Raw genomic sequence first — 461,373 nt, forward strand, 5'->3', positions numbered from 1 at the left:
TGTTATGTCAATGAACTGCGTTCTGTTCGCTTCCTCAGGATTCTAATCTGTCATTGTTGACCCTGATTTGCGAGTGCAAAAGTAAAAAGTTTTTTCCAAACTACCAAAACTTTTTTAAAGTTTTTTTTCGTTACTCGAAAAGTGTTTTGATAATCTTTTAAACCGTTCTCCTACGCTCCCCAATCTCTCGATTTGGGTTTGCAAAGATAAAGTTTCCTTTTTAAACCTACAAGTCTTTTTTTAAATATTTAATACCCTTTACAAGTCTTAAAATATATCAATTCCCATAGGACTCCTGCGCTGCCAATTCTCTCGTTTTGGTTCTGCAAATATAGGATGGAAAAAGCTGTACTTGCAAATGCAATTAACAATGAGTTTACAATTGTGTAAAACTACGTTAATTAAACCACTGTAAAACAACAAGATAAATACGCTTTCAAAGTTACCAACATTATGTTAAATAGCGTTAAACGATAGAGATAGGCTGAATCAAGTGGATTGCGACAGGGATAGTAGCGGTTATCCTTTTGCTTTTTTTGTTGATGGGATTGGGAAAACATGATTTGATAAAGAAATGTTCTTTATATATAATATGTTTAAAGTATGGCTAAAAAAAGGAAAAGATAGTAGCGGATAGCCCGGTGACAAATAAGCGTGGGGAATGGAATGGCTTTTGGCAGTTGCCCAATTTGAAATTACAGACGACTTAAATGATTGGATGAAAATCTAGAATTACCTTTAAATCCGGCTTTGGAATTTTACATACCTATCATATATATAGTATGCGAATGATAAACCTAAAGTATCGGCTACAGCGTCTAACAGTTCCAATGATCGCCCCAACTTCATAATGTCCTGCAGGATCTCGGTGAGTAATGCATAGGATATGAGAATTAGAAAGTAGTAAAGCAAGGATACTTTTGGGAAACGTACGCGGAAAAAGAATCCGAGTAGGAAAAAAATAGTGAAGTGGATGAGTTTGTCCAGATGTGGGAACATAAAGAAATACTCCTTGTTCTCCATGCCAGGACGCAAAAGCATATAAGTAAGAAATGCCCAATAAATGGGCAATGTGATCTTACTGTATTTGTTTATGAGATTATCCAACAACTTCTTGGTATTCTTCTGCAGATAATAGTTTGGCGAAGTCTGCATCTTCAGCAACTTTCAATTTGATGATCCAGCCTTTTCCATAAGGGTCTGTATTGAGTAGTTCCGGCTGATCTTCCAACTCTGCGTTTACTTCTAAAACTGTTCCTGGGATTGGAAGGAAAAGGTCGGAAACTGTTTTCACTGCTTCTACACTTCCGAATACGTCGCCTTCATTCAAATCGTCGTCAACTGTATCAACATCTACGAAAACGATGTCTCCCAATTCGCCTTGAGCATAATCTGTAATTCCGATGGTTGCAGTGTCGCCTTCAACTTTGATCCACTCGTGGTCTTTGGTGTACTTTAATTCTGATGGTGTGTTCATTTCTTTTGATTAGGTTTTGGCAAATTTAATTATATAATTAAGATATAACAATAGAATAAATATAAATTACAAAAAAAAGAGTAAGCAAAATGCTTACCCTTTTTGATATTAGAAGTCAGATTTAGAAATTAGATTTCGACTAACTTCATATTAGTTGTTATTGTCCAGATCCTCCAAATGTCAACGTTGCGGTAATACCTGCTCGGATAGTTGACAGTGGGAATGCTGTAGAGATCTTATATTTTGTCATCATCTGATCGTAGAAGAATTTCAGGTTCAGATTTTGAGACATATTGTAGTCTGCAGATAATTTGAGACTGAAAATCTTCTGACCACCTGTAATCTGAGAGTCATCAATCAAAATATTAGTAATGGTTGTTTTACTATCTCTCATTGATAAATCGGCTCTCATATTAAGATCACTTTTCACATCTCTGGATTTGCCCTGATAATTAAGACGGATTTTCAAATCTTTCAAGATGTAACCGTAGCCGACTACGAATTCGTTTCCTAATTCCTCGGTCAATGTCGTATTAACCAACCCTAACATATAAGTTCTGTCTCTGTTGTAATTGAAGCGGAACTGCATATTGTTTCTCATTGTGACATCAAATCCAATCAATGGATAGAAGGATTCTACATAACCAACTTGTGAGAATGTGTAAGGATTGTACCTGTTTCCATTGGAGTCATACACAGTTTCTGCATTAGTCAAATCTCTGTTATAGTAATCTATACTTGACTGAACGCCCGACATTGTGAATGTAGAAACGTACGAGTGTAAGATATCAAATTTAGAGAACTTGCTATTAACAATTGGCAGATTTCTAAGTCCAGAGTAAACCAACTTCCAGTTTGGAAGCGGTGTTCCAGCTTTGGTAGGATTACCTAATTGTTTCGGTGACTTACCTTCGATTGCAGCTTTGAAGGCCGGAATCAAAACATAGGTATTACTTTTTGTGTAACCTGCTGTGAATCCTTGTCTGTCTCTGATACCTTCATACATCTGAGAAATTGCCAATGCATTTTCTTTGATCGACTGATAAAGTGCTGCTCCATCTTTGAAAGCTGTATTGAAAGTCCAAGCTGTGTTGGAGTAAGTTATCAACTCTGTTCCAAAAGCATCTCTGTATCCACGATAGCCTGTATTGATATCCACCACATTATAGCCGCCCTGAATGTAATTTCTGCTGTAGTTTTGCAATACATTGAAATCTATTCTAAGGTCATTTGCCGGCATAATTTGTAAATTGGCAGTAAGGTTTCTATTGTTGAGTTCAGAATACGCGTCATTCATCAATTCCGAATTAGAAACCCAACCGTTTTCTATCACAGTCCTTCTGATATCTGCCTGAGATCCTAATAAGAATCCAACTGTAGGCCCACCAAGTGTCTGTCCTACTCCATAGAAATTAGGTGCAGATAATAGCCCTGGCAACACAATTCCGTTGTTTTCATTATAATTAAAGTCTAACTGTTTGAAAGACGTTAAAGCATAAGCAACTGCCTGGACAGGTGACAACTTGTTTTTGAACTTGTAAGACTTGAATTTGAATCTGCTATTCTTCTTGGTAAATGCTGTGTTGTAAACATTATTAAGAGAATCTATCTCCTGACGGCGTTTCTGCATTTTGTCATTGATCCTTTTAAAGTAACTGAACTTACCAAAGAACTTAGGAATATCTACTGTAGAAGTTGCAACAATTGCATTTGTATTCTGGGACATATTACCCAGATTATCATTCAGTCCAGTATCTGGATTCAAGAAACTTCTCACGGCTGTAGATCTCGCATTCCAGTTGTATTGGAATTGATAGCTCAACTCTGCATTAATGAAATCCAAATATGGGAAATATTCGAACGGTAGTCTGTAATTCAACTGCGCTCTGTGGTTGTACAAAACAGGACGACCGGCTCTGAATGGATTACCGAAGATCGATTTGTTATTCATAGAATTCACATCTATCTGGTCATTCAAGGTTCTGGTTTCGGAATTGATCTCAAGCTTAAGAGACTTAGTAAAATTAAATCCTAAACTGTACTGCCATCCAAAGAAGAAGTTTCTGTTTCTGATGACATCAAAATCTGAACCTCCATTACCGGAAAGTAAAGCATCCACATTTCTGTACTCCAATTCATTGTAATTTCTGTCTAAGATGGTTCTGAAAGATAATCTAGTCGGAACCGGATTGAAGTTAAATTCTTTAACCCATCTCAAGTATTTGTAAGACTTGGCCGTATCGCTGACCATCTTGTTGAATGGTTTCAGAACATAAGGTTTGAAGGTATAGTTATATTCTACAAAACCTTTCAGATATTGTCTGTAATTTCTCTTCGTGTAAACGTCGCGGTAGAAATCATCATTATAAATTGCCGTTACACTTAAGTTTTCTACATCATAGAATTTCGGTTTTTTATCCGGATTCATTCTATCTTTTCTCATGTTTACAACGCCGATGCTTCTTTGCTGCGTGTAAGTACTCACCACCTTCTTCAGTTCATCTTGGTTTGGTGCCTTGGTAAGTTCCACATCATTGTCCAATGGGTTGTACTTTGGATTGGTCATTGTCTGTGTGTAAGAATAGTTCAAAGGAATTTTCATTCCTGCTTTTTCCGGCAAGAACTTATCTACATTCACAGTAGTGTTGATGCTGAACGCAGAATTATCATCCTGAGATCTTTCTGATGGTTTCTGATCGATCGCGCCAAATCCTACTGATGCGTAAGATGCATTGGCATTCACCATTGCAAAATCTCCGAGGTTGAAGTTAAGACTTGCATTACCAGCGTAGCCACCTTTATTTTCAATTTCTGAAAGACGGATCTCATTGACCCATAATATCAAATCTTTTCCTGTCGTAGTTGCAGGATTGGTATTTCTGACACCGATCATAATCGTGGTGATATTACCAATACTTGGACGACCTTTAATATATATTTTTTTCTCAGCTTCAGCAGTGCCATAATCATCATATAAATATCTATCATCAATATTATAAGATCCCGCTCTTAATAGCTCATCACGCTTCAGTTTTCCATTGACAAAATTCTCAATTTCAAGGTTAACTTCATTATCTGCTGGCCAGATATCCAATGGTGAAGTTGCATTTTTAGCGGTATAATTAAGTGTTGATTCATACTCATAGTAGTTATCCGAGGCATCACTACCAAAACGGATAAAGAATTTGGCGGCTTTATCTGTTGGAATCGGACCCGTATTTTGCAAATCCTCTGCGTGCACAAACAATTGTAGTTTTTTGTAACGACGCATATCAAGACTTGTATTTTTGAATACACCTCTAGATTCACCTTTCAGATCTGTCACTTTCAGATATAGAGAAGACTCGTTTTGTCTTTGTGCACCTGCATTTCCGCTCAACACCTGTCTGTCAATTCCTGGAGGCAAAACATAAGGTGGCGTTCCATTTGCGTTTTCCTCAAGGTTTACACTTCCGACATCGAAATTAGCGTTCACATTTGCGTTTGCGCTATTCCCTTCTTCCTGCACAGGAACAACTGGACTAAAGATCTTATTTGAATATTTTCTCCAGTCTGATCTTACTAAGTCAAATGATCCAAACCTCAATGTAGACGTTTGCTCAAAACCTTTCATTAATAATCTTGCAAATCTCACATTGTTCAGTACAGACTGTTCTGAACCTTCAACAATTGGATTGGCATTCCCAAACTCTACTCCATCATAATTCGCTACCGGAATTCTGAATAAGTACCATTTTACCTTTTTGGATTGTCCGTTTTCAAATTTAACATCTACTTCTTTTACATCTACAATTTTATTTTCTCCCAAAACCATACTTGTTGGAGAAAGGTCGATTGTATATTGGTTATAATTTTCTGTTTGATCCAGATTGTAATCTCTGTTCACATCTTCTGCATCCGGAGTCTGAGTTGCTACTTCCAGAGTATTGGCAGCTGAGTTTCCTTCCGGTCCGCGGAAATATTTGTAACGCTCCGTCAAGGATGATGCAAGATCGCCCTGGAACTGATCTGACAAATAGAACACAAAGTTATCAGAAGCCGGATCCAGTTCGTTTGTTACAGGATTCACGAAATCAACTCCAAATTTAGCCTGCTCCTGTGTTCCATTAAGACCATCATAACCTAGATCCTGCTGTGCTCTTTCGTCTCCTTCCGAAGAGAATGCATAAAGAATAGGAAATTGATTTGGCTGAGTTCCCCAATTGGTATCAGAAGTATTGGCAGTTACGCTCGCAGTTGGCAATCCATTTTCATATTGCAGTTTACCATCTTTCAAGACATCTTCGGAAACGTTTCCTAATTGAAGTAAAAGTTTTGGATCATTTCCTAATGTACTGCCGTCTGCATGAGGATCCTGCAACCAGAACTCAACATAATCAATATTAGAAGTCACAAAATTGGTAACAGAAATTGGTCTCATCAAACCTGCCCATCTTTGAGATGTAGATTCATTGATTGGATTAACGTTATAAGGGCCTCTTTGATCAGGATAATACGTGATATCAAACGTATTAAGAAGAGTCTGCTCACCCGCAACATAATCTCTGTTGTTGTAAAGTTCCTTCATCTGAACTCTTCTGGACGCAAAATTGGACAGTGCTGCTGCATTGATTCCGTTTGGTGCATTCCCGCCAACGCCGTAGAATCTCGGATCGATGGTGTACCAAGAGACAAGTCCTCTTCCGTATCCGCTATTTAGATTATCATTTGTTACTGTTTGTGGGAAAATAACATCATTCTTGTTTTTCTCTGGTCGGGAAGCTAGACTCCACATTGAAGGTTCCTTCAAAGATATTTTTGAAGTAGTCTGTTCGAAGTCATCAATGTAGGATTGATCATTAATTCCCTTACTCTGTCCAGGAATCAGATAAGCGCCTTCTGCCTTGAAGTTTAGATTTGAAGGTGCTTCTGTATTGACGAATGGTATTTTGTCTGTCAATCTTGTCAGGAATGGCAATTCATTATTGTACATCATATTGAAGCCAGCCATTGTATTGCTCACTGCTTCCTGTCCGTAATTTACTTTCTGTGTTAACGGTCTTTCGGAATAGTTGACAACTGTTGCACCTACAGTCAGATGCTCATTGAATTTTCTCTCTAAATTAAGTCCCCAGAAGCTTTTTCTCTGCGTATTAAAAGTTAATTGATTTTCTAATGAAATATTAATTGCCTGTCCGGATTGTTTTACCGTTTCATTAATGATTGTAACTGTTCCCAGCATGTAATCTACGGTGTAATCTACACCTTCTACCAACTGTGCGCCGTTTGCAGTTACTTTTACAGAACCTTGCGGCACATTGATGGCACCAAGAGAAATCCCCTGTCCCTGACTGCCTTTATAGCGACCTTCAATGGTATAGCGTTGAGCAAGAGCACTTTCAGAAGCTTCCGCTTTTTGTTTATTATAAAGATCATTGAAAACGTAAGGTGTTTTATCCGGATTGGTTAGTATCCCTTCCAAATAACCTCCAAAAGGTTCAGCTTTCGTAAAAATAACCTTTCCATTATCAGCATCCACAGTGATTCCGTTTACGAAATCGAAGATCCCATCACCTTTGGTTCCATCTGCATTGTTCTGCAAGTCATTATTAGCATTCAAACGATCCCAGTTAAACAACCTTAGCAAGTTTGTGTCCGATGGAAAAGGATTTGCGGGATTACCATATATTGCACCTGGTAAATAATTAACCTTACCACCAGAATTTGGATCTCTAAAATTAACATTCAACAAGAAATCCTGAGGCTGAAGTTGACTAGAATTGAGAGAATAGATATTCTTCATCATCAAATCCCACATTGGAGAAGAGGGCTTCACAGTGACATTTGACTTCAAAAGTTTTGTAATCAGTACTGGATTCTCTTCGGAAAACTCTCCAACTTTATAAACAGTATTGGATCCATTAATGGTGTAAGAATAAGAAACTGCAATGAATTGATTGTCATTAAGCCTCTGATTCAATGACATATAACCTAACTGGGAATTGAATTTATATTCCGAGGTGTTTAGTTTCCTTGCTTTTGTATTGGTGATATATTGTTCGCCAGAAGTATAAGGTTCAGGCGTTCCGGCCCCGTTGGGAAATGATCTGCCCGCTAAAATACTGTAAGCCGTATTGATATCTCTGGAAGAACCCAAAGTCGTAGATATCTGACTGTATAAATTATTATTTTCATTTTGTGGCGTCGCACCTGGCTGATCTCCCAAATCTCTAATACCAATGATTGGTTTCTGACTTTCGAGATTCGCTCCACCTTGATCCAGAACCCAAACTTCCATTCTGGTAATATTGATTCTGGAATTGATCAATGGATAATTTGCCAAAGATCTATCATAGTTCTCTAAGAAATAATGTCCTAAATAATAATGCTGATTATCTTCATAATCGAAGGCGTTAATCTTGAATGTACTCATCGTTCCGCCACCTTGCGCCACAATGGTTTTGGCCTCACCCTGCTGCTGTGAAAACACCAAAGTTCCCGTCGTTTTACCCAACTGGAATTCTGTTTTCAAACCAAATAATGATTGGGAGCCACGGATCAAACTCGTAGCAAGTGGCATACTGATGTTACCAACTTCTACCCTTTTGATAATCTTATCTTCAGGATCTTGTCCTTTTTCGTTGAGACCTTTGTTCATAAGATCTTTCCAGGTGCCTTTTGCTTGCCAAACCATATTCATACGGTTTTCGAAAGCAAAACCACTTTGGGTATCATAGTTGGCTTTCAGCTGAAGATTTTCTCCAACTTTTCCGGTAATTCCCAATTGAATTCTCTGTTGGATATTGATCGCAAAACTGGTTCTATTCTGAGGAAGAATTAGCGGATTATCTATTTTCTGATAAAGTCCACCCAAATCAAATGATGCGAAACCTTGCGGAATAAGCTCGATTTTATTGCTGCCAAAGATATTCTCGAACATTTTGTTTTTGATCGTAATTGCCGGAATCAGGCCTTTTTGCTTAGCATCGGTCTGATCTTTTCTACGGCCAAGATCATTGAGAAGTGATTTTTCTTGGTAATAAGAACGGAGATTGTTCTGCATGGTGTAGTTTTTGTATTCTTCAAACGTCATTGCGATTGGAGCGCCAACTACAGTGTTCCCCACTTTAGGATACAAATAATACATTCCTGTTCCGATGTTGTAAAAAGCATCATACCGAATAGGATCACCCAGACTGAAATCTTTCCTGACACTTATTAAACTGTCGGAAGGCTTATCTTGGGCGTAAATGTTTGTAAAACCTACAAATACTAAAAAAAGGAGGGTTAATTTATAAAGGTAAATATTTTTCTTCACTTATATTTTTTTAAGAAATTGATGATAAACGATCATCAAATGTTAAATGTTTTTTAAAATCTCTTTGACTAATTCTTCTATAGAAACTTCAGGATTCTGCTTCAAAATTCTATCAGCGATTTTCTCACTCACTTTCCTGGAAATACCTAAAACTTCTAAAGCAGATAACGCCTCATTCTTTATTTTATTGTTTGCGAAATTAGAAAGTTTCTCCTCAGAAATACTGAATCCGCCAACCTTATCACGCAGATCGATGATAATCCGCTCGGCCGTTTTCACACCTATGCCTTTCACCTTTTGAATGACTGCACTGTTGCCAGAAAGTATGGCATTTGCAGCCTCGGACAGGCTGAGCGAAGATAGCAATATTAACGCTGACACAGGACCAACACCGTTAACACTTATTAACAGGTTGAACATTTCCTTTTCCTCCTTGCTGTAAAAGCCGAAAAGAAGATGCGCATCTTCGCGAATGATCTGTTGAATGAATAGAAAAGCTTCAGAATTCAATTTTAAATTTTGGGAAGTCTGCAAGCTGAGACTTACATAATATCCGATTCCATTAACTTCCACGACGACAAAAGTAGGCGTGAGTTCCTGAACCAAACCTCTTAAAGAATAAATCATTGAAATACAAAAATTAGGGTTTTGCGAAGATATAAATTAACTCAAAGAAAAAAGCCATCTTAACAACTAAAATGGCTTTTTATCAATATTTCTTTAATAATTTTATTCTTTTGCGTCCATCCATATTTTTAATTAAGCTTTTTTAAGATATTTGAACAAAAAGTGAAAATACTTAAATGTTAAAATTCAAAATAGACTTGTCTTATTTTTCATTAAAATATATTTTACCAGAAACCAATTTTGCTCTGGCAACTTCCAGCTCCTCTTCCGAAATAGGATTTTTGGTTAGGTCGATTGATTGTAATAAAACCAAATTCGAAAGGTCTAAATTGAACGAAGAAATCTTGTTGTTTTCCAAGCCGAGCACTTTCAAACTCTTCAATCGATTTAATTCTGGAGCAATTTTCTCGATCTGATTATTTTCCAAAAACAAACCCCACAAGTTTGGAAGATCATAAATGAAATTTGGAATCGTCTTGACTTTGTTATTATTAAGATTGATTCGCTTCAATTTTTTAAGGTTTGCAATTTCAGCAGGTATTTCCTCAAACTGATTATGATCGAGAAACAGATCTTCCAAATTTTTAAGGTTTGAGAAAGAAGCAGGTAATGCTGTCAAATTGTTTCCGGTAAAATAAACATCGTTCAAATTGGTCAGTTTTCCAATATCTTTAGGTAATTCTATAAATCGACAGCGGTCGAAGGCGAGTTCTTCAAGATTTTTTAAATCAGTAATAGAGTTGGGAATTTTGGAAAGTGATCTATTATCCACGATTTTGAGCGTTCTCAAATTTTGCAAACGACCAAGTGACTCCGGAAGTCTTTTTAATTTTGGATTAAAGGCAATAATCAGAGTTTCCAAATTCACCAATCGATCAATAGATTCGGGAAGTTCTACAATATTTCCATCATCAGAAATTGATAATTGTTTGACCTTTAGAGGATCTTTGAACGCCTCTTCCAAAGATCCATAGAATTTTTTCTGAGCATTGAAAAAACTACTTATCAAAATAAACATCAAGAAAATAAATCTGGCTTTACTCATATTTCAATTTTAAAAATGAATGTCGAAAGGACTAAGATAGAGATACTAAAACAAAAAAGCCATCTTAGTTAACTAAAATGGCTTTTTTATTCTGTATTAAATTATTTTATTTTTTCTCTTTCGTCTGTGCGTCCAAAACTGCAATCGTAGCAAGATTGACGATCTCGTCCACACTCGATCTCATTTGAAGAACGTGAACTGGCTGATCCAATCCCATCAAGATCGGTCCGATGGTTTGAGCCGCCTTCATTCCTCTGATGATTTTGTAAGAAAGGTTTGCACTTTCAAGATTTGGGAAGACCAAAACGTTGGCCGGGTTTGTTCCTAATTTAGAGAATGGATAATCTGCCAAGTGGTCGCTGTTCAAAGCGAAATCTGGTTGGATCTCTCCATCAACGACCATTTTCGGATATTTCTCGTGAAGAATTTTTACTGCTGCCGCTACTTTTTTGGAAGATTCTCCTTTTGCGGAGAAGTTCTCGTAACCTAACATTGCAATTCTTGGTTCGATCGCAAAAGACTTCACCGTGATCTCTGCCATTTTTGCAATATCAACCAGATCTTCTGCGGAAGGATTTTTATTAATGGAAGTATCTGCGAAGAATAATGGTTTCTTCTCTGTCAAGATCATCATCATCGCCGCCACTTTGTTCACACCTGGTTTTTTGGAGATGATCTCTAGAACTGGTTTCAGGATCGATGCATAACTTTTCGAAAATCCAACGATCAATGCATCTGTATCACCGTGCTCCAACATCAATGGACCGAAGTAATCGCGTTGTCTTACGTAGCGTTTCGCTTTATATTCGTTGATTCCTTTTCGGTTTCTTTTGTTCCAAAGGGTTTCTCTATATTTCTTACGCGTTTCTTTGTTCTCATCATCATTCGGATCGATGATCGGAATATCGAGATCCATCCCAAATTCCGCCATTCTTTCTTTGATGAGTTTTTTGTTTCCTAAAAGACTTGGGTAAGCAATGCCTTCTTCTTGTAGAATCTGTGCTGCTTTCAGAATATTGTATTCTTCTCCGTTTCCAAGCGTTACTCTTTTTGGATTTGCTTTGGCGCGGTTTTGCATCATTCGGACTAGTTTTTCATCTCGTCCCATTCTGTCCAGTAATTGATTTTCGTAAGCTTCGAAATCCTCGATCGGTTTTCCAGCGATCCCACTTTCCATAGCTGCTTTTGCAACAGCGATAGAAACTTTGGTGATCAATCTGTTATCAAATGGTTTCGGGATGAAATACTCTTTCCCGAAACTCATATTCGTTACGTTGTAGGCCAGTTTTACCATTTCAGGAACTGGTTCTTTTGCGATTTCTGCCAACGCATAAACTGCTGCCAACTTCATTGCTTCGTTGATTCCTCTTGCCTGAACATCCAATGCACCGCGGAAAATGTATGGGAAACCAAGAACATTGTTCACCTGATTAGGATAGTCACTTCGTCCGGTTGCCATCATCACGTCTGGTCTTGTTGCCAATGCCAGATCATAACTGATCTCAGGATCTGGATTTGCCAAAGCAAAAACAATCGGATTTTCTGACATCGAAAGCAACATCTCTGCAGACATCACATTTCCTTTTGACAAACCGATGAAAACATCAGAACCTTTGATAGCATCTTCCAAAGTATCGATATCCGTTTGAGCTATGAAATCCAGTTTCTCGGGTGTCAAGTTTTCTCTTCTTTGATTGATGACACCTTTGCTGTCACACATCAATATATTTTTTGGATCAAGACCTAATGAAATGTACAATTTCGCACAAGCTACTGCAGCAGCTCCAGCTCCATTGATCACCATTTTCACTTCCCCTATTTTCTTTCCTGCAATTTCCAAAGCGTTGATCAAAGCGGCTGCGGAGATAATTGCGGTTCCGTGCTGATCATCGTGCATCAATGGAATATCCAATTCTTCTTTCAGTCTTTGTTCTATATAGAATGCTTCTGGCGCTTTGATATCTTCAAGATTAATTCCTCCGAACGTTGGCGCGATCGCTTTTACCGTTTCGATGAATTTGTCTGGATCTTTTTCGTTGATCTCAATATCAAAAACATTGATGCCTGCGAAGATCTTGAAAAGCAAACCTTTTCCTTCCATTACTGGTTTTGAAGCTTCGGGACCAATGTCACCTAGACCTAGAACGGCTGTTCCATTGGAGATCACGGCAACTAGATTTCCTTTGGATGTATATTCGTAAACTTTTTGAGGATCATCGTGGATCGCCATACAAGGCACGGCAACACCTGGAGAATAAGCCAGCGAAAGATCTCTTTGTGATGAATGCGGTTTTGAAGGAATGACTTCGATCTTACCTTTTGGTTCCTGACTGTGATAATCTAAAGCGGCCTTATCGAAAGCGATCTGATCTCTTGAATTTTTTGACATTTTTAATTTCTTTTGAGTGGATCAATTGGTTGAATAGGATCCACAGGTTTTTATTATGACTCTGCTGCGTAAGGGCGGAGGGCATTGTTGGAGCTCTTTTTCTGTTTTTCTACAAGCGTCGTTCGAGAACCTCAGGTTGATAAAAACAGAAAAAAGAGACTGCCCGTAGACCGGCCCGCTTGTTTTTTGCTGGACCGAAACTGTCGTTTTAAAGACGCCGCGTGATCAGCAAAAACAAAGGGATACGCCCAAATATTTGTGCAAAGTTAAAGCTTTGGAATGATATAGTCACGATGATAATTCACCAGACTTTCTATCGGTTTTTGAACAACGGTCCCAATTTTCAAATGGAAATCCGAGGCTGCTGCACGTAAAATATCCTCGAAAAAGTAGGCAATCGAACCTATGAAATTGACCTCGCTGCTGCGACACTCTTCGTACGGCATCACCTGAAACTCAAGGAAATTCTTGAGTTCTTTGTAGATGAAATTCTGAAAATACGGATGCGTTTTTCGGTCCACAATGAAGCGTGTAAAATCTGCCATATAAGCGTTCGCCCGTGGATTGTGGTACATATTTTTGAGCAGATCATCGATGTTCAACTGATAAATCTCAGTAAACTGCTGGTGCAGATCTGGCGGTAGTTTCTTCATAAAATAATGACGCACCAATTGCTTTCCGAGTGCACTTCCGCTGCCTTCGTCACCAATGAGAAATCCTAACGAAGGTAATTCTGTCTTGACTTTTTCGCCATCAAAGTAGCACGCATTGGAGCCCGTTCCCAGAATGCAGACAATCGCCGGAACACCTCTGTAAGCCGCATACGCCGCCGCCAAAAGGTCTTCTTTGATATTGACCTGCGCATTAAGAAACACTTTTTGAATCTCTCGCTCGACAATCAATCTGTTTTCTGGCGTTCCGCAGCCGGAGCCGTAGAAGAAGATATTTTCTATGTAATCGTGGAATTTGGAAAGTGCCTGATTGTTTTCTATTTCGGGCGCAATCAATTCTGCTTTTATAATATTAGGATTGAAACCGATGGTCTCGGTCTTGAGTACTTCTGTACCATCATTTTCCAGGATAACCCAGTCGCATTTGGTAGACCCTCCATCAACAATAGCAATCATATATATATGTTTTAAAACGCTAATGTAATATTTTTTGGGAAGATTTTGTGAGAATTATGTGGATTTGCCGTCTTGTACCAACCAATCTTCTATCTCATCTTCCAGGTAGGAAGTCTGAAGTTTTATGGCATTGATGAAATCGTCGGGAATGCTCTCTGCAGTCTCGTTGCTTTCCATATCCCAGAGTTCATCGGACATCCATTCATATTCTGAATAGATTCTTTTGAACCTGGAACTGCTTTTTTCCAATTCCTCTATTTTTTTTTGTTGAGGCAGAAATTTTCTGTACGGTCTGTTAGAATTTTTCATTTTTTGTAATAATTATTTTGTGAGTGTGGTGCCTTGACTACTGATGAAAAAATGTCCCGGCTGAATTTCTAGAGCCAGGAGTACAATATAACATCGATTAATATTAAGATTTCCGTAAATAATTAGACTAAAAATAATTAAATATGCAATGATATTTTCTAAAACCTTAATATTAAATAAATGTAAAAATAATATTGATATAAAAAAATAATTTAACTATTATTTAAAAAGATTTAACAAATCGTATAAATTTGCAAACGAAATGAAACAATTACTACTTCGTCACAAACAAGTCCTACTCTTCATCATCGCTGGTGGATTAAGCGCCATTGTAGAAATCGGGAGCTTCAAAATCCTAAGCGTTTATCTTCCAAAAATGTTTGCAAGTGAATATAATCTGTACGGAATCAAATATCCGTTTAGCAATATTTTCTCTACAAGTTGTGGAATCATTACGAATTATTTTCTGAGCATCTGGTTTGTGTTTGAACGAGGGAAACATTCAAAGCGGAAAGAGTTCGCTTATTTTATTTCTGTTTCGGTGGTTTCCACATTTATCAGTTTGATTTTGTTCCAGATTCTTTACCATTATGTTTTCAAAGACGCAGTGGATTTAGGTTTCTATGTATTGTCTCAAGAAATGATGAGTAAAATAAGTTCTATCTTGATTGTTTCGCTTCTCAATTATTCTGTAAAGAAAAAAGTGATATTTAACGGATAAAATCATATTTTTGAACCAAATAGATTATTAAATGAAGGTTTTGTTGGTTTATGCCTGGCGGTTTTGGATGATAGTTGTGGCGACTATTTTCACATTGATTTTTTTTCTCCCAGTTTATCTCTTATCCATCCGCAAGGAAGATTACAAAGCCTGCTACTTCTTCATCCGCATCTGGGCGATGGGGATTTTCTACGGCACTGGTTTTCGCTACCGAATCATTAATAAGACCGATAAAAAAATCGATAAAAATCAGCCGTATGTCATCATTTCCAACCATACTTCTTTGATGGATGTGATGATTCCGTGCATCCTTTTCCCCAATCATCCACTTTGCTACGTTGGTAAAAAGGAACTTGAGAAGATTCCGGTTTTTGGAAGTGTGTACAGAAGAGTCTGCGTGATGGTGGACCGGAAAAGTGCGAGAAGCCGCGCCGACGTTTACAGAAGATGTGCTGAGAGAATGCAGGACGGACAAAGCGTTGTCATCTTCCCAGAAGGTGGCGTTCCTGATGACACGAGTATTATTCTTGATGATTTCAAAGACGGCGCTTTTATCCTTTCTACCAAACATCAGTTTCCAATTGCCGTTTACACTTTTGTTGGACTTAAGGAAATGTTTCCTTTTGATAATAAAAAAGGATATCCTGGCCGCGTTGATATTTTCTTCAATGATATCTTGACGCCGGACGCTCCTTTGAAAGAACTCAAAGAAAAAGCGCACGAGGAAATGCGATTGTCCCTTATTGAGAAATTAAAATAATTATTCTACCAATAAGACTTTTTACTTACATTTGTTTTTGAATATTAACCTTAAATTAACATTAAATAAATAATGGAAACACAAAAAACCAATTGGGCACAGTTTATCCCGCTCGTCACCGTTTTTTTCTTCTGGGGATTTGTCGCGGCAAGTAACGACATCTTGATTCCAGTTTTCAAAAAAGCATTCGATTTGACACAAGGTCAAAGTCAGCTCGTGTCCGTCGCATTCTACATTGCCTACACAGTTGGTTCCATCATTTATATGTTGATTTCATTGGCAATCGGAAAAGATTTGGTCAATAAGATTGGTTATAAAAACGGATTGGCGTTAGGACTCACGATTTCGGCTTTGGGAACATTACTATTCTATCCTGCTGCAAATCTTCAATCCTTTCCGTTGATGCTTGCCGGATTGTTTACCGTAGCATTAGGATTCTCATTACAACAAACTGTGGCGAATCCATTGGCAATTGCGCTTGGACCTATTACAACCGGTTCTCAGCGATTGACCTTGGCTGGAGGAATCAACAATCTTGGAACCACTATTGGACCATTGATCGTGAGTTTTGCCATCTTTGGTTCTGCTGCTTCCGAGAATACCAATATGAGTATCGAAAGTGTAAAAATCCCTTACCTGGTTTTGGGTGTAGCATTTTTAGCAGTAGCGATTTTGCTTAAATTATCTTCTTTGCCAGAACATCCAGCGACCATAGAAGAAACGGCAACAGAAGAAGGCGGCGCAAAAAATTCCGCTTTGAAGTATCCTCAATTGCTATTGGGAATGCTGGCCATCTTCATCTATGTAGGTGTAGAAGTTTCTACTGCAAGTAATTTGCCTGCGTATATGGAAACTATCGTGAATTCTCAAACAGGCGTTCTTTATACTTTGCAAGAAGTTTCTCCATTCATTTCGCTTTATTGGGCGAGTTTGATGATTGGCCGTTGGACAGGTGCTGTAGAAGCTTTCACAGACAATATGAGTCTTCAAAAAATCTTACGTTTCGTTGCACCATATTTAGCTTTCGGTGTTTTCCTTTTGGTAAATGCTGTTGCTAAGCACGACCTTTCTCCTTTCTATGTTTATGGACTAATCATTTTGGTATTGATTGGTGCTGATATGGCAAGCAAGGGAAATCCCGCAAGAATGCTATTAATTTTCTCAGCACTTGGAATCATTGCAATTACGATTGGAATGTTTACAGACGGCATCGTGAGTATCTACGCTTTCACCAGTGTTGGATTGTTCTGTAGTACGCTTTGGCCTTGTATTTTCACATTGGCAGTTAGTGGCCTTGGAAAACACACGAGTCAAGGAAGCAGTTTCCTTATTATGATGATTATGGGTGGTGGAATTGTAAGCTGGCTACAAGGTGTGGTTTCTGAAAGTATTGGAATTCAGCACAGTTATATCGTTGGGATTTTATGTTTTGCCTACTTGGCTTTCTATGCTTGGAAAGTGAGTGGAATCCTAAGAAACCAAGGTATTAGTTTTGATAAAAAAGTTTCAGGTGGACACTAAAAAGAACATCTTTCTTAAAAATAAATTTTGGGCAATCATTCTGGTTGCCCAATTTTCGTTATTCTACATCCTATCGAAAATAGATTTCGCCGTTGATTTCTTTTCGCATCTTTTTGAATGGAAAAAGAACTTTCACGTCCTTCTATTTTCGAAGTTTGGATTTTCTGTTGGTGATGTTATTTATACGCTTGTTTCACTGTATTTGGTCTTTGCAATCATTAATCTTATTAGAAAGAAAAAGAGTGAGACACTAAAGCAACTATTTATTTTTACTAATGTTGCCTACTTCATCTATCAATGTTTTTGGGGAATGCTTTATTTCCAAACTCCCATCATCAAAAAACTCCCGAAAAAAGATATTACTGAACAAGATTTAAAAAACCTGACCATCAAATATCTCGCACTTTGCAAAGAAACGAGAGAACAAGTTTCTGAAGACAAGAGAGGAATTTTTATCATTAATGATTTAAAGAAAATTGAGATGGAGATACTTTCTCAACAAAAGAATTTGCCGCGAAATATCACTTCAAAAAATTCCGTTGCAATCTTATCTGTTAAACCAAGTCTGTACAATCAGGCGATGAATTATACGGGCATTTTAGGCTACTATAATCCTTTCACGGCTGAATCACAATTCAACCCCAATTTACCTTCTACACAACTTCCTTTTACGCTTGCTCACGAGATGTCGCATCAGATGGGATTTGCCCGCGAACAGGAAGCCAGTTTTATTGCTTATCTGTGTGCTAAAAACTCGGAGAATCAAGATTTGAAATACAGCACTCAGCTTTATGTTTTAAAAAGTTTGTTGAGAAATCTGTCCATCAAAGATGAATCATTTGTCAAAAATATTTTATCCAATTATTCCGACAAAATGAAAAAGGACAGAAATAGCGAAATCGAGTTTTTGAAAAATCACGAAAGTGTATTGGCCGATGTTTTTGGATTCACAAACGACCTATTCCTAAAATCCAATCAGCAGGATGGCAGCATTACTTATTCTTACTTCATCACCCTTGTTGCTCTTTATGAAGCATAAAAAAAGAATCGTACACGAGGTACGATTCTAAAAACACAAATGATGAAAAAAAATTTATTGCTCCTGAGTGATTGTCTCAAAAGCCCTGTAAAAGTACAACATTCATACATAACCTCCAAATGTTTTTGGAAAATAATTCAAATAAGATTCAAAGCTTCTAATAATCAAAACAATAGAAATATTATTCTTTACATAAAATGCTTCATATTGAAGCATTTTAAAATTTGAAACAAAAAAAACTCTCTTCTTTTAATTAAGAAGAGAGTTTTAGGAGTAGCGAAGACGGGAATTGAACCCGTGACCTCAGGGTTATGAATCCTGCGCTCTAACCAACTGAGCTACCTCGCCATTTTTGTGGTGCAAATATAGGGATATTTTGCATTTCCACAAATTTTTAATTAACTTTTAAGTAATCTAATACATCTCCCACGTGATTTGGTTTGCTAACGATTTTATTGTCAGCATCTAAGACAAAATAAGTTGGTGTCGCCACAATGTTATAAGTATCTCCATAAGAGCTGTACCATCCTTTTCCCTCGGAATCATTGACCCACGGATAAAGATTTGCCTTCGCTTTGAAGTCTTCTAAACTGCTATCCAGGGAAAAACCTACAATTTCTATATTTTGAGCTTTTAGCTTGTCATACTTCTCCAGAAGCTTAGGTAATTCAGCTTCGCAATGAGAACACGTGGACGACCAGAAAACGACAATCTTTTTCGAAGCTTTGATATCATACAGAGATTTAGCTTTGGTATGGATGGCGTTGACGAATGTATTGTTTGGCATCTTGGCACCAATCTCTGTATTCTTATTCGCCTTTATAGTCGAAGCCAATCTGTCATTGATGGTACATTTGAGATTATTGGCTTGGGTAAGATATTTATCCTTTAGCTTATCCATCCCATAAGTGCTGAAAATCTCGATGAGTTCAGATAAGATGGTTTGCCCTCTCGGCGTCTCCAAATTGACAGCATCTAGCAGCTTATCTACATTTCCTTCGACATTCGACTTAGAGACATTCAGGAAGTTGATGAGAGATGGTTTTAGAATCGTTGACGTTTCCAAATATTCACCAGACTTAGAATAGAAGTTGATAAAATCCTCTGGCTTCAATTCTGCAACTTTCTCCTGATTGGAATACTTTTGATTTTTGTTGTAAAACTCCAGGAAAGGATGATTTGTATAGGCAGAAAGATCGTTGTTTGACAAAACATTTATTTCGCTTTCTAATGACTTATAGAAGCTCTCTGATGGCTTGTAATAGTCTTTAATCTGTATCAGTGCGGGAAGGATCAACTCTTGTTTCTTTTGCAATTCTACCTCAGAGCTAAAAAGCAGGTTAGCTTGATCCTGGAAAATTACGTTTGATATTTTATTTTTCGAGTCAAGTTCAATTCTAAAATTAATATCCTTATTTTCAGAAATCATATTCACAGAAGAATTTGCTTTCTTGAAAAAAGCCCTCATCATTCCTACGTATTGCTTATCAACTTTAAACGAAGCTGTATTTCCTGATATTTTCGCCTTGGAATAGAGAATCTCTTTAGAACCATTAAATCCATAAAGATAAACTTCAGAATCTGCCAGATAGGTTGGGATTTCAACCTTTACATTAAACTGTGCAAATGAATATGTGGATAGTAAAATGGCACTCGCTAATAATAATTTTTTCATAAAGTAAAAATAAAAAAAACCCACTAAAAAAGTGAGTTTTAAAATATTAAAAAAAATATAATTTTATTCTACGGTTCCTTGTTTCTGCTTCATCATAAAAAATACAATCATTACTATTGCTAAAAGAAACAAAACTAATGTGTATGCATCAATTGGAGAGGCAGGATACGCACCTATATCTCCGGATTCTGGATTTTCCGGCGGCGGTGGGACTGATTGCGCAAAACTTAATATACTTATTGCAAACAATAAGAGGCTATAAGTTTTTTTTGAAATAAGATTCATCATATAATGGTTTGTGTGTTTAGTTAACTATTTTTTTGATTACAACTTCACCTTTCTCAGAAGTAGCTTTTACAATAAACATACTCTTTGCCTGATAATTCAATGGGATAGAATAATCAGAAGCAGTTGATATTTGAGATTTTGTATTAAGAAGTTGACCTGTAGCAGAGTACACTTCTACAGTAGCTTTATTCCAATTTTTTGCAAATCTAACAACCCATTGCGAATCCTTTTTAGCAATAATAGTTTGAGACGTAATTAGATCATTGGATCCCAATGTTCCACCTTCTGGCATCTCATAATACAAGCCTAAATTCTGAGTTCCATTTAGAGTCAGGCTTTCACCATCCACTATTTTCACAAATTGACCTTGAGCATTTTTTAAATAAAAACTATTACCATTTGAAAGACCATCTGTTACTCTTTCTCCTTTCTCGTAAACTTCAAACTTCAATTGAAAAGGATCAGAATAATTGATGAATAAAGGAATCTCTTTTGATTTGAAAGCGATTTCATTTGCTTCATTAATGTATAGCTTATCTGTATAATTAATATCTTCTCCTCCTATAAGAGCTTCCTCTTTTGTGTATATTTTTCTTTCAGCTACTGCATTTGTTTCCAATGCTGTGTCTAAAGAGTTAGCTGTTGAATAAGCTTGTAGCATAGTATTCAAAGGATCGTATCCACTAATTGCTGATGGAGATACTGCGTAATATGTACGGTCAATTTCTATTCCATCCATATCATACATTATCACAGCAACTTGTTTCACTACTTTATCCGCAGGTATAGTGTTGTCTCCTTCTTCCGAGCCTTCATTAGTTCTCGCAGCAGCTACCGTATAATCTATATTATTAGCACGGGATGTGAATTTAAATCTTCTTGTCTTAGAGAGATTCAAGGTCTGTGCTGCATTTGAACTTAGTTTTACCATAAATTCACCCATCGGTTTGATGACTAGCCTGTTAGCAGAGATATCACCAGCCTGGAAAGCTCCTCCAGATATGGCTGCAATAATAGCAGTACCATAAGTAGTACCCTGTCCTATCTGCCAATTAACATGATTTGTACCATAGTAAGCAACTCCAACAAGATTTGGTAGATAATTATCATCACTTGTTGTTCCTGTTTCATTGGTTGCAATGAATTTCAAATCAATATTTGTAAGGAACGGATTTGCAAGCTGATAAAGGTTTCTTCCGTAATCTGCTGACCAAGAAGGTGTTTTTGAACTAAAAGGGTCATCCAAATATGTTCTGTAAGCTTCTCCGTAAGTATTTCTCGCACTACCATTGTACCCGAAATTCACAACTTGTTGTCCAGACAAATTAAAAATATAGTTTGAGGATGTTAAAGCATTATCAGAAACAGGATTACCGGAGAATACTTTTAGATCTGCAGCCGAAGTAGATGTTGGATTCCAGAAATAAGTTCCTGCCGCATTTCTTCTCGGCAAGATAAAGTAAGTCATAGGATTGCCAATCACTGTAGCATTATCTGGATTGATGTAAATCTGGTCAAATTTAGAGTTTACATTATTCCATCTAAACATAGAATTGAAACTGAAACGTCCTGCGGAATTCAAAGCAGCATTGGTAAAGTTGATTTGTCCTGCTCCAAAAGTATTAATCAAATCCTGAATTGTAAAATTAACAAAAGGTAAACCAGTCTGTTGTCTGCCAGTTGTTCCATTTTGATAATCAGATCTGTACTCTTTGTTTACTTTCCCTAAAATTGCTGTCTGAGGAATCCCGGCTATGTACAATTGACCATAGTCAGTTGTAGTTGCAGGATTGTACTTTAAATTAAAACTTGACGTGTTCGCAATGTTTAATCCATCAGCAGAAGTTGCGTTAATCATTATATTCCCAGAGTTATTCACAACTGCTGATCCAGCAGTTTGCAATCCTCCTCCGTTATAAACTAGGGTATTACTTTGGATCGTAACCAAAGCACTATTACCTACATAAGTAAGTATAGCCTGAGAAAAACCTAGAGTATAAAAAAATATTAATTTAACAGTAAATAATTTTTTTATCATTTTGATGTTTTTGTGTGTTTATTTTGCAAAGATATTAAATTTTTCACAATCGCTAAAAAAACTCTTAACAATTAAAGATTATGTAATATTGTTTCAATTTTAACTTCCGACACATTGTCGATATTAAACATATAGTCTTCCAATATTTTTTCTGTCGTGCCACGCAATCCTCTTGCACCAAGTCCCTTATTCATAGTATCTTCCACTATTTCTGCGATAGCCTCATCTGTAAATTCCAAAGCAACGTTATCCATCTTGAAAAGCTCTGTGAACTGATTTACGATAGAATTTTTCGGTTCCTTCATAATTCTGACAAGCACCTCTTTCGTCAGTTTTTCGAGGTAAGTGATAATTGGGAATCTTCCCAAAAGCTCAGGAATCAATCCAAAGCTCTTCAGATCAATCGCATTAATTTGGCTTAGGATGTAATCTTCGTCCTCAGTTTTATTTAATTTATCTTTTGAGAATCCAATGGCTTGTTTGTTCAGCCTTCTCTCAATTATTTCATTCATCCCGTCGAATGCACCTCCTGCAATGAAGAGAATATTCTGAGTATTGACCTGGATATACTTCTGATCCGGATGCTTACGACCACCTTGCGGCGGAACATTTACAATACTTCCTTCCAAAAGTTTCAACAATCCTTGCTGAACGCCTTCTCCCGAAACATCACGAGTGATACTGGGATTATCAGATTTTCTCGCAATTTTATCAATCTCATCAATGAAAACAATTCCTTTTTCGGCTTTTTCTACGTCATAGTCCGCCACCATCAAGAGTCTGGAAAGAATACTTTCTACATCTTCCCCAACATAGCCGGCCTCTGTAAGAATTGTAGCATCTACGATACAAAACGGAACATTCAGTTGTTTTGCAATGGTTTTTGCCAACAATGTTTTTCCTGTTCCGGTTTCCCCAATCATAATAATGTTGGATTTTTCTATTTCGACCTCACGGTTTTCGTTTTTTGCGTGAAGTATTCTCTTATAATGGTTATAAACTGCGATAGACAATTGTTTCTTTGCCTGATCTTGTCCTATCACATACTCATCCAGGAAAGCTTTTATTTCCCTTGGCTTTTTAAGTTCATCAAGAGATGATGCCATGGAGGTTTCCGGAGTTGCAGTTGCGCTGTCTTTCACAATAGCATGTGCCTGTTCTATACAGTTTTCGCATATAAAGCCATTTTGACCAGAGATCAGAATTTGAACTTCATTCTTTTTTCTCCCGCAAAATGAACATTGGTTTGGATTCATATTTATTTTTGAATTCTATTAAATTAAAAAAAAGAAGTCAGAAACTTCTTTTATGCTTTGATTATCGATTCCTGAATTTCCTTATACTCGTCTGGCGAAAAAATAAGCCGGACATTCTTAAAATTAAGGTCATCTATATTATTGAGCGGTACAAGATGAATGTGCGCGTGAGGAACCTCTAGTCCTACCACCGCAATCCCTACTCTTTTACAGTCAATCGCTTTTTTGATTTGCTTTGCAATATCCTGGGTAAAAGCCCAAAGATCTTTATAATCCTCAGAGTCCAGATCAAATATAAGGTCTGTTTCCTTTTTAGGTACAACCAAAGTATGCCCTTTTACCAAAGGCATTGCATCAAGAAAAGCAATATGCTTGTTATCCTCTGCTATCTTATAACTGTCGATTTCCCCGCTGATGATTTTAGAAAAAATACTGCTCATAATGTTGATCTTGATTGATTTAAAATCTTCATTTAATGACTAAACCAATTCTATTTTATAATGAAATTTCTAAAACTTCAAAAGAAAGTTTGTTACCATTTGGCAAAATGATATCTGCCGTTTCTCCCACCACTTTTCCTAAAAGCCCCTTTGCAATTGGTGTGTTTACAGAGATTCTTCCGGACTTGATATCACTTTCGTTATCAGGAACCAAGGTGAATTTTTGTTCTCCCTTCGTAGCATTATTTTTCAACCTTACCGTTGTAAGGATAGATACTTTGCTAAGATCTAGCTGAGTCACATCAATGATTTTTGAAGAAGAAACAATGTCCTTAATTTTAGAAATTCTCATTTCCAGCATCCCTTGCGCTTCTTTTGCAGCATCGTACTCAGCGTTCTCAGACAAGTCGCCTTTATCTCTAGCCTCAGCAATCTGCTGTGTTATCTTTGGTCTTTCTATGGTTTCAAGTTGTTCCAGTTCGGCCTTCATTTTGTCCAAACCTTCTTTGGTTACGTAGTTCATAACAATAAAATTTATCGTTTGTATAAAAAAATAATCCGACCTTTGCCGGATACTATTTTGTCTCAGATTGAGTTTACAAATATATAATTAATTTTGAAATGAAGATCAAAAAAAACCTATCTCTTTTTATATCATTACTGACTTTCAGTTTATTAACTTTCAGCAACTCCTGCAGTGAAAGAAACGAAACAGTCAGCTGCTTTCCCAATGCAACAGTTTCCGTGCAGCTCAATCTTAGTTTGCCATCTTACTATGCATTGCAAAATGTTGGAGGATGGGTCTACGTAAATGAAGTCGGATCCGGAACAAGAGGATTGATCGTGGTAAGGATAACCAGCGGTTTTAAAGTTTACGACAGGAATGCACCGCATATTTGTCCCGACACAGATACCACGTTGGAAGTTAAAAACGGCACCTCTGTCCACTGCCCTAGAGATAATGCAGAATGGATTCTTATCACAGGACAGCCAACAGCCGTAGCCAACGTTGCTCCGAAAACCTATGGTTACAGCTTCGATTCCAACAGCAATATCCTTTCAATTTATAATTAATTTAAATCCTAATTTCTAAATCGCATGAAAGTTGTACTCCAGCGTGTTTCCGAATCCAGCGTAAAAGTGGATAATGAAGTGGTGGGAAAAATTGAGAAAGGACTGATGCTATTGATTGGCGTCGACGAAAATGACGAAAACGAAGATGCAGACTGGCTTGTAAAAAAAATATTAGACGTGCGGGTTTTCTCTGATGATGACGGAAAAATGAACCACTCTGTAAAAGACATCAGTGGCGAAATCCTATGCATCAGCCAGTTTACTCTGATTTCAGATTATAAAAAAGGAAACAGACCATCTTACATCAAAGCGGCAAAACCAGACAAGGCCATTCCACTATTTGAATATTTCAAAGAAGAACTGAAAAAGTCAGGACTTAAAATAGAAAGCGGCATCTTTGGAGCGGATATGAAAGTTTCCTTGATTAATGACGGTCCGGTGACTTTAGTCTTTGATAGCAGAACGAAGCTATAAAGAAGTCGTTTAACATTTATTCCGTAACTTCGTTCATCAAAATTTAAAAATAATGAAGAGGATTTTAATTTATCTATTATTAATGGTTTTCCAATTTGGATTTTCACAGGAAGTTCCAAAAGTTCTGAAAACCAAATTTTCCAAAGAAGCGTTGGCGCAAAAATTACAAGATACGAACGGGAAAGAAATCTCTATGACCGAAATCCTGAAGCAACACGAAGGCAAAGTTGTCATTCTGGATTTCTGGGCCGGCTGGTGCAGAGACTGCCTCAAAGCATTTCCGAAAGCTAAGGAATTGGAAGAAAAGAATCCCAACGTCAATTTCGTTTTTCTATCATTGGAGCGCTCAAAAGATGGTTTTTTGAAAAGTCTTGACAAGCACGAGATGACAGACAAAGAAAATTATTGGTTCTCATCTGGCTGGAAGAATGATTTCAACAATTACATCGACCTCAACTGGATCCCGAGATATATCGTTGTAGACCAGAAATCCAACATTGCAAAATATTACGCGATCTCGCCCGAAGATCCGGAGATTCAAACCACAATTGACAAGCTTACCCAATAACATCAACTTCCCGAAAATTTTCGGGATTTTTTTTTGATTAAATTTGTTGTATAATTTTAATAATTTAATATCAGTTTAAGATTCTAACTTCTAAAATCTAGATTCTAACTTCTATGATGCAAGCTCAACGCAAAATAATCCACGTAGATATGGACGCCTTCTATGCTTCCGTAGAACAGCTCGATGACCCGAGTCTGCGTGGGAAAGCCATTGCGGTTGGCGGTGGACATCGTGGTGTAGTTTCAGCAGCAAGTTACGAAGCTCGGAAATTTGGAGTTCGGTCTGCGATGCCGAGTAAAACGGCGAGAGAACGATGTCCGCATCTCATTTTTGTAAAGCCGAGATTTGCACGATACAAAGAAATATCCAGCAAAATCAGAAGTATCTTTCACGAATACACAGACTTGGTAGAACCGCTTTCTCTGGACGAAGCTTATCTCGATGTTACCGAAAATAAAAAAGACATCGAGTCGGCGAATGACATTGCAAGGGAAATCAGAAAACGGATTTTTGAGGAAACGGGATTGACGGCTTCGGCTGGAATTTCTGTCAATAAGTTCTTGGCGAAAGTGGCGTCTGACATCAATAAACCAAACGGACAGAAAACGATTCATCCAACCAAAATAGATGAGTTTCTGGAAAACCTTCCGATTGAGAAATTCTACGGTGTTGGAAAAGTGACTGCGAACAGGATGCACACGTTGCACATCTTCAAAGGCTCTGATTTGAAGGCGAAATCTCTGGACGAACTGGAAAAGCTTTTCGGGAAATCTGGACGATATTATTACAATGTGGTCCGCGGAATCCACAATGGTGAAGTGAAACCAAATAGAATCCAGAAAAGTGTGGCGGTGGAAAGAACCTTTTGGGATGACATCAATGAGGATGATGAAGTGGACCAGAAACTGAAATCTTTAAGCTTAGAACTGGAAGAACGGCTTGGTAAAAAAGAAATCAAAGGGAAAACCTTGACTTTGAAAATCAAATACAAAGATTTTACGCTTTACACGAGAAGCAAAACGCAGGAACTTTATTTCGAAAATGCGGAAAAGTTCTACAACACGGCGAAGCAACTTTGGGAACTGCGACCTTTTGACAAGGCGATTCGACTTCTTGGACTTTCTTTGTCCAATCTTAATACGGACGAGAAAAAGCAGGTTTCTGTACAGTTGAAAATTCCTTTTGCTGAGTTTGATGATTGATTTCAAACGCAAAGTCCGCAAAGATTTTTTTGAATTACTTGAAAATATTTTAAGATTCGAAAGGACGCTTACGCTCAGCGAAGAGATTGGGAATAATTATTTCTCGCAGATTGGGCGGATTAGGCGGATTCAAACACAATATTTTGTTCCAGAGGAAACCTAACGAAGTGACAAAAGTTGTTTTGATTCGGGAACGTTTGAACCTTGCGAAGCGCGCCCCGGCTTGAGCGGAAATCCTTTTTTGTGGCTGGAATTAGCGATGGCAAAAAGATTGGGAGCGGAAGACGGAAATAGGCGCCCAAATTAATAGTTTGTCTGAGATTGAAATTTACAACTTGATTCTTTTTACTTTTCTGTTGTTTCTTCCCCAATTTCCTTGGCTTGATATTTTCATAGAACGGAATATCTAATTAAATAATCTGAAAAAATCTACATTCTTATGAACGGAACGATGATACAGTTTTTCCATTGGTACACCGATGGCGACTCATTCCTTTGGAAACATACAAAAGACCAAGCAACATATTTGTCGGACCTTGGGATTACTTCGGCTTGGCTTCCGCCGGCATATAAAAGTACGAACGCAGGATATTCTGTTGGGTATGACCCTTACGATTTGTTCGACTTGGGGGAATTTGACCAGAAAGGTGGCGTTGCTACGAAATATGGAACGAAGGAACAATATCTGGAAGCCGTGAAAGCGCTCAAAGAAAATAAAATCCAAGTGATTGCCGATGTGGTTTTGAACCACAAAGCCGGTGGTGACGAATTGGAGAAATTCCGTGTGGTGAAAGTGGACGAAAATGACCGCGACAAGGTGATTTCGGATGTGATGGAAATCGAGTCTTACACCAAATTTACGTTTCCAGGGAGAGGTGACAAATATTCTAATTTCAAATGGGATTTCACTTGTTTTTCTGGCGTGGATTATGCGGAAGGTTTGGACCAGGCGATCTTCCAAATCTTCAATGATTTTGGCGATGGCTGGGACGAGATTGTGGATACGGAAAAAGGAAATTACGACTATCTGATGTACAATGACATCGAGCATCGCAGTCCGTTTGTGCGTGAAGAACTGAATCATTGGGGAAAATGGTTTCACGATGAGACTGGATTTGATGGCGTGAGATTGGACGCTGTGAAGCATATTTCGCCCGGATTCTACAGAGAATGGCTGACGCTCTTGCGCTCCAACACAGGGAAAGACATTTTTGCCGTTGGTGAATATTGGGCGCCGGGATTGTTGCCACATCTGGAAGCTTATATTGATTCTACGGAAGGTTGTATGAGTCTATTTGACTCGTCACTTCAGCATAACTTCCATACGGCTTCGAAAACACCTGATTATGATTTGAGAAAGATATTCAGCAAAACATTGGTAGGTTCTCATCCGGACAAATCTGTCACTGTGGTGGATAATCACGATACGCAACCGCTTCAGGCTTTGGAAGCGCCGGTGGAAACTTGGTTTAAGCCGTTAGCTTACGCTTTGATTTTGTTGAGAAAAGATGGTTATCCTTGTGTTTTCTATCCAGACCTTTATGGCGCAAGCTACAAAGACAACGGTAGTGATGGGAATGAATATGAAATCCATCTCGAGAAAGTGGATGCGATAGAAGAACTCATCAAAGCGAGAAGAGATTTTGCTTACGGTGAACAGAGAGATTATTTTGAAGACGCGAATTGCTTAGGCTGGATTCGTGAAGGTGATGACGAACATTCCGGTTGTGCCGTGGTTCTGAGCAACAAAGAGGCGTACCACAAACCAATGGAAATAGGGAAACGATACGCTGGGCAAACTTTCTATGATTACACCGGACATTTGGAAGATAAAATCACGATTGACGAAAATGGCTGGGCAGATTTTCCTTGTCCTGCGGGGAATGTGAGTGTTTGGGTGGCGGAATAGATTGTTTAGAAGGAATTTATTAATTACATTTGATTAAGATAAATGGACTTAAATCCTAAATGAAATTTAATTTTTTCAATCTAAACAAGCAAAAAGATTCCTTACCAATGGATGAGGAACTCGATGAATTTGGTTTTAAAAAATCAGAATTATGCGAGTATGATAAATATGCAAAATTTTATCATTTAAATCTTATAAATGCACTTATCCTATTTACTTACACTTCAGACGAGTTAGACAAAATGGCTCCTATCTTAATTGACCCATTAACTGAATTATATGAAGATATAGAATATGCCTTTACGCCTGTTTGCTTCGAGACTATTTTTAGAAATAATTTAATAGAAGAAAAATATAAAGAAGAATTATTGCAGTTTAAAATACAAGTAGATGAAATACCAAATGAAATTTGGGACTGGGAATTTCTAGATGAACACCAAACTTGGAAAGCCATTAGAGCAAAATCTGAAAATATTCTAAATACATTTGGTATAAATCATCGAAAATATAACGATGAAAGCACACCAATAATTCTAAATAGTGGAGATATCATTAAAAAAGACAAATCACAATGAGCAATCAAAACAAACCTCCAAAAGTAACGGGCATCGGTGGTATTTTCTTTTTGTCCGATGACCCCAAGGAAACCAGAGACTGGTACTCGAAAAACCTTGGTCTTGATATGACCGAATGGGGCTCAACCTTCGAATCCAGAAACGTCAATGACCCAGACGAAGTGAATCAATTGCAATGGAGTCCGTTCAAAAGCGGAAGCAGTTATTTTGAGCCTTCAAAAAAGGAATTTATGATCAATTATCGCGTTCAGAATATCGAAGAATTGGTAAAAAATCTAAGGAAAAATGGCGTCACCATCCTGGACGAGATCGATGAATCTGATCATGGGAAATTTGTTCATATCCTGGATTCTGATGGGAATAAGTTGGAGCTTTGGGAACCGACTGAAAGTAAATAAAATTTTTGTCTCATCAATATGGATGAATTAGAATACCGATTGATCAAGCCAGATCCATCAATCTCTGATTTTGTGTATTGCTTTTCTTCTCTGCAAAATCTTTCCAGTCAAAAGGAAGGTGTCATCGTCCCAAATGGAAAGATCGACCTGCTATTTTGCAAGACCAAAGAAAAGCAACTGCACATTGTCCTAATGGGTTTGGAAACTAAGCCGAAACCAATGCCAAAGCTAGATATCATTTCTTTCTTTGCCATCAGCTTTAATCCATTGGCGTTGGAATATATTCTCCATCAATCCATTTCAGAATTTGTAGATAGTGGATTGGAATTGCCAAATGATTTCTGGGATTTCAACATTGATGATCTGGAAAACATCGAAATGTTTTGTGAAAAAGCGTCTCAGAAGATCCAGTTGATCTTACCAGAAAAAGTCGATAATAGAAAACTAAAATTATTCAATTTGATATTTGAGAGTAATGGGGAAATCAACATTAAGGAATTGCCAGAAAAAATAGGCTGGAGTGAAAGACAGATCAACCGATATTTCAAAAAACATTTAGGCATTTCATTGAAATATTATTGCAACATTCTTCGCTTCCAAGCATCACTTCATCATATCAAGGACGGTCATCTTTTTCCTCAGCTCAATTTCACCGACCAATCCCACTTCATCAAAGAGATCAAGAAACTTTCCGGTGTTTCTCCAAAAGAACTTTTTAAAAATCAAAACGACCGTTTTTTACAATTTCTGGTCTATCATACCAAGTAATTTTGCAGCATAGAATTTTAAATTATGCTCATCAAAAATAAAAAAATCGCCATCATTGGCGGAGGTCCCGGCGGACTGACTTTAGCACGACTGCTACAACTGAAAGGCGCTTCTGTAAAAGTTTATGAAAGAGATATTGATAAAAATGCAAGAGTCCAAGGTTCCCCACTCGACCTTCACGAAGATTCTGGATTGGCTGCGATCCGAAAAGCTGATCTCCTAAGCGAATTCAAAGCAAACTTTCTTCCAGGCGCAGATAAAACCCTTATCGTCAATGAGAAAGCGGAGATTTTCTACAGTGATCACGAAACCAATCTCGAAGAAAATTTTGGACACGACCATTTCCGTCCGGAAATCGACCGTGGTTCATTAAGGAAAATTTTGCTTGAGTCTTTGGACCAAGAAACGGTGATTTGGGACAGTCATTTTGTATCAATGGAAAAGCAAGGTGAAGGTTGGAAATTAAACTTTAAAGATAAAGAATCCGTCTACGCTGATATCGTCATTGCATCTGATGGCGCCAATTCCAAGATCAGACCTTACATTACGAACATCAAAGCCTTCTATTCTGGGATATTGATGTTGGAAGGAAGCATTTCTGACTCAAAGACGAAGGTTCCATATCTAAACAACTTAATAAAGGGTGGAAAAATAATGGCCTTCGGGAATGAAAAGAACATTTTGATGGGACAAAAAGGAAACGGCGACCTGGGTTTCTACGCCAGTTTCCGAGCAGACGAAAATTGGACAATTGACAGTGGTCTTGATTTTAATGACAAACTACAAGTTTTGGATTGGTTCAAAAAAGCTTATCCAGAATGGAGCCACGTGTGGTACGAATTATTTGAAAATACTGAAGTCCCTTTCATTCCACGTCCTATTTATTGCATGCCTGTTGATCAAACTTGGGAAGCTCAATCCAATCTGACAATGATTGGCGATGCCGCTCACGTAATGCCGCCGTTTGCAGGTGAAGGCGCCAATATGGCAATGCTGGACGCGCTTGAACTGAGTGAACATTTGACCTCTGAAAATCATCATTCTCTTCTGGAAGCTATTGCTGGATTCGAGGCCAATATGAGAAAAAGAGCGGCAGAGGCAGCACAAGAATCTCTTCAAAATGGAGAAAAGATGCATTCGGAAAATGCATTGGAAACGATGCTGGAGTTCTTTGGCAACCACTGATCTGAAATTGATAAATTAAAAAAACCTCTCAGAAATCATTTCCGAGAGGTTTGTATTTTTAGTATAAGGATTGAATTAATATCCAACTTCGCTCGAGCCTTCGCCAAGAAGTGCCTTTGCAGCAGAAGTTCCGATTCTTTGGATTCCTAAATTTATCATTTTTTCTGCATCTTCAGGTGTTTTCACGCCGCCAGCCGCTTTCACTGGAAGTTTACCTGCGTTGTCCAACATAATTTTTACGCCTTCGAAAGTCGCTCCATTTGGTTTTCCGCCTTCGGTCACAAAAAAACCTGTTGAAGATTTGACGAAAATCTTTGAAAAGTCTTTCTCTTCAAAGTTTTCTTGTGCCCATTTCCAGATACTAGCTGTCAGATCGGCAATTTGTGAATCTGTAAATGCAGCGATCTCGATGATCCATTTTACAGTTTTATCGAAATGAAGACCTAATTTGGTTCCTTCCACAAATTCTTTTTTGACCAAGTCTAAATCTCCAGCCTTGAAAGCTTCATAATTGATGACATAGTCCAACTCATCCACACCATCCAAAACCGCTTGATTTGCTTCGGCCAATTTTTCTTCTAAAGAATAACTGCCTTCGTGAAAACCTATAACTGTTCCTACCAAAACTTCGGAATGTTGCGCTGTGAGATAATCTTTAATTAGTTTAACATAATTCGGACGGATCATCACTTCCTTAAAATTATAAGCAATGGCCTCATCTGTCAATTCTCTTACTTTTTCAAAGGTTTGTTCTTCTGTAAGCCCAGATTGAGCTGGCGTTTTAAGATATGTCGAGTCTAAATATTGATTGATTTTCATAATCAGATTTTTATTTTTAAAGCCTTATAACGGCTAATTCTATTTGTACAAAAATAAAAAAAGGATACAAATAACTTGCATCCTTTTATTTATTATATCAATTTAATTTAAACTTTCAACTGTCTGCTGATGCTTTGTTCAAGAGAAAGAATTGTCTCTGTTCTAGTCACACCTTTCAGTTTTTGGATCTTATTTAGGATCTCCATCAAGTGGTCGTTATCCTTACAAAGAACCTTTAGGAAGATCGTGTAGTTTCCTGTCGTGTAATGTGCCTCTACCACTTCATTTACCAAATTCAGATTCTTGATCGCATCCTGATAGTGACTTGGCTGATCCAAGAAAACACCAATGTATGAAACCACTTTGTAGCCGATCTTTCTCGGATTAAGGAAAGAAATAGAATTCTCTATCACGCCTGCCTGCTCCAATTTTTTTATTCTTTGATGAACTGCCGTTGTAGAAATCCCTACGTGCTTAGATATGTGCGCAAGAGAAGTCTTTGCATTATCCATCAACATATAGACAATTTCTTTATCAACCCCGTCTAAATGATAACCAGATTCAGATGCACTTTTCATAATTTACAATTTGATTTTTTGATTTTTTAAATTTAGTACAAAATATTTTAAACAAACGAATAATTTTAATTGAATTTCTAAAAACAGCATAGTCCAAAACTTACTATTTAATTAAAATAAATGTTTATTGTTTTTTATTTCACGGTAAAAATATAGAAAATAATATGAAATGAGAAAATATATTAATATAATTTTTCAAATACAGCATAAAAATCATATAAACTAAATTTTACCTAAATGTGTATTTAATATTAATTTTTAGTTAAACTGAAATTTGAATTTCGTAAGTAGTATTATTTAAAACGCAGATCTAAAAACCTTAATTTCAATTAATTAAAACAAAAAATAATGTCTAAATAAAAAATAATTTTGAATACTGAAAAAATGATATATTTAGGCCTTATATATAGACCAATGAAAAAATTTTACAACCTGATTGCAATCTTTATTGCAATCCTTAGCTATGCGCAGACGCAGACGGTCGCCTACTCGATCAGTCCCTCTGCCTTCAACGAAGACGAATCTATTACCGTTACCATCAACGGAAGTAGCATCAACGAATCTACCTGGGGTGTTACCAACAATGCTCTTTACCTGTGGGCCTGGTCATACGACAGCAATGATGCCAACAGTATGGATTGCCCTACCAACGGAACTTGGGCAGCTTCCAGTGAAACCAATAAGTTGACTTACAACTCCGGTAATGATACTTACACGATGACTTTTGTTCCCAGAACATTCTACAATAGAACAGGATTGGGGAGAATTGGTTTTCTAATAAAAACTAAAACCGGAAACGGACAGTCTCAGGACATTTATTCTGAAGTTGGTAAATTCCAGTTTGTAAACACAACGCCTAAAAATGGCTCTGTGAATTTTATTGCTTCCGGAAACAACTATCCTATTTCCTACAGCACATCTTTACCAGCAAATTATGTTGTAAAAGCAAACGGAAATACGATCTACACAGCAAACAATGTTTCATCAATCTTCACGGCGTACAACATTACAACCGACAGCCAGATTGAATTGACTGCTACGAGTGTAGCCGACGGATCTGTACAAACTTCAAAGTTCAGTATTTCTCCGACGCCTTCTTCACAAAGTGCTGCTATTCCTGCTTACATGAGACAGGGAATCTCTTATGATCCAAACGACCCAACCAAAGTTGGTTTGGCACTTTATGCACCTTTTAAAAGTTATGTCCACGTCATTGGCAGCTTCAACAACTGGCAGATTTCTTCTAATTATGTGATGAAGAGAGATACGAACAATACCAATCTTTTCTGGATAGAGATCTCTGGCCTTACGCCTCAGCAGCTTTACACTTTCCAGTACAGAACAAGTGACGGTGTGAAAGTAGCAGATCCTTATTCTACTTTGGTGCTTTCTCCGGATGATGACCCATTCATCAGTGCTAGTACTTATCCAGGATTGCCAGCTTATCCAGCGGGACAACAATACGATGTTTCAGTGATCCAAACGGCTAAACCTGCCTATAACTGGACGGTGACCAATTTCCAAAAACCTGCAAAGCAAAACCTTATCGTCTATGAAGCGCTTGTAAGAGATTTTACAGAAGGAAAAAACTGGCAGGCAATGATCGATAAGATCCCGTACATCAAAGGACTGAACGTGAATGCAATCGAACTAATGCCTGTAATGGAATTTGATGGAAACAGCTCTTGGGGTTACAATCCTGGATTCCACCTGGCTTTGGACAAAGCTTACGGAACGCCGGAAAAATTTAAAGAATTTATTGATAAATGCCACCAAAACGGAATTGCCGTGATATTGGATGTTGCGTTGAATCACGCTACCGGAAGATCACCATTAGAAAGATTATGGTCCACTAGCACAGACGGAAGTTATGGAGGTGTGGCTTCCAACAATCCTTACTTCAACTTGTTACCGACGCACGCTTACAACGTTTTCTATGATTTCAACCATTCAAAAGCTGACACCAGATATTATGTGAACAGAGTTTTGGAACAATGGATCAAAGAATACAAAGTGGATGGATTCCGTTGGGACCTTACCAAAGGATTTACACAAAACTGTACAGCTTCAGATGAAGGTTGTACTGGTTCTTATCAGCAGGACAGAGTGGATGTTTTGAAACTATACTCGGACTATCAATGGTCTTACGACCCGACTTCTTACATCATCTTCGAACATTTGGGTTCAGATCAGGAAGAGCAACAATGGGCAAACTACAAAGTTGGCGAAGGAAAAGGTGTGATGATGTGGGACAATTTGATTGGTCCTTACGGTCAAAACACAATGGGTTACGATGCCAACAGCAACTTCAGCAGAGTTGATTTCGAAAACCACGGTTTCAGCGAAAGAAGAAACGTAACTTACGGTGAAAGCCACGATGAAGAAAGATTGATGTTCAGAAACCTGAACTATGGAAATGGTCCAGTAAAAACTCTTGCAACAGCATTGGAAAGACAAAAAGCTTTCGGTGCCGTTTTCTTGACCGTTCCTGGTCCTAAAATGATCTGGCAGTTTGGAGAACTTGGATATGAATTCAGTATCAACAGATGTGAAAACGGAACCATCAGCAACGATTGTAGACTATCTCCAAAACCAGTAGCTTTCACATTAGGCTATGATACAGATGTGGCTAGAAAATCAATTTATGATGTATGGTCAAAAATATTGCAAATCAGATTGTCAAGCCCAGTTTTTGACACGACCACTTTCACTGTAGAGTCCGGGAATCTTTTGCCTAAGATCTACATTTGGAAAGATGCATTGCCTGCAAACAGTTTGAAGAATGTCATCGTTGTGGCCAACTTTACCACAACAGCACAAACTGTAACACCTAACTTCCCATACGCCGCTACTTGGTACAACTTGATGGACAACACTTCAATGTCTGCAAGTGCTGCTACGACTGTCGTTCTTCAGCCAGGAGAATTCAGGATCTATGGTAACCAAACCGTTTTGGCGACTGACGATGCGAAGATTGACACCAACAAGACATCGCTTCAAATCGTACAGAATCCAGCGACAGAAGGTGTGTTGAAAATCAGATACAACAAGGCGAAAAACGGACAGATCAACGTGTACGATATCAACGGAAAACTAGTTAAATCATTCGGATTGAAATCTGCGAAAGGAGACGAAACATTCTCTGTAAATGGATTGACCTCCGGCGTTTATATGGTTCAGTTGAAATCAGACGAAGGTTTGGCAGTTTCAAAATTGATTGTGAAATAAGTCAACACAATTTTAATAAACCAAAATCGCCCCGATAATTTCGGGGCGATTTTTTATTTTTCAGATAAGGTTTTCAAGTCATTCAGGCCTTCATCAAACGTGCTCATCATTTGTCTGTCGAGCACAGGTTTCATCGGTTTCATAATGGTCGTACAATCAAAATCAATGTCCCAGGTGACTTTCGTGTCATTGCCCGCAGGTTCCAATTTGATATTCGAAGTCGCATAATCCTCAAAAGGTTTGATGAAGTGCATCTTCGTCGTCACCAGCTGATTCGGCTCGATTCTCGTAATTTCCTGCTCGCCCTCGCCTACTTCATCATTACCTTTCCAAGCGAAAAAATCACCGACAACACCGCTATTTCCTTTATACGTTTTCACCAGATTCTTATCCAGTTTCATCCACGGACTCCAGGAATTGATGGCGCGCATCGAGTTCACATTCTGCCAGACCTTCTCCTGCGGTGCATTTATCACAATCGATTTTTCACCGTGATAATGGCTGTCAAAAAACAAGATTGCGATAAGACAATACGCCACAAAAATGCCCAAAATAACACCTAAGATTTTCAGAATTTTTTTCATAATAAGTATAGTTTAAGTTCAAAACAAATCTAAAAATAATTTAAATACAAAAACTTTTCCTAAGACAATATTTATTTGGGCGCCTTTATCCGCCTTCCACTCCCGCTTTTTTGTCATTGCGAAAGACGTGAAGTCATCAATAGAAACTTTCTAGAATCGCAATGACAAAAAGAGCTCCGTTCAAGTCGAGGCGCAATTTTGTCATACTTTCACCTTTAGGTACTAAATTTGTGATTTCAACAAAGTAAGAAAAGGCTTCGAGAGCCTCAGCCTGACAAGGACAAGGCTAACTATCAACTATCAACTATCAACTATCAACTATCAACAAAATTATGAATCCACTATTAGAAAAATTCAACACCAAATATACCTCATCACCTTTCAGCGATATCAAAGAAGAACATTACCTTCCCGCATTTCAGGAATTGGTAAAAACCGCTGAAAAGGAAATCGACGAAATCACCAACAATCCAGAAACGCCAACTTTCGAAAATACGATTGAAGCAATGGCTTTTTCCGGCGAACAATTGGACAGAGTTTCGAGCATTTTCTTCAATCTAAATTCTGCCGAAACCAACGACGAAATCCAGAAAATCGCGCAAGATGTTTCTCCACTGTTGACCGAATTCTCTTCCAAAATTTCGCAAAACGAAAAACTATTCGAAAGAATCAAAAACGTTTACGACCAGAAAGACACTTTGTCATTGAACGATGAACAAAAAATGTTGCTGAATGAAACGTATAAAGGTTTTGTGAGAAGTGGAGCTTTATTAAATGAAGAAGACAAAAAGAAACTGGAAAAAATCAATATGGATTTGTCCATCAAGTCCCTTCAATTCGGACAAAATGCTTTGGCATCGACCAACGCTTATTTCAAACACATCACAGACAAAGAACAATTGAAAGGAATTCCCGAAGCAATCCTGGAGCAATATCACGAAGATGCCAAGGAAAAAGGTTTGGAAGGTTACGTGATTACACTTCAATATCCAAGTTATCTTCCTGCACTGACTTACGCAGAAAACCGTGAGCTCAGACAAGAATTAGCATTAGCAAATGGCAAAAAATCCTTTGACGGTGGAGAATTTGACAATCAAAATCTCATCAAAGAAATCGTAAAACTTCGTCAGGAAAAAGCGGAATTATTGGGTTATAAAAATTACGCAAATTTCGTTTTGGAGGAAAGAATGGCAAAATCGCCAGAAAAAGTGTTTGAATTTCTAAACGAACTTTTGGACAAAGCAAAACCTTTCGCTCAAAAGGAAATCGAGGAATTAAAAACCTTAGCAAAAGCCGACGGAATTGATGAAATTCAAAGCTACGACCACGCTTTCTACGCTGAAAAATTAAGAAAACAAAAATTCGATATCGATGATGAAGAACTGAAACCTTACTTCCAATTGGAGAAAGTTCAGGAAGCAGTTTTCGGATTAGCAGGAAAATTATTTGGACTTGAATTCAAGGAAATTAATGATGTTCAGAAATACCACGAAGATGTGAAGACTTATGAGATTTTCGACGTTGGAAGCGGAAAGTTGGAAAATGGAAGTGCAGAAGGCTTCGATAATCTCAGCCTGACAAACGAAAAGCAAGAAGCCAAAAGCCAAGCGCTAAAAGCAATCCTTTACGTCGATTATCATCCTCGAAAAGGAAAACGTGCCGGAGCCTGGATGACGAGCTATAAAAATCAATATAAAAAAGACGGCGAAAATTCCCGTCCGCATATTTCCGTGGTTTGTAATTTCACAAAGCCTACGAAAGACACGCCAAGTTTGTTGACTTTCCAGGAAGTGACAACCTTGTTCCACGAGTTTGGACACGCACTTCACGGCGTTTTGGCAGACACGCAATATCCGAATTTGTCAGGAACTTCTGTGAAATGGGATTTTGTGGAATTGCCTTCCCAATTCTTAGAAAATTTCTGCTACGAACCAGAATTTCTAAAAACATTCGCCAAACATTATCAAACCGGAGAAATTTTACCAGACGAAAAAATCGAGAAGTTATCTCAAAGCAAATCCTTTATGGAAGGCTATCAAACGATGAGACAAGTTGGTCTTGGATTGTTGGATATGGCGTTTCATTCGGAAGTTGGAGAGTTGGAGCGTTTGAGCGTGAAAGAGTACGAAGTTGAAAAAACTGAGGCTACAAGTATCTACCCTTCAAATCCGGAAACGGCGACTGCACCAAGTTTCTCACATATTTTTCAAGGTGGATATTCGGCTGGTTATTATTCTTACAAATGGGCGGAAGTTTTGGATGCGGATGCGTTTCAATATTTCAAAGAGAATGGCATCTTCAATCCGGAAATTGCTTCAAAATATAAAATCCTTCTTTCTTCCGGCGGAACCAAAGACCCGATGGAATTGTTCAAAGCGTTCCGTGGAAGCGAGCCGAAAGTGGAGAGCTTATTGAAGAGAGCGTTTGGAGTTTAATATTATATTAGCTAAAAATTAAAATATTGAAAAATCACTTAAACTTGATTTTATTATTGGTTTGTATTTCTGTCTTTGTAAAAGCTCAAACGAAGCCCACAACATTATTTGAAAATGATGCGAAGCTAACCGGACAAACGGACAAAAATGGGGAGCGAACAGGCGAATGGAAATGGTTTGAGAAAAATGGCGAACTCTTCCAAATTGGAAAATACACCAATGGAAAACCAGTCGATGAATGGAAAACCTATTATCGCAATGGAAAATTGAGAACAATTGGTCGATTCGAAAATGGAAAGCAAACTGGTGAGTGGAAGGAATATTATGATAATGGACAACTTTATGAAATTGGCTTGTACAATGGCGAAAACAGAATTGGCGAACACCAATGGTACCACGACAATGGAAAACCAAAAATGATTGGAAGCTACGATGAAGCTGGAAAAACCATTGGCGAATGGAAAGAATATTACGCCAATGGACAGCTAAGACACGTTGGAACCCAAAGAGACAATAATCGCGTTGGTGAATGGAAATATTATCACGAAAACGGAAACTTGGAAAAAACTGGCAGTCACGATGATAATGGAATGATGGTCGGCGAATGGAAATTATATCATAAGAACGGAAAGATTGGAGCAGTTGGAATCATAAAAGATGGTGAAAAAACTGGAGAATGGAAATATTATGATGAAAACGGCAATCTGAAAAAGGCCAAATAACCTTATCAATTTATAATTTAAACCAATGACTTGTCCCTGCTGTTCTGGAAAACCCTACGAAGATTGCTGTCAACCTTATCACACAAAAGAAAAATTCCCACCAACTGCGGAAGCTTTGATGCGTTCTCGTTTTTCAGCGTTTGCGATTCCGAATGGTGAATATCTGTGGGAAACCACTTCGCCTGGAAAACGGAAATTCCATAATAAGAAAAGTCTTCAAGAATGGGGCGAAATCAATAAATGGACGAGGTTGAAAATCGTGGATACGCCTTCAATGAACAAAGTGGAATTCAAAGCGTTTTATACGGATGAAGATGGAAATCCGCAAGTTCATCACGAGTTATCGACTTTCAAAACGATTCAGAACCGCTGGTATTATGTGAGCGGAGTGTTTTTGGATTGACTTCTTTAATGGGCTTCGAGAGCCTCAGCCTGACAATGGATTAAATTATGTAATCTTAGAAATTTCACTGAGGCTTTCGAAGTATTCCTTTATAAACCTTTTTTCTTTTTTTGTCTTAAAACATACAGATACAAACTTTCCACTTTGGCTCTTGCCCAGTCGGTTTTTCTGAGGAATTTCAGCGAGGAATTGATGCTTGGATTGTCGGCGTTGAAACATCGGATGTTGATTTGCTTTCCCAGTTCTTCGAAACCATTGTAGTAATCCACCAATTCTTCCAAAATAGCGTCTAGTCTTTGGCCGTGTAAAGGGTCTTTCGAAGTTTGTTCCATTTTGTAAAATTATTGATTTTAATATAATTTTGAACGCAAAGTCCGCAAAGATTTTTTATAATGATTGAAAATATTTTTAAGGTTCGCAAAGGCGCTTCGCTCAGCTAAGATTTGAAATTCATTAAGTCTTTTAAAAATGATTAACAGCAAACAAATCAATAAAGACATTTTATTTTCTTGATGTAATTTCCGCTTCTCCTTATTTCATATATTTGATTATAAATCAGAAAAAATGAAAATCCTAACTTTTATTATCCTTTTATTTTCTACAATGTCTCACGCTCAGGACTTCGCCAATTTCGGCAAATATCAGAAACAAAATCAAGAAGTAAAATCCAAAAACACAACACCAAACTCTGTATTGATGGGCGATTCTATCACAGAAGGTTGGTTTGCCACAGACCCGGAATTTTTCACTAAAAACAATTTCGTCGGAAGAGGAATCGGTGGACAAGTGACTTCACAGATGCTTTTGAGATTTCGCGAAGATGTGATTTTATTGAAACCAAAACGCGTGATTATCCTCGCTGGAACCAATGATATTGCGGAAAATCAAGGTCCTATTTCTTTGGATAAGGTTTTTGGGAATATTGTTTCGATGGTGGAATTGGCAAAAGCCAATAATATCAAAGTGGTTTTGTGTTCGGCGCTTCCCGCATCCGATTTCCCTTGGAGAAAAGGAATGATGCCCGCTGACAAAGTGATTGCACTGAATCAAATGATAAAAGATTACGCTCAGAAAAACAAAATCACCTACATCGATTATCACACACCTTTGAAAGACGATAAAGACGGTTTGCCGAAAGAAATTGCAGAAGACGGAATCCATCCGAACAAATTGGGTTATGAGAAAATGGAAGCCATTCTGATGAAAAATTTGAAGTAATGAATCTTGAAGCACTGAAATTCCCAGTCGGAAAATTCCAAAAACCGGAAAACATCACCAAAGACATCATCGAATCGGCTATTTCTGAAATTGAAAAATTTCCAAATCTTGTGAAAGTCGAAATTGAAAATTTGGATGAAAACGATTTGAAGTTAAAATACAGACCAGAAGGCTGGACCATATCACAAGTTATTCACCATTGTGCCGATAGTCATATCAACAGTTATGTGCGATTCAAATTGGCGTTGACGGAAAATATTCCAATAATTAAACCTTACGGGGAAAGTCTTTGGGCAGAATTGCCGGATAGCAAGCTTTCGCCTTTTGTTTCTTTGAAGTTGCTGGAAGCTTTGCACGAAAGATGGGTTTTTCTTTTGAAAAGTTTGTCTGAGGAAGATTTGAACAAAGAATTTATCCATCCTGAACAGTCAGAAAAGATTTCGCTCAAAGAGAATATTTTAATTTACAGTTGGCATTGTCAGCATCATTTGGCGCATATTCGCCAAGCGAAGGAATTGAGATTTAATTAAAAAACTTTAAAAAATTATGAAAAAACCAATCTCTTTTTTATTTCTACTTTCCATCAATATTTTTTCATTGGCTCAGAATAAAATCGACCAAGACCTGGAAAAATGTCTAAGCCAAAGAAATTCTACTGCTGGTCAAGTAAGCTGTGTTTCTTCTGCTCGGGATTCTTGGGACAAAGAACTTAATAAATCTTATTTATCATTAAGTCAAAAACTTTCAAAAACCGGAAAGAGCGAATTGGTAGAAGCGCAGAGAAATTGGATGAAGTTCCGAGATTCTGAATTCAAATTGATTGACAAATATTATATTGGTGTGAAGAAAGGAACATTATTCTACGTGATTGCGGAAAATAAAAAATTGGAGATTGTGAAGGAAAGGGTTTTACAGCTTAAAGATTATGATGAGCAGTTTGATTATTGATTAGTTCAATATGTTAATCAATGGAAACAAACCACATTAAATATAGTTATAAAAAATTTACACTAATCATTATATGCGCTTTTATAATTGCACTTATTATTCCACGCATTCTAGGAAATTCCCTACGATATTCAGAGTTGAGAATTGTTTGGCAAATCGGGATTAATACTTCGATGATTTTACACGGATTTACAATTCTCTTTTCATTTATTAACTCGTTATTTACTTTCCTCGAATTTCGTGAAACCAAAAAGTGGAATTTACTTTGGCTAATCTTAAGTCTTATTCCCTTTTTATATTGGACTTATTGGTTAACTTATATCTCTTTCTTCCTGAACAATGAATATTGATTGATAAAATACAAAATCATTCTTACGTTCTTCCCGAAAAGTGTATTTTTAGGCAAAATTTTTTAGTAATGATCTACGGAATCGATACGCTTGGATATCAAGATGTTTTGGCAATAGCAAAAAATCCATCGCTTGCAAAACTCAGTGAAAAATCAAAAGAACAAATTATAAGATCGCAAAAGAATGTTCAAAAAATTGTAGCTTCTGACAGGACGGTTTACGGTATCAATACAGGATTCGGACCGCTTTGCGACACCAAAATATCAGAATCGGAAACAGCGCAACTTCAGCACAACCTCATCATTTCTCACGCCGTTGGTGTTGGAAAACCGATTGATAAGAATATTTCAAAAATAATGATGATTGCCAAGGTTCACGCTTTGTCAAAAGGATTTTCGGGTGTTTCTTTGGACGTGATAGAGCGATTGATATTGATGTTGGAGAAAGACATTATTCCTGTTGTTCCGGAGCAAGGTTCTGTTGGAGCCTCGGGAGATCTGGCGCCTTTGGCACATTTGGTTTTGCCACTTTTGGGATTAGGCCAGGTTTGGGAAAATGATAAAACGGTTGAAACAGCTATAGTTTTAGAAAAGCACAATATTCAACCTTTGAAACTTGGTCCAAAAGAAGGTTTGGGATTGATCAATGGAACGCAATTCATCCTCGCTCACGCCATCGTTGGATTATCAAAATTTGAATATCTTTTGGATCTGGCCGACTTGACTGCGGCAATGAGCCTTGAAGCTTATCGAGGTTCTGCAAGTCCTTTCAAAAAAGAATTGCACGACATTCGTCCGTTTGACGGAAGCCGAAAAGTGGCAGAAAGAATGCGAAACTTCCTGAAGGATTCCGACAATCTTAAGTCCCACGAATTCTGCGACCGCGTTCAGGATCCATATTCTATGAGATGTGTACCGCAAGTTCACGGCGCCAGCAGAAATGCCTTCGAACATTTGAAACAAATGGCAGACACAGAACTGAATTCTGTAACCGACAATCCAATCATTCTGAGTGCAGAAGAATCCATCTCAGGCGGGAATTTCCACGGACAATTGATGGCTTTGCCTCTGGATTATTGTTCATTGGCAGCAGCTGAACTTGGAAATATCTCTGACCGAAGAAGTTATCTTTTGTTGGAAGGAAAATATGGTTTACCTAAGTTATTAGTAGAAAGTTCTGGACTCAATTCCGGCTTTATGATTCCGCAATATACAAGTGCAGCGTTGGTTACAGAGAACAAAACGCTTTGTTTCCCTGCTTCTGCAGATTCTATACCGACAAGTTTAGGTCAGGAAGATCACGTTTCTATGGGAAGTATTTCGGGAAGAAAATTCAATCAAATTCTTGGAAATCTTGAAAATATTTTGGCGATTGAATTGATGTTTGGCGCTCAAGGTCTGGAATTCAGAAGACCTGCAGTTTGCTCAGAAATTGTTGAGAAGAATTATGCAATTATTCGTTCTGTCGTTCCGAAATTGGAAAATGACCGATTGATTGGTGAGGATATTTTGAAAATTGCCGAGTTGATCAGAGAAAGAAAACTAATTGTCAATTAAAAAGTCTTCGACTCCGCTCAGACTGACACGTTTTTCTTATTTGATAAATCCTACTGAGCGGAGTCAAGCACATTTAATCATCTTTTATATTAATGAACATCCTTCACACCACTTCCGAAAACCAAGATTTCCAAAATCTCGTAAAACAGCTTGACGCTTATCTCGCCATAATAGATGGTGATGAACACGGTTTTTATGATCAATACAACAAAATTGATTCGCTAAAAAACTGTATCGTCATTTTTGATAATGATGAGACCGTTGCTTGTGGCGCAATAAAAGCTTTTGATGAAAAATCGATGGAAGTCAAAAGAATGTTCACGCTTCCGGAGGAACGAGGAAAAGGTTTGGCTTCTGCTATTTTAAAAGAATTAGAAACTTGGACTAAAGAATTAGGTTACGAAAAAACAATTCTCGAAACGGGGAAAAGACAAACCGAAGCGGTTGCACTTTATCAAAAATGTGGTTATAAAGTTATCCCAAATTATGGTCAATATGCAGGCGTGGAAAACAGCGTTTGCTTTGAGAAAACTTTATAATCAATCCCCAAACTGATAGTCCAAAGGCAACATTTTTGAAATATTCTGTCTGGAGAAATCGCCTTCTAAGATCAACAGATCAGGTTCAGAAATATTGCCTTCCGGAAAGATCTCGAATTGCATAGCTTCCGGATGCACGAATGATGATTGCGTTACCACGCCAGAAGATCTCACAAATTCGCCCTTCTTGACCTCGTAATAATATTTCTGATAATTGACCTGAAGCAGATCTTCAAAATCTAAGAACAAGCGTTCATCTTGACGCTTCGTAAATTCTGACTCTTTCATTTTGGTTTTCAGGATGGCCATCAGAAATTCGGAGTTTTTATTTTTCTTTTGCGCAATCGCTTCCAACTCATCGGTCCAAGGCAAGGTCGAGTTTTGTGTTTTCTTAATGGCAAAATGATCGTTAAGTCTCTGCAATTCGGCTTCAGAAGGATATTCTGGGTTTGGGATCCGCTTGGCGTGATTGACGATGAAACCTTCCTTTTCCAGTTCGTTTTGATAGAGACTTCTCAAAAAATGCATCACACTACCTTTGTAAGCATTCATCCGATTGAGAGTGATCTTCTTTCTGAAACTGGTCTCTTTGAAGAATGATGTTCCCAGATAACTTGTACTTTTCGCTTTGAAGTCCGCTTGGAAATTGATCAGATTATATTGGATCGTGTAACCCAATTTCTTATTTTCTATGACCAACGTTTGTGGTGCTTTCACTTTCAGAAATTGATTTTTCTTGTCGTAAGAAAACTTAAGCGTCCGTTGGTTTTTGATTCTCACATCATCCCTATCAAATCCAATAAACTGGTCTAGGAAATAATTAATAAAATCTTTGTAAGCCTGCTCTGTATATGGAATGATAACGACTTCCTCGATTTCACTGACGGGATTGATGATGACTTTCACAGATTTCCCAATTGCCTTTTCTAATGGAAAGATGCTGGTCTCATAATTATCTTTTTGAAAGATGATATTTCCACTTTTCTGTCCCTGTACATCCAACTGAAAATTTCCGTCGCCATTGGAAACCGACGATACCTTTGTTCCATCCAGGTACACATTCACATTCGAAATGGCTGAACCACTTTCCGTTTGTATTTTCCCCGAAATGGTTTGGGAATAGAGAAAGAGAGTTCCAAAGAAGAATATTAAGAATTGTAAAAACCTCACGTGATATATTTTGAACTCCGAATTTAATAAATAAAAAAAGGATTTCGTCGAAATATGCATTAAACCACAATAGTCACAAAAGTTGTCGTGCGTTTTAAGTCATTCGAAAGTTTAAATAAGGAAAATTTCCTTTTTCGCTACTTTGTAAAACCATCCATAAAGTACTGAAATTCAATAAATTGTACTTGATTGCCTTCACGGAGTGGTTGTACGCCTCAACAGAGCGGTTGTTCGTCTTCACTGAGTGGTTGATTGCTTCAACTAAGTACTTGATTACCCCAACTAAATGCTTGAACGCCCCAACTAAACGGTTGTTCGTCTAAACAAAATGCTTAGTTGTCATAACTAACAGGTTGAAAATCTCAACAAAACAGTTTCGTGTCTTATCGGAATGGTTTTCCGAATTTTCTTAATACTCATCCTATTTTTATCGAAGTCATACTCAATGAACCGCCAATCAAAGAATCATTGAATAACGAAAGTTGTTCTGATCTATCTTTCAGTCCGAGATTATAGATCAATGGCAGATAATGGTCGGGCGTTGGAACGGCGTATTGCAAAAATGTGCCTTGTTTTTGATAATCGATGAGTTTTTGGAAATCACCATCCAAAAGCCAATTGTTGGTTTTTTCTCTCGCTTCTATCGCCCAATCCCAGCCAGCGCCTACAGTGTCAATGTTTTTCCAGTCGATCAATCTGAGGTTATGAACGATGTTTCCACTTCCAATAATTAGAATTCCTTTTTCTCGTAGTTTGGACAATTTCTTAGCTAAGTCAAAATGATATTGTGGTGGTTTTGTGTAATCAATACTCAACTGAATGACCGGAATATCAGCATCAGGATAAAGATGCCGAAGAACCGACCACGCGCCGTGATCCAATCCCCAATTGTGGTCTTCTTCCACCAAAACAGGAGACAACAATTCTGCAGTTTCCTTCGCCAATTCTGTATTTCCTTTTGCGGGATACTGAACATCAAATAAGGCTTGCGGAAAACCTCCAAAATCGTGGATGGTCTTCGGAAGTTCCATCGCTGTGACAAATGTGCCGTTGGTAAACCAATGCGCAGAAATACAAATGATGGCATTCGGTTTCGGAATCTCTTTGCTGATATTTCTAAATCCTTGCACAAAAATATTTTCTTCGATGGCGTTCATAGGAGAGCCGTGTCCAAGGAAAAGGACGGGCATTTTTTGTGTGGTTTTGAAGTTATCGGAGATGTTGGAAAGGTCGTTGATGTTCATTTTTTTTGTAAAAAGTAAAATGTATTGATGTAAAATGTATTTTCAAATCATTTTTTCACCCCAACCCTAAAGGGAGAAAATAATTTGAAAATTTGATTAAAATTACTCCCTTGAGGGTTGGGAAAATAATTTTAATTAAATTTTTCTCGCAGATTTGGCTGATTTAAGCAGATTTTTATTGACACAATATTGTCATTCCGTAGGAATCTAAACTGTCGAGATGACTTCGTAAACCATTTCGTTAGGTTTCCTGTGGAAGAGCAAATTTCGTGTTTTTGACAAAGCTTGTTTTTATGTCGAATCTGCAGCCCGACTTGAGTGGAGCTCTTTTTGTCATTGCGATTGTAGAAAATTCCTATTGATTGCTTTCCGTCTATCGCAATGGCAAAAAAGCGGGAACGGAAGGCGGAAAAGCTGCCCAAATCATTACAATTGAAATCAAAAAAGCGTGAACAAAGTTGCCTTTGTTCACACTTTAAAAAACTCAAACTATAAAAATACTATGATGTATTATTGCTTTACGAACTGCAGTTCTCCTGCAATTTTCACGTCTTCGCTCACCATCACACCGCCTGTTTCCAAGGCTGCGTTCCAAGTCAAACCGAAGTCGCTTCTTTTGATTTTTCCTTCGAATGAGAAACCTGCTTTGGTGTTGCCCCAAGGGTCAGAATTGATTCCGCCGAAGTCCACGTCCAAAGTGATTTCTTTGGTAACGCCGTTCAATGTTAGGTTTCCAGTCACATCGCCGTTCAAAGTGGAAGCTTCGAAAGTGATTTTCGGGTTGGCTTCTGCGTTGAAGAAATCTGCAGATTTCAGGTGATTGTCTCTGTCTGTATTGTTGGTGAAGATAGAATCTGTGTCGATGAAAGCGGAAACTTTTGCGCTTGCGAACGTGTCATCTTCTGCGTCGATCTCTGCGTTGAAAGTTGTGAATTCTCCTTTCACGTTGGAAATCATCAGGTGTTTTACTTTGAAAGTGATTTCGCTATGCGTTGGGTCTAATAACCATTTAGTTGCCATAATTTTTAATATTTTGTTGATTAATTATAGTGCAAATTTATAGCGCCGAGCTCCGCCTCACATTGATGTAAGTTAAGAATTACTTTTTTGTGAATTTTTTAACGATTGCCTTGTTTCGGCACAAAGATTTCTGTGTTGAGAACAATGAAAAAACTTTCCTTCCTATTCCTATTTTCCACCGTGTTTTATTTTTCCCAGAAGAGCGATTCTGTGGCTTTGATTTCGGAAGTTAAAATTGATGCTTACAAAAAACCGGTTTCATTTATTGCCTCTACCAAATCCGTTTCTGTGGTTTCGGAAAATCTGCTTTCTCAGAATCCGCCAGACCGTTTGCTGGAATCTGTGAACCAAATCGCTGGTGCGAGAATGGAAGAACGTTCGCCGGGAAGTTATCGGATTGCGGTGCGAGGCAGTTCCTTGCGTTCGCCTTTTGGTGTTCGGAATGTGAAAGTTTATTTGGATGATTTTATTTTGTCCGATGCTTCTGGGAATACTTATTTTAATCAGATTTCGCCGGATTTAATTCATAAAATCGAGATTTACAAAGGTCCGGAAAGTGGTGATTTTGGTGCGGTGACTGGTGGAACTTTGTTGCTTCAAACTCAGAATTCTGATGACTTATCCTTAAATCTTTCGTCTGGAAGTTATGGGACTTTTAATGAAAGTATTAATTTTTCAAAGCAATTAGGAAAGCACTTTTTTCAGGTTTATCAAAATTATTACAGAACAGATTCTTACCGAGAACAATCGGCGGTTGAGCGAAAACAGATTTTCATCAAAGATAATTTCAAATATTCTGACAAAGGCGAACTGAAGGCGATGCTACTCTTCTCCGATTTGGATTATGAAACGCCTGGCGGACTGACTTTGGCACAAATGGACGCCAACAGAAAACAAGCCAGACCAGCTACCGCAACGCTTCCAGGAGCGAAAGAACAAAATGCAGGAATTCGAAATAAAATGATTTTGGCCGGACTGTCCAATCAATATCAATTGACGAACGGACTTTCGCATTTTGTTTTGGTTCAAGGTTCTTATGTAGATTTTGAAAATCCTTTTATCACCAATTTTGAAAACCGATTTGAAAGCAATTATGCCTTGAGAACGCATTTCAATTATGAGAAAAATTGGGACAGAGTTTCTGCCGAATGGCGATTGGGTTACGAAGGTGCGACCAATCCAATTTATATTAAAAACTTTAATAATAATCTTGGAACAGAAGGCAATCCTCAGAATTTTGATAAGCTGAGAAACAATTCCGGATTCTATTTTCTGTCGCAGAAATTGAATTTTAATGAGCGGTTGTTTACTGATATTTCCATTAGTTTAAATTCGAATTCTTACAAATGGGAAAAGATTTTCCCGACTTCTGAAACTGGAAATGTGAAGTTCAAAAACCAATGGTTGCCCAATTTTGGGATGACCTATGTTTTGGACAAAGGATTTTCTGTGAGAGGGAAAATCGGGAAAGGAAATTCGGCGCCGACGAATGAGGAGATTCGCTCTTCCAATCAGGAATTCAACCTCAATCTCGTTCCGGAATATGGCTGGAATAAGGAAATTGGCGTGCGGAAACAATTTGGGAATACGGTTTTTGTGGAACTGAATTATTTTGATTTCCGAATGAAAGATGCGATTGTTCGAAGACAGAATGACGCCGGACAGGAATATTTTGTGAATCAGGGAAACACGGTTCAGAAAGGTTGGGAATTTCTCTTGGAATCGAAAAGATTTGATTTGAAGAATGAGATTTTGAGTCATTTCAAATTCAGATTTTCGGGAAGCCTTTATGATTTTAAATTTAAAAATTATGTTCAGGGAACTTCGGACTTTTCAGGAAATGCTTTGACCGGCGTTCCAAAAACCACCATCAACAGTTTGCTGAATTTTACGTTCTTTAAAAAATTATCTATAGATTATTCTCAATTTTTGACTTCAAAAATTCCTTTGACGGACGCGAATTCTGTTTGGTCCGAACCTAGTTTGGTTTCGAACATTCAATTCCGATATCCTATTAAATTCGAAAAATCAAGGCTGGATTTGTTTTTCCAAATTCAGAATTTGTACAATGAGGACTATGTTTTGGGATTTGACATTAATGCTTTTGGAAACCGGTTTTACAATCCGTCGGCAAAACGGAATTTTGTGGTGGGCGCAAATATTCAATTGTAAAATTTAAAATTTCTCAGTCAAATATTTCCAATAACGTTTCGGAACGTGCTGAACGTGGAGTTTGATATTTTTTCGTTCCTTGATATTGGTCTTCGTGAAATAACTTTTCCAAAGTTCCTGATAATTAATCTCTTCCTCGTGGAATTTCTGCTGATATTGATTCAGATTGAATGATGAATCCGGGTAGAAAAATTCGCAATTCTCTAAGTCATAAAACAATCCGTAATGGCGTTTGAGGTCATAAATCATCCATTTTTGGTCGGCGTATCGGTCTTTGAAATGTTTGCGAATCAAAGGCAGAACATCAAAATCAGGGTCGATTTTGGCGAAATAAATATCGTCCTTCATTTTCTCAAACCTGACGAATGCTGTCATCCGATGTCTTTCTCTACTTACTGATTTACAGATTTTTGAGATTTGAAGAATGTCATCGTTGGCGAAATTCTGCAAGACATTATCATCCGGACTTTTAATCGATTGCTTGATGGCAGAAAATATTAAATCTTCAGATTCCGGAAGTTCTGAGAGAAAAACCATCAGCAATTGTTTGATGCCGGATTTTCCAATGCTTGTTTCTAATTTCTTTAGAACGCGGTCAGATTTTTCGTTTTGCGTCACAACCTCGTGCATTTCGGCGAACATATTTTCCTGCTGGAATCTTTCTCTGTTTCGGATTTCCACGTCTTTATACTTGTATTCAAAAACTTCGAATACTGTGGTTAAAAGTCCGTCGAAACTGCCGTCGTAGAGGAGGGTTACCAATTATTTATTGCAATCTTTAGTTGAGTTTTCAATTTTACTTTTATCAAATCCTAGAGCAAGTGCTTTTGCAAAGTTTTCGCAAGCTTCCTTTTTTTTATTTTGATTTTGTAGAATTTCTCCTTTTGTTACATAAGCAATCGTATATTTTGAATCGATTGAAATAGATTTTTCTATATCATTTAGTGCCTCTGTATACTTTTTTTGAGTGTTATAAATGTCTGCTCGATTATTATATAATATTTCATCATTTGGATATTGATTGATGAGATTAGAAAAATCATTTAACGCTTCATCTATCTTTCCTTGATGTTTTTTTATAAGAGCAAGACTCACAAAAGCCTCGATTGATTTAGGATTTATTTTGATTGCTTTCTCTACATCTTTGATTGCCAAATCATATTTTCCCTGCTTATCATAAACTTTCGCCCTATTAGTTAAAGCTTTATCATTGTTTGGTTCTAATTCCAGCGCTTTATTATAATCAGTCAAACTCTCATCAAGCTTATTCATATTAAAATATAAAAAGCCTCGATTCAGATAGGGAAATACATACGAATTATCATACTGTATCGCTTTATTCAAGTAAATAAGAGCTTCATCGTATTTATTCATTCTTCGGACAATCATTCCCAAATTTGAATAATGTTGTGCAAGCTTAAGAGGATTTTTTTCCTTTGCTATAAATTCTTTTGTGAGTTTTTCAGCACAATGATAATCTTTTTCATTCAAACATTTTTTTATTTCAGGAGAAGATGATTGAGCAGTTAAAATTCCGAAAAACAGAATCGATAAATAAGTAAAAATTGATTTCATAGTTTTTTCTGTAAAGATAATATTTAAAACAAAGTCAACTGCTGTGAAAACTGATTCTGAAATTTAAAACTAAAAATATCTCGGAACATCTCGACTTCCGTGGAACACTCTTACAATTCGGATATGATTGTCCAAAATCCTGTAGAAAATGAGATGATGGTCTTTTGGAAAGCTGTACAAACCTATTTTTATTTCATTTCGCGTTTTCCCTAATTCTGGATTTGTAAGCAAACTTTGAAAAACGTCTTCAATCTCAGTGAGATATTTTTCCGCTTGTTCAAATCCAAATTCATTCATCGTATAATCGAAAATATCTTCCAAATCTTCATTAGCAATTTCTGATAGAATATAGAATTCTTTAGACATTGCTATTATCTTTCTTCTTGGATTTGATGATTTCTTTTATCGACCTTGAACTTGAATTACCATCCCAACCTTTCTCAATTTCATTTCTCAAATCCTGAATTATGCGATGGCGATAAACTTCGTGGAGACGCAAAGCATCACGTACAACCTCGCTGGCATTCTGAAAATCTCCAGACTCTATCTGTTCGGAAATATAATTTTCCTGCTTTTTTGTGAAACTGACATTCATTTTAAATTCTTTCCTCGAAATTACAATTAATATCCAAATTTAGCAAATATGGACATAATAAAAAATAATTCTTTTATAATTTGAAAAGCAATATTATTTCCTGTTTCTCAGGCTGAGACTCTCGAAGCCCAATATTTAAAACAAAGTCAACTGCTGGGAAAATTGATTTTGGAATTTGGATTGACTTCCGCCGATAATTAATTTTCTCAAATTCAAATCGGTCAAATGTTTCAAGAATGGATTGCCGTAACTGAAATCTATGAAATATTTCGCACGATTGACAGCTGCACCTAACTTTTTCAAATTATCAATATTCAAAACCTGGAAACGTCTGGAGCTAACAATCTTCATCGCCGTTTTCACACCAATTCCCGGAATTCTGAGAATCATTTTATAATCCGCCGTTTGAAGATTGACTGGAAATTGGTCTAAGTGACGCAATGCCCAACTTAATTTAGGGTCCACTTCCAAATCCAGAAACGGCATATTGGAATCCAAAATCTCATCCGCTTTGAAACCATAGAAACGCATCAACCAATCGGATTGATACAAACGATTTTCCCTCAAAACAGGCACTTCCGCCGTGATTGCTGGCAAGCGATTGTCCGACGTGACAGGAATATAACCCGAATAATAGACGCGTTTCATTCCGTAATTTTGGTAGAAATGGTCGGCGACTTTGATGATTTGCAAATCGTTTTCGTTGGTTGCGCCTACAATCATTTGTGTAGATTGTCCTGCTGGAGCAAACTTCGGAACGCTTTTGATGATTTTCTTCTCGTCTTTGTATTGTTGAATTCCTTTTTGAACGATTCGCATTGGTTGCAGCATATCTTCCCGATTTTTATCAGGCGCCAAAAGTTTGAGGCCAGATTCAGTCGGAATTTCTAGGTTTACGGAAAGTCGGTCTGCGTAAAGTGCGGCTTCCTGCATCAGAATATCACTTGCTCCAGGAATTGATTTGAGGTGAATGTAACCGTTGAAGTTATGTTCGTTTCTTAATTTTTTCGCGACACGAACCAAACGTTCCATCGTCGTATCCGCATCTTTGAAAATCCCGGAACTCAGGAACAAACCTTCGATGTAATTCCGACGGTAAAAACTGATGGTCAAATCCACCACTTCTTCCACCGTGAAGGCGGCGCGTTTGATGTCATTCGATTTTCTGGAAACGCAGTAGATGCAATCGTAAATGCAGTGATTGGTCAAAAGGATTTTGAGAAGCGAAACACATCGCCCATCCTCCGTATAAGTGTGACAAATTCCACTGGCAGAACTATCGCCCAATCCCCCATTATTTTTCCTTTTTCCGCCACTTGATGAGCAGGAAACGTCGTACTTGGCAGCATCGGCAAGTATTTCCAGTTTTTCTTTTGTGCGGTCGAAGTTCATATTTTTGGGGGATTTTATTTAGAAGAATTAGGCTCTAAATTTACGTCAAAAATAAGTCCAATTAATTACAATTTTGATAGTTTTTGTCAATTAAGTTACTATTATAATTATTGATAATAATGTTTAGATAATCAAAGTTCATTCTTTATTTCTTTAATGAGTTCTTGAATTTTTTGTCTTTCGTATATTTCCAAATCATCACAATTTGTAAAAGACATGTCTTCCAATTCTTGTATTTGACTCATAAATAGATTTTTAAATTTATTTACACCAATATTAAATCCATTTTTAATATCATTAGATTTTTTAAAATAAAAAGTATCTTTTTCACTTGAAGAATATTCGGATTCCAAATCTTGCGCTAATGAATTATAATAATTAATCGTTTCTTCTAATTCAAATTTTCTAGACGTGAAAATTCTATATTGATTTGCAATCCAATCATTAACTAAAAATCCTGAAAATTTTTCTTGAAACTCCTTTTTAATTTGTTCTTCTGGCAAATCACGTAATTTAATTTCATATTCAAAATCTTCTAATTTAGAATAATAGTTATCCAATGCATTAACTTGTAATATTTTTTCAAAAATTGCGTATAATAAATATATTAGAATTGAGATTTTTATTATCTCAACTTTGTATTCAATAGAAATGTTGTAAATAAAATAAAATGACGAGGAATTAATAATAATACTTAAAATTATCAATAAGAAAATAATCCTATTTTCTGATTTTTGTTTATGACTTTGTATCGTTGGAGGTGAACTAACGTTATTATTTAAATATAAATAGAAGCTCATTATGCAACCCAAAATATATGCAATAAAAAATATTATAGCATATGTTAATAGCTTCCAATCCTTTGTTAATGGAGAAAAAAACAGATATAAATTCAACAGTAAGCCTAAGGGAAACGAAACAAACAAACTTAAAATTTGATAATTATCGAGATTTTCATTCTTAATTACTTTCAGATGTTTAAAATTTTTAAGATTGGGAAACAAATAATAGAAAAAACTTCCATTTATAAAAAGCATATTAAATAAAAATGCAATCAAACAAACCGTTAGTGGTAAATTATCAAATTCAAATATAGAATCAATAAGTAAAAATTCTATACATCCAAATAATTTGTAGGCTGTGAGAATAACAAGTGAATATAAGACATAAGAAGTTATACCAGACTCTCTTTTTCTTTGTAAATTTCTATCAATTAATTTGCTCAAAAATTCTTTCATTATGTTGTTTTTTTAGTCTTTAGATTATTTTACGTAGCAAACAAATATACAAACCAATCCTCAAAAATCTCCCAAAATCCTTATCTTTACAAACATAAAATTTTACTATGAACCATCAACCGGTTGAAGGTTTTTCCAAATTGTCAAAACAGGGAAAAATCGATTGGCTAATCAAAGAATATCTCGACGGAAACAAAGAACACGAAACGGTTCTCACTCAATATTGGAACGAAAATCCAGACCTGCAAAAACTGCACGACGAATTCTCGGAAAACACAATTTCCAATTTCTTTATGCCTTACGGAATTGCTCCAAACTTCCTGATTGACGGAAAACTTTTGGCTCTTCCAATGGCCGTTGAAGAAAGTTCTGTAGTGGCTGCAGCGAGTAAAGCGGCAAAATTCTGGATTGACAAAGGTGGTTTCAAAACAACGATTATCAATACAGAAAAACTGGGTCACACGCATTTTATCTTCAAGACCGAAGCTCATAAACTTCTTCATTTTTTCAATTTTAAACTGAAGAAAAAATTGTTGGAGGCCACGGAAGATATTACCAAAAATATGCGCAACCGAGGTGGCGGAATTCTGAATATCAAGCTCATCGACAAAACGGCTGAGCTGGAAGATTATTTCCAATTGAAAGCGAGTTTTGATACCGTGGATTCTATGGGCGCGAATTTCATTAATTCTTGTCTGGAACAATTCGGAAAAACTTTGAAAGAAGAAGTTGCCAACGAGGAAAGTTTCTCTCAGGAAGAAAAGGATTCGTTGCAAATCGTGATGAATATCCTTTCCAATTACACGCCGGATTGCATTGTAAGAGCCGAAGTTTCCTGCAAAATTGAAGATTTGAAGGATGATAGTGGCATCTCCAACGAAGAATTTGCGTGGAAATTCAAACGTGCGGTGACGATTGCAGAAATCGAACCTTACAGAGCGACGACGCACAACAAAGGGATTATGAATGGTGTCGATGCAGTAGTTATCGCGACTGGAAATGATTTCCGAGCGACGGAAGCTTGTGCACACGCTTATGCTGCGCGAAACGGGAAGTATTCTTCGCTGACACATTGCACCACGGACAATGGGATTTTCAGATTTTGGATTGACTTGCCAATTTCGGTTGGTGTGGTTGGCGGATTGACGAATCTTCATCCGTTGGTGAAATTCTCATTGGCTCTTCTTGGAAAACCATCTGCTCAGGAATTGATGAGTATTTTGGCGGTTTCCGGATTGGCGCAGAATTTTGGAGCGCTTCGTTCTTTGGTGACGACAGGAATCCAGAAAGGTCATATGAAAATGCACCTTTTCAACATTTTGAATCAATTTGGTGCGACAGAAGAGGAGAAACAGCATTTTGTGACCTACTTCAAAGACAAGACGGTGAGCCATCACGAGGTGATTTCGGAGTTGGAAAAATTGAGAAATAAATAGATTTATGTTTGGACTCGCATTATCAGCATTAATCTTGATTTTCGGAATATTTCTGAAAACGACAAACAATCCCGGATTCGCAAGTTCGAAGCGGTTTTCTTGGCTGTTCATTATCTTGGGAATCATCACATTGGTTGGGGAAATTGTTATTTTAAATCAAAAAGGGGAATTATAAATTGTAGAAACCGTCAGTCATTGCAGTATTAAAAATTAGGTAAAATAAATGTGGTATATCTTCGACAATTCTAATTCAATTGGTAAAAAAGGTTCTGAAGGAGGAATTATTCTTTCAGACTTTGAAAATAGCAATGGTGCGAGAATAACAATTGAACAAGATGGCAACATTGCATCTTTTTCTGTAACAATCGGAATTTACAACCTGATGTTTCACACTTATTTTTGTAGTTCCGAACAAGAAGCGATTTCTTTTAGAGAAGAAACTATAGAAAAAATTGATAACATATTTAACTTATTGAAAGTAGATAACGAAAATAGAAATGAAGAATGGGAAATTAATTTAAATCATAAAATAGAAGAAATTTGTAAAAATTAAATTATGAAAAACTTAACTCTGATCATCGGCGGAATCTACGGTTTATTGTCCGTAGTTCTTGGTGCATTTGGCGCGCACGCCTTCAAAAAAATATTATCAATCGAAAGACTGGAAAGCTTTGAAACGGGTGTTCGTTATCAAATGTATGCGGCGTTTTTCCTTTTGATTGTAGGTTATATTCTAAAATTCGAAACGACTTCTGAGAAATGGATTTCCATCTTGATGATCGCGGGAACTTTTATATTTTCTGTGAGCATTTATTGCCTGGCTTTTCAGGATGTTTGGGGCGTTAATCTTAAATTCCTTGGACCAATCACACCTCTTGGCGGATTGTTTATGATCATCAGTTGGGGAATGTTGATCTGGTATTTTGCCAAGGCTAAATTTTAAATGAAACTATTAGTTTTTCTTTTTTTAGTTCTTTCTTTTGGCTTTATTAAAGGCCAGAAAATACATTCTATTTATGTATTAATTAAAAAAGAAAAATTTGCAAATCATTATAAAAATTACATTGAACGTGACAGCTTAGTCTTGTACAAAGATTCTACCTTTAGAAAGGAAAATCATTATAGTGGGTTCGATGAAATTGACAAAAGTATTCTATTTGGCAAATGGAAATTTTCTAAAAAATCACTACAGTTAATAATTCAAAAAAGAGAAGATTCTTTTAGAATAACAATGTTAAATGAAACTCAAATCATCAATAGAAGCCAATTAAGGAAATATAAAAAATCAAATCAATAAATGTTCTTCATCTTCGGAATCAAAACCAAACTCGTGGGAAAAGAAGACCGTAAAGTCTTGAAAAATGGCTTTATGGCGAATGCTATTGTGTCGGTCTACAAAAATTATTTCGAGTTGTTTTTCATTCCGATTTTTCCGTTCAGTAAGAAATACAGCATTTACATTCCGCATTCGGATGAGTATTATGAGACCGGATTTGGCTCTTCGAATATGCCGAAAGAATATCTGGAACTTTGTAAAGAAGTTGGAAGGAACTACTGAAAACCCAAGCTGTGTGAGCGATGTTAGCGGAAATCCCGGAATACGCGCTGGCCAAAGCCAAGGAATGAGGAATTGCAGCGGTCGTAGCGACCCGAGCGGCTGGAACTTGGCGCTGGCGAGGGACACACCCAGATAATAGTGAAAACTGATTTCAATCAGACATTTATGTAATGTAATTCGACACTTTTTCTTAAATTTGTGAATCTTATAAAATCTAAAAATTAATCAATAATATATTATGAATCTTCACGAGTATCAATCAAAAGAGATTTTAGCAAAATACGGGGTTAATATCCAACGTGGTTTTGTTGCAAACAATGTGGACGAAGCTGTGTCTGCTGCCGAAAAACTTACTGCTGAAACTGGAGCGCAAGCTTGGGTGGTAAAAGCTCAGATCCACGCTGGTGGTAGAGGAAAAGGTGGCGGTGTAAAGTTCTCTCCAAATATGGACAAACTGAAAGAAAACGCTGGAAACATCATCGGAATGCAATTGATCACACCTCAGACTTCTTCTGAAGGTAAAAAAGTACATTCTGTTTTGGTAGCTGAAGATGTATATTATCCTGGAGAATCTGAAACTAAAGAATTTTATGTTTCTATCCTTCTAGACAGAGCTTTAGGAAAAAACACGATCGTTTATTCTACAGAAGGTGGGATGGACATCGAGCACGTTGCAGAAGTGACGCCTCACTTGATCCACAAAGAAGTGATTGATGCGGCTTACGGATTGCAAGGTTTCCAGGCTAGAAAAATTGCTTTCGGACTTGGTCTTGAAGGGAATGCTTTCAAAGAATTCACAAAATTCATCACGTCTCTTTACAACGCTTACATCGGGATCGATGCCTCTCTTTTCGAAATCAACCCGGTTCTAAAGACTTCTGACAACAAAATTATCGCTGTAGATGCAAAAGTAACTTTGGACGACAACTCATTGTTCCGTCACAAAGACCTTGCTGAATTGAGAGATACAAGAGAAGAAGATCCATTGGACGTAGAAGCTGGCGAAGCTGGACTTAACTTCGTGAAGTTGGACGGAAACGTGGCTTGTATGGTAAACGGAGCTGGTCTTGCAATGGCAACTATGGATATCATCAAATTATCTGGCGGAAATCCTGCAAACTTCTTGGACGTAGGTGGAACTGCTGATGCACAGAGAGTTCAGACTGCTTTCGGAATCATCTTGAGAGACCCGAACGTAAAAGCGATCTTGATCAACATCTTCGGAGGGATCGTAAGATGCGACAGAGTGGCGCAAGGTGTTGTAGACGCTTACCACGCAATGGGAAGCCTTCCAGTGCCATTGATCGTAAGATTGCAAGGAACCAACGCTGTAGAAGCTAAAAAACTAATTGACGAGTCTGGACTTCCTGTTCACTCTGCAATTACTTTGGACGAAGCTGCAAACAAAGTAAAAGAAGTTCTTGCTAGCTAAGAATTTTCTAAAATAAATATCAGATCCGTTCAATTTTTTGAGCGGATTTTTTTGTGTCTTCATTTGGGCAGCTTTTCCGCCTTCCACTCCCGCTATTTTTCCCGCCGCATTTCCCGCCGCAAAAAATGAGCTCCGTTAAAGTCGGGCTGCGAGGTTCACAATAATGTAGAATTTGGTTTCTCAAGTCTCATTTCCATTTAATATAATATTTTCCAAAATAAAATAAGAAAGAACACCGTTTCAAATTTAGGAACGGTTTTTTAATTCAATACCTTAGACTGAAACGATGAAAAATATCTACATTCCAAATCCTTGCTCGGAGAACTGGCACGAAATGAATCCAGAAGAAAAAGGCAAATTCTGCTATGTCTGTAGCAAATGCGTGATAGATTTTACAGAAAAGAACACTCAGGAAATTCAACAAATCATTGAAGAAAAATCAAATGAAAGTGTTTGCGGAAGATTCTACAATTATCAGTTAAATATTGAAGATTCGAAAACTTTAAAATTGAAAGACAAGTTTTTCAAATATATTCCTGCGAGTTTTCAGAATAATAGAATTTCGCTGGGCTTATTTTCATTAATACTATTCCTAACAGGTTGTGCTAAAGAAAAAGAAAGTAGTGTCGCTACGACTGGCGTTGTATTGGCAGAAGAAGATATTCTTTCAAAAAATAATGATTATGTAATGGGAGAAGCGCTCATCGAAAATGATTCTGTTGCAAAAATGCCTGAAAAAGATAGTGTTGCATTAAAGAAAAAATCGAAATAAACGTAAAAAAAAAAAAGACAGCCAAAAAGCTGTCTTAATAATTTATTTTAAATGAGGTCAGTAATTCTTAACCAAACCTTTTACAAGCTTAATCACATTTGGCATCGCTTTGTTTGCTGCTTCCAAAACTTCCTCGTGAGAAACTGCAAAGGCAATATCCGGTCCGCCAAGATCGGTAATGATCGACAAACAGAAACAATCCATTCCCTGATGTTTTGCAACAATCACTTCCGGAACAGTACTCATTCCGACTGCATCTCCGCCAATTGCTTTAATCATGCCGTATTCTGCTGGTGTTTCAAAAGTTGGTCCTGATAAAGCCACATAAACACCTTCTTTGACATCAATATTTTCTTCTACAGCAATTGACTTAGCCAATTGAATCATCTTGCGATTGTAAGGTTCACTCATATCTACGAAACGTGGTCCGAATTCGTCGATATTTTTACCTCTTAGTGGATGTTCTGGCAACATATTGATATGATCTGTTACAATCATAATATCTGCCACTTTGAAGTTCGGATTCACGCCGCCGCAAGCATTGGAAAGGATTAGATTTTTAATTCCCAACAAATGAAAAACTCTGAATGGAAAAGTGACGGTTTCAATCGAATGACCTTCGTAATAATGAAAACGGCCGCTCATCATCAAAACTTTTTTGCCTTCCAGAATTCCGTAGATTAATTTTCCGCCGTGACCAACAACTGTTGTCTGTGGGAAATTGGGAATATCTTTATAATCTAAAGTATGAATCGCCTCTACCTCGTGCTGAAGTTTTCCTAAACCAGAACCCAATACAATTGCAAAATCCGGTGTTTCCCCGATAATGCTCTTGATAAATTCTGCTGTTTCTTTATACTTTTCTAACATAGTTTTGAATGATCTGGTTAAACTCTTCGCGCTTGTCAATCTCTACATTGATTGGCCAATAAAAAATCTTGTTTCGAAGATAATCAAAAGTCTTGAGGCGTACATAATCTTTCTCAGTCGTCAGGATTACCTTGTATTCGCCAAGTTTCTTGTACTCAGCCGATATTTTTTTGATGTCATCATCTGTAAAACTGTGATGATCTTTAAACTGCAGATGCTTAACTTTTTTGTTGTATTTAGAAATCTCTTTCAGCAACTGAGAAGGATTTGCAATACCTGTGATTAACAAAACATCATAGTAATCGAGATTTTTCACCGGCATCATGCTATCGATTCCCATAATATTTTCGTCATAGGCAATCGCAGAAAAAAATACTTTTTGATAATGCTGTGGTCGGATCCTGGAAATGTAATACTGTTTTTTTTCTTCAGTAAGATCATCCGGACATTTGGTAACCATGATAATGTTGGCTCTATTCATCCCGTGGCGGCTTTCTCTCAAATCACCAGCAGGTAGAATGAAATCTTTGAAATAAGGATCATTGTAATCTGTCAACAGGAGATTCATGCCAGGTTTTATCGCACGGTGCTGATAGCTATCATCCAGAAGCAATACCTCCAGATCCATATCCTCAATAATTTTTTTAGCACCGAAAACACGATCTTCACAAACGCCTATGACGAAGCGATTTCTGAAACGCTCAAACAACTGCATTGGCTCGTCGCCAACGAGCTTGTAATTACTTTCGTAGTTTACAATGCCGTAGCCTTTGGTGATTCTTCCGTAGCCACGAGACAGGACGCCGGTTCTGTAATATTTGGACAGATACTCTGCAAGATACATTACCATAGGCGATTTTCCACTGCCTCCAACCGACAGATTGCCAACACCTATTATGGGTGTTCGGAATTTCGAAGAAGAAAATAATCCCCAATCATACATCCGGTTTCTAATAGAAGTGCCGAGATGATAACCTAGGGAAAAGGGGTAGAGATACCATCTTTTCATAGACTGCAAAAATAGGGATTTCTATGAAATTAAAAGCATAATGAAACAGATAAGAAACGACTTTATTTATCAATAATCAATTTAAAATTCTGCTTGATGCCAGAATCGGATTTGATATTCATAATGTAATTACCATTCGGAATATTGCCGATGAAAACACTTTGAGTGATAGGATTCTGGCTTATAGATCTTACTTTCCTCCCTGCAATTGTGTAAATATCGATATCCAAAAGAGAACTTTCTGCAGTTCCACTCTTGTTAATAAAATAGATGTAATTCTTCGCTGGATTTGGATAAAACTGAAATTTGTAGCTTTTCTTATCAATTGTCTCTTCCTCCACAGGTGGCGGTGGCACCACAACATTGAAAGCGAAAGATCTGTCCAGAAACGCTATTCTTTTGGTCAGCCATTCTCTGATGTAAGAAAACTCTTCGTATTCAGAGGAGATCGTACTTCCTGAATTTGCAATTTGATCTCTTTCGTAAGCACCGTTATCTTTTAAATAATTAAAATTATCCATTAGTATCTGCATAATTTTATCTACCGAAATAGTACTCGATCTTAATTCCAGCCATCTTCTGTTCAAATCAAAGCGAAAACCGTCTTTTCTTTCATCTTCCCACAGCCTTTGAAATAGTCCATTAGACTTGAAGTCATCCGTAATATCTTCCGGCACAGAAATCCAATCCCTTCCTAAAACACTATCCAGATCCCACGGAACCAGAAAGTACTTTTCGTTTTTATCATAGCGGGCCGTGTAGAAATTTTTACCCATATTGTCCGTAGCTCTAAGGGTATTGATGAAAATAAAATAGTTAACCAGATTATCACTATCGTATCTTACTTTGTACTCAGATTCAAACAATTCTTTAGATGCGAATACTGCAAAGAAATGAAGGTTATAAAAATCGCTCCAGTTTCTCAGATCTTTCGGATAGGTGTACTCATAGCCGCCCCATGTTTTAGAATCATTATTATAATCCGAAACACCGATATATTGTGTATTTTCATCGTACGTACTACTTTTGTATAGTTCTCCGCGTACTTCTGTTTCTGTATTTTTTTTGAGCTTCAGTTGTTTTCTGTCCATTTTCTCGGAAACAGCGTAGAGCCCTTGATAGGAATTATTCACAAAAACCTCCGCATATTTCATACTGATTCCTGCCTTAGCTTTGGGCTCAAGATTCTGATAATATAATCCGCTCATACGATCCCAAAACTCCCAAGAGGCTACACTGCTGATTTTCAACGGTTCATTGTACATCGCCTGCAAGTTCCAATCTTTATCCTCTCTCAGTCCTAAGAGTGATAAATCTTGCGTATCATTACCTTTCTCATCTTTCCAAAATTCTATTTCAAAAGATTTTTTAGGATAATTCTGAGAAGTATCGCCTCTGTACTCTATGCCTGCATTGGAGTTGGTAATATTCCCCGTAGTTTCTACAAGGCTTACTCTCGACATAACTTTGGGCGCATCTACAATTTCCAGATCCGTATCTATAAAAAGCAAAGGCAATTCTGTAAAATAAATTGAATATCTCACATAGCCCTGATCTACGCCTATCGTGTAACGCAAACCTTTTTTCAGCACTTTTATATTATCTAAAACTTTATAATCCTGACCATCAATCTTGATTATAATTGATTGATTGTCAAATACTAGCTTGTTTAAATCTGCATTACAAACAATCAATCTTTTATCCTTATCGATTCTGTAATTTTCTTTCGGGATTTCGATTGTAGAAGCGAATATTTGAGTGCTAAGGAATATTAATATCAGAGATAAATATTTGTACATATGGTTATATTTTTTCGGACGCAAAGATAATGTTTCTGATTTATTACGAATCGTAAAAGCCGATGCTTGTTGGAAAACACGACCAAAGTCATTTTAATCCTGCCAATAGTTTTTTAATTATCTTTGCAATCTTATAAATATTGAATATGATATTATCAATGACAGGTTTTGGGAGAGCCGAAACTGTTTATGAAGGCACAAAAATAACGGTGGACATCAAATCTTTGAACAGCAAAAACTTTGATCTTAATGTGAAGACACCGCTTAGATATAAAGAAAAAGAATTCGAAATCCGGAAACTGCTTAATGATAAAATTCTTCGTGGAAAGGTAGATTGCTACATCAATTGCGAGAGTCTGGAAGTCAGTAATGATGTGAAGATCAATGAAGATATCGTCAAAAATTATATGGATCAGTTAAGAGCTGTTGCATCTGACGCACCAGAATTTGAATATCTGAAAATGGCTGTAAGAATGCCGGACGTCCTATCAACAAAAAATTCTGAACTTGATGAAAAGGAATGGAAATCACTACTTGCAGTGGTGCAGGATTCGGTGAGTAAGTTCATAGAATTCCGTCAAACTGAAGGTAATAATCTGGCTGAGGAAATCGAAAAGATCGTTCAGAACATCGAGAATAATCTGAATCAGGTTTCTCAATACGAGGAAGAAAGAATCCAACCAATTAAAGACCGCTACCAAAATGCACTCAAGAATTTTGAGAATATCGATGAGACCAGATATTATCAGGAAATGGTTTACTTTGTTGAGAAATTGGATATTTCAGAAGAGAAAGTGCGTCTTTCACAACACATTAAATATTATCTTGAAGTGATGAGAAACGAGGATTTTAATGGAAAAAAACTAGGTTTCATTGCTCAGGAAATGGGACGTGAAATCAATACATTGGGATCAAAAGCCAACCATTCCGAGATCCAGAAATTGGTGGTTGAGATGAAGGATGATCTTGAGAAAATCAAAGAACAAACGCTAAATGTTCTGTAGTTTAAGATTCGAAGTTCAGAGTTGGAAAAACATTGAACCTTAAACATTAAACTTAAAACTAAACAATGAAACAAAAAGTTATCATATTTTCCGCACCATCCGGAAGTGGGAAAACAACTTTGGTAAAACACGGTTTGTCGGTTGTGCCAGAACTCTGTTTCTCTATTTCCGCAACTACAAGGCAACCACGAGGCGAAGAAAAACACGCCGAAGATTATTATTTCCTCACGCCGGAAGAGTTCAGATCCAAAATATCGGAAGATGGATTCGTGGAGTTCGAGGAAGTTTATACGGACAAATACTACGGAACTTTAAAATCCGAAGTCGAAAGAATCTGGAACCAAGGAAAAGTCGTGATTTTTGACGTTGATGTCAAAGGCGGAATCAAGCTGAAGGAAATCTTTGGAGATAAAGCTTTATCCATTTTCGTAATGCCGCCAAGCATCGCCGAGTTGGAACAAAGATTGATCAAAAGAAATACCGACTGCGCCGAAACCATCAAAACCAGAGTAGAAAAAGCTGGCGAGGAAATGACCTATCAAAAACACTTCGATAAAATTATTATTAACACAGATCTTGACACAGCAAAGGCAGAAGTCGAGAAAATAATTAATAACTTTATCAACGAATAAAATCTGAAACACACAATGGATAATACATTAGACACCGCCATAAACAATATGCCCGTCAAAGGTTTTCTGGACCTTAAGGAATTTGCGATCCCAACCGGAGACGATTTGGTACAGGCAATCCTTGACCTTAAAAAAGAAAAAAATGCCGTGATCCTGGCACATTATTATCAGCCAGGACCCATCCAAGATATTGCTGATTTTCTAGGTGACTCTCTTCAATTGGCGAGACAAGCCAAGGAAACCGATGCCGATATGATCGCGTTTTGTGGCGTTCATTTTATGGCAGAAGCTGCGAAGATCCTTAATCCAACCAAAAAAGTCGTTCTTCCAGATACACTCGCAGGTTGTTCACTGGCAGATGGCTGTTCCGCAGAAGGACTCAATAAAATGCGCGAGCAACACCCCAATGCATTGGTAGCCACGTACATCAACTGCAATGCAGAAACCAAGGCCGCTTCAGACATCATCGTCACTAGTTCCAACGCAGAACAAATCATCGAGGCTTTGCCAAAAGACCGACCAATCATCTTCGCGCCGGACAAAAATTTAGGACGTTACCTAAGCAAAAAAACAGGTCGCGATATGATTCTTTGGGACGGAAGCTGCATCGTGCACGAGGCATTTTCTATGGAGCGCATCGCACAACAGCTGGCCGAGCATCCGAATGCAAAATTGATCGCTCACCCGGAAAGCGAAACGCCGGTTTTGGAATTGGCACATTTCATCGGCTCCACTTCAGCGCTTCTGAATTACGTGGAGCAGGACGACTGTCAACAGTTCATCATCGCAACAGAAGAAGGAATTCTTCATGAGATGAGAAAACGTGCGCCACACAAGGAACTCATTCCGGCACTTGTTTTCGATGAAAGCTGCAACTGCTCCGAGTGTTTCTATATGAAACGAAATACGCTGGAAAAACTTTATCTCTGTATGAAGTACGAGCTTCCGGAAATCAAAATGGATGAAGAGATTCGACTCAAAGCTTTGAAACCAATCGAGGCGATGCTGGAACTTTCCAAAAGCATCAAATAAATCACAAACCTTGTCTTAACTGATGAGGTTTTTTTATGTGATAATTTGGGCAATCCCCTCGCCTATTCTTGCCCACCGCTCGGGTCGGGCTATCCGCTGCAATCTTTTGCCAAAGCCTTTCCAACCCCAAAAAGATTTCCACTACTATCCCTATTGCAGCTGCGCACAAAAGAAACTGTCAACAAAATTCGAAATCTTAGTCAAAGTTTTTCTATTTTTAAAACATGAAATCAAAAATCATCCTCGAAGACATCAAAATCTACGCTTACCACGGTGTTTTGCCTGAAGAAGCCATCATCGGAAACCATTACGTTGTGAATCTGGAAGTTCATGCAGATCTGGAAGAGGCGTCGCAGTCAGATGATCTTGATGACACCATTAATTATGCTGAGATTAATTCAATCATTCATCAGGAAATGGAAATCCGTTCACAGCTTCTGGAACACGTGATTGGAAGAATCATCAATAAAATTGAAAATCAGTTTCCCAAGATCACATTCATCAAAATAAAACTGACCAAAACCATCCCGCCAATGCCAGGCGAAATGAAAGGTGTGAGCCTGGAATTTGAGAAAGAAAGTAATTCGCTAAAATAAAAATTATTAAACTTAAAAACCATGAAAAACAACTACAGAATCGTTGAACGCTACAAAGCAGAAAAAATCTTAAGATTCGTCAATGCGATCATAGACTCGCTATCAACCTTTGTTTTGGTTGTCATTGTCTATTTGATTGCTGTCCTTATTTATTCCTTAGTGACCGGAAATGATTTCATTATGGTCACAGATTCCGTTTCGCAAATGAATCCTTTACTAGACAGGCTGGTCACGAGTGTTCTTTTTGCTTTCTTTATGTTTGTGATTGAATTTGTCACAAAAGGGCGAAGCTTGGGCAAATTGATTACAGGAACAATGGTAGTCCACGAAAATGGAGGTCTGCCCACTTCCAATGATTTTCTCAAAAGGAACTTCAGCCGGATTGTTCCCTTTGACGCGCTTTCATTTCTTGGAAACCGCGGTTGGCACGACAGCTGGAGCTACACAAAGGTTGTTAAAAGAAAAGCATACCTGGAAGCAGTAGAAAGAGAAAGCTCCATAGAAGATATTGGCCAGATCGCCACCGAGTAAAATCTTAAGTTGGTATTGCGTTTGCTGCAAACCATTCAAATTCAAAATTTTATGAAAACATATCTTGCGGTTGCAATTGCTGCGCTCGGTTTCATTATTGCTGCTGCTCTTCTTGGAAGTGCTGTCAAAAACAGGAACAAATCTGAAAACACTGTTTCTGTGACAGGACTTGGATCCAAAACCTTCACATCGGACCTCATCGCCTGGTCTGGGAGTTTTTCCAAGAACAGCATAGAACTAAAAACAGCGTACGATGCACTGGCTGTTGACAGAAAAGTCATCTACGACTATCTAAAATCGAAAGGTGTGAAGGAAAGTGAGATGGTATTTTCAGCCGTTGATATTCAGAAACAGTTTCGGAATTACACCGATGCCAGCGGGAATTATCAGCAAGGTGAATTTTCGGGATATAATCTGACTCAAAGTGTCTCTATCAAATCTAAAGAAGTTTCGAAGATCGAAAATATTTCCAGGAACATCACAGAGATCATCAACCGCGGGATAGAATTCACGTCTTCTTCCCCTCAATATTTCTACACTAAACTCGCCAACGTGAAGCAGGAAATGATAGCCAACGCTACAAAGGATGCCAAAGAACGTGCAGAAAAAATTGCTGAAAACGCGGGAAGCAGTTTGGGAAATCTTAAAAAAGCAACGATGGGCGTGATCCAGATTACAGCACCCAACTCCAATGAAGATTACTCTTACGGCGGTACTTACAACACCACTTCTAAAGATAAGGAAGCAAGTATTACCATTAAACTAGAATATGAAGTAGATTAAGAGTAGAGATTAGAATTTAGATGTTTGAAACATTAATCATAAAAAAGAGAAACCAGATGGCTTCTCTTTTTTTTATTTGTCTGCATCTCCTGAAGATTGCTGCACTACGCTAATACTTGTAGGCGTTACCAATTCTACCCCTTCTTTCATCAGTCTTTCATTAATCTGCATAATGGCCTCACTTTTTACGTTGGTGAAATTACCTCCGATTTCTAACCAAAACTTAATCTGCATCGTAAAGACGCCTTGTTTGACATTCGTGAAAACGACATCTACCGCATCCGTCTTATCGATATGTTCCAGTGATTTGATTTCATCCAGAATTGCCGATTTAGCTTTTGTGATATCTTCCCCTACCGGAATTTCAAAGTCTAAAATGATTCTTCGCTGTGGTGAAGCTGTGATATTAAAGAATGGCGAATTGAAAATCACCTGATTGGGAATGTAAACTTTCTTACCATCATCGGTAATCAGTTTGGTTGTCAGCAATCCAATGTCCTGAACGGTGCCGGAATTACCGCCTATTGTAACGTAATCGCCAATTTTGAATGCTTTGTCCACGCCTACCAACATTCCTGAGAACATACTCGACACCAGATCTTTCAGCGCTACCCCAGCGATAACCCCTGCTACCCCTAAACTTCCCAGGAATTTGATAAAGAACCCGCTGAATCCCATTACCTCCAAAGCAATGAAGGTTCCCATCAAAATAATCAGAAATTTGAAGACTGAGATCAATGTTACGACAGAATCATTCTTTGTTTTTGGGAAAAGCTTGTGGAAGAGCTTTACAGACCAACGGCTAAGATAGGTACTGGTCGTAAGGAAGAATAGAAATATTAAGATCCCTACAATTAATCTTGGTGTTAATTCAGCGAATTTGATGTACCATCTTTCCAGAACGGCGTAAACCGTGTGTAAATATTCCATAATATGATATTAATAAAAAAAACCGACAAAAGCCGGTTTTATTGTATGTGTGAACTAAAATTATTTAGCTTCGTTTGCAATTCTTTTTGCCTGTCCGCTTGGTAAGTAGATACTGAAACCAACGTTGAATGTGATATTGGAATTCAAACCTTCGTTACCGAAACCTGACTGACCTACATATTTTACCAAACCTTCTACACCGATGTTTGGCGTAATAAAGTAAGAATACCCAGGACCAACTCCGAAATCCAAACCTGTGGTTGAGTTTCCGTTTTCTACGGAAGAACCACCAACACCTAGGTTACCTTCGAAGAACCAACGTCCGTGGTTTAGCAAATTATCAACACCAGCTTCTCCCGGTGATACATAATAACGGCCTAAAGCCCCTACTCCATAATCGAATCTTGTTGGGGAACCTTTGGTTACTTTGCTAATTCCTAAATTAACATAACCTCCTAATGCTACATTATCTTTAATAAAATAAGCTGCTCTTGGCTGTAATGCGATATTATAACCAGCACCTGTATTTAAACCAAAATTACTAGAAAGTAAGCTACTTCCAACCATCCAGTTTCCTTCCTGTATCTGAGCGTTTGCTGTAGAGAATAAACCTGCTCCTAACACTACTGCTCCTAATAATAATTTTTTCATATGTTTAAATTTTTCGTTAATAATTATCTTTTCTACATTTTACAAAGGTTGTGCCATTTATCAAAAAGACGTTAGAAAATAAGGCCGAGGCGCTTTTTAAGAAAAATTAACGAATATCAATTCGCATTAGAAACTGTATTTTTTATTGTATAAAAAAGAAAAGCCAACCTTTACGGCTGGCTTATTATTAATCCCTTGGATTATACTTTACAAAATTACTTTTTTAGAAGTAATTCCTTTTTCTGAAGTTATTTTTAGGATGTATACGCCTTTCAAGAATGCAGAAGCATTGATTCTGATTTCTTTTGAACTTTTGCCAGAAACTGAGTAAGCCAGTTTTCCAGAAGCATCATACACCTCAACTGCTGAAATGTTGTGATCCCCTTTTACCACTAAATCACCATTGTTTTTGTACACCATTAATTCTTTAGCTTTAGAATTCTGAGTAGAAAGCACCGCGTTGCTGTAAAGAATGTCAAATCTGGTTTCATTCTCAGTACTCACAACATCACTTGAGAAAGTGTAGTAACCTTCCTGCAGATTGGTGATAGTTCCGGTTACGTTATCTTTTAAATAAATGGCTTTCGCATTACTTTTGAACACCCCATCCTTATCATTAAGCGCAATCACACAATTACCCGCTTTTGAATTTTTAAATCCTAATTTAATATCATCAGAATCACTAATTGGCAATCCTCTAGCCTGGATCTGCAATTTATTGGTTCCAATCACAGAATAAAACGCATCATTACCAAGAGAAAAGAGTGAAGAGTCATAATCTTCATCATAGTCATTGGTCGCTTCAGGAATATGTGCAATTAAAATATTGTTTGCTACATTATTTGGATTGACTAATTTTAACCAATAGCGATCTAATACCTCTTCTGGTTCTTCTTCATCACCCTCCTCATCACCTTTCTTATTGTAGAAAATCGAGCTTGACGAAATAGAGGCTCTTACTGTATTAGCGAACTTTAGTGGTGCATTATTATACTTAGCTTGAACTATAAATCCTTGTCCTATTTCTGTATATTCGTTTGGTCTCAAACTAATTTCCTCTATATTCCCAGATAAATATGTGGGACCAACGCCTCCTACTCCACCAACATAAGTCGCATAATTATTACCTGCATAAGTTGACCCCTGCTGAGTTTTCACTTCATTTAAGTTCGTCCAAAGCCACTGTTTGTTAAAGATAGTATTTTTATTTGCTGTTGAACTTGATAAAGATCTAAAAGAAATATTTGAAGCATACGGATTGCCTACCAAATTATAACCTTTGTCAATCCCTGGGCTTCTTTGTAATGTAACCGTTATATCTCCATTATTAGGAACTCCCACGAAATTAAACGTATCAGTAGTAAGCGTAGTGGGCGAATAAGCATCCTTCCCTCTAATTGCGTAACCAATTCCAGCTTCAAACACAGACAAAGCATTCAATCCTGCAGTTCCAAATTTATCATTAGCTTCATTATATCTGTAAATGAAATTTGTAGGTGTGCCTACGGAAAAATTGTAAAGATTTTGACCAATTACAGGAGAGCTCCAATAGTTATAGTCCTTTTGTTTAAGTTTTGCTATTTTCCGTACAATGGAAATTCCCGATCCCGAATATGTAGATCCATTTCTCTGAAGAAGTATTCCACCGTCATCAACTAGAACTGTTCCATTATTAATAAACTCATTAGCAATTATTAAGGAATATCCATCTGCTATAGAAAAAGTAGAACCTGAATTAATTGTTACTTTTCCAGCACTAACATTTCGAGCCAAATTATAATTTCCTGCAATTATTGCTTCTGTATTACCATTCGGCACTCCATTTGACCAGGCCGAGCCATTCCAAATGGTTGTTTGTCCATTTATCATGATAGCATAAACTAAAATGACAAATAATATAAATTTGTTTCTCATAACCCATAAATTTTCTAATTGCAAAATTAGAAAAAATAATGCTAATTATATGTTAAAAAATCATCAAAACATCGCAAAGCGACGTAGCGCTTATTATCACTAATTTTTATCACTACTGAATGAAGAGTGTTGAGAATCTAACAGAGAATTGTAATTATCCTTCAATAATTCCCAAATCAGCTGCTGTCTGTATGGTCCTATGCTTGAACGCGCAGCCTCCTGAAGCTCAGTATATAATGGGTAATTGGTCATTTTTTGCATTGCTGCCCGTACCGCACCCGTATTTTTTGGTGGAAATATCAAGCCGTTTTTTCCATCTGTAACAATCTCGTTGCAGCCATTGATATCAGATACCAGAGCTGGGAGCCCCATCGCCAGAGCCTGCAATACGACATTGGGAAACCCCTCTCTATAACTGGGAAATACCAAGCAGTTGCTCAGTGCAAAGTAAGGTCTTACATCCTTCTGAAATCCAACAGATACAATCGCATCATTATTTTCTATTTCATCCAAAGTCTCCTGAGACAATGGATCCAGTTCCTGCTCCAAAGGCCCGACGAGTAGAAGCTTAAGCGTTTGGGAGTTAGAGCCTTGAAGGTTTTTAAAGGCTAAAATCAGCTCATTCATACCTTTGTCTTTCACCAGTCTTCCGACGAAAACGAAGACAAAATCATTTTCGCCTATTTTAAGATCTTTTCTCAATCTGTTTTTTGCATCCTTACTAAATAAGGCAGGATCAAATTGGCTGACGTCGATACCATTGGTACTCCCATTTCCAATCACCTGAAGTTTTTCCGGCTTACCCAGCTTTTCTATGATAATAAAATCATACAATCCTTTGGAATTGGGATAGACATTGGTTGCACAATTATATGTGAACTTTTCTACGTGATTCAAAACTTTTCTTTTAAGTCCTGTCGCTTCCATTAATGGCAATCCTGCAACAGTATGCAGCCGGATTTTTACCCCTGCCAGCTTTGCTGCCATCATCCCAATCAGTCCGGCTTTTGGAGTGTGCGTGTGTACAATTTCCGGCTTTTCCTTTTTAATATACTGGTACATCTGCCAAAGTGATTTGAGATCCTGCAAGGGCGTAATCTTCCTTGTCATCTCAATTGAATATGTCTTAATTCCCAATTCTGTACCGACTCGATCGAGATATTCTTTGTCTGCCGAAATCGCTGTAACTTCAAAATACTGGTTCATAAAAGTCAACTGCCTGCCCAATAATTTTTCTACAGAAATCGGGACCGTTGTAATTCGGAAGAGCTTAGCCATTGGTGGATATTTTTGCAAATATAGGAAAAGGGCGGGAGGTTTTGAGGAAGGTTTTGGCGTGGGAGTGTTCTCTGGTTTTGAGCGTTGAGAAGATCAAATTAAAATCCCATTCCAGAAGAATGGGACTTAAGCAAATGATCCAGACGAATGGTCGGAACATCTGTGATGCGCGTTACAGAATCACCACGCTGCCAGCATACGCCGATACTGAAGACTCTATCCCATCCTGAGAACGGAATGCAATCCATACATGCACCTCCTTCCCTGACATGTATGGCGGTAGCGTCACCGTAAGAGTAGTGTCTGTCCGTTCGCCCAGGTTTTCTAAGAATACCGGACTTTTCTGCGATTCATCATAATACAGCAGCTGCAATTCGTCTGTCAGCCTGTCGGAATTGCCCCCTGCGTTATTGTACCACTCCACGGTCAAGCTTCCTACCGCTGCAGAGTCTATTCCGGTAGGAACAGCTGCCAACAGATTCCCATGTGAGAACTGAATTTCCGAAAAATCCGGTGTAATCGTCATCAATGCAAAATCCAATTTGAACGCATTCAGCAAGTTGGTAATTGCCTGGTTGTAGCTGGACCTCATTCCCTGACGGTATCCAAAATACACCGATGCGTAGCCTTTGTACGGCAGGATGAAGTCGTAGCACTTTTTCATCCTTTCCTGAATTAGAAATTGCTTTGGAGATGGCGGCGTTGTTTTTTTACGCGGACGCACTCTCAAAATTTCGGTTCCGGCAACGTTTGCCACAACAAGTCGTCCAGTTCTACCGCTGGATCCTGACAATAAAGAATCATTTAATTTTCCCATGATATTAATTTTACGGGGTTAAACATGTCAAAGGTAAACTGCCGGTCTAACGGTTTTGCTACAGCTTCCGAAATTTGCCGAAACTTTCCGCTTTATCATTCTTTCGATAGGCTTTCTATAGGCTCGCTATAGGGTTTGGATAGGCTTTCTATAGGCTCGGGATAGGCTTTCTATAGGGTTTTTATAGGCTGGAAGGTTTCTTGTTGTAGGGATGAAACTGGTGGGATTGGAAGTGAAATCCATTTGTTGGATCTCTAAAAATCTGTTATTAAAGCTGTCGCTGCCTGGATCTATCAATCATTGTAAAAAAAAGCACAGAATACGGAAAACCGTAAAATTTTTCTGATTGCATTTATTAATTTGGTTTCAAATAAAACACAAACCATTATGAAACAATTTTCGCTTTTCAGTGAGAGCCAAATCAATGAATGGATTATGGCCCTCAAACAAATCATTGAAAATATTCTGAGCCAAGGCATCCAGCTCGACCGCAAAATGCTGATGACCGAAAAAGAGGTTGCCCAGCTCCTGAGAGTGAGTGAACGGACGATGCGCACTTACCGCCATCAAAACTATTTTCATCACATTAAAATTGAGGGCAACGTCTTTTATCTGCAATTCATCCTTTTTTTGGATTTGATTATTCTGAGTTTGGAGAGTGGTGGGTAGGTTGGGGTTGAAGGTTGGAAGATGGAGGATGGAAGTTGGGAGATGGAAAGTGAAAATTTTTGCCCCGACCCTAAAGGTAGAATTTTCACTGGGGATTGGGAGGTTGTGACTTTGTTGAATTATGTGATTATGCCTGATCTTTGGATGGTGGTGTTTTAATCTGGTTTATGAGCTGGAGGGCTGCTATTAACAGGAATGGCATGTACATTATTTTTGTGCGGACAAAGATGCCGAGGCATGAGTAGCGTTGTATAAAAAATAGGGATGATACCAGGAAGAATCCGATGGCGATCCGGCTGAATGTATTCAGATTGACTTTTTTGTAATGGCGGATATAATTGTACAAGGCAAAAATTAAAATTAGCACTACGAAGAGGTTTTCTACGCTTAGTATTACTTGCAACCACGATTGTGCATCGGCAAAGAACGGCCGAAAATTGAGTGCAAAAAATCTTTCGATCCAATTGTAATCTATCATTGGGACATAAGACCCTGCTCTTTTGAATGCTATTAATGATGCATTGTTGCGTTTCAAAATGTAGGCGATATCCCAGGGATTTCTGTTTAGCAGCCGCATTGTCATTAGATATAAACCTAAGACAGAAAGGAATGCTCCTAAAATCAGTGCGTATTTCTTAAATGTCCATTTTCTATTGGCGGTTATTGTCGTTGAAACGATTGCTATTACGAGAAACATTGTTACGTGCGGTCGGATAAGTACTAACAGTAGCCAGCCCACCACATATTTGATAGTAGCAAACCTTTTTTCTGAATGTTTTATGATGATCCATGTGGTAGCAAGCAATATCAATGGCTCTTTGCCTATGATGGCTGTCCAGAAATGTAAGTTTGGAAGAAGCACTATCAACATTAGCAGGTAACGGTTCCATCTATCAGACCCGGTTATCTTTCTGTCGGCAAAGCTGTAGAGCTCATAGATTGCATAATAACCTACAAGACTGTGCAGGACAAAGCCTGCCCATAATGGCAATTGCAAAAATTCTGAAAAAGGATAGTTGATCCATTTGATTACATCGGTTCCCACATTCAGATAGTACGCCCAATCTTCTGTTAAATTCCAATATCTGAGGGCGTCCCCCTGATGTTTGAGGATATATTGCCATGCTATCCCTGCAAAGCATAGGTGGTAAAATAGCAGAAAAACTGGAAATATAAAGCCTTTTTTCTCAGAGGCTTTACTCATGTTCTTTTCAGAAATTCTACGCCAATACTCCATTTTTTCAAAATTTAAATGATTTATTTGGCTTTTGGTTTTATCTTAGGCAGCATTCTCTGACTTCTAATTTTCTGTTGCTGATAGGAAAAGATCCACATCATGTAGATAATCAGACCCGGAAGGAACATATTCCTCATTCGGATCATAATACCGACATTCCCCAGAGATTGTGAAAAAGCAAGAGTGCCTACTATGAGGAAAAACACTAAACCTTTTATTACAAACGGCGCTGCTTTGAACGCTGCTATTGGATCTGTGCGTATTGCTTTGACGAAGACAATCACCAATATCAAATTTTCAAGGGATGCTATTAAACCGTTGATATTACGCACATCAAAAAAAAATGGTCTAAACCAAAATGTTAATACTTTAAGTGGAAATGGGTATGATGAAATATCAATTGCTGAGCCTGTACTGGCTCTGCTTAAAAGGTCTGCTTTTCCTGCTGCAAATTTATCAAATCCATCTGCCGAAGCCTCCTCAATTTTAGCAAATTCCATCACACTTGGTAAAATGGCGATTCCAATCCCGATCATTACTGCTGAAAACAAAAATCTTTGAAATCCTGAAACCTTGCCTCCCAAAACATATGCTAGACCAAATCCTACTAACAGAAATAATGCGATATGCGGTCTAATAGCCATTGACAATGATAAAGCTATCACAATTAAAAGAATTCTCTTAAAAGGCTTCATCAATCCGTAAGTAAACATTCCAATGCACAGGAAAAGTGTCGTATCCTTCCCTACTCCGGCACTCCAAAAATGAAGATTAGGCAGAAAGAATATCAGCGGAAAAAGGATGTAGCCACTAATAACAGAATTATAAGGAACATTTTTAACCGCAACTACGTAAAAAAAGGTCAACCCAAAAAATCCAAACATTGAGAATAATAACGTATTTGATAAATACGACATTCCCAGTAGATTTGAAAACGGAAAATTTAAGGCATTCATAAACATTGTCCCCTCACCATTAAACAAGCCTTCTTTAAAAGTCTCGAAAGCGTAGTTTTTAGGTGTTCGCCAATAACCCACTGCGTCACCTAAGATGAAAAAACAGTAATATGCCCCCATTAATAGATGAAAAAAAAACAGCCTCTTGAGCATTATTTCATCGTTATCAGAAATGTCATTCCTAAAAATATTAATGAAACCGAGACCCAACATAATAATAATTGGGATGTAAATGACATCAAGCAACATAAATATCGAGTTTACTTTTTATTACCGCGATAATTTTCTTTTCAAAAATCAAATAGTAAATGTAACTGGTGAGCACGATTACAAATATCACTGTAAAGAATTCGGCAAAAATAATGAATTGCGAGTCATTTTTTGGAAAAAACCTTACCAACATACTTTGCATAGGATTATGCAAAAGGTATAAGGAGTAACTGGAATTCCCCATCAACATAAATATATTTCTAGTACTTATTTTTTTATTCCAATACGATACACCGAGAAATACGAATAGAGATGCGGAGAGTACAAATATCAGATTTTGAAAAAATGGAAATAGATTAATGTTTAAATATTTTATTACCAGAAAACTAAGAAATCCTAGCACTGATGCGGAAAAAACATAATAATATTTGGTTTTAAAATTATACTTAACTAGATAAGCCACTAAAACACCAATGATAAATTCGAGATTGTACATACTAAAAATCACTTTCATGAATGGATGGCTAAGATCCATCTTAATTAATGCGGCTGTCATAATTCCTATAATCCAGATACCCAGGAAGTAGAACCAGCCCTTTTTCCAAAAGAAATTGAGAGAGAATACGAAATAAAAAAACATCTCAAATATTAAAGTCCATGCCACTGATAATGCAGGATTGCCATGCGGAATCAAAGTGAGTGATGTAAGCAGACTCATAGACCGGTCTGATCCGCTTACACTGGGAAGAGCATAGTAGAGTGCCAACATTGCTATAGAAATTGGAAGATAGGGAATATAAACCCGAATAATTCTATTGAAAGCGTACTTCTTAAAATACCCTCCATCTCCTCTGTACTTAAACGTAGTATAAGTGATAATAAAACCAGAGAGAACAAAGAAAAAATCAACCCCCAACTTTCCTATTTTCGCAATAAAAGCTAAAACTGGAATATCAAGATTATTAAAATGGGCAAAGGAAGCATAAGTATGATGAATAACAACCAATAATGCTGCTATTCCCCTATAAATCTGTAGAATATCAAAGTACTTTTTTTGCTCCATTATTGTTTTATTATGACTTCTCCCCAACTTTCTGCTGTGACTTGAATACAGTATTTATCTTCTACTAATTTTCTCGCAGCATGTCCCATCTCATTTCTCATTTGAGAATTATTTTTCAGAAAAAGGATTTTCTCAATCCATTCATCTTTAAGTTTTGCAATAAATCCTGTTTCATTATCAATACAAACTTCTTTGTTCATTCCCACATCAGAAGCCACCCCCGGAATTCCGCAGGCCGCATACTGAATCAATTTGTAGGCACATTTCCCTTTTTCCCATTCAGAATCCTGGAGCGGCATAATTCCAACATCCATCTTCAGTATTTCGGGAACTTCTGTATTTTCTGTCCACTGGATGTATTTTACGTTTTCTCCCAAATCCATATCCTCTGTAATCCCAACGATATGGAAATGAATATCTGAATCCTGATTTTGTAATTCTTTGATCCATTCTTTGCATGGCAGAAGGTGTTTTTCGAATGTTGTCTTTGTACCAATCCAGCCTACTACAAATTTCTCAAAATCTGATTTTTGTTTCAGTGGATATCGGTCCAAATCGATGACCGTTGGAATAATCTGTATTTTTTCTGCACCCGATCTGGATGCATATTCTGCTAAATATCCATTCCCTGCCACGACGATTTCGCTATAACGCATGACCTGAGCAATTTTATTCCTTAGAAATTTCTTAATTACAGGATTTGAACTCTGATCATAATTGTGAAAAATAGCATCGTCATAATCCACAATGTATTTAACGCCAGACGCCTTTAATATCCATTCTGCAAAAGCTGGCAGGAACGGAAAAATTTCTTTTTCGATAACCACCTTATCGTATTTCCAGACTGAAAACAACAGAAAAAATCTTCTTAAATACGATTTTAAAACTGCGCTGATGTTTTTTTTTCCGGCGTAAAAATCTTTCAGATAGGCTTCATCAAAAAAAGGTTTTACAACAGCCTGCATCCCTGCTGCTTCCAAATAAGGAAAATACTGGTAGCTGCGCATTCTGCTGCTGCCTGCCATTCTTGTATATTTGGTGAGGTATAGGATTTTCATTAATTGGTTTTATTGATAGCCTTGATGTATGATTGTGCAGCGGCATCCAGAGAAAAGTACTCTTGCGCTGTTGCTGCAATTTTATTTTTATCCGCAAATATAGCCTTTTCTAAAAAGTTGTTGATTTTTTCTTGTTGAGCCTGTAATCCTAAATTGTGGTCATATAAATAACATTCCGGAAAATGTGGTAAGATACTATCCGTATCACCAATTCCTTTACTCGCAATTACTGGTAATCCGCACAAAAGATATTCACCTAACTTTATCGGTGCAACACCCTGCATGCTGAAACTCGTTTGTCGCAGAGCAAATGCCAAATCTGCAGCATTGAGATAAAAAGGGACTTCTTCTGATTTTACAGATTTTAGAATAATTTTCCCTTGTAATTCTTCCGGCATATTTTGCTGAGCAAAGGCTGTGTTACCTGTTAGAATTAGAAATTTAGATTTTTTTTCAGTTGTATGACTTTTGAAAATCTCCAGCATCTCCGGAAGGCAGTATTGTGGACCTAGCGAACCTGCATAAACAAATAAGAATTCGTTTTCCAATCCTAAATCCTGGCGTGCCTGATGCCTTACATCGCTGTTCAATTTAAAAAGATCCTTGTCTCTTCCATTGAAAACTACTGAGAATTTTTCCCTGTTTTCTTCTCCTATATTATTGATGTGAATTTCAACTGCTTTTTGGGATCTTGCGATCACTGCATCTGCATTTTTCAGCATTTTGGTTTCAGTAGATTTCATCAATTTGTATTGAAAAGAATCTTTTTTGAGACCGGCAAAATCTATTCGTTCTTCGATTGGTAGGCCATCCGCATCAAAAATGATTTTGCAATTACCTCTCAAGCCCTTTTTCTCTAATTTGTCACTTCCTATGATTTGATTGATCATCATTGCCGGAAAAGTGCTTCTTGGCATTACGATGTCAATTTTATTATCCTGAATGTATTTTTTGATCTTGCGTGATGAAGTGAAAACCGTCAATAAGCTCCCCAACGATACAGTAGGCTTCCTAAGGATTGGTAAAGCAGAATAAGTTATCCCCATTTTTTGAGCCACCTCTCTAGTATGGTTTATCTTTTTATCTTCTGCCCAAGTGAACTGAAGGATATGAAAATTCACATTTTTGTTCTTCGCAACTTCTTGAAAAATCGGCATAAAAAGACCTTCCATGTAGGAAGTCTGAGGTCCGTCCCAAGTGATAAAGAGTAGGTTTGTAGGCATTAATTCTTATTATAAATTTTCATTAATTCCATAACATGGTTGTCCAATGAAAAATTTTCTACAACCGTTTGATGTCCTGCTAATGCTATTGCTTGACGCCGTTCTTTGGACATTTCAATGATATTTTTAATTTTTTCGTACAAAGCTTTTTCATCATCAGCAGGAGTTACAAACCCATTCTCCGAATCAATGATAATTTCCGGAGCAGCTCCAACATTTGTGCTCAAAGAAAGTGTCTTGCTGTACATTGCTTCTACTAACGAATTGGAAAATCCCTCAGTAAATGAATTAAGAATGTACAAATCAGAATTTTGCAAATATGGATATGGATCTGTGATAAAACCTATAAATTTAACCGTGTTCTGCAAATTCAGTTCTATGACTAGTTGTTTCAAACTAGCTTCTAATACTCCAGAGCCTGCTATCGTTAATTGGACATTAATATTTTCCTTGATTAGAAGTGAGATAACCCTTAATAGACCCTCGATGTTTTTAACTGGCTCTAAGCGAGAAATTGTAACTATTTTAAATGCTCCTGAATCATTCCGAATCATTGACCAATCCAGGTCGCGAAATATAATTGGATTATCGATCTTAATTAGTTTACTTCTGGGAACCCTATCCAAGCGATGAACTGCATCTAATACAGCAGAAGAATTGCCAATAATAAAATTTGCCAATTTATATACTTTGGAAAAAATAAACTGAGCCTTTTTACTGTGGCTGGGAATACCAATTTCTTCAGCAATAATCACTGGAATGCCGGCTAACTTAGCTGCTAAAACCCCATGAAAATTAGCCTCTGCACCAGAAGTGTGAACTACATCCGGTTTTTCTTTTTTAATTACTGAAAAAACTTTCCATAATGTCGAAATGTTGTAAATGGATGGGACTGCCTGCAGGCAAATAACCTGTTTGTTATTCGCCTTAATCTTTTCAGCTGCTTTACCCTCCTTGTTCAAACATACAAAGAGCCACTCATTGTCATCATCTACATAAGAGACATTGGTAAGTCTAGTCTCGACACCACCAAAATCGAGAAATGTGGAAAGTCTAAGTATTTTCATTTACAAAATGATTAATCGCATAAGCATATTCTTCTTCCAAAACAAAGTCACCATCTTTCTGTAACCATACTCCATTTTCTTCGAAGAAATATTTATCACCATTTGTTAAAGTAGCTGGACCAAATGCTGTTCCTTGATATTCAAACAAAAAGCAAGTATTTGTTTTGTCTATACCAATGTCTAATGAAATAAAAGGCACATTAAACTTTATTTTTAAATTCTTCGCAAAATTCAAAACTTCAGTCGGAGGAACTGTCCATTTTAATTTTCCACTACCACTTGCTCGAAAATCGTTATCACGAATGCCTCTTCTTACTGCAAAAAACTTATCACCAAAAATAAGAACTTTAAAATCACATTCTAATCCTGGCACAAATTCTTGTACTACCACAGGAATTCTTTTGGTAAAGACATCCTTAAAATTCTGATCCAGTAAATGATTTACAGGTGAAAGATTAAAATCTTTTTTAAAAGAATTTCTTTTATTCAAATGAAATGCAGCTTTTTCTTTTAAAGTTTTCTTTTTTGATAGATCTCTAAATTGATCTAATTCTTTTTTATTATAAATCAGCTGAACACCACTTGAGAGTGCTCCTTTTAATTTTTTAAGGACAAATGGGAAAACATTATCTTGTTCACAAAGTTCATCAATATCTCCATAATAGGTTCCAAACACCTTTTCTATTCCTAATAAATCTTTATATAGTTCTTGGTAACCTTTATTCTCAAGAGAATTCAATTGATGCTGATTAGGAATTAAAACTATATCGGGTCTTTTCAACGATATATAGAGTATTGTGTCTTGAATAAATTTTAAATAATCAATATTGTATACAGATGAATAAAATAAAACTGAATCTATAGGAATATTTTCTAGCGATTCTCTTAATTTTGAAAAAGGAATAATATGTACATTCGCATCATACGTTGATTCAAGCTGTATCTTAACAGAGTCTATATCTAGTCCCATCCAGATACGACCAGAAAAGAATTGTTTAAAAATGGGTGATATAATTATATTCATTTTTTAATTTCATATTTTTTAATTAATTTGGCTGGATTACCTCCATATAGAGAGTTTGAAGGCACCAAACCTTTCACAACACTATTAGCAGCTATCACAGCTCCCTTTTCTATAGTAGTCCCTCCTAAAATTATACATCCTGTTCCAATCCAAACATTATCCTCTATAGAAATAGGCTTACCTTCATCTTGAGTATTAATTCTGTTTTCAGGATTGTCAAAAGATAATAAATGGCCATTTGAATCAATTATTTGAGTATTAGCAGCTATCAAACAATTTTTCCCAATTTCAATTTTTTTAAATGCGTGGATACAAGATCCATTAACTCTTGTATTACTACCTATTTTTATTAAACTATTCTTTTTATCTGCAACTAGTTTAACACATGAAAACATTCCTAAATGATAATGTTTTTTATCAGAATTAAGGGTTACATTATCATCTAAGACTATTTTTGCATTTTTATGCTTGATAATAATTGGAGGAAATAAAACAATTAATTTCCTACCGTATTCAACTTTTTTAAGCTTGAGTAATGTTTTTGTATAAATTGATAGTAATCTAATTTTAACCCTATGTATTTTAAAAATTAAGTATGGTATCATATTTTCATTTCAAAAATTTCACTGTAAATTTCAAATATTTATTAACTAAAATCCTGAGTTTCGAATTTTGCATTTTGCTAAAGTAAGATGACTTAATCCTATAAAATGAATAAAAAGGTATATTCAAGCCTAACAGATCAATAAAAAAAGAGGTTTTATCCGGATTAGAAAAATTATATTCGAATAATCTACTATACATAAATCTCTTAGCAAATAGCCTGTACTTATCTTCTGATTGTGCAAAATTCTCCAGTTTACTTGCAAAGCTAAATTCAAAATCAGATTTTTCTTTGGTCACCTGCCCAACAATTTCTATATCATAGTATGATAAAATATTTTTAATTTTGAAAAAATTATTAGACTGTGCAACCAGCCTTAACCACATGTCAATATCTTCGCCTCTTCTGAGAGATGTATCAAATCCTTTAGTTTTTTTAAACAACTCCTTTTTGACTATAACAGAAGATGAATGAATAATTGCAGAATAAGAAGATTTTAGTAAATATTCTTTTTCTGAAATTTTTCTATAAATAAGCTTTTTATTTTTTCTCTGTAATTTTGACTTATTACTAGTAAACCCAGTATTAATTAAATCCGGGTTTTTAATACTTATTAATTTATTCACATATAACAGAAAATCTTTCTGCCAAAAATCATCTGCGTCTAAGAATGCTACATAATCGTATTTAGAATTCATAACGCCACAATTTCTTGATGCAGACACACCTTGATTAGATTGTTGTATCAAGGTTATTTTCTCACTATAACTTTCTTGTAGAAAATATTTCAAGTCATCTTTTGAACCATCATCAACAATAATAATTTCAAAATTTTGATAGGTTTGAGCCAAAACAGAGTCAATACATCTCTTAATGTATTGTCTTTTTTTATAATATGGGATAACTACAGAAAACATAAATCACATCCATTGAATATTAGTTTTAATAACTTTAGCTGGAACACCGCCAGCTAAACAGTTTGCAGGAATATCCTTATTAACCAGAGAACCTGCTGCTATCACAGCACCATCTCCAATTGTTACCCCTTTCAGTACCGTTACATTGGTGCCTATCCATACTTTATTCCCAATCACGATAGGGGCTTTCGGAGTGCCATTGCCTAAAATTTCATGTGCATCGCTATCCCAAATGGTAAAATTCTCAGATATAGCAACATTCTGACCAATTGAGATATTGTCGTAACATCTAATCTTACAGTATCTATTAATATATCCACTACCCAGACTTAGTTTTGCATTTTCAAAAACCATTATATCACAGCCACTGTGAATAAAAAATGTGTTTTGAACATTTAGTGTCGCATTTTTATACATTTCAAGGTTTCCAATGAAAGGGTCTTTCTTTGTAATATATCTGTTTAAAGCGAGGGAGCCTTTCGAAATGTTTATTGTGGCTGTCTTACTAATACTATAAAAAAACTTTCCAAAAAGTAAAATTCTGGAATTTGTTCTTCGTCCTTTGGTACTCAAATTAATCCATAAAGAACTAGGCCTTAACAGATTTATATTTTTGATATAGTATTGTTTTAAGATATTCAGCATTTTACTTTACTGAATATAGTTTTTCATACAATTGGGAGACTTTTTCCACATATACCTCTTCGGTATATTCAGTAACAGCCTTTTCAAAACCTTTCCTTCCCATCTTTTCGCATAATATTTTATCACTGTGCAATTGCTCCATTGCTGAAGAAATTCCTTTTATATCAAATTTTTCCACCAGAAGGCCTGTTTCATTATTATCAACAATGTATTTCATTCCTCCGACTCTTGTAGCAATTACTGGCAAATTATTTAGCATTGCTTCGGCTAAAACTAAACCAAAAGCTTCATAAGCAGAAACCAAAGTAAAAACATCCATTAATTTATAATACAAAGTAACATCAGATTGATATCCTGCAAAAATTATTTTATCATCTACCTTTAATTCCTTTGCTAATTCGCGATATTGTTTCAGATATTCTTCGACACCACCTACCATCAGCAACTTTACGTTATTTTTATCTTTAGAAAAATCTGAAAAAGCCTTTATCAAATCTGAAAAACGCTTATGGTGGTCATTCTTAAATCTACCTACAGTGCCAAATACAAAATCATCTTCTGTGATTCCCCATTTCTGCTTTTCAGCCAATACTTCTTCTGCAGCAATTTCTCTTGGCTTTTTAACGCCATTGTTTATCAGCGTTATTTTCTTATCTGATACCTTTAATTTTTTTCTCAGGTAATCTTCTGTTACCCCCTCAGAAACTCCGACGACTTTATCTGATATAAATGAAAATAATTTCATCAATAAGTTTGCTTTCCAGGATCTATTTTGTGGATCAGATGTTTCCTCAATAATAGTAATAGGAACTCTTTTTAGAGCACCATTTATAGCAGCCATCGTAACACCTTCGAAAACTGCACCGTGTATAATATCCGGTTTATAATCTTCAATGATTTTTTGAACAGATAGATGCTGCTTTATATCAAAAATATTTTTTATCGAATTGTTAAGACAAATAATTTCTACTCCTTCATTCCGGATTTCTTGTCCTATATTTCCCACCTCGTGCTGGCAAATAATCTTTTGCTGAAATTTACTCTTATCCAGCAATTTAGCTAGAGATAATCGCCGTCTTTCTACGCCTCCGGAACCAATTGTTTCTTGTATGTGAAGAATTTTAATCATAAGCTACAAATATTTTGGGTATTCAAACTGTTACTTTTTTTACCCCATTCTGCATTTAGCAATTCACGATGAACAGCAATAATGTTTGAATTAAGTGGATTTTTAACAAGATTCTCATCTTTGAGATCAGCTATGGTAAACACATTATACCCTTTACTAATTAAATCTTTATATACAACACTCTCTTTTTGGAAATAGATCTTGGCACCTAAATATAAAAGCGCAATAATATTTCCCATTGCTTGCTGTCTGATGTGCCCCATAATAACATTATCGCATTGTTGCAATATTTCCATGTACTGCTCATAAGGCAAAAAATCTGGAATTACATTAACTTTATTTCCCAGACGTGTTTCAGATTGCTCAATTATGAATTTTTTATAGTCTTTATTGCCATAACTTAATGGTATAAATATCTTATCAAAAAAATTAATTGTGTTTCCATTTTCCAATCTTTCAAATATATCTAAATGGTTGTTGGTTGGCGTCGCACTATTACCGATTAACAAATTTTTATCTGTAATCTTGAAATCCTCATATCCAGCTATGTAATTATCCTGCAAGTTTCCATAATTCCAAGCAATATAATTGGGCCGAAAATTAGGATAATTTATTTTAATCATATCATATTCACTTTCCAGGACTGGTGAGAAATAATCAATACGTTGCAAAGCCTTCACTTTAAGAATTCGTGATATTTTCTTTAATTTCCTGGTAAAATAAGAATTTTTAGCATTAAGATACTTCGCCGTTTGTCTGCCATAAAGACTAAATTTAGGAAGCGTATCGATTAACCAATAATAATCGCCTCCCCACCCTATCCATACAACTTTAATTTCTGGATTTAATTTCGATATTATCCTTCGCGCATTTTTATTTAAGAAATGGATTACTACAATTTGATATCTATTAATGGCTTCCATTAATCTTTCGAGATAAATATCAGCTCCGTTCCAATAGTGCTGGTAAGGAAAGTTGATAAAAACCGGTTGCTCGCTTTCAGATATAAACAAATATTCATTAGTTACATTTTCCGTCTGCGAAAATTCTTGATATACAAATTTTCCAAATTTATCGTCAGTTACAATGTGTAAGATTCGCTTCATTTATGTCTATAACTATTAGGACTTTAAAAATTTCCACATTAGGGTTTTAACCATTTTATAGTTTTTCTTAAAATCAATTGATAAATTTTTTAGAATAATAATGACTGCATCAGAAGTCTTATTTTGCAAAATTCTTCTATAAATCAATTTATAATCATACTCATTTTTATAGTAACTAATTAAATCAGAAAATTTATAATTTGTAAAAGAATTAAATTCATCCATATTTTTATAAATATTATTGAATTTAGATAATAACTGATCCTCCCTTTGCTTGGAAGACCAAGAGCCAATACTATTCAGCCTATAGACTGTAGTTAGGTCTTCAATGTAACCTATCTCACCTTCAGAAATAGCCAATAAACCAAGTGGAAAATCTCCAACTATACAATTATTAATGTATTGTGGAAAAGGATCAATTACTTTTTTGTCGAAAACAATACTTGCAGTACAAAAATCACCTCCCATATTTAGCAAAAATGTTTTCTTTCCAATGATACCATTTTTAAAGGTTTTATGTCTATAATACAATCCCCAAACACCATTGTTAGTAAGAGTCTTTGACCCTGTAAATACAAATGCGCAAGACTTATTTTTTTCAAAAAAAAGCATTTGTTTTGATAATTTATCCTCATCTATCCAATAGTCATCTCCTTCACATAAAGCAATATATTTTCCTGTTGCTTGTTGTAATGCCCAAATAAAATTAGGCATCATTCCCTTATTTTGATCGTGCTTGGTATATTTAATTATAAAGTTTTCCGGTAATTCTCTACCTGCTAAATATTTTTTTATAATATTATCAGTATCATCAGGAGAATTGTCATTGGCAATTAGAACTTCAATCTCTCCAGGATAATTTTGCATCAGAATACCTTCTAAAGTTTGAACGATATAATTCTCATGTCCATAGGTAATAGTTACAACACTTATTTTGGGATTATTTATCATTAACTAAGGATTATTTTTATGGTAAACATTTAAATTTTAGAAACAGCATCTACCTTGAAATCACGCTGTTTTTATATATTAGGATTGCTGATGATTTTAATTCGATTGTTAATAATATTAAATAATTAGAAACTAAATTCTTAGTATTAATTGAACAAAGTCAAAAAGCTTTTACCTTTTAATTATTTTGTACCCTTAGTAACAATCTGCAAATAAGATCTACTTCTTCCATTGTCAAATCATAGTATAGCGGAAGACAAAGAACTCTTTTTGCCACATCATCGGTAATATCAAAATTTTTGGGATCCAAATAAGGCAATGCATTTGCTAAACTGGGATAAAAATACCTTCTTGTACCAACCTCATTTAATTGTAGATGATCTTTACATTTTAACATTAATTCTTCTGAATCAAATACAATAGCATAATAGGATGCATTATTCTCGGACTTTTTAAACCAGACTGGACGTCTTGCTTTTAATGTCTGCAGTTTTTCGTCGTATCTTTTTATTATCGCCTTTCTTTTTGATGAAATATCTTCAATATGTTTTAAGTTCGTCAATCCCATTGCAGCGTGGAACTCAGAATTCTTTCCATTAAGTCCTAAATCAGAAAATGTATCGTGTCCAGAGATACCAAAATTTCTTATTGACGCCAACTTTTTTAAAAGATCAGGATTGGGAGTAATGATCAGCCCCCCTTCGACAGAGTGGTACAACTTAGTCGCATGCAAGCTGCAAGTCGAAATATCACCAAACTCAAAAATTGATTTACCATCAATTTGTACATTAAACGCATGTGCTGCATCATAAATAACCTTTAGATTATGTTTTTTAGCAATTCGTTCAATTTCAAAAACATCACAAGGATTCCCGTAGACGTGGGTCGCCAATATTGCTGAGGTTTTTTCGGTAATCGCAGCCTCAATTAATTTAGCATCAATATTTAAAGTTTGAGAGTCTATATCGACAAAAACCGGATCACAGCCTTCCCATACAATACTGCTAGTAGTGGCAACAAACGAAAATGGGGTTGTAATTATTTCACCTTTCAGATCTAGGGCTTTAATTGCCATTTGCAATGCAACAGTACCATTAGTTACATAAAGAAGATGCTCAACATTTAAGTGCTCCTTAAGCTCCATTTCAAGCTGACTTGCAAGCGGTCCCATATTGGTCAACCAACTTCTTTTCCAAATGCCGTCCAAATATCTCTCGTACTCTTCCTGTGGTGGAAGAAATGGTTGTGTTACTGGTATCATCTTTTTAAAATTTCTTTTAGATATGTAATTTCTTTAAATTTTAGAATCCATCCTGTTGCCAAATATATCGATGTAAAGCTAATGCATATTATTAACATTCTTAACAAATCAGTTATTTGTTGAAGCCAAAAATAATCAAACCAATATAGCATCATTGCTATCAATCCTGCTAACACCAGTATAGGTATCAAGTCAGCAAGCTGCTGAAAAGAACCGTATTTTATTATTTTGCCTGAATAGTGACTATTCACAAAAAATGACAAACAAGATGTAAAAACCTGCCCCCAAAGAATACCCATGATTCCATAATTAAGTGAAATTAGCAGTACGCAAACAATTAGTATCTTTTTGACAATTTCTAATTTCAAAAAGAGATCTGATTTGCCTTTGACCATCAATATATTTAAATTGTAGGAATGGATAGGATATAAAATGCCAGCTAAAGATAATATTTGAAAATACGGAACAGCAGGCAACCATTTTTCTGTAAGTAGAAAACGTATTAGAGGTTCTGCAATAACTATTGCCATTAAAAGAATTGGCGCAATTATGAAAATTACTAGTTTCATAATTTTCTTATAAACGTCTTTTAATTTCACATCATCATCACCCAACTTTGCAAACAATGGAAAAGTAACCTTATTCAATGCATTTGATAAATTAGTAATGGGTAATTGCTTAAGATTGTCTGCTCTACTGTAGTATCCTAATTGAGTAGGTGAAAAAACTTTTCCTATGACAATGGTATAAATATTATTAAAAACAGTTTCTAAAAGACTGGAAATTGTCATTTTATACCCAAAATTAAAATGATATTTGAATTTTACTCTATTAAAAATCAATGATGGTTTCCAATCACTATACATCCAATATTGAACAGTTGAAATCAGACTTTGAATTAAGGGATAATATACTAATGCCCAAACGCCAAATCCATAATACGCTAATACTACACCCAAGATTCCGCCTATAATTAGGGAAGGAAGCTGTATTTTAAATGACGTTTTGAAATCTAAATCTTTCGTAAATCGAATTGCTTGTACAGTTGTTAAAGATTTGATTATCAAAAGTAGTCCATAGACCCTTATTATTGGAACCAGTAGAGCTAGCTTATAAAAATTAGCAATAAGAGGCGCAAATAAAAAAATTAAGATGTAAAGTATTATAGAGGCAAAAAAATTAAACCAGAAAACAGTAGATAAATCTGAATCATCTGCATCATTTGATCTTATTAAGCTAGATGCCATTCCTCCATCTACCAAAGTGGTAGAAATTGATATTACCACACTAAACATCGCAATGATCCCAAAATCTGATGGTAAAAGTACTCTGGCTAAAATTAGAGAAATAAAGAAATTAATCAGCTGTGTTCCGAACTGCTGTCCAAAAGTCCATACCAACCCAGAAAGTGCTTGTTTTTTTAATGACATCTAATTAAGTTTCAAAAAATCACTTCCTTTTGGTTTCATAATATCCGTAACCGTATTTACTTCCATAGCGGCTATCTTCCGGCTTCACATTGTTAAGCACGAAAGAGATATTTCTGAGGTCATGGGACTGCTGAAATTCTTCGGCAAAGTCCAACATCTGGTTGTCTGTAAATCCTGCTTTAATGATATAAAGTATAATATCCGATTTCTCCATCAAGTGCAGCGTATCGCTCACGAGCATTACGGGAGCTGAATCTAACACAATGTACTGGTATTCATTTTTAAGATACTTTATCATTGCATCAAACTTCTTCATATCTAACAAATCGTTTGGATTTGGTGCCATTGCCCCACTAAAGAGTACATCCAAATTTTCGTGAAGTCCCGAAGATACAATGTAAGAATCCGGTCGCTCGTCTTCTGAAATCAAGTAGTCTGTAAGTCCCGCTTTGTTTTCTTTAACAAAACGGTGAAGCTGTGGATTCCTAATATCTGCCCCAATAATCAATACCTTAGCAGATCCTGCCAACGTAAGTGCTGTGTTGATAGAAATGGTTGATTTTCCTTCGCCTTTGATAGACGATGTGACAAGAATCACTCCGCCGTCACCCTTCTCTCTGGATCTCAAAATAAATTTAAGATTGGAACTCAAAATTCTAAAAGATTCTGCAAACACAGAGAAATCATTATGCGTTAATAATCCCAATGCATTTTCTTTCACCGGAATTTCTGCAATAACAGACGCATTTGGAATATGCGACATTACCTGGTCTTTGGTGTGCACCTTGCTGTCAGAAGCATATTTTGTAAATAAAATCACCAAAGGCAACAACAGTCCAGCCAGCAGTGCCCCTAACATAATCTGCTGCCTATCTGGTTTCACAATCCCTACCGTGTAGGCCGGATTTAAAATTTTGGCTTTCGGTGCAGTAACTGCCAAAGTAATTGCATTCTCCTCTCTCTTTTGCAAGAGATACAAATACAACTGTTCTTTGAGATTCTGTTGGCGTTCTATGCCTCTGAATATTTTCTCCTGTGTTGGGTATTTGTATATTTTATTTCGGTCCGAATTGAGCTGCGTCTGCAACTGTGCGATCTGAATTTGTAGTGTTGCCTTTGACTCCATCAAGTTTTGACGAATCAAACCTTTCATCTCCTGGATATCCCTATTTAACTGAATAATTGAGGGATTCTGAGCGGTTGCTTGTTTCAATGTTCTATTCTTGGTCAACAACATCTCATTGTACTTTGCAATGTAGCCCTCCGTAACCGCAGATAGTCCCATATTAGATGGCAGTAGACGCTCTGAACCGCTTGCGTTATAAATTGAATTGACCAAATCTAATTGAGTAGCATAGGCTATATACTGTTTTGTATTGTCACTGGAATTGGTTACTGCTAAATTTGCCTGTGTATCCAAATCGGTGATCTCATTGCTACGTTTGAAACTCTCCTTTTCACCTTCTATGCCTGAAAGATCTTTGGAAATGATCTCGAGCCTTCCATTTATAAAATCCTGTGTATTCTGTGCCTCGGCATTTCGGTCTTTAACGCCTTCTGTATTGTACTGACTGGTGATACTGTTCAGAATGCTTTCTGATTTTCCCGGAACCGGTCCTGTAAGACTTAATTCCATCATCAACCCTTTGTTTGGAGGTAGAACTACCTTCACAGCATTCTCCAGAGAAGATACCAAATTTGGCGTACTCCTAAAAACCACTTTAATTGGTTCAAAGGATTTTCTTCCCGGTTTCAAGGCCAGAATAAACTTTCCAAATGGCACTTGTGCCAACTCTCCATAGTGGAATGTACTTTTGCCTTTCAAAAGTGGTCCTTCTGAAAGCTTATAAGTATTATTTCCCGATGCTGTGATGACATAAGATGCCGAAGAAAATTTGGGATCAACTACCGATACAATATTACCTAAAACGGGAGCGGATGTATAAAGTTCGTTTTCTTTAATCGCTCCAACGCCATAGAAACTGACATTCAAATTAAGCTGTCCTACTACTTTGGCCAGCGTCGGTTTTGAAAGAATTGCGGTTGCCTCACCCTGAAGATCACTATCACTCCCCAATCCATTTCCTAAAGTCGTCAAGTCGGTAAGTGCTGCCCCGCCTTTGGTATTAGATTGTGGAAACTGCAAGGTAGTTTTAGAAAGATACTGAGGTGTGGTGTAGCGGAGGTAAATCTTAGCGCCAACATAAAACAACAACATACTCAAAAGAATCCAATACCAGTATTTCAAATATTTGAAAACCTCTTTCTTGATATTCAGCTTCTTCTTCTTCACAGCCGGTTGGCTATCCATTAACTCCATATTGATTATTTAGCTATTGCAATAACAAACGTCACTAATCCTAACACGACCCCCACGATCTGCAGAAAAAGCGCCCGGTTTGGATTGGTGGTATTGGCCGCAATCTGTGCATTTCTATCCGGTTCTATATAAAGAATATCATTCTGCTGTAGGTAGTAATACGGCGAATTAACAATAGAAGCCTCGGATAAGTCTAAATTATAGGTGATATCTTTACCAGACTCTTCCGAATACCGTATCAATTTCACCTTGGTTCTATCGGCAGAAGGTTTCATATCGCCTGCCAACGCTAATGCCTGTAAAATATTCAGACGTTCGCTTGAACTTGTTTTTTGTCCCGGGCTACCAACGTCTCCTAAAATACTTATGTTGAAATTAACCAGCCTAATGGTGACAACAGGATCTGTCAAATACTGCTTCAATCTGTTTTCGAACTCCGTTTTTAACTGCTGCTTAGTCATCCCTTTGCAATAGATGTTCCCTAAAACCGGAAACGGCACGTAGCCCTCAGAAGTGACCTGATACTCATTGTTTCCCAAACGCATCGTTCCAGTTCCTCCATCTTCACCCGTCTGCTGCATGGTGGTCTTGTTGAAGGGTTTCACTGCGAGATCGTCCAATGCGGTTACAATCACTTCCAAAACATCACCTTCCTGGATGCGGAGTCCTTCGTAACGTGCCTGGGATACTTCCTGCTCGAAGTTGTTGTTACTCATATAAATCATATTGTTCTTTGGCTTGCAAGAAAACGCCAAACATACGATGAGCAGTAGAAATATTGAATTTTTCATTTAGAGGCTGCAAAGATAATGAATATCTTATACAGAAATAATATTAATAATTTGCAGTACCGAGGTAATAGTTGATCCCTATCCCCAGCATTCTGTTGTAGGTAGAGTATTTTGTGTAATCCGGATAGATGTTCGCAAAACCTCTGTCGAAACGGATAAAGATATCCCAATTTTCCTGAATCTTAACGCCCGCTGCCACAGATACGCCATAGCCGAACTTCGTTAGATTTTCTTCCTGAGCTGCCGTAAGTGAAGTTGGTCCACTCACTTTATCAGAAACCATATACTCCAGTCTAGGTCCGGCCATAAGGTAGATGTCACTTTTGTAGCCGTGGTTTCTAATAAAATATTTGATGTATAATGGCAATCCTATATAATTGTAGTGGTACTTCTGAAGATCCTGATTAGGCATTTTCGCATTTTCACCCTGCATCGCAAACTCCAACTGTGGCGTAAAATAAAGCCATGCTGAGTCATAAATATCATTGGTCACCAATGCAAAATCAGCAAACACCCCAACACTACCGCCGAATATACCTTTTGAGCGGTCATGAATCCCCACTATAGAAGTCTTGTGGAAATTACCCGTCACCCCGTATTTGATAGATTGTGCGCTTATAACTCCAAATAGTAATAATGAAAATATAATTGTAAGTTTTTTCATGAAGTGTAGTTGTTCAAATTTGGGACGAAATTAAGAATTTTTTATTTATTTTAAGAAATTAATTTTATTTCTGTGGCTTTATCTCATATTAATTTAAGTTAACGTTAGATTATTTCACGATTTATTAATTCTGAAATCACTTCGTATTCAAAGCCTTTGGAGAGCAAATGGCGGATTGTTTTGGTCTTTTTCTGATAATCATTTAGTCCCTTTTGAGTTGCAAAATAATTTTCAAATAATTTCATCAAAGTTTTCTCGTAGTCCTCTTCGTGGATCTCATCCATCGAATTGGAGATTAGTTTTTCATTGATTCCCTTTTGTTTGAGATTCATTCTGATTTTATTGCGACCCCAATGTTTGATATAGAACTTGCCGCGGATATAACTTCTCGTAAACCGTTCTTCATTAAGGTAGTTTTCTTTGATAAGGAATAGAAATATCTCATCTTTTGCTTCTGGAATCAAAAGAAAATCGCGCATCTTCTGCTCTACCTCAGCATGACAACGATCCTGATAGACGCAGTAATTGACCACTTTCTGCTTAATTTCTTCGAAGGTGTATGATTTTTTCTCCATAAGGATTTGTTGTAGTGTCAAAATTTAAACGCAAAGGCACAAGGCTATTTTTAAATACTGTATGTTTTGAGGCACAAGGTTTAACTTCGTTAAATTGACTTTATCCGTCTCCTTATAATGTGTGCAAATAGATTTTCTTTGACCTCTGCCCTTGCGGGTGGAAAATCGAGTTCGCAATCTTATAGATAAGGGTTTGACACAAAGGCACTAGGATTTATTTTGAAAAGCGTTGTGTTTTAAGGCACAACGTTTAACTTCGTTAAAGGATTTAAAATCAATTTTCTTTTAGTTAAGCCTAGTATATGAAAATCGATTTTCTTTACCACAGCCGTAAAGGGCGAAAAGTTTATTGATGGATGTAAACCCAAACAAAAAAGAATGAACGAAATTGTCCATTCTTTTATTGTTAATATTTATTTTTATTAATAGTTGAAAAGCGCGTGGCCTTGCATCAATTCGTTTACTTTCTTTCTTACAGAAGTTAGAACCTCATCATTTGCAATATTATCGACTACTTCAGAGATCAAGCCTGCGATTGTCTCCATATCGTTTTCTTTCAAACCTCTAGTTGTGATTGCTGCGGTTCCCAACCTGATTCCAGACGTTGTGAAAGGTGATTTGTCATCAAACGGCACCATATTTTTGTTACAAGTGATGTCCGCTTTTACCAATGCTTTCTCCGTTTCTTTTCCGTTCACATTTTTGTTACGAAGGTCGATCAACATCAAGTGGTTGTCTGTTCCGCCACTTACGATCTCGAATCCATTATCAACCATTGCTTTTGATAACGCCTGAGCATTAGCCTTCACTTGCTTAGCATAAACCTCGAATTTAGAATCAATTGCTTCAGCAAATGCCACCGCTTTCGCACCGATCACGTGTTCTAGTGGACCACCTTGGATTCCCGGGAAAACAGCGCTGTCCAAAACGGCACTCATCAATTTGGTTTCACCTTTTGGTGTTTTGTGTCCATAAGTATTTTCGAAATCTTTGCCCATCATAATCATTCCACCTCTTGGCCCTCTCAAAGTCTTATGTGTTGTAGTCGTCACGACGTGGCAGTGTGCGAATGGATCATTAAGCAAACCTTTAGCAACCAACCCTGCCGGATGTGCAATATCTGCCCAAAGCGTTGCGCCGATCTCGTCCGCCACTTCTCTGAATTTTGCATAGTCCAAATCTCTAGAGTAAGCAGAGAATCCTGCAATCAGCATCTTTGGTCTTTCTCTCAAAGCCACTTCTCTCATTTGGTCATAGTCGATCAAACCAGTTTCTCTTTGAACGCCGTACGAACAAACTTCATATTGGATTCCAGAAAAATTAACCGCAGAACCGTGCGTCAAATGGCCTCCCATAGAAAGGTCCATTCCCATTACTTTATCGCCTGGCTTCAGGATCGAAAGATAGATCGCCGCGTTGGCCTGAGAACCAGAATGTGGCTGAACATTCACATAATCAACCCCGAAAAGTTCCTTCGCTCTGTCGATGGCCAATTGCTCCACCTGGTCCACCACTTCGCAACCGCCGTAATAACGTCTGCCAGGATAGCCTTCTGCATATTTGTTGGTTAATACACTTCCCATCGCTTTCATCACATTTTCGGAAACAAAATTTTCCGAAGCGATCAATTCGATTCCGTGGGTTTGTCTTTCTCTTTCTTTTTCAATGAGGTCAAAGATCGGGTCTTGCATTTTAGATTTATTTTTGTCAAAAATAAGAAATTCTGAAGATATTTTTATAACTTTCGCCGATTAACATTTACTTAATATCATTGACACCTTTTGGAAATCTGAACCCCGATTAATTAAGATGGTATAAAATTAGACCTTAAAAAACAATAAATATCTACAATATGAATTCTAAGAAAAAATATAAAAAAGAGCTTCTGAAATCTTTAAAATATATGGAAGCGGCGGAAAGTACTTCTCTGAAAGTAATGACCAACCTAATGCTTCTAAAAGAGTTGAAGGAAAACAACATCAGTTTCAAGAAAGGTGATGTCTTTTCTTTTGAAGACAACATCTTTGATTACAGCGAGGACAAAAACGTCCGCATTCTTGCCAAACTTCGCAAGAAGACGATGAAGGCAATGAACAAACTGGTTGAAAATAATAATTTCAAGGACAAGGAGCTGAAGTTTTTGGCTTAAGCTTTTTTTGGTCTTCGAGAGCCTCAGACCGACAAGTTTGAAAGTCTTCGAGAGCCTCAGACTGACAATGCTGGATTAATAAACCACCCCGACAAAAATTCTTTGAATTTTCGTCGCCCCTCCAGAGGAGGGGAATTTTTGGAAAAAAAATAATTCCCTTCGAGCTGAAGGGAATTTTTATTTTCTTTAATATCATTTAAAACAAAGTCGGCTGACCATCTGCCATTACAGGAATGTGAATATCCGTTTTCCAATCTTCATTCATTTTTTGAATCAAGTGGGAAGATAATAGTGGTGAGGCCTTTTCGATATTTTGATGGACGAAGAAATACAAGTTTTGAAGTCCTTCTTTTTTCCATTTGGTCAATCTTTTCAGCCAATCTTCCAATCTTTCGTAATCACTTTCAGCGTTTGCACCAACGTAACGAATGAAAGCATTTGGCGTCGTCAATCTCATATGTAACATATCTCTTCTGCCGGCTGTATCGACGATGATATTGGTAATGTTATTCATTTCAAACAATTCACAAACGGTGTTGAAAACCTCTTCATCCGTAAACCATTCGGTGTTTCTGAGTTCAATGGCTAAAGGCACTTCTTTTGGCCAATCTTTTACAAATTTCTCCAATCGCTCATAGTCTTTCGGCTTGAAGTTATCGTGAAGTTGCAGGAAAACCATTCCTAATTTCTCATCAAAATTCAAAACTGCTGAAGCGAATTGTGTCACCACATCTGTGATATTCAGCAATCTGCGGAAGTGGGAAACGGTGTTCGTGATTTTCGGGAAGAACTTAAAATCTTTTGGTGTTTTCTCTTTCCAAGTTTGGACTTGTTCGGCAGTTGGCATTCCGTAGAAGGTCGCATTCAACTCAATCGAATTGAATTGTGTGGAATAATAGGTCAACTCATCTTTGGTTCCTTTCGGATAGAATCCTTTGAGGTCGGTCTTGTTCCACTTTGCACAGCCAATCGAAATATTCTCAAGCCCTTTTTTATTCTGCTCGAGAATGAATTTGGTTTGAGGATGGTCTTTTGGCAATGTAAAATCTATCTGTGAAGGATCTGGGACTTGTCCGAATTTCATTTTGTAAGAAGTTAGAGGTTAGAAACTAGATGTTAGTTTTAGAGGTTTAAAGTTAGGGAAAAGAGTTGAATTTCAGATTGATTTTCTTACCCCAACCCTAAAGGGAAGAAAATCAATCTGAAAATTCATCGAAATTACTCCCTTTAGGGTCGGGGTAAATAATTTCGATGAATTTTGGGTCATTGCTAGTTATACTTTTAAATATCATTGAAATAATTTCAAACTGATTTTCTTGCCCCGACCCTAAAGGGTGGAAAACCATTTTGAAATTTCAGTTCCTCGGAAAGCACATTTCAATTTCTTTTAAAACTTTTTCTATGTTCGATAAGATTTCATCATTAGAAAATCTAATTACGCTAATACCGTTAAATTCAAGAATCTTAGTTCTTTCTTCATCTTTAGGAATTTGTTCTTTTATGTAATGATATCCTCCATCAACTTCGATTATCAATTTTAATTTATGACAATAGAAATCAGCAATATATAAACTTATTGGATGTTGTCTTCTGAATTTGAAACCTCCCAAATTATTATTTCTAAGTTTTTCCCAGAGAAGTTTCTCAGCGTCTGTTTCGTTGTTTCTCAAAACCGTTGCTTTTCCAAAGCTGGAAGCTGGAGCACCTTTCCACATTCCATCATCGTAATTTGTAGTTAACTTTTTCATCATTGTGTTTTGATAAAAATAAGAAATTCAAATAAATTAATTAATAAAATTTCAGATTGATTTTTTTTACCCCAACCCTAAAGGGAGAAAAATCAATCTGAAATTTCATCGAAATTACTCCCTTTAGGGCTGGGGAAATAATTTCGATGAAATTTTTATCTCTTATTAATGCAGCTAAATTTTAAACTGATTTTCTTGCCCCAGCCCTAAAGGGAGGAAAATCAGTTTAAAATTCTGCATAAAAAAAACCACAGAAAATTCTGTGGTTTCAATTATTAATTCTATTTATAAGCAATTACGCTTCACAAGCAGAGCAAGTCACAAAGTTGACCATCATTTCTTTTGAAACCGATGAACTTCTTTGATAATACAACGTTTTAACACCTTTCTTCCAAGCTTCGATCATCACGTAGTTCACGTCTTTCACTGGCATTGTAGAAGGAATCTGCAAGTTAAGCGACTGCGCCTGATCGATATACTGTTGTCTTTGAGCCGCCTGAGAAACGATTTCCATTGGAGAGATCTCACGGAATGTTTTGAATACTGCTTTTTCCTCATCAGACAAACCTTCAAGATGTTGTACAGAACCGTGGTTCAACATGATCGTTCTCCAAGTTTCTTCATTGTCCAAACCTTTTTCATCAAGTAATTTCGCCAAATATTTGTTCTTACGCATAAAGTTTCCTTTTGCAAGACCAGCTTTGTAATAGTTAGAAGCAAACGGCTCGATTCCAGGAGACGTTTGTCCAAGGATTGCAGAACTTGAAGTGGTTGGTGCAATGGCCATCAAAGTCGTGTTTCTTAATCCGTAACCTTTCAACATATCTGGTTCGCCGTAGATATTCGCCAATTCTTTGGAAGCAATCTCAGACTGCTCTTTAATATGACGGAACGCTCTCGCATTGAACTGAGTCGCCTCGAAACTTTCGAACGGGATCATATTTTTCTGCAAATAAGAGTGGTAGCCTAAAACACCCAAACCTAAAGCTCTGTGACGCATTGCAAAATTTCTAGCTGAAGTCAGGTAATAATTACCTTCAGTTTTATCAATGAATTCTGAAAGAACCGCGTCTAGGAAATAGATTGCCAATTTCACAGCATTCGTATCTTTCCATTCGTCGTACAATTCCAAGTTCATAGAAGACAGACAACAGATGAACGATTCGTTAGCTGTAGAAGGCAACATGATCTCGGAACAAAGGTTACTTGCGTTCACCATCAATCCAGAATCTTTGTAGACTTGAGGCTTGTTTCTGTTCACATTGTCCGTGAAGAAGATGTAAGGCAAACCTTTTTGCTGACGGCTTTCCAAAACCCTTGCCCAGATTTTACGCTTATCTGCATCACCATCGATCATATCCTGCATCCAGTAATCTGGAACGCAAATCCCTGTAAACAAGTTTTGGATTGGACTTCCAATATCTTTGATACTCAAGAATTCTTCAATATCACCGTGGTCGATGTCAAGATACGCCGCAAACGCGCCTCTTCTCACGCCACCTTGCGATACCACATCCATCGCGGTGTCATATAATTTCATAAAAGAAACTGCTCCGGAAGATTTCCCGTTGTCTGTCACTGCAGTTCCTCTGTTTCTCAATTCTCCAAAATAACCGGACGTTCCACCACCGATCTTCGTCTGCATAATCACCTCTCCCAACTTGTGCGTGATGCCTTCGATATTATCCGGAACGTGAACATTGAAACAAGAGATCGGCAATCCACGTTGTGTTCCCATATTCGCCCATACAGGAGAAGAGAAACTGATCCAACCTTTCACGATCATTTCCTTGAAAGCCGGTTGCAATTCCGGTTTGTAAAGACGTTTTGCCGCCGCCGTCGTAATACGGTCGATCGCGCCATCTACAGTCTCACCTTTCAAAAGGTAGCCTCTGTTCAACATTTGCTCAGACTCTTCGTTGAGCCACCAGATATCTATATTTTCGTCCATCATAACTTTTATATTTTGCTTATTGTATTGGCTTATTGTTTTTTAAATCATTTTTTGGGCGCCTATCTCCGTCTTCCGTTCCCGCCCGATTTTACATCGGGATTCACTCAAAGAGTTTATACTGAGCCTGTCGAAGTAGGGCGCGCTTCGCCATTTTTGACGATTTCACATAAAAAAGAAAACTCCAAGAATTAAAAATCGTTCTCAAAATTTTCTTTTTTACACCTTTCTCAGTCTGAAACTTTGACAGGATTTTTTATTCAGTTTTGTAATTCCATAGGAATGACAAATATTAAGTTCTTGTTGGATTTCTTCCAACTTCAGACATCCAGCTTCCTGTCCTTAATTAAAACAAATCGTTCGCTGTAATACTTTTATCGTGTTTTGTATAATCTACCGGACGTTTTGCGAAGAAATCATCCATAGAGTTGGCGAAAACCTCCTCTTCGAACCAAACCATTGGTTTGTAATCTTCCTGAGAAACGTTGTATCTTGTTTTCACACCGATTTTCTTCAAAGAGTCATCTACTCTGTATTTCATAAAGTCAAGAAGATTCTTTTTGGACACTTTCTGCAATTCACCTTGCTCGAAGATCCAGTCCAAAATGTTAGATTCCATCTCGATAGATTCATCTACCAAGTCATAGATCGCTTCGATGTCCTCATCTGTCAAAAGATCAGGTTGTTCTTCGCGGATCTTGTTGATCAAATAGATTCCGCCATTGGCGTGGATCTGCTCATCTACAGAAGTCCAAGCGATGATGTTGGACACGTTTTTCATATAACCTTGGAATCTTGTAAACGACAAAATGATCGCAAACTGACTGAACAACGAAACATTCTCTATCAAAATACTGAAAAGCAATAATGAGGAAACGTAAGCTTTCGGGTCTTGGGAATTGGCGTTCTTCAACATTTTTCCAAGATATTCGATTCTGTCTTTTACAGCTGGAACATTCACCACTTCCAAGAAGTCATCATTGTAACCCAATACTTCCAACAATCTGGAGTAAGCTTCGGAATGACGGAATTCGCACTCAGCGAAAGTTGCGCCTAGACCGTTGAGTTCCGGCTTCGGAAGGTGGTCATATAGATTTCCCCAAAAGGTTTTCACATTGACCTCGATCTGAGCGATTGCCAGCAAAGCATTCTTCACGGCGTTTTTCTCGTGAGGCTCCAGCTGGGAATGGAAATCCTGAACATCGGCTGTGAAATCCACTTCGGAATGCACCCAATAAGACTTGTTGATAGCCTCTACAAATTGCATTACTTCTGGATATTCAAAAGGTTTGTAGCTTATTCTTTTATCGAAAATTCCCATTATCAGCCGTATTTATTAGTTTATTAAAAATTCTATGAAAAGATAGTGATCAGCAACAGAATATTTCCAGTTTGGAAACGCGTTACTTTTATCTTTTAAGTGAATACAAAAATAGAAATTGAAGTCTATAAATGAAAGGGCAAAATGCTGAAATGAGTCAAAAAACTGACAATCATCAGCAAAAGTTTTCCACATTATGTTAAAAAGCGGATGGATAGGGAATTCCTGATAAAAAGGAATCGCAGAAGACTGTTAGTTTGTCAGATTAAAATTAAACACATAGCTTAAAAATCCTTTAATAAATACCAATTACAGCTAAACAATACGATTTTAAATTTTCAATCCAATATTAACAGACCTTAATTTGGTTAAAAATATTAACCTTCTGAAACTTTCTTGGAAAAGTTGTGCGTCTTGATGTATTCTGCAAACGCTTGTTTGAGTTGGGATTCTATCGCCACCTTGTTGAAATTGTTTCTGTAATTCTTGGAAAGGTCTTTCTGCTCATCTGCATAAGCCAGGAAAATATCAAAGTCATATTCGTCTAAACCGTAATCGGTGTAATAGTCAATATTGACGACTGCTTTTACGCGTTTGTAGAATTCTTGCTTCTCTGAATAGTTGGCTGTGGTTCTTGGTGACTGTGTAGCTTTTCCGAGTAAACCTCCGATGGCGCCTGCAAGCTTTACTATATCCAGTTGTCCGGCAGAGAGATTTGGCTGCTGGAAGGCTGAAGGCGTAGTCGCTTTTGGCGCAACGCCATTTGCCGGCGTTCTCATATAGAGATTCATTGCACTGTTGAGCGCAACAACTTTAGGCGGCGGATTGAGTCTTGAAACATCTTTTTTTAGGATCCCAGTTGGACGGAAGGTGAGTTTTACTTCTTCTATCTCCAGTGGAATTGTGAACAATCTGACATCCAGGCTTTTTGAGAAACTCTCATTGTTTACCGTTATATTTTTTCTTTCGTAACCTTGTCTTGCGATCCGCAGTTCGTCCGATGCCTTAGCCGCGATGACGAAGTTTCCCATAAAATCTGAGACCACGACTTGGTCTGTTCTGATATTGACGATGCTGGCGTTCGGCAATTTATCGCCATTTTCATTGGAGATGTTTCCCATCACATATTCTGATTGGGAAAATGCCTTAATAGAGAAGAGAAATATAAAGAATGCTAGTAATTTGATTTTCACGGACTGTACGTTTTGTGCAAAATTAATTCTAATTGCGGCTGTTATTATGTGAAGGTGATTTTTGGAACGGTAGTTTAACCGACTTTAAGGAGTTTTGTGATTTTTTTAGAAATTGTGGGATTTGGTTTTGTTAATTTAATTTGGAAATATTTTGAACGAGTTAAAAAGGCATTGTTAATTTTTAGTCTTGAAATATTTTGAATGCAAAGTCCGCGGAGGTTTTTCTTGATTATTGTTGAAAACATTTTTAAGGTTCGCAAAGATACTTCGACAGGCTCAGCATAAACTTCAAACTTATCAAAGGTCGCAAAGTAAAAAAAAGTTTTTGCCCGTTTAAGTTTCTTAATATTTCGATTTTTTGGGTGAAAGTTCTAAATATGACAAATCGTGGATTTTTGCGAAGCTGCGTAAGGGATGGTAGTAGAAATCCTTTTTGTCATTATCAAATCGTGTTTCGTAGACCAATGGTGAAAGACAAAAAGATTGCAGCGAACAGCCCGACCCGTGCGGTGGGAAAAGCTTGGCGAGGGATACGCCCAAATTTAGTTGATAATTTATGGTTAATAGTTTATGGTGATGGTAAATTAATTTTTTGTAAATTTGTAGTCTTATTTTAAAATTGGGGTTGACTGGTTTCGACAGCAAGGCCAATGGGTAAGTAAGCATGCAGAGAACCGTAGCGCGATCTCTTAAATCCCTTGCTACAAAATTTTAACTGGCAACGAAGAGTTCGCTCTTGCAGCTTAATCCGAAGTTTAGTAGGATTCAGCGCTTTCCCGAAGATAGTAAGGAAGCAAGATGTCTCACAAACGCTCTGTTCTGCGGCGTTTGATTCTGGGGCATAGCAATGCAGAAATAAGGTTTTGGGCACTTCGACCAAGATTCGAAAATCTCAGAAGATAAGGTTTAGGTTGGGTGTTTGCTCTCTGCCTGAGCTCGAAAATCAATAGCGAAATAAGCATGTAGAAATCTTATGTATTGCTTGTTTGGACGAGGGTTCGAATCCCTCCAACTCCACTTAAAACCCTGTAAATTGCTAATTTACAGGGTTTTATTTTTTAAGGTGCTATTTTAGGTGCTAATATTTACAGTTCTAAAATTTTATAAATCCAAGTATATTGCATTTCGAGCATTCTAAAATTGAATGAAAGCACATTTACATGTGTATTAATTAGTAAGCATAAAAGAAAATTTCCATATCAAAGTATCAGCTGTATCAAAAATTTTCTAAAAAAAAATAATGAGACCTAAAGGAAGTGATTATTATAAGAAATTTTTAAATATTCAATAAGAAAGTACTTTTATAACTGAGATAATAATTTCCTTAAAGCAAATCAAACGAACTGTTATTAAATTATATTTGTAAAAACTAATAAATTATGAATAGACTTATTATTGTTGGAAACGGGTTTGATTTAGCGCACGGCCTGCCAACATCATACGCTAATTTTGTAGATTTCATCTGGCAAAATTTTAATCTTCACGAAACTAATGAATTATTTAACAAATTGTTTATTGTAGATTATGATTTATTTGGAAGAACTAATGTAATTGGAAATTATAACAATCTAAAACAAATAATTGAAAAGGCTTTTTCGAGAAATTCTGATTTCATTATTTCCACCACTAAAGCAACAGGCTACTCAGTTGTTTATCGCAAAAATTTTAATTTAGGCAACGATAAAATAATTTTTGAATTCAAAAACAAGTTTTTTTATTTAATAAATAGTAATAGAATAAATAACTGGGTACAAATAGAAGATCTATATTATAAAGAATTACTTACTCTAGTCAAAAATTTAGACAATAATAGAATGATCAAAGATATCAATCAGTTAAACCGAGAATTTGAGGAAATAAAATTGTTACTAAATTTTTATCTTAAAACTGAAATTGAAGATACTTTTGATTTTAACAGTAATATTTCACAGCTTTCAGAAATTGCTAAAATACTTGAATTTAAATTTCAAGAATTGAAAAGAAATAGTATGTCATCTTATTTTCATGAATTCACTGGAATTGATAAAAAAATGCTCATCAATTATGATAATATGATCAAACAAAGCAATGAACAATACGAACCAATTGAATTTGAAAATCTATTTGTAGATTTTAATTATACGTCAACAGTTGGAAGCTATGTCAGAGCTCTAAATCAATCCCCGAATAAATATGGAAAAAATTATCACATACAAATTCATGGTAATTTAACTGATTTGGAAAATCCAATAAATTTTGGATTTGGTGACGAAATGGATGATCATTATAAAATTATAGAAAATAATAATAACAACGCATACTTAGAAAACATGAAGTCTTTTATGTATCTTAATAATTCGAATTATAAAGATTTATTAAATTGGATACGTGAAAAGGATTATCAGATTTTAATATTTGGTCACTCGTGTGGATTATCTGATAGAACTTTACTTAATACAGTTTTTGAAAATGAAAACTGTAAATCAATAAAAATATTTTATCACAAGCGAAATAATGGCCCTGACAATTTCAGAAATTTGTCAATGGACATTTCAAGACATTTTAATAAGAAGCCTCAAATGAGAGATAAAGTTGTTAATAAATCGCTATGTCAAGAATTGCCACAAAATATAAGATTCCAAAAGAAAATAATAAAATGAGCAACTTTAACTTCTACACCTTCCTATTAGAAAAGAATATGAAAAAAGACAATCCGTGAAGCTGAAGTTTCCACTTTTTATACCCACCATCAAAAATCCAAAATAGGATAAATTTCTAAAGTGATGGATGCGCCGGGCGTTGTATCAAGAAACTTCAAATTAAATCTCAATTAAACCTTCCGAATTTATAAGATCTATATAATGGAAAATAATATTGAAATACGAATAAAATGTTCGTCGTGTGAAAAATCAAAAAAAATTAAACTAACGATCTATTTAATAGCCTATTGTAAGCTTTTGACTAAATTCCCTTAAAACACAAAGCGTGCAAAATTTAGTATACATCGCCCTGCTCTTTAAGCATCGTTGCATACATTTCCTTAGTTAATGGGCAGTCGAAAAAATCTTCTGCTTTTTTTGAACTTGGAAAACGTAGTTGATTTTTAATCATTCCCATCAATGAAGCTCCGTATTCATCTTTTCCGTGACTAAAATAAGTGTTGATAGATGTTTTCTTTCCATCTATAACTAAAAAATAAAAATTGTGATGATTCTTTTCTGGACGAAGTTCAAAGCCCTTCTTTTTTAATACTCTAACCAGTTCTTTAACTTTCCTTGATTTCATTTAATAGTTCTAATCATAGTTATTAGTGTATTCTTAAGGACAATCGCATCATGAGACAGGAGTTTATCATCCTCTTCAACATAATTAATAACTAAAGAATAAAAAGTAAAATCAAAAGCCTCTTCCGCCTCTTTTCTTGTTTCTCCCCACACATTTATATTTAAATCATCGAAACCAATAAAATATAAATCATCTTTAAATTCGACATTACAATGGATGGTATCGTTTAAGAAAATGAGTTTATCCTGTGTTGTTATTCTGTCTATACTGTATGGATAGGTCTTATGTTCCAATTCTGCACTATAAATAATATCTTTTTTAGATATTGTTTTTAAATCTTTTGATTGAACATAAATCTGGAATAATTTATCAGAATCCTCTTTAACCTCTTTCTTCTTAGTGGGCTTGAAATAAGTAGCAAAACTTTGAGTAGGCTTTTTAACTTTTCTCTCCCCGGCATCAGTTTTAACCTTGAGACTATAATCTTTACTGGTCGCTGAAAAAATTGGATTAAATATCGCGTATAATTCTTCTTTATTGTATTTATGAATTAACTCTTGCAATTGACCGTAATTATCCACGTCAGTATCGAGTACATCATCTTTATAGCTTTCAAAATAAGAAAAATTAGAATAATCCGATGGTGCAAGACTATTATGATAGCTATTGAATTCCGTATTCACAACTAACAACTTAGCTTCCGTAACAGCTTTACTAATCTCTTCTGGTGACTTTTCCTCCGCCTTTAGTTTGACTGCTATAAAATTTTTATACGATGAAATATAGGCATTAAGAACCTTTACAACATCATCTGCGCTAGCCGAGTGAATACTATTATTTGGATCAATAGTAATATCGAAAGCCATGTCGCGCAATTCTTTAAGATCTGTTTTCATAGCGAAGCAAATATATAACTTTTTAAAAACATCGATATTAAAAAATTTTGTTATTAAAAAATAAATTAAGACTTTCTTAAGCTGTAATAGACACTTTTTAATAAAAATATAAAAATCAAAACCATTTTTAATAGCAAAATTGAAATAAATGCCAGTACCAGAAAACTAGTTAACGAAAGACTGAAATAATATCCAATTAAAATTAGGATTGAAATAGAGCAGATACTTGAAAAAGTTATAATTTCTGGTATAAGCTCATCTATTCTTTCAGTCTTTTCCAAAAATCCAGAAGTGATAATTAAAACAAGAAAAACGTTTAAAATATACCAGGATAAGCATAAGCAGAAAATCAGAGATAATTGAGCATAGATTGGTATTGTGAAAAATGATCTTTTAAATAAAATGAATGGTATAACCCAAAACGGCATCGCAATAAGTAAATTGATTAACTTTCGCTTAATATGATCTTGAAGATAATTGAAAATTGGAGAGCTGTCCACGATTAATATATTAGTTTGCACAAATATAATGAAAGAACAATTCAATATTAACCTGTTATAAAATTAACTACATTTGGATATCAAAAATTAACTACATGATAATAAAACTCAAAAGCTTAAACAGTGAAAAGGTTCACCTATTAAAATTTAAGGACGTGGATTCATACAAAGAATTCTATCGTCAGATGTTAACTGCCTTAGTTGATCCAAGCAATACCCAATGTGCAATTTACAAAAGTGATCAGGGAGACAGAATATTTCCTGCTCTTTTTCTAAAAAGTACATACATTATAACTTCATCAGTAAGCGGTGCAAGCAGTGAGGATTTAGAAGTTGTAAGCAACTAGATAATGCCTAAAAGAAATATTACTGTTTAACACTTCATCATCGAAACTAAATCAAGCTAATATTTAGTAGTGGTGTTTACATCCTCGAATTCGACATTACCTGAAAAAAGCTCCTAATAGGAGCTCTTATTCTGTCTAATCAGGTCTGTTAGAAATATCTGGTTTGTTCGGAAATAAATTTTTTATGACTGTAAGATAAAAAATAAGAACAGAAGCAGTAAGAGTGCCACACACAAAAATAAATTCTGTCTCGGAGACGCTATAGCTAATTTTAATAGATTTAAAAAATGGCAACCTGAATTCTTTAAGACCATGTAAAATTATAAAGAATGCTATGAATATTGCCCAAATAGAAGAAAACCAAAATGCTTTTTTAGCATTTTCTTTTCTTAATCTTCTTTCGTTTTTACTATCCTTAAATTTAGATTTATTCTCGTTAATTTGTGTCTTTCGCTTGAGTCTAAATTCATAATATTTTAATCGAAACTCTTCATGTTTTAGAAAAACATCTATATCATTCATTTCTCCTCCAAAAAGAGCAATTTTTTCTTTTTTCGATTTTATATCGGAAGTTGAAGATGGCTCTACTTCGGGACTATAATTATCAAAAAAAAACTTAAAATCTAAATCTTCAGATGGGTCATCTTCCACGCTCATCAATTAATTTTTTGTAATGATTTCTAATAATATCATTACTAATCACTTTATGATACATATTTGGGTCAAAAGCTTCACTCCAAGGAGTTTCACTCATGTGAGTCATACTTGACAACTCCAATCCGGAGTAATTCTTATAAGTATTCCATATTGATTTTATAAAGTTCTGATCAATGTCGCTTAATTTATTCTCTGTATAAAGATCGATGATTTCAAGATCAACATTTCTATACCCAAATCTTTTAGTTACATGATAGAGTTCTGGAACAACAGGACCATACTTCCAAGCTTGAACATTATTTTCAATAAGTGGCTTGTCATAAAAGCCTAAATACCATCCATGAGCAATATAAGTTAACTTCAAAAGCTTCATTGGCTCAATGCCAAATCCTTCTTCATTAGCAAACTTTAAAAATTGTTTAGCAATATCAAAGCAGTTATACATAGATTTGTTTTTACGGAGGTAAGTTACACTTTTTTATTGAAATTCAAAAAGTCGGCAAAAGTAAAATGTTTTTTTTGACTGACAAAATATTTAAATACAAAACTATTAACATTAAACGTTAAAACAGCAAATTTATTTGTAGTTCGATGGATTTTACAAAATCCTAGAAATAATCGATTTCAATTCTAATCCTAATGTGTCGCCAAAATCTCTATTTTTAGGATTTGCTCAACACCATAATCATTAACCAAGAAAACAACTTCGATAACTGTGTGAGAAAAAAAACGAACGAGCTAAAAGGTAAGGATAGTTTTGACAATAGACCAATCGAAGATTTTAGTCAGTCATTATGCGCGCGTAAACTTCTTTATAAGATTTTTTTGGAAGTCACAATACGTATACAGAAATATTATAATGCGCTGTAAAATAAATTAATTCATATATCAGACTTGGTGTCGAAGTAAAATATTTTAAATTGTAGTTACTCCATATTTGCAAAATGTGCTTACGATTGCAAGAAGGAATTGCATTTTTTTGTCAGATTTAGTTCTAATAATAATCTTAAAAATTATTAATGTGAATAATGTTGCTTTCTATTACAATAATCTTTTAAACTAATTATCAAAATATTTTAGAATAACACTCTCTGTAAGAAAATAGAGAAATTCCATAATCAATTCTGCTTCCTCTTTGGTGATAATCATACCATCGCTTCTAAAGTGCTCGATCACCTCCTCTATGGGTATTTTTTTTATTTCTTTTAATTGAGACATATATTTAGATGTTTAAGTTTAATCCAAAATTCTATGATTATGGATTATAATAATAAATCCGAAAATTAACTTTCAACGAATTTTTGATGATATTTTTTGTAAATTTTTTATTAGTTTTTCGACAATTACTTTCATTTGAGTCACCTCTTCTTTTTTCAAATTTGTAATATGGTGATGAAGAACCATATGGTAGTCTAGATACGGAAAGAACTTAGTCCAGAACTCTTCGAATAGATAATTGTACTTTCGCAATTCAGGATCTGCAAACTCACATAGTCGCCACAAACTGTAATTGGATAAATAATTCGGCATATAGCAAAGCTTTGCATAAATATATGTTCTGCAAAATGAAAGAAAAAACAGTGTAAAAAAGTATGGTAGACCCTGATAATTTTCTTTCTCATCTTCCGCTAGTGCAAGGAATTGTTTAGAAAATTTCGTGGTCGCTTCAAAGTAATAGTCAAGATCAGCATAGGTCTGATTATGTGGATATTCCCAATGAGGCTCCGGATGAAACGGATGAGATTGGTAAATTTTATTTTTGCTTTGAATAACATTTGCAAAGAAACTTTGATAAAAGTACAGATTCTTCTGAATCCAATATCGGTCGTGGCTGATCAAAACAAAATCAGACTGATCACCATTGTGACTTTTAAGTGACTGTGTTATGGATTTCAATTTATCATTACCAATATTAAGACCTAGCAACAGTAAGTAATAAGTTGTATTAAAACCGTATACAGCTTTGTGGAAGATATAGATTTCTTCAACCTCGATTGACTTTACAATTACTTCCACAGCCATATCTAGAACCTCATCTTTATCGTTTGCCTCTGCTGTTTCATTAATGTCTTCCTTGTCAGAACATCCTATTTTTATCATTTTCTTTAATTGATGCAAACGTTTTTCAATCATTCCGGAAAGACTATCCTCAGCTATACTGAACGCTTCGAACATTTCATTTTTAAAAAATAGATCATCTTTTGATGCTTCTCTAGCTTTCCCAATTAAATGAATTAGGTAATATTCGCTTCGGCTTTGAGAGACGAAATGGCTTTTTATTTCTGGAATATGTTTTGAAAGGTTCGTTATTCTTTCGTTCAGATTTTCTGAATTGAAACCATTTCCAGTATATAATTCTTCCAAGTATCCCAGATCATACTTAAAAACATTTTCATAAGCCAACAAGGCACTTACTGATGATTCGTCAGTGACAAATCCTCTGACCTGTGTTAATAAAAGATCGTGATCGTGAAACAGAGAATCTTTATAGTCTTCAAACTTTTTACTGAATTTTTTCCAATTCCTTTTAATAGTCAATGCTTTTCCATAATCAGCATTTTGATAAATAATTGCTGATGGTCTACAATAAAGCTCAATGAAAGGATCTCCTAAAGAAAATCTATGGTGGATTTCTGAAGAATAAAACACACAGACTTTGACTTTGTACTCTTTAAAAACTTTATCTACCCATTTTTTTCGCATTAACTCATCAACATCCTTTTTGTGTTCCACCAGAATTATGAGATGAGCGTAGCCTGAATCATCAGTCTGATTGAAGAATATCTGAATCATAAGATAATGTTGTCTGAAAAGTTGATTGATTGAAATATCTAAAAATTCGTGACCAATCTGTGTAAATTGAAATTGATTTGAAGTTTTCATTGTAATGGCTTTTTGCTCTTGTGATTTTCATCATTAAAATAAAAGTAAACAGATTCTAAGAATAATCGCATCACTGCAAACCACGCCATCAGATCAATGTGTTCTTTCAACTCTCCATCATTTTCAAGATGAAGGATATCTTCGTTTGCGAAATTCTTGTTTCCTATTTTTTGCTGAAATGCCGTATAGTATTCAACACCTACTATAGAAATTATACTGTAAAGCAAATATTCTAAAAGATCATCTAAAACGATAGAACTTATGATATATTCAATTGCTGACACAGCAATATTGTCTTCTGGGATGTCGCTTAGTGGAATCATTCTTCCTTCATTATCCAAAAGTTCTGAGCTGAAGGCGATCAATGCCAGCAGGCAGGACATTGTTGCTGCTGTCTTGGTATCAAGCCGGCTTGCCTTCAGGACTTCAATGTTTCCATAGAGCAGATCTTTGAGGTCATAATTCTGTATGAAATCTTCATAATGGTCTAAAAGTCTGTCAATCTCAGGATTTTCTAATTTTTGAATTAGTTTGAATATCCCGTCTATCAATTCTTCTCTCTGTCGTTTCTCCAAAAGTATTGGAAAAGTAATTTGCGTTTGATCAATATTTGTGATCAAACGGCTTTCAGTTTTCTTTTTCATATCGATTTTTTAGTTACATAAAGTTGGGAAAGCACGAAAGCCTATTCAAGTTTGAAAGTGTATAAATTATCCGAAAGAGATCATATCTTACTTTTTGATCTTTTCAATCCCACGTTCACGAATGATTTGCGCGGCATCCAGCATTTTGTTTAGGTGGATAAAAAGAGTGATGATATTCGCTTCCGGTTCATCTGAATATGCACCTAAAGAGAAATATATAATTTGTGTATTGAAATACTCAAACTCCTGTAAAGTAAATTCTTTAAAAGCCTTCTGGAAAACAAGAAATGGATTGTCATACTCTTCATTGGAAAGTGAGCCCTGTAATAATCTGGATGTATACTCCGGAGGATCATTCAATTTCCATCTTTTATTTTTGAATTGTAATAGATAACTTGCTCTTATAAATGAGCGCATACATAGGTAATAGTGAAAGACGAGCGAAGGATCATCCTTCATCAGAACTTCACATTTCGTAGAATAATTTATGATATCAAACAATCTATCTTTGACGGCAGATAGGTAATCCATTTCAAAGAATGCATCAATTAAGGACAAACAAGTATGTTTTCTGTAGCTGTCCCAGAACTCAGCTTCAAAGTCTATCTTTTTCTTGTTCATAATAAGTATATTTTATTGATACGAATTACTACTCTCAAAAGTGGATAAACAATATTGAAATTGGATATTATATCTACTGAAATGGATATTTTACAGGATAATTTTTTAACTTTACAATTCAGACGATTTAATAGAAATGGCTTTATCTTTAAGCCTTTAAAATTTGATAACCGCTATGGAACAGAAAATACATCAGGGAAGAAATGTAAAACGCTTTAGAGAAATGCTTGGGATAAAGCAGGAAGCATTAGCTTTTGACTTAGGTGATGATTGGAACCAAAAGAAAATTTCTTTGCTTGAACAAAAAGAAGAAATAGATGAAAATTTGCTCAAGGCAATATCTCAGGCTTTGAAGATTCCTGTTGAAGCTTTCCAAAATTTTGATGAGGAGCAGGCAATCAATATTATTTCTAATACTTTTGGAGAGCACGCTTTTAGTAATTCTTTCAATTATGGAACTATCAATTTTCATCCGATAGAAAAATTAGTTTCACTGCACGAGGAAAAGATTGCCCTTTATGAAAGAATGCTGAAAGAAAAAGATGAAATGATGGATCGGCTTGAAAAGCTTATCAATAAATAAAAATATAAGTAATTCGGGATAATTACTTTTTCATAGGAAAGGCTCAACTTGTAGTTGAGCCTTTTTGTTGTAAATCCCCTATATGAAACAAATTAAAAAAAAATTTAGTATTTCGATGAAGAGTAGAACCATACATATAATAATTTACGTTCTGGTATTGACTAACAAGTGGAAGTGATTAGTTAACAAATTATCTTATAAATTTAAAATCTATAATTTTTGCAAGTATTTCTGGTTTCGTAAATTTTTATAAATTTGTTTATGCTTAAAACTAGTTTAGAAAATCTTCAAAGTATAGCGAAAGAGAGAACAGTTCGTACTCAAAGTATAGAATATGACTTGGAAACTTTAGTCAAAAAAATAAAAAAAAAGACAATTAAATTAGACCCAGATTATCAAAGGAGGCATAGATGGAGTACAGACACGTCATCCAGATTAATTGAAAGCTTAATTTTGAATATACCAATACCGATAATATATCTTTCCTATGATGTTGATGTAGACGAAGAAGCTTTAGATGGTGAAGCTAGATATTCGGTTATTGATGGTCAGCAACGACTAACTGCGATACTGAATTTTTTTGAAAATCAATATTCTTTGGAGGGATTAGATATTTTAGATGCATTAGAGGGTTGCTATTATAAGGATTTGCCACCTTTTCTTTTAAGGAGATTAGAAGAGCGCACTGTTAAATGTCTAAGGATTGACTCGACAGTTGATCCGCAAGTTAAATATGATATTTTCGAACGATTAAATTCAGGATCTGTTGCATTAGGTTCTCACGAATTGAGAAATGCAGTATTAAGAGGTCCTTTTAATAATCTATGTAAAAAATTGGCCAAGAATGATGACTTCAGAATTTTAAATCAAATCTCTATTACAAATCCAGAAACTAATGCGAAAGTGAAAAAAATGGAGGACGTAGAGTTGGTACTAAGATTTTTTTCATTGATAGAAGATAATTACAAAACATATAAAAAATCCAAAGACAATAACTTTAAGGATTTTCTCTCCGAAAAATTAGAAGACAAAAATAAACTTGATAAAGTTGCAATTGAGAATTACTCCTCATTATTTGTTGATACAATGAAATTCATACGAGTAAATTTCGGTAATACTGCTTTCGCAAAATATAAGGAATTGCACGGAGAATATATTTTACAGTCTAGATTCAACGCTGCCGTTTATGATGCACTTTCTGTTGCTGTTGCTACAGAAGTTATAGCAAAGAACAAGCAAATAACTAAATCAAAATCAATTTCTGAAAAATTTCTGAAACTTTTTGCAGATGAAAAGTTTCACGATTCAGTATCAGGATCAATTTTAGATAGCAGCAAAATTATTCATAGAATTGATGCCGCAAAAAAGATCTTTAAATGAGTTCCTTTGTTAAGGAAGGTCTAGAACTTCTAGCTGAAAGAATCTCTGAAATTAATCTGTTGCTAAACGAGGCTGAGGCAAAGCAAGAAGATGCTCGCTTATACGCTGCATTATGCAGATCTATTCAAGTATTATCAATTTCTCATTTTGAAGGTTACATTAAAGATCTTGTAAAAAACATATTAGATGATCTCAACCAGAGTTCAAGCTTCAAACTATCATCAAATGACTTAAAATTTTCTTACTGCAGAAAATTTATTGTTCCATTAAACGATGGAAAAGATAATGTTTCGAAAATTAAAGATTTGATATTAGTATTTGATGAATTAGACACGAAATTTGATAGCGCTGCATTTCACAAACCTAATAAAAATCCTAAGGAAAGTATTTTAAATCAAATTGCCACTAGCTTTGGTGAAAAAAAAATATTTAAAAAGCTTAATAATTCAGACATTTCAAATGCATTTTCTAATACTGATGCTGAAAATATACTTCTAATTAGTGAACTAAAGTTGAAATTGCAAAATGCAATTGAAGATTATCCCTATATCGAAGACGACACGCTTTTAAATATTAACTCCACAGAAGTACAAGATACATTCTGGGAAACTTTTATACAAGAAATATTATCTGAACGCCACAAGATAGCACATGGTAGTATGAATAATTCTACTGACCATAGTAGTATCCGCTCAAACATCTTAAAAATGGAAATTCTACTTATTTCAATTACTTATCTTTTATCAATAAAAGGGAATCCAATTTCAGAAGCAAATTAGATATATCCTGTAATTTCATATTTGCGGTAGGTGTAATTACGATATAATTATCCAAAAGTTATAATTTTCTAAGAATTATGCTTTATTATTTTTTTAGACTGTATTTGTCCTGAAATGATTTTTCAACAGCACCCTGTGCTATTTCTAATATTTTACAAAACTCAAACACAATAGACTTTTAATTTAGGCTGTCCTGTAGATAGTTTTATTTTCATCATTCTAAATACACAAACCATTTTGGAAAAGTTATTTTTTCAGAACATTAATAGTTTGTTTACATATTTGGGAAATACGGTTTAATAAAGCACTTTATTACGGAATAAATTATATAATCAATAAATATAATTAACCATAAATAACAAAGCTAAAAATAGTCATTTTGATATATATTTACATAATATTAAAAACTAAAAAAACTATGAAAGGAAAAGTGATATTTTTTAATCCTCAAAAAGGATTTGGAAAAATAAGTACCGATGAACAAACACCTCAAGAGGTTTTTATTCATTTTACTCAAATACAAGGTGATACAAAAATATTGTTACCTGATGAAGACGTAGAATTTGAGACAGAAACATCGTCAAAGGGATTACAAGCTAAAAATTTAGAGCGACTTCAAGAAAGATATATTGGCATTATTGAGGATTTTACTTTTGGACACGGATTTATTAAATCTTCAAACGAAAAATATTTTATTCATCATTCGGATGTAGTTGGAGAAGGTTTTAAAAAAATAGAAAACGGTTATGAGGTAGAGTTTAGTCCTGATGCTTCAGAGAAAGGTCTTATTGCAAAGAAAATCGTTGTTCGCGATACTAGAACTGCAATGGATAAATTTGCATTTTTTCAAAATTGGGATGAATCGATTAATGAATTAAAAAATATTTCTCAAACTGAAGATGGTGACTGGGATTATATCAAAAATAAAACTGGAAAATTCCCAGTATTAGAAAGCTATATATCATATACATTTTTAAGATTACAGAAAGAAAATAAGATTAAATACGCAACCAAAGAAGAGAATGGGAAGGATTTGAAGTTTGCATGTTTTAATACAGGACTTGCTACTTCAAAACAAGAAGAAATATTTGCTTATTTTGAGCACGTAAACAATATGAATTATTCTATATCGGATAGAGGATATTTAAAAAATCCTCAATGGACTTTCAAATTTTTTGATAGAGAAAGTAATCGTTTAATGAATAATTTTGCTGAAAAACCAGAGCTCGCAAACTATTTCCAAAACGCAGGAGAACTAATCTACGATTCATCTAAAAGATTAATTCCTGATTTTGAACATATTTTGGATGATCGAGAAAAAAGATTTCCCGAAAGCTTTAGAAACTTGGGCAAACCTTTACAAGTAGAAAGAGTCAAAAGTGCTATTGATGCAGCCTTAACAAGGATAAAAAGAAATTATAAAACAGCAATACCACAATTTTATGATGACTCAATTCAACTTTTATTGCCATTATGTTTAGAAGATGTTGAGATTGCTGATGTCGCGTTAGTAGTTGCCAATGAAGGAGAGGTTTATCGAGCTAACACTATATTACCTTTGGATTGGGCATATAATAACGCTAGATTACTTGCAAAACCAGATAGAGAGTGGTTAAACCCTTAACAATAAAAAGTGCCATAAAATAATTTATGGCATTTTTTTATTGTTATACTCAAGGATAAATTATATGTGTTAAAAAGCTTACTTAGATTTAAACTCTCTATTTCAATATTTTACAGATTAAAAGGAGTCACTTCAACCAAGGCTGTAATGATGTCCTCAAATCAAAAAAAATGTTTATTGAGAAGTTTTCTGTTCTATTTCATTTAATTCTAGTAAAATAATTTTTCTCATTTATTTTTACTCCTTGCCGTAAATCCATCTTTAAACCTTAAAAAATCTTCCGCTTTTTTAGGGCTGTTTTTAATCCACAATTGCATCACTTGAGTGTTTTCGCTCAAGATTTCAATCTCATTTTCATCGTATATCTTTTTTCCTTCACCAGCAATTTCATTTAAAATATCTTGGCGTAATTCACTTTTGGCTTTGATACTTTCTTTATACCACTTGGTTGCGAAAGTGATGGCCGCACCAAATACTAAAACCGCAAAGACATAGACTCCAATTCCGCTCCAAATAAATATCTTCTTCCATCTTATATCCTTTCTAAAACCTTCCAAATCATCTTTAGTTTCTTTTGAAAGAACTGTATCCACTTGAGTAGGAATACTGGCAAGAAATTCAATTCTCTTGACTTCCTCTAATTTTGAAAATCGAACTGCATCATCGTAGATTGAATGCATCTCTTGCAAACTCATTTGTACATCGTTCAACAGATTCGTATGGTCTTCGATATCAGACCGAAGTTTGCTATTTAGATCAATATTGTCCATATTTGATTTGATAACATTCTCTAAAAGTTCCATCCCGTTACTTTTAGATTCTTTATTTTCATTTTCCATATTTATTTTTTTTATTTTTAATTATCGTCTTAATTTGCGCTTATTTTTCCAGAGTTCATCTTCGTTTTGAGGAACATACGTTGGATTAAGGAAGTCACCTAATAGTCCGCCTGCAATTTCTGTTAAGCTTTCATTTTTTTCTGATTTTAAATGATTATTTGCATCATTATTCATACTACTTTGACTTAATGATTTTATAATATCACTAAGGTCAGAATCTATTGCAGAAAGAGAGAACCCGACATTTTTATGGAAAAAGAATCCGTTTTTCTCTTGACTACTACCAATTCTATTTATCCATAAATCTTGAATTTCATTTTTTTGATCGGCTTTAAATTCTCCTTTATATTGGATCTTTACAGAAAATCCTTTCTGTTGTAGATTTTCCCTAAACTCTTTTAAGTTATAAGCGTTTTTTTGTGCTTCCCTGACCACTCTTTTCATTTCAAATACCGATTTGATCTCTGAAATTTTTAGCTGATTTGAGATTTCAGACAATTTGTAACCAGCTTTATAAACTCTTTCAGTTCGAAAATTTTTGTCTTTTTCCATCACAATTCGCATTCCCGAAATTCCATCTTTGACATTTGAAGACAATTGAACTTCAAAACCTTTTTTCCTCATTTCTGAGATTATATTATCAAAATTATCTTCTGACCTAATGGCTTCGGTCAAGCTTTTAAGCATCTCCGCTTTTTTCTGAATTCCAATTTCCACATCGGTTAACAATCCTTTCTCCTTACAGACTTCCCGAACAGCTTCTCCGAAGCTTCTCCCGATGTCGTGTGATTTTACCATACATTTTCCCGAAATATTAATCCTGTTCACGATAAAATGAATATGTTTTTGTTTGGTGCTGTTGTGGATATCCAATCGAAATTGATTGTTTGCAGTCACTCCAATTTTTTCTAAAGCTCTTGTGGCAATTTCTTCAAATTCTTTATCCGTCAATTTTCTCCCGATTTCGTCCGGTTGAGAAATGTAGCCTGTTAAAGCCCATTTCCTCACTTTTGGATTTCGGTCGGCTACGGTTTTCATTTCGTTAAACTGACCTTCAGCAGTGTCACTCAAAAGATAATTCGAAGCTACCATTTCTGCTGTTCCTTTGTCGTTCGCATTGTATTCCAAAGCTATTTTTGTAATGACTCTTGTGGTTGCGGAATTATTCATTTTTCTGGATTTTTGAATATAAATATTGATGAATTGATTCGATGAGATTTTCAATTTTCATTAAAATTTCTTTCTTATTTTCAAAAGCATTCCATTCTCTATTTCGTAAAAGATTGGTTATTTTTTTGAAATGACTACCATATTGAAGCAAGACTTCATCGGTTTGAAATTCATTAATTATGAGTTCTTTTTCAAACAAAACATTTCGGATGTAGGTTGATAATTTTAGCGGATATTTTTCTTGTTTTTGAATCAGAACTTCATATTCAGAATTGGTCATTCTGATTGAAATTACTTTATTCAATTTTTTATTTTCTTTGGTCTTCAAACCACCTTTCCGACCTAGTTCCTGAAAGTATTTTTTTCTCTTTTCCTGAGCAATTTTTGCTTCATTTTCTTTCGTGGCTTGCTGTATAAATTCTTGTAAAAAGTCTTTTTCCATTGTGTTTTATTTTTGTGTATTTCAAAACATTTCTGACGATAGGAAGAAATCAAAAAGCCCAATTTTGCAGTCAGCGGTTACGCTTATTGTAAACTTTGGGTACTTTTTGCACTAGCATACCACCATATTTTACCTGTGTTTATTTTACTCACCTTCTCCTAAGTTTCACTTGTCTCTCATTTGATGGATTTTTATGGATCAACCAATCATTCAAGTCTTTGAAATCTGAGTACAAAACCCGACAATCTTCTGCTATTTCATTTTCGTTTTTAATCATTTCAACGGCACGATTTCCGGCTTCATCATTGTCAAAATAAAGCTCAATATTATCATAAGCTTCGAGTGATTTTTTAATCTTTGATATCATCGACAAAGAATTCAAAATGAGATAATCGGCAGGTTCTTTTTCTAAAAAATTCTCTACATTTTTAAAAGAAAGAAAATCGAAAAACCCCTCGAATACCCGAAGCGATTCTGATTCATTTTTTATAGTAGAAACATCTTTTTTGCCCAAACAAATTTTAGAATATTTATTGCGGATTTCGTAACCGCCTGAATCGTTTTTAAAACCTAATCCGAAATTATTTTTATCATTCATTCGATAATGAATCTCTTTTAAAAATTCGGTTTGACTTTCTACTTTTCTTTCTCTTAAATATTCCAAAAGTGCAGGGTGCTGGATTTCATTTACGTCAAGTATCTCATAACTTTTACTCGGGTTTTCGAACTTCTGATTAGGAATATTTTGATTTAGAAAAGAAAAAAAGTTCTGCTTCTCTGCCCATATCAAAACTTCATTGACCGAGGTATTTAAATACTTCTTCATAAAAGCGGTATTGTTCCCACCAATCCCTTCTGAAAATAAGTACCAATAGTTTAGACTTTTATTGATTTTAAAAGAGGCTTGGGATTCGCTGGCAAAGGGGTTGAGATACCAAGCTTCTTTTTCATTTTGCTTCGTGGGAAGGTGTCCGAGAGAAAGGAGGACTTCTTCCAACGATATGCTGTTAAATTGTTTGCAGTTCATTTTGTAATTTTTAATGTTTTTTAGTAATAAATAGTTTGTATACTGTCGGTTCAAGAGGACAGGTTTGGTTTTGACTAATTCTTGATGAATTGATGAGAAAACCTTGTATTTATTTGAATAATAGTATTTTACACTCTCATCAAACGCTCATCATCTCATCAAAATTGAAATATTCTTCTCATCATCCTCTCATCAAAAAATCAAGGTTTAAAAGTTTGATGAGGCTTTTGATGAGATGTAACTAATTGGTTTTATTTTCATTATCAATTAATTCATCATTTCATCAAATCTTTGAAGAATAAATTTCCTTTCTATTGTAAAATACCGTCCTGTTTTGTTCTGTTGGAAAAAACTTAAACCATAATCGAGGTCGTATTTGATATAGGCTAAAGAATTACTTTGAGGTTCGAGTTTCCAGTTTTCTTTCAAGAGTTTCCGGACATCGTTAACTGTCCAATACTGTTTGCTGAACATTTTGCCAAGCATATTGAAAATATCCTGCGGAACGAAATGAATATTACTGTCTTCTGTATTTTCAAAAAACTCATATAAAAGCTCGATGATCTTAGATTCCAGTTTATTGTTATTTTTCCAAACCAATTTCTGAAGGGCTTTTGTTCTGATCTGGGAATCAGTGAACCACATCCTTGTCTCCTTACGGCTGTGAAAAGGTCTTTGGATTAGGTAACGAAGGAAATAGGGAATCTCCTTGTTTAGATTCTGGAGGAATTCAGTGTTCTCGCTTTTGATTGATTTTACTTTGATGATCCAGAATCGGATCTCATTTTCATCAATCTGAATGAAGTTATCTTCATTATTGGAACAGAGAATGAATTTTCCAAAAAATTCCACTTCTTCACGATCTTTTCCTTTTGCCTCCTTCTTGTCTTTATCAGTCGTTGAAAGATATTTTAATCGTTCTGTAATTTCCTTTTTGTCAAAGAATACTTCATCAATAGCAACGATTAGCATTGATGTCCAATCCGAATTGAACTGACTGCTGAAAGAATCTCCTTTGATGTAGGTCATATTAAGTCCAAAAATGGATTTCAGCCATTTTATGAAAGTGGATTTTCCGGTAGATCTTTCCTTGCTTACAAGACAAAGAATCGGAAGTATCTGTGTTGGATATTGCAGTAAGATCTTGATATAATCCAATCCTAATTCCAACTGTTCTGCGAAAATATGCTCCATAAATCTAAGTGAAAATGGAATCTTCTCTTTTAGGCTTGTTTGCTTCGGTGTTTCTTTAATCGGCTGATAAGGAATCTCATTGTAAACATTATAGAATCCTTGGATAATTTGTTGGTATTGCAAATGGGAAGGAATACAACAGAAGCCGTCATACTTGGGAACTTTTGAGACGTATATCTTTCCGTGATCGCTGATAATGGTTTCACGATTCCATCGAGTTAGTATTGAGATCTTATCTCCTGAAATTAACGGTTTCTCAATAGTTTTATAGTAGGTGGTTCCTACTCTTAGATAAGGGATTTTTTCGCTCATATTTTAAAGGTTTGATTCTGTACAGGAAATACAGAAGGGTGAATTGCAATGCTTGATAAATAAAAGTCTCTATCTATCTTCTATACTTAAGCGACTTGACTTCGTTTAAAGCATCCATAAGATCAAAATGGTTGACTCTGTAGAATCTTCCAATTTGTTCCGCCTTAATGTTACCTTTTAAAATATGTGAGCGTACGGTTTGATAATCGAGTTTTAGAATTTCTGAACACTCTTTGATAGAGTATAGTTTCTTTTTCAACTCAATTTCAGGTTCTTTTTTGAGAGAATAGAGTAAGTCTTTCACTTCCCCTAGTTCGTCAAGAATTGTTTGGAATGGATTTGTTGTCTGCATAATCTGTGATATTTATTTGCAGACAAAATTGTGTTATTGGAATATCTAATTATGCAATTTTACTCAATTGTGTTAAGTTTAATAATTGATATCCAGTCGTTTATAAATTACCGGAGTAGACATATCATTCTTTGGTAATCTAAAGACAACAAAGAATTTTTCCAATTTTTTAGAATTAATATAAGCCGATGTGTTAATTATTGAATATGATAAAGTTGAATAGCTAATCTAATCTCTCTATTTTTATCACCATTTATATGAAATCTATGATTAAACCAATTTTCATCACTTTTTGACACAAATCCTATATAATTAGGATGTTTAGAAGTAGTTGTCTCTACTTTTGACAAAATAGTTGTAAAATCTTTTTGTTTAACAAAGATAATTACTGAACCCTTTGTATCTCTCCAAGTTAAGTAATTGATTAATTGTGTTATTGTATCAAGATAACCTTTTTCACCTGTCCAAAATTTACATTCTGCAATGAAGATTACGGAGCTGTCATATCTAAGTTGAATATCAGTTTTTCCTGTTTTATTAAATGTTTCACCAGAAGCAGAACCAAATTCAAAGTTTGGATCTAAAGTCATAAGTATATGATCTCTTAAATCCTCTTCACCTTTGCCTTTATAAACACTTGGCATTCTTTCAAAGTTTTTTCCTACATCATTTATGAGTTTTAAAATTTGATTATAAATATCTAAATCTATTGTAGGTTCTGGTTTAAAAGGTTGGGTACCTGCTTCAGGCTTACTCACTTTTATTTTAGTTCGTAATGTTGGTCTTGGAACAGAAAAAGTTTCAGGTGTATTTTTACTTTTTCTCATTGGAACACCTAAAGAATTCATAAATTCATTTTGTGATAAAAACTTATTTTTTCTTTTTCTTATTTCTCCAATAATCCAGCTTTTGAGAGAATTATTAAATTCATCAATATTCTGATGTAATTCACTTAATTTGCGTTGTGTAATAACAACATTTTCATCGTATTTTGATCTAATAATTTTTGCATCATTGTAAAAATCAATTATCTCAAGTTTCAATTTATCGAATTCAACTTCGAAATCAGAGCTTCCTCCACCTATTGTTATTCTGTTAATTCCAGGCGTATATCTTAATAATTCAGAATTTCCTGTGATAGGTACAAAAAATTGAATTACTTCTCTAGGATAAGACTCTCGATCCCTTATGTGGAATGACATTGGAAAATATTCTGCAGGAATGTTTTTTTCAAAATTATCAGCATAAACATCTTCAAATTGAATAATAGGTTTTTCTATTTGGTATTTTTCTAATAAATAGTCTGTAAATTGTTCTTCACTCACATTTAGAATGTAAGATTCAATAGTGGAGTTTATTTCAGTTTCTAAACTACTTGTTTGAGATTTAAAGTATTCTCCAATTGAACCTTTTCCTCCAAATATTCTATTTGACGAATTTCTGTACATTATGTTGGTATAATATTTCTGTTAATGGTTTGCATCTTGGAGAAGTGGCGGACATCGAAGCACAAATGTTCAGTTTTGAACAAAAGTTCAATCGAAGACCTGCCGTTAAATTTAGCACTAAATCTACCATTTTGACAAACTGCTGTTAGGAAATGCTTTTTTTAATTGGATATTCAAAATCAGGATATATCTTATCAAATAATTCTAATTCCTCTTCGTCATATTTTTTTTCACACCATCCTGTTGATATATTTATCTCTCCAAAACCAAAATAAAACATATCATTTTCATAATATCTGATTTTGTTTTCAGAAAAATATTCCAGAGTTGTTTCAAGAGAAGCCCCTTTGTCATTCAATAGTTTTTCACGGTTTAACCAAAACAGTGTATTGTCACCATAAATACCACCAATTTTAATTTGTGCTGTTTCGAAATCCAAGTTTTTCAAAATATCCTCAAATTCCAAAATAAAATTATATAATTCATTTGTGTCATATAAGAAATATTTTGCGCTACGTCCAAAAGTAATAAATACATTGTCGTAGCAATATGGTTTCTCTTCTGTTCCAACTGAAAAAATTGCAGGATGAAAATAATAATAGTTTTTAGTGATTAATTCATTTTGAATAAACCTAATTGCTTCTTTATGATTTCTTGTTTCGTTTCTTGCGTAATCCATATCTAGCATTAAAACACCATAAAAATAGTTCCATTCATACATATATTATTTATTTTTTATTGAAGATTCTACTAAATATGAAATTGTTATTTTATCGTTGCACTTAAAATCGCCTAACGTCCAAATATACGTAATTTACTGGTAGCGAAAATTTTCTCAACTCTACCAACCATATAAAATTCAATACTTTATATTAAGCAACTTTGATAATTCTTGGTAGATATTTTCTTCAAAGTCATTTGGTTTGACTGTGATTGCTCTTGAAAATGTTCCTTTATCAAAGTTGGTATTATATTCATTTTCCATAGCCTCAATTATTGTTGTATCTTGGAAATCTGGGTTTATGATGTGATTGTCCTTTAGAAAACGGTGAATTCTTATAAATGAAGATTTCTGATCTACTAGCAGATTGTGATTTTCATCGATGAATTTTTTATCTTTTAAAAAAGCGAGGAAAATTTTTGAACTGTTATCACCAATCATAATATCTGATAAACTAATTTCTCTATTTGTTTTGTGTTTTAAGGCGAAATATAGAAAAAGTGTAGTTTCGGCACCTTTTAAAAAATTTCCCTGCAATTTCATCAGATTACTTGAACTTAACAGTCTGTTTGATTCTTTTTTATATTGATCCAAACAGTATTGGATTTTTTCCTCAAAATTGTGATTTCTTGATTCATCAATATCTTTGAAATGAAAACTGAAAAAATTGTCTAACTTTTCATATTTGATCAGAAACTCATCCTTTATTTTTTCATTAAGAACAATTTTAGAGGATTTTTGTTGGGCTTTTTTAACTCTCCTTTGTAATAGCTTCTGAATCTTTTCTCCCTTTATCCAATAATAAATCATCATAGGATAGCCTACAAATTCTTCCCAAAGATTCCATTGTCCGTAAAGCTTTTTTTGATCCATAATCTAAATTAATGATTATTTGAAAACCTCATTCATATAATTGATTTTATCTTCTTCGCTAGGTCGATAATAGGCATTGAAAACCTCCAAACTTGTATGACCTGTATAACTCATTATCACTTTATCAGGAACTCGTTTGTTTTTCATAATAGTAATAAAACTTCTTCTCGCCGTATGCGAGGAGATTCTTGTCCAAAATTCAGACTTGAAATCTACTAATTCATCGCCATACTTCATTGTCTTCTTTATCTCATCAGTAAATTTTAATTCTTTAAAAACCTCCTTAATATATTCGTTCATCTTCTGATTAGTGATGCTCGGCAAATTATAATCATATTTTTCCAGAATTGATTTAGATATACTATTTAATGGGATCGCCAAATTTTTTGATTTGCTTTTTAAATCAATTACTCTAATGAAATTACCTTCAAGATCACTCTTTGATATTGTGCTATAATTACCGAACCTCATTCCTGTAGTGCAACCAAAAACAAATAGGTCACGAACTTTTTCCAATCTTTTATTTTTAGTAAGATCGTAATTGTAAATTAGCTCTACCTGTTCGTAATTCAAAGCAATTTCGTCAGTAATAAATTTAGCAGGTTTCTTGAAAGAAATAAAATCATTATTGTAAGTATATTTCTTGTTTAAAGCCCAAAGCAAAAAAGTCTTTAAAAGACCAACATTTCTATGCACTGTGTTCGCAGAATGCTTCTTTTCTTCAATACAGTATTTAAGAAATTTGTTATATAGCTTATCATCAAATTTTCCGAGAGTAACTTTTATTTTACTATTCTTCTCAAAATCTTCAAGTAAAGTTTTGTTACATTTATAACGTTTTAAAGTCGAATTTGAAATCGAATTTCCTGTATAATCATTTTCTTTCTCATCCAAAAATTCATGATAAATTCTAAAAAAATCACTTTTTACCGTAATTTTCTTGAATTTTTCATCAAATCGTTGTTTGAGTAGATCTACAGTAAGTTCTTCGCTTATATTTTTATAACGATTTACTATCTCAGTAAAAAAACTACTGTACCTATCTAGTTGCATTTTCAGACTTCTATGAATTTCAGCTCGCTTAGTTCTTCCATTCAAATCGTTAGGTTGCCTATTTTCAAAGTCCCATTCAGAAGGCTTAATTTTTTCACCAGTAGAATAGATAAAATTCTTATTTTCACTGTTGAAAAAAGTACGGAAGTAAATGAGGGTTTCCTTAGTTTCACTAGGCTTCTTGAGTTTAAAAGTGTAATTCATTGGGTGCCAGTTTGGGTGCTACTTTTTCTATATTTAGATATAAAAACTAATTATATTCACATATACAAATATAGTTAAAATACTGATAAATAGAACACTTACATATTTTAAGTTATGTTAAAATATATAAGGTTCGAAAACCTCCAACTCCACTTTACAGAACAAAAACCACTGATTTTCAGTGGTTTTTTGTTTTTATCTAAGTCTTAATTAGCTGATTATTTCTTCGAAGAACTATTCTTAATAATCATATAAGACAATCCTAACCCAATACCTGCCAACAAAGCCAACTTGGTCTTTCTGCTCGGAACCGGCAAACTGGTTTCGCCATAGATTCTGTGGGGTTTTGGTGATGGCCACATAATGTTTCCAGGTGTCGGGTCTGCGTTTTTGATTTTCATCATTGTGCGCATTGCTGCAGACGCAGTGTTCATAATTGTTTTTGGAAAGATACCGTACAGATTTTTGATGATGAGCGATTGGATATCTGGAAACAATCCTTTTCTTGGATTTTTCGCGAGCTCAACAATCTTTGCGGCTGTGTCCCTAGGGTCAGCCGCGAAAGGTGGCACTTTGAAATCCAATCCAGAGAATTTTGCAGAGTGTGCATTTCCCGTTGAACGTTGGATTTGAGGAAATAAATTACAAATATGAACATTGGCAAAATCTGAAATTTCACCTTGTAAACCTTCCATCATCCCGCGGATTCCGAATTTTGTGGAGGAATAAACCGCACTGTAAGGCGCCGGCATAAATCCGCCAATCGAAACATTATTAATTAAAATCCCTTCCTCCTGTTTTTTGAAAATCGGAAGGATGCTGTACGCGCCGTGCATATAACCGAAAAGATTGATTTTGATGACCTGCTCGTTGATTTCCATTGGGATTTCTTCGAATTTTCCGCTGGACATCACGCCTGCATTATTCACCCAAATATCAATCCTTCCATTGAATTGCAAAGCCTCTTCAGCTAGTTTTTGTACTTCTTCTGCTACAGAAACATCGGTTTGAACACCCAATGCGATAGCTCCCAAATCTCTACACAGACTTACGGTTTCGTCCAAAGCTTCCTTTCCTCGCGACGCAATCACGACATTACAACCTTCCAATGCAAATGCTTCTGCGGTCGCTCTTCCTACCCCACTGCTTCCGCCTGTGATGACGACTGTTTTTCCTGCTAGACTTTTTTCTATAATATGATTTGATTCCATAGTCCTGATTTTGAAAATTTATTTTATTTAATAAAAATTTATAACTCATTAGCAATCAATTCTAATACCATACGACAAAGCACAAATATTAAAACCCACAAAAACAAGCTTTTAAAAAAAAGGCACAGAATATGTATAGTGTAAAATCAAATAAACAAAAAAAATAAAAGTTATGAGAAGTCTATTATGGTTAGTAGCAGTGATTTGTATTATAGTCTGGCTACTTGGAATGTTAGGAGTTGTACCAGGAATGGCAACAGGAAATTTGGTACACGTTTTATTGGTAATCGCAATCATTGTGGTGTTATTTAATATCATCTCAGGACGTAAGCCTTTGGATTAAATCTATCCCAACTGCATTTGCAAAACTACTGTAAATGAAAAAATCTAAAACCCACTTCTTTGTGGGTTTTTTTATTGTCTTAATTTTATTGAGTTCTGACTTTTATCATCAGCCACTCAAAAGATAATGCTTTATATTTGTATCAATATTCAGCATTGAAAAGTCTATTTACCTTTTTCATCATTCTAACCATTGCATTGCGTCCGCTGATGCCATTAATGGATTATGCGGTAAACTATGATTTCATCAACAAAAATCTCTGCGAAAACAAAGCGAAACCAGAATTGCTTTGCAACGGAAAATGTTATTTGAAAAAAGAAATTGCAAAAGCTTCCGGAAATCAAACTAAAAATGATTCCCGAATCAATATTTCCGCTCTGGCAGACATTTTTATCATTAATGACGCCTTTGTTTTTTCATCTAATGATTTTAATATAAAAGAAAACCTGAAAATCAATTCCCAGTTTTCTAATTCTTATAATTTCTCTCTATACTCCAAAATTTTCCATCCGCCGTTGGTTTGATTTTAATATTCTAATTCTCTTACAAGAGCAATTTTTTAAATTTTATTAAGATTAAAATCAACATCAATGAAAACATTCATTTTAACGATACTCCTTTCTGTATCTGCATTTTCCTGCGCTCAGGAAACACCGAAGGTCAAACACGTTTCGAAGATGAAACCTGCGACAGACCTCAAAAATGTAAAAGTCGTCAACGCCGAAGACCCAGTCTGCAAAATGAAAACAGCAGATTATCTGAAAGATACCGCAGACTACAAAGGAAAAAAGTACGGTTTTTGCAGTGACCATTGCAAAGCGGAATTCAAAAAGAATCCTGAGAAATATGCCCAAAATGCGAAGTAACAAAAAAGCAAAGCAAAATCCGAAGAGCAAAATCATCATTCCGATTGTCGTTCTCGCTTTTTTTTTTTTGACGATTGGCGCCGGAATGAGCTATTTCAAAAAGAGCCTTTTCACCGTAATGAAAGTTCCTGATTTTGAACTAACCAATCAAAACAATCAGAAAATCAGCAACAAAGATATGCTTGGCAAAGTCTATCTGGTAGAGTTTTTCTTCAGCAAATGTCCAACGATTTGTCCCGTGATGAATTCCAATATGAAACACATTGAGGAAACCATCAACGACAAAAATTTCGGAATCATTTCCATCAGCATCGACCCGACGAACGACACGCCGGAAGTATTAAAAAACCACGCCAGAATGCTGGGAACCAAATCGCCGAACTGGCATTTTTTAACAGGAAATAGAGATTATATCGATAACTTGGCAGACCAGTTCAATATTTATGTCGGCGACAAGGAAGACCAATCGGAAAGCCTGAACCACAGCGGAATGATTGCACTCGTGGACCAGGAAGGAAATCTCCGTTCCAGATTTGATGAGAACAACAGCCCGATTTTATACTACTCTGGCTTGAATTATGAAGACCCAGAAGGTAAGACAACTTCGCTCACCGGAAAATACCATCCGGACCGTGAAAAGTTGATAGAAGACATTCGAAAATTATTAAAACAATAAAATGCTGATGGCGGTTGGCTTTTTGCTACTAGCTTTTTGCATTTAAAAATTTAAATATTAATCTAAATCCAATATTATGAAAATCAAGAAATTATTTCTCGCCAGTGCGCTTTTTGTAGCCACTTTTGCGACGGCACAATTCAAGCAAACACCTTTGCCTTACGCCTACAACGCTTTGGAAGGTTCGATTGACGCAGAGACGATGGAAATCCACTACTCCAAGCACGCCGCGACCTACGTTTCCAACCTGAACAAGGCCATCGCCGGAACACCATTGGAAAAAGAAAGCATTACCAAAATCCTTTCCCACATTTCCAAAGAATCGCCAGCCGTGAGAAACAACGCCGGTGGACACTACAACCACGAGTTGTTCTGGACTGTTCTAACACCTGAGAAAAACACGCAACCATCAGCAAAATTGGCAAAAGCAATAACAGAATCTTTCGGAAGCCTGGACGCTTTGAAAGAAAAATTGAGCAAAGCTGGCGCAGACCGTTTCGGTTCTGGTTGGGCTTGGTTGGTCGTGACGGCTGACAAAAAATTGGCAGTGACTTCCAGTGGAAATCAGGACAATCCATTGATGGATATTGCCGAAATCAAAGGAACGCCAATCTTGGGAATCGATGTTTGGGAACACGCGTATTACCTGAAATATCAAAACAAAAGAGCCGATTATTTGACCGCATTCTGGAACGTGACCAACTGGAAAGAAGTGAGCAAACGCTACGAAGAAGCTACAAAATAATCTCTCCTTGAAATTAATTTGCAACATATTCCTCATTCTTTATCTGGTGTGCAAACCCGCATTTCCATTGGCGGAATATGTTGTAAATTATAATCAAATCCAAATGCTCTGCGTCAACAAAGCTCGACCAGAACTCCATTGCAACGGAAAATGCTACCTCGGAAAAGAACTCGCAAAATCCAGCGAATCCGATAATTCACCGCTTTCCAAAAGCAAAAACCAGGTCCAAAAAGTATTGGACTTCTACATTCCGACTGAGATTTTCAAAGCCTCAATCGAGAACAATTTCTCCCTCCCAAACCTGACTTTCACGTACAAAACAGGTTACACCTTCCTCTTTCTGAGACACATTTTCAGACCTCCGATTTTTTAGTTGAACATATCAATCATTGGGGCGATTCCCTCTCCGACGCTAATCCAGCTCCTCGGGTCGGGCTGTCCACTACTATCTTTTTGTCTTATCACATTGAGTCTATAAAAACGACATTTGGTCAAAAGACAAAAAGGATATCCGCTACCATCCCTATCGCGGGATTCGGTATAGAGTCAACGTTTCAACTAAAAAATCAACAATGAAAATTTATAAATTTTTATCATTATTCCTTATTGCCTTTACCCTAATCACCATTTCATCTTGTTCCAACAACGACGATGATGATATTCAAAACACAGAACCAGGAAATCTCCAACTCAAATTCGAAAACGGATTCAACAATCTTGGAAACATCGTCCTGAATCAAACCACGCAAACTTCATCGAACGGACAAAAACACCAGTTCTCCACTTTGAAATATGTCATCAGCAACATCTCGCTCATCGATGAAAACGGCAACGAGTTCAAATACAATTACAACAATCCCGACAAAGGCGCCTTCATCATCAACCAAGCCAATGCAAAAGGCGGAATCGTCTACGCCAACCTCACAGAAATCCCAAAAGGAAATTACAAGAAAATCAAACTCGGCTTGGGAATCAGCCCGACCGCCTATTTGATTGGACAAGACGGACAAGGCATTTTCTGGGACAAAGCCAAGCAGGAAGGAATGGCCTGGTCTTGGTCTGCCGGTTATATTTTTGCAAAGCTCGAAGGGAAATATGGAACTTCGTCAGCCGACACAGAATTTATGAACCACACTGGAAATATGGGCGACACAACCATTAACGGAACCGCAGACCATTACCGAGAAGTCGTTTTGGATTTGCCAACAACCGCGAGAGTCAGCAAAGAAATCACGCCATCGATTCATATTCTGGCAGACTTCAATCAATATCTGAGTGGACAAACCGCTTTGACCTTAAACCAATCAAATCAAATGGCGATGGGAAGCAGTCCGCATCTATTGAGCGTGAGCAACAACTTAATCCAAATGTTCAAAGTTGACCACGTTCATAATGATTAATCCATTTCAACAATTCCAGAGAGGCCGATTCCGTTCTCTTTGGATTTTTCTTGTTTTAATTTCGGGAATTTTAACATCTTGTTCCGACGAAATTGAAGGCGAAGTTTTCGAGGAAGACAAAGCTTATAGTTTGGAAATCCCAACTTACTTTCCGGCGTTGGCTTTTAACATTGAGAAAAATCCGGTTACAGTCAACGGTGTTGCGTTGGGAAAGAAATTATTTTATGAAGGAAAATTATCCCGAAACAATACGATTTCCTGTGGATTCTGTCACATTCAGGAATATGCTTTCACGCACCACGGACATCCGGTAAGTCACGGCATCGATGACAAATTGGGAATGCGAAATGCGCCTGCCATTCAAAATATGGCTTGGCTGAAAAACTATACTTGGGACGGCGTGAGTCATAATTTGGATGAACGTTCACTGGTTCCCATCACAACAGATTTTGAAATGGACAGCTCGATTCCGGAGGTGATTTCGAAGTTAAGTGCAGATGCAAATTACAAAAAAATGTTCAAATCGGCTTTTGGCGATGACCAAATTAATGGCGAAAAAATCCTGAAAGCTTTGTCGCAATTTATGGTCACAATGGTTTCTGCAGATTCAAAATACGACCAAGTCAAAAATGGAAAAGCGAGTTTTACGAATGAGGAATCTCAGGGGAAAACTTTATTTGAAAACAAATGTGCGAGTTGTCATTCAGGAGAATTATTTACCGATGAAAGTTACCGAAATACAGGTATGTACTACAACTCACAGTACGATGACCGCGGACGATATCGGGTGACTTTGGATTGGAATGACAATATGAAATTCCGTGCTCCAAGTTTGAGAAATGTAGAATTGACCGCACCTTATATGCACGACGGAAGATTTTATTCTCTTGAAGCAGTTCTTAATTTCTATTCCGACAATGTGGAAAACCAACCAAACCTTGACCCGATTTTAAAACAAAATGGTCACATCGGAATTGCAATGACAAACTTGGAAAAACAATACATCATCGCTTTCTTGAAAACCTTGACCGACCAAAATTTCATCAAAAACAAAAAATTTGCAGAATAATGAAGAAGTTTATTTTAATTTTATTTCCAATCTTTAATATTTCAATTTCGGCAATTGAGAAAGACAGTCTCTACATTCCGAAATATGACAATCAGAATCTTTTGAAAACGCAGGAATTCTTTTGTGATGCTTGTGGTTGCGGTGCTGGAAATGGTTCTTCCGGCTTCGAATCTTTGTTGAATCCACAATTCATCGGCATCAAATATTTTTCGCAACATTACAAAGCGAAGGAAAATCTCTTCACGAATGAGTTGACACAAGACCAATATTTCAACACCATTCAGATTTGGGGAAAGATTCCTATTACGGAAAAACTGAGTGTTTATGGAAGTTTGCCATTTCAGTTTCACGAGAAGAAGACTTTGCAAGGCGACATTAGAATCAATGGAATTGGCGATGCGAACTTGATGGGAATTTATCAAATCCTTAATTCTAAAAATACGTTTCATCAGTTGAATGGTGGTTTAGGAGTGAAAATCCCGATTGGTAAATTTGATGAGAAAGGAATTTCGGGTGTTAATCCAAGTTTTCAGTTGGGAACGGGAAGCTGGGATTATCAGCTGGCTCTTAATTATAAATTTCAGAAAAATCTTTTCGCGATGCTCATCAATACAGATTATACCATCAAAACAGAAAATAAAAAACATTACCAATTTGGGAATCAATGGAATTATGCAATGACTGGATTTCAGCGGATTTGGCGAAATGAGAATAGCATTATTTCAGGAAAGTTGGGATTGCAAGGCGAAGTTTACGATTGGAACAAACAGTTTGGCGAAGTGATGCCGAGAACCGCAGGAAGTGCACTTTATGGGAAAATCGGTTTCGAAGCTTCTTATAAAAAATGGAGCATTGGGAGTGAGTTGATGTTGCCAGCTTACACGAATTTGGCAAATGGTGATATTGAGGCTAAATCAAGGTTTGGATTGTTTGTGAATTTTGGAATTTGATAAATTATAATTTCTCGCAGATTGAGCTGATTTGGCAGATTTTAATCATTAAATAAAAAAAGGAGGCGCTTTGTAAAAAGTTCCTCCTTTAAAAAAATATAAATTAATTGATGTAGCGTTTTGTAAACCACTTATCCAGAAAATCGATGCTGATGTTGAGCATATGATAATTCTCTTTGATGGCAATATTGCTGAATGCACCACGCTTTCCGTAGCCATAAGCAATATTCAGAACTATTTTGTTCATCGGAACTCCAACACCAACGGTTGCTTCCATCTTGTTGATTTCCCGATTATTGACTTTATAATATCCAGTATCATAATTAAGTCCAAAACGATACACTAAAGCTTCTCCTACATTTTTCGGGTTTTTGCTTTCCGGGAGAAGTTCGAAGCCTAAACCATAGACATTTTGGTTATAATACTTTTCATTCGTGATTGTGTTTTTAACTTCGCTCCATTTGCTTTGGGTATAATCAAAACTGAAACGGTATCTGTCATTTTTCAAAACACTGACTCCAACTCCCATTTCCAACGGCAACGTAGAATCTTTTGAAGACAGTTTTGTGGTAAGACTATTAGTGTAATCCTTATTTTCTGAATAGACTGTTTCACCCTTCGCATTTAAGTTACTTTTGAAATTGACGATGGCGCCCAAAGTTAATTGAAGTCTTTCTTTAGCAAAATATTTGTTAAACTGCGTTCCCAAACCGTAACTGAAACCTGTGTATCTGACGTTTCTACTGATTTCCAACAAAGTATTGGTTGTAATCGTTTCTATGCGACTGATGGTTCCGAAGTTGTTTTTCACCTTTCCACCAAAACTCCAGTTGTTATTAAGTTTATAACCTACGTTGACGCCAAGATTCGTGATACCGCCGCTACCTTCGTACGTGATGGGATAAGTGTCGGAAGTGCCTTCAACGGGAATCGTTGAAACAAATTTGTAATCTGACGAAGTTGTAGGCTGAACGCTTGCGGCAATGGAGACTCTATTGGAAATTCTCATTGCCAAACCGAGGTTGGTAAAATTGCCATTGATGCGTTTGTCTGAACCTTGATTGCTGGAAATGTTATCGTACTTTAAAGTTCCACCCACATCGTAAATGACATTTTGCAACCCGATTGTTGTGATAGATGCTGGATTTTTGGAATTGATATAATCCGGAGATTCCAATGCAATTCCAGTGTTTCCTAATGAAATATTTCTCGCATTGTCAACATTATTGAAAGTCCCAATCCCAAAATAGGAATATGGCGAAGAATCCTGCGCTGCTAATTTCTGCGTGAAAATCATCGCAAAAACTATTATTTTAATTTTCTGATACATAAATTCTTGATTAATAGCCTAAGATGTAAAGCTTGAGTTTAGCCGGATTTGTTGAATTTTTCGCGTCTCCAAAAACTGTTTTTCCCGAGAGTACATCTGTGTAAGATGATGGATAGATCAAAACATTATAGTTGGAAGTGGTTGTCTCGGACAAGATCGTAGTGACGAAATTTAGCAATGAAAAGTTGTATCCATAATCACTTTGAAACTCACTCGTGTCGGTCAAACTGGCTGTAATCTCTGTTGTCCCATCGGTTTCTACAAAACTAGAGATAATGTTATTCTTTTTGTCTCCCAAATAATAATGCATCACCGTAGGATTATAAAATTGATTAGAATAATAGCCTGCAACAGGACTTAATGAAAGGTCCGCACTGATGATCCTATAATTGGCGTAAAGGTTCTTCAATGATTTTAGATATGGGATCTCAACCTTGGTGTAAACGCCAATTCCCGCCATCAGATAAGTTCTGTCTCCCAAATTCTTGGACTCGATAGGATTGCTTGGCGTAAGTCCTGCGAGGTCGGAACCGGTAAAGTCGCTTTTGATCTTGTTGTATTGATTGGTTGAGCTTGGATTGAGGTCAAGCGTATATTTGACTTCTTCTGTTCCGTTTACCGAAGCTGTGTGATAATACATTCGGACAACATTTGAGACTTTTTCTTTGGTCGCATTGCTGATTTGTGTTTCGTAAGAGGAATTGATCCCAAAACGCAACATCGCATTGTTATCAGATGAAGGCACCAGCGCCAAGCCTTTGTAGAAATTTAGGAAATATTCCTGACTGGTCGCATCTTTAGTTTTTAGTAGATTGAAGATGTTCTGCCCGTAGGATTGATCCAATTTTATTCTCACAAAACTACTGTCGGTGTTTGGCCTGGGAAGAAAATCGGCACTTCCAATTGACACGGAAGAATATTTGAGGTCGCTGTTGTTATAAAGATAACCGCTGTTCAGTTTGATCCTGTCCGCCATTGGATGCACATCGAGTTTGAAGGTTTTTAATGTGTCTCCATAATAGAAATCATTGTTAGTAAGATACATCACGATAGAATCGAAAACAACATTGGTGGTAGCTGCCAAAGAATAACTCGCTGGTGTCAACTCAAACATCGATGCTGAGTTCACAGTTCCAAAAGTATGATCCTTGATATTCCCAGCCATTATCGCACTTTTGCCAGACGTAACCACAGAATCTTTCATAATGGTGGACATCTTGAGTGTCAGCGTATCGATCATCGCGACTTTGGATTGCGCAGACATCAGGGAGTTTCCTACTTCATAGGTGTTGCTTTCTCTTTCACAGGAACATAAAAGGAGGATTGCAGCACACAACAATACATATTTGTACATTTTTTTCTGTAAACATACGCTGTGAGAATGCTAGAGCTAAAATATTTTCTTCCTTTCCCATTTAGTTTTCGACAATCCAGGTCTTTATGTAGACCAATCTGGTTTTAAAGATCTAATGTTAAAGCATCGAAACTATCGAACGGTTTAACGACAAAAAATGCGTGTTCGTCTAAAAAATTTTCAAATGCCCTCAGAATGGGATTCATTTGCATCAAAAAATAAGAATGGACAAAAAACTTTCGGTTTTGATCCTTGCTATTGCAGGGATGTTTTTATTATCAAGCTGTAACAATGACGATGATGATGATGAGTTGGTAGGAAACTGGGTAAGGGTTTCCGATCTGGATGGTAAACCGCGTTCTAATGCTTCTGCTTTTGTGGTGAATGGCAAAGGATATTTAACCGGAGGCTACGATGGCGAATACTATTATAATGACCTTTGGAGTTATGACCCGGACGCCAATTCCTGGACACAGAAAGCAGATTTCCCTGGCGTGAAGAGAAGTTCGGCCGTTGGATTTGCGACTACCTCTTTCGGCTATGTCGGAACAGGTTATGACGGACTCAACAAATTAAAGGACTTCTATAAATATGATCCAGCATCCAATGCTTGGAGTCAAATACAGGATCTCCCTGGCACAGAAAGATATGCGGCGTTGGCGTTTGGCGTTGGCAACAAAGGATTTGTAGGAACAGGCTATGACGGCAGCGAGTTGAAGGATTTTTATAAATACGATGAATCCACTTCTGCTTGGACCAACATCGTAAGTCTAGGTGGCGCCAAAAGAAGAGATGGTGCTGCTTTCGTGATCAATGGGATTGCGTACGTCGGATTCGGGACCAACAATGGAAGTTTGGTTTCAGATTTCTGGGCCTTTGATCCATCTGCAGAAACCTGGACCAGAAAAGCAGATACAAGCAACGATGATGATAGTCAAAACAGATCTTCTCCGGCAGCGTTTGCAGCAAATGGTCTTGGATATGTTTCCACGGGATCCGTGAGTGGCGTTTCCAATACAACTTGGGAGTACAGTCCATACACCGATGACTGGACAGAGAGAACAGCTTTCCAAGGATCTTCCAGAGAGAGTGCCGTTGCTTTTTCTTTCGGAACTTATGGTTATGTTTTGACGGGAAACAGTGGTTCTTCTTACTTCGATGACATCTGGGTCTTTCATCCAACAGAAGCTGACAATGATGATGACTAGACCTTTTTGGAAATTACTTTTGGTTTTAGGATTGATATCGATTTCCTGTCAGAAAAAAAACACTGAACTGGATATCAGGATCACCAAACAAAAGACAGGTTATGGTTATCAAATCATAAAAAACAACAAACCTTTTATCGATCAGCCTTACATCCCGGCGATTGCTGGAGACCAAGCCTTCAAAGACAGTTTGCAGGCCAGGAGAACGGCTGATCTGGTCATAAAAAAAATAGGGAACACATCGTTTCCCAGGATCTCGGTAGATGAACTGGACTCAATGAAAATTGAATACGAGATCCAAAAACTTCAATAGCAATAATTCCTTCGGTGCTTTTATCGGAGGAATTTTGCGCATTAAAAAAAAAGAATAAAAACGCATTATGAAAAACATTTTCAAAAGAATTAAATCCACCTATGTTTACCATTTCGTCATTTGGATCATTCTGATTTTCTTCAAACTCATTATGGATTATTCATTTTTTGGAAATCTGATGCTATTAATGAATTTGAAAGTATTCGTTGTTTTTTTAGCGATTTTTTACGTCAATTACGGTCTGTTTCTGCCGTTTATCATTAAGCAAAATCCAAGAACAAGAATCACGGTTGTCTTCACCTTTGTCATACTCTACATTGCATCATTTATTTTTTTTATGCCGCATCATCCGCCATTTCCGCCAAAAGATTTTCCTAAACCCGGCAGGATGATGAAGCCTTTTGAACACGGACTCAATTTCCACGATATGTTTTTCAAGATCGGACTTTTCTCGATCATCTTCAGTACGCTGCTTTTCTTTGTTGATAAGTGGCTGGAGAATCAAAAGATGATAAAAGCTTTGGAATTTGAGAGACAATCCAGCGAACTGAAAATCCTGAGAGAACAGATCAATCCACATTTTTTCTTTAATGCTTTGAACAGTATTTATTCGCTCTCGATCACGCAATCCAAAGATACGCCGAGAGTAATTTTGATTTTATCCGACATTATGAGATATGTTCTGAATGATAAAAACGGAAAGAAGAATAATCTGAATGATGAAATCATCAACATCAAAAAATACATCGAGATCCAGTCCATTCGATTTAATAAATTCAATAACATCAACTGGCAGTTCTACGGCAACTTCGAAGGTTATAAGATCGAGCCGCTTTTGCTTTTGACCTTCATCGAAAATGCTTTCAAATATGCGGATTTCAAGAAAGGACCTTTGGATATTTTGATTGATCTGAAAGACGGCGTTCTCAACTTCAATGTCAAGAATTTCTATGAAACGAAACCAAGCGAAAGAACCGATAACAACAAGCTCGGCATCAAGAACACGAAAATGAAACTGGATTTACTTTATCCTGAAAAATACAAGCTGGACATCAATGATAACGGCTCCGAATACGAAATCAAACTGACCCTTCAACTAGACTAAAAAAATGAATTGCATCATTGTAGATGACGAAGAACTAGCGCACCACGTGATTGAAGAATATATCTCAAGAATCCCTTTTCTTAATCTGGTCGCCAATTGCTATGACATCCAGGAAACCATCGGTGTTTTACAAAACAACAGCGTAGATTTGATCTTTCTGGACATCAATCTTCCCAACATTTCCGGCATCGAGTTTCTGAAAAGCTTCAACAAACTCCCGAACGTGATCATCACAACGGCTTATGACAACTGCGCCATCCAGGGATTTGAGATGGATGTGATAGATTATTTATTAAAACCTTTTTCATTTGAACGGTTCCTGAAAGCGGCTTACAAAAGTTACAATCTGACGAATAATAAAAAGCTGCTGCAAGAAACTACGTCTGCCATAAGAGAATCCTTCATCTTCGTAAGATCCAACAACGAAGATGTGAAGCTGAATCTGGAAGAGATCACAAGGATTAATGCACTGAAGGATTACATCATCATCTACACCAATACTCGTAAATTGATCGTGCACCAAACGATGAAATCAATTATGGAGAAGATCAATTATGAAAATTTCATCCGGGTTCACAATTCGCATATTGTTTCGCTTCATCATCTCCAAAGCGTGGGGAAAAACAGTATTATGATTGGCGATGAGAGAATTCCGGTAAGTGAAAAGTACAAACCTTTTTTAACTGGAATTATTGAAAGATATAAGTAAGATTTCCCCGGATTGATTTTATTGATTAAAATATAAATTTTATATTCACGGTCTTAAAAAATCATTGAATATGAGTGTTCACATAAGTGCTAAAAAAGGAGAAATCGCCAAAACCGTATTAATGCCTGGCGATCCGCTAAGAGCGAAATATATTGCCGACAACTTCCTGACCGATGCAAAACTGGTAAGCCAAACGAGAAATATTTTCTTCTATACAGGGAAATATAAAGACAAAGAAATTACAGTTGGCGCCAGCGGAATGGGATTCCCAAGTATCGGAATCTACTCTTTCGAATTGTTTACAGAATACGAGGTTGACACGATCATCAGAATTGGAACTTGCGGCGCTTACACACCAGAACTTAAATTATTCGACATCCTGAATGTTGAAAATGCAGCCAGCGAAAGTACTTATGCAAAATTTGCCTGGGGAATTGAGGAAGATATCATTTCCAACCAAGGCTCTGCTTTTAATAAAATTAATGAAACCGCCAAAGCGTTAGGACTTGATGCCAAAGCAACAAACATCCACTCCAGCGATATCTTCTACAGAAAAGATCCTGCAGTTCCCGAAATTGCTGTGAGACACAATTGTCCTGCAGTAGAAATGGAAGCCTTTGCACTTTTTGCCAATGCTAAACATTTGGGAAAAAATGCAGCAACGATTTTGACTGTTTCCGATATTATTCCTACCAAAGAATTTATCTCAGCAGATCAAAGAGAAAATGCTTTGCGAACGATGATGGAACTTTCCCTGGAAACTGCTTTGAAGTTTTAATTGGATTTAATTAAAAATAAAAAACGCTTATGAAATTCATAAGCGTTTTTTATTGGTTTAAGATCTAGAAAATTACTTCTTGATCACTTTTACAGAGTTGTTTTCTGTTTCTGATTTCACTTTCAGGATGTAGGTTCCGTTCAGCAATTGGCTCATATCCAATGACGCATTTTTCGCATTATTGACATTGAATCTTTGGATCATTTGTCCTGCGGCATTGTAAATCTCCACATTTTTCAGGTTAGAATTATTCTTATTCTGAATTGTCACAAATCCTGATGTTGGATTTGGATACACCTGGATTCCATTTTGTTTCTGCACATCTTGCACAGCAAGCGTCGCACAGTTGTAGACATAGATTTCATCGAGATACCAACCTTCGATTCCGTTGCATCCATCCGTTCCCAATTCAAATCTGAACTTGATATTAGATCCAGAAGTCACACCAATTTTTGAAAGATCGATCACACTTTGTCCCCAACTTCCGCCAAGAGAACCGCCATCTGTACCTGTGAATGCACGTTGACCTTTTAGTGGATTATCACTTCCGGAAGCAGCCAATGCACTGTTGTAACCATTTTGCGTAAATGCAGTTACAGGCAGTAAAGTCCAAGCACCTCCATTGAGGCTGTACTTGATGTTTCCACCATCCCACGTAGATTCTGTTGCAATGTAATGATTGAATGCCATCTCATAAATTCCATCTGTAAAGGCAGGGAAGGTAATCTGTGGACTTTCTAGACGCAAAATACCATTCTGAAGATCCGCTGCACAATCACCGTTGATCGGATCTACTCCAAACATTGCTTTTCCAGCTCTGTCTTTTGGTAAATTATCTTTAATGGTCCAATCTCTGGCTTCCCATGTAGATGGCTTCGTAGGAACATTAGAAACAGTCCAGTTTCCTAGGCCGTTTTCCCAATTTTCTTTGAAAAGCGGATTAGAAGTTGCTACCGCGCAAAGATCCGGTACAGCTTTAAGAATCGGAGTATAGTTACATTGCGTGGCAGGAGAAGATCTAAGCTGAACAGACAGAATTCCGTTTTTTATATTTTGAAGATCTGCAGCTGTAAACATCTGTCCACTTGGTCCAGCTGCGGATCCTGTTGTAGATAAGCCTTGCAGATTGATTCCAATCAAATCGTTGGCGGCAGCTTCCAAGGCATCTGCAAAATTTGCAAAGTCACTCGTAGCTGTCAGATAAGTCGTTTGAGCCTTCCACCAAAGATGGGCAGCTTTTACAAATCCGATTCCCGTCATGGTATAGCCATTATAAGTTCCTCCATCTACCAACAATGCATATAAATGATTGGTCACACCAGAGTTGGTATGAACACCTCCACTGTCTGTTGTTCCGCAGAAATAATTGGCAGTATCAAGAACTTTAGCTGGATCACCGTTGCAGTTGGGATTCCACATATCACGGATAGCACCACCAAACGCTGTGGCATCCTCCCCCATTTTCCAACGGACAGATCCTGGCGAACAAGCTGTTGTAGTTCGGACGCCCAGATTTTCGCCTTCGTCCTGATAATTATTAATCAAATCAATAGTTTCTCCCCAAACATCCGAGTAAGACTCATTAAGAGCGCCCGACTGGTATTGATAAATCAAACCACTTGTGTACTCTGTGTATGCGTGTCCCCATTCGTGAGCGATGACGTCGTCCGTTGCTGTTCCGTCGCAATAGCCCGCATAAGTTCCGTTCCATCTTGCATTCGGACAAGAGATGGTAGGATCATTGTTCACTGTAACCATAGAGTGATCTTCGGCATCATACGAAACATAACCGAAAGCATTCTTGAAGAAGTTGTAGACGTGCTCAGAAGTGGTTACTTCATTTTGCTGCCAGATGCTGAGTGTTCCAGGGAAAACGTCTCCCTCTTTCCATTTCAGATTGGCTGCAGAAGTATTGGTTTCGTATAATTTTCTATCGATGGGATGAATGCCCGTAAACTGCTCAACCAACTCTCCGGTATGAGCATCTATGAAAAGGAATTCACGAACATCCACCTTATTGGTCACTTCTACTTCGTAAGCCAGGTAAGACGTTACAACACCACCTTGAACGAGATTTTTGGGGAAAATCAAAAGATTGCTTTTGACAGTTTGCAATGGCGCATTTGATTTGTTCAGATCTTGTTTTGCGACTATGTCTTTTGCAATACTTTGTGCGGAAGCTTCGGAAATATCCGGCGTCGAATTGACCTTTATGTTGGAAATTGCGTTTCCATTGACAGAAGTTAATTCTTCTTGACCGTTAAAATGAAATTTTAATAGTCCATCATAAACTGGAACGCCCTGATATTGTTGCCTGTAGATGACATTCTTCAAGCCATAGTTATCCGTTTTTTCTTCTACAAAAATTAAATCATTGACAGATTTTAGATTAAAAACTTTATAATTTTCTGCCAGAAACTCAGCAGTTTTTGACTTTGCACCTGCAGATTTCAACTTTAGTGCATTTGAGTTACCAAAACGGATAAAGTTCGGATTAGACGTGCTGCTGCTGATTGTTACGGCTGCATTAGTTTCTTTTTTCAATGTCGCTAGCTGCTTAGATTCCTGGGCAAAACTGCACAGATAGCCTAATGCCATTGCGATAGATAGAGTTTTCTTCATTTTTCAAATTTATTGATAGCAAATATAGCTATTAATAAATATTTTAATAGTAATAAATCAAAAACAATGAATGATTAATAATGTATTGTAAAAAACATGTCGAAACCATTTAATAATAAATAATTACTCATATCATTAATTTAAATTTAAAATAAACTATCAAATAAAAATAAAAGTTAATAATTAAAACTATTTAATTATTTTAGCCAAATAACAACAATACAAATTAAATGCCTAAATTTTACGCAATTCTATTAATATCACTTTTAATATTAACAGAAAACACAATAAAAGCACAAAAAATTAATACTTTCCACCAGATATTAGACAGTAAAAACATCATCGATATTTCATATTATCTGAAAAAATTACACAAAGACAACCCGCAATACATAGCAGTTCTCAACAGGCTGAATCAGCTGAAAAGTGGCCGTTGGGAATCTGAACCCAAATTATTATTATCAATCATACCCACAACAGAATCTCTACAAGCAAAAAATTCTGAGGTGGATGAAAAACAAGAATTCCACGATTTAATACAGGAATCTTCGGAAATACATGACAAGAAAGCGGTGAAACTTTTAAATAATATTTTCAGCAGGAATAAAGCAGAAAAAGAATCGGTATTGCTGGTGCGCAACGATTCTTCCTGCGACATTATATTGCGATTGCAAGGCAATGAACATTACAACCTAGCCATCTCTGCAAAAGGGGAAAATTTCATTAATCTGAAAAAAGATTCCTACGTGATCAAGGGAAAAGTCTGCAATTCTGACTACTCGAATACGAAAGACCTGACCAGCAATCAAATTATCACATTAAGATATAGCGAAAAAAAGTAACAGCTGAAAACAATAACGTTGATTGGAGAGCGCTTCATCAATTTTAACTTTATGTTTATTTAGCAAAATGTCAAACCCAAAAAAAAAGCAGCTTCATTTGAAACTGCTTTGTTTAAGCTTTAATAAATCACTAATTTTTTATAAACTTATCCGTGATTTGTACTCCGTCTTCTAATATCATCTTTATGAAATAAGTTCCCTTCGGAAGTGACTCTACATTTATCTTTGCCTCCGAAGTGCTAATCACTTGTTTTCCTTCTGAAGAATAGATGTAAACATTCTTTACATTATGATTGATATTGACAAATTTGGTTGCAGGATTTGGATAGATGGATAAACTTTTTTTGGAAGTCTCATTCGTAGACAAATATTCCTCTCCATAGATCTCGAACGCCATCCCAGAAACTGCCATAGTTGCGTTACTTACATTAGTCCAGTTCGTGTAACCTTGCCCCATCAGATTATCTGGATCTACAATTTTCGCCTCTTCCAGTTTTGGAAGATTGGAAGTAGAAGCGGCCCAGTAGAAATTTTTCTGATTAAAGAAATTCGTCGTATTCTCCTGAACAGTAGGATATATTGCCACCCAATATTTTGTATTGGCATTAAAAACATAGGAACAATCTGAAACATCAAACTCTACCGTGATGTTTTGAGGATCTGTAGCACTTGGTGTAACTGTCATCCCGCCCTGCACTGGGAATTTAGAAAAAACATAAGTTGTTCCGTTGATCACTTTCCCCGGTATTCCAGATGGTTTAGCATTACTATTTTGATAGACAACGACATTCCATTGGACAACATTATTTGCAGACAGGAAACCAGCATCCACTCTTGCAAAAGCTTTTACCTTTTTTATTTTGGCTTTTTTGGTAAATTCAAAATCATCTGCTACAAAAATCCCTTTTGTACCCGTAAAAACATTGGTAGAAATTGCATTGAAAGTATTGAGCGTACTCTGAGGCTGTTGATTAAACAGCAGTTCCTGTGCGAATACCAATTGGCTCGCACACAATAATAGAAAACTTTTTTTCATTTGTTTGTGTTTTTAAACTTCCACAAATATAATATTTTTCGTAAAAAAGGCAAATCAATTATTTTGAATCAAAAATCAATTTCTGAATTAGAAACTTAAACCTGAAACGTTCATCTGTAATTGTGCCTTGGTATCGATGATAATCGTAATGTACTTTTCTGATAATAGGAATTGCGTTGGTTTCAGATCCAAAACGTTCCCTTGCAACTTGATGCCTTTCACATATTCTTTGTTGAAGTTTTCGATCATACTTTTTCTGGACGCATTCTCGATGTCCAAAAGTGGAATGCCATAATCCTTCTCAATCATTCTTCGGATCTTGCCTTCAAACAGAACAGTTAAAGCTTTTTGAAAGAAGTTTTTCGTTTTAAGATTGAAATCTGTGACATTGAGTTTTATCTTGTGTTCTTCCGCGCTGTAAAAAGGTTTTCCTTTGATGAAAGCTGTTCCATTCACTTCACCAGTGGTTTGCGCTTCTATCACGACGTTTTCCTTTTCTTGATAGACCTTGATATCTGTGATCTTCACTTTTTGATCTTCGCTGCTCATCGCAAATTCCTTATTAAGGAATTGTTGCTTGGCAATTCTTGTGGCTTCATCGAAACTGATATTTGCAGTCGTCTGAAGATTGAAAATGTTTGGAAGATTTGGGTTTAATGTAAAATTCGGAACCGTATTGACATCTCGAGTTGCCAACGGAATCTGCCCGACATAAGTTTCGGAATAAAGGTCAATTCCAATGGTCATTTTAATTTTATCCTGAAAGACCTGAAGTGGCGACATATAAGTACTTTGAGGCGATATTTTCAGCCATGTATTGTATTCTTCAGAAACATTGATTGGTTTTGAAAATTGATTCCAAGCCATCACAAGATACGGCTGAAGGTTGAACTGTGATTTGATCTGCTGATCTATGATTGTTGTGAATTTCGACTGTTGTTCTTTTAACGTACTTTCTATCACAGGCGCAATTGGAATTTTTATTTTTCCGTAATCAAGAACTGGTTTCTGCGTCCAGACAAATCCTGCGGTTGTTGTTTTGGTATTCAATTTCCAATTGTTTGCTGCGGAGATTTCGGTTATAAAATTCATTATCAAATTGAAATTTGTGTCCTTATAAACATACACTCCAAAAGTTCCGTAGCCTTTGTCTGCCCAAATCTTCAATGGAATGGAAATCATTAATCTATTTCCTGTCAAAGCTTTTATGGCAATGTTGCCTTGCTTCTCGACTTTCACTTTGAATTGGTCATTGTTGTTGTCTGTGTAAGACTGATCCTCATACAAAACGCCTTTCACTGATTGATTAATCAAACTGTTGATTTCCGATATTGGAAGTGAAACGGGTAAAGTGATATTGGATTTGATCTTTGGCAAAGTGTAAACCGGCTCTGTTGATTGGGAAAAAGCGATGAAACTGATCAGTAAAAAATATAAGGATGTGAATTTTCGAATTGGATTCATAACTATTTTTGATGAAATTTAAAACGCAAAATTAATGGTTTTATTAATGCTAAAAACAAAAGAGAGCAGGAAATCCTACTCTCTTTTTTACTTTAAATTTAAATAAGTTATCTTAATTATGCATCTAACAATAAAAAATACATTATCGCTAAATATAACATTCCAATTATAAAACAAAGATTTATTATAATATTTAAAATCAACAAATATCTATTTTCCAAAATTCGTTGTGATGAAAAAATCAGAAAACATAATGAAATTACAATAAAAAGAATAGAAAGTCCTTAAATCAAAGTATTTATAATATCAAATCTCCATGATTGAAAAAAAATAATCAAAGTGATTACAGAAAATAAATACGAGAAATAAACAAACTTTATCATTCTTAATAACGATATATTTTAAAGTTTCGTCAAAATCATCGCAACACCACCACTTCTCGCCAAGTCAACTGACAGGATCGTTTTGCTGTCCACTTCTTTTTCTTCGATAATGATCGGATAAGGATTCGTTTCGTAATCTGCACCTTTACCATCGCGGAAGATCTTCGCTTTGTATTTTTTATTTGGGTCTAAGAACTTCAAATCTAGTTTTACAGTTCTCGAATCTTTGTTTGTGATGCTTCCCAGGAACCAATTATCGGTCGCTTTATCTCTTCTGGCAATCGTCACAAATTCTCCGATCTTCGCATCTGGAACAACCGTTTTGCTCCAATCTGTCGGGCAAGAGGTGATGAATTCGAAAGCTGGATTGTTCTCATAATTCTCGATCATATCAGATGCCATTTGAAGCGGACTGTAGATGACAACGGACAATGCCAACTGCTTCGCCAAGGTCGTGTGCACCTTCGTATTTGGCAAGACAGGATTTGTGAAATTGAAAGTTCCCGGCGTGAAGTCGATTGGACCAGCCAAACCTCTTGTAAATGGAATGATTGTCGTATGTTCCGGCGGATTACCTCCATCTTTGGACCAAGCATCCCATTCCTGACCTCTCACGCCTTCCTGCGTCATCAGATTCGGGAGTGTTCTCTGCAAACCTGTCGGCATTACGGGTTCGTGGTTGTCGATCATTATTTTGTGCTTCGCCGCTTCCTCAATGACTTTTCTGTAATGGCGAACGCCGTATTGGCTGCTGTGTGGTTGTTTGCCATCCAATTTTCCGCCAACATAACCGGTTTTCACCACATCAACACCAAACTTTTTGTAATAATCAAAAGCATCGCTCATTTGGTTTTCGTAATTCACTGTGTTACCCGCCGTCTCGTGGTGCCCGATCAATGTTACATTTTTGGATTTAGCGTAATCTGTGATCTTCTTGATGTCAAAATCTGGATATGGTTTGGTAAACTTGAAATCTTTCCAATCTTCCCAACCTTTGTTCCAACCTTCTACCAAAACACCAGAGAAATTATGTTTCGCAGCAAAGTCAATATATCTCAAGACATTCTCGGTATTTGCACCGTGTTTTGGTCCCGCTTTCCAAGTGTATTTTTCCATATGGATTGCCCACCAGATGCCGATGTATCTTCCAGGTTTGATCCAGGAAACGTCTCCAAGTTTGTTTGGTTCGTTCAGATTCAACATCAATCTAGAAAGCATCAAATCACCTGCAGAATTGGCAATGATCATGGTTCGCCAAGGTGTGTTGAAAGGCGCTTTCGCAAATACTTTCTCGCCAGTTGCCCAAGGTGTGAGATAACTTTTCAGCTTGGTTGAATTTCCAACTTTCGCAAGATTCATTGAAGCGTAATCTGTTAGATTTGCTTGATGAACGGTGAGGAACAAGCCTGACTTGGTTTCCATCGTAAAAGGAGTTGCAACTGTATCCAGCTTTGAAATTGGATTGGACTTGAACAAACCTTCGTAAAATTCTGTATTGTAAGGAATCGACCAGGTTTTGTGATCCTCAGGAAAATTGAATTCCGTCAACTCATCCATTATGACAAATTCATTCAGATTCTTTTGTTTAGGAAACTCGTATCGAAAACCGAAGCCGTCGTCATAAACTTTAAAATCGATGATGAATTCTCTGGAAAGCTTTGAATTGTCCTTAACCAAAACCTTCATCTCGTTGTAATGGTTTCGAACCTCGATCTCTTCGCCCCAAGGTTGCTTCCAGGTTTCATCAAACTTAGAATGAGAAATATTCTTCACAGAAAGATTGTCCTTAAGCGAACCATCCTTCAAATCAAATCCTAGAAAAGATGGATTTAAAATCGACTTTCCTTCTTTGGAAACTTTGTAATAGATCTTGGATTTGTCCAGTCCTACTTCCAAGACGATCTTCCCATCGGGTGATGTTACTTTGTTATTCTTGAGAGTCTGTGCGAATGTCAATGGTGAAAATCCCATCAACACGGCAAACAGACAGAAGACCTTGAGCAGATCTTTGTGGTGTAATTTCATTAATACTTATTTTTAAGGTTTATATATATTTACAAAAATACACTATTGCAATCAACCCATAAAAAAAACCATCCCTAAAAAGAGATGGTTTTGTATTTAAAAACTTAGAATTCTTATTCTTCAGTTTTTTCTTCTGTAGAAGTTTCAGCAGCAGGCGTTTCTTCAACTTTAGCTTCAGTAGCTTCCACAGCAGCAGTTTCCTTTTTAGGAGCTGCAGTAGATCTTCTACTTCTTCTGGTTGTTTTCTTCTCTTCTGCGTTTGGATTATAGATCTCGTTGAAATCTACCAACTCGATCATTGCCATATCGGCAGCATCACCAAGTCTGAAACCAGTTTTGATGATTCTTGTGTAACCACCGTTTCTTTCAGCGATTTTAGGAGCTACAGTTCTGAACAATTCAGTTACAGCTTCTTTACTTTGTAGGTAAGAGAAAACTGTTCTTCTATTGTGCGTTGTATCTTCTTTAGCTTTTGTAAGGAGTGGTTCCACGTAAACTCTTAAAGCTTTCGCTTTAGCAACAGTAGTGTTGATTCTTTTATGTTCAATTAGTGAACAAGCCATATTAGCAAGCATTGCTTTTCTATGCGGGGCTGTTCTCCCTAAGTGATTTATTTTCTTTCCGTGTCTCATTGTAAGGATTATTTATCAGCGTCTAACTTATATTTTGCAACATCAAACCCGAAATTAAGTCCTTTTGAGTGAACCAATTCTTCAAGTTCTGTTAAAGATTTTTTACCAAAATTTCTGAATTTCATCAAATCAGATTTACTGAAAGATACCAATTCTCCAAGAGTTTCTACTTCAGCTGCTTTCAGACAGTTAAGGGCTCTTACAGAAAGATCCATATCTGCTAACTTAGACTTAAGAAGTTGTCTTGTGTGAAGGGTTTCTTCATCGTATTGGATAGAAGCTTTTACAGCCTCTGTCTCTAATGTGATTCTCTCATCGGAGAACAACATAAAGTGATAGATCAAGATCTTAGAAGCTTCTGTCAAAGCGTTCTGAGGTGTGATAGATCCATCAGTTTCAATATCCAATACTAATTTTTCGTAATCTGTTTTTTGCTCTACACGATAATTTTCGATACTATATTGTACTTTCTTGATAGGTGTAAAGATAGAGTCGATAGCAATAGTGCCAACAGGCGCATTGTTTGATTTGTTCTGATCAGACGGAACATATCCTCTTCCTTTTTCTACGTTGAAAGTAATTTCAAACGTTACATCTTTAGCCAAAGTTGCGATAACCAAATCTGGGTTAAGGATCTCAAAATTAACGATTGAATCTCCTAGATCTCCAGCAGTTACAACATCTTTACCAGAGATTTTTGCAGTTACCTGCTCGCTTCCTGGATTTTCAGTTTTTGCTTTAAGACGAAGTTGTTTAAGATTAAGAATGATTTCAGTAACATCTTCGATCACTCCTGGTATAGTTGAAAATTCGTGCTCTACGCCTTCTATTTTGATAGATGAAATAGCATATCCTTCCAGAGAAGATAGTAAAACTCTTCTCAATGCATTACCGATTGTAAGCCCGAAACCTTGTTCAAGAGGTCTGAATTCAAATTGACCTTTAAAATCAGTCGAGTTTAAAAGGATTACTTTATCGGGTTTTATAAATGTTAAAATTGCCATAGTCTGGTTGAGCAAAAATTTGAAAAAATTATTATTTAGAGTATAATTCGACGATTAACTGTTCTTTGATGTCCTCAGGAATCTGAATTCTCTCAGGAGCAGTCGTAAAAGTACCAGTTTTTTTCTCGTCATTGAATTGTAACCACTCATAATTTGCTTTGTAAGCTAGAGCGTCAGCAATTACTTCAAGAGATTTTGATTTCTCTCTGATAGCAATCACGTCACCAGCTTTTAGCAAATAAGAAGGAATGTTTACCAGCTCTCCGTTCACAGTAATGTGTCTGTGAGAAACTAGTTGTCTAGCTCCAGCTCTGGTTTTAGCAAAACCTAATCTGAAAACGACGTTATCCAATCTTGATTCGCAAAGTTGCAATAGGACTTCACCTGTTACCCCTTTACTTCTATGAGCTTTGTCGAAAAGGTTAGCAAATTGTTTCTCAAGGATACCGTACGTGTACTTAGCTTTTTGCTTTTCCATCAACTGTACTGCATACTCAGATTTCTTTGATCCTCTTCTTTTGTTTGCACCGTGTTGTCCAGGTGGTTGATTTTTTCTTTTCTCGAAGTTTTTGTCATCTCCGAAAATTGCTTGACCAAATTTTCTAGCAATTTTTGTTTTAGGGCCAATATATCTTGCCATTGTTTTAGATTTGAGGTTAAAAGATTATACTCTTCTTCTTTTAGGTGGACGACATCCGTTGTGTGGCATAGGCGTCACATCAACGATCTCGCTTACTTCAATCCCTGAGTTGTGTAAAGTTCTGATTGCAGACTCTCTACCAGCACCTGGACCTTTTACAAACACCTTAACTCTTCTAAGACCAGCTTCGAAAGCTACCTGAGAACAGTTTTCTGCAGCCATTTGAGCTGCGAATGGAGTATTCTTTTTAGAACCTCTGAAACCCATTTTACCGGCAGAAGCCCAAGAGATAACTTCTCCTGCTTTATTTGTTAAAGAAATTATGATGTTATTGAAAGAAGCTTGAATATGCGCTTCACCAATAGCCTCAACTTTTACTTTTCTTTTCTTAACTACTTTTGTTTGTTTTGCCATAATTCCTAACGATTATTTACTTGCTTTTTTCTTGTTAGCAACTGTTTTTCTCTTTCCTTTACGGGTTCTAGAGTTGTTTTTCGTTCTCTGGCCTCTTAAAGGTAGTCCTAGTCTGTGACGTATTCCTCGTTGGCATCCAATGTCCATCAATCGCTTGATGTTCAATTGCACTTCAGAACGCAGTTCTCCTTCAACTTTGATGTTGTCCAAGATATAAGTTCTGATTGCTGCCAATTCATCGTCATTCCATTCGTTGACTTTCTTGTCTTCGCTGATTCCAGCGCTTTTCAAAATTTCTGAAGCTGTTCTTCTTCCAACACCGTAGATGTAAGTAAGACCGATAACGCCTCTTTTGTTCTTTGGTAAATCAATACCTGAAATTCTCGCCATAATTTAATTTGGTTCTTAACCTTGTCTTTGTTTAAATTTAGGGTTCTTTTTGTTGATCACGAAAAGCACGCCTTTTCTACGTACAATCTTGCAATCAGCACTTCTTTTTTTGATAGATGCTCTAACCTTCATTTTGTTATTTTTAATATCTAAAAGTTATTCTCCCTTTAGTTAAGTCATAAGGAGAGAGTTCGAGTCTTACCTTGTCTCCAGGTAAGAGTTTAATATAATGCATTCTCATTTTACCAGAAATATGAGCAATCAATACGTGCCCATTTTCTAGCTCTACACGGAACTGCGCGTTCGAAAGTGCTTCCGTGATCACGCCGTCTTGTTCTATATGTTTCTGTTTAGCCATTTATTCTATTAAAGGTTTGATGATCTTGATAATTTAGATTGCATCAACCCATCATAATGATGGTTCAGCAGATATGTGTTAATCTGTTGAACGGTATCCAAGATAACGCCAACCATAATTAACAACGATGTTCCCCCAAAAAATAGGGCAAATCTATCTGTCTGAACAAACGCTCCGTGCACTACTGCCGGAAGGACTGCAAAGATAGATAAAAAAATTGCACCTGGCAAGGTTATCTTGGATAAAATATCATCCAGGTAATCTGCCGTCTCTTTTCCAGGTCTTACTTTCGGGATCAACCCACCATTACGCTTTAGATCATCAGCCATCTGATTTACAGGAATGGTAATTGCCGTATAGAAAAATGAGAAAATTATAATTAGTAATGCAAACAATACATTGTACTGCCAGCTAAAAACATTTTTGAAACCAGCCAAAAATGTATTGGATTCGTCAACTTTTGTAAGCAATCCCGGAACAAACATCAATGCTTGTGCAAAGATGATCGGCATTACACCTGCGGCATTCACCTTCAATGGGATCCATTGTCTAGCGCCATCCATCAAGTTTCTGCTTACGCCACCTCTTGCTTGAGCTCTACTTACATACTGGATCGGAATTTTTCTTACCGCAACTGATAATACAATTGCCAAAAGAACTACCAATAACCAGAAAATAATCTCCACCAAGATCATGATGCTTCCCAATCCACCTTTACCATTCTGTGTCAAAACTTCCTGATAAAATGCTGTTGGAAGGTCCGCAAGGATACCCACCATAATCAAAATAGAAATACCATTACCAATCCCTTTGTCCGTAATCTTCTCTCCTAGCCACATTGCAAATACAGAACCTGCTACCAGGATAATGATACTTGGCAACCAGAACATCACCGAGTTTGGATCGATGTAGTACGCGGATGCAAATTGTGAATAAGGCAAGAAAAATTGCGTTACCGATGTCAAATAAGAAGGCGCCTGTACAAGACAAACCGCGATCGTAAGCCATCTGGTGATCTGGTTCAAAGTGTTTCTTCCACTTTCTCCATCTTTTTGTAACTTCTGAAGGTAAGGGATCGCCATACCCATCAACTGTACAATGATCGAAGCAGAAATGTATGGCATAATTCCTAATGCCATAACAGAAGCACGGCTAAATGCTCCACCTGTGAAAGAAGACAATAAACCCAAAAGGCCGGCACCTTGTTGGTTCCCGCCTTGGTTTTTGTAATGTTGAAGTAAGTTTCCTACTTCTGCAGTGTTGATTGCAGGAAGAGAAACATACGATGCGAATCTATACACAAGGACCAACAAAAGCGTCAAGACGATTTTATCTCTAAGCTCTTTTAGGCTCCAAATGTTTTTAAGTGTTTGTATAAATTCTTTCATTAGTCAATAATTAAAGAGTCGTGATTGCTTTACCTCCAGCTTTGTTGATTGCTTCCTCAGCCGATTTAGTAAACTTATCAGCAGTGATAGAAATACCAGATTTCAAGTCACCTCTTCCTAGGATCTTTACTAATTCGTTTTTAGATGCAAGACCGTTTTCTACCAATACATCTCTAGTGATCTCACCAGTGATGTTTTTAGTATCGATCAAAGTTTGGATCGTATCAAGATTGATCGCTCTGAACTCTTTTCTATTAACATTTTTGAAACCGAATTTTGGTAATCTTCTTTGCAAAGGCATCTGTCCACCTTCGAAACCGATTTTCTGAGAATAACCAGCTCTAGCTTTTTGACCTTTATGTCCTTTTGTTGAAGTACCTCCGTATCCACTTCCCTGACCTCTACCAATTCTTTTTGTGCTGAATGTAGAACCAGTTGATGGTTTTAAATTATTTAAATTCATTGTTGTATTGTAATTGAGATTATAGATTAAAAGATAAGAGATAAGAGACGTCCTGATCAGAGTCTCTTCTCTCTATGTCTAATGTCTTATTTCTGAACTTCTAGTAAGTGGCTTACAGCAGCTATCATTCCTAAGATGGAAGGTGTAGCTTCGTGCTCTACTACTTGGTGAAGTTTTTTGAATCCTAAAGCTTCAAGCGTTCTTTTTTGGGTCTTAGATCTATTAATAGCGCTTCTAACTTGTTTTACTCTAATTGTTGCCATTATTATATTTATTAACCGTTAAACACTTTATCTAAAGAAACTCCTCTCATTCTTGCAATCTCTTCTGGTCTTCTGATGTCCAACAATGCGTTGAAAGTAGCTTTCACAACATTGTGAGGGTTAGAAGAACCTTTAGATTTTGACAATACATCGTGTACACCTGCAGATTCTAGTACTGCACGTACTGCACCACCAGCGATAAGTCCTGTACCGTGAGACGCAGGTCTCAAGAAGATATCAGCACCACCGTATCTTGCAGAAGTCTGGTGAGGAATTGTATGGTTGATCACAGGAACTTTTACCAAGTTTTTCTTAGCATCTTCTACAGCTTTCGCGATTGCAGAAGCAACTTCTTTAGATTTACCTAGTCCGTAACCGATGATTCCGTCCTCGTTTCCTACAACAACAATTGCAGAAAATCCGAAAGCTCTACCACCTTTGGTTACTTTAGTTACTCTGTTAACATCAACCAGACGATCTTTTAATTCTAATCCTCCAGGTTTAACTCTTTCTATATTACTATCTACCATGTTTTCTGAATTTTTAAAATTAGAATTTAAGACCAGCTTCTCTAGCACCGTCAGCAAGAGCTTTCACTCTACCGTGATACACGAATCCGTTTCTGTCAAATACAATATTCTCGATACCAGCTGCTTTTGCTTTTTCAGCAATTGCTTTACCTACTGCTGTAGATACTTCTGTTTTTGTACCCTTAGCGTCAACTCCTTTATCTCTAGAGGAAGCAGATACTAATGTTTTACCTTCTTTATCATCTACTAATTGTGCGTAGATCTCTTTATTACTTTTGAATACAGACAATCTTGGTAATGTAGCAGATCCTGAGATCTTACCTCTTACTCTTCTTTTGATTCTGTTTCTCTTCTCAACTTTTGTTAATGCCATTTTCTTAAATTTTATGCAGATTTACCGGCTTTTCTTCTAATGATTTCACCTACGAACCTAACACCTTTTCCTTTGTACGGCTCAGGCTTTCTGAAAGATCTGATCTTTGCAGCCACCATTCCAAGAAGTTGATTATCGTAAGAAGATAGTGTAACGATCGGGTTTTTCCCTTTTTCAGTCAATGTATCTAGTACAACTTCTTTTGGAAGTTCTAGAACGATACCGTGAGAGAATCCAAGAGCCAATTCTAATCTTTGGCCATTGTGAGACGCTCTGTATCCAACTCCTACTAATTCTAATTTCTTAGTAAATCCTGTAGTAGTACCAACAATCATATTGTTGATAAGCGCGCGGTACAAACCGTGAAGCGCTTTGTGCTCTTTTGAGTCAGAAGGTCGGCTGAATGTAAGTACGCCGTCTTCCTGTGTGAAGGTGATCCCTCCTGTAAGTTCCTGGATCAATTCGCCCTTTGGACCTTTAACTGTTACAACGTTATCTTTTTGAGAGATTGTAACACCAGCAGGAACTTCTATAATTGCTTTACCAATTCTTGACATTTTCCTTGTTTTAAAAAATTAATATACGTAGCAAATTACTTCACCTCCTACTTTCTCTTGTCTCGCTTTTTTATCTGTCATTACTCCTCTGGAAGTAGAGATAATAGCTACACCTAATCCGTTAAGTACTCTTGGAAGTTCTGTAGAACCTTTGTACTGTCTAAGACCTGGTCTAGAAGCTCTTTGGATAGACTTGATAGCCGGCTTGCTAGTTTGCTTGTCGTACTTAAGAGCGATTTTGATTGTTCCTTGAACCGCGCTATCCTCGAACTTGTAGTTCAAGATGTAACCTTGGTCAAAAAGAATTTTCGTAAGCTCTTTTTTGATTTTTGATGCAGGAATTTCCACCACTTTGTGGCCTGCGCTTTGTGCGTTCCTTACTCTTGTTAGGAAATCTGAAATTGGATCTGTTACCATTTCTTTGTTTTAAATTATTGGTTAATGACAATCAGTATTGAAAAGACTTGAAGATTAAAGACTTATATGGACCCGAATAATTCTTCGCCTGATCTCTTTACCTTCAGTATCTAAACAACTTAATTGTCATTTTGATTTTCTTAATTTCATTATATTCTAATAAACAATGTCAAAAAGAATAATAGTCACCCAGAGAAATAATAATTTTCTGAGCGGGTGCAAAAGTACAAAAAAAATTAATAGTATTTATTTTTTTCTTTGTCCTTGAGTTGATTCAATTTATCCTATATTTATTAAAATACAGCTGACTTATAAAAATATAGAAGTCAGCTGTAAAAATTTTAATTGCTTACCAACTAGCTTTTTTCACGCCTGGGATAAGTCCGTTGTTTGCCATTTCTCTGAAAGTTACTCTGGAAATTCCGAATGTTCTCATATATCCTCTAGGTCTTCCTGTCAGTTTACATCTGTTGTGTAATCTTACAGGAGAAGCATTTTTAGGTAACTTCTGTAGTGCATCATAATCTCCAGCTTCTTTCAAAGCTTTTCTTTTTTCAGCATATTTAGCTACAGTAGCTTCTCTTTTGCGCTCACGCGCTTTCATTGATTCTTTAGCCATCTTAGTTCTTTTTGAACGGTAAACCGAAGTGAGTTAATAATGATTTTGCTTCTTTGTCAGTTTTCGCAGTCGTTACGAAAGTGATGTCCATCCCTTGGATTTTCTTCACTTTGTCGATCACGATCTCTGGGAAGATAATTTGCTCAGTGATTCCTAAATTATAATTACCTCTACCGTCGAAACCATCAGCTTTGATACCAGAAAAATCTCTAATTCTTGGTAGTGCAGAAGATGTCAATCTGTCTAAGAATTCATACATTTTATCAGCTCTAAGAGTTACTCTAGCTCCGATCGGCATTCCTTTTCTTAGTTTGAAAGCAGCCTCATCTTTTTTAGATAAAGTACCTACAGCTTTTTGTCCAGTGATTGCAGTCAATTCTTCTACAGCATAATCCACGATTTTTTTATCTTGAACAGCTGCACCAAGTCCTTGGCTGACAACGATCTTCAATAATTTAGGAACCTGCATTACAGATTTGTACCCAAATTCTTCCATCATTGCAGGAACAATTGTGTCTTTATATTGTTGTTTTGGTCTTACTATATATTCCATCGTAAATTTTAATTATAAAGTTTCTCCAGTAGTTTTCGCTACTCTTACTTTTTTGTCTCCTTCTACTTTGGTTCCAGTCTTAGTAGCTTTCCCGTCTTTGTCAACAAGTGCTACGTTTGAAATGTGTAAAGAAGCTTCTTTTTCAACAATTCCACCTTGAGGGTTGGAAGCAGACGGCTTAACGTGTTTTTTCACGATGTTGATACCTGCAACGATCACTCTTGGATCTTTACCTTCTTTTCTGATTACTTCAAGAACTTCACCTTTGCTACCTTTATTTTTTCCAGTAGTTACCAGTACGTTGTCTCCTCTTTTTATTTTAACTTTTGTCATTTTTTCTAAAATTTTAAAATTAAAGTACTTCAGGAGCTAATGAAATAACCTTCATATATTCTTTGTCTCTCAACTCACGAGCAACCGGTCCGAAAACACGTGTTCCTCTCATCTCTCCTCCAGCGTTTAGCAAAACACAAGCGTTGTCTTCGAATTTGATGTATGAACCATCTTTTCTACGTACTGCTTTTTTAGTTCTTACTACTACCGCTTTAGATACTTGACCTTTTTTTGCGTTTCCTGATGGTGTAGAATCTTTGATAGTCACTACAATTTTATCACCAACAGAAGCATATCTTCTTCTAGTACCACCTAGAACTCTGATCACTAGTACTTCTTTAGCACCTGTGTTATCAGCAACTTTTAATCTTGATTCGGTTTGTAACATTATTTAGCTTTTTCTATGATTCTTACTAATCTCCATCTTTTGCTTTTACTCAAAGGTCTAGTTTCTGTGATCAAAACTGTATCGCCCTCTGTGCACTCGTTGTTCTCATCGTGTGCAGTATATTTTTTCGTTTTCAAAACGAATTTACCGTACATTGGATGTTTTACTCTCGTAGTTTCACTAACAACAATAGTCTTTTCCATTTTATTGCTGGAAACTATTCCGATTCTTTCTTTTCTTAAATTTCTGTCCATTGTAAAAAGGAATTATTGTTTGTTAGTTAACTCTGTGTTAAGTCTTGCGATTGATTTTCTCAAATCTCTGATTAAGATCGGATTCTCAAGTGGACTGATCTTGTGAGCTATCTTCGTTTTCGCGTAGTTAGCTTTAGCTTCAGCCAATTGGTTTTGTAGATCCTCTTTGCTTAAATTTTTGATGTCAGCGTTTTTCATTTTAATAGAGATTATAGAGGTTTAACAAAATCATTAGCAACTACGAACTTGGTAACGATCGGTAACTTCTGAGCAGCAAGCCTAAGCGCTTCTTTTGCTACTTCGTAAGGTACTCCACCAACTTCGAACATAATTTTACCAGGTTTCACTACGGCTACCCAATATTCTACAGCACCTTTACCTTTACCCATCCTTACTTCGGCTGGTTTCTTGGTGATAGGCTTGTCTGGGAATATTTTGATCCATAACTGACCCTCTCTTTTCATATATCTTGTCGCAGCGATACGAGCTGCTTCAATTTGTCTTGCAGTAATCCAAGCTCCTTCAGTAGCTTTGATCCCGAAAGTTCCGTAAGCGAGTTGATTCCCTCTTTGGGCAATCCCCTTCATCTTCATCTTATGAACTCTACGGAATTTGGTTCTTTTTGGTTGTAACATAATTTTAAATTTTAGATTTTAGAATTTAGATTTTAAAAAAGTAACGGTCATTTAAAAACTGGCCTCTAAAATTTTATTAATTATTTCTTCTTGGTTTTCTGTCGCCTCCTCTGTTCTCTCTGTCTCCGCCTCTGTCATTTCTGTCATTACGTCCTCCAGAAGGTGCTTTTTTCTGTTGTCCTACAAGTGGAGTAAGGTCTCTTTTACCGTACACTTCTCCTTTCATAATCCAAACTTTCACTCCTAATTTACCATACTGGGTCAATGCTTCACCGATGTGATAATCGATATCTGCACGGAAAGTAGATAAAGGAATTCTTCCGTCTTTGAAGTTTTCAGAACGTGCCATTTCAGCGCCGTTCAATCTTCCAGAGATTTGAACTTTGATACCTTCTGCACCCATTCTCATTGTAGAAGCGATTGCCATTTTCACAGCTCTTCTGTAAGAGATACGGTTTTCAATTTGCTTCGCAATGCTGTCAGCAACAAGTACTGCATCTAGCTCAGGTCTTTTGATCTCGAAGATATTGATCTGGATATCTTTTCCAGTCAATTTTTTCAACTCTTCTTTTAGTTTGTCAACCTCTTGTCCTCCTTTACCGATAATTAAACCTGGTCTAGCAGTTGTGATAGTTACAGTTACTAATTTAAGTGTTCTCTCAATATATATTTTTGAAATACCACCTTTAGCTAATCTTGCCTCAAGGTATCTTCTGATTTTGTAATCTTCAGCGATTCTATCACCGTAGTTTTTACCTCCATACCAGTTAGAATCCCATCCTCTGATGATACCTAATCTGTTACCGATTGGATTTGTCTTCTGTCCCATACCTTGAATTAATTTTTAGTACCTAAGATTAATGTAATGTGGTTAGATCTCTTTCTGATTCTGTAACCTCTACCTTGTGGAGCTGGTCTTAGTCTCTTCAATTGTCTTGCGCTATCCACAAATATTTCTTTTACAACTAGGTTTGCCTCCTCGATGTCAGCACCTTCGTTTTTTGATTGCCAGTTAGCAATTGCAGAAAGTAATACTTTTTCCAATTTCTCAGAAGCACCTTTCTTAGAATATTTTAGAATAGACAAAGCTTTTTCTACCTCTACTCCTCTAATGATATCAGCAACTAATCTCATTTTTCTTGGAGAAGACGGGCAGTCGTTGTGCAACGCTTTTGCCACATCTTGGTTTGCTATTTTACGTGCTAATGCACTTTCTCTTTTTCTTGATCCCATGATTATCTACCTCCTTTATTTTTGTTACCACCGTGACCTCTGAAAGATCTTGTCGGAGAAAATTCGCCTAGCTTGTGTCCTACCATGTTTTCTGTAACATAAACCGGGATAAAGGATTTCCCGTTGTGTACTGCGATAGTCTGACCTACGAAGTCTGGAGAGATCATAGACGCTCTAGACCAAGTTTTGATTACAGTCTTTTTATTAGACTCTATATTTGCCTGAACCTTTTTATCTAAAGTATGATGAATAAATGGTCCTTTTTTAAGTGATCTTGCCATAATTATTTACGTTTAGATATGATATGACGGTTAGACGCTTTGTTTTTCTTTCTAGTTTTGTAACCTTTAGCCGGCATACCGTTTCTAGATCTTGGGTGACCTCCAGAAGAACGTCCTTCACCACCACCCATTGGGTGATCTACAGGGTTCATTACTACTGGTCTTGTTCTAGGTCTTCTTCCTAACCATCTGCTTCTACCAGCCTTACCTGATACAGTCAACTGATGGTCTGAGTTAGAAACAGATCCAACCATTGCATAACACTCAGTAAGGATCATTCTAGATTCTCCTGAAGGCAATTTAACGATTGCATATTTTCCGTCTCTTGAAGTTAATTGAGCGGATGATCCAGCACTTCTAGCAAGAGTAGCACCTTGTCCTGGCTTCAATTCGATACAAGAAATTACAGTTCCTAGTGGAATACTTTTCAGTTTCATTGCGTTACCAACATTTGGCTCTACGCTTTCTCCTGAGATGATTACTTGATCTACTTTGATTCCGTTTGGAGCGATGATATATCTTTTCTCTCCGTCTGCGTACTCAACTAATGCGATGAAAGCAGTTCTATTTGGATCATATTCTACAGTTTTTACCGTTGCTTCAACATCATGTTTGTTTCTTTTGAAGTCGATAATTCTGTATTTCTTTTTGTGTCCACCGCCGGTGTAACGCATGGTCATTTTACCAGTTTGGTTACGTCCACCTGACTTACTAATACCAACTGTTAGAGATTTCTCTGGTTTGTTGGTAGTAATTTCCTCAAAGTTGTTTACAACTCTGAATCTCTGTCCCGGGGTGATAGGTTTTAATTTTCTAACAGACATTACTCTTATTTATAAATTAATTAATTAGTTGCGAAAATATCAATAACTTCTCCAGCTGCCAATGTTACAACAGCTTTTTTCAATTTATTGGTTTTCCCAACTTGAAGTCCTTGTTTAGTGTTTTTAGTAGAAACTTTAGGCGCATAAATCATAGTTCTAACGTCCGCTACTTTTACACCATAATGTGCTTCAATAGCACTTTTGATCTGAATCTTATTTGCTTTTGGAGCAACTAAGAAAGAATAAGCACCTCTCAACTCTGTAAGATAGTTTGCTTTTTCTGAAATGATTGGTTTAATAATAAGTGACATGATTTATTTCTTTAAGTTTTCCTGAAATTTTTCTACTGCATCTTCCAAGAAGATAATCTCACCTGCGTTGATCAAATCATAAGAAGAAATCTCATTATAATTCAAAACTTTAGTTTTAGGTAAGTTTCTTGAAGATAAATATACATTCTTGTTAGATTCAGGAAGTACGAATAATGATTTCTTACCTGTAAGAGTCAAAGCATCCAACAATGTGATGAATTCTTTTGTCTTAGGCGCATCAAAACTGAAGTTTTCCAATACTCTAACGCTGTTGTCTTTCAATTTTTGAGAAAGTACAGATTTCTTAGCTAATCTTTTCAAAGATTTGTTCAATTTGAAACGGTAATCTCTTGGTTTTGGACCAAAAACTCTACCTCCACCTTTGAAAGTTGGCGACTTGATATCACCATATCTAGCAGATCCAGAACCTTTTTGCTTCTTAAGCTTTCTGGTAGAACCTGTGATCTCGCTTCTTTCTTTTGATTTGTGAGTACCTTGACGCTGAGCAGCAAGATATTGTTTAACCTCTAAGTAAACCGCGTGCTGGTTTGGCTCAATTCCGAAAACAGTTTCGTCAAGAGTTACTTTTCTTCCGGTTTCTTTTCCTGATGTATTTAATACTACTAGTTCCATTTTCTGATAATTACATAAGAATTTTTCGCTCCCGGAATAGCACCTTTTACTACTAAAAGATTTTGTTCCTCATCTACTTTTAACACCTGAAGGTTTTGAACAGTTACCTGCTTACCTCCCATTCTGCCTGCCATTCTCATCCCTTTGAATACTCTAGATGGATCTGAACCCGCACCGATAGAACCTGGAGCTCTAAGTCTGTTGTGCTGTCCGTGAGTTGCCTGCATTACACCTCCAAAGCCGTGTCTTTTAACAACACCTTGGAAACCTTTACCTTTTGAAGTTCCTGTAACATCTACGAATTCTCCTTCGCCGAATAATTTTACAGTTACATCTTCTCCTACTGTTACTTGGTCTACGAATTCTCTGTAGAACTCTACCAACTTAGCTTTAGGAGTTGAACCAGCCTTTTTAAAGTGGCCGGCTAACGCTTTACCAACGTTCTTCTCACTCTTGTCATCGAAACCTAACTGAACAGCTTTGTAACCGTCCTTCTCAATGGTTCTGACCTGTAAAACCGAGCATGGACCTGCTTGAATAACGGTACAAGGCAAGTTTTTGCCGTTCTCGTCAAACAGAGATGTCATCCCGATTTTTTTTCCAATAATACCTGACATTATTTATATATATCTATTATATTAAAACTTAACACTCTAGCGGTTTTCGTAATGTACTATGTTTGAAATAGGCATACTCCTTCCCTAAAATGAGTGTGCAAATGTAAGAATATTTTTTATATTGACAAATAAATATTCGGAAATTATTTGATAATTTGTGAGTTACGTGATTTTGGGAAAATATTCTCCCGGAAAGGATATTTTGAATGACGGATTTATAATTCAGGATTTTTCTCCTGATATTTATTCTTGTGTTTTTTCACAGCCGCATCGATGGAATAACATTTATGGATATTCTCTGCCTGCTTGGACAATTCGGCGATTTTGACAAAGTAATCGTGAAGCTGATCTAGTTCTTTTTCGGTAAGATCTTCGATATCAACCATTCTGTTGCTCGCCTGTTTGCTGGCTGCGATGAGTTCATTAAGTTTAAGCTGAATTGCCTTTCCGTCTTTGTTCTGCGCTTTTTGAATTAAGAAAACCATCAGAAACGTAATAATGGTTGTCCCGGTATTGATGACAAGCTGCCAGGTTTCGGAGTAATTGAAAATCGGACCGCTGACTGCCCATATAATTACGATAAGAACTGCACCGATAAATGCGTAAGAACTTCCGGTAAAAGTTGTTGCCCAGTTTGAGAATCTTTCAAACAGATTTTTATTGTTCATTTTTTTTTTTTCAAAGTTAAACATTCGTTGTGATGCTTTTTTGAATTTTGTTTTATAAGAATTCCTTTTACCTTTTCATTTTAATGTTTAATATTAATGATCCTTAATAACAGATTTCCATGAAGAAAACTTTGCAAATGCTTATTTGTTTTTTACTAATGATCAGTTGTTCGAAAACTGACATTAATAATGACCACGGATTTTACTATTGGCGTTCAAAATTAATCTTGACCAAAACCGAACAACAACTCCTTGATCAAAGCAAACTCCCAAATCTCTACACAAGATTCTTCGATGTTGTAAAAGATAACAATCAATTTTTGGAAGTCGGCGTAATTTCTATCAATCAGAATTTTTCCATTAATAAAAAAATTGTTCCTGTCGTTTTCATTACGAATGAAAATTGGTTCAACATTAAACAAAACGAAATCGAATTTTTGGCTAATAAAATTAATGATCATATTAATAAGATTAAATCAAATCACAAACTCAATCTGGCAAACGAAATCCAGATCGACAGCGACTGGACTTCTTCTACAAAAGACGATTACTTCAAATTCTTACAAATACTGAAAAAGGTTTCGAAGAAAAATGTGACTTGTACTTTAAGGCTCCACCAAGTCAAAGATAAATTGCAGACGGGAGTTCCGCCGGTTGAGAAAATGTACCTGATGTGTTACGCCACTTCTTCCCCATTGGAAAATCAAGTTCAGAATTCTATCCTGAATGTGAAGACTTTGAAATCTTATTTGAAAAATATTGACGATTATCCTGTGAAATTGGATATCGCACTACCAATCTACTCTTGGGGAATCGTGACCAATCACGTTGGAAAGAAAAAACTGATCAACGCATTAGCGGCAGAAGAATTGATGCAAAATAAAAACTTCAGAAAGATCGACGACAGTAACTTCGAAGTTCTGAAGGATGATTTCTATTTCGGGATATATCTGAACAAAGGCTTTAAAATCAAAGTCGAGGAAATTCCAGAAAAAGATATTCGGGAAAGTATTAATTTCATCAATGAAAAATTAGATTACAAACCACTCCTTATATATTATCACCTCGACGAGAGATTCACCAAAAACTACAAAACACTTCTCCAATGAAAAAACTAATTCTGACCGCTGCTCTGATTTTAGGTTTTCAGCAAAACTCAAAAGCCTGTGCCTGGTATGACCCGGATTATGACTATTTCAACCTGTTTGCTCAGGAAATCATTCACAACAAAACCTACGAACCATTTCTCCTCACTTATAGCAGCCATTTCTACGGTTACGATTACAACGGAAGGCTGGACAAAAATATTCCAGACGAAAACATCGAATCTTGGGTCAAATATTTTGATAACAAACTGACCTACGAAGAAACCAACGCCTTGGTCACCAAGGTTGACATAAAACATTTGCATAGCCTCAAGAAAGGTCAGCTGACACATCCATTATTTCAAAAACTCGGGAAAGGTTTCTACACCAAATATCAGGAAGCAATGGATTATCTGATTCAGGCCAAGTATATGGAGCCGTACATGCGGATCAATTATATTGAGAATCCCGACGCTTATTATTACAGAGACGAAAAAACCGCTGGCAAGAATGCCACCCAACTTAATTATGAAAAAACCAACGCTGCTCTGATCTCACTTTACAAAGCAGCAAGCAATCCGGAAATCAAACTAAGATATGCGTATCAACTTGTCCGTTTCAATCATTATTCCAGGAAATACCAGTCGGCGATCAATGCGTTCCAGACTTATGTGGAACCTTTGAAGCTGAAAAACCATATGTATTATTACGCGCTCGACCAAAAAGCCGGTGCCGAGCGTGGACTAAAACAATTCGACAAAGCCAATTGGGACTTCTTCCAGGTGTTCAAGAATACAAAGAATAAGAAAGAAAGCGCCTACAACTCAATGTTTCTGGCAACAGATAAGGACTTTAATAAAATCCTTGCCCAAACCAAAACACCCGAAGATAAAAACACGGCGTATTTTCTCTTGGCCTACAACTCCTTCAACAATCCGGTTCCGATTATGAATAAAATGATCGAGAACAATACCGAATCTGACATTCTGAAAGTCCTGACCGTAAGAGCCATCAATCAATTGGAAAGAAATTATCTCGTCGTGAATCCTTATTGTAATGACAAAGACTGCGACCATTTCCGAAACAAAAGACTACCATTTTATGCACCAGATAATTATGCACAAGAAAGCAAAGACTTTGCGATGGAGCTGGAAGCAACGGTTGTCCTTGCCAAAAACAAAAAAGGTGCTGACGAGTTCTGGCAGCTTTGTGAAGCCTACATCAAATTCCTGAACACCGATTATAAAGGCAGTCAAAACATCTTATCTCAAATCAAAACGACGGACAAAGAATATCTGGCCGAAATCGAGAAATTCAAAATGCTGAATGAGATCGTTTCCCAGCCTATCATCACACCGGAATTTGAGAATTCATTAATGAAAAAATATTCCAAAGTTTTTGAGCAGAAAGGCAATTACAACAATTGGCTGTACCAGCCGGCAACCAAAGACTTTGTGATGGACATCCTTGCCAACCGCTATTTCATCGAGAAGCAGGACGCCAAATCTTTTCTGATGAACAACAACCTTTCCGACCTGCAGTACAATCCGAATTCTGACCTCGTGAAAAAAGTGGAAGAGTTTTACAAAAAGCAAAAAAAGACCGCGTTTGAAAATTATTTAGTGAAGAAGATGGAAGACGTTGCCGATCCTGAATCTTTCTTCAACGTAATCTACGGCGACCGCGAGATGCGATTGGCAGATTTCAAAAAGGCAAAAGATTTTTATTCAAAAGCAAAAAACTACAAAGGCATCCCGAAAATGACGGGCGAATGGAAAGATGATGGCAAAACCTACATCCAGAAACCGATGACTTTTGAGAATGGCGTTTATAATGGTTTCAATAATATCTCATCGTTGGTTTTCGGACACAACATTTGGGAAAGTTTCCAGAGCAAACCCGAGGAATCGATGAAAGCGGAAGGTCTTGCTAATTTCCCATTCATCAAAAATAAAATGAATAAAATTGAATTGGCAGACGCAATGATTCAGCTGGAAAATATCGGAAAAGGTAATGATGACAAAGCCAGATTGGCAAATCAGCTTTTGGGGAATTTGCTTTACAATACTTCAGTTTTGGGTTATTTCAGAGAACTGTTCGTGATGGATGTTGATAATTCGAACGGCTCGAAGTTCCAGTTTGGGAATGAGCTGCAGTCGCCATTTTATCTATACTATAAAAACTTCTCAGCCAGAAGTTATGTAGAACCGGACAACTTTGATCTTGCCATTAATTATTACAAGAAAGCACTGACTTTATCAAAAGACAAAGAAAACCAAGCACGAATACTCTTTCAAATGGCGAGTGCGGAGCAAGGAAAGTATTATCAATGGGAAGCCAACAATCCTTTGAAGGTAAATTACGATGATCCTAAGTACGAAGAGAAACCCAAACAAAATGAACTCTTTGCGAACAAGACCAAGAATGAAAAATTCCGAACCTCGTTTGCGCAGCTGAAAGCCAACTACAGCCAAACAGCAACTTATAAGAATCTTCAGAGCAGCTGTCTGTATTTTGGGTATTACACGAGTAAGTAAATTTGATTTTAATTCAATATAAAAGCCGCTTCAGATTCTGAGGTGGCTTTTGGTTTTTAGAATTTTGCTTTTCATAATTTAATTTAACAGCCACCTTTGCGAGGTGCCCGCTTAAAAATCACTTGCCCGTCACGTATTACATAATCGCCCGTTATGATAGGATAGGAATATTTGGGTGCGTGAGAGATGTAATGGCTGCGGATCACGATTTTGTCATTAACTTTTATAGTGCGCAGTGGCGCAAGTTGAGACTTTTGCGGATCAAAAGTTAAAATATAATCATCTGCATCAACTCTTACCATGATTCCGAATCCTAATCTTGAGCCTGGCGGAAGAGAAAGAGAGGTGACAACTGCCGACATATCGGTGTAGTTTTTCACAGACTTGCTGATTTTAGCAGTACTGGTAAACACTTTTTTACCAGCAGGAGAGGCAACCCATTTCCTGTACATGATACCATCAGGGGTAGCTTCCCACTTTTTTATGGCAGCTTTCTGTTCACTGGCAGATAGCGGTTTTAGAACACCCTTCTTAGGCGTTTCATTTTTAATTTTAGCATCAGGAACGTGGGCAAATGGCGCAAAGTTAAATGCCAATGCGCTTACTACACCCAGCAATAAAACCAGTCCATAATTTACTTTTTTCATCTTGTTTTGTTTGTTTAATAATGACATAATTTTGATATTTTTAATGTTTGCACAGCGAAATTAGTCTGATATTTTTCTGCTTTTGATATTCAGTTTGTAAATAAAATTGTAAACTTTGTAAATAATAACTTGACACTATGCAACTTAGTCAAAATCACATTTCACGGAAACGAAAATACCTGGTTGGATTCATTTTTCTATCATTGATCTGTATCATTCTGGCACCTTCACAAGTGAGGATAAGGATGACTTCGACTTTGCCAGAAGAGAAGTTCTGCTCCGAAAAATAGGACATGAATTGCTTTTACAGTCTGGCGACAAAACTTCAAGAGTGCTTCCGGTAAAAATGATTTCGGAAAATGAATACCAAATCAGCTTTGAGAATGCGCTTACATTTCAACCCGACTCACTTGTAAATCTTACCAATCGTGTGTTGGCAAAAGATCCGCTAGCCAGTGATTATATTGTCAACGTTCTGAATTGTAGAACTTCCGCTGTAGCATATGGCTATGCCGTCTCCAAAAACAGAAAAGATGATATCGTAGCCTGCATCGGAAGAAGACAACCCAAAGCATGTTATTTGATCAACATTAAATTCAAACCCGCAGGAATCAACACTGCAAAAAGCGGATACCTTCTGGGTGGATTATCAATTTTAGCATTAGTAGGTTTTATTGTCTGGAAATCTGGGAAGCCACGAAAAGTTGTTCACGAAAAGCCGCATCATGATATGTTGCCGCTCGGCTCCTTATTGTTTGATGCAAAAGACAGGAAACTGATCATGGATGAAACAATCATAGACCTGACTGCAACGGAAAGCCGGGTATTACTGATCTTCGCCCGGTCTCCCAACGAAATCATAGAGCGAAGCCGACTGCAAAAGGAAATCTGGGAAGATGACGGCGTGATTGTGGGACGCAGCCTGGATATGTTCATCTCAAAACTCAGAAAAAAACTGGAAGTAGATCCGAATATCAAAATTGTGGTGATAAGAAGCAAAGGATACAGGCTGGAATTTTAGGTCTAAGCACAATGGTTAAAAGGATTGTAAGCCTTGTAAAGGCGACCTGTTAATAGAAAATCAGAACATCCAGAATTCCTAGCGGTGTAGGTGCGACTTGTAATTAACAGGACGCACCTACACCGCTTTTTTTATTTTAGAATTAATTAATCTATTGACAGTTTGCCTCTACGAGGTTAATAATGCGATTGCTTTTCCTTTACCGGTGCGAGATTCTTGCTTGTATCTTTTTTTAGTTGTATTCACAAGCAGGTGCGCTCTTTCCAACAAAAGATGTTAATTTTTTTCAATTCGCTTTTTTTTCATCTCTAGTTGTGTGAGATTCTTCCTCATTTACCCATACATTAATTGATAAAGCATAAATACAGTATATGTAAACAAGCATATAAAAAAGATATTCAAAAACAAATTGCTATATAACCATACTTTTTTCACAGTGTCCTTTTTCTTAATTAAAATACCAATAGAAACAATATTCAGTATAACTGACAATGAAAATAATGTAATACTAGTAATGTCTAATCTCATTTTAGGAAAAAATAAAGCTATTGCTACAATTGCAAAAACATGAGATAGATATGTAATTTTAGTCATAATTAATTAGTATCAATTTAAAACTTCAATGTGTTATGGATTTGATTATGAATTTAAACTCATAAATGAAACGATGAGTTTGGGCAGCAACCAATCCAAAACTAAGGAGAAGAGTTAAAAATTAATTTTCTCATTTTAATATTTTTTTGAATGGTATTTTAGGAAGTATCTCAGTCAATTTGTTTTTAATTAATAAAATGATGATTTATTATAAACTCAAAATAATCATTATTCATATAATTTTATCCCAATTCTGATTAGCAAATTTAAGTGTTACAGATTTACTTTTATTTGATAAGTATTAAGCGGTTTTAAATTTTTTAATAATATAATATATCAACCAGATTTCTTTTTGTGGATTACTTTGAATAAAGTGATCTTGAAATTATAAATGTAAAAAAGCCGCTTCAAGATTTTGAAGCGGCTTTGGTTTATATAAATGATTGCTTATTCTTTTACGAATTTGGTTTTCACCGATGTTCCTTTATCATCTACATTTAGGAAGTAAACGCCTTTTGCTAATTTGTTCACAGCTACCTTTCCAGTTCCAAGATTACCTTTGGAAACCAATTGTCCTGCTGCATTGAAGATCTCATAGTTTGAGTTCAAAGTCACGTTAGAGACATTTAAAACATCTTTTACTGGATTTGGGAAGATCTGAATTGACTTGTTGGTAACATCAGAAACAGCCAAAGTTGAACTTACCGTCGCTGGTTTCACAGCGTAGAAAACGTTCCCAATCGCTGAAACTCTGATGTGTCCGGACTTTCCTACCAAACTTGCTGGGATTGCCACACTTGCAGAACCAGAATTAGCGACCGAAGCGGCCAATGTGGTCCAAGTTGTACCAGCATCGGATGTGAAATCAATTTTCACGTTGGCCACGTTGTAAGGAGAAGCCGTTGTTCCAGAAGCTACCCAAGTAATGGTTGAGTTGGCACCAGCGATCAAAGTTGGAATTGTGTTGACCGTAAAGGCTGCCGCAGTTCCTACCTGTATGTTCTGTGTGGTGTAGGCCGTTTGGGTATCAACACCTTTGTTATCTCGTACAGTAACGCGGAATTTTGTTTGGTTAGCCGTGGTATTTCTGGCCACTGAAGAAGTGGATTCAAAATCATTAACATTTCTTACAGCACCGCCAAGAACTGTCGCCAGTTTTGGAAAATATCGTGTAGGAGATGAAGTTGGCAACCAAGATCTGAAAGAAGCTCCTCTAGTAGTACTTCCAATAGTGGCAGCTCCATCACCAGTTCCGGACACCTTACCAATACCATCTGCCAAGTTGCTGACATCCACTTCTTCCCAGCAGTAACTAAGTGTATCTCCGTCAGGATCTGAAGCTGTTGCTGTCAAAACAAACGCTGTTGAACGTGGAATTGTATAAGTAGTGGCAGTCATAGCTGTCACAACTGGTGGATTATTTGCAATGTTAGTCTCAACATCTACTGTTTTGGAGGCAAGATTAGCTTGTACTTGATCGATACTCACGGTATGGAAATAAGGATCTGAGTTAGATTGAACATCTGTATTAGCTCCGGTAATTCCTGCATAACCCATAATCGTAGAACCAGAACCTGGCTCTACAGTCACAGACGTACCTTCATTATAACTGTAAGTATGGTTATCTCCCAACTGATGTCCCAACTCGTGGGCAACATAATCAATATCAAAAGTATCGCCTTGTGGAGCTCCTGTGCCAGGCGAAGTGAAACCACTTCCCTTATAATTGTTTGGGGAAATGTATGCATATCCACAGTCACCGTTCGCCGCAGTGTATGAAGTGGTAGAGACATCATTGCTTCCGATACAGCCAATACATCCCGCATTACCACCGCCGCCACTTCTTCCGAACAAATGTCCGATATCAAAATCCGCGTCGGTAATACCATAAGTGCCGCCGTGCAAAACGTTCATCAACTCATAGTTCCATTTGCACATCTGTGCCGCAACACTGTAGGGATCAGTGGATGCGTTTGTGAAGATAATATTTGGTGCGTTGACCACATTAAGATGCAAATTGAATTCTTTCTCAAAAATACCATTTACCCTTGTCATCGTTGCGTTGATCTGTACCAGGGAAGCCGCAACACTACCATAATAAGCGCCATACTCTCCAGTAACAGACATAGCTAGTCTAAGGGTATGAAATTTTTTGTTTCCGGATCTCTCTTCAGAACCATTTTTATATAACGCCTTTAATCTGTCAACAGATGCCTGATCTTCTTTTGTAGTACAAGCGAATGCATCAATTTTACTGCTTTTTCCATGAACGGAATAGAAGGCTTTATCAGTAGTTGCAGGTTCTATAAATTCATATTTACCATTGCTGATCATCATAGACTGGAAATCGTTTGGCGCCACACTGAATCTCACATATTTCGTAGGATCATCTATTCCAACACCGACATAAGATCCCAACTGGTATTGATTTGCCAGTGCCTCGTCCATCACGGGGAAGCTGCTGACAGCGAACCTTTCAATTTTGCCATCGATTGTCGGCATACTGACTGTCACTGTTCCTGCAGCATTTCCAACTTTATCGGCTGCAAGCAATTGTCCACGGATGGCACTGATGTCTAATTTGTAATAAACTGAGTTATCACTTTTTCGATTTACTTCTACATTAGGTATTGCTTTGCTCCATTGCGCATTCATCAGGGATAGGCCACCTAAGAAAAGTAAAGTAGTTAATTTTTTATTCATATTGTTAAAATTAGGGCAACAAATGTAGTAATTTAATGTCAATTCCAATATATAATTTAACCAATTATAAATAATTCATAAACAATTACTGTTTTCAGCATAAACTTAATAATTGAAATTTTACTGTCATAATTAATTATTATAATAAATATCTTAAGAATAATATGAACTACCACCAGAAAAGCTAATCAAACAAAATTTCATTAAATAATTAACAAAAAAATCCGCTCTCTTGCGAGAACGGATTTTATATAGTTGCAACGTGTTTTGCGATTGCTGAAAAACTTCTGACTTCCGTCATCCATCTTCCAACGCATTCATCACACTTTAATTTCTACGTCAACTCCTGAAGGAAGTTCTAATTTCATTAGAGCATCAACAGTTTTAGAAGAAGAAGAGTAGATATCCATCAATCTCTTGTGAGCTGACAATTGGAACTGCTCTCTTGCTTTCTTGTTTACGTGCGGAGATCTTAGTACTGTAAAGATTCTCTTGTTCGTTGGCAATGGAATTGGTCCGTTTACAACAGCACCAGTAGCCTTTACCGTTTTTACGATCTTCTCAGCAGACTTGTCCACCAAGTTGTAATCGTAAGATTTTAGTTTTATTCTGATTCTTTGTGACATTTCTTTGATTTAAAAAATTAACCTTTTGCTTTAGCAATGATATCTTCAGCAACGTTTTGAGGAGTAGCCTGGTACTTCTCTAATTCCATAGAAGAAGTAGCTCTTCCTGATGAAAGTGTTCTTAGAGTCGTAACATATCCGAACATTTCAGATAATGGAACTGAACCTTTGATTACAACGGCACCGTTCTTTTCTTCCTGTCCACTGATCGTACCTCTTCTCTTGTTAAGGTCACCAATGATGTTACCCATATATTCTTCTGGAGTTACAACCTCCAATTTCATAATAGGCTCCATAATTACTGGCTTAGCTGCACGTCCCGCTTCTTTAAATCCTAATTTTGCAGCCAATTCAAAAGAAAGTGCATCAGAATCCACCGCGTGGAAAGATCCGTCTTTAAGAGTAACTTTAATACCTTCAACTTCGAAACCAGCCAAAGGACCGTTTTTCATTGCAGCTTTAAAGCCTTTTTCAATTGCAGGAACAAATTCTCTAGGAACGTTACCACCTTTGATCTCATTGATGAATTCTAAACCAATTTTACCTTCGTCAGCTGGTCCAAGATCGAATACGATATCCGCAAATTTACCTTTACCACCAGATTGTTTTTTGTAAACTTCTCTATGGCTTGCAACTTTTGTAAGATTTTCTTTGTACTCAACCTGAGGTTGTCCTTGGTTAACTTCAACTTTGAATTCTCTCTTCATACGGTCAACAATGATATCCAAGTGAAGCTCACCCATACCAGAAATGATCGTTTGTCCAGAAGCTTCGTCAGTTCTCACTGTGAAAGTAGGATCTTCTTCAGCCAATTTAGCTAGAGCGTTACCCATTTTATCCTGATCAGCTTTAGTTTTAGGCTCAACAGCGATACCAATTACCGGATCAGGGAAAACCATCGATTCTAGAACGATCGGGTTTTTCTCATCACACATAGTATCACCAGTTTTGATAGATTTGAAACCTACCGCTGCACCAATATCTCCTGCTTCAATATATTCTACAGGATTTTGCTTGTTAGCGTGCATCTGATAGATTCTAGAGATTCTTTCTTTATCTCCTGAACGGGTGTTCAAGATGTAAGAACCTGCATCCAGTCTTCCAGAGTATGCTCTGAAGAATGCCAATCTTCCTACGAAAGGATCGGTAGCAATCTTGAATGCCAAAGCCGCGAAAGGCTCTTTTACATCTGGTTTTCTTGTGATCTCAGCGTCAGTTCTTGGATCTGTACCTTTGATATCATCTTTATCCAATGGAGAAGGCAAATATTTACATACTGCATCCAACATAAACTGTACTCCTTTATTTTTGAATGAAGAACCACAAGTCATTGGGATAATAGAAAGATCGATAGTCGCTTTTCTCAAAGCTTCGTTGATTTCGTCTTCAGAGATAGAATCTGGATCTTCGAAGAATTTCTCCATCAAAGTATCATCGTAGTCAGCCACAGCTTCTACTAGTTTCTCTCTGTATTCCAGAACTTCAGCTTTCATATCCTCAGGAATTGGAACTACCTCGAAAGTAGCACCTTGTCCTGCCTCATCCCAGATGATCGCTCTGTTTTTGATCAAGTCAACAACACCTTTGAAATCTTCTTCAGCACCGATTGGCAAAACGATTGGAACTGCATTAGACCCCAACATTGTCTTAACTTGGTTTACCACGTTAAGGAAGTCAGCACCTTGACGGTCCATTTTGTTTACGAATCCCATTCTCGCTACTTTGTAGTTGTCAGCAAGTCTCCAGTTTGTTTCAGACTGAGGCTCTACACCATCTACTGCAGAGAAAAGGAAAACCAATCCATCCAATACTCTCAAAGATCTGTTAACCTCTACTGTGAAGTCAACGTGTCCTGGTGTATCGATGATGTTGAAGTGGTAAGGTTTAGTTTCAGGAAGTACTTTACCTTGGTCTGTTGGGAAATTCCAAGAACAAGTAGTTGCAGCAGAAGTAATGGTGATACCTCTTTCTGCTTCCTGCTCCATCCAGTCCATTGTAGAAGCACCATCGTGAACCTCACCAATTTTGTGATTTACTCCAGTATAGAATAAAATCCTTTCTGTAGTGGTAGTTTTACCAGCATCAATGTGCGCAGCAATACCAATATTTCTTGTAAATTTAAGATCTCTACTCATTTCTAATTAGAATTTAAAGTGTGAGAAAGCTTTGTTAGCTTCCGCCATTTTGTGAGTATCAGATTTTTTCTTGTAAGCTGCACCCTCTTCTCTTGAAGCTGCTACAACCTCGTTAGCCAATTTCAAAGCCATTGATTTATCATTTCTCTTTTTAGAGTAAAGGATCAACCATTTCATAGCCATAGAAATTTTTCTATCAGCTCTGATCGGCATTGGGATCTGGAAGTTAGCACCACCTACTCTTCTAGAACGTACTTCTACGTGAGGCATAACGTTTGTCAATGCATCTTTCCAGATTTCAAGGGCAGTCTTTTCAGTTTCTCCTTTTTTAGTTTCTACGATGTCTAGTGCGTCATAGAATATTTTGAATGCGATAGATTTTTTACCATCTAGCATCAAGTTGTTTACGAATCTAGTTACCAATTGATCATTAAACTTTGGATCTGGTAACAACGGTCTTTTTTTCGCTTTTGTCTTTCTCATTGTTTCTGTACCTTATTTAATGATTACTTTTTCTTTCCTTTAGCTGGTGCAGCTGCCTGACCTGGTTTTGGTCTCTTAGCTCCATACTTGGATCTTCTTTGCGTTCTTCCACTTACACCTGCGGTGTCTAGTGCTCCTCTTACGATATGATAACGTACTCCCGGTAGGTCTTTCACCCTTCCGCCGCGTACCAATACTATCGAGTGCTCTTGAAGATTATGTCCTTCGCCCGGGATGTAGGCGTTGATCTCTTTACCGTTTGAAAGTCTTACCCTTGCAACTTTTCTAAGTGCAGAGTTAGGTTTCTTAGGAGTGGTAGTATATACTCTCGTACATACACCTCGTCTTTGTGGACAAGAATCAAGGGCAGCCGATTTACTCTTCTTGGTGAGTGCGACTCTTCCTTTTCTAACTAATTGTTGAATAGTAGGCATTTAATTGCTTTTTATTTTAGGGTGCAAAAATATGAATAATTTTTTAATGCACAAGTAGTTAGAACAAAAATAATTAGCGATTGAAATTTTCAATAAGTCGCTTATATCGTTTACATCATCATTCGGTCTGGAAATAATTAATTTGGAAAGATTATTGATAATTGAATTCCGATTTTCAATCAATTGAACAAATAATAAATCAATTAAACTTTACATAATGAAAAATGCAACATTGATCGGGCTTAAAGAATCCGACTGCGAAAACATCTCAGAAAAACTTAATATTCTATTGGCAAACTATTCTGTCTTCTATCAAAATACGAGAGGTTCCCATTGGAATATCAAAGGCGATCAGTTCTTTACCCTTCACCCGAAATTCGAAGAGCTATATAATAGTTTAGTGCTTAAGATAGATGAAATTGCTGAGAGAATCTTAACACTTGGCGCAACGCCGGCTCATAATTATTCTGATTATCTTCAGGTTTCTACTATTAAAGAAAGTAAAGAAGTGTCTGACGGGAATAAAAGTGTCGAAATCATCCTTGAATCTTTCAAAGTGGTGATTGATCTTCAAAGAGAACTTTTGGATATTACGGACGAAGCCGGCGATGAAGGTACCAATTCCCAAATGAGCGATTACATCACAGAACAGGAAAAAGAAGTTTGGATGTACAATTCTTACCTTGGAAAGTAACATCAACATTTAAATAAAATCCAGCACGTCGCTGGATTTTTAATTTATATTAAGGTGCGTCAATTAAAACCATAAAAGCTTCTCAGTTAAATTAATCATTAATTTTATAAATTTTACATCAAGTAATTCTATTATCTATTATATTTGTCGTTTAATCTTGAAGACACTTGAAAAAAATTTTATTCTTTTTATTGATTTCCAATTTTTTCTGCGCGCAATGGAGTATTTCCAATGCAGAAAGAGGTGCTCTCATCAATATATATAATTCGACAAACGGAGAAAACTGGAATAGAACTTGGGATTTGGACAAAGACCCAAGAAACTGGTTTGGTGTGGTTGTGAAAAATGGTGTCGTCACAGAACTCAATCTTTCCGGCAATGCTTTGAGCGGCTATTTTCCAATTTACATCAGCTCCTTGCCAAAACTTACAAAACTAGACCTCAGCAACAACAAACTGACAGGTGAAGTAGCAATGGGTATTTCTTCCCTCAGCTCGTTAATAAAATTAGACGTTAGTAATAACAAGCTGATTGGAGATCCTACCAATGCCATATCCGGACTTTTCAATGTGGAAGATCTCGCTTTGGGCGGAAATAATTTTACAATTTCCAATCTCAATGCAACACTGCAGATTTTTAACAATCTGAAAAATCTAAACATTGCAGACCTAAATCAAGCCAGTGTTCCAGCAAGAATAGCATCTTTTACCAACCTAGAGACTTTGGTATTAGACAACAACCCAATTGCTCCAAATGCGTACGGAAATATTGCTAGCCTTACTAAATTAAAAAACCTTTCCCTTTCCGGAACAGGACTCACGCAGATTCCGACACAAGTGTCCCAACGCACGCAGCTATTAAATCTGAATCTTAATAACAATAACATCACCGAGCAAAACACTTCCGGACTTGCGACGTTGGTAAATCTGGAATGGCTCTCTATGGAAAGTAATCAGCTTTCACAGATTCCTGCTCAGCTTACATTGCTCAAAAAACTGCAAACTCTTAATCTCGGAAGAAATAAAATCAGCGGTGGTATCGAATCCCTTGCTGCAATATCAAGCCTTCAGCAGTTGTTTCTTAATAATAATCAGATTTCCGGAAATTTCCCGTCCGCGCTTCTGGGAATGTCCAGATTGATGATGGTCAACCTCAACAGCAATCAGCTCACAGGTGATTTGCCGAATAAACTGCCAGAGATTACGCATATCAGCAACAATCGTTTTAATAAGAATCAATTATCCGACTACCTTATTGATTTTACAGAGCAGACAGAACTTAATTATTCACCTCAGCGTTACGATGAGTACACCAATGTCTTAGCTGTAGTTGGTCAGCCAGCAAAACTAGAACAATCCTTATCTGGAAGTTACACATTTACTTGGTTCAAAAATCTGGATCAAAAGCTGAATGCAACAACGGAGAATTTAAATTTCAATAGTATAGAAACCACAGACTTCGCACTATACACTGTAGAAGCTTACACCTCTTCTTTCCTAAACAATAGAACATATTTTGATCTATCTCTTTTCCGAGAACCCATCAATCTACTCGATGCATTGGCTACTTTAGGAACATCAGATCTGAAGGACATTAGCATCTATCCAAATCCAGCCACAGATTACGTCAATATATTTTCTACAAAACATAACATAGAAAAAGTATCCATTTTTGATCTTACAGGCAAACAAATGATCTCCGAAACAAAGCAGAAAATCAATGTCTCAAAACTTCCGTCTGGCGTTTACGTACTATCAGTAAAAACAGATTCAGGCATCAGAAATTTCAAATTCATCAAACAATAATTTTTTAGGAGCTTTATCCCGCTTTCCACTGCTACTCCTCGCGCCACCGCATTTCCCACATCTTGCTGTGGGGTATCCGTTGCAATCGGGGCTATGGGTTTGCGTTTCCAAATCACGGTAGATAAAAACTTCCACCTTCCAAACATCCATCTTCCATCCCATTGCCATTTCACAAAAAATATTATCTTTGGAAACATCGATTTTAAGAAATGGAAAACCAAAAATATACACCTACGAACAAAGTAAGAATCGTCACCGCAGCATCGTTATTCGACGGGCACGATGCGGCCATCAATATTATGCGCCGTGTAATCCAGGGAACAGGATGCGAAGTCATTCACCTTGGCCACGACAAATCTGCTGAAGAAGTAGTAAACACAGCGATTCAGGAAGATGCGAACGCCATTGCACTGACTTCATATCAAGGTGGTCACAACGAATATTTTAAATACATCTACGACCTTTTAAGAGAAAAAAACTCACCACAAATCAAAATTTTCGGTGGTGGTGGTGGTGTAATTCTGCCCGAAGAAATCGAAGATATTATGTCTTACGGAATCGACAGAATTTATTCTCCGGACGACGGCCGCGAACTTGGTCTTCAGGGAATGATCGACGATTTGGTGAAAAGATCAGACTTTGCAACTGGAAAAGAAGTGACTGCTGAAGATTTGGATAACATCAATTTCGAAAATTCTACAAGTATCGCAAAAATCATTTCTGCTGTTGAGAACTTCTCAGAAGAAAAACCGGATTTGGTAAAAGCCATCGACGAAAAATCTAAAGATTTAAATATTCCAATCATCGGGATTACAGGAACCGGTGGAGCCGGAAAATCTTCTTTGACAGATGAATTGGTAAGACGTTTCTTACGCTCAAATCCGGGTAAAAAGATTGCGATTATTTCCATAGACCCTTCAAAAAAGAAAACTGGAGGTGCACTTTTAGGTGACAGAATCCGTATGAACGCCATCAATGACCCAAGAGTTTATATGCGTTCGATGGCGACGAGGGAAAACAACGTTTCTGTTTCTCCATTTATTCATTCAGCATTAAATGTGTTGAAACTGGCTCATCCTGATGTTATCATTCTGGAAACTTCGGGTATCGGACAGTCAGGTTCGGAAGTTTCAGATTTTGCCGATGTTTCAATGTACGTGATGACGCCTGAATACGGAGCTTCAACGCAGTTGGAAAAAATCGATATGTTGGATTATGCAGACTTGGTTGCTTTAAATAAATCCGACAAACGTGGCGCGCTTGATGCACTTCAGGCTGTAAGAAAACAGTTTCAGAGAAACCATTTGTTGTGGGAAAGTCCGTTGGATGATATGCCGGTGTATGCGACAAAAGCATCTCAGTTCAATGACCACGGAACCACTGATTTATACAACAGATTAATTGAGAAAGTTAATGCTAAATATTCTGATTTAAATCTAAAAGGATTTGTTGAGCAGGAAGTTTCCGAAGACATCACGATTATTCCTCCAAAAAGAGTGCGTTATCTTTCTGAAATCGTTGAAAACAACAGACAGTACGATGCCAACGTTGAAAAACAGGCAGAATTAGCAAGAAAAATGTATCATATTGAAGGGGTGAAAAGTTTCCTTTCAAACGAAACTTTGGATGCTGAATATCAGAAGGCTGAAAAAGACCTTCAACAAGAGAACATCGACTTCCTGAAAAACTGGGATGACACGAAACAGGCTTTCAAAGCTGAGTTTTACTCTTATTTCGTTCGAGGAAAAGAAATCAAGGTGGAAACCTCAACAGAATCTTTATCTCATTTAAAAATTCCAAAAATATCTTTACCAAAATATACCGATTGGGGAGATTTGATTAAATGGAAAGGTCAGGAAAATCTTCCGGGCGGATTCCCTTACACCGCAGGAATTTATCCTTTTAAAAGAACTGGGGAAGACCCAACAAGAATGTTCGCAGGAGAAGGCGGACCTGAAAGAACGAACAGAAGATTCCATTACGTTTCTGCGGAAATGGATGCAAAACGTTTATCCACAGCGTTTGACTCCGTGACGTTATACGGACAGGACCCTGCTCTACCACCAGATATTTATGGTAAAATCGGAAATGCGGGAGTTTCTATCGCTACATTAGATGATGCGAAAAAATTGTATTCCGGATTTGATTTGGTAAATGCAATGACTTCCGTTTCAATGACCATCAACGGACCTGCGCCGATGTTGCTGGCTTTCTTTATGAACGCGGCCATCGACCAGAATGTTGAAAAATATATTGCTGAACATCAATTAGAAGCAAATGTTGAAAAAGCTTTAAAAGCAAAATTCGACGACAAAGGTTTGGAAAGACCAAAATACAATGGCGAATTACCACCATCAAATAATGGTTTAGGTTTAAAATTATTAGGCTTGACCGGAGACGAAGTGATCCCTGCGGAAGCTTATGCTGAGATTAAAGCTAAAACGATTGCAACCGTCCGTGGAACTGTTCAGGCAGATATTTTAAAAGAAGACCAGGCTCAGAATACCTGTATTTTCTCTACTGAATTTGCCTTGAGACTAATGGGTGACGTTCAGGAATATTTTATCACAGAAAAAGTGAGAAATTTCTACTCGGTTTCTATCTCCGGTTATCACATTGCAGAAGCAGGTGCGAATCCGGTTTCCCAGTTGGCATTTACATTGGCAAATGGTTTCACGTATGTTGAATATTATCTGTCAAGAGGAATGGACATCAACGATTTTGCACCGAACTTATCCTTCTTCTTCTCTAACGGTATCGACCCTGAATATTCAGTAATTGGACGTGTGGCGAGAAGAATCTGGGCAAAAGCAATGAAACTGAAATACGGTGCAGACGAGAGAAGCCAGATGCTGAAATATCACATTCAGACTTCAGGACGTTCGCTTCACGCTCAGGAAATTGATTTTAATGATATCAGAACAACGCTTCAGGCGCTTTACGCAATTTATGACAACTGTAATTCATTGCACACCAATGCTTATGACGAGGCGATTACCACTCCGACTGAGCAGTCTGTAAGAAGAGCGATGGCAATTCAGTTGATTATTAATAAAGAATTAGGTTTAGCGAAAAACGAAAACCCGCTCCAGGGTTCATTTATTATTGAAGAACTGACAGATTTAGTTGAAGAAGCTGTGTATGCAGAATTCGACAGAATCACAGAAAGAGGTGGCGTTTTGGGTGCGATGGAAACGATGTATCAGCGTTCAAAAATCCAGGAAGAATCGATGCATTACGAGTGGCTGAAACACACCGGAGAATATCCAATTATCGGTGTAAATACTTTTTTAGGAAAAGACGGTTCGCCAACGGTTCGCCCGGGAGAAGTCATCCGTTCGACCGAGGAAGAAAAGCAGGTGCAGATTGAAACCCTTCATAATTTCCAAAAATCGAATGAAGATAAATCTGAAGCTGCCCTGAAAACGCTTCAACACGCTGCCATCAATCAGCAGAATTTATTCAATGTGATGATGGATGCTGTGAAATACTGTTCGCTTGGGCAGATTACCAACGCTTTGTTTGAAGTGGGTGGGAAGTATAGAAGAAATATGTAATCCGTAGTCATATAGTTACTTTTTTGACCACACTTTAAAATTAATTTTCTAAAACATAAAATCTCTCAATAATTTGAGAGATTTTTTTCTTACTTTCGCTGCCAAAAATTATTTTATCATGAAAAAATTACTTTTACTTTTCTCATTCCTATTATTAGTAACTAGCTGTGTTCCGAAAGTCGCTTTATCTGCAGACTATTGGCAAAAACCAACAAAAGTAGGAATATTAATCAACGCAAATCCGCCGGCAAAATTCAAGGAAGGTTCTCAAGGTTTGTTGGATATGGCTGTTACGTCCGGAGATAAATACAAAGAAGCTCTCGACCTAATGGGGCAAAACATCCATCCAAAAGAAGAATTGACAGGAATCTATTCTGAAATTTTCAAAGCAAAAGGAAAAGAAGTCGTTATTATCGATGAAAAATTCGATTACAAAACAGCAAAGAAATTTGCAGGTGAAAAAGCTGAGGGGAAGAAATATTCTAACTATGATTTCAGTGATTTGAAAACAAAATACGGTGTTGACGAATTACTTTTTGTGAATGTCAACTATGGTTTTATGATTTCTTACTATGGGATGATTGAAACTGGTAAAATGGCGCACGCTGCAGTTGATACCAAAATCATTGACCTGAGCGACCAACACCTTATCCTTGCTAACCAGAATTTCAAAAATGAGGTTCTGAAAAAATGGAAGGACAATAATTATGAAAATTCCTTGCAAGGCGTAAGAACAGCCTTAGACAAAGTTGAAACAGAAGAAAAAGCAGTTTTCATTACTCAATAAAATTTAAAATCTCTCAAATCACTGGGAGATTTTTTTGTTAAAAAGCTGTCAATCCTATCTCAATTGCGGTTTCATTTTTGATAATATCCAAAACAATAAAATCAAATTATGAAACTCAAATCTCCCGAACCATTCTGGCTCGTCAAAGACGGCATCAAACATTCCTATCCTTCGCTGAGAGAAAATATAGAGACAGAGATCCTGATTATCGGCGGTGGGATCACAGGTTCTTTTCTCGCACATCAAATGATAAAAGACGGATTCGAAACTGTTTTGGTGGACCGACGAGAGATTGGAAATGGAAGTACGAGTGCAACAACCTCTATGTTGCAATATGAAATCGATGTTCCGCTTTTCGAACTCTCAGAAATGATCGGGAAAGAGGGCGCGGAAAAAGCGTATTGGGCGTGCTATGATTCCATCGATACTTTGGGAAAAGTGGCCAAGCAGATCAAATCTGAATGTGGTTTTAAGAAAAAGGAATCACTTTACTTTGCAGCTTTCAAAAAAGATGTTCCGAATTTGAAAAAGGAATTCGAAGCTAGAAAAGCAGCGAAGTTTCCAGTAAAATGGCTTTCGTCCGAGGAAATTAGCAAGCAGTTTAAAATTGAAAATACGTTTGGAGGAATTCTTTCCGAACAAGGCGGAAGCATCGATGCCTTTTGCCTGGCGCACGACATTCTTCATTATAATTATAAAAAAGGACTCCAAGTTTTTGATAAGACCGACATTATTAAATTCGATCATAAAAAGAATAGCGTCACCGCAACCACAGAGTTTGGAAATAAGATCAAAGCCAAGAAAGTGATCTTCTGCAACGGTTTCGAAAGTACAGAGATCATCAAAGATGATTTTGTAAATCTCCTATCAACTTACGCCATCGTTGGTGAACAAAACGAGAAAAACCACCAGGAACTAAATGACCTTTTGGTCTGGAATACGGCGGAACCTTACATTTACATGCGAACTACGGACGACAATCGGGTTTTGATCGGTGGTGAAGATGAGGAGTTTGTGAATGCCACAAAACGGGATTCTTTACTTATTGATAAAGAACAAAAACTCGTTAAAAAATTAAATAAATATTTGCCTGAAAACGATTTCCGAACGGATTTTGTCTGGGCAGGAACTTTCGGCGAAACCAAAGACGGATTGCCTTATATCGGCGAACATCCGGATTTCCCGAGCGCCTATTTCGTTTTGGGATTTGGAGGTAACGGAATTACTTTTTCGGTTATCGGAATGGAAATGGCTTCTCAATTTTTGAAAGGTAAAAAACACGAATTATCAAAATATTTCAAATTCCGAAGATAATCTTTGAGAAAATCTCGTATATCATTTTAATTTTTAACTTTGATTAAAACCATAGAATGATGAAAAACTTCGAAGATTACTTCTCCCAGTTTGATCCCGAAATCATAGACAAACTGGAAACCATCAGAACTGCGATCAGAAACGAAATCCCGGAAGGTGAAGAGTGCATCAAATACCTGATGCCCACATTCGTCTTTCAAGGTAAAAATATGATCCATTTCGCAGCGTTTACCAATCACATCGGACTTTATCCTGGTCCAGAGGCGATCTCATTCTACGAAAAGGATTTGTCAAATTACAAAACGTCGAAAGGCGCAATTCAGATTCCGTTGGATCAAGATGTTCCATTAGAATTAATTAAAAAAATCGTACAACACGGCAAGGAGCGAATTCTCAAAACCACAAAAACCACTAATAAATAGTGGCTGTTGAAAAATTAATTTCTATTGATCTTGATTTGATTTTTCTCTGTGGCGTTGATGATCTTTGAAATATCATCCGCTGTGAATTTCCCTGTCACATCCACGAAGATCGTTTCGTCTTTGTCATCTCTCACCGTGATGATCATTCGTTTGATGACGTCATTGGTTTGCTGTGCATTTAGGCTGATGAGATTTCCTTCTTGTTTCAAAGACATCCATTCTTCATAATTATTATTGGTCAGATATTTCTGAAACTCAGCTTTGACAGGCGTTGTAGAGCTTTCAACAATTAAAACCTTCACATCTTTGATCTTCTTTACCAGATCGATCACTTCTTGACTTTCACCATCTTCCTTCATCGCATTTTTCACGTAAGACCTTGCGAGAAACGTCGGAACATTGACGCTGAGATAAGTCGAATTATTTTTGAATCCTGGATTGTCGAAGAAATCGGTGTGAACTTTTCTGTGAGAGACCATACACGACTGTAGAAAAAAACCGACAACCGCTAAAATGATAATGTATAAGAATCGTAACATAATTTTAAGTTTTTAATTGATGGAATTAATGCTTGCACCAGTCACTTCCTGAGCAGATTTGGTCACTTTCGACGGATTTCCTTTGTATTGGATGGACGCTGCAGAACTTGCGCTGGCTGTAATGCTTTCCGTGGTATTGATTTTCACACTCGATCCTGACGATGCATCTACCACCGCAGACTTTGTCACAAAATCACCTGCAGAGACCGAACTTCCACTGCTTGCGCTGATGACGCTGGAGTTTGCTGTTCCTGATAACTTCAAAGAACTTCCGCTGCTTGCATCGATGGCAATCGATTTTGTATCCAGATTGATCTTCGCATTGGATCCAGATTCTACTTCCAAAGCACTGTTTGTAGAGATCTTGAAAGTTCCTGAGATCAACGAGCCCGAATTACAGCTGATCGCAAGTGTCGATTCGTTGATTGGCGTTATGGCCTTGAACGATGCTCCAGATTTGGTTACGAGTCTTGACAATTTCGGATTGGAAACCACCACTTTCAAATTATTGAAGTTCAAATTCTTCACACCTTTGTTTCTCACAAAGATCTTCAAAACACCGTTTTCCACTTCCGTCACTACATATTGTTGCTTGTCAGCTTCTGTTTTTACCGTTACATTTCGCGTTGGATTTTGACTGAATTCCACTTCTACACCTGACGACACTTCGATTCCATTAAATTCGGAAACCGTTCTCACACTTCCAACATTCGTATTGTTTGAAGTGATGGTTGAAACTGGATTTACCGAAGTTACATTCTGCGTTTCCGCCATTAGATTGCTGACATCATCCATCGAGATCTTTCCGTCCAGCATCATCAGAACCGAACTATCTTCTGACATAATATTGAGGATCAGATTGTCCATCACATTGGCCGAGATATCCTGCGCCATAAATTTGATCTTGTTGTCCCGGCTGTTCACAGTGACCAGTTCCTCATATTTCATATTCTTGAGAGAGGCTGCAATTTCTTTTTCGATCTTGCCAGATTGGAGAAGCATTTTCTGATCATTAGAATCTCCAGTTGCTGATTTGTTAGGTTTTTCCAGGATCAGCATTTTCAGTCCGTTCACTTTTCCGAGAAGTGGTTGGATCTTGCCTAATTCTGCATCATCGATTTTCAGATTGTTCAGAAGTTTGAACATCGGTTTCGCGATCTTGATCGAGGTCACACCTTCCGTATCCTGATAATGGTCGAAGAGTTCATTTAGTTTGTCCGACTGTCCAAAAATATTGGTTGACAGTAGAAATAGTACGAATAATATTGATATTTTTTTCATTTTGATATTTGTTTGCTTAAGGACAATGCAACGCCATTTTGATTAGATCTAGTTTGAAAACATTTTCGTTGGCAATCACATTTGATTTTAAAATTAATAATTAAGAATCCTATAAAAATCGACTTGATCTTTGGCAGATTCTGCGTGGTTTATGGTTTGGGTAACGTTACTTGCAAAATAATTAAAAGCATTCTCTGTAACCGCGATGGCTTCACCTTCATCATAAATTGGTTTTCCATTGATGATCACGTAGTTCGGGTTATAATCTGAGATAGATTCTGTCGGAACCTGGATCTGCTTTTGTTCTTTATTTGATTGATTTTCCTGTTGCGCCATCAGTTTCTCAAATTCTTTTCTGACAAGTTCCTTTACTACTTTTTCATTCGCAGTTTTGTCAACTTTCTGACTTTCCTGATTCGCTAAAATTGGTTTCGGCGTTGAGTTTTCTTCGATTGTTTCTTCAACTGGTACCACTGGATCTACAATTTCTTTCTTAGGAACATCCGGATTTTTAGCAATCATAGGTTCAATTTTCTGAGGCTGATTGAACATCCAAAACGCGCTGATTCCCATCAATAAAACCAAACTCGCTGCCATCCAATACATTTTGTAAGAGGTTTTCTTGATTGGAAGTGCCACTATTTTAGGTTCTTCTGTTTTCTTCAAGAAATCCTCGAAGCTGATATCCAGTTTTTCCTCTTTCTCTTCTTTCAAGAATGAGAAATATGGGTTATCGCTTTCATTTTTCAGGAACAATTCCTCTTCTGGCGTCAGCTCTTCGCCTTCAAAGAATTTAGATTCCCAATCCTTGTATCTGTCGGTTTTCATACGCATAGAGTTTGTTAATTGATTCTTTCACTTTTTGTCTTGCTCTCATCAGGTTTACGCGGACTGCATTTTCTTCCATTTCCATAATGCCCGCGATCTCTGAGATCTCATATTCTTCCACATCTTTCAGGTGAATGACCATCTTTTGTTTATCCGGCAGTTGGGAAATGAATCCCAAGATCTGCTCTTTCATATTATTGGTTTCGATCTGGTAAAGTTCCGAGGTGTGTTTTGTCTGGCTTGCAAATCCCAACTTCACTTCGTGGTGTTTCAGGCGGTTCAGACATTCATTTTTTACACTTCTCATCGCGAAACTTTTCAGATTCTCTACAACCAGGAGTTCTTCTTTCTTTTGCCAGAACTTCATCATCAGGTCCATTACCACATCTTCGGCTTCATCTGCGCTCATCAGAAATTTTTTCGCAAAACGGAACATCTCATTCTTGAGACTGTAAACCGTTGATTGAAATATTTCTTGAGTCATATTGATTCTTTTGATGTTTGAAATTCAAAGTTTTAAGTTTTGAATCCTTCTGAGTTCTTGGTTGTTTAAAAGTAAGACATTTGTAATGTAACAATTATTACATCAAATATAAAAAAAGAACGTTGATTATCAATAATGTATTGATAATCAATTTATTAATTTTTATTTTATTTAATATTAGAAATATATAATGAAACCCCTTCAGAGTTTGAAACTCTGAACGGGTTCTGAGAATCCAAACGCTAAAGATTCATAATAGAAGCTCAATCTGATCTAAGATAAATGTTGACGACTTGCGAAGCGCGCCCCGACTTGAATGGAGCTCTTTTTCTGGCATTGCGACGACAGAATTTCGATTGGAAGACTGAGCCTCAATCGCAATGACAGAAAAAAGCGGGAATGGAAGGCGGAAAAAGGCGCCCAAATAATTCTACAATTCTCCGTTGGCAGATGCTGCTGTATCTTTCTCATTGCCTCCTGCGGGATTCATCGTCTTGTTGAATTTTTCCAATTCTAAAGGAAAATCTTCAAACAATCCAGAAAGCGCTAAAGCAGAGTAAACTTTCCCTGAATATTTGTTTCCAATCGCGATGATTGTAACCTTCGATTTCAAAAGATGGGCAAAAACCGAATTGGTTCCGTGCCACCAACCATTATGATAAGTGAGTTTTTCGCCGTTGTCAAAATTTTTCATTCGGAAGCCTAAGCCGTAATTGTTGATTCCCTTCTTCTCGTTGCTGTAAGGTTCGAAGATTTTGGCTTCAAGTTCTGGTTTCAGGAAATCTTTGGAATATAAGGCTACGGAAAAATTAAGCAAATCTCTCGGCGTTGTGTAAACATTTTTATCACCATAGATCAGGTCCAGTTTATCTAATGGATAAAGTCTGTAGCCACTGAAAAATGACTGGGAAGCAGTAGGAATATCTTTCTTCTGGAAAATGTACGTGTGATTCATCTTCAAAGGTTTGAAGACGATCTCCTGCATTGCCTCTGGAAAAGGTGTTGCGGTGACTTTTTCAACGATCAAAGCGAGCAGCGCAAAGTTGGTGTTGCAGTACATAAATCCGGTATTGGAAATTCTTGCCAGATCTGGTTTATATTTGATCAGCATATCCAAGACATCCTGATTGGTAAGGAATTCTTTTTTAAGTTCTTCTGGCGCTGGTTTTATGCCCTGATCGAAATGTTCGTATTTTGGAAGTCCGCTTCTTTGTGACAAAAGACTGAAAACGGTAATATCAGTGTATGGGAATTTGGGGAAAAATTTGGTAAGGTTGTCTTCTAGTTTTAGTTTGCCAGCGTCGATCAGCTTCAGAACGGCCATTGCGGTCATCGTTTTGCTGACGGAAGCCACGTGAAGTGCTGTGTTCTCATCGATCGGCATTTGTTTGCCTTCTCTACCAAATCCTCGGTACTTTTCGAAGATGATCTTGTTTCCTTTTGCAACTAGGACGCCTCCACTCAGATCGCCTTGATCCCAAACTTTCTGATAATAATTATTGATCTGAGGAACGATTGAAGCCTGATCTGCTAAGGTTAACTCTTCTGGCGTGAACACTTTTTCTAGATCGACGTTCCCATAATTTGGAAATTTTGATTCCTCTACATTGTTTTCCTTCTCCGTTTTTTTGCTGCAAGAAACTATTGATAATACAACTAAAACCGGGGCAATTACTTTTCTAAAATTCATTATATCCAAACTTCTTTAAGTTTCGCAAGTTAACATAAAATGGAATTTTGACCGAGTAGAATTCTCTTAAGAAATGTTAAATAAAGCGCTGTAACTTTAAATTAATTTAAGATACTAGGCGGTAAAGTTTTCAATTATTTTATCTACAATCACCTGAGCCAATTTGATCTTGCTTTGATGTGTCCATCCGCCGATGTGTGGCGTAACAATCACTTTTTCAGAATCTAAAAGGAATTGCAAATCTTGATTTTCTACTTCGAGGTTTTCAAAAGAGGACTTTTCATATTCCAAAACGTCCAGACAAGCACCTAGAACTTTGCCAGCTTCAATCGCTTCTACTAAAGCTTTCGTTTTAAGATTTTTCCCACGGGCCGTATTGACAAAGTAGAAATTCTTTTCCATTTTTGAAATGAAGTTTTCATCGATCAAATAATTTGTTTCATTGGTCAAAGGAATGTGAAGGCTTAAAATATCGGCTCTTTTTTGAAGTTCCTCCAAGGAAACCTGCGTTGCAAATTCATCGGAAAGATTTGGCAAAATATCGTGGAAAATGACCTCAACACCAAAACCAGACAGTCTCTTAGCAGTTGCCTTTCCCATATTTCCGTAACCAATGATCCCAAAAGTTTTGCCTAGCAGTTCATCGCCTCGGTTTTCTTCACGTTTCCAAATCCCATTCTTCACCTCGTTGGAAGCGATGAATAGTCTGTTCATCAAGATCAACAACATCCCGACAACGTGTTCCGCCACAGAGTCGCGGTTGCCTTCCGGCGAATTGATCAGTTTTATGTTTAATTTTTCGGCAGTTTCGATATCAATATTTTCCATTCCTGCACCTACTCTAGCAATGAATTTGAGATGAGAAGCTTTGGTTAAGAAATTCTTATCCAATGGAATTCTGCTTCTGATAATGATGCCTTCGTAATCCTGGATCTTTTCCAACACCTCATCGTAAGTTGAAATGTGGTCTTCTTCTACCACAAAACCTTTGGCAGTAAGTTGTTCAGAAATGAGAGGATGATTTTTATCGAGCTGAAGGATTTTCATTGTATGTTGATAAAATTAGATGTAAAAAAAGGGCTAATGAAAGCCCGTTTATATTTGATGATTATTCTCCTAAGAACAATTTTTTGAGTTCTACAGAATCAGTCGGTTTCATTCTTCCGGAAAGGATCAGTGACAATTCTTTTCTTCTCAACGCTGCTTCATAGCGTTCTATTTCCAACTCTGTTTCCGGTTCTATGTGAGGAATTGGAATTGGTCTATTGAACTCATCAACTGCCACGAATGTGTAAATTCCTTCGTTCGTCTGAATTTTCGTCTGATTGATCGGATCATCCAACCAAACATCCACATAGATCTCCATCGACGTAGAAAAAGCTCTGGAAACTTTAGATTCCAAAACTACAATCCCACCTTCTGGAATCGGGTGATTGAAAGAAACGTGGTTTACAGAAGCTGTTACAACGCGTCTTTCGCAATGTCTGGTCGCTGAGATCGAAGCTGCGCGGTCCATTCTTGACAACAGCTCGCCTCCGAAAAGATTTCTTAATGAATTGGTTTCGTTGGGCAGGACGATATTCGTCATTACCGTAAGGCTATCTATTGGTTTTTTGGATTTTTGCATTCGTTGTTGGTTTTATACTATCTATTTTAGTTGAGTCTTGTTTGGCCACTGTCAGAACTTTCTTTGGTTCCGATTTCTTGACCACCTTTTGAGTCGGGATCTTTGATGATTTTCCAAATATTAATTGTTGATCTCCGAAAAAAAGCAGAGAAAAAATTCCTAATATCACAATCCCGAAGAATGTCCAAATGACATTTTTATTAAAGGCATAATGATCCGAAACAATGTTTTTCTTTGGAAAGGTCTTCTTCAAGGTTTGTAGGTTGATGGCTTCCAATCCGAACACATCATCTGCATCGTCCGTCATTTTAATGATCCTATTATCATTATCTAGTTTGAATTGACCTAGATTTTCCAGATAAAGATGATTGTCAGCCTGCAATTTTTGAAACCATTTCGCAATCTCATTCTTCAGATCCATCTGAACGATAAATAGATTGGAATTGGTCTCTTCGGCAATATATTTGGCAAGTTGATTATTTAACACCGATGGTTGGTACTGGAACTTCACGACCTCTTTTGGTGGTGTGATGATAGAATTTGCCGCATCGATCTTCGCAGATTCTTTGGTAAGTTCGAAAACGCCAAGATCTGGGACTTCTGCCTTGTGATGCTTCAGAAGATATTGATATATATGATGTTCAAAATTCATTTGGCACAAAACTACATAATTTTTGAGGTTGTAGAAAATATAAAAGGCTGCTTTTTACGGCAGCCTTTAGAAATTGATATGAATAATTAAGGTCTAGTTTGCAAACTTTACAACTTCTGAAACATTGTTACCAGAAATCTGTACCAAGAATAATCCTTTTTGATTAAGATTAAGGTCAATCGGATTTCCGTTTGCGTTTGCTTTCATTGTTTTGATCACTTTTCCACCAAAGTCATAAACTGTAAGGTCTACGTTTCCTTTTGCTGATGTGAATAGTTTTCCAGCTGCAACTTGCGATTTTGCTTTGCCACCAACCTCAGAAACCGCTAGGCTTGTAAGTGTAGTTGGGCCTTCAAGATCTCTATCGGAAGATTGGAAATCTGCACCATTGGATTTATTCTTAAAAACAACACCAATTCTTTGAACAACAGTTCCAGCTGGCATAGTGTTGTTAGAATTTGTGAAAAGTTTTGTATTAAGGTTAATTGTCCCTACGTAAGCATTTTCTGCTGCATCCCAAGTCATCGTGGTTGTAGAGTTGGTCCAAGCATCATCAAAGTTTCCTTTGTCATTATCGCCATCTGTCTGAGATGACCAAACGTGAACATAAAATGTTGGTGCGCTTTGTGGATTATAGAAGCTATAATCGCTGGTTTTACCGTAAGTTAATTTGTACTCACCGTTGTTTACAGTGTAAGTAAGTTGCCCGAAAGCTGTAGCACTCGCTAACAAAGCAAGTCCTAGAAAATAAAATTTTCTCATAATTGTTAATTTTTAAGGTCTATATAAATTATTCAAAATGCTCCTCACAATTGCACTATGAACGAAATGTAAAACTAACATTAATTTTAAATTAACAAATAAAAAAGTGATATTTTAAGAGCAAATCAACTTAATGCATTGAAAATCAAATACAATAATTTTAATTTAGCTTAATAGAAACCCCAAACATGAAGTTAATTCCTGCTTGCGCAAAGTAATACGGTCCACTAAAACCGTTGTTGACATACTTAGTATCCGTGAAATTATTTAATAAGAATCTTAAAACCACTTCATTTTTTGCAAGCGGCAGTTTATAAGAAACATTAAAATCTGGAACCAAATAATCCTCTAATTGATTGACTTTATCTCCGGAATTATCCAAGAATTGCTTACCAACATATTGCGCAGTCACTCCCACGTTGAAATCTTTAAATGGAGAATACGTGACATTTCCATTCGCAATCACATTGGGAGAAAAGGAAATATTCGTTTTCCCATAATTCACCAGACCTTCATCGGTCTCGGAGATGAATTCTTTATTTTTATTAGAACTCAAAGTCGTATTTGCAGACAGCTGTAATTTGTCCGAAAGTTTTGCTAAAACACCCAACTCAATTCCTGCTCTGTAACTTTTTCCGCTATTGGTTCTGATGAACTCGCCAACATTGTTGATCTGACCATTCAAAACCAATTGGTCTTCGTAATACATATAATAAGCATTTGCCGTAAATGCCACTTTCCCCACTTGCTTCTCCAATCCAACTTCGAAGTCGTGAAGCGTTTCTGCCTTCGTATCAGGATTTGCGAAAAGATCATCACGATTTGGTTCGCGGTGCGCATTGGCATAGGAAAGAAATATTTTTCCGTTTCCGATATTATAGTTAACACCAGCCTTTGGATTGAAGAACGTCCATTTTCTGTCCAGGTCTGCACCTTCAGAATCGCCAGCCAATTGGATCTTTGTATCATAATCGATATTCCTCACCTGAAGATCTCCGAAGATCTCAAATTGCCCCAACTTATAGATCGCTTTTGCAAAACCCGAAACTTCATTTTTGATAGAGCGGTTTCTATAATATTCCGATTCCTGAATTTGTGGAAAAAAAACGCCCGTCACATTTCCAAAGTGCTTTCCGTAATACTGATTGGCAACGGCACCGACATTCAGATCAAGGTTTCCTAGTTTACCATACAAAGTGGAGATCACACCGTAGAAATCATTGTCCAGCCATTTTTTTCTGATAAAATCCGAATATTCTTCCTCCGTACCATTCACCACTTGGTTGGGCAAACTGTATCTGGCGAACGGATCACCTTGTTTGTAATTCTCATAGAACCCTTTTCCTTTGGTGTAATGTGCTGTGATCTCGAGTTTCCACTCCTCAGAAAAACGTTGGTTCCATAGGAATTGATAATGATTTTGTCTGTAATTGTCGGTCTCATTATCATAATAACCTGTGATGTTTTCCCAATTTGCATCGTAGATGGCTCCGGAATAATTGAATCTCGGATTCGTTTCCCAAGTGGCCTTATCGATTCCATTCCACGCTTGATATGTCTTTTCTTTACCTCCGAAGGCTAAAAACCTTAACTCTGTATTTTTTTCTTGAAACAAAGCGGAAAAGTTATAGGAATGCAGATCGGAAAAAGCCCTGTCAATAAAACCATCAGAATGGATGTGCGTGTACCTTCCCATCACAGACAATCGGTTTTTCCAGAACTTCCCGGAATTGACCTCAGCAGAATATTTGTAGGTATTGAACGAGCCATAAGAATCATCCGTTCTCACAGAAAATGTATCCGATGGATCTCTGGAAATGACATTGACACTTGCTCCGAAAGCCGAAACACCGTTGGAAGAACTTCCCACACCACGCTGGATCACAATTTGTGAAGCCGAACTCGTCAAATCCGGAACATTCACAAAAAAAGTACCCTGCGACTCGGAATCATTATAAGGAACGCCATTCAACATTACATTGATACTTGTTCCAGCCGTTCCTCTGATCCTTAAACCTGTGTAACCTACACCATTTCCCGCATCGGAAGTAGATATGACGGACATTTGGTTTTTCAAAAGTATCGGCAGATCTTGGCCGAGATTCTTATCCGCAAGTTCCTTATCAACATTGATAATGGATTTAGCGACCGGCGTTCGTTTGGTGAATTCTACAGCTTTAATGCTTGTAACTTGTACAGAATCTGTAGTTTGTGAAAAATAGAATGGAGCAATGAACACTCCTAAAAAAAGTAAACCTTTCATTCTTAAAAAAATTTTGTTTGTTAAAATTATTTTAGAATAAAAGGGGCGACTATAGATATAAATGATGAATGATAGTTGATAAATGATTCTTCTGCAGATGATCAAGTATCGTTAATGCTTTATCATTTATAATGATGTATCCCTAAACAGCATTATCTGTTCCAGGTTCATTGGGTATAATCTCAGCTTCTTACAGCACCCCTTAAATTTCTGACTGCGAAATTACAAATATTTTTGAATTAATAGGCTTTATTGTTTTTATCCACGTAAAAATAATTCTTTCCGTCTTTTGAAACTTCAAAAAGATGAGCCGTTTTCCAGGAAAGATTCATTTTGATGTCAGCGTAAACAAAAGGAATAATGACTTTATTCTGCTTGTCAACAATCCCAAACTTATTATTCCGAACAGCGATCATCATTGGATTTTCCCTGTCACTTTCCAGAACATACAACATCTGGTATTGTGGGTAGATGTCAAAATCTTTGTAACCACCTAAGTCAATGCTGTCTTTGCTTACCAATCCGTACATTCCGTTCAGTGTGAAGGCTTTAAATCTGGACATTTCGTAAGGTTGGGAACATTTTCCGAGATCCGCTTTTTTATATTGATAAACTCGTTTTCCTTTTTTATTGATACGGTAAGAAATACTATTTTTCTCAACAGTCGCAAAATCAGCGGAGCCGAAAACTCTGGCGTTTTTATTTGGGGAATTCAGAAGGTTGCAATCTTCAGAAAAAAACATAGCAATGTGATATTCTGGCGTGATCACCATCTTACCTTGCGGGCTCACATATCCGGATTTCCCATCGATTTTTTGAGGGATTAATGCAGGCAAATAATCTTCCTTCATCTGAGAAAAAGCTGCAAGGAAACAGCTCATTAATAGTAAGCTAAAGAATTTTTTCATCGGATCGCGTGTTTAGAGATTTAAAATAAAATCTTTGTAAAAGTCTGTGTTTTTCAGCAACGAAAATACAAAAACTATTATTAACGCAAGAAAAATGAAGATTCTACTCCCAAAAAAACGTTTTGAAATTTGCTTTAAAGTTTCATTTTTTGACAGGTTAGCGACCATAACTATAAGCATAATCGGAATTGAAATGACAAATAAGGGATTGAATTTAAAAGCCTCTAAAAACCTGAGATGCAGTAACTCGTGTAATGCTCTCTGGACGCCACAACCTGCGCATTCGTAGCCTGTAATTGTCTTCAATGGACATTTTAGGAAATATGAGCTTTTTGAAGGATTAATAAAAAAATAAACAGAAATCAAGCACAGAAAAAATACACAAAAAGCAATTTGTTTTTTATTCTTTTTAATTAATGTACTAATTTTCAGCATCATAACAATAACCAACTTCGATTTGTAAAGTAAATATTAATTTTATAAAATTATATAATATAGATAAATTAAATCTAATTTATTTTGAATCTAAATTAATCCGATCGTTTAAAAGCGTATAATTTCGTAAATTTGTGCGGTTTGAAAAGTATTAAAGCCCTTCTTAGACTAGACTTTAGTAAAAGTCAAACTGCAACAGATCAAAACAGTAGAATTGTGATTACAAGATTGGTAACAACTTCATCTACAAATCTACCTTTAATTTTTAAAAAGAATTTCTATTTATGAATATTTATCAGGATTACATCCAAGAGATCGAAGAGAGAAAAAGCCAAGGCCTTCATCCGAAGCCTATTGACGGTGCAGAATTACTAAGCGAAATCATCGCACAGATCAAAGATTCAGAACACGCACACAGAGAAGACTCTCTCAACTTTTTTATCTACAACGTTTTACCAGGAACCACGAGTGCTGCTGGAGTCAAGGCGGAGTTTTTAAAAGAAATCATCCTTGGAGAATCCAAAATAACTGAAATTTCTCCGGCGTACGCCTTCGAATTGTTATCTCATATGAAAGGCGGTCCTTCAATCAAAGTATTGTTAGATCTTGCTTTGGGTAATGATAAAGACATTGCTAAAGAAGCTGCAAACGTTCTTAAAACTCAGGTTTTCCTTTACGAGGCAGATACAGACCGTTTGAAAGCGGCTTTCAATGAAGGCAACGAAATTGCACAGGAACTTGTTGACAGCTACGCAAAAGCTGAATTCTTTACAAAACTTCCAGAAGCTCCGGAAGAAGTACAAGTAGTAACCTATATTGCAGGTGAAGGTGATATCTCTACGGATTTATTATCTCCAGGAAATCAAGCGCACTCAAGATCCGATCGTGAACTTCACGGTTTGTGTATGATGACGCCTGAAGCTCAGCAAGAAATCAAAGCTTTACAAGCACAACATCCTGACAAAAGCGTCATGCTAATCGCTGAAAAAGGAACAATGGGTGTTGGATCATCCAGGATGTCTGGTGTAAACAACGTGGCTCTTTGGACAGGAAAACAAGCAAGTCCATACATTCCATTTGTGAATATTGCACCAATTGTTGCCGGAACAAACGGAATCTCTCCGATTTTCTTGACAACTGTTGACGTAACTGGAGGAATCGGAATTGACCTTCAAAACTGGGTGAAAAAAGTAGATGCAGAAGGAAATGTAATCCGTAACGAGAACAACGAACCAATCCTTGAAGAAGTTTACTCTGTAGCGACTGGAACTGTTCTTACTATTAATACGAAGACCAAAAAATTATATAACGGCGATCAGGAATTGAAAGATATTTCTAAATCTTTCACGCCACAAAAAATGGAATTCATCAAAGCTGGTGGTTCTTACGCAATTGTTTTTGGTAAAAAATTACAGACTTGGGCATCAAACCTATTAGGAATTGAAATCCCGACTGTTTATGCGCCATCAAAAGAAATTACCAAAGAAGGCGTTGGTCTTACTGCGGTTGAGAAAATCTTCAACAAAAATGCTGTTGGTTTATCACCAGGAAAAGTTTTACACGCTGGATCTGACGTAAGAGTTGAAGTTAACATCGTTGGTTCTCAAGATACAACCGGTTTGATGACTGCTCAGGAATTGGAATCTATGGCAGCAACTGTTATTTCTCCAATCGTTGACGGTGCTTACCAATCTGGATGCCACACAGCTTCGGTTTGGGATAAGAAAGCGCAGGCTAATATTCCTAGATTGATGAAATTTATGAATGATTTCGGATTAATCACAGCACGTGACCCGAAAGGTGAATACCACGCGATGACAGACGTGATTCACAAAGTTTTGAATGATATCACGATTGACGAATGGGCAATTATCATCGGAGGAGATTCTCACACAAGAATGTCTAAGGGTGTCGCTTTTGGAGCCGATTCTGGAACTGTGGCTTTGGCTTTGGCGACTGGAGAAGCTTCTATGCCGATCCCGGAATCTGTGAAAGTAACCTTTAAAGGCGATATGAAAGCACATATGGATTTCCGTGATGTGGTTCACGCGACTCAATTGCAAATGCTTCAGCAATTTGGAGGAGAAAATGTTTTCCAAGGTAGAATCATCGAGGTTCACATCGGAACACTTCCAGCTGATCAGGCATTTACATTCACCGACTGGACTGCAGAGATGAAGGCAAAAGCTTCAATCTGTATTTCCGAGGATGATACTTTGATCGAATCTTTGGAAATTGCAAAAGGCAGGATCCAGATTATGATCGACAAAGGAATGGACAACCACCTTCAGGTTCTTCAAGGTTTAATTAATAAAGCAAACAAAAGAATTACTGAGATCAAGTCTGGTGAAAAACCAGCTTTGACTCCAGATTCTAACGCTAAATATTACGCAGAAGTTGTCGTAGACCTAGATGTGATCGTTGAGCCAATGATTGCTGATCCAGACGTAAACAACGAAGACGTTTCTAAAAGATATACGCACGATACCATCAGAGATTTGACTTATTACGGAGGTGATAAAAAAGTGGATCTTGGTTTCGTAGGATCTTGTATGGTTCACAAAGGCGATTTGAAGATTGTTTCTCAAATGCTTAGAAACATCGAAAGACAAAATGGTAAAGTAGAATTCAGCGCTCCATTGGTAGTTGCAGCTCCTACTTATAACATTATCGATGAATTGAAAGCGGAAGGCGATTGGGAATTATTAGAAAAATACTCAGGTTTCGAGTTTAATGACAACGCTCCGAAAGGCGCTGCTCGTACTGAATATGAAAATATGATGTACCTAGAGCGTCCAGGTTGTAACCTTTGTATGGGTAACCAAGAAAAAGCGGAAAAAGGAGATACAGTTTTGGCCACTTCTACCCGACTTTTCCAAGGAAGAGTTGTAGAAGATTCTGAACGTAAAAAAGGTGAATCTTTGTTGGCTTCTACTCCAGTTGTTGTTTTATCAGCAATCATCGGAAGAATTCCAAATATCGAGGAATACAAAGCAGCCGTTGAAGGTATTGACTTGACAAAATTTGCTCCTCCAATCAAGGAATTAGTTGCTGTTGGTCATTAATAAAATGAATAGATAAGTCTCAGGACTTTTTTAAATAATAATTGAAAGATCTTGGTCCTTTTGGATTCAGGATCTTTCTTTTTTTGTTTAGAACATTTCCATATTATTGGATTGAAGTTCAATTTAAATGAAATTTGAAGTTAGAGACCTCAATTTTTATTAACTTGATAGTTGTAAAATATTGTGCTCATTCATCTTATTTATCATATTTTAAGGAATGTAGGAACAAAATTTGATTTAAAGAATAAGATAACTTTCTCCGATTAAATCGAGGAAAATTTGATTAATTAATAATAAAATAAAATCGAGATATGACTTTTGACTTGGATATGATAAAAAAGGTTTATTCTGATTTCGAAACCAGAGTGAACGATGCAAGAGCTTTTATGGGAAGACCTCTTACCTATTCCGAAAAAATCCTTTGCGCCCACTTGGACCCAAAACAGGTGAAAGAATCTTTCAAACGCGGAGAATCCTATGTAGATTTTGCACCAGACAGAGTAGCAATGCAGGATGCGACGGCACAAATGGCACTTTTGCAGTTTATGCAGGCAGGAAAGAAACAAGTTGCAGTTCCGTCCACGGTTCACGCAGATCACTTGATTCAGGCAAGAGTTGGGGCAGCTAAAGACCTTATTGAAGCAGAAAATAAAAACAACGAAGTTTATCAATTTCTTCAATCTGTTTCTAATAAATACGGCATCGGATTTTGGAAAGCCGGCGCAGGAATTATTCACCAAGTGGTTTTAGAAAATTATGCTTTCCCAGGCGGACTGATGATTGGAACCGATTCTCATACCGTGAATGCGGGTGGACTTGGAATGGTAGCCATCGGTGTTGGTGGAGCTGATGCCGTTGATGTAATGGCCGGAATGGCGTGGGAACTTAAATTCCCTAAAATGATTGGTGTAAAATTGACCGGAAAATTAAATGGTTGGGCTGCCGCAAAAGATGTAATTCTTAAAGTAGCCGGAATCCTTACCGTAAAAGGTGGAACTGGAGCAATTGTAGAATATTTCGGAGAAGGTGCAGAGTCGCTTTCTTGTACCGGAAAAGGAACGATTTGTAATATGGGCGCAGAAGTTGGAGCAACCACTTCAATCTTTGCTTATGACAACAATATGAGCAAATATCTCCGCTCAACAGACCGAGTAGATCTTGCCGATGCAGCGGATGCCGTGGCTCACGTTTTAAAGGCAGATCCAGAAGTTTTAGCAGAACCTCAAAAATATTTTGACGAAGTCATTGAAATAAATCTCGATACTTTGGAACCTTATCTTAATGGCCCTTTCACACCAGATTTAGCAACGCCTATTTCTCAAATGAAGGAAATCGCTGAGAAAAATGGTTGGCCAACAAAAATCGAAGTTGGGTTGATTGGGTCTTGTACCAACTCTTCCTACGAAGATATTGCCAGAGCAGCTTCAGTCGCTAAACAAGCAAAAGAAAAAAATCTCGAAGTCAAAGCAGAATACACCATCACACCAGGATCGGAACAAGTGAGATTCACGGTAGAAAGAGATGGATTCCTGAAAACTTTTGACGAGATTGGCGGTAAAGTTTTTGCTAATGCCTGCGGACCGTGTATCGGACAATGGGCGCGTGAAGGTGCTGAGAAACAGGAGAAAAACACCATCGTTCACTCGTTCAACAGAAACTTCTCCAAAAGAGCCGATGGAAACCCAAACACTTACGCTTTCGTAGGCTCGCCAGAATTGGTAACGGCTTTGGCAATCGCAGGTGATCTGACTTTCAATCCATTGACTGATAAACTTAAAAACAAAAACGGCGAAATGGTTCTTCTTGATGAACCAAATGGCGACGAGCTTCCAAGACTTGGTTTTGATGTCGATGACCCAGGTTATATTGCGCCAGCGGAGGACGGTTCCAAAGTTGAAGTCGTGGTTTCTCCTACATCGGATAGATTGCAGTTGCTGGAACCTTTCACACCTTGGGACGGGAAGAATATTACAGGCGCAAAACTTCTGATTAAAGCGTACGGGAAATGTACTACCGATCATATTTCTATGGCTGGACCTTGGTTGAAATACAGAGGACACCTTGATAATATTTCCAACAATATGTTGATTGGTGCAGTTAACGCTTTCAACATGGAAACCAATAATGTTAAGAATGAGGAAGACGGACAATACAAACCAGTTCCGGATTCTGCGAGACAATACAAAGCAGATGGCGTTCCAACCATAGTTGTTGGGGACGAGAATTATGGTGAAGGTTCTTCCAGAGAACACGCTGCAATGGAACCAAGACATCTTGGCGTAAGAGCGGTTTTGGTAAAATCTTTTGCGAGAATCCACGAAACCAATCTTAAAAAACAAGGAATGTTGGCGCTGACATTTGACAACAAAGAAGACTACGACAAGATCCAGGAAGACGATACGATCAACTTCTTAGACCTTGATCAGTTTGCGCCAGGTAAACAATTGTCTTTAGAATTTGTTCATGCTGATGGAACTAAAGATGTTATCGTTACAAACCATACCTATAATGCAGGGCAAATTGGTTGGTTCAAAGCCGGATCTGCGCTGAACCTTATTAAATTAATGGAAAAACAGAACTAAGAAGTCTTAGTTTTCAAATAAAAAAAATGCCTCGCTAATCTGTGAGGCATTTTTATTTTTCTATTAAATTTTATTCTCGTTTGTTTCCGGTTCTTGTCTGCAAAACTTAGATTCGAATCTCTGTTTCCACATTTGCTTCATTTTTTCGCGTTCTTCTTCGGTGCCGCAAAATCTGGATTCCAATTTCTGTTTCCACATTTCCCGGTCATCATTTCCAAAACCATTTCGATTTTTGAATTTCTCTTTTGCATTAGCCAATCCCCCAAATAGGATCTTTGAAATCAGCAAAATACCAAGAGATTGCCAATACGTGATTGCTTTCACGCCCAAAACATCAGGCAAAACCATATTCCAAAGCCATTGGAAAAACCAAATAAACAATCCGATTGCGACAATCACACAAGGGAATGCTAACCAAAATTTCTTTTTATGCTTGTTCATTTTCTTAAAATTAATTTTTCAGATCATTATAAAGTCGCTGCATCCTTTTTCGCAAATGTTTCACCGCATATGACTTTCTACTGATAATTGTTTTGATGTTTTCGCCCTCTGCATCTGCAATTTCCTGCAAGGTTTTATCTTCCAGCTCGTTTTGAACGTACACTCTTTTTTGCTTTTCCGGAAGTTCATCCAGAGCTTTCATCAGCTCATCCCAGAACAGATCTTTGAACATCCCAACTTCTGGATTGTTGCTGTCATCTGCCAAGAGAATATCTTTCACATTCAGCTCGCCGTCTTCGTCCTGATAGACAAAATCTTCGAGTGATTCTGTTTTCTTCTTGCGATAACTGTCAATAATCTTGTTTCGTGTCACCGAATATAACCAGGCACCGACGTTTTCCAACTCATTGAGATTGGTGAGTCGACTGGTCTGAAACCAAACTTCTTGTAGAATATCTTCTGCATCCTCCGTCTTTGCCACTTTAGAATTGATAAAGCGCAAGAGTTGAGAGCCGTAATTTTTTACGACCTCAGTAATCGATGCAGATCTAGTTTCGGTCATTTGCTGTAAAGATAGCGAGTCCATATGAATATGACGACACGACTTTTTTTTTACTTTAAAGTTTTTTAAAATAATTCTGAAAACATATTAAAATAAACAATCTTCGCAGCCTGACCATCTGAATTTATCATTTATTTGAATGGATGGCCAATTCGGTAGGTTTGGGTGGAAGTCATTGTAACAAGCGGGAAAGCAATAGCAAAAAGCGGGAACAGTTATCGGATAAAGCTGCTCAAAGTAATTTACATCAAAGGCAACCTCATCAACTCGTGTTTGCCGAATATAATGGAATTCGCAGGAACGTTCCGTGAGATTACACAATTTGCTCCGATGATGCAGTTATCACCGATTGTTACACCTTTGAGAATGGTAACATTGCTGTAGATTTTTACATTTTTGCCTATGATGATTGGCGCTGTATTGAACTCATTTTTATGCCAGATGTATTCGGGCTTTGTATCAAAAGCGTGATCGTGATCATAAAATTTGCAACCTTCCGCAATGCAAGTATCATCACCCAATTCAATTTTATCCAAACAATTAATGGAAATATAATGGCTGAGATCAACATTATTACCAAAAATTAAATGTCCACCTTTTCTGATTCGAATTGCCGTATGATCTCTCCAGATTACATTTTTACCCATTTCAAACTTCGCATCATCGTCCAATTCAAAAGTCGTTGCTTTTCCAATGCGGAGATCAGAATGAAGTTTCACGCCAGAATGAGAATTGAGAATACTGTAAGAATATAGCTTCTCAATTTTGAATATTGTTTTAGGAATGATATTAAGTGTTTTGTAAATTAGATTGATCATAGTTTTTGTTTTTTTATAATGTACCAGAATCAACAAAAATCTCTTGGCCGGTAATGGATTTTGATCGTTCGTCTGACAAGAACATAACAGTTTCTGCAACAGATCTCATATCGGTTTCCTTTTTCAGAGCAGTTCTTTTGAAAATTCTGTTTTTGTGTTCGGGAGTCAGTTTTTCGTTCATTGCAGTTTCCATGTAACCTGGAACTACGATATTGGAACGGATGCCACGCTCACCCCACTCTCTGGAAATATTTTTTGAAAATGACTGCAATGCACCTTTGGAAGCTGCATACATAGCCAAGCCTTTGTATCCAGTGTGTGCACTAATCGAAGAAATATGAATAATACTGCCTGCCACTCGATTATAAATCATATTCCTGATTGCATATTTTGTCAGGAACATTGGCGAATATAGATTGACATCGAACATTGTTTTCAAATCGTCATATTTGAGGTTCGTCACAATATCATCGTAAGCCATTGCCGCATTGTTGATTAAAACATGAATCGGGATTTTATTAGTGACGAAATCCCTGAAAACCGCTTGCTTGATGTCTTCCGGATTGGATAAGTCAAAAATTTTGAAGAAAAGATTTTCCGGATACTCTCTTTCAAGTGCCTGTAATTCCTCGGATTCTGTTCTGCTGATGCCATAAACTGTATGTCCGTTTTCCAGAAACAGTTTACTTATTTCTAGTCCAACGCCTCTGGAAACTCCCGTAATTAGTATATTCATACGATTTTCTTTTTTCCGGTTCTTGTTAATTCTATTTTCTCAACGAAACTGATTTTCCTTGGGATTTTGAAATTCTGAATCTTTCCATTAAGATAAAATCTAACGTCTTCTTCCTTTAATTCTGTATGAGCAAGCAATTCTACTTCGCAACAGATGATGTTTCCGAGAACTGCATTTGGCTTTCCAAAAACCCTCACGTTCCGGATTTTCGGATGTTGCGTCAGCTCATCTTCCACTTCGTACGGATTCACTTTGTAACCGCCAACGTTGATGAGTTCATTTTTTCTGGATGTAAATCTGAATCGTCTTTGCTCATCGTCAATCCATTCGATTAGATCTCCGGTTGCGTAGAAGTCATCAATCAAATTGAGCTGAGATGTTTTCCCGAAAAGATTTTTATGAATGTACAATTCGTCGTCAACGACTTTTACCAAACCGATATGTTTGTCGTGAACAACGAATTCGTCATTCTGAGAGGAAAACAAAGGTCCGGTTTCCGTGGAACCATACACGTTATTGATTCTTGCATTCGGAAAATATTTTTCGACTTGAGAAATCAAATAATTATCTGACTTTTCGCCTCCAATCGTAATTTTTTTTACGGAATCAAAGGATTCTGACAATGGCAAAAGCAATCTGTAAAACGTTGGCGTTGAGGAAAGATTGGTGATTTTATATTCGTTAATTGCATTAATGACAAAATCTTTCGATTCCATAAAAACGTTGACCAAAAGATTTTGATTCAAGATAGCCTGAAAAAAAACCTGAACGCCAGCAACGTGCGTCGGATTGAAGGCAAATCCCCAAACGTCATTTTTCCGTTCGTCAGAAACATTGATTTTTCTAATGAGATTTTTCAGCGGATGCGTGAATTTTCTTGTAAAACCAGTCGTTCCAGAAGTGAAAAGTGTGATTTCTGAATTAGAATTTCTAATCAACTCGACAAGTTCATCTACTGAATTTACTTTCTTTGGATGGTCAATTTTGACTAGTTGGTTGACATCGAGATCATTCGCAATAATTTCCCTTTCAGATAAATCAGAATCCATCAACGCGATGTTTTTCTCATTAACCAAAGCAAAAATCCAATTCAGAAAAAAGGATTTCAAATCTGGATAAATGTAACAATCTGTGTACGAATCGGAGACACTCAGATATTGCAAAATTTCCCTGTAGGATAAGGAAACACTGCGGTCAACAAGGAAAGACATTAAAGTTTAGTGTAGATTTCGTGAACCGAATTTACCAATCCGTTTTCAAAAATATCGACCCCAAATTCCTCTTCGATTTTCACTGTAAGTTCAGCCAAATCGAATGAATCAAAATTGAGATCTTCTCGTAATTGCTGTTCTGGTTTAAGTTCCAAAACTTCGTCCTCGAATTTATTCTTCTTAATAGAATTTACTATTTGAAGCAGTTTTTCTTGCATCGTTTGTGTTTGTTGCAAAATTAACATAAATTTTTCGTAAAAACACAATACTGCAATTACAAGTTATAATTTTATATCTGTAATTTTTATTTTTTGATTCTGAGAAAGAATTCGGATTTGTAGGTTTCGCCGATCGGGATTTCTTTTCCGGAATTAAGGAAGACATTTCGAACGTCGATTTTTTCGATTTTGTCCAGATTGAGAATGAAAGATTTATGAACTCTGGCAAAGTTTTCTGGTAGTTGACTTTCCAAAGATTTCAAAGTGTCAAGGACGATATATTCCTGATTTTCGGTTTTGATGTTTACGTAATCTTTGATGCTTTCGACGTAAAGGATTTCATCAAAATTGATCTTATGCTGTTGTCCGGAAGACTTTACAAAGAAATAAGAATTTGCTGAAGTTTCGTTGGTTTGAAATCTCTCCTGCGCCTTCAAAGCACTTTTCTCGAAGCGATCGAACGAAATTGGTTTGAGAAGATAATCGATGACATTGTGCTCGTAGCCCTCCAAAGCGTATTCTGAATAAGCGGTCGTCAAAATATATTTCAATTTGTCGCCAACGATTTTCATAAAATTGATTCCCGAAAGTTCCGGCATTTGAATGTCAAGGAAAATCAAATCTGCTTCGTTATCTTGAATATATTCTAAAGCTTCAATGGGATTTTCGGAAGAGAAAACCAGTTCCAGAAAAGGAATTTTCGTCACGTAATTTTCCAGAAGCTGGATAGCCAAAGGTTCGTCATCTACAACAATACATTTTATCTTTTTCATTTATTTCAAATCGATTTTCAAATCTACAGAAAATTCGGTTTCGGTTTCTGTGATGTTCAGTTCGTGTTTTTTCGGATACAGGATTTCCAATCGTTTTTTCACATTGTTGATTCCAATCCCGGAAAGTGAATCTTTTGACCTTTGCTTTTTGAAGTTTTGAATGTGGAAATTCAAAGCTTGATTATCATCCGAAATCTTCATCGTAAAACCTTTGCCACTGAAATCGCCGTGTTTGAAAGCATTTTCAACAAACGGAACCAAAAGCATTGGCGAAATATTAAGGTTGGGATGATTGATTTTTTTTTCAATCATTAATAGTTCGGGACTTTTCAATCTAAGCTTTTCCAGTTCTATCAGGCTTTCCAGATAACCGATTTCCTTTTCCAATGGAATGAAATTTTTCTCCAAATCCTTCGTGATGTATCTTAACAATTGACTCAATTCCTCAATCGCAGGCAAAGCTTTTTCTGAATTCTGATAAACCAAGGAATAGATATTATTTAAAGTATTAAAGATGAAATGAGGATTGATTTGAGTTTTTAATGCCTGAATTTTCGCCTCGTTTCTTTCCTGTTCCAGTTTTTGTCTTTCGGTTTCAATCACGCCAAATTTTTCCAGCAACCACATTATTCCGGCAATAAAAACATTGATGCAGCCGTAATAAATGTTATCAAAAAAGTAATAAAGCAATCCTGTTTCCTGATTGTAATTTCTAAATCCAAAAGTGACAGGCAATAAAACCTCCTCCATCAAATATCTGACTGTCGCAAAACAAAGAATCGAAAGGAAAAACGAAAGAATAACGGTATAAACTTTCTCCTGTCTGAAAACTTTTGGAATGATGACCAGATAACAAATATAAAACGTGATAATCCCTGCGAGGAAAAAGGTAATTCTCAAAACCGTACTCTGCAAATCGTTCTCTCTGTCGAAGAAATACAAAGGCGTAATCACAGTTCCAAAAAAGTTGAGACTCCAATAGATGATTTGAAGCCAGATGATTTGTTTCTTTTTCATCGCAGTTCTTTGTTATTAATTAAAATTGGTCTTGACGAAGAATAATGCAAATGTATAGAAACGGAATCTGAATTTGGATTCTCCATTATCAATCTGCTTTTTTTTGGCAATCTGTAATTGAGTTGAGAATTTGCGATGATGGTTTTCGGCATATTCAGTTCCGAAACTAGATTTACCGTTTCATTCGAAAGATTTTTAATTTCTAAAGTGGCAGGCGCTTTCAGCTTTTGTAGGACGATGCTGTCTCCAGGCGCAATTGCCATCGTTTTCCAAACATCTACGCGATGTGCTCCGATGCAGGACGCCATAGATGCTAAAATCAGGATTAGAGTTACTTTTTTCATATTCCAAAAATAGGAACAGCAAAGACATCCAGAACACCAAATTCTATGAACGCCTGTTTTTTACCGATGAAAATAGTTTGGTCGGATTAAAACCTCATCAAATCTAAACGCTATTTCAGAGGAAAGACTTTGAAAATACATTTGCATCAGGATTTTACAACTATCTAATAAACTATTTATGAAACTGAAATATCTATTCATCACGACAATCTTCTCAACTTTAACTTTTGCTCAAACTCAAAAAGACAGCTTGAAGGAACTTGAACAAGTCAATATATTGGTCAAGAAAAAATTGCTGGAAAGAAAGGCGGACCGACTCATCTTCAATGTCGATGCATCTATCGCTTCTCAAGGAATGGATGCGGGCGAAACTTTGGCCAATGTTCCGATGCTGAAAGTGGATGAAAATCTGGGAACGATTTCTATTATCGGAAAAAGTTCGGTAAATGTGATGATTAATGGCAGAATGCTGAATCTTTCCGGAACTGCATTATTAAATTATCTAAAATCCATCCGTTCCGAAAACATATCGAAAATCGAAGTCATTACGACGCCTCCTGCAAAGTATGAAGCGCAAGGAAATAGTGGACTCATCAATATTATTTTAAAGAAAAATCCAAATCTTGGTTTCAGTGGCAATATCAGTACTGGTTTGACCCAAAGAACTTATTTCAACGGAAGCACGAATGGAACTTTGAATTATCAAACCGAAAAATTAAGTTTAAGCTTAAAGACAAGCTACATCGAAGGTGCAAAACGTGCGGATGAGAGATTCACGATTCTTGGCGCGTCGCAGAATTACAACCGCTCTGTCCGAAAAGATATGTGGCAGATTTTGACACCGAACTTGAGCGGTTCCTATAAAATCAACAAAAACTCCGAAGTTGGGATGGAATATATTTTTGATAATGGAAAAAACGGAATGGACATCGTGAACACGACGAGAAATATCAGTCCAAAACTGGATGAAAAAAACTTTCTGACCAACACATTTCACAGAGAAAAATCGCCGACACACACTTTCAGTACCTATTATGATTTGAAGTTGGATTCTCTTGGAAAAAAGTTGAGTTTTGCGGGGAATTTCTATCAAAACAACAATGAGACGGAAGTTAATTTTTCGACTTTGACCTTACCTGAAAATACAATTCAGGATGTGAAAACTTTGTCGATGATCAAGCCTCAGATTTTCTCGGTTCAGGGTGATTTGGAATTGCCTTTTTCGTTTGGGACGATTGAAACTGGCGTGAAATTCAATCAATTCAGAAATTCCGCAGATTTGCAATATCTGGATTGGAAAAATAATCAGTTTGTCATTGATGATGAGAAAAGCAGCACGTTCAATTACCGAGAAGAAAATTATGCGGCTTACGCAAGTTTCGGTAAAAGTTTCGGCGAACATTGGGAAACGAAAGCTGGATTGCGATATGAAAATACATTTGTGAAAAGCGCTGTGAATAATTTCAGCTATGGAAAATGGTTTCCGTCGGCTTTTGTTTCTTATAAGGAAGATAAAAATGTGTTCAGCTTGTCCTATTCCAGAAGAATTAACCGACCAAGTATGAGCAATTTGAATCCTTTCAGATGGTACGAAAATCCACAGTCCTACTCCACAGGAAATCCCTTGCTGACGCCATCGTACATTAATAATTACGAGTTGGGTTACACTTACAACAACAAGTTTTCGACCAGCATTTATTATTTAAGATTGAAGAATGCGTTTGGGCAAGTGGCTTATCTAGACGGGATTTCTCAAACTGGAACTTATCTGAATCACTACAACAATGATTTTTATGGAATGAATGCCTCGTACACAGACACTTTCTTCAAATTCTGGGAATCGAATATTACTGTCAACGCATCGTATCAGACCTCGGAAGTTTTCAATATCAATGCGCCAACTTTGAAAGGTTATTCATTAAGTTATTCTATTAATAATACTTTCACATTGAACAAAACAAAAACGATTGCACTTTTCTTAAACTACGACCAAAGTTTGCCTTACAAAAATGTGAATACCCGTTTTGAGAACTTCTCCAATTTGAATTCTGGACTTAAGATTTCATTAATGGAGAAACAGCTTCAAATCAATGCGACAGTTACCAATATTTTTGGACAGCGATTCAAAGGTCAAATGTATTTTGATGACAGCACACAGTTGATGAACAACTATTGGGACGGCAGAAGTTTCAGATTAAGTGTCAATTACACCTTCGGAAACAAAAAGAAGATCAGCAAAAAGCATATTAATTTTGAGGAAAAAGACAGAGCAAATTAATTTATTAATGTAACAAAAAAGCAGATTCTGAGTCTAATAAATCACAAACAAAACTATGAGAATCAAATCTATCATTCCGATCGCTGGATTATTTCTAAGTCAAATCTACTTTGCGCAGGAAACTCCGAAAAAGGAAAATGACAAAGAAAAACAAATCGAAGCGGTAACCATTACCAAAACTAAAAAGGCGGTTGAACAAAAAGCAGATAGAACGATTTTTGATTTCTCGGAACAACCAAACCTTAATTCCGGAACTTTGATGGACGGTTTGAAGAAACTTCCAGGTCTGGTTTCTACGGATATTGCCGGAATGATGTACCAAGGAAAAATGCTGGAAGTCTATATGGACGGGCGACCTCTCAATATTTCCAGTAACGAACTAACCGCTTTTCTGGAAGGAATGCCTGCCAATTCTGTAGAAAAAATCGAAATCGTGACTCAGCCTGGCGCAGAATTCCCGGCAACTTCTGGCGGCGCGATTCTCAATATCATCACGAGTAAAAATGCTAAAAGTTATCTTTCTGCAACTTATAGCGGAAGTTATGCCTTCAGCAATTATGACAAGGCCAGACATAAAACCGTCAACAGCCTTAGCCTAAACGCACGAAATAAATATTTTGGATGGCAAGTTAACTTCGGTCAAAACTATCGTGAAAATGCCCAATGGAGTGAGATTTCTGACCTTTCAAAAAATTTCACCGATAAAATAGGGAGAGGTTATTTTGGAAATGCGGCAATGACTTTTGATTTGGGAAAAGACCGATTGATTCTGAATTACGAACTTAATAAAAACAACAATGACAATGCGGTTGCCAGCAGCGGTTTTGGATTGATTAATAATATCATTACGCCTGTTAATTCTGAGGATTTTGGAAAAACATTTACGAATAGGAATGATGCAACGATAACTTATCAAAAGAGGTTTGATGATAAAAATAAAAAGCTCGATTTCCAGCTGAATTACAACAATTACAATACGGATTTTGCGCAGAACAGTTTCATCAATCCGTCCAATAATACGGCGAATGCTTCCAACCAGAATGTTTACAGCTTCAAGGTCGATTTTTCTCAGCCTTTGAAAATTCTAGATGAAGGGAAAATCAATGTCGGCGGTTTGTATGAAAAACTGAATTTTGATACGGACAACAAAGTGATTACCAATCTGGATTACCAAAGACAAACGTCTTCTATGTACGCTGAATTGCAGGCAAAGTTGAAGAAATTTGATTTTATCGTGGGAGCGAGAGCTGAGAATTATGACATCAGCGGCGTTACCAGAATGATGGAAAACAATGCAGTTGTTGCAAAAGATTTGACGCCGTTTAATCAATTCAGAGTTTTCCCGAACGCCAGTGCGCAGTACAACATTATGCAGAATGTTTATTTCAGCTTTAATTATAACAAAAAAATAAGCCTGCCGAATATTTCATTCTTAAATCCGAACAATACGGTTTTCAACAATCAGAATATCAATTATGGCGGAAATCCTTATTTGCAGCCTACAATTTTTGATAATTTTGAAGTTAAGATTTCGGCTTTTGATTATGCTTTCTTTAGTTACAGCATCAGTTACGCGGATAATAATATTGCCCAACAGGTTGGAAGGAAAGACATTTTGGTGACCAATACGAACATCAATATTCCAACGATGCGAATACACAGCTTCAATGCTGGATTACCGGTTCCGTTTATGATTTTCACAAAAAGCTTGAAGGAGATGATGAAGTTTGATTTCAATCCGGACAAAATCAATTTCCTTTATTTATTTACAAGTTATCAAAGACACGAGATTCCTACGCTTGACAACAAAGGATTTTGGGTTTTTGGCGGAATGGCGCAGATTATTTTGCCGAAGGATATAAAATTTACTGCAAATTATCGTCATATTACGAAAGGAAATTATTTCTATTTCGATGCGATAAAGCCATTCAACCAATCAATTGACCTTAATCTTACCAAAAAATTGATGAATGACCGTTTGACAATCACACTTTATGCAGACGACATTTTCAATATGAACAAGAATACTTTCAATTCTGTGCCGCCAAATGATTTCAACCCAGTTCTTTTGACGAATAAAAATGATACGAGAAAGTTCGGAATTTCTTTTAATTATAAGATTCCGACAAAAAATAAATTGGCAAAGGTTGACCCGAACTTAATAAAAAATACCAATACCGATTCTAGTGGTGGATTGCTGAACAGTAATTAATTATTTTTAAATAATAACTTGAAATCTATCTTAATATAAAGTATATCTATCAAAAATAAGGAATTTGTATGTTTGTATTTTATTTTCAAAATGAATACTTACAATGATATAATTTGGCCTCGATATGAGAAGCTTTAAATCAAAACTTTATTTTCTGATAGGTTTCTTTTTTTGTTTTGCTTTTGTATATCCTCAGAACGAAAAGACTTTGGATAGTTTGGAAAACCGCCTGAATATTCTGAGAAATAAGAATCCGGACGAAACGATAAAAATCGGAACGTACATTTTAAAGAATTCTACGTCTGACAAACAGAAATCCAACACATTGGCGCTGATGTCTTTTGCTTATTTCGCTAAAGAAAACACCAAGAAATCCACAGAGTTGCTCTTTCAGGCGAAGGAATATGCCGAGAAAACAAACGACCCGGAAATCATCACGAAAATCTACGGTACAATTGCCCAGATGTACCTCAATATTGATTTTAAGGACAAGGCTGTCTATTACCTTCATCTGACCATTGATGAGATAAAGAAGCTGCCGGAAGGTAATGACAAATACCGACTGAAAGGACTGTCTTACATCGAATTAGGAAAAATCAATATGGACGATAAAAAGTATGGTGCTGCCAATTCGTACTTTAAAAATTCGTTATCAGAGTTCAGCAAGATGAAGATTGATGCGCCTTACTACATCAAGCGTTCTTACTACAATCTGGGAGATTCATTTTATTATCTCAAAAAACTTGATTCCGCGAGTTTCTACATTGAAAAGACTTTGGAAATCAAGGAAAATCCGACTGTGAATGACTACGCTGTTTTCACACTTTCTGACATTTACACCGCTGAGAAAAAACACCAACTGGCTATTGATACTTTAAAATCGATTCTTAAAAACAAGGAATTGAATGATGATATCTTGAAGTCAAAAATATATCTGTCCATCTCAAAGAATTATAAAATGCTGGAAGATTATAAAAACTTTGACCTTTATAATGAAAAGCATCTGGAGATCAACAAAGAAATCGCCAAGCATAATATTGCGACCATCAAAAACGCTGTAAATCTTGAAGAGAAAAAACTGACCAACGAGATCTCATCAGCGAATAAACAAAATACGACACTCATCATTATTCTATTTCTGATTTCCGCAATCAGCATCGTTGTGTTTCTCTATATCGGAAAGAAAAGACAAAAGCAAAAACGACAGTACGAAGCAATCATCAGAGCTCTGGAGAAAAAATCAGACTTAAATAATAATTTTAAAATTGAAGATGCTCCAAAAGGTGCGGAAAGCCAACTGATTCCATCAGAAGTGGAACAGGAGATTCTGGAGAAACTGAATAAATTTGAAAAGTCTGACAGATTCACCAACCAAAAATTAAACATTTCCACTTTAGCAGTACAGTTGAAAACCAATACAACTTATCTGTCTCAAATCATCAACAAATACAAAGGCAAAAATTTTAATACTTACATCAATGAGTTGCGCATCAACTACATTTGCGAGAAAATCCACAACAATCCCGAGTATCTGAATTACAAGATCAGCTACCTGGGAGAGATTTCCGGCTTTGCGACACACAGTGCATTTGCAAAGGTTTTCAAAAGTGTGACAGGTATTTCGCCATCTATTTTCCTCACCGAAAGCGCGAGAAAAAACCAAACCAAATACAATTTAAACAACTGATATTAAATAACTTATAACAAAATTAATTCTATCAAAATCAATGATATTGACAGACACATAGAATGAAATACGTCTTTGTATCCATATTTTTGGTCAAATTATCAATATGAAGAACATTCTACTTTATGCTTTTGTTTGCATCTCCTACTTTGCAAATGCCCAAGGCGGATGCCTTACTGCAGTCAACGGACAGCAACCTTACGGAACCGCTGACATCTATTGCAACAACCAGTTTCAAAATATCACGACCGTTGCAAGAGCTGGGACATTCTCTACGGTACAAGTACATTCTGGCAGAACCTATACTTTTAAAAGTTCCATTGCAACAGATTTCATCACCTTATCTGATGAAGCGGGCACAACTGTAATATCATTTGGAACCAGTGAGTTAGAATACAAACCTACTTCTGATCAGATTATTAGATTCTATGTTCATTCTGATAATCAATGTGGAAGCCAAACGACCTTAAGAAGAAAAACCGCAAAATGCGACCCAGGTCCAGACCCAAATGACCCCACAGAGCCGGTGGAGGCTTGTATCGAATCTCCATTTGGAAGTATGGGGATAGATTATACGCCATTCTGTAGCGGTTTTGAAGAAGTCATCAGTGATTTTGCATATCCAGGAAGCTATAACAACGTTCAGGTGACTGCAGGAATAACTTACACTTTTAAAAGTTCAGAATCCACTGACTTTCTTACAATCGGAAATTATTTAGGAACCAAAGCTATTGCAAAAGGAACCGGACAAGTACAATGGACAGCAGTAGCAGATGGTTATGTACGCATATACATACATTTAGATGAAAATTGTGGCGCTGCCGACTTTGAAACAGAACCAAGAATTGTGACAATAAAATGTGGCGACCCAACTCCACCAACACAAGGATGCTTGGAAGCTCCAAGAGGACAATATCCTGTAAGCGCAGTGATACCAGCTTGTAACACAACTGTTGAAGGTATTGCTCCGGCAGGACAGGCAGGAGAATATTCCTTGATCCAGGTAACTCAAAATACAAACTACACTTTTTCCAGTTCAATCAGTACAGATCTGGTCACCATTGGTAATGAAGAAGGGACACAAATTCTATCTTATGGAACAGGGACTGTGACTTGGAAAGCTGATGCAAATAAAATAGTAAGATTTTATACCCACGCTAATAACAGCTGCTCGCTGGACGCAAACACTAGAGTTAGGACTATAAAATGTGGTGAGCCTTATGTGGCAACAGAACCTAATTTTCCATGCTTCCAAGGTGATGGTTTACATAGCAATAACTATGAACAAGCATATAATATTTCCGAAGGTTCTTCCTCTGTAGCTGACGATTTTGTACTGTCGGGCGACTTTACGATTAAACAATTGAGGATGAACATCATCGCAAGTGACGAAACTCCACGATTCTCAATTAACATTTTAAAAGACCAAAGTAATTCTCCTGGTGCAATCTTGCAGACCATAGAAAATATCATTCCTACAGAACAGCTGATCATCGGTGAAAAAGACGGTCGTTTTGTATATCAGGTTACGATAGACCTTGCACAATCTATTACCTTATCTTCTGGAAAATACTGGTTGCAACCTGTTGCCAAAGACAACTATTTTGGGGCGTTTTGGGAAGTCACTTCTACAGGAACTAATTTTTCAAAGGCGTACCTCAAAGTTCCCGATGAAAATAGCTGGCAAGCTTTAGATTATCAAACGGTATTCTTCATTGCAGGAGAATGTGCGACTTTATCAAATGAAGATATTTCCAAATCTAACTTTTCATTTTCACCAAATCCGGTAAAAGATATTTTAACTTTCTCTTCTTCTGACATAGAAAACATCAGCATTTATAATACTGCAGGTCAATTGATAAAAGAACAAAAACCAAGTAATGGAAAATTGAATGTTTCCTTCTTAAAAAATGGAGTTTATTTGTTTAAAGTTCAATTGAATTCTGGAAAAACAGAAACAATTAAAATCATCAAAGAATAAATTGATCAACAAAATAATTGTAATAAAAAACGCCTCACGAATTGTAAGGCGTTTTTTATTATTCGAAAGATTCACATGCCTTCCAAACCGCATCATTCTGCGGAACTGGCGCTATGATTTCAACTTCTTCTTTAGTCACTGGATGAATGAACTGAAGTTTTCTTGCGTGGAGAGAAATCCCGCCATCCGGATTTGAACGCGGCGCGCCATATTTCAAATCACCTTTGATTGGAACACCTATTTTTGATAATTGCGCTCTGATCTGATGATGACGACCTGTTTCCAAATCAATTTCCAACAATTGATAATTGTCCAAAGTTTTGATGACCGTGTAAGTCAGAATCGATTCTTTCGCACCATCGGTCGGCTTTACAAAAACGGTGGCTTTGTTGGTCTTCTCATTTTTCTGTAGGTAATGAACAAGCCTTTGGGATTTTGGGATCATTTCTTTTGCTGTGATCGCCCAATATGTTTTTTTCACCTCCCGATTTTTCACCATCACTGTCAATCGTGTCAAAGCTTTCGAAGTTTTGGCGTAAATCACCAAGCCTAAAGTTGGTCTGTCAATCCTATGAACCAAACCTAGGAAAACATTACCTGGTTTATCGTCTCTTTTTTTGATGAACTCTTTGATCAATTCCAACAATGACAGGTCACCAGTCTTGTCGCCCTGAACGAGTTGTCCGGCTTTTTTGTTGATGATTATCATATGATTGTCTTCGAAGATGATCTGGTCTTCAGAAAAATGCTGATTCATAACTATAACTTAACCTCTAGAAATTCTTTGTCTGTTGAATACCGAAACAATCACGCCCGTAAAAAGCCCAATCGTCTTGATCCTTGCAAATTGAGAATCGAAAGGTAAGAATGCACCGACAATACACAATCCAGCAGCGATGTACATTAGATAAACAAATTTTTGATTAAGAAAAGTTTGCGCCTGAAAGATGAAACTTAATCCTATCAAAATGTAGAAGAACCTTTGATACAGCAAGTCTGTGATCTCCGGAGAAAATAAATTGAACCAGCCTACCGCGAGGCAGATCAATGCCAGAATAGATAAAACACCTTGTATTGTTTGAGAATTTTTCATTTGTAAATTTTATTTTTAGTTTGCTTAAAAAGCCATTTCGGAATCTCATCCACCAACTCGGCAGAGAGAATATTGTTGTGGTATTTGTCTTTATATTCCCAAAGGAAAACGTTCCCTTTGGATTTTATCTCGTCAAAAAACTTAAAATTGCTTTGAGGAAAATTGTCCGTATCCAAACTTCCGTGCACAATCCAAATTGGCATTTTCGTCAGTTCATCTATTTTATCAAACTGAGAAATCCCTGAAACGTTGATCGCCGCTGCAAACAGATCAGGTCTTTTGGAGATTGCGTTCGAAGTTGTTGCGCCACCCATCGAGAATCCCATAACATAGATTCTTTTCGGGTCGATATTTTCTTTTGTAATTAATGAATCAATGGACTTTAAAACCAGATCCAAATGTTCATTCGACTCCGAAACTTTCACATTTCGGGTTTCATCCAAATGATAATTGGAAGATCGGATCGGAAACTGAGGTGACAAAATATAAGCCTGATATTTCTCCCGATTTTCTGGAGTCAACCACATTTTCGACAAAACACCCATTTGAGAAGTATTGTTCGTCCCGACTGCACCAGAACCGTGGAAGACTAATATCAAAGGATATTTCTTGTCCTGTTCGATTTTCGAAGGTTTCAAAAAACGATAATTTACAGATACTTTTCCATTATCAAATTTCCCAGCTTTGAAATCAGAATAATCAAGATTTTTGATTGCCTTGATTCTTGCTAAAGATCTCAACGAATCTTTTTTGTCGTAGATCTCTGTTCTCGTTCCAAATTTGGTTTGATGACAAACGCACGAAACAATTAAAGATAAGATCACGACAAAAGATAATAATTTAGAGATTTTCCGGATCATTCTTATTTAATTATAATTAAAAACCCTTTCAAAGTTTTGAGGTCTGAAAGGGCATTATCTATTTTTATCTTTATTAATAACTTTCCTTATCGCTCGGGAAGTCAGCACTTTTTACATCTTTCACATATTGCGAAACTGCACCAGTGATCTCGCTATAAAGATCCAAATATCTTCTAAGGAACTTCGGTGAAAACCCTTGATTCATCCCGACCATATCTTGGTAGACCAAAACTTGACCATCACAATCCGGTCCAGCACCAATCCCGATCGTAGGAATCGAAATACTTTCGGAAGCTCTCTTTGCAAGTGCAGCAGGAATCTTTTCTAAAACGATTGCGAAACATCCAAGTTCTTCCAAAAGTTTACAATCAGCAATCAGTTTTTCAGCTTCCGCATCTTCTTTCGCTCGTACTTTATAGGTTCCGAATTGATAAATACTTTGAGGCGTCAAACCAAGATGTCCGCAAACCGGAATTCCCGCATTGATGATTCTTCTGATCGATTCTTCGATTTCTTTTCCACCTTCGATCTTAACAGCGTGAGCGCCACCTTCTTTCATCATTCTTACTGCAGATTCCAAAGCTTTCTCCGGATTGCTTTGATAAGTTCCGAACGGAAGATCTGCTACGACCAAAGCTCTTTCTACACCACGAACTACGCATTGTGTGTGATAGATCATTTGGTCGAGCGTAATAGGCAAAGTTGTTTCAAAACCAGCCATTACGTTCGCTGCAGAATCACCTATCAAAATAGAATCTACGCCGCCAGCATCCACCATTTTCGCTGTTGTGAAATCGTAAGCTGTTAGCATTGTGATCTTTTCCTTATCGAATTTCATTTTTCGCAAGGTCTCGGTAGTGATCTTTTTTATTTCTGAATGTACAGACATAATTATGAATGATAAATTATAAGTGATAATTGATTAAAAAATGAAATGATTGATAATAAATTCAGAACGATGAATTGCAAATCATTGATCGCTCATCGATTATCATTTATATAACAACGTGACCAAGTTTGATCAGTTTGTCGCGATTTAGGATCTTGATGTTTCGTCCTTCCACAGAGATCAGGTCATCTTGTTTGAATTCTGAGATCAGTCGGATCGCACTTTCTGTAGCGGTTCCGATTAGATTGGCGATTTCCTCTCTCGTCAAAGAAATTTTGATGAATCCTTCTGGATCAGTTCCCAGTTTTTGTTCCAACAAAATAAGGATCTCTGCTAATCTTTCTCTCACTGTTTTCTGTGCAAGGAAGGTCACAGTGTTCGCAGATTCGCCTAATTCGTAAGCGATTTTTTGAAGCATTGCGTAGGACAATTTGGAATCGACCTCCAACAAATGCAAGAATACATCGGAAGGTAAAAACTGAACTTTCATAGGTGTCATTGCTTCTGCTTTTGCCTGGAAATTTTCCCCACAAAGCAAAGAGCGGTAACCGATCAAATCATTTTCTTTGCAGAATCTCAAAATTTGATCTTTCCCATAAACACCTGACTTGGATAATTTTGCAGTTCCTTTTTCGATAAAATAGACACCTTTCGGCGACTCGCCATCGTCGAAAACCACATCACCTTTTGAGAATTCCAAAACTTTTAACGCTTTTTCATATACTTCAAAATCTGTAGAATTAAGACTTTCGCGCAAAGAATCTTTATGGAAAGCTTTCGAGAAATTTTCTTCTATAACCAATTGTTGTTCAAGAGACATACCTATGACATTTGTCAGCAAAAATAAGACTTTTTAACGCTACATACCAATATTTTTGCCGTAATTTTGCAATCCAAATATCTGAGTAATTTTTAATGGCAGAACAATGTTTTCACTGCGGGCAAAATATCGATAAGGAACAAATTCTTTTTGATGAAAAATTATTTTGCTGCAACGGTTGCCAATCGGTTTATGAAATTCTGAACGTTCATAATCTTGACAATTTTTACAATATCAACAAGCGTTCTGGGATAAGACCTAGCAACGAAAACAATTCACAATTCGACTATCTCGACACGCCCGAAATCTTCAACAAAGTGATAGATTTCTCCGAAGGCGGCACGACGCTTGTGACCTTCAAAATTCCGGTAATCCACTGTTCTTCTTGTATTTGGCTTTTGGAAAGTCTTCACACCATCAACAAGAAAATCAAATATTCTCAGGTCAATTTCACCAGAAAAACACTTCAGGTTTCCTTCAAAGAAGAGGAATTGAAATTAAGTGAACTGGCAAAATTCCTGACCAATCTTGGATACAAACCCATCATCAACCTCGAAACGGCTGAGAAAAAACACGATAAACTAGACAAAAGTCTTCTTATCAAATTGGCGGTTGCCGGATTTGCTTTCGGAAACGGAATGTTTTTTAGCTTCCCAGAATATGTTTCGGGAGAGGACGTTTGGTTCCATTCTTACAAACATCTGTTCCGGGTTCTTTTGTTTTTGTTTGCTACAGCAGTTGTATTTTATTCAGCTTCAGATTATTACAAATCCGCTTGGTACGGTTTGAAGAATAAGATCATAAACATTGATGTTCCAATTGTGTTGGGAATCTTCGTGCTTTACGGCAGAAGCATCTATGAGGTCGTAACCGATTATGGCCCAGGTTATTTCGATACACTTTGTGGATTATTGTTCTTTATGCTGCTTGGGAAAACCTTTCAGAAAAGAACTTACAACACGCTTTCTTACGACAGAGATTACAAATCTTTCTACCCTATCGCAGTGACCAAAGTCGATTTTGATGGAAAACAGGAAAATATCTTGCTTTCCGAATTGGCTGTTGGCGATAGAATTATGGTCAGAAATCAGGAAATCATTCCTGTAGATTCTATTTTGATAAAAGGCGAAGGTAATATCGACAATAGTTTTATCACAGGAGAATCTGCGCATATTTCCAAAAAACCTGGCGACAAGATTTTTGCCGGTGGAAAACAGTCGGGTTCAATTCTGGAACTTGAAGTTATCAAGAGTGTTGACCAAAGTTACCTGACTCAACTTTGGAATAAGGAAGCCTTCAAAAAATTTGAAACTGGACTTGATACTTTAACGAACACCATTAGTAAATACTTCACATTCATTATTTTAGGCATCACACTTCTTGCTGGAATCTATTGGGCCAGAATTGATATGGAGAAAATGTTCCAGGTGGTTTCTGCGATTTTAATTGTAGCTTGTCCGTGTGCTTTGGCTTTATCGGCACCATTTACTTTTGGTCACATTATGAGGATTTTAGGTCGGAATAATTTCTACGTAAAAGACACTTTGACGATTGAAAGACTGGCGAAAATCGACACTTTGGTTTTTGACAAGACGGGAACCATTACCGAAAGTAAAAAATCGAACATCAATTATTTCGGAACTGAGATTGAAGATTTTGATTTGAAGAATATCAAGTCTTTACTTAAAAACTCAAATCATCCACTTTCTAAATCACTTTACAATTTCATTGAGGTGAATGATGATTATTTTGAAGTCGAAGATTTTGTTGAGATTTCGGGAAAAGGTTATCAGGGGAAAGTTCGTGGTGCGACCTACAAAATTGGTTCAGCGACTTTTACAGGTGAAAAATCCCAAGATTTAGAAACAGCGGTTTACCTTAAAAAAGATGAACATATCATTGGAAAATTCACTTTCAAAAATGAATACCGAAGCAATCTTTCTACACTTTTCAGCCATTTAAAAAATTATAAGATCAATATTCTGAGTGGCGACAATCCTTCAGAAAAATCGATTTTGGAAAAACTCATTCCAAATGTTTCGGAGATGAAATTCAATCAAAATCCGGAAAACAAACTGGACTTCATCAAGGAACTTCAGGACAAAGGACAAAAAGTGGCGATGCTCGGCGACGGATTGAATGACGCCGGCGCTTTAAAACAGAGCAACGTCGGAATTGCGATTTCGGACGACAGCAATTCTTTCACGCCATCATCCGACGTGATCATGAATGGTGAAAAAATCCCAGATCTGGATAAATTCCTAGCACTCGCGAAGGATGCGATTACGATTGTAAAAATCACATTCATAATTAGTTTGTGTTACAATGTTGTGGGTGTCAGCTTTGCGGTTTCCGGACATATGCATCCACTTTTTGCCGCGATTTTTATGCCGTTGAGTTCTGTCACCGTCGTTACATTCACGACACTTTCAACCTGGCTTCGAAGTTCCAAATACTTCAGGATAAACATTTAGAACGCCCTTATTTAGAGCGATTATAAATTATCCATATTTGCACCATTCTGACCAAAGTCAGTAATTTTCACTAAATTTGACGACTGTTTTTACCTTAAATTTGTCGCAGTTATGGAGATTCTCTATTTGATGATTATCTGCAGCGTTTCTTTAGCTGTTATTTTCCTAGTAATTTTTATTATTGGTGCTAAAAAAGGACAGTTTGAAGACGATGAATCGCCTGCCGTCAGAATCTTATTTGATGACGAGGTGAAGACAGAAGAGGAGACAGAAACTCCTGACAAAAATGATAAAGAATAATTGCTATTTGTAGATATGGAAACACAAAAATTTAGTTATGACAACGGTATTGTTCGCGCTTTTCTTATCGCGACGGTCGTTTTCGGTTTATTAGGTTTTTTATTAGGACTGACGGCTGCGTTGTTGCTATTTTACCCTGAATTACCAGAATTTTTCCTGGGAACTGATGACCCGACAATCCAATCGCTAAGAACCGGTGGAATGCAGGGACTTATTGATTCTCAAGGTGCTTTCGGATTTGGGCGTATTAGAATGATGCATACGAGCACCGTAATTTTCGCATTTGTGGGGAACAGCTTCTTTGCAGGATTTTACTATTCTATGCAGAGATTGTTGAAAACCAGAATGTGGAGCGACACTCTATCTTGGGTTCATTTCTGGGGATGGCAGTTGATGTTGGTAACGACACTGATCACTTTCTTAATGGGAATCAACACTTCCAAAGAATACGCAGAGCACGAGTGGCCAATCGATATTTTGATCACGGTTGTTTGGTTGATCTTTGGTTTCAATATGTTTGCTACAGTAGCAACAAGAAGAGTAAGGCATTTGTATGTGGCGATCTGGTTCTACATCGGAACTTGGGTTGCAGTAGCTATGCTTCACATCTTCAATAACTTAGAAGTTCCTTTATCCTTCACAGGATGGAAATCCTATTCTGCTTACGCAGGTGTGAAAGATGCCTTGGTACAATGGTGGTATGGTCACAATGCGGTAGCATTTTTCTTAACGACGCCAGTTCTTGGGATGATGTACTACTTCGTTCCTAAGGCGGCAGACAGACCAGTTTTCTCCTACAAACTATCGATTATTCACTTCTGGTCGTTGATTTTCGTCTATATCTGGGCAGGTCCTCACCACTTACAATATACTTCTCTACCAGCTTGGGCTCAGGCTGTAGGAACAGGTTTCTCTATTATGCTTATCGCACCATCTTGGGGAGGTATGCTAAATGGTCTATTGACTTTGAGAGGAGCTTGGGATAAAGTAAGAGAAAATCCGGTTCTTAAATTCTTTGTCGTAGCTGTAACTTGTTACGGTATGGCTACTTTTGAAGGACCACTTTTGGCAACCAAAACCGTAAACAAAGTAGGTCACTTTACAGACTGGGTAATCGGTCACGTTCACTTAGGTGCACTTGGCTGGAACGGATTTATGGCCTTTGGAGTTATCTATTATTTAGTTCCAATTATGTGGAGAACCAAACTTTGGTCTGTAAAACTAGCTAACTGGCATTTCTGGTTAGGAACATTCGGGATCATTTTCTACGCAGTTCCTTTGTATATCGCTGGATTCACACAAGGTTTGATGTGGAAACAGTTCAACCCAGACGGTACTTTGATGTACAAAAACTGGTTGGATACCGTAACTGCGATCTTGCCATTCTTTAAACTGAGATTCCTAGGTGGATTCCTATATTTTTCTGGAGCAGTACTTATGGTTGTAAACTTAATTGCAACCGCTAGAAAAGGATCTTTCCAAAAAGAAGTTCCGGTAGAAGTTCCTGCATTGGCAAAAATCAACAAAGGAAGAAAAGAAGGCGAAACCTTCCACCTTTGGTTGGAGAGAACGCCATTATACTTATCAATATTATCATTCGTTGCAGTTGCAATTGGTGGATCATTAGAGATCTTGCCGACCATATTCGTAAAAGACAACGTCCCTACAATTTCAGCCGTGAAGCCTTATTCACCATTGGAATTAGAAGGTAGAGATCTTTATATCAGAGAAGGTTGTAACTCTTGCCACTCGCAGATGATCCGCCCTTTCCGAGATGAAGTTGTAAGATTCAATGGTAAAAACGGACAGTATTCCAAAGCTGGTGAATATATCTATGACAGGCCATTCCTTTGGGGATCTAAAAGAACAGGTCCGGATTTACAGAGAGAAGGTGGCGCAAGACCAGATTCTTGGCACTTCAAACATATGTACAATCCAAGATCGACCTCTGCAGGTTCCATCATGCCAAGATTCCCTTGGTTGATAGAAAATACACTCGACAGAAGCAAGACGAAAGCTAAATTGGAATTGATGAAGAACACTTACGATGTTCCATATACAAAAGCTCAAATCGACTCTATGGATACTTGGATGAACAATCAAGCGAGTGTCATCGTTAAAAATGTATTCTCTGAAGCAGCTGACGTGAAAACATCATTTGCAGAAGCGAAAGCGAACAAAGCGAAAGATGGCGAGCAATTTGTTCCACTTGAAAAAAGAGAGATCGTTGCCTTGATCGCATACTTGCAGAGATTAGGAACTGATATCAAAACGACAGAAGTAAAAACAGCTAGTAATTAAATTTAAAATAAAATGATTCCGCAAAGTTTTAAAGACATCGTCTCCAATGTGGAAAATGCAGGTTTGTTTCAGACCATTGCAATGCTCATCTTTATTTTGTTCTTCGTGGTAATGGTTTATGTTGTGATCAACAGACCAAAAAAATATTACAAAGAAGAAGAAAATGCACCTTTGGAAAAAGATGATGAGGACGATAGATTTACTTTGTAATTAAAAAAGATAATTAATCATGAAAAGAAGAACACCTGCTTATATTAATATTCCGATCGTTTTAGGATTACTAATTATAGTTTTTTACATGTTTACCCAAACATCAGATTTCCTGTCCACAAAGTTTTTCCTTGGAACAGCGTTGATCAGTATTGTGGTGGTATTCATCCAAGGTGCAATTGGGGACCTGATAGAAAATGAAAAATTCAAAAAGCTAACAGATACTGAGAAAGCAACATATCTTGCGGAGAAAAAAGTTCCTTATTTCCAATATCTTTGGAATGGTGCTTTCAAAAGCCAATCAGAAAAAGAAGAGAAAGATATCCTTATCGATCACGGATTTGATGGCATTATGGAACTTGACAATCAGCTTCCTAAATGGTGGTTAGGTCTTTTCTATTTTGGTGTAGCTTACTGTATCCTTTATGTTTCATCTTATTTCTTGACAGATTTTGCTCATCCTTACAAAGAATATGAGCAGGAATACAGAGAGCAGACTGCTGCTATCAACGAATATATGGCAACTGTAACTCAGCCAACTATCGAAACTGCAGTATTCTCTGAGGATAATGTAGAAGCTGGAAAAGCTGTTTTCGAAACCAACTGTGTGTCTTGTCACGGAGAAGGTGGAAAAGGTGGTATTGGACCTAACTTGACAGATAATTTCTGGATCAACCAACCAGAGAAAACATTATTCAAAAATGTGTTCTATATGGTTGAGAATGGAAGTACAAATAACCCTACAATGCAGGCTTGGGGTAAGAATGGTGTAGTATCTGGATTTGAGATCCAGCAAGTGGCAGCATATGTTTACCACATCAACCAAGAGCAGGCTCCTATTACACCTGCACAAGGTGGCGCAGCTCCACAAGGAACTGAGGCCAACTGGGAAAAAGCTAAATAATATCATACAAAAGAGATTGTCAAAGAATATCATCCGCTTCGGAATGGTATTTGAAAATGAATAGTACACTGTTCATTCTCAGGACAATCTCTTTTTTTTATCTAAATATTATGAGTACTACAGAAAAAAAATACAACGAGGCGGAAAGCTGGGTCGTAGAAGCTGAAACATTCAGAGACTCTGTAGGGACAATGGATAATACCGGTAAAAGAAAATGGGTATTTCCACGAAAACCTAAAGGAAAATTTACCAATTACAGAGTTCTGGTAAGTATCTTACTATTAGCAATTTACTTTGCTGTTCCATTTTTGAAGATCAATGGAAATCCAGTTCTATTATTCAACATCATAGAACGTCAATTCTTTATTCTTGGGCAACCATTTTATCCTCAGGACTTCTTTATCCTGGCATTGGGCGCTATTGTTTCATTAATATTTATCATCATCTTTACCGTGGTTTTCGGAAGGATATTTTGTGGATGGATTTGTCCTCAAACTATCTTTTTAGAAATGATATTCCGTAAAATAGAATATGCGATAGAAGGTGACCGAAACAAACAAATGAGACTCGACAACCAGGAATGGAATACAGAGAAGATCTGGAAGCGTTCTTTGAAGTGGTTTATTTTTCTTCTGATTTCCGTTATCATTACCCACATTATGTTTATGTACATCGTCGGATATGAGGAAGTTCTAAAAATAATGCAACAAGGTCCTTTTGAAAAACCAACCAATTTCTTGGTAATGATTCTTTTCACGGCGGCATTCTATTTTGTGTTTGCTTGGTTCAGAGAGCAGGTTTGTACAATGGTTTGTCCATACGGAAGACTTCAAGGTGTTTTGATCGATAAAGAGACCATCAACGTTTTTTACGATTATAAAAGAGGAGAAAACCGCGCTAAATGGAAAAAAGGCGAAGACAGAAGAGCTGAAGGAAAGGGCGACTGTATCGACTGTAAACAGTGCGTTGTCGTTTGTCCAACTGGAATCGATATCCGTGATGGTCTACAAATGGAATGCGTGAACTGTACCGCTTGTATCGATGCTTGTGATGAAGTGATGGTAAAAGTTGGCCTTCCACCTGGATTGATCCGTTACGCCTCCGAAAAAGAAATCGAGGCACAACAGAACTTCAAATTCTCTGGAAAAATGAAAGCTTACAGCGTTGTATTGCTGGTTCTGATTGGTTTCTTAGGTGGATTGCTCTACAACAGAGGCGAGATGGAAGCGAAATTCCTGAAACCTCCTGGATCCACTTTCTTCGTGAGAGACGGAAAAATTACGAACACTTACAATTATACGTTCCTTAATAAATCCAACGAGAACAGAACAGTTATCATCAAGATCATTGAACCGAAAAATGGTGAGATCTCATCTGGAACTTCTAACAGGATCATTATGAAAAGAGATGCGATGATCAAAGGAACCATCAATGTGAGTTTCCCGGAAAGTCAGATCAAACTGTCAAAACAAAATCTGGAACTGGGCGTTTATGATATGAATGGAGAACTGTTGGATTCTTACAGCACTTATTTTGAAGGGCCGTTCAAATTTCAATTTTAATTAATAAAAAATGAAAAATCTAAATTGGGGACACGGATTGGCCATTGCACTTGGTTGTTTCATCCTTTTCATCCTCTTTCTGATATTTATATTTCCGATGGGAAAACAGAATGCGGAAATGATTTCCAATAATTACTACGAAGAAGAACTTCAGTATCAGGATATCATCGATGCGAAAAATAATGCAGCAAAACTCGAGCAGACACCGACATACAAATCTACCGCAGAAGGCATATTGATTACATTTCCTCAAACGATAAAAGTGGATGAGAACACTGTCAACTTCGTTTTGTTCAGAACCGAAGATTCCAATCTGGATGTAAAAAAAGAAGTGACCTTGCAACACAATCTTTTCTTGATTCCTGCCAAAGTCATCTCGAAAGGTTCTTACACTTTAAAGCTAAAATGGACAGAAAATAAGAAACCTTATCAGGTGGATTATGACATCTTATGGAAGTAGCACTCATCATATCGGCCATTGGTTTGGGATTCGCATCCGGATTCCATTGCATCGGTATGTGCGGACCAATTGCACTTTCAATGGGATTGACGAAGAACCAGAAGGCCAACTTCTATCTTCAAAATCTCACCTATCAATTTGGAAGGATTCTCACCTACTCTATTCTTGGCGGAATCCTGGGCATCATCGGTCAAAGTTTTGAGTTGGCTGGATTTCAAAAATATCTAACTGTTTTGGTCGGAGTTTTATTGATTGTAATGGCGATTTTCTCATTCGGAGGAAAAGACTTCGCCGCCAAAATCCCATTTGTTTCAAGAGCTTTACTGAATGTCAAAATGAAACTTGGGAAAATCCTACAGCGTCCCGATTACAAATCACGTTTCGCAACAGGAATCCTGAATGGACTTCTACCTTGCGGAATGGTCTATATGGCTTTGACGGCTTCTCTCGCAGCCGGCGGAATCTGGCAAAGTTCGCTCTTTATGTTCCTTTTTGGATTGGGCACTTTTCCGTTTATGTTTGCCGTTGTTTACTTGGGGAATTTCATCACCACAGCTTTCCGAGTAAGAATATTGAAAGTCATTCCAGTGATGATGATAATCCTGGGTGGATTGTTTGTTTTAAGAGGCTTGGAACTAGGAATTCCGTACGTTTCCCCACATTCCGAATCTTTGCACGTCAATCACTCTACAGATGGTTTTCATACGGACCATACAAATTGTCATTAATTAAATTTTACTGTAAGATTTAAATAGTCATAAATCACAATTGTTCAGCAAATATTTGTTTCCTTATTGGGAAACACCTACCTTTGAGAAAAACAAATGAATGAAACCAAAATTCGATATCGAGTTGTTACCTGAGGCTGTGCAGTTTTTAGATGATTTGGATGAAAAAGCACGAGAAAAAATTTATTATAATTTGAGAAAAGCACAAATAGTCACAGACAATCCTTTTGGGACAAATTAAATGGAAAGGATACGTTGGTCGTAGCAACGCACGGAATTTTGAAAAAGACTCAAAAGACACCAGCGAAAGAAATCAAAAAAGCAGAAGAAATAAGAAAGCAATACTTAAAATACAAATAGTTATGTCGGACAAAAAATATAAAACAGTTTCTTTAGATAGCTTGATAGATAAGCACATTGGAACTAAGGGAACAGAGAAACGCGAAGTATTCGAAAATGAATTAAAAATAGATTTATTAGGACAAGCCATCAAACAAGCAAGACAAGAGCGTAATCTGACACAAGAGCAACTGGGGAATTTGGTTGGCGTTCAGAAAGCTCAAATTTCAAAAATTGAAAACAGCGTCAAAAATGCGAGGTTTGAAACCATTTTAAAAGTATTTGATGCACTAGGAGCAAAAGTTAATTTCAATGTAGAATTGAATGACAAGAAATTAGCTTATTAAATCTAAACATAAAAAAAATCGGCCATTCGACCGATTTTAATTTTTTAGAAAGTGACTTCCGAAGTTTCTTTTCCTTTCTGGAAATTGAGTGTCTTCAAAGCACCTTTATAAGTGATATTCACAATGTTGACCTGTTTCGGAAATTGTCCAATCAAAATACTGTTCTTGATTTTCAAACTTGAAATATCAGAAACGCCACTCGCTTCATAGTAAACCCAAACAGATTCGCCGTTGACCTGACTTCCTGTGAAAGTCAATTGTTTCGCAGTACCGTTGATGGCAACATCCACATTATTGTTCACATACTTTTTCACTTCAGCTTCAAATCCTGCTGTTGCCGGGTCAATTTTCACGGCTTGAGAGATGTGACCAGTGTTTAGCTTCGTTGTGAACTTCAAAGTTTTGGTTCCGTCGATGTAATCCACTTTGGTCATTGATGAAAAGAAATCCAATGCTGTAAAGCTAAAAAGCCCAACCAGCAAGATTCCTAGAGACAATATGAGTATTGATTTTTTCATTTTATTGTAATATTTAATAACTTTTACTATTGATTATGGTCAAATTATATGCCACGTCCTAGAAATTCACACTTACTGAGTATTTGTCATAGAACGCTTTGATATGCGCCACCGCATCTTCCGCAGTATCTACAACTCGGAAAAGCTCGAGGTCTTTCTCGGCAATCAAACCTTCTTTCAACAATGTGCCTTTGAACCAATCCAGCAATCCGCTCCAGAACTCACTTCCAACCAAAACGATTGGGAACTTCCCTATTTTATTGGTCTGAATTAAGGTCAAAGCTTCCGACAATTCGTCCAAGGTTCCAAATCCGCCAGGCATCACCACGAAACCTTGGGAATATTTGACAAACATTACTTTCCTAACGAAAAAATAATCAAAATTGATATTATAACCTTTGTCAACGTACGGATTAAAGTGTTGCTCAAAAGGTAATTCGATATTCAAACCTATGGATTTTCCGTGTCCGTTCGCACCTCTGTTTCCGGCTTCCATTATTCCAGGTCCTCCTCCAGTGATGACACCAAAACCGATTTCCGTGATTTTCTTCGCAATGTCAACCGCCATTTTGTAGTAGTAATTATCTTCCTTCAATCTAGCAGAACCGAAGATGGAAACACAAGGTCCAATTCTAGCCATTTTCTCGTATCCGTCCACAAATTCGGACATCACGCGGAAAACCATCCAGCTGTCCTTAGTAATGGTCTCGTCCCAGGTTTTCTGACGCAGACTTTCCTGCAATCTTTTGTCGTCGTCCTGTTCTATCATCTGAAAATTCTTTCTGCTTCTACAATAGATTCTGGTCTTCCAACATCGACTAAGTTTGAAGTGTGCTGATAACCAACAATGATATCTTCTTTCATCAATTCCATATATTCATCCATAATGGAGAATTTTCCGGTTCTTGTGAATTTATCAAAAATCTCAGAATTCACGCAATGAACGCCGCTGAAAGCCAATTCTCTCAATTTGAAAATCCCGCCAACGACTGTCTTTTTATTGGTTTGAAGATTTCTCCAACCTTTCAAAAACATTTTATCATTGAACATCAGTTTTCTGGAACTGTCTCTGTCAGAAACGGCCAAAGTAATCATTGCACCTTTGGTCTCGTGTAATCTGATGAAGTTGCTGATATTGAGGTCTGTTAGGATATCGACATTCATTATCAAAAATGACTTCTCATTCTCAAGGAATCTCTTTGCGAAAAGTAATCCGCCACCAGTTTCCAAAAGTTCTTCGTGCTCGTTTGAGATTTCGATGTTCGCGCCGAAGTTGTCATTCTCAGCCAGGAAAGCCAGAATCTGTCCTCCGAAATGGTGAATATTGATGACAAAATCATTGATTCCGAAACCTTGAAGGTATTTGATATTTCTTTCTAGAAGTGGAACGCCGTTGACTTTTGCCAAAGCTTTCGGATGTTCGTCAGTGAAAGGTTTCAGTCGAGTTCCCTTTCCTGCAGCAAATATTAATGCTTTCATATTTTATAAATGATAAATAATAATTTGATAAATGATTGAATAATTGGAGATAAAAAATCAAATATCAATTATCGCTTATCGATGATAAATTAAGGTGTAATTGTTCGTCGTGATGAACTGAAACTTCCGCCTCAGGATATTTTTCTTTAATAAATTGAGCCGTTTTGATTGCTGAATAAACCGAGCGATGTTGTCCGCCTGTGCAACCAAAATTGATTTGAAGATGTTCAAAATTTCGGCTTAAATAATTGTCAATGCTGATTGATATTAATGATTGAATGGAATTTAAGAAATTTGGCATTTCAGTTTTAGTTTCCAAAAACTCCTGAACACCACTGTCATTTCCTGTTTGTATTTTGTACTCTTCTATTCTTCCAGGATTCAAAATTCCTCGGCAATCGAAGACGAAACCACCGCCGTTTTCGGTGTTATCTTTTGGGATGCCGCCTTTTTTATAAGAAAAACTATGAATCTCTATATGGAGTTTGTTCTGCATTAAATCTAATTTTTCCGTAAAGTTACTTTTTTTAATTTTCTTTCAAAAATCTGAGTATTATGAATTTAAAATTTAATTTTGCATATTAATTGATGTGAGGACGGAAAAATCAAACTAATTTCTTACTTTTAAAAATAAATCACAATTAAAATGAAATTCATAAAATACTGTCTATTAATAAGTTTATTGATTTTCACAGTCAGCTGCAAAAAAACAAAAGTGGACGGCAGCAACAGAATGAGCTTTCAGGAAAGTATCAACGATATGGCTTCCAGCTTACCGACTTTGAAACAGGTGAAATTCAATGAAGCACTTTATATCCTAAAAACTTTTGGTGTAGAAGCTGACGGCGACATTGCTGAGATTACTGCACTTGGAAAACTTCTAAATGGTAAAAAAACAGAAGACATCTTCAAAATGGCCGATGAAGTGGCTCAAAAAAATAATATCACCTGGAGCAGTACAGCGCCACCAAGTCTTGGAGAAATGAATATCTTCGGCAATGTCACCGCATCAGAAAAAGACCCTAATGACATCGACGCAGCTGCTTTGAACGTCGTGGTAAGAAATATCGCCGGCGACAGTTTGACAGGTTCAAAAGGCTTAATCATCATTCCTCAACTTCTTGACAACAACGGTAGAAAAGTGGAATTTGAAGGCGCAGCATTGGAGACCATTATGGAAATTTCCAGCGGCGGAACTAAAATCTCAAAGTCTAAAAACCTAATGCAAGACCCAGCTTTCCGAGGTTTCACCATCAAGTATTCATCACTTCCGAGAGAAAAAATCTTCGAAGATAAAATCGATATCAAACTATCTGTAAAAACAACCAAGAAGCTTTTGCAGATGATAAAAATGGGTGTTCCAGTCAATGGTCAAGCACTTTACACACCGCCAGCTCCGGTTGTCTCAGATTCGATTCAGGCGCCGCCACCACAAATTGACCCTCAAACTGGAGAAACTGTGGTTCCACCGCCAGCGCCTGTGAAAAATACAGCTGACCCAAAAGCCACAGTGACCAAATTTTTGAATAACCTTTCTACTCAGAACTTCAAAGCGGCCTTTGATGCTGCGGATAATCCAAATTGGGGTTCTTACGACAAATTCTCAAATCCAAATTCCGGTTTCGGTTCTGTGAAGAATATCAATGTGAAAAATATTGCAGTTCCATATAACAAAGACAATTCAGCCAATGTAAACGTCACCTACGACGTGACAGACAAAAATGGAAAAGTTTCTTCCCTGAATGTCACTTACGGTTTGAAAGCGGTCAACAACACCTGGAAAATCACAACCTACAAAATCAACAATTAAAAATAAATAATGGCGTCAGCAGAACTCATCCACAAACTAGAACAAACCATAGAAAACATCCCAGATTTTCCAATTCCGGGAATCCAATTCAAAGATATCTGTCCCATTTTCCTTCAGCCAAAACTATATGAAGAAGTGATTGCAGACCTTGCAGAGTTCAGCCGTGGAAAAATTGACGTCGTTTGCGGAATCGAAAGCCGCGGCTACCTTTTCGGAATTGCAATCGCTGTCGCTTTGGATGTTCCTTTTGTACTCATCAGAAAAGCAGGAAAATTGCCGCCGCCATTCATCAGTGAAAAATATGACCTCGAATATGGCTCAGCAGAAATCGAGATGAAAACGGGACATCTTAAAGAAGGTCAACGCGTTTTGATTCACGACGACCTTTTGGCAACAGGCGGAACGACGGAAGCTGCTGCGAAATTAGTTGCAAAACAAGGTGCAATCCCAACACAATTCAGTTTTTTGATTGATTTAAAAGAATTGAACGGCGAAGAAAGATTATCAAAATTTGGGGCAGAAGTCTATTCTATCCTCAATTATTAAAGAATTTTCGTACTAAAAAAAGAATTTTTGCAAATCAAAACTAAAACATTAAATTTGCACTTCATTTACTAAAAAATTATGGCAGATCTACATAACAAAAAAAACGAACAAGAAGGAAAAGAAACTGTAGAATTCTTTAGAGACCTTGATAAAGAAGCACTTAACATCGAAGGCTTTTTAGAAAAAAATGCCAAAGTGTTGAGCATTGGTTTCGGTATTTTGATCGTTGCAGTTTTAGGCTGGTTCGGTTATCAGCAGTTCATTCTTGGTCCTAAAAACGAAGAAGCTACTAAAAGCTACCTCTCTGCTCAGAAGAATTTGGCAGAAGGAAAAGAAGACCTTGCTCTTGGTGGAAAATCTGTTGCAAACCCAGGATTCTTGGGAACGTTTGACCAATACGGAAGTACAAAAGCTGGTAAATTGGCAGCTTACAACGCTGGATTGATCGAGTTCAAAAAAGGAAACTATCAGAAAGCTTACGATCTATTGGACAAATTCAGCTCTGGAAACAAAGTTTTGGTGGCGCTTAAATATGGTGCAATGGCAGACTGTCTTTCTAACCTGAACAAAAGCGACGATGCGCTGGCAATGGCAGACAAAGCTTCTTCTGCTTCAGACGACGCTTACACCTCTTACTATTTCACAAAGAAAGCAGGAATGTTGGCTTTGGCACTTAAGAAAAATGCAGATGCTAAAAAATATTTCGCAGCGATCGACGAGAAATATCAGGATTATGACAACGGTCAATCCGATGCATTTATCGAAATGACAAAATATTATTAAAATATAAAAAAATATGGCTACTGTAAATCTTTCAGATTACAAACCGCTCAACATTTCCAATGCCGATGAATATTCAATCGGCATTGTTGTTTCTGAGTGGAACGACTTCATCACCTACAACCTTCGAAACGGCGCTTTGGAAACCCTGAAAGCCGAAGGCATCAAGGAAGAGAACATTCACATCCACTACGTTCCCGGCGCGTTCGAATTGAGTTTTGCGACAATGAAACTTTGCCGCTCTGGCAGATTTGCTGCCGTGATAGCGATTGGAAACGTCATCCGCGGCGAAACACCTCACTTCGAGTTCGTATGTTCCGGCGTGACGCAAGGCATCAAGGACTGTAACATTCTGACCGACACACCAGCTATTTTCTGCGTTTTGACAGATGATAACAAAGAACAATCCATCGCGAGAAGCGGCGGAAGTCTCGGAAACAAAGGTGTAGAAGCAGCCGTGACCGCTTTGAAAATGATAGACTTCAACAAGAATTCGAATTAGAATTGATGTCTTAAAATTTTTAGGAGCTATTTCCTGCTGTCCACTGTATCTTTTTTTTCCAAAGCTAAATTCCAGCCGCAAAAAAAGGATGCCGTTTCCATCAGGGCTATTAATAATTGAGATTCAAAAAAATTTGCATAGATATCAAAAAGAAAGTATTAATTTTAAAACACAAAATATTACAAGATGAAATGGACAAACGACAGAAGTGGCAACTTCGATGACAGACGTGGCTCAGGTGGCGGAGGCGGAATGCTGGTCGGCGGAGGATTGGGCACGATCATCATTGCGGCAATTGTCTTCTTTTTAGGAGGAGATCCGTCAGCTATTTTAAACAACGGCGCATCTTCATCACAACAGACCGAGCAAAGACAACTCTCCAAAGAAGAACTTAGCATAGGAGAATTTGTAAATATGACCACTGCTCTTAATGAAGAAACCTGGAATAAAATCTTTCAGGAAAATGGTATGCAATTCAAACCGGCCAAAGTTGTTCTTTTTGAAAATGGAACACAATCCGGTTGTGGAGCTGCCCAATCAGAAATGGGACCTTTCTATTGTCCGGCGGACCAAACCATCTATATGGATATGAGTTTCTTCAACGAGCTTCAGCAGAAGTTTGGAGCCAAGGTGGGACAATTCACGGTAGCTTACGTTTTAGGTCACGAATATGGACATCACATTCAAACCTTATTAGGAACCACTCAAAAAGTAAATCAACTAAGAGGACGATATTCTGAATCTGAAATGAACAAGGTTTCCGTCGCTACAGAACTTCAAGCGGATTTCTACGCCGGATTGTGGGCAAAACAAACCGACAACCGCGAGAAAATATTAGAACCTGGCGACATCCAACAAGCGATGAGCGCTGCAGCGGCCGTTGGCGATGATAACATTCAGAAGAGAGCGCAAGGTTATGTGAACCAAGAAAGCTTTACACACGGTTCTTCTGCACAGAGAGAAGAATGGTTTATGAAAGGTTACAATTCTGGCGACATCAGACAAGGTGATACCTTCGATGCGCTTTTGAGATAAATTTTTATATTCATTAAATTATTTTAGAGATATCAAAAAACCACTGTCATTCAGTGGTTTTTTCATTTAAATTAAATGCCTAACTTTTATTTCTCCCAAACCTTTTCAATCTCCTCAAGAGATTTTCCTTTGGTCTCAGGAACCCATTTCCATACGAAGAATAGGGACAGAACACTCATCACACCATAAAATCCATAGGTAAATGCACCACTGAATTCCATCATAAAAGGATAAGTAGATGAAATTAAATAATTTGCGGCCCATTGTGCAGCAACAGCAATTGCAATGGCACTCCCTCTGATTTTATTAGGGAAAATTTCAGAGATCAAAACCCAGCAAATTGGTCCCCAAGACATCATAAATGAAGCCGTATAAACGATGATAAAGACCAAAGTGGCAATTCCAATAATCTGATAATAAGATAAAATTGCAATGGCAAACATTCCAATCGCCATCCCTATAGATCCTACTATTAACAATGGTTTTCTTCCCCACTTATCTACCGTGAAAATGGCGATAACAGTAAATATAACATTCACCAATCCCATCACAACAGTTTGTAACATCGATGAATCTTTGTGAACACCCATACTTTCGAAAATCCTTGGTGCGTAATATAATGCCACATTAATACCCACAAATTGTTGGAAAACTGAAAGTAAGATCCCGATAATGATCACGGTCTTACCGAAGGCAAAAATTACACTTTTATGTTCAACAACAGTACTTTTTATTTCCGAGAAAATTTCTCTTCCGCGGGCTTCACCATTAATTTTAGTTAAAATTTTAAGCGCCTCTCCATCTCTATTAATAAAAGTCAGATAACGTGGCGTTTCAGGGACGAAGAACAATAGAATTCCGAAGAGCGCAGACGGAATTGTCAGTGATAAAAACATATATCTCCATCCTACTTCGTTGATCCATTCTACGGTTTGCCCACTTGCGATTCCCCAGTTAACGAAGTAAACCACAAGCATCCCGAATATGATGGCAAATTGATTAAGAGACACTAATTTTCCACGTATTTCTGCAGGCGCAATCTCACCAATGTACATCGGACAGACCGCCGAAGCCAATCCTACACCGATTCCACCAATGATCCTGTAAAAATTAAATGCCAACAAAACACCCATCGAATGTTCGCCATGTTTGAAGAATAAAAATTCAGGATACGCGGCTCCTAAAGCACTGATGAAGAACAAAAATGCAGAAAGCATCAATGATTTTTTTCTCCCCAGCTTTGTAGAGATCATTCCGGAAACAGCGCCACCGATGATGCATCCAATCAACGCACTCGAAATGGTCGCTCCGTGTGCCAGTGCACTCAAGCCTAATGGAATGATCAGATAGTCTTGAATCGATTTCTCGGCTCCGGAAATCACGGCGGTGTCATAACCAAACAAAAGTCCTCCCAAAGTGGCAACCAACGTGAGTACAGTAACGTACAGCATATTGATCTGCGCCTTTGTCCCGGAAGAGTATTTTGGACCAGAATCTATTATTTGCATAGTCGTATTTGATAAATTTAAAATGAAATTACCGAAATATTACAATAGACACTTGATTAATTATTAGATTGATGAAAATCAGTCAGAAACTTTATTACTCTAATACAATTAATAGTATTCTTATGTAAAAAACAATGGCTTTAAGATAGAAATATTATCAATTAATAATGTTCTTCAGTGAAATTAATTTAAATTTAATGTTAAGGTCTTGTAATAAAAATCTAGCATCTCACTCATTTTTATTACTTAAGGAATAATATATAACTTGTAGAAAAGACTTCCTTAAATATGATAAGACCTATAATTTCGGGGATTATTGGGCATTTTTCAAATTTACATTTCTACAAATTTCACTTGCAACAGGCCGATTATACTATTTAATCGAATAATATCTCCTCCTCCACATTTGTATTTTTCAACAACTGTAGATAAATATAAAAGAAATATACTTAGATTAAGTACTAGAATTGAGAAGTAATAAAACAAAAAACCTTGACAATCATTCGATTATCAAGGCTATTTTGTACCCCAGACGGGACTTGAACCCGTACGTCCTTACGGACACAGGATTTTAAGTCCTGCGTGTCTACCAGTTCCACCACCAGGGCGAGGGTGGAGCGAAAAACGGGACTCGAACCCGCGACCCCGACCTTGGCAAGGTCGTGCTCTACCAGCTGAGCTATTTTCGCATAAAAAAAATTCCTAATTGCTTAGAAATTTTTAGCATTGTGCGGATGAAGGGACTCGAACCCCCACGCGGTGAAGCACCAGATCCTAAGTCTGGCATGGCTACCAATTACATCACATCCGCATTATTTTGAAGAACTTCTTTTCTTTTGTTTTGGTGAGTGCAAATATAGAGACTTTTCATATTACCTCCAAAATTATTTCTATATTTTTTTAAAGTTTTTTCAACGGTTGCTTTTGGACTACATCGATAGTTTTTTATTACCTTTACACTCTTAAAACATTTACGAGACATGGAATTAACAGGAACAATCAAGAAGATTTCTGATTTACAAACATTTGCAAGCGGATTTCAAAAAAAAGAACTCGTTCTTTTGACTGAAGAACAGTATCCACAACCAATCAATATCGAATTTACCCAAGATAAAGTTGATTTGCTGAACGCATACAAAGTTGGAGATAGCGTAAAAGTTCATATCAATATCAGAGGAAGAGAATGGACAAGTCCTCAAGGTGAAGTAAAGTATTTCAACTCTATCGTAGGATGGAGAATGGAAAAAGGTGGTGCTTCCGATTTCAACGAGCCTACTCAAGCAACTCCAAGTCAAGGTCAACCGGCTGCTGAGAACAAGAACGTTTTCGCAGAGGACGAAGATGACGATTTGCCATTCTAAGATTTTTAGAATCAATCTATAATAAATCCCTGCATTTTTGATAAAAGATGCAGGGATTCTTTTTATATTTCAACTTTGAAATCGTCTATGGAAATCTTTAAAATCATTGAACCCAAAACTTCAAAAGTTCCCATAATCATTAGTGTTCCTCACGCAGGCACTTTCATTCCAGAAGATATTAAATTTAAAATGAATCCCGAATTGTCTGATAAATTGGACGACACAGACTGGTTCATCGATAAGCTTTATGGTTTTGCAACTGACTTGGGAATTACAATTATTAAAGCCAATTACAGCAGATGGGTTGTCGACCTTAATAGAAATCCAGAAAACCAACCACTTTACAATGACGGAAGAGTGATTACGGATGTTGTGACCGTGACGGATTTTAATGGAAATCAGATTTATAAAAATAATTACATTCCGGATTCTCAGGAAGTTGCAAGACGCATTGAATTGTATCACAAACCTTATCACGAGAAATTGGAAGAACTTTTACAACAGACAAAAGCTGAATTCGGGAAAGTTTTGTTGTTTGATGCGCATTCGATAAGGAAGTCTGTTCCGGGAATTCGTTCTGAGGATTTTCCGGATTTGATTCTTGGCGATAACGATGAAACTTCTGCAAGTTCTGAATTAATAAGCACAACAATCTATTCTCTAAAAAGCACAGGTTACGAGTTTTCTCACAATCATCCTTTCAAAGGTGGTTACATCACGAGAAGTTTTGGAAAACCTACAGAAAACATTCACGCTTTGCAACTGGAAATGTGCAAGACGAATTATATGGATGCTTCGGAAATGAGTTATGACGAGACTAATGCGGAGAGAATTCAGGTGGTTTTGAAAGAGACTTTGGTAAATCTTATCGAGCAAATGAAATTTATTTGACTTTGATAATATTACCATATAGTTTGTCATTCAGCAGGAAACCTAGCGAAGTGGTTCGACGAAGTAAATCAAGATTGTTTAGAGTCCTACGGAATGACAAAATAATGTTTTTATCGCAAAATTTGAATTTATGTTGAATCTGCAGCCCGACTTGAGCGGAAATCCTTTTTTGCGGCTGGTAAAGCTTAGGCAAAAAGATTGGGAGCGGAAGGCGGAAAAGCTGCCCAAATAATAAAAAATGGCTTCGAGAGCCTCAGCCTGACAAATTAAATACAAATACTATTACTTATAAAATGTACACATTCAAAGGATTACTGACCGAAAACGGATGGATGGAAAATGCTTTTGTAAAGCTGGACAATGCCGGAAATATCACTGAACTGAAAACCGTGGAAAAACCCGAAGGCGAATACGTTGACGGCTATGTTTTGCCGGGATTTCAGAATGCGCATTCACACGCTTTTCAGTATGCGATGTGCGGCTTGGCGGAATATTTTGAAGGCTCGGAAGTTCCCGATGATTTCTGGAGCTGGCGCGATGCGATGTACCGAATTGCGTTATCTCTTTCGCCGGAGCAAATGGAAGATGTGGCGGCGATGTTGTACGCAGAAATGCTGCGAAACGGTTATACATCGGTGGCAGAATTCCATTATGTGCATCACGATAAAGACGGAAAAGCTTATCAAAATCTCTCCGAAATGGGTGAAAGATTGGTTGCTGCCGCGAAAAGAGTTGGGATTAGAATCACGTTGATTCCGATGTTTTATCAGAAAGGGAATTTTGGGACGGAACCTTACGATTTGCAAAGGCGTTTTATTTCTAAAAACATTGAGGATTATTATCAATTGCTGGAAGCTTCGAAACAGTCGACAAAGTTTTATGATAAAGCTAATCTGGCGGTTGGGTCGCATTCTTTGAGAGCGGTCCAGAAAGAGGATTTGATTGAGTCTTCGTTGCTTGCGAAAGATTATCCGTTTCATATTCACATTGCGGAGCAGTTGAAGGAAATCAAAGATTCTGTGGATTTCTACGGGAAAAGACCGGCGGAATGGCTTTTGGAAAATTGTGAGGTGAATGAGAATTTCAATTTGATTCATTGCACACATTTGGAGGATAATGAGGTTGAAGGCATTGCGAAATCTGGTGCGAACATCGTGCTTTGTCCATCAACGGAAGGGAATTTGGGTGATGGAAGATTTAGATTTAAAGATTATCAGAAGTTTGGTGGCAATTGGTCGATTGGAACGGACAGTCAGATTTGCGTAAACCCTTTGGAAGATTTGAGGATTTTGGATTACGGACAGCGAATCTACACGCACAGACGCGATACTTTTTTCCAGCCAAATCTTGGTGACAGTGGATTCAATGCTTTGAAGACGGCCTGGAAATCCGGAAGGAAGTCGATGGCTTTTGAGAATGAGAATTTCTTCAAGGTCGGACAAAGTTTTGATGCAGTTGTGATTGATGCGAAAGCGCCTTTGATTGCGACTTCTTCTCTTAAAAATCTTTGCAATACGATTGTTTATTCTTCTGATTCATCGCATTTGCTTGGAACCGTCGTTGCCGGAAAATGGGTGGTTAGAAATGGGAAACACGAGCATTGTGAAGAGGTGCGACAAGGTTTTGTGAATTCTATTAATCAAATTAAAATTAGATAAAATATTTTCTCGCAGATTTAGCAGATAAGAGTCAAAAAATCTGACCGATTAGCCAAATCTGCGAGAAACACAATTAAATATATTCTAAAATGTTTCGCTTAGACCCAGAAGATATTTCTTTTCCAGACCCGGAACTTTACGACCCAGATGGCGGACTAATGGCCATTGGTGGCGATTTGAAACCGGAAAGACTTTGGTTTGCCTATCAATTGGGTCTTTTTCCTTGGTACAACGAAGGCGAAGAAATCCTTTGGTGGTGTTCGGACCCGAGATTTGTGTTGTTCCCGAATGATATCAAAATCTCAAAATCGATGAAGAAAATCTTGCGAGACGATGTTTTTCAATTTACGGAAAACCAATGTTTCGAAGATGTGATGAGAAATTGTAAAATGGCGGAACGAAAAGACCAAGATGGAACGTGGATTAACGAAGAACTCATACAATCATTTGTGAAACTTCACAAATTTGGGAAAGCGAAAAGTTTTGAAGTTTGGCAGAATGGCGAATTGGTTGGTGGTTTCTACGGCATCCAGGTCGGGAATGTCTTTTGTGGCGAAAGTATGTTTTCCAAAGTTTCCAACGCCTCCAAAGCTGGATTTATACATTTCACAACAAAATATCAAAATGAATGGGAACTTATTGATTGCCAAATCCATTCTGAACATTTGGAAAGTCTGGGCGCGAAAATGATTCCTAAAATCGATTATTTAAAAATCTTAAAACAACAAATCTCTTGACAGCAGAAAAACAAAAATGGGTTCTCCTGATTGCACTATCACTAATCTGGGGCTCATCTTTTATATTGATAAAAAAATCACTGGAACATTTCAATCCTTATGAAGTCGGTGCTTTGCGGGTTTTGATTTCGGGAATCGTTCTGATGCCTTACGCCATTTCAAAAATTAAATTGTTTCCAAAACGACATTTGAAATGGTTGATTATTGCCGCATTCACAGGAAGTTTCATTCCAATGTTTCTCTTCCCGATGGCGGAAACCGAAATCAGCAGCAGTATTGCGGGAATCATCAATTCTATGATGCCGATATTTGTAATTATTGTAGGTTCTTTGGTTTGGAAATTCTCGACGACAAAGCGGCAATTGTTGGGTGTTTTGATAAGTTTTGTTGGGGCTTGCATCTTGGCTTTGGGAAGTGGCGAAAGTGGTGAAATCAAAATCTATCCAATCCTGTTATTGATTCTTGCGGTCCTACTCTACGCCATTTGCACAACCACTATCAAATCGAAACTGCACGAAGTTCCAGCGATTCTGATGTCAGCTTATGTCTTTTCGTTTGTCTTGTTCTTGCCATCATTGATTGCTTTGATTTTTGCGGGCTTTTTCAAAGACTTGACGTTGAATCAAAGTACATTGGAAGGATTGGGTTTTGTGGCGATATTATCGATTTTCGGGACGGGATTGGCGATGATGATGAATTACAAATTACTGAGTATTTCAACACCTTTATTCGCTTCTACGGTGACTTTGCTGATGCCAATCGTTGCGATTATCTGGGGAATTTTGGATGGTGAGAAATTGACGACGCAGCAATCTTTTGGAGCTTTGGTCATTTTGGCCGGGTTGATATTTTTGAGGAGTAAGCCGAAGGTGGTTTGATGGTTGTTTGATAGGTTTTAAGGTAAGAGGAAATGAATTCATTCTCTGAAAATCGCAGGTCGCTCCTCTGGAGCTTAATTTATCTTGTGTCTGTTTTCTATAAACAGGTCTTCGCTCCGCGACTTTTATGTAAAAGGTTTCTTTTAATACTGAAATGTGAATAAAATACTGAAACCCATAGCCCTGATTGCAGTGGAAATCCCACAGCAAGCGATGGGAAAGCAAGGTGCGAGGAATTGCAACGGAAAGCAGGTTCCCGGCTCCTAAAAATAAAAAAGCCCAGACGACGAATCTGAGCTTTTGGTTTATTTCTTTTTGGCCTTTATTTTTTTGACCTGTTCTTTGATGAACGGATATTTTAGCTGCATATCTTTGCTGAGCGTGGAATCGAGTTCCAGCGCTTTTTCCAACATTGCAATGCCTTCTGCTTCGCTTTTCAAATGCAGGTAGCAATTGCTGAGTTGATAGTACAATTCGGCGCGTGGATGCGCTTTCAGAGCTTTTTCGAGAATGGTGATTGCTTCCTCATATTCGCCAAGCAACATCAAAACTTCTGAATACGCGTACCAATTGTAAAATCTAGTTGGCTCGGATTCTATGAGTTTTTTAAGGCAAATCAAGCTTTCCTCATAATCGCCATTGGTGATGTAAAGGAAGGCCAAACGCTTTTGGTACTCGACGTTTCCTTCGCTAAGATTAGCAGCTTCCTGAGCGAAATGCAGTGATTCTTTGATGTTCCCCAACTCTTCGTAGATAAAGGATTGCTCCATCATCGCCAAGTAAAACTGCGGGTCTTCTCTCAAAGATTTTTGGAAAGACGTCAATGCCGGAACCAACTTTTTGGCTTCTTTGTGGCACAATCCAATCTTGTAGAACGTGAACGCTTTGGTATACTCCAAATCGAGCATTTCCTCGTAGACGGTAATCGCCTTGTCCCACTCTCCCATCGCTTCATAGCAAGCGGCTTTGTTGGCGTAAACACCGACAGCCTGGGAATTGATAGCTAACAAATAATCGAAACCGTTGATGGCTTCTTCGTAATTCTTTTTGTTGAAATGGAATTGTCCATACTCATACCAAGCCGTTTCCGAAAAAGAAAACTTGTCAAGATATTGATTCAGGAAATCCAAAGCTTCTTGTGAACGATTCAGTTTGCTGTAACAAACCATCACGTTTTCCAAAGAGTAATCATCGTACGGGTCGTGCTCCAAAGCTGAAGTGTAATGTTTCAGGGCATTGAAAGGGTCGTCCAGATTAACATATTCGTCTGCGATGAAATTGTGAAGGAAATTCTCTTCCTCTTCCAATTGCAAAGCTTTCTGGCAGTATTCGATTGATTTTTTCGGGTTCCCGAGATTTGAGTAATATTTTGCGCAACAAACCAAAAAGTCTGTATCTTCCAAAGATGACTGATGCAATTCATCAATCAGTTCTTTAGCTTTTGTGTAACGCTCCAGTTCCAGGAAGACCTCCAATTGCTTGGTTTTGATTTCCAGGGAATTGGGATGTATTTTCAGAGCGTGATTTACAGCCATTTCTGCGTAGCTATAATCTCCCAGCTCCAGATAATAGATGATTATTTCAATATACTCTTCGGTATCGAAATAGAATTCATCATTATTCTCTATCATTTCTTCGAACTTTTTAGCAAGTTCGTTTTCAAAAAATTCTTCCAATATATTTGATTTAGATTCGAGATTCAGCTCCGCTCAGATTGGTTTTATCCGATGTGAGATTTGTAAATCAATTACAATTGCCCGGTCTAAAATCTTCATTTAATAAAGTTACTCAATTTTATTCTGAAAATAAGCTATGTAACTCTGACAACTTATTAACATTAATCCTTTTTCTGTTCTGAGTAGATTGTAGTCAAAAACATACCAAACGACTTTTCCAATCCGGTAATATCACCCGACTTGAGGTTCACACCGCCGTAAAGGCTGTCGTTGCTACGAATCTTGAAATTGGTCAAAGAAAGGTACAAAGATGGCTGTCCGGATTTTGCTGACAATTTTACCGTTGAACCGAGTAATTTCCTGGTGGAGACTGACATAACTTCATTCCCGTTCAAATCCAGTCTGATGAAACTCCTTGGTTCCAGCTCTGTGGTTTTGTTGTTGATACTGATTTTCTGCTTCTTTTCTGAAGATGAAACCAAGTAGGCCACGTTCTCTTCTGCAGGAATATCATCGATTTTTGTGTAATACAAATTCAGAATATAATAAGCCGAATTGAATTTTTGAATCGTTCCGTCGATATTCTCAATTGGTTTCAGACTGAATGAATTGGCACCAACTTGTTTTGCTTTTTTATAAATATCTCCGAAAATCTCCACATCATTGTCTGAATAAGAATTCACGAGGATTTCGCCTAAGAATTCTGATTTGGAAGGCTCATTGATTTTATAAAAAAACTTGTCCTTATTGTCATTCGTCTTCTCTACTTTATTCAAAGTAACTACCTGAAGATAAAAGAACTGACAACAAAAAACACTTATTAAAAATAATAGTTTACGCATTCGTTATTTTTAGGATTTCTACACAATCCTGAAGGCTGTTTTCCCAATGTTTTGGTTCGATGTTGTAATCTTTCTCGATTTTGTCCAAAGACATTGTACTCCTTTTTGGGCGTTTTGCCGGTGTTGGGAATTCCTCGGTGGTGATTGATTTTAATACAACGTTGGAATCTGAAAATTCTTTTATTTTATTAGCAAAATCAAACCAAGTGGTTTCCGGATAATTTGAGAAATGGTAGATTCCGAACTTTTTGTTTTCAGCTTCGATGATATCCATAATCGCCTGTGCCAAGTCATTTGCATTGGTTGGTTGTCCGTGTTGGTCACCTACGATTCCCAATTCGTCTTTCACATTGAACAAATGCAACATTGTCTTCACAAAGTTTTTGTTAAATTCTGAATACAACCAAGATGTTCTAAGAATCACAGTTTCAGGATTATTTTCCAAAGCCAATTCTTCGCCTTTTCGTTTTGAAGCGCCATAAACACCAATTGGGTCTGTGAAATCATCTTCGGAATAGCTCAAATTGGTCTCGCCATCAAAAACATAATCAGTAGAAACGTGAATCAAAATAGCGTTGTGTTCCTTTGAAACTTCGGCCAAATTACCCACACCAATGGCGTTGACAGCAAAAGCTTTTTCTTCCTCCTTCTCGGCCAAATCTACAGCCGTGTATGCAGAAGCGTTGATGACAAAATCAGGTTGATATTCTTCGAATTCTTTTTCAATCTGCGCTTTATCTGTGATATTAAGTGCATCCGACCCTGTAAAATTGAAATCGAATATATCGTGGTATTTTGGTGCTAATTTTTGTAGGCAATGTCCCAATTGGCCGTTTCCGCCAACAACTAAGATTCTTTTCATATGTAGTTTTAATTTTTAATGGTCACCTGCAATCCAAATAGGATTTCATAATGATTTTGTTTTATTTTGAGCTCTAAAGTGAGCCACTCGTTCTTTGAATGTTTTATGGTCAATTTCGACTAGAAAATGGGCAAATTTTTCCAATGTTGCATCTGGCATTTTTTCTGCTCTTCTGGTTTTCATATTGAAGTAGATGACAGTCAGCCAAAAAACAGCGTTTACACGGCCATTTTCGTCTTTCATCAGCAATTCCACAACCGCAGTGATATCGTCCACAAAAACGGTCTTGCTGGTGATGTCAACGGTCGAATTGTATCTAACTTCTTTCAGGTAAGCAATTTCGTTTTGTATCGTGACCCAAGTGCAGCCAGTTTCCCTTGTGTATTGCTCGTAGGTGAAGCCGTAGTTTTGTTCCACGTGGTCTTCTCTCGCATTGAGCATATACTCAAGATATTTTACATTGTTGAGATGCCCAATCGGGTCGCAGTCTGCAAAACGGATCTTTACCGTGGATGAAAATTCTTTTTCCATAATACAAAAATAAAAAAACCGCTCCGTAAAAAGAGCGGTTTCGAATATTTTCTTGTCTTAAATTAAAGACCTAATTCTTTTTTAACAGCAGCTGTTGCATCTGCACCTGCTTTGTAAACTAAAGCTGGGCTAGAAGCATCGAAAGTGAATTCGTAACCTGCAGCTTTTGAAACTTTTGCGATAGCAGCGTTGATTTTTTTCTCGATTGGATCCAATCCTGCATCTCTTTTCTCAGCGATATCTTTTTGAGCAGCAGCATAAAGTTGCTGAAGGTTGTCCTGAAGTTTTTGAACTTCCTGGCTTCTTTGCTCGTTGATAGCCTGAGTTTGTTTAGGCGCTTCGTCCTGATATTTTTTCATCAAGTCCTGAAGAGATTTCCCTTGCTTCTCCAACTCACCTTGTTTTGAAGTCTGCAAAGCTTGTAATTGAGCATCAAGTGCCTTCATTTCCGGCATTGATGTAAAGATCGAATTGATATCAACAGAAGCTATTTTTTGAGCTTGTGCAAATCCAGTTGCAAAAACCATTACAACGGCTACTAATAATACATTTAATTTGTTCATTTTAAAAAGTTATGTTTATAATTTATATTTAATTTTAAAGTCCCTGAGCTTCTGCAGCTTTTAATTTTCTCTGTTGCAAAGCGCCCGATTTTCCTTTGGTATTCGATTTTGATTCCCCTCTGGAATTGGAGCCAGGTCTCAAATTATTAGTTTTAGTTTCCTCACCTTTTGGAAGACTTTTACCCAATAAATTCAAGACAGCCTCTGTGTAGTCATATTTTTTATCTAGAAAAATGACACTAATGTTGTTGCTTTTATCAAGAACTATGCCCAGATTATTTTTCGTAGAAACCGTCTTTATCGCATTCCAGATCTGATCCTGAAAAGGTTTTGTAAGATTGGATCTCAATTGGTTTATTTCGCCGTTTGATCCAAATCTACCACCGATTGTATTACGAATATTGGTTTCCATATCTACCACTTCTTTCTCTCTCAACTTTAATTGATCGCCTAAAAGTAGTACTTTTTCGTTTTCAAAAGCTTCTCTTTTTCTTTCATATTCTGACTGTAATCTCTGAAGATCTGCCTGCCATTGTTCCACTTGAGCATTAAGCCTGTTTTCAGCATCTTTGTACTGAGGCAGCTTACTCAACACATAATTGGTATCTACAACGCCAATCTTTTGTGCATAGATTTGTGTCGCGGTAAAAAGAATTGTTACAATTAAAGCTATTTTTTTCATCGTATAAAAATAAAAAATTATTTTATAATGGTTGATTCATCAAGAAATGTTGTTGCCATCCAGATGGATCTGAACTACCTAAAGTTCTGTCGAATCCATACGCAAAGTCAAATCCAATCAATCCAAATGCTGACATTGATACTCTGATACCAAGTCCAGCTGATCTCTTCAATTTAAACGGATTGTAAGTTCCAAAACTATTCCAAGCATTTCCGGCCTCTACAAAACTCAAGACAAAGATTTTTGCCGTCTGATTCATAGAAATTGGATATCTAAGTTCTGCCGAGAATCTGTTGTAGATGGTTGCACCTCCGTATGGCGTAATATCATAAGAAGATGATGAAGTAAATCCAGTAGAAGAAGCATTTTCATAACCTCTTAATGGCACTAATTCTCTACCATCAAATCTACCATTAAATAATCCAACCCCTCCTACATAATATCTTTCAAATGGCGGCGGCCCTAATTCTTTGCTATAACCATTAAGATAACCCATCTCTCCAGTAGTTCTCAGTACAAGCTTTCCTATTACTTCATTATAGAAATCTGCTTTCAACTTCACTTTGTAAAACTCCATCCATTTGTACTTATCCAAAGTACTCATATTTGCATAATCCTTATCACCAAATAATGAATATGGCGGTGTGAACTTCAAAGATGCCTCTACATTGGAACCATAAGTTGGGAAAACGGGATCCAATCCTGCTGAGTTTCTGCTCAATCCAATATTGATACTAAATGATTTTGTACTTCCATTTTCTTCCTGAACATCTCCAAAATTAAACGGATAGTTTTTGAAATTATAACTTTGATACTGGATTCCAGTGTACAGTGAAAAATAATCATCCGGCCACTTCAGCAATCTTGTAAGCCCTGCTGTTGCGGAGAATATATCCATTGTTTGATCACCAGTTGATAAAGAGTAATTTACATTAGAATAGTTAAATCCAACACTAAGTGCAGTAGGTCTTGTTCCGAAAACCCAAGGCTCTGTAAATGAAACACTATAATTGGTAAAATATTGTCCTGCCTGTGCCTGAAGTGATAAAGTTTGACCATCTCCCTGCGGAACCGGCTTAAAGTCTTTGAACTTCAAAAAGTTTTTCAATGAGAAATTGTTAAAGGTCAGACCAAGTGTACCGATGAATGATCCACCACCATAACCTGCTTGCAATTGAACTTGAGAAGATCCTTTCTCTACAAGTGTCCAGTGCATATTCACTGTATTGTCTTGTGGATTTGGCTTCACATCTGTCCCGATCTGCTGTGGATCGAAGAACTGCATTCCTGCTAATTCGAAGTATGTTCTCTTGATATCGGTTTTCGCAAACAAAGCACCAGGTTTTGTTCTAAGTGCTCTCAGGATCACGTGATCGTGAGTAGTAGTGTTACCAGACCAAGTTACACGGTTCCAGGTTGCTTTTTCACCTTCACTGATTCTGATTTCAAGGTTGATAGAATCTCCTTTCACAGATTTTTCTATCGGTGTTACATTTGAAAACAGGAATCCATTGTTCATATAAATGGATTTGATATCAGAGTCATCTTCTTTACCACCATCATCTCCAACTTTTTTGTTGAATCCAACAGCGTCGTAGATATCTCCAGATTTGTATCCTAAAACTCTTTGTAAAAACTCTGTTGTAAAAGTAGTATTACCAATAAAGTTGATATCTCCGATGTAGTACTTTTTACCTTCGTTCAGTTTTACATTGATGTTGTATCCCTTACTGCCTCTTGTCACAGAATCGGAAACTATTGTCGCATCTCGGAAACCTAGGGAGTTGTAGTAACTGATTAGGTTTTTTTTGTCTTCATCATACTTATCCTGAACAAATTTAGATGGCTTCAAAATCCCTATTAGGAATCTTTTCTGCTTGGTGTCTTTAAAACCTTTATTTCTAAGTTTTCTGTCAGAAATACTTGTGTTCCCATCAAATTCTATTTTATCAATTTTGACTTTCTTACCTTTCGATACTTCTATAGTCCAGTCTACCAAGTTGGAATCTCCTCCATTGGCTTTTTCCTGAATATTAATTTTCGCGTCTGCAAAACCTTTTGCAATATATTCCTGTGGAATCTTGTTCTGTAAGCTGGAAACTAAATTGTTGTTAATCTTTGTACCCGGTTTCAGATTGTTATCCTTGATGAGTTTTTCATTTTTGGACTTCCCAATTCCTTTACCTGTAAACTTAACTTCTCCCAGTTCCTTGAGGTCTTGCAAAGCAAATTGAAGAACAACATTCTGCCCTTCTACATCCTGAATGTAAACCTCTACTTTAGAAAAGGACTGTGTTTCCCAAAGCTTTTTGATAGCGTTGCTAACGCGCTGCCCGGGAATTTCTAACTTCTCTCCTTTCACTAGACCTGTGAAACGCAAAATCTGAGCTGGTGTGTATCTTTTGACACCATCTACCACGATGTCTTTTAGAACGTACTCTTGATTCTGGTTTGCTGCCAGTTCTGTGTTTTCTGCATTGTTACCCTGTGGAACAACTTGTGCGTGCAAAAACGCTGAAGCTGCTAACAAAATAATGGGTATAAATCTTAATCTCATTCTTATTGAAGTTCTCTTTTCTAAATATATTTATGAAGTAAGCTGATCGCTTGTCATTCCGTATCTCCTTTCCTTATTCTGATAATCCAAAATACATTGGAAAAATGTATCTTTTGTAAAATCCGGCCAAAGCACATCTAGGAATTGTAATTCAGCATAAGCTATTTGCCAAAGTAAAAAGTTACTGATTCTTACTTCTCCACTAGTCCTTATCATCAAATCTACCGGCGGGAAATCCTTCGTGTAAAGGTGATCTTCCAAACATTTCTCGTCGATATCATCCACGGCAATTTTGCCTTCCTTCACCTCTTGACTTATTTCTTTTACAGCTTTCAAGATTTCCTTCTGTGAACCATAACTCAAGGCTAAAATCAAGTTTCCGCCTTTGTTGTTTTTTGTAAGTTCTACAACGTTCAACAATTGATCTTTCACAAGATCCGGCAAAGTGCTGATGTCACCAATCACGTGCATTCTCAATCCTTTAGAGAATATCTCTTCCGCTTCCAGCAATAATGTTTCCGACAAGAGATTCATCAGTGTATCTACTTCTTCTTTTGGCCTGTTCCAGTTCTCTGAGGAAAAAGTGTAAAGTGTAAGATATGGGATATGGACTTCATTACATGCATTGATCACATTCCGAACAGCTGTTATAGCATTCTTGTGCCCAAAAGTTCTTTCTTCCCCTCTGGATTTTGCCCATCTTCCGTTGCCATCCATAATGACAGCCACATGTTGAGGAAGTTTATCTTTGTTTATAAGTGTTTTTAAGTCCTGCATAATCGTTATTTGCAATAGCAAGGTGGTCTTCCAAAAGAATAAGACAAAATAAGTGTTGCGGAATTAATCCAATCTTTTGAATTTGGATTACCGATATTTCTTTGTTGGATAAAACTTTGAACAACTGCTGCGGTCTGAGCATCATTCAAGGTGGTTTTTTTTACGGTAACATCACCTTCTTCCACCAAACTGTAATCTACCTGATCTGAGAATGTAGGACGGAACGTGAACTCTCCGGATAAAGCCCAGTTATAATTAAATTTATATTTAAGTCCTACCCCGAAAGGAACGCCCATCGTAAAAGCTTTTTCCTGTTTGTAACTCACTGCCACGTCTGTAGCGGAATTAATGGTCAGTTCTGGTTTTGAAGTTTCCAGATATAAACCAGATAATCCTCCAAATATATAAGGGCTTAGCATACTTACCTGCTCATCATTCACAGGCAGAAAGTTATACTCGAAAAGCAAATCAGCGGAGAACACGGAGTTGGTTCCGTGCAGCTGTCGCATTCTTCTGTAATTTTCTTTGGCATATCTATCGTCAAACTGGATGTTGCTAAAACCAAGGTTAAGCCGCACCGTTTGGTAAGGATTAAAATTCATTCGATACATCAATCCGCCATAGAAAGGCAAACCATTTTCGGAAACATTTCCAAGTGGTTTCTGCAGAACATAATTTGTTCTTCCAATGTCTCCTACAAAATTACTCATACCCAATTGCACCCCAATCTCATGTCTTTGCGCCTTGGCAAAGCTGAGAAAACAAAATAGTGCGATAAAGGTATAAGTTAGTTCTTTCTTCATTTTCAATTTACTGAAACGTCTATTATTCAAAAATTTGGTGCAAATATAAAACATTTTTAGTTTAAGGAACTTCTTAATGTTAAGTTAAATAAGGGTGAAAAAATATAAATTATTGTTATAAAAACGCACATATCTTCAAAATAGTCTATAAAAAAAATAAAAGCCTTGTAAAGGCTCTTATTTTTTATTGAAAAACATTTTCAGTTTGTTTCTAATTTTGATAATCATCGGTTCTTTATAGTTTTTATCTTCGTCGAAATAGCCGTAGCCATAACCGTAGCCGTAACCATATCCATAACCGTAACCATATCCGTAACCTTGCTTGACACTAAAATCATTGTAAACAAGTCCAAGATTGGTGACTTCTTTATTAAAATACTTCTCGCTGATCATTCTCAACATATGTTTCTCCGTGTACTCGTGACGAACAACATAAATTGTGGTATCCGCTTTTTTGATAAGCTCAAAAGAGTCAGCAACCAATCCAACCGGCGGAGAATCTATAATGACATATTCATAGATTTCTTTTAGTCTTTCTATGAATTTCATATTATTATCACTCATCAAAAGCTCTGATGGATTAGGAGGAATAGGACCGGAAGTGATGACGTCCAGACCAGGAATACTTGTGTGATTTACAATATCTTCTAACTCTACTTGTCCTGTAAGATAATTGGAAATTCCGTTTTTGTTGTTGATATTAAAATCTCCAAATATCTTTGGTTTCCGGAGATCCATCCCCAGCAAGACCGCTTTTTTTCCACTAAGTCCTAAAACAGATGCTATATTAATCGAAACGTAGGTTTTACCTTCGCCACTGATGGAAGATGTAACAAGGATAACCTTGCTGTTCTGCTCCTCATCAAACAAAAATCTAAGATTGGCTCTAACTGCTCTGAAAGCTTCTGAAATAGAAGATTTTGGTTCTTCTAAAACTGTAAGATTATTGTCATAATTATTATGCCCAATTACGCCCAATAAAGGAATTTTGGTTGCTGAAAGCAGTTCTTTAAGATTTCGAATTTTATTATCCAACAGCTCTCCCAAAAGCAAAAACAAAAGAGGGAAAAGAAGCAAGCCACCAATAATCTGCATTTGAGTGGTCTTAACATCCGGGGCTATTGGTCCTTGTCCAAGATTTTTTGCATTATCAATGACGGTCAGATTACTTTGGTTTGTTGCAACTCTCATCTGAGATTTTGCCTGCTCCGTCAGCAAAGTATTGTACGTATTTTCAATAATGTTATAACCTCTTTGGGCATCTAAGAAGATACGCTGTTTTTCCGGTAATGTCACCAGCTCCTGGTCGATTTTGCCAATATCTCCGTTTAGAGCTGCAAGTTTATCATAGTAACCTTGGAAATATTTCTTCAATCCGCTTTGTGAGGTGTATTTCGCCTCGTTTATCAATCGGTTTATTTCTCGCATTGGTTCTGAGTTAGGCGTATAAATTTGCGCCATTTCTCTTCTTTTTGCGTAGAGTGATTTAAGTTCCGAAACCGAAGCATTGAAGCTGCCATCCTCTATTCCCGCGATATTTAAGCTGATGATTTTCTCAATACTATTCGTACCTACAGAGGCTTTTATGTCATTTAGCGAGTTAATTTTTGTAACCAACTCCGCTTTTTGTTCCTCCAGTTCTGTAAGTTTTTCAAGCGTTTTGGAATCGATATTTTCCATATCGAAAAGACGGTTATTGATTTTTAAATTATTAAGTACCGTTCCGCTGGAATCTAGCTTTTTTCTAATTTTTGTAAGATTGTCATTAAGATATTCTACTGTATTTTGATCTACAGTGTTCTGATCAAGCAATCTTTTTTTAATCAATTCCTGTACAGAGTTGTTTAGGAAATTAACTGTTCCATTCAGATTGTAGCCCGTTTTGCTAATAATCATAATAGAAGATAGTTCCTTATCAAATTCTACGAACAAACTGCCAATAATACTATTGACTGCCTGATTGACTGGAATAAGAGTCACCATAATGTTTTCCAATCCTAAGTTAGGCGGATTTGGATTTGGGACTAATTTGAACCTGAAATTAGGAGACTCATACCATTCGTTGATTTTGATAATTTTGTTTTTTGGTCTTGCATAAGAACCAATCGTTTCAATATTCTCTGTATTATAATTATAGAGATTTTTTGAAGAACCTTCTTCTGGTAAAACGATTTCATAATTATCTTTCCCTTTTGGGATGATATTAATAGGAAAATTGACTTGCTGCAAATGATCTTTATCAATCTCAAGAAAAACAGGACTGTCTTCTTGATCCAAATAAGTTGTTTTGATAAGACCTTTTGTAGTGTAACTGGTATTGAGACCCAGCTTTTTCACCAGATATTCATTGTGGCTTCTGGACAACAATATTTTCTTCAGATATACTCCATCCTGGTTTCCACCTTGTCCCCAAATGAAATTAATTGATTGATTTGGTGTGAAATAGCTTGCTGTATTATTTGATATACTTAATGAAAGACTAGAAGAATAAACTCTTTGTGCGTAATATTTACTATAAACATAAGAGATGCAATATCCCAGAAAGCCTAAAATCACAAACCAATACCAATTCCTTAGAACTCTCTGCACAAAATGAAGCGGATCAAACAAATTGAATGAACCCATCTTTTCAGCAACTTGAGCTGAGTCTTGTGTGTTTTTTCCGTTTTTGTCAGGAATCATATTATAACGTCTTAAGAATTAAATAAATAGACATTACTGTAGTAATCACCGAAACTCCTGTAGTCAAAGTCTGAAGCGGCTCTTTTCCAAATCCGTTGATACTTTTCTTATTTGTATTCAGATAGATGATATCCCCGTTTTGCAACCAATAGTAAGGCGAATTCATAGCATCTTCTCTTGTAAGATCCAATTTCGCTGTTTTGATACCTTCCGGATATTTTCTGTGAATGGTAATACTTTTTCTGTCAACAGTACGGTTCAAACCTCCGTTCATTGCAAGAGCCTGCATAATATTAAGTTGAGTGACATACGCCGTTTTCTCACCAGTAACCTGCGTGGACTCCATATCTCCTAATATGTAATATCGGATACCATCCAGATTCAGTCTCACTTCGGCTTTTCCTTGTAGAAAATTTTCATTGACGCGGGTCTGTATTTCCTTCGTCATATCTTCAACTGTACGTCCTTCTGCTTTTACGTAGCCAATTCCGAAAATATTAACATCACCGTTGGAATCTACTTTCAATCCATTAAAATAGAAAGTCGCATTACCACCGTTACCGCCGCCTCCGCCAGATTGACCTCCACCACTTGTAGCACCAGCTTGCGAGGCTGCACCTCCTGATGATGAAGCATTAAGAGCTGAATAAAACTGGGCTGCATCTCCTTTTGGCGTGGTGACTACGTTCAAAGTTAGAATATCGCCTTTTGTAATTCTATACTCTGGAACATTATATGGAACCAAGCCTTCTTCATTAATTGTAAGACTCTCACTTGGTTGCAGATAACGGATGTCTTTTTGAGAAATGCAGGAAGACATCCCAAATAAAATAAGCAGTAAAAATATGTTAAGTAAATAACCTTTTTTCATTAATGTTTTTTTTGCAAAAATATAACAATTTTAATCTTTTTTGAATCTCAATAAAAATATTGGTAAATAAGCACCTATAAAACCCAAAATCAAGATAATAACCAACAGCTGATTGACATTATAATGTCTAAAAAAATAAGTTACTGTTATGATTAATAAAAAGTATGCGATAATATAAGCGGTAGACCTTTTATGAGTCAGTCCAAGATTAAGTAATTTGTGGTGAATGTGATTTTTGTCCGGAGACATAATTGATTTCTTGTGATACAATCTTGTAATGATCACTGTAATCGTATCAATAATTGGCAAAATCAAAATAGCGACTGCAATCACAGGAGCCGACTGTAAATGATAAAAAACTTCATCCCTTTTTGCGATGAAGATATCAATAAACGAAATCCCTGTAAATACGAGCAAAAATCCTAATATCATAGAACCTGTATCTCCCATGAAAATCTTCGTACTTCTTTTATTCGATAGATTATAAATCAAAAACCCGAGTGAAGCAGCGATGAGAATTGCACAGAGGATAACCAATGGATCATTATGATTTCCCAACCTGAAAAAACTGATTCCAAACAGTGCACTCGTGACAACTGTGTAGCTGCCTGCCAAACCATCAATTCCATCAATCAGATTAAAGGCATTAATCAAAATAATAAAAGTGAAAATACTAAATAGAACACTGATATAGTAATTGATTTCATAAACGCCGAATACGCCAAAGAGACTTCTGATCCTGACATCCGACCCTATAACCATAAGAGCTGAAACCAGAATCTGAGCCAACAATTTCTTGTAAGCCCGCAAAACCATAATGTCATCCATTACACCAACAAAAAATAATATAATGAAGGATGCAAAAAGGAATTTGTAACGGTCAAAAAGTTCGTAAGCAAAGATGGGTGCACAAACACCAAGTGAGAAAAACACGGCTATTCCGCCTAAATTTGGGATTTTCCTGAGGTGAGAACTTCTTGCACCAGGCTCATCCATCAGGTTTTTTCTTCTGGAAATTTTTATGATAGTTGGAATCGCGAGGTACGTAATCAGAAAAGAAAAAGCAAACCCCAAAACCATCTTGAAATAGAAAAAAGAGATCCCGTAACTTTCTAGAAAAACTTGGAAATTATTCATTGATGTTTGATGTTTCTGGATGTCAATTTCTACTCATTAATCTCCGGATAAGTCCCTTAAACCCGAAGAAGTACAAGAGATAATATAATTTTTTTTTCAGTGGCAAAGATAATAGATAATTCTTACCAAAGCGATTAAATTGCAATATATCTTTAATTTTTAGCCCTTTAATTCTAATGAAATCGTCCAAAAAATGAGACATTTTATAAAAATCTTCATCTTTTTTCACGAATGCCAAATAGGCCAAAAATGTGTAAACACCTTCCAGAATATGGAAGTTTTTCAATGCAATTGTATGTTTTGAAAACCGACTTTTTTGAAATGACTGATCTACTGTTTCAACTGCCTTCAAAATATCAAGCCCTTTCATTGTATGACTTTTGCTGATGGAATCTTGCCTTTCCAAATATTGATAATGAAAGTTCGAGGTAAAAGCTAAAACATTGCACTCGAGCAAAAGTTGTGGGATCAACTCAATATCCTCAAAATGAATTCCTTTTTTGAATCGTTTTCCATTAAACAAATCTCTATGGAAAATCTTATTGCAGGCAAAATAGGAAATATCTGAAAAAACAGAAAGATGATTTTCAAGAACAATTTTCTCGGGAAAACCTGGCAGTTGGGTCAACTTTTGAGTGACGTTTCCGACCTCATCGACTTTTTGAAGATTACAGATCGCCATTTCCGCTTGATGTTTTTCAGCAAGATTGTACATCTCTTCGAACATCGTTTCCGAAACGTAATCGTCGCTGTCTACAAAACCGAGATATTTTCCTTTCGCTCTATCAATCCCGAAATTTCGTGCATCGCTAAGACCGCCATTTTCTTTGATGAAACCGAAAACCTGATTCGGATATTTTTGTTGAAAGTCTTCAATAATTTGTTGAGAATTATCCTGACTTCCGTCATTGATGACCAAAATCTCAATTTCCTTCAAAGTTTGACCGACCAAGGACAACAGACATTTTTCCAGATATAATTCGACATTATAAACGGGAACGATGATTGAAACTTTGATAGGAAATTGAGGATTCATATTTTTAATTTCTTGTAAACCTCGGACTTAGAAAACCTCTTTTCGCCTCGTCAAAATCCGAACGCGAGCACGGAATGCAATTGTCAATATTCTCATCCTCCCCAAAATACCAAAGATTGCTGAAAACATCGCGCTTGAAAGCATATTGCTCATCCTTGATCAAAACAAAAAATGTTTCAAAAGACTTCTCTTTCGGATGCGACCTTTGAATATTGATTCCCTCGATCAAATACCAAAGCATCTGCGCCAAAAGCTGATGATTGAGCTGAGAATCAGAGTAAATATTATAATTGAAAATCCCTACTGACTTCAGTTTTTCACCAAGCCCGATTTCCTTCATATACGCGCAAACTTCCCTCTTATTAAGGCCATTCACTTGTGGATTGATGGAAAAAGCCTCGTTGAAACTTTCGACAGCATCACAGTTGATGGTCACCAGATCTGCTTTTCGGAAATAAGGCTCGGTTTTCTCGGTGGAATTCATCATCTCTGCCAATCGGATAATGTCAAATTGAACTTCTTTAATCAATTTCACAGAATCAGATTCATTCAGATGTTTCTGGTAACCAAGGTGATGATAATTTTTTATCGAGAAGTTTTTGGAACCCAAAATCTTGCTTAGGAAATTTGACTCGTGAATATCTTCATCCTGTTTCAGAGAGACCACATTGCTGATCTGCGTATAATTGATGTCTTTCTGATGAAAACTGAGCGCCGAAAAAAGCGAAAAAGCAAAGTCGTTGCTTCCGCCAATCACAATCGGAATCGCGTGTTTGAAGTGACAAGCCGACAAAACCTCCTGCAAAATATAATGCGAATCCTGAGGCGTTTTCCCGGAAACCAAATCGCCCAGATCCACAATCGGAATATCAAAATCGAGTTGAGAAAGCTTATAAAACTCTCTTCGGATCTGCGTAAATTCCTGACTGTCGGCATCGCCGTTTGCACCGCGGTAATCGGACAAAAACAACAAAACAATGCTGTCTTCCTTGATCTCGTTGGTGATCTTGTCTCCGATCTGCCAATTCTCGGTTCGGACTTTTCTTGGTGGAATAATAAAATCTTCGAAGTTCATTGATTCTATTTTATAATATTAATGATGACATCTTTTGGCGTCTGTTTGGAAAACTCAACCAACTGATTTCTTACTTTATCTGTATTTTCTTTTTTGATGGAATAAAATGAAACCGTAGTTCCTCCAGCCATATAATTGTTCTGGATCGTCAGTGTACCGACCTTCGAAAAATAATCTGGCATTTTCACCCATTCATCAAAAACCAAAGCGACCTCAAAATCATGCAACTTCGCAGTATTGTAAATGTATGCCTGAAGTTTTTTGTTATCGGTAAATTTTCCGTGATCTTCCTTTCGAAGCTTCGCCACTTCTATGCTTCCGAGTCCGTAGGTATCAAGCAAATGAATATTGTTGAAATAAGTAATAGCGCCAATGTCATTCGCTACCACTTTGGAATTTCCGTAATATTTGTGTAGAAAATCCGCCAATTGAATTTGCTGATCGAAAATATTTTTGGACGCATTTGGCTGATGTTTCAGCATAGGAACAAATCGCATTGAGAATGTTATTAGCAGCAATATCATCATCGCAAGTTTCAACACTTGATTCCCGACTTTCTTTTGAAAAATATCATCTGCAAGAGGCGCAATTGCAAAAAGAATCACAACGACCAAATACGCTTCATAACGAATCAGCCAACCGAAATTTGCGAACAACAAATGAATTGTAAATCCACAAAAGACAACAATTGGAATCGCATTATTTTTAATTTTATCAATGAAAATACTTTGACCTTTTGATTTGATGAAAATCTGTACTAATAAAATTAATATTAATATTAAAACCGAAATTCCACGATAGCCATTTCCGGCAACTCTGGTCAGAAAACCGATAATTCCATCATTGGTATTTCCTTTTAGAATCAATGAGTTTGGGAGAAAAAAAGAACCGTGGTCCAAAGAAATCCAACCGTAAATCAAAACCGGCGTCATCGCAAACAATCCCAATGCGATGCTTTGAAAATATTCTTTCTTGATAAAGAAAAGATAGACGCACATAAAAAAGATGAAAAATAAACTTTCGTAACGGAAACCTGTTGCTAAAATCGCCAGCAAAGCCAGATTAGAGAAATTTCTCGGCGCTTCATCTTCCAAATATTTTTTGAATGCGAGCAACGCTAAAACCATTGTCAAGGTGTGGAAAACGTGCTCCATTCCTGTCATTATCATCAAATGCAATGGCATTAATAAAACGATTGAAGCCAAAAAAACCGCGTAGGTCAATTTTGAAAACTGCTTCAGATAATTATGAGAAATCCAAATCAAAAATAGTCCAGCAATCGTATTTGCAACCAACGGAATATATTCCCAATTGCCAAAAATCTTAATCAAAATCGCTAACAGAAATGTGAAGAGCGGAGAAGAAGTTGTGGAAGAAAACTCATATTGCGTAATTCCCCAAACACTGAACTCTGCAAAGTTCTTAGCCATAGACAAATGAATGTAAGCATCGTCCAGCGGATAAATGTATCGCCCTGCAAAACCAGTCACCGCCTGGATATTGTAAAAAATCAATAAGGCGAGAATTAGAATTATTGTTATAAGTATGGTCTGTTTTTTCATCATTAATTCATTAGTAACTCCAAAGGTAGTTTTGATATCGATCTGGCGTAAATCTTCCTGCTGCACCCTGATACTGAGCAAATACAAAATAATAAAAGATCATAAATCCCACAAAAAACAGGTGCCACATCCATTTTGTATTTTTGTTATCCATAGAGGCAATAATATTGGGAATTACAAGTGGCGCAAATCCCAGATATGACCCTACGAGCCTGGTAGAAAACACGGGATTACTTCTCATAATAAAGTAGAGGCAAACACCTACGACCAGTATATTCCGCATATATTCATAGTAATAGATCCGCCTGCAGGCCGATTTGTCATAAGTAATCAGCAGCAAACTGAAGACGAGAATCAATCCATCCATAAAGCTGGATCCAGACGACTCGTAACTGATGTAACCATTGTAACCGTTAGAAACATCCTGCACATTCAGCGTATCCAGGAAAGATGAGAATGCATTATAAACCTGAAAAGGCGACAGTATCACACAGATCATAATGGAATAGAAAATCCTACTGGAGTTCATCGGGATCGTGACAAGCCAATACGCCGGCAAGAAGATGATGGTAGATTTGTGAAATCCATACGCCACAAAAAAACATAAAAGGTACCACCAGACTTTCCTTTCCTTGATGAATTTGAAAGAGATCATACACATCGTCATCCCGAGTGCCTGTCTCATATGCCCACTATCTGCAATGAAATAACTTGGAATAAAGAATATCAGGATGGAAAAGATAGGAAACTCTGAGTTCTTGTAAAACACTGCCAACTTCCCACCAATAGTGATAATCGCACAGACCAACGTAAATTCCTTGAAAGGAAAACCAAAAGAATAGATAAACTTGTTGAGCATGGCGTACATCCACTCTACATCTATCCTTGATTCCCTAAAAAGCATTTTATCCACCAGCAAATTGTAATCTACTGTCGGAAAATACTCGCTGTACATGGATAGATACACGGGATAATCCGCACCTACATAATTCCTGTAGCCGACAGTGACAATCATGTAAACAGCCACAGTCCAAAATATAAATTTCGGAGTCCGTGAATCCTCGTCTCTATTGACTTCCACAAAACTGTAGAGAATCAAAAACACGAAGATAATTGTAAAAATCGGGTGTAAAAATACCATTAACTGCCTTTGCTATGTACGTTTTTTTAGAACATCCAAATATAATTCTAATTTTAAGATTTATGTGGATTGAGTTTTAATATTAATCATCAATTCTTCTTTAATTTTTTTACCAAATATAACCTTGCCGGCTCTTCAAAATATCTAAAAGCCAGAGAAGCCATTAGCAAATTAAGCAAAATCAAAAATAACAATTCGAGAGGAATGGAGATATTTTCATTCAGACTTAATTGATCCATATAATTTTGAAGTGGTTTGAAGAGATAAAAAGCGGTCAGCTGAAACATATAAAATGCAAAAGAGATATTCCCCAGATAAACCATCTTTTTTGAATCAAAAATCCAGTCAAAATAAGTCGGAAACGACAAGGAATAAATGATACCCGCAAAAACCAACATACAAAGTGCATCCATCTTATAATCTGTAACGGTGAGAACAAACAAAACAGTCAAACTAAACAGAAAACCAAAGCTCGCCGCAATTTTTGAAAGTGGAAGATCAAACCTCAGCAAACCTATACTGACCCCAAGAAAAAACTCCGGAATAATCCTTTCCAGACCATTGTAAGTATATTCGTTCAGATCAAAATTCTCAATATTGAACCATCTGACAACGAAAAATAAAACCACCACAACAAGAATAATCCGGCCAATTAGTTTATTCATTTTTAGAACGAAAGCCGAAACAACAAATAAGAACACATAAGCAAACCATTCGTCCGACAGACTCCAGGAATGTGTGTTCCAGCTCAGTGCATCATTAAGATTCCAGGCGTGGATCATCAATAGATTTGACACAATATGATCTGTCCTGATAATCAAATCTTTCTGATGGAAAACATATTTCCCAACATACAAAAGAACCCCAACAATCAAAAAAGTCAGGATCTGAAGCGGATAGATTTTTGCAAACCGCTTGAGGAGAAAATTATAATATTTTTTGAAACTAATCTCTTCCAAAAAGAAACTTTTATAATAGGCATACGTGAGAATAAAACCACTCAACACAAAGAAAACATCTACGCCCAGATAACCTTTATCAAAAAAGAAATTATCCAGTCCGCCAATATACACGCTGAAGTGGTAAAGAAAAACCCAAAGTGCCGTGTAGAACCTTAGTCCAGTTAAATTATTTAGCATCGTCAAATTTTAAATTACCAGTAAAAATTCCCAATCATCTGCATCCCAAACGTCTGGAAAACACACAGGTAAAACAAAATTCTGAATTGATCTGCATTAATATCCTTTAGCAAAATCAAAAAATACGGCACCAAAAACAAACACGCTCTCGCCGTTTCGCCCGTGCCGTAAGCGCCCGTCAAAAGCATGGCGGATAACGCGGAAATAGCTGAGAAAAATAGAATATTAATCTTCGGATTTCCTAAAACTTCGGTTCCAGATTTCTTAGAAAAGAAAATGGCTAAAAATCCAAACGACAGGAAAAGAAAGATCTCACCAATATCCTCAAGCCTGGTCATCAAATAAATAAAAGGCTGATGAAAAAGCCTGAAGCCATCCGGATTTTCGGAATGCGAAGCTTGCAAAAAGGTTTCCAAATGACTGTAACCTGTTGTTGCCCTGATCATCAGAAAAGTCAGAACAAAAATAACCGTCGCCATCACACTCAGCCAAACAAAGTTCCATTTGCCCTTCAACACAAAATAGAAACTGAAACAGCCTAAAAACGCGAAGAGAAACAGTCCGGAAAATGTGATCAGATTGGTCAATATCAATCCTAAACTAACCAGTAGAAAAGAAACAACGTCTATTTTATTTTGATTAAAGATCCTTGCAAATCCCAGAAGAAAAATCAACGTGGAAGTCAGCACCAAAGAATCTATGGAAACCAACAGATAAATATTGACCGATGGAATCACCGCAAAGAGGAGCAACATCCACTTCTTTCTACTTCCTTCGAAGCCTAGATAATCTAAAATTTTATAAAACAAAGGAAAAGAAAAACAACCAATCGCAAAGAAAACAATAGCCAATGTTTCGATACTAGAAATATTCAAAATCCAAAAATGCAAAAGTGTCACAAACGGCGGATGCGTCTTGGTGTGTAGCTGGAAATGTTCCAGATTCTGGGTGAAATCTCTAAGCCAAACTGCGCCATCTGTAATGTTAATGGCATCAGCATAATATTGTCGTCCTTTCAGATAAAACGGTTGTAAGAAAGCAATGTCGAAATTTCCCTGACTTAGATTTCCCAAAACCACAAGAATAATAGCCACTAAAAACAAAAGATAAACATTCAGCTTTTCTGAATAGTTGAAAGCTAAAATCCCACTTATCAAAAACAGAAAGGCGAAGACAAATCCACTCCACAAAAACTGATTGGGATAGATGACAGAGATTGGAAAAAGCGGGCCAGTTCCCGTAAAACCGCCTTGCAGTTGATAATAGAAATTGGCACCTGCAATGGCAATCCATATAAAAATTGCAACAAAAAAAACCATCCAAGGGAAGTTTTTCACCGTTGCCCATTGTAATTTTTCTCCCATCCTGAGTTGTGTTTCGGGTTTTGAAGTGTCAAAAATATTAAAATTAATCCGCAATCTCTAAAATTAAATGCACACAGCCTTACAACCCGGTTTCTTCACAAAACCGAATCCTCTTAATTTTAAAAGCTTTTGATGATTTAGATTTTAGTATTCAGAATCTCAAAGACAAAAGTGGTAGAAGTCTCAAACGCTCCTCCTTGTGTGGCTCCGAGGAGAAACTGAGGCTTTTTCCCATCTTTGCTCATCAGCAACATTGGACGCTCCAGCCTTCCGAACCGATTGAGGTTTTTTGGCGGTGTGGGTTCCGTGATGTAATGTTTCATTTCCAAATAAGCAATTTCTGGTTTTGTCCATTGGATGCCGTTTTTGGTGGTGAGATGCAGGCCGTACTCGTGGTTGTAGAATCCCATATCGCGCGCCACCATATGGAATTGGCCGTTCTGTTTCCAGATGAACGCGTCTTCCAGTTGGGCATTGTTGGGCATATTGGAAAAGTCGATGACGGGATTTTCTGAGACTTTGGTGTAAGGTCCCAGTGGCGAATCTGATTTGGCCAAGCCGTATTTTCGGTTGCCTCGGACGCTTCCTTTTTGGTTGACATATTCGGCGGTGTTCCAGGATTTGTAGAACACCCAGTATTGGCCGTCGTTACCCTTCACGAAAGCAGGATTGGTGGTACAATGGTCGTCCCAGGCGCCTTCTTTCCCGGGAAGAATCAAGGGTTGTTCTGGTCTTGTCCAATCCCCATCGAGGGTTTTGCAAGTTGCCAATCCGATTCTTTTGGTATTGGTTTTCCCATTAGAATTGCCCATAAAGAAGAGTAAATATTGGTCGTCTACTTTTTTGATCAATGGATTGTGGCAAGTCGTTGCGTCCCAAAAGTCGCCACCTCCTGGCGTGAGAATGACTTGCTTGTGCTCAAATTTTTCGAAAGGTGAATTGGCCTCTGCACGGCAAATCTCGGAACCGTTGAGCCAACCGCCCATTCCTTTTTCCTTCTTCCATCGGGAGTAGAAAAGGTGGACCTTCCCATCGTCGCCCCAAATCGGGGAACTGCACCAGATGTAGTAACCTTCGAGAGAAAATTGTCGCCCGATAGGTTTCAGATTAAAGTAAGGCTTCTCGGAAAAATCAAATGTCTTGGTGAAGGATGTTCCAAAGACCACGGCTGCAACGCCTAAGGCTGAGGTCTGTAAAAAGTCTTTGCGGGTGATGTTTTTTGACGGCTTCATTGATTTGATTTTCAGCTAAATTAATGGAAATGCTTGTGGGAAGTGTCCTGCGGTTTCGGCTTTGCATCAAGTCATCTACAATTTAATGTTTTGATTTTAAGATATTTATTACAAAAAACCATTAGATCGTCCATAAATTAACTTTTGTAAATCCATTGTCTATTTTAATTTTTTAATTTCAAAGCCTTAACCAATTAAATTCACAAACGATGAGTACAAAAAACCAGATCAGCATCGCAATCCCTCAAACCGTGATTGCAGAAGTAACAGAAAAATTACAAGAATGCAGAACGCTCCTTGCGCCGTATTTGCAAGGATTGACGGCAGAAGAAAAGGAAACAATCTTCAAAATGGGAGACAAAACGGTAGCCACTGTGCAGAAAGTAAAAGACTACACCGAGATCAATCCCGAGTTTGCCCCAAGCTATATGGACAAAGCGGAGTTCCTGAAGGATGTTGCCGTAGTCACTGATCTTTCACCACTTCGGAATCTGTCCAATCAATTGGCGTCCGATCTTGGAGACACCATTATGCTGGCTGGCAGCGAAGCTCTGCTAGCTGCCCTTCTCTACTACGGAACCGTAAGAGAAGCTTCCGACAAAGGCATTGCCACTGCAAAACCAATCTACGAAGACCTCAGCAAACGATTTACAAGAAAGGGAAACAAACCAGCGCCCGAAAACAAGTAATTTTTTTTCCCCCGACCCTAAAGGGAGTAAAACATCAACAAACATTACGCAAACCACCCTTTTAGGCTCATCAACCAGTCAAAAAGGGTGGTTTTTCATACAAAAAGACTCAACAACCAACCTAAAAGGCTCGCCAACAAGCCAAAAAGGGTGGAAATCCAGGCAAAAAGGATGGTTTTTGAATCAAAAGGCTGGCAGGCGAGGGTGAAAGGGTGGTTTGTGAGTATTTTTGGGTGGAGTGGATTAAAATTTTATATTTTCTAGATAAACACTATTTCTTATACTTTATATTGAGGCAATACGTATATTTGGATTTTAACAGAAATTTTATAAAAAAATATGTCAAATTGGTTCGAAACAAATCCAACAAAAAGTATAATTGGCTATACAATATTAATAATCGGTGTGACTTGGGCATTTTATAAATTCACATTTGAAGAAAGTAAAATTGACAATTACAAAAGTCAAATTGAAACAAAACAAGCAACAATTAGCCAATATCAAGCACGAATTGAATATCTTGAAGAAGAAAATCTAAAATTTAAATCTGAATTAAAAGATTTTGAAGAATGGAATTCTAAATCAGACAATCCCACATTATTTTATAAATCACAATATGAAAAAACAATTCTTTCAAGAAATGATTCTACAAAAATAAATATCTCTGAAAAAGACAATTTAGAAAATATCATTATAAATAAATCTGAAAGTTATATTAATAAAGACTTAGACTTAATTATTGGGCTAAAAGATGTTTCTGTAAATTATGGCTGCTTTCTGAATGTAAGCTATGGAAACAATTTAAATCAAAACTTTGAGAATAAAAAAGTTGGTGAAACTATTATTTTGGAATCTAATAAAGGGAAAATTAAAGCTACAATTAATAAAGTTAATTTCGTTTACTCAAATATTGAAATATCAATTCATAAATAAAATTCCTGCTATTTGAGAATCTCGCTAGTATCTTTATAAACAGACCAAAGCCAGCGTAAAATTGGAAATTATGGATTTATTTAAATAAATTAGATGAAAATAAAGAATTTAGAATTAAAGATATGTATCATTTTGATGAATTAAGTGATGAACAAAAACTGAAATATCGTGAATTCGTAAAATTAACAAGTTCAAGCGAAATCGATATACATTCGTGGATTAGAATAACTGATGAAAGTCCGTTCGTTTGGAGTACCGATTCTTATTTTCCTGATAATTTCCTAAGTGATTTTGAGATTCGAAACAATGCCCCACGCTGGTGCGAGCGTCACGCTCGTATCTCCAATTAATAATAAAACAAAAACCCCTCTTGAAAATCATCAAAAGGGGTTTAATATTTTACGTTTAAAAACTCTTATTTCTTAGCAGCAGGTTTCTTTGCCGGTGCTTTCTTCGCTGTGGTTGCTTTTTTGGTGGCTGGCTTTTTGGCTGCAGGTTTCTTTTTCTCGGCGAAGGCTTTTGGGTCTTGCGCCGTGATCCATTTTTTCACCTCATCCAAGGAAACGTCTTTTAGTTCGTCTGCTTCGTACTTGGTGTCGTCTTTCTTTTTCGGGATCTTGTGGATGTTCTTGCCGTGTTTCACGATCGGTCCCCATCTAGCATTCTCGATGGAGATCTTTTCTGCTTCCCAATGTTGGATGTATCGGTTGGCCTCTTTCTCCAGTTTCGCATCGATGAGTTCATTGATGTCGCTTTGGGACAGATTATCGAAGTTATAGCGTTTCGGAACGTTGATGAAGATACTTTGATATTTGATAAATGGTCCGAATCTTCCGGTTCCTTTCGTCACTGGTTCACCTTTGTAGCTTGCGATTGGCGCGTCTGCCACTTTCTTTTCGCTGATGATTTCCTCCGCACGGTTTTGATCCACGGAAAGCGGGTCCTCACCTTTCGGAATGCTGATGTAGGTCTCGCCCCATTTCACATACGGTCCGAATCTTCCAACACCAACAGCAACAGGTTGTCCGTCCACTTCTTTCAAGTCGAAAGGCAGTCTGAATACTTCCAAAGCGTCTTCCAAAGTGATCGTTGCGATATTCTGATGCGCCATCAATGAGGCAAAAATCGGTTTCTCCTCGTCATCCTGTTCACCGATCTGGATCATCGGTCCGAATCTTCCGATTCTTGCGTGAACATTTTTACCGGATTTCGGGTCAACACCTAAAATCCTTTCGCCATTTGCGCGGTCTGCATTTTCCTCTACATCTTCGATCCTTGGATGGAATTTGGAATAGAAATCCGTCATCATCTCCTTCCACTTCTGGTCGCCGCTTGCAATGTGGTCAAAGCTCTCCTCCACTTTCGCTGTGAAACCGTAATCCAGGATTTCCGCAAAATTATTGGTCAGGAAATCATTCACAACTTCACCAATATCTGTTGGGATGAATTTATTCTTATCACCACCAAATTTCTCCTGAAGCACCTCTTTTTTGACACCAGATTTCCCCAATGTCATTTTCACGATCTCTCTCGTTTGTGGCTCAAGTTCTCTCTTATCTACATACTCACGATTCTGAATGGTCTGAATGGTTGGCGCATAAGTCGATGGACGACCGATGCCTAACTCTTCCAGTTTTTTCACCAAACCAGCTTCCGTAAATCTTGCGGATGGTCTCGTGAATTTTTCTGTCGCGGTAATTTTTTTATAGTCTAAAGCTTCGCCAACGGAAACTTTTGGTAACAATTTTTCGTTGCTTTCGTCGTCTTCGTCCTCCGTTTTCACAATGCCATAAGCCTTAAGGAAACCATCGAAAATGATGACCTCACCTTGCGCTTCGAAATGTTGTGGCAACTTGGCGTTTCCAATTTCGATCACAGTTTTCTCGATTTTAGCATTCTCCATTTGAGAAGCCAAAGTTCGTCTGTAGATCAATTGGTATAATTTGTTCAACTGTGCATCACCAATGGATTTCAAAGCGAAATCTGTCGGGCGGATCGCCTCGTGGGCTTCCTGTGCAGAAGATGATTTTGTGGTGTAATTTCTTGGTTTGGAATAATTCTCACCGTATTCTGAGATGATCTGAGCTTTCGCACCATTGATGGCTTCCTGAGAAAGATTCACGGAATCCGTTCTCATATATGTGATAAATCCTTCCTCGTAAAGTCTCTGCGCCAAACGCATTGTGGACGTCACGTTGTAACCCAATCTAGAAGAAGCTTCCTGTTGCAAAGTGGAAGTCGTGAACGGTGCAGAAGCTGTTCTGGTTCCAGGTTTGGTCTCTACATTCAGAACTTTGAAGTCTGCGGTTTTGGCCAAATTCAGGAAGTTCTCTGCATCGGATTCTTTCTCGAAATCTTTTTTCAATTTCGCCAAGATCTCCTGCTGCGCATTATTAAGGAAAATCCCTTCCAGTTTGAAACTTGGTTTTGGGGTAAACTCACGGATCTCTTTTTCTCTTTCAACTACCAATCTTACAGCAACGGATTGCACACGTCCTGCAGAAAGTCCGGTTTTTACTTTTTTCCAGAGAACTGGTGACATTTCGAAACCTACGATTCTATCCAGAACGCGTCTTGCTTGTTGTGCATTGACCAAATTCTGGTCAATATCCCTTGGATTATCGATTGCCTTCAAGATCGCATTTTTGGTGATCTCGTGGAAAACGATTCTTTTTCTATTTTCAGGTTTAAGTTTTAGTTCGTCTGCCAAATGCCAGGCAATCGCTTCACCTTCGCGGTCCTCATCGGAAGCAAGCCAAACCATATCGGCTTTTTTCACAGAGGCTTTCAGTTCTGCGACCAATTTCTTCTTATCAGCAGACACTTCATAGTCGGGCGTGAAATTCGACAAGTCGATTCCCATTCCTTTTTTAGGCAGATCGCGGATGTGTCCGAAGCTGGATTTGACCTCGAAATCTGAACCTAAATATTTCTGAATTGTTTTTGCTTTTGCCGGAGATTCGACAATCACTAAGTTTTTTGGCATCCTGAAAAATTTTTGCAAAAGTAGGCGTTTTTTTGTAATTAATCATTTTAACAATTATTTCTCCTGTCTATACCTTATATATATTATTGATTTTCCACAAAAATTAGTCTGGTTTTGACTTTCAAACTCTTAACTTTTTTACTAATTTCGCAGACTAAAATTTATAAATATTTCGATTTTAGTCCTTGAAAATGAATAAGTTCGAAAGCACAAAAACTTTAACCATTTCCAAGCCGTAGAAATACATCTGAACCAAATTCAAAAATGCATCGCTTTTTCATTCATTTATATTATCTGATTGCCAGAAACAGAATCCTTTCCGTTGCCGTTGCGATGGGAATTGCTTTTCTGTGTTTGTTTTTCGCATCGAAAATCAATTTTGAAGAAGATATCAATCAGATTATCCCGAAAAGTGAAAAATCTGATTTGACGGCGAAAGTTCTTAAACAACTTAATTTCTCTGACAAAATCATCGTCATTATCGAAAAGAAATCGAAAGACGACAATTTCCAGTTATCCGAAACGGCTGATTCATTTTTAGAAAAAACAAAACCTTTAGAGAAATACATCGGTTCCGTTCAGGGAAAAGTGAATGATAATGAGATTTCCGAAACGTTTGATTTTGTCAATCAGAATCTCCCGTTGTTTTTAGATGAAAATGATTATAGAGAAATTGAAAGAAAACTCAACAAAGACAGCATTGCGAAACAGGTCGAGAACAATTATGTTTCTTTGGTTTCGCCAACAAGTTTGGTCACGAAAGATTTCATTAAAAAAGACCCTTTGGGAATTACTTTTCTCGGAATTAAAAAACTGAATGCTTTAAACATCAGCAAAGATTTTAAGCTTGAAGACAATTACGTTGTTACCAAAGACGGAAAAAACCTCCTCCTTTTTATTGAACCGAAAAACAAGAGCAACGATACTAAAAACAACGAAACATTTGTCAATCAGTTAAACGAAATCAAAGACAACCTCAACAAAGAATTTAAAGGAAAAACTGAACTGAGTTATTTTGGTTCGCCAGTGATTGCGGTTGCCAATGCCCAGCAAATCAAGAAAGATATTCAAAACACGGTCATTATTTCGATGACGGTTTTACTGATTTTGTTGATTTATTATTTCCGAAATTTTTTCACTCCGATTATCGTTTTCCTGCCGACTTTATTCTCTGTTTTATTGGCGTTGATGGTTTTGTATTTTATTAAAGATAAAATTTCAGCCATTTCCTTAAGCGTTGGTGCTATTTTAATTGGAATTACGATTGACTATGCGCTTCACATTCTCACGCATTACAAGCACAACAACAATATTGAAGAGCTTTACAAAGAAATCACCCAACCGATTATTCTGAGTAGTGCGACTACGGCAGTTTCATTTTTATGTTTGGTTTTTGTGCGTTCGGAAGCTTTAAAAGATTTGGGACTTTTCGCATCGATTACGGTTCTATTTTCTTCTGTTTCAGCTTTGATAATTGTCCCACAACTGTATCAGCCGAAAGAAAAAACAGATACATTAAACAGCAACTTCATCGATAAAATCGGGCATTATCCTTACGAAAAAAACAAGCCGTTGATTATCGGCTGTTCGCTTGTGATTATTGCGTGTTTGTTTGGCTTCCGTCACGTGGGTTTCAATGAAGATATTGGCGACTTAAATTACATTCCGAAAGAATTAAAAATCAGTGAGGCGAAACTTGAAAAACTGTCAGATATCACCTCAAAATCCATCTATACGATTTCTTACGGAAACTCGGAGGAAGAAGCTCTCGCCAGAAATTCAGACTTAAGTACATTTTTAGAAAAAGAAAAGAAGGATGGCAAAATCTTAAGCTACAATTCGCTTGGAAACGTTGTTTTATCTAAAGAAGACCAGCAGAAAAAAGTAGCAATCTGGCAAAATTTCTGGAACGCGAATAAGAAGAACTCCACAATTTCTGAATTGGTTTCGAATGGGAACAAATTCGGTTTCAACAGTTCGGCTTTTGACCAGTTCAGTGAAAATTTAAATAAAACCTATCCTACTTTAAGTCTCAAAGATTACGAAAAAATAAAAGCGCTTCAAATCTCAGAATTTCTAAGTCAGGAAAATGGTTTTTACACCGTTTCGAATGTGGTAAAAGTAGACGAAAAGAAAAGAGATGCCTTCATCAAAGACATTGAAAAGAAACACGACGCCATCGCAATCGACCGTCAGCAGATGAATGAGAACTTTTTGGGATTGCTGAAAAGAGATTTTAATACCTTGATTAATTACTCTCTGTTGGCAATTCTCCTGACCATTATCGTTTTCTTCAGAAATTTTGAACTGACTTTACTGACGATGTTTCCGATTGTTTTAACAGGCGTTGTGACGGCGGGAATTTTATATTTCTTAGGATTAGAACTCAATATTTTCAGTACTGTTGTCTGCACATTGGTTTTCGGGGTTGGTGATGACTTCAGTATTTTCCTCACGAAAGCAATGCAGAAAGAACATACGACAGGAAAAAATGAACTTCCGACGTACAGAATTTCGATTATTTTGGCAGTCTTCACCACGATTTTATCTATCGGTTCTTTAATTTTCGCAAAACATCCCGCATTGCATTCTTTAGCCTTAGTCGCTTTGATTGGAATGCTTTCTGTGATTATCATTACCTCAACTTTATATCCGTTTTGGTTCAGGTTTTTAATTATCAACAGACAGAAAAAAGGCTTGTCGCCGATTACGCTCAGACTGTTTTTTCATTCCGTGATTCTGTTTATTTATTATGGTTTAGGCGGATTGATGTTCTCTGCGCTTGGAAGTGTTTTCGTGAAAAATGCGAAAGGGAAAACTTTGGATATCATCAAATTGATTTTGGCCAAGTTTATGAAATCGGTGCTTTACGGAAATCCATTTGTGAAGAAAAAAGTCATTTCAAATCCGAATGAAGATTTCAGCAAGCCAGCGATTATCATTGCAAATCACACGTCGTTCCTCGATACTTTGGCGATTGGAATGACAACGCACAAAATCGTTTATCTCGTGAACGATTGGGTCTATGATTCGCCTATTTTCGGAAAACTCGTGAAAGCGTTGGGCTTTTTCCCGGTTTCGCAAGGCATCGAAAATGGGAAGGAAAAATTGAAAGAAAAGATTGACCAAGGTTATTCGCTTGTTGTTTTTCCGGAAGCTGAAAGGTCTTATACCAATGACATCAAACGTTTTCACAAGGGTGCATTTTATTTGTCCGAAGAATTTAGTTTAGACATTTTGCCGATTTACATTCACGGGAATTCTGAGGTTTTACCGAAAGGCGATTTCATTATTTATGATGGAAGTATTACGGTGAAAGTTGGCGACAGAATCAGCAAGGATGATTTGACCTTCGGAACAACTTACAAAGAACGAGCTAAAAATATCAATGTTGATTTCCGAAATGAATTTGCTAAACTTCGAAACGAAATTGAGGACGAAGATTATTTCAAAAAGAAACTATTCCTGAGTTTCCTTTACAAAGAAACGGAAGTTGTGAAGGCTGTGAAAGCTGATTTCAATGAAAACAAATCGGTCTATTTTGAATTAAATAAATACATTCCGAAAGACGCCACAATCCTTCACATTGCTGATGACTACGGGCAAAAAGACATTCTATTGACTTTGCAACAAGCGAGCAGAAAAATTTTCACGTTCATCAAAAACGAAGAAAAAAGACAAATCGCAGAGAATAATTATCTGGTAAAACGTAGAAAACTGAATTACATCAATGGAATTTCAAACCTCGAAAAAGAAATCGACGTGTTGCTGATTTCCGACGATTCTTTCAATCTTTCTGAGATTCAGGACCTACCGAAAACGGTGATTTTCATCAATGGGAAAAATGCGTTTCCCGAGTCCATTAATTATAATTTAATACACAGTTCGGCATCAATTATGGTACTAAGACGAAAATAATAAAATTATTAATCTTATTTTTGTTACATATTAGTTATTAATGCAGAAAAACATACTTGTCATATACTATTCTCAAACCGGACAATTGGAAGATATTGCAAAAAATATCGCCCATCCGTTTGAGAACAATGCAGATTACAACGTCATCTACTACAACATCCGACTCAAAAAGGATTTTCCTTTCCCTTGGCCAAGTGATGTTTTTTTCAACACTTTCCCAGAATCTTACCTTCAAATCCCAAGCGAAATCTATCCGCCTTACGATGAGGTTTTGAACACCAAATTCGATTTGATTTTGTTCGCTTATCAGGTTTGGTATCTCACGCCGTCAATCCCAATCATTTCATTTTTGAAAAGTGGATTTGCCGAGCAGATTATGAAAGACACGCCAATCGTTACCATCTCCGGAACGCGAAATATGTGGATGCTTTCCCAGGAAAAATTGAAAGTCTATTTGAAGAATATGAACGCCAAATTGGTTGGAAACATCGCATTGGTCGATAGACACGACAATTACACCAGCGTTCTTACCATTTTGCGATGGATGACCACTGGACAAAAAGAAAAATCTGGAATGTTGCCTTCCGCCGGCGTTTCAGACGAGGAAATCAATGGTGCAGGGAAATATGGCGAAATCATCAAAGGATATTTGGACAAAGGCGATTTTGCCAATCTTCAGCCCGATTTAGTGAAAAATGGCGCGGTGGAAATCCGTCCTTTTCTGGTTCGGGTAGAGAAAGTTGGCAATAAAATTTTCACTGTTTGGAGTAATCTGATTATCAAGAAAAAAGAAAAACGCCCTTTGCTGATTAAATTCTTTAAGGTATATTTGATGACAGCAATCTGGGTGATTTCGCCAATCGTATTGGTGCCACACATCCTATTGACGCCTATTTTGTGGTTCAAAAGAAAGAAACAAAGAGAATATTTACAAGGAATAAATTTAAAATAAATAATGAGTAACGTATATATCACCAAGTCCTCCACGTACTTACCAAATGACCCGATTTCTAACGACGAAATGGAAAACTACTTAGGATTGGTAAACGATAAACCATCCAAAGCCAGAGCATTGATTTTGAGAAACAATCAAATCAAAACAAGATATTACGCTTTAGACACCAACTCCAAACCGACACATTCCAACGCAGAAATCACGGCAAAAGCGATTGAAGGTTTGTTTGATGACAAATTCACAAAAGAAGATATGGAACTTTTGTCTTGCGGAACGACTTCTGCTGACCAAATCCAGCCGTCGCACGCCTCAATGGTTCACGGTGAGTTGAACATTGGAAAATCTGTGGAAATCAACACGTCTATGGGACTTTGCAACTCCGGAATGAACGCTTTGAACTACGGTTTCCTATCCGTAAAAGCAGATGTGAAAAACAACGCAGTTTGCGTAGGTTCCGAAAGATTTTCTTCTTGGATGACGGCGGACAAGTTCAACCACGAGGCAGAAAATTTGAAACTTTTGGAAGAAAGACCAATCGTAGCCTTCAAAAGAGAATTCCTAAGATGGATGTTGTCTGACGGCGCTGGCGCATTCTTGTTGGAAAACAAACCAAGAGAAAACGAAACGTCTTTGAGAATCGAATGGATTGATTTCTACTCTTATGCGCACGAAATCGAAGCTTGTATGTACTCCGGTTGCGAAAAACAGGAAGACGGAAGCCTGAAATCCTGGGCAGAATATCCAGCGGAAGAATGGTTGAACCAATCGATTTTCGCTTTGAAGCAAGACACAAAAATCCTTGACAAATATATTTTGGTAAAAGGTGCAGAAAGTTTGAGAACATCTTTCGACAAACATCAGTTGGACCCGGAAACTGTGGACCACGTTTTGGCGCACATCTCTTCTGGTTACTTCAAAGATGGATTGAAGGAGGAATTCGCCAATGTTGGATTGGATTTCCCTTGGGAAAAATGGTTCTACAATCTTTCCGAAGTTGGGAATATCGGTGCCGGTTCTATCTTCATCGCTGTTGAACAATTGATGAATTCTGGCAAATTGAAGAAAGGTGAAAAAATCCTTCTTTGCGTTCCAGAAAGTGGAAGATTCGCTTACTCTTGTGCACTATTGACGGTTTGCTAATGGAAACCAACTTACCAAATTCCGACAAAGATTTTGTAGAAAGTCTGATTCCACAACGATTTCCTTTTGTAATGGTTGGCGAAGTTTCCGACTATTCGGAGAATCACGTGGTTTCTGGATTTACAATTAAAGAAGATAATATTTTTGTGAGCGAAGGCATTTTCCAGGCTTCAGGTTTGATAGAACATCAAGCTCAGACTGTGGCTTTGCATACGGGTTACAAATATTTTCTTTTGGGTAAGGAATCGCCGACTGGTTACATTGGCGCCATCAAATCTGTTGAAGTTGACAGCTTACCGAAAGTAGGCGACCAATTGATTTCTGAAGCGACAATCCTAAACGAAATGATGGGCGTCACTCTGGTTGAAATCGTAACGAAAATCAATGAAACCGTAATTGCAAAATCGCAGATGAAAACTGTTGTGAAATAAAAAAAATAAACCACAAAAGTCACAAAAGAAAAAATTAATTAGTCTAAGTTCAAAAAAGACAGTTTTAAAACGATTATCTTTTTTGAACTTTTTAAAGATAAAAAATAGCAAAAGCTTTTGTGACTTTTGTGGTTAAAATAAAATATGGAACTGAAGGCCGACAACTTAATCAACATCCACAATTTTCTTCCCCATCGCAAACCAATGCTGATGGCGGATTACATTTTGGAATTGACGCCTGAAACCGTCATCACTTCTTTTGAAATCAAGACTGATAATATTTTTGTTTTAAATAATGAATTTGTTGAAGCTGGATTGATAGAAAATGTGGCGCAAACCTGTTCATCGATTCTTGGACAAAGTTTTTTCAAAGGTCCGGATGTGGAAACCAAAGTCATCGGTTTTATCACCAATATCAAAAAAATAGAGATTTTTGCGTTGCCAAAAGTGGGCGACAATATTATTTCCAAAGCTTCTCTGATTTCTCAGTACGAGAACATTTGCAACATTTTCTGCGAGACATTCATTAATGACAAATTACTCATCCGAGCAGAAATCAATTTGTTTATTCAGGAATTGAAAAATTAAAACCAATGAAAAAACAAGACATTCCACAAGACCAAAGTAATTTACAGTCAGCAAATATGACCGAAATGTTATATGTAACTGATGAAAATAACAACTACACCACTGCGCAAAGCATCGGATGGGAAGCCAAAAAAGCAGCCTTAGATGAATCGATGGCGCTCATTAACGAAAGAATTGAAGAAGCCAAACAAAATGTCGCCAAAAATATCTTGAGCCCCATCATCTATTTTATGGAACTCAACAAAATGGATTTGCAGGTTCTTGCAGCTTATGTGGGAAAGTGGCAATGGACAGTCAAACGACACGCAAAACCGAATATATTTAAGAAACTCAGCGATTCTACTTTGAAAAAATATGCCGACACGTTCGGAATTTCAGTAGATGAATTAAAAAACTTCAATGGTAAATAAACCTTTTAGGTTTCAAAAACTATAAGGTTTAATAAAATCCAGACTTATAATGAAGATCACTTTCGAACACCACCAGACAGCCCACTGCGAAAACGGTGTTGCCTCCAATCTATTACTCAACAAAGGATTAAAACTCAGCGAACCTATGATTTTCGGAATCGGTTCCGGATTGTTTTTCGTGTATTTGCCTTTTCTAAAAGTGAATTTTGCGCCGGGTTTCAGTTACCGACCAATGCCTGGAGCTATTTTCAGCAAAGCGGCAAAAAGACTGGGCATCAAAATAAAAAGAATAAAATTTTCAAATCCTAAGGAAGCTCAGGCTGCTTTGGAGAAAAATTTAGAACAAAATATCCCGACTGGTTTACAAGTTGGTGTTTTCAACTTGACTTATTTTCCTGAAGAATATAAATTTCATTTCAACGCCCACAACTTAGTGGTTTACGGAAAGGAAGACGGAAAATTCCTCATCAGCGACCCTGTAATGGATTTCGCAACAACGCTGACCGAAGCTGAACTTGAAAAAGTTCGTTATGCCAAAGGTGCACTCGCTCCAAAAGGTCATATGTACTTCCCGACACACATTCCTGAGAATGTTCATCTGGAAGAAGCCATCAAAAAAGGAATTAAAGACACCTGCAAAAATATGCTCGCTCCTGTTCCGATTATCGGAGTAAAAGCAATGCGTTGGGTGGCGAAAAGCATCCCGAAATGGGCAGAGAAAAAAGGCACAAAAGTGACCAACCATTATCTCGGACAGTTGATTAGAATGCAGGAGGAAATCGGTACCGGCGGTGGCGGATTCAGGTTTATTTATGGCGCTTTTTTACAGGAAGCCTCAGTGATTCTTAAAAATGACGAGTTGAAAGAATTATCTAAAGAAATTACTACAATCGGTGACCTTTGGAGAGACTTTGCCGTGGATATTGCAAGGGTTTACAAAAACAGAAACTCGAAAAGCGATATTTATAATCAGCTTTCAAAATCGATGTTGCATATTGCAGATTTGGAGGAGGCGTTTTACAAGAAATTGAGAAAAGCGATTTAAACTTGTCAATGTAAATTTTCTAAGAAGGCAATGTAGAAATTGATGAAAAGATTATATCAAATAATTATATTTTCTATTTTCTTTACATCGTGTAAAGAAGAAAAGTATAAGTATGATATTTCGGACTTTCGAACTGAATTAAGACCTTCTTTAAAAAGTCTTTCAAAAGAAAAATCACTTCCATCTAAAGATACGATTGCAAGAAACTTTATAGAGAAAAATGCAACAAAGAAAGAACTAATAAAATTGATGGATTCAAACAGTCCATTATTAAGGGTTATCGCATATAGAACAATAGTAAACAGACAGGAACCTGAATATTTTGATTTATTAATAAACCACCTGAGTGACACAGCGAAAGTGAATTGGTGGTATTACGAGGACGCAGGAAACAATTTTTATGTTTCGGACTTAATGATTAGAAAAGCTCACGATAAAAATGGTCTAACTCCGATTCAAAAAAAGCATTTGGTAGAAAAAGTCTTGATGGAACATCCTTATTTAGAAACTTCTACTTGGATGATTGACGATATTAATCCAAATGAAAAATATTATAATTTAATTAAAAAAAGAGCTGGATTAAAAAGCGATGAGTGCGGAGAACAATTATCTGCCTGTTTTGCTTTAAGTAAATTTAAAAAGAAAGAAGATGTTAATGTGCTTTACGACGTTTTCAATCAAAACATTAAAAATGAATATTGTATAAATTGGATTTTTAGAAGTATCGAAAAGAATCCAAATAACAAATTCTTTCCAATTTTAGAGGACTATTTTAATCAAAAAATAAAAGGTAAACTTTCAGCGAAGGAGAATATATTTGATGATGTATTATATTTTTCGAGAGCAATAGCGGCATATAAAAATGACAATGCGTTAACGATTTTGAAATATATAGAACAAAATAATACTTATATTAACAAACCAGCTTGGCCGCCTTCAAATAAAAAATACGTCTACAAAGCTATGCTGATAAATTATGATAAAATTTATGACGATTTAATCAAACAAATTCAAAGCGAATTTAAAAAAGAAGATTTAGAAAAATTAAGATTTGGACGACAATTGCTTGAATATGATGAAGAATCAAATTGGTAAAGATGCTTAGGAAATTAAAGGTTTAAAGTGTAGTTTTTCTAGTTATTAAATATATAAAATATTGAATGTCAAATTTCATCATCGAAATAAAAAACCTCTACAAGAAATACAAAAACTCGGAAGATTTTTCGGTTAATGATATCTCTTTGAACATCGATAAAAACGAAATCTATGGAATTCTCGGTCCCAACGGAGCGGGGAAAACCACATTGATTTCTATGCTTTCAGGTTTGATTAAACCAACGTCAGGAAGTTTTACCATCAACGGTTTGTCGCCTAAAAAAGACAATTCAAAAATCAAACAAATCATCGGCGTTGTTCCTCAGGAATATGCGCTCTATCCGACTTTAACGGCGAAAGAAAATCTTTTGTTCTTCGGAAGTCTGTATGGTTTGAAACACGATTATCTTCACAAAGCCATTGATGAAGCTTTGGAATTAATGGGCTTAACGAAATTTGCCAATAAGAAAGTCGACCAGTTTTCAGGCGGAATGAAACGCCGTTGCAATCTGATTGCAGGAACGCTTCACAACCCAAAAGTTCTATTTCTAGACGAGCCGACTGTTGGCGTTGATGTTCAATCCAAAAAAGCCATTATCGATTATCTTTTAGATTTAAATAAAAAAGGAACGTGCATCATTTATACCTCGCATCACTTATCTGAAGCTGAGGAATTCTGTACAAAAATCGCCATCATCGACCACGGAAAAATCCACGCAACTGGAACACCGGAAGAATTGGTAGAAAGAGTTCCCAATGCGGAAAACCTGGAGGATGTTTTCATTTCATTAACCGGAAAAGAATTGAGAGATGTTGTATAAATTGTGGAGAAGTTTCATCAAGGAAATTCAGTTACTGAAGCGAGATTCGGGCGGAATTGTGATTATTTTCCTGATGCCGTTGCTGTTGATTATTACGATTACTCTAATTCAGGATTCGACATTCAAAAATCTGGAAGGTTCAAAAATTCCGATTATTTTCATCGATAACGATAAATCTGAAGTTTCGAAAGTCATCAAAAAAGAACTGGAAACCAGCAAAACATTTGAACTGGTCACAGATTACAACGAAAAATCGGCTGAGAAAGCCGTGTTCACGGGAGATTATCAGATGGCCATTGTCATTCCTGAAAATTTAACGAAAGATTTAAATTCAAATATCGATTCTAAAGTTCAGACTGTTGTAAGTTCGTTTGGTCTGGAAACCGATTCTACTTCGACAAAAGCTGTAGCTTCAAAGGCAAAAGACATTCATCTCTATTTCGACCCAGCTACCAACGCAGGTTTCAAAAATTCTGTGATGAATGCCATCAACAAAATGGTTTTCGAAATCGAGAATAAAAAAATCTACAAAGCCTTTCAGGACCAACTTGGAACAACCGAAGACCTTGAAAATAAAAGCTTAATTACCTTCAAAGAAATCACGCCGAACAAAGGCAACGAAGAGGTGATGCCGAATTCTGTGCAACACAACGTTCCGGCGTGGGCATTGTTTGCGATTTTCTTTATTGTGGTGCCACTGTCGATTAATTTAGTCAAAGAAAAAAGTCAGGGAACGAGCGTAAGAGTTCGCGTGAGTCCGACGCCGTATTACATTCACATTTTAGGAAAAACATTCACCTATCTCATCATTTGCGTCATCCAGTTTTTGCTGATGGTTGCAGTAGGAATCTGGCTTTTCCCGTTGATGGATTTGCCACAGTTTGATGTTTCAGGAAAAATGTTCCACCTTCTGATTGTCACTCTTTTTGCAGGATTGGCAGCGATTGGATTTGGAGTTTTAATTGGAACCGTTTCCGACACTCAGGAACAGTCGGCGCCGTTTGGAGCGACTTCGGTGGTAGTTTTGGCAGCGATTGGCGGAATTTGGGTTCCGGTTTTCCTGATGCCTGAATTTATGCAGAAAATTGCGCAATTTTCTCCGATGAACTGGGGACTGAATGCGTATTACGATATTATTTTAAGAAACAGCGGCATTGGCGAAATCGCTAAGGAACTGATTTTCTTATTTTCATTTTATATTGCGATGGTGAGCATTTCCTTATTGTATGAGAGGAAGCAAAATAGTGTTTGATTCAACATTGTACAGATTTTTAGGAGCCGGGAACCTGCTGTCCACTATATCTTTTTTGTCATTGCGAACGACGCAAATCAATAAATTGAACTTATCAGCAATCGCAATGACAAAAAAGGATGCCGTTCCCATCAGGGCTAGGGATTTCGTGGAAAATTCACGTTTCTTCAAGCCTATCAAGAGTCAAAACTTTGCCAAAGTTTGGAACTTTTGCAAAGTTGAAAGCAGAATAATATGAATGAACCAACAGAAATATTTGGTTTATAGTTTGTCCGATAAAAAATATAAACAAACTGAAGAACTCAATGTTTACAAGATAAATTAACAGTTCGCTCCTCTGGAGCTTTGTTTTGCGATTTCTTTTTTCTATTAACAGCAAGTCCTGATGGGACTTTGCAAAGCTTCGTTAGAAGCAAACTGTTAATAGCAAATAGATATTGATAGAAGTAAAGCTCTAGAAGAGCGACCTGACAATCTTATTTTAATTTTTATCAACAATAATATATTTGATTATAATTGGTGACCTTTGTGAAAACCTTTGTGCCCATTGTGGTTAAAAACAAAACAAAATGCAGTCTAAAAATTTAACCTGTACCGAAGAAGTACGTGTACGTTTCAACGAGACAGACCCGCTGGGAATCGTCTGGCACGGGCATTACATCGTGTATTTTGAAGACGGAAGAGAGGCTTTCGGAAGACAGCACGGTTTGACCTATCTCGATATTCAGAACGCCGGATTTGTAACGCCGATTGTGAAAAGTACGTGCGAACATTTTCTTCCTTTGAAATATGGCGAAACATTTAATATCGTTACGACTTTCGTGAATTCTGTTTCGGCAAAACTAATTTATAAATACGAGATTTTTAATCAGCAGAATCAATTGGTTTGCAGTGGAGAGACCATTCAGGTTTTTCTGGATTCTGAAAATAATTTATGTCTCTACAATCCCGAGTTTTTTCAGGCCTGGAAAGATAAAATGGGATTATAATTGGCTTTTGGCAATTAGCTGTTAGCTTTTAGCTTTTCAAAAAAGATTCAAAAATTTTAGTAATTAATGAACAGAGAAATTTACATTACAGATTATAACTGCGTCACGCCTTTGGGTTTTGATGTAGAATCAAACTGGGAAGCACTTTTGGAAGGAAAATCTGGAGTGGCTTTGCATAAAATTATCGATAATCACGAAGCTTTCTTTGTTTCTAAAATTGATTCTGAGAAATTGGAAGAGGAATTTAATAAACATTTCGACAATCAGAATTTCACCAGACTTGAAAAAATGTTTTTGCTAAGTCTGAAACCTTTGGTAGAAAGACATCAGATTTCAGATGACACTGCTTTTATTCTTTCAACGACTAAAGGGAATATCAGTTTATTAAAAAATGAAACCACTTTACCGGAAGGCGTTTATCTTTCAAAATTAGCTCAAAAACTGGCAGATTTTTTTGGATTTAAAACCAAACCGATTGTCGTTTCCAATGCCTGTGTTTCAGGAGTGATGGCGATTTCTGTGGCGAAAAATATGATTCAGGCAGAAAAATACAAAGACGCTTTCGTCGTTGCTGGAGATGAGATTTCTGAATTTGTAATTTCAGGCTTCAATTCTTTTCAGGCGATTGGAAGCAAACCTTGTAAACCTTACGATAAGAACCGAAACGGAATTAATTTGGGCGAAGCAACTGCAGGTATTTACATCACTTCAGAATTAAATCAGAAAGAAAAATTTAAGTTTAAAATTTTAGGTGACTCGGCGATTAACGATGCCAATCACATTTCCGGACCATCGAGAACCGGCGACGGATTGTTTGCCAGCATTCAAAATGCAATGAAAGAAGCGAAAGTTTCTTCAGACCAAATCGATTTTATTTCCGCCCACGGAACGGCAACACTTTACAACGACGAAATGGAAGCCATCGCTTTCAACCGTATGGATTTGCAAAATGTTCCTCTGAACAGTATGAAAGGCTATTACGGACATTGTCTAGGCGCATCAGGTTTATTGGAAAGTATTATTTCTATGGAATCTGCTTTTAAAAACAATTTAATTCCATCCAAAAATTTTGAAGAAATGGGTATCTCTCAGGATTTGAATATTATTAAAGAAAATCAATCTGCAGAAATTAAATATATTTTGAAAACGGCTTCAGGTTTTGGTGGGTGTAATGCGGCCATTGTTTTGGAGAAATGTTAAAACTATAATGATGAAAAAAACACATATCTGCACCATAGAAAGCTCAAAAATAATCCTCAACGAACAAATTATTTTTGAAACCAAAGCCCAAAATTTCTCAGACTTTGCAAAAGAAGCTTACAAAACTTTAGAACTGAATTATCCTAAATTTCATAAAATGGATAATCTCAGCAAACTCGCTTTTCTTGCATCCGAAATGATTCTGAAAAACGACGACCACAGCAATACCGCATTGGTTTTTGCCAACAAATCCTCAAGCCTCGACACCGATTTTAAATATCAGGAAAGCATCAATTCTGAGGAAAATTATTTTCCGAGCCCTGCTGTTTTTGTGTACACTTTACCGAATATTTGCGTCGGTGAAATCAGCATTAAACATAAAATGCAGACCGAAAATGCTTTTTTTGTTTTAGATGAATTCGATGAAGAATTTTTAAATTCATACGCGGCACAGATTCTGCAATCAGGGAAAGCCGAAAAAGTCTTGTGTGGCTGGGTCGAACTATATCAGGAAAGTTATAAAGCTTTTGTATATTTGCTAACTACGTAATTTAACAATATAACAGTACAACAATGTAACAATACTATTCAGTCCTAATCGGTAAACTGGTACATTGATACATTGGTAAATTTTTGAAAAATGGAAGATTTAAAATTAGAATTAAAAAACAAAATCATAGAAGTTCTTAACCTTGAGGACGTTGCAGTAGAAGAAATCAAAGATACAGACCCACTTTTCGGTGGCGGTCTTGGTTTGGATTCTATCGACGCTTTGGAATTAATCGTACTTCTAGACAAAGACTACGGAATCAAATTATCAGACCCGAAAAAAGGAAAAGAAATCTTCCAATCCATCGAAGTGATGGCAAAATACATCGAAGAAAACAGAACAAAATAATTCAATCTAACAATGTATCAATCTGGCAATGTACCAATATTGTTACACTGTTAAATTGATACATTGGTACATTATAAAAGGATGAGTCAAAAAATTGCCATTACAGGGATGGGCATCATTTCCTCCATTGGTAACAATGTCGGGGAAAATTTTATTTCGCTTACGACCGGTAAACACGGTATTTCAGACATCGAACTGTTTGAAACACGCCACGCCGGAAGCATCAAAACGGGCGAGATAAAATTGTCTAATGAAGAACTTGTGCAGAAACTTCAGCTGGATGAAGACAACAATGTTACAAGAACCGCTTTGTTGGGGATGGTAGCCGCAAAAGAAGCTGTAGAAAGCGCCGGAATTTCGGATATCAACGAGTACAGAACCGGACTCATCTCCTCCACCAGCGTAGGCGGAATGGACATCACCGAAAAATATTTCTACACCTACGAAGATTTCCCTGAAAAGCAAAAATACATCGACGCTCACGACGCTGGAAATTCATCTTTGGCAATTGCCGAGTTATTGGGTCTGAAGGGAATGGTTTCTACCATCAGCACGGCCTGTTCGTCTGCAGCCAATGCGATTATGATGGGCGCAAAACTCATCAAAAACGGAGTTTTAGACCGTGTAATTGTCGGCGGTACAGATTCACTTTCAAAGTTTACTTTGAATGGATTTAATACGCTGATGATTTTGACGGATTCTTACAACACACCATTTGACAACGACAGAAAAGGTCTGAACTTAGGCGAAGCAGCCGCTTTCCTGGTTTTGGAATCTGATGAAATTGTCAAAAAAGAAAATAAAAAAGTCCTCGCTTATCTTTCCGGTTATGGAAATGCCAACGATGCGCACCACCAAACCGCATCCTCGGAAAACGGACAAGGCGCTTTTTTAGCAATGGAAAAAGCTTTGAAAGTTTCAGGTTTAGATAAAGAAAACATCGATTACATCAACGTTCACGGTACCGCAACTCCGAATAATGATTTGTCTGAAGGCATTGCAATGATTCGGATTTTTGGTGAAAATCAGGTTCCGGAATTCAGTTCTACGAAAGCGTTTACGGGTCATACTTTGGCGGCGGCGGCGGGAATTGAAGCCGTTTATTCGATTTTGGCGATGCAGAACAATGTTATTTTTCCAAATTTAAATTTTAAAACCAAAATGGAAGAATTTGATTTGACGCCGGTTACCGAACTGAAAGAAAAAAATATCAATCACGTACTTTCCAATTCATTTGGATTTGGCGGAAACTGTTCAACTTTAATTTTTTCTAAATAATGAGTGCGGTTTACATCAACAGTGTCGCCTGCATCTCGGTTCAGGACACTTTAAACGAAAATTTCTTCGACACTTTAAAACCTGAAAATTCAATTCAGATTTTAAAAGCCATCGAGCCCAACTATAAAGAATTCATTCCGCCCGCGATGAGCCGGAGAATGTCTAAAACGGTCAAAATGAGCTCCGTAGCTTCTACGAAAGCTTTAAAAGAAGCAGGAATTGAAAAACCCGATTCTATCATCGTCGGAACTGGAATGGGCTGTTCTCAGGATTCTGAAAAGTTCCTGAAAAATGTTTTGGAAAACAATGAAGAATTTCTGACACCAACGTTTTTCATTCAATCAACGCACAACACGGTTTCAGGACAGATTGCTCTGGGATTGCAATGTCACGGCTATAATTTCACGTACGTCAACAGCTCATCTTCACTCGAATTTTCAATGCTGGATGCGAAACTTCAGATTTTGGATGGTGAGGCAGAAAATGTTTTAGTAGGTTCAACGGACGAACAAACGGAAAGAACGATGGAGCTCTATAAATTGAGTAATTCCATTAAAAAAGAAGAAAATCTTCCGGTTGATTATTTGAATTCAACGACGCAAGGTGTGATTTGGGGCGAAGGCTCAAGCTTTTTTGTTTTAGGCAAAGACAAAACTGAAGCTTCTTATGCACAACTCAAAGATATTCAAATTTTTAACTCATTAGAACTTAATGAAACTCAACAATTCATTGAAAATTTTTTAATTAAAAACAATTTGAAAAACGAAGAGATTGATGCTGTGATTTTAGGTTTCAGCGGAGATTCAGAATCGAATGTTTATTACAAAAATGCATCGCAATTATTTCCAAATTCTTCATTACTCTATTATAAACACTTGAGTGGAGAATTTAATACAGCAAGCGGTTTTTCAACATTTATGGCCTGTCAGATTCTGAAAAATCAGGTGATTCCGGAAGTGATGAAAATTAATGATGTGAAAAAAGAAAGGATTCAAAATATTCTTTTGTACAATCATTTGGGAGGAATTGACCACAGTTTGGTTTTGCTGGAAAAGGCTTAATTATTTATATTTTAATAGCTGCTTTTGTCATTCCGTAGGAATCTAAACTCTCACAATTCTTTGCTGAGATTCCTATGGAATGACAAACACACTGCCAAAAGTAGCCGAATATTTTAAATTAAAATCCAAAAAATAAAGATGAAACATTATTCTTTTATTATTTTTTATCTTTTTCTGAATGTATTTATGTATGCATTTCAAGGAACAATTTGGGTTTACATCTTTTGCTTCATTCTATTTTCAGCAGTTGTAATTTGGGGTTCATTTGATATTAAATTAGGATATTTTGTCAATAGTTTTACTCATAAACGGACAAAAATCAAAGAAGTTGCTTTGACTTTCGATGACGGACCGACAGAATTCACACCAAAATTTTTAGATGTTTTAAAAGAAAACAACATCAAAGCCACCTTTTTCTGCATCGGAAAACAGATTCAAAAATATCCTGAAACTTTCCAAAGAATCATTGCAGAAGGTCATACGGTTGGTAATCACACTTTGTCACATTCCAATAATACCGGATTTTTACCGACTTCAAAAATGATTGAGGAAATTGAAAAATGCGATGAAGTGATGTTGAAAATTGGCAGTTTTAAAACCGATTTGTACCGTCCACCTTTCGGCGTAACCAATCCAAATATCGCAAAAGCCATTAAGAAAACAAATAAAAAAAGCATCGGCTGGAATGTCCGTTCACTGGACACGGTGATTCCGGATGAGAAGAAAATTTTAAAGAAAGTAACCAAAAAATTACAAAAAGGAAGCATTATCCTGCTTCACGACACTTCTGAGAAAACGTACAATGTTTTGGTTGAATTATTGTTATTTTTGGAGCGTGAAAAATATTCAACTTTCACTATTGATTCAATTATTAAATCAGAAAAATAAATGTTTAAAAATATAGCTTTCTTCGCCTTTTTATTAATTTCAGGTTTCGTTTTTGCCCAATCTACGGCAATGACGGGTGCCGAATCCAAAGCATTTGTGACAAAAATTTCTGCTGAAACAAAGGAAATTAAAACTTTGCAAAGCGATTTCGTTCAAACAAAAAAAATGGATTTTTTAGATAAAAACATTGTCACACAAGGGAAAATGTCTTTAAAATCACCAAACACACTGAGCTGGAAATACACAAAACCTTATCAGTACAGCATTATCTTTAAGGAAAACAAAATTTTCATCAACGACCAAGGGAAAAAATCATCGGTGGATGCAAAGAGCAAAACTTTTGAAAAAATAAATAAACTGATTGTCGGGAGTTCCAATGGAAAAATGTTCAGTGACCCTGAATTTTCTGTAGTTTATATGAAAAATTCAAGTTCGAACATTGCGAAATTTACTCCGAAATCTGCGCAGTTACTGAAATACATTAAGCAAATCGAACTTCATTTTCCTAAAAATCAGTCGACAGTTTCGCAAGTGAATATGACCGAAGCTTCGGGAGATACTACGAATATTGTTTTTAAAAACACCAAAATCAATGCGCCGATTCCTGCTTCTGAGTTTTCTTTATAGTTCATTTTTGTTGCTGATATTTTCGTGCAAAACGTATCAGCTGACAGATGCAAAACCAATTTCAAATTCCAAAAAAGAAGTTGAAAATCTGTACTTTTCTTCAAACGAAGATTATGTTTACAAATGCCAAATGGAAGTTTACGGCAACGACATCAGCGGAATTCTTATCATTAAAAAAATCTCCGAAATCACGCACAGAGTTGTGATGACCTCGGATTTTGGAAACAAAATGATTGACTTTGAAATCTCAGAAAATAACTTCAAACTCAATTACGTCTTGGCAGATTTAGACAAAAAAATGGTAATCAATTTTCTGAAAAATGACTTTCAGGAATTACTAAAACGAAATTATTCGGTGATTGAAAGTTTTGAAAATGAAACTTCTAAAATTTATCTTTCAAACGTTGATAAGAAACAATACTATCTGTTTTTTGACAAAAATTCTGGTTTATTAAATCAAATCATTTACACGAAAAACAAGCGAGAAAAAATCGATTTTAATTTTGAAGCAAAAAAACATACTTTTGCAGAGACAATCAATCTTCAACACAAAGATTTTAAAATAAACATCAAACTTTTCCAAATTACTGAAACTGAATAAAATATGCAAACCATTCTTACCAACTTTTACACTTTAGAATCATCCGAAAAATCAGAGAATGGAAGTTTCATTGCGAAGATAAAACTCAATCCAAATCACGAGATTTTCAAAGGTCATTTTCCTGGAAATCCTGTGACGCCAGGTGTTTGTATGATGCAGATTGTGAAAGACTTGACGGAAAATTTCACCGCTTCAAAATTGTTTTTGAAATCCGCTTCCAATGTAAAGTTTATGGCCATCATCAATCCTTTTGAAACGCCAGATTTGGTTTTACAATTGGACATCACCGAAAAAGATGGCGAACTGAAAGTAAAGAACACGACCAGTTTTGGCGAAACAATTGCATTGAAACTGTCAGTTAATTACACCAAAATCTAAGGTTATGAAATTGATTTTCACTTTGATGTTCACATTCTTCTCATTCTTCCAATCGGATTTGGAATCTTTGAGAACCAGCTATTCCAAAGCAAATTCATCCAACGAGAATGCTAAGAATTTCATTGCTTTGGCTGAGAAAAAATCATCAAACGACCCCGTAATTTCCGCTTACAAATCAGCTTCTAAAATCTTGGAAGCGAAAGTGACGACCGAAAAAAACAAACGAAAATCCTTTGTAAAATCGGGCGCAACTACCTTGGAAAGCCTCATTTCGAGCAATCCAAACAACGCAGAATTACGTGTCATCAGAATGAGCGTTCAGGAAAATATCCCGAAAATTGTGGGTTATAACAAGAATCTGAAAGAAGACAAAACCTTCCTTATCAACAACTACAGCAAGCAAAACGCTGACCTGAAAAGCTACATCAAACAGTTTGCTGGGCAATCCAAAACGATGACGGCTTCCGAAAAAGCTTCATTCAAATAATGACCATCCACGAAGTACGAAACGCCATCTTCGAAAGGAAAATCTGTGTTTTAATCCCTACTTACAACAACGAAAAAACACTGAAACGCGTCATCGACGGCGTTCTGGATTACACCCAAAACATCATTGTTGTAAACGACGGTTCCACGGATTCTACTTCGTCCATTTTGAGTGATTACGAAATTTCAATCATTAATTTGCCCGAAAACAAAGGCAAAGGAAATGCTCTGAAAATCGGTTTCAGAAAAGCTTTGGAACTTGGATTTGATTTTGCCATCACGATAGATTCCGACGGTCAGCATTATCCAGACGATATTCCCGTTTTTGTGGAGGCTTTGCTTGCGGAAAATGAAGATGTTTTGCTCATCGGCAACCGGAATATGTCGCAAGATGGCATTCCGAAGAAAAGTAGTTTCGGAAACAATTTTTCCAACTTCTGGTTTTGGTTCGAGACCGGAATCAAGCTTCAGGACACGCAATCCGGCTATCGACTTTATCCATTAAACAAAATCCCAAAAAAATATTTCACGCCAAAATTCGAGTTCGAAATCGAGATTATCGTACGAACTGCGTGGAAAAATATTCCGGTTAAAAATGTTCCAGTGAAAGTCCTTTACGACCCAGCGGAACGGGTTTCTCATTTCCGACCTTTCAAAGATTTTACTCGAATCAGTATTCTGAATACCATACTGGTTATCATCACTTTAGCCTACATCAAACCTCGGAATTTTATTCATAATTTCAGGAAGAAAAGTTTCAAAAGATTCATCAAAGAAGATGTTTTGGAAAGCGATGGAAGCAACCGTACCAAGGCGTTTTCCATTGCGTTGGGCGCGTTCATTGGATTGTCTCCGGTGTGGGGTTTTCAGACGGCTTTGACGATATCTTTAGCTGTTATTTTCAAGCTCAACAAAGTGCTGGCATTCGTCTCTTCCAACATCAGTTTTCCGCCGTTCATTCCGCTCATTATTGCGGGTTCTCTGTTTATTGGTGCGCCTTTCGTGGATGGGGAAACCAATTTTCTGAATCACGAAATCAACTTTGAACTGGTCAAAAACCATCTGCTTCAATACATTATCGGCAGTATGATTTTGGCAACTTCGGTCTCCACAATTCTGGGCGTTGGTTTTTATCTTTTCCTCAACAAAGTCAATCCCGAAAACGGTTAGAATGATTTGGGCAACTTATCCGCCTTCCACTCCCAATTGTCACTCTGAGGCTCTCGAAGAATCCGTTCAAGTCGGGTTGAGCTTCGCAGAGTTTAACGCTTTCCATTAATCTGACGATTAGTCATTATTTCAACTTTCTCAAAGTCTTCTTCAGATATTTCTCAACATTCTTTTTGTCGGGAACCGTTGTAATCTCCTTCTTCAAAGCTTTTTCAAATTCAATTTTCGCTTTCTGATAATCTTTTTGATTGAAATAATATTTCCCAGCTTGATAATAAACCAACCAAAAATCAGGATTTAAAGCTTGATAATGATTGATAAATTTATCAGACAAAATTTTGTTTTCATCAAACGGAGAACTCAGTTTTTTAAATTCCTCATAATTTTTGAATTCCTGAGAATCCACAAAAGAATCTTTCGCAATATTCAGATTTGAAGTCGCAAATTTTCCAGTTTTCAATCGCTCATCAGAGAAGATTTTATTGAGGTCATAACAGACAAATTCGCCTAATTGATAAGGATTTGACGACACCCAAACCAATCGTTTCTCCGGCGAAAAAATCACAGCGTGATGCGCCAAAAGTTGGTTCAAAGCCTTCTCATTTCCATAACCGATTTGTGCTCCTTTCAAACCAGATTTATCTCGTAAAATCGAAGCCAATTTTTCAGGATTCAATTTTGGATTTTCTGTCAACAATTCCTGAAGTTTTTCATAACGATATTCCGAATGGCTTTCCGCAATGTGCTTCTGATTTCGCTCGTCATCTTTGTAAGCCTCAGACTGAAAGTGATTCGTACAAACCAATTGACTCGAATTTTCCAATTTAAAAACCCCGAAATTATCCGGCGAAACTTCAATGATTACAGCACTTTTATCATTCGCACTTCCAACCAAAATCGATTCTGAAACGAAGACTTTCCGTTTTTTTGCAATCGCAATCGCTTCATCAATATTTTTAGCAAACTGTAGAATTTCACGAGTCACAAGCGAAATCGGTGTTTTCGCGGTCATCGGAATTTTGGATTTTCCAGCGTTGATTGTAACTGTGATTCCTTCCTTATTCATTCCCGAAACCACGCCAATCATTCCCGGCCAACTGACCGACATATATGGAATTCCGTTTTCTGGTTCTACAAATTCTACCAACTTATTTTTGGCAAAATCGTCGCCGACATAAAAATCGAAATTTCTTCCAATCAGCAAATCGCCGTCTTCCGTATTTTCGTTCCAAACAGCGAGTGAAGAACAGCCAACCATCGCCAAATCCTGCATTGCGTGACCGATGTCGTGCGCGCCGTGCAAGTACAAACTTCGAAGATATTTTGGCGCAATGAAGTTGTATTTATCTGATGAGCATTGGGATAAACCATAGATTTCGCTTTGATAATCTTCCCGAACATTCAGATACATTTTCCGATTGTACCATTTCAAAAAACCATTCAACAGTTTTTGTTTGAATTTTGATGGCACAAAGCCTTCAACCTTGGAAAAGAAAATTGTTTCCTGATTTTGCATCAGATTCTGTGTCAAAGCACCGTTGTTATAGCCCAACTGCAATGGATTTCCGTGGATGTAGAGTTCCCAAAGTTGCTGTTTATTTTTGGTCAGATAATTTTGATTAAAGCTAAAAGTTGAGTCGTTTATTATTTTAACTTTCGGGATTTCAAGAGAATATTGGCTGATTTGCGGAACGTGATTGATGGACTTTGAAACGCCACACGAAATGACATTTAAAACAAAAAACAGATAAAGTAGAACTCTATTTTTCATCGGCTTGATTTAAAACTTGAGTCAATCTTTCGTCAATCAATTCTTTTCCCAGAATCTCCGAGCAAGTGTTGAACGCGCCAATTGTACATCCCAAAATCCCGTGCATATTCACGCTTTGACCTGTCAGAAAAAGGTTACTGACCTTGGTTTTCGGCGAGAAAATCGTTTTCATCGGATTGGACGAATCTTTCGTATAGCCGTACATATTTCCCTTGTAACCGCCGATGTAATCGCGGTAAGAAAGTGGCGAAGAGGTGTGAACAGCTTTGATTTGAGAACGCAGTTCCGGAAATTTCTTTTCGATTTCAGAAATCAACTTTTCAGCTTTTTCAGTTTTGAATGCTTCGTAATTTTTTCCCCGTTCGTGTTCTTCAGCAACCGTGTTGAAAGTGTTTTCCCATTGTTTTACCTCATCATAATTCATATAAGTCAGAATGGTCAAACTTTCTGCGAACTCAGGATTCTGTTTGGAAGCCGTTGCGGAAAGCATATAAGATTCTGGCCAATTTTCCTCAGAATAATCGGACTGATTCCAGATATTTTCTTCGTTTTTATAATGGTAATAATTGAAATTAAAATGTTTGAAAGTCTTCGGTTTTAGAACAATGTAAACGCTGAAACACGAACTTATCGGTTCTAACTCATCAATTCTTTTGGTGAAAGATTTCTTAAAATGTTCTTTACCAATCAAATCCAAAGTTGTTTTTATCTCAATATTCGAAATGAATTTTTCCGCAAAATATTCTTTTCCGGTTTTGGTTTTTACGGATTTCAAAATTTGTTCCTCATCGAAAATCATCTCTGAAACTTCGGAATGTTTATAGACTTCTGCGCCGTAATTTCTCAATTGTTTAATCAGTAATTTTGAGATTTGACTTCCGCCGTTCGTACATTTATACGCACTTTGAATGTACGAATTGACAGTCAAGGCGTGAACATACAAAGGCGTTTTATCCGAACCTGCATAAAGAAAATTGGAGCCTGCTAAAACCGTTTGCAATTTCTTGTTTGATGTAATTGATGCTATAAAATCTTTGGCATTAATGTAAAGAATGTCTTCATCATATTTTCCATCGCCCACAAGATTGTACCTTGGAAATTGATTGCAAACGCTTTGAATTTCATTAACATAACTAATTAAATTCTCTCGCTCCTCAGGAAAAATAATTGATAATTGATTTACAAAATTGTCGTAACCTTGAGAATGTGGATATTCGATTTCGTCGTTTTCAAAAGTGATTTTGTCGAATCCGATTTCGTCCATTTTCTCGAGATTCAAATCTTGGATGATGCCGAGATATTTAAAATATTGATGGAGATTCTGACCTTCGGAAAGTCCACCCAAATAATGGACGCCTGTATCGAAAATGAGTTTGTCACGCGAAAAGGTTTGGAGGTTTCCGCCGTATTGGTTATTCTTTTCTAATACGCATACTTTCAGTCCCTCTTTCGCCAAAACCAAGGCAGAAACAAGTCCACCAATTCCGCTTCCGATGACTAGTATGTCGTATTGTTTTTTCAATTTTTTTGAAGTGAGATGTTAGAATTTAGATAAGAGTATATTCAATGAATTTTATTTTTTCACTCATTGGTGACTGCTAAATTTAGATTCCTACGGAATGACAAAATTGGGTTTTTAATTTGAAATGTTAATCTACGACAAATCTGCAACCCGGCTTGAGCGGACCCTTCGAGAGCTTCAGAGTGACAATTGGGAGCCCTTCGACTTCGCTCAGGATAAACTACAGACGGATTAAGTTGCCATAAATATATTGAAAATCAATCAATATCGTCCCAAAAGTCGAAGTAATTGAACCATTGGAGTGGATATTTTTTGAGCATCGATTCCAGATTTTGGACGTAGGAGTTGAGCAAGCCTTGAGAATCGCGGTTTTTGATGTTCTGAGCGACTCGCGCATAGAGATGATAATGGAGATTTTTTTCCTTCATCACATAAACATAAACCACGGGAACGCGCAATCTGGAGGCGATGAGAAAAGGTCCAGCGGGAAATTTGGCGGTTTTTCCGAGCAAGTCGGCTTCCAGAAATTTGGAGCCTTCGAAATATCGGTCGCCTGTGAAACAAATCAGTTCGTTGTTGGACAAAGCTTCGTTGATTCGGAAAATGTGCGACATATCGTCCTTCACAAAAATGAATTTGATGTTGCTTTTCTTGACGGAGATGCTTTCCATATATTCTCTGATGGCCGTCACTTCCTGGTCTGTCGTGACAAGGTTGATTTGCGCATCAAAATCGATGTCGGCAAAAAAATTTTCAGCGATTTCGAAATTTCCGATGTGTGCGCTAATGAGAACTCCACCTTTTTTCTCAGCGAGAAGGTTTTTGAGATTTTCAATGCCATCGAATTCGTAGGTGAATCGGTTTCTTAAACCAACAGAAATGGCGGTTTTGTCAATCAAAACTTTACCGAAGACAAAATAGCTTTTGAAAACGGAAAATTTGGTTTTCAAAGCACTGAAATTCAGTCTGTTTTTAAAATAATAAGAAATATATTGGTTGCTTTTCTTCTCGAAAATGAAGTAGTAGGTCGCAACGAAATAGAGGACAAAATAGGAGCTTCGGATTCCGATATTCTTGATGCACCAAACGAAAATCTGGTAACCTAATATCGTTCCTTTGGATTTGCCTTTCCATTTGTTCATAGTTTCAATTTAACAATAAATCAATTTAACAGTTTGACAATGATTTAGAATACTATTAGATTGAAAAAATTGTTACGCCTTTTCAGTAATTTTTTGTTCTATCGTGTTATAGAAATCTTCAAACGTGATGACTTTTTTGAAGTCCGCCTCACCCAATTTTACACCAAAATTAGACTCGATAACCACGACCATATCGATATAATCCAGGCTGTCCAAGCCCAGTGTGGTTTTGAAGTTGGCATCATTGGCGATATCATCGCGGTCCACCTCAAATTCATTGACAAGAAAATCATTAGCAATCGTAATAATTTTTTCTTTTTCCATAACTTTATTTAAACAAATTTTTTAACAATCAATGCAGAATTGGTTCCTCCAAATCCGAAAGAATTCGACAAAAATACGTCAATTTTTTGATTTTTGGTTTCGGTGATGAGATTTATCTTTTTTGCGTCGTCGTCTGGATTTTCGAGATTGATGTTTGGTGCGATGAAATCATTCTGCATCATTAGAATAGAATACACAACTTCACTTGCGCCAGCCATCCAACATTCGTGGCCGGTCATAGATTTGGTGGAGCTTACAGGAATTTCGTTTCCGAAAATCTCGTGGATTGCTTTTGCTTCATTCGCATCGCCCAAAGGTGTGGAAGTGGCGTGGGCATTGATATAATCGATATCTTTTGGCGTGAGGTCGGCTTGTTTCAGAGACCTTTCCATTGCTAGAGCTGGCCCGTCGACATTCGGTGTAGAAATGTGTCCGCCGTTGGAAGAAAATCCGTAGCCGACAATTTCGGCTAAAATATTGGCACCTCTCCTCTGTGCAGATTCCAGGCTTTCAACAATCAAGGTTGCTGCGCCACCGCTTGGAATCAGTCCATCACGTCCGGCATCAAATGGTCTGGAAGCTTTCGCAGGTTCATCTTCACGAACAGAGAAAACGCCTAAGCCATCGAAACTTGCCATTGAAAATTTGTTGGTTTCCTGGGCGCCTCCGCAAACAACAATGTCTTGCATTCCGTTCTTAATCAGCAAATAAGCTAAACCTAAAGAATGAGAACCGCTGGCGCAAGCCGCACTAATTGTCAAATTAATTCCTCTCAGTTTGAAAATCGTTGAAAGGTTCATCGTCACAGTGGAATTCATTGATTTGAAAATCGCCCCTGAACCCATCAATGTGGTGTCGTGCTTTTCTCTCACGGTGTCAATTGCTTCTACAACTGCCTGAGAAACACTGTCATTACCGTATAAAATTCCGACTTCGTTGGCATCAAGAAATTCCTGTTCAATGCCAGCCTGCTTTAAAGCGTCAATCGTTGCCAGATAAGCATATTCGCTTTCTTCGCCCATACTGATGCGCTGTCTTCTGCTGAGAAGGCTCTTCAAATCTGGCTTGGGAACACGGCCTGTTAAACCTGACCTGTAGCCAAATTCCTTTCTTTCCTCATCCAAAACAATTCCGGATTTTCCGTGATAGAGCGATTCTTTAACTTCTTCCAAAGAAATCCCAATGCAGGAATAAATTCCCATTCCGGTAATGACGACTCTGTTTTCCATTTTTAAAATTTAACAATGTATCAGTCTAGCTATGTAACAATTACAATCATTGGTAAACTGGTAAATTTTTAGATTGTTACATTGATTATGAATAAATTCCTCCGTTGATATTGATCACCTCGCCAGTGATGTAAGACGATTTTCTCGATGCTAAAAATGCAACAAGGTCAGCCACTTCTTCCGCTTCACCAAAACGGTTGGCGGGAATCATTGCTTTCAGTTCTTTCTCATCAAAATCCTGGGTCATATCGGTTCTGATAAATCCTGGTGCTACGGCGTTGACAGTGATATTTCTTTTCGCAACTTCCTGAGCCAAAGCTTTTGTCGCTCCCACTACCGCACCTTTTGCTGCAGAATAATTGGTTTGTCCGGCTGTGCCTTTCATGCCAGAAACAGAAACCATATTGATGATCCTGCCGTATTTGTTTCTCAATAATTTCTGAATGAAAAAATTGGTCACATTGAAAAAACCATTCAAGCTTGTGTTGATCACAGAATTCCAATCCTCGGATTTCATCCACATAAAAAGTCCGTCTCTCGTGATTCCCGCGTTATTGACGATCACTTCTACCAAAGATTCTGGATTCTTCTCCTGCCAATCGCCAAGAACATTCAAGGTTTCTTCGGCATTTCCTACATCAAATTTAAGAATTTCTCCTGTAGAACCCAACTCTTCCACTTTTGATAAAGTTTCCTTTGCGGCGTCTTCGTTTGAAGTATAATTGATAAGAATGTGATAGTTTTTTTCCTCCGCCAGTTTCAGACAGATCGCTCTACCAATTCCTCTGGATCCTCCTGTTATGATTGCACACTTCATTGGTTGTAGTTTTTAGATTTAATTAAGAACAGACTCCAAACTTTGGGAGCTGGTCATTAATATTTATAATTCTTCAGATATTGCTTCACACCTTCCAAGTACGGATACATTACCATATCTTCTGAGAAAGCTGGAATAATCTTTCTGATCTCTGTATAAAGTTCTTTGGTAGATGATGAGATCTTATCCTGAAAACCAAGATACTCAACTGCCTGGACGATTGTAATTGCTTCTATCGCTAAAACTTCAAAAGCATTTTCAATCACCTTTCTGCAGACCACCGCCGCATTGGTTCCCATACTTACAATATCCTGATTGTCATTGTTATTAGGAATACTGTGAACGTACATCGGGTTGGACAACATCTGACTTTCTGCCGTTGTAGAAGTCGCTGTGAACTGAACGCCCTGCATTCCAAAATTGAATCCTAATTTACCCAAATTCACAAATGGTGGGAAGATCTCGTTGATCTTAGCATTTAACAAATAATTCAATTGTCTTTCGGCTAACATTGTCAGTTTCGTCACAACAATTTTCAGCTTGTCCATTTCGAGCGAAATATAATCGCCGTGGAAATTTCCGCCGTGATAAACGTGCTGATCCTCAACATTGATGATTGGATTGTCGTTTGCAGAATTGATCTCATTCTCCAGCACTTCTTCTGTATATTTCAAAGTGTCTAAAACTGGTCCCAAAATTTGCGGAACACATCTCAAAGAATAATATTCCTGAACCTTTTCCTTGAAAACTTTATCTTGCTCTTCGAAACTTGTATAAAGGTGGTCTTCTCTTTTTCTAATTAATTTACTGTCAGACAAATATGAGCGCATTTTCTCTGCTACTTTTTGTTGTCCAAGATGTTTTTTGGTCGCATTGAGCGATTCAGAAAAATGGTCATCGTAAGCCTGAACCAACTCGTTGATAGCGCAAGATAATTTGATAGAAATTTCAGTTAATTGATTGGCTTTGTATGAGTTGACGATTCCAATTCCTGACATCACGGAAGTTCCGTTCATCAAGGCAAGACCTTCGCGGATCTCAACATTGATCGGTTGCAATCCTTCAGTTTCGAAAACTTCTTTCGTTGATTTTCTTTCTCCTTTGAAGAAAACTTCGCCTTCACCGATTAGAACTAAAGCTAAGTGAGCTAATTGAACCAAATCCCCACTTGCACCGACGCCGCCGTGTTCGAAGATCAGTGGCGTAATATTTCTGTTTATCAAATCTTTAAGCAAATTAACAACAGAATCGTGAACACCAGAACGACCAAGCGACAATGTATTAAGCCTAGCCAACATACAAGCCTTTACTTCATCTGCAGGCAATGGATTTCCGATGCCAGAAGAATGACTTCTGATGAGATTGTACTGAAGCTGATGCGTGTCCTGATCATTGATCTTGAACTGTGCCATAGGTCCGAAACCTGTGTTGACACCATAGATCACTTTATTTTTAGAAAATTCTTTCAGAAATTGGAAACTGGCGTTCACTCTTTGTAAAAGTGTATCGTCCAATTCTATGTTTTCATTTTCAATGATTATCCTCTGGAAATCCCTTATATCTAAATGGTTGCTAATTTTCATTAATTATCGTAATAAAAGATAAAATTGTAATATAATTAAATATTTGTCATTAATTTTGCGCAAAGATAAAAGTTTTATTAAACAAATGGACAAAGAAATTGTTGATGTTTTGGTAATTGGCGCCGGACCTTCGGGTTGCGTTTCCTCTGCTTTTCTGAAAAAGAACAACATCAATGTGAAAGTTGTTGAAAAAACGTTATTTCCAAGACTCGTGGTAGGCGAAAGTCTAATTCCGAGAGTGATGGACCATTTTGACGAGGCAGGATTGTTTCCTGCGCTAGACAAGATGGGTTTTGAAAAGAAACTTGGTGCCCGTTTTATGCGAGGAGACGAAGTTTGCATTTTCGATTTTAGCGATAAATTCGGGGAAGGTTGGGATTGGACCTGGCAGGTTCCGAGAGCGGACTTTGACAACACTTTAGCGCAAGAAGTGATCAATAAAGGCGTTGACCTGGAATTTGAAACCGAAGTGATTGGGATCGAGTTCAATGGAACGGATTCTATTACCACCGTCAAAAACAAAGACGGAAAGACGAAGGAAATTCACGCAAAATTTGTCATCGATTCCAGCGGTTATGGTCGCGTTTTGCCAAGATTGTTGGATTTAGAAAAACCTTCTAAACTCTCTCCACATTCAGCCATTTTCGCTCACGTGAAGGATATCAACAGAGAAGAAGGTGTGGAAGGCACTTTAATTTCATTTGATATTATTGAAACCGAAGTTTGGCTTTGGGTCATTCCTTTTTCTGATGGAAACACCAGCATTGGAATCGTTGGACCAACTGATTATATTGATAAACTCTCGGAAAATGGCGACACAACGGAAGCTTTGAGAAAAGCCATTTCACTTTCTGATTATTACGTCAAACGTTTTGGCGATGTAGATTTTCTTTTTGAGCCTAGACATTTGAAAGATTATTCTTGTTCCGTAAAAAAATTATTCGGAGACGGATTTGCATTGACTGGAAATGCTTCAGAATTCCTCGACCCCGTTTTTTCGTCAGGAATGGCGTTTGCTACAGAATCTGGAATGCTTTCCGCAAAGTTAGCCTTAAGACAACTGAACTGCGAAACCATCGATTGGCAAAAGGAATATTCGGACTACATTTTATACGGCGTGAATGTTTTCACCACTTATGTGAAGGAATGGTACACCGGAAATCTTCAGGAATTATTTTTCCATCAACCAGAAAATCCCGATGTGAAGAGGAAAATATGTGCGGTTCTCGCCGGCTATGTTTGGGATAAGAAAAATCCATTCGTCAGAATCCACGATTCTGCTGTTAAGAATCTTGCGGATTTCATCAAATTAGAAAAATTGGAGCAACAATAAAAAAAGGTCTGAAAATTCAGACCTTTTTACTTTTTCTATCTAACAACTTTTTTCAAAGCCTTGCCAACCAGCTTCCCAGTTACTTCGTAAGCTGCGGCAATTCTTCCATATTCCATCGTGAAATCTTTATTCGTCTTTTTGCCAAGAATAGCGTCGCCTTGGATTTTCATCACGACTTTCGAAGGATTCTCTGTTTCTACAAAAACCAAATCAGATGTCAACTTTCCTTCCTGAGCCACCAAACCTGCGTGCCAGCCCGCATAAACCCATTTCGTGTCAATAATTAAGGTATATTTTGGCTTCACATCTTTTTTAAAAACCACCTGCTTAGACCATCCATTGACACCTTTCAGGAAATAATTAAGATATTCTGCATCTTTATAAGTTTGCCAAGCTTCTGACCATTTTGTCCAAGCCTCGGCGTTTTTCTTCGCCAAAGTTTCAGCTTTTCTTTTTTCTAAATATTGTGCTTCTGTATAATTTTCTGCTTGAAAAAGGACGTTATCAAATTTCATTTGAACATTGACCTCAGATTGGTCTTTTAAAAAATCAAAAGTTCCAGATTCAAAATTCAATTGGTTCTGGGCAAAAGTAAATGTCGCAAACATAAGAACGACAAGTAACAATAGTTTTTTCATAGTTATTAATTGAGTAAAATTTTAATTTCGTAAATCTATAAAATTAATTGGTTTACGGCTATTTGGATTAAAAACATTTTTCGATAATACTTCAAAATCCAAAACTTCGATTTTCGGACTCACTCTCAATTTTGCTCGGAAATGGTCTCTCACTTCGTCCACAAAATTTTCGGTCTCGTTGTCTGTACTTAGTTTGATAATAATTTCATCCAAACCAATTTCGTCTGATTTGATAACGATTTGATAACACGAAACATTTCCGAAATCATTCATAATATCGTTCATCGCAGGCGGATAAAGTGTGGTTCCTTTATACTTTATCATTTGCTGTTTTCTACCTAGAACAGGACCAAGACGCATCGTATTTCTACCACATTTGCAAGGTTCATAATGCGCTTTCACCAAATCTCCAGTTTTAAATCTTAATAATGGAATTGCTTCAACACCCAAACTTGTAATCGTCAATTCGCCACTTTCGCCTTCTTTTACAGGATTTTCATTTTCATCGAGGATTTCTGTAATAATCAATTCCGGATGATGATGACCACCGATTTGAAATTCGCATTCCGTGAAAGCCGTACTCATTTCTGTCGAAGCATACGTCGAAAACAGTTGAATATTCCATCTTTCTTTGATTTTTTGAGACAGAATATTATCTGTGAAATCTTGATTCTTAAGACCTTCACCAATGCAAATCGCGCCGTAAACGCTGGAATTTTTATAATCGATACCGTGTTTCTCAGCGTAGTCTATCATTTTCAAAAGGAAAGAAGGAACGGTGATGAGATATTTCGGTTTGTATCTGAAAATTGAATCCCATTGCAATTCCGGAATTCCTGGTCCCATTCTCACAACACTTGCTCCCATTTTCCGAAGTCCAAGAAAATACGCCAAACCAGCCATAAATCGTTTATCGATAGTTGTTATCATCTGCACAACATCGCCTTTTTGGATTCCGGCGCAGGCAAAGGAAATCGCTTCGTTGTAAGCCAATCTTTCCAAATCCTTATCCGACAATCCGAAAGTCACAGGGTCGCCCAAAGTTCCGGAAGTTGTGCTGTAATCCACAATTTCAGTTTGAGGGACACAGAAAAAATCCTGATTGTTTGCCTGAATATCATTCTTGGAAGTCGTCGGGATTTTGACTAAATCTTCCAAAGTTCTAATTTCATTAACATCAATATCGTTGTCTTTGAAAAGTTTCTGATAATATGGCGATTTCTCGTTCAAATATTGCAGTTGCTCCCGAAGTTTTTCTTCTTGGAACATTTTTATTTTATTGGGATCGGAAAATTCGATGTCTGGAAATAAGTTCAAAATAATGGGTTTTAAGCAAAGTTAGAAATATTAAAATTTTGAGCAATCAAAAGCTATCCCGCAAACTCGTGGAACGGCAAAACTTCTATGATTTTTCCATCTTTTTCAAAATGGTCTTTCTGATTGAATGTGATGATTTTTCCTTTTTCTTCATCGAAATAATTCAGTGCATCCAGCAATCCAGCGATTTCCCGTTGCAAGTTATCTTGATTCAAATCATAGCAAACCTGTATTATTTCCGCAGGTTTTCCTTGCTTGATAGCGATAAAATCACATTCTTTTTTTTCATTAAAATAGTAAACTTCGGGAAATTTTCTTCTTAAATGCAAATACACCATATTTTCCAAACGCCTTCCCAATTCGTCCGTAAAAACGATGGAAGCGTGCGTAAACAAACCCAAATCCACAACATAAACTTTCTTCGGATTTCGAACTTGCGTTTTCAAAGAATAACTGAATTTTGGGAGAAATTGCACCAGATAAGTATTTTCCAAATGAGAGAAATAATCGGCGATTGCACTCACCGATTTCAAACCGAATAAATCTTTCAATTTGTTTGCAGAAACAAGTTTTCCTATATTTGATATGAGATAGATTGCCAATTGTTGCAAAGAATTGATGTCGCGTATTCCGTATCTCACGGCAATATCACGGTTCAAAACATCTACCAACAAACGTTGCAAAACCAAACCATTATCCAAATTTAGAAACTCCGGAAAACCACCTTCCATCATATATTCTTCAACTGAAGAACTATTGTTTTCTAAATTTTTAAACTCTAAAAATTCACGATAAGAAAACGGAAAAAGTTCATATGGAAGGTTTCTGCCTGTTAATTTCGTCCCCATTTCTCGACTTAGCAAAGTCGCATTAGAACCCGTAACTGCAACTTTGAAACCTTCATCTAATTTCTGCCGAACATACAATTCCCAACCTTCAACAATTTGTATTTCATCAAAAAATAAATTTTTCACATTTTTTTCTCTGATGATGACATCTAATTTCTGAAAATCCGGCAATTCGAAACCGGCCAATCTTGGGTCTTCAAAATTCAAAAACAAAGATTGGTCTTTATTATCATTCAATAATTGTAGTAAAAGTGTACTTTTTCCAGCTCTTCGAACGCCAGTTATAAGCAAAACAAAACTTTCATACAAAGTTATTTCCTCTAATTTCTCACGTTGCAATCCTATTTTTTTTTCCAAAAAATATACATTTTGGTACTCGACTATTTCTGTTAATTGATTATTAGACAGCATAATAATAATTTTATTCAATACAAATGTATAAAACTTAATTTTATTATCAAACACATATATCCATTACTAACAAACATAATTGTTTTTTATAATCAAATAATATCTTCCATTATTAATGAAAAATATTCTCCATTTTAAAACAACAGATAATTTTCATTCAATTTTAAACCCACATTTTCAAGCTCAAAACCCATTAATTAATCGACAAAAATCACTAAATTCGCAAACTTAATCTATCAAAAACAGATTTGAGACATTGAAAATGAGCAAGTTCACAGAATATAAAAATCTTAGCCTAACCGAAACTGCAAAAAACGTTGCAGAATTTTGGAAAACCAACGATACTTTCAAAAAATCCGTAGAGATCCGCGAGGGACAGCCGGAGTTTGTTTTTTATGAAGGACCGCCTTCCGCCAACGGAATGCCGGGAATTCACCACGTAATGGCGAGAGCGATTAAAGATATTTTCTGTCGTTTCCAAACGCAATCTGGAAAACAGGTTTTCAGAAAAGCAGGTTGGGACACGCACGGACTTCCTGTGGAATTGGGCGTTGAGAAAGAATTGGGAATTACAAAAGAAGATATCGGCAAGAAAATCAGCATCGAAGAATACAACGAAGCCTGTAAAAATGCTGTGATGCGCTACACCGATGTCTGGAACGATATGACCGAAAAAATCGGCTATTGGGTGGATATGGAAAATCCGTACATCACCTACAAACCAAAATATATGGAGTCGGTTTGGTGGCTTTTGAAACAAATCTATGACAAAGGTTTACTGTACAAGGGTTACACAATTCAGCCTTATTCTCCGAAAGCCGGAACTGGTTTGTCTTCTCACGAAGTCAATCAGCCAGGCGCTTATCGTGATGTTTCTGATACGACGGTTGTAGCCCAATTCAAAACGTTGCCAGAAACTTTGCCTTCGTTTTTACAAGGTTTTGGCGATATTCATTTCTTGGCTTGGACGACGACGCCTTGGACTTTGCCTTCCAACACCGCTTTGACGGTCGGTCCAAAAATCGATTATGTTTTGGTGAAAACTTTCAACCAATATACTTTTGAGCCAATCAATATTGTTTTGGCGAAAGCGTTGGTTGGAAAACAGTTTGCGAAGAAATATGCGGAAGGAACTGATGAAGATTTCGCGAATTACACTTCTGAAAGCAAAGTTATTCCTTATCAAATCTTAGCAGAATTTAAAGGTGCTGATTTGGTTGGAATCAAATATGAGCAACTTTTAGATTACGCGAAACCTTATCAAAATCCGGAAAACGCTTTCCGTGTGATTGCTGGAGATTTTGTAACAACTGAAGACGGAACTGGAATCGTGCACACCGCCCCGACTTTTGGTGCAGACGATGCGAAAGTTGCGAAAGAAGCGACGCCTGAAGTTCCGCCAATGTTGGTTTTGGACGACAATGGAAATCCGGTTCCGTTGGTCGATATGCAAGGGAAATTTTTATCGATTGTAAAAGACGACACTTACGGTTTTGCGAATGAATATGTGAAAGGCGAATACCTGAATGATGATGAAAAATCTGTAGAATTCAACATTCAAAAAGAAAATCTAAAAGCAATCATTTCTGATTTGAAAGCGTATCTTTCTGTTGATGAGCGAATTGCCTTAAAATTAAGAAAAGAAAATAAAGCCTTCAAGGTTGAAAAATATGTTCACAGTTATCCGCATAGTTGGAGAACTGATGAGCCTTTGTTGTATTATCCGCTTGATTCCTGGTTCATCAAAGTGACTGATGTGAAAGACAGAATGTTCGATTTGAATGAAACCATCAACTGGAAACCAAAATCTACAGGTGAAGGCCGTTTCGGAAATTGGTTGAAAAATGCCAACGACTGGAATCTTTCCCGCTCGAGATATTGGGGAATTCCGTTGCCGATTTGGAGAACCGAGGATAAAAAAGAAGAAGTTTTAATCGGTTCTGTGGAAGAATTGTACAACGCAATTGAAAAATCTATCGAAGTTGGTTTTCAGAAAGAAAATCCGTTCAAAGGTTTCGAAATTGGAAATATGTCGGAGGAAAATTACGCGTTGGTTGACCTTCACAAAAATATTGTGGACCAAATCACTTTGGTTTCAGAATCCGGAAAACCAATGAAACGTGAAAGCGATTTGATTGATGTTTGGTTCGATTCCGGAGCGATGCCTTATGCGCAATTGCATTATCCTTTCGAGAACAAAGAACAAGTTGACAATAACAAAGCTTTCCCGGCAGATTTCATCGCAGAAGGTGTTGACCAAACTCGTGGTTGGTTTTACACTTTGCACGCGATTGCAACGACTGTTTTCGATTCTGTAGCTTATAAAAATGTAGTTTCAAACGGTTTGGTTTTGGACAAAAACGGACAAAAAATGTCCAAACGTCTTGGAAATGCCGTTGACCCATTCGAAACACTTTCAGTTTACGGACCGGATGCGACGCGTTGGTATATGATTTCCAATGCGAATCCTTGGGAAAATCTGAAATTTGATATTGAAGGCATTGATGAAGTGCGTAGAAAATTCTTCGGAACGCTTTACAATACTTATTCATTCTTCGCTTTGTACGCAAACGTTGACGGTTTCAAATATTTGGAAAGCAACATTGAAAACCGTCCTGAAATCGACCGTTGGATTTTGTCTGAATTGAATTTATTAATTAAAGACGTGAAATCTTTCTACGAAGATTATGAACCGACAAAAGCTTCCAGAGCAATCAATAATTTTGTTAATGACAATCTATCGAATTGGTACGTAAGACTTTGCAGAAGACGTTTCTGGAAAGGCGATTATTCTGATGACAAAATTTCGGCTTACCAAACGCTTTACACTTGCTTGGAAACTGTAGCGAAACTTTCCGCGCCAATTGCGCCATTTTTTATGGACCAATTGTTCCAGGATTTGAATAAAGTTACTGGAAAAGAATTGGTAAATTCTGTTCACCTGACAGATTTCCCAGTGGTGAATGAGAGCCTGATTGACCAGGATTTGGTTGAGAAAACGCATTTGGCTCAGCAAATTACTTCGATGGTTTTTTCATTGAGAAAAAAAGAAAATGTGAAAGTTCGTCAGCCACTTCAAAAAGTGATGATTCCGGTTCTTGATAAGAAAACTGAGGAACAAATTTTGGCCGTTTCAGAATTAATAAAACAAGAAGTAAATGTGAAGGAATTGCAACTCATCAACTCCGAAGAAGCCTCGCATCTTATTGTAAAACAAATCAAACCAAATTTCAAAACCCTTGGTGCGAGATTAGGAAAAGATATGAAAACTGTGGCTGGAGAGATTGCCAACTTCACGTCTGAGCAGATTGCAACCTTAGAAAAAGAAGGAAAAGCAACCGTTTCCGGATACGAAATTACGACTGAAGATGTGGAGATTTTCACAAAGGATATCCCCGGATGGACCGTTGCAAGCGAAGGAAAAACAACTGTGGCATTAGATTTGAAGCTGACGGATGAATTGAGATCAGAAGGCGTTGCACGAGAGTTCATCAACAGGGTTCAAAATCTTAGAAAAGAGAAAGATTTTGATTTAACGGACAGGATATCAATCCAATTGGAAGAGAATTCGCCGTTCCAGACAGAACTTATTAACAATGATGCATATATTTCTGAAGAAGTATTGTCAGATAAAATAGAATTTGTAAATTCACTTTCAAATTTCGATGAAATAGAGATAGATGAAGAAAAATTCAAGGTAAAGGTTGAGAAAAAATAAACGATTTTTTATTATTGTTAAGAAATTGTGAATTGATAATTCTTTATTGATGTTTTTTAAATTTTATTTCTATCTTGTTTATTGAAATCAGCGTTGCTGCTAGAAATGAGAAAAGCTAAAAAAAATAAAAATTGAACAATTAATAACAATGGAAATGGCCGACGAAAAATTACGCTATAGTGACGCAGACCTTCAGGAATTCAAACAACTGATTCAAGATAAAATTGATAAGGCAGAACATGATCTTGTTTTGATCAAGGAAAGTTTTATCAATGACCAAAATAATGGGACAGACGACACTTCGCCTACCTTCAAAGCTTTTGAAGAAGGTGCAGAAACTTTGAGCAAAGAGCAGAACTCTATCTTGGCAGGAAGACAGGAAAAATTTGTACGTGACCTAAAACACGCACTTATTAGAATCCAAAACAAAACCTATGGAATCTGCAGAGTGACAGGAAAACTGATCCCGAAAGAAAGATTAAGAGCCGTTCCTCACGCAACCTTGAGTATTGAAGCAAAGAATATGCAACGATAAAACATTATTGTTGTAAAAACATAACTTACAAAGCAAGAAGCATTTCTGATGTTTCTGCTTTGTATTTTTTTTATAAGGATGGTTCTAATTATTATTTTACTTTTGGCGGTCTTGATCGGTTTTTTTGTCTTTAAAAACAAATCGGTCAAAAATATTTTCCAACCCGAGCAGAAATATTATACGATTGATGATGAGTTCAATGCAAAACGCAAGGAACGACAAGATGAAATCGACAAACTTCTGAGCAAAATCGGGAAAAATGGATTGGACGACCTTACAGAAAAAGAACGCAAAAGACTGGACGAACTTTCTCGCAAATAAGTAATTTGAATTACATTTGCAAAAAATTTCTATTCTCAGAAATTGAATATAATCATCAATTAAAATTAAAAAATTACAAGATGGAATCCATAATTGTACACCCAAAAAACGCGATGGAACTCACGGCGCTGAAAAGTGTTCTGAAAGATATGAACATCGAGTTTGAAAAATTTCACACCAAAAATAATTTTCACAATAAGAAAACGGTTCAGAAAATCAACGATAGAAAAGAGAAAAAAATAACGAGAACGCCTAAACCAAAAGGATTGTAATGAAGAAAATAATTGCAATTACGTTTCTAATCTTATTAATTGACCAGTTTTCCAAAATCTACGTCAAAACGCATTTCTACCTCGGCGAGAGCATCAACGTTTTTGGATTGGATTGGTTCAAACTGACTTTTGTTGAAAATCCTGGAATGGCTTATGGACTGCATTTCGGAGGACTTTGGGGCAAATACGCTTTGATTATTCTAAGAATTGCTTTGGCCATCGGAATGGTTGTACTTTTCAAAAAATGGCTGAGAGAAGGCGCTTCCAATTACCTCATCATTCCAATGGCAATGATATTTGCCGGCGCAATCGGGAATGTTTTCGATGGGATTTTCTACGGTGTGATTTTCGACAGCGGAACGTTCTACGACGTGGCTTCCGAAAGATGGATTGATTATGGAGGTGTTTCCAAACTCACCGCATTCGGAGACGGCTATTCTGATTTGATGAAAGGTTGCGTGGTCGATATGTTGCATTTTCCTTTGGTAGATACGACTTGGCCAGATTGGGTTCCGATTTTCGGGGGCAACAGAATTGAGTTTTTCAAATACATTTTCAACGTTGCAGACAGCTCGATTACGGTTGGCGCATTGTTCTTATACATTTTCAGAAAGAAAGCCTTCCCAAATGGTTTGGATTTTTAACGTATGAAAATTTTCAAAAAAATATTAGTTACAGGACTGATTTTCTTCGGATTATCAGTTCTTTTTGTTTTGTTCGCGAACTACACGATTGATTATGAGGCAGAAGATAATGTAACTTCTGACATCGGAAATCTTCCGAAAGAGAAAGTTGGACTTCTCTTGGGAACGAGCAAAATCTTGGCGAATGGAAAGCCGAATCCATATTTCGTCAATCGGATAAAAGCTACGGCAGAACTTTACCACGCAGGCAGAATTCAAAATATCATTGCGAGCGGAGACAACTCCAGAAAAAATTACAACGAACCGGAAGATATGAAGAATGCGCTCATTAAGTTAGGCGTTCCAGCTGATAAAATCTATGAAGATTTCGCTGGTTTCAGGACTTTGGATTCTGTGATTCGGGCTAAGGAAATTTTTGGACAGGAATCTTTTATCGTGATTTCTCAGCGTTTTCACAACGAGCGCGCCATTTATCTCGCACACAAAAACGGCATCTCAGCTTATGGCTACAATGCGAAAGATGTGGACAAAGAAGCAGGTTTCAAAACCAATGTGAGGGAAAAATTTGCAAGAGTGAAGGTGTTTTGGGATTTCTTTTTTGGCGTGGAACCGAAGTTTGGAGGAGAGAAGATTTTGATTAAATAAGTTTTATTATTTTAGTAAATCTCCAATTCTCTAAATATTTTTTTAAAATTAATTAAACTAAACTATGAAAACAATTATTCACTTCTTACTGTTTTTTCCTCTGGCTTTTTTCGGGCAAAATATGAATATGGTTGACAACAATCCTTACATTGAAGTGATTGGTAGCGCAGAAAAAGAAATTGCACCAAACATAATTACTCTAAGAATCGTACTGCAAGAAACAAACGACAAAAATAAAATTACGATTGACGAACAGGAAAGAACCTTAAAGGAAAAACTTAAGGCAGGCGGATTCGATTTAAAAAACCTCGTCATAAGAAATGCCAATGCAAGTTTGCTGAAACTGAGCAGAAAAACTAATGATGTCATCAACAGAAAAGAATATCTAGCTAAAGTTGGAAATTCTGTAGAAGCTTATAAGATTTTCAAAATATTAGATGAAATCAATGTGAAGGAAGCAAGTATTTTTGAAACAAATCATACTGACATTCAAACGTTCAGAAAAGAAGTAAAACAGTTGGCCTTAAAAGTTGCAAAAGAAAAAGCAACCGATTTGCTAAAATCAATCGATGAGCAAATCGACAAACCATTAATCATACGCGAAATTGACGAGAACGAAAGCATTCAAATTAAAAATACATATTCTAATGTAGCTGTTGGATATTATCAAGAGGAAACATCTGCGAATGATTATTTGGACATCAAACCTATCAAATTGAAATATCAGATGTTTGCAAGATTCAAAATTAAATAAAGACAACAGAAGTTACAGTACTAAGATTCGTAATAGTCATTACATTTAAATTAAAATCACAAATCCGCAAGCAATTATCAAATCTTCAACCGAAATTTGAAAAGACCAAGATTTTGACCAATTAAATTTAGTACTTTTAAAGTATAAATTTGATGATGAAAAAAACTTACCTGATTTTATTAATGTCCTTAATTATATTTTCTTGCAAAAAAGAAAATCAATCGGAAGGTTATTTGAATCCGGAAGATTATGACGCACAATTGCTCGGAATTCCGAAGGCTCAAATCGATTCTATCCGAAAAAGCGAAGAAAGCAAACAAGCAGTTTTGAGGAAAGTGTCGTACGAATTGGATTCTGCCACAACGATTGATGTGATGCTTCCTATCAGCAATTTTCTTAAAGAATATTCATTTTCTGGCGACATTAGCTTGACGGACCCAAACGCAACTTCCGTACCTGAAGGTTTTGAATATCCGGAATCCATCAGCATTCAGAATCCTATTTCCGATGGCGATTCCGGTGAATTGCTATTGGTCGGGAAATCTGCAAATGCTAATATCTTTCCGGTTTCTGATATTAAAAAATTCAATGAGCCGGAAAAAATTCTTTTCGAAGACAAAAATGCTTTGCTATACGTGGATGGCTATGGTCGCAAGAAAATGTATTACAGGCAATATAATCCAGCAAACTCAACGTACTACCTCTACACCGCCGAAGTTCCGAAATACAACGACCCGAAGCTTCAATATGCCTCACTTTTCTCAACTTATAAAAAAGCGCAAAATCTTTTGGCTTTTGACAAGGAAACCTTACCCGAAAATCTGACTTGGGAAAAAATCAAACCGAGCCCTTCTGAGCCAGAATTCAAAAACTACCAGGTCTATTACAAATCATTGGAAAAGGAACTCAAATATTTTCTTAAAGACAATGACAGCGTCAATATCAACCGAGATAAAATGCAGTTTTACTTCTATCGTGACGAAGACCATAGCAAAAATACCTTCAATCAAGTTGGGATTTTGGGAAACTCAGAATTTGCAGGAACGTTTGAGGATTTGAATTTTGACAACCGAATGTATTCTGGCTATTTCAAACAGATTTATGCTCGTGATGATGAATTCAAATTTATCAGAAACATCAGTGAGAACAGTATTTTGATGAAAGCCATTCAAGTTGGATACAGCTCTGACACGGTAAGTTATTACATCATCAGTTCCATCAAGACAGAAAAAGGACAGTTTTATCTCATCAGTCCGACCAACGAAAATGGAGATGATTTGACCTCGTTGATGAATGATTATTTCAGCAAACATTTAAAAATATAATTGTTTGCTTCTGGCTTTTAGCTTTTTACTAATGTTCTAATATTAAAAATTATGCTTAAAATATTTCAACTCTTTTTAACTTTAATTGTGCTTTCAATCGTCACAATCTCCTGCAATCCCGTTGGAGAAATAGTTTCCGAAGAAAAACCGCTGGACGACCAATTGGTCAACACCACAGAAAACATTGATTTGAAGAAAGGTGACGTTCTCGTCATTTGGGGGAAAATGGATGCATCATTTCTGGAGAATAACAATGTTCCTTCTTTTCGCTTGAACTACAATCTCAGCTTGGATGGAAAAACCATTGAAAACTCTACTGTGACGATGTTTGCGGGCAATGATAAAATCATCAATTCTACGCACGAAGTTAGAAAAGACGAGAAGGAAGAAGAAGAACAAACTCAGAATGAAACTTCTGATGATGAAAATAATTCTGAAGAAACGCCAGAAGAAAAACCTGAAAAAATCGTAAAATCTGACTGGACTTTTGAACAAGAAGTGATTCAAATTCCAATTGAGAAAGACGGGAAATATACTTTAGATTACAAAGCCAGCAGTGATAGTGAATCGGCGAGAAGTATGTTTACGAAAGTGGCTGTGATATTGAGGAAGAGATAGTAAAGACAGGAATTTAATATGAAATTAAAAGAAATCGAACTTACCGAAAATAACCATTTCATTGCAATGGAATACTATTTTTTAATATTAAATAGAACTTTCCTTATCTTAAAATTGGATGATTTTTTAGTTGGAATACAGGCTAACGGAATGGTGAGTGTTGAAGGAGGTGGAGATATAATCACGCATTTTGTAACTTCAAAAATGGCTATCGATAATGATTTAGAAAATCCTTTTTCTTATTTGAAAAATAAGTATTTAGATAAAATCGCCAACTTAGATTTATTAGATGGTAGTATCATAAATGCTAACAAAACGAATTTTATTTTAAAAATTTCTGATATAAAATCTGCCACTTATAATCCTTCTAAGAAATTCGGAATGGGTCATTATCCTCACGATGGAAGAGTTACAATCCGAACAATTCAAAATAAGAAAAGGGAATTTATTATTCTTGGCAACCAATCAGGACAGCACATTGCAAACTTACTGACAAAATAAATAGAAACAAATGTATTTCGTTAATTGACGCTTAACTACTTCTTATTCAACGTCTCAAAAGCAATATAATAAATCCCATAAAACACAATCGTCGTCAGAATCATCGCAATGGAAAAAGTGTGTTTCACAAAATCCAAAACATAGTCTTTGAACATAAATTGCTCGTCATAAATCCCGCTGTAAAACGGATAAACATTAATCATCGTTATAAGTCCAGCAAGAATCAAGGGGAAAATCCAATTGTACTTTTTGATGTAAGAGACAATCCAAAAACTGGCGATGTAGATAGCACTCAGCAAAAGTCCTTCCAGCCTTTTATCATTATCAAGAATGTCATTTTTATAGAAAAACAGAATCAAGACAGATGCGATAATCAGATGAATCTTCTTAGCTTTTTTGAAGTTTGATGGGGAAAGGAATTTTATTTTATCATCAAATCTTATCATTAATAAAGAAAAAATATTAATCACGGGAACCCAAACCGAGCTTCCAATCACGCCGTAATATTTCTGTTTCTGAAGGCTTCTTTCCTTCAAAAATTGACCTACAAATCTGGAGCAAATCACGAACAACGCAATGACAGCAATATTATTGAGCCAACCAAAAACCGTCAACTTTTCTCCGAAGAAATCGAGCTGAAGTGAAACTGCATTTTCAATCAAATAAGCGAAACCGAAAATCAAACAGCTGATGGAAATCAAAACTGTAACGCCAAAATATCGGTTGGCAAATTGTAAAACCTTGCTTGAAAAATGGTAAATATTTTCCCGATTGATGACACAACCTGTCAGAAATAAAAAGGTACCCAAAAACGCCACACTTCTCACAGAAGTCAGAGCATAATAAATAAAAGTCACGATGAATTCGCCCGTTTTCGAACTGAAAGTCCCTGTGGAAATCATTTGCTCCACGATTCCCATATCAGAATTGTAGAGCGAAAACAGACCGAGATTCAAAATGAATATTTTTCCAAACGCCCATTTTCCGGTTACCAGTTCTTCCACCAAATATCGTTTGCTCAAAACAAAAATGGCAAGCAATTCTATAATCAAATATGAATATTTTCGAATCGTCCCAGAATTGACAATGGTTTCAAACGGAATATAATAATCCAAAAAATTCCGAATCTCTTTCATAAAAAAGAAACACAAAATCAACAGAGGAAGCGCCATTACAAAGGATTTCCAACGTCTATTGATAACAAAATACCAAAGAAAAAACAAACAGTGAAGCGCCGAAGAGAAGATGTCAAAAATCTTCGCCAACGAAGAATCTTTTTGCTCGGGATAAAAGAAATTGGTGATAAAATCCACACCTACAAAGATTGCCAGCAAAATCCATAAGCTTTGGATGGATTTAAAAATCTTCGGCGATAAAACGTCGTTGTTCTCCATTTGTGAAAATATATTTTTACTAATATAATCAAAACCTGGCAGTAGATAATAAAAAAAGAGGTCAAAGAGACTTTTGTGATTAATAAAAATTGTCAAAACCTTATATCTTTCTTATTTTTACAAACTAAATTTTAAAATCTAAAATTAAAATGTCTAGAATCCTAACCGGAATACAAGCCACCGGAACACCACATTTGGGAAATCTTTTGGGAGCCATCATTCCCGCAGTAGAATTGTCCAAACAAGCAAACAACGAATCTTTTTTGTTCATCGCCAATCTTCATTCTTTGACTCAAATTAAAGATGCAAAAGAATTGAAACAAAACACCTACGAGATTGCCGCAGCTTGGCTTGCCTGCGGACTAGACACAGAAAAAACTTATTTCTACAGACAAAGTGACATTCCAGAAACCTGCGAACTCTCGTGGCATTTGTCGTGCTTTTTTCCTTATCAAAGATTGACATTAGCACATTCTTTCAAAGATAAAGCGGACAGATTGCAAGATGTAAACGCTGGACTTTTCACCTACCCGATTTTAATGGCTGCTGATATTTTGTTGTACGATGCGGAAATTGTTCCGGTTGGGAAAGATCAACTTCAACATTTGGAGATTGCGAGAGATGTGGCTTCGAGGTTTAACAATCAAATGGGTGAAGTTTTGGTTTTGCCTCAAGCAGAATTACAGCAAGACACGAAATACGTTCCTGGAACCGACGGACACAAAATGTCAAAATCGAGAGGAAATATCATTAATATTTTCCTCCCAGAGAAAGAACTAAAAAAACAGGTAATGTCTATTGAGACTGATTCTACGCCTTTGGAAGATCCAAAAGATCCTGAAACTGATAAAGTTTTCGCCGTCTACGCTTTGGTTGCAACACCTGAACAGACTGAAGAATTAAGAGCTAAATATTTGGCTGGAAATTATGGCTATGGTCACGCAAAAAAGGAATTGTTGGATTTGATTTTAACAAGATTTGCTAAGGAAAGAGAGACTTTCGATTATTATATGAACAACCTTTCAGAGCTCGAATCTAAACTTCAGGAAGGCGCTCAGAAAACAAGAAAAATAGCTTTGGAAACGATTACCAGAGTGCGAGAAAGTTTGGGAATTTAATTATAATCGAACTTCAACATATAACAAAGCCTTTCAAATTGAAAGGCTTTTCTTTTATAAATATTCTTTGACTTCTGACAAATGTTTGATGACTTTCAAATCCACTTCTTGGGGATTATCATCGTAAACATCAAAGAAAATTACATCAATCCCGAATCTTTGCGCACCTTTTACGTCTGCTATCCAATCGTCACCAATCAAAACACTTTCTGATTTTTCAGCTCTGGCAAGATCTAGAGAATGTTGGAAAATTTCCGGTCTGGGTTTTCGTACGCCAACAGAATCTGCACTTGTAATGGTTTCAAAATAGTCAGCAATTCCGGAAAGAATACATTTTCTCTCGGTCACTTCCTGGAAACCATTGGAGATGATGTGCATTTTGTATTCTTTGGATTCTAAATAATCCAGCAGATCTGCTGCGCCGGGAACCAACTCATTATATTTCAGAATCTCATCCAGGAAATGATGTTCAAAATAATCTGCAAGATCCTGATCATCTACTTCGAACCTTAAGAAGGTGTTGTAAAATCTATATTTTCTCAGATATTCTTTATCAATTTCACCATCGCGGATTTGTTCCCAAAGTTTCTCATTGATGTCGTGATAAGCATCGTGAAACAACTCAAAATCGATGTTATAAAGTTCGGAGATCTTCTTTTGGGAGAATAATTCCTTGATGGTCAAATATGCGTTTTTGCGGTGATCCCAAAGTGTGTTGTCGAGATCAAAAAAAATGTGCCTTACGTTTTTCATAAGGCACAAATCTAATCATTTTTGATCCACGTAGGAAAGTTCAATCATAAAAATCAATTATTTAAAATCTAAAAATGCTTAGTTCTTTGAAACTAAAATGGTTTTACTGTTCTTAGTTTTCATCGGATGGATATTCTTGGAATAACTCATCAGAAAATCGATTATTTCTTTTTTCGGCATCAAAGCTTTCGTTGTTAAAGTGTCGTTTTTTTTCATAGGCTGACTTTTACAACAATAACGCCAAAAGAAAATCTTTATTATTAAATATTTATTATTTTGTCAAAATTATTTTATGCTCGTCCATAATCTTTCTAAGGTTGATCAGCGCATATCTCACTCTTCCAAGTGTAGTATTGATACTTGTATCTGTATGATCTGCAATCTCTTTGAAGCTTAATCCATCAAAAAACCTAAGCTTGATCACCTCTTGCTGGTTCTCAGGAAGCATTACGAGCATTTTCAAAAGATCGTCATTTATTTGCTTATCTATCAATCGGTCTTCGATATTGCTTTCCGGTTCTTTGATGATATCAAAGATGGAAAACTCTTCGTTTTCATAAGATGTTTCGGAGATCTTGATGTGTTTGGATTGCAGGCGGAAATGATCGATGATCAAATTGTGTGCGATCCGTTTTGCCCAGAGAATGAATTTGTTTTCCTCCTTGTAACGGCCTTCTTTTAGCGTCACAATAATCTTGATAAAGGTATCCTGGAAGATGTCATTGGCCAAATCTTCGTCCATCAGTTTGTAATAGATGAAGCTGAAAAGATCTTTCTTGTGCCTGTTAATCAGAAGAGAAAGTGAGTTTTCGTCACCATTCTGATATTTTAGAATCAATTGGCTATCAGTTTGCGTTTTCATAATAATACTTCTTTAATATAAAACCCAGCAAATCATCAGTTACTGAGGTAACTAATTTTCCTGACTCGGTTGTTTTAATTTTTAATGAAGTAGAGTTTAATCTATACGCTGATTTTAGGTTTGTAAAAGTAATAAAAAACTCAAAACAAAATGTTAATGAATTGTTAAACTTTCATATTTCTTTAATTTGATTCAAATATATTATAAAAGTTAAATCAATTAAGTAGAACTAATGGGATATTTATTGTGAAATTGATATTGAGTCCTTTCAGTTCTTTCCCATTGACACCTTCTTTATCGAGCGAAAATCCATATCCGCCAGTCAGATCTAAAATTCCAAAAAGACTGAAGCCAGCCTTGGGAGCGATGTATTTATTCGTGGCTTCTGCACCTAAAATGAAATAATGGGCGTGATAAAAGTCCACATTTTTCTGAAAATTTAACAAGAAATCAGCGTTCACTTTTGGCATGATCGCGAACTTACTATTAGCAGAACCCATCAATGCTGAGGCGCCAACGCGGAAAAGGACATCATCATTGCTGAGGAAAAGCAACTTCCCTCCTATTTCCCCAAAACTTTGATTCTGATAGACGTAACCTGCTGTGATGAACTTATGCATTGTCAATTGTGACTTAGCAAAACCACCGAAAGCCATTAATATAAATAGGATAAATATTTTTGATTTCATTTTAGTAATCTTATTTACGACAAAAATAATAAAAGAGATGTTTGAAACAGAAGTTTGTTGAAAGAATATCGAGAAATAAAAAAACTGCTCCATCCAAAGACAAAGCAGTTTCATTATTTATACAAGAATCAGATTAAAGTCCGAATTCTTTTTTGATATCATCTACTCGATCCAGTTTTTCCCAAGTGAAAAATTCCAGGTCTTTCAAAGTGATTTCGTTTTTAAGGCCTTTGTTGAAAGTTTTATCAGCTACATAGTATTCTTTCCCCATATGTCCGTAGGCTGCAGTCTCGATATAGATCGGATTTCTAAGCTTAAGGTTTTTCTCAACGGCGTAAGGTCTAAGGTCAAACAATTGCTGAACTTTTTTCGCCAATTCGCCATCGTTGATATCCAGTTTTGAAGTTCCGTAAGTATTGATGTAAAGCCCACAAGGTTCTGCCACACCAATTGCATAAGAAACCTGCACCAAAACCTCATCTGCAACACCAGCTGCTACTAAGTTTTTTGCAATGTGTCTCGTTGCGTAAGCTGCACTTCTGTCCACTTTACTTGGATCTTTTCCAGAGAATGCACCACCTCCGTGAGCACCTTTCCCACCGTAAGTATCCACGATGATCTTTCTTCCCGTCAAACCCGTATCGCCGTGAGGACCACCTATCACAAATTTTCCAGTCGGGTTGATGTGATATTTGATGTCGCCGTTAAACAACTGCTGGATCTCAGGTTTTTGCTTAGCTTTGATCTTAGGGATCAAGATCTCAATAATATCTCTTTTGATCTTCGCCAACATCGCTTCTTCGCTTCCGAAATCGTCGTGCTGCGTAGAAACGACGATGCTGTCGATTCTCACTGGTTTGTGGTCATCAGAATATTCAATTGTTACCTGAGATTTTGCATCGGGACGAAGGTAAGGAATCGCGGAACCATCTCTTCTTAGATCCGCTAATTCTTTAAGAATTTGATGAGCAAGATCCAAAGCCAAAGGCATATAATTCTCAGTTTCATTGGTCGCATAACCGAACATCATTCCCTGATCTCCAGCACCTTGAGCATTTGCTCTGGTCTCGAAATCGGTTTCATCCAAAGTTCTGTCGACACCTTGGTTGATATCCGGAGATTGCTCGTGGATCGCAGAGATCACCCCACAAGAATCACCATTGAACATATATTCGCTTTTTGTGTAACCAATTTTGTTGATCACATTTCTTGCAATTTGCTGAACATCAAGATAAGCTTCTGACTTCACCTCACCTGCCAAAACCACCTGACCTGTTGTCACAAGCGTTTCGCAAGCTACTTTTGAGTTTTTGTCGTAAGCTAAAAAATGGTCGATAAGCGCATCAGAGATCTGATCGGCTACTTTATCAGGATGTCCTTCAGAAACTGATTCGGACGTAAATAAATAAGACATAAATTATTCCTTTTTATATTAAATTTTTGAGGTAAAACAATGATTGTTTAAAAAAGGAACTAAAAGAGAAAAAAATCTGTTTTAGCATTTTTTATTGAGGTTGCAATCAGTCAAAGTTCTCCTCCGTTTATTCAAAAATCGACTGCAAATTTACAAACTAATTTTTAGATTTCAAAATCAATTCCTATGAAGCCAGTATGAATTTATTCAGGTTTGACGCTTTTATAATTTTCACGGTCTTTGTAGAAATTAAGTTTCTGTTCCATAGATGTTCGGATCTCAGAAATCAACTCATCAATGATCTTTTGTTTGTAGGTCGGCTTGTAGTAGATCAAACTGATCTCTCTGTAAGGGAAAGGCTTGATGAATCTGGAAACTTTTTCTTTTTGTTCTGATGATAATTGCTGAACGCCGATCTCAGAAAGGATGGTAATTCCGCCAACTTTATCCACCATTTGGATCAAAGTATTTACATTCGAAGCCAAGAATTCCAAGTTTTTCGGCTTCAAAGAATTTTCTTTCAGATGACAGATATTTTCGAATTGCGTTCTCAGGCAATTGCCTTCTTCCAAAAGCCAAACTTTGTTCACATCAATATCTTCCGGAACCACGAAGCAATCTTTCTTTTGCCCAGACTCTGTTCCAGAGTACAACATCAATTCTTCATTAAACAAAAAGTCCTGATAAAACTCATCCGCCGCAGAATATGGTGTTGATATAATTCCTGCATCCAACTCTCCAGATTTTAAAGACTTGATAATGCTTTCCGTCGTCATCTCTTTGATATTCAATTCGATCTGTGGATTTTTTTGAAGAAAACTAAAGATCTCGTTTGGAAGGACATAGGTCGAAACCGTCGGAATGATCCCAAGATTAAGTTTTCCAGCCAAGATATTATTCAGAAAATTAGCCTTGTTGCGCAGTTCCATCACAGCATCGATGATCTTTTGAGCTTCTTTGATGAGTTCGCCACCGGCATCTGTCGTCCTGATCGGATGTGTGGTCCTGTCAAATATCTTAACATCCAGCTCATCTTCAAACTTTTGGATCATTGCACTCAAAGTAGGCTGAGTGATAAAACAGGCTTGTGCAGCTTTGCCAAAATGTTTATATTTATCTACTGCAATCAAATATTCTAACTGTTGGATATTCACGACTTGTAATTTATTTTATCTATGACAAATATACTTATTAATTTGTTTCATAAATAAGTTTTTTTATCGAATTTAGCTTTAAAATATCATACATCAATAAAATCTGAAATATGGAAAACAAAAAAAAACTCACCAATTCTGTAGGCGCTCCCTATTATGAGCATCAGGATTCACAGACTGTTGGCCCACGCGGTCCGGTTCTGCTACAGGATTTCATTCTTCAGGAAAATCTTGCGCATTTTGTAAGAGAGAGAATTCCCGAAAGAATCGTTCACGCCAAAGGTTCTGGTGCGTACGGGACTTTTACGGTGACACAAGACATCAGTCATTTGACAAGAGCAAAAATATTTTCCCAAGTTGGAAACTCTTGCAAAATGTTTGCAAGATTCTCAACCGTTGGTGGCGAAATGGGAAGCGCCGATACAGAAAGAGACCCAAGAGGTTTCGCTTTGAAATTTTATACCGAAGACGGAAATTGGGATCTGGTTGGAAACAACACGCCGGTTTTCTTTATTAAGGATGCTAAGAAATTCCCAGACTTCATTCATACTCAAAAACGTGTTCCGAAAACCAATCTGAAAAGCAAAACAATGGTTTGGGATTTCTGGTCTTTGAATCCGGAATCGCTTCATCAAGTTTTGATCTTAATGTCAGACAGAGGAACACCTCACGGATACAGACATATGCACGGATTCGGAAGCCACACTTTTTCTTTGATCAATGCAAACAATGAAAGAACTTGGGTCAAATTCCATTTCAAAACGCAACAAGGCATCAAAAACTTCACAGATGATGAAGCCACAAAAATGAAAGGCGAAAACCCAGATTTCTCACAAGAAGATCTGGTGAATGAGATCGAGGCTGGAAATTTCCCAAAATGGAAACTTTACATCCAAACAATGACCGAAGAGCAAGCGAAAGAATGGCGTTGGAATCCTTTCGACGTCACGAAAGTTTGGTTCCAAGACGAATTCCCATTGCAAGAAGTTGGCGTGATGGAACTGAATGAAGTGCCAAGAAATTATTTCGTTCACGTAGAACAATCTGCTTTTGCACCAAGCCATTTGGTGGACGGCATCAGTTTTTCTCCAGACAAAATGTTGCAAGGAAGATTATTCTCCTATGCCGATGCACACAGATATAGATTGGGTGTTAATTCTCATCAACTGGAAGTTAACAAATGTCCTTTCGCAGTGAACAATTTCCAAAGAGCAGGACATATGGCAGACGATTCTGACTATGGCGACAAACCAAACTATTTCCCAAACAGTTTCAGCGATGTGGAACCTACGGAATCTTACAAGAATTTGGAATATGATCTGGACAATTCCCGCGTTGCCCATTTCGACAGAAATCAAAATGATGATGACCATTACACGCAGCCTGGATTGTTTTATACTAAAGCTTTAGACCAAGAAGCGAGAACGGCTTTGGTAAACAACATCGTTGGTCATCTCGGCGGTGTTGATGGACCAAAACGTGACGAGATCATCAACCGCCAGCTTTGTCATTTCTTCCGAGCGAACATCGAGCTTGGAATGAGAGTGGCTCAAGGAATTGGTGTCAACATCGATACTAATATGATGAATCACACCAAATAAACTTTGGGATTATAGAAAAATAAAACATAGACAATTAAAATAGAACCTTCCGCCTTTTTTCGGAAGGTTTTTTTATTAACATTAATGTCACATTCAAAATAAAGTAAATTTTATGAAAAGTTCATAAATTGAAAGTTTAAATTAATTTATAAGTAAATGAAAAGAATTTTTACCTCATTAATCGCAACCGCGGCGCCTTTATTTGTAATGTCTCAAAATGTTAATATCAATATTTTGAAGGACATAAATCCAGGCTCAGAAGGCTCATCAATCTCACAATTAAAAACCTTTGGAAACAAACTCTATTTCTCTGCCGATGATGGCATTCACGAAAATGAACTTTGGGTTACAGACGGCACCAGCACAGGAACTAGACTTGTGAAAGACATCAATCCAACTGGAAATTCAGGCATTGTAGAACTCACAGAAGCAGGCGGAAAATTGGTATTCAGTGCGTTCGACGGAAGCACCGGAATCGAATTGTGGGTGACCGATGGAACAGAAGCAGGAACCAAACTACTAAAAGATATTTATCCAGGCGAATCAAGTTCCGTTGCCTTGAATTTTAAACAATACGGGAACAGAGCAATCTTTGTTGCCAATGACGGCACTCACGGTGAAGAAGTTTGGATCACAGATGGTACAGAAGCAGGAACGTATATGATAAAAGACATTGCGCCAGGAAGCGAAAGTTCCTATTCATCTGACTTTACAGAATACAAAGGCAAAATATACTTCCAGGCCAGCAATGGAATCGATGGTTGGGAACTTTGGACCACAGACGGCACAGAAGCAGGAACTTATATGGTGAAAGATATTTTCGCGGGCTCAGACTCTTCGCCAAGAAGATTTAAAGTTTTCAACGACAAACTTTTCTTCCGAGCAGATGACGAAAACGGTGATGAACTTTGGGTGACAGACGGAACCGAAGCGGGAACTTTGCTTGTGAAAGACATCAATCCAACCGAAGGATCAAGCATCAACGAATTTGTTGAGATCAATGGAAGATTATGCTTCAGAGCGACTGATGGCGTTCACGGTGCTGAACTTTGGACCACAGACGGCACAGAAGCTGGGACAGTTCTTGTGAAAGACATTAATCCTGGAGGTGCAGATTCTTTCCCAGGAGCGTTGACGGTTTTCAACGACAAAGTTTATTTCCAGGCAACAGACGGCGTGCATTCAGAAGAACTTTGGGTGAGTGACGGAACGCCGAACGGAACTTATATGGTAAAAGACATCAATCCAGATAGTTATTCTGCACCAAACTTCTTTGCCACCTTCAAAGACAAATTGTTCTTTGTGGCCATAGATGGAAGCAACGGCAGCGAACTGTGGATGACAGACGGTTCAGAAAATGGAACTGTAAAATTGACACCACCAAATGCGACCGAACCAAGCCCTTTATATTTCCTACCGTTCTTCACAGAATTTAACAATGAGTTGTTTTTCAAAGCTGAATTTGACGATCAAGGCGTGGAACTCTGGAAACTTTCTCTCGGAGAATTAAATGTTACCGATGTTCAAAAATCGCTTACCATTCAGATTTATCCGAATCCTGTGCAATCAGAATTGAAAGTTCAAACGGCCAACAAGGAAATCATCGACCAACTTTCTATCTACGGATTAGACGGAAAATTAATTAAAACAAGCCATCCTAAAAGCAACAATCCAGCGATCAATGTTTCTCAACTTTCAAAAGGAACTTACCTTCTCGAAGTTCAGACATCGAAAGGAAAAACAAATAAGAAGTTCATTAAAAATTAATTCTTTGCTTTTTTAAAATCTAAAATCAGTCTCAATCTTAGAGGCTGATTTTTTTTGATCATCAAACAAAGGCTAATTGATTTATATTTAACCATATATTTTCTATATTCGCTTCCCTATAATTTTATTTATGACAAAATTTTTATTCTCTGTAGCCACTGCTTTTTTATCAATTTCAATATCTGCACAACAACAAAAAATATCTTTTGAAACGTCCGAAGGTTACAATCTCGGAACCGTTATCGGACAAAAAGAATGGACTGTGAAAACGGATAATGTTCCGAATAATAATTTCAAAGTTGTATCTGGAAATGCGACCGATGGCAATAATTCTGTGGAAGTGACAAGCACAGACGACTACACAGGAAATATGACTTACCTCTTCAAAAAAATCCCAGAATACAACAGACTTTCGGTTTCTGCAGATATAAAGCTGGAAAAATTGGAGAGTTCCGAATATTATATGCTGTCATTATATTATAACAACAATGGGAATTATTCTTGGGCTGGAGGATTCAATTTTTTAATCAGTGGAAATTTTTATGCTGATAATGATCTCAATTTTCAAGCTCTCGGAACGTGGATTCCAGGAAAATGGTATAATTTAAAAATCGAAATCGACCACGTTACTGAAAAAAACATCAAATATTATCTTGACAATCAATTGGTCCACACTTCCGCACTCAGTTCTAAAGTTGTGAGAGTGAATGATTTGAATTTTGAATTTGATAATGACGGCAGTGGTTTTATCGTCGATAACATCATCATAAAAGATATGGATCAATTGGCTGTGAACGAAATCAACAAAACCAAGATCAGTATTTTCCCAAATCCAAGTTCAGATTTCATTAATATTAAGTCTGACGAAGAAATCAAATCACTCAAAATTTATGACGTCAAAGGTTCATTAATAAAATCTGACAACACTTCGAAAATCGATATTTCTGCTTTCCCAAAAGGAAACTACATCATTTCCATCGAAACAAAATCTGGAACTGAAACTAAAAAATTCATCAAAAACTAAGCACTAAATTTTTGATTTTCAATACAAGCTATCAATTAAATGATGGCTTTTTTAATTTCTTATCGATAATTTTTTCATTACTTTTGTAGCTATGAGTCAAAAATGGATCTATAAACCCGAGCCGGACGAAGAAATTGTTGATGGATTAATTTCTTCTATTGGTTTTGGAACTTTAGAGTCCAAGATCTTGGTAATGCGTGGCATCGATAATTATCAAAAAGCCCGCGAATTCTTCAAACCAAACGGCACAGACATCCACAATCCTTTCTTGATGGCCGATATGCAAAAAGCGGTCGAACGCATTGCAACGTCGATAGAAAACGGCGAAAAAATATTGGTTTACGGCGATTATGATGTGGACGGAACCACTTCCGTGGCTTTGATGTACTTGTACCTCAGCAAAATCGTTGATAAAAAATATTTAGATTTTTATATCCCAGACAGAAATGTCGAAGGGTACGGGATTTCCGACGAAGGAATTGACTTTGCAAGAGACAACGGATTTTCGTTGATCATCGCTTTGGATTGCGGGATCAAATCTGTGGACAAAATAGATTATGCCAATTCTGTAGGTGTGGATTTCATCATTTGTGACCACCATTTACCAGGCGAAAAACTCCCGAATGCCGTTGCTGTTCTGGATCCGAAAAGAAAAGACTGCCGATATCCTTACAAGGAATTGAGTGGTTGTGGCGTTGGTTTCAAACTTTGTCAAGGTCTTAACACGATCTATAAAATCCCGGAAAGCGAATTGTTTGAATTGACAGATTTGCTAGCCATAAGTATTGCTTCAGACATCGTGGCGATGACCGGTGAGAATCGCGTTTTGGCGATGCAAGGTTTGAAATTCCTTAGAAAAACCAGAAAATTTGGTTTAAGACTTTTGATTCCGGAAGAGAAATTAGCACATTTCGAAATTTCAAATATCGTTTTTGACATTGCTCCGAAGATCAACGCGGCTGGCAGAATTTCGCACGCAAAAGCTTCGGTTGAACTAATGATCTCAGACAACCTGAAACAGGCGCAACAAATGGTTGAAAACATCATCAACCTGAATGATGAACGCCGGGAAATGGACATCAACATCACACAATCGGCGATGAATCAAGCCTTGGAAATGCATAAAACACAACGCTACTCCACCATTGTTTACGACCCGATTTGGAACAAAGGTGTGATTGGAATCGTTGCTTCCAGATTGATTGAAAATTACTTCAAACCGACCTTGGTCTTCACCGAAGGAAATAATGGCGAAATGGTTGCCTCGGCGAGATCTGTTTCGGATTTTGACATTCATAAAGCTTTGGAATTCTGTTCCGATTTGTTTATGAAATTTGGCGGCCATCAGGCGGCCGCAGGACTTTCTATGGAAAAGGAAAAGTTTGAGGAATTTAAAATACGATTTGAAGATTACGTTAAAACTAATATTCAGGAACATCAGAAGGAACCGACAATCTATGTTGACAGCGTTGTGAATCCGGAAGATTTGAATCGGGAATTCATTAATTTCCATAGAAAACTGGCACCTTTTGGACCTCAAAATATGAAGCCCGTTCTAGTACTCAAAAATGTGAAGGTCAATGGCTACGTCAGGTTGATGGGGAAAGAAAGCACACATCTCAAATTCAATATCTTACAGCCTTCAAATGGTAGAAATATAGAATGTGTAGGATTTCGATTTGGCCAATTTGTCGAAGATTTTAAAACTAAATCTTTCGATTTGGCGTTCACCATCGAGGAAAATCATTGGAAAGGAAACGTATCGCATTTCTTGAATATTAGAGATGTGAATTTCAGAGATTAAAATATAAACGCCTCCAATTGGAAGCGTTTTTTCATTCTACAAACTTACCGTCTTGCTGTAAAATAACTTTTCCATTTTGTTCGACCGTCAAAGAAATCTCAGCGGCCTCATTTACGCCAATAATTCCTCTGTAAATTTTATACTTGAATTCACCTTTTTTGAAAGTAATCGTATGATTGCCACCGCTTCCATCAAATTGTAATTCTCCATTTACAAGGATCAAATCAGGTTTTGAAGTTTCTGATTCCCCTGATTTCCAAGATGCGTATCTGTATTTCCCATTCGACAATTCATCAATTCTGATCAGATAATTTTTGGTGGTAAATTTATAAACCGGAATTTTAAAAACCTTCAAAGCCGAATACAATTTCTTTTTGTCATTATTAATAAGACTTTGTTTTTGATTCACTTCAAAATCACTTTGATAGTTCAATGCTTTTATTTTTCCATTAGATTCTATCCAAAGATCTCCACGATTCAACATGATTCCTCGCCAACCAACTTCTGACCATTGATCGATTTTTGAATTTGAAATCTCTTCAATAATCTTCTTGTCAAAAATTTGATTGAATCTTCTCTTTAATTCTGCTTCGTTTCTCACAGGTGGGATTGGATATTCTCTTTCCAGTGGATAACTGATGATCTTGGTAATTTCTCCAACATCATTAGTTTGAAATAATCTAATCAGTTTTTGAATATTTGCTATCTCAGTTTTATCCAAATCATTTTGAGCAGATGAAAGATTGTAAACTAATAAAAGGAGAACTAGAATTCTGTACTTCATCAGTTAATAGTTTTATTTTAAAAATGAATTATGATTCTTTTCAAAGCCAATTGTGGTAGTTTCTCCGTGTCCGCTGAATACTTTTGTGGCTTCCGGAAGCGTCAGTAATTTTGTTTTAATACTGGTAATTAATTGGTCATAATCACCTTTGTAAAGATCAGTCCGTCCAATGCTCATCATAAAAAGGGCGTCACCGGAAATTACAAATTCATTTTTTTCAGTATAAAAAGCAATACTTCCCGGCGAATGGCCCGGAACATCAAAAATTTGAAAAACGTCAGAGCCTAATTTAAGCTCATCTCCTTCTTCGATGAATTGTGTCTCGCCTTTGAAAGCCGGGAAAAGGAAACCATATTTTTTTGCTGTAAATGGCGCTTGCTGGAGAATTTCGATTTCATTAGAATGGAGCAAAACCGGAACTTTGAATTCATCATAGGCCCATTGCAAACCTATAATATGATCAATATGAGCGTGAGTAAGAAGAATGTTTTGAATTTTCAATTCTTTAGATTTTATAAACTCACCTAAAACTTTAGTTTCTGCGTCCGGCATATTTCCCGGATCTATAAGAAAAGCTTCTTTTTCTTCGTTATAAATGACATAGGTGTTTTCGGAAAACGGATTGAAAGTGAAGGATTCTACGTGTAACATTTTTTTAATTTATCTGTAAAAATATAAAACATTAACTTAGCAAGATGAAGGTATTAAGACTATTTATAATTTTTTTAAGTGCATTTTCTTTCGCACAGGAAATCAAAAGCATCCAGCTTTTCAACCCTAAAACCAATGATGAGACTCCTGTAATTGCTCAGGGACAGCAGTTGATTTTGAGATTTGATGATCTTTCAAACTCTAGCCAACTTTACCGCTATACTTACAAACATTACAATAGAAATTGGGAAGAAGACGGATTGTTCTTCACAGAATATGCGAATGGAAGTATGAATGCTTTAATCGATCAGTTTCAATACTCATTCAATACTTATCAGAAATATACACACTACGAATTGGTTTTTCCAAATGAGAAAATCCAGCCAAAGATTTCCGGCAATTACGAAATCATTGTTTACAAAGATTCTCAGGACAAACCATTGTTTAAAAAAAGATTTTCCATCTATGAAGAAGGTGCTAATCTTGGCATCAATGTCACAAGATTGATTGACGCTAAAAATCCAAATGCAAAACAAAGACTGGAAATTCAGGCGACTGGAAACGGTTCTGGAATTACAAATAACCTGTCATCATTATCATTAAGTGTGATTCAGAATAACAACTGGGGAATTTCTTTAACTAATATCCGACCGAGTTCTACATTGGGAAATCAATTGCTTTTCCAACAGTTAGGTCTTGCTTTTCCGGGAAATAATGAGTTTTACTATTTTGATAACAAGGTGATGAATCAAGCTCTGGATATGGTCGCCAATACAGAAAATATTGATGGGAAAAATTATACTTACCTCCATCCGGCTTGGGCGTACCCAGGCGATTATCAATATCAGCCAGATGTGAATGGCGCATTCTACTTTAGAAGAAATGATCTCGGCATCGAAAGAGATGCAGACAGAGAAGGTGACTACTCTTGGGTCTATTTCGCGCTAGACAGCCAGAAATCTGACAAAGAATTCTATGTTCTTGGAATGTTCAACGATTACAAAGCTGATGCAAAAAGCCAGATGTTTTATGATGAAAAAGCTCAGAAATACATTGCAAAAATTTATTTGAAACAAGGATTCTACAGCTACATCCTCGCAACCAAGGGCGCAGATGGAAAATTGAATTACGGTGAAATTAACGGAAACTTCTGGCAGACAGAAAACCTTTACCAAGCCTTTTTATATTACACACCATTTGGTAGAAATTTCGATGGACTGATTGGTTACGGTGAATTTAGAACACCTGTGAGATAATTTTGTATTAAAAAAAACATTTTACAGGGCTTTTGGAATATTTTTGGCTATAGTAGTAAAAAATACAAACTATTATGGATCTTAGCTTTGAAAATAACAAATCCGGAAACGGAGGTTATATCACTTTAAAAAACAGTGCAGAAGATGTTGGACGATTGACCTATACAATCGTTCCGGAACTTAAAAAATTGATTGTGAGCTACGTAATGGTTTTTCCTAAATTTGAAGGACAAGGTCTTGGAAAAAAATTAGTGGAAAAATCAATTGAGTTCGCACGAAAAAATGGCTGGAAAATAAAAGCACATTGCTCTTACGCCCACTCTGTCCTAATCCGAAAAGATGACGTTGAAGATATTTTGGTTTCTTAAATTAGACAAAATTCAACTCTATAAATAAAAATTCCGAATCACTACGATTCGGAATTTTTATTGTTTTTAAAAGAATACAAATTATCTATTCATAGACATCAAGAACTCTTCATTATTCTTCGTTCCTTGGATTTGTTTCTGTACAAATTCCATTGCTTCCAGAGGATTCATATCAGAAAGATATTTTCTCATGATCCACATTCTCTGCATCGTTGCCTCGTCCAAAAGGAGATCGTCTCTTCTTGTACTGGAAGAAACCAGATCTACAGCCGGATAGATTCTCTTATTGGCAATTTTTCTGTCCAATTGCAATTCCATATTTCCTGTTCCTTTGAACTCTTCGAAGATCACCTCGTCCATTTTTGAACCTGTATCGATCAAAGCTGTTGCGATGATTGTCAAAGATCCACCATTTTCGATTTTTCTAGCCGCACCAAAGAAACGTTTTGGCTTGTGAAGCGCATTGGCATCAACACCACCAGAAAGTATTTTTCCTGAAGCTGGAGTCACCGTATTGTAAGCTCTTGCCAATCTTGTGATCGAGTCAAGAAGGATTACAACATCGTGTCCACATTCCACCATTCTTTGCGCTTTTGAAAGAACCAAGTTCGCCACTTTTACGTGCTTGTCTGCCGCTTCATCAAAAGTAGATGCGATCACCTCTGCGTTCACACTTCTCTGCATATCCGTAACTTCCTCAGGACGTTCGTCGATAAGAAGAACCATCATATAGGCTTCTGGATGATTGGCTGAGATGGCGTTGGCAATATCTTTTAGTAAAATTGTTTTACCGGTTTTTGGCTGTGCAACGATCATTGCTCTTTGTCCTTTTCCGATTGGTGCGAACAAATCAACAATCCTTGTCGAAAGTGTAGAACCTTTTCCTGCCAAATTGAATTTCTCCTGAGGGAAAAGTGGCGTCAAATATTCGAAAGCCACTCTGTCCTTAATGAAAGCCAGATCGCGTCCATTAACTTCAGTCGGTTTCAAAAGTGAGAAATATTTCTCGCCTTCTTTTGGCAATCTTACGAATCCTTTCACGGTGTCTCCCGTCTTCAAACCATAATTTCTGATCTGGTTGGTAGAAACGTAAACGTCGTCTGGAGAAGAGATATAACTGAAATCTGAAGAGCGAAGGAATCCGTAGTTGTCCGGAAGGATTTCCAAAACACCTTCAATCGTGATCAATCCATCAAAGTTGAATTCTTTCTTTGGCGAATTGTCCTGTTGGTTTTCGGATGGTTCTTTTTGATTGTTTTGTTGGGAAGAATTGGGATTTTGTGTTTTTTGCTGACCTCTATTGTTGTTATTGGTCTTTTGCTGTTGCTGACGGTTGTTTTGCTGTTGAGGCTGTCTTTGCTGAGGTTTTGTTTCCTCTGGTTTTTCGTCAGTTTTAGGCTCTGTTTCTGTTGGCTGAGGCGCTTCTGCTGGTTTAGCTTCGGCAACGACCTCTTGGTTTTCGTTGGCTACAACTCTTGTTCTTTGTGGTTTTTTCTTCGGTGGATTTGGTTTCTTCACTTCCTCCGTTGCTGCCGGCGTTTCTACCGCTACAGGAACCTCTTCTTTTGCAACCTCTGTTGTAGGAATCTCTGCTTCTTGCTTTGGCTTCTCTGCAGGTTTTCTGCCTCGTTTCTTAGCAGGAGCAGCTTTTTCCTCAGAATTGTCTTCTGTGTTCTTATTCATATTTTCCTGATTGGCGTTTAGATAATCTTTAATGATTTTTGGATTTGAAGCCTGATAGTCCAGAATTGCGAAAACAGTGTCTTCTGGAGAGCTTTTTTTTGCCAAATTGACGCCTAGATCTTTAGAAAGTTTGGTCAATTCCTCATCGGATTTTGACCTTAGCGTTTCAATATTAAACATATAATGCGTAAAAAAGTAAATTATTTTTGTAAAAGTAAGAATGAAAATCAGGCGATTATCATTTTTAATAGGTGATTACAATGCAAATCTACATTAATTTTTGAATTACGCAAAAATTATTTTATTTTTGCAGACAATTTGTTCCCTTTCTAAAAAGGAATCAATCAAAAAAGATGTTACAAAGAATACAAACAATCTGGATATTATTAGCTGTGTTAGGCGCTTTGTTCCTAAACCTGACCGCTCAGGACTTTGATGTGTTAGGTGGAAATCTAATTATCAATATTTCTACGGTCTTATTAATATTATTGGGATTGCTAAGTATCTTCAGTTTCAAAAACCGAAAAAGACAGATCTTGCTGAATAACATCAGTATTTTCATAAACGCTTTGTTGCTTGGTTTTTTGATTTATTGGCTGCAAAACTTATCCGGAGGAATTCAGTTTCCTGAGAAGGGTATTGAGCCAGTTTTCTCAGTGATCGCGATTGTATGTTTGCTTTTGGCAAATGTGTACATCAAGAAAGATGAGAGGCTCGTAAAATCTGTAGACAGACTTCGATAAACTTGACGACGATTTTTTTGAGTAAGAACAGCTTCCTTTTTGGAGGCTGTTTTTTTATTTTTATTAAGGTTAATGGTAACAAAACCAAAGAATCAATGACTTATCGATCATATCTTTGTTCTATTACTAAATTAACCATTATGAAAAAACTGATCACCGCAATTGTGCTTGCCCAATCATTCCTGACATTTGCCCAAGAGGTCTCCAAAGAAAGAGTTGTCAATATTGTTTCCACTTTGGCTTCTGACGAAATGAAAGGAAGAAAATTCGGAACACCCGAAAACGACAAAGCTGCCGAATACATCGCATCGGAATTTAAAAAAGATAATCTCGATTACTGTTTTGGCGATTCTTACTTGATTCCATTTGAGTACAAAGGACAGAAAGGTTTCAACGTTTGCGGCATCAAAAAAGGAAAATCTGAAAAAAGTTTGGCTTTCTCAGGTCACTTCGATCACATCGGAACCAATAATAAATCTGGCGACAATATCTACAATGGCGCAGATGACGATGCCAGCGGAATTGCTACAGTCATTGGAATGGCCGATTATTTCAAAGATAAAAAGACGGATTACTCATTGGTTTTTATGGCTTTCAATGCGGAAGAAATTGGATTGATTGGTTCAAAAGCACTTGCGGACAACAAAGATTTGAGTCCGGTTTTCAATAACATCGCCGCACTATTCAATTTCGAAATGTTGGCCACGGAATCTCAGTTTGGAAAAAATGCTGTGTTTATGACCGGCGATGAATTTTCCGACTTTGATGAATTGATCAATGCCAATGCGGTCAACGGTTTGAAAGTTCATTCCGATCCATACCAAGGTCAACAATTGTTTTACCGCTCAGACAATGTGAATTTCGTTAAAAAGAAGATCATTGCACACTCGATCTCAACGGTTGATATGAACAAAGCGACGCATTATCACGCTGTGAATGACGATATTAACATTGTTGATGCAAATAATCTGACGAATATTATTAACAATTTTGCAAAGACCATTGAGAAATTCGATACCAAAAACTTCACTCCAAAATACAACGATAAAGTAAATTTCGATTTCTAGCGTCTGGATAAACTAAGCTATTTATTTTCCGTAATTTTGCATTTCCAATTTTTTTGAATGAAACCATTTCAACGTATTCTCAGTATTGCCAAGCCACATCAAAGATTTTTGTGGGGCAGTATGTTTTTCAATATTCTTTATTCACTTCTTCAAATCGCTTCTATTGGTACATTGTTGCCAATTCTAAGCGTGATGTTCGGAACTGTCGACAAAGTTGACACGTCAAAAGTTCCGGTTTGGAGTGGCAGAATTGCTGATTACTTTGGCTACGTAAAGGATTGGGCCTACTACACGATCCAGATCAATATGGACGAACACGGGGGCATCAAGGTTTTAGCTGTTCTTTGTTCGATTACTGCCGTTGCATTTTTATTGAGAAATATTTTCAGGTATCTTGGGTCTTATCTATTGGTCAATTATCGTGTTGGCATCACGAGAGATCTTCGTACTTCGATGTATGATAAATTTCTGAAGTTGCCAGTTTCCTTTTTCACAGAACAGAGAAAAGGCGATATGATGTCCAGAATTTCAAACGATATTGGCGCTGTTGAAGGTGGAATTATGGGATCTCTGGTAGATATTGTGAATTCGCCATTTATGATCATTTCATCATTGACCGCCTTGTTTTTATTGTCGCCAAAGTTGACTTTGTTCTCTTTGGTTGTGTTCCCGATTATGGGTTGGATCATTTCTTGGGTCGGAAAAAGTTTGAAAAAGCAAGCGAGATTTGCTCAGGAGGAATTAGGAAATCTCTTTTCTTTGGTTGATGAAACCTTGAAATCTTCAAAGGTCATCAAGATCTTCAACGCAGATAAGATCCTTAAAAATAGGTTTAATAAAACCACCAGTCAATGGCAACACCACGCCATTTCGATGAGCCGAAGACGTGAGTTGGCTTCTCCGATGAGTGAATTCCTTGGCTCGGTTACCATGTTGATCATCACGTATTATGCAGGTACCGAAATCATCAATGGAACCAACAAGGATCCTGCGACTTTTCTTGCGTTTATTGGTGTTTTCTTTCAAGTATTAGATCCTGCGAAACGACTGTCCAATGCAATTTCGGCAATCCAAGGTGGAATGGCGAGTTTGGAAAGGGTTTCGGAAGTATTGGATTATGATTTGAAAGTGGAAGAAATTGCCAATCCAACACCAATTTCTGAAATCAAAGATAAAATAGAATTCAAAAATATTGGTTTCTACTACGAGAAGTCCAATTTGATTCTGAAGAATGTTTCTATCACTGTTCCAAAAGGAAAAACTGTCGCTTTAGTAGGACAATCAGGAAGTGGTAAAACAACGATTGCCAATCTACTAGCGAGATTCTACGATGTTTCTGAAGGCGAAATATTGATTGATGGTCAGAACATCAAAAACTTAAAACTAACCGATTACCGCCAGCTTCTCGGAATGGTGACGCAGGAATCTGTTCTGTTTAATGATTCGGTTTATAATAACATCTTGATGGGAAATCCAGATGCAACCGAAGAACAAGTGATAGAGGCCGCAAAAATCGCCAATGCTCACGAGTTCATTTCTCAGCTTCAAGATGGCTATTACACCAATATTGGTGACGACGGGAACAAACTTTCCGGTGGACAAAAACAGCGTGTTTCCATCGCCAGAGCGGTTCTGAAAAACCCTCCGATTATGATCTTGGATGAGGCCACTTCTGCTTTGGATACTGAGTCTGAAAGATATGTTCAGGACGCTTTGGAAAAGATGATGCAGAACAGAACGTCATTGATCATCGCTCACAGATTATCAACGATTCAAAAGGCCGATCACATTGTTGTGATGGAAAAAGGCGACATCATCGAGCAAGGTTCTCACCAGGAATTGATGGAAAGAAACGGAACGTACAGAAAGCTGGTCGAGTTGCAGAATTTTGATTAATTAAAAGAATATTAAGGTGTTTCTTCTGGAGTAGGTTCTTCCGAATCTTCTTGATATTCATCCGATTCACCATTTTCTCTTTCTTCTTGGTTTTGAATCAGATCTTCGTTTGTGTATTGATAAAATTCGTCAAAGGTTTTAGAACTTTCGTTATAGACCAATGCATATTTGGAGTCTTTGGATTTGATGATCAAACCATCTTTTGGCGATGGTTTCAACGTTTCACCTTCCATAAAGATCTTACTTCCTTTCTTGAAGGAATTGATGATTGGCGCGTAGCTGTAATCCTTTCGGAAAAGCACATCTCGGTCACTGGAAATGATGAATAGCTTGCTTTCGTATGCATCTTCAGACTGGATCAGGAATGCCATTTCGGGCTCATTGTTTTTGGTTTGCCCGGTAAAGTCACCGAACGCATATACTTTTGAAGCTCTGTCTTTGATCTTCGTCATAGAGAACCTTTTTTCGCCTTCGGCTGGTTCAAAAAGACCATTGTCGCGAAAAACCTTCATTATGCCTTCCCGATAGTTTTGAGAGATGCCATCATATTCATTAATGTCGAATAACATTTTATTGTAATAGTCATAGTTCTCTGTATCTGGGTACAAGGTTGAAGTTACTCCAGTGGTAGTTTCATAGCCCTCATCGATGGATGCTCTATCCTGGTAATTTTGCCAAACAAAATATCCGATCACTAATAAAAACAATATCCCAAAGATGATGTAGATTGTTCTGCTTTTCTTTTTGGTCTGTTTTTCTGTCAACTGATTTGTTTCCATATCGTGTTTTTTACGAATTTACTAGTTTTTATTTATCAAATGTCAAATTTTTTAGCAAATATGATAAAAATAACTAACCAATATTTAGACCATTTTTCACAGGCAAACTTGACGTCAAAAGGGTTACTTCATTTTTATTTTCGCCGTAAACACCCATCACCAGACATTCGCTGAAGAAATTGGCAATTTGTTTTTTCGGGAAATTCACAACGGCCATAATTTGTTTTCCAATCAAATCCTCTTTTTTATATAAAGCTGTAATTTGAGCTGCAGATTTTCTGATTCCCAGATCTCCAAAATCGATTTCCAGCTGGTAAGAGGGATTCCTGGCTTTTTCAAAATCTGTTGCGGAAATTATCGTTCCAACGCGGATGTCAATTTTCTCAAAATCCTGCCAAGTTATTTCGGGTTTTGTCATTTTACTTTTATTGATAATTGATTTTATGGTTTAATTCAATAGGATTATTGTTTTTCCGAATGTACTCCTGACTGTCCTCATTCATTTGTCTGATGTTTGGTTCAATTTTATTACCATTTGCATCTGTCATCAAAACTTTATTGGATTTCACTCGTAATTCTAGATCCCGATTGGGATTTTCATAATAATTTTTCGCCAATTGATTAAATTGATTCCAATCAATCGGGATTAGTTGATTTTTAGCATCAAACAAAACAGTATTTTTTTTGACTTCGATGAGATTAAAACTATATTCTGCCTTATTGTCCTCAATTGAAACAATTATACCAGGTAACCCACAAAAAATGTAAGGGCCATCGCTGATAGGTATTTCGCTGGTGAACCAAGCAGACCAATCTCTTCCACCATAAGTCACAGTTGCTTTTTGTACATCATAACCTGCAATCTTCTTCTTATCAGATAAAATTTTCCAATTCAGTCTTTCATCGATAGTTAGAAGAAAATTGTTTTCAGAATTGGTAATTATTTTTTGCGTTTGACCGCTTGATAAATCTTTTTTGATATAGAATTGATTTTCAAATCCGATGCTGTTCATAGGAGAACCATTATTGATTTTTAGAGAATCTCCATCGCGGTCAACCATTTCTCTGAAGATAGATTTATCGTCTACAAAATCTAAGATCATTATTTGAGGACGTTGTTTATCGAGAGTTAAATTAGTTTTGCATATTGCTGAATATGTAATTTTCAGTTTTTGTCCAAAGCTGAGTCCGGAAAGCAATAGTAAAAAGTAGAATGTTTTTATCATCAGTTCAGATTTATCATATACCAATTGACTTGATAAGGGTATCTCTCATAGGGAGAATCTCCTTCATTAATAGTCATTCCACTATCATAATTTTTTTTTGCTAATCTTGCGCTTTCCAAATATTTTGAATAGTCGCTATCCAATTTATAAATATTCAGAGCTTTGTAATATTCTGCATCTGAAAAATTGGGGTAATATTTCAAAGCTTTGTCAAATTCTTCAACTGCTTTTTTGTAATCTCGTTTTTCATAATAAATAACGCCAGTATAAAAACAGCAAAGAGGTGAAACCCAATCTTCTCCACTTTGTTCTTTTGTTTTTTCAATTTCCGCTTTCATCAAGTTTAAAGCTTTATCATATTGATTGAGTTGCAAATAACAAAGCGATTTATAAAAATCATACGAATGATCATTTTGGATTCCATCTCCAAATTCTTTTGTTGCATCATCCAAATCTTTCAAGGCATCAGAATAATTTTTCGAAAAAATACATTTCAGAAAACCTCTTCTTCCCAAATATTCTTTTCGGTTGTAGAAAACTGCCTTGTCGTAACTTTTCAAAGCCAATTCATATTTTCTTGTTTTCCAAAGTGGAAGAGCTTTGTGATGCCAGAAAATAGCAATCGTTGAATCTGCTTTTATACCTTCATTGATACAATCTTCCCAACCTTGCGCTAAATAATGAAATTGATAAGCACATTTTTTTGTGTATTTTTCTATGATTGAGTCTTGTTTCTGATTTTGAGAAAAAGAATTGTTAAATATACTTATGAATATTAAAAGTAAAATTTTATTCATATCAGGTTACTTTATTTTAAGATCCTCTAATAGTTTTTCAACTTCTAATTTTTGTTCAGCATACTTTAGTTGAAGTTCACTTCCTTCACCCATTCTTGAGTAATAGATCAATGCTTTTTCTCCGAAGAATTTGAGATAGTAATCAGAAAGCGTCGGGATTTGAGGAAAGTTGGTGTGGAAAAGCATTTCGTAGTAAGCTTGCCATTCGCGTTCGTTCTTGTCCATTACCATCATTCTCGGCGATTTCTGGCGAACGTGCAACATCTCGTGAGCCAACATATTTAGAACTAAGGTCAAATCAAAATCGAAGAGGTTCTTGGGAATCATCACGTGTTGCAATTCTCCTAGTTCTCCATTTGCGGTTAAGAGAATGGAATTCTTTTCTAATTCATCGCGGAAACCAAAGCCTGCAAAGTTATCGTCGTCCAAATCGAATTGGTGAATGAGGAATTTTGCGGCGTCCAGGATTTCGCCGGTTTCTTTGTAAGCGTTGAGGTTGAATTGTAGTTTTTCGTAGTTCATCTGTGTTTTTGTAGATTCTAATTTAATCAAATTTACAATTTAAAGACAAATGTTCAAAATAGGTCGTCACCGCGCCCCGACTTGAGTGGAGCTCTTTTTGTCATTGCGATTGCTGAATCGTTCTATGGATTGCTTCCCGTCTTTCGCAATGACAAAAAAGCGGGAACGGAAGGCGGATAAAGGCGCCCAAAAATAAAAAATCCCAGAAAATTCCGGGATTTAGATTGTTTATGTTGAAGTTTTAAAATTCCATACTTACCTCCAGCTTTTCAGCGAGTAATTTTGAAACCTTTACTTTTAATGGTTCAATATCAATGTTTTGCATCGCATCGTTGGCGAAAGCGTAAAGCAAAAGTGCTCTGGCTTCTTTCTTGGAAATTCCTCTCGCTCTCAGGTAGAACATCGCATCTGCGTTTAGCTGCCCAACGGTACAACCGTGCGAACATTTCACATCATCGGCGAAAATCTCCAGCTGAGGTTTTGTATCGATGCTTGCGCCTTCGTCCAGAAGGATGTTGTTGTTTTGCTGATAAGCATTGGTTTTCTGTGCGATCTTGTTCACGAAAACTTTTCCGTTGAAAACACCGTGCGATCTGTCTTTGAAGATCCCTTTGTAGTTCTGGTAAGATTCGCAATTTGGCGTGTTGTGGTGCACGGCCGTGTGGTGATCTACCAATTGGTCTTTTCCGATGATCGTGATCCCGTTCATAAACGAATTGATATTCTCACCGTTGTGGATGAAATCCAGATTGTTACGAACCAATTTTCCTCCGAAAGTGAACGTGTTCACCGTCGTCAAACTGTCTCTTTCCTGCTTCGCAAAGGTGTGGTCTACGAGGTAAGACGTGTCGTTGTCATTCTGCAATTTGTGCCAATCGGTTTTTGCATTTTGATAAGTGAAAATCTCTGTTACAGAGTTGGTTAGCACGAAATATTCGTCCAGATTGTGATGACTTTCGATGATCTCCACTTTGGCGCCTTCTTCTACGATCAAGAGATTTCTTGTGTTGTAGAAGGTGTTCTCTTCCTGATTTTGAGAAAGATAGAAGACGTGAATTGGTTTCTCGATCACTACATTTTTTGGCACTCTCAAGAAGAATCCGAATTTGCAGTAAGCTGAGTTCAGGTTCGTGAAAGCCAGATCTTTGTTGGCAATCGTGTTGAAATATTTGTCGAAAACCTCTTTGTGAGCTTCATCGTTCAATGCGTAATTGAAAGAAATGAACTCTGCATTTCCGATGGAAATCTTGGAAAATTCTTTGTGAAGTTTTCCGTTGATGAAAACGATTCTGTCAAAGTTTTCCTCGCCCAAATGAAGCGCATCCAATTGCTCTCTCGAGATGTGGTGCTCCTCTGTCGGGAAAAAATTGTAGTTTTTCTCCGTGATCTCTTTTAGGTTGGTGTATTTGTATTCTTCGTCTTTTTTGGTCGGAAAACCTTTCAAAGCAAAAGCCTCAAGAGCGGTTTTTCTGTCCTCGTCCAAAAACCTGTGACGAAGCGTTCCCAAAAAATCTGAATGTTGATCTATTGTCTGTTCAAATAAAGCCATTGTAATGGTTTGATTTTGCATCTGTTAGAAGATTTGTTTTTAGTTTAAAAGCCAGTCGTAGCCTTTTTCTTCCAATTCTAGTGCTAGAGATTTATCTCCTGTTTTAATAATTTTCCCGTCTGCCAAAACGTGTACGAAATCTGGCTGAATGTAATTCAAAAGTCTTTGGTAGTGCGTGATCAAAAGAACGGCATTGCCTTCATTTTTGAATTTGTTAACACCATCAGCAACGATTCTCAAAGCATCGATATCAAGTCCGGAATCGGTCTCATCCAGGATGGCCAATTTTGGATTGAGCATCATCATTTGGAAGATCTCGTTTCTTTTTTTCTCACCTCCGGAGAAACCTTCGTTTAGAGATCTAGAAAGGAAATCTTTTTTGATGCCCAATTGCTCAGATTTTTCACGGATCAGGCCAAGCATTTCTTTTGCGCCCATATCTTCCAGGCCATTTGCTTTTCTGGTCTCATTAAGCGCTGCTTTGATGAAGTTGGTAACAGAAACGCCAGGAATCTCAACCGGATATTGGAACGAAAGGAAAATCCCTTTGTGCGCTCTTTCCTCTGGTGCATCTTCAGCAATATCTTCACCTTCGAAAAGGATGTTTCCTTCGGTCACTTCATAATCTTCTTTCCCTGCGATCACAGAGGAAAGTGTAGATTTTCCAGCACCATTCGGTCCCATAATTGCGTGAACCTCGCCTGGTTTAATCTCAAGATTGATTCCTTTTAATATTTCTGCGCCATCTTCAATTTTGGCGTGTAAGTTTTTGATTTGTAACATCCTTAGTTATACTTTTCTTTATGTCAATTATATTAGCTTCCTCTGTAAGTTGAATATCCAAACGGTGATAATGTAATCGGCACGTGATAATGCCTGTCATCTTTGATCTGGAATACAACTTCAATAAATGGATAGAAGCTTTCTATTTTTTTATTTTTAAAATAATCTTCTGTTAAGAATATCAGTTTATATTTTCCGTAATTGCTTTTTAAGTCTTTAGAATATGGTAAAAAATCGGCGATCCTACCATTCTTGTCCGTTTGTTTTTTGCCTAATGAAACCCATTGTTTTGTAGTCTCATCAAACTTTTCCAACTGAACATCTACTTTCTCGACAGGTTGACCAACGGTGATGTCAAGAATATGGCTTGAAAGCTGAAATTCCTTCTCTTCCTGAGCCGAAACGCTGGTAAATAATATGACGAAAAATAGATATAAAAACTTTTTCATTATCTCTGATTATCCTACTGAACCTTCAAGCGAGATCTCCAATAATTTTTGAGCTTCAATCGCGAATTCCATTGGAAGCTTGTTCAAAACTTCCTTACTGAAACCATTCACAATCAATGCAATTGCTCTCTCTGTATCGATTCCTCTTTGGTTGCAATAAAAGATCTGATCTTCACCGATTTTCGAAGTTGTAGCCTCGTGTTCCAATTGTGCTGTAGGATCTTTGATCTCGATGTATGGGAAAGTGTGTGCGCCACATTCGTTACCCATCAACAAAGAATCACATTGGGAGAAGTTACGCGCTCCTTTTGCAGAAGGCATCACTTTTACCAAACCTCTGTATGAGTTTTGAGATTTCCCAGCAGAGATTCCTTTAGAGATAATTGTCGATCTTGAATTTTTACCGATGTGGATCATCTTTGTCCCTGTATCAGCGTATTGGTGATTATTCGTTACGGCAATCGAATAAAATTCTCCAATTGAATTATCACCTTTCAAGATACAAGATGGATATTTCCAAGTTACGGCAGAACCAGTTTCTACTTGTGTCCAAGAGATCTTTGCTCTGTTTTCACAAAGTCCTCTCTTCGTCACAAAGTTGAAAACACCTCCTTTTCCTTCCTCATTTCCTGGATACCAGTTCTGAACGGTAGAATATTTAATCTCAGCGTCATCCATTGCGATTAATTCTACAACGGCAGCGTGTAATTGATTTTCATCTCTAGACGGTGCCGTACAACCTTCCAAATATGAAACGTAACTTCCTGCATCAGCGATGACCAAAGTTCTCTCGAACTGTCCGGTTCCTGACTGATTGATTCTGAAATAGGTTGACAATTCCATAGGGCATTTCACGCCTTTTGGAATGTAGCAGAAACTTCCGTCAGAGAAAACTGCGGAGTTAAGTGCTGCGTAGAAGTTATCGCCTCTCGGAACTACTTTCCCAAGATATTTTTTAACGAGGTCTGGATGGTTCTTGATCGCTTCTGAAATAGAGCAGAAGATCACACCTTTCTCCAACAAAGTCGCTTGGAAAGTGGTTTTCACGGAAACAGAATCCATTACGATGTCAACTGCTACGTTTGAGAGTCTTTTTTGCTCTTCGATGTTGATTCCTAGTTTAGCAAAAGTTGCCAAAAGCTCTGGGTCAACTTCGTCAAGACTTGCCAATTCCGGTTTTTTGGTCGGAGCAGCATAATATCTGATCGCTTGGAAATCCGGTTTTTCATATTTGATGTTGGCCCAATCCGGTTCTGTCATTTTCTGCCAGATTCGGAAAGATTCCAAACGCCATTCCGTCATCCATTCTGGCTCTTCTTTCTTTGCAGAAATAGCGCGCACGATGTCTTCATTCAGTCCAGTCGGGAAATCATCATACTCGATATCGGTATAAAAGCCCGCCTCATATTCTTTAGTTTTAAGGTCTTCCCTTAAATCGTCCTCTGTATATTTTGCCATTATATTTTTAACGCAAAGCGCGCTAAGATTTTTTAATATTATTTCTTTTTAAGCTCAAAACTTAATAAAGCAAATGTCTTCGAAGTTTCTAATTTTTAAAGACTGAAACTCTCTCCGCAGCCACAAGTTCTTGCAGCATTTGGATTGTTAAAAATAAAACCTTTCCCGTTCAATCCGCCAGAATATTCCAGGACTGTTCCTGCAAGATAAAGGATGGATTTTTTCTCAATAATGACTCTTACGCCGTTATCTTCGAAGATCGTGTCGGTTTCATTTTTTATATTATCAAACTTCAAGACGTATTCTAGTCCGGAACAACCGCCACTTTTTACGCCTACTCTTATATAGTCAGTCTCAGGGTTGAAGCCTTCTTCGGTCATCAACTGAGCCGCCTTAGATTTTGCCTGATCGCTTACTTGTATCATTGTTTTTATTTAGACTGATTTTAGTCTACAAAAGTACGAACTAATTTCCGCAATCTCAAATCGATGACATCTATTTTGATGATTTTCTAAGTTGGACCAGTAATGCTTTAGTAATGAGAAACAGTTTGTTAATGTTAAATTCTTATCAAAAAATGAACAATTATTAATTCTGATAATTCTTATAATTAACTTTGCTTGATTTTGTTAATCAAACAATCAGTTTTAAATTATGAAGAAACTCCTCATTTTGATGCTTATGTTTTCCTTTTTCGGAAAAGTTTTCAGTCAAACCGAAAGATACATTTACCAAACAGAAGTGAATCCGGATACCATCAACCTTGTGAATATGAAAGTTGAGAACACGTTTTTGGACATCAAAGGAAACCAATCACTGTTCATCAGCGAAAGCAAATTGCTGAGAGATTCTTTGACCACAGTTCTAAGACAACAAGGCATTACAGAAACCAAGAAATCGAAAAAAGACAAATCCGAATTTCCAAAATTGCCTAATGGAAAATCAATCCAACCAACATTCTTCGATTATTTCATTATAAAAAATAGGGATGACAGATCGGTGAATTTTGTGGAAAGCATTGGCTCAAAGCAAGTTTACTATCAGGAAGACCGAAAAATGAATTGGGAAATCTCCACGCAAGTTTCTGATTTTAACAATCATAAAGTTCAAAAGGCAACAATGAATTTCGGTGGTAGAACGTGGACTGCGTGGTTTGCGCCAGAAATTAAAATCGCTGATGGACCTTATAAATTCCTTGGACTTCCAGGATTGATCTTGAAATTGGAAGATGACAAAGGCGATTACAGATTCAGCTTTGTGAAGAAGGTCAATATTGAAAAAGCCTTTTCGGAAATCATAAAACCAGAAGCCAGAAAATCGACAAGGATCAACTTTCAAGGTGATAAAGCTTCCGTGAGAATGGAAATGGTGAAGAATAAAGACCCAGAGATCAACTTCGACAGCTTCAACCGAATGAATCAAAGAAACGGCGGAATGAACGGCGGTTTCGGTGGTCAACAAGGTATAAATGGAATGCCAAACGGCGATATGGGCGGACAACCAGATATGCAAATGGGAAATCCTTCGTCGCAATCTCCGTCGAACAGTGGAAGTGTGATGAACTTCGGAAATACAAATCCAATCGAACTAAGTAATAAATATTAATATGAAAATTTTAAAAATATTAAGCTTACTTGCAATGCCACTTGTAATGGCTCAGCAAAGTACTCGTTTCGTCTATCAAGCCACATTGACGCCCGATTCTACAAATGTTGAGAAGAAAACCGAATTGGCCTACCTGGATACAGACGGCAAGAGATCTATTTTCTACGCCGAGAATTCGATGAAAAGAGATTCTGTAATGGAAAGAATGCGGGCAACAAAGAATTTTGACCGCAGCCAAATGGAAAACTTGAGAAGCAATCTGCAATTCACAATCGAGAAAGACCTTGCGAATCAAAGTTTGGTCTACAAATCCAGAATCGGAAGAGATAATTATTCTTATCCAGAAACGCCGGTCTTTCAATGGAATATCTTACCAGAAACTGTAAAAATCGGTGATTACCAAACACAGAAGGCAGAAACCAAATTTGGTGGAAGAACTTGGTATGCGTGGTTCACACAGGAAATTCCTTTGCAAGACGGCCCATATAAATTTTCTGGATTGCCTGGTTTGATCGTGAAAGTTCAGGACGAAAAAGGCGATTATTCTTTCGATCTGATGCAAACAAAAAAAATATCAGAGTTGCATCAACCTTTGAATCGAGGACAATTTATTACACTTACCAAATCGAAATATGCAGAGATGGAAAAGAAGATGCAAAAAGACCCAGTCAGCTTTTTCACAGCTCAGAGAAGTGGCGGCGGTGGAAGAGGACCAGCTGGCGGTGGCGGCAATAGACCGGGAGTTGACCCGAAACAAATGCAGGAATTCCAAAAAAGGATGGAAGCCGAGGCAAAAAGTAAGAACAATCCCATAGAATTGAAATAAAAAAAATCAGGAACTTAATTCCTGATTTTTTGTTTTATGATTTTCTGATCTCTTTGACTTCCTCGATTTTTTCTTTGAAGTAATCCTCTTTTTGTGGATGCTTCTCGATCAAGGTTTCGTAGGCTTTGATGGCTTTGGAATAGAGTTTTTGTTCCACATACAGCTTTGCCAAAGTCTCTGTCATCAGGTGCGAAATGTCATCTTTTTTCTCTTTTACCACGAAGTTGACTTCGTCTTTTAGTTGGGAGATCTTAGGATTTTTTTCTATGAATTGGTCAATGATCTTTTCTTTGACGACAATCGTTTTTTCTGGAATATCTTCAGATTTTGCTCTGTCGATCTTCAGCCAGCTTTGCCAAGTATTGATGAAGGTTCCAACGTTGCTGTCGGGGATCTCTTCAGCTTTTGGTTTGTCTAGGATTGATGGGATCTCTTTTTCTTCTTTGATCTTTGCAACATCATTTCCGAAGAATGAAACATTCATCACAGGTCGTTCGCTTTCAGTGGTTTGAGGTTTTTCTTCTTCTTCAATCGGTTGTTCATCGATGATGATTTTCTCTGTCACTTCAGGCTCTTCGACTTTTTCTTCAATTTTGATCTCCTGTTTTGGCTGTTCAACTTCCAAGGATTTTCCAATTAAGGCGTCTGGCGTGTTTGCGGAGAATGACATTGGTTTCCAGGTAGAAATTGGCTGTTCTGAAGGTGATTTCTCCTGAATAGTTGTATTTTCAGTTTCTTGATTTGAAGTCTCGACCACATTTTTCTCTGGTTCAGAAACTTCAAAGGTTTGTGTGTTTTCAAAACTGATTTGATTCTCAATGTTTTTTTCAGCAATTTGATCTACCTGAACTTCCGCTTCCTCTATTTTTTCAGATTCTGAAACTTCGAAAGATTGCGTATTTTCAAAATTGACCTCATTTTCAGTAGCTTTTTCTTCGTTTTGATTTTCAAATACTGTTTCAGTTATTTCACTTTCAACAGGTTTTGAAACTTCAAAAGCTTGTGTTTCTCCAAAACTGATTTGGCTGTTGTCAACTTCTTCTTCACGGATTTCCGCAGCAATTGGCGCTTTATATTCTGATTTTGAAACAGGCTTATCTATTATTGGATCTTCCTCTTTCTTAATTTCTTTTTTTGGTGGATTCAGATAATCCAAATGATTTTTCGGAACAGAGAATTTGACTTGAGGTAAAAACTCTTCGATGCCATTGAAGCTCACATTTCCAGAAGAATCCTCATCCTGAACTTGAGTGTCAGCAGTGGTTTCGGGAACTTTTTCGATAGGCGTTTCTATCACTTCTTCAACATTCTTGTGCTCAGAAATCGTCTCTTCGGAACGATTATCATCATTGACAATCAGATTTTCCTTAACATCCAGATCATCCTTAACTGTGATCACGCCAGATTCTTTGGTCGCTTCGATGTCGATTTCCTGAGATTTTTCTTCGAGGAAATTCTCTTCACCTTCATACAGCAAACGATTTTTCTCGCCTTCTACAACTATGAAATCTGAGTTATACTGACTTTCCGATTCAATAATTCTATCAACATCAAATTTATTGAGAACAACAGAAGTATTCTCCATCTCTGCGGCATTCTCATCGGTTTTTTCAATGATATTTTCCGCAGTGGTTGTTATATTAGGAATTTGATTTTCAGTAACTTGTTCCGTTGTTTTATCAACAGGCGTTTCTTCTTTTTGAGTGATTTTCTGAGAATTGATAAATTGATAAAGTATCTTTTTATCAGTCGTGTAAGCAGCTGTTTTTGAGAGGTTTTCTTTATAATTTTCTGATTGATAAAGATTGATCCCGTAAAGATAAAGTGCCTTGATGCTTTGTGCGTAAGGCATTTTTTCCGATTCCGATTCCAAGATGCTCAGGTCGGATTCGGTGATTATTTTTGGATTCTTTATTAACTCTAAGATTCTAGTATTCATATGTTTACCAGTTGGCGACAATGTCGTTGTAAATTTTGTTGATGATCCTCTCGTTCACAATTCTCACTTGCGCAGTTTCTATTGTATTGATATCGAGGTCACTGTTGAAAACTGCTTCATCACTGTAAGTCCTGTCAAAACTCAAAGCAGGATCTATTTTGTTCTCATAATGAACCTTAATTGTGATTGTCAGTTTATTCTGCAAAGCCTGAATTGTATTTCCCGCATCTGTGGTAGTTGGCGTTCCAATACTGGTTGGCGTAATATTGTAATCGCTGATTTCTCCTTCTATCAGAAGATCTGGATTCTCTACTGCCCCTTTTAAAGTGGTTCGCTGGAGAAAACGGTTTTGCAACGCCACAGTAAAGTCCTGGCTCAAACTCGGAAGATTGTTCGCCGCATTATTCGGAAACGTATTGATTTTTACCGTTTTCATTTCCGGACTTAGAGACGACCCTGTGAAAGAATAGCAGGATGTTAAAAATAATAAAAGAAGTAAGAGCGCTCCTAAACGGATTTTCATAATTAATAATTTTGACCTATTTCTGTGATGTCATCGTATTCGATCTGTGCAAGACCATCTTTAAAAGCGAAATAATGAGAAACATACAAAAACGGAAGTGTAAAAATCAACCCAATTCCACAAGCTAAGATTCCCAATTGGGAAAGGAAACTTGCTACAATAGAAAAGAATAAAATCTGCCAAAGATTTCCTTTGCTCATGATCTTCGAAATATTCCAAGCGATTTTCAAATCCTTTATATTTTTGAATGTGATAAGTGCCGGAATATAAAAAGCTTGCAGTAAAAAATAGATGATGACAAAGTATACACCCAATATATAAACCATACCAATTCCTCTCACAAACCCAGAGACAATCCCATCATTATCCGAAAAAATACCTATAAACGCAAAAGGAATCAGTATAAGAAAAAATGCTCCAATCATATAGATTTGAAAAATAAAATAAGGCATAAAATCGTCAAAATTAAAGACCTCATCCGCTTTAGCCGGAATGCCTTTATCCAGCTTATAACAAACTTTATAGAAATTTCCTATTGCCATCAATCCGCAAAAAGGAATAATTCCTAATATCATTGCAAAAATAAAGGACAGAAGTACTGTTCCGAAATCTTTTTTCATCAAGTCAATGGCTTGTGAAATATATATTCCTAAATTGAAATCTACTTTTCTTGGTTTTAGTTGAGCTTGCATATTATTCTTCCAGGTTATATTGTTTTATTTTTCTGTAAAGCGTCCTTTGAGAAATTCCCAATTCGTCCGCAGCTCTATTCCTCCTACCTTTATGCTTTTCTAAAGCTTTGATAATCAAATCCTTTTCATTGTTTTGGAGTGATAGAGATTCTGGTCTGCTTTCCTCCAACTCGATATCCTCTACATCGTTGTAATGATGATCCTCATTTTCAGAAACAATCATTGGATGATGAATCTGACTCTGCTGGTGGTTCTGATTGTTTTCAAAATAAAGCAAAGAATTCGGACTTGCAGATTGCTGTGTTTCAGGTGTATAAATTCTGTTGATAAGATTTTTTTCCTGAAGACTGAGATCCGTATTTCCTTTGTTTTTTATCAGTTCCGAAGTTAAGGATTTTAAATCATTAATGTCGCTACGCATATCGAAGAGGATTTTGTACATAATATCTCTCTCCGATCCAAAATCTCCGGACGTTCCGGCTCCAGCATTTTTAGTAATGACAGCGGGCAAATTCGCATTCATAGGAATATATTCAGCCAATTTTGTGGAATTCACTTCGCGGTTTTGCTCTACAACGGTCATTTGTTCTACTAAATTTCTTAGCTGACGAACATTCCCCGGGAAAGCATAATTCTCCAGATATGAAACCGCATCATCTGTCAATTTCAATTCTGGCATTCTGTACTTCTCAGCAAAATCAATAGCGAATTTTCTGAATAGCAAATGGATGTCACCTTTTCTTTCGCGAAGAGCAGGCATATCAATCTGAACAGTATTCAATCGGTAATACAGATCCTCACGGAAGCGGTTGTCCGTGATTGCTTTCATCATATTGACATTGGTCGCAGCCACGATTCTTACATTCGTCTTTTGAACCTGAGAAGAACCAACTTTCATAAACTCGCCGCTTTCCAGAACTCTTAGTAAACGAACCTGCGTCTGAAGCGGCAACTCCCCTACTTCATCAAGAAAGATCGTTCCGCCATCGGCCACTTCAAAGTAACCTTTTCTGGTCGTCGTTGCCCCCGTAAATGCGCCTTTCTCGTGACCAAAAAGTTCAGAATCTATTGTTCCTTCGGGGATTGCGCCGCAGTTTACGACGATATAAGGTTGGTGTTTTCGTCTGGATTCGCCATGGATTATTTTTGGGATAAATTCTTTCCCTACTCCACTTTCACCCATTACTAAAACCGAAATATCTGTTGGTGCCACTTGGATTGCCTTTTCCAAAGCGCGGTTGAGCGCCGGGAAGTTTCCGATAATTCCGAAGCGTGCTTTTATGGATTGTAATTCTGCCATAATTTTTGATTAAATGATTAAAAATTAAATGAATAAAGTTTACAGTTCAGCAATTTGCTTTCTGTAAATTTTGTTGAAATGATGGGTGTAAGCATCTTTCATTGTTCTGCCTTCATCATATGACTTCAAGGCTAGACTTTTCAAATCCAAATAATCTTTATTTCTGATTTTAGAAACTTTACTTCTAAAATAAATATTTTCTGCAAAATCGTAAACTTTGCTTTGCTTTTCAAAATTTTCTAAGGCATTGTCGTATTTTCCAGTTTCGAAATACGTAACGCCTAATTGATAATAATCGTACAGTCCAAAATGGTAATCTTTAGTTTTAAAAAGATTTTCCAAAACCTGAATTGCTTTTTCTTTTTGATTTAAAGCGCTGTAACAAATCGCTTTTGCGACATATAAATTATAATCGCCATTTACTGAATAGCCGATATTTCCAGGTCTGTATTTTTCAAGCAAATCAAAATCCTGAATTGCGCCTACGTAATCTCTTAAAAATTGAAATTTGCACCAGCCTCTGTAATCCAAATGATTATTAGGGCTAAGCTCTACAGCCTTATCAATTAGTTTTTTCCAGGTTACAAAATCTCCCCTTTTCAAATAAGGAACTGCTTTTTCCATGTAAGCATGGGAGAAATTCGGACATAGGTTTATAGCCTTATCAAAACTTTCCTGAGATTCACGAGATCCTTGGGAACCGGAATTGCTATTGTAGATTTCACAAGCTTTTTTGCACTTTTCGCCCTCAATTGCATTACAGTTTACCTGCGCTTGCACATTAGCATAAATAACCAGTATAAGAAAGCTAAGGAAGTATTTCGGTAACTTTTCCATCTTTTATTTTAAAGGTTAAATATTGATAATAATTTATTTTTATCCCTAAATATTCCTGCGGAATCCATCCGTTTAAACTTTTGGTAAAGTCTAAAAGCTGATTGATGAATTTTTTGTCAAACACTTTTTCTTTGTAGTTCTCATCCATTTGTTGAACTCTGAACATTCCAGTTTTTCCTTCACAATTCACTACAAAACGAATTGTAATGTACCCAGTTGAATTTTTGTCACTTTTTAGATTTGATCTTTCTAATTTTTTTTCTATTTCTAATTTTTCACCTTTATATTGAAATCCATCGAAATTATAATATTGGAAGGAAAAAGGATCAAAAAAACATTTTTTAAAATTGGAATCATCTATATTTCTATCAAAGACAATATCTCCAACTTGATTTGGATACTCTGTAACTGTTTTCTCAGACTGGCAGCTAAAAAGAATTGGCAATAGAAATAATATGTATAAGGTATTCTTCAAGGATTTTTATCAATCTTAATTAATTCACTGGTTATGAACTATCAAACCGTTTCCCCCAAAAGTGTTCCCTGTGTATTGCCGTGTACAAAAACAGACACAATGTCGCCCAGTTTTTGCCCCTCGAGTTTATCAAAAACGCAAACAGCATTTTGGGAATTTCTACCCTTCCATTGGTTTTGATTCTTTTTAGAAGTTCCCTCGATCAAGATTTCGTGAACTCTTCCGACATAACCTTCCATTCTTTTTCTGGAAAGTTCACCTTGTAGAGCAATCACTTCTGCGAGACGTCTTTGCTTCACATCAGCAGGAATATCATCTTCAAGCTTCTTGTGGGCGGGTGTTCCTGGTCTTGTGGAATAGGAGAACATATAACCATAATCGTATTCTACTTCTCTCATCAAACTCATTGTCAATTGATGATCTTCTTCGGTTTCCGTACAGAATCCAATGATCATATCTTGTGAAAATGAAATATCAGGGACGATTTCTTTTCCTTTTTTAATTAAATCTAAATATTCCTGACGCGTATGCTGACGGTTCATCAATTGAAGAATTCTGTCGCTTCCACTTTGAACTGGAAGGTGAACATAATTACAAATGTTATCGTGCTTTGCAATCATTCTGAAAACTTGTTCCGTCATCTCGTGTGGATTGGACGTTGAGAATCTGATTCTCATCTGAGGAACTGCAACTGCAACCATATCAAGCAACTGAGCAAAATTAACAGCTGTCAACTTTTGCATTTCCGATGCTTTTGCAAAATCTTTTTTCGGACCGCCACCGTACCAAAGGTAGGAGTCAACGTTCTGACCCAGCAGTGTGATTTCTTTATAACCATTATCCCAAAGACTTTGACATTCCTCGATGATAGAATGTGGATCCCGGCTTCTCTCACGACCTCTTGTAAACGGAACAACGCAGAATGTACACATATTATCACAACCTCTCGTGATCGTCACAAAAGCCGTCACGCCATTTCCGCCCAAACGTACTGGATTGATATCGGCGTAAGTCTCTTCTTTTGAAAGAATTACATTGATGGCATCTCTCCCATCATCAGTTTCTTTTAATAAGTTTGGAAGATCTCTGTAAGCATCGGGACCAACGACCAAATCTACGAGTTGTTCCTCGTCTAAGAATTTGGTTTTCAATCTTTCCGCCATACAACCAAGAACCCCAACGGTCATATTTGGTTTTTCCTTCTTAAGATGTTTGAACTGAGCGAGACGCATACGAACAGTTTGCTCGGCCTTTTCACGAATGGAACAAGTATTTAATAAAATCAAATCTGCTTCTTCTACTTTTAAAGTCGTGTTGTAGCCTTGCTCGTTTAGGATAGATGCAACAATCTCGGAATCAGAGAAGTTCATCTGGCAGCCATAGCTTTCCAAGAACAGTTTTTTACCATTTCCTGGTTTTTCTGCAATTGCAAAAGCTTCGCCTTGTTTGGTTTCGTCTATATATTTTTCCTGCACTTTAATTAAATTTTAAATTCTGAATTTGAAATTCAAAACCGGATGCAAAGATACAAAATATTGTGACAGAATGGCAGGAATTAATCCATAGAAAAAGTTAATGGAAACCTCATATGACTCCTCACCGGTTTGGAGTGAAGCTTTCCGGGTGTCCATTTATTTTTAATTTTTTTGATTGATCTGATAATCATTTCATCAAATTCCTGCAGACCTGAAGATTTTTCTAAAATGATATTGGACAACGATCCATCTTTCTCAACTACAAACTTTGTTACCACTCCAAATTTCCCTTTCCAATTGAATCTCGAAAGATCAATCGTATTAGATACTTTTTTACGAAATTCATTGATTCCACCTTCGTAATTTGCGAAAACAAACGCTTCCGAAGAATCATAACCCTCTTTGTAATTTTCAAAAAGATCATCGGGATACACGATAAAATGAGCAATGGCTGATTTCTTTTCGCCATTGATGATTGCAGGCTTCCATCCTGTTTGATATTTTGCAACTTCCCTTGCAAGATCAAGGGCACATTTGTTATCCAGTATATCGTTCTCATCTGTATCTTTGATGAATTTTATAGTAGCATCAGGAGAAATAAGAACTTTGAAGTTGTACATCTCATCTTTGTTGACGCACGGTTTTAGATTTTTTTCCATCACAATATTGTGAAAATCTTTATAATAATTTTGAATACCTTCATTATAAGGTGACTGATCTTGTGGGAAATAGTCAAATTGGGCGTTACAAAATGATGCTGTAAAACCAAATGCAAGAACTAATTTTTTCATTGTTAAAAGTAGAATATAAATTTAAATAAAATTAGTACTCTTCATCCGCGTGGTCCGATGAAAAATTGATCTCGAAAACAATATTGGAACTCACTGGAGTGCCATTTTGTATCGCAGGTTTCCATTTTTTCTTGATACGTTTCATTGCGAACTCCATATCCTGTTTGAATTCTTCATCATTCTTTACTTTTGGATAGATCTTCAGTTCGCTCATTTTTCCTTTTTCATCGATGGTCAATACAAAAGTGAATTTTCCGTTCACGGCATAAGCAGTAATGTCAACGTATGCGTAAACCATTTTCATAAACTCATTTCGAAAAACAGTTTGTCCACCGGGAAATTCGGCTTTGGAATATTCGGTGAGAGTTGTTTTCGTATTTTCGGATTGTGAAAAAGCAGGAATGCTTATTAATAAAGTGATTATTAACAGAAATGTTCTCATTTTATAATGGTTATAAGTTGCGTCAAAGATATTAAAATGATGCTAAAAATTGATTTCGCACTTATTATTCTTTTCCGGTGTAGAAATTATAATCTTTAATGACCACACTAATGAATTGTCTTTGAGTAAATTGGATTGAATCTGGCTCCAACTTCAGAATTTCTACAATTCTGTTTGTCAATCTATTGATAATTTGGCGGTCATCCGTCTTCAAAGCTTTCTGAAAATTTTCCTTGATAATCCTCACATCGTTATCACTTAATAAAATAACCTGCGGAAAAGTTGGAACATAGTCTTCCTTCAACTGTTCTAGAATTGTGTGGGAAATATTGACATTGTTTTTAAGAGAAATAACTGCGGTTCCGGTAGCAATATCGCCCAAACGTTGGTGATTTTTTGATGCTAAAGTCGTTATAAATGCTACCATTCCAAAACTGCCCATAATGTCTACAAGCCTGAAAATCCAACGCATCAGATAGTCTCCAAAACTTGCCTGATAGCCATCAATTTTCACCACTTTTATCTTCAGCAGTTTCTTTCCAAAGGTCTGGCCTTCCATCATACTTTCGAGCACCAAAGTGTAAATATGGATTGGAAATGTGATGATTAGCACAAACGCACCAACGGACCAGCCATCCATTTCGCTAATAAAATTATCATAATCAAAAAAATTCCGCATCACCCAGGAAAGAATAATTACATACACTCCTTTGATTATCGAATCTATAAAAAAAGCCAGTATTCTTTCTCCTACGCCAGCCAATGTAAAATTAACATTTACATTTTGTGATGTATTGATGGCAATTTGATCCATATTTTTATTATTTTAGCGTTATGAGAGAAGTGGCTTTTATAAAGCAAAATAAAGAAAAATGGTTGGAAACTGAGCAGGTTGTCAATGGAAAAATGAAAAAAAATCCAGATGATCTCTCGTCTCTTTACATCAATCTAATTAATGATCTCTCTTTTGCACAGACTTATTACCCAAAAAGTAAAACGACGGTTTATCTTAATTTTCTCTCGTCTCAGATTTTCCAGAAAATTTATAAAACCAAAAGAATAGAGGAAAACCGAATCAAATATTTTTTCACAAGAGAAGTTCCACTCACCGTCTATGAATATCGGCGTTACCTTTATTATGCATTTGTGTTTTTTATTTTGTTCGTTGCGATTGGTGTGATTTCATCTATTTATGATAAGGACTTTGCAACCTTGATATTGGGCGAAGGCTACGTGAATCAGACTTTGGAAAACATCAAAAAAGGCGATGCAACTGCAATCTATGGCTCTGGTTCCAATTGGGGTTCAGCTTTAATGATTATTGTCAACAATCTTGTGGTTGGTGCAAAACTCTACATTTTCGGAATTTTTGGAGGCTTGGGAACTTTGTACGCGTTGATGCAGAATAGTATTATGCTGGGCGCATTTCAATTTTTTTTCAAAACACATAATGCACTGCTGGATAGTGCGAAGGGAATATGGCTGCACGGCGTTTTTGAAATCTTCGGAATGGTGGTAGAAGCGATGGCTGGTTTGATTTTAGGCGCTTCCATTTTGTTTCCAAAGACTTTATCAAGAGTAGAATCATTCAAACTTGGTTTCCGAGATAGTTTTAAAATTTATCTCAGTACAGTTCCATTCACCATTTTTGCCGGATTGATTGAAGGTTTTGTTACCAGATATGCGCAGACAATGCCTTTGGTTCTAAACATTATCATTATTTTCGGAACTTTATCTGTGATTGCTTTTTATTATTTTATTTATCCTCATATTGTCGTCAAAAAACTAAACCAAAATGCAATTGTTGCCGGAGATAACATTCGAATCTGATCCACTTTTAATTAAAATAGATGAGATTTAGAATTTTCCTTTTTCTACTTTTTTCTTTGTTTGGCACTTTCGCTTTTTCACAATATGAAGAGGTGGAGGAAGTTGTGATTGTAAATTCGGCTACCACAGAAACATTTATGGAATCTGACTCTTTGGTTAGGACCAATTATTCAACAGATAACATTCTATATCCCAAAAACTTTGTTCCCAATTATAAAAACAAATATAAAGGAGACGATTTTAACTACAAAGTTGTCCAACCAAAAGAATCGATTTGGGATCTGATCAAAAGAAAGATTGCTCAATTTTTATTTAAAAACATCGATCCTAACAAAGCAGCCATTTACACTACTAACATTTTACGCTTTTTCGGAATCATTATTATAGGTTTTCTTTTATTTATTGTGATCCGATATCTGATGTCAAAAGACGGTAACTTTTTCTTTGGCCGAAGAAATAGAAAAATCAACATCACGAGTCAGGATATTGAAGAAAATATCCACGAAATCAACTTTCCTGAACGAATACTTAATTTAGAAAAACAACAGGATTACCGTTCAGCAATTCGTTATCATTTCCTATACTCACTCAAAAAACTGACCGACAAAAACCTCATCAACTGGAATGTAGAAAAAACAAACCGAGATTACCTTAGAGAATTGAAAAACAAAAACTTACAGGAAGACTTCAGACGCGTAATTTACATCTACGATTACATTTGGTACGGCGAATTTGACACGAAAGAGGAAGATTACCAACACTACAAATCATACTTCAACAAGTTCTAAAATTATTTCATCAAGTAAAATCTATGAATAAAAATTTCAAAATATACGCTGTCATTTTCATCATCATTCTGATTGTGGTGGCTATGTTTGGGATGAATAGAAAGCCCGTCTTAGACTGGCGAAAAAACTACAACATAGAGAAAAAAACACCTTTCGGACTATATATATTCGATCAGGAATCCAATCAATTATTCAATAAAAAATTAGAAAAAGTAAGCATTTCGCCTTACAATTACTATCAGAAAAACAGTCAGAAAAAGCCGCATAATATCCTGATAATCCAGAAAGAAATAGACGATGTTTCCTGGGAATATATAATGGATGAAGTTTCTTATGGCTCAGACGTGATATGGTTTACGGATAACACAACGGCTACACTGAGAGACACTTTAGGTTTTAGATTCAAAACCGTGAGTTATGAAAAAAATTACCACCTTCAATTGACCGATAAAAAATTGAATAACAACAATTTATTCATTGATAAATCTCCTGACAACAAGGGCTTTTCTTACATTAGAAATGACATCGAAGTTTTGGGGAAAACATTGCGTAAGGAAAATAACAATCAGACTGCAATCAATGTTGATTTCATCAAAGTTCCTTTTGGAGAAGGCCATTTTTACATTCATTCCGAGCCGGTTGTTTTGACGAATTATTATCTTTTAAATTCAAAAAACAAATATCTGGAAAGCGTTTTGTCTTATCTGCCAAATCGGGAAACAGTTTGGTTTATGAACAACGAGACGCCTCTATCCATGTCGCCACTGAGATTTATCCACAGCAATCCGTCACTTAAATATGCGTGGTATTTGCTGCTTTTTGGTTTAATTGTTTTTGTGATTTTCAATGCGAAAAGAAAACAGCGCATTGTACCAATCACTGAACCATTGAAAAATACTTCAGTAGAATTTATCCGAAGTATTGGAAATCTCTATTTACAAGAAGGTGATTTCCACGAGATGATGGCGAAAAAAGCACAGTATTTTTTGAATAAAGTAAGATTGGATTTGATGATCGACACACAGAATCTGGACGAGCAATTCATTAATAAACTGCATCTGAAAACCGGAAAAAATAGAGAACTAATAACAGAAGCTGTAGAACTCATCAAAAAAGGTCAGGATCCGTATGCAAGTGTGATGAAAGAAGATCTTATTCGGATGAATCAGCTTCTAGACCAAATTTTAAAATAATATTATGGAAGAACAATACCAAAATCAAGCCCCCGAATTCCAGTCAAGGCTGGATATGACGGACTTGCGAAATAATCTGGAACGCGTAAAAGCAGAAATCGGAAAAGTCATCATCGGTCAGGAAAATATGATTGAGCATTTGTTGGTGGCGCTTTTATCCAACGGACACGTTTTGATAGAAGGCGTTCCCGGCGTTGCAAAAACCATTACGGCAAAATTATTGGCAAAAACCATTTCTGTAGATTTCAGCAGAATCCAGTTTACGCCGGATTTGATGCCATCGGATATTTTGGGAACTTCCGTTTTCAATGTGAAAGAAGCGGATTTCAAATTTAAAAAAGGCCCGATTTTCTCAAATTTTATTTTGATTGATGAAATCAACCGTTCGCCTGCAAAAACGCAATCCGCTTTGTTCGAAGTGATGGAAGAGCAACAAATCACGATGGATGGCGTGAAGTACCAAATGGAAGAACCATTCTTGGTTGTTGCAACACAAAATCCTATTGAGCACGAGGGAACTTACAGATTGCCGGAAGCGCAACTTGACCGTTTTCTATTCAAAATTGAAGTCGGTTACCCAAATCTGGAACAGGAAATTGAAATCATTAAAAACCAACATAACAACAGATTAGAAGATAAAACCGACGTGGTTCAAACCGTGATTTCCGGACATCAACTGAAACAATATCAGCAGTTGGTAAAAGAAATTGTCGTTGAACAAAACCTTCTGGAATACATTGCGAAAATCATTGTCAATACAAGAGAAAATCAATTTTTATATTTAGGAGCTTCCCCAAGAGCTAGTTTGGCTTTGTTGACTGCGAGTAAAGCTTTTTCCGCAATTCGTGGTCGTGATTTTGTAACGCCGGAAGATATTAAAGAAGCATCTTTTGCAGTTTTGAGACATAGAATTATTGTTTCTCCAGAACGCGAAATGGAAGGTTTGACAGCGGACGAAATCATTCGCCAAATTCTGGAAAGTATTGAAGTTCCAAGATAGTAATTAGGTAGTAGAATTTAGGTGGTAGTTTTTAGTTTCGTTGATTATGGCTCATTTTAAAGAATTAATTGTTTGGCAGAAGTCGATAAATTTAGTGACAGAAATTTACAGGATTACTGAGAAATTTCCTTCAAACGAGATTTATGGATTGACTTCACAATTGAGAAGAGCCTTCGTTTCTGTTCCAAGCAATATTGCAGAAGGAAACACAAGAAGAAGTAAAGCCGATTATCTACAATTTTTACGAATAGCGAGGGGGAGTTGTAGCGAAATAGAAACTCAAATCATCATTTCTAAAAACCTGGGATTTATTGACGACACTATTTTCGAAACCCTTAGTTTTAATATTATCGAAATTTCTAAAATGATTAATGGTTTAATTAATTCATTAAAAGACTCAAACCCTACAACCTAAAACCTTGATGAAATCCTTATACCTAAATAACAAATTCTTCTTCGCCCTTTTCGGCGTTGGAATCTGCTATGTGTTGGCGTTTTTCTTTCCGGTGATGATGTGGATTGCCAACTCCTTATTGATTTTTGTTTTAGTGTTGACGGCGATTGATGGATTAATTCTTTTCATTAATAAAGAAGGCATCAACGCCCAAAGAATTTTGCCCGAAAAATTATCCAATGGCGATGAAAACTCAGTAAAAGTTGATATTAGAAATAACTATAATTTTAATATTAATACAAAAATCATTGATGAAATTCCGTTTCAGTTTCAGAAGCGAGATTTCTTAATCAAGAAAGAGATTGAAAGCGGAAACAACACTTTTTTCGAATACATTCTCGAGCCGAAAGAACGTGGCGAATACAGTTTTGGAAATCTGAATGTTTACGTCAATTCACCAATTGGTTTGGTTTCCAGAAGATTTACTTTTCAGAAAGATGCTAAGTTGGCAAGTTATCCATCGTTCATTCATCTCAGAAAATATGAATTGATGGCACTTCAAAACGAATTTATGCTCGGCGGAATCAAGAAAATCCGAAAATTGGGACACACGATGGAATTTGAGCAAATTCGCGATTACGTTCAGGGCGATGACATCCGAAGTATCAACTGGAAAGCGACTTCAAAATCCAGCAAATTGATGGTCAATCAGTTTCAGGACGAGAAGTCTCAGCGAATTATGATGCTCATCGACAAAGGCAGGACGATGAAAATGCCTTTCAACGGATTGAGTTTACTTGATTATTCCATCAATGCGACGATGGCGCTTTCGCACATTATTCTGAAAAAAGGTGACCGCGCTGGAATGATGACGTTTTCAAAAAAAACTGAGAACAAAGTCGTTGCTGATAACAAATCCGGACAACTGAAAAAGATTTCCGAAGCGCTTTATAATGTTCAAACCAACTTCTTCGAAAGTGATTTTGGAAGACTTTATCAGGAAACGAAATTTCATTTGAATCAAAGAAGTTTAGTTTTATTATTCACGAATTTTGAAACGTTGGATGGACTGAATCGACAGATGAAATACCTGCGAGGAATTGCCAAAAACCATCTTCTCGTGGTTATTTTTTTTAAAAATTCCGAAGTTCATAATTTGCTTAATAAGAATCCTGAAAATATGCAGGAAATCTATGACGAAATCATTGCGGAAAAATTCGAGTTCGAAAAAAAACTGATTATTCAGGAACTCAGAAAATATGGAATTTACAGCATTTATACATTGCCAGAAAATCTCAACATAGATGTCATCAATAAATATCTGGAGATAAAAGCAAGAGGAATTTTGTAAATTTGAACTTAATTAAAATTTAATAATGAAAATTACACTCAATAGAATCAACGACGATTTCCTTTTCGAATGTTCCAATGAACAAGGAAACTCAATTTTACTCGATAATACAACTTTGCCAGGTGCAAAAGGAGTTTCGCCGATGCAATCTTTATTAATGGCAGTGGCTGGTTGTAGCGGAATTGATGTCGTTTCAATATTAAAAAAACAACGCCAAACCATCACCGATTTCAAAGCAGAAGTCGAGGGCGAAAGAGTTCAGGTGGATGAAGCAAAGCCTTTCAAATCCATCAAAGTAAAATTCTTCCTCGAAGGCGAAATCGACCCGAAAAAAGCGAAGAAAGCAGGAGAATTATCTTTCGAAAAATATTGCTCGGTTTCAAAAACATTAGAACCAAACGTAGAAATCACTTACGAAGTCCACGTCAACGGAGAGCTTGCGTAATAGGGTTTGAGAGTGGGAGAGTTTGAGTGTCAGAGCGCATTAGAGTATTAGAGAATTAAAAAAAATCCCCCAAACTCTAACACACTCCAACTCTCCAACTTATCGATGCGTCAACCTCGGCTGAATCAATTTCGCTACCGTAGAAGTCCATCCGGTTTGATGCGAAGCACCAACGCCTCGGCCATTGTCACCGTGGAAATATTCGAAGAACATAATGTAATCCTTGAAATGCGGGTCGTTATTGAATTTATCAACACCACCGTTGAATGCTCTGTTTCCATTTTCATCTTTTAGGAAAATGCCACAAAGTCTGTCGCTGATGTCTTTGGAAACTTCTTCCAGATTCTTTTGAACGCCACTTCCTTTCGGATATTCAATCGTCAATGCGTCACCGAAAAAGAAATGAAAACGCTGTAAACTCTCGACAATTAGGAAGTTAATCGGAAACCAAATTGGTCCGCGCCAATTGCTGTTTCCTCCGAACATTCGACTGTCGCTTTCTGCAGGCGTGTAATAAACAATGTGTTCCTGGTCGTGAACGGTAAATCGGAACGGATTTTCTTCATAGAATTTGGACATCGCACGGATTCCATAATCGCTTAGGAATTCGGATTCATCCACCAATCTTGTTAGAACTTTCGTCAGTCTGGTTTTTCTTAGAATACTCAAAAGATGCTTGTTTCCTTCGCCTTCCACGTACCATTGGGACACGAGTTTCGTCAGGTCTTGCTTGTTTTTCAGAATCCATTCCATTCGTTTTTTAAACTGTGGCAATTTCTCCAACATACTGTGTTCCACGACTTCTACCGCAAACATCGGAATCAATCCAACGATGCTTCGAAGTTTCAAACTCACACTGTCTCCATTGGAAAGCTGAAGCACATCGTAGAAAAATCCATCTTCCTCATTCCAAAGTCCTTGCTTCCCATCACCGATATTTTCCATCGCTTCTGCGATATAAAGATAATGCTCAAAAAACTTGATGGCCATATCTTCATATACTGGATTGTGAATTGCCAATTCCATAGAAATACGCATCATATTCAGCGCATACATCGCCATCCAGCTGGTTCCGTCGGCTTGTTCCAAATGCTCACCTTCATTGAATTCCATATTACGGTCAAAGGCTCCGATATTATCTAGACCCAAGAATCCACCACCAAAAATGTTGTTTCCGTTGTAATCTTTTCGGTTGACCCACCAAGTGAAATTCAATAATAATTTTTGGAAAACCCTTTCTAAGAACGCCAAATCCGGTTTTCCATTGTTTTTTTCATCGATTTTGAAAACCCGGAAAGTTGCCCACGCGTGAACCGGTGGATTCACATCATCGAAGTTCCATTCATAAGCAGGAACTTGCCCGTTTGGGTGCATATACCATTCTTTCGTCAGTGTAATCAATTGATTTTTAGCAAACTCCGAATCAATCACACAGAAGCTCACGCAATGGAAAGCCAAATCCCAAGTCGCATACCAAGGATATTCCCATTTGTCGGGCATCGAGATGATGTCTTTGTTGTGAAGATGTTCCCAATCACTGTTTCGGACGTAGCCTTTTCTTTGAATCGGGAAATTCGGGTCCCCTTTCAGCCATTTCCCGACATTGTAATGGTAGAACTGTTTGTTCCAAAGCAAACCTGCAAAAGCCTGTCTTTGGACATTTCGTTCGTCTTCGTTTTCAATATCTTTCTGGATGTTCGCGTAGAAATCATCCGAATCTTGCTTTCTGTGGTTGATAATTTCATCAAAATCCCAAAACGCATCCTCCATAATATGAGGCGACAATCGGAACTCGAAAACCTTGTTGCTGTGCGCTTCTACGATTTCTTCGCAATGCAAAGACGCTTTGGTTCCAGTTTTTTTAGGATTGATGGTGTCTAAACCTTTCGTAATATATTGATTGATTCCATCTTTAAAGAATCCTTCCGTCTTAGGAAGATTGAAAAGTCGCGCTCTGTTCGTTTCATTTTCACAAAACAAAGCGTCCACATTTCTGTTTCTGGAATATAATTTCTTGATGCTGATGCTGTCGTGGTGAATATCAATCTCACCTTGCTTGGAAAAACCAAGATTCGCCTTGTAATCATTGTAACCCCAAACCCAATTGTTTCGGTACCAAACCGTTGGCAAAACCACGATAGGCGCAGGTTTATCACTTCGGTTATGAACATCGATTCTGATTAAAAAATCATCCTCGCCGGCTTTTGCATACTCAATGAAAATGTCAAAATATTCATCGTTGTCGAAGATTCCCGTGTCAATAATTTCATATTCCATCTCATTTTTGGAACGCTGACCATTCACATTGATGATTTCTTCGTACGGAAACTCATTGATTGGATATTTGTAAACCATCTTCATATAGCTGTGAGACGGCGTATTGTCTAAATAATAAAAAATCTCCTTTATATCTTCCCCGTGATTTCCCTGATGATTGCTCAGCCCGAAAAAACGTTCCTTAATTCTAATATCTTTTTTGTTCCAAAATGAGAAGGCAAAACACATCTGTTGCTTCTCATCCGAGATTCCTGCGATGCCTTCCTCGGCCCATCTGTAGGTCCACGCTTCTGCTGTGTCGTGGCCTGTAAATCCCCACGCATCGCCGTTTGTACTGTAATCTTCCCGCACATTTCCCCATTGGCGATGGCTCACGTAAGGTCCCCATTTCTTCCAACGCGGATTCCTCAATTTTTCTTCCTCGTTCATATGTTTCTAATTATTTTAAAGAATAATTATTCGTTTTTCCAATTTAGGAGCATCACGTTTCTACCTTTGTTCCACGTTTCCAACCCGCTGTCCACTATATCTTTTTTTGCTCAGACCATTTGTTATCCAAAAGAGAACTTTCTCAAAAGCAAAAAAAGGATGCCGTTCCCATCGGGGCTATGTTGAGGGTTTGTAATTTCTTTCAAGTTTTAAAATTCCAAAAACTAAAAACCATCAACCAAAAACCAAACTACCCGTTATCCGCAAAACTCTCCAACGTCGTCATTCCACCATCCACATAGATACTCGCTCCCGTAATGTAATCCGAATAATCACTCGCCAAAAATACGGCTAAATTTCCAATGTCTTCCGGTTGCCCAATTCTGTCGTATGGAATCAGCGTCATCAGCGCATCCATAGACTCTTTGTTGTCCCAAGCCGGCTTGTTGATTGGCGTTTGAATCGCGCCAGGACAAATATTATTAACTCTGATTTTATCCTTCCCATATTCCTGAGCCAAAGTCTGCATCAACATTCTCAAGGCACCTTTACTGGAAGCATAATTCGCGTGTCCAGCCCACGGAATCGTCTCGTGAACACTACTGATATTAATGATTTTCCCCAAAGCTTTCGATTTTTCATTCATTCCGCGTTTCAGAAATTCTCTGATAGCTTCTCGCGAACAAAGAAATTGTCCGGTCAAATTCACATCAATTACTTTTTGCCATTGCGCCAAAGTCATATCGATAAAAGATGCATCTTGTTGCAAACCAGCATTATTCACAAGAATATCAACAGTTCCAAATTTTTCAATTGTGGTTTTGAACATTGCCTGAACTTGGTCTTCCTTGCTCACATCACATTGAATGATAAAACCTTCGCCACCATTTTCTTCAATGGTTTTCAAAGTTTCCTCCGCTTCCGGACGAGAATGTTCAGATGAATGATTTATGATGGTAATGGCGCCCGATTTTGCCAAACTAATAGCAATTCCTTTCCCGATTCCACTGCTGGAACCCGTTACGATGGCGACTTGTTTATTAAGATTGATTTCCATAATTTATTTGTAAAAAGAAATTTTTAATACAAATATTATACGCAAGTTCTGGGAAAATAGAATATTAACAAATAATTATTTTAGAAATTTCAATCGAAATTTGGAAAAAGTAAACTTTGTGAAGTATATTTGCAGTCAGAATTGTTCATTTACATATTGAAAATGTTATCGAGAAAGGTGGAGAGATTAGACTCTGTGAAACCTTGGCAACCCTTCGGAAACGAAGAAGGTGCTAAATTCTATCCCAATTTATTCGGGAAAAGATAACCAAACATTTATTCTACATTTCCCCGTAGCATTTTCAATTTTTTATCAGATAAAATTGGAAAATAAGTTACAACATCTTCAGACATTACATTTCACGACACAAGCCGGAAAGGTTTATGATATTCCATTAAGCTATCAGCTTTTTGGAAAAGAACTGTATTCTGCTCCCATCATTCTGATAAACCACGCGCTCACAGGAAACTCCGATGTAGCCGGCGAAAATGGCTGGTGGAAAACCTTGGTCGGAGACGGAAAAGTAATCGACACAAACCGATTTACCGTAATCTGTTTCAACATTCCAGGAAACGGTTTCGACGGATTTTTCATTGATGATTATGAAAACTTTATCGTTAAAGACATCGCCAAAATTTTCATCGAAGGTTTGAAGCTTTTGAAAATCGAAAAACTGTTCGCTTTAGTCGGCGGTTCTGTTGGCGGTTCTATCGGCTGGGAAATGTTGGCTTTGGAAAATAATTTAGCAGAAAGATTCATCCCCATTGCAACAGATTTCAAAACCTCGGATTGGTTGCATTCGCAATGTTTGGTTCAGAAATATCTTTTGGAATCAGAAGAAAAACCATTGGAAAAAGCCAGAGTTCACGCAATGTTGTGCTACAGAACACCGGAATCTCTCAACTTAAGATTTAAAAGAGAAACAGATTCTGAAAAGCAGATTTTAAAGTCCCACGACTGGCTCAACTTTCACGGAAACCGATTGAACGAAAGATTTAGTTTAAAAGCTTATAAGCTCGTCAATCACCTTTTGATGAACATCAACGGAAAGGAAAATGAACTGGAAAACATCAATGCAGAAATCCATTTGGTTTCAGTCGATTCAGACCTTTTTTATCCGGCTTTTGAGATTAAAAATACTTACGATTTTTTAAAAGATAAAAACAAAAACGTTCACCACCACGAAATCAAATCCATCCACGGACACGACGCTTTCCTAATGGAATATGAACAGCTGAACACAATTTTAACACCCATTTTTTTGAACTGATGACAGACAAGAACGCAATTAATATTTATAGAAACAAAGCTTTAGTCAACTTCGAAGGAAAAAATTTCCTCGGACAAATCGGCGTGGATTCACGCATTTTTCAAGCTTTAAATGGAGGCGGAATCAGCGTTGGCGTTATTTCCCAGCAAGCGATAGAAAACGGAATTTCTGTTCTTGTCGATGAAGTGGATGCAGAAGATGCGGTGAAGTTTTTGAAAAAAGAATTCGAACAGGAAACGAAGGAAGGTCACGTTAATAATATTTATAGTATTGATAGTCTTAGTGTTATCGGTTTTGTTTCGGATAATTACAATAAGATTTTATCAGAACTTCAGCGCAACAAGATTTTCCCTTTATTATTAAGTCAAATCGCGTCTGCCGGAAGAGTGAACATTGTTGTGACCGAAAACCAAACCGAAATCACCAAAAATATCATCGAAACCGAAATCTACGGAAAACCAAAAACTGTTCATCTCGCTTTGATTGGCCACGGAAATGTCGGCGGAACTTTGGTAGAACAAATTTTAGATTCGGCTTATGAAATTCTGAAAAGAAAAAGAGTCGATTTAAAAATCGTTGCGATTGCAAATTCTAAAAAAATCGCTTTCAACCAAGCCGGTTTCGGAAGCGACTGGAGACAGAAAATCAAATTTTCTCAAACAGAATCAAGCATAGAAAAACTGGTTGAGTTCGCCAAAGAGCATCACTTGGAAAACCTTGTGATGGTCGATAATACAGCGAGCAAAGATTTTGTAAAACATTATCCGACATTTGTAGAAAATGGTTTTGATGTCGTTGGTTCCAACAAAATTTACAATACTTTACCAATTTCAGAATACCGCGATTTCAGAAAATTATTAGAGAAAAACAAAAAGAAATATCTTTACGAAACGAATGTCGGCGCAGGTTTACCGTTAATTGACACGATTAAACTTCTCCATCTTTCAGGCGAAAACATTACCAGAATCAAAGGTGTTTTTTCCGGAACTTTGAGCTATGTTTTCAATAATTTCTCTCTCCGAAATGACAAATATTCCGTCATCATCCGAGAAGCGATGGAAAAAGGTTTCACAGAACCAGACCCACGCGAAGATTTATCAGGAAATGATGTTGCAAGAAAATTGTTGATTCTGGCAAGAGAATTAGATTTGATTAATGAGTTCCAAGATATTAACATTCAAAATCTTGTTCCACAAAACCTTTTGGACATCAACAAAGATGAATTCATTTCCAGACTGGAAGAATTAGATTCAGAATATCAAAACATCAAAGAAAAACAAAAGCCTGACCACGTTCTGCGTTACGTCGGCGATTTGCACGGAAATCTTCATGAAGAAAAAGGAGAGCTGGACGTGAAATTGATTTCAGTTCCAGCAAACTCCGCACTCGGACAATTGAAAGGTTCAGATTCCATCTTCGAAATCTACACCGAAAGTTACGGCGAAAATCCAATCGTCATTATGGGCGCCGGAGCCGGAGCAAAAGTGACTGCCCGAGGCGTTTTCGGAGATATTTTAAGACTGAGCGAAACAAAGTAAATTAATGTACCAATATACCAATGTAAAGAATGTAACAATGACATTGGTAAATTGCTAAACTGATACATTGTTACATTAAATTATGGAAAATTTCGAAACATTAGCCATCAGAACCCAAACCGGAAGAACTCAGTTTGACGAGCATTCCACGCCTTTATACCTCACTTCGAGCTTCGTTTTCGAAGATGCAGAAGATATGCGCGCAAGCTTTGCGGAGGAAAAAGACAAGAATCTTTACAGCCGTTTTAGCAATCCGAACGTCACAGAATTCGTAGATAAAATCGTGAAAATGGAAGGCGCAGAATCCGGTTACGCTTTTGCGACAGGAATGGCTTCGATTTATTCCACATTTGCGACCTTGCTCAACGCTGGCGACCACATCGTTAGCTGTCAGTCGGTTTTCGGTTCCACGCACACATTGTTCACGAAATATTTCCCAAAATGGAACATCGAAACCACTTATTTTAAAGCAGAAGACGCCGAGAATATTGAAAAATACATCCAACCAAATACAAAAATCTTGTACCTGGAAACGCCGACAAATCCCGCAATCGAAATTTTAGATTTAGAATTTTTCGGACAAATCGCAAAAAAACACAAACTGATTTTCATCGTAGACAATTGTTTCGCAACGCCTTACTTGCAACAGCCAATCAAGTACGGCGCAGATATTGTCGTCCATTCCGCAACGAAACTCATTGACGGTCAAGGTCGTGTCCTTGGTGGCGTTGCCGTTGGGAAAGCCGATTTGATTCGCGAGATTTATCTTTTCGCAAGAAACACAGGTCCTGCGATGTCGCCGTTCAACGCGTGGGTTTTGAGCAAGAGCTTGGAAACTTTGGCGATTCGTGTCGAGAAACATTGCGAAAATGCACTCAAAGTAGCCGAGTTTCTAGAAAATCACCCGAACGTGGAATTGGTAAAATATCCTTTCCTGAAATCTCATCCAAACTACGAAATCGCCAAAAAACAAATGAAATTAGGTGGAAACATCGTCGCTTTCGAAGTCAAAAACGGCATCGAGGGCGGTCGCAATTTCCTCAACCGAATCAAGATGTGTTCTCTTTCCGCAAACCTTGGCGACACGCGGACGATTGTCACGCATCCCGCTTCCACAACGCATTCCAAGCTTTCCGATGACGAGCGGAACGAGGTCGGAATCACCGCCGGATTGGTGCGTTGCTCCGTCGGATTAGAAAATATCGATGACATTATCAACGATTTGAAACAGGCTTTGGATTAAAACTTTACTTACATATCTATAATTAAGATGCCTAAATATATTTGTAAGTGCGGAAACATAATCAATCTAAGTGATATACCAAGTCCAAATCAATTATTATTAATCGAAGACAGAGATTATGATAAATATTATGGAGTTGTTGATGCGGAAAAATTACATCAGGATATGAGTTTAGTCGTCAGATGTGTCGATTGTAAAAGGATTTATATTTTTGAAAATGGATATAGTAAAGAACCTATTGTGTATCAAATAGAGAAGGGAAAATGGAATAAAAATGATTAATAAACCATTTCTGATATATATGTAATACCTCGTCGTTTTCTTAGCAATGATAAAAAATGAAATAATGAAAAATTCAGAACAATTATATAAAGCCATTTCCGAACGCATCCTGATTTTGGACGGTGCAATGGGAACAATGATTCAGCGCTACAATTTCTCAGAAGAAGATTATCGTGGTGAGCGTTTTAAAGACTGGGAATCCTCACTCAAAGGAAACAACGATTTGCTCTCTTTGACGCAACCCGAAGCGATTGAAGAGATTCACAAAAAATATCTTTTGGCCGGCGCAGACATCATCGAAACAAACACCTTTTCCGGAACTACCATTGCAATGGCCGATTATCATATGGAAGATTTAGTTTATGAACTGAATTACGAGTCAGCCAAAATCGCCCGCAAAGTCTGCGACGAATTCACCGCTCAGAATCCCGACAAACCAAGATTTGTTGCAGGTTCCATCGGACCAACCAACAGAACAGCAAGTTTAAGTCCAGATGTGAACGACCCAGGTTATCGCGCAATCACTTTCGACGAACTGAGAATTGCGTACAAACAACAGGCAGAAGCTTTGCTGGACGGCGGTTCCGACATTCTTTTGGTAGAAACCATCTTCGACACATTGAACGCAAAAGCTGGACTTTTCGCCATCGACCAAATTCAGGAAGAAAGAAATATCAAAATCCCGATTATGGTTTCCGGAACGATTACCGATGCTTCCGGAAGAACTTTGAGCGGACAAACCGCCGAAGCTTTCCTGATTTCTGTTTCTCATCTTAACTTATTGAGTGTAGGATTCAATTGTGCTTTGGGTGCAAAACAACTCACGCCTTATTTGGAAGCGATTTCTTCTCAATCAGAATTCGGAATCTCAGCTTATCCAAATGCCGGTTTACCGAACGCTTTCGGTCAATATGATGAAACGGCAAGTCAAATGGCTGAGCAGGTGCAGGAATATCTGGAAAAAGGACTAATCAATATTATCGGTGGTTGTTGCGGAACGACGCCGGAACATATCAAAGCGATTGCTGATTTGGCAAATAACTACGAACCTAGGACAATCAATGTAACAATATAACAATGTATCACTTTACCAATAAGTTGCGAGCTCAAGATTGCTACATTGGTAGATTATTACATTGGTAAATTAACTTATGAAATACTTAAAATTATCAGGTCTAGAACCTCTAATTATAACACCCGAATCCAACTTTATCAACGTTGGCGAAAGAACTAATGTGGCCGGTTCTAAAAAATTCCTTCGCTTAATTAAGGAAGAAAAATTTTCCGAAGCGCTGGATATCGCACGTCATCAGGTAGATGGCGGCGCACAAATCCTGGATGTCAATTTCGATGACGGATTGATTGACGGAAAAGCCTCAATGATAAAATTCCTAAACTTAATTGCTTCGGAACCAGATATTTCCAGAATTCCAATTATGATTGATTCCTCGAAATGGGAAATTTTGGAAGCGGGATTACAAGTTGTTCAAGGAAAGGCGGTTGTGAATTCCATCAGTTTAAAGGAAGGTGAAGAAGAGTTCATCAAACACGCCAGAGCAATCAAACGTTACGGCGCCGCGGTGATTGTAATGGCTTTCGATGAGGTTGGGCAAGCTGATAATTTTGAGAGAAGATTGGAAATTACCAAACGTTCTTATGATATTTTGGTCAATCAACTCAACTTTCCGGCAGAAGATATTATTTTCGATTTGAATATTTTCCCTGTTGCAACTGGGATGGAAGAACACCGCAGAAACGCCATTGATTTCATTGAGGCGACGCGTTGGGTTCGATCCAATCTTCCTTATGCTTCCGTGAGTGGAGGCGTTTCCAACGTTTCATTTTCTTTCCGAGGCAATGATTCTGTGCGTGAAGCGATGCATTCCGTTTTCCTTTATCACGCGATAAAAGCGGGGATGAATATGGGAATCGTAAACCCCACGATGTTGGAAGTTTATGACGAAATCCCGAAAAAATTGCTGGAATTGGTCGAGGACGTGATGCTCGACAGAAAAGACGATGCAACTGAAAGACTGTTAGACTATTCCGAAAGAGTAAAATCAACCAAAAAAGAAAAAGCCGAGGATTTGGCTTGGCGCGAAATGCCTTTGCAAGATAGAATCACACATTCCTTAGTCAAAGGACTTGACCGTTTTATCGAGGAAGATACTGAACAAGCAAGATTGCAGGCAGAAAAACCACTTCACGTCATCGAAGTTAATCTAATGACTGGAATGGGCGTTGTAGGCGACCTTTTTGGAAGTGGAAAAATGTTCTTGCCTCAGGTTGTAAAATCGGCTAGAGTAATGAAAAAAGCAGTGGCTTACTTGCAACCATTCATCGAAGCTGAAAAAGACGGAACTAGACCAGCTAACGGTAAAATACTGATGGCAACCGTAAAAGGCGACGTTCACGACATTGGAAAAAATATTGTGAGTGTGGTTTTGGGTTGCAACAATTACGACATCGTTGACCTCGGCGTGATGGTTCCGGCGGATAAAATTATTCAAACTGCGATTGATGAAAAAGTGGATATCATTGGTCTAAGCGGATTGATTACACCAAGTTTGGACGAGATGGTTCACCTCGCTTCGGAATTGGAAAGACGAAATCTTAATTTCCCATTATTAATTGGAGGCGCAACGACTTCCAAAGCGCACACAGCTGTTAAAATCGCTCCGAAATATGCAAATACAGTTGTTCACGTGAACGATGCTTCCAGAGCTGTCGGTGTTGTAAGTTCACTTTTAAATAAGGATAAATCCAGCGTTTATTCTTTGGAATTGAAAAAAGATTATGACGATTTCCGTGAAAAATTCCTGAATCGACAAGTTGATAAAGAATACGTGACAATTGATGAAGCGAGAAAACAGAAATTCAAAATCGATTGGGAAAATGAAGAGATTCACAAGCCAAATAAATTAGGAATCACCATTATCGAAGACCAAGATTTAGACGAATTGGTAGAATTTATCGACTGGTCTCCATTTTTCAGAAGCTGGCAATTGTTTGGGAAATTCCCAGATATTTTGACGGATAATGTGGTTGGCGAACAGGCGACGATTTTGTTTAATGAAGCCAAAGCAATGCTCAAGAAAATCCTTCAAGAAAAAAGTTTCAAAGCCAAAGGTATTTTCGGAATCTTCCCTGCAAATGCGACTGAACGTGATGATATTGTGGTTTATGATGAGAATCAAAATGTGATTTCGACTTTCAGAACTTTGAGACAACAACATAAAAAATCTGAGGGCAAAGAATATTTCGCTTTGTCAGATTTCATTGCGCCTGAAAATTCAGCAAAGCAAGATTATATCGGTGTTTTTTGCGTTTGCACAGGTTTTGGTGCGGATGAATTGGCGAAAGAATACGAAGATAAAATGGACGATTACAATGCAATTATGGTAAAAGCTTTGGCCGACCGTTTTGCAGAGGCTTTCGCAGAATTTCTCCACAAAAAAGTCAGAACCGAATATTGGGGTTATTCAGAAAACGAAACTTTGACCAACGATGATTTGATTAAAGAAAAATATTTGGGAATTCGTCCCGCTCCGGGCTATCCGGCTTGTCCTGACCATTTGGATAAATTGACGATTTGGGATTTGCTTAAAGTTGATGAAAAAATCGGAGTGACTTTAACCGAAAGTTTAGCGATGTGGCCAACTGCAGCAGTTTCCGGTTATTATTTTGGTAATGAAAAATCAAAATATTTCGGCGTTGGAAAGATTGATGAAGACCAATTGAAAGATTATGCCGACAGAAAAGATGTCGATTTGGAATATGCGAGAAAATGGCTGAGCCCGAATTTGGCTGATTAGACTTTGAATTTTAAACCTTGAATTTTGAATTAAAATAATGAAAATTACTGACCATATAAAAAACGCAAACGGCAAAACGCTTTTCTCTTTCGAAATTGTTCCTCCCCAAAAAGGCGTTGGAATTGCCGATTTATATAAAAACATTGACCCGTTGATGGAATTTAAACCTCCATTTATAGATGTGACGACTTCTCGTGAAGAATACATTTTTCTTGAAAGAGGAAACGGTTTGATGGAGCGCAAAATCACAAGAATGCGTCCTGGAACTTTGGGGATTTGTTCCGCGATTCAAAATAAATATAACGTAGATACAGTTCCACACGTGTTGTGCGGAGGATTTACGAAAGAAGAAACCGAATATCTTCTGGTGGATTGTATGTATTTGGGAATCAATAATATTGTTGCTCTTCGAGGCGACGCTATGAAAGGTGAAAAATACTTTGAGCAGTCAAAAGGAGGACACAAATATGCTTCGGATTTGGTAAAACAAATTCACGATTTAGGAACCGGAAAATACCTTCACGAGGAAATCGTCCAATGTGAGGAAAATAGTAGTTTCTGCATCGGCGTCGCAGGTTATCCGGAAAAACATATCGAAGCACCTTCTATGAATTATGACCTTCAAATGTTGAAGAAAAAAGTGGAAGCTGGCGCAGATTACATTGTCACTCAAATGTTCTTCGACAATCAAAAATTCTTTGACTTCGTAAAACAAGCCAGAGAAATCGGAATTGATGTTCCAATTATTCCAGGCATCAAACCAATTGCTACCAAAGGTCATTTGCAAATGTTGCCACAAGTTTTCAAAATCGATTTGCCTGAGAATTTAATCTCTGAAGTTTTGAAATGCAAAACCAACAGCGATGTACGCGAAGTCGGGATAGAATGGGCCATCAACCAATGCAAAGAATTGTTGGATTTTGGAATTCCGGTTCTGCATTTTTATTCGATGGGGAAAAGCGATAATATTTTGAAAATTGGAAGAGAAGTTTTCTAGAACTAAAAAGAGATGCAAATTTGCATCTCTTTTTTTATTTGTTAAGGAAAGTAATCACTTTTACTAAGGATTCTTCTTGCTTTACATTTATTTTATTGGCTTTCATAAAATCCTCTAATTCTGGTTTTTTCTCAGGAAAATAGCCTAGTAATTCCTTGTTGTTTTTTGGTGCTTTCATTATTTTCTGGTCGGATACAATGAAATAGGTGGGACTTATTCTCTCGAATTTGGAATAGCCTTCTTTAATTAATGAATTAGGTTCGATAGATGATTTGGTAACCTGGATTTTTATTTTTTCCTTTTTTAGTAATTGATTTTTACCTTCAACCAGTCTGAAAAAATAACCATCATAATCTTTCAAATAAACGATGACAACGCCCGTTGTTTTCAACTTAAATTTAGATAAGTCCTCACTTTTTGGAACTTCATAGACTTTATCTTCTTTCAGTACTTCTATCTTATCTGAGTACGCATCATAACGGATTTGCACTTCTTCAGTTGAGTCTCCTACAGTAGCAGTAACGAAATTAGCAGTCAAGTATGGACTTCCAATAACATTATTTCCCAAACTTTTAAATTCTGTATTTACAGAAGCGAGCGGTCCAGTGTAGATTTTGTAATTTTGTTGACAGTACATTTGATTTACAATACAAATCACCATCAAAAGAAAAAGTTTTTGCAAAAAAAATTTTTGAGTCATAATTATTAAGTTTATGTAAAATTAAATAAAATGCTCAAATATCTACATATAAAATAAGTTTAATTCACACCTATGTTTTAATCGATTCGAGACATTATTTTTTTCAAAAACTTTATTTTAACATCACAAGCTTTAATATGAAATTATCAGGACCATTCAAACAAATCATCACACTCAACCATCTTCTATTGAAGGGAAAATTAAATAACGAACAATTGGAAATCATCATTGATGGCGGAATTTTGACCGAAGAAGGAATTGTTCTCGAAGTTGATAACTTCGAAGTTCTAAAACAAAAATTTCCAAATTCAGAAATCGATTTGATTAAAAATGAACAAATTGCACTTCCTGCTTTTGTGGATGCACACACGCATATTTGTTTCGGCGGAAATCGGGCTAATGATTTTGCAATGCGAAATGCAGGAAAAACCTATCTAGAAATCGCCGAATCTGGCGGTGGAATCTGGAGTTCCGTGCAACACACCAGAAAAGCTTCCGAGGAAGATATGATTAATGGAATTCTTGAACGCATCAATATTTTATTAAATCAAGGCATCACGACCATCGAGATTAAAAGTGGTTACGGACTGAATCTCGACGAGGAACTGAAAATGTTGAGAGCCATCAAAAAAGCTCAGGCAAAAACCAAAGCCACCTTGATTCCCACTTGCCTTTCCGCCCATTTGAAGCCAAGAGATTTCGAAGGTTCTTCCGAGGATTATCTTAATTATATTCTTAATGAAATCTTGCCAAAAGTAAAAGAAGAAAACCTCGCAAACAGAGTTGATATCTTCATTGAGAAATCAGCTTTTCAGCCGGAAGAAAGTAAAAATTTCCTTTTGAAAGCCAAAGAATTAGGATTTCAAATCACCGTTCACGCCGACCAATTCACGGCCGGAAGTTCGAGAATTGCGGTGGAAGTTGGTGCCAAGTCTGCCGACCATTTGGAAGCAACAATTGATGAAGATATTGAATTTCTTTCCAATTCAGAAACCGTTGCGATTGCACTTCCAGGCGCAAGTTTAGGTTTGGGCGAACCATTTTCACCAGCCAGAAAAATCCTCGACAAAGGCGGAATTCTAGCCATCGCAACAGACTGGAATCCAGGTTCTGCACCAATGGGAAATCTCGTGACGCAAGCCTCAATCTTAGCAACTTATCAGAAATTGACTACTGCGGAGGTTTTGGCGGCAATAACTTTCCGTGCTGCTTATGCATTGGATTTAGAAGACAGAGGAATTTTGGCAAAAGGTAAAAAAGCAGATTTCATCACTTACGAAACAGGTAATTTTCAAAATATACTTTACAACCAAGGAAGTTTAAAACCTTCAAAAGTTTACATCAACGGAAAATCGATTTTATGATAGAAGAAAGAGACAGTCTAATTTTTGACCTGGACGGAACGCTTTGGGACGCTTCGGAAACCGTTGTCAGAGCCTTTAATGACAGCATTGTGGAAATTGGTTTTGATATTAATTTGAACGCTTTGGACATCAGAAATTTTTCCGGGATGAAGATGGATGATATTTTTGCCCAACATTTCAATTTTATTCCGAAAGAAAAACTTCAGAATTTTGAAACTATTTACAGCACGCGAGAGAAGAAATATCTCAATGAGTCGGGCGGAAGATTATTCCCAGACGTCCGAGAAACTTTAGAAAAACTCAGCAAGACACATCGTCTTTTCATTGTCAGCAATTGTCTTTCGGGCTACATCGAGAGCTTTTTGGATTTTTACGACCTCAATCCGTATTTTGAGGATTTCGAATGTTTTGGAAATCGGGGTTTGCCAAAAGATGAAAACATTCGATTGATTGTCACAAGAAATGACCTTCAAAACCCAGTCTATGTCGGCGATACGATTTGGGACAAAGAATCTTCCGACAAAGCTGGCGTCGATTTTATTTATGCCGCTTATGGTTTTGGAAAAATAGAAAATGCTGAATATCAAATAGAAAAATTCGAAGATTTATTAAAATATTAGTCCACAAAAAAGCCTTATCAAAATCTGATAAGGCTTCCTTTTTTTTAAATCTTGATAATTACTTGAACTCAATCGGGAATTTAACTTGTGTATTGTCCCAACCAGCGTACAAATCTGCGCCTGTTTTGGTCTGTACAAAAGTGATAGAGAAAAATTCAACAGGAGAAGTCGTTTTCTCAGCCGGAACATTGAATCTCACCACATCCTTGCTCTTGTCATAAGCGTACGCGCCCCATTTGTCAACATCAGAATTCAGAACGATGGTCCATTCTTTTTCGTTTGGAACAGCGAATAAACTGTAAGTTCCAGCCGGAATATCTTTTCCGTTGATTTTCACTGGCGTATAGAATTTGATTTCCGTATTTTCATTCGCTCCCATTCTCCAGATTTCTCCGTATTTGATAAGATTACCGAAAACAACTCTGTTCTTTTTCTGAGGTCTTGAATAAACGACTTTCACTTTCGGCGTTTCTGACTTTGAAGAAAGCACTTGAAGCGGATAATAGGTCGCATCCATCGGACTTGCATCTGCCGGCAAATAATTTAGTTTTGTCGCATCCAATTTGGCTTGAGAGTAAGCGCTAACTCCGATTAGCAGAGAGGCTGCTAAGATTAAATTTTTCATTTATTTATTTTTAATTTTATTAATTGTTCAATGGCTTTGTCCAAAGTTTCCTGTTTTTTGGCGAAACAAAAACGGATAACTTTTTCATCGGTTTTATCTTTGTAAAATGCTGAAAATGGTATCGTTGCAACTTTATGTTCTTTCGTCAGCCAATAACAAAAATCCTTGTCTTGCATATCAGAAATCGAACCAAAATTGGCGGACAGAAAATAGGTGCCTTCACAATCCAACAATTCAAATGGCGTTTCCGATAAAGCACTTTTCAAATAATTTCTTTTCTCTTCAAAGAATGTGGAGGTTTTAGAAAAATCCTGAATGTTTTGAAGATATTTTGCAATCGCAAATTGAGCAGGCGTATTCACGCAGAAAACATTGTATTGATGGACTTTTCGGAACTCATTCATCAGTTGTTCGGGCGCGAGAATATAACCGATTTTCCAACCCGTGATGTGAAGCAGTTTTCCAAATGAGCCAACAACAAAAGTGCGTTCCTTCAATTCTGAATATTTGGCTAACGTCAAATGAGATTTCCCGTCAAACGTGATGTTTTCATAAACTTCATCGCTTAGAATAATGATGTTGGTGTCTTTTACAATTTTGATTAATTCCTCAATATCATTTTCTTTCAAGATTTTTCCGGAAGGATTATTCGGATTGTTGATGATAATCATTTTGGTCTTCTCGGAAACCAGATTTTTCACTTCGGTCCAATTGATTTTGTAATCCGGATAAAGCATTTTGACATTTTTCACGATTCCGCCATTCAGGATAATCGCGGGTTCATAACAATCGTAGGCAGGTTCGAAGATAATCACTTCATCATCTTTTTTAACAAATGCAGAAATCACGGTGAAAATTCCTTGCGTAGCGCCAGCTGTAATATTAATTTCAGTATCCGGATGATAATCAACCTGATATTGCGAACTGAACTTCCTCGAAATCTCTTCCCGAAGTTCCTTGATTCCAAACAACGGTGCATATTGATTGTAACCCTCTTTCGCAAAATCGCCCAAGTATTTCAGAAGATTTTCATCAGCTTGATAATCGGGAAAACCTTGCGAAAGATTGACTGCGTTTTCCTGTTGTGCCAACAATGACATTTCTGTGAAAATCGTGGTTTTCACGTCCGGAAGTTTGGATGCAGATAATCTTAAAGCCATAATGATGGTAAAATTAAGTAATAATTATTTTAAATCTAAAACAAATTTTATCGCAAAGGCGCAAATCTATTTTTAAAATCAAATGCTACAAGTCGCCAATTTTGAGGATTCTGTTATTCTTAAAGCGATTTGATTTGCGACTTGCAACAGGTAAGATGATAAGACTTTTACGCCTTTACGTTGAAATATAATGCGGGAAGAATTTCACATTTCGTAAATTTGCAAAAATATTTTTTTGAAACGTCTTATCTCCATCGTCGGAACTACAGGAATCGGGAAAACAAGATTGGCCATCGATTTGGCAAATCATCTCGGTACGGAAATTATTTCGTGTGATTCCCGTCAGTTTTATCGTGAGATGAAAATCGGAACTGCAATGCCAACGGAATCCGAATTGGCGGAGGCAAAACATCATTTTGTCGGGAATCTCAGCATCGATGATTATTATTCCATTGGTTTGTACGAGCACGAAGCGATTGAAAAGCTGGATGAGATTTTCGCCGAAAAAGATGTTGCCATAATGGTTGGCGGAAGCGGAATGTATGAAAAAGCAGTTGTGGAAGGATTGAACGACTTACCAGAAGCTGACGAAGAAAATCAAAAAAAACTGATTGATATTTTTGAAAATCAAGGAATTGAACCTTTACAAAAATTATTGTCAGAACTTGACCCGGAATATTTTTCGGTTGTTGATAAAGACAATTCAAGGCGTTTGTTGAGAGCCATCGACATCATTTGGCAGACTGGAAAAACCTACACCGAAAATCTTAGTTTACCAAAACCTCAGCGTCATTTTGAGACGTTTAGAATTGGAATCGAGGCACCAAGAGAAGTGATTTATGAAAGAATCAATCGACGTGTTGATATAATGATGGAAAATGGTCTGTTGGAAGAAGCCAAAGGATTAATTGCCGACAGAGACAAAGTTGCGCTTCAAACTGTTGGTTATTCAGAGTTGTTCAAATATTTTGATGGCGAATGGGATTTGGATTTCGCAGTTTCTGAAATCAAGAAGAATTCCCGCCGTTACGCGAAACGCCAAATGACGTGGAATCGAAAATTGGGAAATGTGAATTGGGTGAATTATGATAATTCTGTGGAAGAAGCATTATCTTTGCTCAAGAATTTACCAATGTAAAAATTTAGCATTCTAACAATGGGAATCACAAAATTGGTAAATTGTTAAACTTTAATATTGTTACATTAAATAAAAATTATGTCAAATACACAATCAAATATGTTGGCTCTGGGAACGAAAGCGCTAGATTTCAGCCTTCCAAATCCTGTGAAAAATAACGAAATCCAAAGTCTGGAATCTCTGAAAGGGAAGAAAGGAACTTTGGTGGTTTTTATGTGCAATCATTGTCCGTTTGTGCTTCACATCATCGATGTTTTGGAGGAATTGTATGAAGATTACAAATCCCAAGGCATCGAGTTTATCGGGATTAATTCCAATGATGTTGACAGATATCCTGCAGATTCTCCAGAAATGATGATTGATTTTGTGGATGAAAAAGCAATCAAATTCCCTTATCTCTACGACGAAAGTCAAGACGTTGCAAAAGCGTTCGACGCCGCGTGTACACCAGATTTTTATTTCTTTGATGAGAATTTAAAATTAATCTATCGCGGACAAATGGATGATTCAAGACCAGGAAATCAGAAGGAGATTACTGGTGAGGATTTGGTGATTGCGTTTGAAAATCATTTGGCCGGACAAGACCAGGAAGATTTCCAAAGACCAAGTTTGGGTTGTAACATCAAGTGGAAATAATTGGCTTTTGTCCGTTTGCTTTTCGCAAATTGCTTTATTGATATAAAAAACCCAGAAATTAGTTTCTGGGTTTTTTTAGTTAAAGTTTGGTGATATTATTTTTAATAAAATCCTTCTGAGATTCGAAAGCGATTTTGTCAATATCAATTTCCGAGATGGGAATCCAAATGCCTTCAGAGATTTCAGATTCTTCTATTTTGATTTCAAATTTTTCATTGACTTCATACTCATAAAACAAATCCATAGTATTGTAACTGATGTTTTTGTATGGGTAAATGTTGGGTCTGCTTCCCAGATATCTCAGTTTTTCTACATTAATTCTCAATTGTAATTCTTCAAAAAGTTCTCTGGCGCAGGTTTCTTCGGCACTTTCTTTTGGGTCACAAAAACCACCTGGCAAATCCAGTTTTCCTTTTCCTGGTTCCTGATTTCTGACTGTGAAAAATAATTCATTATCGTGTTTGATGATGACTGCAACGGCCGCGGCTGTATTGTGATACAAAACAAAATCGCAGTTACCACAACTGAATTTGGTGATATTATTCCATTTCAAAGTTTCGTGTCCACATTTTGGGCAGAATTTCAGATTTTCCATTGGATAAAATTAAGGAAATTAGGTCAACTTTAAAAACAAAAACCATCCTGAAATTACAAGATGGTTTTAAGAATTATATAATGCTTTTGATTAAACTGCTTTTCGATTTCTTGGATGAAATTGGATAATAACATCTCTCAATTCCTCCGTTTTCAAATGCGTGTAAACCTGAGTCGTCGTGATGCTGCTGTGACCCAACATTTCCTGGATGAATCTCAAATCTGCACCATTTTGCAACAAATGCGTCGCAAAAGAATGACGGAAAGTGTGCGGCGAAATACTCTTGTTGATGCCGGCTTTCTGTGTCAATTCTTTAATGATAATGAAGACGATTACTCTGGACATATTCGTTCCTCTCGTATTCAGGAAAAGAATATCTTCGAATTTTTTGTTGATTTTACCCAAGGCTCTTACATTTTTGATGTAATCCAAAATGCACTCTGCAGTAGATTTCGCCAAAGGAACCAATCTTGTTTTTTCGCCTTTTCCTTGTACGATGATGAAGTTTTCTTTAAAATTGATATTAGAGATTTTCAAATCCACCAATTCAGAAACACGCAATCCACAACCATAGAGAACTTCCAAGATGCATTGGTTTCTTCTGCCGATATCTGTGTGTTTTTCAATGTTTTCGATGATTCTGTCGATGTCATCAATGCTCAAAGTGTCAGGTAGATAAAGTCCTAATTTTGGACCTTCTAATAGTGACGCAGGATTATCATCTCTGTATTCTTCTTCCAAAAGAAATTTGAAAAAAGCCTTGATAGACGAGATTCCTCTTGCCTGCGAGCGTTCGCTGATTTTGTTTTTGGATAATTGGTAGATGTACTCCTGAAGGTTTTCGTAGCTGATATGCTGTGGAGAGATTTCTCCTAAATCAGTAATAGCAAAGCTTTCCAGCTTTTTGATATCTCTCACGTACGCGTCAAGTGTATTGTCGGAGAAACTTTTCTCAAATTTTAGAAAATTTGAGAAGTCTGTAATTTTTTCGGACCAGTTCATATTTGTGTTTTTAATTAATTGTTTGTAAAAAAAGTAGTTATCCTATCATAAAGTATATAATTCTTGTTCTGTTATATTTAAAGTTTCAATGCCTGCGTTTTTCAAAAATTCCAATCCACTGTCGTCTGAGTAAACCGTCATATAGACCACTTTGCTGATGCCTGCCTGTAAAATCAATTTGCTGCACTCCTTGCAAGGCGACATTGTGATGTACAACGTTGCGTCTTTGCAGGATTGCGTACTGCTGGCAATCTTCAAAATGGCGTTGGCCTCTGCGTGTAGCACAAACCAATTGGTTTTCCCTTCTTCGTCTTCGCAGTTGTTTTCGAAACCGGAAGGCGTTCCATTATATCCGTCGGAGATTATCATTCGGTCTTTCACGATAAGTGCTCCCACTTTTTTTCGCTTACAGTAAGACAGGTTTGCCCATTCGGACGCCATCTTCAGGTAAGCAATATCGAATTTGTTATAATCCATTCTTTACATTTAATCGAAAGCAGGCTTCCTTTTTTCCAGAAAAGCCGAAACACCTTCTTTAAAATCTCCTTGAGCGAACAATTCTCCAAAAGAATTGATTTCACTTTCCATTCCATTTTCCTTGTCACTTGCATTGACTGCTTTTATGGCTTGTGCAATGCCTTGTGGCGAGTTTTTCACAATTTTCTCTGCCAATTCCTGCGTTTTTGGAAGCAATTCTTCTAGAGAAAAAACTTCATTCACCAAACCAACCAATTTGGCTTTTTCTGCAGAAATCATTTTAGCAGAGAAAATCATTTCATTTGCAATTCCTTTGCCAACTAATTTCGGCAATCTTTGCGTTCCTCCATAACCAGGAATCAATCCCAAAGTTACTTCTGGCAGACCAAGCTTTGCATTTTCGGAAGCGTATCTTAGATGACAAGCCATTGCCAATTCCAATCCGCCACCCAAAGCAAAACCATTGACTGCTGCAATGACGGGTTTGCTTAGATTTTCTATTTTATTAAAAACAAAATGTCCCCTTTTTGATAGCTCGGTCGCTTTTTCCTGACTGAAATTTGAGAACTCCTTGATGTCTGCACCTGCAACGAAGGATTTCTCTCCACTTCCGGTTACGATGACACAGTTCACGGTTTTCTCATTTTCCAGAAAATCAAACACGTTTTCCAAATCGTTAAAAACTTGAGTATTCAAGGCGTTTAAGCTCTCTGGTCGGTTGATTGTGACAACGGCGATTTTTCTTTCTATCGTTAATTTTATACTTTCGTAATTCATTTAAAGGAGATTATTTTTAATCTCTAATTTGATTTAAAAATCTAATTTAGAAATTTCTGCAATATAAACAAAATATTAATGAATAATTAACATTTATAACGTGCATTTATTAACCATTGTAAATTATAATTATGAAAACTTTATTAAAAACCTCACGATATGCGTTTAAAATTTACATATTCCTACTTGCGCTTTTTGTAATTTCGTGCGGAAGTCGGAATTCTGCTAGTAGTTCTTACAGGTCGACCACTGTTTCTTATTACGCCGATAAATTCAATGGGAACAGAACGGCAAGCGGCGAAACATACAGACATTCCAAACTTACAGGCGCACACAAATCACTTTCATTTGGAACGAGGGTGGAAATCGTGAATGTTGATAATGACAAATCCGTCATCATCACTGTGAACGACCGAGGACCTTTAAAGCCGTCAAGAGAATTTGACCTCAGCCAAGGCGCTTTCAAAAAAATAGCCGACCTGAATGAAGGCATCGTAAAAGTGAAATACCGGATTTTGAATTAATCCTAATATAATGTAGATGAAACTATAAATTGATTCGATACATAATATATTTAAAATGTTTAAATTTGCAATGCTTTTAAAAAAGTCAACAAATAAAAATCTTAAAAAATAACATCAAGACAATGAGTTACATTTCATTTATCGAAGCAAGACAAATATTAGATTCCAGAGGGAATCCAACAATTGAAGTAGATGTTTTCACAGAAAGTGGAGCAATGGGACGTGCAGCAGTACCTTCTGGTGCTTCTACAGGTGAGCACGAAGCAGTTGAACTAAGAGACGGTGCGCCGGAATATCTTGGAAAAGGTGTTTTGAAAGCGGTAGAAAATGTGAAAGAGATCATCGCTCCAGAATTGATAGGGCTTCCGGTTTTCGAACAAAATCTTATCGATGCGGTAATGATCGACCTTGATGGAACTTCTAACAAAGGAAAATTAGGTGCAAACGCAATTCTAGGTGTTTCTTTGGCTGTTGCGAAAGCGGCTGCTAACGAACTTAGAATGCCTCTTTATAAATATGTAGGTGGTGTGAACGCCAACACACTTCCAGTTCCAATGATGAACGTGATCAACGGTGGTTCTCACTCAGATGCGCCGATTGCTTTCCAGGAATTTATGGTAATGCCTGTAAAAGCAGATTCTTTCTCTCACGCATTGAGAAAAGGAACTGAGATTTTCCACAGTTTGAAATCTATTCTTCACGGAAGAGGATTGTCTACAGCTGTTGGAGACGAAGGTGGATTTGCACCAACTTTCACAGGAACTGAAGATGCTTTGGATACTTTATTACAAGCTATCGAGAAAGCAGGTTACAAGCCAGGAGACGACATTATGATCGCTTTGGATTGCGCCGCTTCAGAATTCTACAAAGATGGCGTTTACGATTACAGAAAATTCCAGACGCCAGATGCACCTGTGTTCTCAAGCAGCGAGCAGGTTTCTTACCTAGCTGATCTTGCAAACAAATATCCGATCATCTCTATCGAGGACGGAATGCAGGAAAATGACTGGACTGGTTGGAAAGAATTGACAGATAAGATCGGAGACAGAGTACAATTGGTTGGAGACGACTTGTTCGTAACGAATGTTGAAAGACTTTCCAGAGGTATCAAAGAAAATACAGCGAACTCCATCCTTGTCAAAGTAAACCAAATTGGTTCTCTTTCTGAAACAATGGCTGCTGTACAAATGGCACAACAAAACAGATATACAACTGTAATGTCTCACAGGTCTGGTGAAACAGAAGATTCTACGATTGCAGATCTTGCAGTGGCACAAAACTGTGGACAGATCAAAACTGGTTCTGCATCTAGATCAGACAGAATGGCGAAATACAACCAACTTTTGAGAATCGAAGAAGCTTTAGGTGAAACTGCAGTTTTCCCAGGTTTGGACGCTTTCAAGATCAAAAGATAATTAATTTTTAAATTAATATAAAAGGCATTTGGAGAAATTCAGATGCCTTTTTATTTTTATGTAATTGTAAATCAATGTTTTATTTTGATTAATTATTAATAATAAATGTTTTCATTTGTTCAATTATTGACATTAATAGAATCAATTAGAAGATATGACTTTTGTCAGTTGACCATTTCCGAGTAAAGTGTTATATTTAACACATAAATATTTTTATAATGTCAGATAACAAAGTTATATTAAATTACGACGGGAAAAGTTTCGAGTATCCGATCGTAGATAGTACTATCGGAGACAGAGGAATTGATATTTCCAAACTGAGAGACCAAACGGGATTGATCACTTTGGATCTTGGTTACAAAAACACAGGTGCTACCATTAGTGAAATTACTTACCTAGACGGTGATAAAGGAGAATTGTTGTACAGAGGTTATCCTATCGAGCAGATCGCTGAGAAATCTAATTTTACGGAAGTAATGTATCTCTTGCTTCACGGAGAATTACCAAAAGCAGAGCAGTTCAACAGCTTCGAAAACAACATCAAGAAATATAATTTTGTTGCAGATGAGCTTAAAAAACTAATTGATGTTTTCCCTCGTTCTGCGCATCCAATGGGTGTTTTGTCTTCTTTGACTTCTGCATTGACGGCTTTCAACCCGAAAGCGGTAGATGTGAAATCTAAAGAAGAATTGGATTATGCATCAGAATTGATGATCGCCAAATTCTCTCACCTTTGTGCTTGGACCTATAGAAAAACACAAGGTTTACCAATTAACCACGGTGACAACAGCCTTAATTATGTAGAGAATTTCTACAAAATGGCTTTCAAACTTCCAAATCAGGATTTTGTGATGGATCCGGTGGTGGTTGCAGCTTTGGACAAATTATTGATTCTTCACGCCGATCACGAGCAAAACTGTTCTACTTCTACAGTAAGAATGGTGGGTTCTGCTCACACAGGTCTTTTCGCTTCTATCTCTTCTGGAGTTTCTGCACTTTGGGGTCCACTTCACGGTGGTGCAAACCAAGCAGTTATCGAAATGCTTGAGTTGATCGAGAAAGATGGTGGAGACGTGAACAAATGGGTGGAGAAGGCTAAAGATAAAAACGATAGTTTCCGTTTGATGGGCTTTGGTCACAGAGTTTACAAAAACTTCGATCCAAGAGCGAAGATCATCAAAAAAGCAGCAGACGATATCTTAGGAAAACTAGGAATCCAGGATAAAGCGCTTGATATTGCAATGCAGTTGGAAAAAGTAGCTTTGGAAGACGAGTACTTCATCGAAAGAAAATTATATCCAAATGTAGATTTCTACTCAGGAATCATCTATAGAGCTTTGGGAATCCCTACAGAAATGTTCACCGTAATGTTCGCATTAGGAAGATTGCCAGGATGGATCGCTCAGTGGAGAGAAATGAGATTGAAAGGTGATCCGATCGGAAGACCAAGACAAATCTACCAAGGTGCTACAGAAAGAGATTATCTTGATATTTCAAAAAGATAAATTAATATAAAAAAGCTTCTCATCTCGAGAAGCTTTTTTATTTTCCAGCGGATACATTGATATCGACGATAAAAAAAATACCATCATTAATCAATGATGGTATTTGTAAAAAAAATCAAAATGTCAATTATCTGCATTATCATTTGTGTTTCCGCCCATAACTTTTTTAATAAAATTCGGTACGCAGCAATTGATTTTTGTTTATCTTATTTCCAAAAATTCCAGACACTGCCATCAAAGACAGCAATCATCTTATTGAATGTATCATAACATATCATTCCTGGATATGGACTTCTCACATTAATATCCGGTCTAAACACTTTTGGCAAAATTACCGCCTTGTTGTCAGATTCTAAAACCAGTACACCTTTTGCTGCAGTAGTAGTAGCACCAATAATTGCTCCTTTTCCGGCTTCATCAGACGTATTGTTTGCTATGGCAGCACTGCTTCCTTTTGCGTGGCTTAGCATTACCCATTTATTATTCTCATACATCTTAACCTTTTGATCGGTTTTATCGAAAAGGAAAGTTCCGTTGTTGTTTTCAGTTAAGGTTGCAGAAGCTTCCAAAACAGCTGGAAGTATAATTCCAAACCAATTATCAGCTTCCTTGAAGTCTAAAATAGTACTGTTCCCGTCGACAGTCTCCTTCCCTATTGCGACTTGCGATTTGTGAAACTGAAATATGGCTATTGTTATTAGTATTAATATTTTTTTCATGTTCTTAAAGTGTTTTAATTACTATCGTTACAAGTTCTTTGGATACAAGTCCAGTTTGCACCATTGAAAAGCTTCACACATTTGTCGACAATATCGTAGACAACCATTCCCTCTTTTGGATCAGCAATAGAATCTGATGCTAGTGGCGTTGTGCTCACGTGGTTTACGCGGGTAATTACAAAACCATCATTTTTGGACTCTAGAGCAATGTGCCCGTTCGCAATATTCAATGGCCAATTGCTTTGTTTCGTTTGATTAGATATTCCAACTTTCGTATAACCTTGAGGTGTTCCGCCAATAGGCTCTTTCACACAGTAGCAAGATTCAAGACCTTGTACCAGCAAACCTGCATAATGTGGCTCTGAGTACATTTGTACTACTAATTCATTAATTCCAGTTTGGAAATTATTTTTCAAAAATGTTGATTTCTCGTGACCATTTGCGTAACCTAAAAAGTCTGTCGTATTAATATTTTGATCAACCCCATTGATGTAAACTCTTACTATTTGGTTGTCAACATAATAATCCAATCGTAATTTTAAATTATTAGCAAGGAAAGGATCAGCAATATTAAACTTGTACTTGTAAAAATACGTGTTAGGCAATGTGGAAGCCCCAGTAGCAGGTGAATCATTGTCAAAGCCATTTTGTGTTGCAGAAATCCAATCTGCGTTACCAAAGGGACTTGTTGCCCAAGTTTGATTAGGATTCCCTGCAGTTACTACCGCACGTCCCACTACAATTGCAGGATGGAAAACTGAATTAGCAATACTGCTGTAATTGTAAGAACTGGTTGTTGGAGAAGCCGTTCCACCTGTAAAATGAGTTACTGTCCAATTATTATCAAGACTTCTAACAGATTTTTTACCAGTTGCCGTTTCATTCGTTGAGGTACTAATTAATGGTACTCTTTCACAAGTCATATTGATTGGTGTAAGTCCACAAACTAAAGGAACTATCTCTGCAACTCTCTTTCCGTTGTCGGCTACAATCATTCTGAGATATCTTGCATTGACTGGGCTTGCAAATCTAATAGTATTTGGAATTCCTTTTTCAGCAAGATTATATCCTCCATAATTTGGAAAAGTACCGGTAGCTACATTAGTGAAAGTTACATTATCTGTACTGGTTTGAATGGTATAACCTAAAACTTTGCTTCCCGTGGTACTTGGATAATAAGTCATCCCATTCAATGTGTAAGATTGCCCATAGTCTATTGTCAAAGATTGGCCTGCTGCGGTTGATTGCCAAAAATTATTTGCAGCTACGCTATTATCAACAACAAAAGCCTGCTGACCATTTCCTCCACTTTGAGTAATAGATACCGAAGATGAGTTGAGCATCGACGATTCTGAAGTACAAGATGGCGGCGGACAGATGCTTGTAGTAAGAGTCGTTTGTTTTGATTTATTGCCATAGATATCTTTAACAATATACTTTACACTTGTCCCTGTAGAACCTACAGAAGAGGTAAATGTTATAAGACCTGTAGTTGTGTTGACCGTAAAAGTACCTTATCCCGCAATAGTCACTGTGGTAGTAGGAAGAGAAGTTAATGGATTGATCAATCTTACTGTTGATGGATCAATATCAAATGTACCTTTTACATCATTAATAAGAACATCGATTGGAAATGACTGCACAGACGTATTACTCTGCATACAGAAACTATCATCTTTAGAATTGGGAGGTATCACAAAAGCGCAACTAGCACCATCTGCCAATACTTGTCCTGTGGCTTCCAGATTTGAAAAAAGTTGTGCATTAAGCGAATAGGTATTTGTTGCCAAATTATATTCAAACTTATATGTGTTTCTGCTTCCATTATTTCCTACGTACAGGTTTCCTGCCGCATCAATGAATGCTGTTCCCCAAGAACCTGTTTCAGTTGTCATACCTGTACCGGTTGCGCTACCTAAATATGAAAGAGCATTGGTTGTAAGATCTAATTTGAATAGCCTTTTATCTGTAAGCATGCCATAAATATTGCCATCCAATCCAAATGCAAAATCATTAATTGAAATAGTGAAAATATCATTTGAATTAGGCAATGTAAATGGTATAATGGTAACTGCTAATGTAGCCAGATTAATTTTCCAGATACGACGCTGATCATTGTCGAAAATATAGAGCTCATTATTACGAATATCTCCTGCAGTCGCCGTAGACACGTCTGCGGTAACTAGATTCGGAACCGTGAGCAGCTCATAGTTACCAAGTGCATCTATCTTTACAATTTGATTTGTTTGAGATCTGTATCCGTAAATAAAACCATCAAGTGAGTTATATCCTATACAGTTAATTCTTCTAAAAGATCCTTCAGTTGCAGGCAGGATTGGGTTTTTCACAACATTTGTTACGCCAGTGATCATATCAACTGTATAAAGCGAAGTGATTCCCGAAATTCCCGTGACATTCTGCATAACTACGTAAGTTTTCGCATCATTACAACTAATAGGCGTTCCCCAAGAAACCTGATTGATTCCATATCTAAGATCAGAAACATTATTACTACCCAGCATAAAACGGATGTTTCCGTCTGCAAGCCCATCATTTCCAGTAGTATTTCTGCTTTCTCCAACAGTGACCCAAGATGCAGGCAATTCTTTGAATGGAGCAGGTTGCCCCACTGTTCCGGTATTCTTTGACAATTGATAATCATACACATTTCCTTCTGTGAGATAACCCGTTGGAATTGTGAAAACCCCAGATGAATTTACTGCTGCAGAATAAACCAGATTTCCAACACTATTAATGACATTCACGAACAAACCACCTGCATTTGTAGCAGTTCCTTCAATCGTTGTCGGACCATTGTTATCTAAAAAGACAGTTCCACTAACTTCTGGTGTTCCAAAAGGAATCAAAGAGTACATAGTAGCGACTCCAGCTTCAATATTTCCAGTATTAGCCCGCATAAAATCATAACTCGGAACGCCAGACGTAATATTGGTGTATGCACTTACAGAGGAGATCCCAAGTGGTGTATTATTAGTCGTGAATACCCCATTACCTGCAGGCCAGTCCACGGTATTTGGAACTATATTTTTCATACTAGATGTAGAAGTCCAGTTTGAGCCCGGCGCTAATGTAAGAGCTGATGCTTGGGTAATCCCTCCATTTGTTACAAACATTACGTCTGCTAAAGTTCTTCCACCCGGAATAAATGAAGTATTGAATGTCCCGGTGATGGTGCCAAGATTGGTTTCGCTTGGTACAGTTGTTCTAGGAAAAAAAGTACCAGCGGTTCTGAATGTTTTTACATTTTCATAAACAGAAATAATCACAGACACCTCATCAGATGCTGCGCCAGGTACATTAAAATTTGGAAAAGTAACCGTTGTAGCACCGGCAGGAACTGCATTGGTTTCCAAATTTATTAATCCAGTAAATTGAGTGAAAGTAAAACTTCTTTCGTTTACTTCATTGGTACTCATATTTGGACCTCTCGCAGTTGTAGCTCCAGGAAGATCATAGAGAACGCCATTGATATTTGCGCGCAAAAGATAGGATCCATTCGCTTCAGGAACTACTGGATGATTACTGCTCAAAGGATAGTGATGGCGTTCTACCAAAACATTGATTACCATAAAGCGATTTTTCCCAGCTGGAATATTATAGGACACCGACGGAATCCCTGCAGATCCCGCTCCTACTGCAGAATAACTTTGAGAATTTAGAAATGTTGGAATCTGAGAGTAAACAACTCCAAATAGGAAAAAGGCAAAAAGCACTAATAAATTTTTTTTCATCATGTGTGTTTATTTATCATAATTAATCAATGAAAATCAAATCATTAAAAAATCATTAATTAAAAAAAAGAATTCGATGTGATAAGATCAACCCAAGAACATAGCTTTCTCAGAAATGGAAACTAAATGCTTTGCCTAGATTTTAGGACAAAAATTATAAAAATGTTGTGGGAAGATTCAAGCTATTTGGTTGAGATGCCGAGGTGGCGAATGAGTGAAAACCTGTAATAGCCAGTGGAGAATAATTGATTTTTCATTTGTGTTTTATGTGTTTAGAAGTATATAATATTCTTAATTGCAAATTTTAACTTTTTAACGATTCAAAAGAATATTATGCATCAAATAATTTACAAATTAATTATCATTATAAAATCAACCAATTGATTACCTGAATTTTAAAAAATTTTTTAACTTCAAAATCAACTATTCATTTTTCCTTATTTACAAAATAACTTATCTTTATTTATTAATTAGCTTATCTGTTTTACGATTTGATAGGTGTAAAATTTTAACTTTTTTGCTGTAGCATTGTTTTTTGCTATTTTCGGCAAACAAAGTAATTTTTTATATTATTTGATGAGAGCGCATTTGATTCATATTAATATGTTCTTTATGAAGCAGATTAATTAAAGTATTTTTGAAACACAAATTTTGAAAGATAATTTCGACGTAAACAATCAGAAGAGAAGACAGTTCGGTAGAATTTTTTTCTATTCTGTAGCAGGTGTATTCGCATTTTTCCTGCTTCTTAGTATTTTTATAAAAGACAGTGGCGTAGTAGTCTCCAAGGGAATTCTTTTCTTTGGATTCTTCCTTACAATATATACGGCATATCTGCTGTCCAAAACCAAATACGATTTTGTAAAGCTCTATCGGATTCTTACTTTTTTCCTGGGATTCTTCATTACCTATGTCAGTTTATTAATTTCTGACATTTCTCGGGCTATTCATTTTTTATTTGTTCCTATTGTTTTGCTGATAATGCTTATCTCATCGTTTAAGAAAGCTGTTTCTTGGGGAATTGTATTTCTACTATTTAGTGTCTTCAGTTCACAGATCTCAGCTTATTTCCAACTCGACATTAGAGAGGATTTTTTTAAAAACCAACCAGAAATCCTATTAATCCAGGAATATATTGTCATCATCATCGCAACTTACTTTTCATTTGTGATTCTATATTTTAATAATGAGTTTATAAAAGCCAATAGTGAAGATCAGCCTGTACCATTGTTGGACGAAATCAATCAGGAAGATTTCCCTCGGGAAGATCATTTTTCGGAATCGGAAAATAGTTCAGAACTGACTTTTGAATCATTGGACAAGGACAAAATACTGTATCAAAAAATCGTACAGTTTTTTGAAGAAAAAAAACCCTATAAGAATCCAGAATTTAACATTAGAAAACTGGCAGAACTTTTAGACTCTAACAGTACGTATGTTTCCCGAGCATTGAATAGAGTCGGAAACAAAAAATTTAATCAACTCGTAAATGATTACAGGATAGACCAGGTAAAAAGAGAAATTGCGGGGAATCTACATCAGAAATTCACTCTGGAACATATTTATACAAATGCGGGATTCTCCCAGCAATCTACATTCAACAGAATCTTTAAAGAGTATACTGGATTTACGCCTTCTGAATATATAGAAAATTTGGACCGTTCAAACAACATGTAGTTGAACAAGTTGGCATTTGCACCTAGTTTTGAAAACTAATTCCAGACTCAAAATGTTTATTTCAAATGATTTGATCACAATTTGATTAATATTTTTTCTCTTCTCAGCCGTTTGATTATATTTGCGACACTTACATTTTTATGGGAATCAACCTCAATATTAAAAACGAAACGGGAAAACTAAAGTCTGTAGTTCTGGGGCAACCAAAATCCAACGGACCAATTCCAACGCTTGCAGAAAGCTACGACGCCAAATCATACAACACAATCGAAAGCGGTATCTATCCAAAAGAGGAAGATATTGTCTTCGAAATGTCAGAATTTGAGAAAGTTCTGAAGAAATATGATGTTGAGGTTTTCCGTCCGAAAATCATCAAAGATTACAACCAGGTTTTTGCACGCGATGTAGCTTTCGTCATCGAGGATAAAATGATCATTTCAAACATCATCCCAGACCGCGCAGATGAGCAGGAAGCTTACCGACATATTATTGACAAAGTTTCTTGGAGAAACGTGGTCAATCTGCCAGAAAAAGCGCACATCGAAGGTGGTGACGTGATTGTTTGGGACGAATTTTTATTCATTGGAACCAGTTACAGCCCAGATTACAGAAATCTGAAAACCGCCAGAACCAACGAATACGCCATCGAAATCCTAAAAGAATATTTTCCTAAAAAGAGAATCATCGATTTGGATTTGAAGAAAAGTGACACCAAACCTTACGAAGGCATTTTGCATTTAGATTGTACCTTCAACCCAATTGGAGAGGACAAATGTGTGATTTATAAAAACGGATTTGTGGACGAAGATGATTACCAATTGGTTCTTGATATTTTTGGCGAAGAAAATTGCTTTAATGTCAATGACGAAGAGATGTTCCAAATGTTCCCGAATGTTTTCTCAATCTCACCAGACGTTGTAGTCTCGGACAAAGCTTTCACCAGAATGAATGACCATTTCCGCAACGAATGGGGAATTACTGTAGAAGAAATTCCATATAGAGAAATTTCCAAAATGGGCGGACTTTTGAGATGTTCAACGCTTCCATTAGTTAGAGAGTAATTTTTTATTCATTTAATTCTTTAATCATTAATTTAAAAATGCAAACCACAGATACAGTTCTAATGATAGAGCCAATCGCTTTCGGATTCAACGAGCAAACGGCGGTTAACAATTATTTCCAAGTTCAGCAGGAAGGAAATGTGCAGGAAAAAGCGCTTCAGGAATTCCATTCTTTTGTTGAGAAATTGAGAGCGAAAGGCATCAACGTCATTACCATTAAAGATACGATTGAACCAAAGACACCGGATTCAATTTTCCCTAACAATTGGGTGAGTTTTCACGCTGATGGAAAAATCGTTTTGTATCCAATGTTTGCCGAAAACAGACGTTTGGAAAGACGTGAAGATATCATTAAGCAAATCAAAGAACAATTTGGCGTCACAGAAATCATCGATTATTCCAAGATTGAAAACGAGAACAAATATCTGGAAGGAACTGGAAGTATGATTTTCGACCACGACAACAAGATTGCCTATGGCTCGGTTTCGTTGAGGTTGGATGAGGAACTTTTTAGAAAATTCTGTGCTGATTTTGGATTTACGCCCGTCGTTTTTTATTCTTATCAAACTGCCGGCGACGAAAGATTGCCAATCTATCACACCAACGTGATGATGTGCGTGGCGGACAAGTTTGTCGTAATCTGTTTGGATTGTATCGACGATGAAAGTGAAAAACAAAACGTCATCGATTCCATCAAAAATTCAGGGAAAGAATTGATAGAAATCTCCGAAGACCAAATGCAGAATTTCGCCGGAAATATGCTTCAGGTCCAGAATAATTCGGGAGAAAAGTTCCTGATAATGAGCCAAAGTGCTTACAAATCTTTGAAATCGGAACAAGTTTCCGCGATTGAAAAATATTCAGAAATCATTTACTCCGATTTGGAAACCATAGAAACCAACGGTGGCGGAAGTGCCCGATGTATGTTGGCAGAGGTTTTCTTGCCGAAGAAATAAATTAAATTTAAAGAAACAAAAATCCCGATACAAATTTGAATCGGGATTTTTGTTTTACTTTTTGATTACTTTTCGTATTATCTCTTTGCTATCGGTTTTTATCTTGAGATAATAAATTCCGTTGCCTGCATTGATATTAAATTTAAGATTCTTGGAAGGCAAACTTAAGATTTGGGTTTGCAAAACTCTTCCTGCAGCATCGTACAACGCTATAGATTTTACATTTTCTTTTGCAAGAATGTTCACTTCGCCTTTTGTCGGAATTGGATAAACCGTTACTTCATTTAGCTTCAAATCTTCATTGCCTAAGGTTGGCGAAGAAACCGTTTTCTTGTTGGCATAAATCAATCCAGACGAGCAATACACAACTGCGTTCAAATCCAAAGATTGTCTCACGCTAGAGTTGTTGGAGAATACCAAAACTTTGATGTAATATCTTCCAGCAGACAAGCTATAGTTTTCCACTTTCGGGCTTCGGCTGTTTAGCCAACCTTTTGCACCATCATTCATCCATTGGGTTTTTGTGATTTCGATTTCGTCTTCACTTCCGTCTGGGTTTACTTTTACGAGATACGTCCAGTTTCTTACGAAAGATAGAGATCTAAGATTCAGAGTTGCATCTGTCGCATTTTCTGGGATGGCAAACTCTCTGCTTTTGTAGGTGTAATAACCTTCGAAGTTGTTCAGAGAAATCCATTGGCTGTTGTTTCCGTTTCCGATGTCTGCGTTGCTCCAACCGGAATATGTGTGTCTTACTTTCGGTGTGATTTCGGTTCCGTTGATGTCATAGCCTTTCCAATCGTCATCGTCAGCATCTATATTCAACGGATTTCCATCTGAGCCTTTTCCAGTAGAAATATCCGCAGAATTCCCACCAATGCTGAATGATACGGTCTGAGAAGAAGATTTGTCATCAGCATCAGAAACAGTCAGTTTTGCGGTGTAGTTTCCTGGTGTGGTATAGACTACGGTTGGGCTTGATACTGTTGTAGAACTTACTGTCGGATTTCCGGAGAATTCCCAAGTATAATTGGTAATAGTTCCAGTACTGAGGCTTCCATCAAAATCTACTGGATAATTATTGTTGCTAAATTGAGTCGCGTTGTAATTAATTTTAGCTTTCAGAATAGACGTTTCGTCTAGGATTTCTGTGATATAATCATTGGTATCAATCGGGAAATTATAATCGAAATAAATCTCTGCTTTGTTTTTAAAAATATCGCCTTCCACAAGATTTGGGTTTGTTCTTATTTTAAGAAGAACACCACCGTGACCTCCACTTTGCAGTTTTATTTTTTTGAATGCAAATTCCACTTTGTTCCCTGATATTGTTGTGACAACATCAGCAGAAGCATTTTGCAATTGAAGTGTATTAATATCAAATTCTGCAGGATTGATGTCCATTTTCACCACAATATTTTCTGCTTCGGCTGTTCCTGTATTTTCAAAATTGACAACATAATGCATATATTTCCCAACCGCAACAGACGGCACAGTTTCACCTTCCAAACAAATAATATCATTCGGGTCAAAGGAGTTCACCACTGTGTGGTTGAAACCAAAGTTGTTGTCCTCCGGTGTTAGATCTGCACTGTTTGGCGTGATCTGCGCATTGAATGTCAAAATATCGCCAGAGTTTACTGGATTTGTAGAATTGGTTGGTGTATTAATCGTGAATGTGATTTCCGAAGCTGTATTTGCGAAAGGTTTCAGATTGGTGTAATCAAACTCCAAAGTTCCATTGCTCGCAACCGAATACGGAAGCGAGCTGCTTTGGAAAGTCATTTTGCTGGCATCGTAATTCAGGATTACTTTTCCGGAAAGCGTTGTGTTTCCTTTGTTTCTCCAAACCAGTTTGTAAGTCGCATCAAATCCTGGTCTTGCGCCTGTAAGTGGCGCAATCACCACCTCAGCATCGTTTTGGTTTCCGTTGGCTGTGACGCAAATATCTTGGGTAAAGACATTGTTGTTAGAATCCGCAAAACTAGTACTGAAAGTGGCTGGCGAAATGGAGAACAAGCCCGGATTTTCCGCCAGAGCAGTCAGATTGAAATTACCAGCTTGTGTGTAAAACTCGTATTTTCCATCATTCTGAGCGAAGGTTTCTCCGGAGTTTGCCCCGTCATTTATTTTAAGCTTCAAGAATTCGAAAGGATTGTCTGAGGCATCGCAGCCGTTGCTGTTCGCATCAAATCTCACAGTTCCGGAAATGGTGTTGAAGTTTCCTCCCGGTGTGAAGGAGCAGTAGGTGTTGACGTTGGCCGTTTTTCCCTCATTAATTAATATTGTTTTAATATCTTCAATTTCAGAATCGTCTGCACAGATGTATTTGATGTTAGTTCCTACAAACGCTCCGTTATAACTTACTAGCAGTTGTTTTCTTCCATTTTTCAAAAAAAGATATTCCAAATTCGGATTAGAAGTAAAGTTTACATTTTCTAATACCAAATTCTGCGTGAAGCTTAAATGAGTGAAATTATTACCTTCGATCTCCAAACTATGCAATTGAGAAAGTTGAGCAAAATCAAGATTCGAAAGGAGTTGATTATTTAGATTCAGATATTCCAATTTCGACAATCCATTGATATTCAAACTCGCAAGAGAAGGATCAAAGTTAGCTTCGCCAGAGATTGGTCCCCAAGTCTGCTTATTATTCGAAAGGTCAAGATACTCAAGATTTGTAAATTGTGACGCATCAAAAGTCACAAGAGAATTGCCACGCAATTCTAGTTTTGTAAGATTGGGACAATTTGTAATATTGGATACAGCGAGATTATTATTAGTCCAAACAATGGTGTTCACTTGCGGACAATTATTAACTATCAAAGCCTGTGTATTCCCGTGAATATTATACGCAGAAGCATTGTAACTATCCGTATAAGCAGATTTTATTTCCAACAGATTCGGACAATTTTTGATGCTTACGTTTGCAATATCACATTCTGACAAATTAAAAATTTTGAAATTATTAAGTCCATCAATGTTTATATCCCCGATTTTTCCGTGGCTGTGTGAGTAGGAAGAATCGTTGATATAATAGATTGCCTCCAAATTCACGAAAGAATTGATGCCTTCTAAAGTTGTGTAGTTAGATATTTGTCTGAAATCTATTCTATATACCAGAGCAGCCTCGGAAAGCTGTATTTCTCCATCCTGATTTTGGTCTATAAGAATATTAGTCCCGTTTTGATCATAGGCAAGCACAAAATTGTTTTGAGCAACTACACCACCTACCAAAGCTTGCTTAAAATTGGCATCTGCAAAAGAAACATTTTGAGCCTGCATCCCTACTGAGAGGAATACGAGCCAAAAAAATAATTTATTAATCATCATTTGTGTTTTTCTGTGTTAAAATTAGTTTGAATATTTATAATATTAAACCTCAATTAGAATTCGGTTGTTTTGAATTAGAATTTATAGTTTACTAATTAATTCCTGAAGTCTTTCCTTCTTCCGCTGAGAAACTGGAAGCTGAGAATCATCTGACATTATGACAAATCCGCCTTCCTTCCTGATGTAAGATTTCAACTCATTCAGGTTAATCAAATGCGACTGATGAATCCTCCCAAAACCCTGATCCTTCAGCAGTTCCTCATATTCCTTCAAGGTTTTGGAAATCATCACGGGCTTGTGATTTTTGATGAAAAACTTTGTATAATTGTCTTCACTTTCGCAGCGGATGATGTCTTTAATCTCAAAAAGATGAATCCCGTCTGACGTTGAAAGCGCAATTTTTTTGAAACCTTCAGATTTTTTCTGAATATTTTCCAACAGCAATCCAATGTTTTTGTTGTCCGTATTTTGATGGATTACATTTTTGATTTTCTTCAAAACGCTCTGTAATTCATCAGGATTCACAGGTTTCAAAAGAAAATCCAACGCACTGAATCGAAACGCTTTAATCGCAAATTCCTCATGAGCCGTGATGAAAATAATATGAGAAGTCACGTTCCCAAATTTCTCATTCAGTTTTTCCAAAATATCAAAACCAGTTCCGTCATTCATCAGAATATCCAGAAATGCGATGTCGGGTTTTACCCTTTCCATCAGTTCTGTTCCAGTTTTCACGCTATCTGCCTCGCCCACGATTTGGATTTCTGGCGCGTACAGATTTATCATCATCTTCATTCCTTCCCGCAGATTGCCGTCATCGTCTATTAATACAGCTTTTATCATCTTAATCTTTTATATAATTCAGCGGAAGCTCCAGCGTGATTCTGGTTCCTCGGCTATTATTATTTTCATCTTTCAGTTCCTCTATTTTCAGATTTACCTTTTTATTTTCCAGCTCTTCCAGAGTTTCCAATCTTTTTTTAGAAATCTCGAGAGCCATAGATTTGTGCACATTCACAGAGTTTTTCTTGAGTTCCCTAGAAGTGTTTATCCCTACTCCATCGTCCTCTATCACACAAAGAAGCTGGTCATCATTCTGCATAAAATCTATTCTGATAAAACCTTTACCATCTTTCGGCGCAACACCGTGGATGATGGCATTTTCCACATAAGGTTGCAACAGCAAAGACGGAATCGCCGTGTCGTCCTCAATTTCTGAATCTTTATTAATTTTAAAATCAAATTTCTGATTGAATCTCAATTGTTCCAGCTCAAGATAGTTTTGCAAAGCCTCGATTTCTTTGTCAATTGGAATAGACGATTCTTTTGAAAACTCGAGTGTCAAGCGCATCAGCTTGGAAAACTTGGACAGATATTTCATCGCATCTTCCTTCCCGTTTTGCATAATGAATGACGAAATTGCTGCCAGACAATTGAACACAAAATGAGGATTCATCTGCAAATGCAAAGCTTTGTGCTCAAACTCTGCAAGTTGTTTTTGTAAGGTTAAAGTTTTTTCCCGCTCTTTGTTTCGGAAGTAGAAAAACAAGCCGACCAAGACAAAAGCCAAAACCACGAAACCCAAAATCACCAACAGTTTTTCTCGCATTTCCGTTTCCTTCTTCTCGAGTTGCACTTTTTCATAATGAAAATCGAGTTCCGTTTTCAGACGTTGCTGTTCGTTGATTATTTTTTCGAGGTTATCTTTTTCTAGGTTATAATTTCTGAGATGCCGCAACGCCAATTCCTGATTTCCTTGTTTGTCATAGATGTCGGAAAGTAATTTTTCAGATTTCATCAGCGTTTCCGAAAGGCTCAATTCCTTGGACATTTTCTGGCTTTTGCTAGCGAACTCAAGTGATTTTTCCAGATTATTTTCTTGAAAATAAATTTCTCCCAACAAGAGATAAGTATCCGAAAGTCCAAACTTGTTCTCAATACTTTGAAAGGTTTCTTCTGCTTTCAGCAAAAATTTCTTAGCTGCATCATATTGATTTTCAGAAATATAATATCGAGAATAATTATTATAAAGTTCGCCTAAACCTTTTGGATTCGGATTGGTTTCGAAAGCTTTCAAACTTTCGTCAAAATATTGTTTTGCTTTGGCTTTTTGATTTTGTTTAAGATAAATAAATCCAATATTAGAAGCACTTACAGCAACTGCTGTATTCTTCTGAATCTTTTGGAGGCTGTTTGCTTTAAGGAAATATTCCAAAGCTTTTTTCCCATCATCAATGGAATTATAAATCACACCAATGTTATTGTAAATCTTAGACAATTGGATTTTATTGTCCATATTTTCATAGATTCTCATCGCCCGAAAATCATATTCCAAAGCCTCTGCATATCTATTCTGCTCCATATAGGCAAACCCTTTGCTTCCTAGGGTTTTTGCAAGAACTTCCTTGACTTCCTTCAAGTTTACATTCTGCTTAATGAGTATCTTTTCCGATGCCTCAAAATTCTGAATCGCTTTGTCATAATCGCTTAGGACAATGTAGGAAACGCCTATGTTTTGGAACGCTTTTGCCTCTTGGATTTTATTATTATTTTTCCTCGCTGTGCTGAGAGCCAACCTAGCGTAGCTCTGCATTTCATTGGGGTCTGAGACTTGATATGCCTCAGAAATCTGATTGTGAAGTTGGGTGATTCTGTCAATTTCTTTGGTTTTTTTCAGGAGCAAAATCAAAGAATCTGCATCGGGATTCTGTGCAGAGTTGATAACAAAAAAGCAAAATAGTAAAATTGAAAAAAGAGGTTTCATCTGTGTTTAAGTTGCAAAAATAGCGTATTGGTTTAAAAATCAAAACTGTAATTGAGAAATTGCAGGATGTGAATTAGAATTTGATTTCAGATTGACATTTTAATTCTTTAAATTTGAGGTTCAAACTTTTACAATTTTGGAAAACGCAAAGAAAATCGGACTTTTTTTCGGCTCGTTCAATCCTATTCATATCGGGCATTTGATTTTGGGTAATTATATTTTGGAGAATTCTGATATGGCGGAATTATGGTTTGTGGTAAGTCCGCAAAATCCATTCAAAGACAAAAAATCACTTTTGAAAGACCATAATCGTTTGGATATGGTTCAGCTGGCCATCAAAAATTATCCAAAAATGCGTGCCTCGAATGTAGAGTTTTCCTTACCCGTTCCGAGCTACACGATCGATACTTTGGCTTATCTGAAAGAAAAACATCCGAATTTTTCATTTTCATTAATAATGGGTGAAGATAATTTGGGAAGCCTGCACAAATGGAAAAACTACGAATTGCTGCTGGAAAATTATCAGATTATTGTTTATCCGAGAATTTCCGGTGAAGAGAAAAAGGGTGAGTATTTGAAGCACGAAAATATCCATCAAATCAATGCACCAATCATCGAACTTTCTGCTACAGAAATTAGAAATATGATTAAAGCAGGAAAAAATACGAGACCAATGTTGCCGCCGGAAGTTTTTGACTATTTGGATGGTTCTTCTTTTTATAAATAATCATCAGATGAAAATAATTATTTTTTCACTCATTTTCCTGATTTCCCAAACTTTACTTTTTGCACAAAACAAAGAAGTCAAGAAAATAAACTGTGATTCAATTTACAGTCAAAAAGGTTATTCTGTTTCTTTGGAATTTGACCCGAAAGACCAAATTTTTCTGAATGTCTTATTTACATTCTCAAAAAAAATCAATGGAAAGGAGAAGATCATACATCAGGAAAAGTTGCATAGTCAGTTTCAAAATGTTGAGTTCATCGATTTCAATGGTGATGGAATCAAAGATATTTTGGTGGAAAACACTTCGGATGTGAGAAGTAATTTGACTTACAATTTGTTTATCATCGATTTTAAAAATCAGAAACTGAGAAAGATTGAAGGTTTTGAGGAAATTAAAAATCCAAATTATCTGAAGGAATATGACCTCATCGATTGTATGGTAATGTCCGGAAGAAACTGGACAAGCTTTTATAAAATCGAAGGCAATAAAGTAAAGGATTTTGGCTATGTCATAGAAGATGGCGAAGATGAAAACGGAAAAGATCTGGAATATGACAAAAATTACGAGTTGACTTTGGCAAAAATCCTTAAATCTGAAAAAAAGAAAAAATGAATTTGATAGAAAAATATTACTCAAAATATCCGGAAGAAAAAATCATCAAATGGTTCAAGCAGATTTGTCTTGCGGAAGCTATTTCGTGGCTTTTCCTTTTTACAGCGATGGTTTGGATACGGCTGGATCCGGAAGGTTTGTTCGCAATTATTTACATCAGTACAGTTGGGACGATCCACGGATTTTTCTTTACACTTTATCTCATCTTTCTTCCCGCGGTCAGGAAAATATATGCTTGGGACGACGAGGATTCTATCTTTGCATTGATGGGCGCTTTTTTTCCGTTCGCCACTATTTGGGTTGAGAAAAAACTGCTCCACAAAAATCGGAATGAGTGATGAAAATCAACCTGTAAAAATATCTTTTTATAACTGATTTTCTTAACTTTAGGAAATGAAAATCACCTTCTTCTCCACCAAACCTTACGACAAGGAATTCTTTGACAAAGTCAATCAGGATTTCAATTTTGAACTCGAGTATTTCGAAACGCATCTCGGTCCGCATATTCTAAACGTAATTGACCATTCCGACGCTGTTTGTGCTTTTGTGAATGATACTTTGAATGCGGAAGTTCTGGAATCGCTTTCCAAAAAAGGGGTGAAATATATTGCATTGCGTTGTGCTGGTTTCAATAATGTAGATCTGGAAGCTGCGAAACGTCTTGGGATGAGAGTTTGCAGAGTTCCGGCTTATTCTCCTGAAGCTGTTGCGGAGCATGCAATGGCGATGATTCTCACACTTAACAGAAAAACGCATAAAGCATACAATCGCGTTCGGGAACAGAATTTTTCTTTGAATGGTTTGATGGGATTTAATCTTTTTCAAAAGACGATTGGCGTGATTGGAACTGGAAATATTGGAACTGCGTTTGCGAAAATTGCGAAGGGATTTGGCGCGAAAATTTTGGCTTATGATATTGCAGAAAATCAAGAACTGAAAGACCTTGGGATAGAATTTGTTTCGTTGCAAAAACTGCTTTCTGATTCCGATGTCATTTCGCTCCATTGTCCGCTGATGGATGCGACTCATCATTTGATCAATGAAGATTCCATCAAAAAAATGAAGGAAAATGTGATGATTATCAACACCAGCCGAGGTGGATTGATTGACACAAAAGCCGTGATTGACGGTCTGAAATCCAAACACATTGGTTACCTCGGGATTGATGTCTATGAGCAGGAAGAGAAATTATTTTTCCGCGATTTGTCTCACGCCATTATTGAGGACGACACGATCCAGCGATTGATGAGTTTCCCGAATGTTTTGGTAACGGCGCATCAGGCTTTTTTCACGCAGGAGGCTTTGCATCAGATTGCGACCTCTACCCTTTCCAGTCTTTCAAATTTCGAAAAAAGTGGAGCATTTGAAAATCCGAATGCAATTTTAGTTTAAAGTTTCATTAATTATAAAAAATATTCCGCAATTAATTAGCGGAAAACTAAGCCTTTGCAAAAATCTTGCAGAGGTTTTTTTATTTTTTTGCGGTCATGATGTAATGAAATTTGCATTTCAATTGTCTAATCTATAAATCGAACATAAATTTTTACCTCTGAAAATCAAGGCTTTAAAAACAAAACTATTTTTTATTTACTACTTTGTATTGCATAATACTAATATTATAATATATCTTTGCAATATCAAATAGTACCAAAAGCCAACTACTTTAAAAAATAAATTATGAAAGCCAAGATCCTCATCGCCGTTATTTTTTTCTCAGGAATGATTACCGCTCAGCAAACAAAAACAGATTCGACCAAAACGAAAAATATTGAAGAGGTAAAACTTAGTAAAAAAGTTTTCGTGAAAAAGTCTGACCGATTTGTTTACGATGTTGCCAACTCTCCTATCGCAAAGGGAACGAACTCTTTCAATCTTTTGCAGCAAACACCAATGTTATCCAGCACAGACGGAAAGGTTTTCAAAATTATGGGGAAATCCAGCGTTGTTTTTTACATCAATGGTAAAAGAACGCTGATGGATGCTGAAGCAATTACTGAAATGTTGAAAAATACACCTTCAGAAAATATTCAAAAAATTGAAGTGGTGACTGTTCCGGGAAGTGAGTTTCAGGTGGAAGCAAATGAAGGTGTCATTAATATTGTAATGAAAAAATCAAAAACGAATGGCTACAACGGTACTTTGAAAATGAACAACAGCCAGAGTTTTTACAACAATCCTTCTTCCGGAATTGCCTTCAATGCGAGACAAGACAAATGGTCTTTCAATTCCAACTTCAATATGGGAAGTTACAGAGAGCGAGAAAAATATACGTTGACCAACGGCGATTCGACTTTCAGAAATGAGTCTGTTGGAACAATGGACGATCCGAACAAAAATTATGGTGGAAATATTAATATTGATTATGAAATTAATAAAAAACAAAGTCTAGGCTTCAGTTATAACGTGCGTTACAACAAGAGTTTTGGATCTGTGTTGGATATGACGAATTTTGAGAATGGAGAACTATCAAACAGAACTATCAATCAAGAAGATGCACAGACGAGAAACCACAATTTCAATCTGAATTACGAAATCAAAACGGATACGCTAGGAAGTAAATTGAGTTCAAATGTTTCTTACTTGTGGTTCAATAGAGACAAAGTAAGTCTTGGCGAGACATTTCCATTCGTAGTAACTGAGGAAAACACTTACAGAGCATTCCAACAAGCTGTTCCTCAAATCATTAACAACTACGCAGCAAATATCGATTACATCAAGAAATTCAGAAATGAAAGTACGTTTGCGATTGGAACAAGCTATAATTTCACCAATACGGACAGTGACACAAGACAAAATGATTTCATCGGAAATAGTTTTGTTATTAATACCAATCTTTCCAACCACTTTATTTACAAAGAAAATATCATCGGCGCTTATGCCACTTATGAAAGAAAATTCTCTGAAAAATTCAGTGGAAAATTGGGGACAAGATTTGAAGCGACAATCAGCACGGGTGACGTTGTAGGAAAATCGGATATCGGTTTTGAAAGAAATTACAACAACCTATTGCCTTATGCGACTTTGAATTATGCAATTAATGATAACAACAACATTACTTACAGTTTTTCCAGCAGAGTACGAAGACCTGGATTTGGACAACTGAATCCTTCCAGAACTTACTTTACGCCAAGCAATTACATTCAGAACAATCCTTTTATGCAGGCTTCGAAGAATTACAATCAGGAAATCAATTATATGTACAAGAATGCTTTCTATGCTAATTTGAGTTTCAATTTTGCAGAAAATGCCTACAGCCAATTGCCTCTACAGGGAACTGAAACTAAAATCCAGAGAGACGAAAACGGAAATCCGATCCTTGGACCTGATGGACAACCTATAAAGATTACATCAAAATTCCTCAGATATATCAGAACCAATTATGGTAACAACAAACAGCTGGGATTGACCTTGGGAATGAACAAATCGTGGTTTGGCGACATCTGGACAACCAACTATTCTGCCAATTTTGAGTACGCAACCATCTCGGGTGGTGTAACAAAAGATCCAACTTCGCAACTACTTCCAGGAGACACAGAAGAATTGCAGCCTTATGTGATTGATATCAAAACATTGAATATGTTTTTCCAGGCCAACAATATGATCAGATTATCATCGAAAAAAGATTGGTATGCAGGTGTTAATTACTGGATAATGCCGTCCAGAGAAATGGAAATTGGAAAACTGAGAACGCAGCAGAGTCTGGATCTGAACATTAAGAAAATAATGGGGAATTTCACTTTCCTTGTAGAAGTGAATGACATTTTGAATTCCAATATCGATGACATCAGAACTACACAGGCCAACGGAAGTTACAACAGCGTGAGAAGCTTCAAATATGGAAGAGAACTAAATATCAATGTGACTTATAATTTCGGAAATCAGAAGTTGAAAAAAGCCAGAGAAGTGAAATCTGCCAACGACGCTATAAGATCCAGAACTTAATCATTATCAAAACTTTAACTCTCAAAATAAATATTATGAAAACTCTCAAAATAAATATTATGAAAACTCTCAATACAAAACTTTTTTTAGGAGTAAGTCTTGTCTCAGGAATCTATCTCAATGCTCAGGAAAAACCTACAACAGATTCTGCCGCGACTAAAAATATTGAAGCTGTTACCATCACAAAACAAGTCTTCAAAAAGGAAAGTGACCGATTCGTGTACGATGTTGCCGCATCTCCGGTTGCTAAAGGAAATACCGCTTTCAATATCCTAAAACAAACACCTTTGGTTTCTTCGACTGACGATAAGACTTTGAAGATCATTGGAAAGAACAACTCTGTGATTTTCATTAATGGAAGAAAAACCAATATGGATGCTGAATCCTTAACGCAATTTCTGAAAAATACGCCAGCAGAAAACATTCAGAAAATCGAAGTGATCACGCTTCCAGGAAGTGAATATCAGGTGGAATCTTCTGACGGCATCATTAATATCGTTTTAAAGAAAAAAATGACCGATGGACTAAACGGAAATATGAGAATGGGAAATTCCCAGAGTTACTACAACTCCTCATACGCCGGACTTTCCCTTAATTACAGAAAGGATAAATTGGGAATCAGTTCCAACATCAACACAAGCCAGAATATACAGGAACAATATTACATTTTAAGGAATGGAACTTCGACATCCAGTAATCAATCTGAAGGAAGAGTCACCGATCCGAACAAAAATTTGGGTGGCTACTTAAACATCGATTATCAACTGAATGACAACAGCAATTTGGCCTTGACGTGGAATTCCTGGGCGAACAGAAGTTACGGTTCTACATCCAATCTTTTTAATACGATTAATTCATCAGATATTAATGGAAATGCTTTACCCACAAGATATAACTACACAAAGAATCTAGAAAATTCACGTTCGTACAATAATTCTTTGAACCTGAACTACGAATGGAAAACCGATACGCTTGGAAGTAAAGTGAACTTGAACGCAGCGTACCTCCATTACAAACGTTTCCAGAATGCGAATAATAATACGTTCAGGTCTGATGCCTTTCAAAATCTAAACAGTTTACAAGTTCAGATCACACAAAGTACACCACAGATTATCAACAATTTTTCTTTCTTGGGAGATTATATTAAGAAATTCAAAAATGATTTCACAGTTTCTGTCGGCGGAAATTTTAACAAAACAAAAACGGATAACGACACTCAAAATGCTACTACTCAGTATGATGAAGATGGAATAACACTTTCAGAATTATTTGACAGCCAGGGAAATTCGCTACCTAACCCTAAATCAAATCCTAACCATTTCATTTACGATGAGAATATCTACGGTGCATATTTGACGCTTGAAAAGAAATTTTCGGATAAATTTTCGGGAAAGATCGGATCAAGATATGAGATTACAAACAGCGTTGGAACTTCTGACAATCCGGAAAAAGCTGCACTCGGCAGAATCGAGCAAAACTACAACAACTTCCTGCCTTACATCAGTTTGAATTATGGCATTAATGATAAAAATAATATTTCCTACGCCTTCTCCAGCAGAATGAGAAGACCAAGTTTCTGGGAACTGAATCCTGTGAAAAATTACCTGACAGATGTGAATTACACACAGAATAATCCTTTTGTAAAAGCAGCTTCGGTTTACACCAACGAGTTAACTTATATGTTCAAAAGTTCATACTTCTTGATATTGAATCATTCCTACACAAAAGATGTCATCACACAAGTATCATTGATTGGCGCACCTAGACGACTGGACGGAACTTTTGGCGAAGATCAAATCCGATATATCAGAACCAATTTTGGAGACAAACAGGAGATGTCTGCAATGCTCGGGATGCAAAAAACTTTCTTTAAGCAATATCTGACAACAAATTTCAATATCGGAATGCAGAGAAATATCAACAACGGATTCTTGAATACGGATCCAATTACAGGCGAAGTTTTCCCGGATTATGTGAACAAAATAAAATCCAACAGTTTACTGATTCAGACCAACAATACAGTAAGACTCGACAAAAAGAAAACCTGGTTTCTTGGCTTGAACTACTGGTATGTTGACAATCAGCAGATAGAACTGGGGCAATTGAAATCCTTGATGAGTCTGGATACCAGCATCAAAAAAGTGTGGAACGACTGGACATTCAATCTGGAAATATTTGACATCCTGAAAACGAATAAGGTAGTCATCAGCGATTTTTCGCAAGCCGACGGAAAGTATAATTACATCAATCAAAACCAATACAACCAAAGCGTCAACTTCAGCATCACTTACAACTTCGGAAACAAGAAAGTTCAGAAGATAAGAGATATCGACAGCGCAGACAAAGACATAAAAAACCGCACCAGATAACTACATTATATATCACGTTAAATTTTTTCAAAAAGAAAATCCCGAAGAAAGTCTTCGGGATTTTGATTATTAAAATTAATGCTGATGAACTTCTGATAAATTTGGTCCTGAAGGAATCAAATCACGCGCTTCATCATTATCTGCAAACTGCTCAAAATATTTAATGTATCTCGCAGCCAGATCTTTCGCTTTCTTCTCCCAATCAGAATTATTCTCATAAGTATCTCTCGGATCCAAAATATGTTCGGAAACATTCGGAAGAGAAGTCGGGAATTCCAAATTCATAATCGGAACGTGATCCGTTTCAGCTTTATCAATGCTTCCATCGATGATTGCATCAATGATCGCTCTTGTATCTTTCAGAGAAATTCTTTTTCCTGTTCCGTTCCAGCCAGTATTTACCAGATAAGCTTTTGCATTGTGTTCCTTCATTTTTCCGATCAAAGTTTTGGAATACATCGTTGGATGAAGTGTCAAAAATGCCTCACCAAATGCCGGAGAAAAAGACGGCGTTGGTTCTGTGATGCCACGCTCTGTTCCTGCTAATTTGGAAGTATATCCGCAAAGAAAATGGTATTGCGCCTGGCATTCTGTTAAAATTGAAACTGGAGGCAAAACCCCGAAAGCATCGGCAGAAAGATAAATGATTTTGCTTGCGTGACCAGCTTTGGAAGGCAAAACGATTTTGCTGATATGATAAATGGGATAAGAAACTCTCGTATTTTCTGTGATAGATCCATCGGTGTAATCTACATTTCCTTCGTCATCGGTCACCACATTTTCTAACAGCGCATCTCTTTTGATTGCGCCGTAGATATCCGGTTCTTTTTCTTTGCTAAGGTCGATCACTTTTGCGTAGCATCCACCTTCATAGTTGAATACACCGTTGTTGTCCCAACCGTGTTCGTCATCACCAATCAAATATCTTTTTGGATCTGCAGAAAGTGTGGTTTTTCCAGTTCCGGAAAGGCCGAAGAAAACAGCCACATCGCCCTTCTCACCAACGTTTGCAGAACAATGCATTGAGGCCATTCCTTTCAGCGGAAGGTAATAATTCATAATGGCGAACATTCCTTTTTTCATTTCGCCACCATACCAAGTTCCGCCGATGATCTGCATTTTCTTGGTCAAATCGAACATTACAAAAACTTCAGAGTTTAATCCGTGTTGTTCCCAATTTGGATTCACAGATTCGGAAGAATTGATGACTACAAAATCTGGCTCGCCATAATTTTGCAGGTCATAATTGGAAGGACGGATGAACATATTCATCACAAAATGTGCTTGCCAAGCCACTTTGGTCACGAATCTTACTTTCAGTCTGGTGTCTTCGTTGGATCCGCAATAAGTATCGACCACATAGATACTTTCGTTGGAAAGATCTTTGGTGACAATGTCTTTCAGCTCATCAAAAACCTCTACGGAAGTCGGTCGGTTAATGGTTCCGTCCCACCAGATCGTATCCTGCGTAATATTGTCATTCACGATGTATCTATCTTTTGGAGATCTACCAGTGAAAATGCCTGTTTTTACAGCAACTGCTCCTGATTTGGTCAAAACTCCTTTGGCAAAACCGGAATTTTTCGGATCCATTTCTGCCTGGAAAATTTCTTCGTAAGTTGGATTGTGGAAGATCTGTTTGGGATTGAAAATGCCCTGACGTTCAAGATAAGATTTTAGCTTGTCCATTTTTAATTTTTTTTGAAGATTAAAGGTGTTGGGACAAATGTAAAAATATCAGCGAACTATGAAAGTTTTTATTAACTGATTTTCATCAGTTTAAATTTTATTCATAATTAATTAACAATCAATTAATTAAATCGCGCCAAGAAAATATTTTATCGAAACCTTGCTGTTTGAAATAGGCTTCATAATCTCCAAATTTGGACGTCAGGACGAAATCTCCGCCCCAAGCGCCCAAACTTTTGACAAAGCTGGGACAGTTTTGGAAATATTTTTCTTTCACAGTTGGAATTTCGAGAAAATCGGAAAGTTTTTCTTCGTGCAACGCCATTAATTGCGAAAATTCTTCTAAATCTTTACTTTTAAGAATAGCTTTCGTCAAATTAGAATATTCGTTGATCAAATCCTGAGATTTCGGTTTTGACTTGTAATGCGAAATTCCATCTCTCGTATCTTGCTTTTGATTGAGGTGGATGAAGATCAAATCATCTCTGAAAATTGGATCGAAAATCACTTTTTCATAAACCCTTTCCGGAAAACGACTGTAGAGAATTGCCGACTTTTCTTTCGCCACCGCAACATCGTAACCACTTCCGCCAAGACTTATTTCATTTAAAATAAATGGATCGATTTCTGCCCATTCTCCAAGATTGCTCATTAAGGTAGAACTGCTTCCCAATCCGAAATCCGATGGAAACTGGAGATTGGTTTTGAGATGATAGGATTTATTAGTTTTAAATTTAATCTCAGAAAGTTCCTGCACATTTTTCAAAACTTTCAGGATGAACTCAGACGCTTTTTGATCATTTGTTTTAATGATGGTCCAAGTTTTATAATCAATGATGGTTTCCAGCCACAATTGATCTTGATGAAATGCGTTCCAATAGATCGACGATCGCTCATCATTGTCTTCATTAAAAAAAAACTCTTGTCCTAGCTTTGTGGGAACAGCCAGGACAAGAGCACCATCTACAGCAACATATTCTGAGGTCAGCATCAGCTTTCCGGGTGAAAATATCCTGTTCATTTATGGAAATTTTATTTTTAATAATATCAGATCGTCCGAAATTTACATCGCAGAAGATGCAGAAACTTCAGAATTGATTTTCTTAATCAAACCTTGAAGTGTTTTTCCAGGTCCAACTTCGATGAAATTACTTGCGCCGTCTTTGATCATATTCTGCACACTTTGAGTCCACTTTACCGGGCCAGTCAATTGTGCGATCAGGTTTTTCTTAATTTCTTCCGGATCAGTCACAGCCGTTGTGGTAATATTTTGATAGACCGGAAGGCTTGCCTTTCTGAATTTCGTATTCTCAATAGCAGTTGCCAATCTATCTTGAGCCGGCATCATCAAAGGTGAGTGGAAAGCGCCATTTACAGGCAAGATCAAAGCTCTTTTTGCGCCAGCAGCTTTCAATGCTTCACAAGCTTTTTCCACGGCAACAGTTTCGCCAGAAATCACCAATTGTCCAGGACAGTTGTAATTGGCAGGAACCACGATTCCTTCTATCTCAGCGCAAATCTCCTCTACTTTGGAATCTTCAAGACCAAGAATTGCAGCCATAGAACTTGGATTGATGTCGCAAGCCATTTGCATTGCTTGGGCTCTTTCGTAAACTAACTTCAGTCCGTCTTCAAAAGACAAAACACCGTTTGCCACCAAAGCGGAAAATTCCCCCAAAGAGTGCCCTGCAACCATCTCTGCGCCCAACCCATTGGCAACTTTCACTGTTGCTACAGAATGTAAAAATATCGCAGGCTGGGTAACGCTGGTTTTTTTGAGGTCTTCATCTGTTCCATTGAACATTGTAGAAACAAGGTCGAAACCAAGAATCTCATTGGCAGAATCCATCAAGTCTTTCACATCTTTTCGGGAATCGTACAATTCTTTTCCCATTCCTACATATTGTGAACCCTGACCAGGAAATACAAGTGCTTTCATATATTTTTATAAATGATAATTGATGAATGATAAATGATTATTTCATCAATGTTTTAAATTTTATTTTAATATTAATTTTGAGATTACGAATCCTGAATCGTCTATCATTCATCGTTTATCAACTACAATCTACTGCATCAATCTTACGACTCTGTAACCGTTGTTGATGTACGCACCGTTTGGTTTCGCTTTTACAAATTCGAATTTTGTTGCGAGTTGCGTCTGTGATTTATTGATCTGTTTAAAAATTTCTCCTTTTTTGTTTTCTCTTGTCAGCATATCATTCATCACATCAAAACCGATCACGGCATATTTGGATGGTGCTTTGCAATATTTTGATTTGTAGGCGGCAAGAATTTCTTTTTCAAAATCGCCGTCGTAGTTGATTTTTCTGTCCATCAGATAAACCAGACTTGTCTTGGAAAGATCATCTACGTTTTTCTCAAAACTTGGGCTGTAGAACATACTGAAAGTTTTCACACCATCTGTCTGTTTTCCTAGGGCGATAATTTTGGAAGCAAATGCACTTCCTGCAGAATCATCGTCATCTGCCAAAATTGCGATCACAGGTACAGATTGTCCTGTCATCATATTATTTTCTAATTGAATTTCATTGGATGAATTGACGATCACAATATTCGCTTTTGCTAAAGATTTTTCCAAACCAGCTTTAATAGCGTTGGCATTTGCTTTAGAATTATCCGCGACAATGTAAATTTTCTGATCCTGATAAACCTGAGAAACTTCTTTCACAATTCTGTCTGAATACACGGAGTTTTCTGTCTCAACGATAATCAAATTATTATAATCAAAAAGATCCGGAGAATTCGCAAATGGTGCGACTACAGGAATACTTTTTTGTTTTACATAATTAAGGACTTCCAAAATACTTGATTTGAAAAAAGGTCCAACAATCAGATCCGTATTATCTTGGTTGATTTGTGAAAGACTATTTTTAAAAGTCACTTCATTTCCAGCATCAACGACTTTAATATCCAGTTTCTGTCCTGATTTTGCATTTCTTTCTGCCGCTAATTTTGCACCAGTCAGAAAATCCATAGACATTGTTCTGTATTTTGCATCATTCGCATCAAATCCGAAAGGCAACATTAAAACAACGCTCAAAACATCGCCCGCTTTTTTGGAGTACATCGGATCTTGTTTCTTGATCTTTAAAGTCATTCCGGCTTTCAAACCACCAGAAAGACTTGGATTAAGCGTAATCAATTGATCCAAAGTCACATTGAAATGGTTCATAATGCTAAACATTGTGTCACCACTTTGAACCGTGTAAGTCACGTAATCGTCCTCTGAAGTTGAAGTATTTCCAGAAGCGGAAGACGTAGCATTTGGCGCTGAAGTTTGCGTGGTAGTAACCGTTTTCGTCACTGGAGCCGAAGTAGAACTATTTTGAGAATTATCTTCAACATTGATCGCATTGGATTCTGACCCAGAAACTCTAATCGATTCTCCTGGTTTCAGACCTGCAGCTTCCAAGCCGGGATTAAGTGCAAACAATTGCTTTTGCGTCAGGTTGAACTGTCTAGAAATTTTATAATAATTGTCTTTTGTTTGGACAACATACATTCCTTTTGCAGATTCTGAAGCAACAGTTTCTGTTTTCGTAACTGTTTTTACGTCTGGTGTTTTTTCTACTGCAGGCGATGTTTGCGCAACAGCTGACGAAGAAGAATCACCATATTGCTGGATATTATCCAAAGGCAAAGTGATTTTATCACCGATTTTCAGATTTGAATCCAACTGTGGATTTAGTTTTCTGAGGTCAGCTTCTGAGATTTTGTATTGTTTTGTGATGCCGTAAACTGTTTGCTTTGGCTGCAAAGTAATCGTTCCGGTTTTACCAGAAACAGTTCCGGAATTTGCTGGTGCAACTTTAACTGGCGTTGCGGTTGTAGTATAGGTTTTAGTCGAGCTTCCAGTTTTAGCAACTACCAAAACATCCCCGATCTTCAAACCACTATCCTTTTTGGACGGGTTCAGTTTGTACAGTTCATCGATGGACAATCCGTACTGCTTGGAAATCCCGTAAGGTGTTTCCTTTGGAGCAACGGTGTGCGTTTTCTGTGCTGAAAGGCCTAAAAAGGCAGCTACTGCGGATAAAATGAAAATTTTGTTTATCATTCTTTTTTAATAATGATACAAAAATAATGCTTTCAGATTAAATGGGCGAAATTATTAATTCGGATTTTTGAACATTCATTTTTTGGTAGCTTTCGTCGATCCATTCTTTGCCCAGATCGGCGTAGAACACACTGAAATTGAAAACCCGCTCTTGCCAGTTTCCGCCTGGATGAACTTTCAGAAATAAACTTTGCATCTGGTCAAAGCGTTCCGACTGTTTTGTTTTTTCGGCTTTCAGAAGGCGTTTTTGCATTCTTTTGAAAGATTTCAGTTGTCGGGTTTCCTCTGCTTCTACAAGATTCAAGAATGTTTTTTCTGTTTCGGAAGCTTTGTTTTTAAGTTCTGAAAATGAGCTGATCAATTGAAGTTCTTTTTGTGTCAGAAGTAGTTTGATATCGTTGTTCTCCAGAATTTTTTGATTCAATACTTCGGCGAAGTTTTCGAAGAAGTTTTCTATTTCCAACCCTGAGTTTTCAATTTTCTTAAACGTTTTTTCTTCGAGGAAAAGCATTGAGTTTCTCGGAATCAAAATCGGAAAAGGAAGATTGATGGATTCGAAGTGATCTTTCAACTCGATCCAATACATAACTTCTGCATTCCCGCCAACGTAAGCGAGATTGGGCAAAACTGATTCCTGATAAGCCGGACGCAGAACTGCATTGGGGCTGAATCTCTCGGGATGAATTTCCAGTTCATTTAGGATTTCTTCTTGAGTGAATTTCAAATCGGTGTCGAGAATTTGATATTCATCATTGATCTTCTCGATTCGGTTTCTGGTTTCTGAAAGATAGAACAAATTGATCTCTCTTGGATTGACCTGAACTTTGTGATATTCTTTTTCCAGAAATTCTCTCTGCGTTTTTGTGGTTTCGAAAAGTTGATTGGCCAACAATTCCTTCTTGAAAATATCTTTGACCTGAGATTTCAATTCTTTTGAATTCCCGTCAATCGTCAGCAAACCGTAATCTGCAAACAATTGATTCACCAAATATCGAATCGCTTGCGTGTGGGAATTTCCTTTCTTGTACGCATTTTTGACCCAAAGGATCAATTCGGTTCCGTAGAGATGGTCTTTGAATTCTTTTTCGAATTCCTGAATGAAATATTGGTCTTCAATCTTGATATTTCCGACATCGCCACCAGAATTGCCTTTGATCTCGTAATAATGTTCTCGAGTTTTGAAATGGTCGATCTCCTCAAAATCGTGGTCTTCTGTGGCCATCCAAAAAATGGGAACGAAGTTGTGATGCGGGAAATTAGATTTTAGGAACTCTGCGGTTTTGATGGTCTGCAAAATCTTGTAAACAAAGAAAACCGGTCCTGTGAAAAGATTGAGTTGATGTCCTGTTGTGATTGTGAATGTATTGCTTTTCTTCAGAGAGAAAAGATATTCCAATTGTTTGGGTGACAATTGCGATTCTTGATTTTGTGAAAAGATGGTGTTGTAAAGAACTTCCCTTTTCTCATCGGAGAATGAATTTTGTTTTTCAGCAATTTGAATTTTGAAGTTTTCCAGGTCAAAAATTTTTTTCTGAAATCCGTCCAGTTTTTTTCCTAAAAAATCTTTGATGAGTTTTGGAATACTGTTTATATTTTCGAAATCAATCGTCATTTTGGTTGGTGGTTGTTGGTTGATGGTTGATTGTTCTTTCTGATGACAAATCTTCTTTTATACTGAAACTGCAGCCCGACTTGAGTGGAAATCCTTTTTGTTGCTGGAAAAGCAAGGCAAAAAGATTGGGAACGGAAGGCGGAAATAGCTGCCATAATTAAATTAATGGAAAAGATACCAGACAACGCCCAGATTGAGCCTGAAATCGTAGATCGGATAATTGGGTGAGGTGAAAGATTTGTTCTGCATAAAGGTTTGATTGATGTGCTGACCTTCTATATAGAAAAACATCCTTTTGACCCTCATATTGAAATAAACGTCCGCAATAGGCTGTCCACCAATTGCATATGAGTTGGTTCCGGGCAAAATATATTCGTTCAATATTGGAGAATATTCTCTGGAATCGAATTTTGTGAAGTAGTACAACTTGACACCGACTTGCACTTCAGCTGCTTTTTTGAAGGCTGGCGCTTGGTAGAACAGATTGATCCTTCCAATGAAATCCGGCATTGGCAAAAGTGCCTGATTGCTCAAGGCTTTTTGGAAAAGAACTTTTCCGTTCAGGTTGAATTTGCCATATTTCACGGTGCTTTCTCCTCCGATCTGGGAAATATTGAGTGCTGATGAACTCTGCTGCGGTTTTGAAAGGTTATCGAAATAGGTGTAATTATCTATCTTGAAGAAATCTACAAACACCTTCGTATCAAACCATTTTGCCAATCTTACTGTTCCTCCAAGCTGAGTTACAACTTCGTTATTAGGATTTTGAAGATAATAATTGTGTTCAACGTAATGTGACGAGTTCACCAAATAATTGAAGCTTGGATAAGCCGACTGGAAATTGATGCGGCCTTCTACCAAATAATCTTTGATCGGCTCGAAGACCAATTGATTTGTGGTCTTGATGTAGTCGCCAAACTCTGAACCTTTGGAAATTTCCAGGAATGACTTTAGCTGGATCTTGTCTAATAATTTAATTTGCAAATTACCAACTGCACCAATTCTTTGTTCTTTGAAATAGCCTGGTATATTGAGTATTGGATACGCATTTTTATTTCCAAACACCAAATATTGATGGCGGAAACCAGCATCCAATTTAAATTTCTCGTTGTCCCAAAGCAAGCTGAATGTATTGCTCAGATTGTTGGTGAATTTTTTATTATAAAGTGGAAAATTGGTAATGTTTTCGGATTGAAAAAAATCTGTGTCTGCAGCAGTTTCGTTAAAATAATATTTGTTTCCTTGATGAAAAATGGTATGTCTCAGTTTGAAAGGATATTTTGCCGGATCAAAAGGTGAAAACTCCTGGCTGAAGTAATAACGCCTGTAAGAATAACGCGACTCCACGCCTTCGAGATTGGTTTCGATGTTCTGTCTGTTGTTGAATCTGGAATCTCCGCTGAGGAAAACATCCATATCGGCAATCCCGCCATTTTCCTGATTGTTGACATTTTGATGAATGTAATGCGCGTATGCTACATATTTTTCATTTGGTGAGGTGTAGTTCCCACTGAAAATCGTGTTGTTGCTGGACGCCAAACTGTTTCGATAAAGACCTTGCGATCTAAGTCCCATATATTCCAGCGCAAAGTTGAAATTCTTTCCAACATTCTGCGTGTAGGTGGTTTGCAGCTGTCCACCATTTCTCATCGCATTGTTGTAGAAGAAGGTGGTGGTTGGCGTTTTGACATCGTAGTAGTTGATGTCATTTTCGCCTTTGATGTAGAAGGATTTATTTTCTGGCAGCAGCGTCAAGTTCTGCTCAGCATTTTTTTCGTAGACCAAATTCTGAAATCCTGACCCGATATTAGATGCCGGAATTTTCCCAAAATTATCTTTTTTGTTGTACTGCGTCGCAATATAGGACCGCTCGATGGTGAAAGTGGTATCATAGATCTTCTTCTCAGAAAATCTGGTTTTTACCAAATAATCATTGATCGTGGGTTTGTAGATCTCTAAAGAATCTTTCTCTCCAGAATCCACTTTGAGGGTATCAGAAGAAATCGTGTTGGAATCTGTTTTGTTGACCTGTTGCCCGTTTATAAGAACACTAAAAACAAACGACAGTACTAATAAATATTTCATCGAGGAAATTTGAGTACAAAAATACTAATTAAACTTAAATAAAAAATCCCGTCTCATTATAAAACGAGACGGGATCATATTTAAAAATAATGTTGATTATTTTTTGATGAATTTAGTGTTTTCAACAGAACCGTTTTTGTAAGCTGCTTGAACTACATAAGTTCCTTTTGCTAAGTTAGAAACGTTGATTTGAGAAGCACCTTTTTCTCTTTTGATGATTTTTCCTGAAAGATCGATCACTGTAACACCAGTAATTTCTTTATCAGATTTCAAATTTAACACCTCAGATACTGGATTTGGGAAAACAGATAATTTCAGTTTGTTAGCATTAGCTTCAGAAACAGCTAATGAAACACTTCCTGATAGTACACTGAAAGCTGGTACTGCAGCACCACCTACTTGCGCCTGACTAACACCACCTGCAAAACCTACAGTTGGACTAAGGAATTCTAGAGTTCCATAATATTTACCTGGAGTAACAGGATCACTTCCTATTTCAGTCCAGTTTAATCCACCATCTACTGAGAAAGAAGAACCTAAATCACCTCCAGAACTTACATAAGTGTTATCTGTTCCTGGAACATATTCTATATTATTAGAGTAGAATGGACCATTTGGAGTAATTGGATTCCAGCTAGAACCACTGTTTGTAGAAGAATACAATAAAGAAACTCCATCTTCGTCAGAAATTAGCAATCCGTTGGTTGAATCCTTGAATGCAACATCAGCAGTAAATCCGACTGTTGTTACACCACCAAAATCAACAGCTGGAGTTTGGAAAGCTTGCCAAGAAGCACCTCTATTTGGAGAATAAAGTACTCTACCTAAATCTGTTCCGTACCAGATGTTATTACCTTGAACTGTTATTTTCCCAGTGTATCCGAACTCAGCACCATTTAGAGGAGCTGGAGCTGTACCAGTAGGAATATTAGTCCAGTTAGTACCACCATTTGTAGTTGTGTACATTTCGAATCTTAAGTTAGCACCAGTTCCAAAAGGATCTCCTGCGCAGAAACCATTATTCTCATCCCAAAAATATACAACGTTTGCAAAAGATATACCTGTACTAAATGGTGCAGTTGTTTGTTTTGTCCAAGTAGTCCCGGCATTTGTAGTTTTCCAGATACCGTTTTGAGATCCACTTCCAGAACTTACTAACCATGCAGTAGTTGCAGAAACTGGATGCAAATCACCAATCGTTGCACCAGAAGCAGGGCCAGAAATTAATTTATTTGCCCAAGTGTTTCCACCGTCAGTTGATAATCCGATATATCTTCCTGTATCGGGTGGTGGTGAAGTTGTACTGATTGCATCACTGAACCAAATTGTGCTTGCATCAACAGCCTTTAGAGCATTTACAAAGTGTAAACTAGATGCTCCAGTAGTTTTGGTAACCCAAGTTTGAGCTTGCGATACACCTGCCATTGAAACTAATGCTAAAGAAAATAGTATTTTTTTCATAATTAAAAAATTTAAATTTATGTAAATATAGTAAATTATAATATTTTATGGATAGCCTAATCGAATATTTTTATGTTAAAGTTTGCGATAAACCTATTATTTTAAAAGGAATGCCTTTTTATTTCTAAAAAAGCATTCCATATATTGATTAAGAAATAATTGAAACTACCAGCCTGGGTATTGTTTCATGTTCGGATTAATATTCATTTCTCTAAGAGGCATCGGTAAAACAAATAGCTTATCATTTCCTGCCACTTCGCAAATGTTACTGTAACAGTTTGAAGTTTTTGAAAATCCTAAATTATTTCTTTTCAGGTCAAAAAATCTTTGTCCTTCTCCGAAAAATTCTTTTCTTCTTTCTGTTAATACATTTTCTATACTTGCACTTGTGTAAGTACTTCCACCTCTTCTAGTAGCAAAAGCATTCAATTCTGTAAGTGCTGCCGGTAAGTTACCTAACTTATTCAAAGCTTCAATTTTGTTTAGGTAAGCTTCAGACATTCTAAGAATTTTCACATTTTGTGTAAAGTTACCTTCTGATGTAGTTCTGATATACTTCGATGTCCATACTCCTGTTGGGTTGTCCTGCGTAGGAATTGTACCTCCAGTCGCTACAAATAATTTTCTTCTCTCATCAGCTGTTGGGAAAGTATTATAAAAACTTCTTTGGAACAAAAATCTTTTCTTAGTTCCGTTGCTAGCATAGAAAGATGACAAGGAGTTATTAACGCCTGTATTTTCTGAAGGTGTAGATGTCATATTAATTTCCCAAACAGTTTCCGGCTGGTTCTCGCTCACAGTAATGTCTGATGAATTGAAATAATTGAAATAACCTGCCTTAGAAACAAAATCAAATGTATTGCTACCTGCAGAATTGATGACAAGATTCGCATAATCTAAAGCCTTCTGATAGTCACCAGCAGCACCTCTTGTAAGATAGACTCTTGATAACAATAATCTTGCTGCAGTAGGACTAAGGTGTCCCTTATCAGATGGAGCTTCATTTGTCATGATGCTTAAAGCTGTTGTAAGATCAGAAATAATAACATCATAAACTTCAGCAACACTAGCTCTCGGTAATCTAAGATCTGGGTTATAGATACCAAGATTTAATGGCACTCCATATTCTTGATTAACTCCAGAAGTTGGATTTGGAGAATAAAAACCAACAGCATAGTAGTACCCTAAAGCTCTTGCAATTCTTGCTTCACCTTTATAGTTTAGAACTGTAGGTGTTTCTGGCAAGGATTTATCATTGATAACAGCGTTCGCTAAAACTATTCCGTCATATAACTCGTCCAACATTCCAAAATCAGAAATATCTGAAGACCAGTTTAAAAATCCAGTTGTTCTGTATGCTACATCGGTATTTTGAGCGGTAATAAATACGTTATCAGAAATCAAATCACCAAAAACCGTAATATCTGTTCCGAAACCCGCTGCTGTAGAATATTGATCGTATACTCCATTCAGTAGATACAACATATCTGACTCAGCTGTAAGTGAGCCTTCTAGTGGAAATTGATCTACAGGGCTCTCATTCAATCTATTCTCACTACATGACGAAAGTGACAACATCCCAATTAATATACTAATAAATATTTTTTCTAATTTCATAATAATAATTTTAAAAATCTAAAGAAACTCCAAAAGAAACACTTCTCATGATTGGAGATGTATAATCATATAATCCCTTGCCCTGCCAAGAAGCTCCTGCAGCATTAGAGTTTGCTTCCGGATCAAAAGTAAGGCTCTTGTCGAAGGTATATAACCATAGATTAAATCCTCTTAAGTAGACTGTCAAGTTATCTATTCCTGCATCTTTTAACACTGATCCAAAGCTGTAAGATACTTTAACCTCTTTTAATCTGATGTGGTCACCATCTCTCATCCATCTTGTTGATGGTCCCGCTGCATTCAGAGGGTTACTTGCTCCCGGTAACTGAATTGGATTAGAAGCTGTGGTGTTTGTTGGCGTCCAGCTATCATACAATGCATCGGTGATTTGGTTATTATTCGCAGATCCATCACCTAGGATATAGTTTTGCCATCTGTTATGTACAGAATATTCGAACTGACCTGTAAAGAATAAACTTAGAGCTACATTTTTATATCTGAATTCACTTTTGAATCCTGCAGTATACTTAGGGAATGGAGATTTTCCTTGCCATACTCTCTTTGCTAAAGCTCTGTTATTCGTTTTTTCTGTGTGTGAACCATCTACCCAAAATAGACCATCACCATTGGTAGGATCTACCCCGGCCCAATCATAAGTATAATATTCACCTAACAAATGTCCTTCTGCTGTAGCTCTCATACTATTTGCAGTACCAGAAAGTGTAATTTCCGTAGGGTCAGAAAGACTTTCAATAGTATTTTTGTTGTAGGCAAAATTTCCGTCTAATAACCATTTGAAATCTCCCTTATTGAAAGGTCTCGCATTCAAGGTTACCTCGACACCTTTGTTCAGTACAGTTCCAACATTTGCAAAATAAGAATCTAACGATCCAGTAGTATTTGCAGTTTGTTTCTGCCAGATAGCATCAACTGTTTTTCTATTATAAACATCTACTGTTGCACCAAGATTACCATTTAAGATAGCAACATCTAAACCTATGTTAGCTTGCTTAGAAACTTCCCATACTAGATTTTTGTTACCTGCTTGAGTAATATTTGTTGCAGTATCTGCTCCATATAAAAATGCTGGGCTAATTAATGCCAACGAGTTGTATGATGCACCCCACTGATCAGCATAAGGAATATTTCCTATCTGTCCGTAATTACCTCTAATGGACAATTGTTCAAAAAAATCTGGCGCAAAACTTTCATTCTTAATATTCCAAGATCCTGCTACAGACCAGAAATTTCCAAATTTAGAGTCTCCAAGTGTTGAATTTCCATCTCTTCTGATCTGTCCAGAGAAAGAGTATTTTGAATCAAATGTATAGTTCAATCTTGAGAAGTAAGAAATCTGAGTCCATTTTTCTCTTGTGAAAAATGAAGGTAGAAAATCTGGTGTTCCGAATGAAATGTATGGAAGTGGACTAGATAGTTTATCTGCCTGAGCACCTAGAACATAATATTTATGCTCTTGATATTCCATACCTACGTAAGCTTGGATATCATGTTTCTCTGCTAAAATTCTTCTATAGCTAACAGAGTTATTCCAGTTCCAATCGAAAGCACTTGTTCTACTTTCCAATACATAACCACCGTAGTTCAATCCATCTCCAATTGTTGGATGCCAAAATTGTTTCTCATCCAACGATTGATGCTGTACACCGAAAAGTGAGTTAGCATAGAATCCTTTTGCAAACTGCCACTCTCCACTAACTGATGATACAAAGGTCTTAATAGATCCTGTCATCATATCCATATTTTGGATTGCAACTGGGTTAAAATCCTCATTCCCGTTACCCAAGTTTGTTTGGTTATATGTCCCATCCGTATTATAAACCGGATAGATTGGCGCAATATACCAGTTAGTTAGCCACGGATTTCTATAAGCACCACCATCATCATAAGTTCTTCTTTCAACATTGGTGAAGTTTGCATTAAATGCTAAATTAAATTTATCTGATATTTTGTGATCAATCGCAGTATTTAAACTTAATCTGTTGAATTTACTATTAAGAACCAATGGCTCATTCTCGTAATAAGATCCTCCTAATCTGAAAGAGGTATTTTCACCACCTCCAGTAGCAGAGAAATTGTATGTATTAACAGTTGAGGTTTTTCTTTGAACCGCATCTTGCCAACTTTCGTCTGTAACGCCATCATAATTATTGTCAGCAGCAAATTGATTGATTGCAGTCTGCATATCTAAAGTCTGTCCTGCTCTGAAATCTCTGTTGACATAGGTTAAGCCACCCCAACGCAAGTATTCACTAGCATTCATATACTTTTGCTTATCAAATGCAATATCCTGCACAGACATATCAGATGACAAATTAAATCTAGTTTTTTGATTGTACTTACCTCTTTTTGTCGTAACTACAATTACACCATTAGCTCCTCTAGCCCCATACAAAGCAGTAGCAGAAGCATCCTTCAATACAGCAACCTTTTCAATTGAGTTAGGATCTATACTTGCCAAAGGATTCCAAGATTCCATAACCTGAGAGTTATCAGATCCTTTACCAACAACTACTCCATCAATAACGTATAATGGATTTGGCGTTCCAATTAAAGAGCCGACACCTCTAATAGTAATTAAGTTTGTAGAACCCGGATCTCCACCATTAGTAGAAAAAACCAAACCTGCAACTCTACCATTCAAAACCTCATCAATTGATGCAACAGGAGTAGATTCAAAATTTTGTTTAGACACCACGGTATAAGAACCCAATTTAACAGCTGGATCCAATTTGATTCCGCCAACCAAAACTACTTCCTGAATATTTTTCACTTCAGCAGTATCTGTCTTTGTTTTTTGTGCCGTTAATGCTTGTCCCGTAAAGAACAATACGCCAACGGATAACAATCGTAATTTTACATTCATATTAACACTATTTAATTATAATCTGCAAATATGTTAAAAAATATTAACACAGCAAAGAAATTGGCTGAGTATTAATTATGAAATTGATTATGTTTTTTAAAATTTAATTTAAATAAAGCAATATTTTTTAAACTTATTTGAATTTTCACTTAAATAATAGCAATACTTTAATCACTTGACCGCCAGGCTAGATGAAAATAATTAATATAAAATAAATTATTTAGAATCATTATAAATAATATTCAAGCACCAAAAAAAACCGCCATATAGACGGTTTTAATTATTTAATAAACTTATTTAAGTTTCTTTTTAACAGCAACTTCTTCATAAACCTCAAGAATATCTCCGATTTCAATATCGTTGTACCCTTTGATATTCAATCCACATTCGTAACCCTTAGTTACTTCCTTCACATCATCTTTGAAACGTTTCAAACTTTCCAGCACACCATCGAATTTCACGATGCCATCTCTAAGAAGTCTAATGCTGGAGTTTCTTGTTACTTTTCCAGTAAGAACCATACATCCTGCGATAGATCCAACTTTAGAAATTCTGAATACCTCACGGATCTCCACGTTACCAATTACTTGTTCCTGGATCTCTGGAGAAAGCATTCCTTCCATCGCCTCTTTCACTTCGTCAATTGCTCGATAGATGATAGAGTAGGTTCTGATCTCCACTTCTTCTTTATCAGCAATATCTTTTGCATTCACACTTGCTCTTACGTTGAAGCCGATCATAATGGCATCAGACGCCGCTGCTAGCAATACATCAGATTCTGTGATCTGGCCTACACCTTTGTGAAGAATGTTAACCTGGATCTCTTCAGTCGATAATCTTTGTAATTGATCTGACAATGCTTCAACCGATCCATCCACGTCACCTTTCAAGATGATATTCAATTCTTTGAAGTCACCTAGAGCGATACGACGACCGATCTCATCCAGCGTCAAATGTTTCTTGGTTCTGATAGACTGCTCTCTTTGAAGCTGTTCTCTCTTATTTGCAATGGTTTTCGCCTCTTTCTCATCAGCAAAAACTCTGAATTTATCTCCTGCTGTCGGTGCGCCGTCCAAACCTAGAATCGTTACTGGGATCGATGGTCCTGCACTTTCCATAGCTTTTCCACGTTCGTCAAGCATTGCTTTCACTTTACCGTGGTTTTTACCTGCAAGCACGTAATCTCCCACTTTCAAAGTTCCGTTTTGAACCAACATTGTGGCTACATATCCACGACCTTTGTCCAAGGCTGCTTCTATCACAACTCCGCTTGCCTGCTTGTTTGGATTTGATTTCAACTCCAACATTTCTGCCTGAAGCAAAACTTTTTCCAATAACAGATCTACGTTGTTACCAAACTTAGCAGAGATCTCTTGCGCTTGTACATTTCCACCCCATTCTTCAACCAAGACATTCATTGCCGATAGTTGCTCTCTGATCTTATCTGGATTTGCACCTGCCTTATCTACCTTATTGATTGCGATGATCATTGGAACGCCAGCTGCTTGTGCGTGCGCTATTGCTTCTTTTGTTTGTGGCATTACGTCATCATCCGCTGCAACAACGATGATTGCGATATCAGTGATCTGAGCACCTCTAGCTCTCATCGCGGTAAAGGCCTCGTGACCTGGTGTATCCAAGAATGTAATTCTCTGTCCACTTTCCAATTTCACGTTATATGCACCAATGTGCTGTGTAATACCTCCGGACTCACCGGCAATTACATTTGTTTTTCTAATATAATCCAGCAAAGATGTTTTACCGTGATCCACGTGTCCCATTACGGTAACAACGGCTGCTCTTGGTAATAGATCTTCTGCCAAATCTTCAACATCGTCTGCTGCTGCCTCTTCAACATCAGCATCGGAGAATTCGATCTTGAAACCAAACTCGTCAGCTACCAACATCAATGTGTCAGCTTCCAAACGCTGGTTCATTGTCACCATTACTCCTAGAGAGAAACAAGCAGAGATTACCTCTGTCGCACTTACATTCATCAAACTAGCCAAATCGCTAACGGTGATGAACTCAGTTACTTTCAGAGTTCTGTCTGCAGCATCGATTTCCTGTTGGATCTCATCCTGCTCTCTTCTCCAAGATCTTTTGTCTTTTCTATGTTTAGAACCTTTAGATTTACCACCTTTATTAGTTAGTTTCTCTAAAGTTTCTTTGATTTGATTTTTAACTTGCTCATCTGTCAGTTCCACTGGCATTGTACGAGCTTGTCCTTGGCCACCTCTGTTGTTTCCACCTGGACGGTTGTTTCCACCCGGACGATTGTTGTTTCCTCCCGGACGGTTTCCACCTTGTCCTGGCGGACGATTACCTTGGTTACCTTGTCCTGCAGGTCTGTTAGCACCACCCTGGGTATTTCCACCTTGGTTGGTATTGGTTTGTCCCGGAACATCTTTGGTAATACGTTTTCTCTTTTTCTTAGCGGCGCTAGAATTAGAAGATGGTTTTTTATTGAACTGTGTAAGGTCAATTTTTTCACCAACGATCTTTGGACCATCTAATTTCTGGTAAACCGTTTCGATTTTTTGAGACTCTTCAGAATCAGGACCTTGAACCATTTCAACTGGTTTTGTCGGCTGTTCTTCAACTTTAGGTTCTGGTTTTGGCTCTTCTTTGATGACAGGTTTTGGTTCCTCTGCAGGCTTCTCAGTCACTTTTGGTTTCTCAGAAGGCTTTGGTCTTCCTGTATCAATTGTAGAAAGGTCGATCTTATCTAGAACTTTGAACTCTTGTTTTTCTTCTTTTTTCACAACCTCGGGTTGCACTTCTTTTTTCTCTTCTACTGCCGGTTCTGGTGTAGGAGCAACTTCTTCCGCAGGCTTAGCCGTAGGATTTAAGTCGATTTTTCCCAAGATCCTGGTTTCAGGTCTTGCGTTTGATTTGGCTCTTATAACCTCAGGTGCTTTTTCTTCGATCGCTAATTTTTCGTCAGGAACTTTAGAAATAACCACCTCATGAGAAGCTTTTCTCTGTTCTCCATCTTTTCGGAACTCAGCTTCCAATGCAGAAAATGCCTGTTCTTCCAATAGAGCGTTAGGATTACTGTCCACGTCGATCCCTTTTCCCTGCAGATATTCCACAGCTCTTGGGATAGAAATGTTAAGTTCTTTAACGGCTTTATTTAATCTTATTTTTGGCATAAATATAAATTTGCTTTTGGCTTTAGCGTTTTAAGCTTTTGCTTTATTTTTTTCTTTTTATTAAATTTTCAGTTGATCAAAATTAATTAAAAAACTGTATTTCATTTATTATCCTTCTAATTCTTCTCTTAGAATATTCTTCACATCATCAATCGTCTCTTCTTCAAGATCTACGATTTTCAACAATGCGTCGGTATCTTTGTCCAAGACGCTTCTTGCAGTTGTCAATCCAACTTTTTTGAACTCATCGATGATCCAAGCTTCTATCTCGTCGGAGAATTCTCTCAACTCAACATCGTCGTCATCAGAAGTTTCTCTGTAAACATCAATTTCATATCCTGTCAACCATGATGCCAACTTGATATTTTGTCCTTGTTTACCAATCACTTTGGAGATCTCTTCTACTGGCGTGTAAACCAAAGCGTAGTTAGACTCCTCGTTTATTTCAATTTTATTGATGATGATATTTCCTAAAGCTCTCTTCACAAAGATCTCTGGATTTTTTGACCATTGGATCACATCAATATTTTCATTTTTAAGTTCTCTCACCACACCGTGGATCCTAGAACCTTTCACACCAACGCAAGCGCCGACAGGATCAATTCTGTCATCGTAGGCATCAACGGCGATCTTCGCTTTCTCACCAGGAATTCTCACTACTTTTTTAAGAATGATCGTTCCGTCTTGGATCTCAGGGATCTCAAGCTCCAACAATTCTTCCAAGAATTTAGGTGCTGTTCTGGAAACGATGATCTGTGGTTTTGAACCTCGGAAGTCAACGCTTTCTACAATTCCTTTCACCGTTTCTCCTTTTTTGAAGAAATCAGAAGGGATTTGATTTTCCTTAGGCAAGATGAATTCGTTATCTTCATCATCCAAAAGGATCACGTGTTTGTGACGAATATGGTGTACTTCACCAATGATAATTTCTCCGATTCTATCTTTGAACTGCTCATATAAAGAAGCATTGAAATGCTCCTGAATTTTCGTAGCCAAAATTTGCTTCAAAGTTAAGATACTTCTTCTCCCAAGATTTGCAACTTCGATCTCCTGCGTATATTCCTCACCAACTTCGAAAGTTGAATCGATCTTTCTAACTTCAGAGATCTCGATTTCCAAATCGTCATCTTCAGACATCTCATCCTCAACAATGGTTTTGTTCAAGAAAATCTGAAAATCCCCTTTGTCAGGATTTACGATCACATCAAAATGGTCATCAGAGTCATATCTTTTTCTAAGAAGAGTCTTAAGAGAATCTTCGATAATAGCCATTAAGTCTATTTTGCTGATATTCTTTATTTCTTTAAAATCACCAAAGGCTTCTATTAAAGCTAAATTATCCATATCCTATATATAATTGATAAATGATGGTTGATAATTGATCTTTGTTGAATCAACATCAAATCATCTAATTGTTAAAATTTAATTACTACTAATGCTTTTTTGATATCGGTGTAAGGAATCTCTCTTTCTTCTACCACATCTTCTTTTCCTTTTCCCACTAATTTTGGTCTTCTGTATTCCAATCTCAAAACGATCTTCTCGTCATCGACTGATAAAAGTTCGCCTTCAACTTCGGAAGAATCATTCAACATCACTTCGATCTCTCTTCCAATATTCTTTTTAAATTGTCTCGGATATTCAAGTGGTTCACTCAATCCGGAAGACATCACCTGCAGACTGAAATCGTGAATCTCGCGATCCATATTGAACTCAATTGCTCTACTTGCATCCAGACAATCCTGAAGTGTCACCCCATTGTCACCGTCCAAAATCACTGTGACATCGGATGTTGCAGAGATTTTCAGATCCACTAAAAAAAGATCCGGTCTAGTTTCTAGAAACTCATTAAGTAATCGACTTAATTCTGTTTTAAATTCCATAATATTACCTCCTAATTACATCTACGAAAAAAGGCATTCTTGCGAAAGCCTTCCCATTTTCCCGTAAATCTTTGGCAAAGATAATCAAATTTATTAAAACAAACAAAAAGCTAAAATTTCATTTACATACACTTCAAGTAAATTTTCTTATTTTTGCCGAAATTAAAACTTATTCTCTTGAATATTACAATTGTCGGAACAGGATATGTTGGTCTTTCCAACGCTGTTTTACTAGCGCAACACCACGATGTAATTGCGTTGGACATTATCCCGGAAAAGGTAGAGATGATCAATAACAGACAATCTCCTATCGATGATCACGAAATTACAGAATTTCTGAAAACGAAGAACCTTAGCCTAAAAGCAAGCCTTGACAAAGAAGAGGCATATAAAAATGCTGATTTTATTATAGTAGCTACACCGACTGATTATGACCCAGCTACAAACTATTTTAACACCCGCAGTGTTGAAAATGTTATAGAAGAAGTGAAGCACTACAATCCTAAAGCAGTAGTGATTGTAAAATCCACAGTTCCTGTAGGTTTTACAGAAAACTTAAAAAAAGAATTAAATTTCGAAAATATCATATTTTCACCAGAGTTTTTGAGAGAAGGAAAGGCACTTTATGACAATCTCTATCCATCGAGAATTATTATTGGTGAGCAAAGTGAACGCGCAACGGTTTTTGCAAATCTTTTGAAAGAAGGCGCCATAAAAAAAGACATCCCAATTCTTTTTACCAACGGAACCGAAGCAGAAGCTATAAAATTATTCTCAAATACCTATTTGGCAATGCGTGTAGCCTATTTCAATGAATTGGATAGTTATTCTCAAATTCATGGATTAGACAGCCGTCAAATTATAGAAGGCGTAGGATTGGATCCGAGAATTGGTTCTCATTATAACAATCCTTCTTTCGGATATGGAGGATATTGTCTTCCGAAAGATACCAAGCAATTGCTGGCAAATTATGATTCGGTTCCTAATAACCTCATCCAAGCTATTGTAGATGCCAATCGTACAAGAAAAGATTTTATTGCAGATTCTATTTTGGCAAAACAACCTAAGAAAGTTGGGGTTTACAGGCTAATAATGAAATCGGGGTCAGACAATTTTCGGGCTTCTGCGATTCAAGGCATCATGAAAAGAATCAAGGCAAAAGGAGTAGAAGTCATTGTTTACGAACCCGTTATGAAAGAAGATTCTTTTTTCGGTTCAAAAGTTTACACAGATCTGGATGCTTTTAAAAAGGAATGTGACGTCATTATATCAAACAGAAAAACACCGGATCTGGATGATGTGAAAGAAAAAGTTTATACCCGGGATTTATTTGGGAACGATTAAAATAAAAAACTAAAAACAATACAAATAGTATTTATGAAAAATATCATTATCACCGGAGGAGCCGGTTTCATCGGATCTCACGTTGTAAGAGAATTTGTAAAAAACAATCCGGAGTCAAAAATTATCAATCTAGATGCACTGACTTACGCTGGAAATCTCGAAAACCTAAAAGACATCGAAAACGAACCAAACTACGTTTTCGAAAAAGCTGACATCACAAAACCTGAAGAACTAAGAAAGGTTTTTGAAAAATATAACCCAGACGCTGTAGTACACCTGGCGGCAGAAAGCCACGTGGATAGAAGTATCACTGACCCAAATGCCTTCATCAACACCAACGTAAACGGAACTGCAAATCTTCTTAATCTTTGTATCGAATTCTGGACTCTAAACCCGGATCACACACACGGAAGATTCCCGAACGAACCTAGAAAAAATCTTTTCTATCACGTTTCTACAGATGAAGTTTATGGAAGTCTTGGTGAAACAGGTTTCTTCTTGGAAACTACGCCTTATGATCCACAATCACCTTATTCAGCTTCAAAGGCAGCTTCTGACCACTTGGTGAGAGCTTACGGGAATACTTATGGAATGCCATTTATTCTGTCGAATTGTTCTAACAATTACGGGCCAAATCACTTCCCAGAGAAATTGATTCCGCTTTGTATTTCGAATATCATTAATGAAAAACCATTGCCAATCTACGGTGATGGAAAATATACAAGAGACTGGCTTTTTGTTATCGATCACGCTAAGGCAATTCATCAGATTTTCAACGAATCTAAAACAGGTGAAACTTACAATATCGGAGGTTTCAACGAGTGGCAGAATATTGACTTGGTGAAAGAATTGATCAAGCAAATGGATGAGAAATTGGGAAAACCAGCTGGTCATTCAGAAAAACTAATCACTTATGTGAAAGACAGACCGGGACACGATAAACGTTACGCAATCGATGCTACAAAGCTTAATAAAGACTTGGGTTGGAAACCATCTGTAACTTTTGAGCAAGGTCTTGGAAAAACGATTGACTGGTTCTTGGAAAACAAAGAATGGCTGGAGAATGTAACTTCCGGAGATTATCAGAAATATTACGACGGACAGTATAATTAATTTATCCAATACGAAATTTATGAAAGGAATTATATTAGCCGGCGGATCCGGAACGAGATTGTTTCCATTGACGATTGCTGTGAGCAAGCAGTTGATGCCAGTTTACGACAAACCAATGATCTACTATCCGCTTTCAACATTGTTGTTGGCTGGGATTAAGGATATTTTGATTATTACAACGCCTCACGATCAGGCAGGATTTATCAAGCTTTTGGGCGATGGATCTCAACTGGGATGTAATATAGAGTATGTTGTTCAGCCAAGTCCAGACGGATTAGCACAGGCATTTATCCTAGGTGATCAATTCATTGGTGATGATTCTGCAGCTTTGGTTTTGGGTGATAATATATTTTACGGTTCCGAAATGGGAACTCTTCTTAAGAATAAGACCAATCCGGACGGCGGTGTTGTTTTCGCTTATCACGTTGCAGACCCAGAAAGATATGGTGTTGTGGAATTTGATAAAGATTTCAAAGCGCTTTCTATTGAGGAAAAACCGACAGAGCCGAAATCAAACTACGCAGTTCCAGGACTTTATTTCTATGATAATGAAGTCGTTGAGATTGCAAAAAACATCAAACCATCTCCAAGAGGTGAACTTGAGATCACGGATATCAACAATGTTTATCTCAGCAAAGGGAAATTGGAAGTTGGCGTTCTTGACAGAGGCACAGCATGGTTGGATACCGGAACATTTGATTCTTTGCAAGACGCTTCAGAATTTGTGAGTGTGATTGAGAAAAGACAAGGTTTCAAAATTGGCTGTATAGAGGAAATTGCTTTTAGAAACGGTTTCATCAATGAAGAAAAACTTCTAGAAACTGCAGCTAAATATGGGAAAAGCGGATATGGACAATATCTGAAAGATCTTATTAAATAATAAAAAATACAAAACATAAATGAGTGATTCTCAAAATCAGCAATGGACAGAAACCATAGAGTCCAGCCACTCTCTTTTGGATCTTAATCTGAAGGAGGTCTGGAGATATAAAGATCTGGTCTATATGTTTGTGAAACGGGATTTTGTCTCCAGTTTCAAACAGACCATATTGGGACCAATTTGGTTTTTTATCAATCCAATTTTTACAACAATTGTCTATATTGTTGTTTTCGGTGGAATTGCCAATATCTCCACTGACGGCGCACCAAAAATACTTTTTTACCTGGCGGGAGTGACACTTTGGAATTATTTCTCCTCGTGCCTCAATGGTACTTCTAGTGTTTTCACCAGCAATGCTGCAATCTTTGGTAAAGTCTATTTCCCTCGATTGGTAATGCCAATTTCTATAGTTTTTTCAAATCTAATGCGATTTGGGGTACAGATGATTTTATTCCTAATCGCTTTTTTCTACTATCTGGCAAAAGGTGAGATCCAACCTAACTTATGGATTTTAGCGACTCCATTTTTGATACTTCTTATGGCAGCTTTTGCTTTGGGTGTAGGGATGATCTTCTCTTCTATGACTACAAAATACAGAGATCTTCAAATGCTTTTGGGTTTTGGCGTAAGTCTTTATATGTATGCCACACCAGTGATTTATCCCGTGTCTGCGTTGCCTAAATTTATACAACCTTATGCAGCGTGGAATCCTCTGACGGGAATTTTTGAATGTTTCAAATATGGATGGCTGGGTGTAGGTAAATTTAACCCCGCAATGCTTATTATAAGCAGTTTAATTATTCTTGTGTTATTAGCTATTGGAACTATTGTTTTCAATAAAGTAGAAAAAAGTTTTATGGACACTGTATAATCAATTGACAGATGGGATTAGCATTAAAAGCAGAAGATATTTCAAAACAATATCGTTTAGGACAAGTTGGAACGGGAACCATTTCTCACGATCTCAATAGATTTTGGCATCAGATAAGAGGTAAGGAAGATCCTTATTTAAAAATTGGCGAGGCTAATGACCGCTCTCAGAAAGGTGAGAGCGAATATGTATGGTCGCTGAAGGATATCAACTTCGAGATAGAACAAGGTGATGCTGTAGGAATCATTGGTAAAAATGGTGCTGGAAAATCAACATTATTAAAACTATTAAGTAAGGTAACCAAGCCTACAACTGGTAAAATATTTACAAACGGAAGAATTGCATCTCTTTTGGAAGTTGGTACAGGTTTCCATCCGGAAATGACTGGTCGCGAGAACGTCTTCCTCAATGGAGCAATCCTTGGAATGACCAGAAAAGAAATATCCAGAAAATTCGACGAAATTGTTGACTTTTCTGGTGTAGAAAGATATATAGATACGCCGGTAAAAAGATATTCTTCCGGGATGTACGTTCGTTTAGCTTTTGCAGTGGCGGCTCACTTGGAATCAGAAATTTTAATTGTCGATGAAGTACTTGCCGTCGGTGATAACGAATTCCAGAAGAAATGCCTTGGAAAAATGGATCAGGTGAACCAAGGAGAAGGAAGAACTGTACTCTTTGTAAGCCACAATATGGGAACCATTTCCTCCTTATGTAAAAACACGATCTTACTAAAGCAAGGAAATCTCATCGGATATGGTCCTACAGCTAATATCATCAGCGATTACCTGAGGGTAAATGAATCTGGTGTGGGTGAGGTTTTAGAATTATCACCAGTTGATGACAATAAGAAAGTAAAAATTAGAGCTGCAAGAATACTAAATCATAAGTTACAGACAGCTTCTGAAATTGACAACTCCCAAAAAGCCTTCATAGAAATTGAGTTTGAAGTTTTGAAAGAAGGTAAGGGATATGACATTTCCTTTACATTAGAACATATTGAGTATGGTCCTATTTTCGGATCTTGTTATAAGGATACAAAGCTCAATGCTTATGATTCATTTGTCTTTAAAAAAGGATTACATCGTTTTCGAGTAGAGTTACCGATGGAATATCTACGTGGAGGAACTTATTATGTATCTGTTGCTTCTGTCATTCCAAAAATTGAAGGATTAGATCATTTGAAACAGGATTTGGAGTTCAATATATTGGACACAGTTAGTCCGGTAATTATAACTACAGAAGGAAGATTAGGATCAATATTGCCCGTATTAAATTGGAATGAAATATGAGCAATGTCTTGTTGAAAATATTAAATCGATTAAGACAATCTTACACTTACAGAAAAAAAATTGACCTTAATAATATTTTCGCCCACACTTTTTCTCCCGATTTCACTGGAAATGAAGCTTCTGAGTATATTCATTCTTTAATAATTAGGGATGAACCTCTTATGGTTGCTAGATTTGGATCCGTAGAGCTTAGAATCCTCAACAACTATTTAGATCTTCAAAAGAGCAAAGTTGATAAGTATTTGGATTACATCAAAGGTGAACAAATCTATTTTGAGTGGAAGGATTCTATCTTTGACTATAATTTTTTTCTTTTTACAAAGAATAATGAATCCCGCAAATCTCTTATTAATAGATATTCTGAACTTTACAAACAGGATATCAAAGAATTAGATGTTTTGGGTTCTTGGCTTGAAGAGGAAAAAAAATTAAAAAAATATTATCCAAAAACACTAAAAACAGTTTTTCTACTAGACTTAGAGCCTTATTATCATAATAATCCTTGGAGCAAAGCTTTAGAAGGGAAGAAAGTTTTGGTAGTACATCCTTTTGAGGAAAGCATTTACAATCAATACAAAAAGAGAGAACTTCTTTTTAAAAACAAAGATGTTCTTCCAAATTTTGATCTGACGGTCATTAATACCTTTCATACTTTTTCAGGGATCAATCAGGATCAATTTCAGGATTGGTTTGAAGTCTTGGAGTCGATGAAAAAACAGATGGATGATACTGATTATGATATAGCTATTATCGGTTGTGGACCTTACGGTTTTCACCTTGCGGCACATGCAAAAAGAAGAGGAAAGCAAGGAATCCATCTGGGTGGTGCAACTCAGCTCCTGTTCGGAATCATAGGAAAAAGATGGGAGGAGCCTGATTATAAAAATTTCGCAGGTGATTTTTTCAATGAGCATTGGTCGAGACCATTACCATCTGAGTCACCAGAAAAAGAAGTGAAGAAAAGCTTAGATAAAGAAACATATTGGTAATGAGCTATTTAAAAGATATTATAAGTGGTTTTTTGAAAAAGAAAGGCTATGAAGTAAAAAAAACGGTCAATACTCAGTTGCTCCTGGAGAACGTTTTCCAAACACAACATGAAAGAAAAGTTTTAATTTCATATCTAACAACGCCTTTTACAAACGAAATCAACTTTTCACATACCAATCTTACAGAATGCTATACTGCTGCAGAGATCTTTAGAGATCTTGCTTACAACGTAGATGTCATAGATCTCAATGATTCTATGAAGTTAGATTACAGTGCCTACGATGTGATCTACGGCATGGGTAATATGTACGAAGAGTCATTCCAATCTTCTGAGCAGGAAAAATTCAAAAAAATATATTACGGAACAGGGAACAGTCCATTCTTTTATTACAAAGAAGCAGGAAAAAAGTTACACCAATTCTACAAAAATAAAAAAAAACTTTTACCAGAATCTGTTAGACTAATTGGCAGCAGATCAACTTTGGCGCTTACAAATTCAGACGTTATTATATGTCTTGGAAACGATTTTTGTAAACAGACTTACATTGAAAATGTTCCTTATCTTCCAACTTATAATCTCAACGCCTTTTACTTTGATGTAATTCAAGATAAAATATCGAGAGATGTTTCCACTGCAAGAAACCATTTTTTGTGGTTTGGAAGCGGCGGACTTATATCAAAGGGACTGTCTGACTGTATTGACTTTTTCAGTAAAAATCCTGATATGACACTTCACATCTGTGGTGCATCTAAAGTTTATGAAAAAAGATTTTGGGAAATGTACAGTCCAATTGTAGAGCAATGTGATAATATAATTGATCATGGATTTGCTCCATTAAAATCTGAAAAATTTGCGACTATTGTATCACAATGTCTATTTGCAATCTTTCCATCTGTGAGCGAGGGTGGTTCGCCAGCACTGCTCAATCTTATGGCAAATGGTGGCATCATTCCAATTGCAACCGAAGCTTGCTCTGTAGATGTAGACAAATTTGGTTTTATTTTAGAAGATAGTTCTGTGGAAAGTATAGCAAAAACTATTGGTAAGCTGCAATCTGTATCTGACCAGAATCTTGATATATTATCTACGGAAACACAAAAATATGTCAGAGAAAATTACACTCTGGATATTTATAGAAAAAATTTGTTCGAGATTATTAAAGCAAATTTGGAGTAGGTCATTCCTATTGTTTTAAATATATAACTAAAACTTAAGTTTTGAAAAAATATCTTATCACCGGCTTTTCGGGTTTTGTAAGTCATCACTTTCTTGAATATCTGGATTCATTAGAAGAAAAAATTCAAGTTCAGGGTATCGACATTAATAAACCTGATTTTGACTATAATTCATTTAAAAATATTGATTGCAGCTTCAATATGATGGATTTACTGAACAAAGAGGATGTGGATGATATTATCTATCAATTTCAGCCCGACTATATCTTGCATTTGGCATCATTCAGTAGTGTAGCTTTTAGTTGGCAGAATCCAGTGGTTAGTTTTACAAATAATACCAATATTTTCCTTAATCTTCTGGAACAAGTTAAAAATCTGGGTTTAAAATGCAGAATACTTTCCGTTGGAAGTTCTGAAGAATATGGTAATGTTAATGAAAAAGACATTCCACTAAAAGAGGATAGTAAACTGAACCCTGTGAGTCCGTATGCAGTAGCCAGAGTGTCACAAGAACTTTTAAGTAAAGTCTATGTTGATGGTTATGATCTGGACATTGCACTTACAAGATCGTTTAATCATATTGGACCAAGACAAAAAGATATTTTTGTAATTTCATCTTTCGTTAAAAAGATTGTTGAAATAAAGCATAAAAATACGGAGCCCAAAATAGCAACTGGTAATCTGGAAATCATCAGAGATTTTCTGGATGTAAGAGATGTTGTACGTGCATACTATGAGATTCTGCAGCGTGGTAAAAAGGGAGAGATTTATAATATTTGCAGCGGAGAAGGAACGTCTTTGAACACCATTGTAACTATGATTTCCAATATTTTAGAAATCGAAATTGAGACCCTGCAAGATCCTAGCCTGGTTCGCCCCAATGATAACAAAATAATCATCGGCGACAACACAAAAATAACCTCAGAAATTGGATGGAAACCGACAATAAGTTTGGATAAAAGCTTAAGAGACATTGTAAAATATTGGGAAAAAGAATATGAAAGTATTAATTGATCATCAAATCTTCCAAAATCAAAAATTTGGAGGCATCAGCCGGTACTTTTTTGAATTAATGGAAGGATTCCGGAAGAGTAATGTGGATTTCGATCTTTCATTGCTTTACAGCAATAATGAATACATTAAAGGTTTTGAAAATATACAATCAGAATCTATACATTCTGCTGGTTACAATGATTTTTTATTCGGGAAAGAATTTCGTGGCAAAGCATTTTTATACAATCAGTATAAAAAAACACAACCAAAGGTTCCGTCCTTCCGCCAGCAAAATCTGGATCATACAATTTCTAAATTAAAAAAAGGTGATTTTGATATCTTTCACACCACCTACTATGATGATTACTTTTTGGATCACCTTAATGGAAAACCTTTTGTAATCACTGTTTATGATCTCATACATCAGATCTATCCAGAATATTTCCCATTGAATATTGTTGATAAAAACTACAACATTCTAGATAAAGCATCAAAAATCATAGCTATAAGTGAATCGACTAAGAATGATCTAATCGACTTTTATGGATTACCTGCTGAAAAGATAGATGTCACTTATCTTGCAAGTTCATTAGATGCAGGATCAGAGGCAAACAATATTTCAAATTTGCCAGAAAAGTATATTCTTTTCGTTGGTAACAGAACGATTTACAAAAATTTTTATTTTTTTGCAGAAGTACTTTCACGGGTTCTTGATAATCATCCCGATATTGAACTTGTTTGTACAGGTTCAAAATTCAGTAAAGAAGAAGAATTTTTTATCAAAAAATTAGGCTTACAAAACCGCATCAAAAACTATTTTGTCAATGATGCCGAATTGATTATGCTTTATCAAAAAGCCCTGTTTTTTGCATTCCCTTCAATGTACGAAGGTTTTGGAATACCAATTTTAGAAGCGTATGAAAATGATTGCCCAGTTTTGTTAGCAAGGAATAGTTCTTTAGAAGAGATTGGAGGTGACGCCGCACATTATTTTTCATCTAAATCGATTAAATCTCTCGAGAAGAGTTTGGAACAGTTGATCAGCAATCAACACTTAAGAACAACATTAATAGAAAAAGGTAAGTTACGTCTGCAGGATTTTTCTTGGAAGAAGACTACGGAACAAACAATTAAAATTTATAAAGAAGCAATCAATGCAGCACAAAGATAAAATATACGTTGCCGGTCATAGAGGTCTTGTAGGCAGTGCCATTCTGAGAGAATTGGAAAATCAAGGATTTACAAACCTTGTGACCAGAACCTCTAGTCAATTGGATCTGCGTGATTACCAAAAAACAGCTCAGTTTTTCGCAGAAGAAAAGCCAGACTACGTTTTTCTTGCAGCTGCGAAGGTCGGCGGAATCCAGGCTAATAATACCTACAGAGCCGAATTTCTTTATGAGAATATGATGATTCAAAACAACGTCATTCATCAAGCTCATACCAATGGGGTTAAGAAACTGCTATTCCTTGGATCCAGTTGCATCTATCCAAAAATGGCACCTCAACCGCTGAAAGAAGACTCTTTACTTACTGGAACTTTGGAGCCAACAAATGAGCCTTATGCCATTGCTAAAATAGCGGGGATCAAAATGTGTGATGCTTACAGAAGCCAGTACAACGCTAATTTTATTTCAGCGATGCCGACCAATATGTATGGTCCAAATGACAATTATGACCTCAACAATTCTCACGTTTTACCTGCACTTTTGAGAAAATTTCATGAGGCCAAAGAACAGAACCTTCCTAATGTAACAGTTTGGGGAACCGGAACACCATTGCGAGAATTTTTACATTCCGATGATCTTGCAAAAGCATGTGTCTTTCTAATGGAAAATTATGATGATTATGGTCACGTGAATGTTGGTATTGGAGAAGATATAAGCATTAAGGATTTAGCATTATTGATCAAAAAAATTGTAGGTTACGATGGTGATCTCGTTTGGGACACTTCAAAACCAGACGGAACTCCAAGAAAGCTGATGGATGTTAAAAAAATAAATGATTTGGGCTGGACCGCAAAAATCAGCCTTGAAGAAGGAATTACAAAAGTTTATCAAGATAAATTTCTTTAATGATTCAATATTTATTAAGATTGTATAGAGATGTCAAAAAAACGGATGGTAATTTTATCATAATTTTCGTCAGATCTATTTTTTATAATTTTTTTTACAATAAGAATATTTTGGCTCATCAAAATGCGTCAATAAAAGGTATTGAAAACATTAAGACAAAAGGACAATTAAAATTGGGAGTCAATTATATTGGATTTTGTTCTCCAAAAGATCATACCTATTTGAATATTAAGGGGAAATTAATTTTCAACAGTAAATATCTGATAGGCAGAGGATGTCGTTTTGATATAGGAGAAAATGCAGTGGTGAGTATTGGAAACGGAGGATACATTAATGCTTTTACTAAACTAATTATAATGCACAAATTAACAATTGGTGATAATTGCAGCATATCCTGGAATGTCCAAATTTTAGATGAGGATTTTCACTCGATTCAATATGAGGATAAAATAGAAAGAAACAAAGAAATTATAATCGGAAACAACGTTTGGATTGGTTCAGGCGTCCAGATTTTTCAGGGAACAACGATTCCTGACGGCAGCGTTATCGCTTCCAATGCCATTGTAAGAGGCATTTTTAATGAGGAAAACTGTATTATTGGAGGCAATCCGGCAAGAATTATTAAAAAAAACATAACTTGGAAATAAAAATGATTTTGTTAAGATAGAACGTAGATTATTTTTTACTTACCAAAAAGAAAATATTACATTAATAGATGAAAACAGCATTAATTACAGGAGTTACAGGACAAGACGGCTCATATTTAGCAGAATTGCTATTAGAAAAAGGCTATAAAGTACACGGTGTCAAAAGAAGAGCTTCCTCTTTCAATACCCAGAGGATTGATCATTTGTATATAGATCAACATGAGAATCACGTGAATTTTAAACTTCATTACGGTGATTTGACAGATTCTACCAATATCATCAGAATTATCCAGGAGGTGCAGCCAGACGAAATTTATAATCTTGGAGCAATGTCCCACGTAAAGGTAAGTTTTGATTCTCCTGAATATGTTGCAAATGTAGATGGAATTGGAACGCTTAGGATTCTAGAAGCTGTAAGAATATTAGGATTAGAGAAAAAAACAAGAATCTATCAAGCTTCTACCTCCGAACTTTACGGTGGTTTGGAAGAAAACAAAAATGCCGCTGGGTTTTATGATGAGAGTTCTCCCTTCTACCCTCGTTCTCCGTATGGCGTTGCAAAAATATATGCATTCTGGATTACCAAAAATTACCGAGAGGCCTACGATATGTTTGCTTGTAATGGGATTTTATTCAATCACGAGTCTCCGAGAAGAGGCGAGACATTTGTTACAAGAAAGATTACAATGGCAACTGCCGCAATCGCAAAAGGAAAACAGGAAGTTCTATATTTAGGAAACCTGAATGCTCAAAGAGATTGGGGACACGCCAAAGATTATGTGGAGGCAATGTGGAGAATCCTGCAGCAGGATGTTGCCGAGGATTATGTGATAGCAACCGGAAAAACCACTTATGTCAGAGATTTTGTTAGAATGGCTTTTGCAGAAGCTGGAATAGAATTAAGCTTCGAAGGTGAGAATGAAAATGAAGTAGCGAAGGTAGCAAAATGTAATCATCCTGATTATCAATTAGAAGTTGGTAAAATCGTTGTGAAAATTGATCCACAGTATTACAGACCAACAGAGGTTGATTTATTAATTGGAGATCCTACAAAATCCAAAACACAATTGGGCTGGCAACCAAAGTATGATCTTGCTGGTCTTGTAAAAGAAATGATGGCAACGGATCTGTCATTAATCTAAAAACTTTTTTTCATTTCAGACACTCTATCTTATGTTGAAAAGAATTCTTAGCAAAATAAAATGGGAGATTCTCAGAATATTGGGAATCTATAAACCTACGCCTAATAGATTTAAGGTAAGTACTCTGAATGAAAGGGTTTTAAATTTTATAAAATCAAAAGAAAATTTGCCTCTTCCAGCTAGAGAAAAAGACTTCTTACCGGAAATTTTAATTCCGTGTTACAATCACGGGAAGTATTTGGAATATCTGTTTTTAACTTTGCCTACTGATATTCCTATTACTATAATTAATGACAATTCTACAGATGATACAGAATCTCATATTAATATATTAAAACAAAAATATAGATTCAAGGTCATAAAGAATGAGGAGAATTTATTCCAATACGGAAGTGTAAATAAAGCGGTAAAAGAATCCGAAAACAATCTTTTCATCATCGTAAATGCGGACGACCTGATGGTTCCAACGTGGATTCATTATGCCATCGAAAAGATGAAACATTCTGATCTCTTTATGTTTGCCGGCACAGCTTTTCCGTTTACGACCCTGTCGGAAGAATATAATAAATGGAATCACATCTTCGCAGAATTGGTACAATCGATATCTTACAAACCCAATAAGGAGGTTAAATATTACGGACCAGATTCAGCAAAGGATTTCACACACGACAATTCTATTAATATGACCTTCAATGGATGTATTTTTCTGAAGTCTGCGTGGGAATATATTGGCGGTATGCTTCCTCTACACGAGCGGGTTTCTATGCACGATGACAGAGATTTTCAGATGAGAATTTGCTCATTTTTTAAGATCGGAATTTCCGAAGATATTACAACCCTATACAGAACGGATTCCTCAGCAGGAAAAGGAACATTATAATGAGCAAGAAAATTTCTATAATTACCGTGGCTTACAACAATCGATTTGGATTGGAAGAAACCATCAAAAGTGTTACGACTCAGGATTTCAAAGATTTCGAATTTATCGTCATTGATGGGAATTCTAATGATGGAAGTAAAGAATTGCTGGAGAACTACTCCGCACAAATCGATTACTGGGTCAGCGAACCGGACAAAGGAATCTACAATGCCATGAACAAAGGCATCCGAAAAGCCAGCGGAGAATACTTGATATTTATGAACAGTGGCGACCGCTTTTCCGCTCCGGACATCCTTAGTAAAATAATACCTCACTTCAACGGGGAAGACATTGTTTACGGAAACGCCTATTACGAATTGGAAAACCGTAAAAAATACGAATATAAGATTCCTGCAAAAATAACGATCGGAAGCCTCATAAAGGAGCCTATCTGTCATCAATCTGCTTTTTTCCGAAAAGAGCTTTTCGAAAAATATGGTCTTTATGATGAGAACAACAAAATTGCTTCTGACTGGACTTTTATGATGGATATTTTTGTTCATCACAATATCTCTCAGAAATACATCAACGAGTTCATTAGTATTTTCGAAAAGATTGGAATCAGCACAACGAGTAATAACCTGGGCGTTGGCGAGCAAAAAAAATATTTGGCAGAAAATGTCTCAGAAGAAGTTCAAAATATGGCTCTTTACTTTGATGAATATTCCAAATTCTACAATGGAAAACCCGGGACACTTCTGCGCAGTATCAAAGATAAAATCTACAGCCTGATCTACAGAAAAAGAAAGTCTGAACGAAAGTTTATTGACTAAATCAAATCTTCAAGAGTGGATTGATATATTTGGGGAATTTACCGTACAAAACAAAACGCTCATCAAACTTAGCTTTATAAAGATAGTAGGCTAACAATGGATTCAAACTGAATTCGTTGTGTTTTGGAAAATACTCTCCAAAGTCTTCTCTCAGCTCTAAATAAAAGTTCCGGAAGGTCTTAAAATCAAGTAAGCTCACTTTGGCTAACAAAATTTTCTTTGCAAAATTTCTAATGTAGATTTCGGTTTTATCGTTAGCGTTGTACAAGTCAATTTCTTTAGAAAACTTCAATTTTTCTTTTAAAATGGCTTTGTAGTCATTTAAATTCTTAATCCCGACATTGGCTGTTATGGAGCCTTGGTTGGAGTAATAATAGTTGTATGTTTTTGTGTTTAGAAAATTAATCTTTTTGGCAAGTGCAGATATTTGGAACACCCACAGTTCATCTTCGTGAAGGAGCCCTTCCGGAAATCGTAAATTATTTTTTCTTATAAAATTGATGTCGTACAACTTGTTCCAGACAACTGACGCCCATTGTGTGGAAAAAAAACCGTTCAGTATTTCATTACCAACATACGTGTCTTTTGTATTTTTCAATGTATGATACTTACTTTCCGTCAGCTTATCATTCACAAAAAAATAATTTTCACCTACCACAATATCAGGGTGATCTGCTGTCTTAGCAATAAAATCCTCAAGTGCAGCATTATTGGACAAATCATCATCGGCATCTATAAAAAAGATGTAATCACCCGTCGCCATTTCGATTCCTGTATTTCTACTGATGCTAGGTCCGGAGTTTTTGTCATTTGTTAAAATAATGAGATCTAACTGAGAGTTTAGCGCTTTATAATTATTCAATGCAGAAAGCGTATTATCGGAACTCCTGTCATTGATTAGAATAATTTCAAAATCTTTGTAAGTCTGCTGCTTTATGGAATCCAGACACCTCAAAATATATTTTTCAGCGTTGTAAACTGGGATGACAATCGATATTTTTTTCATGAAATTATTTTCTTCTTGAATTTATTTACCAAAACATTCAGAATAAGAAAAGGGCTGATTCCGAAAAATTTCACACTGAAATCCTGATTGGTTTTGGATGCAATATCCCAATATGTTTTTGCCAGTTCGTGTTTCTCCTGTTTTGACAATGGATCTTTGAACCGTTCCTTAATATTAAGCAAAGAGCCTTTTGGGTTTTTTAAAATGAGCTGATAAAACTTACTGGATAATCCGTCTTCCAAATAGTCACCGAAAGCCAAGACTTTGTCCGTACACAGAATTTTATATTGTCTTTCTATCCTTCTCAGCACCAAAGATTCTGCACAAAATTTCTCACCTTCAAATTCCGGAAACAAAAATTGCTTATGAATTGCTGTTTTAAACCCGAAAATCATCTCACCCTGAAACTCCCAATCGTAAACGACTTTGCCATTAGAAATCCATTCTTTTTTTCCATATTTTTCTTTATCATACGGCGTTTGTGTAGGAAAATACAGTATTGTAAATCCCGCAATCTGCTGATCATCCTTTATTTTTGCAGCAAGAATTTCCATTTCTGCAACAGCATTTTCAGTAATAAAATCATCACTGTCTATCACTATGAAAAAATCAGTATCCGTATTTGTAATACCATTATTGATAGCAAAGTGCTTACCCTTATTTTCCTGGTACAAATACTCAATTTCAATGATATTCTCACTTTTAAAAGATTGGATTAGCGCCTCCGTTCCATCGCTGGAACCATCATCTACGATCAGCCACACAAAATTTTTGTTAGTCTGAGCAACTAAGCTTTCGTATAACTTTGGGAGGATATAAGCCCTGTTATAGGTTGGGGTAAAAATGGTTAGAAATTTTTTCATCAAGGTAGTTTTATTGTTTCATAATCGCCATAATCCAGAGCATACTTCAGCCAATTTTTGACACCATATTTTTCTATTATTTTTTGGTCGATTTTATGATAAGGTTTTTGAAGAAATTCATCAAGCCCGTTAAAATCTTCAAAATCTGTAATGAAAATATTATTTGGGTGATAAAAATCGTAGTTTTTTAGCTTCTGATTATTTGAAATAAGTTTTTGTTCTCTTTGTAGGCATTCAAACACTCTGAAAGAGGCACCGTCGTGCTCATCCATTTTAAAATCTATGATACTTTTGGATCTCCGGGCATAACTTTCATTTTCCTGCAAAGAAATAGAATAATGCTGAAGAGTAACTGCTGGCGTAACACTTTCTGATCTAAAAATTGGAACTGTAAGAATTGCTTTCAGTTTTTTGCCGTTTTGCTCAGAAAATTTTTCAACATTATGGATCAGTTTTAATCTTTCTTCCAAACCAACTCCAATATAAAAAAAATCATAGTCCTCCTCAAGTAAATCAGTGTTGTCGGAGTAATAAAAATTTGTGATTGGCAGAAGTCGGTAATCTGGGTAGTCTTTTATATCCTGGCTGTCAAAAACGAGAAAACGATCAAAATACTTGATGTAATTAAAGATTCTTGGATACATTCCCAAACCGTCCCACTGGTAACAAACCATTTTTTCACTCCTCTGCTTTACTCTTTTTATTAAGCTTTCGGAAAACATATCTGCCCTTATGAAAAATGCAATATCGTAATGCTTCATCTGAAGTTGTTTCTCAGCAAACTTCTCGAACAATCTCTTTTCTCTTTTTAAAAAGTAAGTTTTGTCTTTTAATATTAATCTATAAAAAATATTAATCATCTTGTGGACAAATGAAAATTTGTTTCCAACAGATGGTGAGGATTCTATCAACACGTCAACTTCAAAACCCATTTTTATCAATTGATCTACAATTGGTTTTGAAAGATTAATATTTTTATTAACATATAATATCCTCATTACACAAACTTAACACCCTTTTAATAAAATTTACCGCTAAATTATGCTTTTTTTGTACTTTTACAAATCAAAATTTGTTCTTTATTAATGAACATTTGCATAAAACAAATACATCATTTTTGATATTAAAAAAGTTGGGAAAACATATGATTACCATCAAGAATTTTGTAAAACATTGAAAAATCCTATTAAAAAAACACAGTTAGATGATTCCAGTTACAAAACCATTTTTACCACCTCAGCAAATCTATCAGCATTATTTGGAAGGCATCTGGAAAAGGCAATGGCTCACCAATATGGGGCCGCTTGCCAATGATCTGGAGATGAGATTAAAAGAGTTTTTGAAAGTGGATCATCTACTATTCGTTACCAATGGAACTGTTGCCATTCAGATGGCGATAAAAGCATTGAATCTTCAAGGACAAATTATCACAACACCTTTCTCTTTCGTGGCTACAACAAGTTCTATCGTTTGGGAAAATTGTGAACCTGTTTTTGTGGATATCAACAAAGATTCATTGAACATTGATGCGGAAAAAATAGAAGCCGCTATTACCGATAAAACCTCTGCAATCCTAGCAACTCACGTTTATGGAAATCCCTGTGATGTCGTAAAAATAGAAGAGATTGCTACAAAACATAATTTGAAGGTAATCTACGATGCTGCTCATGCTTTCGGAGTAGAAATCAACGGAAAATCTATTTTTGAATATGGTGACATTTCCACTTGCTCACTACACGCAACCAAGCTTTACCATTCCACAGAAGGCGGATTGATCATTACAAAAGATGCCGAACTTCTTAAAAAATTAGCATACATCAGAAATTTTGGATTTGATGGTCCTGAGAATTTTGCAGAACTTGGAATCAATGGAAAGAACTCGGAATTTCACGCGGCAATGGGACTTGCAAATCTGAAGTACATTGATTCTATTCATAAAAAAAGAAAAGAACTTACAAAAAGATATGATGAAAAATTACAGAATCTAAAAGCCAGAAGACCAATCTGGCACCAGGAATCTGAAAACAATTTCTCGTACTACCCCATCGTTTTTGAAAGTGAAGAATTAATGCTGAAAATCATAGATCAGCTCAAACTTCACGAGGTTTATACAAGAAGATATTTCTATCCTTCGCTTTCCAATTCTCTGCCTTACGTAAAGTCCGACAGTGATCTTCCAATTACGGAAGATATCGCTAAACGTGTACTTTGCCTTCCTCTGTATTATGATTTGACTTTGGAAGAAGTAGATATGATTTCGAGGTTAATGCTTAGAATTCAAAATAATTAGAATATGCTGATTGTAGGCGCAAAAGGTTTTGCTAAAGAAGTTTTGGAGATATTTCATCAAAAGGATGAGACCGAAAACCTGTTCTTTTACGATGATATCTCTACCGACTTACCTGATTTATTGTACGATCAATTCAAAGTTTTAAAAAGTGAGGAGGACGCAAAAACGATTTTCGAAGGCATTTCCAACGAATTTACATTAGGAATTGGAAATCCAAAACTTAGAAATAAATTATCCGAAAAATTTGAAACTTTAGGAGGCAAATTATCCTCAGCCATCAGCCAATATGCTGAAATAGGAAGTTATGGTGTTGAGATTGGAGAAGGCTGCAATATTCTTGGCGGCGCCAGAATCTCCAACGATGTGGCAATAGGATCAGGTACTATTGTTTATTATAATTCCATCATTACGCACGATGTCAAAATTGGAAAGTTTTGCGAAATCTCACCAGGTGTTACACTTTTAGGACGATGCACAGTTGGCGAATTTGTAAAAATCGGTGCCGGTGCCATTATTTTTCCTGATGTAAATATTGGTAGCAACGCAGTGATAGCTGCTGGAGCAGTCGTAAGAAATGATGTTCCGGAAAACACAATGGCAGCAGGAGTTCCGGCTACCATAAAAAAAACAATATAGAATTGAAAAAAAAATCAATCCTTTTTGTTGCGGACAGGCCTGACTGGGCTTACCATAACCTTATTCGGACCTGGGGTGATGGTTTGAAAGATTTTGATTGCTATGTAACCTTCGAGGAGGATTTTAACATCAGAGCAAAAGATTTTTCATTTTCGGAAAAGAGAATTACCAATGTTCTAAATCTTGTTAAGAATCCAAAGAAGAAATTTGTCATAGACTCTTCTTCCAAATTTTCTTATCCGAAGTACAAAACACCGCCTGTGTATGAAGTCAATACCGGGAAAAAAGTAGAAAAAATACATTTTGATGTGATCTATGAATGTGCATTTTACTTCCAGTTCATGTCTGTTTTTCCATTTACTTCGGACAAAAGGTTTGTAGGAATTTATACAGATTCTTTTCCGCATGAAGGGCCAAGTTTTGATGAGAAAACGAAAACCGACCTAAAGAAACTTTCCAGAAAAGAATTCTTTGAAAAATATCTGAAATTGTATGACGGTATTATTGTCGGAAGTTTGGGTTTGTACAACGATTATAAAGAATTAAGTGATAAAGTTACATTTGCCAATGGAATTTTCCTTCAGGATGAATTTGTTGAGAATAATAACGTCGGCGAAAATGAACATTTGATAATTGGCTGGACTGGAAATCCCAACCGCGCGATGAAAGGTTTCCGGGAAGTGATAGAGCCCGCAATTGCAGAAGTGAATAAGACTGGAAGAAAAGTAATTATAAAAACCAAATTTTCAGGCCCTTACACAGAATTGCTAACTTTTTATAGTGATGTAGACGCCATTGTTATCGCATCAGAAGCTGACACAGGTCCTTCACTATTTGCAGAAGCAAGTTTATCAAAAGTGCCCGCAATTTCTACAAAGATTGGATTTCCGAAAATGATCATTAAAGATGGTGTCAACGGAATGATTGTAAACAGAGACATCAATGAGATGAAAAATGCAATCATCAAACTTTATGACAACCGGAAACTGTTGAAATCCTTTTCGGAAAGAATAAAGCAGGATTATCTGGCACTTTTGGACAACCAGATTTCTATTGAGAATTTAAAAAAATTGTTTACCTAAAAAAACATATAAATGTTAGGAACACTCATTTGGAGACTAAAAGAAGCAACCGCTGTTTTCTTGGGAAAAAAGAAAACAGAAAGACAACTGCCCAAAAAGAATTATCCGGAAAGGAATCTGAAAAACCTGACTCCCTTCCAAACCAATGATGAAAAACTCAATTCATTCTTAGCAAACCTTTCAATCGAATTCATTTTCAGTGAGTTTAATGAGGAAAGGGTAAATGCGGGCGGTGCAGATCTTAGCCATCAATTACGGTTGGATCCCAGTCTCAGCACTTTGAAAAAATATTTTCCTAATGCAAAATATACGGTCTATTCAGATTTTGATTTGAAAATTGATGGTGTGAATCTTAAAAAAATTCAGACTCCAGTTTTACAGGACAAAAAGAATCTAAAGAGACACTTCTACCATTTGGCAGATTATTACAAATTCAAAGGAATGCTGGACTCAGAAGCGGATGTAGCAATTTCCATCGATTCTGATATGTATGTTTTGAATGAAGATGTTTACAGCTTAATATACCTGACAGAAAAATTTGGTTTCTGTGTACCAAACAGCTCTGCCCAAAGCATGAATTTTGAAGTCGAAACTTCTCTGGACACAATCCCCGTAACAGATGAAAGCAAAGGATTTGGAACGACTTCTAACATCACACCGATGACCCTGTCAAAAAAATCAGAAGCCGGAAAAGTCTTCTATGAAAAGTGTTGCGAAATGATGGAAGCAGAACCTTCCCGCGCATCTATAGTGATGTGGAAAGCTGCTTGGGCAACCTCTGTGTACCCTTATGTTCTCCCAAAAGAATTCTGCGTCTGTAGAGGAAACGAAGGACTTGGCAATGAAGTGATTTTACATGTTGGACATCCGACTGTTGCTGATTTTTATAATGTAAAATTAGAAAACTGATGAAGAAAAGTATTCTTTTTATTGCAGACAGACCTAATTGGGCTTATGAATATATGATAAAGGCTTGGCTTCCGTTTTTATTAGAAGAGTACGACTGCTTTATAGCCTTTGATGATGATTATTCGATAAAAAAGATCAATTCCAAAAGTTGGATTTTTCGCCTTATTACTAACTTTAAAAGTTGTGTGAAATTAATAATATTCCAACTTATAAATAAGAACAAAGCGGTTTATTTTATTGATAAAACTTTTAGCTATTACTATCCAAAGTATCCGTCTGATAAACTATATCAATACAAAACAGACCTTAGCAGAACACTTTCTGAAAAGAAAAAATTCGATATAAAAGTAGAGATGGCTTATTACTTCCAATACATGGCAGAATTACCTTTCTCTGCCGATAAAAATATTGTGGGAATCTTTACAGATAAATTTCCACACGAAGGACCAACCTACGATTTAAAGAATAAAATCGACAGAAGTCTCCTTACACAAAAAGAGTTTTTTGATAAATACATCAAGTCTTACAGTCACCTTATTGTCGGTGGTGGAAATCTGTTATCAATTTATAAAAAACTAACCGACAATGTCAACTTCGTTTACGGTATCTTTGGTCAAGATCAATTTATTGAAAATCAAAAAGTTGGTAAGAATGAATTTTTGACAATTGGATGGACTGGAAATCCTACACGGAGAATGAAAGGTTTTGAAGAATACATTTTGCCGGCAATAGAAAATGTAAAAAAAACAGGCAGAGACATCCGACTGAAAACCAAATTTTCCGGGCCTTATCAGGATCTTTTTACTTTTTATAAAGATGTAGATCTCGTGATTGTTGCTTCCGATGCGGATTCTGGACCATCAATGTATGGAGAGGCAAGTTTGTCCAATGTGCCCTGTATTTCTACCAAAGTGGGACTGCCGCTAATGGGCATTAAAAACAACGAAACGGGATTCCTAATCGATCGGGAAATTAAGGATCTTGAAAATCACATCATTAAACTTTATGACGATCGCGAACTACTTGGCTCTATGGCTCAAAAAGTAAAAACAGATTATCTGAAATGGATGGATAATAAATTAACCATTGAACAATTTAAAGCTGTTTTAAAAACTAAAAACTAAGAAAAAATGATAATAGGTAGAGGACTTTTAGCATCTCTTTTTGCAGAAAACGATAAAGAAAACACAGTTTTTTTCGCGTCGGGCGTGTCTAATTCTCTGGAAAACAGACCCGAAGAATTCCTGAGAGAGGAAACGTTAATTAGAAAGACCATTGAAGCCAATCCTGAGAAAATTTTTGTCTATTTCTCTACTTGCAGCATTTATGATTCTTCCAAAACAACCAGCGATTATGTGCTTCACAAGCTAAAAATGGAGCAAATTATTAAAAGCGATTGCAAGAAATATCTGATTTTGAGAGTCAGTAACGCCGTTGGAAAAGGCGGTAATCCAAATCTTCTGATGAACTACCTCGTGCGTTCTATCAAAAATAACGAAACGATAAATGTTCATACGAAGGCAACGCGAAACCTAATCGATGCGGATGATATCAAGAATATTACATTTGATTTATTAGACCATCAAACCCTTAATAAAATTATCAATGTGGCCTACATCCAGAATTATGTGATCATTGAAATTTTAGAAATCATCGAACGTTTTTACAAAACAAAATTAGACCTGAATCTTATAAAAAGTGGTTCCGGATATGATATCAATGTTCCTGATGTAGAAGATTACTTCCGAAATCACGGTCTTACAAACAAAGAATCTTATCTTTGCAAAATCTTAGAGAAATATTACTCTTAAAACTATGAACAATTTTAAAGAAAAACTAAGTAACAAAAACATATTAGTCACTGGTGGCGCAGGTTTCATTGGATCAAACCTTTGCGAAGAGCTTTTGAACCTCGGTGCAAATGTCACTTGCCTGGATAACTTTTCTACAGGCTTGCGAGAGAATCTGGAAGCTATCAAAGACAATCCAAAATTCAAGCTCATCGAAGGCGATATCAGAAATTTGGAAGATTGCAAAAAAGCCTGTGAAAACCAACATTTCGTCTTGCACGAGGCGGCGCTTGGATCTGTTCCCAGATCTATCAACGATCCTATCACAAGCAATGATGTGAACGTGGGTGGATATCTTAATATGCTAGTTGCGGCAAGAGATTGTGGTGTGAAAAGATTTGTTTACGCAGCAAGTTCTTCTACTTATGGTGATTCTGAAAGCCTTCCAAAAGTGGAAGACGTAATTGGGAAACCACTCTCACCGTACGCCATTACAAAATACGTGAATGAGCTGTACGCCGATGTTTTCAAAAGGACTTATGATTTTGACACGATTGGCCTGAGATATTTCAATGTTTTTGGAAGAAAACAAAATCCCAATGGCGCCTATGCTGCGGTAATTCCGAAGTTTGTGATGCAACTGATGAATCACGAATCGCCTGTCATCAATGGTGGTGGCGAGTATTCCAGAGATTTCACTTACATCGATAATGTAATCTTAATGAATCTTTTGGCATTGACTTCAGAAAACCCTGAATCTCAAAATCAAGTTTACAATACAGCCTTCGGAGAAAGAACAACTCTTAATGATCTTGTAAAATACCTGAAACAATATTTATCAGATTTTGATGCTAAAATTGCAGATGTGGAAATCATCTACGGTGATTACAGAAAAGGAGACGTACCACACTCTCTTGCAAGCATCGACAAAGCAAAAAGTCTATTGGAATATCAGCCAAAACATTCTATGAAAGATGGACTGAAGGAAGCTGTGAACTGGTATTGGGAAAATTTAAAATAAAAAAAATAATGAATCATAAAATTACAATAATCGGATTAGGCTATGTTGGGCTGCCACTAGCAAGATTATTTTCAACTAAATATCCTGTTGTAGGATTTGATATTAATGAAAAAAGAATTGGCGAGCTGAATGCCGGAAAAGATGACACATTGGAAGTTTCTGATGAACTTCTACAATCTGCCCTGGTAAAAAGCAATCCGAAACAAGAGGAAACTGGTTTGTTTTGTTCTAATAAATTAGAAGACATCGCAGATTCCAATATCTATGTTGTTACAGTTCCAACACCGGTTGACAAAAACAACCGCCCAGATCTTACTCCGCTTTACAAAGCAAGCGAAACTGTGGCAAAGGTCCTTAAGAAAGGTGACATCGTTATTTATGAATCAACGGTTTATCCTGGCGTTACGGAGGAAGAATGTATTCCTGTTTTAGAAAAAAATACAGGATTAAAGTTCAATGTTGACTTCTTTGCAGGCTATTCCCCAGAAAGAATAAACCCAGGAGATAAACTTCACACGGTAGAGAAAATCTTGAAAGTAACCGCAGGATCCAATCCTGAAATCGGAAAAATAGTAGATGACCTTTACAATTCTGTAATCGAAGCTGGGACTTATCTTGCTCCAACCATCAAAGTTGCAGAAGCTGCAAAAGTGATAGAAAACTCACAGAGAGATATTAATATTGCTTTTGTAAATGAACTGGCAAAGATTTTCAATCTGATGAACATCGACACACACGAAGTTTTGAAAGCTGCCGGAACCAAATGGAATTTCCTTCCTTTCAAACCAGGTTTGGTTGGCGGGCATTGCATTGGTGTAGATCCTTATTATCTGGCTCAGAAAGCGCAGGAATTTGGCTATCATCCAGAAATCATCTTGGCTGGACGAAGAATGAACGACAGCATGGGACAATACGTTGCAAGTGAAGCTGTTAAGCAAATGCTTAAAAAAGACCTGAAAGTAAATGGCTCGGAAGTTTTGGTGCTTGGCTTTACATTCAAAGAAAATTGCCCGGATGTCAGAAATACGAAAGTTGTAGATGTGGTTAGAAATCTGGAAGACTACGGTATTAATGTTAGCATTTTCGATCCTTGGGCAAATCCGGACGAAGTGAGACACGAATATGGACTGGAAACATCAACCAAAATGCCTTTCAAAAAATATGAAGCTGTCGTACTAGCCGTTTCTCACAAAGAGTTTGAAACGCTAAACATCAAAAATCTACTTTCCGAAAATGGAATTATCTATGATGTGAAAGGAATTTTGGAACAAGGCGATTGTGTGACAAGACTATAATTACTTTCCAAATCTCCATCGGAAAAACGGATATCCAATAAACAAAGGCAGGCGATAAAATAAGTCCTGCTTTTTTAGTTTCTTAGAATAATCTGCGGACAAATAATCCTTCAAGCCCAAAGATTTCATTTGGTTATATGCCTTGTAGCTTCGTTTCCAAAGCATTTCGTTTTTCTGTGCTTTCCAGTTCATTTCCAAAGTCATTCCTTTGAAATCCACCAGATATTCCAGAATTAATTTTTTCCTTGCAGCATCCTTTTCGTCCCGGTAAGCCTTATCCATGTAGGAAGCAATCGTAATCCAATTACCAAAATGTTTTTCTCCACGATTATGAATAATAGAAGCACCGTGGAAATAGTACAAGTAAGTATCTTCTCTTAAGAAAGCAATCTTACTGAATTTCAACATACTCTGAAAACTCCAAAGAACATCCTGAGAGAAAAGATCTTTCACAAAGTACAGCTGGTGTTTCATCAGAAAATCCATTCGCACAAGCTTATCACAAGCCATTACCGGATATTCTCCTTTCACAAAGTTCCAGACAATCTCTTTGTTTCCTTCCAGAATATCTTTTTTAGAAGTAATTGGAAAGTAATTTCTCTTCCAGTTTTCTTCCTCATTGATGCAGACGCTTTGCCCCAGAACCATCTCGGCATCTGTTTCCTCTGCCCGTTTGACAAGATGATCAATCGCATAGTCTGTAATTTCATCATCGCTGTCAAGAAAATAAATATACTTGCCCTTTGCCAGATCCATCCCTGCATTTCTTGCCATAGACAAACCTTGATTGGTCGGCTGATTAAAAACAATAAAATTAAATTCCGGATTTTTCTGAATGAATTTTTCAGCAATTTCCATCGATGCATCCGGCGTCACATCATTTACCAATATGCATTCTATGTTTTTATAAATTTGATTGACAACCGATTGCAAACATCTTTCAATGAATTTTTCGACTTTGTAAACAGGAATGACAATGGTAACAAGAGGATTCATCTGGGCGTGTTGTTTAATTTTATTAATTTTAGCAAAAATAGAAATAAAATCGGGCATTAACTTTATATTTGTACCAATTAGAACACGATGGAATTTTTCGCAAAAATCATTTTTAAAATCCTGAAAGAGAACACGCTCGCCAACATTCGGAAAAACAAAAATTCGAAGATTGGAAGCGCTTTCAGAATAGGAAATTATTCCAATTTTTCCATTGATGCTTCTGCTTCTCTGATGATTGGCGACGGCGTAAGCTTCAGAAATTACTGCAACTTTGTTTTGGCAAAAAATGCAAAAGTGATTTTGGAAAACAATGTTTTTATGAATAATTACTGCTCCATCAATGCCATCGAAAAAATCGAAATCGGAGAAAATACATTGTTTGGAGAGGGTGTAAAACTCTACGATCACAATCACGAATATTCCCAAAACAAAGTAGAACACAGGAAATTCACAACAGCGCCAATCAAAATTGGAAAAGACTGCTGGCTAGGAAGCAACGTTACCGTACTGAAAGGCGTTACAATTGGCGACAACTGTATCATTGGTGCAGGCTGCCTGATTTATAAAGATGTTCCTGCTGGAAGCGTTGTCAAATTAAAACAAGATTTAATTTAAGATGAATCCAAAAATTTCTGTCGTAATGTCGGTCTACAATGGCGACAATTTCGTGGCTCAAAGTGTGCAGGCAATTCTGGATCAGACGTTTCAGGATTTCGAATTTATTATTATTGATGATGCTTCTACAGATAAAACCTGGGAAATTCTAAATCAATTCTCAGAGAAAGACGCTAGATTAAGGCTTTTCAGAAACGAACAAAATATTGGTCCGGCAGGTTTCATCAGAAATCTTAATTTCGGCTGCAAACAGGCCAAAGGTAAATACATCGCAAGGATAGATCACGACGACATTTCCAGAAAAGACCGTTTCCAACTGCAATATGATTTCTTAGAAGATAATCCCGACATTTTTATCGTCGGTGCCGGTTTGAAAAAAGTAGATGAAACAGGAAATGATCTTGGAGAAATGCGTGCTCCACTCAATGATGCTGAGATCCGGAAAGTAATGCCGAAAAAGATCTCACTCTACCATCCCGTCATTATGTTCAGGAAGGAATTCTACGAAGATTTCTACCGGGAAAAGATGCGATATTGTGAAGATTACGATTTCTATTTCAGAGTAATGACGGACCATCTGAAAATGGCAAATCTGGACGAAAGTCTTTTGGAATACAGGATTCTGCAAAACTCACTTTCCCGCGAGCAGGACAAAGTGATTAAGAATCTCTTCATCAATCAATGTAAAGTTTTTTACAAAGAACGTTTGGCAACAGGCAAGGATTCTTACGCCATTTTTGACCCGAACACGTTTTTGAATATATATAAAAATCCATCCAAAGATCTACTTCAAACTGCAATCGCCGTTTCAAAAAAATATTACGATTTTTCCGGGTTTCAAAAACTGATGAAAATGTACAGAGAATTGTTCAGTTCGGATCTTTTTTATCTTAAGAATTCTATTTTCCTGACACTCGGAGAATCTATGTTTTACAAAAATTCTAAGTTGATCAATCAACTCGATTAAAACTTTAAAAACACTTATGACAGATATTTTCATCAAATCTTTTAACCGTCCTTTTTACCTAGACAGATGCATCTCTTCTATCGAAAAATTTGTATCCGGAGATTTTAGAATTAAGGTTTTGGATGACGGCACGCCCGAAAAATATCTGGACAAAATCAGAAAAAAACATCCGAACATAGAAATTTTGCTTTCGGATAATTATCACGGAAAGATCAAAGCAATAGAGGAAAATTTAGCTTCCGGAAAAGCTGTCAATGGTTTTGAAATTCCCACAAAATTCTGGTTCGAAAATGTAAAAAAAGGATCCGATTATGTGATTGTAACAGAGGATGATGTTTGGTTTACCAATCCAATCAATGTGGATGAATTATCTAACCAAGCGAAAAAACACGATATCAATCTTCTAAAACTTGGCTGGCTTGGCAATGAGTCTGAGAGAGAAGATCTTAACTTAAAGTCTATTTCCGAAACAGTTGAATCTGCACAGCCAAAGGGACTTCTTTTCTTTTCAAAAAGATGGATGCACGCTTTTTTTTACAATGATTTCAAATTCTATACAATCCTTTATAAATTAGGCAAAGTAGATAATATTACACAAAGAAAATATTGGGCTTTGAACTCCATATTAATGGGATTCTTCAATAAAAGATACTGGCTGGAAATCTGGAAGGAAATGGATGGCAAAGTGGATGAAAAGAAACAGCTTATCAACGCTTCACTCTTCTACAAAAACCACAGAAACAATCCCAACTTCATTTCAAGATTGAAAAGCGAAGCTATGAAAACCACCTTCCAGTCTTCGGCTACTAATTCTTATCACGAATACGGTTTTGATTTCGACGTCAATCAGTTTAATCATTTGATCAATGAAGCCTGGTGGAAAGGGAATTTTGACGCATTGGAGAATTTTCCAAAGGATTTTTCTCAGGATTATTTTAAGGCTTTTGTCTCTGATAAAATTAATATTCCGGAATTTGAAAAATGGGCTGACCAATTTCGCAAACAGTACGAAAATATGGGCTGCAAAACAGAATAATAAAATTAATCTTTGAAAATGAGACCTGCATATTTACCATCAAATTCTACAACATAAGGTTTCAGACCTTTGGTTTCGCAAAAGTCTTTGAAAGCTGCATTGTCTCCAATATCATCACTCATAAAAATTCCGCCTTTTCTCACTTTGTTGAATAATAAATTGTAAGCCCAGATTCGGCCATTATAAGATTTGTCACTGTCATAATGTACCACATCGAATGACTTAGCTTTCGAAAAGATTTTTGGCAGAGATTCTTTGTCTGCAAATCGGTAGAGATTCCAATTTGATCTGTACTTGTCCGGAATCACACAACCCACAAAATCTTCACTTTGACTCTGCAGCAGATAAGGCATATCTGAGCTGTAAAGTGTTCCATTCCTGTGAACTAATGATGCCAGAGCAGCAAAAGAAGACCAACCGTATGCTACGCCAGTTTCTACAGTTTCTTGAGCACTTGTATACTCATTAATGTAATAGATGACACTTAGAGATCCAGCCCCGCCCAATTTCACTGGTGCTTTCGCCTGAATCTGTAATGCCATTGCAAACTCCTTCGGGAAAATTTTTTCGAAGGGAATAAAAGTCGATTTTAAAATATTTTCTATAAAGTCTTTTTCAGAAATTGCCAAAGACGCGCACCACTTTTCTGCATCATCTTTTCCACGCAATGCCGAAGAACGGTTAAAGATGTTTTTCCATATTTTTCTTCTTAGTTCCGGGTAAAGGTCTGGACGTTTCAAGTAAGCAAAAAAAGTAGATGTGATTTCGGAGATTTTACTCATACTATTTATGTTTGTATTACAAAAATAAAAAAGTTTTGCACATGCAATGCTTATATTTGCATTGTGAGAATTTTTTGAAAAAAACACGCATGAATCGAAAAATAAATATCCTTTTCAGACACCGATCTATGGAAATGGGAGGTGTAGAAAAAGTAATTTTGGGCCTTCTGGACAATCTTAATAAAAATAAATTTGACATCACTTATCTGGTCAGTCTTTATCAGGGTGAGTTACGGGATAAGGTTCCTTCTCACATTAATTATGTGAAAATAAATACAGGGAAGGAGGATTTCTCACAAAATCCAATCATTAACAAGGTCCAACTTACGATGAGAGGTCTGAAGATCAAATTTCTGCAGACTTTCCCCAACCTCATTGACAAAATCTTTTTGGACAAAAAATTTGATGTTGAAATTGCTTCATCTTACACGGATTTTGCTTCCGTTCTTGCTAGTTCTGACAGAGATTCCAAAAAAATAGGTTGGTTCCATTCGGACATTACTTTCCCAAAAATGCAACCCATTGTTCCATTACTTTTGAGCCAGATTCCTAGATTTGACTATTTTATTTTTGGTTCTCAACAGACAAAAGACATTCTGGTAGAAACCTATCCAGATCTCAAACTTCCTGAGAATGAAGTCATTTTAAATGCAATTCCTATTGAAGAAATCAAAGAAAAAGCAGGAGAGTTTGTTCCTGATTTTGAAACTAAGGACCCTGTTTTTGTTTCTGTCGGAAGACTACATTCCAGAAAAGGATATCGCAAACTTATAGAAGTGCATGCCCAGCTAATCAAAGATGGTTTTCCTCACAAAATTGTTATCATTGGTGATGGCGAGGAAATGGAGAACCTCAGAAACCTAATTGCGGAACTGGGAGTGGAACATTCTTTTATTTTGAAGGGATCTCTCCTCAATCCTTATCCTTATGTGAAAAATGCAGATTTTTTCATAATGCCTTCCGAGTCCGAAGGTTGGCCATTGATCATTGCAGATACTTTGATTCTTCAAAAACCAATCCTATCAACAGCAGTTGGGGGAATCCCGGAAATGATCACTCATCAGAAAAATGGATACCTCATCAATTATGATTCAAAAGAAATATATGATGCGATGAGGGAATTCATGACAAATAAAAATTTGATTGCAGACATACAGGAAAATCTAAAAAACTCTGAGGAGCAATTTGATAATCAAAAGATTTTCGATGCAGTTGAAAATATCATTATTAATTTAGCAAAAAAATAATATGACTTTATTATATCGGATTATTTTAAAAATTCATAATATTTACATCACTTTGATCAAGAATATTACAATTACACTTGCAAAGGAGAGAGGTCTTAAAGTTGGAAAAAATCTATTTGTACAAGGCATTCCAGATTTTGGTTCTGAACCTTTTCTTGT

At 36.9% G+C, this 461,373-nt stretch carries 438 protein-coding genes, 4 tRNA genes, 1 other RNA gene, 1 pseudogene and 2 riboswitches (1 of these 446 only partly in view); of the genes and pseudogenes, 198 read left to right on the forward strand and 246 right to left on the reverse strand.

Translation table 11 applies throughout. From position 1 onward, the window contains the following. Nucleotides 1-738: 738 nt before the first annotated feature. The 8 genes from PQ459_00005 to PQ459_00040 form a co-directional block, all read right to left on the reverse strand. The gene (locus PQ459_00005) at nucleotides 739-1,071 is read right to left on the reverse strand and encodes a VanZ family protein (protein ID WDF48748.1); all 333 of its coding nucleotides are present in this window, start codon (nucleotides 1,069-1,071) and stop codon (nucleotides 739-741) included. 28 nt (nucleotides 1,072-1,099) lie between these two features. Continuing rightward, nucleotides 1,100-1,477: a glycine cleavage system protein GcvH gene (gene gcvH / locus PQ459_00010; GenBank protein WDF46878.1), complete on the reverse strand. Its 378-nt coding sequence runs from the start codon at nucleotides 1,475-1,477 to the stop codon at nucleotides 1,100-1,102. A 157-nt stretch (nucleotides 1,478-1,634) separates the two neighbouring features. Further along, complete coding sequence (sprA, locus tag PQ459_00015; GenBank protein ID WDF46879.1) at nucleotides 1,635-8,774, reverse strand: cell surface protein SprA; 7,140 nt, start codon at nucleotides 8,772-8,774, stop codon at nucleotides 1,635-1,637. Between the two features lie 42 nt (nucleotides 8,775-8,816). Continuing rightward, nucleotides 8,817-9,401, reverse strand: coding sequence for a Holliday junction branch migration protein RuvA (gene ruvA / locus PQ459_00020; protein WDF46880.1), 585 nt, complete (start codon nucleotides 9,399-9,401; stop codon nucleotides 8,817-8,819). Nucleotides 9,402-9,603: 202 nt separating this feature from the next. After that, nucleotides 9,604-10,446 carry a hypothetical protein gene (locus PQ459_00025; protein WDF46881.1) on the reverse strand — a complete coding sequence of 281 codons (843 nt, stop codon included), beginning with the start codon at nucleotides 10,444-10,446 and terminating at the stop codon, nucleotides 9,604-9,606. Nucleotides 10,447-10,552: 106 nt separating this feature from the next. Further along, nucleotides 10,553-12,835, reverse strand: a complete 2,283-nt coding sequence (locus tag PQ459_00030; protein WDF46882.1) for an NADP-dependent malic enzyme — start codon at nucleotides 12,833-12,835, stop codon at nucleotides 10,553-10,555. 266 nt (nucleotides 12,836-13,101) lie between these two features. After that, nucleotides 13,102-13,962, reverse strand: a complete 861-nt coding sequence (locus PQ459_00035) for an ATPase (protein ID WDF46883.1) — start codon at nucleotides 13,960-13,962, stop codon at nucleotides 13,102-13,104. A gap of 54 nt (nucleotides 13,963-14,016) precedes the next feature. Then, a complete protein-coding gene (locus PQ459_00040) occupies nucleotides 14,017-14,271 on the reverse strand; it encodes a hypothetical protein (GenBank protein WDF46884.1) in 255 nt (84 codons plus the stop codon). Between the two features lie 262 nt (nucleotides 14,272-14,533). Here PQ459_00040 and PQ459_00045 point away from each other — a divergent pair, with 262 nt between their 5' ends. The 4 genes from PQ459_00045 to PQ459_00060 all read left to right on the forward strand — a co-directional run bounded on the left by PQ459_00045 (nucleotide 14,534) and on the right by PQ459_00060 (nucleotide 18,312). Further along, entirely contained in the window at nucleotides 14,534-14,992 is a 459-nt protein-coding gene (locus PQ459_00045; protein ID WDF46885.1) for a GtrA family protein, read from the forward strand. A gap of 31 nt (nucleotides 14,993-15,023) precedes the next feature. Next, nucleotides 15,024-15,752, forward strand: coding sequence for a lysophospholipid acyltransferase family protein (locus tag PQ459_00050; GenBank protein ID WDF46886.1), 729 nt, complete (start codon nucleotides 15,024-15,026; stop codon nucleotides 15,750-15,752). Nucleotides 15,753-15,824: 72 nt separating this feature from the next. Continuing rightward, entirely contained in the window at nucleotides 15,825-17,273 is a 1,449-nt protein-coding gene (locus tag PQ459_00055; GenBank protein WDF46887.1) for an MFS transporter, read from the forward strand. Beyond that, a complete protein-coding gene (locus PQ459_00060; protein WDF46888.1) occupies nucleotides 17,263-18,312 on the forward strand; it encodes a DUF3810 domain-containing protein in 1,050 nt (349 codons plus the stop codon). Before PQ459_00055 ends, PQ459_00060 begins: the two co-directional genes overlap by 11 nt. A 274-nt stretch (nucleotides 18,313-18,586) precedes the next feature. Here the strand turns inward: PQ459_00060 and PQ459_00065 are convergent. From PQ459_00065 to greA, 7 genes are all read right to left on the reverse strand, one after another. Then, nucleotides 18,587-18,660, reverse strand: a tRNA-Met gene (locus PQ459_00065). Between the two features lie 46 nt (nucleotides 18,661-18,706). Beyond that, the gene (locus PQ459_00070) at nucleotides 18,707-19,987 is read right to left on the reverse strand and encodes a thioredoxin-like domain-containing protein (GenBank protein WDF46889.1); all 1,281 of its coding nucleotides are present in this window, start codon (nucleotides 19,985-19,987) and stop codon (nucleotides 18,707-18,709) included. Nucleotides 19,988-20,050: 63 nt separating this feature from the next. Beyond that, nucleotides 20,051-20,275, reverse strand: a complete 225-nt coding sequence (locus PQ459_00075; protein ID WDF46890.1) for a signal peptidase — start codon at nucleotides 20,273-20,275, stop codon at nucleotides 20,051-20,053. A 16-nt stretch (nucleotides 20,276-20,291) separates the two neighbouring features. After that, nucleotides 20,292-22,313 carry a T9SS type A sorting domain-containing protein gene (locus PQ459_00080; protein WDF46891.1) on the reverse strand — a complete coding sequence of 674 codons (2,022 nt, stop codon included), beginning with the start codon at nucleotides 22,311-22,313 and terminating at the stop codon, nucleotides 20,292-20,294. Nucleotides 22,314-22,384: 71 nt separating this feature from the next. Continuing rightward, entirely contained in the window at nucleotides 22,385-23,569 is a 1,185-nt protein-coding gene (gene clpX / locus PQ459_00085) for an ATP-dependent Clp protease ATP-binding subunit ClpX (protein WDF46892.1), read from the reverse strand. 50 nt (nucleotides 23,570-23,619) lie between these two features. After that, nucleotides 23,620-24,009 (reverse strand): HIT family protein, encoded by a 390-nt coding sequence (locus tag PQ459_00090; protein ID WDF46893.1) that lies wholly within the window; start codon nucleotides 24,007-24,009, stop codon nucleotides 23,620-23,622. A gap of 55 nt (nucleotides 24,010-24,064) precedes the next feature. Then, nucleotides 24,065-24,532, reverse strand: coding sequence for a transcription elongation factor GreA (greA, locus tag PQ459_00095; protein WDF46894.1), 468 nt, complete (start codon nucleotides 24,530-24,532; stop codon nucleotides 24,065-24,067). Nucleotides 24,533-24,630: 98 nt separating this feature from the next. Here greA and PQ459_00100 point away from each other — a divergent pair, with 98 nt between their 5' ends. The 9 genes from PQ459_00100 (at nucleotide 24,631) to PQ459_00140 (ending at nucleotide 32,162) form a co-directional block, all read left to right on the forward strand. After that, nucleotides 24,631-25,083, forward strand: a complete 453-nt coding sequence (locus tag PQ459_00100) for a hypothetical protein (protein ID WDF46895.1) — start codon at nucleotides 24,631-24,633, stop codon at nucleotides 25,081-25,083. A gap of 24 nt (nucleotides 25,084-25,107) precedes the next feature. Beyond that, complete coding sequence (gene dtd / locus PQ459_00105; protein ID WDF46896.1) at nucleotides 25,108-25,557, forward strand: D-aminoacyl-tRNA deacylase; 450 nt, start codon at nucleotides 25,108-25,110, stop codon at nucleotides 25,555-25,557. A gap of 52 nt (nucleotides 25,558-25,609) precedes the next feature. Next, nucleotides 25,610-26,125 (forward strand): thioredoxin family protein, encoded by a 516-nt coding sequence (locus tag PQ459_00110; protein ID WDF46897.1) that lies wholly within the window; start codon nucleotides 25,610-25,612, stop codon nucleotides 26,123-26,125. A gap of 113 nt (nucleotides 26,126-26,238) precedes the next feature. Then, complete coding sequence (dinB, locus tag PQ459_00115) at nucleotides 26,239-27,327, forward strand: DNA polymerase IV (protein ID WDF46898.1); 1,089 nt, start codon at nucleotides 26,239-26,241, stop codon at nucleotides 27,325-27,327. Between the two features lie 439 nt (nucleotides 27,328-27,766). Continuing rightward, nucleotides 27,767-29,236 (forward strand): alpha-amylase, encoded by a 1,470-nt coding sequence (locus PQ459_00120; protein WDF46899.1) that lies wholly within the window; start codon nucleotides 27,767-27,769, stop codon nucleotides 29,234-29,236. A gap of 59 nt (nucleotides 29,237-29,295) precedes the next feature. Next, the gene (locus PQ459_00125) at nucleotides 29,296-29,811 is read left to right on the forward strand and encodes a hypothetical protein (protein ID WDF46900.1); all 516 of its coding nucleotides are present in this window, start codon (nucleotides 29,296-29,298) and stop codon (nucleotides 29,809-29,811) included. Beyond that, entirely contained in the window at nucleotides 29,808-30,209 is a 402-nt protein-coding gene (locus PQ459_00130) for a VOC family protein (protein ID WDF46901.1), read from the forward strand. Before PQ459_00125 ends, PQ459_00130 begins: the two co-directional genes overlap by 4 nt. A gap of 18 nt (nucleotides 30,210-30,227) precedes the next feature. After that, nucleotides 30,228-30,977, forward strand: coding sequence for a helix-turn-helix domain-containing protein (locus PQ459_00135; protein ID WDF46902.1), 750 nt, complete (start codon nucleotides 30,228-30,230; stop codon nucleotides 30,975-30,977). Between the two features lie 24 nt (nucleotides 30,978-31,001). Beyond that, entirely contained in the window at nucleotides 31,002-32,162 is a 1,161-nt protein-coding gene (locus tag PQ459_00140; protein WDF46903.1) for an NAD(P)/FAD-dependent oxidoreductase, read from the forward strand. A 75-nt stretch (nucleotides 32,163-32,237) separates the two neighbouring features. Here the strand turns inward: PQ459_00140 and deoC are convergent, their stop codons facing one another. Both deoC and PQ459_00150 read right to left on the reverse strand, forming a co-directional pair. Then, complete coding sequence (deoC, locus tag PQ459_00145) at nucleotides 32,238-32,981, reverse strand: deoxyribose-phosphate aldolase (GenBank protein WDF46904.1); 744 nt, start codon at nucleotides 32,979-32,981, stop codon at nucleotides 32,238-32,240. 107 nt (nucleotides 32,982-33,088) lie between these two features. Next, complete coding sequence (locus tag PQ459_00150) at nucleotides 33,089-33,559, reverse strand: Lrp/AsnC ligand binding domain-containing protein (GenBank protein WDF46905.1); 471 nt, start codon at nucleotides 33,557-33,559, stop codon at nucleotides 33,089-33,091. Between the two features lie 414 nt (nucleotides 33,560-33,973). On the opposite strand from PQ459_00150, the gene PQ459_00155 reads away from it, so the two are divergent. Further along, nucleotides 33,974-36,787 carry an alpha-amylase family glycosyl hydrolase gene (locus PQ459_00155; GenBank protein ID WDF46906.1) on the forward strand — a complete coding sequence of 938 codons (2,814 nt, stop codon included), beginning with the start codon at nucleotides 33,974-33,976 and terminating at the stop codon, nucleotides 36,785-36,787. A gap of 53 nt (nucleotides 36,788-36,840) precedes the next feature. On the opposite strand, the gene PQ459_00160 is transcribed toward PQ459_00155, so the two are convergent. Next, nucleotides 36,841-37,371 carry an SRPBCC family protein gene (locus PQ459_00160; protein ID WDF46907.1) on the reverse strand — a complete coding sequence of 177 codons (531 nt, stop codon included), beginning with the start codon at nucleotides 37,369-37,371 and terminating at the stop codon, nucleotides 36,841-36,843. 332 nt (nucleotides 37,372-37,703) lie between these two features. On the opposite strand from PQ459_00160, the gene PQ459_00165 reads away from it, so the two are divergent. Genes PQ459_00165 through PQ459_00175 form a run of 3 tightly spaced genes read left to right on the forward strand, consistent with a single transcriptional unit; the run spans nucleotide 37,704 to nucleotide 40,931 of the window. Further along, nucleotides 37,704-39,806 carry a M3 family metallopeptidase gene (locus PQ459_00165; GenBank protein WDF46908.1) on the forward strand — a complete coding sequence of 701 codons (2,103 nt, stop codon included), beginning with the start codon at nucleotides 37,704-37,706 and terminating at the stop codon, nucleotides 39,804-39,806. Nucleotides 39,807-39,832: 26 nt separating this feature from the next. Then, nucleotides 39,833-40,528, forward strand: a complete 696-nt coding sequence (locus PQ459_00170; protein ID WDF46909.1) for a hypothetical protein — start codon at nucleotides 39,833-39,835, stop codon at nucleotides 40,526-40,528. Nucleotides 40,529-40,553: 25 nt separating this feature from the next. Next, nucleotides 40,554-40,931: a YchJ family protein gene (locus PQ459_00175; GenBank protein ID WDF46910.1), complete on the forward strand. Its 378-nt coding sequence runs from the start codon at nucleotides 40,554-40,556 to the stop codon at nucleotides 40,929-40,931. An 89-nt stretch (nucleotides 40,932-41,020) separates the two neighbouring features. On the opposite strand, the gene PQ459_00180 is transcribed toward PQ459_00175, so the two are convergent. Then, nucleotides 41,021-41,263 (reverse strand): VF530 family protein, encoded by a 243-nt coding sequence (locus PQ459_00180; GenBank protein WDF46911.1) that lies wholly within the window; start codon nucleotides 41,261-41,263, stop codon nucleotides 41,021-41,023. A 232-nt stretch (nucleotides 41,264-41,495) separates the two neighbouring features. Here PQ459_00180 and PQ459_00185 point away from each other — a divergent pair, with 232 nt between their 5' ends. From PQ459_00185 to PQ459_00205, 5 genes are all read left to right on the forward strand, one after another. Then, nucleotides 41,496-42,149, forward strand: coding sequence for an SGNH/GDSL hydrolase family protein (locus PQ459_00185; GenBank protein ID WDF46912.1), 654 nt, complete (start codon nucleotides 41,496-41,498; stop codon nucleotides 42,147-42,149). Next, nucleotides 42,149-42,679, forward strand: a complete 531-nt coding sequence (locus PQ459_00190) for a putative metal-dependent hydrolase (GenBank protein ID WDF46913.1) — start codon at nucleotides 42,149-42,151, stop codon at nucleotides 42,677-42,679. The genes PQ459_00185 and PQ459_00190 overlap by 1 nt, the downstream gene beginning before the upstream one ends. Before the next feature lie 16 nt (nucleotides 42,680-42,695). Beyond that, entirely contained in the window at nucleotides 42,696-43,097 is a 402-nt protein-coding gene (locus PQ459_00195) for a DUF1311 domain-containing protein (protein ID WDF46914.1), read from the forward strand. Nucleotides 43,098-43,515: 418 nt separating this feature from the next. Next, the gene (gene hutH / locus PQ459_00200) at nucleotides 43,516-45,003 is read left to right on the forward strand and encodes a histidine ammonia-lyase (GenBank protein ID WDF46915.1); all 1,488 of its coding nucleotides are present in this window, start codon (nucleotides 43,516-43,518) and stop codon (nucleotides 45,001-45,003) included. Nucleotides 45,004-45,095: 92 nt separating this feature from the next. Beyond that, nucleotides 45,096-45,542, forward strand: coding sequence for a GNAT family N-acetyltransferase (locus tag PQ459_00205; GenBank protein ID WDF46916.1), 447 nt, complete (start codon nucleotides 45,096-45,098; stop codon nucleotides 45,540-45,542). On the opposite strand, the gene PQ459_00210 is transcribed toward PQ459_00205, so the two are convergent. From PQ459_00210 to PQ459_00220, 3 genes are all read right to left on the reverse strand, one after another. Continuing rightward, nucleotides 45,543-46,712, reverse strand: coding sequence for a hypothetical protein (locus PQ459_00210; GenBank protein ID WDF46917.1), 1,170 nt, complete (start codon nucleotides 46,710-46,712; stop codon nucleotides 45,543-45,545). It lies immediately after the preceding gene. 416 nt (nucleotides 46,713-47,128) lie between these two features. After that, on the reverse strand, nucleotides 47,129-47,956 hold the full coding sequence (gene ygiD, locus PQ459_00215) for a 4,5-DOPA dioxygenase extradiol (GenBank protein WDF46918.1): 828 nt from the start codon (nucleotides 47,954-47,956) through the stop codon (nucleotides 47,129-47,131). Between the two features lie 510 nt (nucleotides 47,957-48,466). Continuing rightward, nucleotides 48,467-48,976: a YceI family protein gene (locus PQ459_00220; GenBank protein WDF46919.1), complete on the reverse strand. Its 510-nt coding sequence runs from the start codon at nucleotides 48,974-48,976 to the stop codon at nucleotides 48,467-48,469. Between the two features lie 144 nt (nucleotides 48,977-49,120). Here PQ459_00220 and PQ459_00225 point away from each other — a divergent pair, with 144 nt between their 5' ends. Then, entirely contained in the window at nucleotides 49,121-51,148 is a 2,028-nt protein-coding gene (locus PQ459_00225) for a TonB-dependent receptor (protein ID WDF46920.1), read from the forward strand. A gap of 3 nt (nucleotides 51,149-51,151) precedes the next feature. On the opposite strand, the gene PQ459_00230 is transcribed toward PQ459_00225, so the two are convergent. The 6 genes from PQ459_00230 to PQ459_00255 form a co-directional block, all read right to left on the reverse strand. After that, entirely contained in the window at nucleotides 51,152-51,910 is a 759-nt protein-coding gene (locus PQ459_00230) for a TIGR03915 family putative DNA repair protein (protein WDF46921.1), read from the reverse strand. Continuing rightward, nucleotides 51,911-52,723, reverse strand: a complete 813-nt coding sequence (locus tag PQ459_00235; GenBank protein ID WDF46922.1) for a tetratricopeptide repeat protein — start codon at nucleotides 52,721-52,723, stop codon at nucleotides 51,911-51,913. 69 nt (nucleotides 52,724-52,792) lie between these two features. After that, on the reverse strand, nucleotides 52,793-53,089 hold the full coding sequence (locus PQ459_00240; protein WDF46923.1) for a type II toxin-antitoxin system RelE/ParE family toxin: 297 nt from the start codon (nucleotides 53,087-53,089) through the stop codon (nucleotides 52,793-52,795). After that, a complete protein-coding gene (locus PQ459_00245) occupies nucleotides 53,082-53,318 on the reverse strand; it encodes a type II toxin-antitoxin system ParD family antitoxin (GenBank protein ID WDF46924.1) in 237 nt (78 codons plus the stop codon). Before PQ459_00245 ends, PQ459_00240 begins: the two co-directional genes overlap by 8 nt. A 135-nt stretch (nucleotides 53,319-53,453) precedes the next feature. After that, nucleotides 53,454-54,710, reverse strand: a complete 1,257-nt coding sequence (locus PQ459_00250) for a putative DNA modification/repair radical SAM protein (protein ID WDF46925.1) — start codon at nucleotides 54,708-54,710, stop codon at nucleotides 53,454-53,456. A gap of 131 nt (nucleotides 54,711-54,841) precedes the next feature. Beyond that, nucleotides 54,842-55,948, reverse strand: a complete 1,107-nt coding sequence (locus PQ459_00255) for a hypothetical protein (GenBank protein WDF46926.1) — start codon at nucleotides 55,946-55,948, stop codon at nucleotides 54,842-54,844. 107 nt (nucleotides 55,949-56,055) lie between these two features. Between PQ459_00255 and PQ459_00260 the strand changes: the two genes are divergently transcribed. From PQ459_00260 to PQ459_00290, 7 genes are all read left to right on the forward strand, one after another. Further along, a complete protein-coding gene (locus PQ459_00260) occupies nucleotides 56,056-57,384 on the forward strand; it encodes a hydroxymethylglutaryl-CoA reductase, degradative (protein ID WDF46927.1) in 1,329 nt (442 codons plus the stop codon). Between the two features lie 223 nt (nucleotides 57,385-57,607). Next, nucleotides 57,608-57,937: a hypothetical protein gene (locus PQ459_00265; GenBank protein ID WDF46928.1), complete on the forward strand. Its 330-nt coding sequence runs from the start codon at nucleotides 57,608-57,610 to the stop codon at nucleotides 57,935-57,937. A gap of 3 nt (nucleotides 57,938-57,940) precedes the next feature. Next, nucleotides 57,941-58,327, forward strand: coding sequence for a DUF423 domain-containing protein (locus PQ459_00270; protein ID WDF46929.1), 387 nt, complete (start codon nucleotides 57,941-57,943; stop codon nucleotides 58,325-58,327). After that, nucleotides 58,328-58,681 (forward strand): hypothetical protein, encoded by a 354-nt coding sequence (locus PQ459_00275; protein WDF46930.1) that lies wholly within the window; start codon nucleotides 58,328-58,330, stop codon nucleotides 58,679-58,681. Then, a complete protein-coding gene (locus tag PQ459_00280) occupies nucleotides 58,682-58,942 on the forward strand; it encodes a hypothetical protein (GenBank protein WDF46931.1) in 261 nt (86 codons plus the stop codon). Nucleotides 58,943-59,180: 238 nt separating this feature from the next. Then, nucleotides 59,181-60,374 (forward strand): ADP-forming succinate--CoA ligase subunit beta, encoded by a 1,194-nt coding sequence (gene sucC / locus PQ459_00285; GenBank protein ID WDF46932.1) that lies wholly within the window; start codon nucleotides 59,181-59,183, stop codon nucleotides 60,372-60,374. A 286-nt stretch (nucleotides 60,375-60,660) separates the two neighbouring features. Beyond that, nucleotides 60,661-61,146, forward strand: a complete 486-nt coding sequence (locus PQ459_00290) for a hypothetical protein (GenBank protein WDF46933.1) — start codon at nucleotides 60,661-60,663, stop codon at nucleotides 61,144-61,146. 57 nt (nucleotides 61,147-61,203) lie between these two features. Here the strand turns inward: PQ459_00290 and PQ459_00295 are convergent, their stop codons facing one another. From PQ459_00295 to PQ459_00305, 3 genes are all read right to left on the reverse strand, one after another. Beyond that, nucleotides 61,204-62,016 (reverse strand): purine-nucleoside phosphorylase, encoded by an 813-nt coding sequence (locus tag PQ459_00295; protein WDF46934.1) that lies wholly within the window; start codon nucleotides 62,014-62,016, stop codon nucleotides 61,204-61,206. Continuing rightward, nucleotides 62,000-63,025 (reverse strand): tetraacyldisaccharide 4'-kinase, encoded by a 1,026-nt coding sequence (lpxK, locus tag PQ459_00300; GenBank protein WDF46935.1) that lies wholly within the window; start codon nucleotides 63,023-63,025, stop codon nucleotides 62,000-62,002. The genes PQ459_00295 and lpxK overlap by 17 nt, the downstream gene beginning before the upstream one ends. A 62-nt stretch (nucleotides 63,026-63,087) precedes the next feature. After that, nucleotides 63,088-64,824, reverse strand: a complete 1,737-nt coding sequence (locus tag PQ459_00305) for a CotH kinase family protein (GenBank protein WDF46936.1) — start codon at nucleotides 64,822-64,824, stop codon at nucleotides 63,088-63,090. A 146-nt stretch (nucleotides 64,825-64,970) separates the two neighbouring features. On the opposite strand from PQ459_00305, the gene PQ459_00310 reads away from it, so the two are divergent. From PQ459_00310 to PQ459_00335, 6 genes are all read left to right on the forward strand, one after another. Next, nucleotides 64,971-65,828 (forward strand): YicC family protein, encoded by an 858-nt coding sequence (locus PQ459_00310; GenBank protein ID WDF46937.1) that lies wholly within the window; start codon nucleotides 64,971-64,973, stop codon nucleotides 65,826-65,828. Nucleotides 65,829-65,893: 65 nt separating this feature from the next. Continuing rightward, on the forward strand, nucleotides 65,894-66,460 hold the full coding sequence (gene gmk, locus PQ459_00315) for a guanylate kinase (GenBank protein ID WDF46938.1): 567 nt from the start codon (nucleotides 65,894-65,896) through the stop codon (nucleotides 66,458-66,460). A gap of 15 nt (nucleotides 66,461-66,475) precedes the next feature. Next, a complete protein-coding gene (gene nadA / locus PQ459_00320) occupies nucleotides 66,476-67,492 on the forward strand; it encodes a quinolinate synthase NadA (protein ID WDF46939.1) in 1,017 nt (338 codons plus the stop codon). Nucleotides 67,493-67,716: 224 nt separating this feature from the next. Continuing rightward, nucleotides 67,717-68,088, forward strand: coding sequence for a dihydroneopterin aldolase (gene folB / locus PQ459_00325; GenBank protein WDF46940.1), 372 nt, complete (start codon nucleotides 67,717-67,719; stop codon nucleotides 68,086-68,088). 21 nt (nucleotides 68,089-68,109) lie between these two features. Then, a complete protein-coding gene (locus PQ459_00330) occupies nucleotides 68,110-68,619 on the forward strand; it encodes an RDD family protein (protein ID WDF46941.1) in 510 nt (169 codons plus the stop codon). Nucleotides 68,620-68,670: 51 nt separating this feature from the next. Next, a complete protein-coding gene (locus PQ459_00335) occupies nucleotides 68,671-69,402 on the forward strand; it encodes an SIMPL domain-containing protein (protein ID WDF46942.1) in 732 nt (243 codons plus the stop codon). A gap of 72 nt (nucleotides 69,403-69,474) precedes the next feature. Here the strand turns inward: PQ459_00335 and PQ459_00340 are convergent, their stop codons facing one another. From PQ459_00340 to PQ459_00360, 5 genes are all read right to left on the reverse strand, one after another. Beyond that, nucleotides 69,475-70,332 carry a mechanosensitive ion channel family protein gene (locus PQ459_00340; GenBank protein ID WDF46943.1) on the reverse strand — a complete coding sequence of 286 codons (858 nt, stop codon included), beginning with the start codon at nucleotides 70,330-70,332 and terminating at the stop codon, nucleotides 69,475-69,477. A gap of 60 nt (nucleotides 70,333-70,392) precedes the next feature. Beyond that, nucleotides 70,393-70,983 (reverse strand): hypothetical protein, encoded by a 591-nt coding sequence (locus tag PQ459_00345; protein ID WDF46944.1) that lies wholly within the window; start codon nucleotides 70,981-70,983, stop codon nucleotides 70,393-70,395. A 207-nt stretch (nucleotides 70,984-71,190) separates the two neighbouring features. Next, nucleotides 71,191-72,897 (reverse strand): T9SS type A sorting domain-containing protein, encoded by a 1,707-nt coding sequence (locus tag PQ459_00350; GenBank protein WDF46945.1) that lies wholly within the window; start codon nucleotides 72,895-72,897, stop codon nucleotides 71,191-71,193. 99 nt (nucleotides 72,898-72,996) lie between these two features. Beyond that, nucleotides 72,997-74,175, reverse strand: a complete 1,179-nt coding sequence (locus PQ459_00355; GenBank protein WDF46946.1) for a glycosyltransferase family 4 protein — start codon at nucleotides 74,173-74,175, stop codon at nucleotides 72,997-72,999. 172 nt (nucleotides 74,176-74,347) lie between these two features. Continuing rightward, nucleotides 74,348-74,992, reverse strand: a complete 645-nt coding sequence (locus PQ459_00360; protein ID WDF46947.1) for a DUF6266 family protein — start codon at nucleotides 74,990-74,992, stop codon at nucleotides 74,348-74,350. A gap of 435 nt (nucleotides 74,993-75,427) precedes the next feature. Here PQ459_00360 and PQ459_00365 point away from each other — a divergent pair, with 435 nt between their 5' ends. Then, a complete protein-coding gene (locus tag PQ459_00365; protein WDF46948.1) occupies nucleotides 75,428-75,661 on the forward strand; it encodes a helix-turn-helix domain-containing protein in 234 nt (77 codons plus the stop codon). Nucleotides 75,662-75,788: 127 nt separating this feature from the next. On the opposite strand, the gene PQ459_00370 is transcribed toward PQ459_00365, so the two are convergent. From PQ459_00370 to PQ459_00465, 20 genes are all read right to left on the reverse strand, one after another. Next, nucleotides 75,789-76,898, reverse strand: coding sequence for a hypothetical protein (locus PQ459_00370; GenBank protein WDF46949.1), 1,110 nt, complete (start codon nucleotides 76,896-76,898; stop codon nucleotides 75,789-75,791). A gap of 20 nt (nucleotides 76,899-76,918) precedes the next feature. Then, entirely contained in the window at nucleotides 76,919-78,067 is a 1,149-nt protein-coding gene (locus PQ459_00375; GenBank protein WDF46950.1) for a hypothetical protein, read from the reverse strand. 25 nt (nucleotides 78,068-78,092) lie between these two features. Continuing rightward, the gene (locus tag PQ459_00380) at nucleotides 78,093-79,127 is read right to left on the reverse strand and encodes an acyltransferase (GenBank protein ID WDF46951.1); all 1,035 of its coding nucleotides are present in this window, start codon (nucleotides 79,125-79,127) and stop codon (nucleotides 78,093-78,095) included. Further along, nucleotides 79,127-80,185 carry a glycosyltransferase family 4 protein gene (locus PQ459_00385; protein ID WDF46952.1) on the reverse strand — a complete coding sequence of 353 codons (1,059 nt, stop codon included), beginning with the start codon at nucleotides 80,183-80,185 and terminating at the stop codon, nucleotides 79,127-79,129. The genes PQ459_00380 and PQ459_00385 overlap by 1 nt, the downstream gene beginning before the upstream one ends. Next, on the reverse strand, nucleotides 80,185-81,408 hold the full coding sequence (locus PQ459_00390) for a glycosyltransferase (GenBank protein WDF46953.1): 1,224 nt from the start codon (nucleotides 81,406-81,408) through the stop codon (nucleotides 80,185-80,187). The genes PQ459_00385 and PQ459_00390 overlap by 1 nt, the downstream gene beginning before the upstream one ends. Next, entirely contained in the window at nucleotides 81,408-82,475 is a 1,068-nt protein-coding gene (locus PQ459_00395) for a glycosyltransferase (GenBank protein ID WDF46954.1), read from the reverse strand. The genes PQ459_00390 and PQ459_00395 overlap by 1 nt, the downstream gene beginning before the upstream one ends. Next, nucleotides 82,462-83,499, reverse strand: coding sequence for a hypothetical protein (locus tag PQ459_00400; protein ID WDF46955.1), 1,038 nt, complete (start codon nucleotides 83,497-83,499; stop codon nucleotides 82,462-82,464). Before PQ459_00400 ends, PQ459_00395 begins: the two co-directional genes overlap by 14 nt. After that, nucleotides 83,496-84,104 carry an acyltransferase gene (locus PQ459_00405; GenBank protein WDF46956.1) on the reverse strand — a complete coding sequence of 203 codons (609 nt, stop codon included), beginning with the start codon at nucleotides 84,102-84,104 and terminating at the stop codon, nucleotides 83,496-83,498. The genes PQ459_00400 and PQ459_00405 overlap by 4 nt, the downstream gene beginning before the upstream one ends. 4 nt (nucleotides 84,105-84,108) lie before the next feature. Further along, nucleotides 84,109-85,020, reverse strand: coding sequence for a glycosyltransferase family A protein (locus PQ459_00410; protein ID WDF46957.1), 912 nt, complete (start codon nucleotides 85,018-85,020; stop codon nucleotides 84,109-84,111). 3 nt (nucleotides 85,021-85,023) lie between these two features. Then, a complete protein-coding gene (locus PQ459_00415) occupies nucleotides 85,024-85,665 on the reverse strand; it encodes an acyltransferase (protein WDF46958.1) in 642 nt (213 codons plus the stop codon). Nucleotide 85,666: 1 nt separating this feature from the next. Continuing rightward, the gene (locus PQ459_00420; protein ID WDF46959.1) at nucleotides 85,667-86,794 is read right to left on the reverse strand and encodes a glycosyltransferase; all 1,128 of its coding nucleotides are present in this window, start codon (nucleotides 86,792-86,794) and stop codon (nucleotides 85,667-85,669) included. Beyond that, on the reverse strand, nucleotides 86,791-87,900 hold the full coding sequence (locus PQ459_00425; protein WDF46960.1) for a TDP-N-acetylfucosamine:lipid II N-acetylfucosaminyltransferase: 1,110 nt from the start codon (nucleotides 87,898-87,900) through the stop codon (nucleotides 86,791-86,793). The genes PQ459_00420 and PQ459_00425 overlap by 4 nt, the downstream gene beginning before the upstream one ends. 15 nt (nucleotides 87,901-87,915) lie before the next feature. Next, entirely contained in the window at nucleotides 87,916-88,851 is a 936-nt protein-coding gene (locus PQ459_00430; protein ID WDF46961.1) for a glycosyltransferase, read from the reverse strand. A 178-nt stretch (nucleotides 88,852-89,029) separates the two neighbouring features. Next, nucleotides 89,030-90,112 (reverse strand): DegT/DnrJ/EryC1/StrS family aminotransferase, encoded by a 1,083-nt coding sequence (locus PQ459_00435; protein WDF46962.1) that lies wholly within the window; start codon nucleotides 90,110-90,112, stop codon nucleotides 89,030-89,032. Then, nucleotides 90,109-91,542 carry a lipopolysaccharide biosynthesis protein gene (locus PQ459_00440; protein WDF46963.1) on the reverse strand — a complete coding sequence of 478 codons (1,434 nt, stop codon included), beginning with the start codon at nucleotides 91,540-91,542 and terminating at the stop codon, nucleotides 90,109-90,111. Before PQ459_00440 ends, PQ459_00435 begins: the two co-directional genes overlap by 4 nt. A 19-nt stretch (nucleotides 91,543-91,561) precedes the next feature. Next, nucleotides 91,562-93,853 (reverse strand): polysaccharide biosynthesis tyrosine autokinase, encoded by a 2,292-nt coding sequence (locus PQ459_00445; GenBank protein ID WDF46964.1) that lies wholly within the window; start codon nucleotides 93,851-93,853, stop codon nucleotides 91,562-91,564. A 14-nt stretch (nucleotides 93,854-93,867) separates the two neighbouring features. Then, entirely contained in the window at nucleotides 93,868-94,653 is a 786-nt protein-coding gene (locus tag PQ459_00450; GenBank protein ID WDF46965.1) for a polysaccharide biosynthesis/export family protein, read from the reverse strand. A 43-nt stretch (nucleotides 94,654-94,696) separates the two neighbouring features. Then, nucleotides 94,697-95,317 carry an outer membrane beta-barrel protein gene (locus tag PQ459_00455; GenBank protein ID WDF46966.1) on the reverse strand — a complete coding sequence of 207 codons (621 nt, stop codon included), beginning with the start codon at nucleotides 95,315-95,317 and terminating at the stop codon, nucleotides 94,697-94,699. Between the two features lie 104 nt (nucleotides 95,318-95,421). After that, nucleotides 95,422-95,892, reverse strand: coding sequence for a regulatory protein RecX (locus PQ459_00460; protein WDF46967.1), 471 nt, complete (start codon nucleotides 95,890-95,892; stop codon nucleotides 95,422-95,424). Between the two features lie 422 nt (nucleotides 95,893-96,314). After that, the gene (locus PQ459_00465; protein ID WDF46968.1) at nucleotides 96,315-97,583 is read right to left on the reverse strand and encodes a serine hydroxymethyltransferase; all 1,269 of its coding nucleotides are present in this window, start codon (nucleotides 97,581-97,583) and stop codon (nucleotides 96,315-96,317) included. Nucleotides 97,584-97,744: 161 nt separating this feature from the next. Between PQ459_00465 and PQ459_00470 the strand changes: the two genes are divergently transcribed. Then, nucleotides 97,745-98,041 (forward strand): hypothetical protein, encoded by a 297-nt coding sequence (locus tag PQ459_00470; GenBank protein WDF46969.1) that lies wholly within the window; start codon nucleotides 97,745-97,747, stop codon nucleotides 98,039-98,041. A gap of 196 nt (nucleotides 98,042-98,237) precedes the next feature. Here PQ459_00470 and PQ459_00475 read toward each other — a convergent pair whose 3' ends face one another. The 5 genes from PQ459_00475 to PQ459_00495 all read right to left on the reverse strand — a co-directional run bounded on the left by PQ459_00475 (nucleotide 98,238) and on the right by PQ459_00495 (nucleotide 104,254). Further along, entirely contained in the window at nucleotides 98,238-99,125 is an 888-nt protein-coding gene (locus PQ459_00475; protein ID WDF46970.1) for a DUF72 domain-containing protein, read from the reverse strand. Nucleotides 99,126-99,396: 271 nt separating this feature from the next. After that, complete coding sequence (locus PQ459_00480; protein ID WDF46971.1) at nucleotides 99,397-99,789, reverse strand: endonuclease domain-containing protein; 393 nt, start codon at nucleotides 99,787-99,789, stop codon at nucleotides 99,397-99,399. Between the two features lie 295 nt (nucleotides 99,790-100,084). Next, nucleotides 100,085-101,752, reverse strand: a complete 1,668-nt coding sequence (locus PQ459_00485) for a ribonucleoside-diphosphate reductase subunit alpha (protein ID WDF48749.1) — start codon at nucleotides 101,750-101,752, stop codon at nucleotides 100,085-100,087. A gap of 334 nt (nucleotides 101,753-102,086) precedes the next feature. Next, nucleotides 102,087-103,061 carry a ribonucleotide-diphosphate reductase subunit beta gene (locus PQ459_00490; GenBank protein WDF46972.1) on the reverse strand — a complete coding sequence of 325 codons (975 nt, stop codon included), beginning with the start codon at nucleotides 103,059-103,061 and terminating at the stop codon, nucleotides 102,087-102,089. Nucleotides 103,062-103,438: 377 nt separating this feature from the next. Beyond that, on the reverse strand, nucleotides 103,439-104,254 hold the full coding sequence (locus tag PQ459_00495; protein WDF46973.1) for a hypothetical protein: 816 nt from the start codon (nucleotides 104,252-104,254) through the stop codon (nucleotides 103,439-103,441). Nucleotides 104,255-104,875: 621 nt separating this feature from the next. Between PQ459_00495 and ssrA the strand changes: the two genes are divergently transcribed. Together ssrA and PQ459_00505 are read left to right on the forward strand one after the other, a co-directional pair. Next, nucleotides 104,876-105,274, forward strand: a transfer-messenger RNA (tmRNA) gene (ssrA, locus tag PQ459_00500). 359 nt (nucleotides 105,275-105,633) lie between these two features. Then, on the forward strand, nucleotides 105,634-106,893 hold the full coding sequence (locus tag PQ459_00505) for an AbiH family protein (protein WDF46974.1): 1,260 nt from the start codon (nucleotides 105,634-105,636) through the stop codon (nucleotides 106,891-106,893). A 334-nt stretch (nucleotides 106,894-107,227) separates the two neighbouring features. Here PQ459_00505 and PQ459_00510 read toward each other — a convergent pair whose 3' ends face one another. The 7 genes from PQ459_00510 to PQ459_00540 all read right to left on the reverse strand — a co-directional run bounded on the left by PQ459_00510 (nucleotide 107,228) and on the right by PQ459_00540 (nucleotide 114,066). Then, nucleotides 107,228-107,518, reverse strand: coding sequence for a hypothetical protein (locus PQ459_00510; GenBank protein ID WDF46975.1), 291 nt, complete (start codon nucleotides 107,516-107,518; stop codon nucleotides 107,228-107,230). After that, complete coding sequence (locus PQ459_00515) at nucleotides 107,515-108,414, reverse strand: hypothetical protein (protein ID WDF46976.1); 900 nt, start codon at nucleotides 108,412-108,414, stop codon at nucleotides 107,515-107,517. Before PQ459_00515 ends, PQ459_00510 begins: the two co-directional genes overlap by 4 nt. Nucleotides 108,415-109,396: 982 nt before the next feature. Further along, nucleotides 109,397-109,918 carry a hypothetical protein gene (locus tag PQ459_00520; protein ID WDF46977.1) on the reverse strand — a complete coding sequence of 174 codons (522 nt, stop codon included), beginning with the start codon at nucleotides 109,916-109,918 and terminating at the stop codon, nucleotides 109,397-109,399. Continuing rightward, entirely contained in the window at nucleotides 109,902-110,363 is a 462-nt protein-coding gene (locus tag PQ459_00525) for a DUF4065 domain-containing protein (GenBank protein WDF46978.1), read from the reverse strand. The genes PQ459_00520 and PQ459_00525 overlap by 17 nt, the downstream gene beginning before the upstream one ends. Before the next feature lie 845 nt (nucleotides 110,364-111,208). After that, on the reverse strand, nucleotides 111,209-112,801 hold the full coding sequence (locus PQ459_00530; protein ID WDF46979.1) for a hypothetical protein: 1,593 nt from the start codon (nucleotides 112,799-112,801) through the stop codon (nucleotides 111,209-111,211). Then, nucleotides 112,798-113,445, reverse strand: a complete 648-nt coding sequence (locus PQ459_00535; protein ID WDF46980.1) for a hypothetical protein — start codon at nucleotides 113,443-113,445, stop codon at nucleotides 112,798-112,800. Before PQ459_00535 ends, PQ459_00530 begins: the two co-directional genes overlap by 4 nt. Nucleotides 113,446-113,532: 87 nt before the next feature. Next, a complete protein-coding gene (locus tag PQ459_00540; GenBank protein ID WDF46981.1) occupies nucleotides 113,533-114,066 on the reverse strand; it encodes a hypothetical protein in 534 nt (177 codons plus the stop codon). A gap of 175 nt (nucleotides 114,067-114,241) precedes the next feature. On the opposite strand from PQ459_00540, the gene PQ459_00545 reads away from it, so the two are divergent. From PQ459_00545 to PQ459_00560, 4 genes are all read left to right on the forward strand, one after another. Beyond that, nucleotides 114,242-114,649 carry a helix-turn-helix transcriptional regulator gene (locus tag PQ459_00545; GenBank protein WDF46982.1) on the forward strand — a complete coding sequence of 136 codons (408 nt, stop codon included), beginning with the start codon at nucleotides 114,242-114,244 and terminating at the stop codon, nucleotides 114,647-114,649. Between the two features lie 261 nt (nucleotides 114,650-114,910). Next, entirely contained in the window at nucleotides 114,911-116,029 is a 1,119-nt protein-coding gene (locus PQ459_00550) for a DUF262 domain-containing protein (GenBank protein WDF46983.1), read from the forward strand. Continuing rightward, nucleotides 116,026-116,808, forward strand: coding sequence for a HEPN domain-containing protein (locus PQ459_00555; protein WDF46984.1), 783 nt, complete (start codon nucleotides 116,026-116,028; stop codon nucleotides 116,806-116,808). Before PQ459_00550 ends, PQ459_00555 begins: the two co-directional genes overlap by 4 nt. 418 nt (nucleotides 116,809-117,226) lie before the next feature. After that, complete coding sequence (locus PQ459_00560; protein WDF46985.1) at nucleotides 117,227-118,432, forward strand: DUF3825 domain-containing protein; 1,206 nt, start codon at nucleotides 117,227-117,229, stop codon at nucleotides 118,430-118,432. Nucleotides 118,433-118,659: 227 nt separating this feature from the next. On the opposite strand, the gene PQ459_00565 is transcribed toward PQ459_00560, so the two are convergent. The 11 genes from PQ459_00565 to PQ459_00615 form a co-directional block, all read right to left on the reverse strand. Next, nucleotides 118,660-119,271: a hypothetical protein gene (locus PQ459_00565; GenBank protein ID WDF46986.1), complete on the reverse strand. Its 612-nt coding sequence runs from the start codon at nucleotides 119,269-119,271 to the stop codon at nucleotides 118,660-118,662. Between the two features lie 21 nt (nucleotides 119,272-119,292). Next, nucleotides 119,293-120,441 carry a relaxase/mobilization nuclease domain-containing protein gene (locus PQ459_00570; GenBank protein ID WDF46987.1) on the reverse strand — a complete coding sequence of 383 codons (1,149 nt, stop codon included), beginning with the start codon at nucleotides 120,439-120,441 and terminating at the stop codon, nucleotides 119,293-119,295. Continuing rightward, a complete protein-coding gene (locus PQ459_00575) occupies nucleotides 120,434-120,883 on the reverse strand; it encodes a special sigma factor (GenBank protein ID WDF46988.1) in 450 nt (149 codons plus the stop codon). The genes PQ459_00570 and PQ459_00575 overlap by 8 nt, the downstream gene beginning before the upstream one ends. A gap of 148 nt (nucleotides 120,884-121,031) precedes the next feature. Continuing rightward, on the reverse strand, nucleotides 121,032-121,910 hold the full coding sequence (locus tag PQ459_00580; protein WDF46989.1) for a toprim domain-containing protein: 879 nt from the start codon (nucleotides 121,908-121,910) through the stop codon (nucleotides 121,032-121,034). 267 nt (nucleotides 121,911-122,177) lie between these two features. Beyond that, nucleotides 122,178-123,416 carry a DUF5906 domain-containing protein gene (locus PQ459_00585; protein ID WDF46990.1) on the reverse strand — a complete coding sequence of 413 codons (1,239 nt, stop codon included), beginning with the start codon at nucleotides 123,414-123,416 and terminating at the stop codon, nucleotides 122,178-122,180. Nucleotides 123,417-123,489: 73 nt separating this feature from the next. Continuing rightward, a complete protein-coding gene (locus PQ459_00590; protein ID WDF46991.1) occupies nucleotides 123,490-123,768 on the reverse strand; it encodes a helix-turn-helix domain-containing protein in 279 nt (92 codons plus the stop codon). A gap of 197 nt (nucleotides 123,769-123,965) precedes the next feature. Then, nucleotides 123,966-125,216, reverse strand: a complete 1,251-nt coding sequence (locus PQ459_00595; protein ID WDF46992.1) for a hypothetical protein — start codon at nucleotides 125,214-125,216, stop codon at nucleotides 123,966-123,968. Between the two features lie 145 nt (nucleotides 125,217-125,361). Then, on the reverse strand, nucleotides 125,362-125,937 hold the full coding sequence (locus PQ459_00600; protein WDF46993.1) for a hypothetical protein: 576 nt from the start codon (nucleotides 125,935-125,937) through the stop codon (nucleotides 125,362-125,364). 138 nt (nucleotides 125,938-126,075) lie between these two features. Beyond that, nucleotides 126,076-126,810, reverse strand: coding sequence for a hypothetical protein (locus PQ459_00605; GenBank protein ID WDF46994.1), 735 nt, complete (start codon nucleotides 126,808-126,810; stop codon nucleotides 126,076-126,078). Nucleotides 126,811-126,825: 15 nt separating this feature from the next. Beyond that, nucleotides 126,826-128,067, reverse strand: coding sequence for a tyrosine-type recombinase/integrase (locus PQ459_00610; GenBank protein ID WDF46995.1), 1,242 nt, complete (start codon nucleotides 128,065-128,067; stop codon nucleotides 126,826-126,828). A gap of 218 nt (nucleotides 128,068-128,285) precedes the next feature. Beyond that, complete coding sequence (locus PQ459_00615; GenBank protein ID WDF46996.1) at nucleotides 128,286-129,278, reverse strand: SDR family NAD(P)-dependent oxidoreductase; 993 nt, start codon at nucleotides 129,276-129,278, stop codon at nucleotides 128,286-128,288. A gap of 172 nt (nucleotides 129,279-129,450) precedes the next feature. Between PQ459_00615 and PQ459_00620 the strand changes: the two genes are divergently transcribed. From PQ459_00620 to PQ459_00660, 9 genes are all read left to right on the forward strand, one after another. Beyond that, complete coding sequence (locus PQ459_00620; GenBank protein WDF46997.1) at nucleotides 129,451-129,621, forward strand: lmo0937 family membrane protein; 171 nt, start codon at nucleotides 129,451-129,453, stop codon at nucleotides 129,619-129,621. Between the two features lie 155 nt (nucleotides 129,622-129,776). Next, nucleotides 129,777-130,145 (forward strand): hypothetical protein, encoded by a 369-nt coding sequence (locus tag PQ459_00625; protein ID WDF46998.1) that lies wholly within the window; start codon nucleotides 129,777-129,779, stop codon nucleotides 130,143-130,145. A gap of 66 nt (nucleotides 130,146-130,211) precedes the next feature. After that, nucleotides 130,212-130,487 carry a YHS domain-containing protein gene (locus tag PQ459_00630; GenBank protein ID WDF46999.1) on the forward strand — a complete coding sequence of 92 codons (276 nt, stop codon included), beginning with the start codon at nucleotides 130,212-130,214 and terminating at the stop codon, nucleotides 130,485-130,487. Continuing rightward, nucleotides 130,477-131,163: an SCO family protein gene (locus PQ459_00635; protein WDF47000.1), complete on the forward strand. Its 687-nt coding sequence runs from the start codon at nucleotides 130,477-130,479 to the stop codon at nucleotides 131,161-131,163. Before PQ459_00630 ends, PQ459_00635 begins: the two co-directional genes overlap by 11 nt. 76 nt (nucleotides 131,164-131,239) lie before the next feature. Next, complete coding sequence (locus PQ459_00640; protein WDF47001.1) at nucleotides 131,240-131,908, forward strand: superoxide dismutase; 669 nt, start codon at nucleotides 131,240-131,242, stop codon at nucleotides 131,906-131,908. A 7-nt stretch (nucleotides 131,909-131,915) separates the two neighbouring features. Then, nucleotides 131,916-132,281: a hypothetical protein gene (locus tag PQ459_00645; GenBank protein ID WDF47002.1), complete on the forward strand. Its 366-nt coding sequence runs from the start codon at nucleotides 131,916-131,918 to the stop codon at nucleotides 132,279-132,281. Between the two features lie 199 nt (nucleotides 132,282-132,480). Continuing rightward, a complete protein-coding gene (locus PQ459_00650; GenBank protein ID WDF47003.1) occupies nucleotides 132,481-133,308 on the forward strand; it encodes a hypothetical protein in 828 nt (275 codons plus the stop codon). Further along, the gene (locus tag PQ459_00655; GenBank protein ID WDF47004.1) at nucleotides 133,301-134,377 is read left to right on the forward strand and encodes a cytochrome c peroxidase; all 1,077 of its coding nucleotides are present in this window, start codon (nucleotides 133,301-133,303) and stop codon (nucleotides 134,375-134,377) included. Before PQ459_00650 ends, PQ459_00655 begins: the two co-directional genes overlap by 8 nt. Beyond that, a complete protein-coding gene (locus PQ459_00660) occupies nucleotides 134,377-135,327 on the forward strand; it encodes a transporter (GenBank protein WDF47005.1) in 951 nt (316 codons plus the stop codon). Before PQ459_00655 ends, PQ459_00660 begins: the two co-directional genes overlap by 1 nt. A 103-nt stretch (nucleotides 135,328-135,430) precedes the next feature. Here the strand turns inward: PQ459_00660 and PQ459_00665 are convergent, their stop codons facing one another. Next, complete coding sequence (locus PQ459_00665; protein WDF47006.1) at nucleotides 135,431-136,657, reverse strand: hypothetical protein; 1,227 nt, start codon at nucleotides 136,655-136,657, stop codon at nucleotides 135,431-135,433. A gap of 10 nt (nucleotides 136,658-136,667) precedes the next feature. Beyond that, complete coding sequence (locus tag PQ459_00670) at nucleotides 136,668-138,011, reverse strand: DUF4270 family protein (GenBank protein WDF47007.1); 1,344 nt, start codon at nucleotides 138,009-138,011, stop codon at nucleotides 136,668-136,670. 224 nt (nucleotides 138,012-138,235) lie between these two features. On the opposite strand from PQ459_00670, the gene PQ459_00675 reads away from it, so the two are divergent. The 5 genes from PQ459_00675 to deoD all read left to right on the forward strand — a co-directional run bounded on the left by PQ459_00675 (nucleotide 138,236) and on the right by deoD (nucleotide 142,124). Continuing rightward, nucleotides 138,236-139,219 (forward strand): kelch repeat-containing protein, encoded by a 984-nt coding sequence (locus tag PQ459_00675; GenBank protein WDF47008.1) that lies wholly within the window; start codon nucleotides 138,236-138,238, stop codon nucleotides 139,217-139,219. Further along, nucleotides 139,206-139,532, forward strand: a complete 327-nt coding sequence (locus PQ459_00680) for a DUF4907 domain-containing protein (protein ID WDF47009.1) — start codon at nucleotides 139,206-139,208, stop codon at nucleotides 139,530-139,532. Before PQ459_00675 ends, PQ459_00680 begins: the two co-directional genes overlap by 14 nt. A 67-nt stretch (nucleotides 139,533-139,599) precedes the next feature. Beyond that, nucleotides 139,600-140,637: a histidine kinase gene (locus PQ459_00685; GenBank protein ID WDF47010.1), complete on the forward strand. Its 1,038-nt coding sequence runs from the start codon at nucleotides 139,600-139,602 to the stop codon at nucleotides 140,635-140,637. Nucleotides 140,638-140,641: 4 nt separating this feature from the next. Next, a complete protein-coding gene (locus tag PQ459_00690; protein WDF47011.1) occupies nucleotides 140,642-141,346 on the forward strand; it encodes a LytTR family DNA-binding domain-containing protein in 705 nt (234 codons plus the stop codon). Between the two features lie 70 nt (nucleotides 141,347-141,416). Beyond that, nucleotides 141,417-142,124, forward strand: a complete 708-nt coding sequence (deoD, locus tag PQ459_00695) for a purine-nucleoside phosphorylase (protein ID WDF47012.1) — start codon at nucleotides 141,417-141,419, stop codon at nucleotides 142,122-142,124. A gap of 72 nt (nucleotides 142,125-142,196) precedes the next feature. Here the strand turns inward: deoD and PQ459_00700 are convergent, their stop codons facing one another. Continuing rightward, the gene (locus tag PQ459_00700; GenBank protein ID WDF47013.1) at nucleotides 142,197-144,746 is read right to left on the reverse strand and encodes a M4 family metallopeptidase; all 2,550 of its coding nucleotides are present in this window, start codon (nucleotides 144,744-144,746) and stop codon (nucleotides 142,197-142,199) included. Nucleotides 144,747-144,976: 230 nt separating this feature from the next. Here PQ459_00700 and PQ459_00705 point away from each other — a divergent pair, with 230 nt between their 5' ends. Next, nucleotides 144,977-145,588, forward strand: coding sequence for a hypothetical protein (locus tag PQ459_00705; protein WDF47014.1), 612 nt, complete (start codon nucleotides 144,977-144,979; stop codon nucleotides 145,586-145,588). Nucleotides 145,589-145,718: 130 nt separating this feature from the next. On the opposite strand, the gene PQ459_00710 is transcribed toward PQ459_00705, so the two are convergent. The 32 genes from PQ459_00710 to PQ459_00865 all read right to left on the reverse strand — a co-directional run bounded on the left by PQ459_00710 (nucleotide 145,719) and on the right by PQ459_00865 (nucleotide 165,274). Continuing rightward, nucleotides 145,719-146,624: a T9SS type A sorting domain-containing protein gene (locus PQ459_00710; protein WDF47015.1), complete on the reverse strand. Its 906-nt coding sequence runs from the start codon at nucleotides 146,622-146,624 to the stop codon at nucleotides 145,719-145,721. Between the two features lie 87 nt (nucleotides 146,625-146,711). After that, nucleotides 146,712-148,088 (reverse strand): DUF4403 family protein, encoded by a 1,377-nt coding sequence (locus PQ459_00715; protein WDF47016.1) that lies wholly within the window; start codon nucleotides 148,086-148,088, stop codon nucleotides 146,712-146,714. 401 nt (nucleotides 148,089-148,489) lie between these two features. Then, the gene (locus PQ459_00720) at nucleotides 148,490-150,496 is read right to left on the reverse strand and encodes a glycoside hydrolase family 97 protein (GenBank protein ID WDF47017.1); all 2,007 of its coding nucleotides are present in this window, start codon (nucleotides 150,494-150,496) and stop codon (nucleotides 148,490-148,492) included. A 113-nt stretch (nucleotides 150,497-150,609) separates the two neighbouring features. Next, complete coding sequence (rplQ, locus tag PQ459_00725) at nucleotides 150,610-151,128, reverse strand: 50S ribosomal protein L17 (GenBank protein WDF47018.1); 519 nt, start codon at nucleotides 151,126-151,128, stop codon at nucleotides 150,610-150,612. An 8-nt stretch (nucleotides 151,129-151,136) separates the two neighbouring features. Then, on the reverse strand, nucleotides 151,137-152,132 hold the full coding sequence (locus PQ459_00730; protein WDF47019.1) for a DNA-directed RNA polymerase subunit alpha: 996 nt from the start codon (nucleotides 152,130-152,132) through the stop codon (nucleotides 151,137-151,139). A gap of 31 nt (nucleotides 152,133-152,163) precedes the next feature. Continuing rightward, on the reverse strand, nucleotides 152,164-152,772 hold the full coding sequence (gene rpsD / locus PQ459_00735) for a 30S ribosomal protein S4 (protein WDF47020.1): 609 nt from the start codon (nucleotides 152,770-152,772) through the stop codon (nucleotides 152,164-152,166). Nucleotides 152,773-152,796: 24 nt separating this feature from the next. Continuing rightward, nucleotides 152,797-153,186: a 30S ribosomal protein S11 gene (gene rpsK / locus PQ459_00740; GenBank protein WDF47021.1), complete on the reverse strand. Its 390-nt coding sequence runs from the start codon at nucleotides 153,184-153,186 to the stop codon at nucleotides 152,797-152,799. Between the two features lie 12 nt (nucleotides 153,187-153,198). After that, nucleotides 153,199-153,576 (reverse strand): 30S ribosomal protein S13, encoded by a 378-nt coding sequence (rpsM, locus tag PQ459_00745; protein ID WDF47022.1) that lies wholly within the window; start codon nucleotides 153,574-153,576, stop codon nucleotides 153,199-153,201. 15 nt (nucleotides 153,577-153,591) lie between these two features. After that, entirely contained in the window at nucleotides 153,592-153,708 is a 117-nt protein-coding gene (rpmJ, locus tag PQ459_00750; GenBank protein ID WDF47023.1) for a 50S ribosomal protein L36, read from the reverse strand. Between the two features lie 10 nt (nucleotides 153,709-153,718). Next, on the reverse strand, nucleotides 153,719-153,934 hold the full coding sequence (gene infA / locus PQ459_00755) for a translation initiation factor IF-1 (GenBank protein ID WDF47024.1): 216 nt from the start codon (nucleotides 153,932-153,934) through the stop codon (nucleotides 153,719-153,721). A gap of 8 nt (nucleotides 153,935-153,942) precedes the next feature. Further along, on the reverse strand, nucleotides 153,943-155,322 hold the full coding sequence (gene secY, locus PQ459_00760) for a preprotein translocase subunit SecY (protein WDF47025.1): 1,380 nt from the start codon (nucleotides 155,320-155,322) through the stop codon (nucleotides 153,943-153,945). Between the two features lie 10 nt (nucleotides 155,323-155,332). After that, on the reverse strand, nucleotides 155,333-155,785 hold the full coding sequence (rplO, locus tag PQ459_00765; protein WDF47026.1) for a 50S ribosomal protein L15: 453 nt from the start codon (nucleotides 155,783-155,785) through the stop codon (nucleotides 155,333-155,335). A gap of 86 nt (nucleotides 155,786-155,871) precedes the next feature. Further along, nucleotides 155,872-156,048: a 50S ribosomal protein L30 gene (rpmD, locus tag PQ459_00770; protein WDF47027.1), complete on the reverse strand. Its 177-nt coding sequence runs from the start codon at nucleotides 156,046-156,048 to the stop codon at nucleotides 155,872-155,874. 11 nt (nucleotides 156,049-156,059) lie between these two features. Continuing rightward, on the reverse strand, nucleotides 156,060-156,578 hold the full coding sequence (gene rpsE / locus PQ459_00775) for a 30S ribosomal protein S5 (GenBank protein ID WDF47028.1): 519 nt from the start codon (nucleotides 156,576-156,578) through the stop codon (nucleotides 156,060-156,062). Nucleotides 156,579-156,597: 19 nt separating this feature from the next. Beyond that, nucleotides 156,598-156,951 (reverse strand): 50S ribosomal protein L18, encoded by a 354-nt coding sequence (gene rplR, locus PQ459_00780; GenBank protein ID WDF47029.1) that lies wholly within the window; start codon nucleotides 156,949-156,951, stop codon nucleotides 156,598-156,600. A gap of 11 nt (nucleotides 156,952-156,962) precedes the next feature. Beyond that, a complete protein-coding gene (rplF, locus tag PQ459_00785) occupies nucleotides 156,963-157,508 on the reverse strand; it encodes a 50S ribosomal protein L6 (protein ID WDF47030.1) in 546 nt (181 codons plus the stop codon). Between the two features lie 18 nt (nucleotides 157,509-157,526). Next, a complete protein-coding gene (rpsH, locus tag PQ459_00790) occupies nucleotides 157,527-157,925 on the reverse strand; it encodes a 30S ribosomal protein S8 (protein ID WDF47031.1) in 399 nt (132 codons plus the stop codon). A gap of 349 nt (nucleotides 157,926-158,274) precedes the next feature. Beyond that, on the reverse strand, nucleotides 158,275-158,544 hold the full coding sequence (gene rpsN, locus PQ459_00795) for a 30S ribosomal protein S14 (protein WDF47032.1): 270 nt from the start codon (nucleotides 158,542-158,544) through the stop codon (nucleotides 158,275-158,277). 1 nt (nucleotide 158,545) lies between these two features. Beyond that, nucleotides 158,546-159,097 carry a 50S ribosomal protein L5 gene (gene rplE, locus PQ459_00800; protein ID WDF47033.1) on the reverse strand — a complete coding sequence of 184 codons (552 nt, stop codon included), beginning with the start codon at nucleotides 159,095-159,097 and terminating at the stop codon, nucleotides 158,546-158,548. 12 nt (nucleotides 159,098-159,109) lie between these two features. Further along, nucleotides 159,110-159,430, reverse strand: coding sequence for a 50S ribosomal protein L24 (gene rplX, locus PQ459_00805; GenBank protein ID WDF47034.1), 321 nt, complete (start codon nucleotides 159,428-159,430; stop codon nucleotides 159,110-159,112). A gap of 19 nt (nucleotides 159,431-159,449) precedes the next feature. Then, nucleotides 159,450-159,818 (reverse strand): 50S ribosomal protein L14, encoded by a 369-nt coding sequence (rplN, locus tag PQ459_00810; protein WDF47035.1) that lies wholly within the window; start codon nucleotides 159,816-159,818, stop codon nucleotides 159,450-159,452. Then, nucleotides 159,818-160,072: a 30S ribosomal protein S17 gene (gene rpsQ, locus PQ459_00815; protein WDF47036.1), complete on the reverse strand. Its 255-nt coding sequence runs from the start codon at nucleotides 160,070-160,072 to the stop codon at nucleotides 159,818-159,820. Before rpsQ ends, rplN begins: the two co-directional genes overlap by 1 nt. Nucleotides 160,073-160,084: 12 nt before the next feature. Then, nucleotides 160,085-160,270, reverse strand: coding sequence for a 50S ribosomal protein L29 (rpmC, locus tag PQ459_00820; GenBank protein ID WDF47037.1), 186 nt, complete (start codon nucleotides 160,268-160,270; stop codon nucleotides 160,085-160,087). A gap of 11 nt (nucleotides 160,271-160,281) precedes the next feature. Further along, entirely contained in the window at nucleotides 160,282-160,707 is a 426-nt protein-coding gene (gene rplP / locus PQ459_00825) for a 50S ribosomal protein L16 (protein WDF47038.1), read from the reverse strand. Nucleotides 160,708-160,783: 76 nt separating this feature from the next. Beyond that, on the reverse strand, nucleotides 160,784-161,536 hold the full coding sequence (gene rpsC / locus PQ459_00830) for a 30S ribosomal protein S3 (protein WDF47039.1): 753 nt from the start codon (nucleotides 161,534-161,536) through the stop codon (nucleotides 160,784-160,786). Between the two features lie 8 nt (nucleotides 161,537-161,544). Beyond that, the gene (gene rplV, locus PQ459_00835) at nucleotides 161,545-161,940 is read right to left on the reverse strand and encodes a 50S ribosomal protein L22 (GenBank protein ID WDF47040.1); all 396 of its coding nucleotides are present in this window, start codon (nucleotides 161,938-161,940) and stop codon (nucleotides 161,545-161,547) included. A gap of 2 nt (nucleotides 161,941-161,942) precedes the next feature. Next, nucleotides 161,943-162,221: a 30S ribosomal protein S19 gene (gene rpsS, locus PQ459_00840; protein ID WDF47041.1), complete on the reverse strand. Its 279-nt coding sequence runs from the start codon at nucleotides 162,219-162,221 to the stop codon at nucleotides 161,943-161,945. A 2-nt stretch (nucleotides 162,222-162,223) separates the two neighbouring features. After that, on the reverse strand, nucleotides 162,224-163,045 hold the full coding sequence (gene rplB / locus PQ459_00845; protein WDF47042.1) for a 50S ribosomal protein L2: 822 nt from the start codon (nucleotides 163,043-163,045) through the stop codon (nucleotides 162,224-162,226). Between the two features lie 20 nt (nucleotides 163,046-163,065). Next, complete coding sequence (gene rplW, locus PQ459_00850; protein ID WDF47043.1) at nucleotides 163,066-163,356, reverse strand: 50S ribosomal protein L23; 291 nt, start codon at nucleotides 163,354-163,356, stop codon at nucleotides 163,066-163,068. Nucleotides 163,357-163,359: 3 nt separating this feature from the next. Then, nucleotides 163,360-163,989, reverse strand: coding sequence for a 50S ribosomal protein L4 (rplD, locus tag PQ459_00855; protein ID WDF47044.1), 630 nt, complete (start codon nucleotides 163,987-163,989; stop codon nucleotides 163,360-163,362). Continuing rightward, complete coding sequence (rplC, locus tag PQ459_00860; GenBank protein ID WDF47045.1) at nucleotides 163,980-164,606, reverse strand: 50S ribosomal protein L3; 627 nt, start codon at nucleotides 164,604-164,606, stop codon at nucleotides 163,980-163,982. The genes rplD and rplC overlap by 10 nt, the downstream gene beginning before the upstream one ends. A gap of 215 nt (nucleotides 164,607-164,821) precedes the next feature. Then, the gene (locus PQ459_00865; protein ID WDF47046.1) at nucleotides 164,822-165,274 is read right to left on the reverse strand and encodes a low affinity iron permease family protein; all 453 of its coding nucleotides are present in this window, start codon (nucleotides 165,272-165,274) and stop codon (nucleotides 164,822-164,824) included. 137 nt (nucleotides 165,275-165,411) lie between these two features. On the opposite strand from PQ459_00865, the gene PQ459_00870 reads away from it, so the two are divergent. After that, a complete protein-coding gene (locus tag PQ459_00870) occupies nucleotides 165,412-166,383 on the forward strand; it encodes a hypothetical protein (protein ID WDF47047.1) in 972 nt (323 codons plus the stop codon). Continuing rightward, on the forward strand, nucleotides 166,380-168,896 hold the full coding sequence (locus PQ459_00875; GenBank protein WDF47048.1) for a hypothetical protein: 2,517 nt from the start codon (nucleotides 166,380-166,382) through the stop codon (nucleotides 168,894-168,896). The genes PQ459_00870 and PQ459_00875 overlap by 4 nt, the downstream gene beginning before the upstream one ends. 83 nt (nucleotides 168,897-168,979) lie before the next feature. On the opposite strand, the gene PQ459_00880 is transcribed toward PQ459_00875, so the two are convergent. Then, nucleotides 168,980-169,570, reverse strand: coding sequence for a hypothetical protein (locus PQ459_00880; GenBank protein WDF47049.1), 591 nt, complete (start codon nucleotides 169,568-169,570; stop codon nucleotides 168,980-168,982). A 127-nt stretch (nucleotides 169,571-169,697) separates the two neighbouring features. Continuing rightward, nucleotides 169,698-169,838 carry a hypothetical protein gene (locus PQ459_00885; GenBank protein ID WDF47050.1) on the reverse strand — a complete coding sequence of 47 codons (141 nt, stop codon included), beginning with the start codon at nucleotides 169,836-169,838 and terminating at the stop codon, nucleotides 169,698-169,700. Between the two features lie 3 nt (nucleotides 169,839-169,841). On the opposite strand from PQ459_00885, the gene PQ459_00890 reads away from it, so the two are divergent. Next, nucleotides 169,842-170,564: a winged helix-turn-helix domain-containing protein gene (locus tag PQ459_00890; GenBank protein ID WDF47051.1), complete on the forward strand. Its 723-nt coding sequence runs from the start codon at nucleotides 169,842-169,844 to the stop codon at nucleotides 170,562-170,564. A gap of 1,041 nt (nucleotides 170,565-171,605) precedes the next feature. Here PQ459_00890 and PQ459_00895 read toward each other — a convergent pair. The 5 genes from PQ459_00895 to rpsL form a co-directional block, all read right to left on the reverse strand. Continuing rightward, nucleotides 171,606-173,861 carry a zinc-dependent metalloprotease family protein gene (locus tag PQ459_00895; protein WDF47052.1) on the reverse strand — a complete coding sequence of 752 codons (2,256 nt, stop codon included), beginning with the start codon at nucleotides 173,859-173,861 and terminating at the stop codon, nucleotides 171,606-171,608. A 320-nt stretch (nucleotides 173,862-174,181) separates the two neighbouring features. Further along, nucleotides 174,182-174,487 (reverse strand): 30S ribosomal protein S10, encoded by a 306-nt coding sequence (gene rpsJ / locus PQ459_00900; protein ID WDF47053.1) that lies wholly within the window; start codon nucleotides 174,485-174,487, stop codon nucleotides 174,182-174,184. Nucleotides 174,488-174,504: 17 nt separating this feature from the next. Beyond that, complete coding sequence (gene fusA / locus PQ459_00905) at nucleotides 174,505-176,622, reverse strand: elongation factor G (protein WDF47054.1); 2,118 nt, start codon at nucleotides 176,620-176,622, stop codon at nucleotides 174,505-174,507. Between the two features lie 6 nt (nucleotides 176,623-176,628). Continuing rightward, complete coding sequence (gene rpsG / locus PQ459_00910) at nucleotides 176,629-177,105, reverse strand: 30S ribosomal protein S7 (GenBank protein ID WDF47055.1); 477 nt, start codon at nucleotides 177,103-177,105, stop codon at nucleotides 176,629-176,631. A 23-nt stretch (nucleotides 177,106-177,128) separates the two neighbouring features. Continuing rightward, the gene (rpsL, locus tag PQ459_00915) at nucleotides 177,129-177,539 is read right to left on the reverse strand and encodes a 30S ribosomal protein S12 (GenBank protein ID WDF47056.1); all 411 of its coding nucleotides are present in this window, start codon (nucleotides 177,537-177,539) and stop codon (nucleotides 177,129-177,131) included. Between the two features lie 217 nt (nucleotides 177,540-177,756). Between rpsL and PQ459_00920 the strand changes: the two genes are divergently transcribed. The 6 genes from PQ459_00920 to PQ459_00945 all read left to right on the forward strand — a co-directional run bounded on the left by PQ459_00920 (nucleotide 177,757) and on the right by PQ459_00945 (nucleotide 186,118). Continuing rightward, entirely contained in the window at nucleotides 177,757-178,233 is a 477-nt protein-coding gene (locus tag PQ459_00920) for a DNA starvation/stationary phase protection protein (protein WDF47057.1), read from the forward strand. 167 nt (nucleotides 178,234-178,400) lie between these two features. Next, on the forward strand, nucleotides 178,401-180,038 hold the full coding sequence (locus PQ459_00925) for a T9SS type A sorting domain-containing protein (GenBank protein ID WDF47058.1): 1,638 nt from the start codon (nucleotides 178,401-178,403) through the stop codon (nucleotides 180,036-180,038). Between the two features lie 209 nt (nucleotides 180,039-180,247). Next, the gene (locus tag PQ459_00930; protein ID WDF47059.1) at nucleotides 180,248-183,595 is read left to right on the forward strand and encodes a methylmalonyl-CoA mutase family protein; all 3,348 of its coding nucleotides are present in this window, start codon (nucleotides 180,248-180,250) and stop codon (nucleotides 183,593-183,595) included. A 118-nt stretch (nucleotides 183,596-183,713) separates the two neighbouring features. Next, on the forward strand, nucleotides 183,714-184,382 hold the full coding sequence (locus tag PQ459_00935; GenBank protein ID WDF47060.1) for a hypothetical protein: 669 nt from the start codon (nucleotides 183,714-183,716) through the stop codon (nucleotides 184,380-184,382). A 108-nt stretch (nucleotides 184,383-184,490) separates the two neighbouring features. After that, nucleotides 184,491-185,696 (forward strand): FAD-binding oxidoreductase, encoded by a 1,206-nt coding sequence (locus tag PQ459_00940; protein ID WDF47061.1) that lies wholly within the window; start codon nucleotides 184,491-184,493, stop codon nucleotides 185,694-185,696. Between the two features lie 56 nt (nucleotides 185,697-185,752). Next, nucleotides 185,753-186,118, forward strand: coding sequence for a DUF1801 domain-containing protein (locus PQ459_00945; protein WDF47062.1), 366 nt, complete (start codon nucleotides 185,753-185,755; stop codon nucleotides 186,116-186,118). A 14-nt stretch (nucleotides 186,119-186,132) separates the two neighbouring features. Here the strand turns inward: PQ459_00945 and PQ459_00950 are convergent, their stop codons facing one another. The 11 genes from PQ459_00950 to PQ459_01000 form a co-directional block, all read right to left on the reverse strand. After that, nucleotides 186,133-186,657: a DUF4252 domain-containing protein gene (locus PQ459_00950; protein WDF47063.1), complete on the reverse strand. Its 525-nt coding sequence runs from the start codon at nucleotides 186,655-186,657 to the stop codon at nucleotides 186,133-186,135. 12 nt (nucleotides 186,658-186,669) lie between these two features. Beyond that, nucleotides 186,670-187,938 (reverse strand): DUF2807 domain-containing protein, encoded by a 1,269-nt coding sequence (locus PQ459_00955; GenBank protein WDF47064.1) that lies wholly within the window; start codon nucleotides 187,936-187,938, stop codon nucleotides 186,670-186,672. Between the two features lie 93 nt (nucleotides 187,939-188,031). Next, nucleotides 188,032-188,766, reverse strand: a complete 735-nt coding sequence (locus PQ459_00960; GenBank protein ID WDF47065.1) for a hypothetical protein — start codon at nucleotides 188,764-188,766, stop codon at nucleotides 188,032-188,034. Further along, nucleotides 188,732-189,250: a sigma-70 family RNA polymerase sigma factor gene (locus PQ459_00965; GenBank protein ID WDF47066.1), complete on the reverse strand. Its 519-nt coding sequence runs from the start codon at nucleotides 189,248-189,250 to the stop codon at nucleotides 188,732-188,734. Before PQ459_00965 ends, PQ459_00960 begins: the two co-directional genes overlap by 35 nt. Nucleotides 189,251-189,680: 430 nt before the next feature. Then, entirely contained in the window at nucleotides 189,681-190,940 is a 1,260-nt protein-coding gene (locus PQ459_00970) for a serine hydrolase (GenBank protein WDF47067.1), read from the reverse strand. Nucleotides 190,941-191,054: 114 nt separating this feature from the next. After that, nucleotides 191,055-191,987 (reverse strand): 2-hydroxyacid dehydrogenase, encoded by a 933-nt coding sequence (locus PQ459_00975; protein ID WDF47068.1) that lies wholly within the window; start codon nucleotides 191,985-191,987, stop codon nucleotides 191,055-191,057. Between the two features lie 61 nt (nucleotides 191,988-192,048). Continuing rightward, nucleotides 192,049-192,567, reverse strand: coding sequence for an acyl-CoA thioesterase (locus PQ459_00980; GenBank protein WDF47069.1), 519 nt, complete (start codon nucleotides 192,565-192,567; stop codon nucleotides 192,049-192,051). Continuing rightward, nucleotides 192,539-193,219, reverse strand: a complete 681-nt coding sequence (locus PQ459_00985; protein WDF47070.1) for a hypothetical protein — start codon at nucleotides 193,217-193,219, stop codon at nucleotides 192,539-192,541. The genes PQ459_00980 and PQ459_00985 overlap by 29 nt, the downstream gene beginning before the upstream one ends. Before the next feature lie 93 nt (nucleotides 193,220-193,312). After that, nucleotides 193,313-193,981, reverse strand: coding sequence for a T9SS type A sorting domain-containing protein (locus PQ459_00990; protein ID WDF47071.1), 669 nt, complete (start codon nucleotides 193,979-193,981; stop codon nucleotides 193,313-193,315). 160 nt (nucleotides 193,982-194,141) lie between these two features. Beyond that, on the reverse strand, nucleotides 194,142-196,244 hold the full coding sequence (locus tag PQ459_00995; protein WDF47072.1) for a TonB-dependent receptor: 2,103 nt from the start codon (nucleotides 196,242-196,244) through the stop codon (nucleotides 194,142-194,144). A gap of 122 nt (nucleotides 196,245-196,366) precedes the next feature. Continuing rightward, a riboswitch (TPP riboswitch) is annotated at nucleotides 196,367-196,457 on the reverse strand. A 26-nt stretch (nucleotides 196,458-196,483) separates the two neighbouring features. Then, nucleotides 196,484-197,152, reverse strand: a complete 669-nt coding sequence (locus PQ459_01000) for a WG repeat-containing protein (protein ID WDF47073.1) — start codon at nucleotides 197,150-197,152, stop codon at nucleotides 196,484-196,486. A 719-nt stretch (nucleotides 197,153-197,871) separates the two neighbouring features. On the opposite strand from PQ459_01000, the gene PQ459_01005 reads away from it, so the two are divergent. Continuing rightward, nucleotides 197,872-200,652, forward strand: coding sequence for a bifunctional aconitate hydratase 2/2-methylisocitrate dehydratase (locus PQ459_01005; protein WDF47074.1), 2,781 nt, complete (start codon nucleotides 197,872-197,874; stop codon nucleotides 200,650-200,652). 311 nt (nucleotides 200,653-200,963) lie between these two features. Continuing rightward, nucleotides 200,964-203,234 (forward strand): aconitate hydratase, encoded by a 2,271-nt coding sequence (locus PQ459_01010; GenBank protein WDF47075.1) that lies wholly within the window; start codon nucleotides 200,964-200,966, stop codon nucleotides 203,232-203,234. Nucleotides 203,235-203,297: 63 nt separating this feature from the next. Here PQ459_01010 and PQ459_01015 read toward each other — a convergent pair whose 3' ends face one another. The 9 genes from PQ459_01015 to PQ459_01055 form a co-directional block, all read right to left on the reverse strand. Continuing rightward, nucleotides 203,298-203,675: a hypothetical protein gene (locus PQ459_01015; protein WDF47076.1), complete on the reverse strand. Its 378-nt coding sequence runs from the start codon at nucleotides 203,673-203,675 to the stop codon at nucleotides 203,298-203,300. Between the two features lie 10 nt (nucleotides 203,676-203,685). After that, on the reverse strand, nucleotides 203,686-204,237 hold the full coding sequence (locus PQ459_01020; protein ID WDF47077.1) for a sigma-70 family RNA polymerase sigma factor: 552 nt from the start codon (nucleotides 204,235-204,237) through the stop codon (nucleotides 203,686-203,688). Nucleotides 204,238-204,479: 242 nt separating this feature from the next. Continuing rightward, nucleotides 204,480-205,055: an acyltransferase gene (locus PQ459_01025; protein ID WDF47078.1), complete on the reverse strand. Its 576-nt coding sequence runs from the start codon at nucleotides 205,053-205,055 to the stop codon at nucleotides 204,480-204,482. A 13-nt stretch (nucleotides 205,056-205,068) separates the two neighbouring features. After that, complete coding sequence (locus PQ459_01030; protein ID WDF47079.1) at nucleotides 205,069-205,791, reverse strand: SDR family NAD(P)-dependent oxidoreductase; 723 nt, start codon at nucleotides 205,789-205,791, stop codon at nucleotides 205,069-205,071. Beyond that, nucleotides 205,788-207,002: a fatty acid--CoA ligase family protein gene (locus PQ459_01035; protein ID WDF47080.1), complete on the reverse strand. Its 1,215-nt coding sequence runs from the start codon at nucleotides 207,000-207,002 to the stop codon at nucleotides 205,788-205,790. Before PQ459_01035 ends, PQ459_01030 begins: the two co-directional genes overlap by 4 nt. After that, complete coding sequence (locus PQ459_01040; protein WDF47081.1) at nucleotides 207,002-207,220, reverse strand: acyl carrier protein; 219 nt, start codon at nucleotides 207,218-207,220, stop codon at nucleotides 207,002-207,004. Before PQ459_01040 ends, PQ459_01035 begins: the two co-directional genes overlap by 1 nt. A gap of 86 nt (nucleotides 207,221-207,306) precedes the next feature. Next, on the reverse strand, nucleotides 207,307-207,993 hold the full coding sequence (locus tag PQ459_01045) for a LytTR family DNA-binding domain-containing protein (protein WDF47082.1): 687 nt from the start codon (nucleotides 207,991-207,993) through the stop codon (nucleotides 207,307-207,309). Beyond that, complete coding sequence (locus PQ459_01050; GenBank protein ID WDF47083.1) at nucleotides 207,994-209,010, reverse strand: histidine kinase; 1,017 nt, start codon at nucleotides 209,008-209,010, stop codon at nucleotides 207,994-207,996. It abuts the gene before it with no gap. Next, nucleotides 209,007-209,354, reverse strand: coding sequence for a hypothetical protein (locus PQ459_01055; GenBank protein WDF47084.1), 348 nt, complete (start codon nucleotides 209,352-209,354; stop codon nucleotides 209,007-209,009). The genes PQ459_01050 and PQ459_01055 overlap by 4 nt, the downstream gene beginning before the upstream one ends. Nucleotides 209,355-209,532: 178 nt before the next feature. Between PQ459_01055 and PQ459_01060 the strand changes: the two genes are divergently transcribed. From PQ459_01060 to PQ459_01075, 4 genes are all read left to right on the forward strand, one after another. Then, a complete protein-coding gene (locus PQ459_01060; GenBank protein WDF47085.1) occupies nucleotides 209,533-211,632 on the forward strand; it encodes a TonB-dependent receptor in 2,100 nt (699 codons plus the stop codon). A 55-nt stretch (nucleotides 211,633-211,687) separates the two neighbouring features. After that, complete coding sequence (locus PQ459_01065) at nucleotides 211,688-213,844, forward strand: outer membrane beta-barrel family protein (protein WDF47086.1); 2,157 nt, start codon at nucleotides 211,688-211,690, stop codon at nucleotides 213,842-213,844. Between the two features lie 124 nt (nucleotides 213,845-213,968). Continuing rightward, nucleotides 213,969-215,531 carry an AraC family transcriptional regulator gene (locus tag PQ459_01070; GenBank protein ID WDF47087.1) on the forward strand — a complete coding sequence of 521 codons (1,563 nt, stop codon included), beginning with the start codon at nucleotides 213,969-213,971 and terminating at the stop codon, nucleotides 215,529-215,531. 106 nt (nucleotides 215,532-215,637) lie between these two features. Next, nucleotides 215,638-217,512 carry a T9SS type A sorting domain-containing protein gene (locus PQ459_01075; protein ID WDF47088.1) on the forward strand — a complete coding sequence of 625 codons (1,875 nt, stop codon included), beginning with the start codon at nucleotides 215,638-215,640 and terminating at the stop codon, nucleotides 217,510-217,512. 58 nt (nucleotides 217,513-217,570) lie between these two features. On the opposite strand, the gene PQ459_01080 is transcribed toward PQ459_01075, so the two are convergent. The 5 genes from PQ459_01080 to PQ459_01100 all read right to left on the reverse strand — a co-directional run bounded on the left by PQ459_01080 (nucleotide 217,571) and on the right by PQ459_01100 (nucleotide 221,174). Then, entirely contained in the window at nucleotides 217,571-218,269 is a 699-nt protein-coding gene (locus PQ459_01080) for an RNA pseudouridine synthase (GenBank protein WDF47089.1), read from the reverse strand. A 9-nt stretch (nucleotides 218,270-218,278) separates the two neighbouring features. Next, entirely contained in the window at nucleotides 218,279-218,605 is a 327-nt protein-coding gene (locus PQ459_01085; GenBank protein WDF47090.1) for a hypothetical protein, read from the reverse strand. After that, nucleotides 218,602-219,465, reverse strand: coding sequence for an alpha/beta fold hydrolase (locus tag PQ459_01090; protein WDF47091.1), 864 nt, complete (start codon nucleotides 219,463-219,465; stop codon nucleotides 218,602-218,604). The genes PQ459_01085 and PQ459_01090 overlap by 4 nt, the downstream gene beginning before the upstream one ends. 73 nt (nucleotides 219,466-219,538) lie before the next feature. Continuing rightward, the gene (gene panB, locus PQ459_01095; protein ID WDF47092.1) at nucleotides 219,539-220,354 is read right to left on the reverse strand and encodes a 3-methyl-2-oxobutanoate hydroxymethyltransferase; all 816 of its coding nucleotides are present in this window, start codon (nucleotides 220,352-220,354) and stop codon (nucleotides 219,539-219,541) included. Nucleotides 220,355-220,460: 106 nt separating this feature from the next. After that, a complete protein-coding gene (locus PQ459_01100) occupies nucleotides 220,461-221,174 on the reverse strand; it encodes a Crp/Fnr family transcriptional regulator (GenBank protein ID WDF47093.1) in 714 nt (237 codons plus the stop codon). Between the two features lie 95 nt (nucleotides 221,175-221,269). On the opposite strand from PQ459_01100, the gene PQ459_01105 reads away from it, so the two are divergent. From PQ459_01105 to PQ459_01150, 10 genes and pseudogenes are all read left to right on the forward strand, one after another. Beyond that, nucleotides 221,270-223,648 carry a heavy metal translocating P-type ATPase metal-binding domain-containing protein gene (locus tag PQ459_01105; GenBank protein ID WDF47094.1) on the forward strand — a complete coding sequence of 793 codons (2,379 nt, stop codon included), beginning with the start codon at nucleotides 221,270-221,272 and terminating at the stop codon, nucleotides 223,646-223,648. Nucleotides 223,649-223,759: 111 nt separating this feature from the next. Next, nucleotides 223,760-223,948 (forward strand): cbb3-type cytochrome oxidase assembly protein CcoS, encoded by a 189-nt coding sequence (gene ccoS / locus PQ459_01110; protein WDF47095.1) that lies wholly within the window; start codon nucleotides 223,760-223,762, stop codon nucleotides 223,946-223,948. Between the two features lie 15 nt (nucleotides 223,949-223,963). After that, a complete protein-coding gene (gene ccoN, locus PQ459_01115; GenBank protein WDF47096.1) occupies nucleotides 223,964-226,249 on the forward strand; it encodes a cytochrome-c oxidase, cbb3-type subunit I in 2,286 nt (761 codons plus the stop codon). A 12-nt stretch (nucleotides 226,250-226,261) separates the two neighbouring features. Next, nucleotides 226,262-226,459: a CcoQ/FixQ family Cbb3-type cytochrome c oxidase assembly chaperone gene (locus tag PQ459_01120; protein ID WDF47097.1), complete on the forward strand. Its 198-nt coding sequence runs from the start codon at nucleotides 226,262-226,264 to the stop codon at nucleotides 226,457-226,459. Between the two features lie 19 nt (nucleotides 226,460-226,478). Beyond that, nucleotides 226,479-227,363, forward strand: coding sequence for a c-type cytochrome (locus PQ459_01125; GenBank protein ID WDF47098.1), 885 nt, complete (start codon nucleotides 226,479-226,481; stop codon nucleotides 227,361-227,363). 110 nt (nucleotides 227,364-227,473) lie between these two features. Then, nucleotides 227,474-228,925, forward strand: a complete 1,452-nt coding sequence (gene ccoG, locus PQ459_01130; protein WDF47099.1) for a cytochrome c oxidase accessory protein CcoG — start codon at nucleotides 227,474-227,476, stop codon at nucleotides 228,923-228,925. Between the two features lie 10 nt (nucleotides 228,926-228,935). Then, entirely contained in the window at nucleotides 228,936-229,385 is a 450-nt protein-coding gene (locus PQ459_01135) for a FixH family protein (protein ID WDF47100.1), read from the forward strand. Beyond that, nucleotides 229,376-230,113, forward strand: a complete 738-nt coding sequence (locus PQ459_01140) for a sulfite exporter TauE/SafE family protein (protein WDF47101.1) — start codon at nucleotides 229,376-229,378, stop codon at nucleotides 230,111-230,113. The genes PQ459_01135 and PQ459_01140 overlap by 10 nt, the downstream gene beginning before the upstream one ends. 100 nt (nucleotides 230,114-230,213) lie before the next feature. Then, nucleotides 230,214-230,473 (forward strand): annotated as a pseudogene (locus PQ459_01145) (type II toxin-antitoxin system RelE/ParE family toxin). A 2-nt stretch (nucleotides 230,474-230,475) separates the two neighbouring features. Then, nucleotides 230,476-230,799: a helix-turn-helix domain-containing protein gene (locus PQ459_01150; protein ID WDF47102.1), complete on the forward strand. Its 324-nt coding sequence runs from the start codon at nucleotides 230,476-230,478 to the stop codon at nucleotides 230,797-230,799. Nucleotides 230,800-230,843: 44 nt separating this feature from the next. Here PQ459_01150 and PQ459_01155 read toward each other — a convergent pair whose 3' ends face one another. The 4 genes from PQ459_01155 to PQ459_01170 form a co-directional block, all read right to left on the reverse strand. Continuing rightward, nucleotides 230,844-231,317, reverse strand: a complete 474-nt coding sequence (locus PQ459_01155; GenBank protein ID WDF47103.1) for a M penetrans family 1 protein — start codon at nucleotides 231,315-231,317, stop codon at nucleotides 230,844-230,846. Between the two features lie 58 nt (nucleotides 231,318-231,375). Further along, complete coding sequence (locus tag PQ459_01160) at nucleotides 231,376-232,086, reverse strand: TIGR00730 family Rossman fold protein (protein ID WDF47104.1); 711 nt, start codon at nucleotides 232,084-232,086, stop codon at nucleotides 231,376-231,378. Then, a complete protein-coding gene (locus PQ459_01165; GenBank protein WDF47105.1) occupies nucleotides 232,083-232,796 on the reverse strand; it encodes a sugar phosphate nucleotidyltransferase in 714 nt (237 codons plus the stop codon). Before PQ459_01165 ends, PQ459_01160 begins: the two co-directional genes overlap by 4 nt. A 64-nt stretch (nucleotides 232,797-232,860) precedes the next feature. Beyond that, nucleotides 232,861-233,292, reverse strand: a complete 432-nt coding sequence (locus PQ459_01170; GenBank protein ID WDF47106.1) for an RNase adapter RapZ — start codon at nucleotides 233,290-233,292, stop codon at nucleotides 232,861-232,863. A 150-nt stretch (nucleotides 233,293-233,442) separates the two neighbouring features. On the opposite strand from PQ459_01170, the gene PQ459_01175 reads away from it, so the two are divergent. The 5 genes from PQ459_01175 to PQ459_01195 all read left to right on the forward strand — a co-directional run bounded on the left by PQ459_01175 (nucleotide 233,443) and on the right by PQ459_01195 (nucleotide 237,469). Continuing rightward, on the forward strand, nucleotides 233,443-234,606 hold the full coding sequence (locus PQ459_01175; protein WDF47107.1) for an NTF2-like N-terminal transpeptidase domain-containing protein: 1,164 nt from the start codon (nucleotides 233,443-233,445) through the stop codon (nucleotides 234,604-234,606). 9 nt (nucleotides 234,607-234,615) lie between these two features. Continuing rightward, nucleotides 234,616-235,152 carry an adenine phosphoribosyltransferase gene (locus tag PQ459_01180; protein ID WDF47108.1) on the forward strand — a complete coding sequence of 179 codons (537 nt, stop codon included), beginning with the start codon at nucleotides 234,616-234,618 and terminating at the stop codon, nucleotides 235,150-235,152. Between the two features lie 78 nt (nucleotides 235,153-235,230). After that, complete coding sequence (locus tag PQ459_01185; GenBank protein ID WDF47109.1) at nucleotides 235,231-235,935, forward strand: tetratricopeptide repeat protein; 705 nt, start codon at nucleotides 235,231-235,233, stop codon at nucleotides 235,933-235,935. A 13-nt stretch (nucleotides 235,936-235,948) separates the two neighbouring features. After that, a complete protein-coding gene (ribH, locus tag PQ459_01190) occupies nucleotides 235,949-236,434 on the forward strand; it encodes a 6,7-dimethyl-8-ribityllumazine synthase (protein WDF47110.1) in 486 nt (161 codons plus the stop codon). A gap of 186 nt (nucleotides 236,435-236,620) precedes the next feature. Next, complete coding sequence (locus tag PQ459_01195) at nucleotides 236,621-237,469, forward strand: neutral zinc metallopeptidase (protein ID WDF47111.1); 849 nt, start codon at nucleotides 236,621-236,623, stop codon at nucleotides 237,467-237,469. Nucleotides 237,470-237,555: 86 nt separating this feature from the next. On the opposite strand, the gene xylE is transcribed toward PQ459_01195, so the two are convergent. The 4 genes from xylE to PQ459_01215 form a co-directional block, all read right to left on the reverse strand. Further along, a complete protein-coding gene (xylE, locus tag PQ459_01200) occupies nucleotides 237,556-238,977 on the reverse strand; it encodes a D-xylose transporter XylE (GenBank protein ID WDF47112.1) in 1,422 nt (473 codons plus the stop codon). 524 nt (nucleotides 238,978-239,501) lie between these two features. After that, nucleotides 239,502-239,585, reverse strand: a tRNA-Leu gene (locus tag PQ459_01205). A 5-nt stretch (nucleotides 239,586-239,590) separates the two neighbouring features. Further along, nucleotides 239,591-239,666, reverse strand: a tRNA-Gly gene (locus PQ459_01210). Nucleotides 239,667-239,706: 40 nt separating this feature from the next. Continuing rightward, nucleotides 239,707-239,788, reverse strand: a tRNA-Leu gene (locus PQ459_01215). Between the two features lie 169 nt (nucleotides 239,789-239,957). Between PQ459_01215 and PQ459_01220 the strand changes: the two genes are divergently transcribed. The 5 genes from PQ459_01220 to PQ459_01240 all read left to right on the forward strand — a co-directional run bounded on the left by PQ459_01220 (nucleotide 239,958) and on the right by PQ459_01240 (nucleotide 244,502). Continuing rightward, the gene (locus PQ459_01220; GenBank protein WDF47113.1) at nucleotides 239,958-240,338 is read left to right on the forward strand and encodes a DUF3127 domain-containing protein; all 381 of its coding nucleotides are present in this window, start codon (nucleotides 239,958-239,960) and stop codon (nucleotides 240,336-240,338) included. 87 nt (nucleotides 240,339-240,425) lie between these two features. Beyond that, complete coding sequence (locus PQ459_01225) at nucleotides 240,426-241,229, forward strand: N-formylglutamate amidohydrolase (protein WDF47114.1); 804 nt, start codon at nucleotides 240,426-240,428, stop codon at nucleotides 241,227-241,229. Nucleotides 241,230-241,522: 293 nt separating this feature from the next. After that, entirely contained in the window at nucleotides 241,523-242,887 is a 1,365-nt protein-coding gene (hutF, locus tag PQ459_01230) for a formimidoylglutamate deiminase (protein ID WDF47115.1), read from the forward strand. An 89-nt stretch (nucleotides 242,888-242,976) separates the two neighbouring features. Further along, nucleotides 242,977-243,624: a leucyl/phenylalanyl-tRNA--protein transferase gene (aat, locus tag PQ459_01235; GenBank protein ID WDF47116.1), complete on the forward strand. Its 648-nt coding sequence runs from the start codon at nucleotides 242,977-242,979 to the stop codon at nucleotides 243,622-243,624. Then, on the forward strand, nucleotides 243,621-244,502 hold the full coding sequence (locus PQ459_01240) for a DMT family transporter (protein WDF47117.1): 882 nt from the start codon (nucleotides 243,621-243,623) through the stop codon (nucleotides 244,500-244,502). The genes aat and PQ459_01240 overlap by 4 nt, the downstream gene beginning before the upstream one ends. A gap of 305 nt (nucleotides 244,503-244,807) precedes the next feature. Here PQ459_01240 and PQ459_01245 read toward each other — a convergent pair whose 3' ends face one another. The 19 genes from PQ459_01245 to PQ459_01335 form a co-directional block, all read right to left on the reverse strand. Continuing rightward, entirely contained in the window at nucleotides 244,808-246,178 is a 1,371-nt protein-coding gene (locus PQ459_01245; GenBank protein ID WDF47118.1) for a tetratricopeptide repeat protein, read from the reverse strand. Between the two features lie 161 nt (nucleotides 246,179-246,339). Next, nucleotides 246,340-247,020 (reverse strand): hypothetical protein, encoded by a 681-nt coding sequence (locus tag PQ459_01250; protein ID WDF47119.1) that lies wholly within the window; start codon nucleotides 247,018-247,020, stop codon nucleotides 246,340-246,342. Beyond that, nucleotides 247,013-247,882: a dTDP-4-dehydrorhamnose reductase gene (gene rfbD / locus PQ459_01255; GenBank protein ID WDF47120.1), complete on the reverse strand. Its 870-nt coding sequence runs from the start codon at nucleotides 247,880-247,882 to the stop codon at nucleotides 247,013-247,015. Before rfbD ends, PQ459_01250 begins: the two co-directional genes overlap by 8 nt. Nucleotides 247,883-247,927: 45 nt before the next feature. After that, nucleotides 247,928-248,413 (reverse strand): acyl-CoA thioesterase, encoded by a 486-nt coding sequence (locus PQ459_01260; GenBank protein WDF47121.1) that lies wholly within the window; start codon nucleotides 248,411-248,413, stop codon nucleotides 247,928-247,930. Between the two features lie 62 nt (nucleotides 248,414-248,475). After that, complete coding sequence (locus PQ459_01265; GenBank protein WDF47122.1) at nucleotides 248,476-248,976, reverse strand: OmpH family outer membrane protein; 501 nt, start codon at nucleotides 248,974-248,976, stop codon at nucleotides 248,476-248,478. Between the two features lie 34 nt (nucleotides 248,977-249,010). Next, a complete protein-coding gene (locus PQ459_01270) occupies nucleotides 249,011-249,658 on the reverse strand; it encodes an OmpH family outer membrane protein (protein WDF47123.1) in 648 nt (215 codons plus the stop codon). Between the two features lie 22 nt (nucleotides 249,659-249,680). Then, nucleotides 249,681-252,215 (reverse strand): outer membrane protein assembly factor BamA, encoded by a 2,535-nt coding sequence (gene bamA / locus PQ459_01275; protein ID WDF47124.1) that lies wholly within the window; start codon nucleotides 252,213-252,215, stop codon nucleotides 249,681-249,683. Between the two features lie 30 nt (nucleotides 252,216-252,245). Then, entirely contained in the window at nucleotides 252,246-252,992 is a 747-nt protein-coding gene (locus PQ459_01280) for an isoprenyl transferase (protein WDF47125.1), read from the reverse strand. A 5-nt stretch (nucleotides 252,993-252,997) separates the two neighbouring features. Beyond that, nucleotides 252,998-253,795 carry a DUF6089 family protein gene (locus PQ459_01285; GenBank protein ID WDF47126.1) on the reverse strand — a complete coding sequence of 266 codons (798 nt, stop codon included), beginning with the start codon at nucleotides 253,793-253,795 and terminating at the stop codon, nucleotides 252,998-253,000. Between the two features lie 177 nt (nucleotides 253,796-253,972). After that, on the reverse strand, nucleotides 253,973-256,477 hold the full coding sequence (locus PQ459_01290) for a polysaccharide biosynthesis tyrosine autokinase (GenBank protein ID WDF47127.1): 2,505 nt from the start codon (nucleotides 256,475-256,477) through the stop codon (nucleotides 253,973-253,975). A gap of 1 nt (nucleotide 256,478) precedes the next feature. Beyond that, nucleotides 256,479-257,348: a polysaccharide biosynthesis/export family protein gene (locus PQ459_01295; GenBank protein ID WDF47128.1), complete on the reverse strand. Its 870-nt coding sequence runs from the start codon at nucleotides 257,346-257,348 to the stop codon at nucleotides 256,479-256,481. Between the two features lie 30 nt (nucleotides 257,349-257,378). Next, nucleotides 257,379-258,485, reverse strand: a complete 1,107-nt coding sequence (locus PQ459_01300) for an MraY family glycosyltransferase (GenBank protein WDF47129.1) — start codon at nucleotides 258,483-258,485, stop codon at nucleotides 257,379-257,381. A gap of 22 nt (nucleotides 258,486-258,507) precedes the next feature. After that, on the reverse strand, nucleotides 258,508-259,521 hold the full coding sequence (locus PQ459_01305) for a glycosyltransferase (GenBank protein ID WDF47130.1): 1,014 nt from the start codon (nucleotides 259,519-259,521) through the stop codon (nucleotides 258,508-258,510). A 4-nt stretch (nucleotides 259,522-259,525) separates the two neighbouring features. Then, nucleotides 259,526-260,596 (reverse strand): formimidoylglutamase, encoded by a 1,071-nt coding sequence (locus tag PQ459_01310; GenBank protein ID WDF47131.1) that lies wholly within the window; start codon nucleotides 260,594-260,596, stop codon nucleotides 259,526-259,528. A 5-nt stretch (nucleotides 260,597-260,601) separates the two neighbouring features. Then, nucleotides 260,602-262,161 (reverse strand): hypothetical protein, encoded by a 1,560-nt coding sequence (locus PQ459_01315; protein ID WDF47132.1) that lies wholly within the window; start codon nucleotides 262,159-262,161, stop codon nucleotides 260,602-260,604. A gap of 7 nt (nucleotides 262,162-262,168) precedes the next feature. Further along, a complete protein-coding gene (locus PQ459_01320; protein WDF47133.1) occupies nucleotides 262,169-263,299 on the reverse strand; it encodes an EpsG family protein in 1,131 nt (376 codons plus the stop codon). Between the two features lie 89 nt (nucleotides 263,300-263,388). Then, nucleotides 263,389-264,438: an acyltransferase gene (locus PQ459_01325; protein WDF47134.1), complete on the reverse strand. Its 1,050-nt coding sequence runs from the start codon at nucleotides 264,436-264,438 to the stop codon at nucleotides 263,389-263,391. Between the two features lie 14 nt (nucleotides 264,439-264,452). Continuing rightward, nucleotides 264,453-265,802, reverse strand: coding sequence for a hypothetical protein (locus PQ459_01330; GenBank protein WDF47135.1), 1,350 nt, complete (start codon nucleotides 265,800-265,802; stop codon nucleotides 264,453-264,455). A gap of 137 nt (nucleotides 265,803-265,939) precedes the next feature. Next, nucleotides 265,940-267,034: a glycoside hydrolase family protein gene (locus PQ459_01335; protein ID WDF47136.1), complete on the reverse strand. Its 1,095-nt coding sequence runs from the start codon at nucleotides 267,032-267,034 to the stop codon at nucleotides 265,940-265,942. Nucleotides 267,035-267,243: 209 nt separating this feature from the next. Here PQ459_01335 and PQ459_01340 point away from each other — a divergent pair, with 209 nt between their 5' ends. Both PQ459_01340 and PQ459_01345 read left to right on the forward strand, forming a co-directional pair. Further along, nucleotides 267,244-267,723 carry a hypothetical protein gene (locus PQ459_01340; protein ID WDF47137.1) on the forward strand — a complete coding sequence of 160 codons (480 nt, stop codon included), beginning with the start codon at nucleotides 267,244-267,246 and terminating at the stop codon, nucleotides 267,721-267,723. Nucleotides 267,724-268,062: 339 nt separating this feature from the next. Continuing rightward, a complete protein-coding gene (locus PQ459_01345; protein WDF47138.1) occupies nucleotides 268,063-268,656 on the forward strand; it encodes a hypothetical protein in 594 nt (197 codons plus the stop codon). Nucleotides 268,657-269,071: 415 nt separating this feature from the next. Here PQ459_01345 and topA read toward each other — a convergent pair whose 3' ends face one another. Continuing rightward, nucleotides 269,072-271,642, reverse strand: coding sequence for a type I DNA topoisomerase (topA, locus tag PQ459_01350; GenBank protein WDF47139.1), 2,571 nt, complete (start codon nucleotides 271,640-271,642; stop codon nucleotides 269,072-269,074). A gap of 264 nt (nucleotides 271,643-271,906) precedes the next feature. On the opposite strand from topA, the gene PQ459_01355 reads away from it, so the two are divergent. From PQ459_01355 to PQ459_01460, 22 genes are all read left to right on the forward strand, one after another. Next, nucleotides 271,907-275,560 carry an MMPL family transporter gene (locus PQ459_01355; GenBank protein WDF47140.1) on the forward strand — a complete coding sequence of 1,218 codons (3,654 nt, stop codon included), beginning with the start codon at nucleotides 271,907-271,909 and terminating at the stop codon, nucleotides 275,558-275,560. 40 nt (nucleotides 275,561-275,600) lie between these two features. Continuing rightward, entirely contained in the window at nucleotides 275,601-276,512 is a 912-nt protein-coding gene (locus tag PQ459_01360; protein ID WDF47141.1) for a dialkylresorcinol condensing enzyme DarA, read from the forward strand. Between the two features lie 3 nt (nucleotides 276,513-276,515). Then, nucleotides 276,516-277,655 carry a beta-ketoacyl-ACP synthase III gene (locus tag PQ459_01365; GenBank protein ID WDF47142.1) on the forward strand — a complete coding sequence of 380 codons (1,140 nt, stop codon included), beginning with the start codon at nucleotides 276,516-276,518 and terminating at the stop codon, nucleotides 277,653-277,655. Further along, a complete protein-coding gene (locus PQ459_01370; GenBank protein ID WDF47143.1) occupies nucleotides 277,655-278,086 on the forward strand; it encodes a hypothetical protein in 432 nt (143 codons plus the stop codon). The genes PQ459_01365 and PQ459_01370 overlap by 1 nt, the downstream gene beginning before the upstream one ends. Before the next feature lie 144 nt (nucleotides 278,087-278,230). Further along, nucleotides 278,231-278,674: an ABC transporter permease gene (locus PQ459_01375; protein ID WDF47144.1), complete on the forward strand. Its 444-nt coding sequence runs from the start codon at nucleotides 278,231-278,233 to the stop codon at nucleotides 278,672-278,674. A 5-nt stretch (nucleotides 278,675-278,679) separates the two neighbouring features. Then, complete coding sequence (locus PQ459_01380; protein ID WDF47145.1) at nucleotides 278,680-279,084, forward strand: hypothetical protein; 405 nt, start codon at nucleotides 278,680-278,682, stop codon at nucleotides 279,082-279,084. A 49-nt stretch (nucleotides 279,085-279,133) separates the two neighbouring features. Then, a complete protein-coding gene (locus PQ459_01385) occupies nucleotides 279,134-280,129 on the forward strand; it encodes a BtrH N-terminal domain-containing protein (GenBank protein ID WDF47146.1) in 996 nt (331 codons plus the stop codon). Between the two features lie 42 nt (nucleotides 280,130-280,171). Then, nucleotides 280,172-281,224 carry a hypothetical protein gene (locus PQ459_01390; protein WDF47147.1) on the forward strand — a complete coding sequence of 351 codons (1,053 nt, stop codon included), beginning with the start codon at nucleotides 280,172-280,174 and terminating at the stop codon, nucleotides 281,222-281,224. A 65-nt stretch (nucleotides 281,225-281,289) separates the two neighbouring features. After that, nucleotides 281,290-282,045, forward strand: coding sequence for an ABC transporter ATP-binding protein (locus PQ459_01395; GenBank protein ID WDF47148.1), 756 nt, complete (start codon nucleotides 281,290-281,292; stop codon nucleotides 282,043-282,045). Next, nucleotides 282,035-283,297: an ABC transporter permease gene (locus PQ459_01400; protein ID WDF47149.1), complete on the forward strand. Its 1,263-nt coding sequence runs from the start codon at nucleotides 282,035-282,037 to the stop codon at nucleotides 283,295-283,297. Before PQ459_01395 ends, PQ459_01400 begins: the two co-directional genes overlap by 11 nt. Nucleotides 283,298-283,866: 569 nt before the next feature. Further along, nucleotides 283,867-284,286: an acyl-CoA thioesterase gene (locus PQ459_01405; protein ID WDF47150.1), complete on the forward strand. Its 420-nt coding sequence runs from the start codon at nucleotides 283,867-283,869 to the stop codon at nucleotides 284,284-284,286. Nucleotides 284,287-284,352: 66 nt separating this feature from the next. Continuing rightward, nucleotides 284,353-285,486, forward strand: coding sequence for a beta-ketoacyl synthase N-terminal-like domain-containing protein (locus tag PQ459_01410; GenBank protein ID WDF47151.1), 1,134 nt, complete (start codon nucleotides 284,353-284,355; stop codon nucleotides 285,484-285,486). Nucleotides 285,487-285,493: 7 nt separating this feature from the next. Further along, nucleotides 285,494-286,036 (forward strand): 3-oxoacyl-ACP synthase, encoded by a 543-nt coding sequence (locus PQ459_01415; protein ID WDF47152.1) that lies wholly within the window; start codon nucleotides 285,494-285,496, stop codon nucleotides 286,034-286,036. Between the two features lie 90 nt (nucleotides 286,037-286,126). Further along, the gene (locus PQ459_01420; GenBank protein ID WDF47153.1) at nucleotides 286,127-286,384 is read left to right on the forward strand and encodes a phosphopantetheine-binding protein; all 258 of its coding nucleotides are present in this window, start codon (nucleotides 286,127-286,129) and stop codon (nucleotides 286,382-286,384) included. An 81-nt stretch (nucleotides 286,385-286,465) separates the two neighbouring features. Continuing rightward, nucleotides 286,466-287,662 carry a beta-ketoacyl-[acyl-carrier-protein] synthase family protein gene (locus tag PQ459_01425; protein ID WDF47154.1) on the forward strand — a complete coding sequence of 399 codons (1,197 nt, stop codon included), beginning with the start codon at nucleotides 286,466-286,468 and terminating at the stop codon, nucleotides 287,660-287,662. Beyond that, nucleotides 287,662-288,723 (forward strand): beta-ketoacyl synthase N-terminal-like domain-containing protein, encoded by a 1,062-nt coding sequence (locus tag PQ459_01430; GenBank protein WDF47155.1) that lies wholly within the window; start codon nucleotides 287,662-287,664, stop codon nucleotides 288,721-288,723. The genes PQ459_01425 and PQ459_01430 overlap by 1 nt, the downstream gene beginning before the upstream one ends. A gap of 138 nt (nucleotides 288,724-288,861) precedes the next feature. After that, a complete protein-coding gene (locus tag PQ459_01435) occupies nucleotides 288,862-289,611 on the forward strand; it encodes a polysaccharide deacetylase family protein (GenBank protein ID WDF47156.1) in 750 nt (249 codons plus the stop codon). Then, a complete protein-coding gene (locus PQ459_01440) occupies nucleotides 289,612-290,238 on the forward strand; it encodes an outer membrane lipoprotein carrier protein LolA (protein WDF47157.1) in 627 nt (208 codons plus the stop codon). After that, the gene (locus tag PQ459_01445; GenBank protein ID WDF47158.1) at nucleotides 290,204-290,839 is read left to right on the forward strand and encodes a hypothetical protein; all 636 of its coding nucleotides are present in this window, start codon (nucleotides 290,204-290,206) and stop codon (nucleotides 290,837-290,839) included. The genes PQ459_01440 and PQ459_01445 overlap by 35 nt, the downstream gene beginning before the upstream one ends. A 3-nt stretch (nucleotides 290,840-290,842) precedes the next feature. Further along, a complete protein-coding gene (locus tag PQ459_01450) occupies nucleotides 290,843-291,217 on the forward strand; it encodes a 3-hydroxyacyl-ACP dehydratase (protein WDF47159.1) in 375 nt (124 codons plus the stop codon). A gap of 4 nt (nucleotides 291,218-291,221) precedes the next feature. Next, nucleotides 291,222-291,704, forward strand: coding sequence for a hypothetical protein (locus PQ459_01455; GenBank protein ID WDF47160.1), 483 nt, complete (start codon nucleotides 291,222-291,224; stop codon nucleotides 291,702-291,704). Then, nucleotides 291,704-292,873 carry a DUF2062 domain-containing protein gene (locus tag PQ459_01460; GenBank protein ID WDF47161.1) on the forward strand — a complete coding sequence of 390 codons (1,170 nt, stop codon included), beginning with the start codon at nucleotides 291,704-291,706 and terminating at the stop codon, nucleotides 292,871-292,873. The genes PQ459_01455 and PQ459_01460 overlap by 1 nt, the downstream gene beginning before the upstream one ends. 124 nt (nucleotides 292,874-292,997) lie before the next feature. Here the strand turns inward: PQ459_01460 and PQ459_01465 are convergent, their stop codons facing one another. The 7 genes from PQ459_01465 to PQ459_01495 form a co-directional block, all read right to left on the reverse strand. Continuing rightward, nucleotides 292,998-294,644: a C45 family autoproteolytic acyltransferase/hydrolase gene (locus tag PQ459_01465; GenBank protein ID WDF47162.1), complete on the reverse strand. Its 1,647-nt coding sequence runs from the start codon at nucleotides 294,642-294,644 to the stop codon at nucleotides 292,998-293,000. Continuing rightward, nucleotides 294,634-296,166, reverse strand: a complete 1,533-nt coding sequence (locus PQ459_01470; protein WDF47163.1) for an NAD(P)/FAD-dependent oxidoreductase — start codon at nucleotides 296,164-296,166, stop codon at nucleotides 294,634-294,636. The genes PQ459_01465 and PQ459_01470 overlap by 11 nt, the downstream gene beginning before the upstream one ends. A 257-nt stretch (nucleotides 296,167-296,423) precedes the next feature. Further along, complete coding sequence (locus PQ459_01475) at nucleotides 296,424-297,308, reverse strand: lipid A biosynthesis acyltransferase (GenBank protein WDF47164.1); 885 nt, start codon at nucleotides 297,306-297,308, stop codon at nucleotides 296,424-296,426. 72 nt (nucleotides 297,309-297,380) lie between these two features. Beyond that, a complete protein-coding gene (locus PQ459_01480; protein ID WDF47165.1) occupies nucleotides 297,381-297,632 on the reverse strand; it encodes a phosphopantetheine-binding protein in 252 nt (83 codons plus the stop codon). Nucleotides 297,633-297,640: 8 nt separating this feature from the next. Further along, nucleotides 297,641-298,861 (reverse strand): beta-ketoacyl-[acyl-carrier-protein] synthase family protein, encoded by a 1,221-nt coding sequence (locus tag PQ459_01485; GenBank protein ID WDF47166.1) that lies wholly within the window; start codon nucleotides 298,859-298,861, stop codon nucleotides 297,641-297,643. 85 nt (nucleotides 298,862-298,946) lie between these two features. After that, on the reverse strand, nucleotides 298,947-299,678 hold the full coding sequence (fabG, locus tag PQ459_01490) for a 3-oxoacyl-ACP reductase FabG (GenBank protein ID WDF47167.1): 732 nt from the start codon (nucleotides 299,676-299,678) through the stop codon (nucleotides 298,947-298,949). Nucleotides 299,679-299,734: 56 nt separating this feature from the next. Next, on the reverse strand, nucleotides 299,735-301,261 hold the full coding sequence (locus PQ459_01495; protein ID WDF47168.1) for an aromatic amino acid ammonia-lyase: 1,527 nt from the start codon (nucleotides 301,259-301,261) through the stop codon (nucleotides 299,735-299,737). Nucleotides 301,262-301,346: 85 nt separating this feature from the next. Here PQ459_01495 and PQ459_01500 point away from each other — a divergent pair, with 85 nt between their 5' ends. Beyond that, complete coding sequence (locus PQ459_01500; GenBank protein ID WDF47169.1) at nucleotides 301,347-302,594, forward strand: NAD(P)/FAD-dependent oxidoreductase; 1,248 nt, start codon at nucleotides 301,347-301,349, stop codon at nucleotides 302,592-302,594. 35 nt (nucleotides 302,595-302,629) lie between these two features. Here the strand turns inward: PQ459_01500 and PQ459_01505 are convergent, their stop codons facing one another. The 3 genes from PQ459_01505 to PQ459_01515 form a co-directional block, all read right to left on the reverse strand. Further along, nucleotides 302,630-303,232, reverse strand: a complete 603-nt coding sequence (locus PQ459_01505) for a hypothetical protein (protein WDF47170.1) — start codon at nucleotides 303,230-303,232, stop codon at nucleotides 302,630-302,632. 21 nt (nucleotides 303,233-303,253) lie between these two features. After that, nucleotides 303,254-304,501 carry an AMP-binding protein gene (locus PQ459_01510; protein WDF48676.1) on the reverse strand — a complete coding sequence of 416 codons (1,248 nt, stop codon included), beginning with the start codon at nucleotides 304,499-304,501 and terminating at the stop codon, nucleotides 303,254-303,256. A gap of 101 nt (nucleotides 304,502-304,602) precedes the next feature. After that, nucleotides 304,603-305,754: an ATP-binding protein gene (locus PQ459_01515; GenBank protein ID WDF47171.1), complete on the reverse strand. Its 1,152-nt coding sequence runs from the start codon at nucleotides 305,752-305,754 to the stop codon at nucleotides 304,603-304,605. Between the two features lie 316 nt (nucleotides 305,755-306,070). Here PQ459_01515 and ileS point away from each other — a divergent pair, with 316 nt between their 5' ends. The 10 genes from ileS (at nucleotide 306,071) to PQ459_01565 (ending at nucleotide 315,141) form a co-directional block, all read left to right on the forward strand. Further along, a complete protein-coding gene (ileS, locus tag PQ459_01520; GenBank protein ID WDF47172.1) occupies nucleotides 306,071-309,526 on the forward strand; it encodes an isoleucine--tRNA ligase in 3,456 nt (1,151 codons plus the stop codon). Nucleotides 309,527-309,680: 154 nt separating this feature from the next. After that, nucleotides 309,681-310,061: a TraR/DksA C4-type zinc finger protein gene (locus PQ459_01525; protein ID WDF48677.1), complete on the forward strand. Its 381-nt coding sequence runs from the start codon at nucleotides 309,681-309,683 to the stop codon at nucleotides 310,059-310,061. A 78-nt stretch (nucleotides 310,062-310,139) separates the two neighbouring features. Then, complete coding sequence (locus PQ459_01530) at nucleotides 310,140-310,382, forward strand: rhomboid family protein (GenBank protein ID WDF47173.1); 243 nt, start codon at nucleotides 310,140-310,142, stop codon at nucleotides 310,380-310,382. 80 nt (nucleotides 310,383-310,462) lie between these two features. Next, nucleotides 310,463-310,654, forward strand: coding sequence for a hypothetical protein (locus PQ459_01535; protein WDF47174.1), 192 nt, complete (start codon nucleotides 310,463-310,465; stop codon nucleotides 310,652-310,654). After that, nucleotides 310,654-311,298, forward strand: a complete 645-nt coding sequence (locus tag PQ459_01540) for a lipoprotein signal peptidase (protein WDF47175.1) — start codon at nucleotides 310,654-310,656, stop codon at nucleotides 311,296-311,298. The genes PQ459_01535 and PQ459_01540 overlap by 1 nt, the downstream gene beginning before the upstream one ends. A gap of 3 nt (nucleotides 311,299-311,301) precedes the next feature. Beyond that, nucleotides 311,302-311,943, forward strand: coding sequence for an ElyC/SanA/YdcF family protein (locus PQ459_01545; GenBank protein WDF47176.1), 642 nt, complete (start codon nucleotides 311,302-311,304; stop codon nucleotides 311,941-311,943). Nucleotides 311,944-312,007: 64 nt separating this feature from the next. Next, a complete protein-coding gene (locus PQ459_01550) occupies nucleotides 312,008-312,697 on the forward strand; it encodes an SIMPL domain-containing protein (GenBank protein ID WDF47177.1) in 690 nt (229 codons plus the stop codon). A 152-nt stretch (nucleotides 312,698-312,849) separates the two neighbouring features. Beyond that, complete coding sequence (locus tag PQ459_01555; GenBank protein WDF47178.1) at nucleotides 312,850-314,022, forward strand: hypothetical protein; 1,173 nt, start codon at nucleotides 312,850-312,852, stop codon at nucleotides 314,020-314,022. Between the two features lie 51 nt (nucleotides 314,023-314,073). Continuing rightward, nucleotides 314,074-314,640 (forward strand): hypothetical protein, encoded by a 567-nt coding sequence (locus tag PQ459_01560; GenBank protein ID WDF47179.1) that lies wholly within the window; start codon nucleotides 314,074-314,076, stop codon nucleotides 314,638-314,640. 18 nt (nucleotides 314,641-314,658) lie between these two features. Next, nucleotides 314,659-315,141, forward strand: a complete 483-nt coding sequence (locus tag PQ459_01565; protein WDF47180.1) for a hypothetical protein — start codon at nucleotides 314,659-314,661, stop codon at nucleotides 315,139-315,141. Between the two features lie 35 nt (nucleotides 315,142-315,176). On the opposite strand, the gene PQ459_01570 is transcribed toward PQ459_01565, so the two are convergent. Next, the gene (locus PQ459_01570) at nucleotides 315,177-316,535 is read right to left on the reverse strand and encodes a hypothetical protein (protein ID WDF47181.1); all 1,359 of its coding nucleotides are present in this window, start codon (nucleotides 316,533-316,535) and stop codon (nucleotides 315,177-315,179) included. A 149-nt stretch (nucleotides 316,536-316,684) separates the two neighbouring features. Between PQ459_01570 and trpS the strand changes: the two genes are divergently transcribed. Then, a complete protein-coding gene (trpS, locus tag PQ459_01575; protein ID WDF47182.1) occupies nucleotides 316,685-317,653 on the forward strand; it encodes a tryptophan--tRNA ligase in 969 nt (322 codons plus the stop codon). Nucleotides 317,654-317,707: 54 nt separating this feature from the next. Here the strand turns inward: trpS and PQ459_01580 are convergent, their stop codons facing one another. From PQ459_01580 to PQ459_01605, 6 genes are all read right to left on the reverse strand, one after another. Further along, nucleotides 317,708-318,406 (reverse strand): YjjG family noncanonical pyrimidine nucleotidase, encoded by a 699-nt coding sequence (locus PQ459_01580; GenBank protein WDF47183.1) that lies wholly within the window; start codon nucleotides 318,404-318,406, stop codon nucleotides 317,708-317,710. A gap of 78 nt (nucleotides 318,407-318,484) precedes the next feature. Further along, a complete protein-coding gene (locus tag PQ459_01585; GenBank protein WDF47184.1) occupies nucleotides 318,485-318,622 on the reverse strand; it encodes a hypothetical protein in 138 nt (45 codons plus the stop codon). 55 nt (nucleotides 318,623-318,677) lie between these two features. Next, nucleotides 318,678-319,268 carry a sigma-70 family RNA polymerase sigma factor gene (locus PQ459_01590; protein WDF47185.1) on the reverse strand — a complete coding sequence of 197 codons (591 nt, stop codon included), beginning with the start codon at nucleotides 319,266-319,268 and terminating at the stop codon, nucleotides 318,678-318,680. 215 nt (nucleotides 319,269-319,483) lie between these two features. Further along, complete coding sequence (locus PQ459_01595) at nucleotides 319,484-319,957, reverse strand: hypothetical protein (protein WDF47186.1); 474 nt, start codon at nucleotides 319,955-319,957, stop codon at nucleotides 319,484-319,486. 133 nt (nucleotides 319,958-320,090) lie between these two features. Then, nucleotides 320,091-321,371: a methionine adenosyltransferase gene (gene metK / locus PQ459_01600; GenBank protein WDF47187.1), complete on the reverse strand. Its 1,281-nt coding sequence runs from the start codon at nucleotides 321,369-321,371 to the stop codon at nucleotides 320,091-320,093. 203 nt (nucleotides 321,372-321,574) lie between these two features. After that, nucleotides 321,575-322,525, reverse strand: a complete 951-nt coding sequence (locus PQ459_01605) for a LysR substrate-binding domain-containing protein (GenBank protein WDF47188.1) — start codon at nucleotides 322,523-322,525, stop codon at nucleotides 321,575-321,577. 110 nt (nucleotides 322,526-322,635) lie between these two features. Between PQ459_01605 and PQ459_01610 the strand changes: the two genes are divergently transcribed. From PQ459_01610 to recJ, 4 genes are all read left to right on the forward strand, one after another. Beyond that, nucleotides 322,636-324,126: a catalase gene (locus PQ459_01610; GenBank protein WDF47189.1), complete on the forward strand. Its 1,491-nt coding sequence runs from the start codon at nucleotides 322,636-322,638 to the stop codon at nucleotides 324,124-324,126. Nucleotides 324,127-324,282: 156 nt separating this feature from the next. Continuing rightward, on the forward strand, nucleotides 324,283-325,893 hold the full coding sequence (locus tag PQ459_01615) for a T9SS type A sorting domain-containing protein (GenBank protein WDF47190.1): 1,611 nt from the start codon (nucleotides 324,283-324,285) through the stop codon (nucleotides 325,891-325,893). A gap of 130 nt (nucleotides 325,894-326,023) precedes the next feature. Then, complete coding sequence (locus tag PQ459_01620) at nucleotides 326,024-326,917, forward strand: T9SS type A sorting domain-containing protein (protein ID WDF47191.1); 894 nt, start codon at nucleotides 326,024-326,026, stop codon at nucleotides 326,915-326,917. 91 nt (nucleotides 326,918-327,008) lie between these two features. Continuing rightward, a complete protein-coding gene (recJ, locus tag PQ459_01625; protein ID WDF47192.1) occupies nucleotides 327,009-328,721 on the forward strand; it encodes a single-stranded-DNA-specific exonuclease RecJ in 1,713 nt (570 codons plus the stop codon). A gap of 31 nt (nucleotides 328,722-328,752) precedes the next feature. Here the strand turns inward: recJ and PQ459_01630 are convergent, their stop codons facing one another. Continuing rightward, on the reverse strand, nucleotides 328,753-329,505 hold the full coding sequence (locus PQ459_01630) for a hypothetical protein (protein WDF47193.1): 753 nt from the start codon (nucleotides 329,503-329,505) through the stop codon (nucleotides 328,753-328,755). Nucleotides 329,506-329,517: 12 nt separating this feature from the next. Then, nucleotides 329,518-330,156, reverse strand: a complete 639-nt coding sequence (locus tag PQ459_01635; protein WDF47194.1) for an MBL fold metallo-hydrolase — start codon at nucleotides 330,154-330,156, stop codon at nucleotides 329,518-329,520. 44 nt (nucleotides 330,157-330,200) lie between these two features. On the opposite strand from PQ459_01635, the gene PQ459_01640 reads away from it, so the two are divergent. Further along, a complete protein-coding gene (locus tag PQ459_01640; GenBank protein ID WDF47195.1) occupies nucleotides 330,201-331,412 on the forward strand; it encodes a DUF5103 domain-containing protein in 1,212 nt (403 codons plus the stop codon). 74 nt (nucleotides 331,413-331,486) lie between these two features. Then, complete coding sequence (locus tag PQ459_01645; protein ID WDF47196.1) at nucleotides 331,487-331,780, forward strand: GNAT family N-acetyltransferase; 294 nt, start codon at nucleotides 331,487-331,489, stop codon at nucleotides 331,778-331,780. Between the two features lie 81 nt (nucleotides 331,781-331,861). Here the strand turns inward: PQ459_01645 and rho are convergent, their stop codons facing one another. Further along, complete coding sequence (gene rho, locus PQ459_01650) at nucleotides 331,862-333,643, reverse strand: transcription termination factor Rho (GenBank protein ID WDF47197.1); 1,782 nt, start codon at nucleotides 333,641-333,643, stop codon at nucleotides 331,862-331,864. Nucleotides 333,644-333,816: 173 nt separating this feature from the next. Here rho and PQ459_01655 point away from each other — a divergent pair, with 173 nt between their 5' ends. The 3 genes from PQ459_01655 (at nucleotide 333,817) to PQ459_01665 (ending at nucleotide 337,169) form a co-directional block, all read left to right on the forward strand. Further along, the gene (locus PQ459_01655) at nucleotides 333,817-334,206 is read left to right on the forward strand and encodes a DUF4293 family protein (GenBank protein WDF47198.1); all 390 of its coding nucleotides are present in this window, start codon (nucleotides 333,817-333,819) and stop codon (nucleotides 334,204-334,206) included. A gap of 140 nt (nucleotides 334,207-334,346) precedes the next feature. Beyond that, the gene (locus tag PQ459_01660; protein WDF47199.1) at nucleotides 334,347-335,273 is read left to right on the forward strand and encodes a M28 family peptidase; all 927 of its coding nucleotides are present in this window, start codon (nucleotides 334,347-334,349) and stop codon (nucleotides 335,271-335,273) included. Between the two features lie 57 nt (nucleotides 335,274-335,330). Next, nucleotides 335,331-337,169, forward strand: a complete 1,839-nt coding sequence (locus tag PQ459_01665; protein ID WDF47200.1) for an ABC transporter ATP-binding protein — start codon at nucleotides 335,331-335,333, stop codon at nucleotides 337,167-337,169. 11 nt (nucleotides 337,170-337,180) lie between these two features. Here PQ459_01665 and PQ459_01670 read toward each other — a convergent pair whose 3' ends face one another. The 10 genes from PQ459_01670 to PQ459_01715 all read right to left on the reverse strand — a co-directional run bounded on the left by PQ459_01670 (nucleotide 337,181) and on the right by PQ459_01715 (nucleotide 345,157). Continuing rightward, complete coding sequence (locus PQ459_01670) at nucleotides 337,181-337,948, reverse strand: hypothetical protein (GenBank protein WDF47201.1); 768 nt, start codon at nucleotides 337,946-337,948, stop codon at nucleotides 337,181-337,183. Nucleotides 337,949-338,021: 73 nt separating this feature from the next. Next, a complete protein-coding gene (locus tag PQ459_01675; GenBank protein WDF47202.1) occupies nucleotides 338,022-338,366 on the reverse strand; it encodes a tRNA-binding protein in 345 nt (114 codons plus the stop codon). A gap of 7 nt (nucleotides 338,367-338,373) precedes the next feature. Next, on the reverse strand, nucleotides 338,374-339,174 hold the full coding sequence (locus PQ459_01680; protein WDF47203.1) for a GLPGLI family protein: 801 nt from the start codon (nucleotides 339,172-339,174) through the stop codon (nucleotides 338,374-338,376). Further along, nucleotides 339,174-339,971 (reverse strand): tetratricopeptide repeat protein, encoded by a 798-nt coding sequence (locus PQ459_01685; GenBank protein ID WDF47204.1) that lies wholly within the window; start codon nucleotides 339,969-339,971, stop codon nucleotides 339,174-339,176. The genes PQ459_01680 and PQ459_01685 overlap by 1 nt, the downstream gene beginning before the upstream one ends. A gap of 6 nt (nucleotides 339,972-339,977) precedes the next feature. Beyond that, complete coding sequence (locus PQ459_01690; GenBank protein ID WDF47205.1) at nucleotides 339,978-340,493, reverse strand: hypothetical protein; 516 nt, start codon at nucleotides 340,491-340,493, stop codon at nucleotides 339,978-339,980. Nucleotides 340,494-340,734: 241 nt separating this feature from the next. Continuing rightward, a complete protein-coding gene (sufD, locus tag PQ459_01695; GenBank protein WDF47206.1) occupies nucleotides 340,735-342,042 on the reverse strand; it encodes a Fe-S cluster assembly protein SufD in 1,308 nt (435 codons plus the stop codon). Between the two features lie 39 nt (nucleotides 342,043-342,081). After that, on the reverse strand, nucleotides 342,082-342,825 hold the full coding sequence (sufC, locus tag PQ459_01700) for a Fe-S cluster assembly ATPase SufC (protein ID WDF47207.1): 744 nt from the start codon (nucleotides 342,823-342,825) through the stop codon (nucleotides 342,082-342,084). A 32-nt stretch (nucleotides 342,826-342,857) separates the two neighbouring features. Next, complete coding sequence (uraH, locus tag PQ459_01705; GenBank protein ID WDF47208.1) at nucleotides 342,858-343,274, reverse strand: hydroxyisourate hydrolase; 417 nt, start codon at nucleotides 343,272-343,274, stop codon at nucleotides 342,858-342,860. A gap of 9 nt (nucleotides 343,275-343,283) precedes the next feature. Next, nucleotides 343,284-344,732 (reverse strand): Fe-S cluster assembly protein SufB, encoded by a 1,449-nt coding sequence (sufB, locus tag PQ459_01710; protein ID WDF47209.1) that lies wholly within the window; start codon nucleotides 344,730-344,732, stop codon nucleotides 343,284-343,286. 95 nt (nucleotides 344,733-344,827) lie between these two features. Then, a complete protein-coding gene (locus PQ459_01715) occupies nucleotides 344,828-345,157 on the reverse strand; it encodes an iron-sulfur cluster assembly accessory protein (GenBank protein ID WDF47210.1) in 330 nt (109 codons plus the stop codon). A gap of 229 nt (nucleotides 345,158-345,386) precedes the next feature. Between PQ459_01715 and PQ459_01720 the strand changes: the two genes are divergently transcribed. Then, nucleotides 345,387-346,337, forward strand: a complete 951-nt coding sequence (locus tag PQ459_01720; protein ID WDF47211.1) for a GLPGLI family protein — start codon at nucleotides 345,387-345,389, stop codon at nucleotides 346,335-346,337. Nucleotide 346,338: 1 nt separating this feature from the next. After that, the gene (locus PQ459_01725; GenBank protein WDF47212.1) at nucleotides 346,339-347,163 is read left to right on the forward strand and encodes a GLPGLI family protein; all 825 of its coding nucleotides are present in this window, start codon (nucleotides 346,339-346,341) and stop codon (nucleotides 347,161-347,163) included. Nucleotides 347,164-347,197: 34 nt separating this feature from the next. On the opposite strand, the gene PQ459_01730 is transcribed toward PQ459_01725, so the two are convergent. From PQ459_01730 to PQ459_01775, 10 genes are all read right to left on the reverse strand, one after another. Beyond that, a complete protein-coding gene (locus PQ459_01730; protein ID WDF47213.1) occupies nucleotides 347,198-349,102 on the reverse strand; it encodes a hypothetical protein in 1,905 nt (634 codons plus the stop codon). 4 nt (nucleotides 349,103-349,106) lie between these two features. Next, nucleotides 349,107-349,625 carry an LptE family protein gene (locus PQ459_01735; protein WDF47214.1) on the reverse strand — a complete coding sequence of 173 codons (519 nt, stop codon included), beginning with the start codon at nucleotides 349,623-349,625 and terminating at the stop codon, nucleotides 349,107-349,109. Nucleotides 349,626-349,627: 2 nt separating this feature from the next. Beyond that, nucleotides 349,628-350,317, reverse strand: coding sequence for a hypothetical protein (locus PQ459_01740; GenBank protein ID WDF47215.1), 690 nt, complete (start codon nucleotides 350,315-350,317; stop codon nucleotides 349,628-349,630). A 1-nt stretch (nucleotide 350,318) separates the two neighbouring features. Beyond that, the gene (locus tag PQ459_01745) at nucleotides 350,319-351,617 is read right to left on the reverse strand and encodes a sigma-54 dependent transcriptional regulator (protein ID WDF47216.1); all 1,299 of its coding nucleotides are present in this window, start codon (nucleotides 351,615-351,617) and stop codon (nucleotides 350,319-350,321) included. Between the two features lie 39 nt (nucleotides 351,618-351,656). Beyond that, nucleotides 351,657-352,454: a tetratricopeptide repeat protein gene (locus PQ459_01750; protein WDF47217.1), complete on the reverse strand. Its 798-nt coding sequence runs from the start codon at nucleotides 352,452-352,454 to the stop codon at nucleotides 351,657-351,659. After that, nucleotides 352,426-352,929, reverse strand: a complete 504-nt coding sequence (locus PQ459_01755; GenBank protein WDF47218.1) for a hypothetical protein — start codon at nucleotides 352,927-352,929, stop codon at nucleotides 352,426-352,428. The genes PQ459_01750 and PQ459_01755 overlap by 29 nt, the downstream gene beginning before the upstream one ends. A 41-nt stretch (nucleotides 352,930-352,970) precedes the next feature. Further along, on the reverse strand, nucleotides 352,971-354,404 hold the full coding sequence (gene miaB / locus PQ459_01760) for a tRNA (N6-isopentenyl adenosine(37)-C2)-methylthiotransferase MiaB (protein ID WDF47219.1): 1,434 nt from the start codon (nucleotides 354,402-354,404) through the stop codon (nucleotides 352,971-352,973). Between the two features lie 80 nt (nucleotides 354,405-354,484). Further along, entirely contained in the window at nucleotides 354,485-355,195 is a 711-nt protein-coding gene (locus PQ459_01765) for an energy transducer TonB (protein WDF47220.1), read from the reverse strand. A gap of 31 nt (nucleotides 355,196-355,226) precedes the next feature. Next, a complete protein-coding gene (locus PQ459_01770) occupies nucleotides 355,227-355,637 on the reverse strand; it encodes an energy transducer TonB (GenBank protein ID WDF47221.1) in 411 nt (136 codons plus the stop codon). Nucleotides 355,638-355,701: 64 nt separating this feature from the next. After that, nucleotides 355,702-356,451 (reverse strand): RDD family protein, encoded by a 750-nt coding sequence (locus PQ459_01775; GenBank protein WDF47222.1) that lies wholly within the window; start codon nucleotides 356,449-356,451, stop codon nucleotides 355,702-355,704. A gap of 20 nt (nucleotides 356,452-356,471) precedes the next feature. On the opposite strand from PQ459_01775, the gene PQ459_01780 reads away from it, so the two are divergent. The 7 genes from PQ459_01780 to PQ459_01810 are packed head-to-tail and all read left to right on the forward strand — an operon-like array spanning nucleotide 356,472 to nucleotide 362,638. Further along, nucleotides 356,472-357,467: a stage II sporulation protein M gene (locus tag PQ459_01780; GenBank protein ID WDF47223.1), complete on the forward strand. Its 996-nt coding sequence runs from the start codon at nucleotides 356,472-356,474 to the stop codon at nucleotides 357,465-357,467. Between the two features lie 20 nt (nucleotides 357,468-357,487). Beyond that, nucleotides 357,488-358,255, forward strand: coding sequence for a DUF4129 domain-containing protein (locus tag PQ459_01785; protein ID WDF47224.1), 768 nt, complete (start codon nucleotides 357,488-357,490; stop codon nucleotides 358,253-358,255). A 23-nt stretch (nucleotides 358,256-358,278) separates the two neighbouring features. Next, entirely contained in the window at nucleotides 358,279-359,448 is a 1,170-nt protein-coding gene (locus tag PQ459_01790) for a hypothetical protein (GenBank protein WDF47225.1), read from the forward strand. 4 nt (nucleotides 359,449-359,452) lie between these two features. Then, nucleotides 359,453-360,448: a MoxR family ATPase gene (locus PQ459_01795; protein WDF47226.1), complete on the forward strand. Its 996-nt coding sequence runs from the start codon at nucleotides 359,453-359,455 to the stop codon at nucleotides 360,446-360,448. A 46-nt stretch (nucleotides 360,449-360,494) separates the two neighbouring features. Beyond that, nucleotides 360,495-360,863: a four helix bundle protein gene (locus PQ459_01800; GenBank protein WDF47227.1), complete on the forward strand. Its 369-nt coding sequence runs from the start codon at nucleotides 360,495-360,497 to the stop codon at nucleotides 360,861-360,863. 7 nt (nucleotides 360,864-360,870) lie between these two features. Beyond that, on the forward strand, nucleotides 360,871-362,193 hold the full coding sequence (locus tag PQ459_01805; protein ID WDF47228.1) for a DUF58 domain-containing protein: 1,323 nt from the start codon (nucleotides 360,871-360,873) through the stop codon (nucleotides 362,191-362,193). A 25-nt stretch (nucleotides 362,194-362,218) separates the two neighbouring features. Next, the gene (locus PQ459_01810) at nucleotides 362,219-362,638 is read left to right on the forward strand and encodes an OsmC family protein (protein ID WDF47229.1); all 420 of its coding nucleotides are present in this window, start codon (nucleotides 362,219-362,221) and stop codon (nucleotides 362,636-362,638) included. 99 nt (nucleotides 362,639-362,737) lie between these two features. Here PQ459_01810 and PQ459_01815 read toward each other — a convergent pair whose 3' ends face one another. Beyond that, nucleotides 362,738-365,344 (reverse strand): glucosidase, encoded by a 2,607-nt coding sequence (locus PQ459_01815; protein WDF47230.1) that lies wholly within the window; start codon nucleotides 365,342-365,344, stop codon nucleotides 362,738-362,740. A gap of 250 nt (nucleotides 365,345-365,594) precedes the next feature. Beyond that, the gene (locus PQ459_01820) at nucleotides 365,595-366,401 is read right to left on the reverse strand and encodes a glucose 1-dehydrogenase (GenBank protein WDF47231.1); all 807 of its coding nucleotides are present in this window, start codon (nucleotides 366,399-366,401) and stop codon (nucleotides 365,595-365,597) included. Nucleotides 366,402-366,563: 162 nt separating this feature from the next. Next, nucleotides 366,564-366,671, forward strand: a riboswitch (SAM riboswitch). A 52-nt stretch (nucleotides 366,672-366,723) separates the two neighbouring features. Here PQ459_01820 and PQ459_01825 point away from each other — a divergent pair. The 7 genes from PQ459_01825 to metF all read left to right on the forward strand — a co-directional run bounded on the left by PQ459_01825 (nucleotide 366,724) and on the right by metF (nucleotide 375,546). After that, nucleotides 366,724-367,671, forward strand: coding sequence for an alpha/beta fold hydrolase (locus tag PQ459_01825; GenBank protein ID WDF47232.1), 948 nt, complete (start codon nucleotides 366,724-366,726; stop codon nucleotides 367,669-367,671). Beyond that, entirely contained in the window at nucleotides 367,671-369,209 is a 1,539-nt protein-coding gene (locus tag PQ459_01830) for a homoserine dehydrogenase (protein ID WDF47233.1), read from the forward strand. The genes PQ459_01825 and PQ459_01830 overlap by 1 nt, the downstream gene beginning before the upstream one ends. Before the next feature lie 82 nt (nucleotides 369,210-369,291). After that, entirely contained in the window at nucleotides 369,292-370,452 is a 1,161-nt protein-coding gene (locus tag PQ459_01835; protein WDF47234.1) for an O-succinylhomoserine sulfhydrylase, read from the forward strand. A 27-nt stretch (nucleotides 370,453-370,479) separates the two neighbouring features. After that, nucleotides 370,480-370,734 (forward strand): hypothetical protein, encoded by a 255-nt coding sequence (locus PQ459_01840; GenBank protein ID WDF47235.1) that lies wholly within the window; start codon nucleotides 370,480-370,482, stop codon nucleotides 370,732-370,734. Nucleotides 370,735-370,798: 64 nt separating this feature from the next. Continuing rightward, nucleotides 370,799-371,809 (forward strand): homocysteine S-methyltransferase family protein, encoded by a 1,011-nt coding sequence (locus PQ459_01845; protein WDF47236.1) that lies wholly within the window; start codon nucleotides 370,799-370,801, stop codon nucleotides 371,807-371,809. 76 nt (nucleotides 371,810-371,885) lie between these two features. Further along, entirely contained in the window at nucleotides 371,886-374,549 is a 2,664-nt protein-coding gene (gene metH, locus PQ459_01850) for a methionine synthase (protein WDF47237.1), read from the forward strand. Between the two features lie 37 nt (nucleotides 374,550-374,586). Next, entirely contained in the window at nucleotides 374,587-375,546 is a 960-nt protein-coding gene (gene metF, locus PQ459_01855; protein ID WDF47238.1) for a methylenetetrahydrofolate reductase [NAD(P)H], read from the forward strand. 34 nt (nucleotides 375,547-375,580) lie between these two features. On the opposite strand, the gene PQ459_01860 is transcribed toward metF, so the two are convergent. Further along, complete coding sequence (locus tag PQ459_01860; GenBank protein ID WDF47239.1) at nucleotides 375,581-376,183, reverse strand: hypothetical protein; 603 nt, start codon at nucleotides 376,181-376,183, stop codon at nucleotides 375,581-375,583. Between the two features lie 200 nt (nucleotides 376,184-376,383). On the opposite strand from PQ459_01860, the gene hutI reads away from it, so the two are divergent. Both hutI and PQ459_01870 read left to right on the forward strand, forming a co-directional pair. After that, nucleotides 376,384-377,610, forward strand: a complete 1,227-nt coding sequence (hutI, locus tag PQ459_01865) for an imidazolonepropionase (protein WDF47240.1) — start codon at nucleotides 376,384-376,386, stop codon at nucleotides 377,608-377,610. Next, nucleotides 377,607-378,230 (forward strand): HAD family hydrolase, encoded by a 624-nt coding sequence (locus tag PQ459_01870; protein ID WDF47241.1) that lies wholly within the window; start codon nucleotides 377,607-377,609, stop codon nucleotides 378,228-378,230. The genes hutI and PQ459_01870 overlap by 4 nt, the downstream gene beginning before the upstream one ends. 58 nt (nucleotides 378,231-378,288) lie before the next feature. On the opposite strand, the gene PQ459_01875 is transcribed toward PQ459_01870, so the two are convergent. Together PQ459_01875 and PQ459_01880 are read right to left on the reverse strand one after the other, a co-directional pair. Then, nucleotides 378,289-378,855 carry a DUF2911 domain-containing protein gene (locus tag PQ459_01875; protein ID WDF47242.1) on the reverse strand — a complete coding sequence of 189 codons (567 nt, stop codon included), beginning with the start codon at nucleotides 378,853-378,855 and terminating at the stop codon, nucleotides 378,289-378,291. Beyond that, complete coding sequence (locus PQ459_01880) at nucleotides 378,852-380,015, reverse strand: methionine aminotransferase (protein ID WDF47243.1); 1,164 nt, start codon at nucleotides 380,013-380,015, stop codon at nucleotides 378,852-378,854. Before PQ459_01880 ends, PQ459_01875 begins: the two co-directional genes overlap by 4 nt. Before the next feature lie 235 nt (nucleotides 380,016-380,250). On the opposite strand from PQ459_01880, the gene miaA reads away from it, so the two are divergent. After that, nucleotides 380,251-381,153: a tRNA (adenosine(37)-N6)-dimethylallyltransferase MiaA gene (gene miaA / locus PQ459_01885; protein WDF47244.1), complete on the forward strand. Its 903-nt coding sequence runs from the start codon at nucleotides 380,251-380,253 to the stop codon at nucleotides 381,151-381,153. A 78-nt stretch (nucleotides 381,154-381,231) separates the two neighbouring features. After that, nucleotides 381,232-381,789, forward strand: a complete 558-nt coding sequence (locus PQ459_01890) for a thioredoxin family protein (protein ID WDF47245.1) — start codon at nucleotides 381,232-381,234, stop codon at nucleotides 381,787-381,789. Between the two features lie 79 nt (nucleotides 381,790-381,868). Here the strand turns inward: PQ459_01890 and PQ459_01895 are convergent, their stop codons facing one another. From PQ459_01895 to PQ459_01910, 4 genes are all read right to left on the reverse strand, one after another. Continuing rightward, complete coding sequence (locus PQ459_01895) at nucleotides 381,869-382,384, reverse strand: NUDIX domain-containing protein (protein ID WDF47246.1); 516 nt, start codon at nucleotides 382,382-382,384, stop codon at nucleotides 381,869-381,871. A 90-nt stretch (nucleotides 382,385-382,474) separates the two neighbouring features. Beyond that, entirely contained in the window at nucleotides 382,475-383,386 is a 912-nt protein-coding gene (gene xerD / locus PQ459_01900; GenBank protein WDF47247.1) for a site-specific tyrosine recombinase XerD, read from the reverse strand. A gap of 45 nt (nucleotides 383,387-383,431) precedes the next feature. Further along, nucleotides 383,432-383,863, reverse strand: a complete 432-nt coding sequence (locus tag PQ459_01905; GenBank protein WDF47248.1) for a dCMP deaminase family protein — start codon at nucleotides 383,861-383,863, stop codon at nucleotides 383,432-383,434. 9 nt (nucleotides 383,864-383,872) lie between these two features. Then, nucleotides 383,873-384,640, reverse strand: coding sequence for an enoyl-CoA hydratase-related protein (locus PQ459_01910; protein WDF47249.1), 768 nt, complete (start codon nucleotides 384,638-384,640; stop codon nucleotides 383,873-383,875). 131 nt (nucleotides 384,641-384,771) lie between these two features. Between PQ459_01910 and PQ459_01915 the strand changes: the two genes are divergently transcribed. The 3 genes from PQ459_01915 (at nucleotide 384,772) to PQ459_01925 (ending at nucleotide 388,084) form a co-directional block, all read left to right on the forward strand. Continuing rightward, a complete protein-coding gene (locus PQ459_01915; protein ID WDF47250.1) occupies nucleotides 384,772-385,164 on the forward strand; it encodes a septal ring lytic transglycosylase RlpA family protein in 393 nt (130 codons plus the stop codon). Nucleotides 385,165-385,286: 122 nt separating this feature from the next. After that, nucleotides 385,287-386,579, forward strand: a complete 1,293-nt coding sequence (gene eno, locus PQ459_01920) for a phosphopyruvate hydratase (GenBank protein ID WDF47251.1) — start codon at nucleotides 385,287-385,289, stop codon at nucleotides 386,577-386,579. A gap of 218 nt (nucleotides 386,580-386,797) precedes the next feature. Then, nucleotides 386,798-388,084 (forward strand): citrate synthase, encoded by a 1,287-nt coding sequence (locus PQ459_01925; GenBank protein ID WDF47252.1) that lies wholly within the window; start codon nucleotides 386,798-386,800, stop codon nucleotides 388,082-388,084. Nucleotides 388,085-388,290: 206 nt separating this feature from the next. Here the strand turns inward: PQ459_01925 and PQ459_01930 are convergent, their stop codons facing one another. The 3 genes from PQ459_01930 to PQ459_01940 all read right to left on the reverse strand — a co-directional run bounded on the left by PQ459_01930 (nucleotide 388,291) and on the right by PQ459_01940 (nucleotide 392,555). Further along, complete coding sequence (locus PQ459_01930; protein WDF47253.1) at nucleotides 388,291-388,803, reverse strand: hypothetical protein; 513 nt, start codon at nucleotides 388,801-388,803, stop codon at nucleotides 388,291-388,293. 14 nt (nucleotides 388,804-388,817) lie between these two features. Continuing rightward, a complete protein-coding gene (locus PQ459_01935) occupies nucleotides 388,818-390,146 on the reverse strand; it encodes a discoidin domain-containing protein (protein WDF47254.1) in 1,329 nt (442 codons plus the stop codon). Between the two features lie 171 nt (nucleotides 390,147-390,317). Beyond that, nucleotides 390,318-392,555 (reverse strand): hypothetical protein, encoded by a 2,238-nt coding sequence (locus PQ459_01940; protein WDF47255.1) that lies wholly within the window; start codon nucleotides 392,553-392,555, stop codon nucleotides 390,318-390,320. 651 nt (nucleotides 392,556-393,206) lie between these two features. Between PQ459_01940 and PQ459_01945 the strand changes: the two genes are divergently transcribed. From PQ459_01945 to PQ459_01955, 3 genes are all read left to right on the forward strand, one after another. Continuing rightward, nucleotides 393,207-394,232: a helix-turn-helix transcriptional regulator gene (locus PQ459_01945; GenBank protein WDF47256.1), complete on the forward strand. Its 1,026-nt coding sequence runs from the start codon at nucleotides 393,207-393,209 to the stop codon at nucleotides 394,230-394,232. Between the two features lie 146 nt (nucleotides 394,233-394,378). Beyond that, nucleotides 394,379-395,293, forward strand: a complete 915-nt coding sequence (locus PQ459_01950) for an arginine deiminase family protein (GenBank protein ID WDF48678.1) — start codon at nucleotides 394,379-394,381, stop codon at nucleotides 395,291-395,293. A gap of 38 nt (nucleotides 395,294-395,331) precedes the next feature. Continuing rightward, nucleotides 395,332-396,249: an arginine deiminase-related protein gene (locus PQ459_01955; GenBank protein WDF47257.1), complete on the forward strand. Its 918-nt coding sequence runs from the start codon at nucleotides 395,332-395,334 to the stop codon at nucleotides 396,247-396,249. Between the two features lie 54 nt (nucleotides 396,250-396,303). On the opposite strand, the gene PQ459_01960 is transcribed toward PQ459_01955, so the two are convergent. From PQ459_01960 to PQ459_01970, 3 genes are all read right to left on the reverse strand, one after another. After that, nucleotides 396,304-399,579 (reverse strand): PKD domain-containing protein, encoded by a 3,276-nt coding sequence (locus tag PQ459_01960; protein WDF47258.1) that lies wholly within the window; start codon nucleotides 399,577-399,579, stop codon nucleotides 396,304-396,306. A gap of 84 nt (nucleotides 399,580-399,663) precedes the next feature. Then, nucleotides 399,664-400,425 (reverse strand): LytTR family DNA-binding domain-containing protein, encoded by a 762-nt coding sequence (locus PQ459_01965; protein ID WDF47259.1) that lies wholly within the window; start codon nucleotides 400,423-400,425, stop codon nucleotides 399,664-399,666. A gap of 1 nt (nucleotide 400,426) precedes the next feature. Continuing rightward, complete coding sequence (locus tag PQ459_01970) at nucleotides 400,427-402,346, reverse strand: tetratricopeptide repeat protein (protein ID WDF47260.1); 1,920 nt, start codon at nucleotides 402,344-402,346, stop codon at nucleotides 400,427-400,429. Between the two features lie 136 nt (nucleotides 402,347-402,482). Here PQ459_01970 and nadD point away from each other — a divergent pair, with 136 nt between their 5' ends. From nadD to PQ459_02000, 6 genes are all read left to right on the forward strand, one after another. Continuing rightward, nucleotides 402,483-403,073, forward strand: coding sequence for a nicotinate (nicotinamide) nucleotide adenylyltransferase (gene nadD, locus PQ459_01975; protein ID WDF47261.1), 591 nt, complete (start codon nucleotides 402,483-402,485; stop codon nucleotides 403,071-403,073). A gap of 7 nt (nucleotides 403,074-403,080) precedes the next feature. After that, nucleotides 403,081-403,686 (forward strand): hypothetical protein, encoded by a 606-nt coding sequence (locus PQ459_01980; protein WDF47262.1) that lies wholly within the window; start codon nucleotides 403,081-403,083, stop codon nucleotides 403,684-403,686. Continuing rightward, nucleotides 403,683-404,024 carry a DUF3817 domain-containing protein gene (locus PQ459_01985; protein ID WDF47263.1) on the forward strand — a complete coding sequence of 114 codons (342 nt, stop codon included), beginning with the start codon at nucleotides 403,683-403,685 and terminating at the stop codon, nucleotides 404,022-404,024. The genes PQ459_01980 and PQ459_01985 overlap by 4 nt, the downstream gene beginning before the upstream one ends. 55 nt (nucleotides 404,025-404,079) lie before the next feature. After that, entirely contained in the window at nucleotides 404,080-405,078 is a 999-nt protein-coding gene (locus tag PQ459_01990; protein ID WDF47264.1) for a 2-hydroxyacid dehydrogenase, read from the forward strand. Nucleotides 405,079-405,363: 285 nt separating this feature from the next. Next, entirely contained in the window at nucleotides 405,364-407,628 is a 2,265-nt protein-coding gene (locus PQ459_01995) for an outer membrane beta-barrel family protein (protein ID WDF47265.1), read from the forward strand. Between the two features lie 59 nt (nucleotides 407,629-407,687). Next, nucleotides 407,688-409,997: a TonB-dependent receptor gene (locus tag PQ459_02000; GenBank protein ID WDF47266.1), complete on the forward strand. Its 2,310-nt coding sequence runs from the start codon at nucleotides 407,688-407,690 to the stop codon at nucleotides 409,995-409,997. A gap of 75 nt (nucleotides 409,998-410,072) precedes the next feature. On the opposite strand, the gene pckA is transcribed toward PQ459_02000, so the two are convergent. The 12 genes from pckA to rimP form a co-directional block, all read right to left on the reverse strand. Then, a complete protein-coding gene (gene pckA, locus PQ459_02005) occupies nucleotides 410,073-411,686 on the reverse strand; it encodes a phosphoenolpyruvate carboxykinase (ATP) (protein ID WDF47267.1) in 1,614 nt (537 codons plus the stop codon). Between the two features lie 118 nt (nucleotides 411,687-411,804). Next, complete coding sequence (locus PQ459_02010) at nucleotides 411,805-412,707, reverse strand: GYDIA family GHMP kinase (GenBank protein WDF47268.1); 903 nt, start codon at nucleotides 412,705-412,707, stop codon at nucleotides 411,805-411,807. Between the two features lie 42 nt (nucleotides 412,708-412,749). After that, entirely contained in the window at nucleotides 412,750-413,625 is an 876-nt protein-coding gene (fabD, locus tag PQ459_02015) for an ACP S-malonyltransferase (protein WDF47269.1), read from the reverse strand. 129 nt (nucleotides 413,626-413,754) lie between these two features. Continuing rightward, on the reverse strand, nucleotides 413,755-415,767 hold the full coding sequence (locus PQ459_02020) for a LysM peptidoglycan-binding domain-containing protein (protein WDF47270.1): 2,013 nt from the start codon (nucleotides 415,765-415,767) through the stop codon (nucleotides 413,755-413,757). Between the two features lie 37 nt (nucleotides 415,768-415,804). Then, complete coding sequence (bshC, locus tag PQ459_02025) at nucleotides 415,805-417,379, reverse strand: bacillithiol biosynthesis cysteine-adding enzyme BshC (GenBank protein WDF47271.1); 1,575 nt, start codon at nucleotides 417,377-417,379, stop codon at nucleotides 415,805-415,807. A 162-nt stretch (nucleotides 417,380-417,541) separates the two neighbouring features. Further along, complete coding sequence (locus tag PQ459_02030) at nucleotides 417,542-419,464, reverse strand: hypothetical protein (protein WDF47272.1); 1,923 nt, start codon at nucleotides 419,462-419,464, stop codon at nucleotides 417,542-417,544. A 96-nt stretch (nucleotides 419,465-419,560) separates the two neighbouring features. After that, the gene (locus tag PQ459_02035; GenBank protein ID WDF47273.1) at nucleotides 419,561-420,925 is read right to left on the reverse strand and encodes a T9SS type A sorting domain-containing protein; all 1,365 of its coding nucleotides are present in this window, start codon (nucleotides 420,923-420,925) and stop codon (nucleotides 419,561-419,563) included. Nucleotides 420,926-421,090: 165 nt separating this feature from the next. Further along, a complete protein-coding gene (locus tag PQ459_02040; GenBank protein ID WDF47274.1) occupies nucleotides 421,091-422,542 on the reverse strand; it encodes a RagB/SusD family nutrient uptake outer membrane protein in 1,452 nt (483 codons plus the stop codon). 10 nt (nucleotides 422,543-422,552) lie between these two features. Then, a complete protein-coding gene (locus tag PQ459_02045) occupies nucleotides 422,553-425,426 on the reverse strand; it encodes a SusC/RagA family TonB-linked outer membrane protein (protein ID WDF47275.1) in 2,874 nt (957 codons plus the stop codon). 293 nt (nucleotides 425,427-425,719) lie between these two features. Then, a complete protein-coding gene (infB, locus tag PQ459_02050; GenBank protein WDF47276.1) occupies nucleotides 425,720-428,581 on the reverse strand; it encodes a translation initiation factor IF-2 in 2,862 nt (953 codons plus the stop codon). 108 nt (nucleotides 428,582-428,689) lie between these two features. Continuing rightward, nucleotides 428,690-429,925 (reverse strand): transcription termination factor NusA, encoded by a 1,236-nt coding sequence (nusA, locus tag PQ459_02055; GenBank protein WDF47277.1) that lies wholly within the window; start codon nucleotides 429,923-429,925, stop codon nucleotides 428,690-428,692. Between the two features lie 71 nt (nucleotides 429,926-429,996). Further along, on the reverse strand, nucleotides 429,997-430,464 hold the full coding sequence (gene rimP, locus PQ459_02060) for a ribosome assembly cofactor RimP (GenBank protein ID WDF47278.1): 468 nt from the start codon (nucleotides 430,462-430,464) through the stop codon (nucleotides 429,997-429,999). A gap of 177 nt (nucleotides 430,465-430,641) precedes the next feature. On the opposite strand from rimP, the gene PQ459_02065 reads away from it, so the two are divergent. The 14 genes from PQ459_02065 (at nucleotide 430,642) to PQ459_02130 (ending at nucleotide 444,679) form a co-directional block, all read left to right on the forward strand. Then, nucleotides 430,642-431,808: a nucleotide sugar dehydrogenase gene (locus tag PQ459_02065; protein WDF47279.1), complete on the forward strand. Its 1,167-nt coding sequence runs from the start codon at nucleotides 430,642-430,644 to the stop codon at nucleotides 431,806-431,808. 33 nt (nucleotides 431,809-431,841) lie between these two features. Further along, nucleotides 431,842-432,921, forward strand: coding sequence for a dTDP-glucose 4,6-dehydratase (rfbB, locus tag PQ459_02070; protein ID WDF47280.1), 1,080 nt, complete (start codon nucleotides 431,842-431,844; stop codon nucleotides 432,919-432,921). A 19-nt stretch (nucleotides 432,922-432,940) separates the two neighbouring features. Next, complete coding sequence (gene rfbA, locus PQ459_02075; protein ID WDF47281.1) at nucleotides 432,941-433,801, forward strand: glucose-1-phosphate thymidylyltransferase RfbA; 861 nt, start codon at nucleotides 432,941-432,943, stop codon at nucleotides 433,799-433,801. 19 nt (nucleotides 433,802-433,820) lie between these two features. Beyond that, complete coding sequence (locus PQ459_02080; protein WDF47282.1) at nucleotides 433,821-434,672, forward strand: ABC transporter permease; 852 nt, start codon at nucleotides 433,821-433,823, stop codon at nucleotides 434,670-434,672. 11 nt (nucleotides 434,673-434,683) lie between these two features. Continuing rightward, nucleotides 434,684-435,964, forward strand: a complete 1,281-nt coding sequence (locus tag PQ459_02085) for an ABC transporter ATP-binding protein (protein WDF47283.1) — start codon at nucleotides 434,684-434,686, stop codon at nucleotides 435,962-435,964. Beyond that, nucleotides 435,961-436,953: a hypothetical protein gene (locus PQ459_02090; GenBank protein ID WDF47284.1), complete on the forward strand. Its 993-nt coding sequence runs from the start codon at nucleotides 435,961-435,963 to the stop codon at nucleotides 436,951-436,953. Before PQ459_02085 ends, PQ459_02090 begins: the two co-directional genes overlap by 4 nt. Beyond that, nucleotides 436,953-438,131 carry a hypothetical protein gene (locus PQ459_02095; GenBank protein WDF47285.1) on the forward strand — a complete coding sequence of 393 codons (1,179 nt, stop codon included), beginning with the start codon at nucleotides 436,953-436,955 and terminating at the stop codon, nucleotides 438,129-438,131. The genes PQ459_02090 and PQ459_02095 overlap by 1 nt, the downstream gene beginning before the upstream one ends. A 41-nt stretch (nucleotides 438,132-438,172) precedes the next feature. Further along, nucleotides 438,173-439,144, forward strand: a complete 972-nt coding sequence (locus PQ459_02100; protein WDF47286.1) for a GDP-mannose 4,6-dehydratase — start codon at nucleotides 438,173-438,175, stop codon at nucleotides 439,142-439,144. Continuing rightward, on the forward strand, nucleotides 439,128-440,294 hold the full coding sequence (locus PQ459_02105) for a glycosyltransferase family 1 protein (protein WDF47287.1): 1,167 nt from the start codon (nucleotides 439,128-439,130) through the stop codon (nucleotides 440,292-440,294). Before PQ459_02100 ends, PQ459_02105 begins: the two co-directional genes overlap by 17 nt. After that, nucleotides 440,278-441,198, forward strand: coding sequence for a GDP-L-fucose synthase (locus PQ459_02110; protein WDF47288.1), 921 nt, complete (start codon nucleotides 440,278-440,280; stop codon nucleotides 441,196-441,198). Before PQ459_02105 ends, PQ459_02110 begins: the two co-directional genes overlap by 17 nt. Nucleotides 441,199-441,308: 110 nt before the next feature. Next, nucleotides 441,309-441,845 carry an acyltransferase gene (locus PQ459_02115; protein ID WDF47289.1) on the forward strand — a complete coding sequence of 179 codons (537 nt, stop codon included), beginning with the start codon at nucleotides 441,309-441,311 and terminating at the stop codon, nucleotides 441,843-441,845. A 68-nt stretch (nucleotides 441,846-441,913) separates the two neighbouring features. Next, nucleotides 441,914-442,987 (forward strand): GDP-mannose 4,6-dehydratase, encoded by a 1,074-nt coding sequence (gene gmd, locus PQ459_02120; GenBank protein WDF47290.1) that lies wholly within the window; start codon nucleotides 441,914-441,916, stop codon nucleotides 442,985-442,987. A 31-nt stretch (nucleotides 442,988-443,018) separates the two neighbouring features. Continuing rightward, the gene (locus PQ459_02125) at nucleotides 443,019-443,867 is read left to right on the forward strand and encodes a glycosyltransferase family A protein (GenBank protein WDF47291.1); all 849 of its coding nucleotides are present in this window, start codon (nucleotides 443,019-443,021) and stop codon (nucleotides 443,865-443,867) included. Then, nucleotides 443,867-444,679, forward strand: coding sequence for a glycosyltransferase family 2 protein (locus PQ459_02130; GenBank protein WDF47292.1), 813 nt, complete (start codon nucleotides 443,867-443,869; stop codon nucleotides 444,677-444,679). Before PQ459_02125 ends, PQ459_02130 begins: the two co-directional genes overlap by 1 nt. A gap of 1 nt (nucleotide 444,680) precedes the next feature. On the opposite strand, the gene PQ459_02135 is transcribed toward PQ459_02130, so the two are convergent. Genes PQ459_02135 through PQ459_02145 form a run of 3 tightly spaced genes read right to left on the reverse strand, consistent with a single transcriptional unit; the run spans nucleotide 444,681 to nucleotide 447,546 of the window. Beyond that, on the reverse strand, nucleotides 444,681-445,685 hold the full coding sequence (locus PQ459_02135) for a glycosyltransferase (protein WDF47293.1): 1,005 nt from the start codon (nucleotides 445,683-445,685) through the stop codon (nucleotides 444,681-444,683). Next, the gene (locus tag PQ459_02140; GenBank protein ID WDF47294.1) at nucleotides 445,682-446,548 is read right to left on the reverse strand and encodes a glycosyltransferase family A protein; all 867 of its coding nucleotides are present in this window, start codon (nucleotides 446,546-446,548) and stop codon (nucleotides 445,682-445,684) included. Before PQ459_02140 ends, PQ459_02135 begins: the two co-directional genes overlap by 4 nt. Continuing rightward, on the reverse strand, nucleotides 446,548-447,546 hold the full coding sequence (locus PQ459_02145; GenBank protein WDF47295.1) for a hypothetical protein: 999 nt from the start codon (nucleotides 447,544-447,546) through the stop codon (nucleotides 446,548-446,550). Before PQ459_02145 ends, PQ459_02140 begins: the two co-directional genes overlap by 1 nt. Before the next feature lie 206 nt (nucleotides 447,547-447,752). Here PQ459_02145 and PQ459_02150 point away from each other — a divergent pair, with 206 nt between their 5' ends. From PQ459_02150 to PQ459_02185, 8 genes are read left to right on the forward strand one after another with little or no spacing between them, the layout of a single operon-like run. Then, a complete protein-coding gene (locus tag PQ459_02150; protein WDF47296.1) occupies nucleotides 447,753-448,838 on the forward strand; it encodes a DegT/DnrJ/EryC1/StrS family aminotransferase in 1,086 nt (361 codons plus the stop codon). Nucleotides 448,839-448,841: 3 nt separating this feature from the next. After that, nucleotides 448,842-449,474, forward strand: coding sequence for an acetyltransferase (locus tag PQ459_02155; protein ID WDF47297.1), 633 nt, complete (start codon nucleotides 448,842-448,844; stop codon nucleotides 449,472-449,474). A 2-nt stretch (nucleotides 449,475-449,476) separates the two neighbouring features. Next, complete coding sequence (locus tag PQ459_02160; protein WDF47298.1) at nucleotides 449,477-450,556, forward strand: glycosyltransferase; 1,080 nt, start codon at nucleotides 449,477-449,479, stop codon at nucleotides 450,554-450,556. A gap of 12 nt (nucleotides 450,557-450,568) precedes the next feature. Beyond that, nucleotides 450,569-451,465, forward strand: coding sequence for a hypothetical protein (locus PQ459_02165; GenBank protein ID WDF47299.1), 897 nt, complete (start codon nucleotides 450,569-450,571; stop codon nucleotides 451,463-451,465). Continuing rightward, the gene (locus tag PQ459_02170) at nucleotides 451,465-452,589 is read left to right on the forward strand and encodes a glycosyltransferase (GenBank protein WDF47300.1); all 1,125 of its coding nucleotides are present in this window, start codon (nucleotides 451,465-451,467) and stop codon (nucleotides 452,587-452,589) included. Before PQ459_02165 ends, PQ459_02170 begins: the two co-directional genes overlap by 1 nt. 6 nt (nucleotides 452,590-452,595) lie before the next feature. Then, the gene (locus PQ459_02175; protein ID WDF47301.1) at nucleotides 452,596-453,276 is read left to right on the forward strand and encodes an NAD-dependent epimerase/dehydratase family protein; all 681 of its coding nucleotides are present in this window, start codon (nucleotides 452,596-452,598) and stop codon (nucleotides 453,274-453,276) included. Between the two features lie 4 nt (nucleotides 453,277-453,280). Then, nucleotides 453,281-454,276 (forward strand): SDR family oxidoreductase, encoded by a 996-nt coding sequence (locus PQ459_02180; GenBank protein ID WDF47302.1) that lies wholly within the window; start codon nucleotides 453,281-453,283, stop codon nucleotides 454,274-454,276. An 8-nt stretch (nucleotides 454,277-454,284) separates the two neighbouring features. Continuing rightward, nucleotides 454,285-455,571 (forward strand): nucleotide sugar dehydrogenase, encoded by a 1,287-nt coding sequence (locus PQ459_02185; GenBank protein WDF47303.1) that lies wholly within the window; start codon nucleotides 454,285-454,287, stop codon nucleotides 455,569-455,571. Here PQ459_02185 and PQ459_02190 read toward each other — a convergent pair whose 3' ends face one another. Continuing rightward, nucleotides 455,572-456,567 (reverse strand): glycosyltransferase, encoded by a 996-nt coding sequence (locus PQ459_02190; GenBank protein WDF47304.1) that lies wholly within the window; start codon nucleotides 456,565-456,567, stop codon nucleotides 455,572-455,574. It abuts the gene before it with no gap. Between the two features lie 87 nt (nucleotides 456,568-456,654). Between PQ459_02190 and PQ459_02195 the strand changes: the two genes are divergently transcribed. Genes PQ459_02195 through PQ459_02205 form a run of 3 tightly spaced genes read left to right on the forward strand, consistent with a single transcriptional unit; the run spans nucleotide 456,655 to nucleotide 459,185 of the window. Further along, on the forward strand, nucleotides 456,655-457,182 hold the full coding sequence (locus PQ459_02195; GenBank protein WDF47305.1) for an acyltransferase: 528 nt from the start codon (nucleotides 456,655-456,657) through the stop codon (nucleotides 457,180-457,182). A 1-nt stretch (nucleotide 457,183) separates the two neighbouring features. Beyond that, a complete protein-coding gene (locus PQ459_02200; protein WDF47306.1) occupies nucleotides 457,184-458,149 on the forward strand; it encodes a glycosyltransferase in 966 nt (321 codons plus the stop codon). A gap of 16 nt (nucleotides 458,150-458,165) precedes the next feature. Next, a complete protein-coding gene (locus PQ459_02205; protein WDF47307.1) occupies nucleotides 458,166-459,185 on the forward strand; it encodes a glycosyltransferase in 1,020 nt (339 codons plus the stop codon). A gap of 5 nt (nucleotides 459,186-459,190) precedes the next feature. Here PQ459_02205 and PQ459_02210 read toward each other — a convergent pair whose 3' ends face one another. Beyond that, on the reverse strand, nucleotides 459,191-459,967 hold the full coding sequence (locus PQ459_02210) for a class I SAM-dependent methyltransferase (GenBank protein WDF47308.1): 777 nt from the start codon (nucleotides 459,965-459,967) through the stop codon (nucleotides 459,191-459,193). A gap of 89 nt (nucleotides 459,968-460,056) precedes the next feature. Here PQ459_02210 and PQ459_02215 point away from each other — a divergent pair, with 89 nt between their 5' ends. Then, on the forward strand, nucleotides 460,057-461,214 hold the full coding sequence (locus PQ459_02215) for a glycosyltransferase (protein ID WDF47309.1): 1,158 nt from the start codon (nucleotides 460,057-460,059) through the stop codon (nucleotides 461,212-461,214). 1 nt (nucleotide 461,215) lies between these two features. After that, nucleotides 461,216-461,373, forward strand: the beginning of a protein-coding gene (locus PQ459_02220) for an acyltransferase (protein ID WDF47310.1). It continues 403 nt past the right edge of the window; only the first 158 of its 561 coding nucleotides appear in the window; the start codon lies at nucleotides 461,216-461,218; the stop codon falls past the right edge of the window.

This window comes from Chryseobacterium sp. KACC 21268, from assembly GCA_028736075.1.
Classification (GTDB): Bacteria; Bacteroidota; Bacteroidia; order Flavobacteriales; family Weeksellaceae; genus Epilithonimonas.

Coding starts and splice junctions, on each gene's coding strand:
- PQ459_01430 (WDF47155.1), top strand. CDS start 287,662: ATGAGTGCGGTTTACATCAACAGTGTCGCCTGCATCTCGGTTCAGGAC.
- rfbA (WDF47281.1), top strand. CDS start 432,941: ATGAAAGGAATTATATTAGCCGGCGGATCCGGAACGAGATTGTTTCCA.
- PQ459_00540 (WDF46981.1), bottom strand. CDS start 114,066: ATGAACAAGAAAAAGATAGACTTTGAAGCTGAGTTCTGGGACAGCTAC.
- PQ459_01315 (WDF47132.1), bottom strand. CDS start 262,161: ATGATGAAAAAACAGACCATACTTATAACAATAATTCTAATTCTCGCC.
- PQ459_00350 (WDF46945.1), bottom strand. CDS start 72,897: ATGAGAAACAAATTTATATTATTTGTCATTTTAGTTTATGCTATCATG.
- PQ459_01395 (WDF47148.1), top strand. CDS start 281,290: ATGTCAAATTTCATCATCGAAATAAAAAACCTCTACAAGAAATACAAA.
- PQ459_01790 (WDF47225.1), top strand. CDS start 358,279: ATGAATAAAAATTTCAAAATATACGCTGTCATTTTCATCATCATTCTG.
- PQ459_02020 (WDF47270.1), bottom strand. CDS start 415,767: ATGATAAACAAAATTTTCATTTTATCCGCAGTAGCTGCCTTTTTAGGC.
- PQ459_00250 (WDF46925.1), bottom strand. CDS start 54,710: ATGAACTTCGACCGCACAAAAGAAAAACTGGAAATACTTGCCGATGCT.
- PQ459_01985 (WDF47263.1), top strand. CDS start 403,683: ATGAATTTGATAGAAAAATATTACTCAAAATATCCGGAAGAAAAAATC.
- rplC (WDF47045.1), bottom strand. CDS start 164,606: ATGTCAGGTATTATTGGAAAAAAAATCGGGATGACATCTCTGTTTGAC.
- PQ459_00715 (WDF47016.1), bottom strand. CDS start 148,088: ATGAATCCAATTCGAAAATTCACATCCTTATATTTTTTACTGATCAGT.
- PQ459_01570 (WDF47181.1), bottom strand. CDS start 316,535: ATGGAGAACAACGACGTTTTATCGCCGAAGATTTTTAAATCCATCCAA.
- gmd (WDF47290.1), top strand. CDS start 441,914: ATGAAAACAGCATTAATTACAGGAGTTACAGGACAAGACGGCTCATAT.
- PQ459_00265 (WDF46928.1), top strand. CDS start 57,608: ATGTGGTATATCTTCGACAATTCTAATTCAATTGGTAAAAAAGGTTCT.
- PQ459_00045 (WDF46885.1), top strand. CDS start 14,534: ATGAAACAATTACTACTTCGTCACAAACAAGTCCTACTCTTCATCATC.
- PQ459_02000 (WDF47266.1), top strand. CDS start 407,688: ATGAAAACTCTCAATACAAAACTTTTTTTAGGAGTAAGTCTTGTCTCA.
- PQ459_01630 (WDF47193.1), bottom strand. CDS start 329,505: ATGAAGTACAGAATTCTAGTTCTCCTTTTATTAGTTTACAATCTTTCA.
- ileS (WDF47172.1), top strand. CDS start 306,071: ATGAGCAAGTTCACAGAATATAAAAATCTTAGCCTAACCGAAACTGCA.
- PQ459_00415 (WDF46958.1), bottom strand. CDS start 85,665: ATGCTGAATATCTTAAAACAATACTATATCAAAAATATAAATCTGTTA.
- PQ459_01335 (WDF47136.1), bottom strand. CDS start 267,034: ATGAAGCCGTCAAAAAACATCACCCGCAAAGACTTTTTACAGACCTCA.
- PQ459_00550 (WDF46983.1), top strand. CDS start 114,911: ATGCTTAAAACTAGTTTAGAAAATCTTCAAAGTATAGCGAAAGAGAGA.
- PQ459_01285 (WDF47126.1), bottom strand. CDS start 253,795: ATGAAGAAAGAACTAACTTATACCTTTATCGCACTATTTTGTTTTCTC.
- PQ459_01770 (WDF47221.1), bottom strand. CDS start 355,637: ATGAGAACATTTCTGTTAATAATCACTTTATTAATAAGCATTCCTGCT.
- PQ459_01535 (WDF47174.1), top strand. CDS start 310,463: ATGGAATCCATAATTGTACACCCAAAAAACGCGATGGAACTCACGGCG.
- PQ459_00345 (WDF46944.1), bottom strand. CDS start 70,983: ATGAAAAAATTATTATTAGGAGCAGTAGTGTTAGGAGCAGGTTTATTC.
- PQ459_02195 (WDF47305.1), top strand. CDS start 456,655: ATGGAATTTTTCGCAAAAATCATTTTTAAAATCCTGAAAGAGAACACG.
- PQ459_01775 (WDF47222.1), bottom strand. CDS start 356,451: ATGGATCAAATTGCCATCAATACATCACAAAATGTAAATGTTAATTTT.
- PQ459_00360 (WDF46947.1), bottom strand. CDS start 74,992: ATGGGAAAATTAAATGATTCTTTATTGTCAGGATCCAGCGGTAGAACT.
- PQ459_00730 (WDF47019.1), bottom strand. CDS start 152,132: ATGGCAATTTTAACATTTATAAAACCCGATAAAGTAATCCTTTTAAAC.
- PQ459_01540 (WDF47175.1), top strand. CDS start 310,654: ATGAAGAAAATAATTGCAATTACGTTTCTAATCTTATTAATTGACCAG.
- PQ459_01370 (WDF47143.1), top strand. CDS start 277,655: ATGGAAACCAACTTACCAAATTCCGACAAAGATTTTGTAGAAAGTCTG.
- PQ459_00980 (WDF47069.1), bottom strand. CDS start 192,567: ATGCAAAAATCCAAAAAACCAATAGATAGCCTTACGGTAATGACGAAT.
- PQ459_01500 (WDF47169.1), top strand. CDS start 301,347: ATGGACAAAGAAATTGTTGATGTTTTGGTAATTGGCGCCGGACCTTCG.
- PQ459_00070 (WDF46889.1), bottom strand. CDS start 19,987: ATGAAAAAATTATTATTAGCGAGTGCCATTTTACTATCCACATATTCA.
- PQ459_01805 (WDF47228.1), top strand. CDS start 360,871: ATGAAATCCTTATACCTAAATAACAAATTCTTCTTCGCCCTTTTCGGC.
- PQ459_01910 (WDF47249.1), bottom strand. CDS start 384,640: ATGAATTACGAAAGTATAAAATTAACGATAGAAAGAAAAATCGCCGTT.
- PQ459_00040 (WDF46884.1), bottom strand. CDS start 14,271: ATGAAAAATTCTAACAGACCGTACAGAAAATTTCTGCCTCAACAAAAA.
- rplW (WDF47043.1), bottom strand. CDS start 163,356: ATGTCACTTATTATTAAACCAATCATTTCAGAAAAAGCAAACTATCTT.
- PQ459_00245 (WDF46924.1), bottom strand. CDS start 53,318: ATGAATGTCAGTTTCACAAAAAAGCAGGAAAATTATATTTCCGAACAG.
- PQ459_00135 (WDF46902.1), top strand. CDS start 30,228: ATGGATGAATTAGAATACCGATTGATCAAGCCAGATCCATCAATCTCT.
- rpmJ (WDF47023.1), bottom strand. CDS start 153,708: ATGAAGGTTAGAGCATCTATCAAAAAAAGAAGTGCTGATTGCAAGATT.
- metF (WDF47238.1), top strand. CDS start 374,587: ATGAAAATTACTGACCATATAAAAAACGCAAACGGCAAAACGCTTTTC.
- ccoS (WDF47095.1), top strand. CDS start 223,760: ATGGAGATTCTCTATTTGATGATTATCTGCAGCGTTTCTTTAGCTGTT.
- PQ459_01955 (WDF47257.1), top strand. CDS start 395,332: ATGCAAACCACAGATACAGTTCTAATGATAGAGCCAATCGCTTTCGGA.
- PQ459_01875 (WDF47242.1), bottom strand. CDS start 378,855: ATGAAAAATTTAATCTTAGCAGCCTCTCTGCTAATCGGAGTTAGCGCT.
- uraH (WDF47208.1), bottom strand. CDS start 343,274: ATGAAAAAGTTTTTATATCTATTTTTCGTCATATTATTTACCAGCGTT.
- PQ459_01505 (WDF47170.1), bottom strand. CDS start 303,232: ATGAAAAAACTATTGTTACTTGTCGTTCTTATGTTTGCGACATTTACT.
- PQ459_01620 (WDF47191.1), top strand. CDS start 326,024: ATGACAAAATTTTTATTCTCTGTAGCCACTGCTTTTTTATCAATTTCA.
- PQ459_01820 (WDF47231.1), bottom strand. CDS start 366,401: ATGGAAATCAATCTTAATAAACAAGTCGCCATCGTAACGGGTTCCAGC.
- PQ459_00390 (WDF46953.1), bottom strand. CDS start 81,408: ATGCCTACAAACCTACTCTTTATCACTTGGGACGGACCTCAGACTTCC.
- rfbD (WDF47120.1), bottom strand. CDS start 247,882: ATGAAAAGAATCTTAGTTGTTGGCGGAAACGGCCAATTGGGACATTGC.
- PQ459_00685 (WDF47010.1), top strand. CDS start 139,600: ATGAAAAACATTTTCAAAAGAATTAAATCCACCTATGTTTACCATTTC.
- PQ459_02180 (WDF47302.1), top strand. CDS start 453,281: ATGAACAATTTTAAAGAAAAACTAAGTAACAAAAACATATTAGTCACT.
- PQ459_01055 (WDF47084.1), bottom strand. CDS start 209,354: ATGAAAAAAGTAACTCTAATCCTGATTTTAGCATCTATGGCGTCCTGC.
- PQ459_02110 (WDF47288.1), top strand. CDS start 440,278: ATGCAGCACAAAGATAAAATATACGTTGCCGGTCATAGAGGTCTTGTA.
- PQ459_01140 (WDF47101.1), top strand. CDS start 229,376: ATGGAAGTAGCACTCATCATATCGGCCATTGGTTTGGGATTCGCATCC.
- PQ459_00290 (WDF46933.1), top strand. CDS start 60,661: ATGAAAAATATCTACATTCCAAATCCTTGCTCGGAGAACTGGCACGAA.
- PQ459_01800 (WDF47227.1), top strand. CDS start 360,495: ATGGCTCATTTTAAAGAATTAATTGTTTGGCAGAAGTCGATAAATTTA.
- PQ459_00455 (WDF46966.1), bottom strand. CDS start 95,317: ATGAAAAAACTTACAATTATATTTTCATTATTACTATTTGGAGTTATA.
- rpsK (WDF47021.1), bottom strand. CDS start 153,186: ATGGCAAAACAAACAAAAGTAGTTAAGAAAAGAAAAGTAAAAGTTGAG.
- rpsJ (WDF47053.1), bottom strand. CDS start 174,487: ATGTCACAAAGAATCAGAATAAAACTAAAATCTTACGATTACAACTTG.
- PQ459_01460 (WDF47161.1), top strand. CDS start 291,704: ATGACCATCCACGAAGTACGAAACGCCATCTTCGAAAGGAAAATCTGT.
- PQ459_01340 (WDF47137.1), top strand. CDS start 267,244: ATGAGTACAAAAAACCAGATCAGCATCGCAATCCCTCAAACCGTGATT.
- PQ459_01675 (WDF47202.1), bottom strand. CDS start 338,366: ATGACAAAACCCGAAATAACTTGGCAGGATTTTGAGAAAATTGACATC.
- PQ459_01105 (WDF47094.1), top strand. CDS start 221,270: ATGGCAGAACAATGTTTTCACTGCGGGCAAAATATCGATAAGGAACAA.
- PQ459_01185 (WDF47109.1), top strand. CDS start 235,231: ATGGCAGATCTACATAACAAAAAAAACGAACAAGAAGGAAAAGAAACT.
- PQ459_02205 (WDF47307.1), top strand. CDS start 458,166: ATGACAGATATTTTCATCAAATCTTTTAACCGTCCTTTTTACCTAGAC.
- PQ459_01890 (WDF47245.1), top strand. CDS start 381,232: ATGTCAAATACACAATCAAATATGTTGGCTCTGGGAACGAAAGCGCTA.
- PQ459_00490 (WDF46972.1), bottom strand. CDS start 103,061: ATGGGAATTTTCGATAAAAGAATAAGCTACAAACCTTTTGAATATCCA.
- PQ459_02170 (WDF47300.1), top strand. CDS start 451,465: ATGAAGAAAAGTATTCTTTTTATTGCAGACAGACCTAATTGGGCTTAT.
- PQ459_01310 (WDF47131.1), bottom strand. CDS start 260,596: ATGAACTTCGAAGATTTTATTATTCCACCAAGAAAAGTCCGAACCGAG.
- PQ459_01290 (WDF47127.1), bottom strand. CDS start 256,477: ATGATTCCTGACAAAAACGGAAAAAACACACAAGACTCAGCTCAAGTT.
- ygiD (WDF46918.1), bottom strand. CDS start 47,956: ATGAACATCAACGACCTTTCCAACATCTCCGATAACTTCAAAACCACA.
- PQ459_02215 (WDF47309.1), top strand. CDS start 460,057: ATGAATCGAAAAATAAATATCCTTTTCAGACACCGATCTATGGAAATG.
- PQ459_00630 (WDF46999.1), top strand. CDS start 130,212: ATGAAAACATTCATTTTAACGATACTCCTTTCTGTATCTGCATTTTCC.
- PQ459_02095 (WDF47285.1), top strand. CDS start 436,953: ATGAGCTATTTAAAAGATATTATAAGTGGTTTTTTGAAAAAGAAAGGC.
- deoD (WDF47012.1), top strand. CDS start 141,417: ATGAGTGTTCACATAAGTGCTAAAAAAGGAGAAATCGCCAAAACCGTA.
- PQ459_00240 (WDF46923.1), bottom strand. CDS start 53,089: ATGTCTAAAGAATTCTATATTCTATCAGAAATTGCTAATGAAGATTTG.
- sucC (WDF46932.1), top strand. CDS start 59,181: ATGAATCTTCACGAGTATCAATCAAAAGAGATTTTAGCAAAATACGGG.
- PQ459_02125 (WDF47291.1), top strand. CDS start 443,019: ATGTTGAAAAGAATTCTTAGCAAAATAAAATGGGAGATTCTCAGAATA.
- bshC (WDF47271.1), bottom strand. CDS start 417,379: ATGACGATTGATTTCGAAAATATAAACAGTATTCCAAAACTCATCAAA.
- PQ459_00025 (WDF46881.1), bottom strand. CDS start 10,446: ATGAGTAAAGCCAGATTTATTTTCTTGATGTTTATTTTGATAAGTAGT.
- PQ459_01040 (WDF47081.1), bottom strand. CDS start 207,220: ATGCAAGAAAAACTGCTTCAAATAGTAAATTCTATTAAGAAGAATAAA.
- PQ459_01915 (WDF47250.1), top strand. CDS start 384,772: ATGAAAACTTTATTAAAAACCTCACGATATGCGTTTAAAATTTACATA.
- PQ459_01935 (WDF47254.1), bottom strand. CDS start 390,146: ATGCTCAACTCATCTTCGGTATCTATTACTCAAAGTGGAGGAAATGGT.
- PQ459_01660 (WDF47199.1), top strand. CDS start 334,347: ATGAAAAAACTGATCACCGCAATTGTGCTTGCCCAATCATTCCTGACA.
- PQ459_00505 (WDF46974.1), top strand. CDS start 105,634: ATGAATAGACTTATTATTGTTGGAAACGGGTTTGATTTAGCGCACGGC.
- PQ459_00225 (WDF46920.1), top strand. CDS start 49,121: ATGAAAAAACTTTCCTTCCTATTCCTATTTTCCACCGTGTTTTATTTT.
- PQ459_01785 (WDF47224.1), top strand. CDS start 357,488: ATGAGATTTAGAATTTTCCTTTTTCTACTTTTTTCTTTGTTTGGCACT.
- PQ459_00310 (WDF46937.1), top strand. CDS start 64,971: ATGATATTATCAATGACAGGTTTTGGGAGAGCCGAAACTGTTTATGAA.
- PQ459_01680 (WDF47203.1), bottom strand. CDS start 339,174: ATGATAAAAACATTCTACTTTTTACTATTGCTTTCCGGACTCAGCTTT.
- PQ459_00405 (WDF46956.1), bottom strand. CDS start 84,104: ATGATACCATACTTAATTTTTAAAATACATAGGGTTAAAATTAGATTA.
- hutH (WDF46915.1), top strand. CDS start 43,516: ATGATCTACGGAATCGATACGCTTGGATATCAAGATGTTTTGGCAATA.
- PQ459_00155 (WDF46906.1), top strand. CDS start 33,974: ATGAAAAAATTTTACAACCTGATTGCAATCTTTATTGCAATCCTTAGC.
- PQ459_00355 (WDF46946.1), bottom strand. CDS start 74,175: ATGGCTAAGCTCTTCCGAATTACAACGGTCCCGATTTCTGTAGAAAAA.
- PQ459_01375 (WDF47144.1), top strand. CDS start 278,231: ATGGAACTGAAGGCCGACAACTTAATCAACATCCACAATTTTCTTCCC.
- PQ459_00480 (WDF46971.1), bottom strand. CDS start 99,789: ATGAAAAAGTTAACTACAAATTACGATGATGGAATGTGGAAAGGTGCT.
- PQ459_00400 (WDF46955.1), bottom strand. CDS start 83,499: ATGAATATAATTATATCACCCATTTTTAAACAATTCTTTTCTGGTCGT.
- PQ459_00920 (WDF47057.1), top strand. CDS start 177,757: ATGAAAAATGCAACATTGATCGGGCTTAAAGAATCCGACTGCGAAAAC.
- PQ459_02150 (WDF47296.1), top strand. CDS start 447,753: ATGATTCCAGTTACAAAACCATTTTTACCACCTCAGCAAATCTATCAG.
- PQ459_02030 (WDF47272.1), bottom strand. CDS start 419,464: ATGAAATATTTATTAGTACTGTCGTTTGTTTTTAGTGTTCTTATAAAC.
- xylE (WDF47112.1), bottom strand. CDS start 238,977: ATGCAAATAATAGATTCTGGTCCAAAATACTCTTCCGGGACAAAGGCG.
- PQ459_01150 (WDF47102.1), top strand. CDS start 230,476: ATGTCGGACAAAAAATATAAAACAGTTTCTTTAGATAGCTTGATAGAT.
- PQ459_01840 (WDF47235.1), top strand. CDS start 370,480: ATGCCTAAATATATTTGTAAGTGCGGAAACATAATCAATCTAAGTGAT.
- PQ459_00950 (WDF47063.1), bottom strand. CDS start 186,657: ATGTTACGATTCTTATACATTATCATTTTAGCGGTTGTCGGTTTTTTT.
- PQ459_01815 (WDF47230.1), bottom strand. CDS start 365,344: ATGAACGAGGAAGAAAAATTGAGGAATCCGCGTTGGAAGAAATGGGGA.
- PQ459_01090 (WDF47091.1), bottom strand. CDS start 219,465: ATGATCCGGAAAATCTCTAAATTATTATCTTTTGTCGTGATCTTATCT.
- PQ459_00570 (WDF46987.1), bottom strand. CDS start 120,441: ATGAATAATTCCGCAACCACAAGAGTCATTACAAAAATAGCTTTGGAA.
- infB (WDF47276.1), bottom strand. CDS start 428,581: ATGCCAAAAATAAGATTAAATAAAGCCGTTAAAGAACTTAACATTTCT.
- PQ459_00690 (WDF47011.1), top strand. CDS start 140,642: ATGAATTGCATCATTGTAGATGACGAAGAACTAGCGCACCACGTGATT.
- PQ459_00585 (WDF46990.1), bottom strand. CDS start 123,416: ATGAGCGAAAAAATCCCTTATCTAAGAGTAGGAACCACCTACTATAAA.
- PQ459_01085 (WDF47090.1), bottom strand. CDS start 218,605: ATGAAAAATTCTCAAACAATACAAGGTGTTTTATCTATTCTGGCATTG.
- PQ459_00370 (WDF46949.1), bottom strand. CDS start 76,898: ATGGAGTATTGGCGTAGAATTTCTGAAAAGAACATGAGTAAAGCCTCT.
- PQ459_01940 (WDF47255.1), bottom strand. CDS start 392,555: ATGAAAAAAAATTTATTAGTGCTTTTTGCCTTTTTCCTATTTGGAGTT.
- rpsM (WDF47022.1), bottom strand. CDS start 153,576: ATGGCGAGAATTTCAGGTATTGATTTACCAAAGAACAAAAGAGGCGTT.
- PQ459_00150 (WDF46905.1), bottom strand. CDS start 33,559: ATGAAAAGTGCATCTGAATCTGGTTATCATTTAGACGGGGTTGATAAA.
- secY (WDF47025.1), bottom strand. CDS start 155,322: ATGAAAGAATTTATACAAACACTTAAAAACATTTGGAGCCTAAAAGAG.
- PQ459_00330 (WDF46941.1), top strand. CDS start 68,110: ATGAAAAACAACTACAGAATCGTTGAACGCTACAAAGCAGAAAAAATC.
- deoC (WDF46904.1), bottom strand. CDS start 32,981: ATGAAAATCAATCAATATTTAGACTCGACATATCTTAAAACGCCAGCT.
- rplO (WDF47026.1), bottom strand. CDS start 155,785: ATGAATTTAAATAATTTAAAACCATCAACTGGTTCTACATTCAGCACA.
- PQ459_01550 (WDF47177.1), top strand. CDS start 312,008: ATGAAAACAATTATTCACTTCTTACTGTTTTTTCCTCTGGCTTTTTTC.
- PQ459_02145 (WDF47295.1), bottom strand. CDS start 447,546: ATGAGGATATTATATGTTAATAAAAATATTAATCTTTCAAAACCAATT.
- PQ459_01280 (WDF47125.1), bottom strand. CDS start 252,992: ATGCAGGACTTAAAAACACTTATAAACAAAGATAAACTTCCTCAACAT.
- PQ459_00870 (WDF47047.1), top strand. CDS start 165,412: ATGCTTATTTGTTTTTTACTAATGATCAGTTGTTCGAAAACTGACATT.
- PQ459_01325 (WDF47134.1), bottom strand. CDS start 264,438: ATGCTAAATAATTTAACTGGACTAAGGTTCTACACGGCACTTTGGGTT.
- PQ459_00380 (WDF46951.1), bottom strand. CDS start 79,127: ATGGAGCAAAAAAAGTACTTTGATATTCTACAGATTTATAGGGGAATA.
- PQ459_00940 (WDF47061.1), top strand. CDS start 184,491: ATGAAACTCAAATCTCCCGAACCATTCTGGCTCGTCAAAGACGGCATC.
- fabG (WDF47167.1), bottom strand. CDS start 299,678: ATGAAGTGTGCAATCATAACAGGAGGATCCAGAGGAATTGGTAGAGCG.
- PQ459_01305 (WDF47130.1), bottom strand. CDS start 259,521: ATGAATCCTCAATTTCCTATCAAAGTTTCAATCATCGTTCCCGTTTAT.
- PQ459_01385 (WDF47146.1), top strand. CDS start 279,134: ATGAAGATCACTTTCGAACACCACCAGACAGCCCACTGCGAAAACGGT.
- PQ459_00190 (WDF46913.1), top strand. CDS start 42,149: ATGAATCTTGAAGCACTGAAATTCCCAGTCGGAAAATTCCAAAAACCG.
- PQ459_00520 (WDF46977.1), bottom strand. CDS start 109,918: ATGAGCGTGGAAGATGACCCATCTGAAGATTTAGATTTTAAGTTTTTT.
- PQ459_01795 (WDF47226.1), top strand. CDS start 359,453: ATGGAAGAACAATACCAAAATCAAGCCCCCGAATTCCAGTCAAGGCTG.
- PQ459_01485 (WDF47166.1), bottom strand. CDS start 298,861: ATGGAAAACAGAGTCGTCATTACCGGAATGGGAATTTATTCCTGCATT.
- PQ459_01100 (WDF47093.1), bottom strand. CDS start 221,174: ATGTCTCTTGAACAACAATTGGTTATAGAAGAAAATTTCTCGAAAGCT.
- PQ459_01400 (WDF47149.1), top strand. CDS start 282,035: ATGTTGTATAAATTGTGGAGAAGTTTCATCAAGGAAATTCAGTTACTG.
- PQ459_01645 (WDF47196.1), top strand. CDS start 331,487: ATGGATCTTAGCTTTGAAAATAACAAATCCGGAAACGGAGGTTATATC.
- PQ459_00705 (WDF47014.1), top strand. CDS start 144,977: ATGCCTAAATTTTACGCAATTCTATTAATATCACTTTTAATATTAACA.
- PQ459_01665 (WDF47200.1), top strand. CDS start 335,331: ATGAAACCATTTCAACGTATTCTCAGTATTGCCAAGCCACATCAAAGA.
- PQ459_00965 (WDF47066.1), bottom strand. CDS start 189,250: ATGACTCAAGAAATATTTCAATCAACGGTTTACAGTCTCAAGAATGAG.
- PQ459_01050 (WDF47083.1), bottom strand. CDS start 209,010: ATGAAAAAGAAACAAATCATCTGGCTTCAAATCATCTATTGGAGTCTC.
- PQ459_00575 (WDF46988.1), bottom strand. CDS start 120,883: ATGGAAAAAGACTTTTTACAAGAATTTATACAGCAAGCCACGAAAGAA.
- rplQ (WDF47018.1), bottom strand. CDS start 151,128: ATGAGACACGGAAAGAAAATAAATCACTTAGGGAGAACAGCCCCGCAT.
- PQ459_01615 (WDF47190.1), top strand. CDS start 324,283: ATGAAAAGAATTTTTACCTCATTAATCGCAACCGCGGCGCCTTTATTT.
- PQ459_00510 (WDF46975.1), bottom strand. CDS start 107,518: ATGAAATCAAGGAAAGTTAAAGAACTGGTTAGAGTATTAAAAAAGAAG.
- PQ459_01670 (WDF47201.1), bottom strand. CDS start 337,948: ATGGAAACAAATCAGTTGACAGAAAAACAGACCAAAAAGAAAAGCAGA.
- PQ459_01765 (WDF47220.1), bottom strand. CDS start 355,195: ATGAAAAAATTAGTTCTTGCATTTGGTTTTACAGCATCATTTTGTAAC.
- PQ459_01355 (WDF47140.1), top strand. CDS start 271,907: ATGCATCGCTTTTTCATTCATTTATATTATCTGATTGCCAGAAACAGA.
- PQ459_01590 (WDF47185.1), bottom strand. CDS start 319,268: ATGAAAACGCAAACTGATAGCCAATTGATTCTAAAATATCAGAATGGT.
- PQ459_01475 (WDF47164.1), bottom strand. CDS start 297,308: ATGAACAAATGGAAAGGCAAATCCAAAGGAACGATATTAGGTTACCAG.
- PQ459_01525 (WDF48677.1), top strand. CDS start 309,681: ATGGCCGACGAAAAATTACGCTATAGTGACGCAGACCTTCAGGAATTC.
- PQ459_01005 (WDF47074.1), top strand. CDS start 197,872: ATGAATATTTATCAGGATTACATCCAAGAGATCGAAGAGAGAAAAAGC.
- PQ459_00395 (WDF46954.1), bottom strand. CDS start 82,475: ATGAAAATACTTAGACTTTCCACATTTCTCGATTTTGGTGGTGTCGAG.
- PQ459_02035 (WDF47273.1), bottom strand. CDS start 420,925: ATGAAAAAAATACTATTTTCTTTAGCATTAGTTTCAATGGCAGGTGTA.
- PQ459_01995 (WDF47265.1), top strand. CDS start 405,364: ATGAAAGCCAAGATCCTCATCGCCGTTATTTTTTTCTCAGGAATGATT.
- rplD (WDF47044.1), bottom strand. CDS start 163,989: ATGGAACTAGTAGTATTAAATACATCAGGAAAAGAAACCGGAAGAAAA.
- PQ459_01730 (WDF47213.1), bottom strand. CDS start 349,102: ATGAATACTAGAATCTTAGAGTTAATAAAGAATCCAAAAATAATCACC.
- rplB (WDF47042.1), bottom strand. CDS start 163,045: ATGTCTGTTAGAAAATTAAAACCTATCACCCCGGGACAGAGATTCAGA.
- PQ459_01120 (WDF47097.1), top strand. CDS start 226,262: ATGATTCCGCAAAGTTTTAAAGACATCGTCTCCAATGTGGAAAATGCA.
- PQ459_00100 (WDF46895.1), top strand. CDS start 24,631: ATGAAGATCAAAAAAAACCTATCTCTTTTTATATCATTACTGACTTTC.
- PQ459_01580 (WDF47183.1), bottom strand. CDS start 318,406: ATGAAAAACGTAAGGCACATTTTTTTTGATCTCGACAACACACTTTGG.
- gcvH (WDF46878.1), bottom strand. CDS start 1,477: ATGAACACACCATCAGAATTAAAGTACACCAAAGACCACGAGTGGATC.
- PQ459_01000 (WDF47073.1), bottom strand. CDS start 197,152: ATGAAAAAATTCTTTAGCTTACTATTAATGAGCTGTTTCCTTGCAGCT.
- rplV (WDF47040.1), bottom strand. CDS start 161,940: ATGGGATCAAGAAAAAGAGAAAGTGCATTAGCACGTAAAATAGCAAAC.
- PQ459_01065 (WDF47086.1), top strand. CDS start 211,688: ATGAGAATCAAATCTATCATTCCGATCGCTGGATTATTTCTAAGTCAA.
- PQ459_01295 (WDF47128.1), bottom strand. CDS start 257,348: ATGAAAAAAGGTTATTTACTTAACATATTTTTACTGCTTATTTTATTT.
- PQ459_00260 (WDF46927.1), top strand. CDS start 56,056: ATGAACCATCAACCGGTTGAAGGTTTTTCCAAATTGTCAAAACAGGGA.
- PQ459_00640 (WDF47001.1), top strand. CDS start 131,240: ATGAAAATCAAGAAATTATTTCTCGCCAGTGCGCTTTTTGTAGCCACT.
- PQ459_01020 (WDF47077.1), bottom strand. CDS start 204,237: ATGACCGAAACTAGATCTGCATCGATTACTGAGGTCGTAAAAAATTAC.
- PQ459_01545 (WDF47176.1), top strand. CDS start 311,302: ATGAAAATTTTCAAAAAAATATTAGTTACAGGACTGATTTTCTTCGGA.
- folB (WDF46940.1), top strand. CDS start 67,717: ATGAAATCAAAAATCATCCTCGAAGACATCAAAATCTACGCTTACCAC.
- PQ459_00605 (WDF46994.1), bottom strand. CDS start 126,810: ATGGATCAAAAAAAGCTTTACGGACAATGGAATCTTTGGGAAGAATTT.
- PQ459_00255 (WDF46926.1), bottom strand. CDS start 55,948: ATGAAAGAATTTTTGAGCAAATTAATTGATAGAAATTTACAAAGAAAA.
- PQ459_01155 (WDF47103.1), bottom strand. CDS start 231,317: ATGAAAAAATCAATACTCATATTGTCTCTAGGAATCTTGCTGGTTGGG.
- PQ459_01715 (WDF47210.1), bottom strand. CDS start 345,157: ATGATACAAGTAAGCGATCAGGCAAAATCTAAGGCGGCTCAGTTGATG.
- PQ459_00030 (WDF46882.1), bottom strand. CDS start 12,835: ATGTCAAAAAATTCAAGAGATCAGATCGCTTTCGATAAGGCCGCTTTA.
- PQ459_00165 (WDF46908.1), top strand. CDS start 37,704: ATGAATCCACTATTAGAAAAATTCAACACCAAATATACCTCATCACCT.
- PQ459_01610 (WDF47189.1), top strand. CDS start 322,636: ATGGAAAACAAAAAAAAACTCACCAATTCTGTAGGCGCTCCCTATTAT.
- rpsC (WDF47039.1), bottom strand. CDS start 161,536: ATGGGACAGAAGACAAATCCAATCGGTAACAGATTAGGTATCATCAGA.
- sufB (WDF47209.1), bottom strand. CDS start 344,732: ATGGCAAAATATACAGAGGACGATTTAAGGGAAGACCTTAAAACTAAA.
- PQ459_00655 (WDF47004.1), top strand. CDS start 133,301: ATGATTAATCCATTTCAACAATTCCAGAGAGGCCGATTCCGTTCTCTT.
- PQ459_02190 (WDF47304.1), bottom strand. CDS start 456,567: ATGAATCCTCTTGTTACCATTGTCATTCCTGTTTACAAAGTCGAAAAA.
- PQ459_00270 (WDF46929.1), top strand. CDS start 57,941: ATGAAAAACTTAACTCTGATCATCGGCGGAATCTACGGTTTATTGTCC.
- PQ459_00280 (WDF46931.1), top strand. CDS start 58,682: ATGTTCTTCATCTTCGGAATCAAAACCAAACTCGTGGGAAAAGAAGAC.
- recJ (WDF47192.1), top strand. CDS start 327,009: ATGAGTCAAAAATGGATCTATAAACCCGAGCCGGACGAAGAAATTGTT.
- PQ459_02045 (WDF47275.1), bottom strand. CDS start 425,426: ATGAATGTAAAATTACGATTGTTATCCGTTGGCGTATTGTTCTTTACG.
- PQ459_00525 (WDF46978.1), bottom strand. CDS start 110,363: ATGTATAACTGCTTTGATATTGCTAAACAATTTTTAAAGTTTGCTAAT.
- PQ459_00595 (WDF46992.1), bottom strand. CDS start 125,216: ATGTACAGAAATTCGTCAAATAGAATATTTGGAGGAAAAGGTTCAATT.
- PQ459_01555 (WDF47178.1), top strand. CDS start 312,850: ATGATGAAAAAAACTTACCTGATTTTATTAATGTCCTTAATTATATTT.
- PQ459_01895 (WDF47246.1), bottom strand. CDS start 382,384: ATGGAAAATCTGAAATTCTGCCCAAAATGTGGACACGAAACTTTGAAA.
- PQ459_01725 (WDF47212.1), top strand. CDS start 346,339: ATGAAAATTTTAAAAATATTAAGCTTACTTGCAATGCCACTTGTAATG.
- PQ459_00205 (WDF46916.1), top strand. CDS start 45,096: ATGAACATCCTTCACACCACTTCCGAAAACCAAGATTTCCAAAATCTC.
- metK (WDF47187.1), bottom strand. CDS start 321,371: ATGTCTTATTTATTTACGTCCGAATCAGTTTCTGAAGGACATCCTGAT.
- PQ459_00990 (WDF47071.1), bottom strand. CDS start 193,981: ATGAGAAAATTTTATTTTCTAGGACTTGCTTTGTTAGCGAGTGCTACA.
- PQ459_00985 (WDF47070.1), bottom strand. CDS start 193,219: ATGAATTTTGAACATCATATATATCAATATCTTCTGAAGCATCACAAG.
- PQ459_01640 (WDF47195.1), top strand. CDS start 330,201: ATGAAGGTATTAAGACTATTTATAATTTTTTTAAGTGCATTTTCTTTC.
- PQ459_01165 (WDF47105.1), bottom strand. CDS start 232,796: ATGAAAGCATTAATATTTGCTGCAGGAAAGGGAACTCGACTGAAACCT.
- PQ459_00305 (WDF46936.1), bottom strand. CDS start 64,824: ATGTACAAATATTTATCTCTGATATTAATATTCCTTAGCACTCAAATA.
- PQ459_01810 (WDF47229.1), top strand. CDS start 362,219: ATGAAAATTACACTCAATAGAATCAACGACGATTTCCTTTTCGAATGT.
- PQ459_01125 (WDF47098.1), top strand. CDS start 226,479: ATGAAAAGAAGAACACCTGCTTATATTAATATTCCGATCGTTTTAGGA.
- PQ459_01365 (WDF47142.1), top strand. CDS start 276,516: ATGAGTAACGTATATATCACCAAGTCCTCCACGTACTTACCAAATGAC.
- PQ459_00470 (WDF46969.1), top strand. CDS start 97,745: ATGAATTCTAAGAAAAAATATAAAAAAGAGCTTCTGAAATCTTTAAAA.
- rpsH (WDF47031.1), bottom strand. CDS start 157,925: ATGGTAACAGATCCAATTTCAGATTTCCTAACAAGAGTAAGGAACGCA.
- PQ459_00895 (WDF47052.1), bottom strand. CDS start 173,861: ATGAATAAAAAATTAACTACTTTACTTTTCTTAGGTGGCCTATCCCTG.
- ruvA (WDF46880.1), bottom strand. CDS start 9,401: ATGATTTATTCTTTAAGAGGTTTGGTTCAGGAACTCACGCCTACTTTT.
- PQ459_00865 (WDF47046.1), bottom strand. CDS start 165,274: ATGAACAATAAAAATCTGTTTGAAAGATTCTCAAACTGGGCAACAACT.
- PQ459_01080 (WDF47089.1), bottom strand. CDS start 218,269: ATGAATCAGCATTTTTCTGAAGACCAGATCATCTTCGAAGACAATCAT.
- PQ459_01595 (WDF47186.1), bottom strand. CDS start 319,957: ATGAAATCAAAAATATTTATCCTATTTATATTAATGGCTTTCGGTGGT.
- PQ459_00515 (WDF46976.1), bottom strand. CDS start 108,414: ATGAAAACAGATCTTAAAGAATTGCGCGACATGGCTTTCGATATTACT.
- PQ459_02080 (WDF47282.1), top strand. CDS start 433,821: ATGAGTGATTCTCAAAATCAGCAATGGACAGAAACCATAGAGTCCAGC.
- PQ459_01930 (WDF47253.1), bottom strand. CDS start 388,803: ATGAAAAAAATATTAATACTAATAACAATAGCCATATTTCAGTTTCAC.
- PQ459_01445 (WDF47158.1), top strand. CDS start 290,204: ATGCGCCGATTCCTGCTTCTGAGTTTTCTTTATAGTTCATTTTTGTTG.
- PQ459_00180 (WDF46911.1), bottom strand. CDS start 41,263: ATGGAACAAACTTCGAAAGACCCTTTACACGGCCAAAGACTAGACGCT.
- PQ459_01495 (WDF47168.1), bottom strand. CDS start 301,261: ATGAAAATTAGCAACCATTTAGATATAAGGGATTTCCAGAGGATAATC.
- PQ459_02175 (WDF47301.1), top strand. CDS start 452,596: ATGATAATAGGTAGAGGACTTTTAGCATCTCTTTTTGCAGAAAACGAT.
- rplE (WDF47033.1), bottom strand. CDS start 159,097: ATGGAATATATAGTAAGACCAAAACAACAATATAAAGACACAATTGTT.
- metH (WDF47237.1), top strand. CDS start 371,886: ATGAAATACTTAAAATTATCAGGTCTAGAACCTCTAATTATAACACCC.
- rpmC (WDF47037.1), bottom strand. CDS start 160,270: ATGAAAAACGCTGACATCAAAAATTTAAGCAAAGAGGATCTACAAAAC.
- lpxK (WDF46935.1), bottom strand. CDS start 63,025: ATGAAAAGATGGTATCTCTACCCCTTTTCCCTAGGTTATCATCTCGGC.
- PQ459_00295 (WDF46934.1), bottom strand. CDS start 62,016: ATGTTAGAAAAGTATAAAGAAACAGCAGAATTTATCAAGAGCATTATC.
- PQ459_00935 (WDF47060.1), top strand. CDS start 183,714: ATGAAAAAATTACTTTTACTTTTCTCATTCCTATTATTAGTAACTAGC.
- PQ459_00680 (WDF47009.1), top strand. CDS start 139,206: ATGATGATGACTAGACCTTTTTGGAAATTACTTTTGGTTTTAGGATTG.
- PQ459_01830 (WDF47233.1), top strand. CDS start 367,671: ATGACAGACAAGAACGCAATTAATATTTATAGAAACAAAGCTTTAGTC.
- PQ459_01030 (WDF47079.1), bottom strand. CDS start 205,791: ATGAATATACTAATTACGGGAGTTTCCAGAGGCGTTGGACTAGAAATA.
- PQ459_01990 (WDF47264.1), top strand. CDS start 404,080: ATGAAAATCACCTTCTTCTCCACCAAACCTTACGACAAGGAATTCTTT.
- PQ459_00430 (WDF46961.1), bottom strand. CDS start 88,851: ATGATAAATAATCCCAAAATAAGTGTTGTAACTATTACCTATGGACAT.
- PQ459_01270 (WDF47123.1), bottom strand. CDS start 249,658: ATGAAAAAAATAGCTTTAATTGTAACAATTCTTTTTACCGCGACACAA.
- PQ459_00670 (WDF47007.1), bottom strand. CDS start 138,011: ATGTACAAATATGTATTGTTGTGTGCTGCAATCCTCCTTTTATGTTCC.
- PQ459_00565 (WDF46986.1), bottom strand. CDS start 119,271: ATGGAAAATGAAAATAAAGAATCTAAAAGTAACGGGATGGAACTTTTA.
- PQ459_00930 (WDF47059.1), top strand. CDS start 180,248: ATGGAAAACCAAAAATATACACCTACGAACAAAGTAAGAATCGTCACC.
- rpsN (WDF47032.1), bottom strand. CDS start 158,544: ATGGCTAAAGAATCAATGAAAGCGCGTGAGCGCAAAAGAGAAGCTACT.
- rpsQ (WDF47036.1), bottom strand. CDS start 160,072: ATGGACAGAAATTTAAGAAAAGAAAGAATCGGAATAGTTTCCAGCAAT.
- PQ459_01745 (WDF47216.1), bottom strand. CDS start 351,617: ATGGCAGAATTACAATCCATAAAAGCACGCTTCGGAATTATCGGAAAC.
- PQ459_00620 (WDF46997.1), top strand. CDS start 129,451: ATGAGAAGTCTATTATGGTTAGTAGCAGTGATTTGTATTATAGTCTGG.
- dtd (WDF46896.1), top strand. CDS start 25,108: ATGAAAGTTGTACTCCAGCGTGTTTCCGAATCCAGCGTAAAAGTGGAT.
- PQ459_00710 (WDF47015.1), bottom strand. CDS start 146,624: ATGAAAAAAAGTTTTCTATTATTGTGTGCGAGCCAATTGGTATTCGCA.
- PQ459_00610 (WDF46995.1), bottom strand. CDS start 128,067: ATGAATTACACTTTTAAACTCAAGAAGCCTAGTGAAACTAAGGAAACC.
- PQ459_00055 (WDF46887.1), top strand. CDS start 15,825: ATGGAAACACAAAAAACCAATTGGGCACAGTTTATCCCGCTCGTCACC.
- PQ459_01360 (WDF47141.1), top strand. CDS start 275,601: ATGCAGAAAAACATACTTGTCATATACTATTCTCAAACCGGACAATTG.
- PQ459_00650 (WDF47003.1), top strand. CDS start 132,481: ATGAAAATTTATAAATTTTTATCATTATTCCTTATTGCCTTTACCCTA.
- PQ459_02085 (WDF47283.1), top strand. CDS start 434,684: ATGGGATTAGCATTAAAAGCAGAAGATATTTCAAAACAATATCGTTTA.
- PQ459_01455 (WDF47160.1), top strand. CDS start 291,222: ATGAAATTGATTTTCACTTTGATGTTCACATTCTTCTCATTCTTCCAA.
- PQ459_00160 (WDF46907.1), bottom strand. CDS start 37,371: ATGAAAAAAATTCTGAAAATCTTAGGTGTTATTTTGGGCATTTTTGTG.
- fabD (WDF47269.1), bottom strand. CDS start 413,625: ATGAAAGCACTTGTATTTCCTGGTCAGGGTTCACAATATGTAGGAATG.
- PQ459_01220 (WDF47113.1), top strand. CDS start 239,958: ATGGAATTAACAGGAACAATCAAGAAGATTTCTGATTTACAAACATTT.
- PQ459_00335 (WDF46942.1), top strand. CDS start 68,671: ATGAAAACATATCTTGCGGTTGCAATTGCTGCGCTCGGTTTCATTATT.
- PQ459_00110 (WDF46897.1), top strand. CDS start 25,610: ATGAAGAGGATTTTAATTTATCTATTATTAATGGTTTTCCAATTTGGA.
- PQ459_01720 (WDF47211.1), top strand. CDS start 345,387: ATGAAGAAACTCCTCATTTTGATGCTTATGTTTTCCTTTTTCGGAAAA.
- PQ459_00385 (WDF46952.1), bottom strand. CDS start 80,185: ATGAAAATCCTATACCTCACCAAATATACAAGAATGGCAGGCAGCAGC.
- PQ459_00140 (WDF46903.1), top strand. CDS start 31,002: ATGCTCATCAAAAATAAAAAAATCGCCATCATTGGCGGAGGTCCCGGC.
- topA (WDF47139.1), bottom strand. CDS start 271,642: ATGCCAAAAAACTTAGTGATTGTCGAATCTCCGGCAAAAGCAAAAACA.
- PQ459_00960 (WDF47065.1), bottom strand. CDS start 188,766: ATGAAAACCGACAGATACAAGGATTGGGAATCTAAATTCTTTGAAGGC.
- PQ459_01410 (WDF47151.1), top strand. CDS start 284,353: ATGAACAGAGAAATTTACATTACAGATTATAACTGCGTCACGCCTTTG.
- PQ459_01160 (WDF47104.1), bottom strand. CDS start 232,086: ATGATAGAACAGGACGACGACAAAAGATTGCAGGAAAGTCTGCGTCAG.
- PQ459_00195 (WDF46914.1), top strand. CDS start 42,696: ATGAAAAAACCAATCTCTTTTTTATTTCTACTTTCCATCAATATTTTT.
- PQ459_01330 (WDF47135.1), bottom strand. CDS start 265,802: ATGGGAGAAAAATTACAATGGGCAACGGTGAAAAACTTCCCTTGGATG.
- PQ459_00555 (WDF46984.1), top strand. CDS start 116,026: ATGAGTTCCTTTGTTAAGGAAGGTCTAGAACTTCTAGCTGAAAGAATC.
- PQ459_01060 (WDF47085.1), top strand. CDS start 209,533: ATGAAACTGAAATATCTATTCATCACGACAATCTTCTCAACTTTAACT.
- PQ459_01685 (WDF47204.1), bottom strand. CDS start 339,971: ATGAATAAAATTTTACTTTTAATATTCATAAGTATATTTAACAATTCT.
- PQ459_01925 (WDF47252.1), top strand. CDS start 386,798: ATGTCAGATAACAAAGTTATATTAAATTACGACGGGAAAAGTTTCGAG.
- PQ459_00340 (WDF46943.1), bottom strand. CDS start 70,332: ATGGAATATTTACACACGGTTTACGCCGTTCTGGAAAGATGGTACATC.
- PQ459_00435 (WDF46962.1), bottom strand. CDS start 90,112: ATGATACCAGTAACACAACCATTTCTTCCACCACAGGAAGAGTACGAG.
- PQ459_00875 (WDF47048.1), top strand. CDS start 166,380: ATGAAAAAACTAATTCTGACCGCTGCTCTGATTTTAGGTTTTCAGCAA.
- PQ459_00580 (WDF46989.1), bottom strand. CDS start 121,910: ATGAACTGCAAACAATTTAACAGCATATCGTTGGAAGAAGTCCTCCTT.
- PQ459_01010 (WDF47075.1), top strand. CDS start 200,964: ATGACTTTTGACTTGGATATGATAAAAAAGGTTTATTCTGATTTCGAA.
- rpsL (WDF47056.1), bottom strand. CDS start 177,539: ATGCCTACTATTCAACAATTAGTTAGAAAAGGAAGAGTCGCACTCACC.
- pckA (WDF47267.1), bottom strand. CDS start 411,686: ATGGACAAGCTAAAATCTTATCTTGAACGTCAGGGCATTTTCAATCCC.
- rpsD (WDF47020.1), bottom strand. CDS start 152,772: ATGGCAAGATATATTGGCCCTAAAACAAAAATTGCTAGAAAATTTGGT.
- PQ459_01380 (WDF47145.1), top strand. CDS start 278,680: ATGAAAAAACAAGACATTCCACAAGACCAAAGTAATTTACAGTCAGCA.
- PQ459_01025 (WDF47078.1), bottom strand. CDS start 205,055: ATGATCAATCTAATTTACAAAACACTTAATATCATTCCTAAAACAATA.
- PQ459_00035 (WDF46883.1), bottom strand. CDS start 13,962: ATGATTGCTATTGTTGATGGAGGGTCTACCAAATGCGACTGGGTTATC.
- PQ459_00975 (WDF47068.1), bottom strand. CDS start 191,987: ATGAAAATCCTTCAGCTCGATAAAAATCATCCTCTCATTTCTGAACAA.
- PQ459_01225 (WDF47114.1), top strand. CDS start 240,426: ATGGAAATCTTTAAAATCATTGAACCCAAAACTTCAAAAGTTCCCATA.
- PQ459_01635 (WDF47194.1), bottom strand. CDS start 330,156: ATGTTACACGTAGAATCCTTCACTTTCAATCCGTTTTCCGAAAACACC.
- PQ459_02210 (WDF47308.1), bottom strand. CDS start 459,967: ATGAGTAAAATCTCCGAAATCACATCTACTTTTTTTGCTTACTTGAAA.
- PQ459_00120 (WDF46899.1), top strand. CDS start 27,767: ATGAACGGAACGATGATACAGTTTTTCCATTGGTACACCGATGGCGAC.
- PQ459_00460 (WDF46967.1), bottom strand. CDS start 95,892: ATGGAGAAAAAATCATACACCTTCGAAGAAATTAAGCAGAAAGTGGTC.
- PQ459_01195 (WDF47111.1), top strand. CDS start 236,621: ATGAAATGGACAAACGACAGAAGTGGCAACTTCGATGACAGACGTGGC.
- hutF (WDF47115.1), top strand. CDS start 241,523: ATGTACACATTCAAAGGATTACTGACCGAAAACGGATGGATGGAAAAT.
- PQ459_01390 (WDF47147.1), top strand. CDS start 280,172: ATGAAAAGATTATATCAAATAATTATATTTTCTATTTTCTTTACATCG.
- PQ459_00720 (WDF47017.1), bottom strand. CDS start 150,496: ATGAAATTACACCACAAAGATCTGCTCAAGGTCTTCTGTCTGTTTGCC.
- PQ459_01180 (WDF47108.1), top strand. CDS start 234,616: ATGGCGTCAGCAGAACTCATCCACAAACTAGAACAAACCATAGAAAAC.
- rfbB (WDF47280.1), top strand. CDS start 431,842: ATGAAAAATATCATTATCACCGGAGGAGCCGGTTTCATCGGATCTCAC.
- PQ459_00450 (WDF46965.1), bottom strand. CDS start 94,653: ATGAAAAATTCAATATTTCTACTGCTCATCGTATGTTTGGCGTTTTCT.
- sufD (WDF47206.1), bottom strand. CDS start 342,042: ATGGCTTTATTTGAACAGACAATAGATCAACATTCAGATTTTTTGGGA.
- PQ459_00275 (WDF46930.1), top strand. CDS start 58,328: ATGAAACTATTAGTTTTTCTTTTTTTAGTTCTTTCTTTTGGCTTTATT.
- PQ459_02200 (WDF47306.1), top strand. CDS start 457,184: ATGAATCCAAAAATTTCTGTCGTAATGTCGGTCTACAATGGCGACAAT.
- PQ459_01175 (WDF47107.1), top strand. CDS start 233,443: ATGAAATTCATAAAATACTGTCTATTAATAAGTTTATTGATTTTCACA.
- PQ459_00185 (WDF46912.1), top strand. CDS start 41,496: ATGAAAATCCTAACTTTTATTATCCTTTTATTTTCTACAATGTCTCAC.
- PQ459_01970 (WDF47260.1), bottom strand. CDS start 402,346: ATGAAACCTCTTTTTTCAATTTTACTATTTTGCTTTTTTGTTATCAAC.
- PQ459_01015 (WDF47076.1), bottom strand. CDS start 203,675: ATGAACAAGCATAAAAAGAAATTTTGGTTAGCATTCCCTTGTGTGATT.
- PQ459_01560 (WDF47179.1), top strand. CDS start 314,074: ATGCTTAAAATATTTCAACTCTTTTTAACTTTAATTGTGCTTTCAATC.
- PQ459_00700 (WDF47013.1), bottom strand. CDS start 144,746: ATGAAGAAAACTCTATCTATCGCAATGGCATTAGGCTATCTGTGCAGT.
- PQ459_01250 (WDF47119.1), bottom strand. CDS start 247,020: ATGCGTAAACTATTATTTTTAATAAGTGTTTTTTGTTGTCAGTTCTTT.
- rplR (WDF47029.1), bottom strand. CDS start 156,951: ATGGCATTAACAAAAGTTGAGAAGAGAAACAGAATCAAAAGAAGAGTA.
- gmk (WDF46938.1), top strand. CDS start 65,894: ATGAAACAAAAAGTTATCATATTTTCCGCACCATCCGGAAGTGGGAAA.
- PQ459_00440 (WDF46963.1), bottom strand. CDS start 91,542: ATGTCATTAAAAAAACAAGCACTTTCTGGGTTGGTATGGACTTTTGGA.
- PQ459_01135 (WDF47100.1), top strand. CDS start 228,936: ATGAAAAATCTAAATTGGGGACACGGATTGGCCATTGCACTTGGTTGT.
- PQ459_00125 (WDF46900.1), top strand. CDS start 29,296: ATGAAATTTAATTTTTTCAATCTAAACAAGCAAAAAGATTCCTTACCA.
- PQ459_00560 (WDF46985.1), top strand. CDS start 117,227: ATGAAAGGAAAAGTGATATTTTTTAATCCTCAAAAAGGATTTGGAAAA.
- PQ459_01480 (WDF47165.1), bottom strand. CDS start 297,632: ATGGAAAAAGAAAAAATTATTACGATTGCTAATGATTTTCTTGTCAAT.
- PQ459_00220 (WDF46919.1), bottom strand. CDS start 48,976: ATGGCAACTAAATGGTTATTAGACCCAACGCATAGCGAAATCACTTTC.
- PQ459_02040 (WDF47274.1), bottom strand. CDS start 422,542: ATGAAATTAGAAAAAATATTTATTAGTATATTAATTGGGATGTTGTCA.
- PQ459_00445 (WDF46964.1), bottom strand. CDS start 93,853: ATGGATAGCCAACCGGCTGTGAAGAAGAAGAAGCTGAATATCAAGAAA.
- PQ459_01740 (WDF47215.1), bottom strand. CDS start 350,317: ATGCAAGCTCAACTAAAACCAAGAAAAGTAGATTTCAATTTAGGAATA.
- PQ459_02135 (WDF47293.1), bottom strand. CDS start 445,685: ATGAAAAAAATATCGATTGTCATCCCAGTTTACAACGCTGAAAAATAT.
- PQ459_00175 (WDF46910.1), top strand. CDS start 40,554: ATGACTTGTCCCTGCTGTTCTGGAAAACCCTACGAAGATTGCTGTCAA.
- PQ459_01345 (WDF47138.1), top strand. CDS start 268,063: ATGTCAAATTGGTTCGAAACAAATCCAACAAAAAGTATAATTGGCTAT.
- PQ459_01170 (WDF47106.1), bottom strand. CDS start 233,292: ATGCAGAACAAACTCCATATAGAGATTCATAGTTTTTCTTATAAAAAA.
- PQ459_00600 (WDF46993.1), bottom strand. CDS start 125,937: ATGTATGAATGGAACTATTTTTATGGTGTTTTAATGCTAGATATGGAT.
- PQ459_00880 (WDF47049.1), bottom strand. CDS start 169,570: ATGTCATTATTAAACAAACAAAACAAGATGAAAAAAGTAAATTATGGA.
- bamA (WDF47124.1), bottom strand. CDS start 252,215: ATGAGATTAAGATTTATACCCATTATTTTGTTAGCAGCTTCAGCGTTT.
- ccoG (WDF47099.1), top strand. CDS start 227,474: ATGAGTACTACAGAAAAAAAATACAACGAGGCGGAAAGCTGGGTCGTA.
- nadA (WDF46939.1), top strand. CDS start 66,476: ATGGATAATACATTAGACACCGCCATAAACAATATGCCCGTCAAAGGT.
- rpmD (WDF47027.1), bottom strand. CDS start 156,048: ATGGCAACAATTAGAGTAAAACAAGTTAGAAGCGCTATTAATAGATCT.
- PQ459_01265 (WDF47122.1), bottom strand. CDS start 248,976: ATGAACAAATTAAATGTATTATTAGTAGCCGTTGTAATGGTTTTTGCA.
- PQ459_01905 (WDF47248.1), bottom strand. CDS start 383,863: ATGGATTATAACAAATTCGATATTGCTTACCTGAAGATGGCGTCCGAA.
- PQ459_00995 (WDF47072.1), bottom strand. CDS start 196,244: ATGAAAGGTTTACTTTTTTTAGGAGTGTTCATTGCTCCATTCTATTTT.
- rpsE (WDF47028.1), bottom strand. CDS start 156,578: ATGGTAGATAGTAATATAGAAAGAGTTAAACCTGGAGGATTAGAATTA.
- PQ459_00375 (WDF46950.1), bottom strand. CDS start 78,067: ATGTTGGGTCTCGGTTTCATTAATATTTTTAGGAATGACATTTCTGAT.
- rho (WDF47197.1), bottom strand. CDS start 333,643: ATGTTTAATATTGAAACGCTAAGGTCAAAATCCGATGAGGAATTGACC.
- PQ459_00410 (WDF46957.1), bottom strand. CDS start 85,020: ATGTTTTCTGTAGTTATCCCATATTATAAAAAAAGACAATACATTAAG.
- PQ459_01510 (WDF48676.1), bottom strand. CDS start 304,501: ATGTTCCAAGAAGAAAAACTTCGGGAGCAACTGCAATATTTGAACGAG.
- dinB (WDF46898.1), top strand. CDS start 26,239: ATGATGCAAGCTCAACGCAAAATAATCCACGTAGATATGGACGCCTTC.
- PQ459_01565 (WDF47180.1), top strand. CDS start 314,659: ATGAAATTAAAAGAAATCGAACTTACCGAAAATAACCATTTCATTGCA.
- PQ459_00590 (WDF46991.1), bottom strand. CDS start 123,768: ATGCAGACAACAAATCCATTCCAAACAATTCTTGACGAACTAGGGGAA.
- PQ459_01260 (WDF47121.1), bottom strand. CDS start 248,413: ATGGAAAAAGAATTTTCATCCACGGTAAAGATCCGTTTTGCAGACTGC.
- PQ459_01070 (WDF47087.1), top strand. CDS start 213,969: ATGAGAAGCTTTAAATCAAAACTTTATTTTCTGATAGGTTTCTTTTTT.
- PQ459_00425 (WDF46960.1), bottom strand. CDS start 87,900: ATGAAGCGAATCTTACACATTGTAACTGACGATAAATTTGGAAAATTT.
- aat (WDF47116.1), top strand. CDS start 242,977: ATGTTTCGCTTAGACCCAGAAGATATTTCTTTTCCAGACCCGGAACTT.
- PQ459_01435 (WDF47156.1), top strand. CDS start 288,862: ATGAAACATTATTCTTTTATTATTTTTTATCTTTTTCTGAATGTATTT.
- PQ459_01450 (WDF47159.1), top strand. CDS start 290,843: ATGCAAACCATTCTTACCAACTTTTACACTTTAGAATCATCCGAAAAA.
- PQ459_02090 (WDF47284.1), top strand. CDS start 435,961: ATGAGCAATGTCTTGTTGAAAATATTAAATCGATTAAGACAATCTTAC.
- rplX (WDF47034.1), bottom strand. CDS start 159,430: ATGACAAAAGTTAAAATAAAAAGAGGAGACAACGTACTGGTAACTACT.
- PQ459_02130 (WDF47292.1), top strand. CDS start 443,867: ATGAGCAAGAAAATTTCTATAATTACCGTGGCTTACAACAATCGATTT.
- PQ459_00090 (WDF46893.1), bottom strand. CDS start 24,009: ATGAGCAGTATTTTTTCTAAAATCATCAGCGGGGAAATCGACAGTTAT.
- PQ459_00080 (WDF46891.1), bottom strand. CDS start 22,313: ATGATAAAAAAATTATTTACTGTTAAATTAATATTTTTTTATACTCTA.
- PQ459_00535 (WDF46980.1), bottom strand. CDS start 113,445: ATGAAAAAGAAAACTGAAAGCCGTTTGATCACAAATATTGATCAAACG.
- rpsS (WDF47041.1), bottom strand. CDS start 162,221: ATGGCAAGATCACTTAAAAAAGGACCATTTATTCATCATACTTTAGAT.
- PQ459_00465 (WDF46968.1), bottom strand. CDS start 97,583: ATGCAAGACCCGATCTTTGACCTCATTGAAAAAGAAAGAGAAAGACAA.
- PQ459_01980 (WDF47262.1), top strand. CDS start 403,081: ATGAAAATAATTATTTTTTCACTCATTTTCCTGATTTCCCAAACTTTA.
- PQ459_01420 (WDF47153.1), top strand. CDS start 286,127: ATGGAAGATTTAAAATTAGAATTAAAAAACAAAATCATAGAAGTTCTT.
- PQ459_01870 (WDF47241.1), top strand. CDS start 377,607: ATGATAGAAGAAAGAGACAGTCTAATTTTTGACCTGGACGGAACGCTT.
- PQ459_01860 (WDF47239.1), bottom strand. CDS start 376,183: ATGTACTGTCAACAAAATTACAAAATCTACACTGGACCGCTCGCTTCT.
- PQ459_00885 (WDF47050.1), bottom strand. CDS start 169,838: ATGTCCTATTTTTCGGAGCAGAACTTCTCTTCTGGCAAAGTCGAAGTC.
- PQ459_02155 (WDF47297.1), top strand. CDS start 448,842: ATGCTGATTGTAGGCGCAAAAGGTTTTGCTAAAGAAGTTTTGGAGATA.
- PQ459_00475 (WDF46970.1), bottom strand. CDS start 99,125: ATGAAATTCGGACAAGTCCCAGATCCTTCACAGATAGATTTTACATTG.
- ribH (WDF47110.1), top strand. CDS start 235,949: ATGGCTACTGTAAATCTTTCAGATTACAAACCGCTCAACATTTCCAAT.
- PQ459_00665 (WDF47006.1), bottom strand. CDS start 136,657: ATGTATCAGAAAATTAAAATAATAGTTTTTGCGATGATTTTCACGCAG.
- PQ459_01585 (WDF47184.1), bottom strand. CDS start 318,622: ATGAAAAAAAACGACACTTTAACAACGAAAGCTTTGATGCCGAAAAAA.
- xerD (WDF47247.1), bottom strand. CDS start 383,386: ATGAACTGGTCCGAAAAAATTACAGACTTCTCAAATTTTCTAAAATTT.
- fusA (WDF47054.1), bottom strand. CDS start 176,622: ATGAGTAGAGATCTTAAATTTACAAGAAATATTGGTATTGCTGCGCAC.
- PQ459_00970 (WDF47067.1), bottom strand. CDS start 190,940: ATGAATTTTAGAAAAGTAATTGCCCCGGTTTTAGTTGTATTATCAATA.
- PQ459_01300 (WDF47129.1), bottom strand. CDS start 258,485: ATGAATAATTTCCAAGTTTTTCTAGAAAGTTACGGGATCTCTTTTTTC.
- PQ459_02185 (WDF47303.1), top strand. CDS start 454,285: ATGAATCATAAAATTACAATAATCGGATTAGGCTATGTTGGGCTGCCA.
- PQ459_00945 (WDF47062.1), top strand. CDS start 185,753: ATGATGAAAAACTTCGAAGATTACTTCTCCCAGTTTGATCCCGAAATC.
- PQ459_01750 (WDF47217.1), bottom strand. CDS start 352,454: ATGGAAAAGTTACCGAAATACTTCCTTAGCTTTCTTATACTGGTTATT.
- rimP (WDF47278.1), bottom strand. CDS start 430,464: ATGGAATTTAAAACAGAATTAAGTCGATTACTTAATGAGTTTCTAGAA.
- PQ459_01465 (WDF47162.1), bottom strand. CDS start 294,644: ATGAAAAATAGAGTTCTACTTTATCTGTTTTTTGTTTTAAATGTCATT.
- PQ459_00235 (WDF46922.1), bottom strand. CDS start 52,723: ATGAAATCAATTTTTACTTATTTATCGATTCTGTTTTTCGGAATTTTA.
- PQ459_01965 (WDF47259.1), bottom strand. CDS start 400,425: ATGATAAAAGCTGTATTAATAGACGATGACGGCAATCTGCGGGAAGGA.
- PQ459_01320 (WDF47133.1), bottom strand. CDS start 263,299: ATGGTATTTTTACACCCGATTTTTACAATTATCTTCGTGTTTTTGATT.
- PQ459_01425 (WDF47154.1), top strand. CDS start 286,466: ATGAGTCAAAAAATTGCCATTACAGGGATGGGCATCATTTCCTCCATT.
- nusA (WDF47277.1), bottom strand. CDS start 429,925: ATGGATAATTTAGCTTTAATAGAAGCCTTTGGTGATTTTAAAGAAATA.
- PQ459_01780 (WDF47223.1), top strand. CDS start 356,472: ATGAGAGAAGTGGCTTTTATAAAGCAAAATAAAGAAAAATGGTTGGAA.
- PQ459_00420 (WDF46959.1), bottom strand. CDS start 86,794: ATGATTAAAATTCTTCACATACAAGAAACAATTGGTTCCGGAGGCGTA.
- panB (WDF47092.1), bottom strand. CDS start 220,354: ATGTCTGTACATTCAGAAATAAAAAAGATCACTACCGAGACCTTGCGA.
- PQ459_00050 (WDF46886.1), top strand. CDS start 15,024: ATGAAGGTTTTGTTGGTTTATGCCTGGCGGTTTTGGATGATAGTTGTG.
- PQ459_01045 (WDF47082.1), bottom strand. CDS start 207,993: ATGAAAAAGATAAAATGTATTGTTGTAGATGACGAACCTTTGGCTATC.
- PQ459_00660 (WDF47005.1), top strand. CDS start 134,377: ATGAAGAAGTTTATTTTAATTTTATTTCCAATCTTTAATATTTCAATT.
- PQ459_00075 (WDF46890.1), bottom strand. CDS start 20,275: ATGATGAATCTTATTTCAAAAAAAACTTATAGCCTCTTATTGTTTGCA.
- PQ459_01835 (WDF47234.1), top strand. CDS start 369,292: ATGGAAAATTTCGAAACATTAGCCATCAGAACCCAAACCGGAAGAACT.
- PQ459_01880 (WDF47243.1), bottom strand. CDS start 380,015: ATGGCTTTAAGATTATCTGCATCCAAACTTCCGGACGTGAAAACCACG.
- PQ459_00545 (WDF46982.1), top strand. CDS start 114,242: ATGGAACAGAAAATACATCAGGGAAGAAATGTAAAACGCTTTAGAGAA.
- trpS (WDF47182.1), top strand. CDS start 316,685: ATGTCTAGAATCCTAACCGGAATACAAGCCACCGGAACACCACATTTG.
- PQ459_00130 (WDF46901.1), top strand. CDS start 29,808: ATGAGCAATCAAAACAAACCTCCAAAAGTAACGGGCATCGGTGGTATT.
- PQ459_01530 (WDF47173.1), top strand. CDS start 310,140: ATGGTTCTAATTATTATTTTACTTTTGGCGGTCTTGATCGGTTTTTTT.
- PQ459_02010 (WDF47268.1), bottom strand. CDS start 412,707: ATGAACAGGATATTTTCACCCGGAAAGCTGATGCTGACCTCAGAATAT.
- PQ459_02165 (WDF47299.1), top strand. CDS start 450,569: ATGTTAGGAACACTCATTTGGAGACTAAAAGAAGCAACCGCTGTTTTC.
- PQ459_01415 (WDF47152.1), top strand. CDS start 285,494: ATGATGAAAAAAACACATATCTGCACCATAGAAAGCTCAAAAATAATC.
- PQ459_00365 (WDF46948.1), top strand. CDS start 75,428: ATGGCCCTCAAACAAATCATTGAAAATATTCTGAGCCAAGGCATCCAG.
- PQ459_01440 (WDF47157.1), top strand. CDS start 289,612: ATGTTTAAAAATATAGCTTTCTTCGCCTTTTTATTAATTTCAGGTTTC.
- PQ459_02105 (WDF47287.1), top strand. CDS start 439,128: ATGAAAGTATTAATTGATCATCAAATCTTCCAAAATCAAAAATTTGGA.
- PQ459_01405 (WDF47150.1), top strand. CDS start 283,867: ATGCAGTCTAAAAATTTAACCTGTACCGAAGAAGTACGTGTACGTTTC.
- sufC (WDF47207.1), bottom strand. CDS start 342,825: ATGTTACAAATCAAAAACTTACACGCCAAAATTGAAGATGGCGCAGAA.
- PQ459_01845 (WDF47236.1), top strand. CDS start 370,799: ATGAAAAATTCAGAACAATTATATAAAGCCATTTCCGAACGCATCCTG.
- rplF (WDF47030.1), bottom strand. CDS start 157,508: ATGTCAAGAATTGGTAAAGCAATTATAGAAGTTCCTGCTGGTGTTACA.
- PQ459_02140 (WDF47294.1), bottom strand. CDS start 446,548: ATGAAAAAATTTCTAACCATTTTTACCCCAACCTATAACAGGGCTTAT.
- PQ459_01960 (WDF47258.1), bottom strand. CDS start 399,579: ATGATTAATAAATTATTTTTTTGGCTCGTATTCCTCTCAGTAGGGATG.
- PQ459_00635 (WDF47000.1), top strand. CDS start 130,477: ATGCGAAGTAACAAAAAAGCAAAGCAAAATCCGAAGAGCAAAATCATC.
- PQ459_01035 (WDF47080.1), bottom strand. CDS start 207,002: ATGTCTTTCCTTGTTGACCGCAGTGTTTCCTTATCCTACAGGGAAATT.
- PQ459_01655 (WDF47198.1), top strand. CDS start 333,817: ATGTTACAAAGAATACAAACAATCTGGATATTATTAGCTGTGTTAGGC.
- eno (WDF47251.1), top strand. CDS start 385,287: ATGAGTTACATTTCATTTATCGAAGCAAGACAAATATTAGATTCCAGA.
- ccoN (WDF47096.1), top strand. CDS start 223,964: ATGGAAACACAAAAATTTAGTTATGACAACGGTATTGTTCGCGCTTTT.
- rplP (WDF47038.1), bottom strand. CDS start 160,707: ATGTTACAACCAAAAAGAACCAAATTCCGTAGAGTTCATAAGATGAAG.
- PQ459_01735 (WDF47214.1), bottom strand. CDS start 349,625: ATGAAAATCCGTTTAGGAGCGCTCTTACTTCTTTTATTATTTTTAACA.
- clpX (WDF46892.1), bottom strand. CDS start 23,569: ATGAATCCAAACCAATGTTCATTTTGCGGGAGAAAAAAGAATGAAGTT.
- greA (WDF46894.1), bottom strand. CDS start 24,532: ATGAACTACGTAACCAAAGAAGGTTTGGACAAAATGAAGGCCGAACTG.
- hutI (WDF47240.1), top strand. CDS start 376,384: ATGAAATTATCAGGACCATTCAAACAAATCATCACACTCAACCATCTT.
- PQ459_01690 (WDF47205.1), bottom strand. CDS start 340,493: ATGAACTACGAAAAACTACAATTCAACCTCAACGCTTACAAAGAAACC.
- rplN (WDF47035.1), bottom strand. CDS start 159,818: ATGTTACAAACCGAATCAAGATTAAAAGTTGCTGATAACACAGGTGCT.
- rpsG (WDF47055.1), bottom strand. CDS start 177,105: ATGAGAAAGACAAAAGCGAAAAAAAGACCGTTGTTACCAGATCCAAAG.
- PQ459_00530 (WDF46979.1), bottom strand. CDS start 112,801: ATGAAAACTTCAAATCAATTTCAATTTACACAGATTGGTCACGAATTT.
- PQ459_00955 (WDF47064.1), bottom strand. CDS start 187,938: ATGAAAAAAATATCAATATTATTCGTACTATTTCTACTGTCAACCAAT.
- PQ459_00615 (WDF46996.1), bottom strand. CDS start 129,278: ATGGAATCAAATCATATTATAGAAAAAAGTCTAGCAGGAAAAACAGTC.
- PQ459_01075 (WDF47088.1), top strand. CDS start 215,638: ATGAAGAACATTCTACTTTATGCTTTTGTTTGCATCTCCTACTTTGCA.
- PQ459_00675 (WDF47008.1), top strand. CDS start 138,236: ATGGACAAAAAACTTTCGGTTTTGATCCTTGCTATTGCAGGGATGTTT.
- infA (WDF47024.1), bottom strand. CDS start 153,934: ATGGCTAAACAGAAACATATAGAACAAGACGGCGTGATCACGGAAGCA.